Origin of the sequence: Sanguibacter biliveldensis, from assembly GCF_033798665.1 — a bacterium.
GTDB lineage: Bacteria > Actinomycetota > Actinomycetes > Actinomycetales > Cellulomonadaceae > Sanguibacter > Sanguibacter inulinus.
The window spans coordinates 2809387-3270759 of record NZ_CP138359.1 but is presented as its reverse complement, the minus strand read 5'-3'; the positions used below and the strand labels follow the sequence as shown (position 1 = coordinate 3270759).

Annotated in this window: 378 protein-coding genes, 3 tRNA genes, 1 other RNA gene, 3 pseudogenes and 3 riboswitches (1 of these 388 only partly in view); of the genes and pseudogenes, 239 read left to right on the top strand and 146 right to left on the bottom strand. The window is 70.7% G+C overall.

The features are described from left to right. Positions 1-70: 70 nt before the first annotated feature. Positions 71-1207, bottom strand: a complete 1137-nt coding sequence (locus SANBI_RS14225) for a glutamate--cysteine ligase (RefSeq protein ID WP_179912111.1) — start codon at positions 1205-1207, stop codon at positions 71-73. A gap of 2 nt (positions 1208-1209) precedes the next feature. After that, positions 1210-2517, bottom strand: a complete 1308-nt coding sequence (locus SANBI_RS14220) for a class I SAM-dependent methyltransferase (protein WP_319156155.1) — start codon at positions 2515-2517, stop codon at positions 1210-1212. Between the two features lie 192 nt (positions 2518-2709). Between SANBI_RS14220 and SANBI_RS14215 the strand changes: the two genes are divergently transcribed. From SANBI_RS14215 to groES, 8 genes are all read left to right on the top strand, one after another. Beyond that, positions 2710-3531: an HAD family hydrolase gene (locus SANBI_RS14215; RefSeq protein WP_319156153.1), complete on the top strand. Its 822-nt coding sequence runs from the start codon at positions 2710-2712 to the stop codon at positions 3529-3531. Beyond that, the gene (phnD, locus tag SANBI_RS14210) at positions 3528-4499 is read left to right on the top strand and encodes a phosphate/phosphite/phosphonate ABC transporter substrate-binding protein (protein WP_319156151.1); all 972 of its coding nucleotides are present in this window, start codon (positions 3528-3530) and stop codon (positions 4497-4499) included. Before SANBI_RS14215 ends, phnD begins: the two co-directional genes overlap by 4 nt. Next, positions 4496-5299, top strand: a complete 804-nt coding sequence (gene phnC, locus SANBI_RS14205) for a phosphonate ABC transporter ATP-binding protein (protein WP_056128803.1) — start codon at positions 4496-4498, stop codon at positions 5297-5299. The genes phnD and phnC overlap by 4 nt, the downstream gene beginning before the upstream one ends. Continuing rightward, positions 5296-6195 (top strand): phosphonate ABC transporter, permease protein PhnE, encoded by a 900-nt coding sequence (phnE, locus tag SANBI_RS14200; RefSeq protein WP_319156148.1) that lies wholly within the window; start codon positions 5296-5298, stop codon positions 6193-6195. The genes phnC and phnE (SANBI_RS14200) overlap by 4 nt, the downstream gene beginning before the upstream one ends. Continuing rightward, complete coding sequence (phnE, locus tag SANBI_RS14195) at positions 6192-7022, top strand: phosphonate ABC transporter, permease protein PhnE (RefSeq protein ID WP_319156146.1); 831 nt, start codon at positions 6192-6194, stop codon at positions 7020-7022. Before phnE (SANBI_RS14200) ends, phnE (SANBI_RS14195) begins: the two co-directional genes overlap by 4 nt. Further along, entirely contained in the window at positions 7019-8029 is a 1011-nt protein-coding gene (locus tag SANBI_RS14190; protein ID WP_319156144.1) for a MurR/RpiR family transcriptional regulator, read from the top strand. The genes phnE (SANBI_RS14195) and SANBI_RS14190 overlap by 4 nt, the downstream gene beginning before the upstream one ends. A gap of 71 nt (positions 8030-8100) precedes the next feature. Next, entirely contained in the window at positions 8101-8748 is a 648-nt protein-coding gene (locus SANBI_RS14185; protein ID WP_319156142.1) for a DUF1684 domain-containing protein, read from the top strand. A 253-nt stretch (positions 8749-9001) separates the two neighbouring features. Next, positions 9002-9295: a co-chaperone GroES gene (gene groES / locus SANBI_RS14180; protein ID WP_056128811.1), complete on the top strand. Its 294-nt coding sequence runs from the start codon at positions 9002-9004 to the stop codon at positions 9293-9295. Positions 9296-9604: 309 nt separating this feature from the next. Here the strand turns inward: groES and SANBI_RS14175 are convergent, their stop codons facing one another. Continuing rightward, positions 9605-9910, bottom strand: a complete 306-nt coding sequence (locus tag SANBI_RS14175) for a WhiB family transcriptional regulator (RefSeq protein ID WP_012867840.1) — start codon at positions 9908-9910, stop codon at positions 9605-9607. Positions 9911-10258: 348 nt separating this feature from the next. Here SANBI_RS14175 and SANBI_RS14170 point away from each other — a divergent pair, with 348 nt between their 5' ends. From SANBI_RS14170 to SANBI_RS14160, 3 genes are all read left to right on the top strand, one after another. Continuing rightward, complete coding sequence (locus SANBI_RS14170) at positions 10259-11551, top strand: MerR family transcriptional regulator (RefSeq protein WP_319156137.1); 1293 nt, start codon at positions 10259-10261, stop codon at positions 11549-11551. A gap of 107 nt (positions 11552-11658) precedes the next feature. Continuing rightward, entirely contained in the window at positions 11659-13182 is a 1524-nt protein-coding gene (gene guaB, locus SANBI_RS14165; protein WP_056128814.1) for an IMP dehydrogenase, read from the top strand. 110 nt (positions 13183-13292) lie between these two features. After that, on the top strand, positions 13293-14180 hold the full coding sequence (locus tag SANBI_RS14160; protein WP_319156133.1) for an RluA family pseudouridine synthase: 888 nt from the start codon (positions 13293-13295) through the stop codon (positions 14178-14180). 21 nt (positions 14181-14201) lie between these two features. Here the strand turns inward: SANBI_RS14160 and SANBI_RS14155 are convergent, their stop codons facing one another. Beyond that, complete coding sequence (locus SANBI_RS14155) at positions 14202-14927, bottom strand: exonuclease domain-containing protein (protein WP_319156131.1); 726 nt, start codon at positions 14925-14927, stop codon at positions 14202-14204. Positions 14928-15033: 106 nt separating this feature from the next. On the opposite strand from SANBI_RS14155, the gene SANBI_RS14150 reads away from it, so the two are divergent. The 13 genes from SANBI_RS14150 (at position 15034) to SANBI_RS14090 (ending at position 32142) form a co-directional block, all read left to right on the top strand. After that, on the top strand, positions 15034-16158 hold the full coding sequence (locus tag SANBI_RS14150) for a GuaB3 family IMP dehydrogenase-related protein (protein WP_056128819.1): 1125 nt from the start codon (positions 15034-15036) through the stop codon (positions 16156-16158). 24 nt (positions 16159-16182) lie between these two features. Further along, a complete protein-coding gene (locus SANBI_RS14145; RefSeq protein WP_319156129.1) occupies positions 16183-16728 on the top strand; it encodes a GNAT family N-acetyltransferase in 546 nt (181 codons plus the stop codon). Between the two features lie 484 nt (positions 16729-17212). After that, positions 17213-17974 (top strand): DeoR/GlpR family DNA-binding transcription regulator, encoded by a 762-nt coding sequence (locus SANBI_RS14140; RefSeq protein ID WP_056128826.1) that lies wholly within the window; start codon positions 17213-17215, stop codon positions 17972-17974. Beyond that, the gene (locus SANBI_RS14135) at positions 17971-18969 is read left to right on the top strand and encodes a 1-phosphofructokinase family hexose kinase (RefSeq protein ID WP_319156126.1); all 999 of its coding nucleotides are present in this window, start codon (positions 17971-17973) and stop codon (positions 18967-18969) included. The genes SANBI_RS14140 and SANBI_RS14135 overlap by 4 nt, the downstream gene beginning before the upstream one ends. A gap of 1 nt (position 18970) precedes the next feature. Beyond that, a complete protein-coding gene (locus tag SANBI_RS14130) occupies positions 18971-19435 on the top strand; it encodes a PTS sugar transporter subunit IIA (RefSeq protein ID WP_056128832.1) in 465 nt (154 codons plus the stop codon). Next, entirely contained in the window at positions 19432-20949 is a 1518-nt protein-coding gene (locus tag SANBI_RS14125) for a PTS fructose transporter subunit IIC (RefSeq protein WP_319156123.1), read from the top strand. The genes SANBI_RS14130 and SANBI_RS14125 overlap by 4 nt, the downstream gene beginning before the upstream one ends. A 126-nt stretch (positions 20950-21075) precedes the next feature. Beyond that, positions 21076-21348, top strand: coding sequence for an HPr family phosphocarrier protein (locus tag SANBI_RS14120; RefSeq protein WP_056128838.1), 273 nt, complete (start codon positions 21076-21078; stop codon positions 21346-21348). Further along, positions 21348-23018 carry a phosphoenolpyruvate--protein phosphotransferase gene (gene ptsP, locus SANBI_RS14115; RefSeq protein ID WP_319156121.1) on the top strand — a complete coding sequence of 557 codons (1671 nt, stop codon included), beginning with the start codon at positions 21348-21350 and terminating at the stop codon, positions 23016-23018. The genes SANBI_RS14120 and ptsP overlap by 1 nt, the downstream gene beginning before the upstream one ends. Positions 23019-23125: 107 nt before the next feature. Beyond that, positions 23126-24850 carry a succinic semialdehyde dehydrogenase gene (locus SANBI_RS14110; RefSeq protein ID WP_319156118.1) on the top strand — a complete coding sequence of 575 codons (1725 nt, stop codon included), beginning with the start codon at positions 23126-23128 and terminating at the stop codon, positions 24848-24850. A gap of 550 nt (positions 24851-25400) precedes the next feature. Beyond that, the gene (locus SANBI_RS14105; RefSeq protein WP_319156114.1) at positions 25401-26849 is read left to right on the top strand and encodes a glycosyltransferase; all 1449 of its coding nucleotides are present in this window, start codon (positions 25401-25403) and stop codon (positions 26847-26849) included. Next, positions 26846-29260, top strand: a complete 2415-nt coding sequence (locus SANBI_RS14100; RefSeq protein ID WP_319156112.1) for a right-handed parallel beta-helix repeat-containing protein — start codon at positions 26846-26848, stop codon at positions 29258-29260. Before SANBI_RS14105 ends, SANBI_RS14100 begins: the two co-directional genes overlap by 4 nt. Beyond that, positions 29248-30348, top strand: coding sequence for a right-handed parallel beta-helix repeat-containing protein (locus tag SANBI_RS14095; RefSeq protein WP_319156110.1), 1101 nt, complete (start codon positions 29248-29250; stop codon positions 30346-30348). The genes SANBI_RS14100 and SANBI_RS14095 overlap by 13 nt, the downstream gene beginning before the upstream one ends. A gap of 348 nt (positions 30349-30696) precedes the next feature. Next, positions 30697-32142: a UDP-glucose dehydrogenase family protein gene (locus SANBI_RS14090; protein WP_319156108.1), complete on the top strand. Its 1446-nt coding sequence runs from the start codon at positions 30697-30699 to the stop codon at positions 32140-32142. A gap of 247 nt (positions 32143-32389) precedes the next feature. Here the strand turns inward: SANBI_RS14090 and SANBI_RS14085 are convergent, their stop codons facing one another. From SANBI_RS14085 to SANBI_RS14070, 4 genes are all read right to left on the bottom strand, one after another. Then, a complete protein-coding gene (locus tag SANBI_RS14085) occupies positions 32390-33619 on the bottom strand; it encodes an acetate/propionate family kinase (protein ID WP_319156106.1) in 1230 nt (409 codons plus the stop codon). Further along, complete coding sequence (gene pta, locus SANBI_RS14080; RefSeq protein ID WP_319156103.1) at positions 33616-35817, bottom strand: phosphate acetyltransferase; 2202 nt, start codon at positions 35815-35817, stop codon at positions 33616-33618. The genes SANBI_RS14085 and pta overlap by 4 nt, the downstream gene beginning before the upstream one ends. Next, on the bottom strand, positions 35814-38330 hold the full coding sequence (locus tag SANBI_RS14075) for a phosphoketolase family protein (protein WP_319156101.1): 2517 nt from the start codon (positions 38328-38330) through the stop codon (positions 35814-35816). Before SANBI_RS14075 ends, pta begins: the two co-directional genes overlap by 4 nt. 101 nt (positions 38331-38431) lie before the next feature. After that, positions 38432-39412, bottom strand: coding sequence for a TetR/AcrR family transcriptional regulator (locus SANBI_RS14070; protein ID WP_319156099.1), 981 nt, complete (start codon positions 39410-39412; stop codon positions 38432-38434). A gap of 118 nt (positions 39413-39530) precedes the next feature. Here SANBI_RS14070 and SANBI_RS14065 point away from each other — a divergent pair, with 118 nt between their 5' ends. From SANBI_RS14065 to SANBI_RS14055, 3 genes are read left to right on the top strand one after another with little or no spacing between them, the layout of a single operon-like run. Beyond that, positions 39531-40562, top strand: coding sequence for an ABC transporter ATP-binding protein (locus tag SANBI_RS14065; protein WP_319156097.1), 1032 nt, complete (start codon positions 39531-39533; stop codon positions 40560-40562). Further along, the gene (locus tag SANBI_RS14060; protein WP_319156095.1) at positions 40559-41296 is read left to right on the top strand and encodes an ABC transporter permease; all 738 of its coding nucleotides are present in this window, start codon (positions 40559-40561) and stop codon (positions 41294-41296) included. Before SANBI_RS14065 ends, SANBI_RS14060 begins: the two co-directional genes overlap by 4 nt. 41 nt (positions 41297-41337) lie before the next feature. Then, positions 41338-42219, top strand: a complete 882-nt coding sequence (locus SANBI_RS14055; RefSeq protein ID WP_319156093.1) for an SURF1 family protein — start codon at positions 41338-41340, stop codon at positions 42217-42219. 178 nt (positions 42220-42397) lie between these two features. Here SANBI_RS14055 and SANBI_RS14050 read toward each other — a convergent pair whose 3' ends face one another. The 3 genes from SANBI_RS14050 to SANBI_RS14040 all read right to left on the bottom strand — a co-directional run bounded on the left by SANBI_RS14050 (position 42398) and on the right by SANBI_RS14040 (position 46899). After that, entirely contained in the window at positions 42398-43081 is a 684-nt protein-coding gene (locus tag SANBI_RS14050; RefSeq protein ID WP_319156090.1) for a YceI family protein, read from the bottom strand. Positions 43082-43306: 225 nt separating this feature from the next. Next, positions 43307-45049: an ABC transporter ATP-binding protein gene (locus SANBI_RS14045; protein WP_319156088.1), complete on the bottom strand. Its 1743-nt coding sequence runs from the start codon at positions 45047-45049 to the stop codon at positions 43307-43309. Continuing rightward, a complete protein-coding gene (locus SANBI_RS14040; protein ID WP_319156086.1) occupies positions 45046-46899 on the bottom strand; it encodes an ABC transporter ATP-binding protein in 1854 nt (617 codons plus the stop codon). The genes SANBI_RS14045 and SANBI_RS14040 overlap by 4 nt, the downstream gene beginning before the upstream one ends. A gap of 54 nt (positions 46900-46953) precedes the next feature. Between SANBI_RS14040 and SANBI_RS14035 the strand changes: the two genes are divergently transcribed. Next, the gene (locus SANBI_RS14035; protein WP_179912185.1) at positions 46954-47364 is read left to right on the top strand and encodes a DUF3817 domain-containing protein; all 411 of its coding nucleotides are present in this window, start codon (positions 46954-46956) and stop codon (positions 47362-47364) included. A 26-nt stretch (positions 47365-47390) separates the two neighbouring features. After that, the gene (locus tag SANBI_RS14030; protein WP_319156082.1) at positions 47391-47993 is read left to right on the top strand and encodes a hypothetical protein; all 603 of its coding nucleotides are present in this window, start codon (positions 47391-47393) and stop codon (positions 47991-47993) included. On the opposite strand, the gene SANBI_RS14025 is transcribed toward SANBI_RS14030, so the two are convergent. After that, positions 47978-49006 carry an SRPBCC family protein gene (locus SANBI_RS14025; protein WP_319156080.1) on the bottom strand — a complete coding sequence of 343 codons (1029 nt, stop codon included), beginning with the start codon at positions 49004-49006 and terminating at the stop codon, positions 47978-47980. The two genes, SANBI_RS14030 and SANBI_RS14025, sit on opposite strands and share 16 nt — an antisense overlap. After that, positions 49003-49248 (bottom strand): hypothetical protein, encoded by a 246-nt coding sequence (locus SANBI_RS14020; protein ID WP_056128885.1) that lies wholly within the window; start codon positions 49246-49248, stop codon positions 49003-49005. The genes SANBI_RS14025 and SANBI_RS14020 overlap by 4 nt, the downstream gene beginning before the upstream one ends. Before the next feature lie 95 nt (positions 49249-49343). Here SANBI_RS14020 and SANBI_RS14015 point away from each other — a divergent pair, with 95 nt between their 5' ends. The 4 genes from SANBI_RS14015 (at position 49344) to SANBI_RS14000 (ending at position 53504) form a co-directional block, all read left to right on the top strand. Beyond that, positions 49344-49922: a TetR/AcrR family transcriptional regulator gene (locus tag SANBI_RS14015; protein WP_319156077.1), complete on the top strand. Its 579-nt coding sequence runs from the start codon at positions 49344-49346 to the stop codon at positions 49920-49922. Beyond that, positions 49919-50680, top strand: a complete 762-nt coding sequence (locus tag SANBI_RS14010; protein WP_319156075.1) for a pyridoxine/pyridoxamine 5'-phosphate oxidase — start codon at positions 49919-49921, stop codon at positions 50678-50680. The genes SANBI_RS14015 and SANBI_RS14010 overlap by 4 nt, the downstream gene beginning before the upstream one ends. A gap of 184 nt (positions 50681-50864) precedes the next feature. Further along, complete coding sequence (gene guaA / locus SANBI_RS14005; protein WP_056128894.1) at positions 50865-52445, top strand: glutamine-hydrolyzing GMP synthase; 1581 nt, start codon at positions 50865-50867, stop codon at positions 52443-52445. A 195-nt stretch (positions 52446-52640) separates the two neighbouring features. Next, on the top strand, positions 52641-53504 hold the full coding sequence (locus SANBI_RS14000) for a hypothetical protein (protein WP_319156072.1): 864 nt from the start codon (positions 52641-52643) through the stop codon (positions 53502-53504). Between the two features lie 242 nt (positions 53505-53746). On the opposite strand, the gene SANBI_RS13995 is transcribed toward SANBI_RS14000, so the two are convergent. Together SANBI_RS13995 and SANBI_RS13990 are read right to left on the bottom strand one after the other, a co-directional pair. After that, a complete protein-coding gene (locus tag SANBI_RS13995) occupies positions 53747-54628 on the bottom strand; it encodes a hypothetical protein (RefSeq protein WP_319156070.1) in 882 nt (293 codons plus the stop codon). Continuing rightward, entirely contained in the window at positions 54625-56304 is a 1680-nt protein-coding gene (locus SANBI_RS13990; protein ID WP_319156068.1) for a PspC domain-containing protein, read from the bottom strand. The genes SANBI_RS13995 and SANBI_RS13990 overlap by 4 nt, the downstream gene beginning before the upstream one ends. A 190-nt stretch (positions 56305-56494) precedes the next feature. On the opposite strand from SANBI_RS13990, the gene SANBI_RS13985 reads away from it, so the two are divergent. The 6 genes from SANBI_RS13985 (at position 56495) to SANBI_RS13960 (ending at position 61787) form a co-directional block, all read left to right on the top strand. Further along, positions 56495-58099 (top strand): ATP-binding protein, encoded by a 1605-nt coding sequence (locus SANBI_RS13985; protein ID WP_319156066.1) that lies wholly within the window; start codon positions 56495-56497, stop codon positions 58097-58099. Then, on the top strand, positions 58096-58758 hold the full coding sequence (locus SANBI_RS13980) for a response regulator transcription factor (RefSeq protein ID WP_319156064.1): 663 nt from the start codon (positions 58096-58098) through the stop codon (positions 58756-58758). The genes SANBI_RS13985 and SANBI_RS13980 overlap by 4 nt, the downstream gene beginning before the upstream one ends. A 340-nt stretch (positions 58759-59098) precedes the next feature. Further along, positions 59099-59899 (top strand): sirohydrochlorin chelatase, encoded by an 801-nt coding sequence (locus tag SANBI_RS13975; RefSeq protein WP_319156062.1) that lies wholly within the window; start codon positions 59099-59101, stop codon positions 59897-59899. 187 nt (positions 59900-60086) lie between these two features. Further along, positions 60087-60527, top strand: a complete 441-nt coding sequence (gene arfB / locus SANBI_RS13970; RefSeq protein WP_319156060.1) for an alternative ribosome rescue aminoacyl-tRNA hydrolase ArfB — start codon at positions 60087-60089, stop codon at positions 60525-60527. Between the two features lie 215 nt (positions 60528-60742). Continuing rightward, a complete protein-coding gene (locus SANBI_RS13965) occupies positions 60743-61090 on the top strand; it encodes a hypothetical protein (protein ID WP_319156058.1) in 348 nt (115 codons plus the stop codon). 136 nt (positions 61091-61226) lie between these two features. Further along, positions 61227-61787, top strand: a complete 561-nt coding sequence (locus tag SANBI_RS13960; protein ID WP_319156056.1) for an adenylyl-sulfate kinase — start codon at positions 61227-61229, stop codon at positions 61785-61787. Positions 61788-61874: 87 nt separating this feature from the next. On the opposite strand, the gene SANBI_RS13955 is transcribed toward SANBI_RS13960, so the two are convergent. Together SANBI_RS13955 and SANBI_RS13950 are read right to left on the bottom strand one after the other, a co-directional pair. Next, positions 61875-63830: an HNH endonuclease signature motif containing protein gene (locus SANBI_RS13955; protein ID WP_319156054.1), complete on the bottom strand. Its 1956-nt coding sequence runs from the start codon at positions 63828-63830 to the stop codon at positions 61875-61877. A gap of 303 nt (positions 63831-64133) precedes the next feature. Next, entirely contained in the window at positions 64134-65366 is a 1233-nt protein-coding gene (locus tag SANBI_RS13950; RefSeq protein WP_319156052.1) for an LD-carboxypeptidase, read from the bottom strand. Positions 65367-65412: 46 nt separating this feature from the next. On the opposite strand from SANBI_RS13950, the gene SANBI_RS13945 reads away from it, so the two are divergent. From SANBI_RS13945 to SANBI_RS13910, 8 genes are all read left to right on the top strand, one after another. Continuing rightward, entirely contained in the window at positions 65413-65895 is a 483-nt protein-coding gene (locus tag SANBI_RS13945) for a DUF456 domain-containing protein (RefSeq protein WP_319156049.1), read from the top strand. Positions 65896-65953: 58 nt separating this feature from the next. After that, positions 65954-68758, top strand: a complete 2805-nt coding sequence (gene pcrA, locus SANBI_RS13940) for a DNA helicase PcrA (protein WP_319156046.1) — start codon at positions 65954-65956, stop codon at positions 68756-68758. Between the two features lie 119 nt (positions 68759-68877). Continuing rightward, complete coding sequence (locus SANBI_RS13935; protein ID WP_056128922.1) at positions 68878-69528, top strand: AIM24 family protein; 651 nt, start codon at positions 68878-68880, stop codon at positions 69526-69528. A 228-nt stretch (positions 69529-69756) separates the two neighbouring features. Next, positions 69757-70266, top strand: coding sequence for a GNAT family N-acetyltransferase (locus SANBI_RS13930; protein WP_319156044.1), 510 nt, complete (start codon positions 69757-69759; stop codon positions 70264-70266). A 232-nt stretch (positions 70267-70498) separates the two neighbouring features. Continuing rightward, positions 70499-71614 (top strand): magnesium and cobalt transport protein CorA, encoded by a 1116-nt coding sequence (locus SANBI_RS13925; protein WP_319156041.1) that lies wholly within the window; start codon positions 70499-70501, stop codon positions 71612-71614. A 205-nt stretch (positions 71615-71819) separates the two neighbouring features. Next, entirely contained in the window at positions 71820-72992 is a 1173-nt protein-coding gene (gene sucC / locus SANBI_RS13920) for an ADP-forming succinate--CoA ligase subunit beta (protein ID WP_056128925.1), read from the top strand. 33 nt (positions 72993-73025) lie between these two features. Further along, positions 73026-73916, top strand: a complete 891-nt coding sequence (sucD, locus tag SANBI_RS13915; protein WP_056128929.1) for a succinate--CoA ligase subunit alpha — start codon at positions 73026-73028, stop codon at positions 73914-73916. A gap of 313 nt (positions 73917-74229) precedes the next feature. Next, on the top strand, positions 74230-75735 hold the full coding sequence (locus SANBI_RS13910; RefSeq protein WP_319156038.1) for a cell division protein PerM: 1506 nt from the start codon (positions 74230-74232) through the stop codon (positions 75733-75735). Here SANBI_RS13910 and SANBI_RS13905 read toward each other — a convergent pair. Continuing rightward, on the bottom strand, positions 75711-76328 hold the full coding sequence (locus tag SANBI_RS13905; RefSeq protein ID WP_319156036.1) for a hypothetical protein: 618 nt from the start codon (positions 76326-76328) through the stop codon (positions 75711-75713). The two genes, SANBI_RS13910 and SANBI_RS13905, sit on opposite strands and share 25 nt — an antisense overlap. Before the next feature lie 98 nt (positions 76329-76426). Here SANBI_RS13905 and purN point away from each other — a divergent pair, with 98 nt between their 5' ends. Together purN and purH are read left to right on the top strand one after the other, a co-directional pair. Further along, positions 76427-77113, top strand: coding sequence for a phosphoribosylglycinamide formyltransferase (purN, locus tag SANBI_RS13900; protein ID WP_408669710.1), 687 nt, complete (start codon positions 76427-76429; stop codon positions 77111-77113). A 175-nt stretch (positions 77114-77288) separates the two neighbouring features. After that, a riboswitch (ZMP/ZTP riboswitch) is annotated at positions 77289-77378 on the top strand. A gap of 68 nt (positions 77379-77446) precedes the next feature. Next, on the top strand, positions 77447-79108 hold the full coding sequence (purH, locus tag SANBI_RS13895) for a bifunctional phosphoribosylaminoimidazolecarboxamide formyltransferase/IMP cyclohydrolase (RefSeq protein WP_319156033.1): 1662 nt from the start codon (positions 77447-77449) through the stop codon (positions 79106-79108). A gap of 76 nt (positions 79109-79184) precedes the next feature. On the opposite strand, the gene SANBI_RS13890 is transcribed toward purH, so the two are convergent. Next, a complete protein-coding gene (locus SANBI_RS13890; RefSeq protein WP_319156029.1) occupies positions 79185-80585 on the bottom strand; it encodes an NAD(P)/FAD-dependent oxidoreductase in 1401 nt (466 codons plus the stop codon). 71 nt (positions 80586-80656) lie between these two features. Between SANBI_RS13890 and SANBI_RS13885 the strand changes: the two genes are divergently transcribed. After that, the gene (locus SANBI_RS13885; protein ID WP_319156027.1) at positions 80657-81124 is read left to right on the top strand and encodes a DUF3017 domain-containing protein; all 468 of its coding nucleotides are present in this window, start codon (positions 80657-80659) and stop codon (positions 81122-81124) included. A gap of 151 nt (positions 81125-81275) precedes the next feature. Here SANBI_RS13885 and SANBI_RS13880 read toward each other — a convergent pair whose 3' ends face one another. Further along, complete coding sequence (locus SANBI_RS13880; protein WP_319156025.1) at positions 81276-82574, bottom strand: MIP/aquaporin family protein; 1299 nt, start codon at positions 82572-82574, stop codon at positions 81276-81278. A gap of 403 nt (positions 82575-82977) precedes the next feature. Here SANBI_RS13880 and SANBI_RS13875 point away from each other — a divergent pair, with 403 nt between their 5' ends. Together SANBI_RS13875 and pulA are read left to right on the top strand one after the other, a co-directional pair. Beyond that, on the top strand, positions 82978-83967 hold the full coding sequence (locus SANBI_RS13875) for a malate dehydrogenase (protein WP_319156023.1): 990 nt from the start codon (positions 82978-82980) through the stop codon (positions 83965-83967). A gap of 397 nt (positions 83968-84364) precedes the next feature. Continuing rightward, complete coding sequence (gene pulA / locus SANBI_RS13870; protein ID WP_319156022.1) at positions 84365-91243, top strand: pullulanase-type alpha-1,6-glucosidase; 6879 nt, start codon at positions 84365-84367, stop codon at positions 91241-91243. Between the two features lie 70 nt (positions 91244-91313). On the opposite strand, the gene purU is transcribed toward pulA, so the two are convergent. Continuing rightward, positions 91314-92207 carry a formyltetrahydrofolate deformylase gene (gene purU, locus SANBI_RS13865; protein WP_319156021.1) on the bottom strand — a complete coding sequence of 298 codons (894 nt, stop codon included), beginning with the start codon at positions 92205-92207 and terminating at the stop codon, positions 91314-91316. Positions 92208-92290: 83 nt separating this feature from the next. Continuing rightward, a complete protein-coding gene (locus tag SANBI_RS13860; protein ID WP_319156018.1) occupies positions 92291-93607 on the bottom strand; it encodes an amidohydrolase family protein in 1317 nt (438 codons plus the stop codon). Between the two features lie 132 nt (positions 93608-93739). Between SANBI_RS13860 and SANBI_RS13855 the strand changes: the two genes are divergently transcribed. Continuing rightward, on the top strand, positions 93740-94477 hold the full coding sequence (locus SANBI_RS13855; RefSeq protein ID WP_319156016.1) for a GntR family transcriptional regulator: 738 nt from the start codon (positions 93740-93742) through the stop codon (positions 94475-94477). Positions 94478-94563: 86 nt separating this feature from the next. After that, a complete protein-coding gene (locus tag SANBI_RS13850) occupies positions 94564-95091 on the top strand; it encodes a GNAT family N-acetyltransferase (RefSeq protein WP_056128952.1) in 528 nt (175 codons plus the stop codon). Between the two features lie 108 nt (positions 95092-95199). Here the strand turns inward: SANBI_RS13850 and SANBI_RS13845 are convergent, their stop codons facing one another. The 5 genes from SANBI_RS13845 to chvE form a co-directional block, all read right to left on the bottom strand. Next, positions 95200-95958: an ATP-binding cassette domain-containing protein gene (locus SANBI_RS13845; RefSeq protein ID WP_056128953.1), complete on the bottom strand. Its 759-nt coding sequence runs from the start codon at positions 95956-95958 to the stop codon at positions 95200-95202. After that, the gene (locus tag SANBI_RS13840; protein WP_319156011.1) at positions 95955-97217 is read right to left on the bottom strand and encodes an ROK family transcriptional regulator; all 1263 of its coding nucleotides are present in this window, start codon (positions 97215-97217) and stop codon (positions 95955-95957) included. Before SANBI_RS13840 ends, SANBI_RS13845 begins: the two co-directional genes overlap by 4 nt. A 130-nt stretch (positions 97218-97347) precedes the next feature. Further along, positions 97348-98529, bottom strand: a complete 1182-nt coding sequence (mmsB, locus tag SANBI_RS13835) for a multiple monosaccharide ABC transporter permease (protein ID WP_056128963.1) — start codon at positions 98527-98529, stop codon at positions 97348-97350. After that, positions 98526-100064 (bottom strand): multiple monosaccharide ABC transporter ATP-binding protein, encoded by a 1539-nt coding sequence (gene mmsA / locus SANBI_RS13830; RefSeq protein WP_056128966.1) that lies wholly within the window; start codon positions 100062-100064, stop codon positions 98526-98528. The genes mmsB and mmsA overlap by 4 nt, the downstream gene beginning before the upstream one ends. A 93-nt stretch (positions 100065-100157) precedes the next feature. Continuing rightward, on the bottom strand, positions 100158-101300 hold the full coding sequence (gene chvE, locus SANBI_RS13825) for a multiple monosaccharide ABC transporter substrate-binding protein (protein WP_319156006.1): 1143 nt from the start codon (positions 101298-101300) through the stop codon (positions 100158-100160). 365 nt (positions 101301-101665) lie between these two features. Then, positions 101666-101805: riboswitch (ZMP/ZTP riboswitch) on the top strand. A 121-nt stretch (positions 101806-101926) separates the two neighbouring features. Here chvE and glyA point away from each other — a divergent pair. Beyond that, positions 101927-103219: a serine hydroxymethyltransferase gene (glyA, locus tag SANBI_RS13820; protein WP_319156004.1), complete on the top strand. Its 1293-nt coding sequence runs from the start codon at positions 101927-101929 to the stop codon at positions 103217-103219. A 158-nt stretch (positions 103220-103377) separates the two neighbouring features. Then, on the top strand, positions 103378-104265 hold the full coding sequence (locus SANBI_RS13815) for a bifunctional methylenetetrahydrofolate dehydrogenase/methenyltetrahydrofolate cyclohydrolase (protein WP_319156001.1): 888 nt from the start codon (positions 103378-103380) through the stop codon (positions 104263-104265). Between the two features lie 152 nt (positions 104266-104417). Here SANBI_RS13815 and SANBI_RS13810 read toward each other — a convergent pair whose 3' ends face one another. Beyond that, positions 104418-105377 carry a zinc-dependent alcohol dehydrogenase family protein gene (locus SANBI_RS13810; protein WP_319155999.1) on the bottom strand — a complete coding sequence of 320 codons (960 nt, stop codon included), beginning with the start codon at positions 105375-105377 and terminating at the stop codon, positions 104418-104420. Between the two features lie 97 nt (positions 105378-105474). Here SANBI_RS13810 and SANBI_RS13805 point away from each other — a divergent pair, with 97 nt between their 5' ends. Both SANBI_RS13805 and SANBI_RS13800 read left to right on the top strand, forming a co-directional pair. Beyond that, the gene (locus tag SANBI_RS13805) at positions 105475-106062 is read left to right on the top strand and encodes a TetR/AcrR family transcriptional regulator (RefSeq protein WP_319155997.1); all 588 of its coding nucleotides are present in this window, start codon (positions 105475-105477) and stop codon (positions 106060-106062) included. A gap of 167 nt (positions 106063-106229) precedes the next feature. Then, on the top strand, positions 106230-107030 hold the full coding sequence (locus tag SANBI_RS13800; protein ID WP_319155995.1) for an exodeoxyribonuclease III: 801 nt from the start codon (positions 106230-106232) through the stop codon (positions 107028-107030). Between the two features lie 95 nt (positions 107031-107125). On the opposite strand, the gene SANBI_RS13795 is transcribed toward SANBI_RS13800, so the two are convergent. The 6 genes from SANBI_RS13795 to SANBI_RS13770 all read right to left on the bottom strand — a co-directional run bounded on the left by SANBI_RS13795 (position 107126) and on the right by SANBI_RS13770 (position 113578). Further along, a complete protein-coding gene (locus tag SANBI_RS13795) occupies positions 107126-108538 on the bottom strand; it encodes an ABC transporter permease (RefSeq protein WP_319155993.1) in 1413 nt (470 codons plus the stop codon). A gap of 116 nt (positions 108539-108654) precedes the next feature. After that, positions 108655-109362: an ABC transporter ATP-binding protein gene (locus tag SANBI_RS13790; protein WP_319155990.1), complete on the bottom strand. Its 708-nt coding sequence runs from the start codon at positions 109360-109362 to the stop codon at positions 108655-108657. After that, positions 109359-110948: a hypothetical protein gene (locus tag SANBI_RS13785; protein WP_319155987.1), complete on the bottom strand. Its 1590-nt coding sequence runs from the start codon at positions 110946-110948 to the stop codon at positions 109359-109361. Before SANBI_RS13785 ends, SANBI_RS13790 begins: the two co-directional genes overlap by 4 nt. Before the next feature lie 73 nt (positions 110949-111021). Beyond that, positions 111022-112047, bottom strand: coding sequence for a hypothetical protein (locus tag SANBI_RS13780; RefSeq protein WP_319155985.1), 1026 nt, complete (start codon positions 112045-112047; stop codon positions 111022-111024). A gap of 317 nt (positions 112048-112364) precedes the next feature. Beyond that, positions 112365-112634, bottom strand: coding sequence for an HPr family phosphocarrier protein (locus SANBI_RS13775; RefSeq protein ID WP_319155983.1), 270 nt, complete (start codon positions 112632-112634; stop codon positions 112365-112367). A 281-nt stretch (positions 112635-112915) separates the two neighbouring features. Further along, positions 112916-113578 (bottom strand): histidine phosphatase family protein, encoded by a 663-nt coding sequence (locus tag SANBI_RS13770; RefSeq protein WP_319155981.1) that lies wholly within the window; start codon positions 113576-113578, stop codon positions 112916-112918. Between the two features lie 310 nt (positions 113579-113888). Here SANBI_RS13770 and SANBI_RS13765 point away from each other — a divergent pair, with 310 nt between their 5' ends. The 5 genes from SANBI_RS13765 to SANBI_RS13745 all read left to right on the top strand — a co-directional run bounded on the left by SANBI_RS13765 (position 113889) and on the right by SANBI_RS13745 (position 118761). Beyond that, the gene (locus tag SANBI_RS13765; protein ID WP_319155979.1) at positions 113889-114182 is read left to right on the top strand and encodes a PTS transporter subunit EIIB; all 294 of its coding nucleotides are present in this window, start codon (positions 113889-113891) and stop codon (positions 114180-114182) included. Between the two features lie 17 nt (positions 114183-114199). Further along, positions 114200-115843: a glucose PTS transporter subunit IIA gene (locus tag SANBI_RS13760; protein WP_319155977.1), complete on the top strand. Its 1644-nt coding sequence runs from the start codon at positions 114200-114202 to the stop codon at positions 115841-115843. 17 nt (positions 115844-115860) lie between these two features. Further along, positions 115861-117273: a glycoside hydrolase family 1 protein gene (locus SANBI_RS13755; protein WP_319155974.1), complete on the top strand. Its 1413-nt coding sequence runs from the start codon at positions 115861-115863 to the stop codon at positions 117271-117273. Between the two features lie 130 nt (positions 117274-117403). Beyond that, complete coding sequence (locus SANBI_RS13750) at positions 117404-118300, top strand: PRD domain-containing protein (protein WP_319155972.1); 897 nt, start codon at positions 117404-117406, stop codon at positions 118298-118300. Continuing rightward, positions 118297-118761: a PTS transporter subunit EIIB gene (locus SANBI_RS13745; RefSeq protein WP_319155970.1), complete on the top strand. Its 465-nt coding sequence runs from the start codon at positions 118297-118299 to the stop codon at positions 118759-118761. The genes SANBI_RS13750 and SANBI_RS13745 overlap by 4 nt, the downstream gene beginning before the upstream one ends. 13 nt (positions 118762-118774) lie before the next feature. Here SANBI_RS13745 and SANBI_RS13740 read toward each other — a convergent pair whose 3' ends face one another. The 3 genes from SANBI_RS13740 to SANBI_RS13730 all read right to left on the bottom strand — a co-directional run bounded on the left by SANBI_RS13740 (position 118775) and on the right by SANBI_RS13730 (position 121943). After that, positions 118775-119938: an Mrp/NBP35 family ATP-binding protein gene (locus SANBI_RS13740; protein WP_319155967.1), complete on the bottom strand. Its 1164-nt coding sequence runs from the start codon at positions 119936-119938 to the stop codon at positions 118775-118777. 129 nt (positions 119939-120067) lie between these two features. Then, the gene (locus tag SANBI_RS13735; protein ID WP_319155965.1) at positions 120068-120667 is read right to left on the bottom strand and encodes a DUF1003 domain-containing protein; all 600 of its coding nucleotides are present in this window, start codon (positions 120665-120667) and stop codon (positions 120068-120070) included. After that, complete coding sequence (locus SANBI_RS13730; protein ID WP_056129021.1) at positions 120660-121943, bottom strand: magnesium transporter MgtE N-terminal domain-containing protein; 1284 nt, start codon at positions 121941-121943, stop codon at positions 120660-120662. The genes SANBI_RS13735 and SANBI_RS13730 overlap by 8 nt, the downstream gene beginning before the upstream one ends. Before the next feature lie 146 nt (positions 121944-122089). Between SANBI_RS13730 and SANBI_RS13725 the strand changes: the two genes are divergently transcribed. Beyond that, on the top strand, positions 122090-122881 hold the full coding sequence (locus tag SANBI_RS13725) for a YflT domain-containing protein (protein ID WP_319155961.1): 792 nt from the start codon (positions 122090-122092) through the stop codon (positions 122879-122881). A 136-nt stretch (positions 122882-123017) separates the two neighbouring features. Here the strand turns inward: SANBI_RS13725 and SANBI_RS13720 are convergent, their stop codons facing one another. Further along, on the bottom strand, positions 123018-124577 hold the full coding sequence (locus tag SANBI_RS13720; RefSeq protein ID WP_319155959.1) for an aminopeptidase P family protein: 1560 nt from the start codon (positions 124575-124577) through the stop codon (positions 123018-123020). A gap of 10 nt (positions 124578-124587) precedes the next feature. Beyond that, complete coding sequence (locus SANBI_RS13715; protein ID WP_319155957.1) at positions 124588-125472, bottom strand: alpha/beta fold hydrolase; 885 nt, start codon at positions 125470-125472, stop codon at positions 124588-124590. A gap of 219 nt (positions 125473-125691) precedes the next feature. Between SANBI_RS13715 and SANBI_RS13710 the strand changes: the two genes are divergently transcribed. Next, positions 125692-126546: a PHP domain-containing protein gene (locus SANBI_RS13710; protein WP_319155954.1), complete on the top strand. Its 855-nt coding sequence runs from the start codon at positions 125692-125694 to the stop codon at positions 126544-126546. Next, a complete protein-coding gene (locus SANBI_RS13705) occupies positions 126543-127172 on the top strand; it encodes a MarC family protein (RefSeq protein ID WP_319155951.1) in 630 nt (209 codons plus the stop codon). The genes SANBI_RS13710 and SANBI_RS13705 overlap by 4 nt, the downstream gene beginning before the upstream one ends. Positions 127173-127373: 201 nt before the next feature. On the opposite strand, the gene SANBI_RS13700 is transcribed toward SANBI_RS13705, so the two are convergent. Beyond that, on the bottom strand, positions 127374-129155 hold the full coding sequence (locus SANBI_RS13700; protein WP_319155949.1) for a DEAD/DEAH box helicase: 1782 nt from the start codon (positions 129153-129155) through the stop codon (positions 127374-127376). Between the two features lie 309 nt (positions 129156-129464). On the opposite strand from SANBI_RS13700, the gene SANBI_RS13695 reads away from it, so the two are divergent. After that, positions 129465-130199, top strand: coding sequence for a ferritin-like fold-containing protein (locus SANBI_RS13695; RefSeq protein ID WP_319155947.1), 735 nt, complete (start codon positions 129465-129467; stop codon positions 130197-130199). Positions 130200-130322: 123 nt separating this feature from the next. Here the strand turns inward: SANBI_RS13695 and SANBI_RS13690 are convergent, their stop codons facing one another. The 4 genes from SANBI_RS13690 to SANBI_RS13675 form a co-directional block, all read right to left on the bottom strand. After that, on the bottom strand, positions 130323-131561 hold the full coding sequence (locus SANBI_RS13690; RefSeq protein WP_319155944.1) for an ROK family transcriptional regulator: 1239 nt from the start codon (positions 131559-131561) through the stop codon (positions 130323-130325). A 22-nt stretch (positions 131562-131583) separates the two neighbouring features. Then, positions 131584-133038 (bottom strand): hypothetical protein, encoded by a 1455-nt coding sequence (locus SANBI_RS13685; RefSeq protein ID WP_319155941.1) that lies wholly within the window; start codon positions 133036-133038, stop codon positions 131584-131586. A 167-nt stretch (positions 133039-133205) separates the two neighbouring features. Continuing rightward, entirely contained in the window at positions 133206-133430 is a 225-nt protein-coding gene (locus SANBI_RS13680) for a DUF3107 domain-containing protein (RefSeq protein ID WP_056129045.1), read from the bottom strand. Positions 133431-133495: 65 nt separating this feature from the next. Further along, entirely contained in the window at positions 133496-134170 is a 675-nt protein-coding gene (locus tag SANBI_RS13675; RefSeq protein WP_056129050.1) for a TetR/AcrR family transcriptional regulator, read from the bottom strand. Between the two features lie 247 nt (positions 134171-134417). Between SANBI_RS13675 and SANBI_RS13670 the strand changes: the two genes are divergently transcribed. The 13 genes and pseudogenes from SANBI_RS13670 (at position 134418) to SANBI_RS13610 (ending at position 152529) form a co-directional block, all read left to right on the top strand. Next, positions 134418-135449, top strand: coding sequence for a DUF3152 domain-containing protein (locus SANBI_RS13670; protein ID WP_319155937.1), 1032 nt, complete (start codon positions 134418-134420; stop codon positions 135447-135449). A 1666-nt stretch (positions 135450-137115) separates the two neighbouring features. Then, positions 137116-137892 (top strand): RHS repeat domain-containing protein, encoded by a 777-nt coding sequence (locus SANBI_RS13665; RefSeq protein WP_319155935.1) that lies wholly within the window; start codon positions 137116-137118, stop codon positions 137890-137892. 498 nt (positions 137893-138390) lie between these two features. Further along, positions 138391-139035: a hypothetical protein gene (locus SANBI_RS13660; protein WP_319155931.1), complete on the top strand. Its 645-nt coding sequence runs from the start codon at positions 138391-138393 to the stop codon at positions 139033-139035. Between the two features lie 153 nt (positions 139036-139188). Next, complete coding sequence (locus tag SANBI_RS13655; protein ID WP_319155929.1) at positions 139189-139986, top strand: hypothetical protein; 798 nt, start codon at positions 139189-139191, stop codon at positions 139984-139986. 97 nt (positions 139987-140083) lie between these two features. Then, positions 140084-141034 carry a hypothetical protein gene (locus SANBI_RS13650; protein WP_319155926.1) on the top strand — a complete coding sequence of 317 codons (951 nt, stop codon included), beginning with the start codon at positions 140084-140086 and terminating at the stop codon, positions 141032-141034. A gap of 660 nt (positions 141035-141694) precedes the next feature. Further along, positions 141695-142108 (top strand): hypothetical protein, encoded by a 414-nt coding sequence (locus tag SANBI_RS13645; protein WP_319155923.1) that lies wholly within the window; start codon positions 141695-141697, stop codon positions 142106-142108. Between the two features lie 225 nt (positions 142109-142333). Continuing rightward, positions 142334-142645: a hypothetical protein gene (locus SANBI_RS13640; RefSeq protein ID WP_319155921.1), complete on the top strand. Its 312-nt coding sequence runs from the start codon at positions 142334-142336 to the stop codon at positions 142643-142645. Positions 142646-142922: 277 nt separating this feature from the next. Next, the gene (locus tag SANBI_RS13635; RefSeq protein ID WP_319155919.1) at positions 142923-143174 is read left to right on the top strand and encodes a hypothetical protein; all 252 of its coding nucleotides are present in this window, start codon (positions 142923-142925) and stop codon (positions 143172-143174) included. Positions 143175-144215: 1041 nt separating this feature from the next. Further along, positions 144216-144506 (top strand): annotated as a pseudogene (locus SANBI_RS13630) (hypothetical protein); the annotation flags it as partial. Between the two features lie 278 nt (positions 144507-144784). Beyond that, positions 144785-145090: pseudogene (locus tag SANBI_RS13625) on the top strand (ferrous iron transporter B); the annotation flags it as partial. Further along, complete coding sequence (locus SANBI_RS13620) at positions 145087-145335, top strand: hypothetical protein (protein WP_319155917.1); 249 nt, start codon at positions 145087-145089, stop codon at positions 145333-145335. The pseudogene SANBI_RS13625 and the gene SANBI_RS13620, both read left to right, overlap by 4 nt. A 364-nt stretch (positions 145336-145699) precedes the next feature. Continuing rightward, positions 145700-149047 carry an ATP-dependent helicase gene (locus SANBI_RS13615; RefSeq protein ID WP_408669709.1) on the top strand — a complete coding sequence of 1116 codons (3348 nt, stop codon included), beginning with the start codon at positions 145700-145702 and terminating at the stop codon, positions 149045-149047. Next, positions 149044-152529, top strand: coding sequence for an ATP-dependent DNA helicase (locus SANBI_RS13610; RefSeq protein ID WP_319155912.1), 3486 nt, complete (start codon positions 149044-149046; stop codon positions 152527-152529). Before SANBI_RS13615 ends, SANBI_RS13610 begins: the two co-directional genes overlap by 4 nt. Here the strand turns inward: SANBI_RS13610 and SANBI_RS13605 are convergent. Further along, positions 152484-154088 (bottom strand): phosphotransferase, encoded by a 1605-nt coding sequence (locus SANBI_RS13605; RefSeq protein WP_319155910.1) that lies wholly within the window; start codon positions 154086-154088, stop codon positions 152484-152486. The two genes, SANBI_RS13610 and SANBI_RS13605, sit on opposite strands and share 46 nt — an antisense overlap. 128 nt (positions 154089-154216) lie before the next feature. Here SANBI_RS13605 and nudC point away from each other — a divergent pair, with 128 nt between their 5' ends. After that, entirely contained in the window at positions 154217-155212 is a 996-nt protein-coding gene (gene nudC / locus SANBI_RS13600) for an NAD(+) diphosphatase (RefSeq protein WP_319155908.1), read from the top strand. 151 nt (positions 155213-155363) lie between these two features. On the opposite strand, the gene SANBI_RS13595 is transcribed toward nudC, so the two are convergent. Then, positions 155364-155642, bottom strand: coding sequence for a mycoredoxin (locus tag SANBI_RS13595; RefSeq protein WP_056129062.1), 279 nt, complete (start codon positions 155640-155642; stop codon positions 155364-155366). A gap of 301 nt (positions 155643-155943) precedes the next feature. On the opposite strand from SANBI_RS13595, the gene SANBI_RS13590 reads away from it, so the two are divergent. Beyond that, complete coding sequence (locus SANBI_RS13590) at positions 155944-158046, top strand: ATP-dependent DNA helicase UvrD2 (protein WP_319155904.1); 2103 nt, start codon at positions 155944-155946, stop codon at positions 158044-158046. A gap of 426 nt (positions 158047-158472) precedes the next feature. Beyond that, positions 158473-158877: a WhiB family transcriptional regulator gene (locus SANBI_RS13585; protein ID WP_319155902.1), complete on the top strand. Its 405-nt coding sequence runs from the start codon at positions 158473-158475 to the stop codon at positions 158875-158877. A gap of 18 nt (positions 158878-158895) precedes the next feature. On the opposite strand, the gene SANBI_RS13580 is transcribed toward SANBI_RS13585, so the two are convergent. Next, positions 158896-159735 carry a hypothetical protein gene (locus SANBI_RS13580; protein WP_319155900.1) on the bottom strand — a complete coding sequence of 280 codons (840 nt, stop codon included), beginning with the start codon at positions 159733-159735 and terminating at the stop codon, positions 158896-158898. Between the two features lie 259 nt (positions 159736-159994). On the opposite strand from SANBI_RS13580, the gene SANBI_RS13575 reads away from it, so the two are divergent. The 4 genes from SANBI_RS13575 (at position 159995) to SANBI_RS13560 (ending at position 169756) form a co-directional block, all read left to right on the top strand. Beyond that, complete coding sequence (locus SANBI_RS13575; RefSeq protein WP_056129072.1) at positions 159995-160564, top strand: M48 family metallopeptidase; 570 nt, start codon at positions 159995-159997, stop codon at positions 160562-160564. 271 nt (positions 160565-160835) lie between these two features. Continuing rightward, entirely contained in the window at positions 160836-162809 is a 1974-nt protein-coding gene (locus tag SANBI_RS13570) for an RNA polymerase sigma factor (RefSeq protein ID WP_319155898.1), read from the top strand. Positions 162810-163252: 443 nt separating this feature from the next. Continuing rightward, positions 163253-164134 (top strand): RNA polymerase sigma factor, encoded by an 882-nt coding sequence (locus SANBI_RS13565; RefSeq protein WP_319155896.1) that lies wholly within the window; start codon positions 163253-163255, stop codon positions 164132-164134. Positions 164135-164407: 273 nt separating this feature from the next. Further along, a complete protein-coding gene (locus SANBI_RS13560) occupies positions 164408-169756 on the top strand; it encodes a DUF11 domain-containing protein (protein WP_319155894.1) in 5349 nt (1782 codons plus the stop codon). Between the two features lie 115 nt (positions 169757-169871). Here the strand turns inward: SANBI_RS13560 and SANBI_RS13555 are convergent, their stop codons facing one another. After that, on the bottom strand, positions 169872-170684 hold the full coding sequence (locus SANBI_RS13555; RefSeq protein ID WP_319155892.1) for an RNA polymerase sigma factor: 813 nt from the start codon (positions 170682-170684) through the stop codon (positions 169872-169874). 683 nt (positions 170685-171367) lie between these two features. Between SANBI_RS13555 and SANBI_RS13550 the strand changes: the two genes are divergently transcribed. The 3 genes from SANBI_RS13550 (at position 171368) to SANBI_RS13540 (ending at position 177238) form a co-directional block, all read left to right on the top strand. Continuing rightward, positions 171368-175528 carry a DUF7927 domain-containing protein gene (locus tag SANBI_RS13550; RefSeq protein ID WP_319155890.1) on the top strand — a complete coding sequence of 1387 codons (4161 nt, stop codon included), beginning with the start codon at positions 171368-171370 and terminating at the stop codon, positions 175526-175528. 327 nt (positions 175529-175855) lie between these two features. Beyond that, positions 175856-176623: a hypothetical protein gene (locus SANBI_RS13545; protein ID WP_319155888.1), complete on the top strand. Its 768-nt coding sequence runs from the start codon at positions 175856-175858 to the stop codon at positions 176621-176623. 99 nt (positions 176624-176722) lie between these two features. Further along, the gene (locus SANBI_RS13540; RefSeq protein WP_319155886.1) at positions 176723-177238 is read left to right on the top strand and encodes a GNAT family N-acetyltransferase; all 516 of its coding nucleotides are present in this window, start codon (positions 176723-176725) and stop codon (positions 177236-177238) included. Positions 177239-177400: 162 nt separating this feature from the next. On the opposite strand, the gene SANBI_RS13535 is transcribed toward SANBI_RS13540, so the two are convergent. The 8 genes and pseudogenes from SANBI_RS13535 to SANBI_RS13505 all read right to left on the bottom strand — a co-directional run bounded on the left by SANBI_RS13535 (position 177401) and on the right by SANBI_RS13505 (position 188184). After that, positions 177401-177889 carry a GNAT family N-acetyltransferase gene (locus tag SANBI_RS13535; RefSeq protein WP_319155884.1) on the bottom strand — a complete coding sequence of 163 codons (489 nt, stop codon included), beginning with the start codon at positions 177887-177889 and terminating at the stop codon, positions 177401-177403. A gap of 155 nt (positions 177890-178044) precedes the next feature. Beyond that, positions 178045-180027, bottom strand: coding sequence for an RNA polymerase sigma factor (locus SANBI_RS13530; RefSeq protein WP_319155881.1), 1983 nt, complete (start codon positions 180025-180027; stop codon positions 178045-178047). 150 nt (positions 180028-180177) lie between these two features. Then, positions 180178-185154, bottom strand: coding sequence for an SdrD B-like domain-containing protein (locus SANBI_RS13525; protein WP_319155880.1), 4977 nt, complete (start codon positions 185152-185154; stop codon positions 180178-180180). Positions 185155-185559: 405 nt separating this feature from the next. Then, positions 185560-185931 (bottom strand): hypothetical protein, encoded by a 372-nt coding sequence (locus SANBI_RS13520; protein WP_319155878.1) that lies wholly within the window; start codon positions 185929-185931, stop codon positions 185560-185562. Beyond that, entirely contained in the window at positions 185928-186746 is an 819-nt protein-coding gene (locus tag SANBI_RS13515) for a hypothetical protein (protein WP_319155875.1), read from the bottom strand. The genes SANBI_RS13520 and SANBI_RS13515 overlap by 4 nt, the downstream gene beginning before the upstream one ends. A 240-nt stretch (positions 186747-186986) precedes the next feature. Next, positions 186987-187142: pseudogene (locus tag SANBI_RS18845) on the bottom strand (variant leucine-rich repeat-containing protein); the annotation flags it as partial. 71 nt (positions 187143-187213) lie between these two features. After that, the gene (locus tag SANBI_RS13510; RefSeq protein ID WP_319155872.1) at positions 187214-187744 is read right to left on the bottom strand and encodes a hypothetical protein; all 531 of its coding nucleotides are present in this window, start codon (positions 187742-187744) and stop codon (positions 187214-187216) included. Positions 187745-187947: 203 nt separating this feature from the next. Beyond that, entirely contained in the window at positions 187948-188184 is a 237-nt protein-coding gene (locus SANBI_RS13505) for a hypothetical protein (RefSeq protein WP_319155869.1), read from the bottom strand. 524 nt (positions 188185-188708) lie between these two features. Between SANBI_RS13505 and SANBI_RS13500 the strand changes: the two genes are divergently transcribed. Continuing rightward, a complete protein-coding gene (locus SANBI_RS13500) occupies positions 188709-189443 on the top strand; it encodes a DUF1361 domain-containing protein (RefSeq protein WP_319155866.1) in 735 nt (244 codons plus the stop codon). 578 nt (positions 189444-190021) lie between these two features. On the opposite strand, the gene SANBI_RS13495 is transcribed toward SANBI_RS13500, so the two are convergent. Beyond that, entirely contained in the window at positions 190022-191587 is a 1566-nt protein-coding gene (locus tag SANBI_RS13495) for a zinc-dependent metalloprotease (RefSeq protein WP_319155864.1), read from the bottom strand. 86 nt (positions 191588-191673) lie between these two features. On the opposite strand from SANBI_RS13495, the gene SANBI_RS13490 reads away from it, so the two are divergent. Together SANBI_RS13490 and SANBI_RS13485 are read left to right on the top strand one after the other, a co-directional pair. Further along, positions 191674-192783: a Rossmann-fold NAD(P)-binding domain-containing protein gene (locus SANBI_RS13490; RefSeq protein WP_319155862.1), complete on the top strand. Its 1110-nt coding sequence runs from the start codon at positions 191674-191676 to the stop codon at positions 192781-192783. Between the two features lie 90 nt (positions 192784-192873). Then, entirely contained in the window at positions 192874-194064 is a 1191-nt protein-coding gene (locus SANBI_RS13485; RefSeq protein WP_319155860.1) for a YlbL family protein, read from the top strand. 72 nt (positions 194065-194136) lie between these two features. On the opposite strand, the gene SANBI_RS13480 is transcribed toward SANBI_RS13485, so the two are convergent. Continuing rightward, positions 194137-194781, bottom strand: coding sequence for a PPA1309 family protein (locus tag SANBI_RS13480; RefSeq protein ID WP_319155857.1), 645 nt, complete (start codon positions 194779-194781; stop codon positions 194137-194139). Between the two features lie 229 nt (positions 194782-195010). On the opposite strand from SANBI_RS13480, the gene SANBI_RS13475 reads away from it, so the two are divergent. From SANBI_RS13475 to SANBI_RS13460, 4 genes are all read left to right on the top strand, one after another. After that, entirely contained in the window at positions 195011-198055 is a 3045-nt protein-coding gene (locus SANBI_RS13475) for a UPF0182 family membrane protein (protein ID WP_319155855.1), read from the top strand. A gap of 216 nt (positions 198056-198271) precedes the next feature. Next, on the top strand, positions 198272-199285 hold the full coding sequence (locus SANBI_RS13470; protein ID WP_319155853.1) for an aldose 1-epimerase: 1014 nt from the start codon (positions 198272-198274) through the stop codon (positions 199283-199285). Between the two features lie 174 nt (positions 199286-199459). Beyond that, positions 199460-199533: transfer RNA gene (locus SANBI_RS13465), tRNA-Met, on the top strand. A 140-nt stretch (positions 199534-199673) separates the two neighbouring features. Further along, positions 199674-200390, top strand: coding sequence for a helix-turn-helix transcriptional regulator (locus tag SANBI_RS13460; protein ID WP_319155851.1), 717 nt, complete (start codon positions 199674-199676; stop codon positions 200388-200390). 2 nt (positions 200391-200392) lie between these two features. On the opposite strand, the gene SANBI_RS13455 is transcribed toward SANBI_RS13460, so the two are convergent. From SANBI_RS13455 to SANBI_RS13440, 4 genes are read right to left on the bottom strand one after another with little or no spacing between them, the layout of a single operon-like run. Further along, positions 200393-200833 carry a hypothetical protein gene (locus SANBI_RS13455; protein ID WP_319155848.1) on the bottom strand — a complete coding sequence of 147 codons (441 nt, stop codon included), beginning with the start codon at positions 200831-200833 and terminating at the stop codon, positions 200393-200395. Next, positions 200834-202249: a multicopper oxidase domain-containing protein gene (locus SANBI_RS13450; RefSeq protein ID WP_319155845.1), complete on the bottom strand. Its 1416-nt coding sequence runs from the start codon at positions 202247-202249 to the stop codon at positions 200834-200836. It abuts the gene before it with no gap. Continuing rightward, positions 202246-203379, bottom strand: coding sequence for a hypothetical protein (locus SANBI_RS13445; protein ID WP_319155843.1), 1134 nt, complete (start codon positions 203377-203379; stop codon positions 202246-202248). Before SANBI_RS13445 ends, SANBI_RS13450 begins: the two co-directional genes overlap by 4 nt. Beyond that, positions 203373-203711: a metal-sulfur cluster assembly factor gene (locus SANBI_RS13440; protein ID WP_319155842.1), complete on the bottom strand. Its 339-nt coding sequence runs from the start codon at positions 203709-203711 to the stop codon at positions 203373-203375. Before SANBI_RS13440 ends, SANBI_RS13445 begins: the two co-directional genes overlap by 7 nt. 181 nt (positions 203712-203892) lie before the next feature. Between SANBI_RS13440 and SANBI_RS13435 the strand changes: the two genes are divergently transcribed. From SANBI_RS13435 to SANBI_RS13420, 4 genes are all read left to right on the top strand, one after another. Then, positions 203893-204162 (top strand): DUF2249 domain-containing protein, encoded by a 270-nt coding sequence (locus SANBI_RS13435; protein WP_319155839.1) that lies wholly within the window; start codon positions 203893-203895, stop codon positions 204160-204162. Further along, positions 204152-204652 carry a DUF2249 domain-containing protein gene (locus SANBI_RS13430; protein WP_319155835.1) on the top strand — a complete coding sequence of 167 codons (501 nt, stop codon included), beginning with the start codon at positions 204152-204154 and terminating at the stop codon, positions 204650-204652. The genes SANBI_RS13435 and SANBI_RS13430 overlap by 11 nt, the downstream gene beginning before the upstream one ends. 61 nt (positions 204653-204713) lie before the next feature. Next, positions 204714-204787, top strand: a tRNA-Met gene (locus SANBI_RS13425). A gap of 123 nt (positions 204788-204910) precedes the next feature. Next, positions 204911-207022 (top strand): S9 family peptidase, encoded by a 2112-nt coding sequence (locus SANBI_RS13420; RefSeq protein ID WP_319155833.1) that lies wholly within the window; start codon positions 204911-204913, stop codon positions 207020-207022. Between the two features lie 66 nt (positions 207023-207088). Here the strand turns inward: SANBI_RS13420 and SANBI_RS13415 are convergent, their stop codons facing one another. Together SANBI_RS13415 and SANBI_RS13410 are read right to left on the bottom strand one after the other, a co-directional pair. Beyond that, positions 207089-208075 (bottom strand): aldo/keto reductase, encoded by a 987-nt coding sequence (locus tag SANBI_RS13415; protein WP_319155831.1) that lies wholly within the window; start codon positions 208073-208075, stop codon positions 207089-207091. A gap of 214 nt (positions 208076-208289) precedes the next feature. Continuing rightward, on the bottom strand, positions 208290-210515 hold the full coding sequence (locus tag SANBI_RS13410; protein ID WP_319155829.1) for an MMPL family transporter: 2226 nt from the start codon (positions 210513-210515) through the stop codon (positions 208290-208292). A 324-nt stretch (positions 210516-210839) separates the two neighbouring features. On the opposite strand from SANBI_RS13410, the gene SANBI_RS13405 reads away from it, so the two are divergent. After that, a tRNA-Met gene (locus SANBI_RS13405) sits at positions 210840-210913 on the top strand. Between the two features lie 85 nt (positions 210914-210998). Here the strand turns inward: SANBI_RS13405 and SANBI_RS13400 are convergent. Next, positions 210999-211703 carry a DUF429 domain-containing protein gene (locus SANBI_RS13400; RefSeq protein WP_319155827.1) on the bottom strand — a complete coding sequence of 235 codons (705 nt, stop codon included), beginning with the start codon at positions 211701-211703 and terminating at the stop codon, positions 210999-211001. Positions 211704-211905: 202 nt separating this feature from the next. On the opposite strand from SANBI_RS13400, the gene SANBI_RS13395 reads away from it, so the two are divergent. The 4 genes from SANBI_RS13395 (at position 211906) to SANBI_RS13380 (ending at position 216664) form a co-directional block, all read left to right on the top strand. Continuing rightward, entirely contained in the window at positions 211906-212664 is a 759-nt protein-coding gene (locus tag SANBI_RS13395) for a sensor domain-containing protein (RefSeq protein ID WP_319155825.1), read from the top strand. A 43-nt stretch (positions 212665-212707) separates the two neighbouring features. Beyond that, positions 212708-213697: an SDR family oxidoreductase gene (locus tag SANBI_RS13390; protein WP_319155824.1), complete on the top strand. Its 990-nt coding sequence runs from the start codon at positions 212708-212710 to the stop codon at positions 213695-213697. A gap of 209 nt (positions 213698-213906) precedes the next feature. Next, positions 213907-215157: a N(5)-(carboxyethyl)ornithine synthase gene (locus tag SANBI_RS13385; protein ID WP_319155821.1), complete on the top strand. Its 1251-nt coding sequence runs from the start codon at positions 213907-213909 to the stop codon at positions 215155-215157. Positions 215158-215329: 172 nt separating this feature from the next. Beyond that, the gene (locus SANBI_RS13380; protein WP_319155819.1) at positions 215330-216664 is read left to right on the top strand and encodes a carboxylesterase family protein; all 1335 of its coding nucleotides are present in this window, start codon (positions 215330-215332) and stop codon (positions 216662-216664) included. Positions 216665-216686: 22 nt separating this feature from the next. Here SANBI_RS13380 and SANBI_RS13375 read toward each other — a convergent pair whose 3' ends face one another. Beyond that, positions 216687-217133: a winged helix-turn-helix transcriptional regulator gene (locus tag SANBI_RS13375; RefSeq protein ID WP_319155816.1), complete on the bottom strand. Its 447-nt coding sequence runs from the start codon at positions 217131-217133 to the stop codon at positions 216687-216689. Positions 217134-217275: 142 nt separating this feature from the next. On the opposite strand from SANBI_RS13375, the gene SANBI_RS13370 reads away from it, so the two are divergent. Together SANBI_RS13370 and SANBI_RS13365 are read left to right on the top strand one after the other, a co-directional pair. Further along, positions 217276-218127, top strand: a complete 852-nt coding sequence (locus tag SANBI_RS13370) for an SDR family oxidoreductase (protein ID WP_319155814.1) — start codon at positions 217276-217278, stop codon at positions 218125-218127. Positions 218128-218304: 177 nt separating this feature from the next. Then, positions 218305-218814 (top strand): DinB family protein, encoded by a 510-nt coding sequence (locus SANBI_RS13365; protein WP_319155812.1) that lies wholly within the window; start codon positions 218305-218307, stop codon positions 218812-218814. A 182-nt stretch (positions 218815-218996) separates the two neighbouring features. Here SANBI_RS13365 and SANBI_RS13360 read toward each other — a convergent pair whose 3' ends face one another. The 3 genes from SANBI_RS13360 to SANBI_RS13350 all read right to left on the bottom strand — a co-directional run bounded on the left by SANBI_RS13360 (position 218997) and on the right by SANBI_RS13350 (position 222821). Next, complete coding sequence (locus tag SANBI_RS13360) at positions 218997-221036, bottom strand: S8 family serine peptidase (RefSeq protein ID WP_319155810.1); 2040 nt, start codon at positions 221034-221036, stop codon at positions 218997-218999. A 418-nt stretch (positions 221037-221454) separates the two neighbouring features. After that, entirely contained in the window at positions 221455-221832 is a 378-nt protein-coding gene (locus SANBI_RS13355; RefSeq protein WP_056129138.1) for a universal stress protein, read from the bottom strand. 188 nt (positions 221833-222020) lie between these two features. Next, positions 222021-222821, bottom strand: a complete 801-nt coding sequence (locus SANBI_RS13350) for an IclR family transcriptional regulator (RefSeq protein WP_319155807.1) — start codon at positions 222819-222821, stop codon at positions 222021-222023. Between the two features lie 83 nt (positions 222822-222904). Here SANBI_RS13350 and eda point away from each other — a divergent pair, with 83 nt between their 5' ends. Next, positions 222905-223558 (top strand): bifunctional 4-hydroxy-2-oxoglutarate aldolase/2-dehydro-3-deoxy-phosphogluconate aldolase, encoded by a 654-nt coding sequence (gene eda, locus SANBI_RS13345; protein ID WP_319155805.1) that lies wholly within the window; start codon positions 222905-222907, stop codon positions 223556-223558. 1 nt (position 223559) lies between these two features. Then, entirely contained in the window at positions 223560-224678 is a 1119-nt protein-coding gene (locus tag SANBI_RS13340; RefSeq protein ID WP_319155803.1) for a sugar kinase, read from the top strand. Positions 224679-224841: 163 nt separating this feature from the next. On the opposite strand, the gene SANBI_RS13335 is transcribed toward SANBI_RS13340, so the two are convergent. Further along, positions 224842-226296 (bottom strand): Ig-like domain-containing protein, encoded by a 1455-nt coding sequence (locus SANBI_RS13335; RefSeq protein WP_319155800.1) that lies wholly within the window; start codon positions 226294-226296, stop codon positions 224842-224844. A 234-nt stretch (positions 226297-226530) separates the two neighbouring features. Here SANBI_RS13335 and SANBI_RS13330 point away from each other — a divergent pair, with 234 nt between their 5' ends. The 9 genes from SANBI_RS13330 to SANBI_RS13290 all read left to right on the top strand — a co-directional run bounded on the left by SANBI_RS13330 (position 226531) and on the right by SANBI_RS13290 (position 230975). After that, positions 226531-227025: an Asp23/Gls24 family envelope stress response protein gene (locus SANBI_RS13330; RefSeq protein ID WP_319155797.1), complete on the top strand. Its 495-nt coding sequence runs from the start codon at positions 226531-226533 to the stop codon at positions 227023-227025. Positions 227026-227190: 165 nt separating this feature from the next. Further along, positions 227191-227373, top strand: a complete 183-nt coding sequence (locus SANBI_RS13325; protein ID WP_056129157.1) for a hypothetical protein — start codon at positions 227191-227193, stop codon at positions 227371-227373. Beyond that, positions 227370-227786, top strand: coding sequence for an Asp23/Gls24 family envelope stress response protein (locus SANBI_RS13320; protein ID WP_319155795.1), 417 nt, complete (start codon positions 227370-227372; stop codon positions 227784-227786). The genes SANBI_RS13325 and SANBI_RS13320 overlap by 4 nt, the downstream gene beginning before the upstream one ends. Continuing rightward, positions 227783-228340 (top strand): DUF6286 domain-containing protein, encoded by a 558-nt coding sequence (locus tag SANBI_RS13315; protein ID WP_319155793.1) that lies wholly within the window; start codon positions 227783-227785, stop codon positions 228338-228340. Before SANBI_RS13320 ends, SANBI_RS13315 begins: the two co-directional genes overlap by 4 nt. Next, on the top strand, positions 228340-228948 hold the full coding sequence (locus tag SANBI_RS13310) for a hypothetical protein (RefSeq protein WP_056129167.1): 609 nt from the start codon (positions 228340-228342) through the stop codon (positions 228946-228948). Before SANBI_RS13315 ends, SANBI_RS13310 begins: the two co-directional genes overlap by 1 nt. 50 nt (positions 228949-228998) lie before the next feature. Then, entirely contained in the window at positions 228999-229136 is a 138-nt protein-coding gene (locus SANBI_RS13305; protein ID WP_156382661.1) for a hypothetical protein, read from the top strand. An 84-nt stretch (positions 229137-229220) separates the two neighbouring features. Continuing rightward, a complete protein-coding gene (locus SANBI_RS13300) occupies positions 229221-229865 on the top strand; it encodes an RNA polymerase sigma factor (RefSeq protein WP_319155789.1) in 645 nt (214 codons plus the stop codon). Next, positions 229856-230506 carry a hypothetical protein gene (locus SANBI_RS13295; protein ID WP_056129174.1) on the top strand — a complete coding sequence of 217 codons (651 nt, stop codon included), beginning with the start codon at positions 229856-229858 and terminating at the stop codon, positions 230504-230506. Before SANBI_RS13300 ends, SANBI_RS13295 begins: the two co-directional genes overlap by 10 nt. Positions 230507-230633: 127 nt before the next feature. Further along, positions 230634-230975, top strand: coding sequence for a hypothetical protein (locus SANBI_RS13290; protein WP_319155786.1), 342 nt, complete (start codon positions 230634-230636; stop codon positions 230973-230975). A gap of 22 nt (positions 230976-230997) precedes the next feature. On the opposite strand, the gene SANBI_RS13285 is transcribed toward SANBI_RS13290, so the two are convergent. Further along, positions 230998-232437, bottom strand: coding sequence for an Ig-like domain-containing protein (locus SANBI_RS13285; protein WP_319155784.1), 1440 nt, complete (start codon positions 232435-232437; stop codon positions 230998-231000). Between the two features lie 508 nt (positions 232438-232945). Between SANBI_RS13285 and SANBI_RS13280 the strand changes: the two genes are divergently transcribed. Genes SANBI_RS13280 through SANBI_RS13255 form a run of 6 tightly spaced genes read left to right on the top strand, consistent with a single transcriptional unit; the run spans position 232946 to position 241004 of the window. Next, positions 232946-233038, top strand: coding sequence for a potassium-transporting ATPase subunit F (locus SANBI_RS13280; protein ID WP_156382663.1), 93 nt, complete (start codon positions 232946-232948; stop codon positions 233036-233038). Next, positions 233035-234705 (top strand): potassium-transporting ATPase subunit KdpA, encoded by a 1671-nt coding sequence (kdpA, locus tag SANBI_RS13275; RefSeq protein ID WP_319155781.1) that lies wholly within the window; start codon positions 233035-233037, stop codon positions 234703-234705. The genes SANBI_RS13280 and kdpA overlap by 4 nt, the downstream gene beginning before the upstream one ends. Next, on the top strand, positions 234702-236948 hold the full coding sequence (gene kdpB / locus SANBI_RS13270) for a potassium-transporting ATPase subunit KdpB (RefSeq protein ID WP_319155778.1): 2247 nt from the start codon (positions 234702-234704) through the stop codon (positions 236946-236948). The genes kdpA and kdpB overlap by 4 nt, the downstream gene beginning before the upstream one ends. A gap of 1 nt (position 236949) precedes the next feature. Next, positions 236950-237618, top strand: coding sequence for a potassium-transporting ATPase subunit KdpC (gene kdpC / locus SANBI_RS13265; RefSeq protein WP_319155776.1), 669 nt, complete (start codon positions 236950-236952; stop codon positions 237616-237618). 9 nt (positions 237619-237627) lie between these two features. Continuing rightward, positions 237628-240285 carry a DUF4118 domain-containing protein gene (locus SANBI_RS13260; protein WP_319155773.1) on the top strand — a complete coding sequence of 886 codons (2658 nt, stop codon included), beginning with the start codon at positions 237628-237630 and terminating at the stop codon, positions 240283-240285. Continuing rightward, positions 240282-241004, top strand: coding sequence for a response regulator (locus SANBI_RS13255; protein WP_056129189.1), 723 nt, complete (start codon positions 240282-240284; stop codon positions 241002-241004). Before SANBI_RS13260 ends, SANBI_RS13255 begins: the two co-directional genes overlap by 4 nt. A 9-nt stretch (positions 241005-241013) precedes the next feature. On the opposite strand, the gene SANBI_RS13250 is transcribed toward SANBI_RS13255, so the two are convergent. Further along, positions 241014-242753 (bottom strand): alpha/beta hydrolase, encoded by a 1740-nt coding sequence (locus SANBI_RS13250; protein ID WP_319155770.1) that lies wholly within the window; start codon positions 242751-242753, stop codon positions 241014-241016. Between the two features lie 70 nt (positions 242754-242823). Then, positions 242824-244173, bottom strand: coding sequence for a Na+/H+ antiporter NhaA (gene nhaA, locus SANBI_RS13245; RefSeq protein WP_319155768.1), 1350 nt, complete (start codon positions 244171-244173; stop codon positions 242824-242826). A gap of 114 nt (positions 244174-244287) precedes the next feature. Between nhaA and SANBI_RS13240 the strand changes: the two genes are divergently transcribed. Continuing rightward, entirely contained in the window at positions 244288-244923 is a 636-nt protein-coding gene (locus SANBI_RS13240; RefSeq protein WP_319155765.1) for a GNAT family N-acetyltransferase, read from the top strand. 39 nt (positions 244924-244962) lie between these two features. Here SANBI_RS13240 and SANBI_RS13235 read toward each other — a convergent pair whose 3' ends face one another. The 3 genes from SANBI_RS13235 to SANBI_RS13225 form a co-directional block, all read right to left on the bottom strand. Next, positions 244963-245706: a response regulator transcription factor gene (locus SANBI_RS13235; protein WP_319155763.1), complete on the bottom strand. Its 744-nt coding sequence runs from the start codon at positions 245704-245706 to the stop codon at positions 244963-244965. Further along, the gene (locus SANBI_RS13230; protein WP_319155760.1) at positions 245703-247016 is read right to left on the bottom strand and encodes a sensor histidine kinase; all 1314 of its coding nucleotides are present in this window, start codon (positions 247014-247016) and stop codon (positions 245703-245705) included. The genes SANBI_RS13235 and SANBI_RS13230 overlap by 4 nt, the downstream gene beginning before the upstream one ends. A gap of 98 nt (positions 247017-247114) precedes the next feature. After that, positions 247115-247687, bottom strand: a complete 573-nt coding sequence (locus tag SANBI_RS13225) for a DUF1697 domain-containing protein (RefSeq protein ID WP_319155758.1) — start codon at positions 247685-247687, stop codon at positions 247115-247117. 151 nt (positions 247688-247838) lie between these two features. On the opposite strand from SANBI_RS13225, the gene SANBI_RS13220 reads away from it, so the two are divergent. After that, positions 247839-249443: an MFS transporter gene (locus tag SANBI_RS13220; RefSeq protein ID WP_319155756.1), complete on the top strand. Its 1605-nt coding sequence runs from the start codon at positions 247839-247841 to the stop codon at positions 249441-249443. A gap of 273 nt (positions 249444-249716) precedes the next feature. Next, positions 249717-251120, top strand: coding sequence for a PhoH family protein (locus tag SANBI_RS13215; RefSeq protein WP_408669708.1), 1404 nt, complete (start codon positions 249717-249719; stop codon positions 251118-251120). Between the two features lie 63 nt (positions 251121-251183). Here the strand turns inward: SANBI_RS13215 and SANBI_RS13210 are convergent, their stop codons facing one another. After that, positions 251184-251789, bottom strand: a complete 606-nt coding sequence (locus SANBI_RS13210; RefSeq protein WP_319155754.1) for a class I SAM-dependent methyltransferase — start codon at positions 251787-251789, stop codon at positions 251184-251186. A 128-nt stretch (positions 251790-251917) separates the two neighbouring features. Next, positions 251918-252595 (bottom strand): M15 family metallopeptidase, encoded by a 678-nt coding sequence (locus tag SANBI_RS13205; RefSeq protein ID WP_319155751.1) that lies wholly within the window; start codon positions 252593-252595, stop codon positions 251918-251920. Positions 252596-252682: 87 nt separating this feature from the next. On the opposite strand from SANBI_RS13205, the gene SANBI_RS13200 reads away from it, so the two are divergent. From SANBI_RS13200 to SANBI_RS13185, 4 genes are all read left to right on the top strand, one after another. Further along, entirely contained in the window at positions 252683-253366 is a 684-nt protein-coding gene (locus SANBI_RS13200; RefSeq protein WP_056129237.1) for a response regulator transcription factor, read from the top strand. Then, the gene (locus SANBI_RS13195; RefSeq protein WP_319155748.1) at positions 253359-254465 is read left to right on the top strand and encodes a sensor histidine kinase; all 1107 of its coding nucleotides are present in this window, start codon (positions 253359-253361) and stop codon (positions 254463-254465) included. Before SANBI_RS13200 ends, SANBI_RS13195 begins: the two co-directional genes overlap by 8 nt. A gap of 123 nt (positions 254466-254588) precedes the next feature. After that, complete coding sequence (locus SANBI_RS13190; protein WP_319155745.1) at positions 254589-255557, top strand: endonuclease/exonuclease/phosphatase family protein; 969 nt, start codon at positions 254589-254591, stop codon at positions 255555-255557. Positions 255558-255741: 184 nt separating this feature from the next. Then, complete coding sequence (locus tag SANBI_RS13185) at positions 255742-257445, top strand: endo-1,4-beta-xylanase (protein ID WP_319155743.1); 1704 nt, start codon at positions 255742-255744, stop codon at positions 257443-257445. A gap of 51 nt (positions 257446-257496) precedes the next feature. On the opposite strand, the gene SANBI_RS13180 is transcribed toward SANBI_RS13185, so the two are convergent. The 3 genes from SANBI_RS13180 to SANBI_RS13170 form a co-directional block, all read right to left on the bottom strand. Then, positions 257497-258396: a MerR family transcriptional regulator gene (locus tag SANBI_RS13180; RefSeq protein ID WP_319155741.1), complete on the bottom strand. Its 900-nt coding sequence runs from the start codon at positions 258394-258396 to the stop codon at positions 257497-257499. 96 nt (positions 258397-258492) lie between these two features. Next, positions 258493-258957: an SRPBCC family protein gene (locus SANBI_RS13175; RefSeq protein ID WP_319155737.1), complete on the bottom strand. Its 465-nt coding sequence runs from the start codon at positions 258955-258957 to the stop codon at positions 258493-258495. 50 nt (positions 258958-259007) lie between these two features. Beyond that, complete coding sequence (locus tag SANBI_RS13170; RefSeq protein ID WP_319155736.1) at positions 259008-259553, bottom strand: CGNR zinc finger domain-containing protein; 546 nt, start codon at positions 259551-259553, stop codon at positions 259008-259010. Positions 259554-259646: 93 nt separating this feature from the next. On the opposite strand from SANBI_RS13170, the gene SANBI_RS13165 reads away from it, so the two are divergent. After that, entirely contained in the window at positions 259647-260516 is an 870-nt protein-coding gene (locus SANBI_RS13165) for an alpha/beta fold hydrolase (RefSeq protein ID WP_319155733.1), read from the top strand. Positions 260517-260621: 105 nt separating this feature from the next. Here the strand turns inward: SANBI_RS13165 and SANBI_RS13160 are convergent, their stop codons facing one another. Next, positions 260622-261443: a class I SAM-dependent methyltransferase gene (locus SANBI_RS13160; protein ID WP_319155731.1), complete on the bottom strand. Its 822-nt coding sequence runs from the start codon at positions 261441-261443 to the stop codon at positions 260622-260624. Between the two features lie 228 nt (positions 261444-261671). Next, the gene (locus SANBI_RS13155) at positions 261672-262214 is read right to left on the bottom strand and encodes a GrpB family protein (RefSeq protein ID WP_319155729.1); all 543 of its coding nucleotides are present in this window, start codon (positions 262212-262214) and stop codon (positions 261672-261674) included. 284 nt (positions 262215-262498) lie between these two features. Further along, a riboswitch (TPP riboswitch) is annotated at positions 262499-262590 on the top strand. On the opposite strand from SANBI_RS13155, the gene thiM reads away from it, so the two are divergent. From thiM to SANBI_RS13115, 8 genes are all read left to right on the top strand, one after another. Beyond that, entirely contained in the window at positions 262582-263391 is an 810-nt protein-coding gene (thiM, locus tag SANBI_RS13150; protein ID WP_319155727.1) for a hydroxyethylthiazole kinase, read from the top strand. (Overlaps the previous riboswitch by 9 nt.) Then, positions 263388-264041, top strand: coding sequence for a thiamine phosphate synthase (thiE, locus tag SANBI_RS13145; RefSeq protein WP_319155725.1), 654 nt, complete (start codon positions 263388-263390; stop codon positions 264039-264041). The genes thiM and thiE overlap by 4 nt, the downstream gene beginning before the upstream one ends. Next, entirely contained in the window at positions 264038-265576 is a 1539-nt protein-coding gene (locus SANBI_RS13140; protein ID WP_319155723.1) for a bifunctional hydroxymethylpyrimidine kinase/phosphomethylpyrimidine kinase, read from the top strand. The genes thiE and SANBI_RS13140 overlap by 4 nt, the downstream gene beginning before the upstream one ends. A 94-nt stretch (positions 265577-265670) precedes the next feature. Next, entirely contained in the window at positions 265671-266834 is a 1164-nt protein-coding gene (locus tag SANBI_RS13135; protein WP_319155721.1) for a GNAT family N-acetyltransferase, read from the top strand. 121 nt (positions 266835-266955) lie between these two features. Beyond that, positions 266956-267354: a hypothetical protein gene (locus SANBI_RS13130; RefSeq protein ID WP_319155718.1), complete on the top strand. Its 399-nt coding sequence runs from the start codon at positions 266956-266958 to the stop codon at positions 267352-267354. Further along, a complete protein-coding gene (locus SANBI_RS13125; protein WP_319155716.1) occupies positions 267351-267515 on the top strand; it encodes a hypothetical protein in 165 nt (54 codons plus the stop codon). Before SANBI_RS13130 ends, SANBI_RS13125 begins: the two co-directional genes overlap by 4 nt. Positions 267516-267708: 193 nt before the next feature. Then, on the top strand, positions 267709-269709 hold the full coding sequence (locus tag SANBI_RS13120) for a sigma-70 family RNA polymerase sigma factor (protein ID WP_319155714.1): 2001 nt from the start codon (positions 267709-267711) through the stop codon (positions 269707-269709). 222 nt (positions 269710-269931) lie between these two features. Then, complete coding sequence (locus SANBI_RS13115) at positions 269932-270780, top strand: RNA polymerase sigma factor (protein WP_319155712.1); 849 nt, start codon at positions 269932-269934, stop codon at positions 270778-270780. Between the two features lie 59 nt (positions 270781-270839). On the opposite strand, the gene SANBI_RS13110 is transcribed toward SANBI_RS13115, so the two are convergent. After that, positions 270840-272126, bottom strand: coding sequence for an FUSC family protein (locus SANBI_RS13110; protein WP_319155710.1), 1287 nt, complete (start codon positions 272124-272126; stop codon positions 270840-270842). Between the two features lie 89 nt (positions 272127-272215). On the opposite strand from SANBI_RS13110, the gene SANBI_RS13105 reads away from it, so the two are divergent. From SANBI_RS13105 to SANBI_RS13075, 7 genes are all read left to right on the top strand, one after another. Then, entirely contained in the window at positions 272216-272704 is a 489-nt protein-coding gene (locus tag SANBI_RS13105; RefSeq protein ID WP_056129294.1) for a MarR family winged helix-turn-helix transcriptional regulator, read from the top strand. Positions 272705-272844: 140 nt separating this feature from the next. After that, entirely contained in the window at positions 272845-273360 is a 516-nt protein-coding gene (locus tag SANBI_RS13100) for a septum formation family protein (protein ID WP_319155708.1), read from the top strand. Positions 273361-273415: 55 nt separating this feature from the next. Then, positions 273416-273808, top strand: coding sequence for a DUF4280 domain-containing protein (locus SANBI_RS13095; RefSeq protein WP_056129299.1), 393 nt, complete (start codon positions 273416-273418; stop codon positions 273806-273808). 167 nt (positions 273809-273975) lie between these two features. After that, positions 273976-274581 (top strand): Pvc16 family protein, encoded by a 606-nt coding sequence (locus SANBI_RS13090; protein WP_319155705.1) that lies wholly within the window; start codon positions 273976-273978, stop codon positions 274579-274581. Further along, the gene (locus SANBI_RS13085) at positions 274578-276794 is read left to right on the top strand and encodes a carboxypeptidase-like regulatory domain-containing protein (protein WP_319155703.1); all 2217 of its coding nucleotides are present in this window, start codon (positions 274578-274580) and stop codon (positions 276792-276794) included. Before SANBI_RS13090 ends, SANBI_RS13085 begins: the two co-directional genes overlap by 4 nt. Further along, positions 276795-279473 (top strand): carboxypeptidase-like regulatory domain-containing protein, encoded by a 2679-nt coding sequence (locus SANBI_RS13080; RefSeq protein WP_319155701.1) that lies wholly within the window; start codon positions 276795-276797, stop codon positions 279471-279473. Further along, a complete protein-coding gene (locus SANBI_RS13075) occupies positions 279470-285976 on the top strand; it encodes a carboxypeptidase regulatory-like domain-containing protein (protein WP_319155699.1) in 6507 nt (2168 codons plus the stop codon). The genes SANBI_RS13080 and SANBI_RS13075 overlap by 4 nt, the downstream gene beginning before the upstream one ends. A 110-nt stretch (positions 285977-286086) precedes the next feature. On the opposite strand, the gene SANBI_RS13070 is transcribed toward SANBI_RS13075, so the two are convergent. From SANBI_RS13070 to SANBI_RS13015, 12 genes are all read right to left on the bottom strand, one after another. Further along, the gene (locus tag SANBI_RS13070; RefSeq protein WP_319155697.1) at positions 286087-286533 is read right to left on the bottom strand and encodes a hypothetical protein; all 447 of its coding nucleotides are present in this window, start codon (positions 286531-286533) and stop codon (positions 286087-286089) included. Positions 286534-286539: 6 nt separating this feature from the next. Continuing rightward, on the bottom strand, positions 286540-287109 hold the full coding sequence (locus SANBI_RS13065) for a phage tail protein (RefSeq protein ID WP_319155695.1): 570 nt from the start codon (positions 287107-287109) through the stop codon (positions 286540-286542). A 7-nt stretch (positions 287110-287116) separates the two neighbouring features. Continuing rightward, entirely contained in the window at positions 287117-289066 is a 1950-nt protein-coding gene (locus tag SANBI_RS13060) for a putative baseplate assembly protein (protein ID WP_319155693.1), read from the bottom strand. After that, positions 289066-289482, bottom strand: coding sequence for a GPW/gp25 family protein (locus tag SANBI_RS13055; protein WP_056129323.1), 417 nt, complete (start codon positions 289480-289482; stop codon positions 289066-289068). Before SANBI_RS13055 ends, SANBI_RS13060 begins: the two co-directional genes overlap by 1 nt. 8 nt (positions 289483-289490) lie before the next feature. After that, the gene (locus SANBI_RS13050; RefSeq protein WP_319155689.1) at positions 289491-291290 is read right to left on the bottom strand and encodes a phage baseplate assembly protein V; all 1800 of its coding nucleotides are present in this window, start codon (positions 291288-291290) and stop codon (positions 289491-289493) included. Then, the gene (locus SANBI_RS13045) at positions 291287-291949 is read right to left on the bottom strand and encodes a CIS tube protein (protein WP_056129329.1); all 663 of its coding nucleotides are present in this window, start codon (positions 291947-291949) and stop codon (positions 291287-291289) included. Before SANBI_RS13045 ends, SANBI_RS13050 begins: the two co-directional genes overlap by 4 nt. Further along, a complete protein-coding gene (locus tag SANBI_RS13040; protein ID WP_319155687.1) occupies positions 291949-295419 on the bottom strand; it encodes a hypothetical protein in 3471 nt (1156 codons plus the stop codon). Before SANBI_RS13040 ends, SANBI_RS13045 begins: the two co-directional genes overlap by 1 nt. Then, positions 295416-295892, bottom strand: a complete 477-nt coding sequence (locus SANBI_RS13035) for a phage tail protein (protein ID WP_235533837.1) — start codon at positions 295890-295892, stop codon at positions 295416-295418. Before SANBI_RS13035 ends, SANBI_RS13040 begins: the two co-directional genes overlap by 4 nt. Then, complete coding sequence (locus SANBI_RS13030; RefSeq protein ID WP_012867628.1) at positions 295879-296052, bottom strand: DUF6760 family protein; 174 nt, start codon at positions 296050-296052, stop codon at positions 295879-295881. The genes SANBI_RS13035 and SANBI_RS13030 overlap by 14 nt, the downstream gene beginning before the upstream one ends. A gap of 5 nt (positions 296053-296057) precedes the next feature. Next, complete coding sequence (locus SANBI_RS13025) at positions 296058-296591, bottom strand: hypothetical protein (RefSeq protein ID WP_319155680.1); 534 nt, start codon at positions 296589-296591, stop codon at positions 296058-296060. After that, complete coding sequence (locus SANBI_RS13020) at positions 296588-297067, bottom strand: phage tail protein (protein ID WP_056129337.1); 480 nt, start codon at positions 297065-297067, stop codon at positions 296588-296590. Before SANBI_RS13020 ends, SANBI_RS13025 begins: the two co-directional genes overlap by 4 nt. 186 nt (positions 297068-297253) lie before the next feature. Continuing rightward, positions 297254-298822 carry a phage tail sheath family protein gene (locus SANBI_RS13015; protein WP_319155678.1) on the bottom strand — a complete coding sequence of 523 codons (1569 nt, stop codon included), beginning with the start codon at positions 298820-298822 and terminating at the stop codon, positions 297254-297256. A 332-nt stretch (positions 298823-299154) separates the two neighbouring features. On the opposite strand from SANBI_RS13015, the gene SANBI_RS13010 reads away from it, so the two are divergent. Further along, the gene (locus SANBI_RS13010) at positions 299155-301866 is read left to right on the top strand and encodes a helix-turn-helix transcriptional regulator (protein ID WP_319155676.1); all 2712 of its coding nucleotides are present in this window, start codon (positions 299155-299157) and stop codon (positions 301864-301866) included. Positions 301867-302052: 186 nt separating this feature from the next. Here the strand turns inward: SANBI_RS13010 and SANBI_RS13005 are convergent, their stop codons facing one another. The 7 genes from SANBI_RS13005 to xseA all read right to left on the bottom strand — a co-directional run bounded on the left by SANBI_RS13005 (position 302053) and on the right by xseA (position 308351). Then, complete coding sequence (locus SANBI_RS13005; RefSeq protein ID WP_319155674.1) at positions 302053-303027, bottom strand: DUF4031 domain-containing protein; 975 nt, start codon at positions 303025-303027, stop codon at positions 302053-302055. Positions 303028-303061: 34 nt separating this feature from the next. Beyond that, positions 303062-303445: an RNA-binding S4 domain-containing protein gene (locus SANBI_RS13000; RefSeq protein WP_179913362.1), complete on the bottom strand. Its 384-nt coding sequence runs from the start codon at positions 303443-303445 to the stop codon at positions 303062-303064. A 136-nt stretch (positions 303446-303581) separates the two neighbouring features. Then, complete coding sequence (locus tag SANBI_RS12995) at positions 303582-305003, bottom strand: class II fumarate hydratase (protein WP_319155670.1); 1422 nt, start codon at positions 305001-305003, stop codon at positions 303582-303584. 74 nt (positions 305004-305077) lie between these two features. Then, positions 305078-305728 (bottom strand): carbonic anhydrase, encoded by a 651-nt coding sequence (locus SANBI_RS12990; protein ID WP_056129351.1) that lies wholly within the window; start codon positions 305726-305728, stop codon positions 305078-305080. Positions 305729-305829: 101 nt separating this feature from the next. Beyond that, on the bottom strand, positions 305830-306780 hold the full coding sequence (locus SANBI_RS12985) for a carbohydrate kinase family protein (RefSeq protein ID WP_319155667.1): 951 nt from the start codon (positions 306778-306780) through the stop codon (positions 305830-305832). A gap of 9 nt (positions 306781-306789) precedes the next feature. Further along, on the bottom strand, positions 306790-307050 hold the full coding sequence (locus SANBI_RS12980) for an exodeoxyribonuclease VII small subunit (RefSeq protein ID WP_056129356.1): 261 nt from the start codon (positions 307048-307050) through the stop codon (positions 306790-306792). A 20-nt stretch (positions 307051-307070) separates the two neighbouring features. Continuing rightward, positions 307071-308351, bottom strand: coding sequence for an exodeoxyribonuclease VII large subunit (xseA, locus tag SANBI_RS12975; RefSeq protein ID WP_319155664.1), 1281 nt, complete (start codon positions 308349-308351; stop codon positions 307071-307073). Positions 308352-308550: 199 nt separating this feature from the next. Between xseA and SANBI_RS12970 the strand changes: the two genes are divergently transcribed. The 5 genes from SANBI_RS12970 to SANBI_RS12950 all read left to right on the top strand — a co-directional run bounded on the left by SANBI_RS12970 (position 308551) and on the right by SANBI_RS12950 (position 312655). Then, a complete protein-coding gene (locus SANBI_RS12970) occupies positions 308551-309258 on the top strand; it encodes an LppA family lipoprotein (protein WP_319155662.1) in 708 nt (235 codons plus the stop codon). Between the two features lie 149 nt (positions 309259-309407). After that, positions 309408-310043, top strand: a complete 636-nt coding sequence (locus tag SANBI_RS12965) for an LppA family lipoprotein (protein WP_319155660.1) — start codon at positions 309408-309410, stop codon at positions 310041-310043. 68 nt (positions 310044-310111) lie between these two features. Further along, the gene (locus SANBI_RS12960; protein ID WP_319155658.1) at positions 310112-310816 is read left to right on the top strand and encodes an LppA family lipoprotein; all 705 of its coding nucleotides are present in this window, start codon (positions 310112-310114) and stop codon (positions 310814-310816) included. A 56-nt stretch (positions 310817-310872) separates the two neighbouring features. Continuing rightward, a complete protein-coding gene (locus SANBI_RS12955; RefSeq protein WP_319155656.1) occupies positions 310873-311448 on the top strand; it encodes an LppA family lipoprotein in 576 nt (191 codons plus the stop codon). A gap of 217 nt (positions 311449-311665) precedes the next feature. Continuing rightward, positions 311666-312655, top strand: a complete 990-nt coding sequence (locus SANBI_RS12950; RefSeq protein WP_056130737.1) for a 4-hydroxy-3-methylbut-2-enyl diphosphate reductase — start codon at positions 311666-311668, stop codon at positions 312653-312655. Here the strand turns inward: SANBI_RS12950 and SANBI_RS12945 are convergent. Continuing rightward, the gene (locus tag SANBI_RS12945) at positions 312642-313949 is read right to left on the bottom strand and encodes a DNA recombination protein RmuC (protein ID WP_056129377.1); all 1308 of its coding nucleotides are present in this window, start codon (positions 313947-313949) and stop codon (positions 312642-312644) included. The genes SANBI_RS12950 and SANBI_RS12945 overlap by 14 nt on opposite strands. 125 nt (positions 313950-314074) lie before the next feature. On the opposite strand from SANBI_RS12945, the gene SANBI_RS12940 reads away from it, so the two are divergent. Beyond that, positions 314075-315823, top strand: coding sequence for a hypothetical protein (locus tag SANBI_RS12940; RefSeq protein ID WP_319155652.1), 1749 nt, complete (start codon positions 314075-314077; stop codon positions 315821-315823). 16 nt (positions 315824-315839) lie between these two features. Here the strand turns inward: SANBI_RS12940 and SANBI_RS12935 are convergent, their stop codons facing one another. Next, positions 315840-317204 carry an MFS transporter gene (locus SANBI_RS12935; RefSeq protein WP_319155649.1) on the bottom strand — a complete coding sequence of 455 codons (1365 nt, stop codon included), beginning with the start codon at positions 317202-317204 and terminating at the stop codon, positions 315840-315842. 428 nt (positions 317205-317632) lie between these two features. On the opposite strand from SANBI_RS12935, the gene ychF reads away from it, so the two are divergent. The 3 genes from ychF (at position 317633) to SANBI_RS12920 (ending at position 321891) form a co-directional block, all read left to right on the top strand. After that, positions 317633-318718 (top strand): redox-regulated ATPase YchF, encoded by a 1086-nt coding sequence (gene ychF / locus SANBI_RS12930; protein WP_056129384.1) that lies wholly within the window; start codon positions 317633-317635, stop codon positions 318716-318718. Positions 318719-319498: 780 nt separating this feature from the next. Beyond that, positions 319499-320746: an ATP-binding protein gene (locus tag SANBI_RS12925; protein ID WP_319155645.1), complete on the top strand. Its 1248-nt coding sequence runs from the start codon at positions 319499-319501 to the stop codon at positions 320744-320746. Between the two features lie 224 nt (positions 320747-320970). Beyond that, complete coding sequence (locus SANBI_RS12920) at positions 320971-321891, top strand: hypothetical protein (protein WP_319155643.1); 921 nt, start codon at positions 320971-320973, stop codon at positions 321889-321891. A gap of 9 nt (positions 321892-321900) precedes the next feature. Here the strand turns inward: SANBI_RS12920 and SANBI_RS12915 are convergent, their stop codons facing one another. The 4 genes from SANBI_RS12915 to SANBI_RS12900 all read right to left on the bottom strand — a co-directional run bounded on the left by SANBI_RS12915 (position 321901) and on the right by SANBI_RS12900 (position 324616). Continuing rightward, positions 321901-322434 (bottom strand): hypothetical protein, encoded by a 534-nt coding sequence (locus SANBI_RS12915; protein WP_319155640.1) that lies wholly within the window; start codon positions 322432-322434, stop codon positions 321901-321903. Positions 322435-322571: 137 nt separating this feature from the next. Continuing rightward, complete coding sequence (locus tag SANBI_RS12910) at positions 322572-323339, bottom strand: SCO1664 family protein (RefSeq protein WP_319155637.1); 768 nt, start codon at positions 323337-323339, stop codon at positions 322572-322574. After that, the gene (locus SANBI_RS12905) at positions 323339-323899 is read right to left on the bottom strand and encodes a DUF3090 domain-containing protein (RefSeq protein WP_319155635.1); all 561 of its coding nucleotides are present in this window, start codon (positions 323897-323899) and stop codon (positions 323339-323341) included. Before SANBI_RS12905 ends, SANBI_RS12910 begins: the two co-directional genes overlap by 1 nt. A 9-nt stretch (positions 323900-323908) precedes the next feature. Continuing rightward, positions 323909-324616 carry a histidine phosphatase family protein gene (locus SANBI_RS12900; protein WP_319155633.1) on the bottom strand — a complete coding sequence of 236 codons (708 nt, stop codon included), beginning with the start codon at positions 324614-324616 and terminating at the stop codon, positions 323909-323911. A 119-nt stretch (positions 324617-324735) separates the two neighbouring features. Here SANBI_RS12900 and SANBI_RS12895 point away from each other — a divergent pair, with 119 nt between their 5' ends. The 5 genes from SANBI_RS12895 (at position 324736) to SANBI_RS12875 (ending at position 327663) form a co-directional block, all read left to right on the top strand. Then, entirely contained in the window at positions 324736-324945 is a 210-nt protein-coding gene (locus SANBI_RS12895) for a type II toxin-antitoxin system VapB family antitoxin (protein WP_319155631.1), read from the top strand. A 5-nt stretch (positions 324946-324950) separates the two neighbouring features. Further along, positions 324951-325394: a PIN domain-containing protein gene (locus SANBI_RS12890; protein ID WP_319155629.1), complete on the top strand. Its 444-nt coding sequence runs from the start codon at positions 324951-324953 to the stop codon at positions 325392-325394. 115 nt (positions 325395-325509) lie between these two features. Next, entirely contained in the window at positions 325510-325788 is a 279-nt protein-coding gene (locus SANBI_RS12885) for a type II toxin-antitoxin system Phd/YefM family antitoxin (RefSeq protein ID WP_319155627.1), read from the top strand. 3 nt (positions 325789-325791) lie between these two features. After that, positions 325792-326193, top strand: coding sequence for a PIN domain-containing protein (locus SANBI_RS12880; RefSeq protein ID WP_319155625.1), 402 nt, complete (start codon positions 325792-325794; stop codon positions 326191-326193). 468 nt (positions 326194-326661) lie between these two features. Beyond that, positions 326662-327663, top strand: a complete 1002-nt coding sequence (locus SANBI_RS12875; RefSeq protein WP_319155623.1) for a D-glucuronyl C5-epimerase family protein — start codon at positions 326662-326664, stop codon at positions 327661-327663. A 71-nt stretch (positions 327664-327734) separates the two neighbouring features. Here SANBI_RS12875 and SANBI_RS12870 read toward each other — a convergent pair whose 3' ends face one another. From SANBI_RS12870 to SANBI_RS12850, 5 genes are read right to left on the bottom strand one after another with little or no spacing between them, the layout of a single operon-like run. Next, on the bottom strand, positions 327735-328517 hold the full coding sequence (locus tag SANBI_RS12870) for an ABC transporter ATP-binding protein (protein ID WP_319155621.1): 783 nt from the start codon (positions 328515-328517) through the stop codon (positions 327735-327737). Beyond that, positions 328507-329253, bottom strand: a complete 747-nt coding sequence (locus tag SANBI_RS12865) for an ABC transporter ATP-binding protein (RefSeq protein ID WP_319155619.1) — start codon at positions 329251-329253, stop codon at positions 328507-328509. Before SANBI_RS12865 ends, SANBI_RS12870 begins: the two co-directional genes overlap by 11 nt. Then, positions 329250-330446, bottom strand: coding sequence for a branched-chain amino acid ABC transporter permease (locus SANBI_RS12860; protein WP_319155617.1), 1197 nt, complete (start codon positions 330444-330446; stop codon positions 329250-329252). The genes SANBI_RS12865 and SANBI_RS12860 overlap by 4 nt, the downstream gene beginning before the upstream one ends. Continuing rightward, positions 330430-331314 (bottom strand): branched-chain amino acid ABC transporter permease, encoded by an 885-nt coding sequence (locus tag SANBI_RS12855; protein WP_056129430.1) that lies wholly within the window; start codon positions 331312-331314, stop codon positions 330430-330432. The genes SANBI_RS12860 and SANBI_RS12855 overlap by 17 nt, the downstream gene beginning before the upstream one ends. 7 nt (positions 331315-331321) lie before the next feature. Then, entirely contained in the window at positions 331322-332563 is a 1242-nt protein-coding gene (locus tag SANBI_RS12850) for an amino acid ABC transporter substrate-binding protein (RefSeq protein WP_319161313.1), read from the bottom strand. A gap of 184 nt (positions 332564-332747) precedes the next feature. Here SANBI_RS12850 and SANBI_RS12845 point away from each other — a divergent pair, with 184 nt between their 5' ends. From SANBI_RS12845 to SANBI_RS12820, 6 genes are all read left to right on the top strand, one after another. Then, complete coding sequence (locus SANBI_RS12845) at positions 332748-333782, top strand: LacI family DNA-binding transcriptional regulator (protein ID WP_319155614.1); 1035 nt, start codon at positions 332748-332750, stop codon at positions 333780-333782. A gap of 214 nt (positions 333783-333996) precedes the next feature. Then, complete coding sequence (locus SANBI_RS12840; protein ID WP_319155612.1) at positions 333997-337944, top strand: PQQ-dependent sugar dehydrogenase; 3948 nt, start codon at positions 333997-333999, stop codon at positions 337942-337944. A 148-nt stretch (positions 337945-338092) separates the two neighbouring features. Then, positions 338093-338716, top strand: a complete 624-nt coding sequence (locus SANBI_RS12835; protein WP_319155610.1) for a hypothetical protein — start codon at positions 338093-338095, stop codon at positions 338714-338716. A gap of 57 nt (positions 338717-338773) precedes the next feature. Continuing rightward, positions 338774-339835, top strand: coding sequence for a COG1361 family protein (locus SANBI_RS12830; RefSeq protein WP_319155608.1), 1062 nt, complete (start codon positions 338774-338776; stop codon positions 339833-339835). 307 nt (positions 339836-340142) lie between these two features. After that, entirely contained in the window at positions 340143-341399 is a 1257-nt protein-coding gene (locus SANBI_RS12825; RefSeq protein ID WP_319155606.1) for a flavin monoamine oxidase family protein, read from the top strand. Further along, entirely contained in the window at positions 341396-343144 is a 1749-nt protein-coding gene (locus SANBI_RS12820) for a cryptochrome/photolyase family protein (RefSeq protein WP_319155604.1), read from the top strand. Before SANBI_RS12825 ends, SANBI_RS12820 begins: the two co-directional genes overlap by 4 nt. A gap of 47 nt (positions 343145-343191) precedes the next feature. On the opposite strand, the gene SANBI_RS12815 is transcribed toward SANBI_RS12820, so the two are convergent. Next, entirely contained in the window at positions 343192-344037 is an 846-nt protein-coding gene (locus tag SANBI_RS12815) for a GTP pyrophosphokinase (RefSeq protein WP_408669707.1), read from the bottom strand. Between the two features lie 555 nt (positions 344038-344592). On the opposite strand from SANBI_RS12815, the gene SANBI_RS12810 reads away from it, so the two are divergent. The 19 genes from SANBI_RS12810 to SANBI_RS12720 all read left to right on the top strand — a co-directional run bounded on the left by SANBI_RS12810 (position 344593) and on the right by SANBI_RS12720 (position 374494). Beyond that, entirely contained in the window at positions 344593-346407 is a 1815-nt protein-coding gene (locus SANBI_RS12810; protein WP_319155602.1) for an ABC transporter family substrate-binding protein, read from the top strand. Positions 346408-346630: 223 nt separating this feature from the next. After that, the gene (locus tag SANBI_RS12805) at positions 346631-348148 is read left to right on the top strand and encodes an ABC transporter permease (RefSeq protein WP_056129445.1); all 1518 of its coding nucleotides are present in this window, start codon (positions 346631-346633) and stop codon (positions 348146-348148) included. Positions 348149-348223: 75 nt separating this feature from the next. After that, positions 348224-349237: an ABC transporter permease gene (locus SANBI_RS12800; protein WP_408669706.1), complete on the top strand. Its 1014-nt coding sequence runs from the start codon at positions 348224-348226 to the stop codon at positions 349235-349237. Further along, positions 349237-350958 (top strand): ABC transporter ATP-binding protein, encoded by a 1722-nt coding sequence (locus tag SANBI_RS12795; RefSeq protein ID WP_319155596.1) that lies wholly within the window; start codon positions 349237-349239, stop codon positions 350956-350958. The genes SANBI_RS12800 and SANBI_RS12795 overlap by 1 nt, the downstream gene beginning before the upstream one ends. Positions 350959-351451: 493 nt before the next feature. Continuing rightward, positions 351452-353068: an ABC transporter substrate-binding protein gene (locus SANBI_RS12790; RefSeq protein ID WP_319155594.1), complete on the top strand. Its 1617-nt coding sequence runs from the start codon at positions 351452-351454 to the stop codon at positions 353066-353068. A 172-nt stretch (positions 353069-353240) separates the two neighbouring features. Beyond that, positions 353241-354167 (top strand): ABC transporter permease, encoded by a 927-nt coding sequence (locus SANBI_RS12785; RefSeq protein ID WP_319155593.1) that lies wholly within the window; start codon positions 353241-353243, stop codon positions 354165-354167. Beyond that, on the top strand, positions 354160-355155 hold the full coding sequence (locus SANBI_RS12780) for an ABC transporter permease (RefSeq protein WP_319155591.1): 996 nt from the start codon (positions 354160-354162) through the stop codon (positions 355153-355155). The genes SANBI_RS12785 and SANBI_RS12780 overlap by 8 nt, the downstream gene beginning before the upstream one ends. Next, positions 355152-357149 (top strand): ABC transporter ATP-binding protein, encoded by a 1998-nt coding sequence (locus SANBI_RS12775; RefSeq protein WP_319155589.1) that lies wholly within the window; start codon positions 355152-355154, stop codon positions 357147-357149. Before SANBI_RS12780 ends, SANBI_RS12775 begins: the two co-directional genes overlap by 4 nt. Before the next feature lie 174 nt (positions 357150-357323). Further along, positions 357324-360635, top strand: coding sequence for a hypothetical protein (locus SANBI_RS12770; protein WP_319155587.1), 3312 nt, complete (start codon positions 357324-357326; stop codon positions 360633-360635). Continuing rightward, complete coding sequence (locus tag SANBI_RS12765) at positions 360632-363472, top strand: FtsX-like permease family protein (protein ID WP_319155585.1); 2841 nt, start codon at positions 360632-360634, stop codon at positions 363470-363472. Before SANBI_RS12770 ends, SANBI_RS12765 begins: the two co-directional genes overlap by 4 nt. 5 nt (positions 363473-363477) lie before the next feature. Beyond that, positions 363478-364536: an ABC transporter ATP-binding protein gene (locus SANBI_RS12760; RefSeq protein WP_319155583.1), complete on the top strand. Its 1059-nt coding sequence runs from the start codon at positions 363478-363480 to the stop codon at positions 364534-364536. Then, positions 364533-365222, top strand: a complete 690-nt coding sequence (locus tag SANBI_RS12755) for an ABC transporter ATP-binding protein (protein ID WP_319155581.1) — start codon at positions 364533-364535, stop codon at positions 365220-365222. Before SANBI_RS12760 ends, SANBI_RS12755 begins: the two co-directional genes overlap by 4 nt. 197 nt (positions 365223-365419) lie before the next feature. Further along, a complete protein-coding gene (gene typA, locus SANBI_RS12750; RefSeq protein WP_319155578.1) occupies positions 365420-367330 on the top strand; it encodes a translational GTPase TypA in 1911 nt (636 codons plus the stop codon). A 157-nt stretch (positions 367331-367487) separates the two neighbouring features. Next, entirely contained in the window at positions 367488-368537 is a 1050-nt protein-coding gene (locus SANBI_RS12745) for a PIG-L family deacetylase (RefSeq protein ID WP_319155576.1), read from the top strand. A 10-nt stretch (positions 368538-368547) separates the two neighbouring features. Then, entirely contained in the window at positions 368548-368925 is a 378-nt protein-coding gene (locus SANBI_RS12740) for a DUF6113 family protein (protein WP_319155574.1), read from the top strand. A gap of 112 nt (positions 368926-369037) precedes the next feature. After that, entirely contained in the window at positions 369038-371431 is a 2394-nt protein-coding gene (locus SANBI_RS12735) for a VanW family protein (protein WP_319155572.1), read from the top strand. 119 nt (positions 371432-371550) lie between these two features. Further along, a complete protein-coding gene (locus SANBI_RS12730) occupies positions 371551-372417 on the top strand; it encodes a hypothetical protein (RefSeq protein ID WP_319155570.1) in 867 nt (288 codons plus the stop codon). Next, positions 372414-373511, top strand: coding sequence for a prephenate dehydratase (locus SANBI_RS12725; RefSeq protein WP_319155568.1), 1098 nt, complete (start codon positions 372414-372416; stop codon positions 373509-373511). Before SANBI_RS12730 ends, SANBI_RS12725 begins: the two co-directional genes overlap by 4 nt. Further along, positions 373508-374494 (top strand): prephenate dehydrogenase, encoded by a 987-nt coding sequence (locus SANBI_RS12720; RefSeq protein ID WP_319155565.1) that lies wholly within the window; start codon positions 373508-373510, stop codon positions 374492-374494. Before SANBI_RS12725 ends, SANBI_RS12720 begins: the two co-directional genes overlap by 4 nt. Before the next feature lie 93 nt (positions 374495-374587). Here SANBI_RS12720 and SANBI_RS12715 read toward each other — a convergent pair whose 3' ends face one another. Next, positions 374588-375121 (bottom strand): putative acetyltransferase, encoded by a 534-nt coding sequence (locus tag SANBI_RS12715; protein WP_319155562.1) that lies wholly within the window; start codon positions 375119-375121, stop codon positions 374588-374590. Positions 375122-375240: 119 nt separating this feature from the next. Between SANBI_RS12715 and fdxA the strand changes: the two genes are divergently transcribed. The 3 genes from fdxA to SANBI_RS12700 all read left to right on the top strand — a co-directional run bounded on the left by fdxA (position 375241) and on the right by SANBI_RS12700 (position 378313). Then, a complete protein-coding gene (gene fdxA, locus SANBI_RS12710; RefSeq protein ID WP_056129490.1) occupies positions 375241-375558 on the top strand; it encodes a ferredoxin in 318 nt (105 codons plus the stop codon). Positions 375559-375567: 9 nt separating this feature from the next. After that, positions 375568-376704 (top strand): succinyldiaminopimelate transaminase, encoded by a 1137-nt coding sequence (gene dapC, locus SANBI_RS12705; RefSeq protein ID WP_319155559.1) that lies wholly within the window; start codon positions 375568-375570, stop codon positions 376702-376704. A gap of 310 nt (positions 376705-377014) precedes the next feature. Next, positions 377015-378313 (top strand): citrate synthase, encoded by a 1299-nt coding sequence (locus tag SANBI_RS12700; RefSeq protein WP_319155557.1) that lies wholly within the window; start codon positions 377015-377017, stop codon positions 378311-378313. 84 nt (positions 378314-378397) lie between these two features. On the opposite strand, the gene SANBI_RS12695 is transcribed toward SANBI_RS12700, so the two are convergent. Both SANBI_RS12695 and dapD read right to left on the bottom strand, forming a co-directional pair. After that, a complete protein-coding gene (locus SANBI_RS12695) occupies positions 378398-379291 on the bottom strand; it encodes a hypothetical protein (RefSeq protein WP_319155555.1) in 894 nt (297 codons plus the stop codon). Between the two features lie 78 nt (positions 379292-379369). After that, positions 379370-380329: a 2,3,4,5-tetrahydropyridine-2,6-dicarboxylate N-succinyltransferase gene (gene dapD, locus SANBI_RS12690; protein WP_319155553.1), complete on the bottom strand. Its 960-nt coding sequence runs from the start codon at positions 380327-380329 to the stop codon at positions 379370-379372. 205 nt (positions 380330-380534) lie between these two features. Here dapD and dapE point away from each other — a divergent pair, with 205 nt between their 5' ends. The 5 genes from dapE to SANBI_RS12665 all read left to right on the top strand — a co-directional run bounded on the left by dapE (position 380535) and on the right by SANBI_RS12665 (position 385462). Further along, positions 380535-381647, top strand: coding sequence for a succinyl-diaminopimelate desuccinylase (gene dapE, locus SANBI_RS12685; protein WP_408669763.1), 1113 nt, complete (start codon positions 380535-380537; stop codon positions 381645-381647). Positions 381648-381772: 125 nt separating this feature from the next. Further along, the gene (locus SANBI_RS12680; RefSeq protein WP_056129512.1) at positions 381773-382615 is read left to right on the top strand and encodes an LOG family protein; all 843 of its coding nucleotides are present in this window, start codon (positions 381773-381775) and stop codon (positions 382613-382615) included. After that, positions 382612-383544: a dihydropteroate synthase gene (gene folP, locus SANBI_RS12675; RefSeq protein WP_319155550.1), complete on the top strand. Its 933-nt coding sequence runs from the start codon at positions 382612-382614 to the stop codon at positions 383542-383544. Before SANBI_RS12680 ends, folP begins: the two co-directional genes overlap by 4 nt. A 163-nt stretch (positions 383545-383707) precedes the next feature. Then, positions 383708-383875 (top strand): DUF3117 domain-containing protein, encoded by a 168-nt coding sequence (locus tag SANBI_RS12670; protein WP_082543807.1) that lies wholly within the window; start codon positions 383708-383710, stop codon positions 383873-383875. A 63-nt stretch (positions 383876-383938) separates the two neighbouring features. Next, a complete protein-coding gene (locus tag SANBI_RS12665) occupies positions 383939-385462 on the top strand; it encodes a leucyl aminopeptidase family protein (protein ID WP_319155547.1) in 1524 nt (507 codons plus the stop codon). A gap of 188 nt (positions 385463-385650) precedes the next feature. Here SANBI_RS12665 and SANBI_RS12660 read toward each other — a convergent pair whose 3' ends face one another. Next, positions 385651-386295: an O-methyltransferase gene (locus tag SANBI_RS12660; protein WP_179913968.1), complete on the bottom strand. Its 645-nt coding sequence runs from the start codon at positions 386293-386295 to the stop codon at positions 385651-385653. Positions 386296-386450: 155 nt separating this feature from the next. Here SANBI_RS12660 and sigE point away from each other — a divergent pair, with 155 nt between their 5' ends. The 7 genes from sigE to SANBI_RS12625 all read left to right on the top strand — a co-directional run bounded on the left by sigE (position 386451) and on the right by SANBI_RS12625 (position 393219). After that, positions 386451-387113, top strand: coding sequence for an RNA polymerase sigma factor SigE (sigE, locus tag SANBI_RS12655; RefSeq protein WP_319155544.1), 663 nt, complete (start codon positions 386451-386453; stop codon positions 387111-387113). Beyond that, entirely contained in the window at positions 387110-388105 is a 996-nt protein-coding gene (locus SANBI_RS12650; protein ID WP_319155541.1) for an anti-sigma factor family protein, read from the top strand. The genes sigE and SANBI_RS12650 overlap by 4 nt, the downstream gene beginning before the upstream one ends. Further along, positions 388102-389766, top strand: coding sequence for a trypsin-like peptidase domain-containing protein (locus SANBI_RS12645; RefSeq protein ID WP_319155539.1), 1665 nt, complete (start codon positions 388102-388104; stop codon positions 389764-389766). The genes SANBI_RS12650 and SANBI_RS12645 overlap by 4 nt, the downstream gene beginning before the upstream one ends. A gap of 2 nt (positions 389767-389768) precedes the next feature. After that, a complete protein-coding gene (locus SANBI_RS12640; protein WP_319155536.1) occupies positions 389769-390311 on the top strand; it encodes a twin-arginine translocase TatA/TatE family subunit in 543 nt (180 codons plus the stop codon). A 42-nt stretch (positions 390312-390353) separates the two neighbouring features. Then, a complete protein-coding gene (gene trpS / locus SANBI_RS12635) occupies positions 390354-391382 on the top strand; it encodes a tryptophan--tRNA ligase (RefSeq protein ID WP_319155534.1) in 1029 nt (342 codons plus the stop codon). Next, entirely contained in the window at positions 391379-391921 is a 543-nt protein-coding gene (locus SANBI_RS12630) for a 2'-5' RNA ligase family protein (RefSeq protein WP_319155532.1), read from the top strand. The genes trpS and SANBI_RS12630 overlap by 4 nt, the downstream gene beginning before the upstream one ends. An 89-nt stretch (positions 391922-392010) precedes the next feature. Next, the gene (locus SANBI_RS12625; protein ID WP_319155531.1) at positions 392011-393219 is read left to right on the top strand and encodes a YihY/virulence factor BrkB family protein; all 1209 of its coding nucleotides are present in this window, start codon (positions 392011-392013) and stop codon (positions 393217-393219) included. A gap of 189 nt (positions 393220-393408) precedes the next feature. On the opposite strand, the gene SANBI_RS12620 is transcribed toward SANBI_RS12625, so the two are convergent. From SANBI_RS12620 to sdhC, 4 genes are read right to left on the bottom strand one after another with little or no spacing between them, the layout of a single operon-like run. After that, positions 393409-394173, bottom strand: a complete 765-nt coding sequence (locus SANBI_RS12620; RefSeq protein ID WP_056129534.1) for a succinate dehydrogenase iron-sulfur subunit — start codon at positions 394171-394173, stop codon at positions 393409-393411. Next, positions 394173-396011: a succinate dehydrogenase flavoprotein subunit gene (sdhA, locus tag SANBI_RS12615; protein WP_319155528.1), complete on the bottom strand. Its 1839-nt coding sequence runs from the start codon at positions 396009-396011 to the stop codon at positions 394173-394175. The genes SANBI_RS12620 and sdhA overlap by 1 nt, the downstream gene beginning before the upstream one ends. A 44-nt stretch (positions 396012-396055) precedes the next feature. After that, positions 396056-396505 carry a succinate dehydrogenase hydrophobic membrane anchor subunit gene (locus tag SANBI_RS12610; RefSeq protein ID WP_319155526.1) on the bottom strand — a complete coding sequence of 150 codons (450 nt, stop codon included), beginning with the start codon at positions 396503-396505 and terminating at the stop codon, positions 396056-396058. Beyond that, entirely contained in the window at positions 396505-396885 is a 381-nt protein-coding gene (sdhC, locus tag SANBI_RS12605) for a succinate dehydrogenase, cytochrome b556 subunit (protein WP_082543810.1), read from the bottom strand. Before sdhC ends, SANBI_RS12610 begins: the two co-directional genes overlap by 1 nt. Before the next feature lie 285 nt (positions 396886-397170). On the opposite strand from sdhC, the gene SANBI_RS12600 reads away from it, so the two are divergent. The 18 genes from SANBI_RS12600 (at position 397171) to SANBI_RS12505 (ending at position 418004) form a co-directional block, all read left to right on the top strand. Beyond that, the gene (locus SANBI_RS12600) at positions 397171-398295 is read left to right on the top strand and encodes a mannose-1-phosphate guanylyltransferase (protein WP_319155524.1); all 1125 of its coding nucleotides are present in this window, start codon (positions 397171-397173) and stop codon (positions 398293-398295) included. A gap of 106 nt (positions 398296-398401) precedes the next feature. Beyond that, a complete protein-coding gene (locus SANBI_RS12595; RefSeq protein ID WP_319155522.1) occupies positions 398402-398749 on the top strand; it encodes a DUF6507 family protein in 348 nt (115 codons plus the stop codon). After that, positions 398746-400356 (top strand): alpha/beta hydrolase, encoded by a 1611-nt coding sequence (locus SANBI_RS12590; RefSeq protein ID WP_319155520.1) that lies wholly within the window; start codon positions 398746-398748, stop codon positions 400354-400356. Before SANBI_RS12595 ends, SANBI_RS12590 begins: the two co-directional genes overlap by 4 nt. Before the next feature lie 47 nt (positions 400357-400403). Then, complete coding sequence (locus tag SANBI_RS12585) at positions 400404-400961, top strand: LppA family lipoprotein (RefSeq protein WP_319155518.1); 558 nt, start codon at positions 400404-400406, stop codon at positions 400959-400961. Positions 400962-401104: 143 nt separating this feature from the next. Further along, positions 401105-402310, top strand: coding sequence for an amidohydrolase (locus SANBI_RS12580; protein ID WP_319155516.1), 1206 nt, complete (start codon positions 401105-401107; stop codon positions 402308-402310). Between the two features lie 195 nt (positions 402311-402505). Further along, complete coding sequence (locus tag SANBI_RS12575; RefSeq protein ID WP_319155514.1) at positions 402506-403597, top strand: BMP family lipoprotein; 1092 nt, start codon at positions 402506-402508, stop codon at positions 403595-403597. A 109-nt stretch (positions 403598-403706) separates the two neighbouring features. Continuing rightward, positions 403707-405272, top strand: a complete 1566-nt coding sequence (locus tag SANBI_RS12570; RefSeq protein ID WP_319155512.1) for an ABC transporter ATP-binding protein — start codon at positions 403707-403709, stop codon at positions 405270-405272. Beyond that, positions 405269-406528: an ABC transporter permease gene (locus SANBI_RS12565; RefSeq protein ID WP_319155510.1), complete on the top strand. Its 1260-nt coding sequence runs from the start codon at positions 405269-405271 to the stop codon at positions 406526-406528. The genes SANBI_RS12570 and SANBI_RS12565 overlap by 4 nt, the downstream gene beginning before the upstream one ends. Next, entirely contained in the window at positions 406525-407802 is a 1278-nt protein-coding gene (locus SANBI_RS12560; RefSeq protein WP_319155508.1) for an ABC transporter permease, read from the top strand. Before SANBI_RS12565 ends, SANBI_RS12560 begins: the two co-directional genes overlap by 4 nt. Positions 407803-407805: 3 nt before the next feature. Continuing rightward, positions 407806-408243: a cytidine deaminase gene (locus SANBI_RS12555; protein WP_319155506.1), complete on the top strand. Its 438-nt coding sequence runs from the start codon at positions 407806-407808 to the stop codon at positions 408241-408243. A 157-nt stretch (positions 408244-408400) separates the two neighbouring features. Then, positions 408401-409741 (top strand): thymidine phosphorylase, encoded by a 1341-nt coding sequence (locus SANBI_RS12550; protein ID WP_319155503.1) that lies wholly within the window; start codon positions 408401-408403, stop codon positions 409739-409741. A 132-nt stretch (positions 409742-409873) separates the two neighbouring features. After that, positions 409874-410245: a YidH family protein gene (locus tag SANBI_RS12545; protein WP_179913948.1), complete on the top strand. Its 372-nt coding sequence runs from the start codon at positions 409874-409876 to the stop codon at positions 410243-410245. Beyond that, the gene (locus tag SANBI_RS12540) at positions 410245-410592 is read left to right on the top strand and encodes a hypothetical protein (protein WP_319155500.1); all 348 of its coding nucleotides are present in this window, start codon (positions 410245-410247) and stop codon (positions 410590-410592) included. The genes SANBI_RS12545 and SANBI_RS12540 overlap by 1 nt, the downstream gene beginning before the upstream one ends. Then, complete coding sequence (locus SANBI_RS12535) at positions 410589-411314, top strand: hypothetical protein (RefSeq protein WP_319155498.1); 726 nt, start codon at positions 410589-410591, stop codon at positions 411312-411314. Before SANBI_RS12540 ends, SANBI_RS12535 begins: the two co-directional genes overlap by 4 nt. Positions 411315-411500: 186 nt before the next feature. Further along, positions 411501-412577: an adenosine deaminase gene (locus SANBI_RS12530; protein ID WP_319155495.1), complete on the top strand. Its 1077-nt coding sequence runs from the start codon at positions 411501-411503 to the stop codon at positions 412575-412577. A gap of 127 nt (positions 412578-412704) precedes the next feature. Continuing rightward, entirely contained in the window at positions 412705-413418 is a 714-nt protein-coding gene (gene deoC, locus SANBI_RS12525) for a deoxyribose-phosphate aldolase (protein WP_319155493.1), read from the top strand. A 292-nt stretch (positions 413419-413710) separates the two neighbouring features. Next, positions 413711-416944 (top strand): rhamnogalacturonan lyase family protein, encoded by a 3234-nt coding sequence (locus SANBI_RS12520; protein WP_461786662.1) that lies wholly within the window; start codon positions 413711-413713, stop codon positions 416942-416944. Between the two features lie 148 nt (positions 416945-417092). Beyond that, a complete protein-coding gene (locus SANBI_RS12505; RefSeq protein WP_319155490.1) occupies positions 417093-418004 on the top strand; it encodes a siderophore-interacting protein in 912 nt (303 codons plus the stop codon). 39 nt (positions 418005-418043) lie between these two features. On the opposite strand, the gene SANBI_RS12500 is transcribed toward SANBI_RS12505, so the two are convergent. Both SANBI_RS12500 and SANBI_RS12495 read right to left on the bottom strand, forming a co-directional pair. Further along, positions 418044-418709, bottom strand: a complete 666-nt coding sequence (locus SANBI_RS12500; protein ID WP_319155488.1) for a response regulator transcription factor — start codon at positions 418707-418709, stop codon at positions 418044-418046. 63 nt (positions 418710-418772) lie between these two features. Beyond that, the gene (locus SANBI_RS12495; RefSeq protein ID WP_319155486.1) at positions 418773-420023 is read right to left on the bottom strand and encodes a sensor histidine kinase; all 1251 of its coding nucleotides are present in this window, start codon (positions 420021-420023) and stop codon (positions 418773-418775) included. Positions 420024-420194: 171 nt separating this feature from the next. On the opposite strand from SANBI_RS12495, the gene SANBI_RS12490 reads away from it, so the two are divergent. Next, positions 420195-420923, top strand: coding sequence for a DUF4352 domain-containing protein (locus SANBI_RS12490; protein ID WP_319155484.1), 729 nt, complete (start codon positions 420195-420197; stop codon positions 420921-420923). A gap of 206 nt (positions 420924-421129) precedes the next feature. Here the strand turns inward: SANBI_RS12490 and SANBI_RS12485 are convergent, their stop codons facing one another. Both SANBI_RS12485 and SANBI_RS12480 read right to left on the bottom strand, forming a co-directional pair. Then, positions 421130-423028, bottom strand: a complete 1899-nt coding sequence (locus tag SANBI_RS12485; RefSeq protein ID WP_319155481.1) for a phospho-sugar mutase — start codon at positions 423026-423028, stop codon at positions 421130-421132. A gap of 1 nt (position 423029) precedes the next feature. Next, positions 423030-423866 (bottom strand): purine-nucleoside phosphorylase, encoded by an 837-nt coding sequence (locus SANBI_RS12480; RefSeq protein ID WP_056129571.1) that lies wholly within the window; start codon positions 423864-423866, stop codon positions 423030-423032. 95 nt (positions 423867-423961) lie between these two features. On the opposite strand from SANBI_RS12480, the gene SANBI_RS12475 reads away from it, so the two are divergent. Continuing rightward, complete coding sequence (locus SANBI_RS12475) at positions 423962-425449, top strand: NAD(P)H-quinone dehydrogenase (protein WP_380961061.1); 1488 nt, start codon at positions 423962-423964, stop codon at positions 425447-425449. A gap of 45 nt (positions 425450-425494) precedes the next feature. Here the strand turns inward: SANBI_RS12475 and SANBI_RS12470 are convergent, their stop codons facing one another. The 9 genes from SANBI_RS12470 to SANBI_RS12430 all read right to left on the bottom strand — a co-directional run bounded on the left by SANBI_RS12470 (position 425495) and on the right by SANBI_RS12430 (position 437325). Beyond that, a complete protein-coding gene (locus tag SANBI_RS12470) occupies positions 425495-425986 on the bottom strand; it encodes a hypothetical protein (RefSeq protein WP_319155477.1) in 492 nt (163 codons plus the stop codon). Between the two features lie 148 nt (positions 425987-426134). Beyond that, positions 426135-428144, bottom strand: a complete 2010-nt coding sequence (locus SANBI_RS12465; protein WP_319155475.1) for an endonuclease/exonuclease/phosphatase family protein — start codon at positions 428142-428144, stop codon at positions 426135-426137. A 56-nt stretch (positions 428145-428200) separates the two neighbouring features. Beyond that, the gene (gene efeB, locus SANBI_RS12460; protein WP_319155473.1) at positions 428201-429625 is read right to left on the bottom strand and encodes an iron uptake transporter deferrochelatase/peroxidase subunit; all 1425 of its coding nucleotides are present in this window, start codon (positions 429623-429625) and stop codon (positions 428201-428203) included. A 121-nt stretch (positions 429626-429746) separates the two neighbouring features. Further along, positions 429747-430973 carry an iron uptake system protein EfeO gene (efeO, locus tag SANBI_RS12455; RefSeq protein ID WP_319155470.1) on the bottom strand — a complete coding sequence of 409 codons (1227 nt, stop codon included), beginning with the start codon at positions 430971-430973 and terminating at the stop codon, positions 429747-429749. Next, positions 430970-431854 carry an iron uptake transporter permease EfeU gene (gene efeU / locus SANBI_RS12450; protein ID WP_056129580.1) on the bottom strand — a complete coding sequence of 295 codons (885 nt, stop codon included), beginning with the start codon at positions 431852-431854 and terminating at the stop codon, positions 430970-430972. The genes efeO and efeU overlap by 4 nt, the downstream gene beginning before the upstream one ends. Positions 431855-432119: 265 nt before the next feature. Then, positions 432120-432647, bottom strand: a complete 528-nt coding sequence (locus tag SANBI_RS12445) for an NUDIX hydrolase (protein WP_319155466.1) — start codon at positions 432645-432647, stop codon at positions 432120-432122. 15 nt (positions 432648-432662) lie between these two features. Next, a complete protein-coding gene (locus SANBI_RS12440; protein WP_319155464.1) occupies positions 432663-434444 on the bottom strand; it encodes an acetyl/propionyl/methylcrotonyl-CoA carboxylase subunit alpha in 1782 nt (593 codons plus the stop codon). 164 nt (positions 434445-434608) lie between these two features. Beyond that, positions 434609-435316: a Maf family protein gene (locus SANBI_RS12435; RefSeq protein ID WP_319155462.1), complete on the bottom strand. Its 708-nt coding sequence runs from the start codon at positions 435314-435316 to the stop codon at positions 434609-434611. A 284-nt stretch (positions 435317-435600) separates the two neighbouring features. Further along, a complete protein-coding gene (locus SANBI_RS12430; RefSeq protein ID WP_319155460.1) occupies positions 435601-437325 on the bottom strand; it encodes a DUF885 domain-containing protein in 1725 nt (574 codons plus the stop codon). A gap of 132 nt (positions 437326-437457) precedes the next feature. Here SANBI_RS12430 and SANBI_RS12425 point away from each other — a divergent pair, with 132 nt between their 5' ends. After that, positions 437458-438237, top strand: coding sequence for a vitamin K epoxide reductase family protein (locus SANBI_RS12425; RefSeq protein ID WP_319155458.1), 780 nt, complete (start codon positions 437458-437460; stop codon positions 438235-438237). Positions 438238-438243: 6 nt separating this feature from the next. Here the strand turns inward: SANBI_RS12425 and SANBI_RS12420 are convergent, their stop codons facing one another. The 3 genes from SANBI_RS12420 to SANBI_RS12410 are packed head-to-tail and all read right to left on the bottom strand — an operon-like array spanning position 438244 to position 440688. After that, on the bottom strand, positions 438244-438480 hold the full coding sequence (locus tag SANBI_RS12420) for an acyl-CoA carboxylase epsilon subunit (protein ID WP_319155456.1): 237 nt from the start codon (positions 438478-438480) through the stop codon (positions 438244-438246). A 13-nt stretch (positions 438481-438493) separates the two neighbouring features. After that, on the bottom strand, positions 438494-439093 hold the full coding sequence (locus SANBI_RS12415) for a hypothetical protein (RefSeq protein ID WP_319155454.1): 600 nt from the start codon (positions 439091-439093) through the stop codon (positions 438494-438496). Then, the gene (locus SANBI_RS12410) at positions 439090-440688 is read right to left on the bottom strand and encodes an acyl-CoA carboxylase subunit beta (protein WP_319155451.1); all 1599 of its coding nucleotides are present in this window, start codon (positions 440686-440688) and stop codon (positions 439090-439092) included. Before SANBI_RS12410 ends, SANBI_RS12415 begins: the two co-directional genes overlap by 4 nt. A 157-nt stretch (positions 440689-440845) precedes the next feature. Between SANBI_RS12410 and SANBI_RS12405 the strand changes: the two genes are divergently transcribed. Together SANBI_RS12405 and SANBI_RS12400 are read left to right on the top strand one after the other, a co-directional pair. Further along, positions 440846-441694, top strand: coding sequence for a biotin--[acetyl-CoA-carboxylase] ligase (locus SANBI_RS12405; RefSeq protein ID WP_319155449.1), 849 nt, complete (start codon positions 440846-440848; stop codon positions 441692-441694). A 4-nt stretch (positions 441695-441698) separates the two neighbouring features. Continuing rightward, on the top strand, positions 441699-442778 hold the full coding sequence (locus SANBI_RS12400; RefSeq protein ID WP_319155446.1) for an adenylate/guanylate cyclase domain-containing protein: 1080 nt from the start codon (positions 441699-441701) through the stop codon (positions 442776-442778). A 95-nt stretch (positions 442779-442873) separates the two neighbouring features. Here the strand turns inward: SANBI_RS12400 and SANBI_RS12395 are convergent, their stop codons facing one another. Beyond that, the gene (locus SANBI_RS12395) at positions 442874-443728 is read right to left on the bottom strand and encodes an SOS response-associated peptidase (RefSeq protein ID WP_319155444.1); all 855 of its coding nucleotides are present in this window, start codon (positions 443726-443728) and stop codon (positions 442874-442876) included. A gap of 302 nt (positions 443729-444030) precedes the next feature. Here SANBI_RS12395 and SANBI_RS12390 point away from each other — a divergent pair, with 302 nt between their 5' ends. Continuing rightward, the gene (locus SANBI_RS12390) at positions 444031-444567 is read left to right on the top strand and encodes a hypothetical protein (RefSeq protein WP_319155442.1); all 537 of its coding nucleotides are present in this window, start codon (positions 444031-444033) and stop codon (positions 444565-444567) included. Between the two features lie 126 nt (positions 444568-444693). Further along, complete coding sequence (locus SANBI_RS12385) at positions 444694-445926, top strand: multidrug effflux MFS transporter (protein WP_056129602.1); 1233 nt, start codon at positions 444694-444696, stop codon at positions 445924-445926. A gap of 66 nt (positions 445927-445992) precedes the next feature. Here the strand turns inward: SANBI_RS12385 and SANBI_RS12380 are convergent, their stop codons facing one another. Then, complete coding sequence (locus tag SANBI_RS12380) at positions 445993-446427, bottom strand: VOC family protein (protein ID WP_319155439.1); 435 nt, start codon at positions 446425-446427, stop codon at positions 445993-445995. Positions 446428-446454: 27 nt separating this feature from the next. Beyond that, positions 446455-447039, bottom strand: coding sequence for a TetR/AcrR family transcriptional regulator (locus SANBI_RS12375; RefSeq protein ID WP_056129608.1), 585 nt, complete (start codon positions 447037-447039; stop codon positions 446455-446457). Positions 447040-447203: 164 nt separating this feature from the next. On the opposite strand from SANBI_RS12375, the gene SANBI_RS12370 reads away from it, so the two are divergent. Continuing rightward, positions 447204-448223, top strand: a complete 1020-nt coding sequence (locus tag SANBI_RS12370) for an NADP-dependent oxidoreductase (protein ID WP_319155436.1) — start codon at positions 447204-447206, stop codon at positions 448221-448223. 56 nt (positions 448224-448279) lie between these two features. Further along, a complete protein-coding gene (locus SANBI_RS12365) occupies positions 448280-448978 on the top strand; it encodes a type 1 glutamine amidotransferase domain-containing protein (protein WP_319155434.1) in 699 nt (232 codons plus the stop codon). An 83-nt stretch (positions 448979-449061) separates the two neighbouring features. Here SANBI_RS12365 and SANBI_RS12360 read toward each other — a convergent pair whose 3' ends face one another. Beyond that, a complete protein-coding gene (locus SANBI_RS12360) occupies positions 449062-450057 on the bottom strand; it encodes an EamA family transporter (RefSeq protein WP_319155432.1) in 996 nt (331 codons plus the stop codon). 77 nt (positions 450058-450134) lie between these two features. On the opposite strand from SANBI_RS12360, the gene SANBI_RS12355 reads away from it, so the two are divergent. The 3 genes from SANBI_RS12355 to SANBI_RS12345 all read left to right on the top strand — a co-directional run bounded on the left by SANBI_RS12355 (position 450135) and on the right by SANBI_RS12345 (position 451983). Then, positions 450135-450629, top strand: coding sequence for a MarR family winged helix-turn-helix transcriptional regulator (locus SANBI_RS12355; protein WP_319155430.1), 495 nt, complete (start codon positions 450135-450137; stop codon positions 450627-450629). Between the two features lie 104 nt (positions 450630-450733). Further along, positions 450734-451372 carry a ClpP family protease gene (locus SANBI_RS12350; RefSeq protein WP_319155427.1) on the top strand — a complete coding sequence of 213 codons (639 nt, stop codon included), beginning with the start codon at positions 450734-450736 and terminating at the stop codon, positions 451370-451372. Beyond that, a complete protein-coding gene (locus tag SANBI_RS12345) occupies positions 451369-451983 on the top strand; it encodes a ClpP family protease (protein WP_319155425.1) in 615 nt (204 codons plus the stop codon). The genes SANBI_RS12350 and SANBI_RS12345 overlap by 4 nt, the downstream gene beginning before the upstream one ends. 96 nt (positions 451984-452079) lie before the next feature. Here SANBI_RS12345 and SANBI_RS12340 read toward each other — a convergent pair whose 3' ends face one another. After that, complete coding sequence (locus SANBI_RS12340) at positions 452080-452487, bottom strand: helix-turn-helix domain-containing protein (protein ID WP_319155423.1); 408 nt, start codon at positions 452485-452487, stop codon at positions 452080-452082. A gap of 243 nt (positions 452488-452730) precedes the next feature. Between SANBI_RS12340 and prfB the strand changes: the two genes are divergently transcribed. The 6 genes from prfB to ssrA all read left to right on the top strand — a co-directional run bounded on the left by prfB (position 452731) and on the right by ssrA (position 458271). Continuing rightward, positions 452731-453849, top strand: a complete 1119-nt coding sequence (gene prfB / locus SANBI_RS12335) for a peptide chain release factor 2 (protein WP_319155421.1) — start codon at positions 452731-452733, stop codon at positions 453847-453849. 201 nt (positions 453850-454050) lie between these two features. Then, entirely contained in the window at positions 454051-454740 is a 690-nt protein-coding gene (ftsE, locus tag SANBI_RS12330) for a cell division ATP-binding protein FtsE (RefSeq protein ID WP_056129621.1), read from the top strand. Positions 454741-454750: 10 nt separating this feature from the next. Continuing rightward, the gene (gene ftsX, locus SANBI_RS12325) at positions 454751-455665 is read left to right on the top strand and encodes a permease-like cell division protein FtsX (RefSeq protein WP_319155418.1); all 915 of its coding nucleotides are present in this window, start codon (positions 454751-454753) and stop codon (positions 455663-455665) included. Positions 455666-455668: 3 nt separating this feature from the next. Beyond that, a complete protein-coding gene (locus tag SANBI_RS12320) occupies positions 455669-457033 on the top strand; it encodes a peptidoglycan DD-metalloendopeptidase family protein (RefSeq protein ID WP_319155416.1) in 1365 nt (454 codons plus the stop codon). Between the two features lie 83 nt (positions 457034-457116). Then, complete coding sequence (gene smpB / locus SANBI_RS12315; protein WP_218928841.1) at positions 457117-457647, top strand: SsrA-binding protein SmpB; 531 nt, start codon at positions 457117-457119, stop codon at positions 457645-457647. 256 nt (positions 457648-457903) lie between these two features. After that, positions 457904-458271: a transfer-messenger RNA gene (ssrA, locus tag SANBI_RS12310) on the top strand. Between the two features lie 167 nt (positions 458272-458438). Here the strand turns inward: ssrA and SANBI_RS12305 are convergent. Next, entirely contained in the window at positions 458439-458801 is a 363-nt protein-coding gene (locus SANBI_RS12305) for a VOC family protein (RefSeq protein WP_319155412.1), read from the bottom strand. Between the two features lie 240 nt (positions 458802-459041). After that, positions 459042-461373, bottom strand: partial view of a S8 family serine peptidase gene (locus tag SANBI_RS12300; RefSeq protein ID WP_319155409.1) — the 3' portion only. It continues 1307 nt past the right edge of the window; 2332 of the gene's 3639 nt are visible here — the last part of the coding sequence; the start codon falls outside the window, past its right edge; the stop codon is at positions 459042-459044.

Below are 461373 nucleotides of genomic sequence, written 5' to 3'. Positions count from 1 at the left end.
CAGACTGACGACGGGGTGCTCTTGCGGGACGCAGCCTCAGGGGGATCCCGGGATCCCGGGCCCCCGAGCGTCACAACGGCTTGCCGGCTCGCATCTCGGCGACGAGCGACGCCACGACGGCGTCGAGCTCTCCACCGTTGCGGCGGGCGACGGCGCGCTGGCGCTGGTAGCCGGCACCCTTGCGCATGATCGTCCGGATGCCGTCGAGCTCGTCGAGGCAGCCCAGACGCCGGGCGACAGGCTCGAGCTCGACGAGCAGCCTCGAGATTGCGTCCGTGACGAGCTCTTCGTTGCCGGCCCTGTCGAGGATGAGGATCGCGTCCATGCCGTAGCGGGCCGAGCGCCACTTGTTCTCCTGGGCGAACCACGGCTGGATGGTCGGGAGCTCCTTGCCCTCGTCGAGCATCGTCGACAGGTGCTCGACCAGGCAGTGGTTGAGGGCCGCGAAGGCGAGCACCTCGGTGATGTTCGAGGCGCCGTCGCAGATGCGCGTCTCGAGGGTCCCGAACCTGGGAGAGGGGCGCAGGTCCCAGCGGACCTCGTCGAACTGGTCGATGACACCCGTGTGCATCATGTCGGCCACGTAGCCCTCGAGCTGCTCCCACTCCTCGAACTGGAAGCCGAGACCGGCCGTCGGCAGCTGCTGGAACATCAGCGCGCGGTTGGACGCGTAGCCGGTGTCCTTGCCGCCCCAGAACGGGCTCGAGGCCGAGAGGGACTGGAACAGGCCGAAGTACCCGAGCATCGCGCGGGAGATCGGCAGGACCTTGTCGCGGTCTTCGATGCCGACGTGCACGTGCACGCCGTAGATGAGCATCTGGCGGCCCCACCACTGGGTGCGGTCGATGAGGGTGGCGTAGCGCTCCTTGTCGGTGACCTTCTGCTGGGCCCACCGGGCGAAGGGGTGCGTGCCGGCGCACATGAGCTCGACCCGCAGTGGGTCGGTCAGCTCGCGGATCTCGTCCATGCTGCGCTCGAGGTCGTCGCCCGCCTGGCGGACCGTGCGCGAGACGCCCGAGACCACCTCGACGGTGTTGAGCAACAGCTCTTGCCGGATGTGCGGGTGCTGCGAGCCGTCGGCCGGGGTCACGGCGTCCAGGACGTGCTGGGCGACCTGGCGCAGGTCACCGGAGTCCTTGTCGACGAGGGCGAGCTCCCACTCGATCCCGACGGTCGACCGCTCTGACGTGGCGAAGGGCAGGTGCATGGTCACTCCGAGTCTGACGGGGGAGAGGTGAGCGGCGCGACGGGCTGCCCGGGGTGGCCGAGGGGCTCGACGACCAGGATGTGCTGGGCGCCGGCGACGCGGGTGAGGACGAGCGTAGCCTCGGCCGAGCCCTTGAGCGCGAGCTGGGCGCGCAGCGACTCGGGCGTGACGGCGGTGCCACGCTTCTTGATGGTCACGCGTCCCACGTCGCGGGCGCGCAGATAGCTCTTGAGCCGCTTGACGCCGAAGGGCATGGTGTCGAGCACCCTGTACCCCGTGGCGAGCGGGACCTGCTCGCCGTCGTCGAGCCTCTCGTCCGTCGTGACGTACGCGATGGTGCGGTCGAGCAGGCGGCCGTGGAGCGCGCGCGAGACGTCGGCGACCAGGCCGGCGCGGATGACCGCCCCGTCGGGCTCGTGGAGATAGCGGCCGACGCCCTCGACGCCGTCCACGGCCTCGGGCAGGGACTCACCCTCGCCGGTCCCGGTGGCGATCCCGTCGCCGCGGTACGTCCTCGCGAGGGTCTGGCCGCCCTCGGTGCGCAGCAGGAGCGCGGAGCGTCCGGGACCGTCGGGGGCGAGCGGCCCGAACCACAGACCGGCCTCGACGACGTCCCCGTCGACCGAGACCCACTGTGCCTCGCAGTCTGCGGGCAGTCCCTCGTGGGGGATCCCGGGGCCGACCTTGATGCCGACGGCCGGGACCTGCGACCGCAGCGCCCACACGTCGTCGAGGGCGGGGGCGTAGGCCTTGGGGTCGAAGATCCGCTTGCCCGAGCGGGTGCGGCGGGCGGGGTCGGCGTAGATGCCGCCGGTCCCGTCGGTGAGGCCCTCAGCGGCGAGGTCGAGCGTGAGGCCGTCGGCATGCCGGACCACAGCCTCGGGGAAGGCTCGCAGGTTCACCGTCGCCACGGCGGCTGTCGCCTCGTCGAGGTCTGTCGCGACGACCTTGAGGCCGACGCCCGCGAAGGCCATGGAGTCCGCACCGATCCCGCAGGTGAGGTCGGCGACCGTCGTGATGCCTGCGGCGAGGTAGCGCTGCGCGTGGTGCGCGGCGACCACGAGACGGGTCGCCTGCTCGAGGCCGGCCGGGGTGAAGAGCATCCCGTCGGCGAAGGGCCCGAACTTGGCCTCGGCCTTGGCGCGCAGCCGCGACTGGGTGAGGACGAGCGCGACGACCTCAGGGTCGAAGCCCTTGGCGCGCAGCCGCTCGGAGAGGACCATCGCGAGCTTCTCCTCGTAGGGCGGGAGAGCGTTGAGCAGGGCCCACGCCTCCTGGTCGAGCAGCTTGGCGAGCGCGGACGGTTCCATGCGGTGATCTTTTCACGACTGCGGCGGGTGCGCTGCGAGGTGGGGCCGCCGCAGGACGGACCACCACCCCGTACCGTCCCGGGAACGTCATGCGGTGTTCACCCCGCCGTAGCCAAAGCGTCCATACGCTCCTCCTAGTGTGGACATCGCGTCCACAGCCGTGGTGCGCACAGCACCGGCTCCGGAGGGCACGTGACGAGAACGGCACGCGACCGCGTGATCATCTTCGACTTCGACGGCACCATCACCGTCGGGGACGGCCCCGTGCTCGCCTACGCAGAGCAGGTCGCGGTCCGTCTCGCACCTGGTCTCGCCGACGGCTTCCGGGCAGCCGTCACGGCAGGTCTGCACGGCCGCACAGGACTGACCGGCTCACCGGCAGCCGCACCGGTCGACGACTACGACCTGGTCCGCCAGGTCGCCGTCGGCCATGGCGCTGACGGCGCCGTGCTCTCGGCCGCCTACCTGGCCAGCCGCGAGCTGCTCGCGACAGAGCACGCCGTGATCTCGGCCCCGGTCCTCACCCGGTCGGCCGGCAGGACCACCGCAGGGCACGACGACCTCGCCTCGTGGCTGCGCAGGCTGAGCACGCAGGCCTACCTGGTGCTCGCCACGAACGCCCCGGCCACAGGGCTCGACAGGGCGCTCGCGGTCCTCGGGGTCACCGACGCCTTCGACGAGGTCCGCACCTCGGTCGGCAAGCCCGCCGGGATGCACGCCCTGGCTGACGAGATGCTCGCCCGCGGCCCCGTCCTGAGCGTCGGCGACGTGTGGCACAACGACCTCGAGCCCGTGTGGGCCCGCGGCGCCGCGACAGCGCTCCTGACCCGAGGCGGCGTCGGCGACGTCCGGGCGACCTACAGCGCCGACACCCTCGACGGCCTCGTCCCCGGCATCACCGCCTGGGCCGCAGCCGACCTCGAGCCCCACCATCTGCATCAGCCGCCACCTGCACGTCCCGTCCAGCACCTCACCACCGCAACCTCCGCAACCACCGCAAAGGCAGACCTGTGAAGCTCACGAAGCTGGCACTCACCTCCGTCGCACTCCTCACCCTCGGCTCCCTCGCCGCCTGCAGCTCGGAGGCCTCGGGCAGCACCGACGGCAGCCCCGCTGCCGACCCGACGTCGCTCACCCTCGCGCTCGTGCCCTCCCAGGACCAGGGGGGTCTCGTCGACACCGCGAAGCCGCTCACCGACTTCCTCACCGACGAGCTCGGCATCGAGGTCACCGGTGTCGTGTCCAAGGACTACCAGGCCGCCGTCGAGGCCATGGGCGCAGGACAGGCGCAGATCGGGTTCCTGCCCTCGCTCCAGCTGTGGCAGGCCTCGGACATGTACGACGCCTCGGTCGTCCTGCAGACCGAGCGCAACGGGAACATCTCCTACCCGGCCCAGCTCATGACGAACAACCCCGACAAGTACTGCGACGACACCCCCGTCGAGCGCGACGGCAAGCTGTTCTGCAACGGCGCCGACGCCCTCGTGGGACCGGCCGGTCTCGACTCGATCACCAAGGTCGAGGGTGCGAAGGTCGCGCTCCTCGGCCCCGGCTCCCCGGCCGGCTACATCTACCCGGTCCTCGCGCTGAAGAACGCGGGCATCGACACCGACACCGGGATCGAGCAGATCCCCGTCACCACCAACGACGCGAGCGTGCTGGCCGTCTACAACGGCGACGCCGAGGTCGGCTTCAGCTTCTGGGACGCCCGCGACATCGTCGCCAAGGACGTCCCCGACGTCGGCCAGAAGGTCGTCGTCTTCGCGCTGACCGACGAGATCCCCAACGACGGCGTCGCGCTCTCGGCCGACCTCTCGCCCGAGCTGCAGGACAAGATCACCACGGCGCTCGCGGACTACTCGAGCACCCCCGAGGGATCGAAGATCCTCACGGACATCTACTCCATCAGCAAGCTGGCCCCGGCCGACCCGAGCACGCTCGACGTCGTGGCGCAGGCAGCCGAGAAGCTCGGTCTCCAGTGACTCTCGCTCCCCAGCAGGTGACGTCCCGCTCCTGGCCGGTCCGGGTGCGGGACGTCACCGTGCGCTACCCCGGCGGCGTGACCGCCCTCGACGGCGTGACCCTCGACATCGAGGCCGGTGAGATGGTCTCGGTCGTCGGCCTCTCCGGCTCGGGGAAGTCCACGCTCATCCGCACCATCAACGGGCTGGTCCCGGTGACCTCGGGCGAGGTCACCGTCGGCGAGCACACCCTCGGCAGGCTCTCCGGCCGCCAGGCCCGTGCCGTGCGCGGCAGCATCGGGATGATCTTCCAGAGCTTCAACCTCGCCAGGCGCACGACGGTCCTCAACAACGTGCTCGTCGGACGCCTCGCGCACACCCCGACCTGGCGCACCCTGCTCGGTGCCTACACGGCGGCCGACAAGCAGCTGGCCTTCGAGGCGCTCGACAGCGTCGGCATCCTCGACAAGACGTGGCAGCGGGCCTCCAACCTCTCGGGCGGGCAGCAGCAGCGCGTCGCGATCGCCCGTGCCCTCACGCAGCAGCCACGGATCGTCCTCGCAGACGAGCCGGTCGCGAGCCTCGACCCGCCGAGCGCCCACGCCGTCATGGGGGACCTGCGCCGCATCAACACCGAGCTCGGCATCACCGTGCTCACCAACCTGCACCTGCTCGACCTCGCCCGCGAGTACGGCACCAGGATGATCGGGCTGCGTGCCGGCAAGGTCGTCTACGACGGCCCGGCGGCGACCGCGAGCGACGCCGTCTTCGAGGAGATCTACGGGCGCAGCATCCGCCAGCAGGACGTGCTCGGCGGATGAAGACGACACAGACCCCCAGACCCGGGGCAGCGGGAGGGATGCCGGCCGCAGGAGGGGCTCAGGGAGCGGGAGGGACGCGCACCGCAGGTGACGGTACGGCCGGCCGCCCTCCGCTCGCCGTACCGCCCCGTCCGGCGGGGCGCTGGAAGCCGTGGGCCGCGCTCGCCGTCGTCCTGGTCCTCACCGCAGCGACCCTCAGCCCGTGGGCCATCGGCTTCGACGCCGACGCCATCGCGCGGAACTGGCGCAACGGTGCCGACAGGATCGTCAGGCTGTTCAGCCCCGACTGGTCGTTCTTCCCGCGGACCGTCGAGCCGATGCTCGAGACCCTCCAGATGGCCGTCGTCGCGACTGTCGTCGGGGCAGCCGTCGCGCTGCCCGTGAGCATGTGGGCTGCGCGGCCCACGAACCCGGACCGCTGGACACGAGGCGCCGTGCGCCTCGCGCTCAACGTCGTCCGGGCCGTCCCCGAGCTGCTCTACGCCGCCGTGCTCGTCGCGATGGTCGGTGTCGGCGCGCTCCCCGGGGTCATCGCCCTCGTGCTGTTCAACGTCGGGATCGTCGTCAAGATGGTCTCCGAGACCATCGACGGCTCCGACCGCGGCCCCCTCGAGGCCGGTCGCGCCGCCGGCGGTACCCAGACCCAGATCAACAGGACGATCGCCCTGCCGGACATGCTGCCGAGCTTCGTCAACCAGACGCTCTACGTGCTCGAGCTCAACGTCCGCGCGTCGAGCGTCCTGGGACTCGTCGGCGCCGGAGGTCTCGGGCTCCTGGTCGACGCCGTGCGCACGTACTACAGGTACGACCAGCTCTCGCTCATCATCCTCGAGATCCTGGTGGCCGTGCTCGTCATCGACCTCGTCAGCTCGATCGTCCGCCGGAGGCTCGTATGACCACCCTCGCTCCCACGCGCACAGGACCGGCCGCGGTCACCGCACCTCGCCGGCCCGTGCGAGTCCTGCGCGCCGTGGCCCTCACCGTCGCCACGGCGACAGCCCTCGTCGCCTTCTGGTCGATCGACATCCAGTGGTCACGGCTCGCCAGCCTGCCCGGCCAGGTGGTCCACTACCTCGACCTCATGTTCTCCGCGCCGTCGTGGGACAAGCTCCCCGAGGCCCTGCGACAGACCCTGCGCTCGGTCGAGATGGCCTGGCTGGGGACTGTGCTCGGCATCGTCGTGTCCTTCCCGCTGAGCTTCCTCGCCGCACGCGGCTACGGACCCGCACCTGTGCGAGGCGCGCTCCGCGGTCTCTTCTCGCTCATCCGGGCTGTCCCCGAGATCATCATCGCGATCATCATCTTGTCCGTCACCGGCCTGACCCCGCTCACCGGGGCGCTCGCGCTCGCGGTCAACAGCGTCGGGACGCTCGGCAAGTGGGGCTATGAGTCCGTCGAGGGCGTCGACCACGGTCCTGTCGAGGCCGTGCGTGCCGCGGGCGGCTCGACGGTCGAGGCGCTGCGCTGGGGTGTGTGGCCGAGCGCGGCGACGGACTTCTTCTCGTTCTGGCTCTACAGGTTCGAGATCAACGTGCGCGCCTCGGCCGTCCTCGGGCTCATCGGCGTGGGTGGGATCGGCGACATGCTCACCTCGTACACCCAGTACCGTGAGTGGTCCACCGTCGGGGTGCTGCTGATCGTCGTCGTGGTCGTGACGATGGCGATCGACGCGGTCTCCGCCGCGGTGCGACGCCGCCTCACCGACGGGAGCACAGGACGATGAGCGCTACCCTGCCCGCCACGGGTCCCGGCGCAGACCACCCGACGGTCACCGCCGATGGCGCCGAGCCTGCCGCCAGCACGACCAGCAGCTCGACGCCTGCCGCCAGCACGACCAGCGCAGAGCCTGCCGCCAGCACGACCAGCAGCTCGACCGACACGGACCTCGGGCCCGACGTCTGGCCCTCGGTACGGATCGCGACGGTCCGCAACGCCCTCCAGCCGACTGAGCGACGCGTGGTCGACCTCGTCCTCGACGACGTCGCAGCGGCCGTCGAGGCGACGGCGCAGGAGATCGCCGACAGGGCGGGGGTGGCGCGGTCGTCGGTCATCCGCACGTGCCAGCGGCTCGGCTATCGCGGGTATCCCCAGCTGCGGGTGGCGCTCGCCCGTGAGCTCGCGCTGGGCGCCGAGCCCCCGGCCCACCCCGACACGGCCCTCGGCCGTGTGAGGACGCACGTCGAGTCCCTCGCCGCGACCCTCCAGCAGATCACCAGCGTGCTGTCCGACGAGCACGTCGAACGAGCCGTCGCCCTCTGCGTCGGCGCCGGGCGGGTCCTTGCGACGGGCAACGGCCTCTCGTCGCCGCTCGCCGCCGATCTCGCCCTGCGGCTGACGGCCGTCGGGCGACCGACCGAGTGCGTGGCCGACCCGATCGGCCAGCAGATCGCCGCCGCCCAGCTGACCCCGTCCGACCTCTGCCTCGTCGTCTCCGGGTCGGGGGCCAGCGAGTCGAGCCTGCGGGTCGCGCGTGCGGGGCGTGCCGCCGGCGTCCCCGTGGTGGTGCTCACGAGCTTTGTCGAGTCGCCTCTCACAGCCCTGGCCGACGTGGCCCTGGTCGTCGGCCCAGCGGCGGGCTCGTTCCGTGCCGAGCTCGAGCACACGTCGCGGGTCCCGCACGCGATCGTCCTCGAGGCCTTCGTCGAGGTCGTCGCCGACAGGTTGGGGGAGCGGTCCCGGCAGGTGCGCTCGCGGGTCCTCGACGTGCTGAGCACCAACCTCTCGGACTGAGCGCGCCCCACCCGGTCGCGGCCACGGCCTGCCTCGGGAATCATGGGACGGTCCCGACCACGGAGGAACCCATGACACCCGCAGCGCAGAGCGTGCTCGCCGTCGCCGACTGGCGACGCAAGACGGCGGCGATCTACGCCCAGGTCCGGTCCGCCGCGGCCGAGGACCCGGCGGCCGCCCATGCGCTGTGGGTCCGTGCCCGCGACGAGATGTTCGCCTCGCACCCGGCCTCGGCCCTCGGTCCCGAGGCCAAGGCAGTATTCGCTGGCCTCGACATCGCCCCCTACGACCCGGCGTACCGCTTCGAGGTCGAGGTCCAGGACGCACCCGAGGGACGGATGGACGTCGCCACGGGGACAGACGGCGTGGTGCCCTTCGAACGGGTCGGGCTCGTCGAGCTCGACGGTCTGGGGACGCTGTCGCTCTGGGCGCTGCGCTCCTACGGCGGCGGGATCTTCGTGCCGCTCAAGGACTCGAGCGCCGGCCAGGACGGCGGCACCTACGGCGGCGGACGCTATCTGCTCGACACGATCAAGGGCGCAGACCTCGGCCAGGGCGCCGGCGGGCGGCTCGTGGTCGACCTCAACTTCGCCTACAACCCGTCGTGCGCCTACGACGCGGCATGGGCCTGCCCGCTCGCCCCGCCGGACAACACCCTCGCGGTGCCTCTGCCCGTGGGGGAGATGGCTCCGGCGAAGCACCTCGTCGCGGACCTCTGAGACACGGCGTGGGGTGTTCCCAGCGCTGCAGCACGCTCACCAGGAGCGGATGCGCTGCTGCCGAGCGAGGCGATGGCTCCGCCGAGGGCTGAAGCAGGACGGCAGGCTGGCACTCGCCTTGACCGAGTGCTAACTCCGGCATAGATTTGCTCGTGGTTCCACGTAGCTCCTGACCGACCCCCGCGACGGCGGCCCGGTGCGAGCGTGGCGGCCATGAACTGTCCCTCATTTCTCTGCGAAAGGGGAGGTCCGCGTGTCGGTCTCCATCAAGCCGCTCGAGGACCGGATCGTCGTCAAGACTCTCGAAGTCGAGCTGACCACGCCCTCCGGTCTCGTTATCCCTGACACCGCCAAGGAGAAGCCCCAGGAGGGCGAGGTCCTGGCAGTCGGCCCCGGTCGTATCGACGACAACGGCAACCGCGTCCCGCTCGACGTCTCTGTCGGTGACAAGGTCATCTACAGCAAGTACGGCGGCACCGAGGTCAAGTACGACGGCGAGGAGTTCCTCATCCTCTCCGCCCGCGACGTGCTCGCAGTGATCGGCTGATCACGCACCACGCGCGACGAAGGGCCCCACGACCGATGGTCGTGGGGCCCTTCTGCATCCCGGGGCAGGCCCCGGCATCGGCGGCTTCAGCGGCTCGAGAGGGCCGGACCGCGAGAGTCGAGAGAACCGGACGTCAAGAGTCGAGAGGGCCCGACCACACGAAAGGGCCTACGACGAGAAGAGCCCCACGACGAGAAGATCCCCACGACACGAAGGGCCCCACGACCGCAGTCGTGGGGCCCTTCGTGTACGCCTGAGCTCTGGGTGCTCGCGCTGACCGACTCAGCGTGAGCTGGAGGTCTGCTCGGGTCAGCCGACCCGGCGCGTGGTGGTCGAGGCGGGCATCGCGGCGAGCGCGGCTGTGCGCTCGTCCTCGCTGAGGCCGCCCCAGACTCCGTAGGGCTCACGGACACGGAGCGAGGCCTCGCGGCACTCCATCATGACCGGGCACCCGTGGCAGATGGCCTTGGCGGCCTCGGCGCGGCGGCGGCGGGCTGCTCCGCGCTCGCCCTCCGGGTGGAAGAACAGCGTGTCGTCGACGTCGCGGCACGAACCCTGGTACTGCCACTCCCAGAGGTCCATCACGGGGCCGGGGAGGCGGGAGAGCTCAGTCATGGTCGTACCGTCCTTCTGAGTGTCGATGAGGGGCGATAGGCCCCGGTCGGTGCATCTGCCCAGGACCTCGGTCCCGGGTGATCTGTGACTAACTTAGAACCGATCCAGCAGTTGTTCAAGTCGCCGACCGGATGAGAAACGATTCACCGCGCCATCTATCGTCCAGAATCCGGTCCGGTACCACCTCGACGCCTCTCTGTGAACTGCGGAAACCCGCCATCTTCGGTGTCTCTGCAGGTCGCTGGCCCATGCGGCTCGACGTGAGATGAACAACTAGCGAACAACTTCGGGCGTCTCGCGGAGGGGTGCCAGGTGGCACGACCTCTCAGATCTCGGCACAATCGACTCATGAGCACAGGTCGACCGGCACAGGGAGAGACCGGCGGCGACCCTGCCGACGGCACGACGCCCGACGAGATCACGGACCAGGTCAACGAGCCCGGCCTCGCCGTGGCAGCCGTGGCACGCAGGCTCGGGGTGGCTCCGGCGACGTTGCGCACCTGGGACCGTCGCTACGGCCTGGGCCCCTCGGAGCACTCCGCAGGTGCCCATCGCCGGTACTCGAGCGACGACGTCGCCCGGCTGATGGTCATGCGCAGGCTCGCGCTCGAGGGCGTCGCCCCCGTCGACGCCGCGCGGGCAGCGCTGGCCGTCGACCTCACGACCACGAGCAGCGAACAGCTCGAGGATGAGCTGCGCGAGACCATCGCCCACGTCGACGAGGAGAGCCAGCGCCACGGTCGCCGCGGCGACCCGATCACTGAGGCACCGCGACGCCTCGTCGGTCTCGACGGAGACGCTCAGGGTGAGGGGGCCCTCGCGTCCCGCCCCACGGTCGCGGGCGACGCCGACACCTCGGCCGGTGCTGCAGCCGCGCAGGTGTCCTCCTTCCCGGCAGGTCCCCGCTCTCTCCGCGGCGCCGAGCCCGAGGCCCCTGACGCCGACCCCGGCCAGCAGCGGCCAGCCCTTCGACTGGCGGCCCCGGTCGACTCGACCGTCACCTCGATCGACGTCATCGACGCGGTCCTGCGCGGCAACGTCGCCGCGACAGAGCGCCTCCTGGCCCTCGACGTCGACGAAGACCCTGCCCAGTGGTGGCTGACGCTGGTCGAGCCGACCCTGCGCAAGCTCGCAGCCCGGACCGTCCTGGCCAAGCCCGGCGAGGCGCCCGAGATGCTGCTCGCCTCCGCGACCCTCAAGGTGATCGCGGACTTCATCCGGGCCCGCGAGGAGAAGACCGCGCAGGAGACCGGAGTCAGGTCGCCGCACCCGAGCCAGATGAAGAAGATCGTGCTGCTCTTCGCCGCTGCCGACGACGCGCAGCCGCTCGCGATGCACGCCCTCGCCGCGGCCCTCGTCTCGCAGGGCGTGACCGCCCGGATCGTCACCGGACCCGCGAACGCGCACCGAGCCCTCGAGCTCGTGACCATGGTGCGACCCGTCGCCACGGTCCTGGTCACCTCGCTGTCGCGCCCCGAGCTCGGGATCGTGCACGCCCTGCACGAGACGCACCCCGAGCTCTCGGTGTTCGTCGGCCTGAGCAGCGACGACGCTGCTGCCGACCTCCCGCAGTCGCGGTTCGTCAGCAGGGTACGCAGCTTCCAGGGTCTGCTCCACGAGGTCCTCGCCGTCGCGGTCTGACCTCTCCCTGGGTGCCTGCGTGCGCGTGCCGGAGGACCGTCGGGCAGGACCGGTCCTGTGAGCGGACAGACACCGGGTGCTCCGTCGGCGGTGCGTAGACTCCTGACATGAACTCGTCGAGCAGCGCGCAGCCCCACGACCCCTTCGGATTCATCGGACTCACCTACGACGACGTGCTCCTCCTCCCCGGAGAGACAGACGTCATCCCCAGCCAGGTCGACACGACCGCGCGGCTGACGCGAGAGATCTCGGTGTCGATCCCGATGCTCTCCGCAGCGATGGACACCGTCACCGAGTCGCGCATGGCGATCGCCATGGCCCGCCAGGGCGGCATCGGCATCATCCACCGCAACCTCTCGATCGAGGCGCAGGCCAAAGAGGTCGACCTGGTCAAGCGCTCCGAGTCCGGGATGATCACCGACCCGGTGACCGTGCACCCCGACGCGACGCTCGCCGAGCTCGACGCCCTGTGCGGCCAGTACCGCGTCTCCGGCCTGCCCGTCGTCGACCCCGACGGCCTGCTCGTCGGCATCATCACCAACCGTGACCTGCGGTTCGTCTCGCCGGGCGACTTCGCGCACCGCAAGGTCCACGAGGTCATGACCAAGATGCCGCTCATCACCGGCCCTGTCGGGATCTCGCGCGACGACGCCGCGGCGCTGCTCGGCACGCACCGCATCGAGAAGCTCCCCCTGGTCGACGACGCCGGTCGCCTCCAGGGCCTCATCACGGTCAAGGACTTCGTCAAGTCCGAGCAGTACCCCGACGCGACCAAGGACGGCGAGGGTCGCCTCGTCGTGGGTGCCGCGATCGGGTTCTTCGGAGACGCGTGGGAGCGTGCGACGACCCTCGCCGAGGCCGGCGTCGACGTGCTCGTCGCCGACACCGCGAACGGGCACGCGCGCCTGCTGCTCGACATGATCCGCAAGCTCAAGGCAGACCCGTTCTTCAAGGACGTCCAGATCATCGGCGGCAACGTCGCGACCCGTGCTGGTGCGCAGGCCCTCGTCGACGCGGGCGTCGACGCCGTCAAGGTCGGGGTCGGACCGGGCTCGATCTGCACCACCCGCGTGGTCGCCGGTGTCGGCGTCCCGCAGATCACCGCGATCTACGAGGCGTCGCTCGCCTGCAAGCCGGCCGGCGTCCCGGTCATCGGCGACGGTGGCCTGCAGTACTCGGGCGACATCGCGAAGGCGCTCGTCGCCGGGGCCGACACCGTCATGCTCGGCTCGCTCCTGGCCGGCTGCGACGAGAGCCCGGGGGACCTTGTCTTCGTCAACGGCAAGCAGTACAAGCTGTACCGAGGCATGGGCTCGATCGGTGCGATGGCCTCGCGCGGCAAGAAGGCCTCGTACTCCAAGGACCGGTACTTCCAGGCGGACGTGGCCAGCGACGACAAGATCGTCCCCGAGGGCATCGAGGGTCAGGTGCCGTACCGCGGCCCGCTCGGAGCCGTCGCGCACCAGCTCGTCGGCGGTCTGCACCAGTCGATGTTCTACGTCGGTGCGCACACGATCCCGCAGCTGCAGGAGCGTGGCAACTTCGTCCGCATCACCCCGGCCGGTCTGAAGGAGTCGCACCCTCACGACATCCAGATGACCGTCGAGGCCCCGAACTACACGGGCCGCTGAGCAGGTCTCGTCGAGGCAGTCCCGTACCGCTTCCGGTCCGGGACGGCCTCAACCCTGTCCGTCTCCAGCTGCCGCACGGCGCTGACGCGACGACCGTGGTGGAGCACCTCGTGGCGAGGTTCCCCCATGACGAGGCCCGGATGCGCGAGAAGGTCGCGGCGGGGGAGGTCGTCGACGAGATCGGGCGCCCGCTCGGCCCGGACGCCCCGTACGTCGCCGGGACGCTGGTGTACCTGTACAGGGACGCCGCGCCCGAGCCCCGGGTGCCCTTCGAGATCGACGTGCTGCACCACGACGACGACCTCCTCGTGATCGACAAGCCGCACTTCTTGGCCAGCACGCCCCGAGGCGCGTACGTGGTCGAGTCGGCCGTCGTGCGGCTGCGCCGAGACCTCGGCCTGCCCGAGATCAGCCCTGCGCACAGGCTCGACAGGATCACCGCGGGCGTGCTCGTGCTGACCACGCGGCGCGAGGTCCGCGGCGCGTACCAGCAGCTCTTCGCGAGCCGGACGATCCGCAAGACCTACGAGGCCGTCGCCCCCGTCGACCCCGCCCTCGACCTGCCCCGCACGGTGCGCAGCAGGATCGTCAAGGAGCACGGGACCCTCGTCGCCCAGGAGGTCCCGGGGGAGCCGAACGCCGAGAGCCGCGTGACGCTGGTCGACACCGTCGCCCGGGACGGCGGCGAGATGCTGGGTCGCTACGTCCTCGAGCCGCACACCGGCAAGACCCACCAGCTGCGGCTGCACATGGCCTCGCTCGGGCTGCCGATCGTCAACGACAACTTCTACCCGGAGTTCTACGACGTGGCCCCCGACGACTACTCGGCCCCGCTCCAGCTGCTGGCTCGGTCCATCGCCTTCACGGACCCGTTGAGCGGCGCACCGCGCAGCTTCACGAGCCGGCGGAGCCTCGAGGTGTGGGCGGAGGCGTCCAAACCGTCGGAGGCGTCAGTGCCGTCCGTGACATCGGTGGCGCCGGAGCCGTCGACCGGGTGAGCCCCGGAGACCCTGGTCCTCTCAGAGTGTGCGCTGCCCCGTCTGGCGGTGGTCCCGCAGCCAGGTGAGCTCGGCACCCGGGCCTGTGAGCCCCTTGCGCTCGCGCCAGGAGTTGAAGCTCTCCGCCCACCGACGGTGCTCGTCGGCCTGGTACAGGTGCAGGGCGTCGAGCTCGCGCTCGGCGAGCTCGGGGTAGCGCGCGAGCATCGCCTGGAGCACGTCGAGGGTCGCGATGACGTCGACGTCGGCCGTGTGCAGCTCACCGTCGCCGACGACCGCGTACACCCCGCACAGGTCGACGAGCTTGCGTGGCCCGCGGCGGTAGCGGTCGAGGGCCCTGTCGAGGACGAGCGGGTCGATGACAGGGGCCACCTGCCCGTCGATCCGGTCCTCGAGGCTCGGCAGGCCGTAGCGGTCGAGCTCGGCCTGCAGGATGCACAGGTCGAAGGTCGCGTTGAAGGCGACCACCGGGATCCCGCTCGAGAGCGCCCCGGCGAGCTCTTTCGCGATCTCGTCGATCGCGCCTGCAGGGTCTTGACCCTCCGCCCGGGCGACCTCCGTGGTGATGCCGTGGATGGCGGAGGCCTCCGGCGGGATCGGCACACCCGGGTCGAGCAGCCAGGTGCGGACGTCGGTCGTCACGGAGTCGCGGCGCACGAGGGCCGCGGAGACGATCCGGTCCTGGCTCACGTCGACACCCGTCGTCTCGGTGTCGAATCCGAGCAGGGGGCCCGCGGTCCAGGTCATGGGGTGTCTCCTCGAGGTCGTCGTGTGCGGCCAGCATCCCAGCCGCCACCGACACGGACGTGGACCGCCGCGCGGTCCAGGCGTCACGGGACGGTAACCTGGTCGGGTGAGCAACGAGATCGAGATCGGCCGAGGCAAGCGCGGACGGCGCGCCTTCTCCTTCGACGACATCGCGGTGGTGCCGTCACGCCGTACGCGCGACCCAGAAGACGTGTCTGTCGGGTGGCAGATCGACGCGTACCACTTCGACCTGCCGATCGTGGCTGCACCGATGGACTCGGTGATGAGCCCCGCGACGGCCGTCGCGCTCGGACAGCACGGCGGGCTCGGCGTCCTGGACCTCGAAGGTCTGTGGACGCGCTACGAGGACCCGACCGCGCTGCTCTCCGAGATCGCGCAGCTCGAGCCGACCCAGGCGACCCGGCGCATGCAGGAGATCTACTCCGCGCCGATCCAGCCGGAGCTCATCACGCAGCGTCTCAAGGAGATCCGCGCCGCGGGCGTCACCGTCGCCGGTGCGCTCTCGCCGCAGCGGACCCAGGAGTTCTACCAGACCGTGATCGACGCGGGTGTCGACCTCTTCGTCATCCGTGGCACGACGGTGTCGGCCGAGCACGTCTCGGGCAACGCCGAGCCGCTCAACCTCAAGCGCTTCATCTACGAGCTCGACGTCCCCGTGATCGTCGGCGGTGCCTCGACCTACACCGCGGCGCTGCACCTCATGCGGACCGGTGCGGCCGGCGTCCTCGTCGGCTTCGGCGGCGGCGCTGCGCACACGACCCGCGTCTCGCTCGGCATCCACGCCCCGATGGCCACAGCCGTGGCCGACGTGGCCGCTGCGCGCCGCGACTACCTCGACGAGTCCGGGGGCCGCTACGTCCACGTGATCGCCGACGGCGGCGTGGGGCGCGCCGGGGACCTCGTCAAGGCCGTGGCCTGCGGTGCTGACGCCGTGATGGTCGGCGCCGCGCTCGCACGGGCCGAGGAGGCGCCGGGCCAGGGCTGGCACTGGGGCTCCGAGGCGCACCACCCCGAGCTCCCTCGCGGAGAGCGGGTGAGCGTCGGCACCGCCGGGTCGCTCGCCGAGATCCTCTTCGGCCCGGGTCGCCAGGCCGACGGCACGCTCAACCTCGTCGGTGCGCTCAAGCGCGCCATGGCCACGACCGGGTACTCCGACCTCAAGGAGTTCCAGCGCGTCGAGGTCGTGGTCTCGCCCTACCAGCCGCGCTGACCCGCGTCTGACCCGAGACTCCCGATGACCCACGACGGCACGTCCGCCGTCCCTGCCACCCACGAGACCACCATCTCCCCGGTGACCAGGGACGACGAGCGTGCCGTCGTGGCGTTGTGGGAGGCAGCAGGGCTCACCCGGCCCTGGAACGACCCAGCGGCCGACCTGCGGTCTGCGCTCGAGACCCCGACGTCGACCGTGCTCGGGGCGCGCCTGCACGACGGCGCTCTGCCCGACGGCGCTCTGCTCGACAACGCCCTGCTCGACGGAACTCTGCCCGACGGCGCTGTACCCGACAGTGCTCTGCCCGACAGCACTCTGGTCGGGACCGTGATGGTCGGCTACGACGGGCACCGCGGATGGGTGTACTACCTCGCGGTCGACGAGGCGCAGCGCGGGACCGGTCTCGGTCGGGCGCTCATGGTCGCGGCCGAGGCGTGGCTCGTCTCCCAGGGTGCACCCAAGGTGCAGCTCATGGTCCGCACGACCAACACCGCCGTGCTCGGCTTCTACGCCGCCCTCGGCTACACCGACCAGTCCTGCGTCGTGCTGGGTCGCCGTACCGACTGAGCGGGCCCAGTCCTCCAGGCCCTCAGTTCTCGAGCCCAGCTGATCGCCGCGCCCGCAGCCGTGTTCCCTCCCTCTGGGCTCTGACGACCTGCGACCGCGCCCGGTGGATCATCGCGCAGGGCTGGCCGCGGCGCCGACACCGCTGCGCCGACCCGTGCCGGGCGGGTCCAGGTGCACCCCAGCGCAGCACTGGGAGCTCGTCCTGGTGCTCGTGCGGATGGCAGCTCCGGTACGCGCAACCCATGCCCGCACGCACGACCGGCACCGACATCTCATGTCCGATTGTGTCTGGATCCAGACCGCACCCCGCCGCGTCCTGGGCCCTTCGTCCTGCGCCTGGCTGTTGCGCGGCTCCCGCGAGCAGTGCAGCGCGCGCCCCTGACCTGCACCCCCACATCCAGGCTTGCACTCCAACATAAACGGGCGTATACAAGTGAATACAGATATCCGCGTCGTCGGCGACGCGAGCGACGATGGAGTTGACGTGTACGCACCCGAGAGACACCAGGCGATCCTGGCGACTGCACGCGCCGAGGGGCGCGCAGAGGTCGCAGGCCTCGCCCGGACCTTCGACGTCACCCCCGAGACCATCCGGCGCGACCTGTCGGTGCTCGAGCGCCATGGTCTGGTGCGCAGGGTCCACGGGGGTGCGATCCCCGTCGAGCGTCTGCGCTCCGAGCCTGCCGTCGCCGTCCGCGAGGGGATGCTCTCCGACGAGAAGCGCCGCATCGCCGCCGCGGCCCTGCGTGAGATCCCGGACGCCGGGACGATCGTCCTCGACGCCGGCACCACGACCCTGCGCCTGGCCGAGATCCTCCCGACAGACCGCGAGCTCCAGGTCGTCACGAACTCGTTGCCGATCGCCGCGCTGCTCGCGGAGCGCCCGACGGTCACCGTGCACTTCGTCGGCGGTGCGGTCCGCGGCCGGACGCTCGCCTCGGTCGGTCCCTGGGCCGAGCGGGCTCTCGCCGACATCCACGCCGACATCGTCTTCCTCGGTGCCAACGGCATCACCCCCGACCACGGCGCGACCACACCCGACCTCGGCGAGGCCGCGGTCAAGCGGGCGCTCGCCCGGGCGGCGCGGCGGGTCGTGCTGCTCGCCGACCACACCAAGGTCGGACGCTCAGACTTCGCCCGGATCGTCGGTCTCGACGACGTCGACCTCTTCATCACCGACTCAGGGATCGACGCGGACCTCGCGGCGGAGCTCGAGTCGGTCGACCTCACGGTGGTGCAAGCATGATCATCACGATCACCCCCAACCCGAGCCTGGACCGGACCCTCGAGGTCCAGGTCCTCGAGCCTGGCGAGGTGAACCGCGCGCACGCGACGCGGGTCGACGCCGGGGGCAAGGGCATCAACGTCACCCGTGCCCTGTCGGCCGACGGGTTCTCCTCGGTCGCGATCTTCCCGTCGGGAGGCTCTGACGGCGCCCGCCTGGTCGCCGAGCTCCGCGACGGGGGAGTCGTGGCGCGCCCTGTCGAGACCGGGACGGACACCCGCAGCAACATCACGGTGGTCGACGGCCGTGGTTCGACGACCAAGATCAACGCGCCGGGCGCTCCGATGACGGAGGCTGCCGTCCAGGCCCTCCTCGACGCCCTCGCGGACGAGGTGCGGCTCGCGGTCGACGCCGGGGAGCACGTCCTGGTCGTCGGCGCGGGCAGCCTGCCGGCTGGTGCAGGTGACGACTTCTACGTCAGGGTCGCGCAGGTCGCGGCACGCTCAGGGGTCCCCACGGTCCTCGACACCTCGGGCGCACCGCTCCGTGCGGCTGTCGCGGCAGGCGGTCTGACGCTCGTCAAGCCGAACGAAGACGAGCTCGCCGAGCTCGTCGGCCGTCCGCTGACCACTGTCGGGGCCGTCGTCGACGCTGCGCACCAGGTGATGGAGTCCGGCGTCACCGCCGTCCTGGTGTCCCTCGGGGCGCACGGCGCGCTGCTCGTCGCCCCCGGCAGCGTTCTCTGGGCCGGTGGCCCGGCCCTCGTCCCGGCCTCGACCGTGGGCGCGGGCGACGTGACCCTCGCCGGGTTCCTCAGCGCCCTCGTCGACGCACCCCACAGGCCGGCCTCGGTCGACCCCGAGATCTCGGCGGACGCGTTGCGCCGCGCCGTCGCCTGGGGCCGCGCCGCGGTCCTCCTCCCAGGCTCTGCAGTCCCTGCACCCCACGACATCCACCTCGACGACGTCGAGACCCTCACCGACCCATCCCGCCACATCGCACTGAAGGAGCTGTGAAGTGAGCACTTCCCTCACCCCCCTGATCACCGCCGACCTCGTCGCCCTCGACGTCGTCGCAGCCGACCGTGACGAGGCCACCCGTGTCCTCATCGACCTGCTCGCAGCCGCTGGCCGCGTGACGGACGCCGACGGCTTCCACGCCGACGTCCGTGCCCGCGAGGCGCAGATGGCGACGGGCATGCCCGGAGGCGTCGGTCTGCCGCACGCCCGCTCCGAGCACGTCACGGTCCCGACGCTCGCCGTCGCCCGCGTGCCCGCGGGTGTCGACTTCGGTGCCCCGGACGGCCCGGCGACGCTGATCTTCCTCATCGCGGCCCCGGCCAGCGGCGACAGCGACCACCTCAAGATCCTCGCGTCGCTCGCCCGCCGTCTCGTCCACGAGTCCTTCCGCACCTCCCTGCGCGAGGCCCCCGACGCCGCGACGGTCGCCGAGATCGTCACCCGAGAGGTCAACCCCTCATGAAGTTCGTCGCCGTGACGTCGTGCCCCACGGGCATCGCGCACACCTACATGGCAGCAGAGGCGCTCGAGCAGGCCGGCAAGGCCGCCGGGCACGAGGTCCAGGTCGAGACCCAGGGCTCGGCCGGCTCGACGCCCCTCGACCCCGCGATCATCGAGGCCGCTGACGGCGTCATCTTCGCCGCAGACCTCGAGGTCCGCGATAAGGAACGCTTCGCGGGCAAGCCGACGATCGACGTCGGCGTCAAGAAGGCCGTCCACGACGCCCCGGGTGTCCTCAACCAGGCCATCGCCGCCGTCGAGGCCGGCGTCTCGACGCCCGCCGCGACAGCCGGTGGTGGGTCCAAGGACCCGGCTACGAAGATCGACCGCAACGCGAGCGTCGGCACCCGGATCCGTCAGTACCTCATGACCGGCGTCTCGTACATGATCCCGTTCGTCGCCGCGGGCGGGATCCTCATCGCGCTGAGCTTCATGCTCGGTGGGTACGAGGTCAAGTTCGTCCCTGTCGACGACGTCATCAACAGCTTCGACGTCATGTCGAGGATGAGCTGGGCTGCCCTGATGTTCCAGACCGGTGCCGTGGCCTTCGGGTTCCTTGTCGCCGTGCTCTCCGGCTTCATCGCCTTCGCGATCGCCGACAGGCCCGGTCTCGTGCCCGGCTTCGTCGGTGGCTCGATCTCCGTCGCCGTCGGTGCCGGCTTCCTCGGTGGTCTGGTCTCCGGCTTCGTCGCCGGGTTCCTCGCGCTGTGGATCAGCCATTGGAAGGTCCCCAAGGGGGTCCGCGGCATCATGCCGGTCGTGGTCATCCCGCTGCTCTCGACCTTCGTCACAGGTCTGCTGATGTTCGTGGTGCTCGGGCGCCCGCTCGCCTCCCTTATGGACGGTCTCTCCGACTGGCTCAGTGGCCTGAGCGGCTCCAACCTCATCCTGCTCGGCCTCATCCTCGGCGCGATGATGGGCATCGACCTCGGCGGCCCGATCAACAAGGTGGCCTACACCTTCGCGGTCACCGGGCTCTCGACGGCTGGCCTGACCGACGGTGCCACGCAGTTCCGTGTCATGGCCACGGTCATGGGCGCAGGGATGGTGGCCCCGCTCGCGATGGCTCTCGCCACCACGGTCCGCAAGCGTCTGTTCACCCGCCAGGAGCGCGAGAACGGCAAGGCCGCCTGGCTGCTCGGCCTCTCGTTCATCTCCGAGGGCGCCATCCCGTTCGCGGCTGCCGACCCGCTCCGCGTGCTCGGCGCCTCGGTCGTCGGCTCGAGCGTGACCGGTGGGCTCATCATGGCCTTCGACGCGTCGCAGCGGGCACCGCACGGCGGGATCTGGGTCATCGCGCTCGTCGACAACTGGCTGCTGTTCCTGCTGGCCGTAGCGATCGGCACCGTGATCTCGGCCGTCCTGGTGATCATCTTCAAGGGACTGGGCTCCAACCCGGCCCTCGAGGCCGAGCAGGCGGCAGACGCCGCCGCCGCGGCCAGCGCCCCCAGCACCGCGGCGCAGCCCACAGCCTGACCGGGCGGGTCCGACCGACCCATGCACGCCCGTCCCGGTCTGCGTCGCACCTCGGCGCAGACCACCACCCGCCAGGGTCCGCACCGCTCGCAGCGGTGCGGACCACGGCCCTCGAAGGAGAGAACAATGCCCGCACGTACCGTGGCCGTCGCCTCGCGATCCGGCCTGCACGCCCGTCCCGCGTCCCTGTTCACCCAGGCTGCGGCCGACAGCGGCCTCGACGTGACCATCGCGCACGGCGAGGGCGAGCCCGTCGACGCGGCGAGCATCCTGCTCGTCATGTCGCTCGGTGTCCCGCACGGCGACGAGGTGACCCTCGCAGCCGAGGGCGAGGACGCCGACAGGATCCTCGACGAGCTCGTCACGCTGCTCGCGACGGACCTGGACGAGGAGCACTGATGCTCACCGGTGCGGGCGTCGGCCGGGGTGCCGGGATCGGACCTGTTGTCCGGGTCAGCCCGGCACCGGTCGCTCCCACGGACGAGCGGGCCCCGGCTGACCGCGAGGCCACAGCCGCGCGGGCCACAGCGGCCTTCGACGACGTCGCGGCTGCGCTGCGTGCTCAGGCCGACGGAGCCGAGGGGGCGGCTGTCGCCGTCCTCCAGGCCACGGCCCAGATGGCTCAGGACCGTGCGCTGCGCACGAAGGTGCTGGCCCGGATCGCCGACGGCGAGCCGCCTGTCGCGGCCCTCGACGCCGTCGTGAAGACCTTCGTGGACATGTTCACGGCCGCCGGCGGGATGCTGCTCGAGCGGGTCACCGACCTGCGCAGCGTCCGTGACAGGGTCGCGGCGCACCTGCTCGGTGTGCCCGTCCCCGGCGTCCCGCAGCTGACAGGTCCTGCGGTCGTCGTCGCCGAAGACCTCGCACCGGCCGACACCGCCGCTCTCGACCTGCGCCACGTCGTCGCGATCGTCACCGAGCAGGGCGGCACCACGAGCCACACCGCGATCATCGCCGGGCAGCGCAGCATCCCCTGCGTCGTCCGCGTGACCGGGGCGCTCGACCTCGAGCCCGGGACCGTCGTGGCCGTCGACGCCGCGTCGGGGACCGTCGAGGTCGACCCGGGCCCGGAGGTCGCCGAGGCCTTCGCCGAGCGCGCACGCCTCGCCGCGCAGCTCGCCGAGGACACCTCTGCGGGCGCCACGGCCGACGGCGTCCCCGTCGGTCTGCTCGCCAACATCGGCACGGCGGCCGACGCCGAGCGTGCCGCCGGCACAGCGGTCGAGGGTGTCGGGCTGTTCCGTACCGAGGTGCTCTTCCTCGAGCGGACCACTGCGCCGACCCGCGAAGAGCAGGCCGCCGTCTACGCAGAGGTCTTGCGGAGCCTCGGCGGACGCAAGGTCGTCGTCCGGACGCTCGACGCCGGTGCCGACAAGCCGCTGGCCTTCGCGACGCAGCCCGACGAGGAGAACCCTGCCCTCGGTGTCCGCGGCTACAGGCTCGTCCGCACGGCTCCTGAGCTGCTCGAGACGCAGCTCGCAGCCCTCGCCGACGCGCAGCGCGAGACCGGGATCGAGCCCTGGGTGATGGCCCCGATGATCTCGACCCCCGACGAGGCGCGCGACTTCGCGACCTCGGCACGCGCCCACGGTCTGACGACCGTCGGTGTCATGGTCGAGGTCCCCGCCGCCGCGCTGAGGGCCGAGGCGATCCTCGCCGAGGTGGACTTCGTCTCGATGGGCACGAACGACCTCGCCCAGTACGTCATGGCCTCGGACCGTCTGCGCGGCGAGCTGAGCGACCTCATCTCGATGTGGCAGCCGGCCGTCCTCGACCTCGTGGCCGCGACGGCACGGGCCGGCCAGCAGGCCGGGAAGCCAGCCGGGGTCTGCGGAGAGTCCGCCGGTGACCCTGTCATGGCTGTCGTGCTCGTCGGGCTCGGCGTGACGTCCCTGTCGATGTCCTCGGGGTCTGTGCCCGCGGTCCGCTTCGCGGTGTCCAGGCACACGCAGGAGCAGGCCCGCGCCGTCGCTGCCGCGGCGCTCGGTGCCCGCTCGGCCACGGACGCTCGGGCGGCTGCTGTCGCGGCCCTCGCACCGGAGGTCGCGGCGCTCCTCGGCGCCTGACAGACGGGCAGACCTGCCCCGCGCCCTACGAAGGGTGCGGGGCAGCGTCGTCTCGGAGGTCAGGAGCCAGCACCTCTCCCGCACCTCCTGCGGCGTAGGCTCGTCCCATGCCGAACGATCCTGGTGCAGACTCCGTCCCCGGTCCCGAGCAGCAGCACGGAGAGGGCGGGCCAGGCGCCCGCGAGCAGCGGCGTGGAGACGGCGTGCCGGGCTCTCGCGACCAGAACACGGGTGGCGACGACGGCCCTCTCGACCCCGAGGTCGAGGCGAGCGCGACCTACCTGCTCGAGCCCGAAGACCTCGCCCCGCTGCTGGCCCGAGTCGTCACCACCCACGAGGCCGGCACCCGCCGCGTCGTCGCCCCTGCGACAGGGCACGTCCTCGTCGACCTCCCGCTGTCCGGCCCCGACGACGTGACCCGAGCTGTCGACAGGGCCCGGGACGCGCAGGCGGCCTGGGCCGCGACAGATATCCGCGAGCGTGCCGCCGTCCTGCTCCGTCTGCACGACCTCGTGCTCGACCGGCAGTCGGAGGTATTGGACCTCGTCCAACACGAGTCTGGCAAGTCCCGGGGGAGCGCCTTCGAGGAGGTCGCCGACGTCGCCCAGGTCTCGCGGCACTACGGTCGCCGGGCTGGCGCGTACCTCGCGCCGCGCACGGTCCGCGGGATGCTCCCTGTCCTCACCCGGACGACAGTCGCCCGGATCCCGGTCGGCGTCGTCGGGGTGATCTCGCCGTGGAACTATCCGTTGACCCTCGCCCTGGCCGACGTGCTGCCCGCGCTCGTGGCGGGCAACGCCGTCGTCCTCAAGCCAGACCCGCAGACCACGCTCACTGCCCTGTGGGCTGCCGCTGCCCTGGAAGAGTGCGGCCTGCCGGCCGACGTGCTCCAGGTCGTCGCGGGCGGGGGAGACGTGGGCGCTGCGCTCGTCGAGGAGGTGGACCACATCGCCTTCACAGGGTCGACGGCGACAGGGAGGATCATCGCCGGTCGTGCGGGGGAGCGGCTCATCGGGGCGACCCTCGAGCTCGGCGGGAAGAACCCGCTCTACGTCGCGGCTGACGCGGACCTCGACGTCGCGGCCCTCGGCGCCGTGCGGGCGTGCTTCTCGAACAGCGGCCAGCTGTGCATGTCGATCGAGAGGCTCGTGCTCCACGAGGACGTCGCGGACGCATTCCTCGACCTCTTCCTCGAGCGGGTCTCGAGCCTGCGCCTGTCGGCAGCCCTGGACTACACGGCCGACGTGGGGTCGCTCACCTCGGCTGCTCAGCTCGAGAGGGTCGAGGGGCACGTGCACGACGCTCTCGCCCGGGGCGCGCGGATCCTCGCCGGGGGAGTGCACAGGACCGACGTGGGGCCGCTCTTCTACGCCCCGACGGTGCTCGCCGACGTACCACCCCATGCGCTCTGCGCGCAGGAGGAGACCTTCGGCCCGGTGGTCAGCGTCGTGCGGGTCGCCTCCGACGACGAGGCCGTCGCGGTGATGAACGAGACGGAGTTCGGGCTCAACGCGAGCATCTGGAGCGCAGACACCCGCCGCGCCCGCGTGCTCGCGGCGCGCGTCCGTGCGGGCACTGTGAACATCAACGACGGCTACGCCGCCGCCTGGGGCTCTGTCGAGGCGCCGATGGGCGGCTTCGGGGCGTCGGGCCAGGGACGTCGCCACGGGCGCGAGGGCATCGAGCAGTACACCGAGGCGCAGACGGTCTCGGTCCAGCGGGGAGTCATGAGCGGGGCGTCGCTCGACGAGCTCTTCGCACTCCCCGACGGGCAGGGGCAGCGGCTGCTGACGACCGGTCTGCGGGTGCTGCGCGCGCTCGGGGTGCGCTGAGGACAGACCTGGCGACGGGGTCGCGGGACGCCGGTGGTCGGGCGGTGGCCCGCGCGGGTGCGGGCGAAGCTGTCTCAGGTCCCGCGTCCGACCGCGCGTCGACCGTCGACCCGGGTCCATGAGGATTTCCGACGGGTGAAAGTTGACGTCCACCAGGTGGGACGGGAGGGCCCTGGTGCTCACAGGGACCCGGCGCGTCCCCTCAAGAGGTCTCGTCCCACGCGCGGACGTCTGCCCAGGTGGTGGGTCCGCCGCCGGTCACCGGGAGGCTGGCACCACCCACAGCACCCCACCAGAACGTCCGTTCTTCACGGAGTTTCGATCGTGTGACCTCAGGGCCCCGGGCAGCCCGCCCGCACCGAGGTCCATTGACGGTCGCAGAACCTGCCGAATACCTTGAGCCTCACTCGGGCCGCCACCCTCCCCCCTCCCCCCTCGGTGGCCCTAGGACGCTGGACAGAACGACGCTCGTGCGTCAACCGGACGATGACGTCCCCCTCCCCTCCTGCTCCACTTCTGCGCGCCTTCTTCCGACTCCGGAGAGTGCCCCATGCCTTCATCGATCCTCGTGGCGTCCCCAGCCTCGGCCCTCTCGGTCGGACAGGTGGACGTCGGTGACCTGGTCGACCAGGTCGTCCACCTCTTCCCGCTCGCCGTCGCCGGCATCATCGTCTGGTCCCTCTGGATCTACCGCGTCGTCCTGTCCCGCAGGGCCCGTCCGATCGTCACCGACCACCGCTCGACCACCTCGGTCGTCGTGCCGTCCTTCCACGAAGACCCCGACATCCTCCTGCGGTGCCTGGACTCCTGGCTGGCGCAGGACCCGACCGAGATCATCGTCGTGCTGGACGTCGCCGACCTCGAGGCCTACAGCCGGATCGTGGCCCGTGGTGACGCCAGGGTGCGTCCGGTCTTGTTCCACCACGCGGGCAAGCGCTCGGCGCTCGGCGCCGGCATCCGGGCCGCGCGCTACGAGGTCCTCGTGCTGACCGACTCCGACACGTCGTGGGAGCCGGGTCTGCTCGAGGCCGTGCAGATGCCCTTCGCCGACCCGCTCGTGGGTGGTGTGGGGACGCAGCAGAACGTGTACCAGCGGACGTCGAGCGTCTGGCGGCGCATCGCCGACTGGCTGGTCAACCTGCGCTACTACGACTACGTCCCGGCGATGGGCAGCGCGGGTGCTGTGCCGTGCCTGTCCGGTCGGACCGCGGCCTACAGGCGTGACGCCGTCGTCCCGGTCCTCGACGACCTCGAGAACGAGTTCTTCCTCGGTCGCCGCTGCATCGCGGGGGACGACGGCCGGCTCACCTGGCTCGTGCTCGCCTCGGGCTACAAGACGGTCCACCAGTCCTCAGCCCGGGCGATCTCGATGTTCCCCGACACCTTCAGCGCCTTCGTCAAGCAGCGGGTGCGCTGGAGCCGCAACTCCTACAGGTGCTACCTCACGGCCGTGTCGAAGGGCTGGCTGTGGCGGACGCCCTTCGTCACCAAGGTGACCGTGCTGCAGATCCTCCTCACGCCGCTCACGATGGGCCTGACGCTCTGGTACCTGGTGGCATCGAGGCTCGAGCTCACCACCCTGGGCATCGCGGCCGCCGTGGGATGGCTGCTCCTCGGCCGTGGCATCCGCGGGTTCTCGCACCTGCGGCGCCACCCGCAGGAGGTGTTCCTGCTGCCGCTGCTCGCCGCCGTGGTGATCATGGTCGCCCTGCCGATCAAGCTGTACGCCTTCGTCACGATGAACAAGCAGGGTTGGCTGACCCGTCACGCCGACCAGGTCGGCGGCGACGGGCAGACCGCCCGGAGCCTCGACCCTGTCGACGAGGTCGTGCCTGCGGACCAGACGGCTGCGGTCCAGGGACTCGCTGCTGCGGCCCCGGCGTCCCAGCTGCTCGCGGCCCAGATGTCAACGGTCCAGAACCCTGCACCTCAGACCACCTCTGTCACGTCTCCCGCGGTCTACGCCTCGGCGGCCCGGACGCCGGAGGCTGCACGATGAGCGCGCGTCGGGCGACCCGCGGCGCAGCCCTCGCCGCAGCCGTCGGGTGCACAGTCCTCGTGACCGGGGGCATGGCTGCCGCGACCCCGGTCCTCCAGCCTGTTCAGGTGCGCGCCGCGTCGACCGCGGTGCCCACGCCCGCACCCGTCGCCTACCCGGGCGACCCTGATGCCGAGGCTGCGCTCGTCGCGGCCGAAGACCGCCGCCTCGTCGAGGTGCGGTCGATCGCCAACGGTGCACAGTGGACCGGCGCGTCGCAGTGGCGGCCGTACAGGCTCGAGACGGGGACGACGTACACGCTCGTGCTCGTCGAGCGCGAGGCGCCCTACAGCTTCGACGACCTGCTCGAGCTCGCGCCGCAGACCCTCGTGCGCCAGCCCGACGGCTCGTACCTCCTCGGCGAGAACATCGTCGTGGAGGAGGGTGCGACCCTCGACCTCACGAGCGACGACGGGCTGCGTCTGAACCTCACGTCGACCGACGACGCCTTCGTCTCGATCGTCACGCTCGGCGGAGACCTGACGGTCGCCGGCACGGCCGAGAACCCGACCGTGGTGAGCGCCTGGGACCCACGGACTGGCACCGTGGACGACGACACCTCCGACGGGCGGGCCTACGTGCGGGTGGTCGGCGGCTATGCGGACTTCCGGCACGCGACCTTCGACCACCTCGGCTTCTGGAGCGGGACCACCGGGGGAGTCTCCCTCACCGGGACCGACCTGCCGCACACAGCGCCCGGCTCGCAGGACCTCGCGGCGGGCGAGATCCCCGCAGCCGACGAGCCGACCGCGCCCGACGGGACAGCCGGGACCGAGGGGACTGCAGGGACCGACGAGACGGCCGGCGCCGTCGCGACAGGTGACGCTGCGGCTCCAGGAGCAGCCCCCGACGGGACCGCCACCTCCACGACGAGCGCAGGTGCCCCCACCGGGACAGGCACCACGAGCACTGTCGTCTCACCGCCCTCCGCCAAGGTCTTCGGGACCGAGCTCTTGCCCACAGGGGCAGGTGCCCCGACCCTCGGGCTGGGTGCGGACCTCAGCGGCTACAGCTTCGTGTCGGCGCAGATCCAGGACGTGACGTTCTCCGACAACGCCTTCGGCCTGTTCGTCATGAACGCCGAGGGTGTCGTGGTGAGCGGGTCGCGGATCGAGGACTCCCTCGTCGACGGTCTGGTGATGCACCGAGACGTCACCGCGAGCACAGTCGTGGCGACCACGTCGACGGGCAACGCCGTCGACGGCTTCAGGCTGGCCCGCTCGACGAGCGGCATCGTCCTCGAGCGGCTGACCTCGACGGGCAACGGCCGCAACGGCATCTCGATCGAGGGGACGCCGCTCGCCGACGGTCCGAGCGCGACAGGCACGGGCACGGAGATGTCCGGCGCCAACAGCGTCTCGGAGAGCACCGTGACGGGCAACGGCCGGTACGGGATCGACGTGGTCGGCGGGACGACCATCGAGGTCGACGCGAACACCGTGACAGACAACCCCGCGGGCATCGTGGTGAGCGAGGGCGCGACGGCTGTCGAGCTCACGGACAACACCGTCGAGGGTGCGGACCAGCAGGGGATCTCGCTGAGGTCGGCCGGCACGGACACCGTCGTGACAGGCAACACCGTGCTCGGTGGTGAGATCGGCATCTACGCCCGTGACGCGGGCGGGACCTTCGAGCGCAACACCGTCGACGACGTGACCAGCCACGCGATCACCCTGGTCGGTGCGACCGGTGGTTCGGTCGTCTCGGACAACAGCGTCGGCGGACGTGGTCCGAGCGCGATCGACGTGGCCCGCACGACAGGGGTCGCGGTGTCGGACAACTCGACCGAGGACTGGGACAGCACCAAGCCCCTCTCGACGGTCCTGAGGCAGATCTTCCAGCCGCTCACCGTCGTCTGGCTCCTGCTCGCCCTGCTGGTGCTCGTCACCGCGCTGACGAGCATCCGGCACCGCAACGCGGGTGTCCGGCACCCGTACGCGAACCGTGCCCCGCTCACCTCGCTCACCCGCGGAGTGGTCGACCCGAGCGAGATCTTCGGGCCGGCGCAGGGTCAGTCTCAGGGCCGGGCCCAGAATCAGGCCCAGGACCAGCCCCAGGTCGGAACCCGGGCCGAGCAGCCGCACGGTGCCGGGAACCTCGGACCGACACTGCCTCGCCCGCAGCCCTCCCGAGCCCGTCGCGCCGACAGGTCGGCGGGGGACCTGCTGGTCCGTGAGGCACCAGCCGATCTCGAGCTGCACGACGACGGGCACCCCGGGGACGACGTGACCGGCCCAGCGTGGCAGGGACGAGAGACCCTGCAGCAGAGCCTGCAGGACGCTCGGCAGCCGGGCCAGCAGCCCGCACAGGTCGCGGAACCAGGTGGTCGGGCACCCGCCCGTGGCCCGAGGGACCTGCGGTGCGCGCCGTGACCGGCGTCCTGAGGACTCTGGGCCGACGAGCCCGGGAGGTCGTGGTCGGTGGCCTGATCCTCGCGGGGTGCACGGCGCCGGGCAGCCCGTCGCCCGGCACCCCAGAACCCTCGTCCGACCCGACAGGGTCGACCTCGAGCCCGGAGCCGTCCCCGTCAGCCACTGCGGACTCTCCTGGTGCCGCCGTCCCGGACAGCACCGTCGACTGCCCGGCCGAGCCCACGGTCTCGACCACCGACGAGCTCACCGAGAGCCTCGCGGAGGTCGAGCCCGGAGAGGTGATCGTCCTGGCCCCGGGCACCTACGACGGGTTGTTCGTCGCCACGACGTCAGGCACCGCAGACGAGCCGATCACGCTCTGCGGACCGGCCGATGCCGTGCTCGACGGCGGTGGGCCCGAGGGCGGGTACGTGATCCACCTCGACGGGGCGAGCCACTGGCGCCTCGGCGGGTTCACGGTCACCGACGGTCAGAAGGGCGTGATGGCCGACGGCACGGTCGGCTCGGTGATCTCGGGCCTGACGGTCACGTCGATCGGCGACGAGGCGATCCACCTCCGCAAGGCCAGCACGGACAACGTGGTGTCGGGCAACGTCATCAGCGACACCGGGCTGCGCAAGCCGAAGTTCGGCGAGGGTGTGTACGTCGGGACGGCCGAGAGCAACTGGTGCGACATCACGGCCTGCGAGCCCGACCCCTCCGACCGCAACGTCATCGAGGACAACACGATCAGCGGGACGACCTCGGAGAGCATCGACATCAAGGAGGGGACCTCGGACGGGATCGTCCGCGGGAACACCTTCGACGGGTCGTCGATCTCCGCAGCCGACTCGTGGGTCGACGTCAAGGGCAACGGGTGGCTCGTCGAGGGCAACACCGGGACCTCGTCGCCGACCGACGGCTTCCAGACCCACGAGATCCTCGAGGGCTGGGGCGACCGCAACGTCTTCCGCGGGAACGTCGCGACCGTCGACGGCACAGGCTTCGGATTCTCGCTCACCCCTGAGCTCTCCAACGTCGTCGAGTGCGACAACACGGCGACCGGCGCCGGCGAAGGGCTCAGCAACGTGGAGTGCGGCGCGGGCTGACCCTGCTCGCGGCGGGCACCTCCCTGACCCGACCACCTCCCTGACCGGCCACCGATCTGTCCCGACCACAGACCCTCACCCTCCCTCCCTCCCCCCCCCGGCAGCTCCGCCGACCCCAGATCTCTCTCCCTCCCCCCAGCAGCCAGCAGTGCCCTCGGTGCCCGCAGCGACGGGCACGGGCCGGCTGCGCCCTGGCACGCCGCCATCGGCATGCTCAGGTCAGCCTGACCCGTCCCAGCCAGCGGCACCGCAGAGATGCAGAGCCCGCAGAGAGAAGCCGCCCGCCGTCCCTGAGCCCGTCCCACCCTCCCCAGCAGTCAGCGGTGCCCACAGAAATCGGAGCTCATCATGTCTACCCTCCCCCCTGCCTCGCCCAGCCCCGAGCGTGCCCCCCGCCTCACCGTGATCGGTACGGGATACCTCGGTGCCACCCACGCCGTCGCCATGGCCTACCTCGGCTTCGAGGTCCTCGGAGTCGACATCGACCAGCGCAAGGTCGACCTGCTCAACGAGGGCACGGTGCCGTTCTTCGAGCCCGGCCTGCCCGAGAAGCTCGACGAGGCTCTCGCGAGCGGTCGGCTGCGCTTCACGACAGACCTCGACCAGGCCGCGGAGTTCGGCGACGTGCACTTCGTGTGCGTCGGCACACCCCAGCAGATGGGCTCGGAGGCGGCGGACCTGCGGTTCGTCGACTCGGCCTTCACCGAGCTCGCCCGCCGCATCACCCGCAAGGTGCTGCTCGTCGGGAAGTCGACGGTGCCGATCGGCACAGCCGAGCGCCTCACCACCCTGGTCCAGGAGATCTCACCCCTGGGAGCCGAGCTCGAGGTCGCCTGGAACCCCGAGTTCCTGCGCGAGGGCTTCGCGGTCCAGGACACCCTGCACCCGGACAGGCTCGTCTTCGGCGTCACGTCTCCGTGGGCCGAAGACCGTCTTCGGGCGGCCTTCGAGCCGATCCTCACCGAGGGCACACCGCTCATCGTCACGGACCTCGCGACAGCCGAGCTCGTGAAGTCTGCGGCCAACTCCTTCCTCGCCACGAAGATCTCGTACATCAACGCGATGTCCGAGGTGTGCGAGGCGACCGGGGCCGACGTCGTCCAGCTGGCAGAGGCGCTCGGTCTCGACGAGCGCATCGGCTCCAAGTTCCTCAAGCCCGGTCTCGGTTTTGGCGGCGGGTGCCTGCCCAAGGACATCCGCTCCTTCAAGCACCGTGCTGAAGAGCTCGGGATCGGGGAGGCCGTCGCCTTCCTCGGCGAGGTCGACGCGATCAACGTCCGCAGGCGCCTGCGGACCGTCGCGCTCATCCGGCAGGTCGCCGGCGGAGACCTCATGGGGGTGAGGGTCGCAGCCCTCGGTGCGGCCTTCAAGCCCGACTCCGACGACGTCCGCGACGCCCCGGCGCTCGACGTCGCCCGGATGCTCTACCTCGAGGGGGCGATCGTCTCGGTCTACGACCCCGAGGCGTCGGTCAACGCGCACAGGGTGTACCCCGACCTGGAGTACGCGGCGAGCCTCGACCAGGCGCTCGTGGGCGCGGAGGTCACCGTCCTGCTGACCGAGTGGCAGGAGTTCCGGACCGCGGACCCCGCGCAGATGGGAGAGCAGGTCCGGACCCGCACGGTGGTCGACACCCGCAACGCCCTCGACGCCGACAGGTTCCGGGCAGCCGGCTGGGACTACTGGGCGCTCGGACGTCCGCACACCGCACCGGTGCCTGTCCAGGTCGTGGTGAGCAACCGGTCGCAGGCTGCGGGACGTGTCGTCGACAAGTCGGCCGACCTGCCCTGCTGACGACCAGGTCCGGTCGCCGCAGCCCCGAGCCCGCTGTGCTGATGGTCCGCTGTGCTGATGGTCCGTCGTGCTGATGACCCGCTGTGCTGACGGTCCTCTGTACTGACTGTCCTCTGTGCTGGAGCCTCGTGGTGCTGACTGCCTGAGGACCTGACAGCCTGAGCAGGGTCTACCCCCAGGACGACGTCAGGTGCGCACCCCCGAGAAGGTGCGCACCTGACGTCTTGTCGTCGTGCCAGGGCTGTGCTCAGCCCTGCGCGCCGACGATCTCGAGGCTCTGGCGGGCGATCGCGAGCTCTTCGTTCGTCGGGACGATCATCACGCGGATCTTCGTGCCCTCGGGCGAGATGGTCCGCGCCTCGGGGGAGCGGACGTCGTTGACGACCTCGTCGATCTCGATGCCGAGGTCTGTGAGACCGCGCATCACGAGGCGACGCACGATCTCGTCGTTCTCGCCGACACCGGCCGTGAAGGCGATGACGTCGACCCGGCCGAGGACCGCGAGGTACGAGCCGATGTACTTCTTCAGCCTGTGCACGTACACGTCGAGGGCCAGGCGAGCGCCCTCGTGACCTGCTGCGACGAGCTCGTGCAGGGTGCGGAAGTCGTTGTCTCCGGCAAGACCGAGGATGCCCGACCGCTTGTTGAGCAGGTCGTCGATCTCGTCGATCGACATGCCAGCGTTGCGGTGCAGGTGGAAGACGATCGCCGGGTCGATGTCTCCCGAGCGGGTGCCCATGACCAGACCCTCGAGGGGCGTGAGACCCATCGAGGTCTCGACGGCCACCCCACCGCGCACGGCCGACGCCGACGCGCCGTTGCCGAGGTGCAGCACGATGGTGTTGAGGTCTTCGAGGGGACGGTCGAGGACCCGCGCTACCTCCTTGGACACGTACTCGTGGCTGGTGCCGTGGAAGCCGTAGCGGCGCACACCGTGCTCGCGGGCCACGTCGGCGTCGATCGCGTAGGTGTACGCGGCCTCGGGGAGCGTCTGGAAGAACGCGGTGTCGAAGACGGCCACGTGCGGGACGTCCGGGAACAGCGCACGGGCGACCTCGATGCCGCGCACGTGCCCAGGGTTGTGCAGGGGCGCGAGCGGGATGAGACCGCGGATGTCCTCGACGATCGCGTCGTCGATCACGACGGGGCCCGAGAACAGGCTGCCGCCCTGGACGACACGGTGCCCGACGGCGACGACGTTCGCGTCGGCCAGGCTCGGGCCGATCTCGGAGAAGAGGTCGAGCACGACGCGCAGCGCGGCACCGTGGTCGGGCACGTCGACCGTGCGCTGGGTCTTGGTGCCCTCGAACTTGTGCGAGACCGAGCCCTCGGACGAGCCGATCTTCTCGACGATGCCCGAGGCGATCGCCTCACCGCCGGCGGGGTCGACCAGCTGGTACTTCACCGACGAGGAGCCGGCGTTGATGACGAGGACGCTCGAGGTGGCGCGGGGGCGCTCGTCTGACGTCGGGTTCATGCTGTGGGTGCTCCAGCCTCGTGGGAGCCCGGGGTGGGCTCGGTGGTCGGTGCGGCGGCTGCCGCCTCCTCGGCGGCGCGGGCCTTCTCGGCCGAGAGCGCCTGCGCCTGGATCGCGGTGATCGCGACGGTGTTGACGATGTCCTGCACGAGCGCCCCGCGGGACAGGTCGTTGACGGGCATCCGCAGACCCTGCAGGACAGGTCCGACGGCGATCGCCCCGGCCGAGCGCTGCACGGCCTTGTACGTGTTGTTCCCGGTGTTGAGGTCGGGGAACACGAAGACCGTGGCGCGGCCGGCGACGGCCGAGTCGGGCATCTTCGAGGCGGCGACGGAGGCGTCGACCGCCGCGTCGTACTGGATCGGGCCCTCGACGAAGAGGTCCGGGCGGCGCTCGCGGACGAGGGCCGTGGCGGCGCGCACCTTGTCGACGTCCGCGCCCGAGCCGGACTCGCCCGTCGAGTAGGAGAGCATCGCGATACGGGGCTCGACGCCGAACTGCAGGGCAGTCGCGGCCGAGGAGATCGCGATGTCGGCGAGCTGCTCCGCCGTCGGGTCCGGGTTGACGGCGCAGTCGCCGTAGACGAGGACGCGGTCTTCGAGGCACATGATGAACACCGACGAGACGACCGAGACGTTCGGGACGGTCTTGATGATCTCGAAGGCCGGGCGGATGGTGTGCGCTGTCGTGTGGGCAGCGCCCGAGACCATGCCGTCGGCGTAGCCGAGCTGGACCATCATGGTGCCGAAGTACGAGACCGAGCTGACGATCTCGCGGGCCCGGTCGACGGTCATGCCCTTGTGGGCGCGCATGACCGTGTACGCCTGGGCGAACTCTTCGTGCAGGTCGCCGGTGTGCGGGTCGATGACCTTCGCCTCGGAGATGTCGAGGCCGAGCTCGACGGCGCGGGCCCGGATCGACTCTTCGTCGCCGAGGATCGTCAGGTGCGCGACCTGGCGCTGGAGCAGCGTCGAGGCCGCCCGCAGGATGCGGTCGTCGGTGCCCTCGGGCAGCACGATGTGCTTGCGGTCGGCCCGCGCCCGGTTGAGAAGCTCGTACTCGAACATCAGCGGCGTGACGACCTCGGGGCGCTCGACGTCGAGGCTCGCGAGCAGCGAGGCTGCGTCGACGTTCTGCTCGAAGAGGGCGAGGGCCGTGTCGACCTTGCGCTGGGAGTCCTTGGTGACGCGGCCGCGGGCAGAGGCTGCGGCGCTCGCCGAGCGGAAGGTCCCGAGGTCCGTCTGGATGATCGGGACGCTCGGGTCGAGGTCCGCGATGAGACGACTCACGGCGTCGGGCGGCAGGAACCCGCCGTTGAGGATGATGCCGGCGAGCGACGGGAAGTTCTTGGCGGTCTGCGCGGTGAGGAGACCGAGCAGCACGTCGGTGCGGTCACCGGGGGTGATGACCACGGCGCCGTCGGCGAGCCTGTCGAGCAGGTTCTCGAAGTTCATGGCACCGACGAGGACGTCGAGCACCTCGCGGCCGAGGAGCGCCTCCTCGCCCAGGAGCAGGCGACCGCCGACGGCTCCCATGAGCTGTCCGACTGTCGGCGCGACGAGGAAGGGATCGTCCGGCATGGTCCAGACAGGCAGCGTCTCACCGGCGAACTCGGCGCGGATGGCCTCGAGGTCGTCGGGGAAGCAACGGTTCGCGACCACGCCGATGACCTGCGCGTGGTTGGACTGGAGCTCGGAGACCGAGACCTCGCTCATCTGCCGGATCCCGGAGGGGGAGCGGTCCTTGCCCGAGAGAACGAGCAGCACGGGGGCGCCGAGGTTCGCGGCGATCCGGGCGTTGAAGGCCAGCTCGGTCGGCCCTGTGACGTCGGTGTAGTCGGTCCCGACGATCACCACGAGGTCGCACTTCTTCTCGACCTCGTGATACTTCGTGACGATCTGCGACAGCGCCGCCTCGGGGTCTTCGTGCAGGTCGTCGTACGTGACGCCGACGCACTCCTCGTAGGTGAGGTCGACGCCGTCGTGGGCCAGGAGCAGCTCGACGACGTAGTCGCGCTCTGCCCCCTCGGCCGACGCGGCCGCGCCGCGGGCGGTGTGCCCCGTCCGGGTGACCGGACGGAACACACCGACCCGCTGCACGCGGCGCGTGAGGAGGTCGAGAACCCCGAGGGCGACCGTGGACTTGCCGGTCTCACCCTCGGGGGACGTGATGAAGATGCTGCGAGCGGAGGAGCTCACTCGTTGTCGCCTCCAGTGGAAACGGTGGCGGCCTGTGGCCCGCCCACCTGGGTCGCGGTGTCGCCCGCGTCGGGCCACACCCAGTCGCGGACCTCGGGGAGGTCTTCCCCGTGGTCTCGGGTGTACTGCCGCGCCCGCAGGCGCGCGTCGGACATCTCCTGCCGGAGCACGGCGGCCCGGCTGCCCAGGTGCGGGACCTGGTCGATGACGTCCATGACGAGGTGGAACCGGTCGAGGTCGTTGAGCATGACCATGTCGAACGGTGTGGTCGTGGTGCCCTCTTCCTTGTAGCCGCGCACGTGGATGTTGCTGTGCCCGGCGCGGCGGTAGGTGAGGCGGTGGATGAGCCACGGGTAGCCGTGGTAGGCGAACACGACAGGCTTGGTGGTCGTGAAGAGGGTGTCGAAGTCGCGGTCGGAGAGCCCGTGCGGGTGCTCCTTCTCGTCCTGCAGGCGCATGAGGTCGACGACGTTGACCACACGGACCTTGAGCTCGGGCAGGTGCTGGCGGAGCAGGTCTGCCGCCGCGAGGACCTCGAGGGTCGGGACGTCGCCCGCGCAGCCGAGCACGACGTCGGGGTCCTCCCCGGCGACCTCGCTGCCAGCCCAGTCCCAGATGCCCAGGCCGCGCGTGCAGTGCGCGACGGCCTCGTCCATCGAGAGGAAGTTCGGGGCCGGCTGCTTGCCCGCCACGACCACGTTGACGTAGTCGCGGCTGCGCAGGCAGTGGTCGTAGGTCGAGAGCAGGGTGTTGGCGTCCGGCGGCAGGTAGACGCGGACGACCTCGGCCTTCTTGTTCACCACGTGGTCGATGAAGCCCGGGTCCTGGTGCGAGAAGCCGTTGTGGTCCTGGCGCCACACGTGGCTCGACAGCAGGTAGTTGAGCGAGGCCATCGGCTGGCGCCACGGGATCTCGCGGGTGATCTTCAGCCACTTGGCGTGCTGGTTGAACATCGAGTCGATGATGTGGATGAACGCCTCGTAGCAGTTGAACAGCCCGTGGCGGCCCGTGAGCAGGTAACCCTCGAGCCAGCCCTGGCACTGGTGCTCGGAGAGCATCTCCATGACGCGCCCGGCGCGTGCGAGGTGGTCGTCGAGGTCGTCGGGGATCGTCGCGGCGTTCCACTGCTTGTCGGTGACGTCGAAGACCGGCTGGAGACGGTTGGAGGCCGTCTCGTCAGGCCCGAAGATGCGGAAGTTCTCCGGGTTGAGCCGCACCACCTCGGTGAGCCACTGGCCGAGCACACGGGTCGCCTCGCTGATCGATCCGCCCGGGGTGGGGACGTCGACCGCGAAGTCGCGGAAGTCGGGCAGGCGCAGGTCCTTGAGCAGCAGACCGCCGTTGGTGTGCGGGTTCGCGCTCATCCGCAGCTCGCCCTCCGGGGCGAGGGAGGCGACGTCGGCGACGAGCCGACCGCTGTCGTCGAAGAGCTCCTCGGCCTTGTAGGACTGCATCCAGCCGCGCAGCACCTCGAGGTGCTCGGGCGTGTCCCGGGCCGAGGCGAGCGGCACCTGGTGGGCGCGCCACGAGCCCTCGGTCTTCTTGCCGTCGATCTCGGGCGGACAGGTCCAGCCCTTGGGGGTACGGAAGACGATCATCGGCCACATCGGACGGGCGGTGTCCCCACCCGCGGCACGGGCCTTGATCTCGACGATGTCGTCGAGGGCCTCGTCGAGCAGCTCGGCGAAGCGGCGGTGGATCGACACCGGGTCTTCGTCGTCGAAGCCTCCGACGAAGACGTAGGGCTTGTGCCCGTAGCCGACCATGAGCGACTCGAGCTCGTCGTCGGAGATCCGCGCGAGCACCGTCGGGTTGGCGATCTTGTAGCCGTTGAGGTGCAGGATCGGCAGGACGACACCGTCCTGGGCCGGGTTGACGAACTTGTTGGAGTGCCAGCTCGTGGCGAGCGGGCCGGTCTCGGCCTCGCCGTCTCCGACGACCGTCGCGACCAGCAGGTCGGGGTTGTCGAAGGCCGCACCGTAGGCGTGCGACAGCGCGTAGCCGAGCTCGCCGCCCTCGTGGATCGACCCGGGGGTCTCGGGAGCCACGTGGCTCGGGATGCCACCGGGGAACGAGAACTGGCGGAACAGGCGGCGCAGGCCCTCGTCGTCCTGGGTGATGTCGGGGTACGTCTCGGTGTACGTGCCCTCGAGGTAGGAGTTGGCGACGAGGCCTGGCCCTCCGTGGCCCGGTCCGGTGATGTACATCGTCGAGAGACCGCGCTCGGCGATCGCGCGGTTGAGGTGGGCGTAGAGGAAGTTCAGACCGGGGGTCGTGCCCCAGTGGCCGAGGAGGCGCGGCTTGACGTCGTCGCGGGTCAGCTCGGTGCGCATGAGGGGGTTGGACAGCAGGTAGATCTGACCGATGGACAGGTAGTTGGCAGCACGCCACCACCCGTGGATGCGCTCGAGCGTCTCGTCGTCGAGAGGCGTGTCGGGTCGCGCGCGCCAGGCGTCGGACGAGGAGGACCGGACCTCTGCGTGGGGTGTACCACCAAGAGCAGAACGTGTCATGACGATCTCCAACCGAAGTGATGGGTGAACGCTTTCATGTAACCGCATCCGCGGTCTGCGCGCACTAGGTCTTTGGTGTGAGATCGGGAGTTCGGTCCGTGCTAGCGGCTTTCGTCTGTGCCGTGAGTTCCGTCACCGGAGGTCCCGCCGGTGTTCTCGGTACCGGACCTTGGTCCCTGCACGGGCCACACCCCACGGACCAGGCGCAACCAGGTCTCGTCGTCGACACCCGCGACACCGAGCGCGTTGAGCATGCTCAGGTGGTGGGTGACCGCGCTCGCGACCAGCAGGCGCTCGCGGGCTGCCCTGCGCTCCTCAGGAGTGCCCGCAGGTCGGGGGGCTCCGGCCTCGTCGGCGAGCCGGCCCTCCTCGGCCAGCAGTGCGTCGACCGACTCGTCGAGCAGTCGGGCGTAGAGCGCGCCTGCCTCGGCCCGGTGCTCGGGGTTGCGCAGCCCGAAGGTCGCCAGCTCGGAGCTGAGCGTGAGGCGCGGGTCCGTCCGCGACTCGCGCAGCAGCGCAAGGTGCTCCTCGCTGCTCGGGGCCTGGGCGGGCATGTCGAGAGGACCGGGGTCGCCCGGCGCACGGTCGAGGTGCTCCCGGAAGATCCCGAGGAAGAGGTCGGACTTCGACGGGAAGCGGGAGTAGACGGCTCCCTTGGTGTAGCCGGCGGCTGCTGCGACGTCTTCGACCGACGTGGCCCCGTACCCACGGCTCGCGAAGAGGTCGACGGCTGCCGCGAGCAGGTCGGCCCGGGTGCGGTCGGACCGGTTCGAGCGTCGGGTGAACTTCGACGCGACGTTCTCGACGTTCGCGGCGGCTGAGCGCAAGGTCTGCGCGAGGTCGCCCTCGACGGCCCCGACGGCGTCAGAGGTCGCCGAGCGGAGCGCCTCGCCGAGGGCGGCCGTGGCCTCGGCGAGAGCCTGCGCGGCGAGGGCGACCGCTGGGTTCTGGCTGCCTGACCTCGAGGAGGAGTCGTCGGCGGGCGCCTTCTTCCCCGTGCCCTTGCCTGTGCGCCAGCCTGTGTCGCCGTCGGAGGGCGAGCGCTGGGACGTGCGCCTGCGCGGGGTCTCGTGGGATGCCATCTGATGAGTCTACAGAGAGATACCCAGCAGTACCCGACTCTGATACGGTCCGGTACATACGCATCGGTATTTCGGATACCGAAAGGTATTCGACCTGGATCCCCACGAGAGGACGATCATGACCGCTGTACCCGCACTCGACGTCGCCGACGTCACCAAGACCTTCGGAGGCAGGCGGCCCCTGCGCGCCAACGACGGCGTCAGCCTGACCGTGCCCGAGGGGGCCGTCGTCGGTCTGCTCGGCCACAACGGCGCAGGCAAGACCACCCTGGTGAACCAGGTGGCAGGGCTCCTGCTGCCCGACTCCGGCTCGCTCCGGGTGGTCGGCCACGACGTCGTCGCGCACCCCGAGCGCAGCCGCCGGGAGATCAGCGTCCAGGCTCAGGCGAACGTCCCCATCACCGGGCTCACCCCGCGCACGGCGATCGAGCTGGTCGGCCGGATCCGGGGCGGTTCGAGGCGCGACGTCGCCCGACGGACGGACGGTCTCATCGAGGCGCTCGACCTCGGTCAGTGGGCCTCGACCCCGGCGCACAAGGTCTCCGGGGGAGTCGCCAGGCTCACCGCCTTCGCGATGACGGCCGTCGTCCCCGGGCGTCTGGTGATCCTCGACGAACCCACCAACGACGTGGACCCCGTCCGGCGTCGTCTCCTGTGGACCCAGATCAAGGCGCTGGCCGACGACGGCGCCGGGGTCCTGCTCGTGACCCACAACGTGCGCGAGGCCGAGCACGCGGTCGACGACCTCGTCATCCTCGACCGGGGACGGGTGATCGCCCACGGGACCGTCGCCGAGCTGACCCACCCGTTGCGCTCCACGCTCCAGCTCGACGTCGACCTCCCGCCGGGGCGGACCGTGGCGTGGCCGCCGTGCGCGACCGAGACAGGCCACGACGGGCTGCGTGCCCGCGCGTCCGTGCCCGCGGCGCGCGCCGCAGAGGCCGTCGCCTGGGCGCAGGACGCCGTCGACCGCGGCGACCTCGACCGCTACTCCGTCACGCCGGCGTCGCTCGAAGACGTCTACGTCGAGCTCGTCGGCGCTGCCGGCGAGACCGGCTCACCCGGCGGGACCCACGCGGACGCCGCCGAGACCCACGCACCCGTCCCTGCCGGGCACGATGCCGACACCACCGAAGGAACCCTCCGATGACCACCGTCCTGCAGCAGTACGGTCTGCTCACCCAGTGGCAGCTCCGACGCCAGTCTGTCTACCTGCCGCTCCTCGTCGTCGTGCAGGGAGCCCTCGCCGTGGGGACCGTGCTCGGCTTCGGCATCCTCATGGGCGACCTCGAGGGTGACGCCGCGCTCTACCTCGCCACCGGGGCGCCGACCATCACGCTGATCGTCATCGGTCTGGTCATGGCGCCGCAGATGCTCGCCCAGGCCAAGACCGAGGGCAGCGCGCAGTGGCTCATGACGCTCCCGGTCCCGCGGCTGGTCTTCCTCGCGGCCGACCTCACCGTGTGGACCCTCGTGGCGCTGCCCGGCACCGTGCTCGCGGTCTTCGTCGGGGTGCTGCGCTACGACATCTCGCTCGACGTCTCGTGGTGGGTGCTGCCTGCGGCCCTGCTCGTCTCGCTCACGGCTGCGGCGATCGGCTACACGGTCGCAGCGCTGCTGCCGCCGTCGCTCGCGATGCTCTTCACCCAGCTCGTCGTCTTCGTCATCCTGCTCTTCTCGCCGGTCTCGGTGCCGGCCGAGCAGTTCCCGTCCTGGCTCGCGTCGGTCCACGCCGTGCTGCCGATCGAGCCGATGGCCCAGCTGGTCAGGGCTGGGCTGGCAGGGTCGACCTTCACGATCGAGACAGGTCCGCTGCTCGTGCTGGTCGCCTGGTGCGCCGGCTGCGTCGCGCTCGCCGGGGCAGCGCTGCGGCGCCGGGGGTAGCTGTGCTCAGCCCTCCCAGGGGCGCGAGGTAGCCTGGGCGCGTGCCGAACCCGTCCGACCCCCCTGTGCGACCCTCGATGGTCTCGGTCGCGCTGCGACCGCGGATGATCGGGCTGCTCCTCCTCTTCCTGCTCGCTGCCGCAGTCTGCGCACGCCTCGGCGTGTGGCAGCTGGACCGCGCGCACGAGCGCGGCGACCTCGCCGACAGGCAGGCCGCGGCCGAGGCGCAGAACCAGGGGCCAGAAGGGCTCGGGGCGCTCCTCGAGCCGCAGTCGACCTTCCCCGGCGACCTCGTGGGTCGCCAGGCGTGGGTCGAGGGTGAGTACGTACCCGGCACGCAGATGCTCGTCGAGGGTCGCGCGCACGACGGCGAGGCCGGGTTCTTGGTGCTCACCGCGATGCGGGTCTCCGAGGACGGGACCGGTGGCGCCTCGTGGGCGGACCTCTCCGGTGCTCCGGTCCTGCCCGTGGTGCGAGGCTGGGTCCCGGCGACCACCGACGGCACCGACCCCGAGGTCGACGCGTCGGTCCTCGCCGAGCCAGCCGGCACGGTCCGGCTCGCGGGGTACCTGCAGGCCTCCGAAGCCCTGGGGCAGGGGTCGTCGGTGCCCGGCCGGACCGACTCGATCAGCTCGGCCTCGCTCGCCAACGTCTGGGGCGGACCGATCTACTCCGGGTATCTCGTGGTGTCGTCCTCGCAGCCGTCCCAGGCCGATGCGATCGTCCTGCTGGACCGGCCCAGCATCGAGGGCGGCGACGGGCTGAACCTGCAGAACCTGTTCTACGCGCTGCAGTGGTGGATCTTCGGCGGCTTCGCCGTGCTGCTCTGGCTGCGGCTGGTCCGGGACGAGACCCGTGGCGAGGAGAAGAGCGCAGACGAAGACCCCTTCGGAGCGCTCGCCCGCGCCGAGTCAGAAGCCTGACGTAGCCAGCAGCCTGACGTCGGTGGACGCCTGACGCGGACGGAAGCCTGCCGCAGTCAGAAGACGCGTCCCACTGCGCACGACGGCCCGGGTCGACGCTGTGCGCCAGCCCGGGCCGTCGTCCTGCGGCTCATGACGTCGTGTGCTGCTACCTCGTGAGCCGTTGCTCCGGCACCTGCTACTTCGTGAGCTGCAGCAGCATCTCGACGGTCCCGCTGTCCTCGACCTTGACGAACCCGAGGTCGGGGGCGTCCACGCCGAAGTCGGAGAAGGTGACCGGGATGGTGCCCGAGACCTCGACGCCGTCGGCGGTGGTCTGCGCCTCGAGGGCGACCGTGACGCTCTTGGTGACGCCGGCGATCGTGAGGTCGCCGACAGCCTCGATCGACGCGACGCCCGAGCTCACTGCCGAGATGTCGACGGGCTCGGTCAGCGTGAAGGTCGAGGTGGGGTTCTCGGCGGTCTTGAGGATGTCCAGGAACTGGCTGTCGCGGTTGCTGTTGTCGGTCGCGACGGTGGTCATGGAGACGGTGATGTCGGCGGCGCTGAGCTCGGTGCCGTCGATGGTGAGGGTGCCGTCGACGTCCTCGGTGCGACCGACGACAGTGACGTCCTGACCGTTGAGGACCTCGTCCACGCGGTAGCCGGCCTGCGAGCCGTCGGCGATGGTCCAGGCTCCCGCGAGGTCGGCCGGGTCGGCGGTCTCGCCTGTCCCGGTGCTGGCCGAGGCCGTCGGGGTCGAGAGGCCGAGCTCTTCGGGGGCCTTGTCGTTCTCGATCTTGGCGTAGAGCGCGGTGCCGCCGACAACTGCGGCGACGACCACGACCAGAGCGATGACCGCGATGATGAGCTTCTTCTTCATGGGGGGAGTCCCGTCGTGAGGGGTGCGGCGGAAATGACTGACCCTTCAAGTAACCCAGACGACCCTGGGAAAGCCCTGAGGGCCGCCCCAGGATTCCCCGGGACGGCCCTCAGACCATGCTGCTCGTGCTCGTGCTCGTGCTCGTGCTCGTGCTCGTGCTCGTGCTCCTGCCGCGACTGCTCGCGGCTCTGACGAGCGAGCAGTGCTCGTCGTCCGCGCAGCCAGCTACGCCTGCTGCCAGCTGTGCCAGAGCCGTGCGTACTCGCCGTCGGCCGCGACGAGCTCGTCGTGCGGCCCGATCTCGGTGATGAGCCCGCCGTCGACCACGGCGACCCTGTCGGCGTCGTGCGCGGTGTGCAGGCGGTGGGCGATCGCGACGACGGTCCGGCCAGTGAGCACGGCGTTGAGCGAGCGCTCGAGGTGCCGGGCCGCCCGTGGGTCGAGCAGGCTGGTCGCCTCGTCGAGGATCAACGTGTGCGGGTCGAGCAGCACGAGCCGCGCGAGAGCGACCTGCTGCGCCTGCGCGGGGGTGAGCACGTGACCGCCCGAGCCGACCTCCGTCTCGAGCCCGAGGTCGAGGGCCTCGACCCACGACTTCGCGTCGACGGCGGCGAGCGCCTCGAGGAGCTTCGCGTCGTCCGCGCCGGCGTCGGCCAGCCGCAGGTTCTCGGCGAGGGTCCCGACGAACACGTGGTGCTCCTGGGTGACGAGCGCGACGTGGCTGCGCAGGTCTTCGAGCGGCAGCTCGACGAGCGGCACACCGCCGACCCGCACCGATCCTCCGGTGGGAGGGTGGATGCCGGCGAGCATGCGGCCGAGCGTCGACTTGCCGGCACCCGACGGGCCGACGACGGCGAGCCGCTCGCCGACGGCGAGGTCGAGGTCGATCCCGTGCAGCACGTTGTGCCCTGGCCTGTACGCGTACTCGACCCCTGTCGCGACGATGTGCTCGTCGGTCGGCACCCGCTCGCCCTGTTCACGGTCGCGCTCGACGAGCCCGACCCCGATGATGCGGGCGAGCGAGGCCGCCGCGACCTGGATCTCGTCGAGCCAGAAGATGAGCTCCCACACGGGGCCGACCAGCTGGGTCGAGTAGAGCACGACTGTGGTGACGGCACCGAGGGTGACGTGACCCTGCTCGAGCAGGTACGCGCCCCACAGGAGCACGGCGATCGGCCCGATGACGAAGGCGGCGTCCATGCCCGGGATGAGCACCGTGCGCAGGTTCAGGGTCTTCTTCTCGGCGGCGAAGGCCTCCTGGAGGTCCTTGCGGACCTTGTCGCGGCGACGCTGGCCGAGGCCGAGCGCGTCCACGGTCCGGGTGCCCTCGACCGACTCCGTGATGGTGCCGTTGAGGGTCGCGTACGCGGCCGACTCCCGCTGGTAGGCGGGCGTCGCGCGGGCGAGGTACCAGCGACCGATGAAGAAGATGATCGGGAAGCCGACGAGCATCGCGATCGCCACGAGCGGCGCCGTGACGAAGGCCGCGACGATCGTCAGGAGGATCGTCACGCTCGCCACGAGGATCCGCGGCACGCCGAAGCGGACGGAGTGCTGGATGCGGTCGACGTCGTTGGTCGTGCGACCGACGAGGTCACCCGTCCCGGAGCGCTCGACGGTCGAGAGCGGGAGCTCGGTGACCGTCGCGAGGAAGTCTTCGCGGAGGTCGGCGAACACCGTCTCGCCGAAGATCATCGCGTTGCGCTGGGCGAAGCGGATGACGATGCTCTGCGCGACGACGGCGACCACGAGGAACAGGACGGTGTTGTTGACGAAGGACTGTGTCGCGCCGTTCGTGACCTCGTCGACCAGCCGTCCGAGGAGCAGCGGGCCGACGAGGCCGACGAGGGCCGCGACGGTGTGCAGGCTGACGACCCCGGCGAGGGGGCCCTTGTTCTGGCGCAGCAGCATCGCGGTGTGCCGCCGGACTGTCGTGCCGTCGGCGATCGGGAGCGTCGTGCTGGTCATCGGGTCACCTCCTGGGTGGAGTCGTCGGTGGTCGTGCTGGTGGACGTGCTGTCGGCAGGCGAGGCCTCGCCGGACGTGGGCTCTTCGGCTGCGTGCTCCTCAGACGCGGGCTCTTCGGCCAGCGACCGGCCGACGACCGACCTGTAGTGGTCGTACTCGGGGCCGACGCCGTCGAGCAGCTCACGGTGCGAGCCGCGGACGATCACCTCGTCCTCGTGCAGGACGAGGATCTCGTCGACGTGGTCGAGCACGAGCGGGCTGGCGGTGACCACGAGGGTCGAGCGACCCGCCCGGGCGGCGACGAGCCGCTCGGCGATGCGCGCCTCGGTGTGCGCGTCGACGGCGCTCGTCGGCTCGACGAGCAGCAGGTACTCGGCCTCGGTGAGCAGGGCACGGGCCAGAGCGACACGCTGACGCTGCCCGCCGGAGAGCGAGCGGCCCTTCTCAGGGAGCTCGCCCGTGAGGCCACCCGGGGTGGACTCGAGGACGTCGTGGGCGTCGGCGACCGTGAGCGCCGCGTAGATCTCGTCGTCGGTCGCGCGGTCCCGCACGTCGAGCTCGTCGCGGAGCACACCGGAGAACAGGTGCGACGTGGCCTCGGCCACGACCACGCGGTCGCGGAGTGCCGTCTTGTCGACGTCGCGCAGCGGTACGTCGCCGAGGAGCACCGGGGTGCTGGCCTCGAGGTCGTCGTTGAAGCGGCCCATGCGGGTCGCGACCTTCGCGGAGTCGTCGGGGTCGGCGCTCACGAGGGCGACGATCCGCCCCGGCTCGAGCGTGACGCCTGTCGTGACGTCGTGCAGCGGCTCGGTCGTGGCGGGGGCCTCGTCGGTCGCTGTGCCAGCACCTGCAGCCGCCTCGACCTTGAGCACCGTGATGATCTTTCGGACCGACACGAAGGCCCGGGTGGTGATCTGCAGGGTCTGCGTGAGGTTCTGCATCGGCCACGTGAGGAAGGCCGCGTAGCCGTAGAAGGTCACGAGCTGACCCGCGGTGATCTCGCCCTCGATGGCCTTCGTGGCGCTGAGCCACAGCACGAGCGCGACGAACAGCCCGGGCAGCAGCACCTGGAGCGCGTCGAGGTAGGACTGCGTCGTGGCGACGCGGACCGCAGCCTGGCGGACCCGCTGGGACTGGGCGCGGTACCTGTCGGTGAAGGCGCCCTCGCCGCCGATCCCGCGCAGGATGCGCAGCCCGGAGACTGTGTCCGCACCGAGGGTGGTGAGCCGGCCCGAGGCCTCGCGCTGGGCAGCCTGGCGGGCCTGGAGCGGCTTGACCAGGAGCCCGAGGATCGCGGCGACAGCCGGCAGCCCGACGACCACGACCAGCCCCAGCTGGAGCGAGGTCGTGAGCATGAGCACGGCGACGACCGCGTACGCGACGACCGATCCGACGAAGCGCGCGAGGTTGAAGTAGAACTCGCCCACCCGGCCGGAGTCTGTCGCGACGGTCGAGACGACCTCACCCGTCGGGATGTCCTCGGTGACGGCGTCGCCGCTGCGGCTGATCTTGTCGCCCACGAGCTGCGAGACGGCGAAGGCTGCGCGGAGCCAGTTCTGCACGTCGTAGCGGTGCCCGATGCCGCCGGCGACCACCTGCACGACACCGGCGCCGAGCATGATCGCGGCCCATCCGAGCAGCGCCGTGCTCAAGCCCTGCTGCAACCCTTCGTCGAGGGCTCGCCCGAGGACGAAGGGTGTCACCGCCTGCGACAGGAAGGTGAGGATCCCGAGGAAGACCGACATGGAGAGCACGTCGATCTGGCGGCGGGACTGCCATGCGAGGAAGGCGCCGGGTGAGGTGAGCGGAGGTCGGCCGAGGTCGGTGAGGGGAAGGGAACGCACGGTCATTAACATTAGGGTCTGGCACCGACAGCGGGCCAGAGAATAACCGGAAGGTTTCAGATGACGTCCCCCTCAGACCCGACCGCTGCCTCGGCGGCACCCACCGAGGCAGCCGTCGCGGCACGCGAGAAGATCATCCGCGCTGCTCAGGGCGCCCTCAAGCGGTACCGCGTGATGGCCTACGTGACAGGCGTGATGCTGCTCGTGCTGGTGGTCGAGATGGCCATGAAATACGTGTTCAAGGTCGACGACGACATCATGCGGTACGTGACCTGGATCCCGTACGCGCACGGCTGGATCTACGTCGTGTACCTGGTGACCGTGGTCGACCTCTGGTCGAAGATGCGCTGGACCGTCGGGCGGCTCGTCGTCATGGTCCTGGGAGGCGTGGTACCGGTGATGTCCTTCCTCGTAGAGAAGCGGGTGCACGCCGACGCCGAGGCGCGGGTCGCCCAGGCCCGGACGGTCTGAGCGGACCGGCGGGAGCAGGGACGCAGGTGAGGGCTGACCGGCGCACGGCCCCGGGGGCCCGGGCTCCGCGCGCCGTCGCAGGGGTGCTGTGCGCAGCGGTCCTGGTGTGCGCCCTCCTCGGCGCAGGCCCTGCGGCAGCCGTCTCCCCGCCGGACCAGCTCGTCACGAGCCTCACGAGCCTCACGAGCCTTCCCGTGGCGGACGCCCAGACCGTCGACTACTCCTCCGGTCCCTACGCGGACAGGCTCTGCCCGACCACGCCCGCCTCGGGCGTCGCGTGCTCTCTCGGCCGGTCTCTCCTCGCGACGACCCAGGGCGCCGGCCACAGGGACCGTGCTGTCGAGGCTGACGCGACCTGCGAGCGGCAGGCCGGGCTGTGGGTCTGCTTCGACGTGCGGTCGTTCTTGGTCCAGCGTGGTGGGACGACCTACGGAGACACCTTCCTCAGCCCCGACGGGCAGCGAGACCTCGGGGCGGACCTCGTGGCTCACGAGTCGGAGCACGTGCGCCAGTGGCGACTCTTCGGCCCAGACTTCTCACTGATGTACCTGGCCGAGGGCGTCGACCCCTGCGGGAACTACTTCGAGCAGCAGGCTGGGCTGGCCGCTGGCGGCTACTCCTGCGGGTAGCTCGCGCTGTCCCGGTCTGCCGGGAGGTGCGGCTGGCGGAAGGCACGGCTGATCGCGTGGCCCGTCTGGGACGCGGCGAGCCAGAGCAGCGCCCGCTGGAGCGGCCGTAGCGGGGCGGCCACCACGGCCCGCCACCCTGTCGAGCGCACCCACGTCTGGACGACCGAGACCTGTGTCCCGCCGGCGGTCGGGGCGAGCGCGATCTCTACCACGACTGGTCGGCGCACCGCCGCGTCGGGGTAGGCGAACCGCCACCGGACCCGGGTCGGAGGAGTGACGTCGACCAGCTCAACCTGGCACCGGAGGCGGTCGGGTCGGACGCGCAGAGGCTTGCCCGAGGAGTCGGTGGTGCTCGTCCGGGCAGCCCAGGTGGTCTCCTCGCCGGGCCCGGCCGTCTCGACGGAGGCGATGCTCGGGTACCACTCCGGGACTCGCCCGGGGGCTGACACGAGCGCCCAGACCTCGTCGACCGAGGCGGGGACGAAGGTCTCGACCGCCCCCGTCGCGACACCGCGTGCCCGAGGTCGCGCCTGTCGGGGACGTGGTTCGGCCTCGACCCGGGCGAGCTCCGCGAGGACCTGCTGCGGTGTGGTCCCCAGGCGCTCGAGCAGGTCGGTGACCAGCCCGCTGGGCTCGGCGAGCAGCTCGCGCAGGACCGCGGCAGCGTCACCGGCGCGTCCCCGCCCGGCCGCGCGCCCGATGATGTCGCTCGCCCGCCGGGTCCACTCGTAGCCGCCGGTCTCGTGGGACACGATGCGTCCGGCGTCGGGCAGCCCAGTGCTGATACCGAGCGAGGCGAGCTGCTCGCTGTGGAGCGACTCGACGGCGGTGCGTGCGTCGGCGAGCGTGATGCCCGTCGAGCGCAGCGCGACACCGGCAGGCTGGTCGCTGACCACGAGGGCCAGCAGCAGGTGCTCGAGGTCGGCCTCCCGCAGGCCGAGCCTGGAGGCCTCCTCCATCGCGACGAGGGAGAGGGTCTGGCTCGTCGCAGCAGCGCGGCTGAGCTTGCTCATGCGTTCCTCCTGGGGACCGGGATCGTGGGGTCGATGCGCTTCGAGTACTTCTTGTGGACGGCCTGCCGGGAGACGCCGAGGGCGTCTGCGACGGCCTGCCAGCTCATCCCGGCGCGCAGGGCCGCCTCGACCTGGCGCAGCTCGAGCGAGTCGGCGAGGACGCGCAGCGACGCGACGGCTCGCAGACCTGCGCGGGGATCAGAGGTGTCAGCCGCTGTGGCGGCGACGTCGGGGGTCGGCATGTCGTCAACCTAAGTTGCTAGTGGGCAGGTTGTCAACCAAGGTTGCTTTCTGTCCCGCGCTGCATACCTGCGGGTAGGGCTGCTACGGTCCAGGCATGACCACGACCGCGCCAGCCGCCGACGTCCTCACGGCCCGCGAACGGCTCGTCCGTGCAGCCCAGGAGCTCTACGCGGAGCAAGGGGTCGACGCGACCACGCCGCGCCAGGTCCTCGAGCGCAGCGGCGTCGGGCAGGGCAGCCTCTACCACCACTTCCCGAGCAAGACGGACCTCGCGCGCACGGCTCTGGTCCGCACCACCGAGGAGTCCCTCGACACAGCCCGCGGGACGCTCGCCGGTGGCGGGAGCTCGAGCGGACGGCTGCGCGCGTACCTCGGGGCGCCGCGCGACGCGCTCGCAGGCTGCGCCGTGGGGCGCATGACCAGCGATCCCGTCGTCATGGCCGACCCGACGCTGCGTGCACCGCTCGAGGAGTACTTCACGGGTCTGCTCGACCTCGTGACGCTCGCCCTGTGGGAGCAGGGGTTCTCCGAGTCCGAGGCGCACGACCGCGCCATGTCCGTCGTCGCGACGGTCCAGGGCGGCTACGTCCTGGCCCGGGCGCTCGGCGACGACACAGCCCTCGAGCGCGCGCTGCGCGGAGCACGGACGCTCTGCGGTCTAGAGGAGTCATGACCGATCGTCCGGGTGATGCCGCGCCCACCTCTCCATCAGCCCTCACGTCTCCCGGAGGTCCCGTCGTGCCGACGCACCCCACCACCTCACCCGTCGCCCCCGGTGCTGTCCGTAAGCGCCTGCGTGGCCTCCCCAGCTTCGGGGCAGAGCTCCCGACCTTCGACGTCGCCTCCGCGCCCGCAGTCCCCGAGGCGCTGTTCCTCGAGTGGCTCGAGCACGCCGTCGAGGCCGGGGTGCTCGCCCCGCACGCCGTGACGGTCTCGACGGCCGCGGCCTCGGGGGAGGTCTCGGCCCGTGTCGTCATCCTCAAGGACGTGTCGGACGAGGGCTGGGTGTTCGCCGGGCAGGCGACGAGCCCCAAGGGCCGCGACCTCGACGAGAACCCGCGCGCTGCGCTGACCTTCTTCTGGCCTGCTGTCGGGCGGCAGGTCCGGGTGGTCGGTGACGTCGTGCGTCGTCCCGCCGACGAGGCCGCCGCCGACTTCCTCGCGCGTCCGCCCGCGGCCCGCGCCGCGTACCTCGCGGGGGAGCAGAGCGCTGCGATGGCCCCGTCCGACGACCTCGCCGAGGCGCTCGCCGCCGCTGAGGTCGAGGCGGCTGCGCACCCTGACGACGCGTCGCCCGGGTGGACGCTGTGGTCGGTGCGGCCCGCATCCGTCGAGTTCTGGCAGGCGGACCACAGCAGGGCTCACGTGCGGCTGAGGTACAGGCCGAGCGACGTCGCGGGGGAGTGGTCGACCGACAGGCTGTGGCCCTGAGTGGCGGTGCCAGGCACCGGCTCGCCTGCGGTGGGGTCTGCACTCGCGGAGGTACTCAGGTCTGAGCACCCAGGTCTGAGCCAGGCGTGCACGCAGCTCCAGCCCGGTCTGAGTGCTGGCCTGGTCAGTGCTGTACCGCGGACGGTGACCCCAGCCGGACTGCGGGACGACTATCCTGGTTCGCGTGACGCACACCCCCACCTCTCTGCCCCGCCCGGTCCTGGTCGTCGACTTCGGTGCGCAGTACGCGCAGCTGATCGCCCGCCGCGTCCGTGAGGCCAAGGTCTACTCCGAGATCGTCCCGCACACCGCGACGGTCGAGCAGATGCTCGCCAAGGACCCCGCGGCGATCATCCTCTCGGGCGGGCCCTCGTCGGTCTACGCCCACGGCGCGCCCTTCGTGGACCCCGCGCTGTTCGAGGCCGGGGTCCCGGTCTTCGGCATCTGCTACGGCTTCCAGGCGATGGCCAAGGCCCTCGGCGGCGAGGTCGCCCAGACGGGTGTGTCCGAGTACGGCGGCACGGCTGTCGACGTGTGCCAGGCCGGCGCGCTGCTGCACGGCTCGCCCGAGCAGCAGACCACCTGGATGAGCCACGGCGACGCCGTCCACTCGGCGCCCGAGGGCTTCGAGGTCCTCGCGACCTCGGCCGGCTCGCCCGTCGCCGCCTTCGAGAACACCGAGCGCCGTCTGTACGGCGTGCAGTGGCACCCTGAGGTCAAGCACTCCCCGCTGGGCCAGCAGGCCCTCGAGAACTTCCTCTACGTCGGCGCCGGCCTCGAGCCGACCTGGACTCCGGCTAACGTCATCGACGACCAGGTCGCGATCATCCGCGAGCAGGTCGGTGACGCGCGCGTCATCTGCGGGCTCTCCGGTGGTGTCGACTCCTCGGTCGCCGCGGCGCTCGTGCAGAAGGCCGTCGGGTCGCAGCTCACCTGCGTGTTCGTCGACCACGGGCTGCTCCGCGAGGGCGAGGCCGAGCAGGTCGAGGTCGACTTCGTCGAGTCCACCGGTGTCCAGCTCAAGGTCGTCGACGCACGCGAGCGGTTCCTCACGGCGCTCGCCGGCGTGAGCGACCCCGAGACCAAGCGCAAGATCATCGGCCGCGAGTTCATCAGGGTCTTCGAGGACGCTGCGCGCGAGGTCGTCGAGGAGGCTGGCGAGTCCGGCTCCGAGGTCAAGTTCCTCGTGCAGGGCACGCTCTACCCTGACGTCGTCGAGTCCGGCGGCGGCGAGGGTGCGGCCAACATCAAGAGCCACCACAACGTGGGAGGGCTGCCCGACGACCTGCAGTTCTCGCTCGTCGAGCCGCTGCGCACCCTGTTCAAGGACGAGGTCCGCGCCGTGGGCCTCGAGCTCGGTGTGCCCGAGGTCATCGTCTGGCGCCAGCCCTTCCCGGGACCTGGTCTGGGCATCCGCATCGTCGGTGACGTCACCGCCGAGCGCCTCGAGATCCTCCGTGCGGCCGACGCGATCGCCCGTGAAGAGCTCAGCAAGGCCGGTCTCGACCGCGAGATCTGGCAGTGCCCCGTCGTGCTGCTCGCCGACGTCCGCTCTGTCGGTGTGCAGGGCGACGGCCGCACCTACGGTCACCCGATCGTGCTGCGCCCCGTGTCGTCCGAGGACGCCATGACGGCCGACTGGACACGCCTGCCCTACGACGTCCTGTCGATCATCTCGACCCGCATCACGAACGAGGTGCGCGAGGTCAACCGCGTGGTCCTCGACGTCACCTCGAAGCCGCCGGGCACCATCGAGTGGGAGTGACGCTCAGGCTGTAGCCGAGAGCGTCGGACGGGCGGTGACGGGACATCCCGTCACCGCCCGTCGTGCGTCTGGGGGTCGGGCGGCTGCGTCACGCGCCGCCCCCGGGCGGGCCGACGTCCCTGCGTGGGGGCCCGACCTTCGTTACGGTGATCCCAGCAGTGCAGTCTTGCAGGGCCAATCTTGAGGGAGATTCTGATGTCGAGCACAGTCACGATCAGGCAGAGTCGAGGGGTCGGGGTCGTCGGTCTCATCAGCATCATCGCTGGTGTCCTGATGATCGTCGCCGGGGGAGTCACGTGGTGGGCGGTCGCCGACAAGCTGTCGCAGGAGGGGATCGTGGTGTCCGAGGACGCGTCGTTCCTCGCCGGCAAGAAGGTCAACGACCCGTTCTCGGCCTTCGCGCAGGCTGAGGTCATCAACAAGCACGCTCTCGAGATGTCCGACGGGCAGACCTACGCGCAGCTCGAGCAGGACGACCCGCGCCGCGAGACGGTGATGAACGCGTCGTTCCTGCGGGCCTCGCTGTTCACGTCTGTGGTGTCCTTCGGCATCGCGGCGCTCGTCGCGGGCCTCGGTGTGCTGTTCATCCTCGTCGGCTGGGCGCTGCGCAGGGTGGCTGGCGGTCCGCCCGTCGTCGTCGAGACGTCGAGCGGCAGCCGGACCGTGGGCTCGCACCAGGCGTCCTCGGACGAGGTGCAGACGCGACGCTCCACCCGCGACAAGAACGACAAGCACGAGAAGGACGCCGCGACCACCGTCGTCCCCGAGACGACGAGCCCGGCGACCGCTGCTCCCGTCACGACGACGTCCACGACGGCTACCCAGGAGCCGGTGCGCGTCAGCCGCTCCGACCGCGCGGCGACGCCGTCGCCCGCCCCTGCCGGGGAGCGGCCCACCACGGGGACGACCCCGGTCGTCACCTCCGGCGAGACCGGGACGGCCGGACCGGCCAAGGACGACAGGCTCGGCGGCTGGGCGTCGCCCGCCGACCGGGTGACACCGCCTGCCGACCGGACAGCTCCGGGCGAGCCGACGGACGGGACGAACGACAAGGCGTGACGTCGGCCGGCGGGGCTGAGCTCAGACGACACGTCTGAGGTCCGCTGAGCAGAGAAGAGGCGGGACCCTGAGGGGCCCCGCCTCTTCTCTGTGACGGCGCCTCTGACGTGCGTCCATGACGGGCGTCTGTGACGAGTCTCTGTGACGGCTCTCTGCGACGTGCGTCTGTGACGGGTCCGTCCGCGTGGCGCCGTGCCGTGCCCCGTCCTGCTCGTCCGGGCCCGGACGGTCCGGTGCTCGTCTCAGGTCCTGCGGATGCCCGCGACGACCGAGCCGACGAGCAGCGCGCCGCCCATGACGCTGAGCACGATGATCAGGGCGAGCTCGACGTCGAAGTCGACCCCGATCCCTCGCGCGACGATGCCGGCACCGATCGCGGCGAGCAAGATGCCCCAGACGACGGTTCCCATGCGGGCCCCGCGACGTCGAGGTGCGTCGTGGACCGGGCTGGCGATGCTCGGGGCTGTGGCTGAGCCTGTGGCTGCGGCGGGCGCTGGGGCTGGGGCGGGAGTCGCGTCCTGGTCGGGGACGGGCGGGTACGACACTGTCGGGGCAGCCGAGGTCTGCTCCACTGCGCGTGGGGCACCACTTCTGTCGTGGTCTCTGTACCCAGAACCGTCTGCCTCGACCCTCGTCTTCTCTCGGACCTGTCGGATGTCTCCGGTCTCCCGGGTCCCTCCGGCCTCCTCGGTCTCCTTGGTCTCCCAGGTCTCTCCAGACTCGCGGATGTCTCCGGTCTCTCCAGTCTCTCCGGGCTCTGCGGTCTCGCGGACGTCTCGGGTCTCGATCCGAGCCGTGCTGCTGGCTCCGAGACGCTCGGTGACGGCGACGCCGTCGAGCTTGATGGTCTCCGCAGTCTCAGAGCCCGGGGACTGCGCGGCGCTGACAGCTATGTGCTCGGTGACAGCCTCGCCAGGTGCAGGTGCAGGTGCAGGTGCAGGCGTGGTCTCGGCCTCAGGCGCAGCCTCACCCTCAGCCTCCGTGCTCTCCGGTGACTGCCCAGTGACGCCGGAAGCTGTGGCCGCCGTGTCGTCATGCGCAGCGTGATCGGGCTGGATGCTTGCGGCACCTGCGGTGTCGGCGTCCCGTTCGGGGCCGTCCTCGGTCGGGTACGGGGTGGTCATGAGGTCTCCTCGATCGTGATCTTGCCTGCGCCTGCGGCGACGGTGACGTGGATGCGGGCGGTCTCGCCGTCGCGCACTGCCTGGTTCTCGAAGCTGGTCGACCGTCCCACGCCGGACTCGGTCGACCAGTCGTCGTCGAGGCGCCACTCGATGCTGCCTGCGCCGACGTCGACCTGCGCGGAGACGGGAGTGTCTGCCGGGACGAGGACGGTGAGGTCCCCGGCACCCACGTGGACGGGGACCTCGACGGTCTCGCCACGTGGCAGGTCGATGCCTGTGAGGTCGACCGTCGTCGACCCGAGCCCGACGGCAAACCCGTCGGTGGCGACCTCGCTCGAGGTCGGGCGGTAGGTGCTGTCACCCATGAAGGTCGTCGACCCGGCGTCGAAGCCGGCACCCAGGCCGGAGCCGACGCCCTGGAGCGCGACGAGGGGGCTCGCGAGGACGATGGCCACGATCGCGAAGAACCCGAGGGTCCCGGACCGGCGTCCACGCAGACCGGCGACAGCGATGCCTACCCCTGCCAGGACCGCGAGCACCCCGAAGGTGGTGACTCCGACGTTCCCGTCGAAGGACTCCGAGCGGTCCGCGACGAGCAGACCCGCGAAGGCCAGGAGGGCGAGGCCGGCGACCAGGCCGACTGTCGCGCGACCAGGGCCGCTGACCTTCTTCTCGGTCTTGTGCTCCGAGGACCACCCGATGACTGTGGGCGCCGCAGGCGCCGCAGGAGCCGTAGGAGCTGTGGGGGCTGTGGGAGACGGAGCGGGTGCGGCAGGCCGACCCCAGGGAGCCGTGGCCCCGGCGGGCGGTCCGTAGGACCCTGGGAGAGGCCCGGAGGAGCTACGAGGCGGCGGCGCGGCGGCGCCCGTCGGACGCTTGTCCAGGCTGGGTCCGGTGTAGGTGGTCGTGCTCGATCCCGGTCCGGCAGTCGTGGCGTCGGTCGCACCCGGCCAGGACGGGCCCGTGGCTGACCCGGGCGATCCCGCTGAACCGGGAGCTGCGCCAGGGTAGGGCGGAGCGGCAGGTGATCCGTACCCCGGCGTGCCGGGGGACGACCACGGGGTGCCGGTACCACTGGCACCAGCAGCAGCCCCGTCGCGACGGCGCCGCCGCGCGGTGACGAAGACCGAGACGACGAAGGCCACCAGGGCGATGCCGAAGAGGTCGTCGAGCCAGCCGAAGCCCCAGGGCCCCCACCAGCCGAAGCGGCCCGGGTCCCAGCTGAGGCCGACGACCAGCAGCAGCCCGGCTCCGGCGATCGCCGCGTCGAAGCGACCGCGGATCGTCTCCTCGAGGTGGATGCGCCCGTCCGACTGCTCGGGCAGCAGCGCCCAGGCGAGTGCGTAGAGGACGAGGCCCGCGCCGGAGATGAGGGCGAGCACCCCGAAGGCGGCCCGGACCAGCAGGGCGTCGATGCCGAGCCTCAGCGCGAGACCTGACGCGACACCACCGATCCAGCGGTCGGGCGTGCGCACCAGCCCGGTGCGACGGACCGAGGCGAAGAAGCTCGCGACGTGGTCGGTCGAGCCGGGCGTCGGCTCGGGACCGGAGGTCGGGGCCGGACCACCGGTGCCCGGGCCGGGGGTGGGCGTCGGGCCTCCGGGGCCTGGCGCCGGCGGTCCAGCCGGCGAACCTGGTGCCTGGGGCCCCTGGTCTGAAGGGTCTGATGTGCTCATGCCTCGATCCTGGCCCGCCGAGCGCCCCGCCGACCATCGGGTGTGTCCCTGATCCGACCCTGATCCTCGTCGGGGCCGGTCAGGGGATCGTGGCCTCCAGGTCGTCCACAGCCCTGATCTTTCCCCCTGTCCTCCCCTCTAGAGTGGTCGCGAGGCGCCGGTCGGCGGCGCACCGTGCCACGATCAGAGGGTGACCCCCACCGTGACCGATCCCGGACCCGAGACGTCGACGAGCGCTCCCGCGCCGCCTGCCGACCAGACCGGCGTGCCGCCCAGGACGGCCCCGCGGCTCCCGCTGCGCAGACCGCGCGGGGGCCGGATCCTCGGCGGGGTGTGCCTCGGTGTCGCCGCGCACCTCGACGTGCCCGTCAAGACCGTCCGCATCCTCATGCTGCTGCTCAGCCTTGTCGGGGGAGCGGGGATCTTCGCCTACGTGTTCCTCTGGACGACGGTCCCGGTGGGTGACCCCGCCCGGGCCGCCGCAGACCTGCGCGACCCGGCACTGGCGCGTCTCGCTCCTCGCCCTGACCAGGCTCCGGGCCTCGACGCAGCGAGCCCGATGAGCCGGTTGCTCAGCCGCCTCCCCGTCCGCGACATCCTCGTGGGGTCCCTGCTCCTCGCCGGCGCGAGCGCCCTCGTCGCGAGCCGGTTCGGCGTGACGATCGAGTGGTCGTGGGTGCTGCCCGTCGTCATCGCCCTCGGCGGCACCGGTCTGGCGTGGAGCCAGCTCGACGCCAGCCAGCGTGGCGACCTGCTGAGCCGTGCCGGCGGTCGGACGCCCAACGGTGTCCTGCGGCTGGTGGGAGGACTCGTCCTGGCGCTCGTCGGCGTGCTGGCCCTGGTCAGCCAGGACATGCCGTCGAGCGCGATGCTCCCTGCCGTCGTCGCTGCGCTCGCGGTCCTCGCCGGAGCCGCCCTGGTCCTCGCGCCCTGGTGGTTGCGACTCCTGCGTGAGCTCGGCGAGGAGCGTGCGGCACGTGAGCGGGCCAACGAGCGTGCCGACATCGCCGCCCACCTGCACGACTCCGTCCTGCAGACGCTCGCACTCATCCAGCGCAGCGCCGACAGGCCCGGTGAGGTCACCCGGCTCGCCCGCAACCAGGAGCGCGAGCTCCGAGAGTGGTTGTACGACGACAGACCGGCGGAGGGCACATCTCTCGGCGCCGACCTCCGGGGTCTCGTCGCCGACGTCGAGAACCGCATGAGCGAGCGGCTGGGGGGCGACGAGGCCGTGTCGGTCGACGTCGTGGTGGTCGGCGACTGCCCGCCCAACGACGCGACCAGGGCACTGCTCCAGGCTGCACGCGAGGCGACCGTCAACGCTGTCGTGCACGGACGCCCGCCAGTCTCCGTCTATCTCGAGGTGAGCGAGGCTGCGGCCGAGGTGTTCATCCGGGACCGCGGGGAGGGGTTTGATGTCGAGGCGATCCCGCACGACAGGTTCGGGGTGCGGGAGTCGATCCTCGGGCGGGTGCAGAGGCGCGGCGGCCAGGCGAGCGTGCGCTCGGGGCCTGGTGGGGGCACGGAGGTCCGGCTGAAGGTGCCGCTCGTCGAGCACAGTGCCGAGGCCTCGCACCCGGCGGCTGCCCAGCCTCCGCCTCAGGCGGCGACCCCTGGATCGCGTCCGGACGCGACCCCTGTGTCGCGCCAGGCTGGAGGTCCGGCGTCCCGTCCGGCGGCGGGCTCAGCATCGCCTCCGGCTGGAGCCCCACCGTTGCCCCCGGCGACCTACCCGGCCGTAGACCCGTCAGCCTCCTTGTCAGCCCCCTCGACCTCGCAGGAGACCAGCACATGAGCGCCGACCACCCGACCCGAGCCGTCCTCGTCGACGATCACGACATGTTCCGTGCGGGTGTGCGTGCCAGCCTCGACGCCCACGTCGAGGTCGTCGGTGAGGCGGCGGACGTCGATGCGGCCGTGGCGGTGATCCGGGCGACCATGCCGACAGTCGTGCTGCTGGACGTCCACCTGCCCGGTGGTGGGGGTGGGGGCGGCGCCGAGGTCATCACACGCTGCGCGGACCTGCTCGCCGGGACCCGCTTCCTCGCGCTGTCTGTCTCGGACGCCGCAGAAGACGTGGTTGCCGTCATCCGTGCCGGGGCGCGGGGTTACGTGACGAAGGCCATCTCCGGACCGGAGCTGAGCGACGCCATCGACAGGGTCTCCGGAGGGGACGCCGTCTTCTCACCACGCCTCGCGGGCTTCGTCCTCGACTCCTTCGGGACGCAGGCAGCCGACGTCGCTGTCGCTGACGACGAGCTCGACAGGCTGTCGGCCCGTGAGCAGGAGGTCATGCGCCTGATCGCCCGCGGGTACTCCTACCGTGAGGTCGCGAGCGAGCTGTTCATCTCCATCAAGACTGTCGAGACCCATGTCTCGGCAGTGCTGCGCAAGCTGCAGCTGTCGTCGCGGCACGAGCTGACCCGGTGGGCTGCAGCGCGGCGGCTGCTCTGACCGGTGCGGGGGCTGTCGTGCCTGCTGCTCTGGGTGCGTTGGGGGGGCTGCGGCGCGTCTGCTGCCTGACTGGTCCGGTCTTCGCGCGACGTCTGGCCTGCTTGGCCCGGCCGCCGCGCGACGGTTGCTCTGACCGGTCCGGCGGGGGTTCGCACCGGCGACCCTGAAGTTCCCGTGGTGCCGTTGGGCTGCCGTCGGCCTCCGTGACGGCATGGACCAAGAGTGTGGGAGGCATGCTCGACGGTCCCGCGTCGCAGGTCCCGCTCCCGACGGCGAGACCGCCGGGTCCGGGTGGCTCCGCAAGGTGCGCGACGGGGGCCACGTCGTGCACGATGGTCCGATGACGCGTGCCACCCCACCTGAAGACCTCGACGGACCCGACCTCGCCGACGGACTCCCGGTGGACCCTGACGACGCGCGACCCGTCCTCGTCGCCTGCTCGCACGGGACCGACGACCCCTATGGTCGGGCGGTCATCGCACACCTCGTGGGGCAGGTCCGGACGCTGCTCCCCGACGTTGACGTGCTCGAGACCTACGTCGACGTCCAGTACCCGCAGGTCGACGAGGTCGTCGCGTCGATCTCCCCGTCACGACCGGTGGTCATCGTTCCGCTCCTGCTGTCCGGAGGGTTCCACGTCACCGTCGACATCCGTCAGGCTGTCGAGGCGCGGGTCGCCGCGGGCTCACCGACCATCTCCGCCGGTGCCCTCGGCCCAGACCCTCGGCTCGCGACGATCCTCGTCGACAGGCTCGACGAGGCAGGTGCGCTGGCAGGGGACTCGGTGGTGGTCGCAGCTGCGGGGTCGAGCGTCGCGGCCGCGACCCTTGACGTGGACGCCGTCGCGGCCGACGTCGCCGCGGCCTGGGACGGTCCGGTGACTGTCGGTTACTGCTCGGCGGCTGCGCCTCGCGTCGACGTCGCCGCTGACCTCGCTCGGGCGTCTCTGGGGGGACCGGAGCATGGTCGTGTGGTCCTCGCCTCGTACCTGCTCGCCCCGGGGTTCTTCCAGCGTCGGCTCGCGAAGGCTGGAGCGGAGATCGTCGCCGAGCCCATCGGGGCGCACCCTCTCGTCGCGCAGATCGTCGTCGATCGTTACGAGGCCGCTCTCGAGACGCTGCGGAGCCGGTTGGCGGTCTGAGGTCGAGCTCGCGGACGCGTACGCACGTCGCGGGTGAGTGGCTGAGAGGTCGAGCCTGTGGACGGGCGCGGGTCACAGGTGAGTGGCTGAGACGTCGAGACGTTGACGAGCAGGTGATCTGACGCTCTCTCCCCTGGACGTTGTATCGCCTTGCGTCAGCCCGGGGTGGTGCGGGCATGCTTGGGGCATGGATACCCCCGTCCGCGTCACCGACGCACTGAGCATCCCCGCGAGCGAGCTCTCGTGGCGGTTCTCGCGGTCTTCGGGACCCGGCGGTCAGGGAGTCAACACCGCAGACAGCCGTGTCGAGCTCCTGTGGGAGCCCGCGACCTCTGCCGCGGTCGAGGCGTTGCCGCAGGCGCTGCAGGAACGGCTCATGACGCGGCTGCGGGGTTCCCTGGTGAACGGGGCCCTCGTCATCGTCTCGTCCGAGAACCGTGCTCAGCTGAGAAATCGGGCAACTGCACGAGATCGCCTGGCTCAGACCGTGCGCGAGGCCCTCGCGCCTCCGCCGCGGTCGCGTCGGGCGACCAGACCCACGCGTGGATCCGTCGAGCGCAGACTGACCGCGAAGAAGAACCGTGGCTCGATCAAGGCGGGCCGGTCTTCACGTGGGCAAGCGGACTGATCCATCACGAGGGTGTGCGGACTGATCCGTCACGAGGGTGTGCGGACGGATCCGCCACGTGGTTTCAGGGGATGCATGGAAATCCGCACGGACACATCGCGTGGTCAGGCTCGTCGCGTCCCAGTCGCACTCTGATCCACCGCGTGGTCGCGGATCGTCGTCACATGACCACTACGAGAGGTGATTTTCTGACGACGAGTCATTAAGATCTGAGCATGGACTTCCTCTACAACCTCCTTCTCGTCCTCCACCTCGTGGGATGGGCCATCGTGCTCGGTGGGTACATCGCCACGATCCGCCAGCCAGGGGTCTATCGCGGGACGTTCCACGGTGCTGCGACGGCGCTCGTCACCGGCGTCCTCATGGTCGGTCTGGCGGAGTCGGTCGACTCGCTCGGCAAAGACCCGTCGATGGTCAAGATCGGGATCAAGCTCGTCATCGCACTGGTCGTCACCGTGCTCGCACTCGTCGCGAAGAAGAGAGGCGACGCCGTATCCCCTGCGGTCAAGCACGCGATCGGCGGACTGACGCTGGTCAACGTCGTGATCGCTGTCTTCGTCTGAGGCGTTCCGGCTGGTCCTCGCTCTCGGAGTCGAGGCGGGGCGCTCCCCGAGGGAGGAGCGAGCGTTCTCTGCGTCACCGCAGCCAGCCACAAAAACTCTCGCGAGCCCTGGGGCTCGAGGGCTAGCGTCGTGCGCGATGACCACGATCCAGATCCTCCTGCTCGGCGGTGCTTCAGGTACAGGCAAGACGACTGTCGGATGGGAGCTCTCCGCGATCCTCGAGCAGCGCTGCGTGGCTCACTGCGTGATCGACGGCGACACCCTCGGGCACATCTTCCCGGCGCCGCCCGGAGACCCTTCACGATCGAGGATCGTCGAGAGGAACCTTGCGAGTGTGTGGTCTGGGTTTGCCGAGGTCGGTCAGACGCGGCTGATCTACACCAACACCGTGAGTGTTCTCGAAGAAGAGATGATCCGGCGGGCAGTCCGCGCATCGTCTGCCGGAGGTGTGGTGTCGTCCGAGGTTGAGATCGAGGTCGAGTTCACCAGCGTGGTCCTCGTCGCTGGTGCCAGGACCGTCGCTCAGCGTCTTGCGCGGCGCGAGACGGGTGATCGGGTGGACCTGCACATCGATCGCAGCCTCCGTGCCGCGATGCTGCTGCAGCAGCGCGCGTCGGAGTCGGTCGTCGTGATCTCCACCGACGGTCGCGCAGTCGAAGACGTCGCTCTCGAGGTGCTCGACGCGACGGGCTGGTGATGACCACGGGCCGGCTGGCACGGCTCCCGACGGGGAGCGCGCCCCTGGAACCCGCGGAGCAAGAGTCGCCCCGGCTGCTTGTCCCGGTCAGAAGGGCGGGTGGTCGCCGAGGTCGTGGTCAGTCCTTCCCTCCGGACGTTCGGTCCGGATCGGTGTGGCACGAGCCAGCGTCTCGGGCGGAACGTTAGCTGGCCTGGACCTGCCGACAGGGTCGGAGAGCTGGACTGCAGGATGATCGAGATGGGTGCGCCCCGACGGAGCGTCCCAGAGCACGACGGAGTCGTCGGTGCGGCTCGCGGGCTCCCCGGCAGGGCCGTGGGAGGAGGCGTCGGTGTTGGTGCTGACCATCCGTGGGGTCCATCGGGTGGTGTGCTTGAGGCGATGGTGCTTCCGGCACAGATGGATGAGGTTGCTGTGGGTGGTGGTGCCTCCCCGGCCCCAGTCGGTGATGTGGTCGACGTCGCAGCGAGCCGCTCGTCGTGAGCACCCGGGGAACCGGCAGGTCTCGTCACGGATCTGGAGCCAGGCGCGCAGGTCCGCGGGGACGGCGTACCTGTCTCTGCCTACCGAGAGGATCGTCCCGGTCTCCGGGTGGGTCAGGAGGCGGATGAAGCTGGTGGCGTGGCCCGCGAGCTCGCGGGCGGTCGCGGCGTCGATGGGCCCGTAGCCGGCGAGGTCGCCCGGTTCCTCGGACTGTCCGAGCAGAGTCATGACGGGCACGGTGACGGCCACGACGGGACGGATGCCGCGCACCGAGACGGGCAGGGCGCTCCCGGGCGCCGTGGTCGAGGGGTGTTCGAGGGCGGCGGGTGAGGTGAGGCCACCGCTCGTGCTCAGAGCCGGAGTGGTCGAGGTCCCTCGAGATCGGAGGTGCTGAGGTGTTCTCGGCTCTTGTGGGGATGGGTCGAGCTCGCCTGATGAGCTGGAGGCCCTGCTCGAGCCGAGCTGCGAGCCTGACCCGAGCTGGAAGTCGGAGACGGGCTGGGAGCCTGACCCGGGCTGGGAGCCTGACCCGAGCTGGGAGTCTGAGTCGGGCTGTGGGCCTGTGCCTTGCGGTGCCGTCCAGACGGATCGGCCGTCCGCTGCTGCCCGCGCGTCATCGTCCAGGAGCAGCTCGACGCACGCGTCGGCGCGCAGCTGCGCCAGCGTGCGGGTCTCCTCAGGACCTTGGCAGGCGATGGCGATGTCGGAGAGCCGGTTGAAGATCGCTGCGGCGTGCACTGCAGGCATGAGCTGGTGCAACCAGGACATACCGTCTCGCCCAGGCTCGAGCTCGACCCGGCGTTCGACCAAGGCGACCGTGTGGCGCTCGACCAGCGGACGCGGGTCATGACGTTCACGGGCGCGACGCGCTACCCGACCCAGGTTCGCCACCGTGGTGGTCTTCGCCCGCTCGGCCAGCATCGCGTCCAGCACCAGCGTCGGGCCCTCGTCGAGAGCGGCTGTAGTCGACATGACCACCTGGGCGTGCCTGTAGGACAGCGTCCCCTCGCCGAGTGCGGCCATCGTCGCGGGCAGCTCGTGGACCAGTGCCTGGGCCTCGTCGAGGAGGACCATCGCCGATCCTTCGGGGACCCGCAGGCTGCACGCCAGCTCGGCGGTCGTGGACCGCGAGGCGATGCGATGGTCTTCGATCGACCCGCGCTCCTGACCCCGCGCCTGTGCCAGCGCGTCGACGGAGAACCGCGACCACCGTCGTACCTGGTCGATCAGATCTGCGCGGCGGGCAGCCACCACGGCCAGCTCACGATCAGCGGCCACCACGGCGTCGAGCAGGACCCCCAGGGCCTCGTCGGCCTCGGCGTAGGACGTCGGCGGGGGTCGGGTCCAGAGAGAGGTCAGGCTGGTCGGAGCAGGAGCAGGAGCAGGAGCAGGAGCAGGAGCAGGAGCAGGAGCAGGAGCAGGACGCTGTGTCGCCTCGGCCGGCACTGTCCTCACCGTGTCGCGAGCGTGCCGGACGCCGACGGCATCGCGCCGCGCGAGCGCAGAGACGGTGGGTCGCCGCCCGACCGTATCGCGAGGTATCGCCGCTATCGTCGTCATGCGGCAATTCTATGGATACCCACTGACACGAGCCGCGGCAGCGTCGTCGTGGTCGTCAGCGCTACGCGGGGAGGCTGTGACCCGAGGGCGCAGTCTGAGGTCCCACCGGGATGCCCGCGAGCGATACGTGACTGCATCCGTCATGACTGTTGCCCAGTCAGCCCGGGCTCCGCCCTCGTAGAGACACTCGGACCGGGCCTAGCCCTCTTCCAGACACTCAGCCCGGGCTCCGCCCTCGTCCGCACGCTGACCGGGCTCCACCCTCTCCCACGAGCAGCCCAGGTTCCGCCCACTCCCGCACCCTCAGACCAGCGACTGCTCCAGGTACTGCTCGTCCTCGGTCCACACGAGCCGTCCCCACGCCCCGTTGACCATCAGCAGATAGGGCGGGACGTGACCGCACTCGACGTCCGCGACGATCGGGACCCCGAGACTCCCCAGGGCGTCGAGGACGGCCTCGTCCTGCGTCATGGTGGGGGAGTCGGGCGCTGACGTCCGGCCGACGAGCACCGCGGCAGCCCCGTCGAAGTACCCGGCCAGGCGCATGCCGTGCAGCCTGCGGCAGATGGACAGCGCGTCCTCACCGGCGGCCTCGATGTAGACGATCAGCGGCCCTGCCTCAGGATTGTCATCGAGACCTCCAGTGCCGTCAGACACCGAACCCACACCCGCAGAACCCACACCCGCAGAACCCACACCCGCAGAACCGAGACCCGCAGAACCAAGACCCGCAGAACCAAGACCCGCAGAACCGAGACCCGCAGAACCGAGACCCGCAGAACCGAGACCCGCAGATCTGTCAGCCCCAGAGGCGCCACGCAGCGCCGCCGTCCGACCGAAAGGCGTCCCGGCGATCCCCGACTGCGTCTCGATGCAGCCTCCGACGACCCGCCCCTCGAGGACCAGACCGCCAGCGCCGTCGACGTCGTCCGAGCGGTCGATCCTGCGCCACGCACCGCTCCCGTCCCACGTGTGCTGGGAGACGGTCGGGTCGACGCCCCAGTCGTCCCAGCCGGAGGCGCGGTGCATCCCAGGGCTCGCCTGGTGCAGCGTGGCCCCAGGTCCGGCCGTCGCGACGTCCAACCACGAGAGCAGCGGGGCCGGGACCTCGTACGGGGTGTCCATGAGGTTGGTGCCGTGCAGCGTCGCCCACCCGGTGAGCAGCGTCAGCGGCGTGAGGATCGTCGAGATGTCGGAGAACCCGACCATCCACGTCGGCTCGGCGGCGGCGACGGCTGCCATGTCGAGGTGCGGGAGCAGGTCGATCGCGGTCTCGCCGCCCCACGGCGGGATCACCGCCCGGACCTCGGGATCGGTGAGCATCCGCTGCAGCTCCGCGGCCCGCTCGAGCACAGGCGCGCTCACGTGCGTCGTCCCGTCCAGGCACTCTCCCAGCTGGACCTCGTAGCCGCGCTCGCGGAGCCAGGACACGGCGTGGTCGAACCTGCCGCGGACCGCGTCGCCGACGCCGCTCGACGGTGCGGTCACCCCGATGGTGTCGCCGGGGCGGAGGGGACGCGGGTACCTGATCTGCATGAGCACAACCCTCGCACAGCGGCTCCGGGGGCCTAGGGTGACCCGCATGTCAGGAATCTTGGAAGTCGTCGTGGGTCTCGTCATGCTCGTCGGGCTGGTGGGCGGGACCACGCAGATCATCCCCGGCGGGCTCGTGATCCTCGCCGCGCTGCTGGTGTGGACGATCATGACCGGCGGCGCGGTCGCGTGGACGGTCTTCGTCGTGGCGGTCGTCGCCGTGGCCGCCTCGGCCGTGGTCAAGTACCTGGTCGCCGGGCGGCACATGACACGTGCCCAGGTCCCGGGCTCGACCGTCGTGGTCGGCGCGGTCGCGGGGATCGTCCTGTTCTTCGTCATCCCCGTGGTGGGGCTCTTCGTCGGGTTCGTCGGCGGGATCTTCCTCTGCGAGCTCTCGCGGCGTCGCGACGCGGCGCTCGCGTGGTCGGCGACGAAGGCCGCTCTCACCGCGACAGCGCTCACGGTGCTCATCGAGCTGGCAGGGTCGCTCGTCGCCGTCGGTGCGTGGGTGGTCGGGCTGATCGTCACGTGACCCGGGAGTGTCACCGGCGGTCCCTCGTGTCGGTCCTGACGCTTAGGCTGGGTCCGCTATGACTTCTCTCTTTGATCACCTCCCAGGTTTCGACGACGCAGGTCTCGGTCGCGCCCCCGCGCAGGCCGCCGCCGCAGGCGAGGCCTCCGGGCCTGCGTCCGGCGCGAGCGCACCCGGCGGGGCCGACGCCCACGCAGCGGGCTCCTCCTCTGCAGGTCCCGCGAGCGACGCCCTCGCGCGTGTCGCAGCCGCGCACCCGCAGGACTGGGAGGCGTCCGCAGAGCAGGCTCGGGACCGTGCGTCCAGGGTCGCCGCCGAGCTCGTCGAAGGCCTGAACCCGCAGCAGCGCGAGGCTGTCGAGCACGGCGGGAGCCCGCTCCTCATCGTCGCGGGCGCCGGGTCGGGGAAGACCCGGGTGCTCACCCACCGCATCGCGCACCTGCTCGCGACGGGCCGTGCGAGGCCGTCGGAGATCCTCGCGATCACCTTCACCAACAAGGCCGCTGCGGAGATGCGCGAACGCGTCGCCGCGCTCGTGGGGCCAGCGGCCGGGCGGATGTGGGTCTCGACCTTCCACTCGGCCTGCGTGCGGATCCTGCGCCGTGAGGCCAAGTCCCTCGGGCTGCGCCAGAGCTTCTCGATCTACGACTCCGCGGACTCTCAGCGGCTGCTCACCATGGTGCTGCGTGAGCTCGACCTGGACCCCAAGAAGTTCCCCGCGAAGCAGCTGCAGAACAAGATCTCCTCCCTCAAGGACGAGCTCGTCACCCCTGAGCGCTACGCTGCCGAGTCGGGCGCGTCGTCGCCCGCGGGGTCGACCGCCAACGAGGTCGACCAGGTGCTCTCCGACGTCTACACCCGGTACCAGACGAGGCTGCGGCAGGCGCACGCCCTCGACTTCGACGACCTGATCATGTCCACGGTCACGCTGCTGCAAGAGCACCCGGCCGTCGCCGAGCACTACAGGCGCAGGTTCCGCCACATCCTCGTCGACGAGTACCAGGACACCAACCACGCGCAGTACATCCTCGTCCGGGAGCTCGCCGGCTCGGCGCCCCGGCGCGACGGTTCCGCGGCCGGCACCGCAGACGAGCAGGCTCCGGACGAGTCGGACCACCCCGGCGGCACGGGTGCCCAGGACGACAGCGACCACCTCGCGCAGGGGCAGGGCCAGCAGACCAGCCAGCACGCCAGCCAGCCCGGTGCGCTCCCGCCCGGCGAGCTGACCGTCGTCGGTGACGCCGACCAGTCGATCTACGCCTTCCGTGGTGCGACGATCCGCAACATCCTCGAGTTCGAGGCCGACTACCCGGACGCGCGGACCATCCTGCTCGAGCAGAACTACCGCTCGACCCAGAACATCCTCTCGGCCGCGAACGCCGTGATCTCGCGCAACACCGACCGCAAGCCCAAGCGCCTGTGGACCGACGCGGGCGAGGGCGCGAAGATCATCGGCTACGTCGCCGACAACGAGCACGAAGAAGCCCGGTTCATCGCCCAGGAGATCGACCGCCTCGGCGACACCGAGAAGGTGCGCCCGGGCGACGTCGCGATCTTCTACCGCACCAACGCGCAGTCCCGTGCGCTCGAAGAGGTCCTGATCCGCGTCGGCCTGCCCTACAAGGTGGTCGGCGGCACGCGCTTCTACGAGCGCCGCGAGATCAAGGACGTCATCGCCTACCTGCGCGCCGTCGCCAACCCTGACGACGACGTCAACATGCGCCGTATCCTCAACGTGCCCAAGCGCGGGCTGGGGGACAGGGCCGAGTCGATGGTCGTCGCCCAGGCAGAGCGTGACAGGTCGTCCTTCGGCGAGGCGCTCGACAGGCTCGACGAGATCCCTGGCCTGACGACCCGGACCCGGACACCGCTCAAGGCCTTCCGCGACCTCATGGACGGGCTCCGCGAGCTCGCCGAGGGTGGTGCAGGCCCGGCCGAGATCATCGGCGAGGTCCTCGACCGCACCGGGTACCTCAAAGACCTCCGCGCGAGCGACGACCCGCAGGACGAGTCGCGCGTGGAGAACCTCGCCGAGCTGCACGCCGTCGCGAGCGAGTTCGAGGAGTCCGAGCCCGAGGGCACGCTCGCAGACTTCCTCGAGCGCGTCTCGCTCGTCGCCGACTCCGACCAGATCCCCAGCGCCGACGACTCCGGTCACGAGGGCGTACCTGTGGTCGACCCCGGGGTCGTCACGCTCATGACGCTGCACACGGCCAAGGGCCTTGAGTTCCCCGTCGTGTTCCTCACCGGCATGGAAGACGGGACCTTCCCGCACATGCGGTCGCTGCACGACGAGGTCGAGCTCGCCGAAGAGCGCCGCCTCGCCTATGTCGGCATCACCCGAGCGCGTGAACGGCTGTACATCTCGCGGTCGGCCGTGCGGTCCGCGTGGGGCATGGCCAACGAGTTCCCGGCGAGCCGGTTCCTCGACGAGGTCCCCGAAGAGCTCTGGGACTGGCGTCGTCGTGAGTCGAGCATGTCCGCGCTCCGCGGCCCGGGCGGCTACTCCGGCGGGTACGGGTCGGGTGGCTACGGATCCGGACAGCGACGACGGTCCTCGGACGACGACGACTTCGCCCCGCCCATCGGCGGCAGCGGCTACCGCAGCTCGAAGACGACGACCATCCCGGCGTGGAAGAAGCAGGCCGAGCCCGCCGCACCGAGCTTTGGGTCTGGAGGAGGCAAGGCTGAGGGCGACATCCCGTCGCTCGCCGTCGGTGACCGCGTCACGCACGACTCCTTCGGTCTCGGGACCGTGCTGGCCGTCGAGGGTGTCGGCACCAAGGCCGTCGCCAAGATCGACTTCGGCGGGGACGGCACCAAGCGGCTGCTGCTGAGGTTCGCCCCGGTCACCAAGCTCTGAGGCTGGGCCTGCCGGACGAGCAGGCCCGGCAGCCAGACAGCGCGCAGCCGGGTGCCCGGCGTGCCGGTTCAGCGGCCGGGCATCTGCCACACGCGCAGCTCGCAGGGCATACTCGTGCCATGCGAAGCGAGCTCTTCAACCAGGCCCACAACGAGGTCCACACCGGCGAGCGGTACACCCTGCAGAGCCCCAAGATGCTCCGGGTGTCCCTCGGCCCCGACGTGATCGCCGCCAAGGGCGTCATGGTCGCGTACACCGGCCAGGTCCAGTTCAAGCACGAGGGCGCAGGCTCGGTCGCCAAGGTGATGAAGCGGGTGCTCACCGCCGAGGACCAGCCCCTCATGCGCATGAGCGGCCAGGGCGAGGTGTACCTCGCCCGCCGAGCGGCGAACGTCTTCACCATGCTGCTCGAGGGGGAGGGGATCAGCGTCGGCGGCCACTCTCTCCTCGCCTTCGACGCGAACCTGCAGTGGGACGTGCACCGCACGAGCGGTGCCGGGATGGTCGGAGCCGGTCTGTTCAACACCGTCATCGGCGGCCACGGGACTGTCGCGCTCACCTCCGACGGCCCGCCGCTGATCCTCGACTGCTCGCAGCGCCCGGTCTTCGTCGACACCGACGCGGCCGTCTGCTGGTCGGCGAGCATCGCCCCGACCATCGTCAGCTCGATGAGCGCGATGTCGTTCATCGGCCGCGGCTCCGGCGAGGCGATCCAGTACTCCTTCCACGGTCCGGGCTTCGTGGTGGTCCAGCCGTCCGAGACTGTCTGACTGGACGTCTGACTGGGACTCTGACTGGACCCCTGACGGAGCTTCTGACTAGGCCTCTGGTTGAGCCTTCAACTGTCTGCTCGCCCGACCTGCCGGCCGCCCACCCGCCCGTCCGCTCACCTGACCGGCCAGACCGGCCAGACCCGCCAGACCCGCCAGACCCGCCCGTCCTGCCAGACCGGCCAGCCAGGCTGGATCGATCCGCCCGCCGGTCCTAGGCTGTGGCCGGTGACAGCACACGAGCTCACCATCAGACGGACGACCGCAGACGACTGGCGCGAGGTCCGCTCGCTGCGTCTCGAGATGATCCGCGACACCCCGAAGGCGTACGTCGAGACCCTCGAGACCGCTCAGTCCCACGACGAGGCAGAGTGGCGGATGCGCGGCGCCCGAGGCAGCGCGGAGCACGGCATCGCGATCGCCGCGATCGACGCGTCCGGCCGCTGGGTCGCGACCATGGGTGGCTTCGTGCCCGATGCCTCGACAGGTCCGCTGCTCGTCGGTGTCTACGTCGCGCCAGGCGTCCGCGGTCGAGAGGTCGGGCTGGCGGACGCCATGCTCACGACGATCGAAGACTGGGCGCGGACCGAGAGCGACCGGTTGACGCTCCACGTCCACGAGGAGAACGCCCGTGCTCGCGCGTTCTACGAGCGCCGCGGCTTCGTCGCGACAGGTCGCACGGTCCCGTACCCGCTCGCCCCTGACGAGCTCGAGGTCGAGATGAGCCGAACGCTCTGACGGTTGGTCGCGGTCGGCAGGGATGCAGTCAGGCTGAGAGGCGATCGGGCTGGGCGAAGGCCACCGGGCCTCGACCGCCCGCAAGAGCCCAGCCAACCACGGCCACCGCCCGCCAGACCGACGCGCTCCGCCGCCGGTCGGCCCGGCCAGCCGCGCCCCCGTACCCTCGGTGGGGCGACGCGTGCCGCCACGACCACAGGCCCACAGGCCACCGAGGAAGAGAGTGCGAGTGATGCACAGGCAGAATGACGCAGCGGGTCCGCGTCGTGGCAGTCGGTTCTGGCGGTCCTCACCGGCTGCTTCCGGGCCTGGAGCCCCCGAGACGACGGTGTCGACCCGGCGCACCCGGTACGTCGTCGACGGTCACCTCACCGCGGCGCCGCACGAGGTGAGCATCGCAGAGGCTCTGCGCTTCGCCCAGGACGAGCCCGGCACGATGACGCTCAGCCTCTTCCCGACCCCGACGGCAGACGACGTCGACGAGCTCGCGCACGCGTGGGACCTGCACCCCGTGCTCGTCGAAGACCTGCACCACGCCGGTCAGCGGCCGAAGCTCGAGCGCTACGGCGACGTGCTCTTCCTCGTCGTGCGCTCGGCGCGCTACCTCGACGACATCGAAGACGTCGACTTCTCGGAGTTCCACGTGCTCGTGCGACCGCACGCCATCGCGGTGCTCTGCCAGGACGGCCGGTGGATCGACGGCTCGGACGAGACCACCCTGCCGGGCAGCTCGACCGAGATCGCCGACCACACCCTGCTCGACGACGACAGGTTGCTCGCCCTCGGTCCGGAGGCCGTCCTCTACAGGCTGCTCGACGCGATCGTCGACGGCTACCTGCCGGTCCTGCGCGGGCTCGCTGTCGACAAGGAGCAGATCGAGCGCCAGGTCTTCAGCGGCGACGCGGCCGTCACCGAGCGCATCTACCGCCTGAGCCAGGAGGTCATCGACCTCCAGCACGCGACCTCGTCGCTGACCGACGTGCTCGACGCGCTCGGCAAGGGCTTCGACAGGTACGGGATCCCCGACGCGCTGCGCACCTACCTGCAGGACGTCTCCGACCACCTGCTGCGGGTCGACACGCGGGTCGCCGAGCTCCGCGACGCCCTCGCGCAGATCCTCACCGTCAACGCGACCCTGGTCAGCCAGCGCCAGAACGAGGACATGAAGAAGATCTCCGGGTGGGCGGCGATCCTCTTCGCGCCGACGCTCATCGGTGCGATCTACGGCATGAACTTCGACAGCATGCCCGAGCTCCACTGGGCTCTCGGCTATCCGATGGCCGTCACCGCGATGGTCGTGCTCGGTGTCGGGTTGTACGTCGTCTTCAAGCGGAAGAAGTGGATGTAGCACGTCCACAGGTCCGCGAGCCCGCCCGCCTGCAAGTCCGCAGGTCAGCCGTGCAGGCTCGCGCCTGCCCACCCGCAAGACCCCGCGCACTGTGGCCTACCTGACACAGTGTCAGGAGCGCCGATCGGGTGATCGGCACTACGCTGTCCAGAAGTGTCTCGATGTCGAGACATCTGTGTACCGGTCGACGGAAGGACGCAGCAGGGTGGACCTGTTCGAATACCAGGCGCGCGACATCTTCGAGAAGCACGGCGTTCCCGTGCTGGGTGGAGTGGTCGCGACCACTCCTGAAGAGGCTCGCTCAGGCGCAGAAGAGCTCGGCGGAGGAACTGTCGTCGTCAAGGCGCAGGTCAAGGTCGGAGGCCGCGGGAAGGCGGGCGGCGTCAAGCTCGCCCACACCCCCGACGAGGCAGCCGCCAGGGCCGAAGAGATCCTCGGCATGGACATCAAGGGACACACCGTCCACCGCGTCATGATCGCGGCCGGCGCGAAGATCGCCGAGGAGTTCTACTTCTCGGTGCTCCTCGACCGGGCCAACCGCTCGTACCTCGCCATGGCGAGCGTCGAGGGTGGCATGGAGATCGAGCAGCTCGCGGTCGAGCGCCCCGAGGCTCTCGCCAAGGTCGCCGTGGACCCGATCGTCGGGATCGACGAGGCCAAGGCCATCGAGATCGCCGAGGCCGCCGGCTTCGCCGACGACATCAAGGCCCAGGTCGTCGACGCGTTCCAGAAGCTGTGGACCGTCTACAAGGAAGAGGACGCGACGCTCGTCGAGGTCAACCCCCTCGTCCGCACCGAGGACGGCTCGATCGTCGCCCTCGACGGCAAGGTCACCCTCGACGAGAACGCCGGGTTCCGCCACGCGGAGCACGCCGAGCTCGAGGACAAGGCTGCGGCCGACCCTCTCGAGGCCAAGGCCAAGGAGAACGACCTCAACTACGTCAAGCTCGACGGTGAGGTCGGCATCATCGGCAACGGCGCTGGGCTCGTCATGAGCACCCTCGACGTCGTCGCGTACGCCGGCGAGGCGCACGGCGGGGTCAAGCCCGCCAACTTCCTCGACATCGGTGGTGGCGCCTCGGCCGAGGTCATGGCCGCGGGTCTCGACGTCATCCTCGGCGACGAGCAGGTCAAGAGCGTCTTCGTCAACGTCTTCGGCGGCATCACCGCGTGCGACGCTGTCGCGAACGGCATCGTCGGCGCCCTCAAGGTGCTCGGCGACGCCGCGACCAAGCCTCTCGTCGTCCGTCTCGACGGCAACAACGTCGAGGAGGGTCGCGCGATCCTCATCGAGGCTGCGCACCCGCTCGTGACCCTCGCCGACACCATGGACGGCGGCGCCGACAAGGCTGCCGAGCTCGCCCACGCGTCGGTCTGACCGCACCCGAACGAGAGAAGAAGCGACACAACAATGGCAATCTTCATCACTGAGGACTCCAAGGTCATCGTTCAGGGCATGACCGGATCCGAGGGGCAGAAGCACACCACGCGCATGCTCGCCTCGGGCACGAACATCGTCGGCGGCGTGAACCCGCGCAAGGCCGGCACCTCCGTCACCTTCCCGAAGGGCGAGTCGAGCGTCGACGTCCCCGTGTTCGGCTCTGTCGCCGACGCGATGACCGAGACCGGTGCTGACGTCTCCGTGATCTTCGTGCCGCCGGCCTTCACCAAGGCCGCCGTCGTCGAGGCCATCGAGGCGGGCATCCCGCTCGTCGTCATCATCACCGAGGGTGTCCCCGTCAAGGACACCGCCGAGTTCTTCACGCTCGCTCAGGAGCGCGGCGTGCGGCTCATCGGCCCGAACTGCCCCGGGCTCATCAGCCCCGGGCTGTCGAACGTCGGCATCATCCCCGCGAACATCACGGGCGCCGGCAAGATCGGGCTCGTGTCCAAGTCGGGCACGCTCACGTACCAGATGATGTACGAGCTCCGTGACTTCGGCTTCTCGACCGCGATCGGCATCGGCGGAGACCCGATCATCGGGACGACGCACATCGACGCCCTCGAGGCCTTCGAGGCCGACCCCGAGACCGCCGCGATCGTCATGATCGGCGAGATCGGTGGCGACGCCGAGGAGCGTGCGGCGGCGTACATCGCCGAGCACGTGACGAAGCCCGTCGTCGGCTACGTCGCAGGCTTCACGGCTCCCGAGGGCAAGACCATGGGCCACGCCGGCGCCATCGTCTCCGGCTCGTCGGGCACCGCGCAGGCCAAGAAGGAGGCCCTCGAGGCCGCCGGCGTCAAGGTCGGCAAGACGCCGTCCGAGACTGCCGCACTCATGCGGGAGATCCTCTCCGCCTGAGCAGCTGCTCAGCGGCGGCCTGCTGGCCGCCAGCACGACCCGCAGGCCCGTCCCGGTACGTCCGGGGCGGGCCTGCGGTCTCTGCACCCTCGCCAGGACCTGATGTGCTCGTCGCGGAGGACGGCCGGCGCAGGTGGTCCCCCGCGAAGGCCGTCGGCGCGGGTCGGTTCGCCGCGGGGCCGCAGGGCAGGTGGCCCTCGCGACGTCCGTCGCTGCAGGCCTCTCGCCTCCGCAGAACTTTCACGCCCGGTGTCGCCCGGCTCACCGTCCGGCCTCCCTCGCCCGGAGGCCACGAGGGGAGACCATGATCGGTGTGAACCGAGGACCTCGCAGCGACGACCCGACCAGCACCCGCCCCGGTGCGGTGCGACGGACGCTCGAGCAGCCTGAGAAGACCCGCCGGTGGCCCGGCCTCGACCTCGGGGCCCCGTGGGTGTCCGGGGTCCTCGGCGCTGTGCAGGCCCTCGTCTTCTCGCTCGCCGTGGTCGTCGTGCCCGCCATCGCGATGGCCGTGGCCGCCAACGCCCAGCTGAGCGCCGTGACCTCGGGCTGGACTGCCGCAGTCCCTGTCGCCGCCCGGCTCTGGCTGCTCGGGCACGGGGCGCCCCTGCACACAGGCGCCGCGACGGTGACCCTCGTGCCGCTCGGCATCACGGCCGTCGCCGTCTTCGCGGTGCTCGTCTCGGCACGGCGCACGATCGTCGCGACGCGGTCCGCGCTCTGGACGGCGGCCGCGACCTACGTCGTCGGCGTGCTGCTCGTCGCGCTCGCGACAGGGTCGACCGACGGGCTCCAGCTCGCCTCGTCCGTGGTCGGCGGCCTGGTGGTCGCCCTCCTGGGTCTCGGCTGGGGGCTGCTCACGGGTCCGGAGCCCGGACCGCTCGTGGCGCAGGCACGTGCGCTCGTCGCGCGGGTGCCTCAGCTGCTGCGGGTCGGTGTGCGTGGCGCGCTGTCCGCCGCGGCTGTCCTCGGCGTGCTCGCCGGTCTCCTCACGCTCTTCTGGGTGCTCATGGGCTGGTCGACCGTCGCAGACGTCCTGAGCGACCTGAGCCTCGACGCAGCGAGCACCATCTCCCTCGGGATCGCCCAGCTCGCCGTCCTGCCCAACCTCGCGGTGCTCGCCGTGACCTGGTTGGCGGGCCCGGGGTTCTCCGTCGGCTCCGGGACGCACTTCGGGCCTGACTTCGTCACCTCCGGGCCGCTGCCTGCCATCCCGCTCCTCGGCGCGCTGCCTGCACCGAGCACCGGTGGCGGCATCGCGCTCTGGGCACCGGTGCTCGTCGTCGTCGCCGGGATCTGCGGCGGGTGGGCGGCGACCCGCCGCACCGACAGCCTCGTGTGGTGGCACGTCGTCCCCCTGGCCGGGCTCGTCGGCGTGGGGAGCGGGCTGGTCACCGCGGTCATGGTGGGCCTCGCCTCGGGGGTCGCCGGTCCCGGCAGGCTGGCCGACGTCGGGGCCTCGCCCGTCTACCTCGGCGGGTGCGTCGCCGCGCAGACCGGTCTCGGCGCGCTGCTGGTGCTGCTCGCCACCCGCGCGGAGGTGCACGCTGCCGTGGCGACCGCGTGGCGGTCTGTGCGCGGTCAGGGGAGCGCGGACGGCGAGGCGGAGGTGGATCCCGGAGCCGGTGGCGCAGGTTCCGGCGCGGAGGAGGGTTCCGGGACGGGAGCACCTGCCGAGAAGGCAGCGGGCGCTGCACCGGCGAAGGGCACATCGACCACCACGTCGACCTCGACCACCACCTCGACCTCGACCACGTCGACCTCGACTGCTGCGCCTGCGCCGCCGATCCCGCCTCAGTCGGTCAGCGACGACCTGTAGTCGTCGATCGCCGTCTCGTAGGTGGTCTGGCAGGACGTCTGGGCTGTGATGGTGATGGCCTGGTCGAGGCAGGTCTGACGGTCTGTCTCGATGCCCCAGACCGGGATCACCGCGAGGGTCGAGAGCCCGAGGACCACCGTCATCAGCATGCCGGCCGACAGCACCACGACGAGCGCGCCGCGCAGGCCGGCGCGCCACACGGTCCGCAGGGCCCGGACGCCGACCACCAGCGCAGCGACGCCGACGGCGACGCTGAGCATCCGCCACGGCAGCGCGACCGAGCTGAGGAGCAGCGAGGCCAGCATGTAGAGCCCGAAGATCATGACTCCCCGGGTCGCGAGGCGAGCCTTCTCGGGGTCGACCGGCGGGCGTGGCGCGCGCGGTGCCCCACGCCCGTCCCAGCCGCCCGGTGCGCCACCCGGTCCCGGCTGGCCGTGGTCGCCTGGAGCAGGCGTGACGGGCTGGCCCGGGAGTGGCTGCGGTGCGAGGTGCTGCGGCGGGAGCCCGCCGTCCTGGCCGTCCTGCGGAGATCCGGTCGCGACCGGGCGGTGCGGGGTGCTGCCCGGGGGCTTGGGCGCGTACGGGTTTCCCATGAGCCCATCATCCCGTACCGCAGGGGGGCGTGGTGCAGACGGCCCGGCCTGTGGAGCCGTCCGGCGCGGCCGCGCGTCGGCAGGCTAGTCTTCCGACCGTGACTCCTGGTGACCCCGTCCGTACCCCGTCCGGCCACGTCGTCCCCGTCGTGGGGCGCTCCGAGGGATCGCCCGCGCGGGTGGTCGTCCTCGCCTCAGGAGCGGGCAGCAACCTCGCGGCCCTGCTCGACGCCCAGGCAGACCCGGCCTACGGCGCACGGGTCGTCGCCGTCGTGACTGACAAGCCCGGGGCCGGAGCCCTCGACCACGCCCGCGCGGCAGGTGTCGCGTGCGCTGTCGTCGAGCCCTCCGACTTCGCCTCCCGCGAGGACTGGGACCGTGCGCTCGCCGAGACCGTCGCGGTCTTCCACGCGGACTACGTCGTCAGCGCGGGCTTCATGAGGATCTTGGGCCGCAGCTTCCTCACCTCCTTCGGCGGACGCACCCTCAACACCCACCCTGCGCTGCTCCCGGCCTTCCCCGGCGCGCACGGCGTCCGGGACGCCCTCGCCCACGGGGTGCGGATCACCGGCTGCACTGTGCACCTCATCGACGAGGGGGTCGACACGGGACCGATCGTCGCGCAGGCAGCCGTGGCCGTCGAGGACGGTGACGACGAGCCGACGCTCCACGAGCGCATCAAGGCCGTCGAGCGCGCGCTGCTCGTCGAGTGGGTCGGCAAGATCGCCCGTGGCGGCCTGACGGTCGAGGGCCGCAGGGTCGTCGTCGGGACGCCTGAGGTCTGACGGCAGGGCTCTCTCCTTCCCGGCTCCCAGACGGCACTGCTCTGGGCCGCGCCACCCCGGCCCGCTCGAGCCGCCCGGCCAGCTGGTCCCTCCAGCCAGCCCCGTTCGAGCCGCCCCGCCAGCCCGCCCCCCTCGAGCCCGCCCCTTCAGCCTGCGTCCGATCTCGGTTAGGCTGGATCTCGGTCGCGACTGGCGAGGGTGGGGTTCACCACCGGGGAGCGACCGGAACGCCCCCGCAGCTGCGCCGCCCGCCTGGGCGCCTGGGTCCACGTCACCGCTCGTCGCACCTGGACGGGCGGTCTCACGAGAACCGCAGCCCGGAGGAGACCCCTGATGTCCGCAGCACACCCGTCCGCTGAGCCCGTCGCCCAGCTCGCCGACGACTCGCAGCGCCCCGTCCGGCGCGCCCTCGTCAGCGTCTACGACAAGACCGGCCTCGCCGAGCTCGCCCAGGCGCTGCACGCAGCCGGCGTCGAGATCGTCTCGACAGGGTCGACAGCCTCGACCATAGCCGCCGCGGGTGTGCCCGTCACCGGGGTCGAAGAGCTCACGGGCTTCCCCGAGTGCCTCGAGGGACGCGTCAAGACCCTGCACCCGCGCGTGCACGCCGGCATCCTGGCCGACACCCGTAAGGCCGACCACCTCGCGCAGCTCGACGAGCTCGGCGTCACGCCCTTCGAGCTCGTGATCGTCAACCTCTACCCTTTCACGGCGACAGTCGCCTCGGGCGCGACGCCCGACGAGTGCGTCGAGCAGATCGACATCGGTGGTCCGTCCATGGTCCGCGCCGCCGCGAAGAACCACCCGAGCGTCGCCGTCGTCGTCGACCCCGCCGCGTACCCCGAGGTCGTCGCCGCGGTCCAGGGTGGCGGGTTCACCTACGCGCACCGCAAGGCGCTCGCCGCGCAGGCCTTCGTGCACACCGCGAGCTATGACGTCGCCGTCGCCACGTGGATGAGCGAGGTCGTCTCTCCGACGGACGTCGTGCTGACCGACGGCCCCGACGGTCTGGGCGTCTCGACGGGCTTCCCGTCCTGGCGCGGTGCCACCTGGACGCGCTCGGACGTGCTCCGCTACGGCGAGAACCCGCACCAGGGTGCTGCGATCTACGTGGCCGAGGGTGCGACGGGGGGCCTCGCCCAGGCCGTCCAGCTGCACGGCAAGGCCATGAGCTACAACAACTACGTCGACGCGGACGCCGCCTGGCGCGCCGCCCACGACCACGAGGGCGCGACGGTCGCGATCATCAAGCACGCCAACCCCTGCGGCATCGCCGTCGGCAGCGACATCGCCGACGCGCACGCCAAGGCCCACGCCTGCGACCCGCTGAGCGCCTTCGGCGGTGTGATCGCGGCCAACGGCATCATCACCAAGGCTGCCGCGGAGCAGATCGCCCCGATCTTCACCGAGGTCGTCGTCGCGCCGGGCTTCGAGCCCGAGGCCGTCGAGATCCTCAGCGCCAAGAAGAACATCCGCCTGCTCCAGGTCGACGGCGCGCCGTCCGCGACCGTCGAGACCCGTCCGATCAGCGGCGGCCTGCTCGTCCAGGAGGTCGACCGCGTCGACGCCGCCTCCGAGACCGGTGGCGACTCGCCCGAGAGCTGGACCCTCGCGACAGGTGAGGCCGCTGACGCCCAGACCCTCGCCGACCTCGAGTTCGCGTGGCGTGCCGTGCGCGCCGTGAAGTCCAACGCGATCCTGCTCGCCGACGGCGGGGCCTCTGTGGGTGTCGGAATGGGACAGGTCAACCGGGTCGACTCGTGCCGTCTCGCGGTCGAGCGTGCCAACTCCGGTGACGTCGAGCGCGCCCGCGGGGCCGTCGCGGCCTCCGATGCTTTCTTCCCCTTCGCCGACGGGCTCCAGGTGCTCCTCGACGCGGGTGTCCGCGCCGTGGTCCAGCCGGGTGGCTCGGTCCGCGATGCCGAGGTGATCGCCGCGGCCGAGGCCGCCGGGGTCACGCTGTACCTCACGGGGACGCGCCACTTCGCACACTGAGACGGGACGAGCCCGGCCTGACCTCCTCATGGTCAGGTCGGGCTCTCCGGTTCTGGGGGTGAGCGCGTCTTCCAGGTCAGGCCGAGCGGGGCGTGGCAGCTGCTGTCGCCTTGAGCGGCACCGTGGGATCTGCCACCTTGTCGAGGTCCAAGAGCGCCGGACCCCGAGCCATCAGGCGTCGCGCCGCGGCGACGTCGCGCGGAGAGTCGACCACCAAGATCCCCGTGACGGTCCCGGCCTCGCCGACGTAGCACGCCACCCAGCCGGTCCCCGGGGTCGACGGGTCGCCGCGCAGCACGACGCTGTCCGCAGTCGGGTCCGGCAGGCCGAAGAGGGCGAGGTCGTGGCCCAGCTGGGTCGAGAACACGTAGGGCGCCGGGACCGGCGGGGTCTCGAGGCCGAGGATCGAGCGTGCGACGGTGCCGGGGTCCAGCAGCGCCGCAGACCAGTGGCCTCCGTGCACCCGCCCCCACATGTCGTCCGCGCGCGTGGCGCAGTCGCCGACGGCCCAGACCGCAGGCTGGGAGGCAGCGGTCTCCGGGGGTTCGCCCTCACCGGATGCAGACCCTGGTCCCGCGAGCACACGGCCGTGAATGTCGGTCTGCACGTCTCCGCGCGGCCCTGTCGGCACGGTGCCCGCCAACCACCCCGTCGCCGGCCGGGCCCCGACGGCGGCGAGCACCACGTCGGCGCCGATCATCTCCCGGTGCGTCCCGTGGTCGACGTGCACACCCTCGGGGCCGACAGACGTCACGGTCACGCCGGTCACCAGCGTGACACCGGCCTTCTCGTACCAGCCGGCGAGCAGCGCGCCGACCTGCGCTCCGAGCTGGCGGTGCAGCGCGACAGGCGCAGCCTCGACGACGGTCACCTCGACCCCCTGGGCAGCAGCAGCACCGGCCACCTCGGCCCCGATCCAGCCGGCACCCACGCAGACGAGTCGACGGCCTGGCGACAGGGACGCCCGCAGCACCTCGGCGTCCGCCGCGGTGTGCAGGGTCGTGGCGCTGTCCCACCCGACCGGGCGGACCGGTTCCGAGCCGCAGGCCAGGACCACGACGTCCGCCGCGATGGTGCGACCTGACGCCGTCGTGACGACGCTCGGCCCACCGTCTGCGCCCAGGGTCAGCGCGACGGCCGGGTCGTCGAGGACGGTCTCGTCGGCCAGCACGTCGAGGTCGGCACCGGTCTCGTCGACCAGCCAGGCCGGCGACGTGCGGGTGAAGAGCTCTTTCGACAGCGGCGGCCTGTCGTAGGGGGCGACCCCTTCGGCACCCAGCACGGTGATGCGCCCGGTGGCGCCGTGGGACCGCAGCGCCGCGGCGGTCTGGGCGCCCGCCAGACCGGCCCCGACGACGAGGACCGACAGGTCCTCTGGAGCCGGCGACCCGACCGAGCGGGCGGCAGACGGCTCCGTCAGGGTGTCCGCTGGGTGGTCCACAGACGACGGCGCGGCGGGGGAAGGCGTTCGATGCATGCAGCCAACGGTAGTCTCGGTCGGGTGATGCGCTCGTGACAGTGGTGAGCAGACCGACAGCGGCAGGCGGGATGACGGTGGACGACGTGACGGCCGGTCAGGACTCGACCAGCCGACCCCACCGGCCGGTGCCCCTGGCCGACGGTGCGGAGGCGCACGACGCTGCGCTCAGCAGCGCTGCTGCGACCGCCCCGCCAGGCGAGCGCGGTGAGGCAGAAGAGCCCCACGAGCACGATGAGTCCCACGAGCACGTCGTCGCGCAGAGCCTGCACCCGATGCCTGCCCAGCCGCGTCGCAGCCCTGCCATCTGGGCCGTCATGGGTGCGCTCGTGGTCGTCCTCGTCCTCGTAGTCACCGTCAGCGCCTCGGCCGGCGCCTTCGCCCTCTCCGCGGTGCTGGTGGCCGCGGGGATCTGCCGGGCTGTGCTCCCCGGAGACGTCGTCGGTCTCGCGGTGCGCTCGCGGACCGCCGACGTCGTGTTCTACCTGCTGCTGGCCGCTGCGATGGCCTTCCTCGCGCAGACCGCCCCGAACCTCTGAGACGAGGACGGCGAGCACCTCGTCGTCGGTGGCGCGCGCTGTCACGGTCACCTGAGACGGCGACACCTAGCCCCTGACGCACGCTGCCCCGGACCTCTGAGAGGTCAGGGGCAGCGTCGTCTGGAGTGGTCTGGCGTGATCCGTGAGCGGGTCAGGCCTTGTCGGCCGAGGACTCGTCGGCCGTCGGCTCGTGGGACGTCGAGGTCTCGGCCGTAGTCTCCGTGCCGGTCGAGGCCTTGTCGGTCGAGACGCCGTCGGCCTTCTCGGCAGCGGCACCCTTCTCGGCGCCGTCGACCTTCGCAGCGTCGTCAGTCTTCGGAGCAGCGTCACCCTTCGCAGCCCCGTCGACCTTCTCGACCACGACGGTCTTCTCGACGACGACGGCGGTCACAGCCGCTCCAGCGTCAGCAGCGTCGCGCTCGTCGGTCGTGGCCGGGCGGTCGAAGAGCGAGTCGCGTGCCTGCGCGTCGGCGGCCTCTTCCTCGACGGCGATCTCGTCACGCATGCCCGTCGCGACGGCAGCGCTGAGCGCGGTCGGGCCCGAGGCGAAGCCGCGGTAGAAGAGCGCGGCGATCGCAGCACCGGCGAGCGGCGCGACGAGGAACACCCAGAGCTGGCTGAAGGCCCAGCCGTCGGAGAACACCGCGGCGGCGATCGAGCGTGCGGGGTTGAGCGAGCCGTTCGACATCGGGGACGCGACGACGAGCAGAGCGGCGAAGCTCAGGCCGAGGACGACGGGCACCATGCGCGAGCGGACGCGGCGGTCGGTCACGGCGAGGAAGATGCCGACGAACAGCGCTGTGAGGACGACCTCGAAGATGACGACCTCGATGGTCCCGAAGGACGGCAGGGTCGGGGCTGCGAGCTGACCCGCGGTGATGGCCTCGTCGACCTGGGCGCGGGTCGCGCCCTGGGCGAGGTACGGGGTGTAGAAGGCCGTCTCGGCAGCGCGGTAGGCGGCCGAGTGGACGCCGTAGCCGTTGGCCGTCGTCGAGAAGAAGTCGCGCAGGGTCGTGTAGGCCGAGGACTCGGAGGCGAAGCTGGCGGGCAGGGCCGCGAAGAGGGCTGCGGCGCCGGCGACGGCGCCGACGACCTGCGAGACCCAGTAGACGGGGAGCCTGCGCCACGAGGTGCGCCCGGCCAGGGTCGCGCCGAGCGTGACAGCCGGGTTGAAGTGACCGCCCGAGACGTGCCCGACGGCGGCGAGCGCACCCATGAGCGCGATGCCGTAGGCGAGGGCCACCTCGAAGGTGCTCAGGCCCTGGGTCGTCGCGTACAGCGCCGCACCGAGACCGACGAAGACGAACAGGAAGGAGCCGAAGAGCTCTGCGCCGGCGACCGCAGCGAGCGAGGTCGGCTTCGGTGCGGCGACCGTCGTCGGGTCGTCGACCGCGGTCTGGACGGTCACGGTCTCCGTGATCGTCGTCGGTGCGTGGGCGTCGTGTGACATGAGAGTCCTGTCGAGAGTCGGTGTGGTGAGCGCGGGGCTGCCCGGCACGAGATGCGTGACCGCGGGCCCCCTGGCTGCAGGTCTACGTCGAGCATGGTGGCAGACGCACCTGGGAGGGGCCTGACGAGACGCTGTGCGTCGCCCGCGTCTGACGGTATCCCTCCTGGTGAGACCTCTGCCAGAAGTATCTTGACGTCGAGAAGTCTAGTAGCGTTGACGCACCTGAGACGCGGTCGCCGAGGCCTGTCCCCGCGCGGCCCACGTCGAGGTACGAGTGTCGTGCACGAGCCGTGTAGGGCAGGATCGAGAGTGGTCCGGCTCCTCCAGGTCGTGCAGTCGACGCACCTCCAGGGTCCGGCAGGTGTGTGCACCCCAGGACCGTGCCGAACGAAGGAGTTGTGACATGAGCCCTACCCCCGTCAACGTCACCGTGACAGGAGCCGCCGGCCAGATCGGCTACGCGCTGCTGTTCCGCATCGCCTCGGGCCAGCTGCTCGGGCCTGACACGCCCGTCCGGCTGCGCCTCCTCGAGATCCCGCAGGGGGTCAAGGCTGCCGAGGGCACGGCCATGGAGCTCGACGACTGCGCCTTCCCGCTGCTCGCGGGCATCGACATCTTCGACAACCCGACCGAGGGCTTCGACGGCACCAACATCGGTCTGCTCGTTGGTGCGCGCCCGCGCACCAAGGGCATGGAGCGCGGTGACCTGCTCGAGGCCAACGGCGGGATCTTCGGGCCGCAGGGTGCCGCGATCAACGCGGGTGCTGCGGACGACGTGCGGATCCTCGTGGTCGGCAACCCTGCGAACACCAACGCGCTCATCGCCTCGTCGCACGCCCCCGACGTCCCCGCCGAGCGCTTCACGGCGATGACGCGGCTGGACCACAACCGCGCGCTGAGCCAGGTGGCGACCAAGGCCGGCGTCTCGGTCGCCGAGGTCCGCCGCCTGACGATCTGGGGCAACCACTCCGCCACGCAGTACCCCGACCTCTTCCACACCGAGATCGCCGGTGCTCCCGCGACGGCGCTGACCGACGACACGTCGTGGCTGACCGACGACTTCATCCCGACGGTCGCGACCCGCGGGGCCGCGATCATCGAGGCGCGCGGTGCGTCGTCGGCCGCGTCGGCTGCCAACGCCGCCGTCGACCACGTCCACGACTGGGTGCACGGGACGCCCGAGGGCGACTGGACGTCGGCGGGTCTGGTCTCCGACGGGTCTTACGGTGTCCCCGAGGGGCTCGTGTCCTCCTTCCCTGTCGTCTCGCGCGACGGCCGGTGGGAGATCGTCCAGGGCCTCGAGATCGGCGACTTCTCGCGCGAGCGCATCGACGCGTCCGTCCGCGAGCTGGTCGAGGAGCGCGACGCGGTCCGGAGCCTCGGGCTGGTCTGACGCTGCGCTGCTCTGATGTGGCACCACTCCGGCGCTGCACCACACTGCTACTGAACCGCTCGGGCGCCGCACGACTCTGACACCGCACGACAGCACGAAGACCCGGTCGCCTTCGCGGCCGGGTCTTCGTGCGTCCGGGGTGGCTCAGGGGGCGTGTGCCTCCGTGCCTCCGCGCCTCCGCGGTGATCGGTGAGCGCTCTCCCAGACGCGCGGTCCTGGGATGAATCTCTGCAAGAATCGCGCCCGTCTCGCCCCCATTCGTCTAGGAGAAAAGCCGCGTCTCGACGCCCCTCTGCAACCTTCACCCGCATCCTTGCTGCAAGTTTCAGCAACGCGTACAGTCCTGCCATCAGACCTGGGTGCGCACCGTCGCGCGCCCTCGACGAAGGAGTCGTGGATGATCCACGCAGGATCACGTCAGTTCCCCCTGCTCCGAGGCCCGTCTCGGAGATACCCCGCAGCCCTGGCTGCGGTCGCCCTGCTCGGAGCGAGCCTCGCCGGTGTCGCCGGCACCGTGAGCGCAGCCCCGGCCACCGCAGCACCCGGAGCGCCGCGCCTGGTCGGCAGCCTCCAGTCCGAGATCGGCTGCGCCGCCGACTGGGAGCCTGCCTGCGAGGCAGGTCTGCTCGCCCCGACGGCGACCGACGGCGTCTTCTCGACCACGGTCACAGTCCCCGGCGGTGACTACGAGCTCAAGGTCCTCGCCGGCGACACATGGGACGACCCGTCCTGGGGCCGTTCTGGGACCACAGGCTCGGGCGCCGAGAACGTCCGGCTGAGCACCGCAGGCGAGGTCGCGCTGCAGGTCGTCTTCGACACCGCGTCAGGTCGCACGAGCTTCGTCCCGACGGCTGAGGTCCCCGAGCCGACCGACGCCGACGCTCCCGCCCCGGTCCGCCAGCCCGGGGGTGACGAGCAGATGTACTTCGTCCTCACGGACCGCTTCGCCAACGGCGACCCCTCGAACGACACCGGGGGAGTGCTCGTCGACGGCGTGCCGGCCACAGACCGCCTCGACACGGGTTTCGACCCGACCGACAAGGGGTTCTACCACGGCGGCGACATCCAGGGCCTGCGCGACAACCTCGACTACATCGACGGACTCGGCACCACGGCGATCTGGCTGACGCCCTCCTTCAAGAACCAGCCGGTCCAGGGCACCGGGGCGGACGCCTCGGCCGGGTACCACGGCTACTGGATCACCGACTTCACGACCATCGACCCGCACCTGGGCACCAACGAAGAGCTCGACGCGCTCATCGACGAGGCCCACGCGCGAGGCATCAAGGTCTACTTCGACATCATCACCAACCACACGGCCGACATCATCGACTACGAGGAGGGCGTCTACACCTACCGCCCGACGACGCAGGAGCCATACACACCCTTCTTGCCGATCGGCCTCGAAGACGCCAAGACACCGTCCTGGCTCAACGACCCGGCCCGGTACAACAACCGCGGCAACTCCACCTGGGAGGGCGAGTCTGTCGTCCTCGGCGACTTCGACGGGCTCGACGACCTCGACACCTCCCAGCCCGAGGTGGTCCAGGGCTTCGTCGACATCTACTCGCACTGGGCGCAGTCCGGCATCGACGGCTTCCGCATCGACACCGTCAAGCACGTGGACTTCTCGTTCTGGGAAGAGTGGACCACCGCGGTCAAGGCGGCCTCGGGCAACCCCGAGTTCTTCATGTTCGGCGAGGTCTACGACGCGGACCCCGTCAAGCTCTCGCCCTACGTGCGCGACACCGACATGGACTCGGTCCTCGACTTCACGTACCAGTCGGCCGCGTCGTCCTACGCCAACGGCAACAGCGCCCGCGGGCTCCAGCTGCTCTTCGACGGTGACGACAGGTACACGACCGCGACCAAGAACGCGCACGCGCTGCCGACCTTCCTCGGCAACCACGACATGGGGCGCATCGGCTACGTGGTCAAGGACTCCGACGACCCGCTGGCCCGCTCCGAGCTCGCGCACTCCCTCATGTACCTGACCCGCGGGCAGCCCGTCGTCTACTACGGCGACGAGCAGGGCTTCGTCGGCAGCGTGGGTGACGGGAAGGACAAGAACGCCCGCCAGTCGCTCTTCGACTCCCAGGTCCCCGAGTTCCGCGACCAGGCGCTCCTCGACGGGTCGTCCGGCGCGGGTGACCACTACGGCACCGATGCTCCGCTGTACACGCACATCGCCGAGCTCGCCGCCCTGCGGACCGCCCACCCGGCGCTGTCCGACGGCGCGCAGATCGAGCAGCACGTCGCCTCGGGGGCCGGTGTCTACGCCTTCTCGCGTGTCGACACCGAGGCGAGCGACCCGGCCGAGATCCTCGTCGCCGTGAACAACGCGACGACCGAGTCGACGGTCGAGCTCACAGCGCTGACCACCGACGCGGCCTTCGCGCCGCTCTACGGCACGACCGCGCCGGTCTCGTCGGGCGCCGACGGGACCGTCTCGGTCACCGTGCCCGCCCTCTCGGCCGTCGTCTACGAGGCGCAGGCCCCGCTCACGGCAGACGCCGCACCCGTCGAGGCGACCTTCACCACCCCGACGCTCGGGCAGGGCCTCGCCGGGCTGCAGGAGATCTCCGTCGATCTCGGCACAGAGCGCTACGCCGAGACGACTCTCTCGTACCGCGTCGCCGGTGCGCAGGACTGGGAGCTGCTCGGTACGGTCGACGACGGCTCGCCGCGCGTCTACCAGGACGTCTCGGCGCTCGCGCCGGGCACGGTCGTCGAGTACAGGGCCGTCGTGCGCGACGCCGACGACAGGCTGACCCAGACCGTCGTCACAGCGAGCATCGGCGACGACCACGGCACGGGCACCCCGGTCGTCGTGGACCCGAGCGACAGGCTCACCCTCCCCGGCAGCCACGGCGCGTCCATGGGCTGCTCCGACTGGGCCCCGGGCTGCGAGGGCTCGGCCCTCGCTCTCGGCGAGGACGGTCTCTACTCCGGGACCTTCGACATCCCGGCCGGCACGTACCAGCACAAGTACGCCTTCGGGGCGGACTGGGCCGACAGCTACGGCGTCGGCGGGGTGCACAACTCCGCCGACGGCAACTACTCGTACACCCACCCGGGTGGACCGCGGACCTTCTGGTTCGACCCCGCCACGAAGCTCGGCACCAGCAGCCCTGCCGGAGAGCCAGTCTTCACGGTCGCGGGCGACTTCCAGACCCAGCTCGGCTGCGCGACGGACTTCTCCGACGCCTGCGTCGGCGGTCAGCTGGTCGCCGGGGCTGACGGCACGACCTACACCTTCACGACCGACGTGCTGACGCCGGGCACCTACAAGGCCAAGGTGGTCGAGGGGTTCTCCTGGGACACCAGCCACGGGGGAGCGGACGGTGGTGACGTCGTCTTCACGGTGACAGCCGATGCGCCGACGGCGACCTTCACCTTCGACCGTGCGGCAGGCGTGCTGACCGTCGCCGCCGCGGCCGCCCCCGAAGAGCCCGAGGGGCCCACGCCCCTGCGTGACGTCACCGTGTCGATCGCCGGCACCATGAATGCTGCGATGGGCTGCACGGGTGCGTGGCAGCAGACCTGCGTCTCCGCCGAGCTCACCGAGCGTGCGGGGCCCGTGTACTCCAGGACCTTCCCGCTCACCGCGGGGGCTCACGAGTACAAGGCCGTGATCGACCACGCCTGGACCGAGAGCTACGGCCGGGACGGCGGGAACGTGACCTTCACCCTGCCCGCCGACCAGGACGTCACCTTCGTCTACGACGACGTCTCGCACACGGTCATGCACTTCTTCGAGGGGAGCCCGGACGGTCGTCTCGCCGTCGCCGCGGGCGACTTCCAGTCCGAGCTCGGCTGCGCTGCTGACTGGGACGCGACCTGCCTCGCGTCGTGGATGTCCACGACAGACGGTGTGGTCTACAGCCTGACCACAGACCGGCTCGAGGCCGGGACCTACGAGACCAAGACGGTCTTCGAGGGAGACTGGGACGACGCCCTCCCGGCCGAGAACGTCGTCTTCGACGTCCCGTCCGACTGGGCCACCATGATGTTCCGCCTCGACTCGACCACCGGGGAGATGACAGTGCAGGCAGACCAGAGCGTGCCGGGTGCCGGTGCGCGGGCCTTCTGGCTCGACGCGCGGACGCTCGCGCTCCCGACAGCAGCTGTGCCCGAGGGCGGCGACACTGCCGCACGGACCTGGACGCTGCACGGCGCCCCGGCCGGCGGGATCACCGTGCAGGACGGTGTCGTCACGACACCTGACGGCACCGACCTCCCGCTGACGCTCCTGCCCGACGGCGTGCCTGAGGACCTGCGCACCCGGCACCCTCTTGCCAGCGGGTACCTCGCGCTCGCACTCGACGCGGGCGTGACCGACGAGCAGGTCGCCGGTCTGCTCACCGGAGAGCTGCGCCTGACCCAGGCCGGCCCCGCCGGGCTCGAGTACTCGACAGGCGTGCAGGTCGCCGGGGTCGTCGACGACCTCTTCACCGTCGCCGCCGACACCCCGCTCGGTGCGACGTGGGACGGCGACGTCCCGACGCTGACCCTCTGGGCGCCGACGGCGAAGTCCGTGACGACCCGGGTGTGGCTCGACGGTGACGGCCTCGCCGCGGGCACCCCGACCGACGTCCCTGCTGTCCGGCAGGCCGACGGGACCTGGGTCACCCAGGGTGCCGCGTCATGGAAGGACGCCGCGTACGTCTACGACGTCGAGGTCTACGTCCACTCGACGGGCGCCGTCGAGCACAACGTCGTGACAGACCCCTCGTCCGTCGCGCTCACGCTCAACTCCGCGCAGTCCGTCCTCGTCGACCTCGCGGACCCGGCCTACCAGCCGGCGCTCTGGGCCGACACCCCGCAGCCTGTGGTCGAGCGCGATGTCGACCGCAGCATCTACGAGCTGCACGTGCGCGACTTCTCGATCACCGACGAGTCCGTCCCCGAGGCAGAGCGCGGGACCTACAAGGCCTTCACCCGTGACTCCGACGGCATGAAGCACCTGAGGTCGCTCGCGGCCGCAGGGCTCAACACCGTGCACCTGCTGCCGACCTTCGACATCGCCACGATCGAAGAAGACCGCGCCCTGCAGCAGACCACAGGCGACCTCAGCGGCTTCGCCCCCGACTCGACCGAGCAGCAGGCTGCTGTCGGTGCTGTCGCGAGCACCGACGCCTTCAACTGGGGCTACGACCCGCTGCACTTCACGGCACCCGAGGGGTCGTACGCGACCGAGGGCAACCAGGACGGCGGGGCACGCGTCGCCGAGTTCCGCTCCATGGTCGGAGGCCTGCACGCGAGCGACCTCCAGGTGGTCCTCGACCAGGTGTTCAACCACACCGCGGCGAGCGGCCAGTCCGAGAAGTCTGTGCTCGACCGCGTGGTCCCCGGCTACTACCAGCGCCTCAGCGCGACAGGGGCCGTCGAGACCTCGACGTGCTGCGAGAACGTCGCGACCGAGAACGCGATGGCCGAGCGGCTCATGGTCGACTCCGTCGTCACGTGGGCGCGGGACTACAAGGTCGACGGCTTCCGCTTCGACCTCATGGGCCACCACTCCCGCGACACCATGCTCGCCGTGCGCGCCGGTCTCGACGCCCTGACCCTCGAGAAGGACGGGGTCGACGGCTCGTCGGTCTACCTCTACGGCGAGGGCTGGAACTTCGGGGAGGTCGCCGACAACGCGCTCTTCGAGCAGGCCACCCAGGGACAGCTCGGCGGCACGGGCATCGGGACCTTCTCCGACCGCCTGCGCGACGCCGTGCACGGAGGAAGCCCGGTCTCGGGTGACAGCATCTTCCAGCAGGGCTTCGGCACGGGGCTCGGGACCGCCCCCAACGGGCGCCCGACGAGCACGAGCGACCCCGCCACGCTCAACGACGGCTCACCCGAAGAGCTCGCGGCCCTCGCGCACAGCACAGACCTCGTTCGTCTCGGCCTCGCCGGGAACCTGCGGGCCTTCAGCTTCGAGACGTCGGCGGGCACAGTCCAGCGTGGCGACGAGATCGACTACAACGGCCAGCCCGCCGGCTACGCCGACTCACCCGAAGAGGTCGTCACCTACGTGGACGCCCACGACAACGAGACGCTCTTCGACATCCTCACCCTCAAGCTGCCCGTCGAGACCTCGATGGCCGACAGGGTCCGGATGAACACGCTGTCCCTCGCCACGACGACCCTGTCGCAGACCCCGTCCTTCTGGCACGCCGGGACGGACCTGCTGCGCAGCAAGTCGCTCGACCGCGACAGCTACAACTCGGGAGACCACTTCAACGAGATCGACTGGACCGGCCAGGAGAACACCTTCGGGTCCGGTCTGCCTCCCGAGGAGAAGAACGGCGACAAGTGGCAGTACATGGCGCCGCTGCTCGCCGACCCGGCGCTCAAGCCGGCGCCTGCCGACATGGCGACAGCCCAGGCAGCCGCCTCCGACCTGCTCCGGCTGCGGTTCTCGACCCCGCTGTTCAGGCTCGGCGAGGCCGGGCTGATCACCGAGAAGGTCACCTTCCCGGGCTCGGGTGCCGACGCGGCACCCGGCGTGATCGTCATGCACGTCGACGACACCGTCGGCGCGGACGTGGACCCGGCGCTCGACGGGCTGCTCGTGGTCTTCAACGCGAGCCCGGAGCCTGTCACCCAGACCGTCGACGGTCTTGTCGGGCGTGAGCTCGCGCTCTCGTCCGTCCAGGCCGACGGGTCGGACGCCGTGGTGCGCGAGACCACCTGGGACGCTGCGACCGGGCAGGTGACGGTGCCCGCACGGACCGTGGCCGTGCTCACGGAGGCGCAGGTGGACGGCCCGACCGAGCCGACCGAGCCGCCGACGGCTGGACCGACGGACGGCCCGACGGACGGCCCGACGGGTGGACCGACCGACGGTCCGACCGACGGCGTCGACGGCGCCGTCGTCACGCTCTCGGACACGGAGGTCCGTGCGGGAGACAGCCTGACGGTCGACGCCTCCGGCTTCGCGCCGGGGGAGACCGTCCAGGTGTGGCTCAACTCCGAGCCGCAGCTGCTCGTCGCCCGGGCAGCCGGGGACGACGGCGCGCTGTCGGTCCGGGTGACCGTGCCGCTCGCCACCGACCCCGGTGCGCACACCATCCGGGCTGTCGGGCTGGCGTCGGGCAGCGAGGGGTCCGCAGCGCTCACGGTGCTCGCCGCTGACGGCAGCGGTGCAGGGGCGTCAGGACCGGGCGGTCTGAGCCTCACCGGCGCCGCTCCGTTCGCGGCAGCCGTCCTCGCCCTCGTGCTGCTCGTCGCGGGTGCAGCGACGATCACCGCCCGCCGCCGCCGGGACGACGCCGGCTAGCGAGAGGTACAGAGACGACGACGGGCCGCACGGATCTCCGTGCGGCCCGTCGTCGTCTTAGGACCCAGCGTCAGCGGAAGATGACCGTCCTGTGCCCGTTGAGCAGCACCCGGTGCTCTGCGTGCCACCTCACGGCGCGGGCCAGCACGCGGCGCTCGACGTCCTGGCCGAGGGCGACGAGGTCTTCGACGGTGCGGGTGTGGTCTACACGCTCGACGTCCTGCTCGATGATCGGTCCCTCGTCGAGGTCGCCGGTGACGAAGTGCGACGTCGCACCGATGAGCTTCACGCCGCGGTCGTGCGCCTGGTGGTACGGCTTCGCACCCTTGAAGCTCGGCAGGAAGGAGTGGTGGATGTTGATGACCTGGCCCTCGAGCTCGTGGCACAGGTCGTCCGAGAGGATCTGCATGTACCGGGCGAGCACCACGAGCTCGACGTCGAGCTCACGCACCAGCGCGAGCAACCGCGCCTCGGCCTCGGCCTTGGTGTCCTTGCTGACGGGGATGTGGTGGAACTCCTTGCCGTAGAACTCGGTCAGCGGCTCGAGGTCCCGGTGGTTGCCGACCACCCCGACGATGTCGATCGGCAGGTTCTCCGACCGCTGCCGGAACAGCAGGTCGTTGAGGCAGTGCGCCGCCGTGCTCACCAGCACGAGGGTGCGCACCGGGCGCCCGACCACGTCGAGGCGCCACGACATCGAGAAGGTCTCCGCGAGCGGCTCGAGAGCCGCGACGAGCTCCTCGCGCGAGGCCGTCGACTCCACCTGCACGCGCATGAAGAACAGCTGCGTCTCCGCGTCGCCGAACTGCTGCGACTCCGTGATGTTGCCGCCGTGCTCGGCGAGCGCACCCGCGACGGCGTGCACGATCCCGGCACGGTCGGGGCAGGAGAGCGTGAGCACCCAGTGCTCGGGGGTGCCGGGCTGCGTGCTGCCGGCGGACGCGGAGGGGGCTGTCGTGGTCACCGGGCCAGCGTAGTTCGTCGCGCTCACAGCCCGGACGCCTGTCCGAGTGCCGGTTCCCCGCGGGAGAGCCGTGGGCGGGAAGGTCAGATCAGCACCTCGCCGTCGCGGACGACGACCCGGCCACCGGCGACCACGAGATCGCGGCGGGGGGCACGGACCACGGCGTCGGGGACGTTCTCCGCGTCGACGAGCACGACGTCAGCCCGCGCACCCACGACGAGGTCGTGCGTCTCGCGCCCGACGAAGGACGCCGCCGCGCTCGTGGCGATCCGCGCGGCGTGCACGAGGTCCTCGTCGTAGCGCAGCCGGGTCTGCTGGGCGAGCCGCGTGGTGAGGGCGAGCAGGTCGCCGGTCCCGTAGGGGCTCCACAGGTCGCGGATGCCGTCTGTCCCGAGGCCGACGGCGACACCGTGCTCCTCGAGGAGGGCGACCGGCAGGGGAGCCGCCCCGATGGGCGCGACGGTCGTCATGCTCACGCCCGCCTCGCCCATCGCCGCGACGAGATCGCGCTGCTGGGTGGCAGGCAGCTCGCCGACCGCGAAGCCGTGCGCGACGTTGACCTTGCCCTGGAGCCCTGTCCGCAGCGTGCGCTCGACGATCAGCTCGATCTGGAAGGCTCCGAGCGCGCCGCCGTCGTGCAGGTGCAGGTCGATGCCCACGCCGTGACGGCCCGCGACGTCGAAGAGCGCGTCGAGCTGCCCGACGGGGTCACGGTCGATCGATGCCGGGTCGAGCCCGCCGATGTGCTCGGCTCCGGCGACCGCGGCCTGGTCGAGCAGGTCGATCACGCCGGGGCGGCGCAGCACGCCGTCCTGCGGGAAGGCGACGATCTCCGCGGTGATCGCGCCGCCCAGCTCGGCGAGGGCCTCGCGGACGACGTCGATCCCGCGGGTGCCCAGGCCGAGGTCGACGTCGACGTGCGTGCGGATCGCGGTGGTGCCGTGCCGCAGCAGCTCGCGCAGCACCCGCAGCGTCACGTCGGTCCCGGGGATGCCCAGCTCGTCGCGGTGCGCACGCTCGTGGGCGATGCGGCCCTGCGTCGTCGCCTCGCCCCCGTAGCTGACCCACGGCTTGCCCCACCAGCTCTTGTCGACGTGCGCGTGCGCGTTGACGAAGCCAGGGAGGGCGAGAAGGCCACGGCCGTCGACGACTGGGCCGGTGCTAGACCTGGCGCCAGTATCAGCCCCGGTGCCGGCCCCGGTCCCAGCCCCAGTGCTGCTCCCCGCGCCCGCGACAGCAGCTGCGCTCGCGGTCGGCGGCTGCTCCGGGGTGCTCGGGCTGGCGACGTGCGCGTCGATCGCGGTGATGATGCCGTCCGAGATCGTGAGGTCGACCGACGGGCCGCCCCAGGGGCGGACGTCGCGCAGGACGGAGACGGAGGTGCTCTGGGTTCCGGTCATGTCGATCCTCTCGGTGCGGGGCCCACGCAGGCCCGACAATAAACGGTATACCATTTGCAGCACGCGGTATCTCGGGTCGGAGGAGCCGTCGGCGCGCCCTTGCGTCCCGCACGCACCTGGGAGGATGGCTCCGTGAGCAGCGCCCCCGCCGAGCCCGACCTGACCCGCCCCGCTCCTTCGGAGACCGAGCGCATCACCCGCCCCGCTCTCTCGGAGACCGAGCGGGTCACCCGCCCGGCCCTCTCCGAGACCGAGCGCGTCACCCGCCTGCTGCGCGACCAGATCGTCGACGGCGTCCGCGCCCCGGGCAGCCGGCTCGTCGAGCGGGAGCTCGCCGCTTCCCTCGACGTGAGCCGCGTCCCCGTCCGCGAGGCCCTCCAGACCCTCGCCTCCGAAGGTCTGGTCACACCGCGCCCGCGGAGCTGGGCCGTCGTGCGGACCTTCACCGACCGTGACCTGCTCGACCTCGTCGAGGTGCGCTCCGCGATCGAGGTGCTCACCGTCCGGCTCGCGGCCGAGCGACGGACGGCTGAGCACCTCGACGTGGCCGCTGCGGCGCTCGACCGTGAGGCCGGGGGAGCGCGCGACGGCGACGGGACGACAGCGCGGCGTGCGGCTGCCGACTTCCACGAGGCCGTGTCGGCGATGGCCGGCAACGCCGTGCTCGACGAGATCTCCGCGCTCACGGCGAGCCGCATGCGCTGGATGCTCGGCCAGCACGACGACCTCGGCGTGATGGTCGCCGAGCACGCGGCGCTGCTCGACGCGATCCGCTCCGGTGACGTCGAGGAGGCTGACAGGTTGACGCGCGACCACCTGCGGTCGAGCCTCGCCTCGGCGCGCGCCCGGCAAGACCGAGCGAGCAGCTGAGGCAGCCCGCGCAGGAGCAGCACCTCCGAGGTGAACACCTGGTGGATGGGCCGGTCAGGTGCCCGGAAGTCTGAGACGATGGACACATGAGCGACCTAGACATCACGATCTCACTGGTGACCGACGAGCACGCGGGCGAGCTGCTCACCCTGCGCCGTGCTGCCTTCGTCACCGAGGCCCAGGTCTACGGCGACCCGAACATCCCGCCGCTGACGCAGACCCTCTCCGAGCTGCGCGCCGACCTCGTCGCCGAGGGCGTCGTCACGCTCGGTGCCTGGTCCGGCCACCGCCTCGTCGGCTCGGTCCGTGTCGAGATCGAGGACGACAAGGCGACCCTCGGCCGCCTCGCTGTCGCCCCCGACCTCCAGGGCAAGGGCATCGGTACGCAGATGATGTTCGCGGTCCTGCCGCACCTGCCGGAGGAGACCACCGAGATCTGGGTCTTCACGGGCAAGGACTCCAAGCAGAACCTCGCGATGTACCAGAAGGCCGGCTACGAGCACCAGCACGACCAGGTCGCCGGCGACCTCACCTACGCCTACCTGCGCCGCATCCTCGGCGAGATGGACGACACCGACGTGCACTCCGACGCGGAGCCGGTCCAGAACGCCTGAGCGAGACGCCGGACAAGCGTCACAGCGCAGAGCAGAGCGCGCAGCCCGCGCGCCAGACCGAGGCAGGTCCGGTGCGCGGGCTGCGTCGTGCTCGGTGCCCGCCCTGCCTCACCGCCGGGTCGAGAAGTCCACAGCCCCGGTGATCGCCGCGATGATGTCTTCGTAGCTCACGGTCCGTGCCGCGAAGCTGCCGTTGTTGCGGCCGTGCCGCAGCACCTCGATGCGGTCCGCCACGGCCCGCACGTCACCCATGTTGTGGCTGATGAGCACCACGCCGTGCCCGAGGTCGCGCAGCCGCTCGATGAGCGTGAGCACCTCTGCTGTGCTCGACACGGACAGCGAGGCCGTCGGCTCGTCGAGGATGACGATCCGCGGCTTGCCGAGCAGCGTCCGGGCGATCGCGACGGCCTGCCGCTGCCCGCCGGAGAGGTCTGCCACGAGGGTGCGGACGGACGGCACCCGGATCCTCAGGTCCCGCAAGATCTGGCGTGCGACGTCTTCCATCTCGGACTCGAGCAGCAGGTTGCCCTTGTGCAGCTCACGCCCGAGGTACAGGTTCGAGACGATGTCGAGGTTCTCGGCGAGAGCGAGCTCCTGGAACACCGTGGTGATCCCGAGGGCGTGGGCGCTCGTCGGCGTCGGGATGGTCACGGGCACGCCGTCGGACTCGATGATCCCGGCGTCGGGCGTGATGACCCCGGCGATCACCTTCGCGATGGTCGACTTGCCGGCGGCGTTGTCGCCGACGAGCGCGACGACCTCGCCGCTGTGGATGTCGAGGTCGATGCTGGAGAGCGCCTTGACGGCGCCGAAGGACTTGTCGATCCCTCGGAGCGAGAGCGCGGGGGTCGGGCGGGCTGTCGTCACGTCAGGTCCCCTTCGGTGCGTCGGGTCAGGCTGAGGTCCTCCGCGGCGGCGGTGCCGTCGGAGCCTTCGGGCGTCGTGCTGATCGTCTCGTAGTGTGTCGCGACCTCGGTCGACCGGAGCGCGAGGAGCAGCGCGCCCGTCACCTCAGCCTCTTCGCCGAGCTCGCCGGCCACCACCTGGAGCGGGGCGACGGTGTTCGGGGCGATGTGCCGCAGCACGGCCTGCCGGAGCGGTCCGACGACCAGCTCGCCGGCGCCGGCCAGCTCTCCGCCGACCACCACGAGCTGGGGGTTGAGGGTCCCGGCGAGCATCGCGACCACGGAGCCGATGCGGTCACCCGCGTCGGCGAGGACCCGGCGGCAGCCGAGGTCCCCGGCGATCCCCTTGGCCACGAGGTCGCGGAGCGTGAGGTCGCCGTGCGAGCCGCGGAGCAGGTCGAGCAGCGCGGTCGACGAGACGACGGTGTCGAGGCACCCACGGTTGCCGCAGCGGCAGATGCTCCCGCTCGGGTCGACCTGCACGTGACCGATCTCCCCGGCGGTCCCGGCAAAACCCCTGTGCAGGTGCCCGTTGAGGATGATCCCCGCACCCGTCGAGTACGAGGCCCTGACGTAGACGACGTCCTGGAAGCCGCGTGCTGCGCCGAGCTCGTGCTCGGCGAGGGCCGCGACGTTCGCGTCGTTGTCGACGACGACAGGGCGGGCGAGGCGCTCGGACATCACCTGCCCGAGCTGCTGGCCGTCCCAGCCGCGCATGATCCCGTGGACCGAGATCTCCCCTGTCGACACGTCGACAGGGGCCGGGACCGCGAGGCCGATGGTGAGGAGCTCCTCGATCGGGGCCCCGACGCTCTCGAGCAGCTCGACGACGAGCAGGGCCGCCCTGTCGAGCCCGGTGTCCGAGCGGTGGTCGACGGGCAACGGCATCTGCTGCTCGGCGACGATGGTGCGCCCGAAGTCGCCGAGGGCCACCTTGAGGTGGCGGTGGCCGAACTGCACGCCGGCGACGAGCCCGACGCGACGGGCGAGGGTCACCATCTGCGCGCGCCGGCCGCTGCGCGTGGTGTTCTGCGTGTCGACGATCCCGCCGCCGAGCAGCTCTTTGACGATGGTCGAGATGGTCGCGGGGGAGAGGCCCGTCGCCGCGACGAGTTCGACCTGGGTGAGGCCGCCGTAGCGCTTGATGGTGTCGACGATGAGGGCCCGGTTGGCTTCGCGGAGCGAAGACTGGGAGCCGCTGATCGCCACTCGACCTCTCACGGGCTCAGCCTACCTTCGTCGTCGTGTGCTCTCGGGGGCGGTCCGCCCCCTGGCGGCAGGGGTCCACGGACGACGCTGGCCTGGTGCGGACCGAGGGTCGGTCCGCACCAGGCCAGCGCTCAGGCGATGCTCAGCGGCCAGCGCCGGCGCGTCGCTTGTTGAAGATGTCGAAGGCGACGGCGAGCAGGAGCACGAGGCCCTTGACCATCTGCTGGACCGACTGGTCGATCCCCATGATGGACATGCCGTTGGTCATCACGGCCATGATGAGCGCACCGACCATGGCTCCGGTCACACGCCCGACACCACCTGTCGTCGACGCACCACCGATGAAGGCCGCCGCGATCGCGTCGAGCTCGAACATGTTGCCGGCGGAGGGCTGGGCGCCGTTGGACCGCGAGGAGTAGACGACCCCGGCGACGGCCGACAGGAAGCCCATGTTGACGAAGATCCAGAAGTTGACCTGCTTGACCTTGACGCCCGAGAGCTGGGCGGCCGAGAGGTTGCCACCGATCGCGTAGACGTGGCGGCCGAAGACCGTCTTCGTGGTGACGATCGTGTAGATCATGATGAGCACGCCGAGAATGATGAGCACGATCGGCAGGCCGCGGCTCTTCGAGAGCTGGTAGGCGAAGGCCATCACGACGGCCGAGACGAGCACCAGGCGCAGGACGAACAGCGGCATGGCCTCGACGGCCTGCTTGTAGTGGATGCGACCCTGGCGGGTGCGGAACTGGCTCACTGCGAAGCCGACGAGGGCGATGGCTGCGATGACGAGCGTGAACACGTCGAAGCCGTTGCCGCCGAGGAACCCGTTGAGGAACCCACCGGCGACCTTCTGGTACTCGGCCGGGAACGGCGAGAGCGAGATGTTGTCGAGGACCTGGAGCGTCATCCCGCGGAACAGGAGCATGCCGGCCAGGGTGACGATGAACGCCGGGATCCCGATGTAGGCGACCCAGAAGCCCTGCCACGCACCGACCACGAGTCCGACGGCGAGGGCGGCGAGGATGCCGACCCACCAGGGCTGCCCGTGCTTGATGACGATGATCGCCGAGGTCGCACCGGTCAGCGCGACGACCGAGCCGACCGACAGGTCGATGTGCCCGCCGATGATGACGATGACCATGCCGATCGCGAGGATCAGGATGTACGAGTACTGCAGGACGATGTTCGTGAGGTTGCCCGGGCTGAGCAGCATCCCGTCCGTGAGCACCGTGAAGAGCCCGATGATGGCGACGAACGCGATGTAGATCCCGCTCGTGCGGAGATTCTTGGTGAAGATCTCCTTGAGTCCTGCGACGGCGGTCATCGAACCGGCTCCTTCTCCTGTGTCATGAGCTCCATGAGGCTTTCTTGGGTGGCGCCGGCACGGTCGACCTGACCGGTGATCCGTCCGAACGCGAGGGTGTAGATCCGGTCGCAGATCCCGAGGACCTCGGGCAGCTCGGACGAGATGAGGATGACGGCCTTCCCGGCGTCGGCCAGCGCGTTGATGATCGTGTAGATCTCGTACTTCGCGCCGACGTCGATGCCACGGGTGGGCTCGTCGAGGATGAGGACCTCAGGGTCCGTGTAGATCCACTTGCTGAGGACGACCTTCTGCTGGTTCCCGCCCGAGAGCTTCCCGGTGAGGGCCATGACCGTCGAGGTCTTGATGTTCATGCTCTTGCGGTAGCCCTCGGCGACCTGGATCTCTTCGTTGCCGTTGACCCAGCCGCCCTTGGACAGCTTGCCCAGGCTCGCCGCCGAGATGTTGCTGCGCACGTCCTCGATGAGGTTGAGGCCGTACTTCTTGCGGTCTTCGGTCGCGTAGGCGAGGCCGTGCGAGATCGCCTCGCTGACGGTCTTGGTGCTGATCTCCTTGCCGTGCAGGAAGACCTTGCCCGTCGCCTTGCTGCCGTAGGAGCGCCCGAAGATGCTCATCGCGAGCTCGGTGCGCCCTGCGCCCATGAGACCGGCGATGCCGACGATCTCCCCGGCGCGGACGGTGAGGTTGGCCTTGTCGACCACGACACGGCCCGGTTCTGTCGGGTGGTAGACGGTCCAGTCCTCGACCCGCAGCACCTCCGCACCGAGGGTGGCCTCGTGCTCGGGGTAGCGGTGCTCGAGGTCACGGCCGACCATCCCGCGGATGATGCGGTCCTGGGTGACCTCACCCGAGCGCATGTCGAGCTTCTCGATGGTCTGGCCGTCGCGGATGATCGTCGTGGAGTCCGCGATGCTCGCGATCTCGTTGAGCTTGTGCGAGATCATGATCGACGTGATGCCGCGGGCCTTGAGGTCGCGCAGCAGGCCGAGCAGGTGCTCGGAGTCGGAGTCGTTGAGGGCTGCGGTCGGCTCGTCGAGGATCAGCAGACGGACCTTCTTGGACAGTGCCTTGGCGATCTCGACCAGCTGCTGCTTGCCGACGCCGAGGGCGCCGACAGGGGTGACCGGGAGCTCGTCCAGGCCGACCTGCGCCATGAGCTCGGCGGCGTCGGCGTTGGTCTGGTTCCAGTCGATGAGCCCGCCGCGCCTGCGCTCGTTGCCGAGGAAGATGTTCTCGGCGATCGAGAGGTAGGGGACCAGGGCGAGCTCCTGGTGGATGATGACGATGCCCTTGTCCTCGGAGTCGTTGATCGATCCGAAGCGCACCTCCTCACCGTCGAAGAGGATCTCGCCCGTGTAGCTGCCGTGCGGGTAGACCCCGGAGAGCACCTTCATGAGGGTGGACTTGCCGGCACCGTTCTCGCCGCAGATGGCGTGGATCTCGCCGCTGGCGACCTCGAGGGTGACGTCTTGCAGGGCCTTGACCCCGGGAAAGGTCTTGGTGATGGAGCGCATCTCCAGAATCGGGCTAGACATCCGTCCTCAGCCGTCCTTCCGTGGTGGAGCGTGGATGGGGGGTGCTCGGTCGGCGCGACGAGGCGCCGCGCCGACCGAGCGGTGAGAGGTGTGTCAGGCCTGGCCGGACTCGACCTGCTCGGCGGTCCAGTAGCCGGAGTCGACGAGGAGCTCGGTGATGTTGTCGGTGTAGACGATGTCCGACTCGAGGAGGAAGGACGGGACGACCTTCACACCGTTGTCGTAGGACTCGGTGTCGTTCGCCTCAGGCTCTTCGCCCTTGAGGAACGAGTCGGCCGCGGTGACGGCCTGGTCGGCGAGCTTGCGGGTGTCCTTGAAGATCGTCGAGAACTGCGTGCCGTCGGCGATGAGCTTGACCGACGCGATCTCCGCGTCCTGGCCGGTGACGACGGGGAGACCGTCGGCGATGGTGGTGCCGTAGCCGGCGTTCTGCAGCGCGGTGATGATGCCGCGAGAGATGCCGTCGTACGGGGACAGGACGCCGTCGAGCTGCTCGGAGCCGCCGCCGTACGTCGAGGTCAGGAGGTCCTCCATGCGCTTCTGCGCGGTCTCCTGGAGCCAGCGGAGCGTCGCGACCTGCTCGATGCTCGTCTGGCCGGACTTGACGACGATCGTGCCCTCGTCGATGTAGGGCTGGAGGGTCTTCATCGCGCCCTTGAAGAAGAACGTCGCGTTGTTGTCGTCGAGCGACCCCGCGAAGAGCTCGACGTTGAACGGTCCGGTCGCGTCGCCCTTCGAGCCGTCCTCGTTGAGGAGGCCGAGACCGACGAGCAGCGAGGTGGCCTGCTGGACGCCGACGTTCTCGTTGTCGAAGGTCACGTAGAAGTCGACGTTCTCGCTGTCGCGGATGAGGCGGTCGTAGGCGATGACGGGGATGTCGGCGTCGGCCGCGGCCTGGAGCTGCGTCGCGAGCGCCGTTCCGTCGATCGAGGCGATGATGAGGAGGTCGACGTCCTTGTTGATCATCTGGTCGATCTGCTGCTGCTGGGTGGGGATGTCGTCGTTGCCGAACTGCAGGTCGACCTCGTAGCCGGCTGCCTCGAGCCCGGACTTCACGGCGTCGCCGTCAGCGATCCAGCGCTCAGACGTCTGGGTCGGCATCGCGACACCGATGACGCCGGTGCCCTCTTCTGCCGCGCCCGACTCGCCCGAGCTGCTGCCCGCTCCGTCGCCGCTGCACGCGGCGAGGCCGAAGGCCAGGACCGCGCCCATCGCCGCAAACTTGATTCCACGCATGGTGAGTGCTCCTCGTCGTCCTTGAGAGGTGGTCGGCCCCGTCGTCGGGGCCGCTGTCGTTCTGGAGGCTCGGACATCTCTGTCTGAGCGATGAGACCACTCTATGACTTCGAGTCCCGAAGTCAAGGTGGAAATGATTGCGGAACGGGTTCGCTGTGATCACAGTTTGGTCACGCCATACCGGGACTAAGTGCCCTTCTTTCGCGTCTAGGCCGTGAAAATTGGCTGCGGGTGATTTTGGGACGTGAACCCAAGGGTGTCGATCGCTCGCGCTTGACCCTCAGCGAGCTGCCATCCCGAGCGGGGTCTGGGTGTCGTCGCGGGCATGGACGACCCTGGCGTCGTCCGGCGACCGTGGGCTACGATCTCCACGTCGTGACTGGCGTCTGTGCCCACGTCGCCCGAGCGGTCCGAGAGGCCCCGGGGGACCAGCACAGGATGGTGGACCACCACCGGGGAGCGACGTGCACCACTCGACTTCGGGTCGTCCGCCTGGGCCCCGGTCACCCGTACACGGTGCGTGTGCGCGTGCCCGGACGACGAGTCCCGGGCCGTGCTCACGCAGCAGGTACGCCAGCCGGTCCCGCACGGGGCAGGCCGACCGACCCCCGCTGCAAGGAGAGAACATGACCGCTCTGAACGAGAACACCGTCATGAACCAGGGCATCGCCCAGGTCGACCCCGAGATCGCGGCAGTCCTCGACGGCGAGCTCGCGCGTCAGCGCGACACCCTCGAGATGATCGCCTCCGAGAACTTCGTCCCGCGCGCCGTGCTCGAGGCCCAGGGCTCCGTGCTCACCAACAAGTACGCCGAGGGCTACCCCGGCAAGCGCTACTACGGCGGCTGCGAGCAGGTCGACATCGCCGAGACCCTCGCCATCCAGCGGGTCAAGGCCCTCTTCGGCGCCGAGCACGCGAACGTCCAGCCGCACTCGGGTGCCACGGCCAACGCCGCTGTGCTGCACGCCCTCATCAACAAGGGCGACAAGATCCTCGGCCTCGAGCTCGCGCACGGCGGTCACCTCACGCACGGCATGAAGATCAACTTCTCTGGTCGCCTCTACGAGGTCGCCGCGTACGGCGTGGACCCCGAGACGCACCTCGTCGACATGGACAAGGTCCGCGAGACGGCGCTCGCCGAGCGCCCAGACGTGATCATCGGCGGCTGGTCCGCCTACCCGCGCCACCTCGACTTCGCGGCCTTCAGGTCGATCGCCGACGAGGTCGGCGCCAAGCTCTGGGTCGACATGGCGCACTTCGCGGGGCTTGTCGCCGCCGGTCTGCACCCGAACCCTGTCGAGCACGCCGACGTCGTCTCGTCGACCGTGCACAAGACGATCGGCGGACCCCGCTCCGGCTTCATCCTGTCCCGCGAGGAGTACGCCAAGAAGATCGACTCGGCAGTGTTCCCCGGTCAGCAGGGTGGACCGCTCATGCACGTGGTGGCCGCCAAGGCCGTCGCCTTCAAGATCGCCGCCTCCGAGGAGTTCGCCGAGCGTCAGCACCGCGTGCTGCGCGGCGCCAAGATCATCGCGGACCGTCTCACCGCGGCCGACGTCACCGAGGCCGGCGTCTCGGTGCTCACCGGCGGCACCGACGTGCACCTCGTGCTCGTCGACCTGCGCCACTCCGACCTCGACGGCCAGCAGGCCGAAGACCTCCTGCACGCCGTGGGCATCACCGTGAACCGCAACGCCGTACCCTTCGACCCGCGCCCCCCGCGCGTCACCTCGGGCCTGCGCATCGGCACGCCCGCGCTGGCCTCCCGCGGCTTCGGCGACGAGGAGTTCACCGAGGTCGCCGAGATCATCGCCGCCGCGCTCAAGGGCGGGGCTGCGACCGACGTCGAGTCCCTCAAGTCCCGCGTGGACAAGCTCACGGGCGACTTCCCGCTGTACCCCGGTCTCCAGCAGTACTGAGCCGTCCCCAGGGCAGCAGCCTGGCACCGTCCGTGCCGGGCTGCTGCCCTGCCCCACGAGGCGCGGGCCACGGGCCACGAGCCGCCGGCCGCACCTGGCACCCGCGCCCAGCCTCCCTGACCGGGCGCACCTGAGCACAGAATCCTGAGGAGACACCCATGACCGCACAGATCCTCGACGGCAAGGCCGCGTCCCGTCAGATCAAGGACGAGCTGACCACCCGCGTCGCGACGCTCCGCGCCGCGGGCGTGACACCCGGGCTGGGCACGCTGCTCGTCGGCAGCGACCCCGGCTCGCAGTGGTACGTCGCGGGCAAGCACCGCGACTGCGCCGAGGTGGGCATCGAGTCCATCCGCGAAGACCTCCCCGAAGAGGCCACGCAGGAGGAGATCGAGGCCGCTGTCCAGCGCCTCAACGACGACCCGCGCTGCACCGGCTACATCGTCCAGCTGCCGCTGCCGAAGGGCATCGACACCAACCGGGTGCTCGAGCTCGTCGACCCCGCCAAGGACGCCGACGGCCTGCACCCGACCAACCTCGGGCGTCTGGTGCTGCGCACCAACGAGCCGATCGAGTCGTCACTGCCCTGCACACCGGCCGGGATCATCGATCTCATCGAGCGCAACGGGATCTCCCTCGCAGGCAAGCACGTCGTGGTCGTCGGTCGTGGTACGACGGTTGGTCGGTCGATCGGGCTGCTGCTGACCCGCCGGGCGGTCAACGCCACGGTCACCCTCACGCACACCGGGACGACCGACCTCTCCTCGCACCTGCGCAGTGCCGACGTGATCGTCGCCGCGGCCGGGGTGCCCGGGATCGTCCGTGCTGAGGACGTCAAGGCGGGCGCCGTGGTCATCGACGTCGGCGTCAGCAGGACGACGGACCCTGAGACCGGCAAGAGCAAGGTCGTCGGGGACGTCGACCCGGCCGTCGCCGAGGTGGCCGCGTGGATCTCGCCGAACCCCGGCGGGGTCGGCCCGATGACCCGTGCGATGCTCCTCGCCAACGTCGTCGACACCGCAGAGCGCGAGCTCGCGGCGCGCTGACCCTCGCGAGGAGCCGAGCACGGCCTCGCGCGAGGAGCCGAGCACGGCCTCTCGCGAGATTCCTAGCCTCACGCGCGACGAGGCCGTCGGTGCATGGTCCGGTGGCCTCGTCGCGCTCGACCCGCGTCTGACCTGCGTCTGACGTTCGGCCCTCAGGGCACCAGCACGATCCGCCCGAAGACGGTGCCGAGGTCCATCCGCCGGTGAGCGTCGGCCGCCTGCGCGAGCGGAAGGACGTCGTCCACCACGGCGTGCAGCTCCCCACGGGACGCCGCGGCGAGCTGCGCGGTGCGGACAGGGTCGCGCACGGAGGCCGGGACCGAGTCGAGGCTGAAGGTCGCGAACGACCGCGACTGCTGGAACGCGGACAGGAGCCGTGCGCCGAAGTCCGCCGGAGGGAAGCCGGCCACCACGCCGAGCAGCACCATGCGCCCGTTCGGTGCGAGCCTGTCGACGAAGTCGGGCAGCGCAGCGCCGCCCGCGATGTCGACGATGACGTCGAAGTGAGCCGAGCTGCCGTCCTCGGCCCGGCCGTCCCGGTCGAGCACGTGCGTCGCGCCGAGCGCGCGCAGCCGGTCACCCCGCTCCTGGGACGACGTCGTGACCGCCACGATGCTCGCCCCGGCACGGACCCCGAGCTCGACGGCCGCGATCCCGATGCTGCCGGCAGCCCCACGGACCAAGAGCGACTCGCCCGCGCGCAGGTGCGCGTGGGTCAGAGCGAGCTGGGCGACCGTGGCTGCTCCTCCGACAGTCACCGCGTCGACCGAGGACAGCCCGTCGGGCAGCTCCACGACGTCGTCGACCCGCGCGACGGCCTGCTCCGCGTAGCCACCGCTCGTCCCCGTGAAGGCCCACACGCGGCGGCCGACCCACGCCGGGTCGACCCCGGGTCCTACCGAGGACACCGTGCCCGCGACCTCGCTGCCGAGGATCATGCCCTCGGAGAACGCCGCTCCGAGGGCGCCCCTCCGCACGACGGCGTCGACCCCGCCGACCCCGATCGCCTCCGTCTGCACCACGAGATGAGCGGATTGCGGGACGGGCTGGGGCAGCTCGACCACCGCCATCCCGCTCGGGTCTCCGAACTGCTGGATCATCACTGCGCGCACTGGTTCTCTCCTCGATGGTGGACTGGGGGGCTGTACTCTCGGGACGCTAACGGACGCACCCGTCCACATCGCCGAACTGAGAGAGGTTGGTCAGCAGGTGACTCAGAAGCTGCGGTCCGACGCACGCGACAACCGCGACCGCATCCTCGCCGCGGCGCGTGAGCTCTTCGCCGAGTCGGGCCTCGATGTGGGGATGCGCGAGATCGCTCGTAAGGCTGAGGTCGGGCCCGCGACCCTCTACCGTCGCTTCCCGAGCAGGCAGGATCTCGTCGCGGAGGCGTTCGCCGTCGAGATCCGGTCGTGCAAGGACACCGTCGAGGACGGGTGCGCAGATCCCGACGCGTGGCGCGGGCTGACCTCGGTGGTGACGAGTCTCGTGACGGCCAACGTCCACAACCGGGGCTTCATGGACGCCTTCCTGTCGGCAGACCCGCCGGACCAGGTGATCTCGGCCGAGAGGCGTGAGATTCTCCGGCGGCTCACGGGGCTGGCTCGGCGCGCCCAGGCGCAGGGGAGGCTGCGCTCGGACTTCGAGATCGACGACCTCGTCCTCGTCCTGCTCGCAGTTCGAGGGCTCAGCGCCCTTGCCCCCGCGGCACGTGACACGGCCGCCCGACGTCTCGCGGTCCTTGCTGTCGACGCGCTCCGAGCGCCGGAGGACCCGCCTGCGGACCGCCCGGCCTGACATCTGGTCTGCCGACCGGCTCGCGGCCGGGACTCGGGCCCCGGCGTCCTGCCCGCCGCCGGCCCGGCGGGGACGGCCTCGGCGGTGGGCGTCCTGCCCGCGGCCGGCCCGGCGGGGACGGCCGCGGCGGTTCACACCCTGTCGGTGGGATGAGGTTGGATAGACGCATGGTCACCATCGCTACAGCCAACGTCAACGGCATCCGTGCCGCGTACCGCAACGGGATGGGGGAGTGGCTCGCCCAGCGAAGCCCCGAGATCCTGCTGCTCCAAGAGGTCCGCGCGACCGACGAGATCCTCGAGGGTCTGCTCGGCGAAGGCTGGAACAGCGTCCACCAGGCCTGTGACATCAAGGGTCGTGCAGGCGTCGCCATCGCCACGACCCTCCCGTTCAAGGCTGTGCGTGTCGGGCTCGGCAACGGCGAGCCAGAGGTCCCCGTCGACACCGGTCGCTGGGTCGAGGCCGACATCGAGCTCCCGACGGGGGAGACCATCACGGTCGTCTCCGTCTACATCCACTCGGGCACCGCCGGCACGCCGAAGATGGACCAGAAGTTTGCGCACCTCGAGAAGGTCGACGCGCGCATGCGCGAGCTCCTCGAGAGCGGCGCCCACGTGGTCGTCGGCGGGGACGTCAACATCGCCCACCAGAACGTCGACATCAAGAACTGGAAGGGCAACCTCAAGTCGGCAGGATTCCTGCCCGAGGAGCGTGCCTACCTCGACCGCTGGTTCGAGGCCGGCTGGGTCGACCTCGGTCGTCGCCACGGCGGCGAGGGCCCCGGGCCGTACACGTGGTGGTCCAACCGCGGTCAGTCCTTCGCCAACGACGCAGGGTGGCGCATCGACTACCAGCTCGTCTCGCCGGCTCTGGCCGAGCTCGCGTCGAACGTGCACGTCGACCGTGCCGACTCCTACGAGGCACGCTGGAGCGACCACGCCCCGCTCCTCGCGGACTACGCGCTCTGACAGCCCCAGCACACAGTCGACCACGGACCCGGTACCTCGCGAAGAGGTGCCGGGCCCGTCGTCGTCTCGCCGTGTGCCTGTGCTGGGCGGTCGGCTCAGATGCCTCCGCGCAGCGCGGTGATCGGCTCGATCGCCGAGGCTTTCATGGCGGGGTACAGACCGGCGACGAGGCCGATCACCCCGCCCATCGCCGCGGCACCGAGCGCCATCCGGACGTCGAGGATCGCCGTCCAGTCTTTGAGGATCGACACCCCGACCACCACGAACACACCGATCGCCGCGCCGATGAGCCCGCCGAGCATCCCGATGACCACAGACTCGACCACGAACTGCCCGGCGATGTTCTTCTTGGACGCCCCGAGCGCCCGTCGCAGGCCGATCTCACCCCGGCGCTCCATGACGGAGAGCAGCGTGACGTTGGCGATCCCGAGTCCCCCGACGAGCAGTGCGACCCCGCCGAGCGCGAGGAAGATCGCGTTGATGTCGGCCTGCACGGCCTGACGCAGCTCCGAGGCCTGGGCAGGAGCCTTCACCTCGAAGTTCTCGGGGGTGTTCGGGTCGAGCGCGATCGGCACCTGCTGGCTGATCAGCGGCCCCGACCCCGTCGCGATCCGCAGGTGCATCTCCTCGGCTGACGTGAGGCCGAAGTCTGCCCGCGCAGTGCCGAGAGGCAAGATCACGGAGTCCAGCAGGTCCGGGCGGCGTTGCATCGCGTCGACGATCCCGACGACCGTGTAGCTGTCCTCACCGATGAAGATCGAGGGTTGGCTCTCGACGCGGCTCACCCCGAGCTGGTCGGCGGCACGCTGACCCAGCACCACGACCCTGTCGGCCCGCTCGCTGTGGCCGTCGTCGAAGAACCGGCCGGTGACGACCTCTCCGCGGACCGCGTCGAGCAGCCCGCCCGAGGCGGCCACGACACTCGGAGACACGACCTTGGGGGCAGAGGGGTCGTTGACGGGGACGGCTGTGACAGTGGCGTCTTTGATGTCGACGGTCCCCAGCATGCCGGCCCCCTCGATGCCGTTGAGCCGCAGCACCCGTTCCGGTGCGTCCCACGGCAGCGACGTCTTAGGGCGGGCGTTCCCGCTCCACGACGATCCCGTCGTCCCAGGCTGCACGAGAGCCTGCGTGGCCGAGACCGCGTCGAACTGTGCACTGATCTGGCCTGCGGCGGTCTGGGCCAGGCCCACGGTGACCACGACAGATCCGATGCCGAGCACCGTGCCCAAGATCGTCAGCACGAGACGGCCCGGCTTGGCGCCGATCCCGTGCGCAGCCTCGGCGAAGAGGTCGCGCAGCGAGAACCTGTCCCGGCGTGCACCGAGGTGGATGTCGGAGCGGTCGAGGCGGGTGCGTCCGGTGCGCCAGAACGCGAGGCGGCCGGCTGCGCGACGCAGGCGGTCGGACCACGTCGGCTCTGCGGCCGCGCCGTCCAGGAGGTGGGCGAGACCATCCTTCTCCGGGTCGGACGGACCGTCGGGCTGGTGGTCGTCGGACTGAGGCACCGAGGTCTCGTGGGGTGCCGGGGCATCGTCTGTCACGACGGACGTGCCGCCTCCAGAGCTGTAGGCAGGTCCGGTGGCAGGGGGCGCGGCTCCCTCTCGTCGGGGACGTCGGAAGATCATGCGAGCTCCTGCAGACGGCCGTCGGAGATGCGGACCCGGCGCTCAGCTCGGGCTGAGACCGCGAGGTCGTGGGTGATGACCACGAGGGTCAGACCGTCGGCGTGGAGCTCGTCGAAGAGATCCATGATGCCTGCCGAGTTCTTGGTGTCGAGGTTCCCGGTGGGTTCGTCGGCGAGCAACAGCTTGGGGTCGGCGACCACCGAGCGGGCGATCGCGACGCGCTGGCGCTCACCGCCCGAGAGGGTCGAGGGCGTGAAGTCGACACGGTGGTCGAGGCCCACGCGCTCGAGCGCAGTGCGAGCCCGCTGCTCCCGCTCGCCTCGCGGGACGCCCGAGTAGAGCGTCGCGAGCAGGACGTTGTCGAGGACCGTGCGGTGCGGCAGGAGGTGGAAGGACTGGAACACAAAACCGATCCGCCCACCGCGCAGCGCTGCACGGTCCGACTCGGACGCGGTGCCTGTGGGCAGACCGTCGAGCCTGTACTCACCGCTGGTCGGACGGTCGAGCAGACCCAGGATGTGCAGCAGGGTCGACTTGCCAGACCCCGACGGCCCGATGATCGACAGGTAGTCACCGGACCGCACCGTGAGGTTCACGTCGGTCAGGGCGTTCACAGGCCCGGGGAAGGTGCGTGTGAGGTCCTCCAGCTCGACGACTGGTTGACGTACCGCGACCTCGACGGTCTGCTCGTCGACAGCGGTCACTTGCCGACCACGACCTGGTCGGAGGCCGAGAGCGGCTGCTCGGACGACACGATCTGCACGAAGCCGTCGGCTGCCAGACCCGTCTCGACCGTCACGAGCGCTGTCGTACCGTCGGAGGCGGCCCGCTCGATGCGCGACTCGCCGCCCGAGCCAGCGGTGAGCGCTGCTGCCGGGACGGCCAGGACCTCTTCACCCGTCGAGCTCACAGGGACGGTGATCTTGATGTTCTGGCCGAGCAGCACGGCGATCTGCTCTTCGGTGAGCCCTTCGGGCACGAAGGTCACCGTGAAACGTGACGACTTGGCGCTGTCTCCGCCTTCACCCTCACCGCCGTCCTCACCCTCGGGCGCTTCCGACTCGGTGGCCGCGACGATCTCCGAGACCGTGCCGGTGATGGTCCCGCCGCCGTCAGGGACGGGGAACGTGCCGGTCATGCCGACCTCGAGCAGCTCGGCGTCGGAGGCCGCGAGCGAGCCCTCGACGACCACGTCGGCGCCAGAGACGCTCATGAACGGCGTCGACCCCGAGAGCGTGGTGCCACGCTTGGTCTGGACCTGGTCCACGCGGCGCGGCAGGTTCGAGAAGTACACGACCTCGGCTGCCGGGAGTGCTGTCATGGTGCTCTCGAGCGCCGTGTCGAGGTCTGCCTGAGCCTGCTCGACGGCCGCGCGGGCGTTGTCGCGAGCGGTGACCTCGCTCGAGGTGCCTGTGCCGGCGTTCGCCTCGTCGCGTGCGGCGATGGCGATGTCGAGGGCTTCCTGTGCGCTGTCGACGGCGTCCTGCAGGCTCTGCGGAGAGACAGGTGCTTCGCCCTCGAGTGCAGCGGGCTGCGGTGTGTCCCGGGTGGTGACGGCCTGGTTGAGCGCGCGCTGCGCGTCGTTGACGACCCGCTGTGCCTCCATCCGCACCGACTGAGGTGCACCACCGGCCGCTGTCGTGAGAGCAGTCTCCGCCTCCGCCAGCATGTCCTTCGCGGACCGCAGCCCGTCGCGGGCCGACTGCAGCGCTGCGGCGTCCTCCTCGCTCGCCGCAGGTGACGGGTAGCCCGCCGCCACGTACAGCTGGTCGACGGCTGCGACTGTCGCCGCGTCGTAGACGTCGGACTCGACGTTCCCCGGGTTGATCCCGAGGGCCGCGAGGGCCTGCTTGAGCTGGAGGACGTCAGGACCGGAGACTCCGACGCGGAGCGTGCGGTACGCCGGCAGCTCGCCGGGCAGCGCGATGACAGGCCGACCGGCGACCTCGAGGACCACCGAGGCTGCGTCGATCGTCGTGCCCACCTCAGGGACCTGGCCTGTGACGACAGGGGTCCCCGAGATGTCTGTCGTGTCGATCGCGACTGCGACGGACTCGTCGTAGAGCACGTCGGCGCGCAGGCTGACGTCGTTGGCGATGACGCGGTTCTCGACGGGCACGGTGATGAGCCCGGCCTCGGGCGGGGCGACCTTCGCCGCGGCGTCAGCCGGGGACTCGATGAATCGTGCGATGACGATCCCGGCCGTGAGGAACACGACGGCCACGGCTGCGAGCAGCCAGATGACGCGGTTGCCGCTGAAGAACCTCGAGAGAGGCTTCGCTGCTGTCATGACTGAACCGTTCTCCTGTGAGAAGGCCGCGTGCTGGCGCGGCGAGAGAGGTGATGGGAGCGAGAGCAGTCCGTCAGGACGCTGCGGCGTCTTCGATCATCGAGGCCTTGTAGGCGTCGAGCTCGGCCTTGTGGTCCTTGATGAACTGCTCCTCGAGAGCGAAGGTGACCTTCTGCTCACGCTCGGTCCACTTCACAGACTCCTTGCACCGGAAGTCGGCAAGAGCCGTCTCGATGTCGTTCTCCTTCACGGCCTTGAGGTCCTCGGCGGAGGGCTCAGGCCAGACAGCGTCAGGGTCGTCCGGGTTCTCAGGCTGCGGGAGGTTCTCCCAGAGCGCGTTCTGCTGCTCGTTGACCGCGTTCATCGCGTCTTCGGGAGTCGCGAGGTCGGGGTACCCGGCGTCAGCCATGCAGGCCGACCACTCAGACTGCAGGGTCTTGAGGCCGGGGGAGGACATCTGCTCTTCGTACATGGCGTTCATCGCGTCGAAGAGGGGCTCGAACTCGGAGTCCGCTCCGGCCATGTCGGGGTAGACCTCGTTGCTGGCCCAGCCGTAGCAGCCCGCCTGCTCCCAGTCGTACTCGTAGGTCTCCATCTCCTCTTCGGTCATGTCGGACCAGATGTCCGGGCCGTTGAGGGTCTCGTAGTAGGCGGCGGCGGCCGACTCCGAGAGGGAGGCGACGTAGTCGGCGTTGGGGTCGACCCACTCTTCGACCTCCTCGTCGGCCTCGTCGGTCGGCTCCTCGTTGTACGACCACATGCCGTAGCCGTTCTTGGAGATCCACTCCTCGGTGTTCTGCTCTTCCATGTCCGTCTCGTCCATGACGACGGTGCTCCCCGTGTTGTCCTGGGGGATGTACTCGAAACCGGCGTCAGCCATGCACTCGGCGACGAGGTTCTCGATCTCGACCTGCTGGCGGTCGCTCTCTTCCTGGTCGAACTCCTGCTCGACGTCGGCGAAGTACGCGGTCAGAGGGCTCGTGGCGGCGCTGCTCGACTCCGAACCGCCCCCTTCCGCGTCGTCTGAGCAGCCGGTCAGGGCGAGGAGCCCGATGACGGCGAGGCCAGCGGCGAGCCGGTGTGCGGGGCGGGTCATCATCGAGAGGCTCCTCGGCAAAGTAGTTTAAAGATCACGCATGTACTTGGTCACCGGACGGTGACGGCACGACCCTAGACTGCTGGGAGTCGCCTGGGTATCCACCCAGAGGTGGATATCGACGCGACCGAGGGTTACTTCTTCCAGAGATGGTCGTCGCCGCGCTGACCTCGGGTTCTGTGCGTACGAGCGTCGCATCGCGTGATCCGGGTGGACGTGCCTGAGTGTCTCGAGGGGCGGTGACCTCCGCCAGCGGTGGGACCGGGTGCCGTGCGCAGGGTCTTCCGCCTCAGGGCGCCTCAGGGACACCTCAGGCGACCTCAGGCGGCGTCGAGGTCGGTCCTGAGCAGTGCCGCGAGGTCGTCGAGAGCAGTCTCGGCCTCGAGAGCGCTGGACTCGAGGACGACGTCGTCGTCCCGGGACAGGCCCAGCGACATGACGAGCAAGATGCTCGACGCGTCGACAGGCTCCTCGTCGGGCCGCCCGATCGTGATCTCGTGCCCTGCGGCAGCGGCTGCCTGGGTGAACAGCGAGGCCGGCCGGGCGTGCAAGCCGGATGATGAGGCGATGGTGACTAGTCGTCGTGGCACTGGGTGCTCCTCGGGTGCTCGGTAGGTGGAGGCCCGGGGTGGTGCACGCCCGTGCGCAGACAAAAAAAGACCTGGACGCCGGCGACTCCCGTCGTGAGACGGAGGGCTGGGTCCAGGTCTTGCCTGATCGGGTCAGTGACAATCCTCGGGTGGGAACCGTTATACGTGTCTTCCGATCAGCAGGTCAAGCCTCCGGTCCGCTTCTGAGGGCGCCTGTCCCCAGGTTCAGGGCTGTCGCGACGGCCGCGTGGACTGGGAGGTGACAAAGGTCCGGGCCACGGTCAGGGCTTCGGGGCCTCGACGACCGTCGCGTCCTCTGCGGGCTCGAATCCTGCCGAGACTCCCTGACCTGAGGGGTCGAGCCCGATGATGAGCGCGCTCCGGCTCCCCACGCGGTCGACCGAGACCGTCGAGACGCTGGCGTTCGCGAGCGGCTCGAGGTCGCCCCCGACGACGAGCCGCAGGTAGACCGCGAGCGTCACCCCGTGGCTGACGACGAGCACGTGCTCGTCGTCGACGTGCGCACGCTCGATCGTCTCGAAGGCTGCGACGACACGCTCGATGTACTCGTGCGCCGGTTCGCCCCCGGGGAAGCCCGGGTGGGTCCCGGCGAGCACCGAGCCGAAGAGCTCCCGGGCGTCGACGTCGCGGAACAGCTCGTCCTCGGGGGACGCCTCGAGGTCGCCGAAGCTCATCTCCCTGAGCCCGTCCACGGCGACGAGGGGGGTGCCGGGGTGGTGGGCGAGGATCTCTGCGGCAGTCGTGCGGGTGCGTCCCGACGGGCTGGTGTATGCCGCGTCCAGACGGGTGGCGGCCAGGTGGGAGGCTGTCGACCGCACCCCGACGAGCCCGTCTGCGGTGAGCGGAGAGTCGCACCAGCCTTGCAGCCGGCGCTCGGTGTTGAAGACTGTGCGTCCGTGCCGGACGAGGTGCAGGGTCAGCATGCCAGGGGATGCTACCGCCTGCGCCGTGCTCCGTCTGAGGTGCGGAGCACGGTCGGCCGACCCCGCGGAGCGCGGTTGTCCACAGACGGGCGACGGCGGGAGGGCTCGTCCTGGACACGCCCTGCCCCCTGGGTTATGTTCGAGCTGCGGACGACCCGTCGTCCGTCTCAGATCTGGGATTGTTACTTACCTCAAGGCAAGACCCAAGCTGTGGCTCGACTCGCGCCCTTCGCGCGACTCGACCCGGGCTTGGGTCTTTTTTGTACCCCGCGACATCCCATTTGTCGGATTGGTTCAGAGAGGAATCAGCGTGAGATACGACGAGATGACGCAGAGCGTCCTCGAGCACGTCGGAGGCGAGGTCAACGTCGCCTCGGTCGTCCACTGCGCGACACGCCTGCGCTTCAGGTTGAACGACGAGTCGAAGGCCGACACGGCTGCTCTCGAGGCCACTGCGGGCGTCATCGCGGTCGTCACGAGCGGCGGGCAGCTGCAGGTGGTCGTCGGCAACGACGTGCCGCAGGCCTACGCGGAGCTCGGCAAGATCATGAACCTCGGGGGAGACCAGGGGGCGGGAGCGCGGGCGGTCGCCGGAGCCTGCTGAGCGGCTTCATCGACCTGGTGTCGACCATCTTCAGCCCGCTCCTCTGGGCGCTGGCCGGGACTGGTCTGCTCAAGGCTCTGCTGGCGCTCGTCGGGACGCTCGGGTGGCTCGACACGCAGTCGCAGAGCTACGTCATCCTCAACGCGGCCGGAGACGGGCTGTTCACCTTCTTGCCGGTCCTGCTCGCGGTGACCTCTGCGCGGCGTTTCGGTGCGAACCCCTTCGTGGCCATGGCGGTCGCAGCAGCCCTCGTCCACCCGTCGATCATCGCGCTCGACACCGCAGGCGCCCCCGTGCACTTCTACGGCCTGCCCGTCGTCATGGTCAGCTACGTCTCGTCGGTGATCCCGATCATCGTGGCCGTGTGGGTGCAGAGCCATCTGGAGAAGCTGCTCGACAAGGTGCTCCCCTCGTCCCTGCGGAACTTCCTCACGCCGTTCTTCGTCGTCGCCGTCCTGGTACCTGTCACGCTCCTGACGATCGGACCTGTCACCAGCGCTCTCGGCAGCGGTCTGTCCGACGCCATCACCTGGCTCTGGACCCTCAGCCCTGCGGTCGGCGGCGCGCTGCTCGGAGCCTTCTGGCAGGTCTTCGTGATCTTCGGTGTGCACTGGGGATTCGTACCGGTGATGATCAACGACCTCGCGACCAACGGCTTCTCCGTGCTGAGCGGTCCGCTCGTCGCCGCGGTCATGGCGCAGGCGGCGGCGTGCATCGCGGTCTTCGTCAAGACGCGCAACCGGGACCTGCGGCTGATCGCCGGGCCCGCGGCTGTGTCGGGGCTGCTGGCCGGGGTGACCGAGCCAGCGATCTACGGTGTGACCCTGCGACTGAAGAAGCCGTTCGTCTACGCCTGCATCGCCGGAGGGGTCGGCGGAGGGATCGCGTCCGCAGGAGGGTCAGCGGCCGACGTCTTCGCCCTCCCCGGCCTCGTGTCGCTGAGCGCGTACATGAACGTCGGGAACTTCACGCTGCAGCTGGTCGGGAGCGGCATCGCCATCGCTCTCGCCTTCCTGCTGACGATCTTCCTCGGTTTCGAGGACCCACCCGAGGCAGTCTCGGCCGGCGCCCCAGGGCGGGCAGCCGGAGCCGCCGGCGATGCCAGCGCGACCGGGGTCGGTGGTGGTCCCGGCGGGGTGCCCGGAGAACCTGCACCCGCACCGTCGAGCCCTCCTGCTGCGGCCTCGGGTGGTCGGACCGCGACACTCACCTCGGTGACCACAGTCGGCTCTCCGGTCGTCGGGAGAGCGGTCCCGCTCGCGGCTGTCCCAGACGCCGTCTTCTCGTCGGGTGCCCTGGGCTACGGCCTCGGCGTGGTCCCGAGCGAAGGGAGGATCCACGCACCCTTCGACGGCGAGGTCGTGAGCGTCATGCCTCACGCCTACGGGGTGAGGTCCGTCGACGGTGTCGAGGTGCTCGTCCACGTCGGTATCGACACCGTCCGGCTCGAAGGACGCCACTTCGTCACCCGTGTCGAGAAGGGTCAGCACGTGGTGCGTGGTGACCTGCTCGCCCTCGTCGACCTCGCGGGCGTGACCGCCGAGGGGTTCGACCCCGTCACCGTCGTCCTGGTCCTCGACGCCCGTCCACGCCATGACGTGCTCGCCGCACGACCGGGCGACGTCGACCTGACCTCCACGGTCCTCACCGTGGTCCGCTGAGCAGAAGGAGCACCACCATGAAGTACGACAGTCTCGCTGCGTTCCCACCGGGGTTCCTCTGGGGAGCCTCGACCTCTGCCTACCAGGTCGAGGGGGCCTGGGACGAAGACGGCAAGGGTCCGAGCGTCATCGACGCTCGTGAGTCCTACCCTGCTGGGACGAGCGACTACACGGTCGCGAGCGACCACTACCACCGCGTCGCCGACGACGTGGCGCTCTTCGCCGAGCTCGGTCTGACCGCCTACAGGTTCTCTGTCGCCTGGAGCCGGATCGTCCCTGACGGTGACGGCGAGGTGAACCCCGCAGGCATCGCCTTCTACCACCGGCTCATCGACGAGCTCCGTGCGGCTGGGATCGAACCTGTGCTGACCATGTACCACTTCGACCTGCCGCAGGCCCTGCAGGAGAAGGGAGGCTGGTCCGAGCGGAGCACTGTGGACGCCTTCGTCAGGTACGCAGGAATCCTCTTCGAGGAGTTCGGCGACAAGGTCACCTACTGGTTGACGATCAACGAGCAGAACATGATGGTGATGCACGGGGCTGCTCTCGGGATCCTGCCTCCGGGGACCGCCGACCCCGCCCGGGAGGTGTACCAGCAGAACCACCACATGCTGGTCGCGCAGGCCCGGGCGATGGCGCTCGCCCACGAGGTTCTCCCCGCGGCGAAGATCGGGCCGGCACCGAACATCTCTTCGGTCTACCCGGCCAGCCCGGCCCCGGAGGACGTCGTGGCGGCCACCACCTTCAGCGCCATCCGCAACTGGCTCTACCTGGACGTGGCCGTGCACGGTCGGTACAGCACGACAGCCTGGGCCTACCTCCTCGAGCGGGGCTGGGCTCCCCGGGTCGACCACGGCGACATGGAGGTGCTGGCTGCGGGCCACCCTGACTTCATCGCCTTCAACTACTACACGACCCACACCGTCGCCGCTCCTCTCGGTGATGGCACGGATGCCGGCGACACGGGAGACCAGCACATCGTCCTCGGGGAGGAGGGGGTGTACAGGACGGCACCGAACCCGTATCTCACCAAGAACGAGTTCGGGTGGGAGGTCGACCCCGTCGGTTTCCGGACCACGTTCCGTGAGATCTACGACCGGTACCACCTCCCGCTCATGGTGACCGAGAACGGTCTCGGAGCCTTCGACGTCCTCGAAGAGGACGGCACGGTCCACGACCCGTACCGCATCGAGTACCTCTCCCAGCACGTCGAGCAGATGCAGCTGGCGCTGACCGACGGCGTCGAGGTGATCGGCTTCTGCCCGTGGTCGGCGATCGACCTCGTGTCCACCCACCAGGGGGTGCGCAAGCGTTACGGCTTCGTCTACGTGGACCGCGACGAGACCGACCTCAGAGACCTCAGGCGTGTCCGCAAGGACAGCTTCGGCTGGTACAAGGCCCTCATCGAGACGAACGGAGAGCAGGCCTGACCAGCAGGTCCCGTGCAGGCTGGCGTCGTCTGAGCCGACGACGCACGGATGACGCCTGTCTGCAGGTCGGGTCTTCGTCGCTCCAGGCCGTCCCGCGACGGCCGTCCAGACCGCTCCAGAGGAGAAGCACGTGAGAGTGGCCAAGGTGTTCAACAACAACGTCGTGCTCGGGCTCGACGAGCACGGTGCCGAGTCGGTCATCCTCGGCCGAGGCATCGGGTTCCAGGCGCGCCCGGGCGACCCGATCGACCCGCTGCTGGTCGAGAAGGCCTTCGTCCCCTCGGCTGGCACGACGGCCGAACGGCTGGCGGCCTTCGTCGACGAGATCCCGCTCGACGACATCGTGCTGACAGAAGAGATCGTGGCTGTCGCCCGCGCCGCGCTGGGCGACCACGTGACCCGTCACGTGCTGGTCCCGCTGGCCGACCACATCAGCTTTGCGCTGCGGCGGGCAGCCGAGGGCATCTCGATCGAGTACCCGCTGAGCTGGGAGATCGCCACCCTCTACCCTGCGGAGGTGGCCGTGGGGCGGACGGCGCTCGAGATCATCGAGCAGCGCAGGGGAGTCCGGCTCCCTGACCTCGAGGCTGTGCCCATCGCCCTGCACCTGGTCACCACGCAGTTCGGCACCGTCGACATCGGGACCACGGTGCGCATGACGGAGGTGCTCTCTGAGGTCCTCTCGATCATCCGGGACGAGCACGGCACCGAGATCGACGAGGACTCTGTCGAGGTCGCCAGGTTCGTGACCCACCTGCGCTACCTCTTCGCGCGTGAACGTGCCGGCCGGAGCGCGAACCGTCCGGGGCTCCAGCTCTCTGAGCCTGTCCGCGCGGCCCGGCCTCGCGAGTACGGGTCCGCGCTGCGGATCGCCGCTCTGCTCGACGAGCACTTCGGCTGGAACGTCGACGAGGACGAGGTCCTGTTCCTGTGCCTCCACGTCACACGGCTCACCGACGAGCCGACACGGACGGCAGCGCTGACTGGGCCCGCCGCCCCCACCACCGACCGCCCGCTGATTGCATGATCGCGGGTGCGGGTGCGGGTGCGGGTGCGGGTGCGGGTGCGGGTGCGGGTGCGGGTGCGGGTGCGGGTGTGAGTCAGGGCGAGGGCGAGGGCGAGGGCGAGGGCGAGGGCGAGGGCGAGGGCGTGGACGAGGGTGCGGGAGTGAGCGAGGGAGCGGACGAGGGTGCGGCCGTGAGCGTGGACGTGGACGTGGACGTGGACGTGACGAGCATCGCGACAGCCGCAGAGGTCTTGTCCGCTGTCGGCGGTGCTGCGAACGTCGTCAGGTTGACCCGGTGCTGGTCTCGGTTGCGGTTCGTCCTGGCGGACCCTGCGCGCGCTGACCTAGAAATTCTCGGACGACTCAGGACTGTGCCTGTCGTCACCTTCCAGGGTGGAGAGCTTCAGGTCGCCCTGAGCCAGGGGCTCGTGGAGGTATTCGAAGCCCTCAGGCTGCAGCTGACGTCCTCCGCCGGAGACTGATCGCAACCCGGGTTCAGAGCGGTGAGATCCCGAGGCTGCGCCCAGCGAGTCCTCGTCTGCGGACCGTGAGCGCCCGCGCGACCTCTGTGAGAGCCACAGCCGCAGGTGACTCCGGGTGGCTCAGCACCACGGGGACCCCGTCGTCACCGGCCTCGCGGAGCACCACGTCGAGCGGCACCTGGCCGAGGAGCGGCACGGGCCCACCTGTCATCTCGGTGAGGTTTGCCGCGACCCGCTCGCCACCGCCAGAGCCGAAGATCTCGAGGCGGCTGCCGTCGGGCTGCTCGAGCCACGACATGTTCTCGACGACGCCGACCACAGACTGGTTGGTCTGCAGCGCGACCGACCCAGCGCGCTCCGCCACCTCAGCAGCGGCGACCTGCGGCGTGGTGACCACGACGATCTCGCTCGAGGGCACCAGCTGCGCGACCGAGATCGCGATGTCGCCCGTGCCGGGCGGGAGGTCGAGCAGCAGGACGTCGAGGTCGCCCCAGAACACGTCGCTGAGGAACTGCTCGAGAGCCCTGTGCAGCATCGGTCCGCGCCACACGACGGGCTGGCCGGCCGGCACGAACATGCCGATCGAGACCACCTTGATCTCGTGCGCGATCGGCGGGAGGAGCATGCTGTCGACCTTCGTCGGCTGCTGCGTCACGCCGAGCAGCCGAGGGATCGAGAAGCCGTAGATGTCGGCGTCGATCACACCGACCGAGAGGCCGTCCCTGGCCATCGCCGCCGCGAGGTTGGCGGTCACGGAGGACTTCCCGACCCCACCCTTCCCAGAGGCGATCGCGTACACGCGGGTCAGCGACCCCGGCTCCGCGAAGGGGATGCGCGGTGCGTCCTCACCGCCGCGGAGCATCGAGCGCAGGCCTGCGCGCTGCTCGGTGCTCATGACCCCGAGCTCGACCGCCACCTCGTCGATGCCCTCGACGCTCAGCGCGGCCGCCGTCGAGTCCTTGGACAACGTGCTCTTCATGGGGCAGCCGGCCGTCGTCAGGTCGACGCCGACGACTGCCTGCGCGCCACCCCCGGCGAGAGGGCGCACCTCGATCGACCGGATCATCCCCAGGTCGGCGATCGGACGTCGGATCTCCGGGTCGATCACCCGGCCCATCGCCTCGCGGACTGCGGTCTCGAGAGCACTCAGGTCAGCCGGGAGGAGAGAGTCAGCCATACCTCGATCCTACGCGGGCGGACAGCCTCTCCTCCCAGGACGAGAGGCCCTGGTCACCCGCACGAGAGACGTCCTCACCGTGACCACGACGCAGGGCGAGGCCCTGCGCTCGAGCGAGCGCCGCGGTCCTCAGTCCTGTCGCTCGGCCTCCCGGCTCACGTCCCGCTCGGCCTCCCGGCCTGCCTCACGTTCGGCCTCCCGGTCCGCCTCGCGCTCGGCGTCGCGCTCTGCCTCTCGCTCTGCGTCGCGAGCAGAGTCTTTCACCGCGATCTCCTCGAGGAGGTTGCGGATCTCCGACCTCACGAAGTCGCGGGTCGCGACCTCGCTCAGGGCGATGCGCAGCGCGGCCATCTCACGGGCCAGGTACTCGGTGTCGGCGAGGTTGCGCTCGCCGCGCTGGCGGTCCTGCTCGGCCGTGACCCGGTCACGGTCCGTCTGGCGGTTCTGCGCGAGCAAGATCAGCGGCGCGGAGTACGACGCCTGCAGGGAGAGCATGAGCGTGAGCGCCGTGAAGCCGAGGGCTGCCGAGTCGAACTGCAGGTTCTCCGGGCCCCAGACGTTCCAGGCCAGCCACGCGATGCAGAAGGCAGTCATGTAGACGAGGAACCTGGGTGTCCCCATGAACCGCGCGATGCCCTCGGAGGCGCGACCGAAGGCGTCCTGCTCCACCCGCACCCGTGGGATCAGGCTCCGGCGTGACTCCTTGGGCGTGTCGAGGCGCTCAGCCACGGGTCACCTCGTTCCTGGTGCTCTCGGTGTCGTCGCTCTCGCGCCAGTCGGCCGGGAGCATGTGGTCGAGCGCGTCGTCGACCGAGACCACGCCGAGCAGCCGTCGCTCGCTGTCGAGCACGGGCAGGGCCAGCAGGTTGTACGCGGCGAGGATCCTGGCCACCTGCCCGAGCGGCGCATCGGTCTGCACGTGCTCGACGTCGGTGTCCAGGACCGACCCGAGGGGTTCGTGCGGGGGCTCGCGGAGCATCTTCTGGAAGTGCACCACGCCGAGGAACCGCCCCGTCGGGGTCTCGAGCGGCGGGCGCACCACGAAGACCATCGACGCGAGAGCCGGTGACAGGTCGGCGCGGCGGATGTGCGCCATCGCCGCGGCGATCGAGGTCTCGGGGGAGAGGATGACGGGCTCGGTGGTCATCATGCCGCCGGCGGTGTTCTCGTCGTAGGCGAGCAGGCGGCGGACGTCTTTGGCCTCGTCGGGCTCCATGAGGCCGAGCAGCTCGGCAGCCTGGGCGTCGGGAAGCTCGTGCAGCAGGTCGGCGGCGTCGTCGGGCTGCATGGCCTCGAGGACGTCGGCGGCACGACCCGTGTCGAGGGAGGACAAGATCGAGACCTGGTCGTCGCCCGGGAGCTCTTCGAGGACGTCGGCGAGGCGGTCGTTGTCGAGGGCTCCGGCCACCTCGATGCGGCGGTTCTCGCCGAGGTCGTGGAGCACGTCGGCGAGGGCGGCTGGCTTGAGGGCGTCGTAGGCCTCGAGCAGCAGGGCGGCGCCCTGAGCCGCCGAGACGTCCGCGAGCCCCGTCACGGCCTCGACGTCGACGACCTGCGTGTGGCCGCGGCGACGCAGACCGAGCGCCCCCTTGCCCGAGCCCGCACGTCGGACGAAGAGCTTGTTGACGCGCCAGTCACCGGTGCGCTGCTTCTCGATCGACACGTCTTCGATCGTGACCGGCCCTGAGCCGTCGACCATCTCGACAGTGCGGTCGAAGAGCTCGGCGACGGCGAGCGTCTCCATGGCGCGCTGCTCGAACCTGCGCATGTTGAGCAGGCCCGTCGAGATCACCTGTCCGGCGTCGATGCTCGTGACGCGCGTGAGCGGCAGGAAGACGCGGCGGCGGCCCGGGACCTCGACGACGAGCCCGACGGCGCGCGGCGCACCTTTGGAGCGGACGAGGACGACGACGTCGCGCACCCGGCCGACCTGGTCTCCGAGCGGATCGAAGACCGTGGTTCCGGCGAGGCGCGCGACAAAGACCTGAGTTCCGGCGCTGCTCACGCGGTAAGACTACGCACCCCGTCGAGGTCTGGCATGCGCCCGCCGGCCGGTCCGGCTGTGATGCTCCTGACCAGAGGCACGAGAGCGCTTTTCAGCGGTGAGAGGACGTCCCTGGCAGGCGGGTGGACTCTGCGCAAGAATGAGGCATGAGCATGCCTCGCCAGAACTCCGTAGCACCCAAGCTGCCGACCCTTCCCCAGGGTGAGCAGATCGCCGTCCACTCGACCTACCTCGACGCCCAGAAGGCTGTCGAGGCCCTGTCGGACAAGGGCTTCCCGGTCCAGCAGGTGACGATCGTCGGCACCGACCTCAAGATGGTCGAGCGGGTCACGGGCCGGTTGACCTACCCGCGCGTCGCCGTCGCCGGCATGGCGTCCGGAGCGTGGTTCGGCCTCTTCGTCGGGCTGCTGCTGACGATGTTCTCGCCCGAGGGCTCGGTGTACTCGATCGTGGCGGCGATCGGGATCGGTGCAGGCTTCGGTCTGCTGTTCTCGGTCTTGTCCTTCTCGCTGACGCGCGGCAAGCGCGACTTCACGTCGTCCAGCCAGATCGTGGCGTCCTCCTACGCCGTGCTCTGCGAGCGGGAGACCGCCGGGCAGGCCACGCAGATCCTGCGCGAGGCGAACCTCCTCGGACGTCCTGGCCCAGCGCAGGCCGCCCATCCGCTCGCCTCCGTGCAGCCTGTCCAGCCGCCCGCCTACGGCCAGTCCTACGGCGCGCCGACACCGCCCGCAGCACCTGCGGCGCCGCAGGCACCGACAGCTCCCGCACCGTCGCCCCAGCACGTCACCCCGAGCGGAGAACCCCGCTACGGCGTCCGGGTGGTCGACGGCAAGCCGCAGTACCCGGGCAGCCCGCAGCAGCAGGCTCCCGTCCCGCCGGTCCAGCAGCCCTCGGTCCAGCAGCCGACCGCCCCGCAGCCGCCGGCAGACGTGTGAGCTGAGCACCAGCTATCAGCCCTCCGCTCCGCAGCCGCAGGCGGCCGTCTGACCTCGAGCACGACGCAGCCCACCTGGTCCGAAGACCAGGTGGGCTGCGTCGTGCTCAGGGCGAGGTCGCTCGGCGGTCGGACGGTCAGTCGCGCAGCGACGCCATCCAGGCCTCGACCTCTTCGGGACGGCGGGGGAGCGCCGCGGAGAGGTTCTCGTGGCCGTCGGCCGTGATGAGGACGTCGTCCTCGATGCGCACGCCGATCCCGCGGTACTCCTCGGGGACCGACAGGTCGTCGCTCTTGAAGTACAGACCGGGCTCGATGGTGAACACCATGCCGGGCTCGAGCACGGCGTCGAGGTACATCTCGCGGCGGGCCTGGGCGCAGTCGTGCACGTCCATGCCGAGGTGGTGGCTGGTGCCGTGCACCATCCAGCGACGGTGGAACTGGCCCTCGGGGTCGAGGGACTCCTCGGCGGTCCCGGGCAGCAGGCCCCACTCACCGAGGCGCTCTGCGATGACGACCATCGCCGCCGCGTGGATGTCGGCGAACTTCGTGCCGGGCTTCGCGACGGCGAAGGCAGCGTCGGCCGCGTCGAGCACAGCCGTGTAGACGCGGCGCTGGACGTCGGTGTAGGTGCCGTCGACGGGGAGGGTGCGGGTCACGTCGGCCGTGTAGAGCGACTCGACCTCGACCCCGGCGTCGACCAGGATCAGCTCGCCGGCGCGGACCTGGCCGTCGTTGCGGATCCAGTGCAGCGTGGTCGCGTGCTCACCGGCTGCGGCGATGGTCTCGTAGCCGACGGTGTTGCCCTCGAGGCGGGCGTGCCCGTCGAAGGTGGTCTCGACGACGCGCTCGCCGCGCGCGTGCTCCGTCGCACGCGGCAGGGCGCGCACGACCTTCTCGAATCCGGCGATCGTCTGGTCGACGGCCTCGCGCATCTGGCCGATCTCGTGCTCGTCCTTGATCAGGCGCAGCTCGGAGAGCATCTCGGCGAGCTGGGCGTCGACCTCGGCGGTCTCGGCGTCGTCGACCTCGCCCGCGAGGTGTCGCAGCGACTCGACGAGGATCGACGTGGACTCGTCGGCGCCGGGCACGACGCGCAGGCGCACGCCACCCTCGCCGGTGTCCTTCGCGAGCGCGTCGGGGAGCTCGTCGATGTGCGCGGCACGGATGCCCGTCGACGTCGTGACGTCGTCGAGCGACGGGCGGGCCCCGACCCAGAACTCGCCGTAGCGGGAGTCGGCGTAGAACTCCTCGGTGTCGCGCGGGGCGAGCGGGCGGACGTAGAGGACAGCCTCGTGGCCCTCGTCGCCGAGCGGGTGGAAGACGAGGACGGCGTCGGGCTCCTGGTCAGAGCCGAAACCTGTGAGGTGCGCGAAGGCCGAGTGCGGACGGAACCTGTAGTCCGTGTCGTTGGAGCGCTGCTTGAGCGTCCCGGCCGGCACCACGAGGCGCTCGCCGGGGAAGGCGGCCGACACCGCGTCTCGGCGGGCTGCGGTGTAGGGCGCAGCCGCGCCCGGGACGACGCCCAGGTCGACGCGCGGCCCCCAGCCGCTCGTGATGAAGTCGCGGAAGGCAGCAGACGAGGGGCGCTGCGAGCGGTTCTCGTTGCGGTCCTCGAGTGCCTGGGCGGTTCCCTCGGGGGCGTCAGGGGTGCTGTCGGCGCCGAGGGTGCTGGTGTCAGTGGTGTCCGAGCTCATCCCACCATCTTCACACCACGGAGGCGTCCGGCACAGCCACCGATGGTCCCTGGTGGTGGGTGCGCTGGTGGGAGCCCACGGGAGCCGGGGCCTGCGCCGGGGTGCGGGCCCGGCCTGCCTCGAGGTCCGCGAGGGCCCCGAGCAGGACCGCCGTGTACTCGTCCGGGGCCTCCGAGCTCACGTCGTGGCCGGCGCCGGGGATGACGACCAGCCGGGCGTGCGGCGCGGCGGCGAGGTACTTCTTCTCCTCGAGGCGCATGTGGTCCCGCTTGCCGTTGACGAACCACAGGGGGACGTCGATCTTCGAGGCGCTCTCGACGGCGGACCGCCCGGCGAGCTGTCCGAGCATGTCGGTGACCACGTCCCAGCCGGGCCTGAAGGCTGTGGCGCCGTCCAGACGTACCGGGCCGCCGGCGTGCTCCGCGGCAGCTGCCGTGACGGGGAGCCCCGCGGCCCGCCCCACCGCTGACGCGCGCGGTCGTCGCGGCAGCACGGGCAGGTGCGCACGCACCGAGGTCAGGGTCCGCGCGACGTGGTGCGCCGCGTCCCTGTAGAGCAGCACGGGCTTGCCGTGCGGGTCGCAGGTGCAGGCCGACGCGACAGCGCCGACGAGCCGTGCAGGGCGACGCGCCGCGTACTCGAGGGTGACGTAGCCACCGAGCGAGAGGCCCGCCACGACCACGGGGCCCGTGCCCCTGCCGACCGAGGCGACGGCTGCGTCGACCACGTCGAGCGCTCCCTCGAGGGTGAAGCGCTCGTCACGTCGTGAGCCGTGCCCGGGCAGGTCGACGGCGACGGCCTCGTAGCCCTCGGCCCGCACGGCCTCGAGCTGGGGCTCCCAGAGCGCGCTCGAGCTGCGCACCCCGTGGATGAAGACGATCGCCGGACGCTGCACGGTGTTCCACCTGTTCTCTGGGTCGGTTCGGTACTTCTGGGTCGTTCGGTTCTTGTGGGTCGCTCGGTCTGGACGGGGCTGGGCACCTCAGGGCGGGAGCCCAGGGCCAGTCCGGACAACGCTGGTCGAGGGCCAGCGAGGGCCGCCGACCAGGATCGCACCGGGGGCCGCGCACGTGGCGCGCGGCCCGGGCACGTGCCGTGAAAGTAGAGTGTGCGAGTGCCCAGCGACCTCCTGATCGACCTCCACACCCACTCCAACGCCTCGGACGGCACGGAGAGTCCCGGCGGTGTCGTGGAGTCTGCGGCAGCCGCCGGTCTGGACGTCGTCGCGCTCACCGACCACGACACGACGTCGGGCTGGGCCGAGGCCGCCGAGGCGTCCCTGCGGACGGGGGTCGCGCTGGTCCGCGGGACCGAGGTGTCGGCCAGGTCCGAGGGCATCAGCGTCCACCTGCTCAGCTATCTCCACGACCCTGAGCACCCGGTCCTCGTGGCGCAGAACGACGAGGTGCGCCGGGCGCGATCCGAGCGGGCCCGGACGATGGTCGAGCTGCTGAGCCGGGACTTCGACCTCACGTGGGACGACATCCTGGCCCAGACCGAGCCGGGCACGACGATCGGGCGCCCGCACCTGGCCGACGCGCTCGTGCACGCCGGCTACGCCCCCGACAGGTCTGCGGCCTTCGCCACGATCTTGCGCACAGGCTCCGACTACTACGTGCCGCACTACGCCCCCGACGCGATCGACGCGATCCGGGCCGTGCGAGCGGCCGGCGGGGTGCCCGTCTTCGCGCACCCTGGAGCAGACCTGCGGGGCCGGGTGGTCGGCGACGCCGTCATCGAGGAGATGGCTGCCGCAGGGCTCGCCGGGCTCGAGGTGCGCCACCGCGACAACGGTCCGGAACAGCAGCGACGACTCACTATGATTGCCCGGTCCCTCGGTCTCTTCGTGACCGGCTCGAGCGACTACCACGGAGCCGGAAAACCCAACCGGCTCGGCGAGAACACCACACACCCCGAGGTGCTCGCCCAGATCGAAGAGATAGGTCGTAGTGACGTGATCCGCCCATGAGCGCCTTGGACGCCGTGTTCGACGCTCGTCTGTTCATCGAGGTCTTCATCACCCTGTTCGTCATCATGGACCCCCCGGGGACGGTGCCGATCTTCCTCGGGCTCACCAGCGCCATGACGCACAAGCAGCGCGCCAAGGCCGCCCGGACCGCGATCTTCGTCGCCGCCGGTGTCATCCTCGCCTTCGCAGTCTTCGGGCAGCAGCTGCTCACCTACATGCACATCTCGATACCCGCGCTCCAGGCCTCGGGCGGTGTGCTGCTGTTCCTCATCTCGATGGAGCTGCTCACCGGCAAGATGGAAGAGCCGACCGCCAGCTCGAAGAACGTCAACGTCGCCCTCGTCCCGCTGGGCACACCGCTGCTCGCCGGCCCCGGTGCGATCGTCGCCTCGATGCTGTTCGTGCAGCGCGCCGACGGCGACGTCCGCGACCTCACGTCGATCTTCGTCGGCTTCGTCCTCGTGTGCGTGTGCCTGTGGGCAGCGATGCGCTTCGCGAGCGTCGTGCACAGGCTGCTGGGCGAGGGCGGCACGCTGCTCGTCACCCGGATCGCGGGTCTGCTGCTCGCGGCCATCGCCGTCCAGCTCATCGCGGACGCTGTCATCGCCTTCGTCCAGACCGCGTAGCGGGTCGACAGCGGCCGCGGAGAGGCCGCACAGCGTGCGAGGCCTGCACCCGTCTGACGGCGGGTGCAGGCCTCGTCGTCGTCTGACCGGGTACACCCGCAGACGCCGAGAGCGGCGGCCCCGTCGGGGACCGCCGCTCTCGCTGTGCTGCTGGGGGCTGGCTGCTTCTAGGTGTTGCTGGTGCTGCTGGGGCTCGGACCGTCAGGCAGAGACCGGGGCCTCCGGGCTGCGGCCCTGCTCCGAGGTGCCAGCCGGGCGGCGACGGCGACGGCGCGGGCGGGTGCCCTCGCCGTCGGTGCTCGGCGCGCTCGAGGGCTGCTCGGACGGCGCGGAGGCGGGTGCATCCGTCGAGCCCGTGCTGCTCGCGGCCGTGCCCGTGGTGCGGGTGCGCTGACGGGTCCGCGGACGGCGGGTGCCTTCGGCCGGTGCCTCGCCGGCCGCAGGAGCCTCGGCGGCACGCTCGGCACGAGGAGCCGGCTCGGACTGACGCGGGGCGCTGTCGCGGGGAGCGTCGTCGCGACGTGCGCTGTCGCGACCGCCGTGGCTGCGTCCGCCCTGACCGCCGGAGCGCTCGCCAGAGCGACCGCCACGGCCAGCGTCGGACCGGCTCGAGTCTCCGCGAGCCGAGTCGCCACGACCGCCGGACTGCGCCGGGCGGGCCGCCCCGCGCTTGCCGGTCTCGCCGAGGTCTTCGAGGGTCTCCGCGTCGAGGCCCGCGCGGGTCTGGGCCGACTTCGGCAGGCGGCCCTTGGTGCCCTCGGGGATGTTGAGGTCCGTGTAGAGGTGCGGCGACGTCGAGTAGGTCTCGACGGGCTCGGGGATGCCGAGGTCGAGCGCCTTGTTGATGAGCGACCAGCGGGGCAGGTCGTCCCAGTCGACGAAGGTCACCGCGGTGCCCTTGTGCCCGGCGCGGCCGGTGCGGCCTGTGCGGTGCAGGTACGTCTTCTCGTCCTCGGGGCACTGGTAGTTGACCACGTGGGTCACCTCGTCCACGTCGATGCCACGGGCGGCGACGTCAGTCGCGACGAGGACGTCGATCTTGCCCGAGCGGAAGGCGCGCAGCGCCTGCTCGCGGGCACCCTGGCCGAGGTCTCCGTGGATCGCACCGGAGGCAAAACCGCGGTCGGCGAGCTCGTCGGCGACCTTCGCGGCCGTGCGCTTGGTCCGTGCGAAGACGATCGAGAGGCCACGGCCCTCGGACTGCAGGATCCTGGCGAGGACCTCGACCTTGTCGAGGGCGTGAGCGCGGTAGACGACCTGCTTGATGTTCTTGACGGTCTGGCCGCCGTCGTCGGGGTCGTTCGCGCGGATGTGCGTCGGCTGCTTCATGTACCGGCGGGCCATCGCGACGACAGCACCCGGCATGGTCGCCGAGAACAGCATCGTGTGGCGCACGGCCGGGGTGCGGGAGAGCAGCTTCTCGACGTCGGGGAGGAATCCGAGGTCGAGCATCTCGTCGGCCTCGTCGAGCACCACGCACTGGGCGCGGGTGAGGTCGAGGAAACCCTGCTTGAGCAGGTCGATCATGCGCCCCGGGGTCCCGACGACGACCTCGACGCCCTGCTCGAGCGCCTTGACCTGCGGCTCGTAGGCACGGCCGCCGTAGAGCTGGACGATGCGGACCGAGCGCTTGGTCGACGCCGCGTCGAGGTCCTTGGCGACCTGCACGGCGAGCTCGCGCGTGGGGACGATGACAAGAGCCTGCGGCTTGCCCGGTGCGGGCAGCTCGTCGTACCCGGGCTCACCCGGTGCGACGACGCGGTGGAGGAGTGGCACGCCGAAGCCGAGGGTCTTGCCGGTGCCCGTCTTGGCCTGGCCGATGATGTCGTGCCCCGCCATCGCCACCGGCAGCGTCATCGCCTGGATGGGGAAGGGAGCCACGATGCCGGCGTCGGCGAGGGCCTGGACGATCTCGGGGCGGACACCGAAGTCGCCGAATGTCACGTCTGCAGCCTGCACGCTGCTGGAAGTAGAGCTGGTCACGTTGCCTCATGTGATGTCTGGGCGGCGCCACACGTCGCTGCAGGGGCCACGGCGCAGACAGGTCTACGACGTTCCGGTGTCAGGACGGGCAAGCTCGCCTGTGGCCGGCAGCCGATCGTAGATAGGCGGTGTCGGGCGGCATCCACGCAGCGGGGCGTAGCGCACGACGAGGGTCGAGACGACCGGGCAACCGTTGTACAGGGTGCAGTCTAGCCGACGACGCCCACGACGGGCAGGTTCCTGCCCCTGGCGACGGTCCTCGCGCACGCCCCGAGCCGCGGGCACCACCGACCGGCCTATCCTGGTCGGATGAGCGAAGCACACGCACCGGTCCACCCGGCGCCCACAGTGCCTGCGACGTCGCAGGTCAGCCCAGGTCTGCGCACCCCGCCGAGCGTCGCCGACGAGTGCGAGCTCCTCGGCCTCGTCGCCTACGGCCAGCTCGCCGCCTTCACCCAGCTCGCCGGCGACTCCCGCCACGCCGAAGACTTCGACACCTGCCTCCAGCTCGCCCACCTCGCCTCTGCGGCCCTCGCGGGGCAGGGCGAGGTCCTCGACCGCATCACGACCCTCGGCGAGGACGCCACAGACCGGCTCGGGTCCTTCGTCGGCAGCTTCGACAACTTCGTCGACCGCACAGCGCCCAGCACCTGGTGGGAAGGCCTGCTCAAGGGCTACGTGGGCTTCGGGGTCGCCCACGACTTCCTCCAGGTCCTCGCCGAGCGGTTCGACGGACCCAGCCGGGCCGTCATCGACGCGGCGCTCGAGTCCTTCGCGCCCGACGCGCTCGCGGCCGAGCAGCTCGCTGCAGCCGCAGCCGCCGACGAGGTCCTCGGGTCCAGGCTCGCCCTGTGGGGGCGCCGCCTGGTCGGCGAGGCCCTCGGCTTCGTCAACGACCTGCTCAGCGCACGACCGGGCCTCGTCCGCGTGCTCGCCTGCGAGCCCGTCGACCCGGCCGAGCAGTCGACCTCGGGCGCCAAGCTGTTCTCGCACCTCACGGCGGCGCACTCGCGCCGGATGGGGCGCATCGGGCTCACGGCCTGAGGACGGATCAGGCCACCCGGCTCAGACGGACCTGCTCACTCCACCCTGCTCACCCCCAGCCTGAGGTCGACCGTACGACCGAGGTCCCACGGTCGGGCGTAGACCTCGGTCGGGCTCCGGTGCTCAGCCTGCGACGGTGCCGCTCCCGGTGGTCCCGGCGCTGCTGGGCAGACCGACAGCCGCGAGGAAGTGCTCGAGGGTCAGCGTGCTCATCCCGAGGGCGACGGTGCTCGACGACAGGGCCGACGCGCTGATGGTCAGCACGGCCAGGCTGCTCGCCAGGGCGGCCGGCTGGATCTTCTCGCGGACGAGGGGGATGAGCCAGTCTCCGAGGCGGGCGACGGTCCAGCCCGTGAGCACCACGTGCTCGGGGTTGATCATGTTGACGAGGTCGCCCAGGCTCGCCGCCAGGTACCGGGCCGTCCTGTCGACGAGCTCGACCATCGCCCCGTCGCCCGAGACGAGCCCCGACTGCACGGCGTCGACAAAAGGCTTCTGCTGCGTGATCCGCAGCGCGGGGTGCGCAGGCTGGATCTCGGCGAGGGTCGCCATCAGCCCGCCGACCCCGACGTAGGCCTCCACGCAGCCGCGCCGACCGCACCTGCACAGCCGACCCTCGAACACGAGGAGCGTGTGGCCCCACTCGCCTGCGTTGTTGCTCACCCCGCGCACGAGCTCTCCGTTGAGCGCGAAGCCTGAGCCCACACCGGTCCCGAGGTTGACGATCGCCAGGTCGCGGTGCTCGCGACCGGCCCCGAACCAGAGCTCGGCGACGGTGATGGCCTTGAGCGGGTTGTCGACGTGCACGTGCATGCCGAGGTCGTCGGTCAGCAGGTCTTTGATGCGGACGTCGTGCCAGTCCCAGTTCGGCGCGAAGACCGAGACCCCGAGGTCGGGCTGGACCTGCCCGGGCAGGCTCACGCCGACGCCGACCACGGAGGACGCCTCGATCGACGCGAGGGCGAGCACGCCGTGGACGGCGAGACGGATCCCGTCGACCACGTACTGAGGGGAGTTGAGGTGCTCGTCGAGCGGGACAGAGACCGTCCCGAGGGGCTCGAGGCTGAGGTCGAAGACCGTCGTCTCGACGTAGGTCTCGGCGACGTCGACCCCCACGAGGTAGCCGCGCCCCGGGTCGAGCCGCAGCAGCTCGAGGGGACGGCCGACCCCTGTCGACACCATGGCCTCGATCTGCACGACGCCGGCGGAGAGGAACTCCTTGACCAGCGTCGAGACCGTCGCGACGCTCAGGCCTGTGTGCTGGGACAGCTCCTGCCGGGTGGCGGTGCGGAGCGTGAAGAACGCCCGGAGCACCGCCATCCGGCTCTCGGAGCGCAGGTCACGAGCGGTCCGTCTGCTCATGGCGCACCGCCACCTGCTGGGTTCATGGTGCTGATAGTGCCACGCTGTCGAGTCTCGGCGGGAGGTCGCCCGCGGTCCCGTGGACCAGCAGGGTGAGGACAGATCCGGCCGGGACGTCGGGGGTCCACAGCGACTCTGGGTCACCGCCGCTCACGACGGGTCGGGCCTGGTCGCCGAGCCACACACGCCCGAGACTGCGGCCGCCCAGCCAGGCCGTGACACGGACCTGGTGCCCGGCCAGCTGCAGCCGCAGCCCCGTCGGGCTCGTGGGCACGTCGAGATCGAGCCACAGGTCGTCGCCCGCATCCAGCTCGACAGGCAGGTCGACGGTTGTCCCCGACCGGCGCGCGGCAGCCCGCTCGTCGAGGCTCTGCTCGGTCAGAGGAGCGACCTCCCACGTCGTCAGCGGCCTGAGAGCAAGGATCTCGGCCCGCATCCCGGGCTGCGAGGGGTCGTGGGGCCAGGTGAGCGCGAGGCGGTGCCGGGCACCTGAGCCGTTCGCCGCCGGAGCGTCGGGGAGCACGAGCCACGGGTCGACGGGGTGGACGACGACGGGTGGGTGCCCGTCGACGGCGACGTGGACGGGGCGCGTCTGGCCGTGCAGCCGCAGCGCCGCCCGGGTGCCGTGCGGGACGACGACAGACCGCGTGCAGCTCAGCGGAGCGCCGAGCCGTGTGCTCGACCACCCGCCGAGCGTGCGGAGCGGCCGCGGTCCGCGGCCCGGCCAGGACGGGCCTGAGGACTCTGAGACGTCACCCGCAAGATCACCCGAGAGGCCTTCCGGGTGAGCTGTCGCGACCTCCCATCCCGCCGTGACGTCGATGACCGACTCGACGGCGTAGGCCTCGCCGATCCCGCGCAGCGACCCGAGCCGCAGCGCCGGGAGCCTGTGGTCGTCGAAGTTGGCGTGCCCCCAGATCTCCACGTCTGCCGTGAGGTCGAGATCGCCGTGGCGGTGGCCCAGGTTGACCAGGTGCGCCGCTCCGAAGCGCGCGACGGAGGGCAGGACCTCGTCGGCGGTACCAGGGGCAGCGCCGCTCAGGCGCAGGTCGACGATGTCGCTTGCCCCGACGAGGAGGACCGCCTCTGCCGCGCTCGCGTGGACCGTCGTCCTGTAGCGACCGCGACCACGGTAGACGCCGAGGGACTCGAGCGACGGTGCGCTGTCGTCGTGCGTCGACACTGACACGTCGTCGTAGAGACGCGCGGGGGTGGTGCGCGCGGTGCGGAGGGGCACCAGCCCGCGCTGTGTCCCCACGGGGCTCGAGGCACCTGCGGCGTCGTGGCGTGACCTGCGAGCGTCGACCGGCGCGGTGTGCCGGGTCGCGTCGGCGACTGTCGACAGCGAGACGACGATGCGCCCCGCCGCGGCGGTCACCAGGGCCGAGGGCCGGGTGGCGTCCAGCGTCAGGCGGACCACGTCACCGGCAGGTCCCCCGTCGACCGTCGCATCGTCGCCGCAGCCGGACAGCACCACGGTGGTCGCGCTGTCCTCGCAGGGTTAAATTAACCCTTAGAAGAAGTGGTGTCCAGGGATCGGCATGCGCTTTCCGGTGATGGGCGGTCACCGGGACGCACGAAGGCTCCCCGGGCGGCGAGCGCCTGGGGAGCCTTCGGGTCGTGCGGTGTGCTGGTGGGGACGCCTCAGATGGCGCCGAAGCCCACCTTGCGCTGCTCCTCGGAGCCGAGCTCCACGTAGCCGATGGTCGCGGCCGGGACGAGCACCCGGCGCCCCTTGGCGTCGGTGAGCTCCAGGACGGTGCCGTCCTTGAGCGCCGCGCTCACGCGTGCGGCGACGTCGTCCGCGGTCGCGTCGGTCTCGACGACGATCTCGCGCGCCAGGTTCTGAACACCGATCGTGATCTCCACGAAGTCCCACTCTCTTCAGGTCGTGAGCGCCGCCGGTCAGCCGTGCTCGTGATGTCTCCCGACGATCATCGCCCCTCGGAGGGCACTTCGCGTCGCACCATCCCGTGAATTCCGCGCCAAGCGAACTGTGCGATGAGCTCAGGGGTGTCCATCTCCGCCGCGTCCTCGGGGCGGCGGGCCGCATCCGCCGCACGCTCACCCCGCAGGGCGTCGGAGGCGGCGACCCGCGCCATCGCCGTCGCCGTCCGGGCGATGGTCAGCGTCTGGGCTGGCGTGAGGTCGGTGATGGACTCGAGGACCCCGGCGAACAGCTCGGCGTTGCGCCGGTTCGGGTCTTCCACGCGCTCGCGGACCAGGTCGTCACGGGTGACGTCGGACTCGAAGAGCAGCGAGGCTGCGACGCCGCAGCCCTCGGCGAAGTCCACGTAGGCCCGGACGACGGCGTGCACCACGTCGTAGCCGTCGACGCTCGCGTCGTCGGCGCCCGACGCCGCCGCGGCGGCGACAGCCTCGCGGACGGGCACCAGGGCGAGGGCCACGGCGTCCACCAGAGCCTGCCCGCGCTCGTCGATGACGGCGAGGTAGAGGTCGAGCTTGGACGGGAAGTGGCGATAGAGGATCGGCTTGGACACCTCGGCCCTGTCGGCGATGTCGTCCATCGAGATGTGGTGGAAGCCCTGGGCCGCGAAGAGGTCCTGCGCGATCGTGAGGATCTGCGCCTGCCGCTCGTTCTTCGGCATGCGGGGCTTGGCCCGTCTGTGAGGATCGGGTGCAGGGTGGTTGACCACAGCCCCAGACTAGGTCCTTCGGCCTATCATCTCTGGCACCATGGGAGCCGTGCCCACCCCCCGACCCCTCCCAGACGCCCGCGACGCCTCGCGCTCGCCGCAGTCGGGAGACTCGTCGGGGCTCACCCGGAGCCAGCTGCGTGCCGAGCGGTCGGGCGGGCAGATCCGCACGTCAACCCGGGTTTCTCGCCGTTCTGGGATGCGCGTGCGACCCGCCGTGGCTGTAGTCCTGGCCGGCGTGCTGGCGGGCACCGGGGCCGGAGCCGTGTGGTCGGCTCTGGGCAACCAGCAGCCGGATGCATCGATCTCACCTGCCGGGACGGCCGCCGGCGCACAGCCTCGGGTCGACGACCGGGCGAGCCGGGACGACGAGCGCGACGTCCTCGCCGAGCCGACCCCTGAGGCCGCCGCCGGAGACGGCTCGGGGGTCAGTGCCACCGCGGTGTCCGGGTCCGGCTCCGACAGCGCAGCGGGCTCCGGCAGCGTGCTCTCCCTCAACCCCCTCGACATCGAGGCGCTCCCCGACATCGCTGCAGCCCGCCCGCAGGCCGGTGACTCCGCAGCCTCCGGGTCGGGCGACGTCGCTGGCCTCGCGGCCGACGATCCCGCCCAGGTGGCCGAGCTCGGGGCGAGCGAGGCTGCCGCACCCGTGCTGCCCGAGGGTGTCGACGAGGTCGACTTCGCCGCAGGCATCCTCTCGACAGACGTCCCCGTGTCCGGGACCGGGCTCCTCGACGTCGTCCCCGGCTCGAGCCCGGCCCCGGGTGCTGGAGAGGTCTCCACGGTCCGCATCCAGGTCGAACAGGGTCTCGACGTGGACGGCACCAAGGTCGCCGACCTCGTCCTGGCCACCCTCAACGACCCTCGCAGCTGGGGCGGTGACGGGTCCCGCACCTTCGCCCGGACCGACGCCGCCGACGCCACCTTCACAGTGACCCTCGCCAGCCCGAGCACCGTCGACACGCTCTGCGCCCCGCTCGACACCGGCGGGCTGTGGTCCTGCGGCGTGACCGACCACGCCGTGCTCAACTACCTCCGCTGGGTCGAGGGCTCGCCCAACTACGGCGACGACATGGCCGCCTACCGCCAGTACCTCATCAACCATGAGGTCGGCCACGTCCTCGGGCACAGGCACGAGCAGTGCGGGGCGACAGACTCCCTCGCGCCCGTGATGGTCCAGCAGAGCGGCGCGACCATCCGCTGCGTGCCGAACGGGTGGCCTAGGCCGTAGGTGGTCGACGACCATGCGACGCCGCTGCCGTCGTGAGGGAGGCTCCTGTGTGGCGCCGGGGTCCTGGCGGCGCAGGTCGCGAGCGGTACCGAGAAGCCAGGCTCGACAGGGAATGACTCTGCGACGACGGTCGCCGTCTGCTACACGGCGGCAGCCAACACGGCGGACGTCGCATGTGCCAACCGTCCTGAGTGGGCCGGGCAGCCCTGCTCGACGAAGATCGCCGGTGCGATCACAGGGCACGATCCGTCGCGCATGGCGTCGCAGCTGCCCGTCCGCCGAGTGACGGCGTACAACCGCTGGGGCACCGCCACCGTCGTCGACGAGTCTGTCGCGGGCCCGCTGTCCGGTGCGCCCGTCACGCAAGCACGGACGACGACGACCACAGTTGACGGTGCCGACCGCATCACGCAGGTGTCGATCACGGGGACAGGCGCAGGAGTCGGCGAGTCCGTCTCGTCGACCCAGAGCGTCTATGACGTGACGACCGGCGAGGTCGTCGCGGTTCGTGCCGTCGCTGGGACGGGGACAGTCCTGTCGGAGACATCGAAGGAGTACGACAGGCTCGGTCGGCTCGTCACGTACAGGGACGGGGCGGGGGCTACTACCACCACCGAATACTCCCGGTTCGGCGAGCCCGTCTCTGCGACGGACTCCGTGACGGACGCCCTCGGGTCGCGGACTATCGGGACTGTCGCCTACACGTATGACCGCTCCGTCGACCCCAGGAGATACGTCACGTCGTTCACCGACTCGGTCGCTGGGACTTTCGGGGCGACCTGGGGACCGGACGGTCAGCTCGAGTCGCAGAGCCTTCCAGGCGACGTGACGCTCCGCATCTCCTACGACCCGGCACGTGTGCCTGTCGCACGCACGTACACGAGGACCTCAGACGGTGTGCTCATCGCCGCCGACTCGGTTGTCGAGAACCACCGTGGGCAGTGGGTGAAGCACAGCTCAGACACAGGAGTCCGGACCTATGGTTACGACCGCCTGGGCCGTCTGAGCAGCGTGACCGACAAGGCGTCGATCGCCGGAGCGTGCACGACACGCGGATATGGCTACGACACACACGCGAACCGGACCCAGTTCGCTTCCGCGACCGGCGAGGCTGCGGCTGACTGTCCTACGGCTGACCTGCAGTCGACCGCGACGTACGACTCGGTCGACCGCCTGGTCACGAGCGTCGCGGGCGGGGACCAGTGGCGCTATGACCCTCTCGGACGAGTGGTGTCGATGCCTTCCGCGACCCCGGGTGGTACCGCCGTCGAGAACGGCTTCTACGTCAACGACCTGGTCTCGTCTCAGACGATCCCGGGTGAGGCGAAGGTCGCCTGGAGCTTGGACGCGATCCAGCGACGATCGGGCTTCACGACCTCGGCGTGGGTCGACGGAGCGTGGGCCGACGCTGTCACGAAGGTGAGCCACTACGGCTCGGACAGCGACGAACTAGTGTGGATCGCCGAGGACGCATCGCTGGCGGAGTCCGTGACAAGGTACGTCTCTGGTGTCGAGGGAGACGTTGCCATGACGACGTCCCTGTCGGGAGACCGCGAGCTCCAGCTTGTCGACCTGCACGGTGACATCGTCGCTACCCTGCCCATCCCCGATACCGAACCGGCCGCGCAGTTCGGGACTACGCTTCACATCCTTCGACGAGTTCGGTGTGCCTCAGCCCCTCAGCGGATCTGGTGCGACGACAGGTCCACCCGCACGGTATGGATGGCTCGGGGCCGCACAGCGGTCCGCCGAGGCGCTCAACGGCGTCATCCTCATGGGCGTGCGGTTGTACTCGCCCGAGATCGGTCGGTTCCTCAGCGTCGACTCCGTCGCGGGAGGCTCGTCCTCGGCCTACGACTACTGCAACGCGGACCCGGTCAACTGCACAGACCTGGCAGGTACGTGGTCGTGGAGAGGGATCGTCAAGAAGGTTGCGGCAGTCGGCGAGGTTGCGTCGATGATCCCCGGGCCGATCGGTGTCGCCGCAGCAGGAGTGTCTGCGGTCGCTTACGCTTCGACAGGCAACACCAAGAAGGCACTGATGATGGCGGGTACGGTCGTCGCGGCGGCTGTCGGCGGCAGCGCCATCGTTGGAGCCGCGAAATTTATCCGCAAGGCCGGAAGTGCTAGCAAGGAGTTTAAGAGTTCGCTCGCCTTGGGCGCGAAGGCCCACAAAAAATTTGATTCGTATGTAGTGAAGAAACTTAACGGCAAAAGGGCGGACGGGTACATCAAATGCGGAGGGCGGAGGTGCAAGCCGGACGGCTATACGTCGAAGGGATTTCCTATCGAGTTGAAGCCGCACAATGCGCGCTCCATTGCCCTGGGGCGGCGGCAGCTCGCGAGATATGAGATAGCAACTAGTAGTGTCGGTAAAGGTCAACTATGGACCTACCGTCAATCTCGGATCACAAAGAGGTTCATCTTCAAGCGCCAATACTAGATGTCGAGAGTGTAAGCGTGCGTGCCGCTCTTTGGATGGGGCGCCGCGATGATGGTCCTGGGTTGCGGCGAGGGGGCTTTAGTCTTTGGGGGTGCGTTGGAGATTGAGTGGATTCTCGACTCCATTCATCCCGCACCCGAATAGGAAGAATGTCCGCGGTGCGGCGCGGGTCCGCTGTTATTGAGGTGCTAGGAGGATAGTGTGGCCGAGTTAAATCTGCAGGACGAGTTCGAGTCCTTCCTGATTTCCCGTGGTTTTGCGCGAGAGAACAGAGTGTTCCGACGGTCTACAAGTGGCGGTCTGGCGATGGAAGTGTGGCTCAACCCGGAGAACCGGCTCAAGCGTGTCGCAACGGTGTGCGTGGATGTTGCACTCGCTCCCGATGACCCCGGAGGTCCATTGTATACGTTTGACCAGGCGAATCATGCTCAAGTTCTCGAGCGAGGGGGTAGATGGCAGGATTCCAGATACACTCCTCAGCTTCCGGGTTGGCCACGTGTGATCGTCGACGACTTCGTTCGATATACTGTTCCTTTCATCGACATGCATCGCAGTCCGGCGGACCTGTGTGAATCGCTGCTCTCCGCGCGCATTGCGCCCGATGGTTTCGCGCCAACCCCTCTTAAGCTCGTGCAATGGGCCTGGGAGATAGCTCGTAGGGCGGGTCTCTCGCGCTATGAGGCGAGAGCGCTGAAGAGCCTCTCGCTTCTGAGGATGGACGAGGACGATTACTCCACTGCCATGAATTGGATGGCTCATGTTGGGATCAAGAACGTTCAGCTGCTTCAGCCAGTTCGGCGACCGAATAGGGTGCTCCGTCGTCTGGGTGTGAAGGGGTCTCGCGAAGCGCTCCCCACATTTCCCGGTTTCGCCGAACGTTGGCAGAACCGTGACGGAGATCCGTTCGTCCGCGCTGTCAGAAAGTTCTTGTCGGGAGAGGCGGACGCCCGCTCCTTTGTTGACGCCTACTGCGAGCTGTGGAATTCGGACCCGCAGCGAGACTCCGACGAACGCGGAGACATTCTCGGCCGGCTCTATGATCATCTCTTCGGGATCACTGATCTCGATGCGGTCGACGACAATGAACTCCAAGACTACGTCGCGGCTCTGACTTGGATCGGCCTGGAACGCGCGTGGGGGTAGATCGGCGGGATCATTCATAAGACAGAGATGCTACTGCAGCAGGGAGGTGGCCTGATGAGGGCGCCCGGAGAAGGTCGGCGATAAGTTGATCAATCGTGAGGTCGCGCGCTTCGCTTCCACTGCCAAAAGCTGGAGCGGCCAAAGGGGACAGTCGTGAACTGGGCGAGTTTTGAAGTTGTCGAGCAGTTGCTAGCAGGTGCGCGAGTTTTCCATATTGACCTGACGATTTCTCCTTTGCGTGTCTCGCTAGTGTTCTCGGACAGCCGGAACTCGCGGCTGGAGGAGCTGCACTTTGAGGAGGTGCGGGACTTCGGCATCGATCTGGATCGAGACGACCTCGTGCCGACCGCAGATATCTCACAGTCGTCCGGACGGGTGCTGGGGACGTCCTATGAACCGAGGGGCGAGGGCGGCATCTGGGGAATCTCGATTGACAGAATTTCGCTGAGTATTACCGCGTCTCATGTCATCACATCAGAAGTGCGAGCGCCGGCGAGTGATCTTGAGGCTCACCGTACTTCCTTGAGCGGCGATGCTCTGTCGAGTGGCGACGAGATGTTTGTCGGGATGGACCCGTGGGTCGAGGGGTCGACTACGACGTTGCAGAGCAAAGGGCGAGTCGTCGAGCTCGGTGATGAGTATCGGTTGTCTATGATTCGTATCGAGTTGGCTCTCGGCGCAGTGGAGTTGTTTCTGGACGGTGCACACGGGCGGTCCAGGCTCACGTTTGGAGAGGTGTCAGATGTATATCTCAATCCGGATCGCTCCCGCGGCGGGGTTCCCGTTATTTCTCAGAACCTCGACGTTGATGCGGGCGATTTTGATCGCCTAGACGAAATACTTGTGGCTCCAGCTTCTGAGGGTGGTGTCGCAAGGCGATTCTTTCTCTTCGCGGGAAGCTATCTGATGGTGGAGTCTCAGAGAGTCCAATTCGTGGAATCTGGTCGATAGTCCCCTTAGACGGAATTCACCAAGAGGATTATGTTTCGTCTCATCTACTAGCGGGACGTCAGGACGTCGGAAAAAATGTACCCTCGGAGGAGTGCAGATGGCTGAGATAGTTCTGCAAGACGAGTTCGAGCCGTATTTGTCGACTCGAGGTTTTGTTCGAGAGCACAGAGTTTTCCGCCGCTTCGTGAATCAGGGTCTGGACATGGAGGTCTGGCTCAACCCCGAGAATCGTCTGAAGCGCGTCGCGACGGTGAGTGTAGATGTCGGCCTGAATCGCGCAGGCGAAGAAGGTCCTCTTTACACTTTTGACCAGGCCTGCTTCGCCCAGGTCTTCCAGCGCGGGAGTGACGTGAGAGATTCGAGCTACTCCCCAGATTCTCCAGGGTGGCCTCATCTGATAGTGGAGGACTTTATTCGATTCACCCTTCCATTTATCGATTCCTGCCGAGATCCGGCAGATCTCTGTGATCTTCTGCTCGGTGCGCAGATACCCCCTCGGAGCGGAGTTCCGATCAGATTTGACTTCAGTCAGACTGTTTGGAATATTGCCCAGAGGTCGGGGTTGCCGGAGTACGCCGAGGCAGCATTAAAGCGTCTATCTCTTCTGCGGCTCAGTCCGCTGGAGCGAGAGTCTGTCCAGAAATGGCTCGACAGCAACGGCATCGGTGGTGTCGTGCTAGCAGGGCCGATCAGTGGCGGATCCGGCTGGTGGCGGCGACTCGTCGCTAGGGGGTCTGATACTGCCGTGCATCTCGTCCCAGGCTTCTCAAAACGATGGCAGAACCAGGATTCTGACCCTTACGTGCGTGTCATTGCGGATTTCCTGGTGGCGCGCACCGGCGCTGATTCGTTCCTTGGTGCCTACTGCAGACTCTGGGCAGTTTCCCCGCAACGCGGCAGCGATGACCGCGCCGACATCCTGACTCGTCTGAACTCCCACCTCGAAGAGATCTCGTCCCGGGGCGCTATTGACGAGGAAGGGCTCCGCGAGCATGTCTCCGCGCTGACCTGGATCATTCCTGAACCTCGTGGAGAGCTCGATGAGTGAGGCTAGCCGATACTGGAGAGGCGGTAGGAGCATTACATCTGTTCGAGGTGAGGGGAGGCGTTCCGGGACCTACGTCAGCAGAAGCCTTATGCAGGCCTCCTCGAGGCGGGCTCCGCCCTGTTGAGCATGGTGTCAAGTTCAAGTGGTGGAAAAGGAGATGAGCAATGTCGGATGAAAGTGAAGGGTCAAATGGCTTCTCGCGAGAGCGTCTCGTCAAGCTTAGTGTTCTCACCTTCGGTTTCGGAATTCCGCTGGTAATAATGGAGTTTTTCTTGGTTGGCAGGTATCCGGTACTTTATGTTCCTTTTGTTCTGATGATCGGCGGGTATCTTTGGGGTGTCCGAAGGATAGGGGGATGGAAGTAAGTTATCCTTTCGCCACTCTTCTCGAGCTCAACGAAGTTCGAGGCTGCGGATCGTGCCCCGACGGAGCAGACAGGTCGGACATCGTGTCGCGCTGATTGGAGCTCACGGACCAATCCTCGAAGAAGCTAATTTTGAGTATCGAATTCGAGGGGAAGTGTCGACCTCTCGGAAGGTCGTGCGCCAGCAGTTTACGCACCAGGTCTGGTCGCGAGGAATGGGTGATGTCCTGCCCCGGGTCCAGAAGGTGTCCGTCGTAGGCGCAGAACCGCTGTTGGAGAAACGCTAGGAGGATGGTGTGGCCGAGCTAATTCTGCAGGACGAGTTTGAGTCGTATCTGGCTTCTCGCGGTTTTGTTCGAAAGAACAAGGTGTTCCGAGTGTCTGCGGGTGATGGCCTGGCGATGGAGGTGTGGCTGAACCCGGAGAACCGGCTGAAACGTGTCGCAACTGTGAGTGTGGATGTCGCACTTTCTCTCGATGGTCCTGGAGGTCCGCTCTACATGTTTGACCAGGGGAATCATGCTCAAGTTCTCGAGCGGGGGCATGACTGGCGGGAATCTAGCTACTCACCTGAGTTACAGGGCTGGCCGCGTCTGATTGTTGACGACTTCATTCGATATGCAGTTCCTTTCATCGGCCCGCATCGCAGCCCAGCGGATCTGTGCGAATCGCTGCTCTCGGCGCGCATAATCCCGATGGTTTTGCCCTGAGGCTCCTTGCTCTCACGCAATGGGCCTGGGAGATCGCCCAGAGAGCCTGTCAGCCACACCATGCGGCGAGAGCGCCGAGGAGCCTCTCGCTCCTGAGAATGGATGAGGATGATCATTCCCCTGCCGTGAACTGGATCGCTCGAGTCGGAATCAAGGGCGTCCAGCTGCTTGAGCCTGTGCGGCGACCCAACGGCCTGCTCCGCCGTCTGGGTGTGAAGGGTCGTCATGAAGCACTTGGCACATTTCCCGGCTTCGCCGACCGCTGGCAGGACCGGGAAGGGGAATCCGTTCGTGCGTCCTGTCAGAGGTCTTGTGTCCCGTGAGACGGACGCTCGGTCCTTCATCGACTCCTACTGCGAGCTGTGGAAGGCGGACCCGCAGCGGGTCTCCGACGACCGCGGGGGCATCCTTGCCCGCCTCCATGCACACCTCCTCGCGGTCACCGACCTCGGCGCGCTCGACGACAGCCGACTCCGTGACTACGTCTCGGCGCTCACCTGGATCAGTCCCGACCCTCACCTATCGGTGGATGGGTGAGGATATCCATCAGGTGGAGCCTCGGCTGACGCGGGACCGCGCCTCCACGAGGGCGTTCAGAGGTCCTCGGACAGTTCTGCGATCAACCATGGTGGAGGGGCCTCAGCAGGTGCCTGCGCTGCTGAAGGGGCCAAGGGGAAGGAGCCGAGCATGGCTGCAACCACGCTGTGCGACCTCGGGCTCATGAGCCAGGTCCCAGGTGCTCGCAGGCAGGCGTCCGGAGCGGATGCTCTCCGAAGAAATGCTATCCGAGAGGTGACCACGTGAGGATTCGAGAGTGAGCCCAGACAGAGCCGGACCGGTGTTGGTCGGAGTCGCCGAGTCGGGGCAACTTCAGGGATACTACGTCGAGGTCTGGCGGGCTGAGGTCGAGGGCTGGGACATCTTCTATTTCAACCCGGTACTTCTGGAGTGGCAGTTCAACTCATACGCAGAGGACTGGGGAGAGGCGATGGAGTATGGCGAGGCGCAAGGTGTGCGGTGGTGCGGCGGATCCGGTTGGGCTGGGGATATCGCCCCGACGATCTAGGTATGGCCCTCGTCGTCCGTGCAGGCTGTCGGGGGGTGTGCGCTAGAGGGGCGCACGGCAAGAGCGCCCGGGGGCTGGTCCGATCGGGAAAGTCGTCCATGAGACGGAAGGGGTCGGTAGAGAGCAGGTTGATCTAAGGAATGTCGTCAAGTCCGATCTCTGGAGGAAATGATGAGTGGCGGTGGTGAGCGAGATAGGCAGCTGGAGATGAAGGGAATAAAGATTCTCCTCCTGACAGTCGGTTTTGGTGTTCCGCTTGTCGTGCTGCAGTACTTCTTTGTGGGGAGCTATCCATGGTTCTATGTGCCTTTCGTGATCCTGATAGTCCTCTACTCCTGGTGCGTGCATCGACTCGGGGGGTGGAGGTAGGGCGCTCCTGAAGGGGGTGCCCGTGTCGCGTCAATCTCATAGTGGAGAAGATCCTGCAGAAGGTGATCGAGGGGCGAGGGTGGTCATAGCTGGTCTGCGCCGTCGGGGGCGCGCTACGTCGCCAGGGGTCAGGAGGCAGACGGGTCTGTTTGCATCGTGAAGCAGCAAACCGTGGAGAAAGGTGCGTTAGAGGTCGTGCGCATCTAGAGGAGGAGCTGCACGCTACGGTATTCAGGACGAGCGGCACACCGGACGATTCTAGTCTTGAGAAGGCGAGGTCAGTGTCTTGAAGCAGGATCGAGATGGTCGGAACAGCTTTAGTGATCGTCTGCTTGTCGCTTTTCTTCTCTTTCCGAGCACTACAGCGATGGCGCTGTTTCAGCACCTCCCGTTGCGGGCGTATGCGATCTTGGAGGGAATGTGCCTCCTGGGGGTTCGCTATTTCCTCAAGGTGCTTGATCGCCGGGAGGCGGGTGCGATCGGTGATCGGAGTGAGGCGGATGGAGGTCCGGGTGGCCGCTAGATCAATACTCTGATCCTTGAAGGAGTGAAGAGCTCGAAGAGCTTGCCCTCCCCTTCTATGAGAGGTGAGCGTCGCCGCACGATGGGACTCGTGGCAAAAAGGGCTCTATCGGTCTGCTGGTTGTGGTGGTTCTTTTTCCGAGAACTAAGATGCTCGCTTTTTGCGAGGTCCTTCAGAGGTGGATCCATCGTGTGGTCGCAGTGGTGCTCCCCACGCTGCCGAACGCCCGCCAGCGACTGCTGACCGGCCTGCTCGTCCCGTACACGTCGTGCGCGGCGCGGCTCACGGTCTACATCTTGCTCGCGAGCGTCTTCTTCCCTGGCGACGCCGGCACGGCGATCTTCCTCATGTACGTCGCGAGCATCGCGCTCGTCGTGGGCGGCGGGCTCGTGCTGCGCGCGACAGCGTTCCGCGACCTGCGGCGCGAGCCCCTCGTCCTCGCGCTCCCCGCCTACCAGCGGCCGAGGCTGCGGGCGCTGGGCGTCTCGGCCTGGGTCCGTGTGCGGGCCTTCCTCACCAAGGCCGGGCGGATCATCGTCGCGACCCTCGCCGTCGTCTGGGTGCTCCAGGCCGTCCCGGTGACAGGTGGTCACCCGATCGGTGACGTCCCCGTCGAGGACAGCGCCTACGGGTGGACGGCTGAGGCGGTCTCACCGGTTTTCGCCCGGCGGGCTTCGACGACTGGCACGCCTCGGCCGCCCTCGTCACAGGGTTCGTCGCGAAGGAGGTGGTCGTCGGGTCCTTCGCCCAGTCCTACGCGGTCGACGAGCCCGACGACCCCGCTATCGCGGGAGACCTCGGCTCAAGGTTGCGCGCCACCTTCGAGGCGACCTCGGGCGGTCACGCGGGCGCTGCTGCCGCGGCGTTCATGGTGTTCGTGCTCGCCTACACTCCGTGCCTGGCGACAGTCGCCGAGCAGAAGCGGCTCTTCGGTGCGCGGTGGACCTTCGGTGCGGTCGGCGTCCAGCTCGCCGTCGCGTGGATCGCCGCTGTGCTCGTCTTCCAGGTGGGGAGGCTGCTGTGAGCCTGCTCGTCGACGTGCTGGACCAGGCGCGTGCCGGGGTGAGCGTCGACAAGATCCCCGGCGCGCTCGGGGCCGACCCCGGGCTCGTGGACGCTGCTCTGGACCACTGGACGCGTCTCGGGCTGCTCGTCGGCGCCGCCGACGCCCTCACCCCGGGCTGCGGGCCGGGGTGCGCAGTCCCGGGGACCCACCAGTCGGCGCAGTCCCTGGCCTGTGCAGGGTGCTTCTTCGCGACGCGGCGCTGACGGGCTCTCCGGCGCGGACATGCTCAGCGGCACGCACCAGGCGAGAGGGGACCCGGGAGCCAACTAGGCGCAGACGGGCCAGCCGGTCTGCGACCTCTGGACGTCGACCCGCAACCTGCCGTGCATGACGAGTCGGCCGACGTCGGCCCGGGCGACCGACGGCGAGATGCCGAGCCTCTCCGCGGCGTCGGTCGGGGACGGCGCCGGAGTCTCCAGCGGCTCGCCTCGCCCAGCGCTGCGGGGGAGGTCAGTCCCGCTGAGGCCTGGGTCCACGGCGCGCGCCCGTGGCTGGCTCGCAGCGAGTGCCGTGAGGTCCTGGCCAGCAGGTAGGTCGCGTCGTCGGGTGTCGGTGGCTCGTGATGGGATGCGGTCTGTGGAACTCAGACCGCCTGTCGCTGCCGGAGCCCTCGACGTGCTCGACGCCGTCGACGGGTCTGCTGGGCGACCCGCCTCGCGGTCTCGCGCACCGCGGCTCGACGAGTCGCAAACGCACGCTCTCGGTGCGGTCTTCGAGCAGCCCGTGAGCCTCGTCCTCGGCGCCCCGGGGTCGGGGAAGACGACTCTCGCGCTCGAGGTCGCAGCCTCAGCCGTCGAGCAGCACGGCACCTCACCCGACAAGATCCTCGTGCTCGGGGCGACCCGCCGCGGCGCGGGGCACCTTCGTGACACCCTCGCTGCGCGCCTCGGGCTCACCGTCCGCGGCGCTGTCGTGCGGACGGCCCCGTCGGCGGCCTTCACGATCCTCACCGCTCGCGCGCAGGCTCTCGGGGAGCCCGCCCCGACGCTGGTCACAGGGCCTGAGCAGGACCTCGTCCTCGCCGAGCTGCTCGCCGGGCACGCTGCGGGAGAGGGCACCGACGTCGGATGGCCCACGACCTTCCCCGAGGAGACTCTCGAGCTGCGTGGCTTCCGCGAAGAGCTCCGCGACCTCCTCATGCGCTCGGCCGAGCGTGGCCTCGGGCCCGCCGACCTCGTGACGCTCGGCCACCGGCACGAGCGCCCCGAGTGGGCTGCTGCGGGGCGCCTCTACGACGAATACCTCTCGGTGATGGCACTGCGTCAGCTGACGCCCGACTCGGGGGAGCGCTACGACCCGGCCGGGATCGTCGACGAGGCCGCGCGCACCCTCGAGACCTGGCAGGACGACGACAGGCCGCGCTGGGACCTCGTCGTGGTCGACGACTACCAGGAGGCCACCGCGGCTACGGCGCGTCTGTGCCACGTCCTGGCCGGCGACGGAGCCCGCCTCGTGCTGCTCGCGGACCCCGACACCTCCGCGCAGGCCTTCCGCGGTGCGACCCCGGCGCTCGTCGGCCGGGCGCCGGCGGGCTCGCCGCCGTCGAGCCGGTCGCTCGACCAGGCGCCAGGGGCCGTCGGTGAGCTCGGCGCCCAGGTGCTGGCCCTCGGGACGGTCTGGCGGCACGGCGCGCGGCTGCGCGAGGCCGTGCGGTCTGTCACGCAGGAGATCGGGTCGGTCGGGGCGGTCGAGCACCGACGGGCTCCGGCGCGGTCCGTCGTTCTCGGGCTGTCCCGTGAGGACGAGGCCGGGTCCGAGCACGACGTCGATCTCCGTGAGGACGACGACGGCACCGTCGAGACCGCTGTGCTCCCGAGCCCTGCGCTCGAAGAGGCGCACGTCGCCAAGATCCTGCGCGCCGAGCACCTGGTCGCCGGGACCGCCTGGTCGCAGATGGCAGTGGTGGCCCGCTCCGGGTCCGAGCTCGTGCGCCTGCGCCGTGCCCTCGGCGGGGCCGGTGTTCCCGTCGCGGTCGTCGGCACCGACGTCGCGCTGCGTGACGAACCTGCGGTCCGGCCGCTGCTGCGCGCCCTGCGGGCTGCCGCGACGGGAGAGCTCGAGCCGGAGGTCGCCGTCGAGCTCCTCACGTCTCCGCTCGGCGGGATCGATGCCGTGGGTCTGCGCCGGCTGCGACGCGCCCTGCGTGCCGAAGAGCTCGAGGGTGGTGGCGGGCGCACCTCCGACGCGCTGCTGGTCGAGGCCCTCGGAGACCCCGCCCGCGTCGTCACGCTGCCCTCCGACGTGGTCCGCGGTCCGCGCCGTGTCGCACAGATGCTCGCCGCAGGGCGCACTGCGCTCGACGCCCCGGGTGCGAACGCGCAGACCGTCCTGTGGGCGCTGTGGGACGCCGCAGGTGTCGCCGAGACCTGGCGGTCGATCGCCGTCAACGGTGGACCAGGAGCGGCCCGTGCCGACCGTGACCTCGACTCCGTGATGGCCGTGTTCCGCGCCGCGGAGACCTTCGTCGAGCGTGTCCCGCAGGCGACAGCCCTCGCCTTCGTCGACCACGTCGAGTCCCAAGACCTCCCCGCCGACAACCTGGCGGCCCGTGCGGCGGCGTCGGACACTGTCCAGCTGCTCACACCGGCAGGTGCCGCCGGGGGCGAGTGGGAGGTCGTGGTCGTCGCCGGTGTGCAGGACGGCACCTGGCCCGACCTCCGCCTGCGTGACTCGATGCTCGGCTCGCAGGCCCTCGTCGACATCCTCTCCGGGCGGTCCCAGGACGCCTCTGGCACAGGGCGTGACGCGCGGCGGGCTGTCCTCGCCGACGAGCTCCGCGCTTTCGCCGTGGCTGTCTCCCGGCCGACCCGCCGCCTCGTCGTCACCGCCGTCCGCGACGTCGACTCCGAGCCGTCGGTCTTCGTCGACCTCGTCTCGCCGGACGCGGACGGCAGCGACAGCGAACCGCCGGACGTCTTCGCCGCCCCGCTCGACCTGCGCGGAGTCGTCGCGACGCTGCGCTCCGAGCTCGCGGCTGCCCTGACCGAGGGGACCGACGCCGGTGCGGCGCGGGCTCGGTCTGTCGCTGGTCTGCTCGCCCGGCTCACGGTGTCGGGAGTCGCCGAGGCAGACCCGACCAGCTGGTACGGCTCGGCCGAGCTCTCCAGCTCGGCCGCCCTGCGTGCACCCGACGAGAACGTCCCCGTCTCGCCGTCGAAGGTCGAGCAGGTGCACCGCTGCGCACTCCGCTGGGCGCTCGAGAGCGCGGGCGGGACAGCCGGCAGCGCTCTCTCGCAGTCTGTCGGCAACCTGGTCCACGACATCGCCCGCGAGCTCCCTGCCGCAGGGCACGCCGAGCTCGCCGCCGAGCTCGACCGCCGGTGGCACGAGCTCGGCATGCCCGACGGCTGGCCCGCCACGCAGACGCGCCGCCGGGCCGACGCGATGATCCGGCGGCTGGCCGAGTACTACACCGAGATCTCCGGCCCTGTGCTCGTCGAAGAGTCTTTCGAGGTGCAGGTCGGGCGCGCCGTGCTGCGTGGCTCGGTCGACAGGCTCGAGCGCAGCGGTGACGACGGCGTGAGGGTCACCGACCTCAAGACAGGCCGGGGCATCCCGAGCGTCGCCGAGGCGTCGACCAACGCACAGCTCGGTGCGTACCAGCTCGCCGTCGAGTCCGGAGCCTTCCCCGAGCTCGGCCCGGACGTGCACAGCGTCGGTGCTCAGCTCGTGTTCGTGGGGGAGGGCGTGCGAGCCACCCGACGCACGCAAGAAGCCCTCGGGGAGGCCGAAGGCAGCTGGGCGCAGACCTTGGTGACCGAGGCCGCCGAGACGATGGCCGGCGCGAGGTTCAGGGCCGTCGAGAACTCCCTGTGCCCCACCTGCAGCGTGCGACGCGCCTGCCCCGTCCAGTCCGAAGGGCGGCACGTCGTCGACCTCGGCATACCGGCCGTCCTCCCGGAGGAGCAGAGATGACCGTCCCCACAGGCGACCGCCCGAACGTGAGCGCGGGCGACCGCCCGAGCCTGAACGCGGGCGACCGCCTGGACCGCAGCGCGGGCCACCGCCCGACACTCAGCGCCGCTGACATCGCCGACCTGCTCGGGCAGCACCGACCCACCGAGGAGCAGGCCGCTGTCATCGAGGCGCCCATGGCACCGATGCTCGTCGTCGCCGGGGCAGGCTCGGGGAAGACCGAGACGATGTCGGCCCGAGTCGTGTGGCTCATCGCCAACGGCTTCGTCGAGCCGCAGGAGGTCCTCGGACTGACCTTCACGCGCAAGGCTGCCGGCGAGCTCTCCGACAGGGTGGGACGCCGGCTGCGCCAGCTCCGACGCAGCCGCGCCGGGTCGGGAGGGTCTGCCCTCGACGCGCTCGACCGCCCCACCATCTCGACCTACAACTCCTACGCCGCCTCGCTCGTCAAGGACCACGGTCTGCGGATCGGCCGCGAGCCCGGAGCCCGTCTGCTCTCCGAGGCGTCGAGCTGGCAGGTCGCGAGCGACGTCGTCGAGAGCTGGCACGGCGACCTCGGGACCGACGCCGCGGTGTCGACCGTCGTCTCGGCCGTCCTCGACCTGTCGAACGCACTGAGCGAGCACCTGCTCACCGTCACCGAGGCCCGGGACCAGATCGAGACGCTCGTCGACCAGATCGTCACGACGCCCTTCGGCGGCAAGCGCCGCTCGCTGCACGCCGACCTCGGCAAGCTCGCGCGGTCCCTCGGCGAGAGGCACGCGCTCCTCGAGGTCGTCGACGCCTTCCAGCGGCGCAAGCGCACGATGGACGCCGTGGACTTCGGCGACCAGGTGTCCCTCGCCGCGCAGCTCGCCCTCGAGGTCGACGCCGTCGCGGCGGGGGAGCGCGCCCGCTACTCCGTGGTGCTGCTCGACGAGTACCAGGACACCTCGTACGCTCAGATCCGCCTGCTGAGCGCACTCTTCGGCGACGGTCACCCCGTCACCGCTGTCGGCGACCCCAACCAGTCGATCTACGGCTGGCGCGGGGCCAGCGCCTCGGGTCCCGCCAGGTTCCCCGGGCAGTTTCGCGACGCCGACGGCCGTCCAGCAGCCGTGCACAGGCTGAGCACCTCGTGGCGCAACGACCTCGCGATCCTCGACGTCGCCAACACCACGTCGCGCCCGCTCTACCTCGCCGACCCGGACAACTCCCTGCCCTCCCTCGACCCTCGTCCGACAGCGGGCCTGGGCTCGGTCCACGGCGTGTACGCCGCGACGATCGAGGAAGAGGCGTCGGCGATCGCCGAGTTCGTCGCCAAGCGCTGGGCGCCCGGCCAGACGACGGCCGCTGTCCTGTGCCGGGCGCGCAGCCAGTTCCCGGCGATCGAGGCAGCGCTGCGCGGGCGCGGTCTGCCCGTCGAGGTGGTCGGCCTCGGCGGGCTGCTCACCACCCCCGAGGTGGTCGACCTCGTCGCGCTGCTCGAGGTGGTCCACGACCCGTCGCGCGGTGACTCGCTCATGCGTCTGCTCACAGGCCCCAGGCTCAACCTCGGCGCGTCCGACCTGCACGCCCTCGCCAGCCGCTCGGCCGAGCTCGGCCGGCGCACCCGGGCGGACAGGCCTGTCGAGGGAGACATCTCCGACGACAGGTCGATCGTCGACGCCCTCGACGACCTGCCCCCCGAAGGCTGGACCGGACCTGACGGGAGGTCCTTCACCACGGCGGGCTGGACCCGTCTGCGCTCGCTCGCCGCGATGCTGCGCGAGCTCCGGGCCCTCACCTATCTCTCCCTGCCCGAGCTGGTCGACCGTGCCGAGCGTGCCCTCGGGCTCGACATCGAGATGGCCCTGGTCGCCGCGCGCAGCCGGGACGACGCACGAGCCGGCAGACCGACCGCCGACCCGCGCGGGCGGGCCCACCTCGACGCCTTCCGCGACGTCGCGGCGACCTTCTCCGACACCTCCCAGCTCGCGACGCTCGGCGCCTTCCTCGCCTGGCTCGCGACAGCAGAGAAGCGCGAGCGCGGACTCGACCGTCCGGCGGGGACCCCCGACCCCGAGGCCGTCCAGCTCATCACCGTGCACGCGTCCAAGGGCCTCGAGTGGGACGTCGTGGCGGTCCCCGGGCTCGTCGACGGTGCCTTCCCGTCGACCCGTGCGAGCACCGACAAGGGCCCGACCTCCTCAGGGTGGCTGACAGGCCTCGGGGAGCTCCCCTTCCCTCTGCGCGGAGACGCCCAGGACCTGCCCGAGCTGTCCCTCGCCGGCGCCGAGGACTCGGCCGAGCTCAACGCGCGTCTGGTCGACTTCAGAGCGCGCTGCGGCGAGCACGAGGTCGCTGAAGAGCGCCGGCTCGCGTACGTCGCCTTCACCCGTGCGCGCAGCGACCTGCTCCTCACAGGTGCGTGGTGGCGCAGCGCGAGCAAGCCGGCGACCCCGTCGATCTTCCTCGCCGAGCTCCACGAGGCCGGGGTGCTCGCCGAGTTCACGGTCGCCGAGCAGCCCGACCCGTCGGCGACCAACCCCCGTGAAGAGCTGACCAACGAAGCAGTCTGGCCCCCGCGCGAGGCCGACGAGGCACGTCACGGCGACCTGGCCCAGAGCCCGCTCGCCGGGCAGGGCGCGCCGTCTGGCGCTGCCGGACCCGAGACGGACCCGCTCGAGGTGCTCAGGGACGCCCGCGACCACGTGCTCGACGCCCTCGTCGACGTCACCCACGAGCCTGCCCCCGCGAGCGTCGAGCCCGTGATCGGCCGGGACGGCGCCGACCTCACCGAGCTGAGCGAGATCCTGCTCGCCGAACGGATGACCCGGCGCAGCGCGGCGACAGCCATGGACTTCCCCGCGCACGTCTCCGCGTCGGGACTCGTCGAGATCGCCAAGGACCGCGGGGCCTACGCTCTCGCCCTGCGCCGCCCCGTCCCGCGGCAGCCCTCGGTGCACTCCCGCCGAGGGACGGCCTTCCACCTGTGGGTCGAGCGCCGCTACGGCGCCACCTCGCTCTTCGACCTCGACGACATGCCCGGGGCCGACGACGACCTGGTCGACGAGGACACCGCCCTGGCCGACCTCCAACGGACCTTCGAGGCGTCCGAGTGGGCAGAGCTGACCCCGCTCGCCGTCGAGGTGGGGATCGACACCATGATCGCTGGGGTCATCACCCGCACGCGGATCGACGCGGTGTTCGTCGATCCCGCGAGGCCCGGGGTGGACGGCCGAGCGCCGGGTGTGGTCGTCGTCGACTGGAAGACCGGTCGTGTGCCGCGCGACCCCGAGGCTGCTCGCGCGCGGGAGGTCCAGCTCGCCGTCTACAGGCTCGCCTGGTCGCAGTGGTCAGGCACTCCGCTCGAGGAGGTCTCGGCAGCGTTCTACTACGTCGCCGACGACACGACGGTCCGCCCAGGACGCCTCGCCGGGCTCGCCGAGCTCGAGGCCCTCGTCCGAGGGGACGGTCAGCGCCCGGACGTCGAGCCGTCGTCGGGGTCCCCGCGTGGGTGATCGGGCTTCGCGGTCGCGACAGCCTCGGTCGGCGGGGGCGGCACGGCGCCAGGGTCTGAGGTCTTCATCCCGTCAGCGCGCGGTGTCTCGTCAGTGCTCGGTGTCTCACCTGTACGCGGCGTCTCACCGGTTCGCCGTGTCTCACCGGTTCGCCGTGTCTCACCGGTGTGCGGTGTCCCGCTCGTGCGCGGTCCGGACGGAGCAGCGACAGCGTCGGATCCGACCACCCGCACGGGGGCTGTGAACGCTGCTGTCGCGACGTCCTGGAGCGGGCGCGGCTCGACCTTGCCGTAGTCGGGCAGCCGGATCTCGTCGTCACCGGAGGTGTCGTCCCCGGCCGCGTCAGCCTGCGAGGCGGAGCCCGACGAGGGTGCAGCAGCTGTCGACGGCGAGGCACCTGACGACGACGTCGATCCGGCCGACGGTGCGTGACCTGCTCCAGCGCTCGCCCCAGACCCCGTCCCGGCCGGAGATTCCCCACCCGCGTCCCGCGCCACAGGCGTCGACCCTGTCGAGCGCGAGGCCCTGGCCCGGTCGATCGCCTCGTCCTGCGCCTGAGCATGGACCGACGACGCCCGAGACGTGGCCCCAGAGGCCGGGCTGCTGGCACCCGCCGAGCTCTGACCGCTCGCGACCGAGAAGGCTCCGACCTCGGTCGAGGCGCGCTCGAGGTCGGCGAGCATGCCGACGGCGTCTTCGACGATCTCGTCGTCCTTGGTCCGCACCCCGTGCAGCAACCAGCGGGCGAGGGCGAGCTCGGAGGCGAGCAGCGCCCTGTCGACGAGGTGCGCGTCGGTCAGCTCGGTCCGGCGCAGCTGGTAGGCCTCGAGGATCGAGTCGACAGCGTCGTGGGGCGCCGTGACGAGCAGCCACGCGAGGTCGTCGGCAGGGTCGCCGACCTGGACCTCGGCGAAGTCGCTGATGGCGCTCACCTGCCCCGACCGCACGAGGAAGGTCTCGGCCGAGAGCGCCGTGTGCGTGATCGTGGGGCTGAACCGCCACATGGCGACGTCTTCGAGCGCGCGCTCCCAGCGACGCAGCAGGCCGACAGGCACCCGCCCGGTCGACGCTGCGGCGTCGACCTCGGAGAGCCGACGCTCGCGGTACTCCTGGGCGGAGTACACGGGCAGCCCGGCCCGCTCGACGATGGACACGGGGAGCTCGTGCAGCGCGCCGACCGAGCGGCCCAGGCTCGCGCTCAGACCAGGTCCGGGGACGATCCGCTCGACCCGCAGCGGGTGTCCCGGCAGGTCGGGGTAGACGACAGCCCGTCCGCCCTCGGGGAGCGGGGCGAACCCGGCCGCGCGCGGGACCTCGAAAGGAAGACGACCGTCGTCGACGTAGCCCTCGAGGGCGGCGAGGAAGGCGACCTCGGCCTCGAGCGCGGCGCCGGCCGCGAGCGTCGCGGGCGCGCGGACGACCCAGCGGCGCTGCTCGGAGTCGATCGCGGTCGCGGCGTCGAAGCCGTCGGGCGCGGAGCACGGCTGGACAGCGTGCACGTCGAGTCCGGGCACGGCCAGGGTGGAGAGGGCTGCGAGAGCGAGCGGTGAACGTGGCACCTCCCCACGGTAGACGCAAAGGGTGTCCCTCGGCCCGGAGGCACCCCGCACCGGCGGGGTGCGGGGTGGTCGAGCACATGCCCGCAGCCCGGGCCGCCCGGGCTGCGGGATCGTCGTACGGTGGAGGCATGGGACATGTCGACTGGGACCAGCTACCGCTCTCACGAGCCACCACAGCCCGCCGCGCCGAGCGCCGCACCGAGCCCGAGATCGTCAGGGCGGTGCTCGCCGAGCCGGGGACTCTCGTGGTGCTCGTGCACCGCAAGCGGCTCGCCGTCGTGCCCGGTGAGGGCCCCGAGCGCCTGCTCGCGCTCGTCCCGGCCGCTGAGGTCGCCGACGTCGCCGACGCTGCGGCGCACTCACCCGAGACGCGTCCCACCTGGCTGTACCTCGGGGCAGACGACGACCGCGCCTACGTCGCGTGCATCCTCCCCGACGCCGCCGGCGCGGACGAGCTCGGCCTCGAAGGAGTCGCCCCGGTGAGCGCGGCCGACGCTGTCGTCGCCCGTCACACGTGGGGGTCTCTGCGTGAGCTCGGTGCCCAGCTCACCACCCGCGACGTCGGGCTCGCGACCGAGGCCGTGGCCCTCGCGGCCTGGCACGCCGCCCACCCGCGCTGCCCGCGCTGCGGAGAGCCGACCGAGCCTGTCGACGGCGGCTGGGTGCGGCGCTGCAGCAACGACGGGTCCGACCACTACCCGCGCACCGACCCTGCGGTGATCATGGCGGTGCTCGACGAGGACGACAGGATGCTGCTAGGTCACGCTGCCCAGTGGCCCGCGAACCGGTTCTCGACCCTCGCCGGCTACGTCGAGCCCGGTGAGCCCCTCGAGGCGGCCGTCCGCCGGGAGGTGCTCGAAGAGGTCGGGATCGTCGTCGGAGGCGTCGAGTACCGCGGCAGCCAGCCCTGGCCCTTCCCTGCCTCGCTCATGCTCGGCTTCGTCGCCCACGCCCAGACGCGCGACATCCAGGTGGACGGTGTCGAGGTGACCGACGCCCGCTGGTTCACGCGGACGGAGATGCTCCGGGCCGTCGAGTCAGGTGATCTCGGCCTCCCGAGCCGGGCCTCGATCGCCCGCGCCCTCATCGAGGACTGGTACGGCGGCGAGCTCCCGGGAGCCTGAGCGCCACGCTCGGTCTCGTCTGACCAGGAGGGGCGGCGGGCAGGCCACGGTCTGCAGACGACAAGAGACCGTCGGGCTGCGGCCCAGACGGTCTCTTGTGTGCTGCGTGCGTCTCACGGCTCGGTGAGCCGCCGCGGCGTGCGTCGCTGCGTCAGGCCGCGAGGCGCGCCTTGACGTCGGCGAGCGACGGGTTGGTCGCCGACGACCCGTCCGGGAACACGAGCGTCGGGACGGTCTGGTTGCCGCCGTTGACCTGCTCGACGTACTCGGCGGTCCCGGGCACCTCTTCGATGTTGACCTCGGTGTAGCCGATCCCGGCCGAGTCCATCTGCGTCTTCAGGCGGCGGCAGTAGCCGCACCAGGACGTCGTGTACATCACGACCTCGCCGGCAGGGGGGAGCGTGGGGGAGGTGGCGGTGGTCTCGCTCATGGCGGGAGACTCTCCTCTCGAGAGATGTGCGGCATGCTGCCCGGCGGGCGGCGCCTCGTCGTGGACAACCGTGAGGTCGACCACCAGTATTCCCTGCGGCCGGACGCACAGCAGACCGGCTCTGGTCCGGACCTCCCAGACCCGTCTCTGCGGGCTGGACGGCGACGGCCGTGTGCCGTCCGTCTCCCGTCCCGCGTCCCGACGTGTGCCGTCCGTCTCCCGTCCCGCGTCCCGACGTGTGCCGTCCGTCTCCCGTCCCGCGTCCAGACGTGTCGGTGCGGGCTGGGAAGATGGAGTCCTCATGCCTGCACCGACGTCTTCCTCCCAGCCTTCCCTGCCGTCACAGCCGACCGGTGCGCTCGTCTCGAGCGTCCCGCGGACTCCCGAGGCGATCCTCGAGGCCCTCGACCCGGACCAGCGAGCCGTCGCCGAGGCGCTGACCGGCCCGGTCTGCGTCCTCGCCGGCGCGGGGACCGGCAAGACGCGCGCCATCACGCACCGGATCGCCTACGGCGTCCGGACAGGCATGTACAAGCCGACGACGGTCCTCGCCGTGACCTTCACAGCACGCGCTGCCGGCGAGATGCGGACCCGGCTGCGCGACCTCGGCGTGAGCGGGGTCCAGGCCCGGACCTTCCACGCCGCCGCGCTGCGCCAGCTGAGCTTCTTCTGGCCGCAGGTCGTCGGCGGCCCGCCGCCGCGCATCCTCGAGCACAAGGCCCCCGCAGTCGGCGAGGCCGCCCGCAGGCTCAGCCTCAGCGTCGACCGCGTCGCCGTCCGCGACCTGTCCTCCGAGGTGGAGTGGGCCAAGGTCTCGCTCGTCACGGCCGAAGACTACGAGCGCGCCTGCGTCGCGAAGGGGCGGCCGGCTCCCGCCGGCTTCGACCACCGCACAGTCGCCCGCCTCATCACCGCCTACGAAGAGGTCAAGACGGAGCGGTCGGTCATCGACTTCGAAGACGTCCTGCTCATGCTGGGGGACATGCTCGCCTCGAACCACACCATCGCCGAGACGGTCCGCAGCCAGTACAGGCACTTCGTGGTCGACGAGTACCAGGACGTCTCCCCGCTCCAGCAGTTCGTCCTCGACCAGTGGCTCGGCGGGCGCGAAGAGCTCTGCGTCGTCGGCGACCCGAGCCAGACCATCTACTCCTTCACGGGTGCGACGCCCCACCACCTGCTGAGCTTCAAGAAGACCCACCCCGACGCCCAGGTCGTCCGGCTGGTCCGCGACTACAGGTCCACGCCCCAGGTCGTCGGCCTCGCGAACAAGCTGCTCGCGACCAAGGGTGTGCGCCGGTCCGGCAACCACCCGGCGCTCGAGCTCGTCGCGCAGCGCCCCTCGGGCCCGCCTGTCGCGTACACGACCTACGACGACGACGAGGCCGAGGCCAAGGGCATCGCGACCAAGGTGGGACGGCTCATCGCCGCCGGGACCGCGCCGTCGGAGATCGCCGTCCTGTACCGCACCAACGCCCAGTCCGAAGGCTTCGAGGCCGCGCTCGCCGACGCCGGGATCGCCTACCTGGTCAGGGGAGGGGAGAGGTTCTTCGTCCGCCGCGAGGTGCGCGACGCGATCGTCCTGCTCCGCGGGGCGGCACGCTCGGCCGAGCCCGACATCCCGATGCCGACCACGGTCCGGGACGTCCTCACCTCGGCGGGCTGGTCGGCCGTGCCGCCCGCGACCCGTGGCGCCGCCCGTGAGCGGTGGGAGTCCATGCAGGCCCTCGTGGGGCTCGCTGACGACCTCTGGGACAAGCGTCGGGCCTCGCTGCCCGACCTCATCCAGGACCTCGAGGAGCGTGCGTCTGCCCAGCACGCACCGACTGTCGAGGGCGTCACCCTCGCCTCGCTGCACGCGGCCAAGGGACTCGAGTGGGACGCGGTGTTCCTCGCCGGGATGAGCGAGGGGCTCATGCCCATCTCGCTCGCGGAGACCGACGAGGCCGTCGCCGAGGAGCGGCGCCTGCTCTACGTCGGCATCACCCGTGCCAGGGAGCACCTCGACCTCTCCTTCGCCCGGGCGCGCAACCCCGGAGGACGCGCCGGACGGCGTCGCACACGGTTCCTCGACGGGCTGTGGCCGAGCGACAACCCGGCAGCCGGGATCCGGCGTGCGCCCCGCGACGTCGGCGGCCGGACCGCGGTCGTCGTCACGGGGGAGTACGACGCCGAGCTCTACGAGGCGCTCAAGGACTGGCGGACCGCCCGCGCCGAGGCGATCGACAGGCCGAAGTTCGTCGTGTTCTCGGACTCGATCCTGCGCGCCATGGCCGAGCTCGCACCCACCACGAACGCTGACCTGGTGCGGATCGACGGGGTCGGCCCGGGCAAGGTCGAGACCTACGGGGCAGAGGTCCTCGGGGTGGTCCGAGCACATGTCGAAAAGAAACTCGGTAATTAACTTGCAGGTCGAGAACCGCCAGCCCTAAGGTTCAAGAGTCCGAAGAAGGAGCGGCGACGACCGAGAGGTCTGAGCCCGAGACGAGAGGAGGTGGGTGCTAGATGGAGATCAACATCATGACCGCAACGGTCATCGGAAGCCGCGACGCAGCGAGCTACCCAGCGAAGGTCGGCTCAGCCGCGACCGCTGTCTCCACTCGTCGTCGGTTCGCCGGCATCGACCGCACCCACGTCTCCGCACCCAGGGCACACACCGTCTGACGACTGTTCAGACGTGCCGTCCAGGCCGCGGAGTCCTCAGGGATCCGCGGCCTTCTTCGTACCACCAGCCTGTCTCCGTGCCTGCGGGGGTCGGCTCGTCGTACTCAGGCTCCGCGCATCCCTCACAGCCAGACCATGTGAGAAAACGGGATACAAGGAGGACACCGTGCGGCCTACAACGCTGCTCGACACGATGTCACAGGGCGGATCCGGGGCTTGGGCTCGACCCAGCACCACCCAGGAGCCGACGCACGACCAGGCGACCGTCCGCACAGACGCTCGACCTGCAGCAACACTCACCCAGCTCGAGGGCCGGGAGTTCGACGAGCTCGTCGCGGGCCTCGTGCCCTGCCGCAACAACGACCCCGAGCTCTGGTTCGCCGAGCAGTCGGCCCAGGTCGAGCAGGCCAAGGCCCTCTGCAAGGAGTGCCCGCTCGCGGCAGCCTGCCTCACCGGTGCGGTCGACCGTGCCGAGCCGTGGGGCGTGTGGGGTGGAGAGGTCTTCGTCGACGGCGTCGTCGTCGCGAAGAAGAGGGGGCGGGGTCGCCCCCGCAAGTCCGAGGTGGCATGACATGACGTCAGCCCCTCGTCAGCACCCGGGTGCCACGACACCCGTCTCGGTGCACCCGCAGCGCGGGTGCACCGACCAGCCCCGCAGCCGGGGCATGGCATCGAGCGTCTCGACGTCGATGCTCGCCCCGGCTGTCGCGGGCCGCCGCCCGTCGAGGTAGGCCACCACCTCCGCCGCGACGAGCGCACCCGCCGTCGCCGCGACCGCAGACGACTGCGGCGGCCGTCCGCCAGGCGCGGCACCGAGCGCCGCCGGCGCCTTCGGCCCTGCAGCATGCAGAGGATCGTCCTCCGCGAGATCGCCCAGGGATTCGACCTGGAGCTCGACACAGCGCACGCACGCCGTCTGACCAGGCAGCACAAAGGGCCCCACCACGGCTCCCCACGCCGTCACCGTCACGACCAGGTGCGGGACTCCCTCAGCCACGAGCCGTGCCGTCCGCAGCACCCCGACTCCCTCCTCGACGACGAGGACGACGACGTCAGGGGAGTCGTGCTCTCCGTCGCCGACCTGCGTCCCGCGCCGGGCCAGGACGACCACGTCGCGCAGAGCGTCGTCCCAGCGCCGGCCGACGTGGTGCTCGCGCAGGCCTCCCACGCCGACGTCGGACGGCCGGACCTCCCGCGGGTCGACCAGCAGCAGCGTGCCGATGCCGCTCGCCGTCAGGACGTCGACAGCGACGGCTCCGAGACGACCTGTCCCGACGACTGCCACGACCCGCCGGGCTCGGGCAGCCACGAGAGCCCCTCCTGTGGTCCCCTGGGACCGTGATCGCGCGTCGACCGCGGCGGCGTCGTCGAGCAGCGCCGACCGGACCTGGCCGGGATCGGTCGCGGCTGTCTGCGAGGCAGCACCCACCCCTCGGCTGTGCCTGCCCGGGGTGGAGGTCCTCCGCACTGTGATCTCCGTCCTGGGGGTGCTGTCGGCAGGGGCGTGCACCTGGACGACGGCTGCCAGACCTGTCGCGGAGGTCCATCCTCCCGTGACCGGGGAGCCTGCGGCCGTTCTCCACAGGAGCCGTCTCGATCACCCGTCGGACGGAGGTGGACCGGGCGAAAGGACGCACCGCCCCGGTGAGATGCTTCGTGATCAGCCGCCGAGACGCTACGGTTCGTCTGTGCCCGACACCGTCGACGGAGTGCCAGTCCCCCAGGTCGAGGTCCGACGCAGCCGTCGACGCAAGAGCACGGTGAGTGCGTACCGCGACGGGGACCGGACGATCGTCTCCATCCCTGCACGGTTCTCGCGCGCCCAGGAGGCAGAGTGGGTCGCGCGGATGGTGGCGCGCCTCGCGGACAAGGAGCAGCGCCGCAGACCCTCCGACGAGGGGCTCGCGACGCGGGCGGCGGTCCTCTCCGAGAAGTACCTCGACGGCCGTGCCCGGCCATCGTCCGTGCGGTGGTCCAGCCGCCAAGGACGACGCTGGGGGTCGTGCACCCTGCCCGACAGGTCGATCCGTATCTCGACGCGGGTGCGCGGGATGCCCTCGTGGGTGCTCGACTACGTGCTGCTCCACGAGCTCGCCCACACGCTGCACGCCGGCCACGGGCCCGAGTTCTGGGCGCTGCTCGACGCCTACCCCCGGACTGAGCGGGCCCGGGGGTTCCTCGAGGGGTTCTCCTTCGCCTGCGACACGGGGGCCGACGAGATGCCGCCCCAGGACGACGAGGACGACGACCCCGCCTGATGCGCGCGGCCTGACGGCTGGGGCAAGCTGCCGCGTTCTGCGGCCTGCCGCTCAGGAGGGCCGTGGCATGCCCGAGCGGTCTATGGTGATCGGCACGCCTGCACCGTCGTCATCGGCTCGGTCGCCAACCACTGATGTAACGTGTGTCACCTTTCTGGTTCGTGAAGTGCCGTCATATCGGAAGCTGGGCGGTGTCTTCAACTTCAGGGACGTCGGAGGCCGCGCGTCGTCTCGAGCGCCGTCCGACGGGCGGGACGAGGAGAGGGAAGCTGTGGAGCAGACACCGATCGACTGGTCGCCTGGCGACGGGGCGGTTGCTCGGTCCTTCGTGCGCGGACGCGAGGACCTCGAGGCACCGCTCGGAGAAGAGCTCGAGCGGCTGAGCGACGAAGAGCTCGCAGGTCGAGCCCGCTCCGGCGACCCCGTGCCGTTCGAGATGCTCTGGCGTCGTCATGCCGATGCCGGTCGAAGGGTCGCCAACCGGTTCACCTCCGCCAGCGACCCTGACGACATCGTCCAGGAGGCCTATCTGCGCATCTTCTCCTCTCTGGGGCGCGGACGAGGTCCAGACGGGCCGTTCAGGCCGTACCTCTACCAGACCATCAGGAACATCGCGATCACCTGGTCGCGCCAGCAGACGTCGAGTCTCGAGCTGCTGGCAGACCGGAGCGACGGCACCGACCTCTCCGAGTCGGTCCTCGAGGGGACGATCACGGCGACGGCGTACCGCTCCCTGCCAGTGCGCTGGCAAGAGGTCCTCTGGTACACCGAGGTCGAAGGCCTCGAACCTGCCGACATCGCACCTCTGCTCGGACTCAGCGCGAGTGCGGTATCCGCCTTGTCCTACAGGGCCCGGGAGGGCTTGCGACGAGCCTGGTTGCAAGCGCACGTGAGCGCGACGGCCCTGCCTGAGGAGTGTCGATGGCCCACCGAGCGGATGGGAGAGGCCAACCGTGATGCGCTGAGCCGCAAGAACAGAGAGCGTTTCGACCTTCACGTCGAGGGGTGCTCTCGGTGCACCCTCGTGCTCGAGGAGGTCGACGAGGCGTCTCGGCGACTGGGCCTGGTCATCGCTCCGCTTCTCGTGGGAGTCCCCTGGGCGACGCTTCAGGGCGGCACCACGACGACGGTGGTTGGGGTGGCGGTCGGGTCGCCGACTCCATCTCCGCACGGGTGGGGCGGCCGGTGGTCTGCGCTCTCGTCGGGCGTGCGGAGCGGCTATCGCGTCTCTACGCGAGCCGTAGCGGTGCTCGTCGTGTTCCTCGTGGCAATCTCAGCAGCCGTCGTGCTGGCCTGGGGGGCGCTCCGCGACACGCATGCGGAAATAATCGGGGGAGCAGGCAAGGCGGCGTCCCCGCCTCCCGAACCTGCGCGTCCTGACGGGCCTTCTGGTCCCGCCCCCCTCGAAGAGTCGTCGTCTGATGTCGAGGCGGGCGCTGTCGACGAGGTCCCGCTGCTGCCCCCTGCTGATCCGATCGACCCACTGCCGCAGACGGCAGAGCCGACAGGACCACCGACGACCTCCCCGAACACGACGCCACCAGAGGGGATGCCGGAGACCGACAGCGAGAGCGAGGGGATGCCTGGCCTGCCTGATGAAGGTGTGTCTCCTCAGCCCAGCGCGCCCGAGGAGCCGAGCACACCGGATGATCCCGACGGACCGCGTGCCCCGACTCTCACCGGCCCGTCCACACTGACGCCGCTGACGACCTTCCCGGCCCTCTCGGGCACAGCTGATCCTGGGGCGTTGGTGGTGATCTCGACGGTCGCTGGCGACGAGCTGTCCACTGCGCGCGCAGACGCCCAGGGAGCCTGGTCCGCTCTCGTGTGCACGGGCGCGACGAGCGATGCACCCGTGTGCTCCTCCGACGGGGAGTCCCTCGCGGTCGTGGCGCGCGTCCTCGACGAGCAGAGCGGTCTGGTCTCAGACGTGTCCAGTGCCCTCACGTGGACCTTCGAGAGGCCCGACGTCATGCTCTCCGACCCCGCAGGAGGGCCACTCGTCAGCGGAGACATCCGTGTCGAGCTCATGGGATCAGCAGGTGAGCTCGTCCAGGTCATCATCGACGGTGTGCCGACAGGTCGCTATCACCTGATGCCGCAGTCGGGTGAGCTCGTGTGGCGTGATGTCGCCCCGGGCGTGCACACGGTGGGCGTGAGGTTCGTGACGGTGGAGGACGAAGGCGCGGAGAAGGTCGTCACCTCATTCGGTCCGGTCCGGACCTCGACAGTCACGGTCGAGTAGGACAGCGACTGGAAGGTCCGGCTCCAGGGACGTGCCCACGCATCGAGTCCGAGGGAGGGACGGGCGGGGAGGCGTCGCCGTCGCGGCGATCTGGGCCGTGATGCCCCGATTCACGACGACCGTCAGAACTGCTCGTCGTTCTCGCGTCATGCTGGCCACTCTGCGGAGTCTCTCTGATGAGAGGGCGTGGCACCCGGCCGCGCCCGGTCGAGATCGGAGGCCTCTGTGGGGCTCAAGTTTCCCCTAGCGGACGTGCTGTCCGTCGTCATAGGGCTAGCGCTCGGCGTCGGGACGGGCCAGCTCAGCGCTCAGGCGGCCGACGGTTCGACGTCGTCCCCGGGTATCGGCTGGCCGTGGATCCTGGCGGCCTGCGGTGCTGTCGTGTTCCTCGCGTGCACGGCTGTCGTCCTGACGAGGCTCGCCTCTCAGAAGGGGCGGCACCGATGATCCCGTGCAAGACATTCGTCGTGCCCACGGTCTGCACGGAGCCCCGAGTCACTGCGCTCAGTGGCAGCGACACCGCTCTTGTCGAGTCCACCCGTGCAGGGAACCCCGACGCGTTCCTCGAGCTCTGGACCCGCCACTTCGAGGCAGTGGTGGGTGTGGCGCGGCGGCTCGTCGCTGACGAGAGCTCGGTCCTGTCCGTGGTCAACGACGCTTTCGCTGTCGTCATGGTCGACATCGCCCAGGACCGCTACGCCCACGACCGGGTGGGTCTGGAGCCGTTCAGGCTCTCTGTGTACAAGGCCGTCGCCGACCTCGTAGGCCACCCTCGTCCCAGCGGTGCGTCAGATGTCCCGCTCCTGCGCGCGCTTCGCAGGCTACCGGCCCGGCTGCAGTCGGTCGTGTGGTACGTCGACGTCGAGGAGATGGACTGGGACGAGGTCGAGCGGCTTGTCGGCGAAGGTCCTGCCGAGGTGCGCACGGCGTACAGGCTGGCCCACACGAACCTGCGCGCGGAATGGGTCATGGCTCTGCTAGAGGACCAGACGATCCCCGACGGGTGCGCGTGGAATCTGCGGCGCACCAGCTCACGGGCTGCCGGGTGGCTCTCGTGGACCGCGACCAGGCGCTACGACCGCCATCTGCGCGGCTGCACGTGGTGCCAAGAGCTCGGCGAAGGGCTCGGAGATCCCGCCGCGGCCCTGGCGTGCCAGGCGTCCCGCATCTTCGACCCGTGTGAACGGGCGGTCGACGGTGCGTCTGTGTCGATCCCGGACCTGGTAGCGATCCAGCACCAGGAGTCCTGGACCTCTGGACGAGGACGACGACGCAAAAACGGCAAAAATGGTACCTACGTGCCACTAGGTAGTAGAGAAGACTAAAAAAACAATCAGACCAAGTATGTCGATCAATATGGTCGACCCCGAGTGGAAACCGCAGAGAAACTCACGTGTCCTCGCTTTACACGCTTCTTCATGTGAAGGTGTAGGCGGTTCGAACTGACTGAAATCCTGGAAGGGAACCCGCATGACTCGCGCAGCCGACAACAAAGACCGCCGCGTCCTTCGCCGCGCCGGCGAATCGCACGACGTCTGACAGCACTCCTCACAGCAACGGCGCTCATGAGTGCGGGTCTGGTAGTCGTGGAGACCGCCGTGGCACCTACCCCTGCCTCGGCCGCTCCTGGGGATCCGTTCAGCCCTCAGACGCCGACCGTCTTCATCGCTCAGGGCTCCCCGTCGCAGCTGCAGCGTGCGGAGACCACGGGTGATGGGACCTTTGTCTTCGCCGACGAAGGTGGGCCCGCCGCCGTCGCCTACAACGCCATCGCCTTCAACCCCGCCGACAACTACATCTACGGCATGGTGATTACCGCCGCAGGAGGCATTCCCCGTGGTGCCCTCGTCCGGATCGGACAGGAAGGATCGGTCACCCGAGTCGGGACCACGGTCTACACGCACCCGGCGACGAACGCGACGAACTCGACACGCTTCTACTCAGGTGCGTTCAACCCGGCTGACGGCCTCTACTACGTCTCCGACTTCTCGCCGGTCACCACTATGCTGGCGATCAACGTCTCGACCGGCGCCGTAGTGCGGACCATCAACCTCGGCCAGGCTCCCGATGTCCAGGACTTCGCCTTCAAGGACGGCTTTGCCTGGGGTGCGAACATCGCCGGGGACGTCCGACGGATCAACGTTGCTACGGGCGCCATCACCACCTTCCCGAGGGCTATCGCCCCCGGAGCCGGCGGCTACGGCGCGGTGTGGAACTTCGGAAACGGCAACCTCGGGTTCTCTGCTAACAGCACCGGTGCGGTGCTTCAGGTGCGGATCACGAACCCGGCGAGTGCGACCCCGACCTTCACCACGGTCTCGAACGTGCCGGGCCCGAGCTCGAACCTCAACGACGGCACGTCGATCCCCGGACTCCCCACAGACCTTGCGATCCTTAAGAGCGGACCAGCGACGTTCCTCGACGGCGACCGCATCAGCTACAACATCACGGTGACCAACAACGGCGCTGGCACCTCCAGCGGTTGGACTGTCACCGACACCCTCCCAGCAGGGCTGAGCAACCCGAGCGTCACAGGCACGACTACCCAGATCTCTGGCAGCACGATCACCGCCAGCGGCGGGCGGCTGGCCGTCGGGGAGTCGGCTACGTTCACCGTCTCAGCCGACACCGCGGTCGCTCCCGGGGCATGCCTGCAGAACACCGCGACCGTGGTTGCCAACGAGCTCGACAACGTCCCTGCCAACAACCAGAGCACGGCCGAGAGCTGCGCGCTGGAGCCTGCCCTCGACATCGAGAAGACCTCCGACGCGACGGCTGACTCACGTCCCGGCGACGTCGTGACCTACACCGTCACCGCCACGAACACCGGCACCGGCGACTACACAGCGAACAACCCGGCAGTGGTCTTCGACGACCTGGCCGGTGTCCTGGACGACGCGACGTTCAACGACGATGCCGCAGCGACCCAGACCGGAGACCTGTCCTACCAAGAGCCCCTGCTGAGCTGGAGCGGGCCCCTGGCGATCGGGGCAAGCGTCGCGATCACCTACACCGTGACCCTCGGCAGCGGTGGCGACGGCGAGGTCCGCAACGTGGCGTGGCAGCCCGGAGACCCTGGCAACCCGACTCCTCCTGCGTGCGACCCGCCGGACGCCGGTGGTCTGGACCCCGAGACCGGTCAGCCGTGCGCCACGACCCAGCTCAACCTGCCCAAGCTCTCCATCGACAAGATCGCCGACCGCACCGACCTGCCCGCCATCGGCGAGCAAGCCACCTACACCGTGACGGTCACCAACGAAGGCCCCGGTGACTACACCGCTGGTGCACCAGCGACCATGACCGACGACCTCACCGCGGTGCTCGACGACGCGACCATCGATGAGGGATCGTTCACAGCCTCCGTGGGAGCCATCTCCTACACCGAGCCGCAGTTGTCGTGGTCGGGTGTCCTGGCCGCCGGGGAGTCCGCGACGATCAGCTATTCGGTCACCTACACCGGTGCCGGCGACCAGATCCTGCGCAACCTCGCGTGCGTCCCGGTCACCGAGGTCGTCGCCGGCCAGCAGGCCTGCGACACCGTGCAGATCCCCGGCTCTGACCTGAACCAGCGCAAGAGCGTCCAGGCCTCTGACGACCCCGTGGTCGCGGGCAGCCAGCTGACGTACACGCTGTTCTTCGAGAACGACGGTCCTGCCGCCGCAGACGTGGACGCCGTGGACTTCCTCACCCAGGTCCTCGACGACGCCGACGTGACCGTCGAGCCCGCTTCGAGCACGCTGACTGCAGTACGCACTGGCGACCGCATCGACATCACCGGCTCGGTCGCTTCTGGGCAGACAGCCACGGTGACGTACACCGTGACCATCCGTCCTGACGGGCAGCGCGGGGACGACCTCGCCGCGAACTTCCTGTTCACCGACGACCCTGACAACCCGCCGGTGCCGCCGACCAGCCCGGTCTGCGTACCAGAAGACGTCAACTCACCCGACTGCACCAGCACAGCGATCGCAGCGGTCGAGTACGTCAAGACTGTCTCCGCTGACACCGACCCGGTCGGGCCTGGGACCGTCCTGACCTACACGGTCGAGATCACCAGCACCGGCGCCGCCACGGTTCCCGTCTCGCGCCAGGACGTCCTCACCGACGTCCTGGACGACGCGAGGGTCCAGACACAGCCGAACTCGGACACCGCCTCGGTCACCGTGACCGAGATCGACCCGGACCGCTTCACCATCGGCGGTGAGCTCGCAGGCGGGCAGGTCGCCACGGTCACCTACCAGGTGGTCGTCAACGACCTTGCTGCTCGAGGGAACAACTCTGCGGCCAACTTCCTCGTCCCGCCGGGGCAGGCGCCCCCTGCTGAGTGCGTGGAGGGTTCGACCGAGTGCACGGTGACGCCGCTGTCGAACGTCACCGTCGTCAAGAGCGTGGACCCGGCTTCGGGAACCACGGTCGTGGCTGGTCAGGACCTCACCTACACCCTGACCTTCACCAACTCCGGTCAGGCTGCCGGGGAGGCTGCCTTCGACGACGTGATCGCCGGTGTCCTCGACGACGCGACGATCTCCTCCGCCCCGGCCGCCTCTGACGCAGCGCTGACCGTCAGCGACGTGGCGAACGGACGCTTCTCGGTCTCCGGCACACTCGCCGCAGGCCAGACGGTGACGGTCACCTACACGGCGACCGTCAACCCGGACGGTGAGCGTGGGGACAACGTCCTGGGTAACTTCGTCACCGGTCCCGGTGAGGAGCCGCCGGCGGAGTGCGTGCCCGGCTCGACGCTGTGCACCTCGAACCCTGTCCCGGAGGTCGGGTTCTCCAAGTCCGTCCAGGCGTCGACCACACCGGTCGCGGCTGGCACGGAGCTGACCTACACCCTCACCTTCGAGAACACAGGTACAGCGGCCGGTCAGGTCGACACTATCGACTACCTGGCAGGCGTGCTCGACGACGCCGACGTGACCTCCGAGCCCACCTCTGACGTGCTCACGGCTCAGCGCACCGCTGACCAGATCGCGATCACCGGAGAGCTCCCTGCAGGTGCGACAACTACGGTCGTGTACACGGTGACGGTCAAGGCCGACGCAGACCGCGGTGACAACGTCGCCGCGAACTTCCTCCGTGACTCTGGCGACACCCCTCCCATCCCAGGGGAGGCCTGCCAGCCGGCCGATGACCAGTCGCCTGACTGCACAGCAACACCGATCGGCCTCCTGCTGGTCACCAAGGCCGTGACGGCATCGACCTCGCCGGTCGAAGCCGGGACCGTCCTGACCTACACCCTGACCTTCGACAACCAGGGCCAGGCAACCGTCCCCGTCGACGAGACCGACACGCTCAGTGACGTCCTCGACGACGCGACGCTCCTCAGCGAGCCGGAGTCCTCCGACGCGGCGCTGGCGGCCACCACGGTCACCGACGACGCGATCAGCATCACCGGCCAGCTCGCTGCCGGTCAGACGGTCACCGTGACCTACCAGGTGACCGTCAACGACCCCGCCGACCGCGGCAACAACTCGGCGGCGAACTTCGTGGCGCCCACGGGGCAGGAGCCTCCGGCCACCTGCGAGCCCACGGACCCGCGCTGCACGGTGACGCCGCTGCCGAACGTCGACGTCGTCAAGACGGTCGACCCGGCCTCGGGTACGACGGTCGTCGCGGGCCAGGCGCTCACGTACACCCTGACCTTCACCAACTCGGGTCAGGCTGCTGGGGCGGTTTCCTCTGACGACGTGGTCGCCGGTGTGCTCGACGACGCCGACGTGACCGCTGCTCCGCAGGCGTCCTCGGACGCACTGACCGCCTCGGCGATCACCGATGGCCGTTTCCAGGTCACCGGGTCGTTGGCCGCCGGCCAGACCGAGACTGTGTCCTACACGGTCACGGTGAAGGCTGACGGTGACCGTGGGGACAACGTGCTGGGTAACTTCGTCACCGATCCCGGCGCCGAGCCGCCGGCCGAGTGCGAGCCTGGTTCTACGGTCTGCACTGTCAACCCCATCCCCGAGATCGAGGACTGGAAGACTGTCGCCCCGGCGACGGGCACTCCCGTCGTTGCGGGCCAGGAGCTCACCTACACGCTCCACTTCACCAACACAGGCACGGCCGTGGGCACAGTCTCGAAGGTCGACGACCTGACCCACGTCCTTGACGACGCTGACGTCACGACCGAACCGGTCGCGACGTCGGACTCGTGGACAGTCGGTCGGGACGCGCAGCGCATCTCGATCCAGGGTGACATCGCCCCGGGGGAGACTGTCACGGTGGCCTACACGGTCACGGTCAAGGCCTCGGGAGACCGCGGTGACGAGATCATGGCGAACTTCCTGCTCGATCCTGACACTGCACCGCCGGCCGACCCGGTCTGCGAAGCGGTCGACGGGCAGCGCGCCGACTGCACGGTCAACCCCGTCGGGGACATCCGACCGTCGAAGTCTGTGGACCCCGAGTCGGGGACCGCGGTCAAGGACGGTCAGAAGCTGACCTACACGCTGTCCTTCGAGAACACCGGACAGGGCGCAGCGGCGATCGACTACGTCGACCACATGGCCGAGGTCCTCGATGACGCCACACTTGCCGGAGACATCACCACGACAGGTGGGGCGCAGGTCAGCGGTCCGCTCGACGGACAGCTCCTCGTCAGTGGCACCATCCAGCCTGGGGAGACCGCGACCGTGGTCTACACGGTGACGATCAAGGCTTACGCCGACCAGGGCGACCACGGTGCCGCCAACTTCTTGACCGTCGCCGGTCAGGACCCGCCGGCTGAGTGCACACCGGACAACCCGCTGTGCACCGACAACCCCATCCCGGCACCCCCCGCATCCCCGGGGACACCGGGAACGCCTGGGCTCGCGTGGACAGGAGCAGCCGGGCTCACCGCCGCGCTGATCCTCGCTCTGCTCCTGGCCGCTGGTGGAACCGGACTCGTCTACGCCACCAAGCGTCGCCGGTCCACCACCGCTGAGTCGACAGACCTCGGCTAGCAGCGACAGATGAGAGGAGGGGCACTGGTCATCCGACCAGTGCCCCTCCTCTTCTTGCGTCACGGACAGCGGCCGCTGCCGTCACGGATCCTGAGGCCTCGGCGGTGGGCAGTGGTCATCGCAGCTCGTCGACGGTCGCGACCGGTGTCATGCCTGGCTGACTGTCAGATCTTGGGACCGTGAAGATCCGCACCGCCTCACGGACCAGTGCAGTCGCCGGGGAGTCGAGGTCTTGGCCAAACGACTGACACCACGAACAGCCGCGCTGGTGTCGGTCGTACCGTGCGGTCGATGCCCACGACAGCGAGCCGGTGGAGCGAGAGCCCGCCCGCCGCAGGTTCCAGGCGCACGAGTCGCGAACCGTGGGGTCCTCGAGGAGGGTGAGGATCCACTCGGCGCGCAAGCGCTCCAGAGCCGGTGACCGTGCGCTGACGATGTCGGCCGGCGACTCGCCGAGCAGGCGTCCTACCTCTCGCGCCTGGACTGCTTCGACGTCCCGGTACCAGAGGATCGACTGGAGGCGTGGTGAGAGTCGACGCAGACCGCGCAGCACTGCTGGGACGGCGTCACGACTGGGCAGCGGGTGTCCCACCAGATCCGCGACGGCCCGGTACACGGAGAGCCTGAAGGGTTCGAGGCCGATGCGGTGACGGTCAGGGCGATCGCGGGCGATGTCCAGCATCACTGCGGCGAAGGCCTCGTTGATGACCGAGTGGGTGGCAGCCTCCGAGCCGATCAGACGATAGGTGAAGCGCGCGACGCTCGAGACATGGCGGACCCAGAGCTCGAGGAATGCGTCCGGCGAGCCGGAGCGGGTCTCCTCGATGAGCGCGAGGTCGCCGTTGACGGGGCGCTCTGACGAGGGGAGCGCGTCGGGAAGCCACGCGGCTGCTGCGGAATCGCCGCGGGAGATCATCCGTTCCGCCATGACTGACTCGCTCCTCGCTCCGAGAGAGCGGGTATCGCCTCCGTTGACGTTCTTCTGCTCACCTTGGATTCCTCCGGTAGGGAGGGCAGGCGACCCGTATGTCGCACCCCACACCTACGAAGACTGTGTGGAGGCTCTGTCGTGACGCGAGACCTCCGAAGAGCTGAGCGGGGAGGCGTGGTCGGTGCACACGGACCGTGCCCGCCGACCGTCACAGGCGTGCCTGCGCTGAGACGATCTCGCTGCAGGGCGTGAGGATCAGAACTCGTCGTCCGGTTGCCGTCATGATCGGGTGTCGGGGCTGTCTTCGTAGGTGAGGGTGGCGTTCTGTGTCTGGGCGCACCGTACGGTTCCAGTGAGCTGCGCGGCCGACCTTCGCGACTCGGACGGAGCCCCTCACCATGGAAGTTACGGATACCACCGCTGGCCGTGCCAGACGGACGCTCTCGCTGTGGACCAGAGGAGGAAGGACCGCACGACGCGGCGGTCGTCGCCTGGCCAGGCCGGTCGCAGTACTGCTGACCGCTGGTCTGCTGGGCGCAGGTGTCACTGCACCAGCCTCGGCGGCACCGGCGCTCGGGCTGACGCTCACACCGATCGGTTCCACGGTGCTCTCTGGTGACACGACGACGTTCCAGATCGCGTGGTCGTGCAGCTCGACGAGTGAGTCCTGCGACGCAGGGATGATCTCGGTCCCCGTGCCGACCCTGCAGCCCGACACCTCCGTCCAGACCGTCTACGTCCAGGGCACGCCGTCGACAGATGGCGCCTCGGGAGCGCCGACGGTCACCGGGGGCGTCATCACGTGGCCGATGTCAGCCTCGCTCTCCGCGGGAAGCTCTGGCCAGATGACCTTCACGGTGAAGGTGCCGAACATCTCCTCACCGAACGGCGACACGATCGAACCGGTCGCGACCTTCACGGCGAGTGGCGTGACCCAGACGGCGACCGCCACCAAGACCGTCGTCTCCGACACCGACCTGGTGACCGACAAGCGGATGATGAGCGCCACGACCCCGGGCCTCGACGTCCCGGTGACTTATCAGATCGCCACGATGCACCGAACCTCGATCAACCCCAGCACCGGTCGTTTCGGGGGCGAACCGGCCAAGGGGACCTGGGGTGTGACCGATGTCGTGACCGTCGACCACCTGCCGACCGGCGCTGAGTTCGTCTCGGCCACCGGAGGCGGGGTCTACGACGCGGCGACGCACACGGTCTCCTGGCCGGCGTGGTCCGACAACGGTGCAACAGGGAACTTCACGATCGCTCCCGACTACCAGCTCACGATCCGCTACCCCTCTACGGTGTTCAGCACAGCAAGCACAGCGACGAACACGGCAACTGCATCGGCTCACCCGTACCTGCGTCCAGATCAAGAGGTCACCTCGAGCGACGAGGTGAGCCACGGGTTCGCCGCGGGCTCGGCTCGCGGTGCAGTGTCCAAGAACGGCTCGCTGGCCCGCCCGAACGGTGGGATCCGAGGAGGCAACACCGCGTGGCAGATCGGGCTGAGCAACCTCGGCACGGTTCCGCTCAGCGTGGATGTCACCGACCGCCTCCCGTGCATATGGTCCTCACCCCGTGACGGGAACACTGACTGCAGCACCCCCGCAATCCGGAATGTGACGCTGCGGCTGACCGGCGGGACCGCGGGAACGCCCTACACGATCGACTACGTCACCAATCTCGGTTCAACCGGGAGCACGACCCTGACTGCCGGACCGGCGAACGTGCTCCTCCCGTCGCAGTCGACGGCGGAGTGGGTCACCTCGGTCCGCATCCGCGCCACGATCCCCGGTGGGGACGTCGCGAGCATCGAAGTCTCCGGTGTGGTCTCGCCGGACCTTCCCCAGGACTCCACGGGTGCGACGTACCGCAACCCGAACGTACCCGTCGGGGCGGACGTCTACCTGGAGAACTGCCTGGCTGGCACCCTGACCAACGCGAACACGCAGGCAGTCGTCCAAGAGTTCACGGACGTCTGCGGCTACGTCCGCATCCCGCCGGACCGACCTGTGGTGCGGGTGGGCAAGACGATGACCGACAACGTCCAAGGCCCCGAGGGGCAGATGGGTGTGGGCCTGACGCTGTCCACGTCGGCGAGCAATGCCAGATGGTCACCGGTCCTGACGGACCTGCTGCCAGAGGACCTTCGCTTCGTGCCCGGGAGTTTCACCACCGCGGGGTTGACCACGGCAGCCAAGGCTGTGCTCACCGACGAGAACCTTCTGCTGGAGGTGATCGAGGACTACAACGGCAGTGGTCGCCAGCTGGTGCGGGTGAGCTGGCCGGGGACATCTGGTCTTGCCCCGAACGGGGCCTACGGGACGGTGAGATTCGCGGTCCAGGTGCGGCCGGGCGCTGAGGTTGGGCAACGGCTCAACGAACTGGCAGTGTTCGACACCCAGTTCGCGAGCATCGGATGTGTCGTGAACACCGCCAAGGTCGACACCGGCGCGCTCGTCGACGGGTCTGGGCGGACCGGATGCGCCACGACCGCCAGCTACACCGTCGTGGCCAGTCCCTCCATCGGTGGGACCAAGTGGGTCAAGGGATCGCTCGACGAGGACTTCTTGTCGTCACCGTCGGTGGGCCTGGTGCTCGCCGGTCAGACAGCCGAGTACCGCCTCGACGTAGAGAACACGGGGAACGTGGCGGTGAACGGTGTCGTGGCCTACGAGATCCTGCCGCACGTCGGTGACTCTGGCGTCGGCCCGGCGTCGAGCGACGATCGTGGGAGCCAGTGGCAGACGATCCTTGCCGGCGCAGTGACGAGCGACGTGCCCGCTGAGATCTCCTACTCCGCCTCGACCAACCCGTGCCGGGGCGAGGTCATGTCTGAGGGTGGCTCTCGCGCCGATGCCCCGGCAGGCTGCATCGACGACTGGACGACCGTCCTCCCGGACGACCCGTCCCAGGTGCGGGCCGTACGGATCGACTTCGGGACCACCGAGTTCGCTGCCGAGCAGGTCCACTCGGTCACGGTGCCGGTCTCGGCTCCCTCTGACGCCGACGGTGTCGCGTGGAACTCCTTCGCGGTAGCGGCCGACGAGGCCTCCACAGGCGACGCGGTCCTGCCCGTCGAACCGAACAAGGTCGGACTTCGAGCACAGTCCTCGCTCAGCGTGGACAAGTCCGTCGCCCAGACGAGCGTGAAGCCCTCAGGAGAGGTCGTCTGGACCATCACCGTCTCCAACGACGGTGCAGGCCGCACCGGTGGCATCGTCGTGGTCGACAGGCTGCCGGACGCTCTGGAGTACGTCTCGTCGACGAGCACCAACGGGACCTACGACCCGCAGACCCAGGGATGGACACTCGCAGAGGACCTCCTCGCGGGTGCATCGGCGACACTCGAGCTCACGACGAAGGTCCGAGCGGACGCCGAGCTCGGTGAGCTGTGCAACATCGCCGAGGCGTACCTGCCGGAGGTCGTCGACACTCCCATCTCCGAGGACACCGCGTGCACGACCATCGTCGAAGAGCCCAAGCTCCCGGTGATCAGTGTGGTCAAGTCCTCCGACCCGGTCTCGGGGTCATCGGTCCAGGCCGGGCAGGATGTCGTCTACACGCTGACGTTCTCCAACACGGGTGAGGCTGCCGGACCAGTGGACCACACCGACGACCTCGCCGACGTCCTCGACGACGCCGATCTCACCGTCGCCCCGGCGAGCAGCGACCCGGCGCTCACGGTCACCGACGGCTCGACTGGGGCGGTCCAGATCACCGGGACGCTCGAGGCCGGTCAGGTCGTGACGGTGTCCTACACCGCGACGGTCAAACCGGACGGCGCCCGCGGCAACAACCGTCTGGCCAACGTCGTCGCGCCCACGGGCACGGACACCCCCACATGTGAAGACCCGGGAGTCTCCTGCACCGAGCACCCTGTCGGGGAGCTCCTCACGAGCAAGTCTGTAGACCCTGCGACGGGGTCCACGCTGCGCGCGGGCCAGGTGGCGACGTACACGTTGACCTTCGAGAACACCGGGCAGGCACCCGTGACGGTTGACCGTGACGACGTCCTGGACCGGGTGCTCGACGACGCCGACATCACCGGCCAGCCGTTCGCCACCGACGGATTGCTCACCGTGACGCCGGTGACCGACGGCCGCTTCTCCGTCGACGGCGTCCTCGAGGCCGGGCAGGTCGAGACAGTGACCTACCAGGTCACGGTGAAGCCGGACGGGCAACGCGGCGACGACCGCCTGGACAACTTCCTCGTCCCCGGCGACCAGCAGCCCCCGGGCGGGCCCTGCACACCGGGTGGCGAGGTGGACTGCACCGTCAACCACGTGTCTGACGTCGTGGTCGAGAAGACGTCCAACCCTGCCTCGGGATCAACGGTCAAGCCTGGCGACGTGGTCACGTACACCGTCACGTTCACCAACGTCTCGACCGACCCCGACGCCACTGCCGCGGCCGTCGACTACACCGATCACATGGTCGACGTTCTTGACGACGCCACGCTCAGCAGCGACCCGACCGCCGGGGAGGGGCTGACCGCCGAGGTGGACGGCGACCTGATCCACATCACCGGGTCGCTCACCGCGGGCCAGGTCTCGACGGTCACCTACCAGGTGACGGTCAAGTCCGATGCTGCCCTGGGCGACGCCCACCTGGGCAACGTCGTGGTCCGCACCGGGGACACACCGGTCTGCGCGGAGGGGAGCACGCTCTGCACCGATCACCCGATCACCGAGACCCCGGACACGCCCACGAAGGCTGACCGACCGCTGGCTCACACGGGGGCAGCAGTCATGACATCCATCGCGGCAGCCCTGCTCCTCCTGTCTCTCGGAGGCGGGCTGCTCGTAGCCCGCCGACGCCGCGCGACAACTCACTAGGAACCTGAATCGACAACGACTGGGCCGGGCCTTCCACGCCGGCGACGTGCTCGGCCCAGTCGGCCTCGACGCCCCTCAGCGCTCAGCAGCTGACCCTTGAGGGTGCGCGAAGATGAGGTGAGAGCTCTACGTCTGGGCAGAGAACGTCGCACTGCACGATGAATGCAGCTTCGCGCCCTCCGGGCGGCGGATCGGAAAGAACGACGGAACATCTTCGGTCGTGCGACTCGAACAGGCACACGACCGAAGGTGATCAAGTCCACAGAGCTCGGTCCGAATCGACGACCTCGCGGCTTGTGCTCCACTCGACAATGTTAAGATTGTCGGATGCGTACACACAGAACAATCTCCTGGTCCGCCGGCGCCGCTGCGCTGCTGCTGGGCCTTGCAGCGTGCTCTTCGGGCACGCCCTCAACCTCTCCTGCGGCCCCCACGGCGTCCTCAGAGGATTCCGTTCCGGCGATCGAGATCGTGTCGGACCCGTCGTCCATAGGTCAGCCCATCAGCCTCGACATCCCCCTCGACGAGTCCGGTGCCTTCGTCTTCGACCAGTGGCCCTCGGCCTGCGAGATCGCTGACGAGACCACCCTGAGCTCGATCTTCCCCCAAGCCGACGACATCGTGCAGGCTCCCTCGGAGCGCTCTCTGTCGATCTTCTCGCTCGGAGCAGGCACACGGAAGGTCACCGTGCCCGAGGCCAGCTGCACGACAAAGATCGGGTTTCCCTTCGAAGGACTCGGTGCAGGAGACCAGAACGTCGTCTTCATGGTGACCACCACGGTCGAATCCGCAGGTGACCCAGAATTCGTCACCTCCAACTCCCCGAAGAAGGGCGGAGAAGTGACGCAGATCGGCGGCGCCAGCTGTGTCGTTTCTGCCGAAGGCCTCCGTTACGACTGCCAGACCCAGAATATCTCTTTCAATGTCACTCTCGACGCCCGACCATTCGGTCAGTACTTCGGCGAGGGGGAGAGCACCTATGTCATCGATGGTGAAGAGGTGATGTTCTCCGGTGACGTTCAGCCCTTCCTCGCGATGGCCCGAGAGAAGATTCTCGTCCCGCTCGTCGAAGCCAGCGTGGAACGACTCTCCTGAGCTGTTTCCTCATTCTCGTGAGGCAACCGACATGACTGCAGACGTGGAGCCCGGTCCTTTGGGCCTCGCCGTGTGCCTTGATGGTGCGAGAGTTGCTGCATGACAGTTCCCCTCACGTTGCGGGTGCTGAGACCCGATGACTCCACGGTGTTTGCGTCGTGGCAGACTGACGCCCTGTTTGCGGCCCACGCCGGATGGCGACTGACGTCTAGTCCGACTGACGGAGAACAGTGGTGGCGTGAGAGCATCGTCGCCCCAGATCCGCTGCTGCTCCGCCTGGCCGCGGTGGAGGGCGAGGAGCTCGTCGGCTACGTCGACCTGTACGGCTCGGGTCCAGACGAACGAGAGCTCGGCTACCTCATCGGCCCTTCCTCCGGCTGGGGCCGCGGAAGGGCGACCTCGGCCGCGAGAGCAGCTGTCGCGTACGGGTTCGAGCGCCTTGGCCTCAGCCGGTTGTGGGCCGAAGCCGTGGTGGCGAATCGAGCCTCGGTCCGTGTCCTGGAGAAGGTGGGTCTGGTCCCGATGGGACGTGGCGAAGCCGAGCCGTTCCTCGGGAGACAGTCCCACTACGAGCGTTTCGAGATCATGCGATCGGACTGGCACGACATCTTGTGAGCGCTGCACCGTGCAGCCGACCAGAGGCGATCATCTCTCGTGAGGTTCCCGTGCGGGTTGTCCTTGGCGCCGCTATGCCCCACGTCTCGTGGGGGAGATCGTGCATGGGCTGCTGGCAGAGAGGGCGTGGTCCGGACTGCTGGGCGCTGTGGGACGAGATGGTCAGTCTTCGTGCGCGTCCGGGACGCTCTTCCATCGGAGCCAGACCGCGTCGGTCCCGGGCCACGGGGCCGCGGTCGTGCTGAACCCCTCTCGGAGGTAGAAGCCACGCACACGGTCGTTGCTCGACTCGTACTCCGTCAAGAGGTCTTTGCCCTGCGCACGTGCGCGATCCTTCGCGGCGCGGACCAGCAGCCTGCCGATCCCGTGGCGCTGGTGGTCTGGGAGGACGTACAGCTTCCACATCACCAGGTCACCGCCCAGCTCCTCCACATGGACCATGCCGGTGATGCCGTCCGCCGCCTCCGCCACGTCGACGTCGCCGGCTCGGATGGCGGAGCCGATCGCCTCGGCGCTCCAGAACTCGTCGAGGCCCGACATCACGTAGCCGGACCCCTTCTCCGATCCGTACGTGGCAGGCCAGGCGACGGTACCGACGTAGCGCACGCCATGAGTGTCGTCTGGCTGCGCGGGGCGGATCGTGATCGTCATGACGAGCAGACTAGGACGTGTTGCGCCGGGGAGCGGGAGATTGCTCGGGAAGTCCGGATGGTGTCGCCTGAGGTGGTCTCAGATGAGGTGCGGGCCGTGCTCGGACCGTGGTACCCGCCGGTGAAGGCCACGGGGCGGCCGCCTGTCAGCAAGCTCTAGGGCTCGACGACGGTCACGGTCACGGTCCGGGTAGGTCCGTGACCGGTGGTCGTGGTCCCGTCGGCGCCGACGGTGACGTAGCGGACGCTCAGCGTGTGCGCTCCGGGCGTGACGTCGCGCCACTCGAGGTCCTCGGCCTGGGGCATCGTGTGCAGGTGCCCTGTCGGGACTCCGTCGATGCTCACCTGCACGGTCGAGCCTGCCGCCCCGTCGAGCTGCACGGCCACGTCGCCGCTCTCCGGCAGCACGATCTGGGCACCGTCGGTCGGCTCAGTCATGGTCGGGCGGTCGAAGGTCCAGGACAGCCCGGGCGACGCAGCTGACTCGAGGTCTGTCGTCTCGTCGTGGGCGTGCGCCTGGACGGTCAGGCTGTCGGTGTCGGCGAGGCAGGCCGCCGGGGCTGTCGAGGTGTCCTGGCACACGGGCGTCGACCAGGAGCCGTCGTCCTTGGCGACCGTCGTCGTCAGCGTGTCTCCGGAGGTCGCCGAGAGGACCACCGTGACACCGGGATCCGCGCGCCCGGAGACCGTCGGGAAGGTGGCGAGCGGTGTGCCCGCAGGGGGGCCCGTGAGCGTGGGTACCGCTGGCGCGGTCGGCGCGGTCGGCACGGTTGCGTCTGGCGGGGTAGACGTGGGCGTCACGACAGGCGGGACGGGAGCCGGGGGCGGCGCAGGCGGCAGGGTCGGGAGGGCGGGGAGAGGCTCGGTGGGGCCGGGCCGGGGCAGCGGCGGGTCGGGTGGTCCCTCCAGGTCGAGCTCGGGAGGCTCTGTGGACCTGGACGGCTCGACGGCCGCAGACGCTTCGCGGTCGGCCTCGGCAGCCTCGCCGGCGTCGTCAGGCTCCTTGGCCTTGGGGGAGGTGCTGGGCGTCGCAAGGGGCGCGGGGTTGGTGGGAGTGTGCTCGGGTGCAGCGGTCGCCTGGGGCGTGGACTCGGTCGAGGTCCTGAGCAGGTGCTCGCCGAGCGCAGCGGCCGTAGAGACCGCTGCGACGGCGGCGACGACCGCGACGGCCAGCCTGATGTGCCTCTCACGTCCCGCGTGCCCGCCCCGGGCCGCTGGACGCGACCCGGACCTCGCGGCGACAGTCCCGACCGAGGCTGGCGCCGTGGACGGGGTGCCCCAGGACTGGAAGGTCGCCCACGGCACGCCGACGAGCAGCGGGACCAGGACGAGCCCGAGCCTCCTGGCGACCTCGTCGATCTCGGAGACGAGGATCGTGCACCGGGTGCAGCTGCCCACGTGCTCGTCGAAGCGTGTGCGAGCAGCGCCACCGAGCGCCCCGCGGTTGGCGGCGCCCATGCGCTCCGCCGACCACCTGCAGGCCTGCGGCAGCGCAGCTGAGCTCACGTGCGCCTGGAGCCACGCTCGCCGCAGGCCTTCACGCGCCCTGTAGGCCAGGGCGGACACTGCGCTCGCCTTCATGCCGAGCAGCGGGCCGAGCTCTGCCGGCTCGAGCCCTTCGACCTCCGAGTACCAGAGGACCTCCTGCCACCGTGCTGGGAGAGACCTGAAGGCCGATGCCGTCACCGTGCCCTCCAGGACGGACTCGGTGATGTCGGTGCCGTCGCTCAGGTCGCCTACCAGCTCTACGCTGTCCGCCTGCGGGCGTGCGGCCCACGTGATCGCGATGTTCCGGATCGCCTGGTAGAGGTAGGGGCGGAACGGTCCGACGGGCCCCGAGCCTCGGCTCAGCGCGGCGTAGATCCGAACGTAGGCCTCTTGGACGAGGTCGTCGGTCTCGCTCGCTCGCGTGAAGCGGCTCGCGACCCGCCGACCAGCGTCGGCATGGCGGTGCCACAGCACCTCGAAGGGTTCGACCGCACCTGTCCGGGTGAGGTCGACGAGGTCCTTGTCGCTGAGCCTCTCGAGCGAGCGAGCACCGGGTCGCCTGAGCACGCGCCGTCCGCCAGGACGGCGCGCCGGTTCGACGGGCCCGCCGGAGGGCAGTCCGGGCGTCGATCCTTGAGGGTCTGTACTCACATCGTCTTCTCCGCGTCGGCGAGGTGTCTCGCAGTCTGTGCTTTCGCTGTTCCGCCCGGGTGGCTGCCCCCGTGAGAGGCACGACGGCGCGCCCTGCATGTGGTGCTCAGGCAGGGCGCGCCGGTCGATCACGGTGTGATCTGCGGGTCCCTAGGCCCGTGCCTCGTCCCCGCGGCGGCGGCGTCGCACCAGGACGGTCCCGCCGAGCAGGAGAGCTGCCGCGGTGAGGAGCGCGGCGGTCACCGTCGCCCCGGTGACCGCGAGCCGGCCGTGACCGACCTGCGGGGCTGGGGGAGCAGGTGGGACGTGCGCCTGACCGCAGGCGGTGTCGACGACGACGACGTCCGCCACGGTCACCGCTGCCTCGTTGAGGAACCCGGTGCCCCGCTCGTCGGTCGTCAGGGTGCAGTCGGCCTGTGTGCGGGTGGTCGTGGTGGCGACGGTCGCGGAGACCTCGACGACGTAGGTGTGCACCGCGCCGCCGTCGATCGGGTGGTCGGTGACCAGCACAGGGCTCGTCACCCCGTCGAAGCCGGCTGTCAGGATCACGCCGTCAGGTCCACGGGCCGAGACCTGGGTGGGGGTGATGCCCTGTCCGAGGCGGAGCGTGTCGGTCAGGTCGTAGCGGCCGCTGGTCCGACCGGTGTTGGTCACTTCGAGGGTGTACACCAGCTCGACCGACGCCGTGTCGGCTCCCTCTCTCTGCGATGTGAGTGTCTTCTCCACGGTGATGTCGGTCTCGATGAGCCCAGCGTCGACGGTCAGGTCGTCCTCACCCCATGCGAGGGACACGGTGCCGGAGCGCCCTGCCGCGTCGGCGTCCGAGTCCGTGGCCCTGTCGGTGCCGGCGAGCGGCGCGGTGAAGGCCAGGGCCCCGGCCGTCGAGTGGTCGAAGGTCACCAGGTAGTCGCCGGCAGCCAGGTCGGCGAACAGGTACCGGCCGTCAGCGTCGGTGGTCGTGGTCAGGCTGACCGCGCTCCCGTCGACGTCGGTGCCGGCGAGGGTCACGAGCACCCCAGAGACTCCTGGTTCGCCGTCGTCCTGGATCCCGTCAGAGTCCAGGTCGAGCCAGACCCTGTCTCCCAAGGAAGCCCTCGGGAGGATGACCGGGCCGCAGGCGTCGTCCGTCGTCGTCTTGGTACCGACGGTGAGCATCGCCGAGTTGAGCAGCCCCGAACCGCTCTCTGTCTCGGTCACCTCGCAGTCGGCGGCGGCCGACGTCGTCGTGGTGAGGTCGACGACCGCGTGGACGGTGACCTCGTAGACGTGCGTGCCACCCCCGGGGACGATTGCCCCGGTGGCGATCCTGGTGGCAGTCTGTCCGTCGAACGCTGGGTCGAGGACGACGCCCTCGGGACCTGTGACGGCGACAGCTCCGGGCGTGATGCCCTCTCCCAGGTGCAGGGTGTCGTCGAGGTCGTAGACGCCCTGAGCCGTCCCACGGTTGGTGACGGTGAGCCGGTAGGTCACGTCGACGCCGCCGTCAGGCTGCACGTCGGACTGTGCGACGAGCTCCTTGACCATCGAGACGTCCACGTCGCGGTCGACGACGATCCCGGCGTCCCTGCTGTGGTCGACGGTGCTGGCTGCGAGAGCGAAGGGACCCGATGCGCCCGTGGTGGGGTCGGCGTCCGAGTCGAGGCTGGAGTCGTCCCCGACGTGCTGCTGCGTGAACGTCCAGTCCGCCGGGAGGCCGTCAGGGGCGAAAGTCACCTCGTAGGTGCCGGAGGCGAGCCCGGCGAAGACGTAGGCGCCGTCGGCGTCGGTGGTCGTCGTGAGGTCCACGGGGTTGGCGTCGACGTCGGTCCCGGTCAGGCGCACCACCACGCCGGGCAGGCCCGGCTCGTCGTCGTCCTGGAGCCCGTCTCCGTCGAGGTCCTCCCACACGCGGTCACCGATCTCGGAGCCCACCGTGCGGATCTCGCTCACGTTGGGCCCGATCCCGAGGGTGACGCCCTGGGCCTTGGCTGCCACGCGGTTCTGGTAGACGTCTCCGTCGGCATTCTCGTTCGCGACCATCGACACGGTCGCTGCGAAGGTGTCCCCGGCCTCGAAGGGGCCAGCCCGGAAGAACCGCAGCCCGGTCACCTCGGCGGCGGAGCCGGGGCAGTCGGCCTGAGACCCTGCGCCGGACACCACGGTGCCTCCCGCAGGTGCGTCGCACCACACGGTCGACCCGCCGGCTGCGTTGGAGGGGTGGTCGGGCTGGATCACCAGGAGAGCCGGGTCCACCGAGGTGTAGCGGACCAGCACGCCGGTTCCTTCAGCAGGCTCGGTGGACAAGAAGGACAGACCGCCTGTGTAGTTGGTCCGTCCTTCGCCCTGGACGGGGAGGACGTCGATGACGTCGACGTCCCCGACAGTGGCGGGGTTGTCGAGGTTCGAGAACTCGATGCGCCACCTCAGCAGCCGCGGGGTTGCCACGCCGGCCGGGTTCACCTCGACCACCGGCGTGGTGGTCGTCTTGCTCAGCGCGATCCCGCGTGGGGTGACGAGCTGGACCTGGGCCGTGTCTTGGCGGGCCGCGACGGGTCGCGGGTCGTTGGGCACGGAGACCAGCACCGTGTTCGTGGCCACGCCGTTGCGCGCTGTGGTGAGAGTCTGCACCGCATAGACCACCGGGTCGATCGGAGCGTTGACCGTCTGGGGCCCGAGGTCCCACCGGAGGTACTGCTGGCCTTCCGGGCAGACCAGCTGGGAGCCCGCGGGGGCACCGTCACGGATGACTGTCGGCTCGATCGCCGCGCCGGACTCGCGCCGTGAGGAGTCGAAGACCTGGGAGGCCGGGAGGCAGTCCTCGAGGATGACCTCTTCCTGCGTCCCGGCGTCGACGTCTGCGGCCAGTGCAGGGTTGAGCCGGTACTCGACGCTCGATCCGCTGGAGACCTGCGGCACTGCTGTGTCGCTGAACGGTCCGGTGATGCCCGAGCGAACGAACTTGCGCACAGTGGCAGCCGCAGAACCCAGGATGAGGCGATCTCCGCCCTGGCCCAGGTGGGTCTGCGGGTCGTAGGCGGAGGTGCGCTGCTGCGCGGTCGGGGAGGAGAGGATCTCGGCCATGGGGTGCACGCCGGGGACCTCTCGCACGCTCGTCCAGTTGCCGATCTTCGTCCCTACCGGCGCGCCGGAGTCCAGCACCTTCATCCCGACGAAGAAGCTCGTGGAGAACCAGACGCTCGTGGTGGGCGAGGTCGAGGTGAAGGAGTAGCGGACCCGGTTGATACCGGCCCAGGCGCCGTCGACCGTGGTGGCGCCCGGGACCAGGTCAGGGCTGGGGGCCCAGGTCCCCGTGGAGCAGTCGTTGCCAGCACCCGCACCGGGGTCAGGTGCGTAGCCGTACTCGACGGTGTAGTTGCGCAGTGGGTCCGTCGTAGGCAGCATGGTCTCGCTGCCCAGGCCCCAGTGACTAAGCCAGGCCGAGGCCCCGCCTGAGGCAGAGCGGATGCTGCCTGTCGGGCTCACCTCCGGGAAGTCTGCGGCGAGTCCTAGGTGGTCGTCGTCCCACACATCGCAGACGACTGAGGATGTCGACGAGGCGTCGCCCACCCCGACGGTGTGCTGCTGCCTCGTGGACACTGCGGAGATCACGAGCTGTCCGGGGACGACGACGGTGTTGCCGTCGTTCATGGTGCCTGACCCGGGCGGACCGGCGAAGTTGCCGGAGCTGAAGGGGACCGCAGCGGTGTTGCCCGGGGTTCCCGGGACGCCGATGAAGCCCTTGCTCGCCATGGTCGGGCCTGAACCTGCGCGGAAGGAGGCTGTGACCGCCTTGGTGTTGTTCGACGGGTCCTCACCGACAGCGGGCGTTCCGTCCAGGCCGAGGGCCTCGATGTCGGTGTAGGTGTTCCTCCAGGTCAGGACGCGGCTGCCGGAGCGGTCGACGCTGCCGAGGTCCTGGACAGCCAGGCGCGGGATCTCGACGGTGATGGACAGGGACACCACGACGCCCGAGGTCGCCGGGATCGCGCCGCCGTGGGAGTTCTCGGTCGGGACGGTGTATCCCGTGGTGTCAGCCCCGGTGATGGTGACGTCGACCGGGGTGCCCGGCCCGCCAGGCTGTGCGCAGGCGATGGTGCCGGAGTTGCGCGCAGCGCGCACGGTCGAGGCCGGGTCCGAGCTCGCGTTGGACCCTGGCGTCTGGACGGCGACGTTGCCCCCGCACGTCTTGAGCCGGGCTCCGTATCGGGACAGTGCCCCTGCCCCAGCCTCGGTCCAGGCAGTGGTGCTCGTCGCAGCACTGCCGTAGAAGGCCCCGGGCGTGAGGTCGTCGGTGAAGGTCAGGGGTGACTGCAGTGGGCTGGCGCCCTTGCCTCCGGGTTGGGTGTTCACCATGATCGAGTAGGTCGAGGAGTAGCAGAACTGAGTCGCGTCGAAGGAACAGGTTCCTTCCGAGCCCACGTACGGCCCAGCTCCTTCACCCGAGGCCAGCCCGGTCTTGGACAGGTCGGCGTGCGGGCGCGCCGAGACCCGGTGGTTCACCGGGGCGGAGACCACAGGTTCGGTGACCTGGTCGCTGGTGAGCTGGGCTGTCACGTCGTCCAGCCGGGTGCCGTCCGGGACCTCGGGGCGGACCTTGGTGACGAAGTCGTAGTCGAGGGAGGACGACCCTGGCTCGTCGTCCAGGATGCACGTGAGTGTCTGTGCGGGGAGGGTCTGCCAGGAGGTCGGGGTGACGGGCACCACCGGGTCGGGCAGGTCGGCGGGGCTTACCGACGACCCTGGGGAGAGGCAGAAGGGCGGGAGCTGCACGAGCTCCTCGCCGCGTGGGAGAGAGAGCACGATCGTCGTGCGGGTCTGGTCAGCGCCCTCGCGGCGCACGCTGACTGTGTAGTCGACCGTGTCGTTGGTCCGCACGACGTCGTTGGTGGCGCTCGAGTCGTGCCCTGGCGCGTCGTCGGCGTCGAAGGTCGGTGTGCCCGTGGTGCGGGACAGGTCGACCGTGAGCGTCGATCCGGTCGCCTGGGCCAGCGACCACGGCGGGGCAGCCTCGTCCGGCGGGGCTGCTTCGTCCGGCGCGGCGGTCTCCTCGGGGGCGACGACGTCCTCTGGTGCGACGGTGTCCTCGGTCGGGCGCGCCTCCGAGGGGTCGTCTGACCCGGCGGGCGCGGGGACGTCCGCTGGAGCCACCGTCGGTGCTTCCGACGGTGCTTCCGACGGTCTCATGGAGGGTGAGCCTGCATCTACAGCAGGCGCTGTCTCGTCGGCTGCGCTCGTCCCCGGGTCGGCGACCTCAGAGGCCGCAGCCACGGAGGTCGCCGACATCGAGGCGAAGAGGGCAAGTGCTGTCAGGACCGCTGCGCTCGAGCGCAGCCGACGTTCGGATGGAGTCACGCTGCGCCGGTGCAGACGTGAGGACGGGACGTGCGTCGATCGCATGGTGTCTCCCTCAGAGAAAAGTGCATGGCGTGAGGTGCACGCCCTACTGGGGAAGACACTGAGATCGTCGGTTCATGACGCGAGGACCGGGTGAAGATCGGTGGCCAGCGCACCGGACGCCTGGGCCCGGCGAACGTACGGTGCCCAGATGGCAGGTCAGTACTGCGTGGCCGGCACGACCGTCTCGCAGGCAGGCGCGTCTGCGTAGGCTGGGATGGCCTCGTCGTTCTCGACCTCGGCGAACGGCAGGGGCGTCGGTGACCCTTCGCCATGCCTTCCGATGTCGGAGAAGAGATCGATCGCTTCTCTCTGGATCTGGTCGTCGTTGCCCGAGAGCTCGGTTGAGGAGCTCGCGAGCTGGTTCAGACGTGGCTGTGCGACGGCGATGTGCGCGTCGTAGTACTCCAGGAACGGTGCGGTGATCTCACCTCGCCCGGCCACGGCGGGAGAGATGTCGCGCTCAGGCGTAGTTCGCGTGATCTCGGCGCGGTCGGGGATCGTGCGAGTGGTGCCTTGGTCCAGCGTCATTGCATGGGCGCGTTGATGCTCGATGCCCAGGCTCGAAGCGCTTGGCGCTCGTCGTCGTCGCACACGTATCCGTAGCCGACACTGTCGTCGCCGTTCGTGAGCGACCACTCGTCGTAGTACGTCAGGGCGTAGCAGTCAGCCATGGCTTCGACGTCGCCCTGGAACAGGCCCTGTGCAAGCAGGTCGTTGTGCTCGCCTCGGTAATCCTTGACGCTGGCGTTGTCGGCACGCTGATAGACGTGGGCGAGCTCGTGCACGACGGTGAAATCGCGTACCCACTCGCTGACCTCGCTCTCTGGGAGCAGGTGCACGGTGAGCGAGTCTCCTTTCTTGATGCACCCGGTTGTCTGCCAGCTCTCTCGCTCCGAGTCTTTGCAGGTCGTTGCTGCGTCCCACTGGGTGTCGATGAAGCCTCGGCCTGCTGTGTCCACGATGCCCTCCGTGACTGAGCCGCTGGTGTTCACGCGCCGGGCTTGGGCCGCAGCGACGCTGACCTCGAGGTCTTCACGGAACGTCTTCGTCTGCGCTGCGATGGTCTGCGCGCTGAACTCGGTCAGGTTCGGGTCAGACACCTTCTGGTCTTGCCGGAACAACCACTCGAAGTCAGCGACGAGCCAGGCGACCGGAGACTCGTCGAACTCGAGGGAGAGCTCGTCGATCTTGAGGCGTTCCTCGGCATAGAGGGCGAGCTGTGTGTCGATCTCGGAGCTCTCCGTCGGTGCTGGATCGGGTGTTGCGGCGCTGGGGGTATCAGCCGTGGCGTCGCCGCCGGAGGTGAGCAGTGCGCCGAGTCCAGCGAGTGCGACCACGGCCACGAGTGCGACGGCAGCCAGGCATCCGCCACCGGCCAGCCAGCCGCCGGCTCTGCGGCGTCGGCGAGGGGCGTGCAGTGCTGGTGCGTACCCCGCTGGCCCGAGAGCGGGGGCGTGGTGCGCGGAGCTGACCGGCCGTGGGTGCGGCTGACCCGGCTGCCAAGGGCTCAGCCTTCGTCCTTGCTGCGGCGGTTCGGCTCGACTGCCGGGCGCTCGTCCGATCGGCACGGTCGGGTTGACGCCTCGGATCCAGCGGATGAGCTCCGCAGGTGCGGCTGGGTTCGATGCGATGAGCCCATGGAGCTCCCACCGATGGGACGCGAGATCGACCAGCACGTGCGGTGGTGTGCTCGGATCGCTCGCGATGGCGTGCTCGGCGCTCGGTTGCCGGTCGTGCATCTGTTCTTCTGATGTTCAGCGGCTTGCAGTGGAACGCGAGCGGTGGCGGCGTCTGACCTGGTTTGCTCGTGCTAGAGGCTGATCGCCAGCAGTGTCACGAGTGTGACGACGACCACGACGAGTACGCCGCCGCCGCAGCCGAGGGCGAGGATGGGCCCGTAGCCGAGGCGGGACGTGCGGGCGCCGGACTGCTGAGCTGCCGCGATGAACCCCGGGCCGCCGCCGAGGTGGAACGAGTACGCCGCGCCGGCCACGTTGACAGTGCGGGCGAGGTCGACGCCCATCTCGAAGCGAGGCTTGTCGAGGATGTCGGCGACGCCGCCGGCGATCCCGTGACCGATAGCCCGGTCTACGGATCGAGGATCGGCGAGTATCGGATAGCTCTGACCGTGCACAGCGAGCGTGATCCGTTGGGCGGCTGACTTCACGACGACCTCCTGCGCGGGGACGCGGAAGTACTGCGTCCAGCCAGTCGGCGAGGCGATCCAGAGCGTCACGAATCCATCACTGACCTCGGCGCGTGCCGGGAAGTACTGTCCGGTCGCGTTGTCGCCGAAGGCGCCAGAGAACACAGCCGAGGGCATTTTGTAGGGCATCGTCATGACTTCCTCCGGTCGCGAGGGGGGGCGCTCGCCTTCTCTCGAATCAAACCGCACACGATACAGCCGAGCAGCGCCGTGCTGCCCTAGACGACTGACGATGCAAGACATCCGATCGCCAAGGTCGCGCAGGGCACACCGCCAGCGATCTGGAGAAGAGGTGTCCGAAGGGCCCGAGGGGCCTCATCATGGTGGACCTCAGAGTGCTACTCCTTGGTCGCGTAGATGCGGAAGCGTCGTTGTCTCACGGTAATGGGGGCTGAGGCCTCCAGGTCGTGGAGGCGCCGAGCGTGATCTCTCACGGTGAAGCCTGGAGCGTCCCATGGGACGAGGCCGAGGGCGACTTCTTCAGCGTCGTAGCTCTCGTGCCGAGCCATGACCGCGTCCAGGCCCTGGTCGTCGAGATCGAGAGAGTCCTCGTCCTCCGAGTCGTACTTCAGCACGGCTACGCGCCGGGCCGCGAGGCGTGCTCGCGCGACGGGGACGTTCGGCTCCCATCCTTCGGTCGCGACGACCAGTGGTGGGTCGGCGGCACATGTCGAACGGCACCAAAGACGGTGCCCGACCGATAGGTGGTGGTGAATCGGGCACCGTTTCTGGGTCGGCCGTCTGAACCAGTGGTTCTGGGGTGACCGGAGCCGAGCACCTGACCAACTGCTCAGCGGGGGTACGCCCGCTGAGCAGGAGGTGCACCGACCGCTCCCGAGGGCGTGTGCTCCCTCGGTTACCTCCACGCCCCCAGGCGCGATCAGCACAGTAACGTCTTCTGGATGGATGCTCGACAGCATCGTGCCAGCGACCACCGCGCCGATCAGCGCGACTAGGACGGGCGCCGGACGCCCGCTTCGTGCACACCGCCTCAGGGCCTCCCCGGTTGGGCCACGTTAGGACATGCACGCCATGGTGCAGCACGCTAGGTCCTCAAAGCGCCACGCGAGCCCCGACCACACCGACCCAGGAGCCCATCATGTCCAGTCTCGTCCTCGGCGTCATCGGCATGAACGTGTTCGCGGTCGTGCTCGTCGTCGCCCGCGCCCGCGCCTTCCACCAGCCGCTGTACAGGCCCATGCTGCTCAACATCGGCCTGTCGATCCTGCCCGTCTTCGTGCTGCTGGTCGGGTTCGTGGCGACCTTCGTAGCCCTCTCCGGCGCGCGCAGCGACTCGACCGAGGGGGCCTTGCACCCTGTCGCGATCACCATCGCCGTGGTGAGCGCGCTCGTCTGGTTGCTGCTGCTGCCGAACGCGAGCTATCTCATCACCGAGCTCAACCTCAGCCACCGCACCGACGACGACCCGACACCGCTCTGGTACGACATCGTCCTGGTCATCACCCTCGCGATGTCCGGGGTGCTCAACCTCGTGATCAACGTCCTCGTGGTGCAGGCGATGTACGGCATCGCGATGCACCCGACAGACGACGTCGCCGGGCTGACACGCCCCGACACCCGGCTGGTCGCCATCGCGATCATCATGCTCAGCGCCGTCGGCGTGTACCTCGGGCGGTACCTGCGTCTGAACAGCTGGGACGTGACCCACCCGGCGTCCTTCGTCCGCAAGGTGCGCGACCACTTCTCGCAGACCGGTGCCGTGAAGACCTTCCTCGGTTTCACGCTGGTCCACACGATCTTCATCGCGCTGCTGTACCTGACGATCGGCGGGACGATCATCGACTTCGTGGTCGCGTACCAGCGGACCCGCTGACCTGACGAACGCAAGGGCTGGAAGGACAACAAGGCCAAGCCCATCTGCGCGACGTCACGATGGACGCCCCGGGTGTCCATCGCAGCGACCCTAGCTGGGGAGAGCGGGCGAGAACCGCGCCGGGCGGAACCGACCGTCAAGGCTCATCGGGGACGATCCGTCGCTGCCCCCCCGTTCATCTGGACCGACACCCTCCACCAGCTCGTATCTCGTGGGCTCCGAGGCGTCTCGTCCTTCTTCCTGGCTGACAGATCGGATGGGCACGAGACAGTCCGCCTCACCCTCGCGACGGAAGTACTCGAAGTGCAGACGGCTGGAGTCATGGTCGGCCCGGCGGAAGAGCTCGCCGAAGGCTGGGGCGACGAGACGGTATCGATTCGACCGAGACTCTGCGGCGGATCCGCCGCGACGGTGGAGTCCTCGCCAAAGCCTCGATCAACGTCTAGGAGAGCTGACGGGAGACTCCATCCGCCCGGTAGGCCGCGGCGTGACCCATGTCCACGCCGACGAGAGGGTCTGGGTCCTCTCGGTGAGCGCGTAGCGGTACCGCCGTCGTGCGGGACAGGCTGGACGAGGCATCAGGTTCGGGGCGCCGACCCCTGACCGTCCGTCTCGTCACCGGACGTCTCGTCGTCGGGCGAGCTGGCGCTCGTCGGACCGTCGGTCTGGACGCTGCCCTCGTCGCTCCCAGCAGCGGAAGGCTCTCCTGCCGTGTCGTCCCCGAAGATCTCGGCGAGAGCCTTGTCGACGTCCGACTGCTCGGCGGTGACCTGCTCGCGACGGCTGAAGTAGCCGGCCGGGTCGTCGAGGTCTTCGGTCCCGGGCAGCAGGTCCGGGTGGTCCCAGACCGCGTCGCGGGCCTCGGACCCTACCTGGGCGTCGATGGTGGCCCAGAGGGTGGCGGCGTCTCGCGAGCGTCGTGGACGCAGCTCGAGCCCGACGAGGGAGGCGAAGGTCTGCTCGGCAGGTCCGCCGGCTGCGCGGCGGCGACGGATCATCTCGCGCAGCGCCACGGAGTGCGGCAGGTGGGGGAGCGCGGCGCGTGTCACGACCTCGTCGACCCAGCCCTCAACGAGGGCCAGGACGGTCTCGAGGCGCAGCAGGGTGGCCTCCTGCTCGGGGGTCGACTGCAGGCCGAACACGCCGCCGGAGAGCGCACCGCGCAGCGCCTCGGTGTCGGTCGGGTCGATCTCGCGCATGGAGGACTCGAGGGCCGACATGTCGATCGTGATGCCCTGGGCGTAGGCCTCGACGAGCCCGAGCAGGTGACCGCGGAGCCAGGAGACGTGCGTGAAGAGGCGGGCGTGCGCGACCTCGCGGAGCGCGAGGAACAGGCGGACCTCGTCCTCGGGGGCGTCGAGCCCCTCGGCGAAGGCCTTGACGTTCGAGGGGACCAGGACCGTCGCGGGCTCGCTGAGGAGCGGCACGCCGATGTCTGTCGCACCGAAGACCTCACGGGACAGCGTCCCGGCGGCCGTCCCGACCTGCATGCCGAAGACGGCCGAGCCGATCTGGCGCATCATCTGGGCGGGGTCGAATCCGTCGGTCCCGCCGAAGAAGCTCGACAGCCCGGCCATGCCGGGGATCCCTGAGTCGGGGCCGCCGAGCTCGCTGAGGTCTTCGGGCAGCTGGTCGCGCAGGACCGCGCCGAGGGCGTCAGCCACCGACGCTGCGACGGGCTGGGCGAGCGCGCTCCAGGCGGGGAGCGTGTGCTCGACCCACTCGGACCGGCTCCACGCGAGCGACCGTCCGCCACCCGGGGGCAGCTCGGTCGCGGCGTCGAGCCAGAGCTCGGCGACAGACAGCGCCTCGGTCGCGACGCGGGTGTCCCGTGCGGACAGCGAGGGGTCACCCTCGGCGACAGCAGCCTGACGTGCCACGTCGTGCGCGACGTCCGCGTTGACAGGGCCCGTGCCTGTCGCCGTCAGCATCTGCTTGACCTGGTCGAGGACCTGACGGAGCATCGCGGGGTCGTTCTGCAGCGCCGAGCCTGCCGCGAGCAGCTCAGGGTCGAGGCCCCGGGACTTGAGCTCGGCCATGGCCTCGTCGGCGTCCGCCCCGAACATGGACCGCAGGAGCTCTTCCCACTGGTTCGGGTCGGGCTCGCGCGGCGCACCGCTGGGGTCGAACGGGTCGCTGCTCATGAGGATCTCCTGGGGCGATGACTCGGACCGGGCTTCGTTCTGACTACGGTAACCACACAGACGTACTGCGAGAGGCCAGATTCACCATGACATCACACCTGGTTCGCTCAGGGCGCACCGTCGTCGTCGGCGACTCCCCGGTCGCCCGCGGCCTGCGGGAGGCGCTCGGCGTGCGCCTGCACGCGCCAGGTGGCGGTGGCGACGCGGGACCACGGACCTCGGAGCCCCCTGCCTCGGACGACGGGTCCACCGGTCTCGACGGCGCGGAGGCTGTCGTGCTCGTCGGCCAGACGGGCGACTTCGAGTCTGTCGTCGCCCGCCGCACGGCCGAGCGTCGGGCGGAGACCGCGGAGCGGGTCCACGCCGCGGTCGCGGCGGCGGTGGCCGCCGGGGTGCTCCACGTGGTCGGCATCAGCTCGGCGATGGTCGAGGGAGCCGCGCCCGGTCGGGCGCTCATCGACGACGACCACGGCGACGGTACAGACGACACAGAGGGCGCAGACGGCACGGCCCCCGCCCTCGAGCCCGACGAGCCCGACGAGGGCGCTGCGGGCGACCTGCGCGCCTTCGAGGCCGCGCTGCGCGAGGCGGCGGCTGTGCACCAGGTCCAGAGGCTGACCGTGCTGCGGCCTGCGGTCCTCGTCGGCCCCGGCGTCGACACGCTCCTCACCCGGCACTTCGAGGCACCGCGGATCCTCACCGTCCGGGGGACGCGCCGCGACTGGCAGCTCGTGCACGTCGACGACCTGGCGTCGGCTGTGGCCGTCTGCGTGGAGCACGGCCTCACAGGTGCACTCACCGTCGGCGCGGTGCGTGACGGCGCGCCGGACGTCCTCGACCCTGACGAGGTCGTCGCGATCACCGGTCTGCGGACCGTCGACCTCCCGGCCGCGGCCGCCTTCGCCGCCGCCGAGCGGCTGCACAGGGTCGGCGCGCTGCCCGCTCCCGCGTCGGACCTCGCGTGCACCGTCTACCCCTGGACCGTGTCGGCACGCCGTCTGACGGCGGCCGGCTGGATACCGGGGTGGTCCAGCCGCTCGTGCCTCGAGCTGCTGGTCGACCAGGCCCGCGGACGTCTCGGTGTCGGTGGGCGCAGGGTCGCGCGCCGTGACGCGGCGGCCCTCGGTGCGGCCGGAGCAGCGGTCGCCCTGCTCGGGACCGCAGCCGTCTGGAGGCAAGCCCGCGGCCGCCGCTGAACCGGTGCTGCGCCAGCCCAGCGCCCGACGGTGGACCGGCACCGACCCGTCGCTCAGCACGCTGCCAGACTTCTCGGGGATGATGGGTCGGTGCGCCGCAAGAAGATGTCGACCCAGCCCCCCGTAGACCAGTCGTCCGACCAGCCCTCTGCGGCTCCGGAGGCAGGCCGGGAGAGCGCTCTCGAGCGCAACCTCCGCGAGCCGTACGCGCTGCCCGGACGCGAGCGCCCGTCGGCGCGCTCGATCACGCTCGGCATCTCGTTCATGGCGACGGTGCTGCTGCTCTCCGGCCTGGCGATCCTCCCGTCGCCGTACGCTGTGCGCTCTCCGGGCCCCACCCGCGACACCCTCGGCGAGGAGGACGGCACCCCGCTCATCGAGATCACCGGCGCCCCGACCTACGAGTCCACGGGCGAGCTGCGCCTGACGACAGTCGGGGTCAGCGGCGGCCCAGGCTTCCCCGTGAACCTCGCCCAGGTGGTCCAGGGGTGGGTCGACCCGACGCGGGTCGTGGCACCCGTCGAGACCGTGTTCCCGAAGTCCGTCTCGCGCGAGGAGCTCGACGCGCAGAGCTCGGCCGAGATGACCTCCTCGCAGGAGATGGCGACGTACGCGGCGCTCACCGAGCTCGGCTACGACGTGCCGGTGACGCTCTCGGCGGTCGAGACTGCAGAGGACTCCGGGGCGAGCGGTGTGGTCGAGCCAGGCGACGTGATCGCCTCTCTCGACGGGGAGCCGCTGGCATCCTCCGAAGACCTGCTCGAGCGTCTGACGACGATCGACCCCGGTACGGACGTGACGCTCGGTGTGGTCCGCGACGGGACCCCGACCGACCTCACCGTGACCACGGGGGCCGTCGAGGGACAGGACGGCTCGCGCCTGGGTGTCGTGGTGCAGAGCAGCTTCGACTTCCCCGTCGACGTGAGCATCCAGATCGAGAACATCGGCGGACCGAGCGCCGGGACCATGTTCGCGCTCGGGATCATCGACAGGCTGACGCCCGAGGACGAGGCGAACGGTCAGGTGATCGCCGGGACCGGGACCATGGACCTCGCAGGGCAGGTGGGCCCCATCGGCGGCATCCGCCAGAAGCTCGACGGTGCCGTGCGCGACGGGGCCACCTGGTTCCTCGCCCCCGCGGCCAACTGCGACGAGGTCGTCGGCCACGTGCCCGAGGGTCTGCAGGTCGCGAAGGTGGCGACGCTGGCCGAGGCTCGGGCGGCGATGGTCGCGATCGGTGCGGGCGAGGGCAGCACGCTCGACACCTGCACCGCCGGCTGACGACAGCAGGCCCCGAGAGGCCCGTCGGTGCTCAGGCGTCTCTCGCTGCCCGAGCAGGCAGGACCGACCCGCTCAGTCGAAGGTCGCGCGGAGCGCCTCGACGAGGCCGGGGACGAGTGCCGGTCCGCCGGCGACCTCGGCGGCCGAGTCGTTGGACCGTGAGCGCAGCGCGCACCACGACGTCCCGTCGCGCAGCACGCCGACGGCCATCCGGACGTCCTGACGGTCCGGGTGCTCGGACAGGTACGCGAGCGCGGCCGACGGGTCTTCGGGGATGCCCTCCTCGGCTGTCGGCGGCAGGATGATCCTCTCGACGACGAGCGCGGCGCCTGTCACGGCCTCGGGCCAGGTGATCGACGCGAGCAGGTCGTCGAGCTCGACCGAGTCGGGCACGCCGTCCTGCTCGACCGAGGTCAGGTGCAGCGGGTTGTCCCGTGCAGCCTCGACGGTCTCGGCGGGGAGCATCTTCGCGAGCTCGGGCTCGGCCTCGAGGGCGGCCTGCGTCGAGACGAGGGCGAAGACCCGCAGCGGCGCGTCCCACCCTGTCGAGGCGACGTGGGCCTCGACGTCGACGACGGCCTCCGCGAGGAAGATCTCGGCCATCGACGGAGCCTGCTGCTGCGCGGGTGCGGCCTGCGCCGTCTGGCGGTCCGGGGTCCCGGTCGAGTCGTGGGCGTCGCCGGTCGGGTCGGTCGGCGTGGCAGGTGCGTCAGTCATGCGGACAAGTCTCGCAGACCTCGCGCCGGGACGGCAGGCAGCCGGGCGCAGCGCGTCGAGCGGGTGCGCCCCCAGCGCCCCGAGCCGTCGTACCGGCCTGGAGGCCCGCCGGAGCAGGCGATACCCCCGCGAACTGTGGGAACCTTGAGGAGACCGCACGCGTTCACTGTGTGAGTGCTCCCTCGGGGTGCTCGTGCACGAGTGTCACCAACAGCGAGGATCCCACGCCGTGTCTTCAGCAGCGCCCCCTCGTCGACCAGCCCCCGCACGGGGACCGGGTCGCCGTAGGCCGAGTCCGCTCGTCATCACCGTCGCCGCAGTCGGCGTCGTCGTGGTGGCCCTCTTCCTGCTCGCGCAGTTCTGGACGGAGGTGATGTGGTTCGACCAGCTCGGGTACGAGAAGGTCCTGTGGACACAGTGGGGCACGCGTGCCGCCCTGTTCGTCGCCGGGTTCCTGGTGATGGCCGCCGCGGTCTACGTGAGCCTGCAGCTCGCGTACCGCAAGCGCCCCATCTATGCGCCATCGACGCCCGAGCAGGCGACCCTCGACCAGTACCGCGAGGCCATCGAGCCGCTGCGCCGTCTGGTGATGGTCGCCGCTCCGCTGCTCGTCGGGCTGTTCGCCGGCATCGCCGCGTCCTCGCAGTGGACGACGGTGCTGCTCGCGCTGAACTCGGTGCCCTTCGGCACGACCGACCCGCAGTACGGCATGGACCTGTCGTTCTTCATCTTCACGCTGCCGGTGCTGCGCTTCGTGGTGAGCTTCCTCATGGCTGTCGCGATCATCTCCGGCATCGGCGCGATCGCGACGCTCTACCTCTACGGGGGTGTGCGCCTGGGTGACGGTGGCGTCCGGACGACGGGTGCCGCGCGCATCCAGCTCGCGACCACAGCCGCGGTCATCATGGTCCTGCTGGGTGTCAACTACTGGCTGGACCGCTACTCGATCCTCAAGACCGAGAACGACCGCTTCGCAGGCGCGTCCTTCGCCGACGTCAACGCCGTCATCCCGGCCAAGGCGATCCTCGCCGGGGTCGCGCTGCTCGTCGCGGTCCTGTTCGTCATCACCGCAGTCCGTGGCAACTGGCGTCTGCCGGCTATCGGTGTCGGCCTCATGGTCGTCGCCGCGATCGCCGTCGGTGGCATCTACCCGGCGATCGTGCAGCGCTTCCAGGTCACCCCGAACGCCCAGGAGCTCGAGGCCGACTTCATCCAGCGCAACATCGACGCGACGCGGACGGCTTTCGGCCTCGACGAGATCGAGACCGAGTCCTACAACGCCAAGACGACCGCCGAGGCCGGTGCGCTCCGCGAGGACGCCCAGACCACGCAGTCGATCCGTCTGCTCGACCCGACGATCGTCAGCCCGTCGTTCCGTCAGCTGCAGCAGAACCGTGGCTACTACAACTTCGCCGACACGCTGTCCGTCGACCGCTACGAGATCGAGGGGGAGAGCAGGGACACGGTCATCGCCGTGCGCGAGCTCGACCTCAACGGCCTCGGCGGCGACCAGCGCAACTGGGTCAACGACCACACGGTCTACACCCACGGCTTCGGTGTGGTCGCCGCCTACGGCAACCAGATCGGCCCGGACGGCCGTCCGGCCTTCTACGAGGGCGGCATCCCGTCGGTCGGCGCGCTGACCGAGGAGACCGACAACGGCTACGAGCCGCGGATCTACTTCAGCCCGAAGTCCCCGAGCTACTCCATCGTCGGTGCCCCCGAGGGCACGGACCCGTGGGAGCTCGACTACCCGACGGACGAGGAGGGCGGGCAGGTCAACACGACCTTCCCGACCGCCGACACGGCCATCGGCCCGGACCTCGGCTCCTTCATGAACAAGCTGCTCTACGCGCTCAAGTTCCAGTCCGAGGAGATCCTCTTCTCCGACCGTGTGACCTCCGAGTCGCAGATCGTCTACGACCGCGACCCGCGGGCCCGCGTCGAGAAGGTCGCTCCGTACCTGACCCTCGACGGGCGTGTGTACCCGGCTGTGGTGGACGGCCGCGTCAAGTGGATCATCGACGGATACACCACCTCGAACGAGTACCCGTACTCGGCCTCGGAGTCCCTCGAGGACGTCACGGCCGACTCGCTCACGGCGACGTCGACCTCGATCCAGGCGCTCGCGCCGCAGCAGGTCAACTACATCCGCAACTCGGTCAAGGCCACGGTCGACGCCTACGACGGCTCGGTCACGCTCTACGCGTGGGACACCGAGGACCCGGTCCTGCAGGCCTGGCAGGGTGTGTTCCCGAACATGATCCAGCCGATCTCCGAGATCTCCGGCGACCTCATGAGCCACATGCGCTACCCGGAGGACATGTTCAAGGTCCAGCGCGCGCTCCTCACGCGCTACCACGTGGACACGGCGAGCGAGTTCTTCTCGGGTCAGGACTTCTGGCGCAGCCCGACAGACCCGACCGGTGGGACCTCGAACACGACGCTCCAGCCGCCGTACTACCAGACGCTCCAGATGCCGGGCCAGGACGCTCCGTCCTTCTCGCTGTCCTCGTCGTTCATCACCGGTGGTACGAGCGACCGCAACGTCATGACCGGGTATCTCGCGGTCGACGCCGAGGCCGGCAACACGGCTGGAGAGGTCGCCGAGGGCTACGGCAAGCTGCGGCTCCTCGAGCTGCCTCGAGGTTCGACTGTGCCCGGCCCCGGCCAGGTGCAGAACAACTTCAACTCCGACTCGGAGATCGCCCAGGACCTCAACCTGCTGCGGCAGGGAAACTCGACGGTGATCAACGGCAACCTGCTCACCCTGCCCATGGGTGGCGGCCTGCTGTACGTGCAGCCTGTGTACGTCCAGTCGTCGAGCGGCACGGTCTTCCCGCTGCTGCGCAAGGTCCTCGTGGCCTTCGGTGACGAGGTCGGCTTCGCCAACACCCTCGACGAGGCTCTCGACCAGGTGTTCGCCGGTGACTCTGGTGCGACAGCCGGTGACGCGGAGACCCCCGACGAGGGCGACGTGCCTGTCGACGACCCGACAGACGCCCCGACGGACCCGTCGGCACCGACGGACGGGGCGACCGACGCCCCGACCGCCGAGCCGACGACAGACCCGACGGACGCCCCGACGACCGACGTCCCCGCGGGTGACGCACGGACGCAGCTGAACGAGGCGCTGGCAGATGCCAAGAAGGCGCTCGACGACAGCCAGTCCGCGCTGACCGACGGTGACTTCGCCGCCTACGGCGAGGCTCAGGACCGTCTGCAGCTCGCCCTCGAGGCGGCCCTCGCGGCCGACGAGGCGCTCGGGAACTGATCCGGCGCTCTCACGCACCACCTGCTCGACCGACGACGGCGGTCTCCTCTGGCACCAGAGGGGGCCGCCGTCGGCGTCTTGTCCCGCTGACGACTATTCCGGTGCCCGGTGCCCGGTGTCCTGCTGACGGACCGGGCGCGCTCTTGGTGCGGGGAGGCTGGTCCCATGGCTGGACGTGGTTTGCCTCACGGTGCTCCCACGGACGACCATTGCGCCATGACAACGATGAACACCACGGGACAGCACGCGATCACGGACGGGTCGTTCGGCTCGCTCCCCACGAAGATCCTCCAGCACGCGAGCGGTGCCCGGGCAGAGATCTTGGTCCGCGGCGCGACGGTGCTGTCGTGGACCGCTCCCTGGCGTGACGGCTGGGCCGGGTACATCGACGGCTACAGCGACGAGGCCGACTTCCAGCTGCAGCACGGTGGCCGCAGCGCGATCCTCTTCCCCTTCGCCAACCGTCTCAAGGACGACCGCTACACCTTCGACGGCGTCACCCACGAGATGGGGCTCCAGTTCCCCGTCGACAAGGAGGTCATCCACGGCCACGCGCGCGGTCACGACTGGACCGTCGTCGCCGAGGACGTCGACCCTGCCGCCGACGCCGTGAGCATCACTTTCGCCTTCGAGGTCCGTCCGGGCGACGTCGAGGGCTACCCCTTCGCTCTCGACGCGACGGTCCGCTTCGACCTCACCGCGACATCGCTCGACCTGACGCTCACGTACCGCAACGTCGGCGAGACCGACGCCCCGGTGGCTGCGGGCTGGCACCCGTACTTCACGCTGCCCGGGCACGACACCATCGACGGCCTGTCCCTGCGCGTCCCCGCCCGTGCCCAGATCGTCAACGACGCCGACCTCATCCCGTTGCCGGGCGACGCCGCCTACGCCCCGATGGACGCCGACCTCGTCCACGAGACCCTCGAGGGCGTCGAGTACGACGACGCCTGGGACCGTCTGGTGCCCGACGCCGACGGTGTGGTCCGCACGCTGCTGACCGACCCGGCGACAGGCGACGGCCTCGCGGTGTGGCAGAAGACTGGGACCCTCCTCGTCTTCACGAGCGACGCCCTCGAGCGCAAGCGCGAGTCTGTGGCCATCGAGTCGCTCGAGACGACGACCGACGCCTTCAACCGCCCCGACCGGGCCGACGACGTGCGGGTCGCCGTCGGGCAGGAGAAGACCTTCGAGCTCGGTGTGCACGTGGTGCGCGGCCAGCAGGGCTGACGTCCGCGTCGAGCGGTGAGAGCGTCCGTCTCCGATCCTGTCCGGGCTCGGGGACGGTCGACCTCACCAGGTCTTGTCGACGGTCCCTGACCGGGTTGAGAGCGGAGTCACACGCTCGACGGGCACGATCGACTTGGAGTCCTGGCCCACGCGACGTAACGTTGTCTTCACCGACGCGGGGTGGAGCAGCTCGGTAGCTCGCTGGGCTCATAACCCAGAGGTCGCAGGTTCAAATCCTGTCCCCGCTACTTGTGAAGTTGAACTGCACGACACGAAGACCCTGTCTCCCTCGGGAGACAGGGTCTTTGTCGCTGTCGGGCGGCGCCAGGCGCTGTAGTCTTTGACCCGACGACCGTCGTTTTTTCATGTCTGGTGGGAGGCGCTGGCGATGCCCGGAGGCCTCACGGACGCGCCGTCCGGCCAGCCCCTCGGGTCGCGGCGCGCGGAGGTGCTCGACAGGCTCCGCGCCGCTCGCGGACCGCTCGGTGTCCTGGACCTCGCCGCGGCGACGGGTCTGCACCCGAACACGGCACGGTTCCACCTCGACGGGCTCGTCGACGACGGGCTGGCGACGCGGGAGACCGAGGAGCGCACGACGCCCGGTCGGCGGCGCGTCCTCTACGCCGCGCGTGGTGAGGCGTCCGGGCCGACGAGCTACGGGCTGCTCGCGGAGATGCTCACCGGTCTTGTCGTGACGATGGGCGGTGGCCGGGCGCAGGCCGCCGATGCCGGACGCGACTGGGGTCGCCATCTGGTCGAGAGCGACCTGCCCTCGCAGCGGGCGTCCGACGAGGAGAGCCTCGCGCGTCTGGAGCGAGTCCTCGACGACGTCGGCTTCGCCCCCGAGACCGTGCAGGACGGCCCCGTCGCTGTCGTCAACCTCCGTCACTGCCCGTTCCGGGACGTGGCGGTCCGGCACACGGACGTGGTGTGCGCGCTCCACCTCGGACTCATGCAGGGAGCCCTCGCCGAGCTCCGCTCGCCGTGGCAGGCGACCGGTCTGGAACCCTTCGTCGAACCGACGCTGTGCGTCGCACGGATCGAGAAGAGCGCCACGACCCCGACGCATGCTCCCGAGGCGGACGACCGGGGCGACGAGGGCTGAGCTCAGGTGATCGGCAGGGCCGTGGCCAGCAGGACCACACCGACCGACCCGACGAGAGACGAGACGGCGAGCGCACGGGCTAGCGTCCGCCGCCCGGCACCGTTGGCCCAGCCGTGCAGGGCTGCGGCGAGCATGACCAGCACGAAGGCCGTGAGCTTGCCGGCGAGCATCCGTCCGTAGCCTGGCTCTGCGAGCGAGGCGATCGTCACGCCCTTGTGCGCTGCGAGGAGGACGCCGGTGGTCACCTGCAGCGGGATGAAGGCGACCACCGTCACGATGCCGAGGCGCATGCCCAGGCTTCGCATGAGGGCCGCGCGCTGCTCCTCACCGAGGCGGCTGCGCACGACGGGCAGGACGAGAGCCGAGACGGTGAGCTGACCACCCACCCAGAGGATGGCGCCGAGGACGTGCACGAACCGCACGAGCGACCAGGCGGTGAGCACCTACGACGCCTCCAGGATCCCGCGGGCTCCACGCTCGGCGTCGACCATCGCGTGGTCCACGAAGGTGTAGTGCCCGGGCTCAGGCAGGACGAGCTCGACGAAGCCGCCCTGGGCGGGGGCGAGGTCGAGCACCTGGGCGCGGCCCTGCTCGGCGTTCCCGGGCCGCAGCAGATAGGCACCTTCTTTGAAGACGGTGTCGAACTGACCACCGACGACGTGGAACGCCGTGGCTCCTTGCGGCCCCGCGTCGACGACCCAGATGCGGATGCGCTCACCCGCGCGGACGGCGATCGGGGCGTGCACGTACTGGTCGACGTAGCCGTTGAACACGACGGTGCTCGGGGCCTCCGCGGCGATCGCAGCCTCGTCGGCAGTGCCGTCCTGGGGGCCGAGGTAGAGCTCGGACTGGACGAGCACGAGCTCGGTGTCGACCGGGGGGAGGCCTGGCGGCTCGATGATGACAGCCCCGTACATCCCGTTGGCGATGTGCAGAGACATCGGCGCGGTGCTGCAGTGGTAGAGCCAGGCACCCGAACCTGTCGCGACGAACTGGTAGGTCAGCTCTTCGCCCGGGTCGATCGTCCGCATCGGCTCGTCGGGGGCGAGCGTACCGGCGTGGAAGTCGATGCTGTGGCCCATGCTCGCCTCGTTGACGAACGTGACGGTGAAGAGGTCGCCGACGGAGCCGTGGAGCGTCGGACCAGGTGCTGCCCCGTCGAAGGTCCACAGGGTCTGACGGACCCCTGGGGCGATCTCGGTCACGGTGTCGGTGACCACCATCCGTACAGCGTGCTCGGTGCCGCCGGGCAGGGGTGCGAGGTCCGGCTCGAAGGGCTGCCAGTCGGGTCCGGGGACCGCCTGCGGGTCGACCGTGACGGAGTCGTCCGTCTCGGTACCCGCGCCGGACATGCCTGCCATGTCGTGGCCGTCGTCGGTGCTGGCGTCGTCGTCCGTCGCGGCCGGGGCTCCTGTCGCGAGGATGTCGAGGGTCATGCCTGCCGCCCGGTGACCGGGGACGGTGCACCACCCCTCGGTGTCGGCGTCGACGACCCCGAGGTCGAGGGTCGCGGACTCTCCGGTGGCGAGCATGGGTGTCTGCTGCCCGGTGGCGAGTGCGAGGTCGTGCCGCATGCCGTCGGTGTTCGTGACCTCGAGGACGACGTGGGTGCCGGCCGCGATCTCGATCACCGCAGGGGAGACGCGCATCCCGGCCAGGGTCACCTGGACGGTCTGCGTCCCTGCGGCACCGGTGACGGTGGCAGACCGAGAGCTGGGGACCCCGGGTCCGGTGAGCGCGACCACCAGGGCGACGACGACCATGAGCGCACCGAGGGCGAGCCCTCCGAGTAGCCCTCTGCGGTCGACGGCCGGCTGGGTGGCAGGTGCAGGTCCGGGGTCTGCCGTCGGGGTGCTCATGCCGTCCGTCCCGTGCGACGTGCCCGGACGACCGCGGTGGCCGAGGCGACGAGGAAGAGGACGACGGCGACCTCGGTCGCGATCCCGCCGCCTGTCCACCACAGGTTCGACCCGAGCGCGTCCCCGCCGACGAGGCGGGCGGCGAGAGCCGTGTGCAGCAGGACGACGTGCGCGTAGAAGGAGGGGTGGAACGGCAGGCGCACCCGCAGGACCGCCGGGACGATCACGGGAGCGTGCCCGAAGATCATCGACATGACGAAGCCGAGGAAGACTGCGTGGAGCCCGGAGTCGTAGACGGCGAGGCTCGAGCCGAGGTCGCCCGCGACGAGCCAGATCGTCCCGCCGACCGCGAGCCACACGTACCCGGCCAGCAGGCACACCGCCATGAACCGCGTGACGCCCGGCACGCGGACGGTCCGGCGGGCGACGTCGTGCGCCGCTCCCCACAGGGCCAGGGCGAGCATCCCGGCGCCGGCGAGACGGGTCCCCGTCGACGTCTCGGGGGACACCGTGGCGACCAGGAGGCCGACGAGGAACAGTGCGCCCGCGGCGGCGAGCTGGCGTACCGCCGACCGTCGGAGCATGCCCACCCGTGCCAGCTCGAGGCGCTCACCGAGGATCGTCAGGACCAGGAAGCCCGCGAGCCACGGGACCATGCGGGGCACTGTCCACCCGGCGAGCCACAGCACTGTCGCGACGTACCAGCAGAGTGCTCCCAGAGCCATCACGCGCAGGTGGAAGGCCGGCTGGATCCTGTGCACGACGAGGTAGATCACGCAGAGGAGGACGGACGCGAGGCAGAGGAGCAGGCGTCCGGCGAGCGGCTGACCGACGAGCAGGGCGAGGCCTCCGGCCCCTGAGACGGCGGGGGCGAGGAAGCCCCAGGACCTGCCGAGCGCGACAGCCCGCTCGAGCGAGATGACTGTCCCGAGGAAGCCGAGGGTGATGAGCGGCCCGTGGTCGGAGGCTGTGCTGCTCGCGAGGGTCGGCAGCGGGAGCCCGAGGAGGAGCAGGCCTCCCCACAGTGCTGCGAGCAGGCAGAGCAGGGCCGCCACGAAGATCGGGATGCGGCGCGCGGTGCGCTGCTGGCCGTCGGGCCGGGCGACTGCGGGCGTGGTCGCGGTCACCATCCGAAGGCCTGCTTGGTCTCGGCGCTCATCATCTCGGCAGACCACGCAGGCGCGTGGGTGATGAGGACCTCCACACGGTCCACTGCGCCGCTCTCCACGAGGACCCTGCGCACCTCGTCGGTCAGGTACTCACCCAGCGGGCAGGCGGGGGTGGTGGTGGTCATCACGACGGCAGCCACCCTGCCGTTGAGCTCGACCCCGTACACGAGCCCCAGCGAGACGATGTCGATCCCCAGCTCAGGGTCGATGACCGAGCGCAGCTCCTCCCGGAGCTGGGCGGTCTCGGTCCCGGGTGCGAGGAACCGGGTGACGGAGAGCAGGTCGCGGCTCACGTGGCATCAGGGCGTGCGGTGGCGAGCGTGGCGGACGGGCCAGGGGAGGCGGCTGGCGTGGTGGTCGGGACGGGCTCTGGCACGGCGGGCTTGCGGTGGGCACCTGGCATGGGTGTAGTTTTCACTAGTCGAGTAGTAAAAACAAGATGTGCTAGTTCGTCCGCCACCCCGAGGAGCTCCGATGTCATCTGATGCCGCACTGCCAGACCCCGCCGACGAGAGCGGGTCGCTCGACCTCGACGTGCGGACGCTGCCGCACGGCGCACGGCACGACGTGATCTTCGCCCGTCTGCAGGCGCTCGCGGACGGCGAGACCTTCGTCATCCGCAACGACCACGACCCCAAGCCGCTGCGCTACCAGACCGAGGCCCTCTGGCCCGGTGCCTTCGAGTGGACGTATCTCGAGGCCGGGCCCCTCCAGTGGCGTGTCGCGATCACCCGTGCCGACTGACGGCTCGTCGACCGCGCCGCCCGTCGACGTCGTCGACGGGCTCGCCCGGACGCTCGCCCGCGCGTGCCGTGCGCTCGCCGAGGCAGGTCGCCCGCAGGATGCCGGGCGGCTGGCTGCCGACGGCTGGGTCCTGCTCCGGCACCGTCACCCGGACCAGGCGCTGCGCCTGGACGGCACCATGCACCACGTCGCCCGCGTCGAGCAACGGCTCGCGGACCTCGCCCACGCACCGGAGGAACCACTGATGACCCTGACACCAGACCGCATCGTCGACGTCCGCACCGAGATCCCGCGCACCCGCCACGCGCTGATCTTCACGACCTTCGACCAGCTGCCCGTCGGCACGGGCTTCGTCCTCGTCAACGACCACGACCCGAAGCCGCTGTACTACCAGCTCGCGGCCGAGAGCCCCGACGCGTTCACCTGGGAGTATCTCGAGGAGGGGCCTGAGGTCTGGCGGGTCCGCATCGGCCGGATCGCGGCGGCGTAGTCCCCCGAAGGTCCTGATGGCTGAGGTGCGCCCCGCGGTGACGTAGGATGGTGACTACCGACGCGGGGTGGAGCAGCTCGGTAGCTCGCTGGGCTCATAACCCAGAGGTCGCAGGTTCAAATCCTGTCCCCGCTACAGATGCAGTGCGAGAGAGGCCCTCCTGGTTCCGACCAGGAGGGCCTCTCTCGTTCCCTGGGAGGTGTCCGTCCTCGTCAGGACCGATCGCCCGACGTCGGGAGGTCGTACTACGGTCGATCCATGATCCCCGCCGACCTCTCCCTGCTGCACGCCCCCGGAACTCCGGCGCTCGCCCCTGACGGCACCTTCGTCATCGTGGCCAGGACCGCTCCAGACCTGGACCTCGACGAGCACATCGGCCAGCTCTGGAGGATCACGGTCGACGGCTCGGCGCCGCCCGTGCGACTCACGCGTGGGCACCGGGACATCGAGCCGCAGGTCTCGCCCGACGGGCGGTGGGTGGCCTTCCTGCGCGCCGAGCCCGAGGGGCGACCCCAGGTGCACGTCGTCGAGGCGGCCGGTGGCGAGCCCGTCCGGCTGACCGACCTGCCTCTCGGTGCCGCCGGCCCGCAGTTCAGCCCGGACGGGTCGACGCTCGCCTTCCTTGCACGGGTCCCCGACGAGGGGCGCTACGTCCCTGGCGGCAATCCCGGCGCGGAACCTCCGCGCCACATCACCGAGCTCACGTACCGTCACGACGGCGTCGGCTTCACGCACGACAAGCGCCGCCAGCTGTTCGTCGTCGACGTCCCGGTCGACCCGGCCTCACGGACGACGGTGCCCGCAGCGCAGGACGCAGGGCCGACCGCCCGGCAGGTGACCGACGGTGACGTCGACCTCACGAGCATCGCCTGGCTGCCGGACGGGCGGCACGTCGTGGCGGTCGGGGCGAGGCACGCCGCTCGGCACCAGGACCGGCACTCGGACGCCGTCGTCGTCGACACCGCACCCGAGGGGGACCCCGTGCTGCGACCGCTGACGGACGCCGACTCTGGGTCGACCCTCGCCGTCGCCGCTGCGCTCCCGTCGGCCGACGGCTCGGCCCTCTGGCTCCTCGCCCAGGACATGGGGTCGTCGGGACGAGACTTCGTGGCGCGCCAGACCGGCCTGTTCCACCTGCCGCTGACCACTCAGGACGGCGCGCCGGCTCCCGCGGGCGTGCCAGCCCGGGTGACCGACGAAGAAGCCGTGGACCTCGACCCGGCGACCTTCGCCGCCACAGCGAACGGCGTGCTGGTCGGTGAGCTCCGCCGCGGGACCGTGGTGCTCCACGAGCTGCAGGCCGACGGCGCGGCACGCGAGCTCCTCGGCGGGGACGTGGTCGTGCACGGTGCCGCGACGAAGGCGCTGGCGGCGAGCTCGCCTGGCGGGACCGGTGCGTCACACGAGGCGGGAGCGAACCCTGGAGCGGGCTCAGCCCTCGCCGTGGCCACTGTCGCTGGCCCGTCGACGTCGGGCGACGTGCACGTGGTCGACCTGCAGACCGGGGCCAGGCGCACGCTGACCGACTGGTCCGCGCCGCTGCGTGCCACGGGGCGGGTGCGCGAGCCCGTCGAGGTGACCAGCACGGCACCTGACGGCTACCCCGTCCACGGCTGGGTGGTCACCCCGGACCCCGGGCGATTCGGCGCAGGGCCGCACCCGACGATCCTGATGATCCACGGCGGGCCCTTCGCGCAGTACACGGTCGCGCTCTTCGACGAGGTGCAGACCCTCGCCGAGGCCGGCTACGCCGTGGTCTACGGCAACCCGCGCGGCGCGGCCGGCTACGGCTCCGCGCACGGCTCGGCCATCCGCCACGCCTTCGGGACCGTCGACACCCACGACGTGATCGCGCTGCTCGACGCCGCTCTGACCGACCCCGCCCTCGACGCGGACCGGGTCGGCGTCATGGGTGGCTCCTACGGCGGGTACCTCACGGCGTGGCTCACCACCCGGACGGACCGCTTTGAAGCAGCCATCGTGGAGCGCGGCTTCCTCGACCCTGTGAGCTTTGTCGGGTCGAGCGACATCGGCTGGTTCTTCGGGCTCGAGTACCTGGGCGACGGGGACACCGACGAAGCCCGAGCCCGGGTCGCCGCGCAGTCCCCGATGGCGCACGTGGCGAAGGTGACCACACCGACCCTGGTGATCCACTCCGAGCAGGACTGGCGCTGCCCCGTCGAGCAGGGGCAGCGGTGGTTCGTCGAGCTCAAGCGTCGCGGTGTCCAGTCTGAGCTGCTGCTGTTCCCGGGGGAGGGGCACGAGCTCACCCGGTCCGGCCGCCCGCAGCACAGGCTCCAGCGGCTCGAGCACGTGCTGGCGTGGTGGGCGCAGCACCTGCCCGTGAGCCCGACGGTCGACGGCGTCTGAGCAACGACGAGCGAGGGGCTGCACCCAGGTCGGGTGCGGCCCCTCAGCCGTCGTCGCGCGGGCTTCCTACAGGCCGACCATCGCCATGCCGGAGTCGTCGTAGCGGTTGCCGCTCACCGGGACGGTCCGGGTGAGGGCGTCGAGGTCGGCCACCTCGTCGGCAGAGAGCGCGACGGCGGTCGCACCGGCGTTCTCCTCGACGCGCTCGATCCGGCGCGTCCCCGGGATCGGGACGATCCACGGCTGCTGGGCGAGCAGCCACGCGAGCGCCACCTGACCCGGCGTGCTGCCCTTGATCGTCGCGAGGGCGCGGACGTGGTCGACCAGCGCCTGGTTCGCGGCGAGGTTCTCGGCTGTGAAGCGCGGCACACGGTTGCGGATGTCGCCCTCGCTGAAGGTGGTCGACGTGTCGACCGAACCGGTGAGGAACCCCTTGCCGAGGGGGCTGAAGGGGACGAACCCGATCCCGAGCTCGGCGAGCGTGGGCAGGACCTCGGGCTCAGGGTCACGGGTCCACAACGAGTACTCGCTCTGGACGGCGGTGACGGGGTGGACGGCGTGGGCGCGACGGATCGTCCCGGCGCCCGCCTCGGAGAGCCCGAAGTGACGGACCTTGCCCGCCTGGACGAGCTCGGCCACGGCCCCCGCGACCTCTTCGACAGGCACGTCGGGGTCGACGCGGTGCTGGTAGAACAGGTCGATCGTGTCGGTCCGGAGCCTGCGCAGCGACGCGTCGGCGACCCTGCGGATCTGCTCGGGGCTGCTGTCGAGCCCGACCATGCGCCCGTCCTGGATGTCCCAGCCGAACTTCGTGGCGATCACCACCTCGTCGCGGACCGGTGCGAGAGCCTCGCCGACAAGCTCCTCGTTGACGTAGGGACCGTAGACCTCCGCGGTATCGAAGAAGGTCACGCCACGGTCGACAGCCCCGCGCAGCACGGCGATCATCTCGTCGCGGGAGCCAGGGTTCGGCCCGTAGCTCATCGACATGCCCATGGCGCCCAGGCCGACCGCGGAGACCTGCAGGCCCTGGCCGAGAGTTCGAGTGTGCATGTGGTCCTCCGTGGTGGTCGGTGGTGCTCGTGGTGCTGACCTGGACCACGCTAGGACTGGTCCGGGCGGAGAGGCAGGGGCTGCTGGTACCCCGTTGCCCAGCACCTGTCTCCAGGGTCCGTCCAAGGACTCGAGCTGCGCACGAGCGGTCTGGGGCCGTGGCCCCAGACCGCTCGTGAGAGGGCAGGTCGCACCTTCAGGTCAGGACCGCAGGTCAGACGTGCGTGGTCTGCAGGGCGTCTCTGTCGCCGGGCTGCGACGGCTCGTCGTCGCCTGCGGTCGGCGCGGAGGCGTGCTCGACCGCGTGCCCCTCCACGTCGACGCTGGGGAGGATCTTGTCGAGCCAGCGGGGGATCCACCAGGCGCTCTTGCCCAGGAGGGACAGCAGGGCAGGCATGAGGACGAGCCTGACGACGAAGGCGTCGGCCAGCACGCCGACCATGAGACCGAAGGCGATCGACGCGGCGACCGAGAAGGTGCTGGTCGCGAATCCCGCGAAGACGACCGTCATGATCGTGGCGGCTGCCACGAGCACCGGGGCAGAGCGGGAGAAGCCCTCGACGACGGCGTCCTTGGGGGTGAGGCCGCGGTCGTGCATCTCCTTGATGCGTGAGACGAGGAAGACCTGGTAGTCCATCGCGAGGCCGAAGAGCACCCCGACGAGCAGGATCGGCAGGAGGGAGAGCATCGGGTCGCCCTGGGGTGCGTTGACCAGAGCGGGCAGCCAGCCCCACTGGAAGACCGCGACGGAAGCGCCGAAAGACGCTCCGACGGAGAGCAGGAACCCGAGGGTGGCCACGAGGGGGATGAGCAGGGAGCGGAACAGCAGGACCAGCAGGGCGAGGGAGATGAGCACGATGACGACGAGGTACGTGACCAGGGCGTCGGCCAGTGCGGCGTCCTGGTCGATGCCGATGGCGGTCTCGCCCGTGACCTCGAGGTGGATGCCGGAGATGGAGTCGGCGTCCTCGCGCAGCTGGTGGACGAGGTCCTTGGTCGAGTCGTCGATGGGGCCGCCTGTGGGGATGAGGGTGATGCGGGCGGTCTGGCCGTCCGCGCTGACCTCGGCCGGGGTGACCTGAGCGACGCCAGCCATGCCGGCGAGCTGGTCTTCGAGGGCGGCGGTGCTCGAGGCGACGTCGTCGCCCTCGGCCAGGACGATCAGCGGGCTCTGGACGCCGCCGAGCTCGTCGAGGACGAGGGTGTAGGCGGCGCGCTCGGTCGACTCGGGGTCGGTCCCGCCGGGGACGTTGAAGGCGGTCTTCATGGAGAGCATTGGCAGGGCGACCACGACCAGGACCAGGACACCGGTGACCAGCGAGATCACAGGCCGTCGCACGACGGCCTGCCCCCAGCGGCGCACGAAGCCGTGCTTCGGTGTGGTGTCCTCGTCGAAGACCACTCCGGCGGCCAGGTCCTTGCGGTGCTTCTTGGACAGTGCCTCGACCCCGAGCGTCTTCATGAAGACCGGCAGCAGGGTCAGGGCGAGCAGGACGGCGACCAGGACGCCGAAGGCTCCGGCCATGCCCATCTCGGTGACGAAGTCGATGCCGGCGACCATGAGCGCGGCGAGGGCGACGATGACTGTCAGGCCTGCGAAGACGACGGCGGTCCCGGCGGTGCCCGTGGCGCGGGCGATCGCGTCCTCGACAGAGCGGCCCGAGCGCAGCTCGGTGCGGAACCTGGACAGGATGAACAGGGAGTAGTCGATGCCGACGGCCAGGCCGAGCATCGAGGCGAGGATGATCGAGTTCTCGCCGATCGGGGTGATCGAGCCGTAGGCCAGCACGCCGACGAGCCCGACACCCACGCCGAAGACGGCGATGAGCAGGTTCGCCCCCGCGGCCCGCATCGAGCCGAAGGTCAGGACCAGGACCAGGAAGGCGATGAGGACTCCCACGACCTCGCCGGGGCCCGACTCTGCCCCGAGCGGGACGAGGTTGCCGCCGAGCTCGACCCCGAGGTCAGCCGGTGCGGACTCCTGGAGGGCGAGGGCAGCGTCGTAGGAGGTGACCTGGGTGTCGTCGGAGAGGTCGCCGTAGGTGAGGGTCGCGACGGCGAGGGTTCCCTCTGGGGAGGTGTAGGGCGCGTCGGGGGCGAAGGGGTCCGAGACCGACTCGACACCGGGCAGCGAGGCCGCCTCGGCCAGCACGCTGTTGATCTGCGCGGTGACTCCAGGGTCGGTGACCTGGGCGTCCTGGGGTGCGAAGACCAGCTGGAGGGTGTTCTCGGCCGGGGCCCGCGCAGCCGGGAACTCCCGGTTCATGACCTCCAGGGCCTGCGAGGCGCGCGACCCGGGGATGGTCTGCGGGGCGCTGTCCCCGGAGCCGTTGACCCCGAGGATCCCGGCGAGCCCGGCGAAGACGGCCAGCCAGACGCCGACCACCACCAGCCGGTGCCGGGCACTCGAGCGCCCGAGACGAGAGAGGAACGTGGACATGGGCACTCCTTGGGGCAGGGGGTTGCGATCGCTACCGATCCTGCTCGTGGCGGGTCCTCGGCGAATCGGGCAGGTGGTTGATCGTCGGTACCGCAGGCGCGGTAGCCGGGCGCGGGCGGTCGACCCGTGCGGCTCGGTCGACCCGTGCGGCTCGGTCGACGGCGCAGGGTGCCGGGAGCGGGGACGCGGAGAGGGCGCCCCGCGGTGCCCGTCGGTGCTCAGGGCTGCCAGGACTGCTCAGAGGCGCCGGAGAGGGTGCCGACCTGCCCCGGGGACGGTCTGGTTGGACCTCGGGCCCAGATGGCGTAGAGTGGTGATCACCGACGCGGGGTGGAGCAGCTCGGTAGCTCGCTGGGCTCATAACCCAGAGGTCGCAGGTTCAAATCCTGTCCCCGCTACAAGAAGAACGGCCCTCGATCACTGATCGGGGGCCGTTCTGCGTTGTGTCCTAGGCGGTGGACGACCCCGACGACACCGGCCCGCCTACACCCAGATCGCGGCGGGCCAGCCGTCGCTGAAGATCTCGGGGGTCGAGGGGAGCGCCTCGGACTCGCCGTGGGTGTGGCGACGGGCCGTCCAGGCTGTCGCAGCGGCGTCGAGGACGTCGTCGACACCCACGTCGACACCGGACAGCCCGCCCACCCCCGACAGGGCCAGGCCGTGCTCGGCGAGCAGTGCCCTGCGGGTCTCGGCGCCCGCCCAGGTCTTCTTGCGGTCGGTCAGCGGGGCGCCGTTCATGCGGGCGAAGCACACCTCGGGGTGCACCTCGAGGACCGTGCGGTCCTCGCATGCCGGGCTGCGGACGAACCGTTCGACCTCGAACACCTTCGACCGCAGCCCGAAGGCCTGGATCGAGACACCCTCGCCGGCGAGCTCGCGGTTCAGGACCACGGCGCTCGGGTGGTCGTCCGCCTCGAAGGCGGGGCGGACCGGGGTCATGAAGACCGACGAGCGCAACCGTCCGATCTCCAGCCTCGCCAGGACGTCCGCTTGCCGTCGGCCGGCGTCCGGGAGGCCGATCGGGATGTCGATCGCCACGACCGAGACACGACCGCCGAGCTCGGCGGCAGCGACGAGCGAGCCGATGTCCTGGGCGGCGAGCGCTGTCGCACCGTCGCCGTCCCACACCACGCCGACCCAGCCGGCCCGGCACGCATCCACCCCGAGCACGCGGGTCGTCTTGGTCATGGGTCTAGGAGTACCAGGTGTGTGCGCAGCGCGCGGGCTGGGGACAGGGCCGGCAGCCCAGAGCCGCTCGAGGGAGGAAGGAGAGCGAGCCAGTGCTCCCGGGGGTGAGAGCGAGGCGCTGTGGCTGGTAGGGACAGCCCTACCCCGAGACTGGGTGGCTGACCTGATGGTCGTGGGACGCGGAGGCGAGGAGGATGGACTCATGATCGAGACGACCGCGCAGCTCCCGCGCCGCGCAGACAGTGTTCCGGACCCGACCGAGCAGCCGTGGCAGACCGAGGCGAGCACACCGTGGACCGCCGTCGTGCGTCGGATCCGCAGCCTCGGCGCCGACACGGCGTACGTGCTGGTGACGCTCCCGTGGTCGTTGGTCGCCTTCGTCGTGGTCTTCACAGGTCTCGCCGTCGCCGTGCCGCTCATGGTCTTCTGGGTGGGGCTGCCGATCGCGGCGGGTGTGCTGGTCGTCGCGCGGTGGTTCGCCTCGGTCGAGCGGAGCAGGACGGTGCGTCGTGCCGTGCTCGCCGGAGACCTGCCCCTCGCGGAGCCTCGTCGAGCGGCAGCGCCCGGTCGGGGCGTACCTGTCGGCGCGGACCGCCCCTCGTTGCCGCGTCGTGTCCTCGCGTCGCTGCGCGACCCGCAGGGCTGGCGGGAGACCGTGCACGCACTGACGTCCTGGATCCTGTCGATCGTCACCTTCACCGTCACGGTCACCTGGTGGGTCGGCGCCGTCGCGGGGACCACCGTCTACGCCTGGGTACGGTTCCTCCCGGAGAACACCGGCAACGACGACCTCAGCGGCGCCGCCCGTGACGCCCTCGAGGTGCTCAACTCGACAGGCTTCAAGCTCGCCGCAGGGATCGTCTTCCTGCTGACCCTGCTGCCGATGACCCGGGCGATGGCACGCCTGCAGGCAGGGTTCGCACGGACGCTGCTCGACGAGCCTCGGACCGTCGCGCGCTGACCATCTCCGGGCGTGAGCGCCGTCGCGCCGATAGTGTCGGACGATGAGTGCACCCACAGTCTTGTTCATCGGTGGCAGCGGCGTCATCAGCTCGGCGAGCGTGCGGCTCGCGGTCGAGCGCGGCTACGACGTCACCGTCCTCAACCGCGGGTCGTCGACGACCCGTCCTCTGCCGGCGGAGGTGCGCTCGTTGCGCGCCGACGTCCGCGACCCAGGGTCGGTGCGCGAGGTGCTCGGAGGGAGCGACTTCGACGCTGTCGTGGACTGGGTGGCCTTCACCCCGGGCCACGTGCAGCAGGACGTCGACCTCTTCACCGGCAGGACCGGGCAGTACGTGTTCATCAGCTCGGCCTCGGCCTACCAGACACCGCCCGCCCGCAGCCCGGTGCTCGAGTCCACACCGCTCCGCAACCCGTTCTGGGGCTACTCCCAGGACAAGATCGCGTGCGAAGACCTGCTCGTCGCCGCGTACCGCGACAGCGGCTTCCCCGCCACGATCGTCCGGCCGTCGCACACCTACGACCAGACCTCCGTCCCGCTCGACGGCGGGTGGAACGTGGTCGAGCGGATGCGCGCCGGCAAGGAGGTCGTCGTGCACGGTGACGGCACGTCGCTGTGGACGATTACGCACACCGACGACTTCGCTCTCGGACTCGTCCCGCTGCTGGCGAACCCGAGGGTCGTCGGCGACTCCTTCCACATCACCTCGGACGAGGCACTGACGTGGGACCACATCACGCAGTCGCTCGCGCGAGCAGCAGGGGTCGAGGCGAAGATCGTCCACGTGCCGTCGGACGCGATCGCGGCCGTCGACCCTGGGTGGGGTGCCGGGCTGCTCGGAGACAAGGCGCACTCGATGGTCTTCGACAACGCCAAGATCCGCAGCGTCGCCCCGGGGTTCGTGCCGCGTACGACCTTCGAGCAGGGTGCGCGCGAGATCGTCGCGTGGCACGACGCGGACCCGGCCCGGCGCCAGGTCGACGCACGGATGGACGCGGTGATGGACGACCTGGTGGAGCGGTTCCGCGTCTGAGGTGGAGGTTCGTCTGCGCCCGTCGCCGAGCCGGGGCGCTGGCTCTGCGGCCGTCACCAAGCCCCGGTCCGAGGACGTGTCAGGAGGTCCCGTGAGGGTCAGCGGGACCTCCCGCCGACCGCTCCAGAGAGATCTTTGGTCTGCTCTTGACGCGGTGCGGACGTACTCTTGGAACGGTTCACCATGGCGGTGACCGTGAGGGAGCGACGATGACCGACAGGTCAGAGCAGTCCGGTCCGAAGCACGACCCGCGCGACGAGGCCTTCCTCGAGGCGGGGCACGAGCCCGCTCACGTCCCGGCGCACGAGGTCCCCGGAGAGCTGCTCACCCTCGGGGTGCTCGCGACCTCGCAGAAGACCGACGAGCGTCGGTTGCCGATCCATCCCTCGCACCTCGACCGCATCGACGCGGACCTGCGCGAGCGGATGATCGTCGAGACCGGCTACGGCTCGGCCTTCGGCATGACGGACGAGCGCCTGGCCGGGCTGGTCGGTCAGGTCCTGCCGCGTGCGGCGCTCCTCGAGCGGTCCGACGTCGTGCTTCTCCCCAAGCCGCAGGCGCACGAGCTCGCGGAGCTGCGCGAGGGGCAGGTGCTGTGGGGATGGCCGCACTGCGTCCAGGACGTCGAGATGACTCAGCAGGCCGTCGACCGTCGGCTCACCCTCGTGGCCTTCGAGGCCATGAACCACTGGACGGGGGACGGGCGCTTCGCGCTGCACGTGTTCCACAAGAACAACGAGATCGCCGGGTACTGCTCGGTCCTGCACGCTCTCCAGCTCGCCGGGTCGACCGGAGACTACGGTCGCCGCCTCAACGCGATCGTCATCGGCTTCGGCGCGACGGCGCGTGGCGCCGTGACAGCGCTGAGGGCGCACGGCGTCCACGACGTCCACGTGCTCACCAACCGCGACGTGGCAGCCGTCGGCTCGCCGATCCACTCGGCGCGCATCGTCCAGCTGGACCACGACGAGGCGGCCCCGAACCTCAGCCACGTGCTGACCGAGGAGGGGCGCGTCCCGCTCGCCCCTTATCTGGCGGAGTTCGACATCGTCGTGAACTGCACGCTGCAGGACACCGACGCTCCGCTGACCTACCTCTGCGAGGACGACCTCGGTGCGTTCAGGCCGGGCAGCCTCGTGGTCGACGTGTCGTGCGACGAGGGGATGGGGTTCTCGTGGGCACGCCCGACGAGCTTCGCAGAGCCGACCTTCGAGGTGGGTGACCACATCCTCTACTACGCCGTCGACCACAGCCCCTCGTACCTGTGGAACTCGGCGACCTGGGAGATCAGCGACGCCGTGCTGCCCTTCCTGCGCTCGGTCATGAGCGGGCCGTCGGGTTGGGCGTCCGACGAGACCGTCGCGCGCGCGATCGAGATCCGTGACGGGGTCGTCGAGAACCCCGCGATCCTCAGGTTCCAGCACCGGGCCGAGACCTACCCGCACGCCCAGGAGGCCTGACGATCCCGCAGGGCTGAGGTCCGCGACCCGCAGGCCGCTCAGACCCCGGTCGCCGGAGCCACACCTCGCGCGACCAGGTCGGGAGGGGGGTCGCGGAGTGCGGGGCGAGCCAGAGACCGAGGTGGTCGATACCCTTGGTGCTGCCCGAGCAAGGACCACCGAGAGGGGCACCGTGACCGAGCGACCGACCTTCGCCCCACCGTCGGGGACCGTCGTGGGCTGGGTCGACACCGATGCCGGAGTGCTGCGCGCCACGGGGATCCCTTACGCCACGGCGGGCCGGTTCGAGGAGCCGGTCCCGGCTGCCGACAGGACCGAGGTGCTCGAGGCGACAGGGTGGGCGCCCGCGTGCCCGCAGGCACCGGTGGTCTTCCTCGAACGGGTGCTCGGCGGTGACTTCAGCTCGCTCGCGACCGACGAGAGCTGCCAGAACCTCTCGGTCACGGTGCCGCGCGACGTCCAGGCCGGGGAGCGGCTCCCGGTGATGGTCTGGATCCACGGTGGCTCGTACACCTCGGGTGCCGGTGACGTCCCGGTGATGGATCCGGCGCCCCTGGTCGCCGAGCAGCGGGTCGTCGCGGTGACCGTCACCTACAGGCTCGGGATCTTCGGGTACCTCGGAGGGCGTGCCGGGCGCCCTGCGAACCTCGGGCTGCTCGACCAGGTGGAGGCCCTTCGATGGGTCCAGCGCAACGTCGAGGCCTTCGGGGGAGACCCTGCACGGGTCACGGTCTTCGGGCAGTCTGCGGGCGGAGACGCCGTCGCGCACCTCATGGCAGTGCCTGGGGCTGCGTCGTTGTTCTCCCGCGCGATCGTCCAGAGCGCCCCGCTCGGCATCTCCCGTGGGAGGAGCGCGATGAACGCGGCGATGCTCGACGCCGCTGAGGACATCACTGCGCAGACCCCTGTCGAGGAGGTCGTCGCCCGGCAGTCTGCTGTCGCGAAGACAGCGGAGGGTTCGGGGCTGCGTGCCGCGATGCCCTTCGGCACCCAGTACGGCTTCGCCCCGCTCCCGCCCGAGGACGCCGTCGACGACGCCTGGGACGCCGTGGCCGAGGAGGTCGACCTGCTCATCGGCTGCACCTCCGAAGAGGCTCGGCTCTTCGTCCGCGAGGTACCCGTGGTCCAGCGGGTGGTCGCGCTGCCTGTCGTCGGGCCGCTCGTGCGCCGTGGCCTCGTCGCTGCTCTCACCGAGGTCGTCTACGGGCGGTCGGCGCGGCGCTTCGCCCGGCGGCATGCGCGAGCAGGTGGGCGGGTGCACAGGTACGTGCTGTCGTGGTCCGCGCCCGGGAACCCGTGGGGTGCCGCGCACACTGTCGACCTGCCGATGCTCTTCGGCGACGAGAAGACCTGGGCGCGAGCCGAGCTGGTCGAGGGGGCGTCGTGGGACCAGATCCAGGAGGCGGCACGAGCGGTCCGTTCTGTGTGGGGAGCCTTCGCGCGGGGTGACGACCTGGGGCGCGACGCGTCAGTCTCGGGTGTCCTCAGGTGCACAGCGGTGCGGTGACCCGTCGACGACCCCGCGCTGCTCAGGCAGGCTTGCGGGCGTCGTAGGCCTCGCGGGCCTCGACCACCTCGGGGACGGCGTCCTCGATGACGCGGATGAGCGAGGCGAGGCTGTCGGACACCTGCGTGCCGAGCGCTGTGAGGCTGTACTCGACGTGCGGCGGGATCGTCTCGCGGACCTCGCGGACGACCAGGCCGTCGCGCTCGAGGGCCTGGAGGGTCTGGGACAGCATCTTCTCGCTCACGCCGTCGATCTTGCGGCGCAGCGCGTTGAAGCGCACGGATCCGTCGCGCAGGGCTGCGAGTGCGAGGACGCCCCACTTCGCCGCGACGATCTCGAGGGTCTGCCGTGAGCTGCAGCCGCGCTGGAAGACGTCGGGGGCGAACTCTGAGAAGTCTTCGAGGTCGTCGGTCCCGACCTCGCGCGGTGCGGCGGGGTCGTGGGTCTCGACGTTCTCGGTCCTGGCCATGTCTTGAGTATACGACCGTGCATCAGGAATCGATAGTGCTGCGGAAAGGATTGCACTTTCGAAAAGTTAGTGCCATGCTCGTCGTGTTGCCGAACCGTCGCCGCGGGACCTGTCTGCGCGGCCATCTCACAAGGAGCACGCCATGATCGCTGTCACCGGAGCCACCGGACACCTCGGACGCCTCGTCGTCGAGTCCCTGCTCGAGCGCGGCACCCCCGCCGACCAGGTCGTCGCCGCTGTGCGCACCCCGGCCAAGGCCGCGGACCTCGCCGCCCGCGGTGTCCAGGTCCGCGAGGCCGACTACTCGCGCCCCGAGACTCTCGCGGCGGCCTTCGAGGGTGTCGACACCCTGCTGCTCGTCTCCTCCTCCGAGGTCGGCCAGCGCGTCCCGCAGCACGTCGCCGTGATCGACGCCGCGAAGGCTGCGGGCGTCGGCCGCGTCGTCTACACGAGCGCACCGCAGGCCGACACCTCGACCCTCGTGCTCGCCCCCGACCACAAGGCGACCGAGGAGTACCTCGCGCAGTCGGGCCTGGCCACGACCATCCTGCGCAACAACTGGTACACCGAGAACTACCTCCAGCCCGTCCAGCAGGCGAAGGACTCGGGTGAGATCCTCGCGAGCGTCGGAGACGGCAAGGTCGCCTCGGCGCCCCGCTCGGACTTCGCCGAGGCCGCTGCCGTGGTCCTCGTCGACGACTCCCACGCGGGCAAGGTCTACGAGCTCTCGGGTGACGTCGCGTGGACGCACGACGAGCTCGCCGCCGCTGCCGGAGAGGTGCTCGGCCGCGAGGTCTCGTACCACCGCGTCTCGCCCGAGGAGCATGCCGCTGTCCTCGCAGGCTTCGGCCTCGACGAGGGGACCGTCGGCTTTGTCGTCGCTCTCGACGGCAACATCCGCGACGGTGAGCTCGCGACGGTCACGAGCGACCTGAGCACGCTCCTCGGCCGCCCGACCACCGGGCTCGTCGAGGCGCTGCGCGCAGCGCTCTGACGGTGACAGCGGGCGGCACCTGCCCTTCCGCGAGGGAGCTCTGGCGGGCAGAAGGTCCGCACGACCTGAGGTGATCGACGCAGAGGCCGGGGGTGCCAGGACGGCACCCCCGGCCTCTGCGCGTCCAGCCCGCTGCGGGCCTTCACGCCGGCCCCTGGCCCTCTTACACTCGGGGGCATGGATGATGTGACGCAGGACACTCCCCGGACCCAGCCTCCGGGACGCGGCGACGAGAAGAGCACCCTCATGGGGTTCTTGATGCTCAACCGCGAGACCGTCGTCATCAAGGCGCAGGGCCTCAGCGACGAGGACGCCGCGCGGCGCCTGGTGCCCAGCCTCACCACGGTGTCAGGGATCATCCGCCACCTCGCCGACGTCGAGCGGTCGTGGTTCGTCGAGGCCGTCGAGCAGCGCCCCTACGACCGCCGCTTCGGCAGCGACGAGGACCCGGACGGCGAGTTCCGCGTGACCGCTCGGGACTCCCTGACGGAGATCATCGACGACTACAGGGCGTCATGGGCAGAGGCTGACGAGGTGCTCGCCCGGCACGACCTCGACGAGGCGCCCGACAACCCCGAGTACCCGTCGCTCCGCTGGGTCCTCGTGCACGTCATCGAAGAGACCGCCCGGCACCTCGGGCACGTCGACATCCTCCGCGAGCTGCTGGACGGCACCACGGGGGAGTGACCGAGCAGTCGGTCGTCACCGGCACGAGGGCCCGCGAGGCAGAGAGCGGCCTGCACGCACAGCGAAGGGGCACCAGCGATGCTGGTGCCCCTTCGCTGTGCGTGTCGTCTACCCGGAGGCCCGCCAGGACAGGTCTCGATCTGCCCGTGACGGAGGTGCGTGGCCTCAGGGCTTGCCGCAGGTCACTTGCGGGTAGAGGCCTTGACCTCGGCGTAGGAGGTGCTCGAGGCGGTCCCGGAGACCGCGGTGACCCGGACCGTGTACGCAGTGTTCTTCGCGAGGCCGGTGATCTGCACCGAGGTCTTGGGGCTCACGCCGTCGTTGACGGTCGTCCAGGTCTTGCCGTCGCGCGTGACCTGGACCTTGTAGTCGGTGACCTGAGGGCCCGACGTCGCCGGCGCCGTCCAGGCGAGGGAGAGTGTGGTGGCAGCGCTCGCGGTCACCTTCATGGCTCGGGGTGCGGAGGGCGCCGCGAGGGTCGTCACCTTGACGACGGCCTGCGCGCCTGTCGTCGTCCCGTCGGCGACAGGGGTGATGCGCACGCTGTAGGTCGCCGACGGGGCGAGACCCGTGAGCTGGAGCTTCGGCGCCGTGCTGACGCCGTCGGCTAAGGTCGACCACTTCTTGCCGTCTCGTGACAGCTCGACCCTGTAGTCCGTGACGAGCGTCCCCGAGGTCGCGGGAGCGGTCCAGGTCAGCGCCGCGGTGGACGGGGCCCTCGACGTGACGGTGGGTGTGCGGATCCCCGAGGGGCGTGCGGCGGTCGTGACGGTGACCGTCGCCCACGGGCTCCGGCCTGCAGCAGCGTTCGCTGCCACCCGGACCTGGTACTTCGTGGCGGGGGCCAGCCCGCTGAGCCGGGCCGTCGTGCCCTGGGCGGCGACCGTCGTCCACGTCTTGCCGTCGGTCGAGCGCTGGACGGTCCAGCTCGTGGCCGGGGTGCCTGCAGCGGGCGTCCACGAGACCGTGCCCGCGACTGTCGTGACCGCCGAGACCGCGAGCTTCGTCGGGGCGGCAGGTGCGACCGGAGCAGGTGCCGGAGCCGGGGCCGGAGCTGGAGCCGGAGCTGGAGCGGGCGCCGTGACCGGGGCCGTCGCCGGAGTGAGGCCGAAGAGTCGGTCCGGGCTGCCCGCGCTCCGGTCGGTGACGCCGGTCCGGCTCGTGCTGACGAGCCTGTCGGTGACCTCCTTGGGTGTGAGTCGCGGGGAGTCGGCGAGCAGGAGCGCTGCGAGCCCGGCGACGTGCGGGGCTGCCATCGAGGTGCCAGAGCGGGTCGCCGTGGTGCCACCGGGGGCTGTCGAGACGATGCGCTCACCGGGGGCGAAGCCGTCGACGCAGGTGCCCCAGCTCGAGAAGGTCGCACGGGAGTCGGTCATGGTGCTGGCTCCGACGGTCAGTGCCGAGGGCACGTCCGACGGGGAGGCCTGGCAGGCGTCGGTGTTCGTGTTGCCGGCGGCGACGACGACGAGGAGGCCCGCTGCTGTCGCGGCGTCGACGGCCCGACCCATGATGTCGCTGCGTGCCCCCGACAGGGACATGTTGACGACCCCGGGCGTGCCTGCCGGGTGGTTCTTGACCACCCAGTCGAGACCGCTGATGACGTCGGACATCTTGCCCGACCCGGAGCACCCGAGGACGCGGACCGGGACGACGGTCGCGGACTTCGCGACACCGTAGGTGCGTGAGGCGACAGTGCCGGCGACGTGGGTGCCGTGGCCGTGGCAGTCGGCTGTCCCGGTCGTGTCCGCGAAGGCGGAGAACCCCGGGGCGACCCGTCCGCCCAGCTCGGGGATCGTCGAGTCCACGCCGGTGTCGAGGACGTAGACGCGCACGCCCGCGCCGGCCGAGCTCGGGTAGGTGTAGGTCTTGTCGAGGGGGAGGGCCACCTGGTCGAGCCTGTCGAGGTCCCAGGGGGCGCCGCTCTGGCTCGAGCTCTCGGTGATGCTCACGTCGAGGTCGGGCTCGACCTCAGCGACGCCCTCGGTCTGGGAGATCGCGTCGATCTGCTCGGGTGTCGCCTCGACGACGTAGCCGTCGAGGGCTGCGTCGTACTCCTTGACCGTGGTGACGCCCTGCTCGGCAAGGTCCGCGGTCACGGCGGCGGGGTCGCCGTCGACCTGGACCAGCCAGGTGGTCGGCTCTGCGGCAGGGTCGGCCGCGGTCGCCGGGAGTGCGCCAGCGGCGATCGTCCCCGTCGCCAGGGCTGCTGTCACCAGTGCCACGACAAGGCTTCTCAAGCCGGGTCTCGTGCTCGTCATGCTCGTGCCTTCCGTGTCCGCCGCAGCGGCACGGTGCCGGCTGCTGATCTATGTGCTCATCGGCGTGACGTTCGGCGCAGTTAAGCATTCAACTAGATTCCACCCACGGTGGAGCGTGACAAGTTCGACGTCAGGGGCGACGGGGATGGGCCCTGTCGGACGTCGCCGCAGGTGCGGAGAGCGGGATCGTTGAATCCTCAACGAATTTTTGGGCGCAGTGTGACGAGAGACACTCCGACCTGGGGTCGGCGCGTCGGTGGTCCGCCCTGGCGGCGAGCGTCAGAGGAGCGTCCCGACGGCGTGGGTCAGAGGAGAGCCCGACGGCGTGGGTCAGAAGGGCGCCCCGAGGGCATGGGTCAGGGGGGCGTCCCGACGGCGAGCGTCAGTGCGTCGCCTTGATGACGAGCACCGGGACGGCCGAGTCGAGCAGCACGCGCTGCGTGGTGCTGCCGAGGAGGAACTTGCCGACGCTCGAGCGCTTGCGCGAGCCGATGACGATGACCTCGGCTCCCGAGCGCTCGGCGTGGTCGAGGATCGCGTCGGCGACGTCGATGCTGTCGAGGCGGAACGCGACCTCGACCTTCTCTCCTGCGACGGTCTCGAGCAGGTGGGCGAGGTGCGGGGGGACGGGCGCAGCGTCGGGCTGCGGGGTCAGGACGAGCACCGTGACTGTCGTCGTGCGGCGGGCCGCCTCGGCCACGGCCGCCGCGAAGGCTGCCTCACCCTGAGGGGTCTCGTTGTAGGCCACCAGAACGGTCATGTCGCAGAACTCCTGTGTCAGTGCGAAGTGTCGAGCCGTGCGTGCGCAGGTCCACCGGTGCCCGGACTCCGATGGTCGGGACGCGCGCAGGCCGAGCACACGACCCGTTCCCGTCGCCGGGAGGTCGGGCCGCTGGTCACAGCCTAGGGCCAAGCGGCCCGTCTGGTCGTCCGGACGCCCTGTCTGCGTCAGACGAGCTCGGCCGGCAGGCTCATCCCGGCCGGGAGGAGCGGGGGTATCTCCCGCGCGATGGTCGTCGCGAGCTCGGTCCTGCGGGCATCCGTCATGCGCTCGGACGGGGCCGTGATGGACATCGCCGCTATCGCGGCGCCGTCGCGCAGCAGTGGCACGGCGAGGCAGCTGATGCCCACCTCGTTCTCCTCGGTCTCGGTCGCGTACCCCCGCGACCGTGAGAGGTCGAGGATCTCGGCGAGCCTCTCCACGGGCAGCCTGTCGCCGGCGAACCACGCGAGCGAGCCCGGGTCGACGGACCTGCGCGAGAGGATCGCGCGGCCGAGGCCGGTGGTCGCAGCGGGCTGGCGGCGGCCGACAGCCGACCACACGCGGACCGGACGGGCCGGTTCGACCTTGTCGAGGTAGAGGATCTCAGCGCCCGAGAGCACCCCGAGGTGCACGAGCTCGTCGGTCTGGGCGCACAGCGAGGTGAGGGCGTTCTGCAGCAGGCTCGGCAGGTTCTCCTCGGACAGGTAGGACGAGGCGAGGGCTGTGGCTGCGGGCCCGAGGACGTAGTGCCCGGTGGATGCGTCCTGGTCGGCGAAGCCGCGGAACCTCAGGGCTGCGAGCGTGCGGTGCAGGGAGGTCTTGTTGAGGCCGAGCCGCTGCGCGAGGTCGGCGAGCGGCAACCCGCCAGTCCCGGCGGCGCTGAGCTCTTGGAGGGCGAGGAGCGCCTTGTCGACGCTGCCCATGGGGGAGATCGCGTCGGGGGAGGTGCCTGGGCGGTCTGTGCCGTCGTGACCTGCTCTGTCCATGGTCCCGCTCCTTTGCTATCCTGATTTCGCAACCGGCAACGACCGTTTGCCCATACGAAACGATAGCAGAGGTTCACGCGGACATGTCAGAGAAGACCATCACCGAATCCCTCGCGGCGGCACGGATCGTCCCCGTCGTCGTCATCGACAACCCCGACCGCGCCGTCCCGCTCGGCAAGGCTCTCCTCGACGGCGGGCTCGACGTCATCGAGGTCACCTACCGCACGGCGGGTGCGCAGGCCGCGCTCACAGCGCTCAAGGCCCTCCCCGAGCTCGTCGTCGGAGCCGGGACCGTGGTGCGCCCCGAACAGGTCGACAGCGCCGTCGAGGCCGGCGCGCAGTTCCTCGTCTCGCCCGGGCTCAGCGCTGCTGTCGTCGAGCGCGCCCAGGCGGTGGGTGTGCCGATCCTGCCCGGTGTCGCCACCCCGAGCGACATCATGGCCGCCCTCGCGCTCGGCCTCGACATCGTCAAGCTCTTCCCCGCGGCGACCCTCGGCGGGCCGTCGGCGATCAAGGCCTTCTCTGCACCGTTCCCCGGCCTGCGCTTCGTGCCCACCGGCGGGATCTCCGCCGCGACCGTCGGTGACTACCTCGCCCTGCCGTCCGTCATCGCCGCAGGCGGTTCGTGGATGGTCGAGCGCAGCCTCATCGAGTCCGAGGACTGGGCCGAGATCACCCGCCGCACCGCCGAGGCCGTCGAGCTCGCCGGCCAGACCCCCGCCACGACAGGAGCCTGACATGACCGAGACCAGCAGCCCCGCCCTGTCCGTCCGCCCGGCCGCCGACTGCGACTTCGACGTCGTGTCCCTCGGCGAGGTCATGCTCCGCCTCGACCCGGGCGAGCGCCGCATCAAGACCGCCCGCAGCTTCGACGCGTGGGAGGGTGGCGGCGAGTACAACGTCGCCCGCGGCCTGCGCCGCTGCTTCGGCCTGCGCGGAGCTGTCGTCACGGCGCTCGCGGACAACGAGGTCGGCCGTCTGGTCGAGGACTTCATCCTCACGGGGGGCATCGACACGAGCTACATCCGCTGGGTCGACTACGACGGCATCGGTCGCTCGGTCCGCAACGGCATCAACTTCACCGAGCGCGGCTTCGGGGTACGGGGGGCCGTCGGCGTCTCAGACCGTGGCAACACCGCGATCTCGCAGATGCAGCCCGGCGACGTCGACTGGGACGACCTCTTCGGACGCCGCGGCGTCCGCTGGCTGCACACGGGCGGCATCTTCGCGGCGCTCTCCGAGTCCTCGGCAGACGTCGCCGAGGCGGCCATGCGATCGGCCCGCGAGCACGGGACGATCGTGTCCTACGACCTCAACTTCCGTCCCTCCCTGTGGAAGGGCATCGGCGGCTCGGCCCGCGCGCAGGAGGTCAACACCCGCCTCGCGCAGTACGTCGACGTGATGATCGGCAACGAAGAAGACTTCACCGCCAGCCTCGGCTTCGAGGTCGAAGGGGTCGACGAGAACCTCACCGACCTCGACACCGGTGCCTTCCGAGCCATGATCGAGACCGCGGCTGCGGCCTACCCGAACTTCCAGGTGATCGCCACGACCATGCGCGGCGTGCACTCCGCGTCGGACAACGACTGGGGCGCCATCGCGTGGAGCCGTGAGCAGGGCTTCGCCGAGGCGACGCACCGCCCCAACCTCGAGATCCTCGACCGCGTGGGTGGCGGCGACTCCTTCGCCTCCGGCCTCGCCTACGGGCTCATGGAGATCGGTGACATCCAGTCGGCCGTCGAGTACGGCGCGGCTCACGGCGCGATCGCCATGACGACCCCGGGCGACACCTCGACGGCGAGCCTCGCCGAGGTCGCCAAGCTGGCCGGTGGAGGCAGCGCGCGCGTGCAGCGCTAGCTGGTCACGCAGAGGGCCCGTGCCGGTCGCGGCACGGGCCCTCGTGCGACGGTCGTGCGACGGTCGTGCGACGGTCGTGCGACGGTCGTGCTCGCGCCGTCGAGCGGGTCAGCTGCGGTCTGGGGCTACCTGGAGCTGGCGGGTGGCATCGCCGGGAGACCTGTCAACCAGACCGGCGGCTGTGTGCCCGGCGGGTCGGTGGTCGTCGGGTCGTGCGGGCGGCGCGGAGCAGGGTGGCTCCGGCGGTGAGCAGCGCGCCGACCGACGCGGCGACAGCTGGCGCCGACCCGGGGCCTGTCACGGCGAGGGCTCGGGACTCGACTGCGGCGTCGGAGGGCGCTGACGTGGGCGAGACGTCTGTGGCCATCGGGGGTTGCTGCCGAGGCGCGGCGGATCCACCACCCGCACCCACACCGAACGGTCCGGGACGCAGGACTGAGGTGGTCTGGTCCTGCCCGCCCGGCTCACGGGGCGGCCCGGGGACGGCAGGGGATTCGTCGGGTGCAGCGGGTCCGGAGGGCTGAGGGGTCGGTGGGTCCGAGGGGCTCTCCGGCGTGGGCTCGGTGGGCGTGGTCGGGTCGGGCCCCGGGGCGGGAGCTGGGTCCGGCGCTGGAGCAGGAGTCCCGGACCCCGACCCAGCCCCGCCCGAGACTGTCCTGACGAGACGTGCCGTCAGCACCTGCGTGCCACCGGCGTGACTGAGGGTCACCGTGCTCGACGGCTCGTGCCCGAGGTCGACCAGATCGGCACCGAAGCGTCCGACCATGATCTCGCCGGGCCGGATCTCGTCGAGGGTCAGGGTGAAGCCGCTCGGGTCGCACTCGAAGGCCAGCACGCGCTCGGGGGCCGAGTCGAGGACCGAGTACACAGGGGTGCCGCGGCCTGCGCCGACCTGCCCGCTGAGCGAGAAGGAGTCGCAGTCGAGGACCTGACCAGCGTCGAGAGACTCGGTCACGGTGACGGGTCCTTCGAAGCCCTCGGCGCGGGACGGGAGACGGATCTCCCATCCCGCTGCAGCCTGCGTCTGCGTCGTCCCCTGGTCGGGGTGCTGCCAGAATCCCCAGGTCCCGGCGTAGCCGTCGGGGACGACGTCCTCGGCGTCGCCGAGCATCGTCACGGGGACCGGCGTACCGGCGAGGTCGAGGACCCGCTGCTGCGGTGCGGTGCCGAAGCGGGCGCCGTGCCACGCCACGTCGAAGAACACGTGGCCGGTGACCCCGGACCTCTCGTCGACGTAGTCGCTGAGGGTGACGACAGCCGTCCGCCCCTCCCACACGGCAGACGCGACGCGCTCGCCGTCAGGGCTGCGCAGGTCGAAGCCGACCGTCGAGAAGGGCCGCAGCTCGTCGGGCAGGGAGATGGTGAAGGTGTCACCTGCCCGTGCTCCGTCGGGCACGGCCCAGGCGACGTCCAGCCGGACGGCCTCCCACGCCCAGAAGGTGGTCGAGGCGAGGGTCGCCGAGGTGACGGCGGACGTCAGCTCGACCGCGACGGCTGTGGGGGCGGCGAGGATCGCCGGGGCGAGGCTCAGGCTCGCGAGGCAGAGGATCGCCGCGCCTCGCACGGACGCGCGGGCTCGGCTGTGGTGGGACCGGTGAGACCGGAGGGCTCGGGACATGCGTGCTCGTTCCAGATGGGAGGGTGAGGCGCCGCTGCGGCGGCGCGGGGTCGAGGAGGATCGTCACCCCTCGCACCTGGCGGCGCGACCGCTCGTCGTGGTTTCACCCGGATCGCAGACGCCTGTCGAGGGTGGTCGTCGACAGACGTCGAGATCTGTCCGTGACGATCCGTGAGGTCGTGGCGTCCTTACCTGTGACCGTGTTCCACAGAGCACCACGAAGGAGAGCTCACCATGTCGCAGGACCAGATCCCCGCCACCGGCGAAGAGCGTCGCGTCCAGGAGGCCGCGCAGGACGAGACCCAGCAGCGCGAGCTCGACGCCCTGCACACCGAGCACGGCGACACGACCGTCGCCGAGAGCGTCGTCGCCAAGATCGCCGGGATGGCCACCCGCGAGGTCCCCGGCGTCTACGCGATGGGCAACGCCGCGCGTCGTGCCGTGAACGCCCTGGCGCAGCGCATCCCTGGCAGCCAGACCAACGTCACCGGCGGCGTCTCCGTGGAGAAGGGCGAGACCCAGACCGCGATCGAGATCGCGATCGTCCTGGACTACGGCGAGTCGGTCGTCCAGGTGAGCGAGCAGATCCGCGAGAACGTCATCCAGGCCGTCGAGTACGGCACCGGCCTCGAGGTCGTCGCGGTGAACATCAACGTCACCGACGTGCACCTGCCGGACGACGACGCTGAGGACACGTCCTCCTCGTTCGAGTCGGCCGAGCTGCGCTGACCGACCCGGCGCTGACCCACCCGGCGCTGACCCACGCTGCGCTGACCGACGCGCGCTGAAGCGTCGCCCCATGACGGCGGTGCGGGTGCCTGACCCCCCTCTGGCACCCGCACCGCTGACCCCCACGCTCTGGCCACCACCCTCATGCCAACAGAAGGAACTCTCATGTCGCGCACCATGATCGGCCTCGCCGTCGGGCTCGTCCTCGGGCTCACGGCCGCCTTCGGCTCGTTCGCCGCCTTCATCACCGTCCTCGCCTTCGGCAGCATCGGGCTGGTCGTCGGTCTGGCGCTCGACGGCCGCATCGACGTCCAGGGCATCCTGGGCCGAGCGTCCGAGAAGCGATGAGCGCCTCGACGCCCACCACCGGCGTCGGGTCCGGTCAGGCGGACGAGCCGCGTGCTCGCGGGACCCTGACGCTCTCCGACGGCGTGGTGGAGAAGATCGCCTCGCAGGTCGTCGACGAGGTCAGCGAGACGTACAGCACGTCACGCGGGCTGCTGGGCTGGCGCGACCGGGTCGGAGGTCGGACCCGGCCCACGGTCGAGGTGGACCTGCACAGCGGCTTCGCCGACCTGCGGGTCACCGTCGGGCTCGCCTACCCCGTGTCGCTGCGGTCGGCCGCAGACACCATCAGGGACCGCGTGCAGCAGCGGGTCACCGCGCTGACCGGTGTCCAGGTGCGGCGCGTAGACGTCCGCATCGACGGGCTCCAGCCGGCACCGGCCGGCGCACGCACCACCAAGGAGAGACTGCGATGAACCAGGTCCAGCTCAGGCCTCGACCGAGCCGTTCCCTGACCGCCTCGGTCGTGGCGCTCGTCGTCCTCGCGGGCGCCGTGGTCCTCACGGTCGCGAGCGTGTCCCGCCTCGTCGACGGCACCTGGCCGACGTGGTTCGTCGACCCTGCGTCGTCCCTGGGGCAGGAGACCTGGGGTTCGACCACAGTCCTCGCGACAGGTGCGGTCGTCCTCGTCCTCGGTCTCGTGCTGCTCCTGGCAGCAGTCGTCCCCGGCAGGCGCAGCGGCGCTGCGATCGCGCTGGAGGTCGAGAACGCCGAGCAGTCCGAGGTGGTGCTCACCCAGCGCGGTCTCGCCCGGCTCGCCGCAGCCGCCGCCGACGAGGTCGACGGTGTCGAGCACGTCGACGTCAGCGCCTCCAGCACCGCGGTGCGGGTCCTGACCGTGACGTCGTCGCCCGACGACGCCGACACGGTCCGGAGCGCCGTGGAACAGGCCGTCCGGTCGCGTCTCGACGTCCTCGGGACCGGCCCGGTCCGCCCCGTCCAGTCCCGTGTCCGAGTGAAGGAGTCCTGATGCACCACGCACCCTCTCGTCTCAACCGGACCTGGCTCGGCATCACCGGGCTGGTCCTGCTGGTCCTCGGTGCGCTCGTCACAGGCATCGCGACGGGGGCGTGGAGCTCTGTGCTGCCCGCCGACCTCGCCGAGCGGCTCCCTGGGCGCGACGCCGACCTGATCTCGGGCACGACCGTGGGGGACCAGTCCTGGTTCCCCGTCGTCGTGGGGGTCGTGGCGCTCGTCCTCGCCCTCGCGAGCGCGGCCTGGCTGGTCGCGCAGGTCCCGCGCAAGCACGAGGCCAAGGACCTCCGCCTCCAGTCGTCGTCCGTGACGGGCCTCACGGCGTGCGCGCCGTCCGTCCTCACCGACGCCGTGGAAGAGCAGGCGAGGTCGCTCGCCGGTGTCAGCGGCGCCAGCGCCGTGCTCCGCGGCAGCGCCCGCACCCCGGACCTCACGCTGCGCCTCGTGGTCGACGACCGCGCCGACCTCGGCGAGGTCCTGCGCGAGGTCGACACCGTCGTGGCGGCATCGGTCGCCACGGCCCTGGACACGCGGCTCGCGCGCCTGGGCGTGCTCGTCGACGTCCAGCGCACCCGGCGCACGCACGGTCAGATCACGGTCTGACCGTCCGTCCACAGCCCTTCCCCCCACCTCGCACACCTCAGGAGAACCCCATGATCGCCAGCGTGATGACCCGAGTCGTGAGCTGGGGCCTGCGTGGCCTCGGCACCGTGATCAACCGTGCCGGCCACCTGGTCCGCAAGACCGAGCGCCGTCCGGACCAGCCGCGGCGCACGCCGGACGGCGGGTGAGACCTGCGCCCCAGCACCCCTCTCGAGGTGCCGAGGGACGCATCTGCGGAGAAGGTAGGAGCGACGACGAGGAGGTGAGCGAGGGTGAGCGGTTCGCACGGCGACCACCGGTCCCCGGCCCGGGACGTCGTGACGTCCCCACCTGACGGCGGGGCCCACGGACCGTCCGAGGCGACCATCGTCGGACGTGCGCAGTCCGGTGACCTCGCGGCCTTCGAGGAGCTGAGCCGTCGGTACCAGGGCCCGCTCTTCAGGCTCGCGGTGCGGCTGCTGGGCGACCGGGGCGAGGCCGAGGACGCGCTCCAGGACACGATGGTCTCGGTCTGGCGCAAGCTGCCGTCCTTGACAGACCTGCCAGCGTTCCACGGCTGGGTCTACCAGATCATGACCCGACGGTGCATGTCGGTGCTGAGGACCAGAGCCCGTCGCAGCACGGAGCCGGCCGGGGACGACACGGTGTTCGAGGCCGGCTCTCGTGGCAGGCTCGCCGCAGGGACGGGGTCAGCAGACCCCGTGGCCGCGACCGAGCACGCCGAGCAGCTCCGACGGCTGAACGTCGAGCTCGGCAGGCTCACGGACGAGCAGCGGGCATGCTGGGTGCTCCGGGAGCTGCACGAGCTCTCGTACCCCGAGATCGCCGCAGCGACCGGCCTGCCCCTGTCGACGGTGCGCGGTCGGATCGCACGGGCCCGGCAGAACCTGGCGAAAGGAATGGAAGCATGGCGATGAGCGAGCGTCCGTCCTCCCGCCTGGCCTGCGGCCGCGACATGGACGCGGTCTGGGACAGGATCGGCTCCCCTCCCGACGAGCACGAGCGGGGCTGCCCGCACTGCGAGCAGGCCCGCCGGGACCTCGGCGAGCTCGCGAGCCTGACCGCGCTCGAGCGCGAGGCCGAGCGGACCGCCCCCGGTCTCGAGCCGGACCCAGCGGTCCTCGGCCGGATCATGGACGTCGCCCGCGCCGAGGTACGCCGTGGTCGCCGGTTCCCGCTCGACGAGCCCGAGGTCAGCGAGCCGGCCCCGGAGCTCACCGTGAGCGAGCAGGCGGTCTCGGCGAGCGCCCGGCGAGCCGGCGACGCGGTCCCGGGTGTCGAGGTCGAGCGCTGCGTGGTCTCGCTCGTCGTCGACGGTCGTGGACCGTGGCAGGCCAGCCCCGCCGGCGTCCTGGACCTGCGGCAGGGGCCGGACAGCTACGGCCGTGCCCGGCCGTCCAGGGTCGAGGCGACCCTGCAGATCACCGTGCCCGTCTCGGCCTCGATCCCGGCGGTCGCGGCCGAGGTCCGCAGCAGCGTGAGGAGAAGAGTGAGCAGCGAGGTGGGAGTCGACGTGGTCCGCGTCGACATCGAGGTGAGGGACACGCGCGATGTCTGAGACGAACCCCAGCCAGAGGATGCCCGGAGCGCCGCACCTGGTGCCGGGGGTTCCGGTGACCCCTGGTGTGCCGACGACACCCGGCGTCCGGGTGACGACGCGTTGTCCGGAGACGACAGGTCGACCGGTGACGACAGGTCGGGCCGGCACCGACGCGGTGCGCCGCGAGATCGCGCAGGCGATCCTCGCCGACCCCGGGGTGCTCCGGGTCGAGCCGACGCTGGCGACCGTGGTCCGCTCGTGGTCGACGGCTCCCGACCCGGAAGACCTCGTCCGCCTCACGCTGACAGGCGGGACCGTCGACGTGGCCGTGCACCTCGCCGTGCAGGGAGACGAGGCGCGTCTTGTCGCGCACAGGGTCCGCGAGGTCGTCCGGGAGCTGCTCGTCGAGCACGGCCTCGAGCCGGGCTCGGTCGAGGTGAGCGTCCTGACGGTCGAGCCGGTGACTTCCGCAGAGGTCACCGGCTGAGCCGTCGGGCGTAACGGTCCTGTCAGCGTTCGTGACGGACATGTCCTCGGCGGCGGCGGACCGACCAGACCGATGCGACTCCGGCTCCGAGCAGCGCCGCTGCCGCGGGGGCCAGAGCGGCAGCCGAGCTGCCTGTCGAGGCCAGGCGAGAGCTCCCGGTCCCCGCCGCCGTGGCCGTCGGCTGTGCTGTCGCGGGCGCGACGACGCCAGGGCTGGTGGGGACAGGCGTCCCGGGGGCCCGGGGGACCGCTGGCGTCGCGGGTGCGACGGGCTCGGCGGGCTCGGTCTCGGGCGCCGACGGGGTGGTCGGCTCAGGGTCGGTCGGCGCGGGACCTGTGGGCTCTGGATCTGTCGGCTCAGGGTCTGTCGGCTCGGGCCCCGGGGTCTCCTCGGTGACGCCCGAGCCGTCGCCGCCAGCGGCGGCACGCTGCTTCTCGGCACCGACGACGGTGCTGTCCGTCGTGGTGCTGATCTCTGCGACGTTGGTGTACTCGCCGAGAGACGGGTCTGTGAGGTCGACGGCGTAGGAGAGGGTGACGAACTCGTCGGCGCGGATCTCGTCGAGGACGAGCGTCAGGCCGCTGGGCCCGCAGTCGAGGTCGACGATGCGCTCGGGCGAGTCTTCGCCGAACCACGTGACAGGTGACTCTGGTGCGCTCGAGACGGCTCGGACCTGGACTGTCCCGCACACCATCGCCTGGCCGGGACCGAGGTCGTCGGTCACGGTGACAGGGCCCTGCGACCCGGCGTCGGAGGCGGGCAGCCGGACCTCCCACGTGAGGGCCTCGCCGGGCTCCGTGGTGCCCTGGTCGGGGCGGTTCCAGTACGCCCACTTCGCGGCGGTCGGGCTGGGTGGGCCTGTGCCCGGCCCCGTCATGGTCACGGTGACCGACTGACCGGCGATCGTGACGACGGTGGTCACGGGGTCGGTGCCCAAGAGCTCGGTGTTCCACTGGACCTCGAAGAAGCCTGTGCCACCCACCCCGGTCCGTCCGTCGACGTAGTCGGTCAGTGTCACGACTGCCGTGCTGCCCTCCCAGACGGCACGTGCGACCACGGCCCCGTCAGGCCCGAGCAGGTCGAAGGGGACTGTCGAGACCGGCACGAGCTCGGGCGGCAGGTCGACTGTGAAGGTGTCACCGGGCTGGGCAGAGTCGGGGACAGCCCACTCGACGTCGAGCCGCACGCCGTCCCACGGGCCGAAGGTCGTGGTCGACAAGGTCGCCGCCGTGACAGCAGGCGGCAGCTCTGCGGCCGAGGCGAGGCTGGCCGTGGGGGCGAGCAGCAGACCGGCGATCAGCGCGGTCACGGAGGCTCGGCGCACCGCGTGCGCACCGACGACCCTGCGGGTGCCACGGAGGCGGTGGACGGCCCAGAGGGCCGGGGCGGCAGAGCCGGTGCGGGCTGGTGCTGCGGCGGGTGTGCCGGTGCGGGCCTCTGGGCTCGAGATCGGGGGGTGCATGAGACTCGGTGCTCCTTGCTGTGGAGAGTGCCTGCGACAGGTGCTGCGGGCTCTCGGCTGTCGAGCGACGGCTGGTGCCTCATGAGTGGAGACTCGCGCGCCCAGGCCGCATGACGCGGCGGGGTGTTCTTTCACCCGGTGGGCGTGGTGCCGGTGTCGCTGCAGAGGGAGAGCCCACGCCCCGGGCGGTCCGGTGGGGGGATGGTGCACGGACTGGCACGACACGGGCGACGACGCCCGAGAGGGGGAGCCTCGGTCTCTGACGTCAGAGACCCGTCAGGGACCTGTCACCGCACGTCAAGGAACCGTCAACGCCGACGTCCGGGACCCTCCAGCCCGGATAGACCGGTGGTGTGCACCTCTCGTGTGCGCCGACCGCCGGACCCGCGGTCGTCCTGACGTCCGAAGGCGTGACAGACATGGCCGACCTGGCCTACATCCTCCTGACGGTCGCGTTCTTCGCGACCGTCGCCCTCGTCGCCCGTCGCTCCGGCGACAGGGACGCGTCATGAGCGCGGCCGACTGGGTGGCCCTCGCGGTCTCCGTCGTGGTGCTCGGATACCTCTTCACGGTGCTGCTGCGCGCCGGTCGGGGGCGATGACCATGAGCGAGACCTGGACAGCCGTCGGGCAGATCTCCCTGCTCGTCGCGGCCCTCGCCGCAGTGCACCTGCCGCTCGGCGCCTACCTGGCCCACGTGTACACCTCCCCGCGTCACCTGAAGGTCGAGCGTCTCGGCTACCGCCTCATGCGCGTCGACGCCGACGCCGAGCAGCGCTGGACCTCGTACCTCTTCTCCCTGCTGGGTTTCTCGCTCGTCTCGCTGCTCGCGCTCTACGCCCTCGGGCGTCTCCAGGAGCACCTGCCGATGAACCTCGGCGTGAGCGCCTTCGACCCAGCGGGCGCGTGGAACACCGCGGTGTCCTTCGTGGCGAACACCAACTGGCAGTGGTACTCGGGCGAGGCCGCCGCCGGGCACGTCTTCCAGATGGTCGGGCTCGCCGTGCAGAACTTCGTCTCTGCTGCTGTCGGCATCTCGGTGGCCATCGCCCTGGTCCGCGGCTTCGCGCGGTCCGGCACGGACGGGCGCGTCGGGAACTTCTGGTCCGACCTCACCCGCACCTGCGTCAGGGTGCTGCTGCCGATGGCGCTGCTCGCAGCGATCGCGCTCCTCGCGACAGGAGTCATCCAGAGCTTCGACCCGCACACAGCGGTCCAGACCCTCTCTGGCGGCTCCCAGCACCTGCTCGGCGGCCCGGTCGCCTCGCAGGAGGCCATCAAGGAGCTCGGGACCAACGGCGGAGGGTTCTTCAACGCGAACTCTGCGCACCCGCTCGAGAACCCCACGCCGGTGAGCAACCTGCTCGAGATCTTCCTGATCCTCGTCATCCCCTTCACGCTCCCGAGGGCCTTCGGCCTCATGGTGCGCGACACCCGCCAGGGCTTCGCGATCGTCTCGGTCATGGGCTCGCTGTTCCTCGCCGGTGCGGCCCTGCTCACCTGGGCCGAGATGTCCGGCCCAGGCCTCGCGGCCCAGGCCGCAGGCGGTGCGCTCGAGGGCAAAGAGCTGCGCTTCGGCCCCGCCGGGTCGGCGCTGTTCGCCGCCGCGACGACAGGCACGTCGACGGGCGCGGTCAACGCCATGCACGACTCGCTCACAGCACCCGGTGGTGGGATCGCCATGTTCAACATGCTGCTCGGCGAGATCGCCCCCGGCGGTGTCGGGTCCGGTCTCTACGGCATGCTCGTCCTCGCGATCGTCGCGGTGTTCATCGCCGGTCTCATGGTCGGGCGCACCCCCGAGTACCTGGGCAAGAAGATCGGCCGCCAGGAGATCACCCTCGTGGCGCTGTACATCCTCACGGTCCCGCTGCTCGTCCTCGTCGGCACGGCCCTGGCGATCTCGTTGCCCGCTGGGCAGGCCGGCATCCAGGAGGCGGGCCCGCACGGTCTCTCCGAGGTGCTCTACGCGATGACCTCGGCAGCCAACAACAACGGCTCGGCCTTCGCAGGTCTCACCGTCGCGACGCCGTTCTACAACACGCTGCTCGGCGTCCTCATGCTCGTCGGACGCTTCGTGCCGATCGCCCTCGTGCTGGCGCTCGCTGGCAGGTTCGCCAGCCAGAAGACCGTCCCCGCGACCGCAGGCACCCTGCCCACGCACCAGCCGCTCTTCGCGGGGCTGCTCGGGTCCGTCGCGCTGGTCGTCGTCGGTCTCACCTTCATCCCCGTCCTGTCCCTCGGTCCGATCGTGGAGTCGCTCTCATGAACCGCCCTGTCGTCCAGCACCCCGCCGTGCACGACCCCGAGCAGGCTCCGGCCGGCTCGACCGCAGCCGCCACGCAGTCCCCGGACCCCGCCACAGTGACCGACGAGGTGCCCACCGAGCCGGGGACCTCGCCCGGACGCCGCGCGTCGAGCCTGTCCTGGCCGCAGGTGCGCTCCGCCCTGCCCGGCGCCTTCCGCAAGCTCGACCCGCGCGAGCTGCTCGACTCGCCGGTCCTGCTGATCGTCGAGATCGGCGCCGTCGCCTCGACGGTCCTGGCCGTCGCGGACCCGTCGGTCTTCGCCGTGACCATCGTCGTGTGGCTGTGGGCCACAGTCCTATTCGCGACCCTTGCCGAGTCCATCGCCGAGAGCCGCGGCAAGGCGCAGGCCTCGTCGCTGCGCGCCACCCAGATCCAGACGACGGCCCGCCGCGTCGAAGCCCCTGTCGACACCACCCGGTACACGGGCAACCTGCTCGCGCTGCCGACCGTCGACGTCGCGTCGTCCTCGCTCTCCGTCGGCGACGTGGTCGTCGTGCGGGCCGGCGAGGTGATCCCCGGTGACGGCGACGTGATCGAGGGCGCCGCGTCGGTCGACGAGTCGGCGATCACGGGGGAGTCCGCACCTGTCATCCGCGAGTCGGGCGGCGACCGCTCGGCCGTCACCGGCGGGACCGTGGTGCTCTCCGACACGATCGTCGTGCGCATCACCGCGGCCGCAGGGTCCACCTTCGTGGACCGCATGATCGCCCTCGTCGAGGGGTCGGAACGTCAGCGCACCCCCAACGAGATCGCGCTCAACATCCTGCTCACGTCGCTGACGATCATCTTCCTGCTGGCTGTCGTCACCCTCCAGCCCTTCGCCGTGTACTCCGGGTCGCGCCAGTCGCTGCTCGTCCTCACGGCCCTGCTCGTCTGCCTCATCCCGACGACCATCGGTGCGCTGCTCTCGGCCATCGGCATCGCCGGGATGGACCGTCTCGTGCAGCGCAACGTCCTCGCGATGTCGGGCCGGGCCGTCGAGGCCGCCGGTGACGTCGACGTGCTCCTCCTCGACAAGACCGGGACGATCACCTACGGCAACCGCCAGGCGAGCGACCTGCTCGTCGCCCCCGGAGCCACGATCGCCGACCTCGCCTCGGCTGCTCGGCTCGCGTCGCTCGCCGACGAGACGCCCGAGGGACGCAGCGTCGTCACGCTCGTCGACGCCGGGTACGTCGAGCACGTCGCGGCGACCACGCAGGACGACGGGGCTGTGGTCGAGCTCGTGCCGTTCAGCGCGACCACCCGGATGAGCGGCATCGACGTGAGCCCGGCCGAGCGTGCGGGCACGACCTCCACCCCGCGGACCAGCATCCGCAAGGGGGCCGCGAGCGCTGTCCACGCCTGGGTGCACTCGACCGGCGGGCACACCCCCGACCAGGTGCAGACCCTGGTCGACGGGGTGAGCGCATCGGGCGGCACACCGTTGGTGGTGGCCCGGCAGACGGGCGCCGGACCCGCGCAGGTGCTCGGGGTGATCCACCTCAAGGACGTCGTCAAGACGGGCCTTCGGGAACGCTTCGACGAGCTGCGCGCCATGGGCATCCGCACCGTCATGGTGACCGGTGACAACGCGATCACCGCCCGGGCGATCGCCGAGGAGGCGGGGGTGGACGACGTCCTCGCCGAGGCCACGCCGGAGGACAAGCTCGCGCTGATCCGCCGGGAGCAGGAGGGCGGTCACCTGGTGGCCATGTGCGGGGACGGGACGAACGACGCCCCGGCCCTCGCGCAGGCCGACGTGGGTGTCGCGATGAACACCGGGACCTCCGCTGCGAAGGAGGCCGGGAACATGGTCGACCTCGACTCGGACCCGACCAAGCTGATCGAGGTGGTGCAGATCGGCAAGCAGCTGCTCATCACGCGCGGGGCGCTGACGACCTTCTCGATCGCCAACGACATCGCGAAGTACTTCGCGATCCTCCCGGCGATGTTCATGGTGGTCTTCCCCCAGCTCGAGGTGCTCAACATCATGCGGCTCTCGAGCCCGGAGTCCGCGATCGTCTCGGCGGTGATCTTCAACGCGCTGATCATCGTGGTGCTCATCCCGCTCTCGCTGCGCGGGGTCGCGTACAGGCCGGCGTCGGCGTCGACCATGCTGCGTCGCAACCTCCTCGTCTACGGGCTGGGCGGCCTGGTCGCCCCGTTCCTCGGCATCAAGCTCATCGACCTGCTCGCCTCGCTTCTCCCTGGGATCGGCTGACATGGCACACGACAACTTCACCGCACGCCAGCCCGCAGCGGCTCGCTCGCTGAGCACCCGCCGCGGCGCGGTGTCCCTCGCCCGGCAGAGCCTCGCGGGGCTCCGGGTGCTCGTGGTCCTCACGGTCCTGCTCGGGGTCGTCTACCCCCTGACGGTGTGGGGCGTCGGGCAGGTGGCCTTCCGCTGGCAGGCCGAGGGCTCGCTGCTCACAGCCTCGGGGGAGCGGACCACGTCCCGCTCCGACGCCGTCGGCTCGGCCCTCGTCGGGCAGGCCTTCACCGGTGACGAGTACTTCCAGCCGCGTCCTTCGGCTGCCGGCGACGGGTACGACACCCTCGCGTCGGCAGGCTCGAACCTCGGACCGCTCAACCCCGACCTGGTCGCGACGATCGAGGAGCGCCGAGCAGCCGTGGCAGCACAGGACGGCACACACCCGGCCGACGTGCCCGCCGACGCGCTCACGGCCTCGGCCTCGGGGCTCGACCCGCACGTCTCGCCCGAGTACGCCGAGCAGCAGGTGGCGCGCGTCGCGCGTGCCCGCGGGCTCGACGAGGCGACGGTCCGGGTGCTCGTGGCCGAGCACACCCAGGGCCGCGACCTCGGGTTCCTCGGCGAGCCGCGGGTCTCCGTGCTCGAGCTCAACCTCGCGCTGGGCATGATGTCCTCATGAGGTCGAACGATGGGTGACACGCGCACGGGGCGGCTCACGGTGTACCTGGGGGCCGCCCCCGGCGTGGGCAAGACCTTCGCGATGCTCGACGAGGCCCGACGCCGCCGCGACCGCGGTACCGACGTGGTCGTCGGGCTCGTCGAGACCCACGGACGGCAGGCGACGGCCGAGCAGGTCGGCGACCTCGAGGTGCTGCCGCGTGCCGTGATCTCGTACAGGGGGACCGAGCTCGGAGAGCTCGACGTCGCCGCCGTGCTGGCCCGCGCACCCCAGGTGGTGCTCGTCGACGAGCTCGCGCACAGCAACGCGCCGGGGTCGACGCACCCCAAGCGCTGGCAGGACGTCACCGACCTCCTCGAGGCCGGGATCGACGTGGTGACGACGGTCAACGTGCAGCACCTGGAGTCCCTCGGCGACGACGTGCACGCCATCACCGGCGTGCGCCAGCGCGAGACCGTACCCGACCACGTGGTCCGGGCCGCCGACCAGATCCAGCTCGTCGACCTGTCGCCCGACGCCCTGCGCCGCCGGCTCGCGCACGGCAACGTGTACCGCGCCGAGCAGATCGACGCGTCGCTGTCCTCGTACTTCCGCGTCGGCAACCTCACCGCGCTGCGCGAGCTCGCGCTGCTGTGGCTCGCCGACAGCGTCGACGACGCCCTCACCCGCTACCGCTCCGACCACGCGATCGACGGGACGTGGCCGGCCCGCGAGCGCATCGTCGTCGCGGTCACCGGCGGACCCGAGGGGGAGACCCTGCTGCGCCGCGGGGCGCGCATCGCCCAGCGCACCGCCGGGTCCGAGCTGCTCGCCGTGCACGTCCTGGCGACCGACGGCCTGCCCTCGGCGCCGCCGGCAGCGATCTCCGCCGACCGCGAGCTCACCCTGGCGCTCGGCGGGACCTTCCACACCGTCGTCGGTGAAGACGTCCCGTCGGCCGTGGTCGACTTCGCGCGGGGCGTCAACGCCACCATGATCGTCGTCGGCGTGTCCAGGCACTCCCGCGTGCGCGAGGCTCTGCTCGGCTCGTCGAGCACACAGACCGCCCAGCTCGCGGGGAGCATCGACGTGCACCTCGTCACGCACGAGCAGGCTCGGTCCGGGTCGCCGCTGCGCCGACGGTGGTCCGCGCTGTCCAGGGCCCGGCAGGTGTCGGGGTGGGCGCTCGCGGTCGTGCTGCCGGCACTCCTCACAGGGTTGGTGTGGTGGTTCCGCGGCGACGTGTCGCTGACGACCGAGCTCATGCTGTTCCTCGCCGGGACTGTCGGGGTCGCGCTGGTCGGTGGGCTGTGGCCGGCTGTGGTCGCGGCGCTGCTGTCCTTCGTGTGCGTCAACTGGTTCTTCACCCCGCCGACGGGGATGCTCACGGTCTCCAGCCCGGAGAACGCCCTCGCCCTCGTCGTGTTCGTGGTGGTCGCCGTCTCGGTCGCCTCGGTCGTGGACCTCGCAGCGCGCCGGACCGCCCAGGCGTACAGGGCGCGGGCCGAGGCCTCGACGCTCGCGGCGCTGTCACGCTCGGTGCTGTCCGGCGACGACTCTGCCGATGCCGTGGTGTCCAGGCTGGCGGAGACCTTCGCGGTGTCCGAGGTCCGGCTCGAAGAGCGCGCGGGCGCGAAGGCTCCGTGGGAGACGGTCGCCTGCACCTACCGGGCTGGGCAGCGCGGCGGTGACGACGCCTCGACGTCGACGGTCCGCATCGACGACGACCGCCGTCTGGTGGTCGTCGGGCGGACCCTCCCGGCGAGCGACCAGCAAGTCCTCGAAGCCTTCGCGGCCCAGGCGGGCATCGTCCTGGAGTACAGGCGGCTGCGCGAGGCCGCGTCGCAGGCTGCCGTGCTCGAGCAGGCCGACGCGACCCGCACGGCGCTGCTCGCCGCTGTGTCCCACGACCTGCGGACACCGCTCGCCTCGATCCGGGCGGCGATCGACGGGCTCAGTGCACACGACGTGGCGCTCGCCCCCGAGGACGAAGAGGCGCTGCTCGACACCATCGGCGGGTCGACCGCGCGTCTCGAGGCGCTCATCGCGAACCTGCTCGACCTGTCCCGCATCCAGACCGGCAGCGTGCGGGCCGTGCTCCAGGCGAGGTCTGTCGACGAGATCGTCCCCGTGGCGGTCGAGGGGCTCGGTGCGGGGGCTGTCGACCTCGCAGTCCCGGACAACCTGCCGCTCGTGCTCACCGATGCCGGGCTGCTCGAGCGCGCCGTCGCGAACGTGGTCGCCAACGCTGTGAGGTTCTCCCCGGCCGGGGTGCCGGTGCTCGTCACGGCGTCGGCGCGGCCGGGCGAGGTCGAGATCCGGGTGGTCGACCGCGGGCCCGGTCTCGACGACGAGCGCAAGGGCCGCATGTTCGAGCCGTTCCAGCGGCTGGGGGACACCTCGCCCGATGGTCTCGGTCTCGGCCTCGCCGTGGCGCAGGGGCTCGTGCGGGCCGTCGGGGCTACCTTGGTCGTCGACGACACCCCGGGAGGTGGGCTGACGATGGTGCTGACGGTGCCGACTGCTGAGGGCGCTGCTGACGCCGTCGCCAGGGCTGACGACCCGGACCGTGCCGAGACGTCTGGCGTGCCTGTGGTGACGGTCTCGCCAGGGTTGTCCGAGATCGCGCGGTCCGGCGACGCCGGCCCTGGTGGCTCGGCACTCTCCGGCGACGGCGGCTCGCTGTGACGGCCGCGGGTGCAGCGGGAGCCTCGGCTGCGGTCCCCGGCACCGCAGTCCTCGTCGTCGACGACGACGCCGGTCTCGTCCGTGCCCTCGCCATCAACCTCCGGACCCACGGCTGGGTCGTCACGACCGCGACGAACGGTGCCGAGGCCCTCGACGCAGCGGCGAGCAGCCAGCCCGACGTGGTGCTCCTCGACCTCGGCCTGCCGGACATGAGCGGCCTCGACGTCATCGCCGGGATCCGCGGGTGGAGCCGGGTGCCGATCGTCGTGCTCTCGGCCCGCCAGCTCGGCGACGACAAGGTCGACGCCCTCGACGCCGGCGCCGACGACTACGTGACCAAGCCCTTCGCGATGAACGAGCTGCTCGCCCGGCTGCGCGCAGCCGTGCGGCGGGCCGCGCCCGTCGACGAGGTGCAGACCCCCGTGGTCGAGGCTGGTGACCTGGTGATCGACCTCGCACGCCGCAAGGTCCAGCGCGCCGGGGAGGACGTCAGGCTCAGCCCGACGGAGTGGTCGCTCCTGGAGGTGCTGGTCCGCAACCGCGGCAAGATGGTCGGCCGCGTGCAGCTGCTCCACGAGGTGTGGGGCCCGTCGTACTCCGCCGAGACCAACTACCTGCGCGTCTACACAGCCCAGCTCCGCCGCAAGCTCGAGGCTGACCCCTCGGCGCCGCGCCACATCATCACGCAGCCGGGCATGGGCTACGTCTTCGAGGTGTGAGCGGGGGCGTCAGCTCTCGTCTGGGACTCCGGACATGAGCTCTTTGAGCCGGGCCGTGTCAGCGTCGTCCCAGCCCTCCGGGGCACCGAGCGCCGCGAGGCCGTCGGAGTACGCCAGGTGGTAGGAGTGGCCGTGGCCCTGGGGCACGTTGCCGGCGACGAACATGTCGAAGGTGACCTGCCAGAAGGTCACGACGGGGACCCACGTCATCTCGAGGCGGTCGGGCCCGGGTTCTGACACCCAGTCGGGCTCGCGCCAGAGCACGTCGAGGGACCACCAGATCACGGCGTCGGAGGCGTGCTGCAGGTAGACCACCCGGGGTTCTTCCCATGTCCCGGGGATGTCCCACACGTTCGCCCCGCTGCCTGGCTCGGTGCCGAAGCGGACCTGGCGCCCGCCCTCGTACACGGGGCTGTACTCGAGGCTGCCGGGGTCGCGGTTCTTGGTGAAGTACGCCCAGTTGGGTGTGAAGCTCGGCGTGCCGACGAACAGCGCACCCTGGGTCCGCTCGGTCATGTCCTGCAGGCCGCTGAAGGCGCCCTGCGCGCCGAAGCTGCCGAGCGAGAGACCGTAGGCGACGAGGAAGGGCCGGGAGTCTTCGGGCTGCTCGAGCCACGCGTCGTACACGGCCTCGTAGAGCGCCTTGCCGGCGGCGGGCGGGGTGTCGCGGTCGGACAGGAAGCTCACCCAGCTCGGCAGGTAGGAGTACTGCATGGCCGCGATCGCCGTGTCACCACCGTGCATGTACTCCAGGGTCTGGGACATCGACGGGTCGACCCACCCGGTCCCGGTGGTCGTCGCGACGACGAGGATCTCGCGGTCCCACGCGTCGGTCCTGTCGAGCTCGTCGACGACCAGCGCGGCCACGGCGTCGATGTCCTCGGCGGACTGGAGCCCTGCGTAGACGCGGATCGGCTCGACCACGTCGTCGGCTGCCACGACGTCACCGCCCGCCGCGAAGTCGGCGATCTGCTCGACGCTCGGCCCAGAGCTGACGAAGCCGCGTCCCTGGAACCCGAGGTCGTCCCAGTCGACCACGGACTCGGGCGACCCGGACCGCAGCGGTGACGTCGGCTCGACAGCACCGTCGGGGGTGCCCGCGTCGGTCGCAGCGCTGATGTTCTTCAGGGCCGTCATCGCCCCGTTGATCAGGGTCCCGTTGACGAGCAGCACGGCGACCACCGTGACCGCGACGGTCCCGACGAGCCGTGCGACGCGGGCCGGGACCCACCGGCCGAGCAGGTCGCCGGCGCGCCGGCTGCACCAGCGCAGACCGCGGGCGACCAGCAGCAGCACGAGCGCGAGCCCGACGCCGAGGAGCACCACGAGCATGACGTGCGACTCGGGGGTCGCCTCGATGCCGAAGAGCGCGCGCAGGTCGCCCTGCCAGCGGGACGCGAGGACGAGGAACCACGGCACCAGGACGGCGGTGAGCCCGGCGAGCACGAACCAGAGCGTCCGGGTGGTGCCCGCGTCCCACCGCGCGTGGAAGCCGAGCCGCCGGGTCACCCAGCCGAGGAAGGCGCCGGCCGCGTAGCCCGCGATCATCGACAGCCCGGTGAGCAGCCCCTGGAACAACCAGCCGCGGGGGATGAGCGACGGCGTCATGGAGATGCAGTAGCAGGTGAGGGCGAGCACGAGCCCTGTGGGGGAGAACCGCCGGGCGAAGGACTCCAGCCGGAGCCTCAGGCCTCGCGGACGCTCAGCGGGATCTGCACCGTGCTGCGGACGACCTGCCGAGGGCTCCATGTGCGTGACTCTAGCGGGAACCGCCCTGGTCGCGGCAGGGTGGTTCCCGCGGCGTCGTCAGCCGGAGCCGTCAGGACTTCTTGTCGCCGATGTGGTCGGTGATGTCGTCCGGGACCCCGTCGAGGTTCATGTCGTTCGTCCGGTCTGTGCGTCGCGCGTCGTGGCGCAGCGCCAGGGCTCCGAGGGTCGCGGAGATCACCGAGGCGAGCAGCACGGCGATCTTCGCGCCGGTCCCGTGCTCGCTGCTCGGGTCGAAGGACAGCTCGACGATCAGCAGCGACACCGTGAAGCCGATCCCGGCGAGCAGGCCGACCGGCAGCAGGTCACGGATGCCGATGCCCTGCGCGAGGCGCAAGGGAGTCATACGGGTGACCAACCAGGTGGTGCCCAGGATGCCCAGGCACTTGCCGACAACGAGCCCCACGACGATCCCGATCGTGACTCCCTGGCCGAGCACGTCGAGCAGAGAGCTGCCGACCACCGTGACCCCTGCGGCGAAGAAGGCGAAGACGGGCAGGGCGATGCCGGAGGACAGCGGGTTCCACGTCCGTTCGAAACGGTGCGTGCGCGTCTCCTTCTCGCCGTGGACCACGAGGGCCGGCACGAGGAAGCCCATCGTCACGCCGGCGACGGTCGCGTGGATCCCCGAGGCGTGGACGAGCGCCCAGACGACCACGGCGAGCGGGAGCAGGAGCCACCACCGGACGGTCCGAGCCCTGACCAGGATCCTGAAGAAGATCAGCCCGAGCACGGCGAGGGCGAGCGGACCCCAGGACAGCGAGTCCGTGTAGAAGATCGCGATGACGACGATCGCCAGCAGGTCGTCGACGACGGCGAGGGTCAGCAGGAAGGTGCGCACAGCCGTCGGCAGCCCTCGCCCGAACACCGCGAGGACGGCGAGCGCGAAGGCGATGTCGGTGGCCGTGGGGATCGCCCAGCCACCGAGTGCTGTGGTGTCGCCTGTCACCAGCACGACCGTCACGAAGAGGATCGCCGGGACGGCCATGCCACCGACAGCGGCCAGCATCGGCACGGCCGCCTGCCGTGGCTCGCGCAGCGACCCTGCGACCAGCTCGTGCTTGAGCTCGAGACCGACGACGAAGAAGAAGATCGCGAGCAGACCGTCCGCCGCCCACCCGGCGACCGACAGGTCGAGGTGCAGGGAGGCCGGACCGATCTTCGTCTCGGAGAGCGTGGTGTAGATCTCGCGCCAGGGGGAGTTCGCCCAGACGATGGCGAGGATCGCGGCGCCGATGAGGAGCATGCCGCCGGTCGTCTCGCGCGTGACCCACCCGGCGAGACGCGCCGGGACGGTCTGCGCCGCAGGCGGAGCCGAGTCCTGCGGGGACCGGGTCAGCGGCTCGGGGCCGGTCGCGCCGTCGGGCTCGTGCGCGGGACCTGGAGAGACAGGGGTAGACATGGGGGGCTCCTTCGGAGGGTCGACAAGGTCATCGCCGACCAGACTTCCCGGCACACCACGAGACAGCGTAGTCGCCAGCCTCGTCCCCTGCCTCCGGGCTGGCATGCTGGCACGGTGACCGACGACACGCAGACCGACGACACGCAGATCACCGATGCCCAGCCCGGCGAGTCCCAGACCGCTCCCGCCCCGCTCGACCGACTCGCCTGGCCCCGCCGGACCGAGCGTCTGACCCTGCGCCGGGTGACCATGGCCGACGAGGCCGCGATCTGGGAGTACCGCCGGCTCGAGGAGGTCAGCCGGTGGGGTTCGTGGCTCCCGACCGACAGGGCGGACTGGCACGAGATCCTCGGCAGGCGGCTGCGCGACCTCCTCGTGATCGAGCTCGACGGCCGGGTGGTCGGGGACCTCATGGTCCGTGTCGAGGACGCCTGGGCGCAGCGCGAGGTGGCCGAGGACGCGAGAGAGCAGCAGGCCGAGCTCGGGTGGAGCCTGAGCCCCGACGTCGGAGGCCAGGGCTACGCGACCGAGGCCGTGCGAGAGGTCTTGCGCCTGTGCTTCGAAGACCTCAAGGTCCGCCGCGTGGTCGCCGAGGCCTTCGCGGACAACGAGCCGTCGCTCCGCCTGGCCGAGCGCCTCGGGATGCGTCGCGAGCACCACGCCGTGGCCGACGCGCTCCACCGCGACCTCGGGTGGGTCGACTCGGTCGGCTACGCGCTCCTCGCCCACGAGTGGGCTGCCCGGCAGTGACGGTCTGCAGGTGAGGCCGTCACCCCTCAGCCCCGAGTCTCAGCGCTCAGCCTCGTAGGCGAGCAGCGCCAGCTGGATGCGGTTGGTGAAGTCGAGCTTGGTGAGCGCGCTCGAGATGTGCGACTTCACGGTGCCCATCGACAGGTACATCTGCTCGGCGATCTCCGTGTTCGAGAGCCCCTGCGCGACGGCGCTCGCGACGTCGCGCTCGCGGTTGCTGAGGACCGAGAGGCGAGCGACCGCCTGGTCGGCTCGGGACGAGCCCGCGGGCGCCGCAGCCGCGGCACCGGGGGCGGACTCGGCGGTCGCCCGGTCGATGAGCACCTTCATGACGTCGGGGGAGAGGACCGGGTCGCCGTGCGCGGTCCGGCGGACGGCGTCGACGATCTCCTCGGGCGGGGTGTGCTTGAGCAGGTAGCCCGACGCGCCGGCCTGGAGGGCCCCGAGGATGGTCTCGTCTCCGCCGAAGGTCGTCAGGACGATGACCTGCGGTGCCTCGACCGCGGGCGCGGCACCCGAGTCAGCATCTGCGCCCGCCGGCTCGCCCGGCTGCGCGCTCGTCTGCGTGCCCCCGCGCAGGGCGCGCGTCGCGGCGATCCCGTCCATGACGGGCATGCGGATGTCCATGAGGACGACGTCAGGCCTGTGCTCGGCGACGGCGTCTGCGACGAGGGAGCCGTCCGCGACCTCCCCGACGACCTCGATGTCGGGTGCCCCGGCGAGCATCAGCCGGAGCCCGGCACGCACGAGGGCGTCGTCGTCGACGATGAGGGTTCTGATCATGAGCGCCACGGTAGCCGGACCTTGAGCCTGAAGGCGCCCCCGCTCGCCCCGGCCTCGAGGGTGCCGCCCTCGAGCAGGACGCGTTCGGTGAGCCCTGTGAGGCCCGCCCCGGCCCCGGGGATGGTCGAGCGCGGCGTGGAGATCTGCGTGACGTTGGTGACCTCGACGACCACCTCGTCGCCCGCGGTGCCGCGTAGCAGGACGTTGACCGGCACCTCCGGCGCGTGCTTGCGGGCATTCGTCAGGCCCTCCTGGACCACCCTGAACACCGTGCGCTGGAGCTGCGGGCGTGCTTCGTCGAGCCCTGAAGCGTCTGAGGTGACGTGGATCTGCTGACCCGCGGCGCGTGCTTCCTCGACGAGCGTCTCGAGGTCGGAGATGGCTGCCTGCGGCGCGGCCGTGCCGGTCTCGTCGTCCTGGTCGTCGCTCGAGTCGGTGCGCAGCACGGTGAGCACCTCGCGGAGCTCTTCGAGGGCTTGGTGGGCGTTCTCGCGGATGACGGTGACGGCGTCGTGCACCTCGGTCGCGGTCAGCGGGGCGGCCGCACCGCTCTCCGCCTGCCGTGTGCGGTACTCCAGGGCGCCGGCGTGCACGGAGAGCAGCGAGATGCGGTGCGCGAGGACGTCGTGCATCTCACGGGCGATGCTCGACCGCTCGCCACGGCGTGCGTCGACGAGCCTCAGCTCGTGCTGACCACGTTCCTGCTCGGCGCTCTCCCGCAGGCTCAAGACCAGCTGGCGCCGTGCCCTGACGGCGATGCCCCAGGCGAGGACCATCATCCCGATGAGCGTGCCGAAGATCAGCGACCCCCAGTCGTCGGCGCTGCCCTCGGTGATCCGCAGGTGCAGGAAGGAGACGGGGATCTGCAGGAGGTTCACCGGGACCGACACCGGCCACGGCCTGTGGACGGCGAGGGTGAACAGCAAGATGACGGTCGCGGCACCCGTGCTCAGGGTGAAGGTCGACAGCACGAGCGCGACGAGGCTCAGGGCGAGCGGGAACCGGCGTCGCCACCAGAGCGCGAGGGACAGCAGCACCCCGAGGACGGGGTCGAGGACGCCGTCGACGAGCGGGAACTCCCGGGGGCCGTCGAAGCCGAGGCTGATGTCCCCGGGGCTGGTCGCCGGGGCCTGAGCCACCGCGACGAGCATGACGAAGCCGAGCGAGACGAGGAAGGCGATGCTGTCGATCGCCCAGTCGCGGGCGGTCCGGCGGGGGATGCGCCGCGCTGCGCCGTTCTGCGCGGCTCCGGCGAGGAGCCCGGGCAGCGCCCAGCGCGCGTCGACCACAGGGCTGTCCGAGACTCGCATGCGACGACCCTACGGCGCGCCGGGAGCAGGCCGCGACGGCCGACCGACCGATCTTCGCTGCTGCCTCGGCGTCCGGGTCTCGACCGATCGACCGAGTCTCACCCCGCCGCGGCGAGGTCGCGCAGCCGGAGGACGGTGGTCCAGTTCCGGGCGGTCCCGTCGACGCCGAGGGTGCGGCGGAGCAGCGCGGGGGTGAGGCGGGTGGTTCCGGCGCCCTCGGGGTAGACGGTGTACGAGGTGCCCGCGTGCCACGCCATCTGCTCGGGGTGCGGTGCCAGGTCGAGACCGGCGACGGCCTCGGCGGTCGGCGGGGTCGCGTAGAAGGTGACCAGCAGCTTCGACGGGGCGGACTCTGCCTCTGCCGGGAAGGGGTTGTGCGCGACGACAGCGTCGAGGGTCTCGGGGGACACCACGATGATGTCGACGTCGAGCCCGAGCCGGTCGAGGAGCCCGGCGTGCACGACGGCACCGACCTCGGCCTCGGTGGTGCATGCGGCTGCAGCGCTGCCAGGTGTGGGCGCTGAGACCACGAGGTTGCCGCTCGCGAGGATCGTCGTCGCGCGGGTCCAACCGGCGTTCTCGCCGACGGCGCGCAGGCCGGCCGAGGGGACCTTGCGGTGCCCGCCGACGTTGACGCCGCGGAGCAGGACGACTGCTGTGGTGAGGGTCACGGGTCGAGACTAGCGGTGGTGGGTGTCGGTGGCCGGGAGCAGACTGGGCGGGCGGTCAGGTGCCGCCACCCGAGACTGCGCTGGGACGCGCACGGCCCAGGCCAGCATCCCTGCGTCTCGGGCACGTCTGCTCGACCAGCGAGGACACACGATGACCGCTCCCAGCTCGACAGGACCGTCGGCGCAGGTCGACCTCGGTGGACGCAGCCCGTGGAGCGTGCTGCCGCCGCTGCTGCTCGGGTTCTTCATGATCATGGTCGACACGACCATCGTGAACATCGCCGTGCCGACCCTCGTCGACAGCTTCGACGTGGGGCTCTCGGCCGTCGGGTGGGTGACGAGCGCCTACCTGCTCACCTACGCCGTGCTGCTGCTCGTCACCGGGCGCCTGGGGGACAGGTTCGGGCCGAAGAACATCTTCGTCGCGGGGCTGGTCGTCTTCACGCTGTCCTCCCTGTGGTGCGGGTTCTCGGGGAGCATCGGCATGCTCATCACCGCGCGGGCCGTGCAGGGGGTCGGTGCGGCGCTCATGACGCCGCAGACGATGGCGATCATCACCCGCGTGTTCCCGCCGCAGAAGCGCGGTGCGGCGATGGGCGTTTGGGGGTCGGTCGCGGGGATCGCGACCATCACCGGGCCTGTGCTCGGCGGCCTGTTCGTCGAGACGCTCGGCTGGGAGTGGATCTTCTTCATCAACGTGCCGGTCGGCCTCGTGGCCCTGTTCTTCTCCTTCCGAGCCCTGCCGGCGCTCGCCACGGACAAGAAGTCCTTCGACGTGCTCGGGGTGGTCCTCTCGGTCGTCGGGCTGGGTGCGCTCGTCTTCGGTGTGCAGGAGGGGGAGACCTACGACTGGGGCCAGGTGTGGGGGCCGGTGTCGATCCCGCTGATCATCGGGCTCGGGGTCGTGGTGATCGTCGGCTTCCTGCTGTGGCAGCGCAGGCTCGGCCAAGACGCGCTGCTGCCGCTGAGCCTGTTCCACCACCGCAACTTCTCGCTCGCGAACGTCTCGGGCATGACGGTGTCCTTCGCGATGATCGGCATCTTCTTCCCGCTCACCCTGTTCTTGCAGACGACCCTCGGCCTCTCGCCCCTGCACGCCGCGCTCGTGAGCCTGCCGAGCTCGGTGGTCTCGGGCGTGGTCGCGCCCTTCGCCGGACGGCTCTCCGACAGGGTCCCGGCCAAGTGGGTCATGGTCACCGGCTTCGCGTCCCTCGCCGTCGCGACGGTCTGGCTCGACCTCGTGATCGCCCCCGGGATCTCGGCGTGGACGATCGTCGTGCCGATGCTGTTCTTCGGGCTCGGCACAGGCTGCGTGTTCTCGCCCATGGCGAGCCTGGCGACGGCCGGGCTCGACCAGTCGACCGCCGGCGCCGGGGCCGGGGCCTTCAACACGACCCGCCAGGTCGGTGGGGTCATCGGCTCGGCTGCGATCATCGCGATGCTCCAGACGCGCCTCGCCGTGACGCTTCCCGCGGCGGCGCAGGATGCCGCGGGGGCTCTCCCGGAGCAGTACAGGCAGTCCTTCGTCGACGGCTTCGCGTCGATGGGCGGGTCCTTCAGCGGGGCTGGCGGGTCGGTTCCCGTGCCTGACGGCGTCCCGGCCGACGTGGCCGACGCGATCTCCGCGGCAGGGTCTGCGGCCTTCGGGACCGGCTTCGCCCAGGCTGCCGGGGACACCATGCTCCTGGTCGCGGGCGTTCTTGTCGTCGGGCTGGTGTCGGGGGTGCTGATGCGCCGGGAGTCCGGGCACGTCTGACGTCGCTCGTGTGAACTCTGGGTGACATCTCGCGACATCTGCCCCACGAGGGGTGTGCTCTGAATCACACGGGCGTAGTTTGCAGGAGACGGACGACACCCGTCGTCCTCCGGGAGGCCAGCCCATGGAGCATCAGCTCCGAGCAGGACGGCCGTCCGCGGCCACGCCCCTGCGTGGACCGGCGGACCGCCAGACCCACTCGCCCGACGGTGACGTGCCCCGCACGCACCGCCCGGACGGCAGGCGCACAGCGTGCGCCGGAGGGAGCTCGTCGTGGTTGCTGAGAAGACCGTGGTAGCTGGGAAGACTGCTGGGAGGTCCGCGAGGACCGAGACGCCTGAGGCTGCTGGTGCGGCTGCAGCGGAGGGCCGCAAGACCTTCGTGCTCGACACGTCTGTCCTGCTCTCCGACCCGAAGGCGCTCGTGAGGTTCGCCGAGCACGACGTGGTCCTGCCGATCGTCGTCATCACCGAGCTCGAGGCCAAGCGCCACCACCCCGAGCTCGGGTACTTCGCCCGGAGCGCCCTGCGCATGCTCGACGACCTCCGCGTGAAGAACGGCGGCCTCGACCACCCGATCCCCGTCGGCGACGGCGGGTCGCTGCGCGTCGAGCTCAACCACACCGACCCCTCCGCACTGCCCGACGGATTCCGGCTCGGGGACAACGACACCCGCATCCTCGCCGTCGCAGCGAACCTCGCGGCTGAGGGCGCCGACGTCACCGTGGTCTCCAAAGACCTCCCGATGCGCGTCAAGGCGTCGGCCGTCGGGCTGAGCGCCGACGAGTACCGTGCCGAGCTCGCAGTCGACTCCGGCTGGACGGGGATGGGCGAGCTCGACCTCGCCGAAGACCAGATGGCTCAGCTGTGGGAGCACGAGTCGATGGAGCTCGCCGCCGTCGACGCGGCGTCGGTGACCGCCGCAGAGCCGCTGCTCTGCCACAAGGGTCTCGTGCTGCACTCGACCCGCGGGTCGGCCCTCGCCCGGGTCACGCCCGACAAGCACCTCCAGCTGATCCGCGGCGACCGCGAGGTCTTCGGGGTCCGGGGTCGCTCGGCCGAGCAGCGCATCGCGATCGACCTGCTGCTCGACGACGCGATCGGGATCGTCTCCCTCGGTGGCCGCGCCGGGACCGGCAAGTCCGCCCTCGCGCTCTGCGCGGGCCTCGAGGCTGTGCTCGAACGACGCCAGCACCGCAAGATCATGGTGTTCAGGCCGCTCTACGCCGTCGGCGGGCAGGAGCTCGGCTACCTGCCCGGCTCCGAGGCCGAGAAGATGAGCCCGTGGGCCCAGGCCGTCTTCGACACCCTCGGTGCGCTCGTCAGCAAAGAGGTGATCGACGAGGTGATCGACCGCGAGATCCTCGAGGTCCTGCCGCTGACCCACATCCGCGGGCGGTCCCTCCACGACGCCTTCGTGATCGTCGACGAGGCGCAGTCCCTCGAGCGCAACGTGTTGCTCACGGTGCTCTCGCGGATCGGGCAGTCGTCCAGGGTGGTGCTCACCCACGACGTCGCCCAGCGCGACAACCTGCTCGTCGGGCGCCACGACGGCGTCGCCGCGGTGATCGAGGCGCTCAAGGGGCACCCGCTCTTCGCGCACGTGACGCTGACCCGGTCCGAGCGGTCCGCTGTAGCGGCGCTGGTCACGGACATGATGGAGCGCATCGAGGTGTGAGGGTGCGGGCGTGGGCCGTCTAGATCGCGTCGTCGGACGCGCCGGTCCACGCCCGATGGCACGTCATCGGGCTGCGGCACGCCGTTCGCACACGATCGTCCCCACGGGTCGCTGCCCGCGGCTGGCCCTGCGGTGGGTCTCGACCACGTCGAAGCCCGCTGCGTCGAGCAGCCTGTGCAGGTCGTCGGCCGGCCACCTGTAGGCACGCAGGACAGCGTGCTCGAAGGCTTCGCACGAGGCGCCGTCGAAATAGCCGAGGACGAGCTCGCCGCCGGTCTGCAGGATCCGGGCGAACTCGGCGATCGGCGTGCTGATGGTCGACGGGTCGTGGTGGATCGTGGAGAACCAGGACAGGACGCCACCCAGGGAGGCGTCGGGGGCGTCGGTCCGGTCGATGCTCTCGAGGTCGAATCGGATGCCGGGATAGGTCGACCGGGCGTGCCCGACGAACTCGGGCACCACGTCGATGCCGCGGGCGTCGAGCCCGAGCTCCGCCAGATGGTTCGTCCAGTGCCCTGGGCCGCAGCCCGCGTCGAGGACGGGGCCGCTCACGCGTCCAGCCCACGACTCGACGATCTGGCGGTCCGAGGGATGCACCGCCGACATCGAACCCAGGAGAGCCGTGTACTCGGCTGCTCGGGCGGTGTAGGCGGCAGTCGTCTCTGTCACGCCTCGACGGTACCGGGGGTGACGGAGTCGCAGAGGGCGATCCGCGCCGTGCGGACGACAACCGCCTCCGCTTGTCTCAGGTACTGAGCGTCGCCGCCGCACGGCTCGGGGCTGCCCCTCGACGTCCCTCACCCACCGAGGTGGGACGCGTCGGGGAGCATCTCGGGGCACGTGCCGCCCGGGGTCGTCGCGAGCTCGAAGTGCCAGATCTCGTTGGCGTAGGTCTGGCACAACCCGTAGTCGGGTCCGTGCTCCAGCAGCCAGTACATCGCGTCCAGCGGACCGATGTCGACGGCTCTGCCGGTGACGTGAGTGGAGGTCTCGGGGGTGGCGACGAACTGGCGGGCGTCCTCCTCGCTGCCGTAGGTGGCCAGCGCCTCGTCGTAGAGCTGTCCCTGATAGCGAGCGCTGCGCCAGCCTGTCGTGACGTAGAGGGGCTGGTCGTCCAGGGTCGCCTCCGCGGTCGCGGCCTCGACGGCGGCGCGCAGGGCCGGGTCGAGCCTCGTCACGGCGGGCAGGTCCGCTCCCGCGGTGATGTCGGTCCCGGCGGGGATCAGGCCGTCGGCCTCGGTGAGCGGTCCGGTCTGGGGCGGCTCGTCGGACGTGACGTCGGAGCCGACGGATACGGACGACGTCTGCGCCGACGCTGTCTCGTCAGGGCTCCGGAGCCACCCCGTCACGCTGAGCAGGACCAGGCCCACCAGGGCTGCTGCGAGCACGATCCCGAGGAGGATCGCCAGCAGCGTGAGGATCCCGGAACGGACAGGTCGGGTCGGACGGGGTGCGGTGCTGTTCGTGGTCTGCATGGTGACCATGCGACCTCGACGGACGTTGCCAGGACGTATGGCCGGGCGCATACGCTCCCGACATGTCGTGCACCCTAGGGTGAGCGGATGCGAGTACTGATCGTCGAAGACGAGGCCTTCATGGCCGAGGCCGTCCGTGACGGGTTGCGGCTCGAGGCGATCGCCGCCGACATCGCCGGGGACGGTGACACAGCCCTGGAGATGCTCGCGGTGAACGAGTACGACGTGCTCGTCCTGGACCGTGACGTCCCGGGCCCGGACGGCGACGAGATCGCGCGGATCGTCTCCCAGGAGCCCGGTGGGCCTCGGATCATCATGGTGACGGCCGCGAGCCGGATCGACGACAAGCAGGCCGGGTTCGGCAGCGGCGCCGACGACTACCTCACCAAGCCCTTCGTGATGCGTGAGCTGGTCTTGCGGCTGCGGGCGCTCGAGCGCAGGAGAGACGTCGGTCGACCCCCGGTCGTGCGGTCGGCCGGTCTCCGGCTGGACCCGTTCCGGCGAGAGGTGTTCAGGGACGGCCGTTACGTCGCGCTGACCCGCAAGCAGTTCGCTGTGCTGCAGGTGCTGCTCAACGCCGAGGGTGGCGTGGTGAGCGCCGAGCAGCTGCTCGAGCGTGCCTGGGACGAGAACGCCGACCAGCTCACGAACGCGGTCCGCATCACCATCTCCGCCCTGCGCAAGCGCCTCGGCGAGCCGGCGCTCATCCGGACCGTGACAGGCGTGGGCTACCAGATCGACGACGCGACGGACGTCGACCACGATGCCTAGGTCGCGGCCGGCCCGCTCGCGCCCGCGCGGGCTGTCGCTGCGGTGGCAGCTGACCCTGAGCTACGCCGCCTTCGTCGTCGTGGTCGGCGTCGTGCTGATCGCCGTCGGTGTCCTGCTGCTGCGGTTCGTGCCGGACGGGAACCTCCTGGAGTACGGCGGTGGGTTCGCACCGTCTCGTTCCGACCTCATGCCGGTCTTCGTCAGGTACGCCTCCGCCGGGCTGGTCTTCCTCGCCACGATCGGCCTCGGTGGTGGATGGCTGCTCGCCGGGCGCCTGCTGCGGCGCCTGCGTCTGATCACCGGCACGGCGGAGCAGGTCAGAGGCGGTGACCTGGACCACCGGATCGACATGGCGGGTCGCTCCGACGAGCTGTCCGGGCTCGCCGACACCTTCGACGACATGCTGGACCGCGTCCAGGCCTCCGTCGACGAGCACCAGCGGTTCGCGGCGAACGCCTCCCACGAGCTCCGGACACCGCACGCGGTGATCCGCACGATGCTCGAGGTCGCCCGTGCGGACCCCGACCGTGACGTGGAGCAGCTGCTCGGACGTCTGGAGACCGTCAACGAACGCTCCATCGCGCTCACCGAGGCCTTGCTCTCCCTCGCCCAGGCGGACAGTGCCGCGCGGGAACGCGAGCCGGTCGACCTGGCGGCGCTGGCGGCGACCGCGGCCGAGGACCTGAAGGCCGCTGCTGCCAGCCGTGACGTCGTCGTCACCTGCGACCTCCTCGCGGCAGCGACCACCGGCCACCCCGGGCTGCTCGCACGGCTCGTGACCAACCTCGTCCAGAACGCCGTGGTGCACAACCACCCCGGCGGGCAGGTGCTGGTCGCCACGTGGACAGACGAGCACGGCGACGCTCTCGTCGAGGTCGCCAACACCGGTCCGGTCGTCAGCGACGAGGTCGCGGCCACCCTCACGGAACCCTTCGTCCGCGCAGCGGGCAGGACACGACCGCGCGACCCGTCGCACGTCGGCGCGGGGCTCGGTCTGTCGATCGTCGCCTCGGTCGCGCGCGCCCACTCCGGGCACATCACCGTGGTGCCCCGTGCCGGTGGTGGCCTCACGGTGCGGGCGCAGATCCCTGCGTCGTAGAGAGAAGTCACAGTGATGGGACAAGACGACGGGGCGCGCTCGCAGTCTGCTCTGAGACGGTCGACGACCTCGGAACCGAGCGGCAGCCTGGAGCGCACCAGAGTGCTCAGGTGGATCGTCGTCGTGGTCGTCGCGACGGCAGCGGTCCTGTCCGTCGCGCCCGGGATGCTCGGCTGGTCGACCGAGAAGGGGGTCGCGCAGGCCGTCGCGCTGCGCATCTGGTTCCTGTGGGGCTTCGCCGGCATGGCTGCGGTGGCACTGCTCACCGCAGTCGGGATCGGCTCCCGACGACGGCGCCCGGTCCGCACGATCTCCGTCGCCCTCGTGTGCGCTCTCGCGGCAGGGTCGCACCTGCTCGTGCTCGACGCCCGCGGTCTGGGCGCTGGCCTCCCCGTGCTCGCCGCCGACGAGCGCGACGGCGACATCACCGTGCTGACGGCCAACGTCCGGGGCGAACGGGCGGGGGAGGAGACGGTCTCGGCCGTCGTCGATCGTGTCATCAGCAGCGGAGCCGACGTCGTCGCGCTCCCCGAGGGGCAGCCTGTCGTCGACGAGGTGGTCGCGCAGCTCGCCGGCCGCGGTGAGTCCTTCCAGGTCTTCCCTACCTTCGGCGCCGGCCCCAACCGGGGCACAGCCCTCCTGGTCGCAGAGTCGCTGGGCGCCTACCGCGAGGTCGACGGGCCCGTCGGCGGGGTCCGGGTCGAGCCTGTCGACGGCGACGGCCCACCGATCGCCGCCGTGCACCCGACCTCGTTGCCCCCAGACCCGACCGACGACCTGGGGGCGTGGCGCAGCGAAGGCTCTCAGGTGCGGGAGCTCTTCCGGACCATGACGGGTGGCATCGTGGCCGGAGACATGAATGCCACGCTCGACCACGAGCAGCTGCGCGAGACCGGCACCTACGTCGACGCCGGATCAGCCGTCGGGATCGGCGGGTACGGCACGTTCCCCAGCTCCCTGCCCGGTGTGCTCGGCACGGCCATCGACCACGTGCTCGTCGACGGAGGACGGTTCACCGTCCGCGCGGGTGCGGTCGTCGACGTCCCCGGCACCGACCACCGTGCCGTCGTGGTCCGGGTCGCGCCCAGGTGAGTCACCGGGTGGTCGACAGAACCTGCCCGCTGATCGTCAGGACGGTCCACGGACGCCACCAGACGTCCGAGATCGTCCGGACAGGTCTTGCTACCTTTCATCTCATGGGCCACCTCTCGACGCACGCGCCGGTGCTCACCACCGACCTCGACGACCGGCTGGCTCCCGTGGACGACGGTCGCTCGTGGCGGCCCTGACCGCCCGGCGGCGGCGCACGGTGAGCGTGGCGGTCGCCAGCACCCTCCTTGTTCTGGCGGGCTGCAGCTCGACGGGCTCGCCGTCCGAGCAGGGCACCGTCGTCGACCTGCTGCAGCAGGACTGGGGGCACGTGCCCGGGGTCGTCGAGGAGAGCGCAGGTCTGCGGGTGACGGTGACCGGGCGGAGCATCGTCGAGCAGGACGGTGGGGGAGGCCAACCTGACCCGCCGGTCAACCTCGCGGGGACGCACCTGGTGGCCCCAGAAGACTTCACGCTCCGGGCGACGTTCACAGACGTGACAGCCGACGCCACCCTGGCCGTCTACGACAGCCCGCCGGTGATCGCCGACGAGTTCCGGATCGAGCCTGCAGGTGTCCAGCTGACGCTCCGCGGCGACGACCTCCGGATCGCTGTCTTCGACGGCTCGCACCCGCAGGACGTGACCGACCCGCAGCCAGCGCACGACGAGCACGTCACGCTCCTCGACCCCGCGGCGGAGCTCTCCGTGCACCGTTCTGGTGATCGGCTCGAGATCGCGAGCGACGGTGAGACGCTGTCCTCCCTGCCCCTCGGTGACGTCTTCGTCTCCGGCGAGCTCTGGCTGGGGTTGTCGAGCGAGGAGGGAGCCTTCACGGTCAGCGCGCTCGCTGCCGCTGCGCCGAGCGGTGCTCACCTGGCCGCTGCCGGGCCCTCCGTGGCCGACGCTGAGCCGTCTCCGGACGGTCTTCAGGCTCTGGCCGCAGGCTCCCGCCCGGACTTCCTGGTCGGCGCCGCGGTGGCCCTCGGGCCGCTCGCCTCTGACGCGCAGTATGCGGACGCCGTCGTGGGCAACTTCGGCGTGATCACACCGGAGAACGCCATGAAGCCGCAGGCGCTCTCCCCGCGGCAGGGGGAGTACAGCTTCGAGGAGGCTGACGCCCTCCTCGACGTGGCGGCGAGCGCGGGGATCGCCGTGCACGGCCACACCATCGCCTTCACCGAGGCGATGCCGCGCTGGATGCGCGAGCTCCCGACGGGCACCGAGCAGGAGCGCCAGGAGAGCGCCGTGGTCCTGCTCGACTACGTGACCACCGTCGTCACGCACTTCCGGGGGCGGCTCGACTCGCTCGACGTCGTCAACGAACCCTTCGACCTCGAGCAGGGGACCAGCCTGCAGGAGAACGTCTGGTTCCGTGTCTTCGGGCCGACCTACCCGGTCGTCGTCTCGCAGGCGGTCCACGACGCAGACCCGGACGTCAGGCAGTTCATCAACGAGAACGGCGCCGACGTGCCGGGTCCCCGTCAGGACGCCCTGCTGCAGCTCGCCCTCGACACGAACGTGCAGGGCGGGCACATCGACGGCGTGGGCCTCCAGGCTCACGTCTACGACCTCGACACCGACGCCCTCTCGGCCGACGATCTCGCGACGACCTTCGCCAGCGTCGAGGACGCCGGGCTGCTCGCCCGGATCTCCGAGAACGACGTGACGGACAGCGAGGGGCAGGCTGTCCAGGCGGAGCAGTACGCCACGGTGCTCGCGGCCTGCTTCGCGTCGACCGCCTGCGTCTCGTACACGACGTGGGGCGTGGACGACGCCTTCGACTGGTGGGTCGACGACGACGGAGCGCTCCGGCAGGGCCACGACCTCCTGTTCGACGACGGAGAACCGACGCCGGCGTACGACGCTGTGAGAGAGGTCCTCGCGGGCTGACCGTCGAGCACCTGCGCGGGGAGGTCGACGCCCCAAGGGCGTCAGGCCCACCTAGGGCGCCGACGCCCCGAGCTGCACAGCCAGCTCCATGCAGCGCACGCGGGCGGGGGAGAAGTCGTAGGGCATGCTCCAGATGATGTCGGCCGCGCTCTTGGCGCGGGAGACGTCTGCTGGGGCGGGGTCGGGCACGGCGTCGGCGTCTTCAGGCGGGTGCAGCTCTTCCCAGGCGTCGAAGATCGCGTCGTCCTCTTCCAGCTGACCGGACTCCTCGATGACACGCATCAGCTCGGACTCGAAGGCAGCCCGCTCGGCCGCAACCTGCGCCACCCGGGGGTCGTCGACGGCGACCGTGTCGTCGAGCGCCGCCTCGGCGGCGTCCACGCGGTCGGCCTCGGCGCGCAGCCCGGGGTCGAGGGCCAGGGCGAGGAAGCGGCCCGCCTGCATGACGGCGCCGAGCGGCCCGAAGACCCGCTCGGTGACCAGCAGGGTGTCGAGGTCCTCCTGGCGCAGCGAGCCCTCGGGCGCGGCCTCGAGACGGCCCGAGACGAGGTCGTCGAGCAGCCCCTGCCGGCTGCCGAGGGCCCGCATGCGCTGCACAGTGGCGCGCCTGCGCTGCAGCTCAGCCTCCTGCGCTGCGAGGGTGTCCTCGAGCCGGGCCAGGACACAGTCGACGTCGCCCTCGCCGGCGTTGCCACCGGGGCCGTCCGGCGCGGCGCCGGCGAAGGCATCGCGGATGTCTTCGAGGGCGATCCCGGCGTCGGCCATGCGTCGGACCCAGAGCAGGCGGATGATCTCCTCGTAGCCGTACCGGCGGCGGCCGTCGCTGCCCCGCTCGCGCTCCGGGAGCAGTCCGACCTGGTGGTAGTGGCGGATCGTCCGGGGAGTGATGCCGACGAACGCCGCGGCGTCGCCGATCAGGACCTCACGGGGCGGGGGTGGGAACAGGGGCATGGTCGACCTCTCGGAGCGGTACTGGACGTGCTTCGAGCAGACCACATGACGCTGCGGCAGGAGCAAGCCGACCTCGCGCAGGCATCGATCCTGTCGTCAGCGTGCGGGGGAGTCTGGGGTCGGTGCGGCCTCTGCGAGCTGCTTCAGCGAGATCACGGCTTCGGCCCACATCTGGCGCATGCTGGGGGCCCACTCGTCAGGGACCTCGACCTCGACCTCGAGCGTGGTGACCCCGTCCGTCTCGCTGAAGGCGTACGACTCGCGCAGGCCGACGATCGGGCTCTCGCGTGTCACGACGCCGCGGTCGATCTCTCCGTCGTACCGGATCGTCACGAGCTCGGTGGGCCTGTTCTCGACGATGGTCCCGACGAGACCGCTCGTCTGGCCGTCCTCGCCCGGGCCGACGAAGCGGATCTCCGCGCCCTCGTCCCACCCGCCCTCGTAGGTCGATCCTTCGTGGAAGGCACCCGTCCACTGCTCGTAGGTGGCCCGGGCGAGCATGGTGTCCCACACGACGCGAGCGGGGGCGTGGACGTCCACGCTGGCTCTGATGATCTCCATGGACGATCGTAGGCCTCTGGACCCCACGAGACGCAAGAGTCCGAGACGGATCAGGCGCGGAGGTCGTCAGCCGCCGCCGGCCCGCCGCCGGTGGTTTCTCGCTTCCGGTCGTAGTGCCGACGGGCCTTCATGCGGTTCCCGCAGACGGCCATCGAGCACCACTGCGCGCGGTTGCCGTGGCTGCGGTCGATGAGGAACAGGCGGCAGTCGGGGTTGCCGCACGAGCGGAGCCTGCCCGGTCGGGTCTGCTCGAGCTCGCTCCACGCGATGACGGCCCGGGCGGCCAGGAGGCTGTCGTCGGGTGCCCGGAGCTGCCACTCGAGGGTGCCGGAGCTGATCGTCGGCACCTGGGCGACGTCTCGGAGGAACGGGGCGAGCGACTGGGGTCCGGCGTCTCCGCGGACCACCCCTTGGAGCACCTCGCGGGCCTCGCGCACCAGCTCCACCTCGCGGGGGGTGCCGGTGCCGCCATGCTCCAGCGTCCAGGCGGCGGCGGTCGCGTCGTCGCCCAGGGCGTCGACGATCTTCTCGCCCTCCACCGGGGTGGAGTTGAGCAGGTCGAGCAGGAGGACTTCGTTCGAGGAGACGTCAGCCATGACCCGAGTCTAACCCCAAGACTGTCGATTGACAGGTTAGAGATCGCCGCCTAGGTTGTGTCTAACCACACAAGCCGATTGAAGGAGTTAGGCATGGTCCAGGTCCACCACCGTGAGCGCACCGTCGACGGGCACCAGATCTTCTACCGCGAGGCGGGCGACCCGGCCGCCCCCACCCTCGTGCTCCTGCACGGGTACCCGACGAGCTCGTCCATGTTCCGTCACCTGATCCCGCTGCTCGCCGACAGCTTCCACGTCGTGGCTCCCGACCACCTCGGCTTCGGGCTCTCTGACGCACCGAGCACGAGCGAGGTCGACTACAGCTTCGACCTGCTGGCCGACATCACCGAAGGACTGCTCGCCGATCTCGGGGTGGACCGTTACGCGATCTACGTCCAGGACTACGGTGCCCCCGTCGGCTGGCGGCTCGCCCTGCGGAGGCCCGAGGCGATCACGGCGATCATCACCCAGAGCGGCAACGCCTACGACGAGGGCTTCGTCGAGGACTTCTGGGAGCCTGTGCTCGCGTACCAGCGTTCGCAGGACGCCACGACGGAGGCGGCGATCCGCGGGGCACTGAGCCTCGACGCGATCCGCTGGCAGTACGTGCACGGAGTTGCCGACACCACGCTCGTCGACCCGGAGGCATGGGTCCACGACCACGCCCTGGTCTCGCGCCCCGGCAACGACCTCGTCCAGCTCGCGCTCTTCCGCGACTACGCGAGCAACGTGGCCCTGTACCCCCAGGTCCATGAATACTTCCGCACCAGCCAGGTGCCGCTGTTGGCTGTCTGGGGAGAGGGTGACGAGATCTTCGGACCCGAGGGTGCGCGCGCCTTCAGCCGAGACCTGCCCGACGCCGAGGTCCATCTCGTCCCGGGCGGGCACTTCCTGCTCGAGAGCGCCGTCCACGAGGTCGCCGACCTCATCCGTGACTTCCTGAGGAGGGTCACCGGAGCGTAAGCAGGGTCAGGTGTCCCGGGGCGGCTCCCGGGCGGCGAGCCCGGGAGCCGCGCTGGACGAGGAGGTGCGCTGCGCCAGGCGCCTGATGCGGGCCCGACCGCCCGTTCAGCGGGGTGTGCGGCCGATGAGCAGGAGGTGGCCCGCGGTGCCGAACAGCGCTGGGTCGGTCGCGGTGTCGACGAGCACGTCGAGGGTCGCGGCGTACGCGTCCGGGTTGCTCTCGCGCAGGGTGTCGACCTGGTCTTCGAGGCCCGTGGCGAAGCCGTGGGTCGAGGCGACCAGGACCGTCTCGATCCCCTCGTCCTCGAAGAGCCGCTGCGGGTCTCGGGGGTCGACGCCGAAGCCCTCGGTGAAGCGTCCGGGGGTGTCGTTGACGAAGTGTCCTCGCTCGACGACGTCGCGGACCATCGTGGTGTCGGCCATGCGGTGGCGCTCGTCGGGCATCGTCAGGGTGCGCCGCAGGTACCCGTAGGTGGGCATCATCGCGACGGCGACGAGCCCGCCGGGCCGGGTGACGCGGACCAGCTCGCGGACAGCCTGCTGCCTGTCGTCGAGGCGTGGCAGGTGGTAGAAGGGGCCGAGCGAGAGCGACACGTCGAAGCTGTGGTCGGCCCAGCGGCCCAGGTCGCAGGCGTCGGCCTCGACGATCTCCTCGACCGCTGCTGCGTCGAGGTGGTCGCGCGCGATGGCCAAGAGCTCGGGGGAGAGGTCGGCCAGCGTCGGTCGCAGGCCTCGCTCGACGAGCCACTGCGTGTACCGTCCGGGGCCACCGCCGATGTCGAGCGCTGTCCCGGTCGACGGGAGGTGGGGTGCGAGCAGCGTGGTCGTGAGGGCCATCTCGAGCCGGCCGGCCGGGGTCGTCAGGCGAGCGAGCTCGTTCTGCCCGTAGCCGGCGTAGTAGGTGCGCACGTCGTCTCTGCTGGTCATGGGGACAGATCTTGCCAGACGAGGAGACGCCGTCGTGACAGCGAGGGCACGTGCTGCCGGTGCACTGTCAGAGTCCCCTCGCAGTCAGAAGTTCCAGCTGCACGCTGGTGGGACGGGCCAGCCGAAGGCCGTGGACGCGCGAGCGAGCGCGCCGGGATGTGCTCACGGACGCGGCCTCCGGAGCTCTGAAGAGATGCTTGCAGGCCGTGCCGGAGACGTCAGGTGGGCTCAGTGTCCGGTGGCCAGCTGGAGGATCTGGGCCCGCTCCAGGGAGGTGAGGTCGGAGAGCGCCAGGACTTCTTGCAGGATCGCGGACTTGCCCGCGATGTAGGTGGCACTGTCCATGCCGGGATCAGCCGAGAGCTCGATCTTGACGGCCGCGTAGCGGTCTCTGAGGTCTGCGTGGTCGCGGAGCACGCTGCGGACCGCGAGGTGGTTGCGGAGGTGGAGCGTCCCTTCCGTGCACACGTAGACGTGCCGGGTCGGCGACGCGTCGGGTGCACGGAACGCCTCGCGACCTGCGACACCGAGGTCGCCCCGGTGGGCGTACCCCGCCGTCCCCAGTGCCTCGATGGCCTCGGAGACGTGCTCTTCAGACACGATCACGTCGATGTCCAGGACCGGCTTCGCAGCGAGGCCAGGGACAGAGGTGGACCCCACGTGCTCGATCGCCCGGACAGGGACGTCTGCCAGCGCAGCCTGCAAGGCTTCGGACACAGTCTCGAACTGGAGGGGCCACTGGTCGGAGTACTCGACTACCTCGATCGCCATCGGAACATCTTTCCACGGCGCAGACCCACGAACCGCGCAGCCCCGAGAACCACGTGGTCCCACGTCCGACCTGGGTGAGGTGGGTGCCGCGCGGCCATCAGCGCTCTGCGCTGCGCACCCGGTCGTCGAACCCGAGGGGCCACGTCGGGTGAGGCCATAGTGATGACGTCGCGCCGAGCGGCGAGCTCCTCCACGTCCACTCCCAGTGTGGCCGTGCGACTTCCCCCCGTGCCCAGCGGGCGGAGGGGAGGCTCGTGCAGGTGCGCAGTAGGGTGGCCGTACAAGCACGTGACACGGGGTGCCCGCGAGGGCTGAGATCACACCCGTCGAACCTGATCTAGTTCGTACTAGCGAAGGGATGTCGCGCATGACGCGCACGCCTGCACACCTGATCGACCTCACCTGCTCCGCGCTCGACGAGCTCCGCGCCCAGACGCCGCTCGTCCAGTGCCTGACCAACTCCGTCGTGACAGGGTTCACCGCCAACGTCCTGCTCGCGCTCGGCGCGGCACCGGCGATGGTGGACCTCCCCGGGGAGGCTGGACAGTTCGCGCACGCTGCCTCCGGGGTGCTGGTCAACCTCGGCACCCCGACCCGAGAGCAGCGCCCGGCGATGCTCGAAGCCGCCGCAGAGGCTCGCCGGGCAGGAACACCGTGGGTGCTCGACCCGGTGGCCATCGGCTCGCTGCCCGTCCGGACCGCGCTGAGCCGGGAGCTGTGCGACCTGGGCCCCGACATCGTCCGCGGCAACGCCTCAGAGGTGCTCGTCGCGGCGGGTGCCGGAGTCGGCGGGCGCGGCGTGGACTCGGTGGCCGACGTCGAGACGGCGCTGGTGCCAGCCGCCGAGCTGGCGCTGCGGACCGGCGGGGTGGTCGCCGTCTCCGGTCCGGTCGACGCCGTCACCGACGGGCGACGGACGGTGCGGATCTCGAACGGGACCCCGCTCCTGACGAGGGTCACCGGTGGTGGGTGCGCGCTGGGTGCCGTCATGGCGGCCTTCGCCTCGGTCGACGAGGACAGGTGGGCGACCACCGTGGCCGCCTGCCTCGTCTACACGGTCGCGGCGGGGATGGCGGCCGAGTCCGCACCCGGCCCGGGCAGCTTCTCGGTGCTCTTCCTCGACGCGCTCGCGGCGATCGGGCCGGACGACCTCGCTCGACGGGCGATGCTCTCGTGACCGCGGACCTCTCGGTGTACCTCGTCACGGACTCCGCGTCGGCGTCCGCGGCGGGCCACGACCTCGTGAGCCTGGTGGGGGAGGTGGCGCGCGCCGGGGTGAGCGCTGTGCAGGTCCGGGAGAAGGACGCGCCGGCGGCGGTGTTCCTCGAGACGGTGCTGCGCATCTCCGCGGTGCTCCCTGAGGACGTGGCGCTGATCGTCAACGACCGGGTCGACGTCTTCCTCGCCGCCCGCAGTGCCGGTGCCCGCGTGACCGGGGTGCACGTCGGCCAGTCGGACCTGCCTGTCGAGGCGGTCCGGAGCCTCGTCGGTCCTGGTGCGCTGGTCGGCGTGAGCGCGTCGAGCGCGGAACAGCTGCTCAGCGCAGCCGCGTCCTCTGCGCGGGTCGACTACGTCGGGATCGGGGCGCTCCACCCGACCCGGACGAAGTCTGACGCGCCACCCGCCCTGGGCCACGAGGGCTTCGCGCGTCTGGTCCAGACGACTCAGCTGCCAGCCGTCGCGATCGGAGGAGTCGGCCCGGCCGACCTCCTGGCTCTACGCCGTGCCGGTGCGGCGGGTGCTGCTGTCGTCTCGGGGCTCTGCTCGGCCGCAGACCCCGTCGTGGCCGCCCGAGACCTGCGTGCGGCGTGGGAGGGGCGGTCATGAGCACCTCGATCCCGAGAGTCCTGAGCATCGCCGGGACCGACCCGACAGGCGGTGCCGGCATCCAGGCAGACCTCAAGAGCATCGCGGCCAACGGTGGGTACGGCATGGCTGTCGTGACAGCACTGGTCGCCCAGAACACTGTCGGGGTGCGGTCGGTCCACGTGCCGCCGGTCTCGTTCCTGCGCGAGCAGCTCGACGCGGTGAGCGACGACGTCGGGATCGACGCCGTGAAGATCGGCATGCTCGCCACGGCCGAGGTGACGATCGCCGTCGACCAGTGGCTGGCCAGGGTGAGACCGCCGGTCGTGGTCCTCGACCCTGTGATGGTCGCCACGAGCGGTGACCGGCTGCTCGACGCGGAGGCCGAGCAGGCGCTGGGCGACCTCGCGCGGCGCGCCGACCTCGTCACCCCGAACGTCCCCGAGCTCGCGATCCTCGCGGGCGAGCCTGTCGCGACGAGCTGGGACGCGGTCCTCGAGCAGGCGGCACGGGTCTCGGCTCGCTACGGCGTCCTGGTGCTCGCCAAGGGAGGACACCTGCGCGGAGCGGATCTCCCTGACGCCCTCGTCGACGCCGCGGGGGAGACCCCCACTGTCACCGAGATCCCTGGCGTGAGGGTCGACACGACCAGCACCCACGGCACGGGCTGCTCGCTCTCCTCGGCCCTCGCGACCAGGTTCGCCGTCTCCCGAGACTGGGAGAACGCGCTGCGGGAGTCCAAGGCGTGGCTGGTCGAGAGCCTGCAGCACGCCGACTCCCTCGACGTCGGGACGGGTCACGGACCGATCCACCACTTCGGCGGGATGTGGGCACGGGGCGGCACGGCGACCCGCCCGAGCCCGCAGGAGGTCACGGCCGGCTGGTGGTCTGACGTCAGCGACATCCGAGCCGAGATCGACGAGCTCCCCTTCGTCTGCGGGCTGGGGGACGGCACCCTCGATCGTGACGCCTTCGTCTGGTACCTCACGCAGGACGCGCTGTACCTGCGGGACTACTCGCGGGTGCTGGCTCAGGCCAGCCGTCTCGCGCCGACGGCCGCAGAGCAGGCGTTCTGGGCGGCCAGCGCGCAGGGGGCGATCCTCGGCGAGATGCAGCTCCACGAGAGCTGGGTCCCGCCGGAGACCATCGGTCGGGCCGCTCCCAGCCCCACGACCTCGGCCTACCTCGACACGCTCCTCGCTGCTGGTGCGCGCGGCGACTACGCGGTGCTGGTCGCGGCGCTCCTGCCGTGCTTCTGGATCTACCACGACGTCGGGCAGCGGCTGGAGCGGCTCTCCCACCCGGGGCACCCGTACAGCTCGTGGCTGGAGACGTACGCGGACGAGTCCTTCGCCCTCTCGACCGCGCAGGCCGTCCAGATCGTCGGCACGGCAGCCGCCGCAGCAGACGAGAGCACCCGCACCGCGATGGGGGAGATCTTCAGGGTGTGCGCAGGGCACGAGCTCGCGTTCTTCGCGGCGCCGCTCGGGACTCAGGGACGAGCGGTGGGTCAGGAGCCCGCGCTGCCTGGGAGCCTGACCCGGGCTGCGCCGTAGGCGTCCGGCCGGCGACGGCGCGGGAGCAGGCGTCTGCTGCAGGCAGTGGTTAATTCCGTTGACCGTCTGACCTGCGCGGATGAGCATGGGTGGCATGAGCACCACCCAGGGGACGAACCCCGACCGAACCTTGCCCACCTCGAGCGACCGATGGACCGTGTCCGTCGTCGCCCTCCCCGAGTCCCTCGAGAGCCCGGGCGCCGAGCCCTTCCTCGGCGCCTGCGACGTCCAGCACGCTGTCGAGACGGCGACCTGGGGTCACGGCGACCTGTACCTGCCCCCGGAGATGCGTCTGGCGATCATGCGCGACGCGAGCACGACCGAGCGTCTGGCTCTCGTGGCGACCCGTGCCGACATCGAGGGCGAGCCGACGCGAGAGGACGTCGTCGGCGCGGCCTTCCTCGCGATGGAGCTCACCGGCAACACGCACCTGGCGACCTTCGACGTGAACGTCCGGCCCGACTCGCTCCGGTCCGGGGTCGGCACGGCGCTGGCCGACGCCGTCGAGTCGGTCGCCGCCGAGCGCGGCCGCACGACCCTGGTCCTGGACGTCGGGCACGCCGGCGAGCCGCCGGCAGACGCCGAGGACGTCGTGACCCCGCCGACAGGTGCCGGGCGCATCGCCGGGGACGCACCCGGTGTGGCCTTCGCCCGCGGTCGCGGGTACGTGCTCGAGCAGGGCGAGCGGTACAGCGTGCTGCACTTCCCGCTGGCCGACGACGAGGTCGTCGACAGGTTCCTCGCCGAGTCCCTGGCCGCGGCAGGCCCGGACTATGAGGCCGTCACGTGGTACGACCGCTGCCCCGACGACCTCGTCGAGCAGTACGCGGCGCTCTCGACCCTCATGTCGACCGCGGTCCCGGTCGCGGGCCTCGACCTCGTCGAGCACGTGGTGACCGTCGAGGAGGTCCGGCAGACGGAGCAGACCGCGCGGGACTCGGGGAACGACGTCATGACGACGGCGATCCGCCACCGCCCGTCCGGTGAGCTCGTCGGCTACAGCGAGATCCAGATGCCGTCCTCCTACGGCTTCCTCGCCTTCCAGGACGACACCCTCGTAGCACCCGCGCACCGCGGGCACCGCCTGGGCATGCTCCTCAAGGCCCAGAACCTCGTGGCACTGCGCACCCTGCGCCCTGAGCTCGAGCGCCTGCACACGTGGAACGCCGAGGAGAACCGGCACATGCTCTCGATCAACGAGGCTCTCGGCTTCGCCCCGACCGGCGTCGTCGCGCTCTGGCAGAAGCGCGTGGCCTGACGACGGAGGGCTGACGGCGTCGACCTTCGGGTCGACGCCGTCGTCGCACCTGAGATGTGCATGGCCAGCGGGGAACCAGTCCCCATACGCGGGGCCGGGCGGGAGTGGCTACGCTCCGGGCATGACGACCCCATCTGCTGCCCCCGACGATCGCACGCCATCAGCTGCCGAGGCCGCTGGTGAGGCCTCTCCACGGGTGCGGCTCCCCGGCGTCGCGACGGCCCTCTTGGTGATCTCCCCGGTGTTCCTCTTCTTCGGTGGCGTCCACTTCATGGCCACCGGTCCTCGCGGGTACTTCGACAACGCCCAGAACCAGGCCGTCGTGGGTCTGGTGATCTTCGGCGTCGGGGTGGGGTTCCTGCTCGCCGGGCTGGTCCTGGTCGGGGTGCGGGCGATCGCCCAGCAGCAGCTCGACCTCCTCCGGTCGATGATGCGCCCGTCGGGGGCTCGAGCGCTCGAGCAGGACACCGCAGGGCCGTCGAGCGCTCGGCTCGGTCGCGGTGAGGGAGGTGCGTCGTGAGGCTGCTCCTGACGTCCGGAGGCATCACCAACCCGAGCCCGAGGGCATCGGGGGTCGACGCCGAAGCCCTCGGTCAGGCGACCGGGACTGTCGTCGAGGAGGTGTCCTCGCTCGACGACGTCGCCGGGGCGATCTCTTCTGAGGTCTTGAGGTCGCCCTGAGCTGCTGGGGAAGGACCGTGGGCAGGGACGACGTGCTGACAGAGACGCTATCGATGTGGCGTACGTCACAACTTTGCTCCGTACGATGGCGTCATGCGAGCGGCCCAGAGGTGTCTTGCACCTCAGAGGGATGTCGTCGGCCGTGCACCATCACGAGTGCCGTCCTCCGAGGCGGCACGAGGGAGGGAGAGCTGTGGAGCAGACACCGGTCGACTGGTCGCCTGGCGACAGGGCGGTCGCTCGGTCCGGCGTGCAAGGACGCGGGGACCTCGAGGCGCCGCACGGGGCAGACCTCGAGAGGCTGAGCGACGAAGAGCTCGCAGGTCGCGCCCGCACCGGCGACCCCGTGCCGTTCGAGATGCTCTGGCGACGTCATGCCGACGCCGGTCGCAGGGTCGCGAGCCGTTTCACGGCGGCCAGCGACCCCGACGACATCGTCCAGGAGGCCTATCTGCGCATCTTCTCCTCTCTGGGACGCGGACGAGGTCCAGACGGGCCGTTCAGGCCGTACCTCTACCAGACCATCAGGAACATCGCGATCACCTGGTCGCGCCAGCACACGTCGAGCATCGAGCTGCTGGCAGACCTCAGCGACGGCACCGACCTCTCCGAGTCGGTCCTCGAGGGGACCATGACCGCCACCGCGTTCCGCTCTCTGCCCCTCCGCTGGCAAGAGATCCTCTGGTACACCGAGGTCGAGGGCCTCGAGGCAGCCGACATCGCGCCGTTGCTCGGGATCAGGCCGGGTGCCGTCTCGGCCCTGTCCTACAGGGCCCGAGAGGGCTTGCGACGAGCCTGGTTGCAGGCGCACGTGAGCTCGACGGCCTTGCCCGAGGAGTGCCGATGGTCCGCCGAGCGGATGGGAGAGGCCAACCGTGATGCGCTGAGCCCCACGAACAGAGAGCGTTTCGACCGCCACCTGGAGGGGTGCTCTCGGTGCACCCTCACGCTCGATGAGGTCGACGATGCCTCTCGGCGTCTGGGCCTGGTCATCGCTCCGCTTCTCGTGGGAGTCCCCTGGTCGACCCTTCAGGGGGCCACCGCGGTGCCTGAGCTCGGGGTGGTGACGGGGTCCTCAGCCCCATCTCCAGGCAGTCGGGTCGGTCGGTGGTCGGCGTCCTCGTCGGGCGTGCAGAGCGGCTCCCGCGTGTCCGTGCGAGCGCTCACCGTGCTCGTCGCGGTCCTCGTGACGATCTCGGCGGCCGTGGTGCTGGCCTGGGGGGTGCTCCGCGACACGACTGCGGAAGGATCCGGAGGTGCTGGCAGGACAGCATCTGCCGCCCCTGTCCCCGCCCCTGCGCGCAGCGACGAGCCAGCGGAGCCCGGCATGCTGGAGGAGCCGTCGGCCCCCGTCGACCTGGGCGCCGTCGACGGTGTCCCGCTGCTGCCCCCTGCGGACCCGGCCGGGCCCTTGGTCTCCGGAGGTGAGCGGACAGGGTCGACGACGACCACCCAGACACCGACCCCACCCGGTGGGGTCCCGGGGGCGACGAGCGGGAGCGAGGACAGCCCGGGCCTGCACGAGCCGGCTCAGCCGGGCCTGCCCGAAGAGCCGGGCACCCCCGACGGTCCGAGCATCCTGGGGACCGACGACCGCCCCGGCGCTCCCACGCTCACCGGTCCTCCCGCAGAGGTGCCGCTGACGGTTTTCCCAGGTCTCTCGGGTGTCGCGGCTCCGGACTCGTTGGTGGTGATCTCGACCGTCGCGGGCGACAAGCTGGCTGCTGCCCGCGCTGATGCCCGCGGGACGTGGTCTGCCCTCGTGTGCACGGGCACGGTCGGCGAGTCCTCCGTGTGCTCGACCGACGGAGAGTCTCTGGCGGTCGTGGCCCGCGTCCTCGACGAGCGCACGGGTCTGGTCTCGGAACCGTCTGGAGCCCTCAGCTGGACCTTCGAGAGGCCGACGGTCGTGCTGTCGAACCCCGCAGGGGGGCCGTTCGTCAGTGGGGACATCCCTGTCGAGTTGGCCGGATCAGCGGGTCAGACCGTCCAGGTGATCATCGACGGCACCCCGACAGGCCGATATCACCTGTTGCCGCAGTCGGGGGTGCTCGTGTGGCGTGACGCCGCAGCGGGGTCGCACACCGTGGGTGTGAGGTACGTGACTGTCGCGGGCGAGGGGACCGGCGCAGCCCCGACGGCCTTCGGCCCGGTCCGGACCATGACGGTCACGGTCGAGCCTGCGGCAGGGTAGGCGAGCGGAGCAGCGGAGCCGAGGCCAGGACTTCTGTGCGGAGGACGCTCCCGGTGATGGTCTGCGGAGCGTCCCGGCGCAGGCCGTAGAGCCGTGGTCCGACGATCCGTGGAGGCCGGAGAGAAGACGGTGGCACTCTCGCGTCATGCTCGCCCCTCGGCCGAGTCTCTCTGATGAGAGGGCGTGGCACCAGGCTGCGCCCGGTCGAGATCGGAGGCGTCCGTGGGACTCGAGACCCCGTCCAGCTCTCTCGTGGTGCCCACGGTCGGCACGATGGCACCGGTGCGCGCGCTCGGTGACAGCGACACCGCTCTCGTCGAGGCGACCCGTACGGGCGACCCCGACGCGTTCCTCGAGCTCTGGACCCGCCACGTCGAGGCTGTGGCGCGTCTGGCCCGGCGGCTCGTCGCGGACGAGAGCGCGGTCTCGTCCGTGGTCAACGACGCGTTCGCGGTCGTCATGATCGACATCGCCCAGGACCGCTACGCCCACGACCGGGTAGGTCTGGAGCCGTTCAGGCTCTCGGTCTACAAGGCTGTCGCCGACCTCCTCGGCCACCCTCGCCCCGGCGGCAGGTCATCAGTCCCGGTCCTACGAGCGCTGCACAGGCTGCCACCTCGGATGCAGTCGGTCGTGTGGTACGTCGACGTCGAGGAGATGGGGTGGGGCGAGGTCGAGAGGCTCGTCGGCGAAGGGCCCGCCGAGGTGCGCACGGCGTACAGGCTGGCCCACACCACCTTGCGTGCTGAGTGGGTCATGGACCTGCTGGAGGACGAGACGGTCCCCGACGCGTGCGTGTGGAACCTGCGGCGCACCGGCTCACGGGCTGCTGGCTGGCTCTCGTGGTCGGCGGCCAGGCGCTACGACCGGCACCTGCGCGGCTGCACGTGGTGCCAGGAGCTCGCCGAGGCACTCAGGTCTCCAGCCTCGGTGCTCGCCCACGAGGCCCACCTGGTGTTCGACGTCGCTCTGCGCCCAGAAGACCGTCAGAGCCCACCGCGGTCGAGGACGTCGTCCCAGGAGACCTCGGCCCCGGCCTCTGCGGGGGTCCCGAGCGTGGAGCGCGCGTAGTCAGCCAGGAGAGCGTCAGGCTGCTCGTGGTCCCGGCCGGCCCCAGACCTGGCCGCGCGCTATCGCCCTGCTGTCTGCTCCCACCTGTCGTGCACCACGACAGTCATGAGCACCCCGACCGCCGCACCCAGCACTGTCGTCAGCGCCCGGTCGAGGGCCAGCGACCCGTCCGCCGGCGCCCCGAGCGATGTCATCATCAGCGCCATGGGCGTGATGACGAGCATCGCGACGGCGTAGTTGCGCAGCACGAGCAGCTCGGTGACGACCTGCATCACGACGACCACCGCGACGACCGCCCAGAACCCGAGGTGCGCCTCGAGCAGCGGCCAGGCGAGGAGTGCGCCGACCGCTGTGCCGACTGCACGCTGGAGGGCGCGCGGGGTGTTGGTGTGGATGTGCCGGCCCTGGAGCGCCGCGGCCGCGCCGACCGCCGCCCAGGCCGGGTGACCCCAGCCGAGGGCCAGTGCGGCGAGCGAGGCGAGGAGCGCGCCGATGCCGATCCGCAGGACGGGGACCGTCACCTCGCCCGAGCGCACGGTCTCCCGTGCCACCTGGAGCAGGGAGCGGCGCTTGGGGACCCGCAGGTCGGAGTCGACGGTGACCGAGGCGCTCTCGCCGTCTTCTACCTCGACGAGCAGCAGCGCGAGGTCACGGGCCGCCGGGGCGGTGCGACGGTGGCTGAGGTCGTCGGCGAGGACCTCGCGGGCCTGGGCGAGCCGGGTCGGGTCGAGCGGCTCGGTGCGCAGCGCGCGCCGCACGGCGAGTCCGGCGGGCTCGCTCGGGCGCAGGACGTACCCGGAGAGGCAGACGAGCCACGCGAGCACAGCACCCCCGAGGGTCGCCCCGGTCCGGACGCCGACGTCCGTGAGGCTCGGGTCTCCGGCGACGGCAGCCCCGGCGGCGAAGATCGCCATGACCGGTCCGGGCGGACCCGTCCGGACGGCGAGGGTGAGGAGGCTGGTCCCCGCGGCGACGAGCGCGACGACGAGCATCTCGACAGGCGCGGGCCACCCGGCGAGGGCGGTGAGCGACGCGACGGCGACGGCCCCGGTGATCATCAGCCCGGCGGTCCCGACGAGCTCGGCCCGGCGCCTGTAGGGCGCCCACCGCACGTAGACCGACGCGAGAGCGCCCAGTGCGGCAAAACCAGCAGCGCCCGGGAGCCCGGACAGGTGCCCGAGGACGAGCGCGGCCCCCACGGCGAACCCGGCACGCAGCGCGGCGGCGACCGTCGCGTCGGCCGGCTGCATGGTGAGTGCGGCGGCGAGGTGGCTCGTCGAGAGCAGCCCGCGCGCCGCAGCGCGTCGGGTCGCAGGTGGTCCGGGCGGGGTCGTCGTGGTGGGCACGGGGGAGTGGTGTCCTCTCAGGGGGGAAGCTGTAGTCTCACGACAAGTGTTTCATAAGTATTTTACCGAGAAAATAGATTGGCGCTGAGATGGACTTCACGGAGCAGGTCGTCGCGCAGTGGGCCGAGCAGCGACCCGACCTCGACGTCTCACCCGTGCTCGTCGTCGGACGGGTCATGCGGATCGCTGCCGCCCTGACTGCAGCCAGCGACACCAACCTCGCCCCCGAAGGTCTCACCCGCGGGGAGTTCGACCTGCTCACAGCTCTGCGGCGGGCCGGCCGAGCGCTGCGCCCGAGCGAGATCACGACGGTCACCCGGGCCTCGGCAGCCGCGATCACCAAGCGCCTGGACCGCCTCGCCGACGAGGGGCTCGTGGAGCGCACGGGGACCGAGCGGGACCGGCGCGTGGTGCTGGTCACCCTGACGCCTGCGGGTGTCGAGACCGTCGACAGGCTCTTCCCCCGCCAGCTCGAGCGAGACGCCGGGGTGCTCGCCGGGCTCGACGCCGACGAGATCGCGGTGCTCGAAGGCCTGCTCGCCCGGATGCTCCGCACCGTCGAGGCCCCGGCGCTCTGAGCGCGGCACCGCTCAGCCTCAAGTTCAGTAGTGATTGCGCTGGTGGCCCGCCGCGGCGCTCGCGGACGATGGTCCAGGACCTCCCCGCCCCGGGAGCAGGCCACGGTCCGCCCGAGCGGCGGCGAGAGACTGGAGCAGGCGTGGACGCAGCAGGACGTCGACCCGGCGCGCGACGCCCGGGCCCGACCCGCGCTGCCCGCAGCCTCGTGCCGCTGGCGCTCACGGCTGCGACCCTGCTGCTCGGAGCCTGCTCAGGCTCGGACGACGAGGGTGAGGGTGTCTCCGTGCTCGACCTCGAACCCGGCGCCTGCGTGCTCGCGCAGGCCGAGGTGACGACCGAGGTCGAGTCCCTCACGACAGTCCCCTGCGACGTCGCGCACCAGCAAGAGGTCTACGCCAAGGTCCCCTACACGGCCCCCGACGGCACCGTGGGCGACTTCCCCGGAGACGCGACCCTTCTCACCTTCGCCGACGGCGCCTGCGCCGAGGCCTTCGAGGGCTACGTGGGTGTGGACTACCGCGACTCGACCCTGTACTTCACCTATCTGCTCCCGTCGGCCCGCGGCTGGGACCAGGGGCCGGACCGCGACGTGCTGTGCCTGATCACCACGACGGGGTCCACGCTCACCTCCTCGGTCAAGGGGTCGGCGACCTAGAGGACGGCCCAGCACCACCTAGACCCGAACCGCACCCGCTGAGAGGACCACCCCGATGGGAAGCCCCGCAGTCGTCACCTCGGCCGTCGTCACCTGCCCGATGGGCGCAGCCCCGGCCACCCTCACGGTCCTGCCGACCAGCCGCGTCCTCGTCGAGGGCCGCCCTGTCGCGACGGTCCGCGACATGATCCCCTTGCTCAACATCGCGACCTTCGGCATGTGCATGTCGCCCGCCAACCCCACGGTCGCCGCGGCCACGGCTGCGGCACTCGGTGTCCTCGTCCCGATGCCGTGCGTCCCCGTGCTGAGCGCGCCGTGGCTCCCCGGGTCCGCCAAGACCCTCGTCGGTGGCGCCCCCGCGACCCTGCAGAGCAGCACCTGCCAGTGCGCCTACGGAGGCGTCGTCCAGGTGGTCGTCCCGGGTGCCACCAAGACGATGATCGGCTGAACCAGCACCTCGCGGCAGGCACCCGAGACCGAACTTCGGTAGCGATTACCGATGCTCAGCCGTACCCCGTCTCCGTACGGTGAGGCGTGCGCGGCGTGGTGGGGCACACGCGGCGCCCTCCCGGAGCCGCCCAGGTCGACGAACGGTGAGAGGAGGTGGGACGACGCGTGCTGATCCCCGCCGTCGAGGACGCTCTCGCCGCCTACCTCCGCCAGACCCTCCCGCTCACCGCAGACCAGGGCGACATCAGCTTCGAGGCGCCCACCCCCACCTGGGCCGAGCAGCTCACCACCCCTGTGGTCGACGCCTTCCTGTACTCGATCACCCGCAGCCCCCAGCCGCCCCGTGCCTCCGCGCCGCGGACCACCGAGGGCGGACGCGTCGAGCGCCGCGCGCCCTTGCCGCTCGTCCGCCTCGGCTACCTCGTGAGTGCCTGGGCCGACAGCCCGCGCGCCGAGCACAGCCTGCTCGGCGACGCCCTCACCCGCCTCATGTCCGTCCAGGTGCTGCCCGCCTGGGCCGTCGAGGCGGAGCTCAACTCGTCGATCCAGGTCGCGCTCGCGGCTGACGACGCGCAGAGCGTCGCGCTGCTCTGGCAGAGCCTCGGGACTGGGCACAAGGCCTCCTTCGTGCTCGAGGTGACAGTCGCCTCCGACGCCTACGACTGGGAGGCCGCGGCGACGAGCGTCACCGAGGTGGCGGCCTCAGCCTCCGTCCTCCCGCGGCAAGACCCCGCCGAGCCCGGCGGCGCGTGGAGGACCGGTCAGGGATGAGGATCCTCACCACGGTCGACAGGCTCACCGTCGCCCCGGGGGAGACCGCCGAGATCCGTCTCGACGTCGTCAACACCGAGACGGTCATCGAGGGCATCGGCGCCACGGTCTACGGGGTGCCCGCCGAGATCGTCCGCACGGAGCCCGCCTCCCTCGCGCTGTTCCCTGACGCGCAGGGCGAGCTCGCCGTGCTCTTCGCCGTCCCGGTGACCTTCCCCGCCGGCCGCCACCCCGTGACCGTCGCGGTCCAGGGCAGCGCCCCGGGCGCCCGTCCCGTCCACCACGACCTCGAGCTCGTCGTCACCGCGACTCCACGCCTCGCGCTCCAGGCCTCGCCGAGCGTCGTCCGCGCCCGCCGCAAGGGCACGTTCTCGGTCGAGAGCATCAACCGCGGCAACGTCCCGCTCGACGTCTCCCTGCGCGCACGCGACGCCGACCGCACGCTCACCACCACGGTGACCCCGTCGACACGGACCGTCGGACCCGGGGAGTCCTTCGTCTCCGAGGTCGTCGCGACGGGGCCCCGTCAGCTGTTCGGCTCGGAGCGGGACAGGCCGCTGCGCATCGACGCCGTCGCGGGCGAGCAGGCCGAGAGCCTCTCGCTCATGCTCCGCCAGCGGCCTCTCGTCAGCCGGGGCCTGCTCACGGTCTTCGTGCTGCTCGCCGTCGTCGCCGTGTGGGCGGCGATCTTCCTCCTGGGGATCCGCGGGGTCCTCGGCGGCGACCCCGTGACCAAGGTGGCCCCGGCGTCGTTCTTCGCGGCCACGGCAGAGGCTGGAGCCCCGGTCGGAGCCGACGGTGCGGCCCCGGCGGGTGCTCTGTCCAAGGACGGTCTGGTCGAGGCCGGGGTCGGCGGGACCGTCACGGGCACTGTCGTCTCGCTCAACGACGGTCTCGGTGTCGGGCGGATCACCGTCGACGCGCTGCGTGAGTCCCGCGCGGGCCTGGTGGTCGTCGGGTCGGCCGCGACCCAGGCCGACGGCACGTACACGATCGCCGGGCTGTTCCCCGGCCAGTACTACCTCCGTGCCTCGGCCGACGGCTACGACGAGATCTGGTTCCCTGCCGCCGAGACCCGCACGGCCGGGTCGACCGTGCGGGCCGGCGCCCAAGAGGTCACCGACAGCACCGACCTCGTGATCGTCGGGCAGCCCGCGACGCTCTCCGGAACCGTGCAGGTCGGCGACGTCCGTGACCCCGTCGTCACGACGGTCGTCGCGCGCCCGACCTGGGCCGGTGCGCCCGAGGGCACCGAGTACACGACCACCACCGCAGCCGACGGCACGTTCTCCTTCACGGACCTGCCAGCTCCGGGGACCTACGAGCTGAGCTTCACGGCCGAGGGGTACCAGCCGCTCACCACGACCGAGAGCCTCGCGGGCGGCCAGACGCGCTTCGCCTCCGACGTGACGCTCGGCTCGACGAGCGGGCAGATCTCCGGCATGGTCACCGACGGCCAGAACCCGCTCGGCGGCGTCGAGGTCTCCACCATCCTCGACGGCGTGCCCGTCGTGGTCGGCACCCCGACCCTCGGGGCTGTCGGGACCTTCGTGATCCCGGGCCTCGCGACGCCCGGCACCTACGTCGTGACCTTCCGCCGCGAGGGCTTCGGCGAGAGCACCGTCGTGGTCGACCTGACAGCCGGCCAGTCGCGGGACGACCTGCAGGTCGTCCTCGGAGACGGCGTCGGCACCCTGACGGGTCGGCTCGTCGACACCGAGGGTCGCGGCCTCGGCGGTGCGACCGTGACGGTCGGCGGGTTGGTGACGCCCGTGACCGCCACGACGCTCACCAGCGGCGAGGTCGGTGCGTTCACGCTCACCGGGCTCGCCGTCCCCGGGTCGTACACCGTGAGCTTCTCGCTCCCCGGCTACGGCGACCAGAGCATCCCCCTCGAGCTCACGGCCGGCACCCAGGCCGAGCCGGTCCAGGTGACCATGTCGGCCGCCCTCGGAGCGATCACCGGCCGTGTGACCTCGGGAGGCGCTCCCGTCGCCGGCGCCGAGGTGGTCGTGACCGACGGCGTGAAGACCTGGACGACGGTCGCGGAGAGCGGCGGCGACGCACCGGGTGCCTACTCCTTCTCGGGCCTCGCCCCCGGCACGTACACCGTGACCGTGAGCAGCGCCGGGGCCGTCACGGCGACAGGGCTCGCCCGGGTCACCGCAGGGTCGACCACCACGCGCGACCTCGACGTGACGGCGGTGGGCTGAATGAGGGTCGACCTCCCCGCACGCAGGTTCTCCGTCGTCCCGGGTGTCCCGGCTCCCGTGGTCGTGACGATCACCAACACGAGCGAGATCATCGCCGGGTGCACGGTCCGGGTCCTGGGCGCCGACCCCGACTGGGTCGAGGTCGACCAGCCTGAGCTGAGCCTCTTCCCCGACGCGAGCGCGCAGGTCCGCCTGCTCCTCACGCTGCCCGTCGGTGTGCCTGCCGGTCCTCGCCGGATGGCGGTCCAGGTCCGCGAGCTGACCGACGAGCAGGCCGTCGCGATCGAGGAGATCGTCGTCACGGTCCCGGACCAGCCCGGCCTCGACGTGCGCCTCGACCCCGTGACCGTCACCGCAGGGCGCCGCGCCGACTTCGGGGTGGTCGTCGAGAACAACGGCAACACCGTCCTCGAGGGCCGGCTGCGCGCCGAAGACCCCGAGCAGAAGATCACCTTCACCTTCACACCGCCCGGGTACAGCCTCGCGCCTGGGGAGTCCGTCACCGGACGGCTGCGGACCAGGGCGAAGCGGCCCGTCTTCGGGTCGCTCGCTGTGCGACCCTTCAGCCTCTTCGTCGACGACGGGGTGCGCCGAGCACCGCTCTCGGCGTCGACGACGGCACCTGTCGGTGCGGCCCCGGGCGCCCCGGTGGTCCCCGGCGCGGCGGGGCAGGGCGTCGCGAGCCCGGTGCCCGCCGCTGCTGCAGGTACCAAGACCCTCGCCCCGCCCGTCGTCGGCGCGGGGACAGCCCCCGGGGCCGACGCACCGCGCCCTGTCGCCCAGGGCGTCTTCGTCCAGAAGCCGCTCTTCGCCCGCGGACTGCTCTCCCTCCTCGGTCTGCTCGTCGCCGTGACGGTCTTCGCGGTCGTCATCGCCGTCGGGCTCTCGAGCGTGCTCGCGCGCTCCGCCGCCGACCGCGACCTCGCCCTGCAGGTGGCCCAGGCCCGGTTCGACAGCTCTGCGGCGACAGGGACGGCCGGGGTCTCGGGTGCGGTGACGCTCATCTCCGACGGGCAGCCGGTACCGGGTGTCGCTGTCGAGATCTTCGAGGCCTCCGACACCACGGCCGTCGTGGCGACCGCCGCGACGAGCGACACCGGCGAGTTCGCCGTCGACAGCCTCCCGGCCGGCGACTACAAGATGCGGCTGCGGGGGGCCGGCTTCGCCGAGGTCTGGTACCCGGCCGGTGCGACGGACGCCGAGGCCGAGGTCGTCAGCCTCAGCTCCGGGCAGCAGGTGACGGGCCTGAGCGTGCTGCTGGGCGGGGTCCCCGCGACGGTCTCCGGGACCGTCCTCGGCGAGGACGCCGCAGGGGCTGTCGCCGAGCTGCAGATCCCGCTCGACTCGGCTGTCCTGGCCGGGCTCGTCGACCCGCTGACAGGTGCCGCCGCGCCGCCAGCCCTCGGGGACGGTGCCGTGGTCCGCACTGCGCCCGTCGGCGGCGACGGGACCTTCTCCTTCGCAGCCGTGCCCTCGCCGGCGGTCTACGACCTCGTGGTGTCCAAGCCGGGGTTCTCCACCCAGGTGCACCGCATCGACGTCGCCGCCGGCGAAGACCGCTCCGACATCGAGGTCAGCCTGCTCGAGGGCGACGGCTCGATCTCCGGGCTCGTCACCTCAGCCTCCGGGCCCGTGCCGGGGGCCACCGTCGTGGCGACCTACGGCCAGGGCGTGGTCCAGACGGTCAGCCTCACCCAGGACGAGATCGGGTCCTTCGTGCTGCGCGGCCTGCAGACCCCCGCGACCTTCACAGTCGTGGTCAGCGCCCCCGGCTACGCCTCCGCGACGCTCAGCGTGAACCTCGCCGAGGCCCAAGAGCTCACAGGCCTCTCGGTCGTGCTCGGCCAGTCCGCCGGGAACCTCTCGGGGCAGGTGACGGTGCCCGCCGGCACGAGCGCCGCTGGGGTCGCGGTGACGGTGAGCGACGGTGCCGTCACCCGGCAGACCGTGACCCGGTCGAGCGAGCCAGCAGGGTCGTGGTCGATCGGCGGGCTGCCGCTCCCGGCCACGTACACCGTGACCTTCTCGCGCGCCGACCTCGAGTCGCAGGTGGTCTCGGTGACCGTCGACGGCAACGGCGCTGTCAGCACGGGTCCTGTCGACGTGACGATGCGGGCCGCGACAGGACGGATCACCGGGGTCGTCACGCAGACGGCGACGGGGTCGTCGGCGTCGAGCCCTGCGGCCAACGTCCAGGTCACGGCAGCCTCGGGGTCGTCGACGCTCTCGGTGACGAGCGCGTCGACACCCCAGGACCGCGGCGCCTTCGTGCTCGAGAACGTGCCACCCGGGACCTACACGGTCACGTTCTCGCGCAAGGGCACCCGTCCCACGTCGAGCATCGTCACGGTCGTGGCCGGGCAGACCGTCGAGCTCAACCCGCAGCTCGTCTCGCCGGCCTCGATCTCCGGGACCGTCCGGGCCGCCGGGCAGCCCGTCGCCGGGCTCGAGCTGAGGCTCTTCGTCGCCGAGGAGTTCGGCACCGCGGCCCCGGCCCGCGCCGTCGTCACGAGCGGCGCCGACGGCACCTACCTGTTCCCCGACGTGGACGCACCAGCCCACTACGTGATCGAGCTGCGGTCGGCGACGGGCACCGCAGCCCTCGCGACCTCACCCGCGCTGACCATCGGCCAGAGCGACGCCCTGACGTACGACTTCAGTCTGGACTCTCTCTCATGACCGAGCAGATCACCCCCACCCCGCAGACCGGGCTCGGTGCACCGAGCGTCCTCGTCGAGCCCGGCGCGCACGCCACGGCCGGCACGGCGGCCACGCTGCGGGTCCACGTCCGCAACCTCGCCGACGACCTGCGCGACGTCACGGTCACCGTCCTAGGACTCGACGACGGCTGGGCCCCGGAGCCCGTGCTCCTCGCGGCGGTCGAGGCCGACGCGACGGTCTCGACCGACGTCCTGCTCGCACCGGTGACCGGGGCGATGGCGGGTGACTATCCCTTCGTCGTCGTGGTCCAGGCCGTGCTGCCGGGTGGGCTCCCGGGCACGCAGGCGACCAGCCGGCCCGACGGGTGGGTCGGCGCGACCGCTGGGCAGAGCATCGGGGCGAGCGGTGGCACGAGCGGTGGCACGAGCGGTGCTGCGAGCAGGGGGCCGGCCGCCCGCGGGACCGGGGCGACGACCACGAGCGTGGTCGAGAGCGTGCTGACCGTCGACGCCCCGAGCGAGGTGCTGCTCACCGTCGAGCCTGCCGACTCCCGCATCCGGCTGCGCCGCCGCCTCGCCGTGGTGGTGTCCAACACGGGCGTCGAGCCCGTCGACCTCTCCGTCGAGACCCGCACGTCGCGCGGGCTCGGTCTCGACCTCTCCGCGAGCCGTCTGACCGTCCCCGGACGCCAGACGATCCGGCTCACGGCCACGGCCCGGAACATGCGCCCGCAGGTCCTGGGGCACCTCAACCGCCGGACCTTCTCCGTCGTCGCGCAGGGGCGGCAGGCTCCGGCGACCTTCCACGGCACCGTCACCGCGAGGCCGCTCGTCGGCTCGGGGATGCTCCGCATCGTCGCGCTCCTCATGGTCGTGGTGCTGTGGGGCGGCGGTCTGCTCGTCGCGCTCCCGTGGTTCACCGACAGGGCGGACCAGCAGACCGTGGCGCAACCGGCCCCGACGGCTGCGGCGGACGCGGGCGACGGCACGGGTCCGGGTGGCGCTGGGACAGACGGCACCCCCGGCGACGGGTCCGGACCCGACGGCACGGGTGCGCCCGGTGACGGGAGCCTGGGCGACTCGGGAGTCCGCGTCGGCGGGGTTGTCACGGCCGACGACCCGTCCGGTGTCCGGGTGCAGATCGCCCCGGCCAGCATCATCCCCGCGTCGTCAGGTGCCGGCGCAGGAGCCTCTGGTGTCCCGGCCCCGGTCTCGATCCAGACCTCGGGTGGTGGCGGCGGCGGAGCCGCGCCTGCGGGGCAGGGCGACGACAGCTCTCGCGCGATCACCAAGACCTCGGGCCTCGGCCTGCCGCTCGGCGCGCTCACGGCGAACGGTGCCGCGGCGTCGACGGGGCAGCCCGGGGCGACAAGCACCACCCAGCCGACCTCGGCCGTCGCGGCGACCCGCAGCACGCAGACCGGTGACGACGGCGCCTGGGCCTTCGCGGGGCTCGCCCCGACGCTCAACTACCTCGTGACGGTCTCCAAGCCCGGCTACCAGACCGTCAGGCACGTCGTCTCGGGCGCAGAGGCAGCCGCTGCGGCCCTCGACGTCACGCTCGTCGCGGGTGACGGCAGCCTCTCGGGGGTCGTCACCGGCCCTGACGGCGCTGTGGTCGGCGGTGTCGAGGTCGTGATCACCGACGGCACGACGACCATCACCACGACGACCGAGACGAGCGGCTCTGTCGGCTCGTGGGCCGTCGACGGCCTCTCGACCCCGAGCACCTACCTCGTGACCGCCCAGGGCGCGGGGCTCGGTGCGCAGTCGACGCTCGTCACGCTGGCCGCCGGAGGCTCCGCGACGGTTCCCCTCGCCCTCGAGGCAGGTGTCGCCACGCTCTCCGGCACCGTCACGGGCCCCGACGCCCTCGGAGCCGTCTCGGGCGTGGGCGGGGCGACGGTCACCGCGACGGGTGCAGACGTCGTCCGCACGGCGTCGACGCTGACCACGGGGCGCCCGGGGGCGTACAGCCTCGTCGACCTGCCCGTCCCGGCCACCTACACCCTGATGGTCGAGGCGCCCGGCTACGCCACCCAGACCCTCCAGCTCGACCTCGGCGCGGAGTCCTCCGCGGCCCCGGCAGACGTCCTGCTCGGTTCGTCGAGCGGCGTCTCGCAGGGGACGGTCCGCGACACCGCGGGCCGTGCGCTCGCCGGGGCCGGCCTCACGCTGAGCAACGGGACCGACGCGTACAAGACGATGTCCACCTCGGACGGCTCCGGCTCCTTCAGGTTCAACGGGATCGTCCCCGGCGACTACGTGCTCTCGGCCGAGCTCTTCGGCCACCTCACCGCCTCGACCACCGTCAGCGTCACCCCCGGCGGGACCGTCGCCTCCGACCTCGTGCTCACAGCGGTCGAGGGGGACGGCCTCGTCTCGACCTCCCGGATCCGCGGCCGGGCGAGCGACGCCCGGACCAACGGCCAGGTCGACTGCGGTCCGCTCCCGGCGGGCCAGGAGTGCCTGGTCACGGTCTCCCTCACCGCGCAGGCGGCCGACGGCACGCAGCGCCAGGTCAGCGTGACCACCGAGCCTGCCCTCGAGTACCTGGTCCCGGGGGCGGACGACACAGGGTTGCTGCCCGGCCTCTACGAGCTCACGGTCTCGGCCCCCGGCTACGAGTCGTCGACGGTCAAGGTCAACGTCCCGATGGGCCAGACCGTCTCCGCAGGGCAGGTCGCGCTGTTCCCCTCTCCGTCGCTCACAGGCACCGTGCTGGCCCGGATCGGGACCGTCCCCGACAAGACCTGCGTCGTCGCGGTCCTCGCGGGGCAGCCCGACCCGACGGGTCCGTGCGCCCCGGCATCGGGCGACGGCTGCACGATCGGCGGCGCTGCGTGCGCCTTCACGGGCGTCAACGGTGGGTACTCGATCGACAACCTCCCGTCGGGCACCTATACCGTGACGGTCCTGCCCGGTGACGCCGAGTACCAGGTGTCCGGGGCTCCCACGCAGGTGACGCTCGTGCCCGGCGACGTCCGCAGGGTCGACGCCACGCTCGACAGGCTCGCCCGACTCTCGGTCTCGGTCCTGGTCGACCGGGGCACCGGGGCGATCACCCCGGCAGCCCGGGCGACGGTCACCGCGGTCCACGTGGCCGACCCGGCAGTGCCGGACGCCCCGGCAGTGCCGGACGTGCAGGTCGTCGCGGGGACCGACGGCGTCGCGCAGCTGACGCACCTGGTCGCGGGCGAGTACAGGATCGACGTCGCCTGGAACGACGGGACCACGCCGCTCAGCGGGACGATCTCCGGCCTCGAGCTCTCCCTCAACCAGGAGCGGGCCACCCAGCTCGTGCTGACCCGGGCCGCGCGTGCCTTCTCGGCGATCCTCGTGACCCAGCTGAGCGCCGGTGAGCAGACTCGCGCCGACAAGCAGACCGTCGAGATCTCGGGCATCACCGGGTACGACGGCGTCGTCCCCGTCCGGACCACGGTCACGGTCACGACGGCCTCCGACGGAACCTTCGGGACGACGACGAACCCGGCTGCCGTCACGTCGAGCGTCGGTCGGCTCGACCTCGTCTCGGACAAGGTAGACGTCGTCGTCCCGAGGTCGACGGCCTTCAAGGCCCGGTCGCTCACCGGGCTCGACTTCTCGACGAACGTCCAGACCGTCGTCGAGCTCGAACCTCTCGGGCAGCCCTTCGCCGGCTCGCTGCGCCTCGAGGGTGTCGGGACCGACGGCTCGCTCGGGCAGCAGGCGACCCTCGAGGTCGTCTCGAGCCCACCCGGGGTGACAGGTGCGAGCCTCACCGCGGGAGCCGGGACCGTCGTGGAGGGTGCGAGCGTCCACCCGCTCACCTGGGACGACGTGGCCCAGCCGACGACCGACCCGTCGGGCACCCTCGCACGCCCGGGGACGTACACGGTCCGTGCGAGCCTGGCGGGGTTCGAGCCCGGCGAGACGACCTTCTCGGTCGCGCGCGGCGGCAAGTCTGCCGAGCCTCCGCTCACCCTCACCCTCAAGCGCCTCGCGACACTGCGCGTCAGCGCGCAGGACTGCGGCACCGGCACCTGCACGGCGGTGAACGGCGCCGAGGTCACCCTCACGGTGAGCGGCACCGAGCGGTCGGCCGTCGCCGAGGGCGACCGCAGCACCGTCGACTTCACAGCGCTGCCCTCGGGGGAGTACACGGTCGTCGTGCGTGCCGAGGGCTACGCGCGGCTCGAGGTCCCGGTGACCGTCGCCGCAGGACGCACCGTGGACAAGCCCGAGGTCGTGTCGATGACCCGCCTGGGGACGCTCACCGGGACCGTCCGGTCCACGACCGCTCAGACCGTAGGCGCGCAGGGCCCGGGCGACATCGTCCGCGCCCTGCCCGGGGTCCTCGTGACGGCGACCAAGGGCAGCGTCTCCTTCTCAGCAGTCAGCGGACCTGACGGGCGCTACAGGATCACCGGCACCGCGAGGACAGAGGGGCTCACCGACGGCGACTGGACCGTCACGGCCACGCTCGCCGGCTACGCCCAGCTCAGCCCTGAGGCGTCTGCCCCCGTCGCTGTGACGCCCGGCCGCGACACCCTGCGCGACATCGACCTGCGCCTGGTCCCGGTGACCTTCACGGTGCTCGTGGTCGACGACCTCGCCGACTCCGTCGAGGTCCCCGGTCTCACCGTCCGGCTGCAGAACGCGACCAGCTCGCCGGCGCCGACCTGCGTGTTCGGCCGGTCTGGGTGCGAGGCGCTGACCGAGGGGCAGTACCAGTTCAAGGACGTCCTGCCCGTCCAGTCCGTCCTCACGATCTCGGGGGCCGACTACCGCCCGCTCCAGCTGAGCGTCACACCACCCGTGGGCCAGACGAGCTCGATCATGACAGTGCCCCTCGTCGCGACGAGCAACGCGATCGGCGGCCTGGTCTCGGGGCAGCGGGGAGCAGAGACGCCGGCGCTGCTGCCCGGTGCGACCGTGACCCTCACGCGCGAGGGGGCGGGCCCGCCGCCCGCGACGACCGGGCTGGACGGCTCGTACCTGTTCTCCGGGCTGTCGGACGGGGCCTATGTCGTCACGGCCACCAAGGGCGGCTACGCCCCGGTGAGCAGGACCGTCAACGTCACAGGCGGGCAGGCCGCCTTCGTCGACCTCACGCTCTTCCAGGTGACCCGCTCGGTCACGGTGACCGTGAGCTCGACCTCCGACCTCACGGGTGCGCTCGTCGCGCTCGCGGCCGACGACCCGGCGACCTCACCGGCGTCTCTCGCCGGCCAGCCGCTGGTCCGCTCTGCGTCTGGCACCTACACGACGGTCTTCAACCAGGTGCCTGAGGGGGCCTGGACCGCGACCTTCACAGGAGCCGCCGGGCACCCGTGGACGACGACTGCACGCCTCGCCGCCGGGGCGACGACCCTGACGACCGCCATCGCCGAGGTCCGGCTGCGCCTCGCGGCGACGGGCCCCGACACGAGCGTCGACCTCCCGGTCACGGTCTCCGGCACCGCGGCCGGGACGACCACCGAGGTCTCCGAGGACCGCACGGTCCGCGTCGGCGGTCCGGCGGAGACGCTGTTCCTGCTCGCCGGGAGCTACACGGTGACCCCCGGGGACGCCGGCGGGGCGACGGTCTCCCCGTCGACAGCCGCGGTCGCACCGGCCGAACGAGACCGCATCGTGTCCTTCGCCGTGCAGGGGCGGGCCTCGGTGGTCCTCACCGACCCCGGGCCGTGGACGTCCGGGACGGAGAAGACCCTCGTGGCGCGGGTCTCCGGGCCGCAGGGAAGCCCTGCCGCAGGCACCGTGACCTTCGCCCTCGGCGGGACCGAGATCGGGTCCGCCGAGGTCGGGGCGGACGGACGGGCGCAGATCCCCGTCACGCTGCCGCCGGGCACCGCGGCGGGCCCGTCGACCCTCACGGCCTCCTACGGCGGGTCGCCGACGCTCTCGGCAGCACAGGCGTCCGTCCCGGTGACCGTCGTGGCGGCGGCCACGACCACGGTGCTCGCCGCGCAGCCGACGAGCGTCACCGTCGGGGTGGCGTCGACGCTCTCGGCCACCGTGACCCGCTCGTCGGGCGGCGCGGCGTCCGGAGGCCAGGTCGAGTTCTCCGTCGGTGGCGTGGTCGTCGGGACGGGGGTCGTCGGCACGGGTGGGACGGCGACGGTGTCCTACACGCCCACCGGGGCGCCGGGCACAGCCGCGGGGCGTCAGCTCACCGCCCGCTACCTCGGGACAGCATCGCTCGCCCCGTCCACGAGCGCTGCGAGGACACTGACCGTCGCGCCGGGGGCGACGACGACCACGGCGAGCCGGACAGGCACCGTGGTCACCGCGACGGTCACCCGGGCCGGCGCGACCGAGGCCTCGCCCTTCGGCGGGACTGTCACCTTCTCCACGGCCCCGGGGGTCGCGTGCGGGGCCGTCGAGGTCGACGCCGACGGCACCGCGAGCTGCGACCTGGCAGGAGCGGCGGCGGCCACCTACAGGGTGGTCGCGACGTACGGCGGGACGACCTCGTGGACGTCGTCGAACGCCAGCGCGGTCCAGGTGACGGTGACGGCGCCCGCCGACGGGACACCCTGACAGGGTGACGCCGCGACGGGCGAGAGCCGGACCCTGCGGGGTCCGGCTCTCGTCGTGCCGGTCGTGCCGGTCGTGCCGGTCGTGCCTGCTCGTGCCTGCTCGTCCGGCTCTCAGCGCAGCGTCACGTACACCGCGACGGCCGTCGTCACGAGGACGACGGTCCCCGCGACGGCCCACCAGAGCCACCACGGGGTCGTCTCAGGCTCGGGCTCCGGCTCGACGACCACCACGGGCTGGGGCTGGGGGAGCGGGACCGGCACGGGCGGCGGCGGGGGCACCATGCTCCCCGTGCAGCGCAGGCACGTGCGGGCCGTGGCGAGGTTGAGCTCGCCGCAGGTCGGGCACGGCACCGAGTAGGCGAGCCCGCGCCCGTCGGTCCCGGGCAGGCGGCGCAGCGCGTCGTCGGTGTCGACGAGGTCCCCGCGGACCTCGGTCGTGGTCCTGGACCAGAACAGGGGGAAGTCGCACGCGGCGCAGAAGTCGCTCGCGTCGCGTCGCCCGTCGGTGATGAGCGCCGTGGTCCCGCACTCGGGGCACGTCACGGTGGTGGTGGGCATCGGTGCTCAGGTCTCCGTCGGGGGCTGCGGTACGGACAGCGCTGCTGTGGTGGGGACGCTCCGGCGTGGCCAGACGAGCCTGCCGTCGACCCAGAGCTCGGCGCGCACGTGCGCGGGGACCTCGTCGGCGACGAGGTCGGCGAAGGCCCGCTCGGTGAGGTTGCCGGTCGAGGCGACCCGCATGACCACCCAGGCGGTGTCCGCGGGGCTCTCGCCCTCGCGCCACACGCCGCCGCCGTCCTCGACCACGGCCGGCGCGCCGCTGAACAGCTCGAGCATCGACAGCAGCCCCGCCGGGGTGCCACGCCAGGCGAGGGTCCGTGCGGCCGTGCGCAGGACCTCGCGCTGCATCTCGGGCGGGCCTGCGCCGTCGACGGACTCGAGGCCGATCCACGAGGCGAGCCACGGCAGCAGGGTCGGCGGTGCGAGGTCGGGGTCGGCGAGGTGCTCGAGGTCGTCGGCGTGCGCCATGAGGGTGTCGGCCTGCGCCTGGAACATCTCGACGAAGCGCCTGAAGAAGTCTTCCTGCAGCATCGCCGGCGGCAGCTGGCCGACGAGCCAGTCGGGTCGCCTCATCGGGGGGTCACCGGACCACGACGCGGTGCTCGGCCGACAAGAACAGCGCGTCGGCGGCCAGGCGCAGGGTGTCCCGGCCCGCGCCGACACGGGTGCCGTTGCGCAGGTCGTAGTCGAACAGGACGACCTCGTCGATCCGCTCGACGCCCTCGATGGGCTCGACTAGCTGGGCGATCGCGGCCGACGTGAGGTCGGTGTCGAGCTGCCACCCTGTGCCCTCGGGCCCGCCGTGCAGCGGGTTGACGTACCGGGTGATGGTGTCGAGCACCCGTTGACGCAGCAGCGGGGCAGAGCGGCCGGGCAGCGCGCGGACCAGGACGGCGACGCTGACACCCTGGTAGTACGGGGTGCCGACCTCGACCGAGGCCCCGACGAGCCGGCGAGTCTCGATCGCGTGGGCGACGGTCTCGACGAGGGGGGCCGACAGCGCGAAGTCGTCGAGCCTGTGGTCGCGCGGGTCTTTGCGGACCTGGGGCACGACGAGCATCCTCACGGCCCCGGGGGCGCCGTCGGTGCGGGGCAGGCAGACGGCGCGGGCCACCTCGACCGAGGCCTCCCGGGTGATGCGCTCGAAGTCACCGGCCGTCACGGCACGCTCGCCGGTCCGCAGGGTGAGCGGTCCGCGGACCTTCGCCTCCTCGACGGTCTCCGCGTCGACGCCACCGCTCGCGGGGGTGAGGTTGGTGGCGCGGGCCACGAAGGGCACCGTGGCGCGCAGGGACGTGAGGGTGCCCGGGCCGACGTTCCCCGACGCGCCGCCGCCGTGGCGGTAGCCGGTCACCTGGACCTGCGCGCCGTCGGGCGGGACGGCGCCGTGCTGCACGCGGGCGCCGTCGGGGTAGCGGATGGTCGGCCCGAAGCGGACCTCTCCGGTGATCGAGTCCCACACGACGTGCTTGTCGGTCGGGCCGGAGGCCGAGAAGTCGGCCACCTCGGTCCACGCCTCGGAGGTCTCGTGCCCGACGACCCTCACCTGCTCCTCGCCGCGTCGCCTGGCGACAGGCGAGTGCGCGACGACGAAGGTCTGCCCGGGGACGCCCGTCGAGCGGCCGAGGATCTCGGCGGGGGCAGCGGACGCGTGCTCGGCGAGCACCGTGATGCCCGCCGCGGCGACGGTGAGCTCGTCGAGCTGGGGCGAGGCCTGGTACGTGGGCTGACCGGGCAGCGGCCGCACGAGCCGGGCCCGCAACCAGCTCGCCGACGCACCAGAGAGGGTGAGCGGCTGGGCCTCGGCCGGGACGACCAGCAGCACGGTGCCGTCGCGGTTGAGGCCGCCCGTCGTGTCGTCGTGGACCGTCGCCGGGACCCAGACCTCGCCGTCCCACGTCTCCCACACGAGCGGCGGGTTGCGCGGGTCGACGCCGATCCCCTCGGCGTGCGCGCGCACGGTGATGCGGAGCACGTGCGCGGCGATGGTCGTCGAGAAGCCGAGGTACAGCGCGTCGTCCTGGGCCAGCGGCGTGGACGTGAAGCAGGTGAGCGAGGTCCCGGGGTACACGAGGTCGTCCCAGCCGTCCTGGAGGGTCTCCTCCCCGGCCCGGCCCGTGAGGACGTGGCGGAGCACCGGCGGCACGACGAGGCCCGGCTCGGTGGTCGAGAAGACGACCGCGGCGCCGTCGGCCGTAGGGGCTGTCGAGACCTCGGTCCCGGCGGGGACGGGGACCTCACGGTCGCTGGCGCCGGAGAGCCAGAAGGTCACCGCGGTGCGGGCGACCGACGGCGGGAAGGGCTCGATGCCCACGAGGTTGAGGAAGTGCACGTACAACCGTTCGGGCACCTGGTTGACGCGGAACAGCACCATCTCGCTCATCCACGCGAAGAGCTCGATGAGCGCGACGCCGGGGTCGGAGACGTTGTGGTTGGTCCACTCCGGGGTGAAGCGCGGGATGAGGCGCTTGGTCTCGTCGACGATGTCCTGGAAGGACCTGTCGTCGAGGTTGGGAGGGGGGATCGGCATCAGGAGTCCTCGCGGGGGATCACGTAGAAGGGGTAGACGAGGTTGCGGCGGTCGTTGGTGACCCGCACCCTGTAGACGATCTCGATGTGGACGAGCGCGGAGTCGGCGCGGTCCTGGACAGGGCGCACCTCCTCGACGGCGATCCGCGGCTCCCACTGGGCGAGGGCCTCGCGGACGGCCTGCGACACGAGACCGAGCAGGTTCGCGTTGACGGGCTCGAACAGCAGGTCCCAGATGCGGCAGCCGAACTCCGGGCGCATGAGCCGCTCCCCGGGGGCCGTGAGCAGAACCACCTGGATAGACCTGTCGAGGTCGTCGGCACCGTCGGTCAGCCGGATGGACCCCGTGTGGTCGACCGAGAGCGGCCACGAGAAGCCGCGGCCGATGAACGACGGGACGTCGTGCGTGCCCTGCATGCCCTGGCTCAATTGATCATCACCAGCCCGCCGCTGACCGAGGTGGTCCCCGAGGCCTTGACGGTGGCGGTGGCCTGCCCGACGAGCTCGGCGACCTGCCCCGAGACGCTGACCTTGGCCGAGGCCGCGATCTCGATCTCGGCGGCCTTGAGGGAGAGCTTGCTGTCGGCGGCGACCGTCACGGTCGTGCCCGTGATGCTCACCGCGCCCGAGGCGTCGATCGAGATGGTCGAGGCGCCCGAGGTGATGGTCAGCGGGACGCCGTCCGGGACGGTCATCTCGGCGCGGTCCTTGCCCAGGCGGAGCCTGTGGGTGCGCCCGGCGAGGGCGAGCAGCACGTGCTGGTCCGCCGCGGCGGTCCCGTCGCCGAGCTCGACGACGTGGCCGAGCCGCGAGGTGATCGCCCGGTTGAGGACGCTGCCCTTCTGCTGGGCCTCGGTGGCCCCCGGCGGAGGCGACTTCGGACCGTACAGACCTGAGAGCACGACGGGTCGCCGGACGTCGGCACCCTCGAAGCCGAGGAGCACCTCGTCGCCGATCTCGGGGAGCGAGAGCATGCCGCGGCCCGCGCCGGCCCCGACCGAGGCGACACGCGCCCAGTCGGAGGTCACCTCGGAGGAGAGGATCTGGAAGGTCACCTTCACCCGGCCGAGGTTCTCGGTGTCGTCGACGTCCGAGACCGTCCCGATGACGAGGCCGTCGTGGGTGAAGCCCGACGGTGCGCGGCCCCGGCCACCGAGGGCGTCGCGCAGGCTCGTGCGCGGGTTGTCGCCCGCGACGACCTGCGTGCGGGCCTCGGACTCGGTGAAGGTGTGCACCACCTCGCGGACGTAGTACGTGCCGTCGCTCGGTCCGGCGCCGGCGATCGCCACGGTCCTGCCCGGTCGCAGGTCCGGCTCGAAGCGCAGCCGGCCGCGCAGCACCACGTCTCCGTCGGTCGAGAGCACGGCTGCTGCGAGCTCGTCGGCCTCCTGGGACGAGATCGGGCTGCTCGCCGTGTCCAGGGTCGTGACCGAGCCGAGCGACAGCGACGAGAACAGCCGGGCGAGCTCGGCCGGGGCGTGGCTCGTGCGGGTCCGGTCGGCCGAGACGACCTCGGCGAGCTTGGGGTCCCTGCCGCGGACGGTGACCTTCTCGGTCGCCGACGACGTGAGCCTGACGGACAGCTCGGAGATGTCGGTCCCGACAGTCAGGGCAGCCGCGGGAGGTCCTGCGAGGCGGGTCTGGGGGTCCCACATGCTCAGGTCTGTGCCCTCGACCACCCAGTCGTGGCCGAGCCGTCCGCTGAGCTCGTTGACGAGGTCGAGGTCTGTGCCGGCCTGCAGCACGTAGGGGCGGACCGTCCCGGTCCCCAGGGAGCCTGTCCCGAGCCCGCTGCGCCGGCAGGCCTGCCCGACGATGTCCTGGTAGCTGGACTCGAGGTAGGCCGTCGTGCGGCTCGCCCGTCCGAGCCTGTGCGCGCGGTCGGCGACGGTCACGAGCAGCTCGGACCGCCCGCGTCCGTCGTTCTCGAGCGCGACGCCGGTGATGTCACCCGTGAACAGCTGCGCGGCGCGGGCCTGCGCGGTGTCGCGCCGACCCGAGACCGTGACCGTGCGGCCGATGACGAGCGCACCGGTCCGGGCGACCTCGTAGTCGGGGTCGGCGAGGCGCAGCACGCACACGCCGACGGTCCGCACGGCCGTGCTGATGCGCACCTCGGTGAGCGCCTCCTGCAGTCGCATCGACAGGGGGCGTCCGTCGAGCGTGACCGTGGGACGCAGGTGGACGCCTGTCGGGCGCGGTGGCGCGGCTGCGGCGGGCGTCATCCGACGTCCTCGAGCCGAGGCACGGACAGCAAGGACCCGGGCCGCAGCGACAACGGGTCCGAGACGGTGTTCGCCGAGGCGAGGGTGCGCCAGCGGGTCGAGTCCCCGTAGTAGCGGGCCGCGATCCTGTCGAGGGTCTCGCCCGCGAGGACGCGGTGCACCCGGTGCGGCTGCGGGGTGCCCGACGTCGGGTTCTGCGGACCGTAGGAGTCGGCTGCCTCGTACTGCTGGAGCACCAGGGCGAGCGAGGCGCGCAGCGGCATGCCTGTCGTCGAGAAGTAGGTGTAGGTGAGTGCGAGGTCGGCGACGACGGCCTTGAAGGAGTGCGTGTCACCCCAGTGGAAGGTGAGGTACGGGGGCCGCGCGTTGTTGGTCGACTCGTCGGTCCCGGGCAGCGACGTGTCGATGTCCATCATCGCGAGGATCTTGCCGGTGTGCTCGGCCACCGACGTCCCTGTCGCCGTCGTGTCGAAGAACAGGTCGACCGAGAGGCTGCCGGGCATGGCGCCTGCGTACCGGAGCGTCGGTACACCCCGTCCGGCGACGGGGGTGCCGGTCCAGCGGTTGCGCCGGCTGATGGTGAGCTGCGCCGGGTTGAACAGGCAGGGGACGCGCGCGCCCCCCTCGATCTCGAGGAAGGCCTTCTCCGGTGCAGACATCAGAACACTCCAGTCGTGAAGGACGAGCTGTGGCGGGACGCCTCGTCGAGCAGGCGGTCTTCGACCTTGCGCAGGACACGGTCTTCGAGGGTCCGCACGAGCGCGTCGTCGAGCCGCGCGGTGATCCGCGAGTCGAGGCGGGCGAGGATCTCGGTGACGAGAGCCGCCTGGTCGATCGCCGGGGTCGGTTCGGGGGGCTGGGACGCGACGGGTGCCAGGTCCGGGGTCTGACGGGCCGTCTGCGAGGGGGACGGATCGGTCGGTGCGCCGAGCGGTCTGCCGGTGATCTTGCGCAAGATCTCCAGCTGGTCCGCCGTCGAGGTCACCTGAGCCGCCGAGGCTCTGCCGCTCCGAGCCGACGCCGGTACGGGCGGCGCCGTCGCAGCCGGGCTCTTCCGGGCCGCGACCGCCGGTCTGACCACGGCTGCTGTCGCACCGGCCCGGGCTGCGGTCGGCGCGGTGACGCCGAGCAGCCGCGCGGCGACAGGGACGACGACCGCAGGACGCGTCGAGGTCCGTGGCTGGACGATCCTCGGGATCGTCGTGGGTGCCGTGCGGGGACGCGGGACGAGCGGGGCCGACTGTGGCGTCGGCGCAACAGGGGTCACCGGGGTGCGGCGGCCGCGGAGCGGGACGACCGGGGCGACAGACGCCTGAGTGCGTGCCGCGGGGACGAGCCGGCCGGGGGAGTCCGGGCGTGTGCGAGGCGCAGCGCGCTGGACCAGCGGCACCGCCACCGGGACGAGCGGACGCCTCGTCGGGACGAGGCGTGGTGCGCCCGGGGCTGCGGTCCGGCGTGCCGGGAGCGGGAGCGGGACGGGCGCGACGGTGCGACGCGTGGGGATGAGCCGCGGTGCGCCGAGGGTCGCCGACGGTCGACGAGCCGGGAAGACCGGGACCACCGGCACGGCCCGGGCGGCCGGGCGGGTGGGCAGCGAGACCGGTGCCAGCGTGCGCCGCGTCGGGACCAGCCGCGGAGCGCCCAGGACTGCCGACGGTCGCCGGGCGGGGAGCACCACGGGTGCTGCCACGGGCCGGGGCGCAGGGCGGCTCGGCAGCGGCACGGGTGCCAGGGTGCGCCGGGTCGGCACGAGTCGAGGGGCCACCGAGGTGGCCGAGGCCCTCCGTGCAGGCAGCGCGACCGGGGTCAGGACCGCTCGCGGGGCAGGCCGGAGAGGAAGCGGGACCGGGGTCAGGACGCGACGGGCGGGCGTGAGCCGAGCAGCTGGCGCGAGCCTCTGGCGTGCCGCCGGGGGGACGGTGACGACAGCCGCAGGACGGGGAGCGTGCCGCGGGACCACCACGGTCGGCAGCGCGGCGCTGCGCACAGGCACCAGACGTGCCGGTGCCGGGCGACCCGTCGTACGGGACGGCGCGAGGCGAGCAGCGGACAGCGGAGCGCGCCTCGTGCTCGCGAGGGCCGCCGCGGCGGGCAGCACCCGTGCGGCGACGACCGGAGCCGGCCCGACCGAGACGGGTCGTGCTGTCGCCGCGGCCACCGGCAGAGGCACGGGGACGAGGCGGCGTGCCGCTGGGACGAGACGCCCGGCGGCGGCGGGCACGAGGGAGCGCGGTGCCTCGGCTCGCGCGGCAGGCAGCGGAGGCACGACAGGACGAGGACGGGGCGGCATCGGGGTGACCGGGCGTCGGGCCGGCACCTGGCGTGCCACGGGCGCGGGGCGAGGGACCGGGACGGGCCTGGGGACGAGCGCGGTGCGCCGGGCGACAGCAGGACGCAGCGCGCGCGGCTGCGGCTGCGCCGCCTGGCGGGGCTGCGCGGCCCGAGCCGGACGCAGCAAGATGGGGACGACGACAGGGCGTACCCGTCGCCGACGCTCTCGCTCCGGGACGGCCTTCTCTGGTGCCACAGGTGTCCGCGACGAGCGCAGGGCGGCGGCGACAGCGACGGCGACGACGGGCACAGCCAGGACCGCAGCTGTGCGGCTCGCCGGGCCACGGGCGACCAGCAGAGCCCCACGCGTGCGGCGACGGCGCTCGTCCTGCGGGCTCTCGGCGGCTGCTGCAGCCTCCGCACGGTGGCGCAGCAGACGCTCGCGCGACTCGCGCCGGTGCTCGGCGAAGCGGTCCGCGGCCTCGCGTGCGGCCAGGGCACGCCGGGCCGCGAGCGGGCTCGCCGACGGCGTCGACCCTGCTGCGACGGCGCCTCGGGTGAGGAGCGCAGCGCCGGCGAGCGCGACACCCGTCGAGCCCGAGCGTGCGAGGGTCGACGACCGCTGCGGCTGCTGACCCCACGACGCCTGCGGCGATGCGTGCCCAGAGCGTCGGGCCTGCTGGGCCGACAGGGTTGGCTCCGACCTCTGAGACGACTGGTGGGGCTGTGGCTGCCGGACGGGTCGACCGGTCCGGGCGTCGAGGGCGCCCGTGCTCCGGCCAGCCACCGGAACCTGCTGCACCCGGGCTGCGCGGGGTGCCCGCGCGCTGAGGACAGCCAGCGCGCTCGAGCGTGCGGGGAGGGTCACTCGTCCGCGAGAGTCGGCTGCCGTCCGCGTCCCCGCGACGGTCGGCGTCGATCCGGCTCTCGGCGCGTTCCCCGGAGCAGGCTCCGAGCGGGTGGTCTCGGCCTGCCGCGGCAGGTCACGACGACGACGGTCGTGCGGCAGCACCATCGACCCCGCGGCCCGGACCTCGTCGGGCAGACGCATCGGGACAGCCTGGGGCACCGTCGAGCGGGAGAAGGTCCCTGGGTTCCACGTCTTCTCGTCGGGGACCTGGCGCACGACCCTCGGCAGACCGCGCGCCGGGAGCGGCGCCGCGACGCTGGTGCGTGCGGGGAGCACAGGGCGGACGTAGCCGGCCGTCCCGGTCGTCGCAGCGCGAGACGAGGGCGCACCGGGTGACGGCTGACCCGAGGTCGCGGGAAGAGCGGCGCCCTGCGACGGGGTGCCTGCGGGCCGACCGGTCGCGGGTCCACCAGCACCGGGCACGTTCACAGCCGCCGTGCCTGCCGGACCCGTCGCCGACGGGACGAGCCGCTGGTTCGCGGTGGTCTGCGCCCCCGCGCTCGCGGACGAGGTCGTCGAGCCCGGTGTCCGGGCGGGGGCCTGCTGCGAGGTCGCCGACGGTCCGGCCGCAGTCTGGGCAGAGCGCAGGCCCGGGCTCCACCACCGCGGTGCGGCGACGCTCCCAGGACGGACCGGATGCACGGACACGGGCGCCGTGCGGCGTGCGAGCGGTGCTGTCCGCCCGACTCCGCGCAGGGTCCCCGGTCGGGCGACGGCCCGGACGAAGAGGATCGCGTCGGTCCCGGTCCGACCGACAAAACCCGTCCGGAAGCGGGCGTCGAAGGAGCTCGGACGGGTCAGCGGAGCTCGTGGTGCGGCAGGTGCGAGGCCCGACGACGGGTCACCGACGAGACCGACCTCGCCCGCAGCGGGCTGGGCCGCGTCGTCAGCCGGCGACGCCTCGCCAGCAGCACCCGCTCCGGCCGGCACGCCCTGTACCGCGCTCATGACGGCGTCCTGGCACGGAAGCCGTTGTGGGCGATCTCCAGTCGCTCGGTCGGCTGGGTCTCGGAGTCGACGCTGAAGCTCGGCCCCTCCCACCCGACCGCGAAGACGCCGTCGAGGTCCCACGAGCGCAGCCTGTCGCCCGAGTGGTTGAGCGCTGTGACAGCACCCGTCGACCGGGTGAGCGTGCTGTCGTTGGACGCGAAGCCCTCGCCCGAGGACCGGGTCACCCAGGTGAAGAGCGCGTCGGACTCGACCAGTCCTCGCGTGAACACGAGGTTGGGCCACCGCAGCACCCCGGGGAGCTTGTGGGTGTAGCCGTTCTGGCCACCCTCCACGTGCTCCGTCACCGACACCGTCAGGCGCAGCCCGCTGACCTCGCGGAAGGTCCCGATGGGCACGCCGTCGACCTCGAAGAGGAACAGCCCGACAGTGGTCGGCTCACCCCCGAGGGCTTCCATCTCAGACGCTCTCACGGACGGCCTCCCATGCACGTTCGTTCAACGAGGACACCGCGCGGATCATCCTGACCCTGTCGAGGTGCTCGAGGTCGAGGAGGTCGTCGACGGTCCAGTGCAGGTGGTACGCGAGGTACGCGATCTCCTGCCACAGGGCTTCTGCCGGATAACGGAGCATCGTGGCTATCGCACGTCCTGCGGGATCTCTTCGACGGCGGTCCGGCGGGCGTAGGTCACCGAGGCCGAGACCGCCGGCTGGTGCTGGACCGGGGCGGGTACGCCCTGCTCGTCAGCAGCGGCAGCGGCAGCCGGAGCCGCGGGGGCGGCCTCGACCGTGCTGGCAGCCGCGGGCGTCGCGGGGGCCTGGCGGATCGGTGCGAGAGCGTCGCGCTGGAGCGCGAGCAGCTCTTCGTACTCCTCCTGCGAGCCGAAGTTGATGACGCCGTAGAAGTCCTGCAGGAACGCGAGGTCCGCCGCGAAGAGGTTCTCGACCTCGTGCGTCGTCACGAGCTCGAGGGAGCCGAGCGACTCGATCACGCGGGCGAGCACGACGACGGTGAGGCGGGGGTCGTCGGGTCCGTCGACCGAGGGGTCGCGCAGCGGCTCGAGCTCGTCACGGGCCGTCGCCAGACGCATGACGCCCTCGCGGTGGAGCGTGCCGTGGTCGTCGACGTAGCCGCGCGGCAGGGTGAAGGAGAACCGGGTCTGGAGGGTCACTTGACGCGCTCGAGACGCTCGCACTGGAGCGTGATGCTCTCCTTGACGACCTCGCTCGAGTCGACGGACAGACCGTCGGTCGCGATGCGCGAGGGCCACGCGCTGAAGAAGTTGAAGCGGGCGACCTCGGTCTTGGCGGAGTCGTAGAGGACGATCGAGCCGTTCTTGCGCATGCCGGCACGGTCCGTGGCCTTGAGGCCGGTCCCGCGGACGTCGTTGAACCACTTCCACATCTTGTCGCTCGGGGAGTCGAGCGGAGCCACGCGGACGAGCGTGATCTCGGGGGCCAGGGTCCGGGTGCCCATGGCCTTGATGGCCTCGGCCACGCCGCCGGCGCCGGCCTGGCGCGTCGTCGACACGGCGACCTCGATGTCGAGGCCCGTGACGGAGGTGAGGGAGGAGATGACGGCGCCGTCGATCTCCAGGAAGAAGTTCTGCGCGATGATCGGGTCGTTGGTGAACAGGCCTGCGGCCACGGTGGCTCCTCAGCTCGGGGTGTGGCGTCCCGGCGGTGCTGCGCCGGGACGGTCGTGCGGGGACGTGCTCTGTGCGGGGTCGCTCTGCGGCGACGGGGGTGGCGCCTGCTGGCACCTGCTGGCACCTGCTGGCACTGTCGCCGCGGCCTGCACCCTGAGGTGAGCCCGCGGCGACAGTGCGGCGGCTCAGCTGCCGGTCTGCTTGTTCTGGCTGATCCGGAAGATCACGAACTCGGCGGGCTTGACCGGCGCGATGCCGACCTCGACGACGAGCTTTCCGGCGTCGATCGACTCCGGGGTGTTGATCGTCGCGTCGCAGTTGACGAAGAACGCCTGCTCGGCGCTGGTGCCGAAGAGCGCACCCGACTGCCACAGGCCGTGCAGGTAGCCGGTGAGCGTGCGCTTGACGCCCTCCCACAGAGTCACGTCGTTCGGCTCGAAGACGGCCCACTGGGTGCCCTCGAGGATCGTCGACTCGATCATGTTGAACAGGCGGCGGACGTTGATGTACTGCCAGTCGGTGTCCGAGGCGAGGGTGCGGGCACCCCAGATGCGGATGCCACGCGTGCCGAAGGGGCGGATCGCGTTGATGCCGAGCGGGTTGAGCAGCGACTGCTCGTTCTGGGTGATCGAGCGCTCGACGTCCAGGACGCCGCGGATGGTGTCGTTGGCCGGGGCCTTCCACACCCCGCGGGTGTCGTCCGTGCGGGCCCACACGCCGGCGACGTGGCCGGACGGCGGGATGAGGATGTCCGCCTGGGTCGCGCCCGGGAGCGGGTTCTCGACCTTGATCCACGGGTAGTAGAGCGCCGCGAAGGCGGAGTCGTACTGGGCGACGTCCGAGCGCCACTCCTTGACCTGCTGGGGACCGAACCCGGGAGGCGCGTCGAGGATCGCCATGCGGTTGGGGTGCAGCTCGCAGTGCGCGATGAGCGCAGTCTGCACGGCCTTCCACAGGTCGAGGTCGAGGGTGCCGTCCTCGCGGGTCGCGGCTGTCACGAGGTCAGGGACGGCGACCATCGTCACGTCCTCGGCGATCGCGAGACCGTTGATGCCCGTGCGGGCGTTCTCGGAGCCCGCGAACTTGCGCCCGGAGACGGGGACCGCGACGGGGGCGGCCTTCTCGAGCTGGTAGATGCCGGGCTTGAGGATCTCGAGCTGGCTCGACAGGTCGGTCTTGGCCTCGAGGGTGACCTCGACCTTGACGCGCGTCGACGTCTTGTTGATGACCGTCGCTGCGTCGGTAGCCCCGCCGATGGTCAGGTCGGGGTAGCTCTCGACGACCTCGTCGCCCTGGAGGATGTGGATGGTGAAGGCCGACGGGCCGTCGAGGTCGTCGTCCGCCTCGACGGTCTCGACAGCGACGGAGATGTTCGCGTCGGGCTCGATGCTCTCGACCGAGACCGGCAGGCCGAGGGCGCGGTCGACGGCGGGCAGACCGCGGCGGGCGGGCTCGCCGGCGGGCTGGACGTTGGGGATGCGCACGACGTACGCGAGGCTGCCGCCGTTGAGGAAGAACCCGTAGACGGAGAGGGGCAGCACAGCGCCCTCGACGAACCCGCCGTAGAGCTTCTCGAACTGGGTCCAGCTGGTGACGAGCCTCGGGGCGAGGCCCTCGGGGTCGCTCGGGTCGTCGAGCGGGGCGCGCTCGGTGAAGCCGACGAAGGCGGCGACGGCTGTGGGCGCCGACGCGAGGACCTTCTGTGACGACGGGACTTCTTCGATGTAGACGCCGGGCGCGGTGTAGGTAGGCACGGAGCTCTTCCTCTTCCTCGTGTGATGGACCGCCCGCCGCTCGTACAGGTCGACCAGGTCGCCGGCACGTGACTGGGGCACGCTTCGCGGCAACGCTAGGAGTCGTGACCACGCACGGGCATCGGTAGTCGCTACGTAGTTGTGGTGCCCACCCGGACTTCGCCCGGTCGACCTCGGCTCGCGCATAGCAGAGGCGCTGGTCACGGGTCATCTCGCGGTCGCCGCCGGAGCGGGTGAAGTTCCGGTGCATGGGACCAAGTACCCATTGCCGCCCGTTAAAGTCTGTGCAGCGAACCATCGGGTCTCCTCGGCCCACACCGGAGGTTGGACCTGTGACGACGCCTGTACTAGCCACCGGATGGACGCACACCCCCTCCACGTCCCGCCTGGACCTCACGGCTGCGGCGATCCGTCGCACGCCCCTCGCGCGCGACGACGAGGGTGCCCAGCTCGAGGCTGCCGTCGTCGCCGGTCGCAGCGTCTTCCTCTGCGGAGAGCCCGGCGTCGGCAAGACCCGTCTCCTCGACGGCTTCACCCAGTCCGACGCGTTCTACGCCGTCGCGCCCCCGGCCCCCGGGAGCCGTCGCGCTGCGACGGAGACCACCGGCAGCCCCGTGTGGGTCAGCGTCGGGGCCAACCGCGCCGACTCCGACGTCCCCCTCGGGGCGCTGCTCGCCGTGCTCCCCGACATCGACGTCCCCGTCGCCGCGGGGGTCGGCGTGGTCCGCAGGGTGGTCCTCGACGCGCTGCGCGCGATGTCCGCCGGGCGCCGCGTCGTGGTCAGGCTCGACGACGCCCACCTCCTCGACGACCTCAGCGCCCGCGTCCTGGCGGGCCTGGCCCGTCAAGACGAGATCCAGCTCGTCGCGACGATGCGCGGTCACCGTGCCTCGCAGAGCCCGTGGCTCGAGATGTGGCGCGACGGGGCCGTCGACCGCATCGACCTGCGGGGAGCCACCAAGCCGCAGGTCGAGGGCTGGTTGCGCAAGGCGCTGGCCGGACCCGTGTCCGAGCGGGTGCTCCACCACGTGTGGGAGGCCACCCGTGGCAACCCCCTGCTGCTCGTCGAGACGACCGTCGAGGCCTTCGTCGACGGCACCGTGCGCCGTGACGGCGACGTGTGGGTGTGGTCGGGCGAGGCGCCGGTCAGCGACCGCCTCAGCCACCTCGTCGAGCACGACCTCGCCGGGCTGAGCACCGTCGAGCGTCATGCCCTGCGCCTCGTGGCGACCTCCGGGACCGTCGACCGCGACTCCCTCGAGCGCCTCGTGCCCGCTGCGGCGGTCGACCACCTCGTCGCCGAGGGGCTCGTCTCCTCGCAGCGCCAGGGCGGCGCGGGCGCAGGCTCCCGCGCGGCGTACCTGGGCTGCGCGATCGTCTACGGGCAGGTGCTCCGCGCCACGACCTCGACGTCCAGGCGGCGCCTCGACCTCGAGCTGCTCCGCGGCGTCCAGGACGACCTCCAGCAGCAGAGCGGCTCCGTGCTCGTCGACTCGGTCGACACCGCGCTGGCCTGCGGTGTCCACGAGACCCCCGACAGGGTGCTCGGGGCGCTCCAGGGCGCTCTCATGTCCGGGCGGTGCGAGAGCGCCGTGCGCATCGCGACCAACGCGCTGCGCGTCAGCGAGCCGCGCGACCCGCACAGGCTCCGCCTGCTGCACGGACGGGCGCTCGCCTGGTACTACCTGGACCAGAGCGCCCGGGCCAAGCGTGACCTCGACGAGCTCCTCGACGACGTCGTGCGCACAGAACTTCCCCTCGACGACCGCGCCGCGATCCTCGCCGACGTGAGCGACATCGTCATCGGCATCGAGCAGCACCAGCACGGCGACGACGCTGAGGCCCTGGCCGAGGTCGAGCGCCTCGGCGCACAGCTCTCCGGGCTCTTCGACGGCGACCTCCCGGCCCGGGTGGCGCTGCGGCTCCAGGTCGCCCGCATCACGGTGCTCGCCAGCGCGTTGCGCTTCGACGAGTGCCGCGACGAGTGCGCCGCCGTCCTCGAGGGCCCGGCCGCGTACTCGCCGGACGTCCTGCCGCTCGTCCCGCTGCTCCTGCTCGACCTCACCCAGCGCGGCAGGCTCTTCGCGGCGCAGGCTCTCGCGCAGCGGTTCTACGGCGTCGCGCAGGCGCACTCGGACACCCGGCCGTGGTCGGTCGCGGAGATCTTCAGCGTCGGCTACTTCACGGTCGTCGGCCTCGGAGAGGTCGCCCTCGCCGAGTCGATCGTCGCGGCTCTCGACGAGCCGGACGTCCCCTTCAACGTCGACCCCACGGCCACCCGGCTGCTGCGCGGCGGCGTCGCGGCACTGCGCGGACGATGGTCGCACGCTCGAGACGAGATCCACGCGGCCAACGGCCAGCTCGCGATCTCCGACGTCATCGGGCTGTCCGCCATGTCGCTCGTGTCCGAGGCCGTCATGGCCCTCGCCTCCGGAGACACCTCTGGCGGGCGCGAGCTGCTCGAGCGCGCCAAGCACGTGCCGTCACGCCTCTACGGCTCCTATACGGCGGCCGAGATCCGTCTCGTGCGCCTCGACGCCTCGTCGTGGCTGCGTGAGCCCACCTTCGCCGACGAGGCACTCGAGCTGGCCGGCTGGGCTGCTGCCCGTGACCTCGCCCGGGTCGAGCTCGACGCCGTGCACCGCGCGGTCTTCGCCCTCTACGGCGACGGCCGGGTCGCCCGCGCCGGGGAGCTCGTCGAGAGGGCCCGTGCCCTCGCCTCGCGGGTGGACGGGCGCCGTGCGCAGGCCCTCGCCGCGCACGCCGAGGCGATGGCCTCGGGAGACCCGCAGCTGATGCTCGTCGCCTCCCACGAGCTCGGCCAGTGCGGCGTGTGGCTGCCGCCGACCCAGCGGTCGGTCACGCTGACCCGTCGCGAGCAGCAGATCGCCGGCCTGGCTGCCGGTGGTCTGAGCAGCCGCGAGATCGCCGAGCGCCTGGTGCTCTCGGTGCGGACCGTGGACTCGCATCTCTCGAGGGTGTTCGCCAAGGCCGGTGTGAAGAACCGCCGCGAGCTCGGAGCGGCGCTGCGCGGGTCGCTCTGAGCCTGGCGCGTGCTACGGCCACGGGCTGCCGGCTTCCTTGACGGAGCGGTCTGTGGCGACCTGCAGGACAGGCTGGCCGGCCGCTACTGCGGTCATCGGCTGGCCGCTGCGGGGCAGAGTCCGCAGCGTGACGGTCTGCCTGATGACGGTCTGCAGGATGCCGAGACACGTGACACCCGCGCGACGTCAGCGGCCCGTGCCGTGGCCGCGCAGCCGCAGGATCTCGTCGGAGACGTTGCGTCGGGCCGCCGCCTCCCAGCGCTCCGCGCCGACGGGCGTCCTGAAGAACGGGCCCGCGTCGAGCAGCCGCTCCAAGACCTCCGCACGCGCCGGCGCGAACAGCTCGTCGGGCACGTGCGCGTACTCGCGGCGGACCTGCTCGGTGTAGCGGGTGTAGCGGTCCGGCGCGCTGCCGAGGATCGCCAGGTCCGCGTCGCAGACCAGCGCACCCGCGTGGTCACCCGGGGCCGGGTCGTGGTGCGTGGTGAGCAGGACGAGACGCTGCACCTCGGCGACCTCGGTCCTCTCGACCCGGGTCGCGGTCCTCTCGACCTGGGTCGCGACCTCGGGGCTCTGGGCCTCCTCGGTGCCGACCGCGCTGCTTGTGGCGTCCAGGGCTCCGAGCGTCTCTCCCGCGAGGGCGGCTGACGCCGCCTCGTCGTCCCCCGCTCTGCCGTCGTGCACGGCGTCGTGGAACCACAGCGCGAGGGCGACAGCCCGCGGCGCTGTCCGGTCCGGGTCGAGGACCACGAGGGAGTCGAGCACGTGGGTCAGGTGCGCGGGCCCGTGATAGGTGCGGTGGGCCTCGTACCAGCGGTCGAGGAGCTCAGACCCGACCGTCGGTGTCCCGGGAAGCAGTGCGTCCCAGCGCGCCTGGAGAGCAGCCCGCTTCGCGGCACCCCGCGCGTGGCCGGCGACCCGCAGCCCTGCCGTCGTGAGCCTGCGCACCAGCTCGCGGCGGTCTGTGGGGACGGCCCCGAGGGCGACGAGCTCGGCGAACCTGGCCTCGGGCACGTCGTAGTGGTCGAGGTCGAAGGCCCGCCGCGCGATCCCTGCGCGGGCTGCGAAGTCGTGCAGCTCGTCGAGGGAGAGGTCTGAGACGAGGTGGGACCACAGGGTGCCGTGGGCGGGCCACAGCGGGGCGTCGATGAGCACGGTCACCCGCGCGAGACTACCGCCGGACGGGCCGCTGCCGTCAGTCGAGAGCGCGCCCGCGCAGGGCGTCGATCTCTCGGCGCTCGCGCTTGGTCGGGCGTCCGGCCCCGCGGTCGCGGACCGGGACGGCGGGGGTGTCGAGCTTCGTCGGGGGCGGCGGAGAGTGGTCGACCAGGCAGTCGGGGACCACGGCGGCACCCACCCGCCGGGTGATCGGCCTGGTCACGACGACGATCCGCTCGAGACCCTCGACCCGGACCCGCACCTCGTCGCCCGGACCGACCGGGGTGGCCGGCTTCGCCCGGTCCCCGTTGACGCGCACGTGCCCCGCGCGGCACGCCGCCGCGGCGAGCGTGCGGGTGCGGAACAGGCGGACACACCACACCCACGTGTCTACCCGTGCGCGTGCACCCGGCTCGGTCATGGTCGGTCAGCTCCTTCGGACGGTCCTGCTCCAGGGTAGGCGAGGGCGAGGGCCTCGGTGCGCCGAGAGCAGACGACGCAACGCCGGGCCCCGGGAGGGACTCGGCGCTGCGAGGCCAGCTGTGCAGGCGTGGACGTCAGGCCTGCGGCGGGCGCGTCATGGCGAGCACGTCGAGGGCCGAGTCGAGCTGGGCCTCGGTGACCTCTCCACGCTCGACGAAGCCGAGGTCGATCACGGCCTCGCGCACGGTCAGACCGTTCTTCACGGAGTGCTTGGCCACCTTCGCAGCAGCCTCGTAGCCGATCACCCGGTTGAGCGGGGTGACGATCGACGGCGACGACTCGGCGAGGGCGCGGGCCCGCTCGACGTTCGCGGTGATGCCGTCGACGGTCTTGTCGGCGAGCAGCACCGAGGCGTTCGACAGCAGGCGGATCGACTCGAGCACACCGAGCGCGATCACCGGGATCTGCACGTTGAGCTCGAAGGAGCCGCTCGCGCCAGCCCAGGCGACGGTCGCGTCGTTGCCGATCACGCGGGCGGCGACCATGAGCACGGCCTCCGGGATCACCGGGTTGACCTTGCCCGGCATGATCGACGAGCCGGGCTGGAGGTCGGGGATCGCGATCTCGCCGAGGCCGGTGTTGGGGCCTGAGCCCATCCAGCGCAGGTCGTTGCAGATCTTCGTGATGCTCACGGCGATGCCGCGGAGCGCACCCGAGAGCTCGACGAGGCCGTCACGGCCCGACTGCGCCTCGAAGTGGTCGCGTGCCTCGGTGAGCGGAAGACCGGTGTCTTCGACGAGGAGCGCGATGACGCGCTGCGGGAACCCGGCCGGGGTGTTGATCCCGGTGCCGACGGCGGTCCCTCCGAGCGGGACCTCGGCGGCCCGGGGGAGCGCGGACTCGAGACGCTCGATGCCGTAGCGGACCGCGGCGGCGTACCCGCCGAACTCCTGGCCGAGGGTCACGGGGGTCGCGTCCATGAGGTGCGTGCGGCCGGACTTCACGACGGTCGCGAACTCGGTGGCCTTGGCCTCGAGCGACGTCGCGAGGTGGTCGAGCGCGGGGATGAGCGTGCGGACGACGCCGGCTGTCGCGGCGACGTGGACCGAGGTCGGGAACACGTCGTTCGAGGACTGCGACGCGTTGACGTGGTCGTTCGGGTGCACCTCGCGTCCCAGGGCACGGGTCGCGAGCTCGGCGATGACCTCGTTGGTGTTCATGTTCGACGAGGTGCCGGAGCCGGTCTGGAAGACGTCGAGGGGGAAGTGCTCGTCGTACCCGCCCTGGGCGACGGCCTCGGCGGCGTCGACGATGGCCTGGGCGAGGTCCGCCTCGAGGACGCCGAGCTCGGCGTTGGCCTGCGCGGCGGCCTTCTTGACGCGGGCGAGGGCCTCGATGTGGCTGCGCTCGAGGGGGGTCCCGGAGATCGGGAAGTTCTCGACGGCACGCTGGGTCTGCGCACGGTAGAGGGCGGCCGCGGGGACGCGGACCTCGCCCATCGTGTCGTGCTCGATGCGGAACTCGCCGGTGACGTCGGTGTCAGGTGCAGTAGTCATAGGACCATCGTGCCGCACCAGCCCTGGTCAGCACGAGCCGGGCCCGGGCACCCAGGGTGCCCGGGCCGTCTGTGTCAGACGTCGAACTCGGCGTCGCCGATGTCGCCGATCGCCTCGATGAGTCGGGCGTGGCCGTCGGCGAGGTCGTACTCGACGCCGACGATCGCGCAGCGACCCTCTTCGACGGCCTTGGCCAGGCCTGCGGAGTAGGAGTGCAGCATCGACACCGTGTGGCGCACGTGCTCGCGGCGCAGAACATCGGCCGACACAGTCTCGAAGCCGCCACCGTTGGCAGCGGTGATGCCGACGATCGACGGGATCACGCGGTCGACGACAGCCCTGACGAAGCCCGTCGGCTGCTCGCCCGTCGCGAGGGCGTGCGCAGCGGCTGCGACCGCGCCACAGCTGTCGTGCCCGAGGACGACCACGAGGCGGGTGTCGAGGACGTCGACGCCGTACTCGATCGAGCCGATCACCGTGGTGTCGACGACGTGCCCGGCGGTGCGGACCACGAAGACGTCACCGAGGCCCTGGTCGAAGATGATCTCGGCCGCGACGCGTGAGTCTGAGCAGCCGAAGACGACGGCGAAGGGGTGCTGGGCGACCTTGAGCTGCTCACGCCTGTCGAACCCCTGCGACGGGTGCTCCATCTTGTCCTCGATGAACCGCGTGTTGCCTGCGCGGAGCTCGGCCCAGGCGGCCGCGGGGGTGTCGTGGTGAGGCATGAAGATCCTTCTCTCGTCCGTCGGTGCGCGGAGCAGGGCGGAGGCGCACCGTCTTGATGATGCGCCTCCGCCCGGCCGTGGCGCTCGTCCGTCTCGTCAGATCAGACGGTCGGCGTCAGCTCGCGGAGCCTGGGCGGGTTGGCACCGGCACGGGACACGGTGATCGCGGCGACCTTGACGCACTGCTCGAGGACCGCTGTCAGGGTTGCCTCGTCGATCGCGGCGAGCTGCGCGCGGTGGGCGGCACCGAGCAGCCCGGCCGACCACAGACCGTGCAGGAGTGCCCCCATGAAGGAGTCACCCGCGCCGACGGTGTCGGCGACCTCGACGCGCGGCGCAGCCACCTCGAGCCTGTGGTCCGCGGTCACGGCGACGGCGCCGTCGCCGCCGTAGGTCACCACGACGACGGCCGGTCCGCTGCGCTGCCAGCGCGTCGCGACGACGTCGAGGTCTGCGCCGGGATAGAGCCAGTGCAGGTCTTCGTCGCTCACCTTGACCACGTCGGCGCCGGCCACGAGGGACTCGACGACGGGGCGGACGTCTCCTGGCTGCCCCATGAGCGTGGGACGGATGTTCGGGTCGTAGGTGACCGTCGCCCGCGGTCGTGCTGCGGCGAGCACCCGACGGACCCCTGCCGCGCCGGGCTCGAGGACCGCGGCGATCGAGCCTGTGTGCACGACGACGGTCTCGTCGGGGATCACGACGTCGGCGGGCAGAGCCCACGTGAGGTCGAAGTCATACGTTGCACCACCGTCGGCACCGAGGTGGGCTGTGGCGATCGACGTGGACGCCGCACCGTCGCTGCCGGGCGCGAGCTCCACGTGTGAGCCCGAGAGCCAGCTGCGGATCCTGTCGCCGTAGCTGTCCGTCCCGATCCACGCGAGAAGCTGGGCGCGGCGGTCGAGCCGTCCGAGGGTGAGCGCGACGTTCGCCGGGCTGCCGCCCGGGTGCTCGTCGACGGAACCGTCGGCGCGGTGCACCACGTCGATGAGCGCCTCACCCACCACGAGGGCGAGCGGCTCGGCGGGCTGCTGGGGGCTGGGCGGGGTCATCGATGGTCCTTACTCGTCGTCGAGATCGGTCGTGCTGCCACCCGCGTCGGTACGGGCGGCGTCGAGCTTCTTACGGGCTCCGTCGAGCCACTCCTGGCAGCGCGCGGCCAACGCCTCACCGCGCTCCCAGAGAGCGAGCGAGGCCTCGAGCGGCTCGCCGCCTGCCTCGAGGCGGGCGACGACCTGGACGAGCTCGTCGCGCGCCTGCTCGTAGCTGAGCGCAGACAGGTCGTCTGCGGCGCCGTGGGAGGTGGTGCTGTCAGCAGTCATGAGAGAAGTACACCAAATCTCTAGCGGGTGGTGGCGGTGATCTCGCCGGAGGCGAGGCGGATGCGCAGGGCGTCGCCTGTCGCGACGTCGTCGGGGGAGCGGACCACCCCGCCGTCAGGTCCCTGGACGACCGCATAGCCGCGGTCGAGGGTGGCGGCGGGGGACAGCGCGCGGACCTGGGCCGCGAGGCGGTCGACGGTCGACGACGCGCTGCTCAGCAGCCTGTCGAGACCCGAACGCCCAGCACGGACAGCGGCCTCGACGTCGCGCTCGCGGGTCTCGATCATCGTGTGCGGGGAGGCCAGCACGGGGCGTGACCGGGTCGCGTCGAGCCCGGCCTGCTCTTGGCGGACGCGGTGGGTGACCGCCGAGCGCATCCGGCTCAGCGCCTGTGTGAGGCGTGCCCGTTCTTCGCTGACGTCCGGCACGATCCGCTTGGCAGCGTCGGTCGGTGTGGAGGCGCGGTAGTCGGCGACGAGGTCGAGCAGCGGGGCGTCGGTCTCGTGGCCGATCGCGCTGACGAGCGGCGTCCGGCAGGCGGAGGCCGCCCGGACGAGCGCCTCGTTGCTGAAGGGCAAGAGGTCTTCGACGGCGCCGCCGCCACGGGCCACGACGATCACCTCGACATCGGGGTTCGCATCGAGCTCGGCGATGGCGGCGCTCACCTGCGGGACGGCCGAGACGCCTTGGACGGCGACCTCACGGATCTCGAACCGCACCTGCGGCCAGCGTGCGCGGGCGTTGACGACCACGTCGTGCTCGGCCTTGGACTCGCGCCCGCAGACGAGCCCGACGACGCGCGGCAGGAAGGGCAGCGGCTTCTTGCGGCCGAGGTCGAAGAGCCCTTCGGCGGCGAGCACCCGCTTGAGGTGCTCGATGCGGGCGAGCAGCTCGCCGACGCCGACAGGCTTGAGCTGGTCGGCCTGCAGCTGGAAGGAGCCGCGCTTGGTCCAGAAGGTGGGCTTGGCGCGGACCGCGACGTGTGCGCCCTCGTCGATCGGCGCGGTGACGGCGTCCAGGACCTTCGCGTACACGGAGACGGGCAGGGACATGTCGGCGTCGGTGTCGCGGAGCGTCAAGAACGCCATGCCCGCGCCGGGCCGGCGGTTGAGCTGCACGACCTGACCCTCGACCCACAGCGGAGCCATCCGGTCGATGTAGTCGCTGATCTTGGCCGAGAGCAGCCTGACGGGCCACGGGTTCTCGGCCGTGGTGTCGGCCGCCTTCGCCGCGAGCGGCTGACGCGCAGCAGCGGCGTCGGGCGAGGCGGTCTCTGGTGCAGTGCTGTCGGGATGTGCCACGCCACAAGAGTGCCTCATGCCACTGACAGGCCGCACATGCCTGTATGCCCTGTCTGTACCCTAGGTCGATCCCTGATGGCTGGCTGCGGTTGACCGTGTGGGAGTCCGCCGGGTCCTGTCGGACGAGGGTGAGGCGCAGAGATTCACATGCCCAACGAGCAGCACTCACCGACGACACCAACAACAGAACGGCAGTCAGATGAAGAAGCACGCCGAGCGCTCCGGAGTGCGTGTCGACGCACGCTGTGCGGTCGCAGTCGTCGCGTCGCTCGTCGTCCTGGTCGGCTGCCAGGCGGGAGACGGTGAAGGGCGAGACGGGATGCATGTCACCCAACCCGGCCCGTCGGACGAGGAAGACGTTCTCGCCACCATCGATGACCTCATGTCCCTGCCCAGCGCCGAGGACATGCTCTCTCCGTACCGCGAGATCGGTGCGGACGTCCGTGGCGCGGTCGATGACGACCTCGGGGCTTTCCCGTGGGAGACCGAAGAGCCAGTCTTGCGGACCGGGTCCGTGTGCAACGGCCCCTACGGGCAGCTGGAGGGCAGGTCGGTCGCTGTGCGGAGCACCGTCGACGGTCCTCCTCTCGAAGACGAGAGCTGGGATCGCGCTGAGGATGCCGTCCGGCGAGCCGCGAAGACGCACGGGTTCACCGTCGAGACGCTCGTCATCGACGAGGAGGGGACGCACGAGGTCGAGTTCGCAGGAGACCGCGGAGCCTTCGTACGCGTCTACTCTCACTCCTCGTTCGGAGTGACGATCCAGTCAGGCTGCTATCTGACGAACAGTGACCGCGACGCGATTGAGTTGTACGGCGTCCCGGACCCCGAGAGGCGGTCGAGGAAGTACCCGAACTCGTCTCTGGTCCCGTCTGACCCGGGCCGACCGACGCGTGCCAACGGTTGACCAGCATCCTGTGCACGATGTGCCTGGGGTTCCGACAGATCACCTCTGCGTCCGTTCACGGTCACGGAGGTGGTCGATCTTGGGAACATCATGGCCGTCGACCACGAGAGAGTGAGTTGACGGTGACGCCGCCTCGGCCAAGGGCTTCCATGGCACGGAGAGTCGGTCTCATCTCGTTGTTCGCCCTGGCGTGCGCTTCTTTGACGGGCTGCGCCGACGAGAGAGGAACGCTGCCTGCGCAGCAGTACACCGACGAGGCAACCACTCTCGCGGCGATCGACGAGCTGATGGCGCAGCCGAGCGCCGAGGCCGCGCAGGCTACCTTCGACGAGCTCGGAGATGAGATCCGCATTGCTCTCGACGACGAGTTCGGCGCGTTCACCTGGGACGTCGAGAGCAGCTTCGGGTCCGGCTCGGTGTGTGGGGGGCGTTATGACATGCTCGAGGGCCAGGCGGTCTACGTCTCGGCCCGGGCCCAGGATCAGATCATCGACGGTGACGACTGGGCTCGCGCAGTGGATGTCGTGTCGGACGTCGTCGCTGCGAGCGGGTACGACGACGAGTTCGTCGTGTCCGACGAGAGCAGCTCACGTCAGATCGAGTTCTACGGCGATCGCGACAGCGTCGTCCGCTTGTACTCCCACACCTCCCTCGGTGTGGCGATCGACTCGGGGTGCTATCTGACCCAGGTGGGCCGTGACGCGGTCGAGCAGTTCGGCGTCCCCGACCCGGACTACTGGCGCCTCCTCTATCCCGACTCCACAGCGATCCCCACCGAGCGCTGAGCGCTGCTTGGTTCATTCCCTGATGTTCGGTCGACCGGAGAGGGCGTAGCGAGCTCGACCTCGCTGACATGATGACCCGACAACGACGAGAGAGTGACCTGCCTGTTGCCTTGCCTCGGCCAGGTGTCTCCAGAGCACGGAGAGCCAGCATCTTCCCGCTGGTGGCTCTGGCATGCGGTCTCCTGACCAGCTGTGTCGACGATGGGGCCATGACGCCCACAGAGAACTACTCCGACGAGGCGATCACTCTTGCCGCGATCGACGAGCTGATGGCTCTGCCTAGCGTGGAGCTCGTCGAACCGACCTATGACGATCTCGCCCAGGTGATCCGGCAGGCGCTCGACGACGAGTTCGGGTCGAGCGACTGGGACGTCGAGGGCGGCCTGGCGACAGGGCCAGTGTGCAGTGGCCGGTTCCAGAGGCTGGAGGGGCGGTCGGTGTCGATCATGAGCCGCACCCTTGACCGCCCGCTCGAAGGCGACGACTGGACGCGCGCCGTCGACGTCGTCACGGGAGTCGTCGGTCCTGAAGGCTTCACCCAAGAAGTCGTCGTGGCAGACCAGTCAGGCTCGCACCAGACGGAGATCTTCGGCGATCGAGACAGTGTCGTCCGTATGTACTCCAACACGTCGTTCGGAGTGACCGTCGAGTCGGGGTGCTATCTCAGAGAGTCAGATCGATCGGCGATCGAGCAGTTCGGTGTCCCGGACCCGGAGCACTGGCGCCTCCTCTATCCCGACTCGACGGTCGTCCCGGCCGAGAGAGTGAGCTGACGTTGATCGTGTCTCGACCAGGAGCTCTCAGAGCGCGGAAGGTCACTGTCATCTCGTTGTTCGCTCTTGTGGGTGGCTTGTTGACGGGCTGCGTCGACGACAGCGACACGATGTCCACGGAGCAGGAGACCGACGAGGCGATCACTCTCGCGGCGATCGACGAGCTGATGGCGCTGCCGAGCGCCGAGGACGCTAGGTCTGGCTCCGAGGAACTCAGCGTCGAGCTTCGTGATGCTCTCGACGAGAGATTCGGGTCGACAGGCTGGGTGGTGGAGAGCCGCTTCAGCAGGGGGACCGTCTGCGGTGGGACCTACGACGTGCTCGATGGTCGGTCGGTCTACGTCACAGCGTTCGCCGAGGACCAGGCTCTCGACCACGAGGACTGGGCGGAGGCGGTCGACGTCATCTCCGCCGTGGCAGCCGACCACGGGTTTGACGACCCGCTGATGCTCGCAGAGGGGCCGGGCCTCCACCAGCTCGAGATCTTCGGCGACCGGGGCAGTGTCATCCGGTTCGGCTCGGAGGTATCACTCGGTGTAACTGTCGAATCTGGGTGCTACCTCACGGACGACACGCGCGCCGCGATCGAAGAGTTCGGGGTTCCCGACCCGGGCCGCTGGGCCCGTCTCTAACCCGACTCCACAGCCATCCCCACCGAGCCCTGAGTCCCCGCCCAATTCATTCCCAGATGTGAGGGTGTCGTGCCCCACCCCTCGGAAGCGGCCGCAGGGCTGGGGCGCGCAGGGCCTGTCGCCTAGACTCGACGACGTGACAACTCTTCCTCTCGCGACTGCTCGCACGTCCGCCGACGCCAGCGCCGACGGCACCGCCCAGGCGCCCGGACGCGTCCTGCTCGCCGCCCCGCGCGGGTACTGCGCCGGCGTGGACCGCGCTGTCATCGCCGTCGAGAAGGCGCTCGCGCTGCACGGTGCGCCGATCTACGTGCGCAAGGAGATCGTCCACAACAAGTTTGTCGTCGAGACGCTCAGCGACCGCGGTGCGATCTTCGTGGACGAGACCGACGAGGTGCCCGAGGGTGCCCGCGTCGTGTTCTCCGCGCACGGCGTCTCGCCGGCAGTCGTCGCAGCCGCCGAGGCTCGCTCGCTCCAGACGATCGACGCGACGTGCCCCCTGGTGACAAAGGTCCACAAGGAGGCTGTTCGCTTCGCCTCTGACGACTACGACATCTTGCTCATCGGCCACGACGGCCACGAAGAGGTCGAGGGCACGGCTGGTGAGGCCCCCGAGCACATCCAGATCGTCAACTCGCCCGACGAGGTCGACAAGGTCACCGTCCGCGACCCCGACAAGGTCATCTGGATCTCGCAGACCACGCTCTCGGTCGACGAGACGATGGAGACCGTGCGACGTCTGCGCGAGCGCTTCCCGACCCTGCAGGACCCGCCCAGCGACGACATCTGCTACGCGACGCAGAACCGCCAGGTCGCCGTGAAGAAGCTGGCCCCCGAGTGCGACCTCGTGATCGTCGTCGGCTCGACCAACTCCTCCAACTCCGTGCGCCTCGTCGAGGTCGCGCTCAACGCCGGTGCCCGCGCGTCGTACCTCGTGGACTACGCCAAGGAGATCGACGAGTCCTGGCTCGACGGTGTCCGCACCGTCGGTGTGAGCTCGGGCGCCTCGGTCCCCGAGATCCTCGTCGACGAGGTGCTCGCCTACCTCGCCGAGCGCGGCTACGGCCAGGTCGAAGAGGTGCGCACCGCCACCGAAGACCTCATGTTCTCGCTGCCTCGTGAGCTCCGCGCCGACCTGAAGAAGGCCGGCGAGGAGACTCACCCGAAGCGCGGCAACCGCCGCTCGCTGACGGTCAACCCCGTCTGAGGTCGTCCAGGTCGACGAGCGACTCGTCGGCCGAGGCCAGCAGCTCGGGTGCGCTCACGACCCCGAGGTGCGGGCTGACCGGGGGAGGGGTCTCCAGGTCGGTGTCGACCACGTCGAGCTCCGCGAACCTGCGGGCGCTGACGAGGACCCGTGTCTCGAGCGAGGCGACGGTCTTGTTGTAGGCGTCGGCCGCACCCTGGATCTGCCGGCCGAGGCGGGTGAGGTGGCTGCCCATCGTCGCGAGGCGACCGTGCAGCTCTTTGCCCACCTCGAGGACCTTCTGCGCGTTCTCCGCGAGGGCCTCCTGACGCCACGCGTAGGAGACCGTCCGAAGCAGGGCCATGAGCGTCATCGGCGTGACGATGACGACGTTGCGCCCGAAGGCGTACTCCAGCAGCGACGGGTCTTCTTCGACGGCTGCCGCGAGGAACGGCTCGGCCGGAATGAACATCACCACGAACTCCGGCGACGGAGCGAACTGGTCCCAGTACCGCTTCGACCCCAGGTCGTCGATGTGCTTGCGCACGTGCCGGGCGTGGGCTGCCAACCGCTCCGCCCGGTACGCCGGGTCGGTGGCCTGCTGGGCGTCGAGGTAGCCGAGGAAGGCGACCTTCGAGTCGACCACGATGTTCTTGCCGCCGGCGAGGTGCACGACCATGTCGGGGCGCAGCGCCCCGTCGTCGGTCGAGACGTGGCTCTGCTCGACGAAGTCCACCCTGTTGAGCATCCCTGCCACCTCGACCACCCGGCGCAGCTGCATCTCGCCCCAGGCGCCGCGGATGTCCGAGGTGCGCAGGGCAGAGACGAGAGATCCGGTCTGGGTGCGCAGCAGCTCTGACGCCTCACGCATCCCGCGGACCTGCTCGGCGAGCGCCGACGTGCTCGCGATCCGTGCCTCTTCGGCGACCTGCATCTGCTGACGGACGTCGCTCAGTGAGCGGGTCAGCGGCGCGACGAGCTGTTGGACGGCTTCGGTCCGCGAGGCGAGGTCGGCCTGGCCGGCCACCTGGGTCGCCCGGAGCCGCTGCTCCGCGAGACCGAGGAACTGCTCGTTGTTGGACGCCAGGGCATCCGCGGCGAGAGCGCGGAACTGGTCCGAGAGCCTGTCCTGGTCGTGCTGCATCGCGAGGAGCCGCTCACCGGCCCCCCGCCGCTCGGCCGCGAGCTCGGCCTCCGCGCGGGCGACCGCGACCTCGCTGTGGCGGACGCGGGCACCAGAACGCACCACGGCGAGCACATAGCCGAAGACCGCACCGAGCAGGGTGGTGAGCGCGCACCAGAAGAAGGTCGTCATGGGGACAGCGTGCCCGCAGCCTCCGACACGCGAGCCTGCTGGTCGGTACGGACGGCACCGCAGGGAGACCGCCCCGTCATCTCCCTCGCCGCGCCGCTGTCGGCGTCCGCGTCTACCGTGGGGCGATGACGGCGGGACAGCTGCGGGACCGGACGGCGGATGGCCTCGGGCCGGGCGCCGAACCCGCGGACGGTCACGTCCCGTCTGTGCCCCCAGCCTTCGATCCGGGAGCACGACCGCCCTCACGGCCCGTCGCCAGGCATGTCGTCGCGCTCAAGGTCAGGCTGCTCGTCAACGCGCTCACGCGCAGCGTCTGGCAGATGATCGCACTGGTCCTGTCCTTCGTCTACGGCCTCGCTGCGGTCGGTCTGCTGCTCTTCGCGCTGGCTGTCCTCGCGCGACGTGATCCCGCCCTCGCCGCGTCGTGGGTCGTGGTCGGAGGTGCAGCGCTCGTCGCCGCCTGGTGGGTGGTCCCGCTCGTGGCCTTCGGGGTCGACTCCACGGTCTCGGCCGAGCGCCTGCGGCTCTTCGGGCTCCGGCGTCGAGACCTCGTCCTCGGGCTGGGTGCGGCGGGTCTTGTCGGAGCGCCAGGCGTCCTCACCGTGCTCCTGGTGGCAGGTTCGACGGTCGTCTGGCGGGCGGACCCGGCGGCGCTCGTCGCCGCGCTCCCGGCGGCGGTGCTGGCCGTAGCGACGTGCGTCGTCGGGTCACGTACGTGGACGACCCTGCTGGCGCCGGCCCGCTCGGCGCGCAGGTTCCGGGACTCCGGGGTGCTCGTGCTGCTCGTCCTGGCTGCTGTCGCGGTCCCTGCAGCCGGATGGCTCGTCCCGCGCTCGACCGGGACGGTCCAGGTCGAGAGGCTTGCCGAGCTCGCCGGATGGACACCCCTCGGAGCCGCGTGGGCAGTCCCCGCGGCTGTCGCGACCGATGACCTCGCCGGCGCTGCGGCACGGGCGGGCATCGCTGTCGCCGTCCTCGCGGTCCTCGTCGGCCTGTGGCTCCGCGGCCTCGACAGAGCAGCAGTCGGACCCGCGCCGTCGACAGCCCGCCGCCCTGGGGCGCACGGCTCGACCGCACGCCGAGGCGGAGGGCTGCTCGGAGGACGAGGCATGCTCGGCGGACCTGTCGAGCGGCTGCTCGACCGCGTCCTGGGCGTCCAGGCCTCGGCCGTCGCCGCCAGGTGCCTCACCTACTGGCGCAGAGACCCGCGCTATCTCGGGGCCCTCGCCGTCGTGCCGTTCTTGCCGCTCGTGCTCGCCCTGCTCGACCGCGGCGACGGCGGGCTCGTCCTGGTCGCCTGCCCGCTGGCGGCCTTCCTCGTCGGATGGACCATCTCGGCCGACGTGGCCTACGACCACTCAGCCTTCTGGGCGCACCTCGGTGCCGGGCTCCCTGGTCGCCCCGACAGGCTGGGGCGCGCCGTCGCAGCGACGCTCGTCGGTCTCCCGGTGGCCGCGGCCGTGGTGCTCGGGGTCGTGGCGAGCACCGGCCGGTGGCAGGACCTCGCCGCGGTCGCGGGGATCTCCGTGGGCATCCTGCTCACAGCCCTCGGGATCTCGAGCGTCGTGTCGGCGCGGTTCGTCTACCCGGTGCCTCGTCCTGGGGACGGGCCGTTCTCCTCTCCCCAGGGGTCGGCGGTGGCCGACCTCGCCACCCAGGCCGGTGGCTGGGCCGTCCTCGTGCTGCTCGCGCTGCCGGAGGTCGCCGTCGGGGTCGTGGCCGTCGTCTCGGGCAGTGCTGAGCTCGGCTGGCTCGCCCTCGGGCTCGGTGTGGGTCTGGGAGGGTTCTGGTGGGTCGCCGGTGTGCGGATCGGCGCGGCGGTCTACGACCACCGCGCCCCCGAGCTGCTTCAGCAGGTGGTCGCGAGCCGATGACGCGACCGGGCCGCGCTCAGCCTGCCGCGCCAGCCTTCGTCGTCGTAGCGTTCGCCGTCGCCGGAGCGTCCGCCGTCGCACGAGGCGCGACCACTGCTGCCACGACGGCGACCAGCCAGGCGAGCACAAAAGCACCCAGGTACCCCACCCCGCCGACGCTCGGGACGAGCCACGCGATGGCGATCCCGGCGAGGGCCAGCAAGAACGCGCTGCTCAGGGCATCGGCCACCTGGAGCGAGGAGGTGTTCGACCCCTGCTCGTGGGTGGGGGAGAGGTCGAAGACGAGGATCGCGAGCGTCGGGAACAGCATGCCGAGCCCGAGACCACCGGCCGCCCACGCCACGTAGGTGAGCTCGGCCGGGACCGACGGGATCACGAGCAGCGCCACCCCCGCGATCGCGACGACGACGAGCCAGGTGCCCAGCCTCAAGAACGCGGCCGAGGACCACGTGAGCCTGCTGCGCATGAGCGAGCCGAGGGCCCACGTCACTGCGCCGGCTGTGAGGACGATGCCTGAGCGGGCCGGGCTGAAGCCCCGCTCCTGCTGGAGGATCAGCGGCAGGAACACCTCGGCCGCGTAGAAGGACGAGGCGACGAGCCCGCGCAGCGCGATCACCGTCGGCAGTCCGCGCCCCGCACGCAGCGTGCCCCGGGGCAGCAGGCGCGGGGCGACAGCGAGGACCACGACGGCGCCGAGCGCGATCATCGTGTAGCCCGGGGCGCTGTGGTTCTCAGTCCCGAGCGACATCAGCGCGACGCCCGCGCTCGCCGCGGCAGCCCACCAGAGCGCGCCCCGGCGTGAGGCGGGACCTGTCGCGGGCGGAGCAGCAGGGTCGTCGCCCGCGGTCGTGGCGGTCCGGGCGCTGTCCCGGACTGCGGAGACCAGCATGAGGACGGCCGGGACGGCGAGGAACGCGACCGAGAGGAATACCCAGCGCCAGCCGAGGTGCGACACGACGATCCCGGCGAGGAGCGGACCGACGAGGGACGGCACCACCCAGGCGGTCGAGAAGGCCGCGAGCACCTTGGCCCGCGCCGCCCCCGAGTACTGGCGCGCGACGATCATGTAGAGCGCGACGATGTACGCCCCCGACCCGAGCCCCTGGAGCGCGCGTCCTACGAGGAGAACACCCATCGACGGGGCGAGCCCGGCGAGGAGCAGACCGAGGACGAAGACGCCCACCCCGCCGAGCAGCGACGGGCCGACGGTCCCACGGTCGGTCGAGCGTCCCGCGAGCACCATGCCCATGACAGACGTCGCGATGGTCAGCGCGAAGGCCGGCGCGTACAGGGCCAGACCGTCGAGGGATGCGGCGATCACGGGCATCGCGGTCGAGACGGCGAGCGACTCGAAGGCTCCGAGCGAGACGAGGGCGATCATGCCGACGAACATCGGCGAGGTCGCGACGCGGCGGCGGTTTGGTCCGTTGCCCCGAGCGGTCTGCTCGCCGGACTGCGAGGCGCCTCGTCCCGCGGTGTGCGGTCCGGTCGCGCCTGATGTGGTGGTGCCCGTGCTTGCGGCGGTGCCCTCGGTTGTCGTCGAACCGGGGGCGGGTGGTGCGGTCGTCATGGAGTCCTCGTGGTCGTGCGTCCTCGCGGCTGTGGGCCGTGGACGGTGCTGCTGGCCGACGGTCGGTGGTGGGAGGCGTCGGCGGGGGAGCGAGTGCGCTCAGACCACTATCGCCGACGGCGGAGGGCGATCCGAGACGTGCGTACCAGGTCGGGCGAAGATCACATCGGGTCTGGTCTGGGTCGCCACCGGAGCCGTCCGGGGCATCGAGGGCCGCCAGCCCCGTAGACTCTTCTCCCGTGGCCCTCACTATCGGGATCGCCGGACTCCCCAACGTCGGCAAGTCGACCCTCTTCAACGCTCTCACCCGTGCGCAGGTGCTCGCGGCGAACTACCCGTTCGCCACGATCGAGCCCAACGTCGGTGTGGTGCCGTTGCCGGACGCCCGCCTGGGGAAGCTCGCCGAGGTCTTCGGCTCCGAGCGCATCCTCCCCGCGACGGTGTCCTTCGTCGACATCGCCGGGATCGTCCGCGGTGCGAGCGAGGGTGAGGGCCTGGGCAACAAGTTCCTCGCCAACATCCGCGAGGCCGAGGCCATCTGCCAGGTGACCCGCGCCTTCGCCGACCCCGACGTCGTGCACGTCGACGGCAAGGTCTCGCCCAAGGACGACATCGAGACGATCAACACCGAGCTGATCCTCGCCGACCTCCAGACTCTCGAGAAGACGATCCCGCGCCTCGAGAAGGAGGTCAAGATCAAAAAGGGCGATGCCGCCCTGCTGACCGCGGCCCAGGACGCGCAGAAGGTCCTCGAAGAGGGCACCACCCTGTTCTCCGGTGCCGCCAAGGCCAAGCTCGACCTCGAGCAGCTCGCCGGCCTGCAGCTCATGACGGCCAAGCCGTTCATCTACGTCTTCAACACCGACGACGCAGGCCTCGCCGACCAGGCGTTCCAGGACGAGCTCCGTGCGCTCGTCGCGCCCGCCCAGGCGATCTTCCTCGACGCGAAGTTCGAGTCCGAGCTCGTCGAGCTCGAGCCCGACGAGGCCGCCGAGATGCTCGCCGACTCCGGCCAGGCCGAGCCCGGGCTCGACCAGCTGGCCCGCGTCGGCTTCGAGACCCTCGGCCTGCAGACCTACCTCACGGCAGGTCCGAAGGAAGCCCGCGCCTGGACCATCCACAAGGGCTGGACGGCCCCGCAGGCCGCCGGCGTGATCCACACCGACTTCGAGCGCGGCTTCATCAAGGCCGAGGTCATCTCCTTCGATGACCTGATCGAGGCCGGTTCCGTGGCCGCTGCGCGCTCGGCAGGCAAGGCCCGCATCGAGGGCAAGGACTACGTCATGCAGGACGGCGACGTCGTGGAGTTCCGCTTCAACGTCTAGTCGGGGCCGCGGCCAGGACCACGTAGCTGATGATGGCCAGCATGGACGGGGTCCTCACCGGTTTGTGTCGAGTTCGCCCGGACGTTCTCCGCAGCTCTCGTGCAACGAGAGCACCACTCGCGGTCGATGACCTCGTCGGCCGGAAGAGGAGTGCCGAAGACGTAGGCGGCTGCAGGGCCGATGTGGGACTCCCGAGGGAGCTCCGATGACTCGATCGTGCCTTTGACGGACTGGCAACCGAAGGGGCTTCCCCAGTGTTTCAGGACTCCAGCCCCACCAGACGAGTCAACGACGCTGTACGCCGGAACCTGGACGCAATACAGCTCTGGTTCGCCGTAGACGTCCGGGGCGATGAAGTGGCTTTGCGGGTCCTCACGCCAGCATCTCGGGCAGAAGTGCGGTGTCCCATCCTGGCCGATCGCTGTTCCGGCCACCGAGCAGGCGGTGGTTTGCTCGGTGGTGTCGGGTCTATCCGGCTTGCCGTGCAGCATCCCAGGCTCGCTGGTCCACGCGCTTCTTCGGTAGCGGCTGTGGTCGACGCTTCGTAGCCACGACTGGTGCGGCGTCGACCATCGGACCCGAAGACCTGATCCTGCCCAATGGTGGAGGACGACTGCGTAGAACTTCGGGAAAAGGTCGTGAACATCGGTTCCGGCTGTCATCCGCTCAGTACGGCGCCGCCTCAGTGGTGAGGCGGCACTTCCGACCTTGCCTGGAATCGGGAGCGTACGGCGCCTGAGAATGGTAGCGTAGTCACGCTGTGAGAGGTAGCGTAGCCCTATGGGATACCTGCCGCGGACAGTCGATGTCGAGCTCGACGAGCTCATGCCGCATGCCGCCGCGATCGCGATCGACGGACCCAAGGGTGTGGGGAAGACCGGGACCGCGTCGCGGCGTTCCACGACTACCTGGTTTCTCGACGACCCGTCCCAGCGTGAGGTCGCGGAGGCGGACCCGACACTGTCGTCCCCGCCGGCGGGGACCCTTCTCCTGGACGAGTGGCAACGGCTCCCTCAGGTCTGGGACTCGGTCAGACGTCAGGTCGACGCTGGTGCGCCTCCGGGACGGTTCCTTCTGACCGGGTCGGCGACACCGTCCGACGCGCAGGGCACCCACAGCGGAGCTGGCCGGATCCTGTCTCTCCGGATGCGCCCGATGGCTCTGCACGAGCGCGGTGCGGTGAATCCCACAGTGTCGCTCCGTGCTCTGCTAGACGGGTCTCACGCGGTGGCGGGGCACAGTGAGCTCGGTGTTCAGGACTATGCGAGAGCGATCGCTTCGAGCGGTCTGCCCGGGTTGATGGATGCCCCGGACCGTCTGCGGCGTCCGCTCCTCGACTCCTATCTGCAACGCGTGATCGACCGAGATCTTCCGGACATGGGAGTCGAGGTCCGCCGGCCTGAGACGCTCCGACGGTGGCTCGCCGCCTACGCGGCAGCGTCGTCGACATCGACGAGCTACTCGCGTCTGCTCGACACGACGACGGGTGGGGACGGACGCCAGCCCGCCAAGACCACGACGATCTCCTACCGCGACCACCTGACCCGTCTCTGGCTCCTCGACCCGGTCCCGGGATGGATCCCGGCCAACAACGCGATCTCTCGACTCCAGCAGGCGCCGAAGCACCAGCTTGCCGACCCTGCCCTGGCCCTGCGTCTGCTGGACCTCTCCGCGGAGACGCTCCTGAACTCTGCCGGAGCGCACCTCGCTGGTCCGCTCTTCGAGTCTCTCGTGACGCTCGGGGTGAGAGTCGCAGCACAGGCGGCTGAGGCGAAGGTCTTCCATCTGCGGTCAAACGGGGGTGAGCGCGAGGTCGACCTTGTCGTGGAGGGGGTTGACGGTCAGATCGTCGGCATCGAGGTAAAGCTGGCTCAGTCAGTCACGGACAGTGATGTCCGGCATCTGCGTTGGCTCCGTGAGAAACTCCCGGACAGGGTCGTCGACCTCGTGGTCATCACGACCGGGAACACCGCGTACAGGCGGCGGGACGGGATCGCAGTCGTGCCTCTAGCCCTCCTCGGTGCCTGAGCGAAGCGCTCGTCGTGGTGGCGCTCTCGGGACGAGAGGAGGAGTCGTACTCAGACTCGGACGCGAGTGGCCCCCTCGTGGTCCGCCCGACTCGCGGCTGATCCCTCTGCGTCCTTCCGATCGCAAGACGCCGGTGCAAGAGCTCCCAGGACGGCACGGTCGGCTGTCGACCGGCTGGCAGCCGTGCAAGGCCGCATCCCTGGACCTCTGCCTAGACTCGTGTCGTGCGCACCCGAGTCTCGACCTCCGTGGCCCTGTCCGCCGCAGCCGTCCTCGCCCTGACGGCGTGCGCCAGCTCGGCGGATCCCAGCCCGACGACGACGTCCTCACCGACGTCGACCGCCGTCGCCGACCCGACGAACCTCGGCGAGCTCGAGCGGGCAGTCATCGACGAGGGCCTCGTCGACAACGCGTCCTTCCAGGTGGACATGGGCCAGGGCACGATGCTGACCATCCAGCTCTTCTGGGACGACGTACCGAGCGCCGCTGATCAGCTGGCAGCTATCACGGAGGTCGACAAGCGCATCGACGAGCTCCCTGACAGGCGACCTGAGCAGACGCAGATCGTCCTGAGCACGACTCGGCCAGATGGGGGGTTCTCCGGCATCCAGACTGGTTACGACCCCGGCATCGAGGTGCTCGCCGGCATGCTCGAGGCTGTCGACGGGACTGCCTGCCACTCGGCGAACCTCGGCCGTCGGGACACCGGTGACGGCTCGGGGGAGCGGGCGATCCTCGACCTGCGGTGTTCGGTGGAGGCCACGGACGCTGTGGGGCTGGCTGGGAGCTACGACGAGGTCACCGGCCTCGGGACCGGCATCGCGGGGGTCGACGCCACCACCTGGGAGGTGTCGATCCAGGGCCGGTCCACGTCCGAGGCGCTGCTCAGGCTCGACGCGGGACCGATCGACGGTCGCCAGAAGGTCCTGGTGGACGCGATGACCAGCTCCGTCGGGGCCGGTGCCGACAGTCTCACCGTGGTCGACTCCGGGACGAGCGTCCTGGTCGCAGGATTCGCCGACGCCGAGCAGAGCGGGCTCTGCACCACGCTGATCGACCAGATGACCGCAGCGGGCGTCGAGAGTGCCTCCGCCAGGATGCAGCTGCGTGACGCCCAGGACTGGGCCTGCAACATCAACCCCTGAGCCGCTGGCTCACTCCTCGCGCGGCGAGGTGAGCCCGTCGGGGACGGCAGGTGGCTCGCCAGGCCACTCGCCGAGCCTGTCGACGGTCTCCGGCACGCCGTTGTCGACCGCATAGTCAGCGACGGGGACCGACACCCTGGAGAACCCGTCGGGGGAGACGTCACCGGTCCGCGCCTCGCTCGAGACCCACCCGGACTGCTTCGCAGCCTCGCCCAGGTCGATCCCGTCGCCGACGATGCCCTGGTAGCCGATCTCGACCGTCGTGCTCGGCATGGTCCTGTCCTCGACCGACCACGCGGCTTCGACGAGGTAGGTGACGAGGGCCTCGGGGTCGTCGAGCTGGTAGCCGGCGTCGAGGGTCACGTCGACGGTGAACCCGCTGTTGCCCTTGATGTTGCGCTCTGAGCCGTCGACACGAGAGAACGTCAGGCCTTCGATGCCGTCGAGGGTCTGGGTGAGCTCAGCCAGCGTCTGGCCGTCGCCCGACGTCTCCTCCTGCGGCGGGGTCGTGTCCGTCGTCGCACAGGCAGAGAGTCCGAGCACGGTGGCGACCGAGAGAGCAGTGAGTGATGACCGGGACGGGCGACGACTGGGGGAGCGAGTCATCTGACCAGCGTATCGAGGGCGTCGGGAGAGCACACGACCTCTGCGCCGAGCGGTCGACGTCGACGGCAGCTCTGTCAGAACAGCGGCCAGGGAACCGCAGGCATCTGACCGGAGGGGCCCGGGAACAGCCCCGTGGAGCGAACCTCAGAGCAGCGAGCCGCGAGCGAGGCGATCTCGTCGGCACTGAGCAGCTCGGCCAGCTCTGCGCCCAGGTCGCCGTCCAGACCTGCGAGGACCCGCTCGACGCCGTCGAGCTCGTCAGCGGTCAGCGTGTCGTCGACCCATCCCCACAGCACCGTGCGCAGCTTGTGCTCGCTGTGGAAGGTGAGCCCGTGGTCCACGCCGTACCTGTGGCCGTCGGTCATCGCCAGGACGTGGTTGCCCTTGCGGTCGGCGTTGTTGACGAGCAGGTCGAGCACGGCCATGCGGCGCAGAGCCGGGGTGTCTTCGTGGACGAGGGTGACGAGCCGGCCGTCCGCGCCCTCTCCCTGGAGGACCGGCTTCCAGCCCTCCGCGGGCACCTCGTCGCTCGGGACGAGGTCGACGGCGCTGTGCTCGGGGTCCGGCTCCTTCCAGAGCTGGACCATCCCCTCGCCGAAGGGACCGTCGCGCAACCAGGTCTGCGGGACGACGCTCCAGCCGAGCGCCTCCGAGACCCTGTAGGCGGCCACCTCGCGCTGAGCCAGGGTGCCGTCGGGGAAGTCCCACAGCGGGCTCTCGCCCGCGACCGGCTTGTAGACGACGACCACGTCGCCGACGGAACCCAAGAACGTGGCGTTGGAGGCCGTCCTGATGCGGCCGGTGACCGTGAGCTCGCCGGTCACCAGGTCTTCTGCAGGCATCAGACCTCGGGGAGGGTGCAGGTGTGCCCGTCGGGGTCGACGGGGTACCCGCAGAGCGGGCACGCCGGGCGCCCCGCGCCCACGACCTCGCGGGTGCGCTTGGCGAAGGCGCGCGCGGTCCCGACGGGGATGCGCACGAGCAGCATCTCGGAGTCGACGTCGTCGGGGTCGGACACCGGGGCGACGTCGTCGATGTCGTCTGCGTCGTCCTCGACGAGGGGGTAGGCCTCGATGACCACCTGCGCGGTGGTCGGGTCCCAGCCCAGGCTCATGGTGCCGGCGCGGAAGTCCTCCTCGACGGTGTCGAGAGGGTCGTTGTCGACGAGCTCGGGGGGTGTGCCTGTCGGGACGCTGAAGGGGTTGCCCTCGACCGTGAGGAGCTGGTCGAGGATCTCGTCGATCTTCTCCGCGAGCAGGGCTGACTGCTGCTTCTCGAGGGCGATGCTCACCGTCCGGGTCCCGGAACGGACCTGGAGGTAGAACGTGCGCTCCCCGGGACGACCGATGGTGCCGACGACGATCCGGTCAGGCCAGTCGAAGTCGTGGACGCGTGTAGGCATGCAAGTACTCTAAACGCCGGTGCCGGACGGCGCCGTGTGCCCGGCTCCACCACCCACCGGTGCATCACCCGACCCGATGCCCTGCGACAACCACGAGAGGTCGCCTGCGTCGGTGTTGGTCGCATGGACCGTCGGCCTGCTCGCGCCGTAGCGGACGATCGACACCGAGGCGGGACCGACGTCGATGCGCTGGAACAGGTCGAGGTGCGTGCCGAGGGCGTCCGCGAGGATCGACTTGATGATGTCGCCGTGGCTGACGGCGGCCCACACCGCCCCGGGGCCATGCTCCGCCTCGACGGCTGCGTCGTGGCGGCGGACCGCTGCGACAGCCCGGGCCTGCATCCCGGCCATCGACTCCCCACCGGGGAAGACGACCGCGGAGGGTTGCGACTGCACGGTCGACCAGAGTGCCTCGGTCGCGAGCTCGGCCAGCGTGCGGCCCTGCCACTGCCCGTAGTCGCACTCGGTGAGGTCAGCCTCGAGCGTGAGACCGGGCGAGCCCGTCTGCCGGTCGAGGATGTGCTGCGCGGTCTGCTGGCAGCGCTCGAGAGGGCTCGACACCACCTGGACCAGGGGGACGGCCGCGAGCCGGTCCCCGGTGAGAGCCGCCTGGTCGCGGCCGATCTGGTCGAGCGCGACGCCGACGGCCCTGCCGGCCAGCACCCCGGACGCGTTCGCTGTGGTGCGGCCGTGCCGCACGAGGAGGACTGTCGCCATCTGGCCAGCCTAACCATGCCGACATCTCTCGCTGTCCCCGGTGTCGTGGACGCATGCTGGAGGCGAACCCTCGACCCGCAGTATATAGTCGATCATATAGTCCAACCGAGGAGACCACCGTGGCAGTCACCAGCGTCGACCTGGACCCGCAGCTCATCGAGCGAGCGCGCGCACTGACAGGGGAACGGTCCAACCGTGCAGTTCTCGATCTGGCTCTGCGGCGACTCATCGCCTCCAAGCAGAAGGGGGCCATGGTCGACGGCATCGCCGGGCTGGCCGGCCTCGAGTCGGGTCTCGGTGCCCCCGTGGTGCCTCCCGCCGAGGCCTGACGGACGTGACCGACTACCTCGTCGACAACTCGGTGTGGGCCCGGCTGGCCAGCGGAGACCGAGGGATCACCGATCGCCTGCGCCGCATCGAGAGGGCTCCGGCAGACCTGTTCGTCACGTGCGCCCCGCAGGTCCTCGAGTTCTGTCACAGCGCGCGCACCCCGGTCGAGCACCGTGCGTCCCGTGACCAGATCTCTCTGGGGTTCCCGCTCGAGCGCGCTCCGGACGAGTCGCTGGTCCTCGAGATCCAGAGCGCGCTCTGGGATGCGGGCCTGGTCCGAGCCGCTGGTGCGGTCGACATCATGATCGCGGGCTACGCCATGGTCAACGACGCGACGGTGCTGGCAGCGGATCACGACTTCGAGCACATCGCGCGGGTCGTGGACCTCCAGCACGAGTACGTGGCACCAGATCCCCTGAGAGAGCGGCATCGCCTCCTCCCCGGGTGAGCCGATCCCGGACGAGGTCGTGCGCGGCGACGGTGCCACGGCGCTCCGCTGCGATGCAGCATGTCGGTCGACAGTCCGTCGGATGAATGTCAGACATGAGTAGTACAATCGACCCATGCAGACCGTGACCAAGCGCGAGCTCAACCAGCACACGGCGGCCGTCCTCGACCGGGTCACCTCGACCGAGGACGTCGTGGTGACCGAGCGGGGGACGCCACGGTGGCGTGTCAGCCCCGTCCGGGAGCAGGACACGCCTCTGGTCCGGCTAGAGCGTGAGGGGCGGTACACCCCGCCCGCCGCCTCGCCCGCACCCTGGCCCGAGAGCCCAGGTGGCCCGGCGTACACGGACGCCCAGGTCGATGTCATGCTCGACGAGATGCGCGGGGACCACTGACCCGTGGCGCCGCACATCGTCTACCTCGACTCCTCGGTGGCCCTCCGTACCATCCTGGACGTCCCCGAGCGGTCGAACCTCCAGGAGTGGATGCAGGCTCCCGGGACGACCTACGTCTCCTCACGCCTCCTCCGGACCGAGGTGGTGCGGGTCTTGCGGCGCGACGGCCGCCCGCTCTCCGACGCGGCGCCGCTGCTCGACCGTGTCGGCATGCTCGACATCACCCGAGAGACACATTCCGTCGCCGAGTCGATCGAACGGCACATCAAGACTCTTGACGCTCTGCACCTGGCGACCGCGCTCCTCGTCGGCGAGCCGGTGACGGTCGCGACCCACGACTCGACGATGAAGACCGTCGCTGTGCACCTGGGGCTCTCGGTCACCGATCCGGTGAGGTCTGCATGAGCGCTCCTCGAGCACTCTCGTGATCCGTGGGCGCTGGATGACCTGACCAGCAGCGCGGCACCTGGCCTGCGCGCCACGAGGACGCTGCTCGACCACCACCGACTCGCCGAGCCTGGTGCCGTGATGCCCGTGGCACTCCACCTGCAGGGGGAGGAGCGACCGTCCGCGGGACGTCCCCGTAGGCCCACGGGTGGATGGCCTCGGCGTTCCTCCTTGCTAGCGTCGCGGGCATACACCCAGGTCAGGGCACCGCGCCCGCCTGCTCGCGAGGATGCGCACAGGGGCGACTCCTGCCGCTCGACTCCTCGGGTGTGCACAAGCCGGGGGGCACCAGTGAACCGTCGTCGACGACCCGTCCGACCATCGACCGAGCGACACCGCAGACCGGCGAGCGATCTCGCGCAGTCACCAGCGAGCCGGGCGGCTCGTGCCGTCAGGCTCGGCAGCGCGGCCGTCGTGCTCGGGCTCGTGGTCACGTCCCTGGCCTCGTGCACCGCCGAGCCCGCGGTACCCGTGGAGGTCTCGTGCCTCGACGGCCCTGGTCTCGCACCGGCCGCCGGTGCCGCCGGGACGGTGGCCGGCTACGGGGTGAGCGGCCTACGACCGGGCCCCGTCACCCGGGACTACTACGCGGTCACCGAGCGGACCCTCGTCGACCTCGACGACCCCGTCGTCGACGCGGACGGGGCGCTGGTGAGCGAGGCGACCCACGGACGCGGCCCTGACTACCACCCGGTCGCACTCGCGCAGTACGGGCTGGCCACCCTCGGCTCCTACGAGCTCACCCGCGATCCCGAGTACCTACGTCGTGCGACCGCGACCGCGACCCGTCTCCTCGAGGGCGCGACGGTGTCGGAGGACGGCGCGCTGTGGTTCGCCTACCCCTTCGAGTACTCGATGCACGGGGACGAGGCGATGACGCTCGAGGCCCCCTGGTACTCGGGGATGGCTCAGGGCCAGGGGCTCTCCCTCTTCACCCGGCTGGCAGCCCAGACCGGAGACCCGGTGTGGGTGGGGGCGGCCGAGCAGACCTTCCGCACCTTCGGCGTCGAGCGTCCGACCGACGACGACTCAGCCCCGTGGTTCGCTCACGTCGACGAGGCCGGGTGCCTGTGGTTCGAGGAGTACGTCGGGTCGGTCGAACCCGTCCAGGTGGTCAACGGGCACATCTACGCGACCTTCGGTCTCTACGACTATGCGCGCCTCACGTCGGACGAGGCAGCGGTCGAGCTCTTCGACGGTGCGGCCACGACGGTGCTCCAGGCCTTCGGCGCCTACCGCGCTCCCGGCGACGTCTCGTACTACTGCGCGGGTCAGTACTGCAAGGACCAGGAGTGGCAGCCCGGGAGCTATCACCGGGGGGTCGTGCGCCAGGTGGAGACGCTCGCCCTCATCACCTCCGACGCCGCGTTCCTTGACCGCGCCACGGTCTTGCGCAGGGACTACTCGGAGTCGGGCTCGACCGACTGACTGTGCAGGGCCCCGAGACGACGAGGGGGACCGTGCCGTCGGCACGGTCCCCCTCGTCGATCACCCCAGCTCTACACGGCGCTCTTCTTCTCCCCGGGCCGCCCGCCCAGGTACAGGTCGGACAGCTGTGGGTCGGCGAGCAGCTCGCGCGCGGGCCCGGTGATGTGTACCCGGCCGAGGTCGAGCACGCAGCCGATGTCTGCGGTCTCGAGCGCCCGGCGGGCGTTCTGCTCGACGAGCAGCACCGCCACGCCGGCGTCGCGCATCCGCACGATCTGCTCGAACACCTTGGTGGTCGTCTTCGGGTCGAGGCCCATCGACGGCTCGTCGAGCAGGACCACCTTCGGGCTGACCATGAGCGACCGGGCGAACTCGACCTGCTTCTGCTGGCCGCCCGAGAGCAGACCGGCCAGCTGCTTCCAGCGCTCCCCGACGATCGGGAAGAGGTTCTGCACGAACTCGACCCGTTCCTTGATCTGCGCGCTGTCGCGCATCGTGTACGCGCCGAGCAGCACGTTCTCGGCGACAGTCATCTCGCGGAAGACGCTGTGCCCCTGGAGCACGTGGGCCAGGCCTGAGGTCAGCATCTCCTGCGGTCCCTGGCCGGTGACGTCGGTGCCGTCCACCACGATCCGGCCCGAGGCGGGCTTGAGCAGCCCGCTCGCGACCTTGAGCACGGTGGACTTGCCGGCGCCGTTGGGCCCGACGAGGCACACGACGGTCGAGGCCGGCACGCGGATGGTGAGCCCGCGCAGCACCATGGCCGCCCGGCCGTAGCCGGCCTGGATGTCGTCGAGGACGAGCAGGTCGCCGCCCGGGCTCGACGGTGTCTGGGGTGTGAGGTCAGACGCCAAGGTAGGCCTCCAGGACTCGGGGGTCGGACTGGACGATGTCGGGTGTGCCCTCGGCGATCGGCCTGCCGCGGTCGAAGACGACGACGTGGTGGGACAGGCTCATCACGAGGTCCATGTTGTGCTCGACGATGAGGAAGGTGGTGCCCTCCGCGTTGAGCTCTTTGACGAGCGACCCGATCCGGCCGATGAGCGACGGGTTCACGCCGCCTGCGGGCTCGTCGAGCATGATCGTGTCGGGGTCGCCCATGAGCACCCCGGCGAGCTCGAGGAGCTTCTGCTGCCCGTAGGACAGGTCGCGTGCCTCGCTGTCCTCGAGGTGGTCGATCCCTACCCGGACGAGGAGCTGGCGTGCCTTGGCCACCTCTTCGTCGGTGCGGGCGGGGGCGAGCAGATCGCGGATGCGTGTGCGACGGACGGCGACGAGCACGTTGTCCAGGACCGTCATGCGGGGGAAGATCCGGCACAGCTGGAAGCTGCGCCCGATCCCCGCGTGCGCGATCACGTGCGGCGACCGCCCGGTGATGGTGCGCCCGCGGAAGGTGACGGTGCCGGAGTCGGGTTTGATCATCCCGGTGACGCAGTTGAAGAACGTCGTCTTGCCGGAGCCGTTGGGCCCGATGAGCGCGTTGATCTTCCCGTCGTGGAAGGTGACGTCGGCGCCGTCGACCGCGCGCACGCCGCCGAAGACCTTGGTCAGGCCTCGGGTGCTGAGGTTGGTCCCTGTCGTCTCGCTCATCGCTCCTCCTCGGGGGCGGGGGTGGGTCCGCCGGCGTGCCGGGCGACGGCGGGGTCGGGGGACTGCTCGCGGGCGGCCGGCCCGCCGGAGAACACCGAGTCGCCGTTGATGCCTGCGGCGGCGTTGCGCTCGGCGAGCTCGCTCGCGGTCATCTCGCGGATCGAGGACGACTGCGGGCCGAGGCGCCGCAGCCCGGCCTGGACCGCGGGGATGATCCCGTCGGGCATGAACAGCACGACCAGCCCGAGCAGCAGGCCCGTCGCGACGAGGTGGAACTGCGTGTCGCCGAACTCGAGCTTGAACACCTCGAGCGCGACCCCGACGATCACGGCCCCGACGAGGGGCCCGAAGAGGTTGCGGATGCCGCCCAGGAGCGCCATGAGGACCATGTACGACCCGAGCAGGATCGAGAACTGGAAGATCGGGTCGAGGTCGCCGAACCACAGCGCGTACATGCCGCCGGCCAGGCCTGTGAGCGTGGCCGAGACGACGTAGGCGACGAGCTTGTAGTTGCGGGTGGGGATGCCCAGGGCCTCGGCCTTGTCCTCGTCCTCGCGGATCGCCTTGAGGCCGATGCCGAAGCGTGAGCGGTCGATCGCCCACCACAGCACGAGCATCACGGCGAGGAGCGCCGCGAAGAGGTAGAAGAACACGCGGTGGTGCTCGGGACGCATGAGGTCTGGGAAGGGGCGGGGGACGACGAGGCCGTTGGACCCGCCGGTGAAGGACCCCCAGCCCTGGAACACGAGCAGCAGGATGAGCACGAAGGAGATCGAGACGATGACGAAGGACGCCCCGCGCACGCGCAGCGCCGCGATGCCGATCGGCACGGTGATGATCGCGACGACCACCCCGGCCAGCGCCCACGCGACGAAGGACGGCAGCTCGAGCTCCCGGATGATGATGCCGGTGCCGTAGGCGCCGAGACCGAAGTAGGCGGCGTGCCCGAGGGAGATGTAGCCGGTGAAGCCGCCCATGAAGTTCCACGAGGTGGCTGTGCAGGCGTAGGACAGGACGACGACGCCGGCCGAGAGGATGTAGGCGTTCGGGGCCATGGACGGGAAGAGCGCGACCACGAGCGCACCGACCACGAGCGCGAGCGCCGCGGCGATGCGGCGGGTGCGGCGCGAGGTGGGCGGTCGGGTCGTGGTCTCGCGGGACGGTGCGGCCAGGGTGCTAGAAGCGTTGGGCAAGGCGACCTCCGAAGAACCCCTGCGGACGCACCATGAGCGTCACGAACAGGGCGACGTAAAAGATGGTCTGCGCCCACGTGGTCCCGAGCGGGACCTGCAGCAGGCTCTGGCCCACTCCCAGGACGAGGGCGGCGATGGCGGCGCCGGGGATCGAGCCGAGACCTCCGACGACGATGATCGCCATCAGCGGTCCGATCCAGTGCCAGTGCAGCGACGGGTAGATGGTGGCGTCGAGCGAGAGCGCGGTCCCACCGAGGGCCGCCGTCGCCAGACCGAGCCCGAAGCCGAGGCCGGCGACACGGTCGGTCTTGATGCCGACCAGCTGGGCGGCCTCGGGGTGCTGGATCGTGGCGCGCAGCGCCTGCCCGAACCGCGTGTGCTTCATCAGCAGGTACAGGGCGAGCAGCGAGAGCGCCGCGAGCCCGAAGGCGATGAGCTTGACCACGGCGATGCGGGCCCCGAAGATCTCGAGGCTCGACGAGGAGTAGGGCAGCTGGGTGCGGCGCTGGGTGCCGCCCCACACGAAGCCGATGAGGCCTTCGATGAACAGCGCGATGGCGAAGGTCAGCAGGACCGACATCATGGTGAGCGTTGCGGGCCGCAGTCTCCGGATGAGCAGACGCTGCATGACCACGCCGACCCCGAAGAACAGCGGGACCGTGACCACGAGCGTCAGCAGGGGGTCGATGCCGAGCCGTGAGTTGGCGTACCACGCGAGGTAGGCAGCCAGGATGAGGAAGGCCGAGTGGGCGATCATGACGACGCGCATGACACCGAAGTACAGCGTCAGGCCGGCCGCGAGGAGGGCGTAGAGCCCTCCGAGCAGCACGCCGAGGATGAGGCTCTGGACGAGGAGGGAACCGGTCACGGAGCCGTCACCACTCGGGCTTGGGGAAGATGGGCGCGGCCTCGGCGGTGTCCTCGGGCAGGACGATCGTGATCTCGCCGTCGACGTACTGCTGGATCAGGTGCGCGCCCTGCGGCTTGCCCGTCGCGTCCCAGGTGAGCGGCCCGACGACGGTGTCGACCTCGTTCTCGTGCAGCCAGTCGACGAGCTGCTGCTGGCAGTCGCCCTGCTCGGCGCAGCCGACGGCCTCGACGGCAGCGGCCACGACCTGGCCCGTGGTGTAGGCGTTGGCCTCGTCCTCACCGGGCGGGTTGCCCTGGATCTCGGTGTAGCGCTCGACGAAGTCGGCGTTGGAGGGCCATGCAGCGTCAGGCGTGTATCCGGTCGGGGAGAGGATGCCCTCGGTCTTCGCGCCGATCGCCGCGGAGAACTCCGGGTTCGTCGGGGCTGTCGAGAAGGCGGCGAGCTCGGGCTGGTAGCCGAGCTGCTGCAGGGCCACGATGAGGTTCACGGCGTCCTGGTACTGGGTGCCGCCGATGACCACGTCAGCCCCCGAGTCGGCGATCTTGGCGGCGATCGGCGAGAAGTCTGTCGTGTTGGGCGGGTAGACCTCGTCGACGAGGACCTCGAGCCCGCCCTCGGCCAGCTTGTCGCGCAGTCCGTAGGCGGTCCCCTGCGCGAAGGGGTCGTCCATGGCCGCGACGGCCACGGTCTCGGGCCGCTCGGCCTCGGGCAGCGCGAGGATGTAGTCCGCGAGGTTGTTGTAGTGGTCGTCCGCGATCGCGGGGGCGGCGTAGAAGAGGTTGTCGAAGCCCTGCTCGAACACCTCGGCCGCGGCCCCGGCCGGCTCGACGAAGAGCATCCCGTACTCCTGCGCGATACGTGCCGAGGGGACCACGAGGCGGGTCGAGAACGGACCGAAGACGAGGTCGACCTCGTCCTGGGCGATGAGGACCTCGTAGTCGGCGACGACGCGGTCGGCGTTGGACTGGTCGTCGAGGATCTTCAGCTCGACCTGCCGGCCGAGGAGCCCGCCGTCTTCGTTGACGATCTGGGCCCAGGCCTCGTAGCCGCGCTGGACGCCCTTGCCCGGCTCGGAGAAGTCGCCGGTGAGCGGGAGGGAGATGCCGATGACGATGGGGTCGTCGCCCCCGCCGTCGGACCCGCCGCTCGAGCCTCCGCAGGCGACGACGGTGAGGAGCGCTGTGGCGCTCGCGGCCGCGATGAGGGCGCGGCCTCGTGCGCTGGTGCCGCGTGGGCGGCTGGTCATGTGTGCCACGGGTGTTTCTCCTACTTCGTCGTAAGAAGGTCATCCAATGGGGATCACCGCACCTGCGGAGGCTCGTCGTCGAACATCCGGTGGAAAGCGGTTACCGCACACTATGCTCCCGGATAACATCAGCGCAAGACCCGGGCGAGGGTACAAAGTCCCGGACATGGCAAGGGGGCCATCGATGTCGGTCAGAGCGCAGCACGTCCCCGGCGAGCCCCGGCTCTCCGACGTCGCACGGCTCGCGGGGGTGTCGATCGCGACGGCCTCACGGGCCCTGTCAGGGGCGCGGGCCGTCACCCCTGAGCTCGGTCGGCGCGTGCTGGAGGCGGCCGACGCGCTCGCGTACACCGTGAACCCGCACGCCCGGTCGCTCGCCGGAGGTCTGACGGCTGTCCTGGGCCTGATGGTCTACGAGATCGACGACCCGTACTTCGCCGAGATCGCCGGCGGTGTGATCGCCGGGGCGGCCGAGCAGGGGTGGAGCGTGCAGGTCAGCCACCAGGACCGCACGCCTGCGAGCGACCTGGCCGGTGCCCGGCTGCTGCGGGGGCAGCGGGTCGGTGCGATCGTCATCGCCGGGTCCGGCTACAGGGACGCGGCCATGAACACCATGCTCAACGCCGAGCTCGAGGCCTACGCGGCGTCGGGGGGACGGCTCGTCGCGATCGGCCACCGCGACCTCGACTGCCACGCGGTGCTGCCCGACAATGTCGGTGCGGGGCGCGCTGTCGCCGAGCACCTCGTGGCGCTCGGGCACCGGCGCATCGGTGTCGTGGCCGGCCCGGAGCGGATGACCACGGTCCAGGACCGCAGCCGGGGGATCGCGGAGGTCGCGGCGGCCGCGCGGATCGACGACGTGGCCTGGGAGCACGCGGCCTTCACCCGTGACGGCGGACGGGCGGCGACGGCCCGGCTGCTCGAGGCACGCAACGACCTCACGGCGATCATCGCGCTCAACGACACCATGGCGATCGGGGCTCTGTCGGTCCTGCGCGAGCGCGGCGTCGCGGTGCCGCAGGCCGTGTCGGTGACGGGGGTCGACGACGTACAGGTGGCGCAGGACCTCGCACCCGCGCTGACGACGGTCCGGCTGCCCATGGCGAGCATGGGCCGGCGGGCCGCAGGGCTCGCGCTGCGGGCCGAGCGAGGTGCGGCGCAGGTGGTCGAGGTCGGTTTCGAGCTGGTCGTCCGTGCCTCGACGGCGCCGCCTGCCTGACCGAGCCGGGCTCGCGACCCGTGGGCAGACGGGTGCTCTGACGTGCACGGACGCCTCGTAGCGCCGTGAGGGCTGTCGGCTCGTCCGGGCAGTGACGCTCGTAGCACGCACGGAAAGCGTTTCCCCTAATTGTGCTCAGACCATTGCCACGTGCCTGGGCGCGTGCCAGGGTGAGCATGCCTGAAAGCGCTTCCCAATGACGAGGAGCCAGACAATGACGTCAGCACGCACCCGATCGGCGCGCCGCAGAGCGGCCGTCGCCATCCTTCTCTCAGCGGTCCTCGGGGCTCTGCCCCTGGCAGCCCCGGCCGGTGCCGCACCGGCCCCCGACGACCCCGGTGGCCCACCGCCACCGACGACCTCCGCAGGATTCACCGAGCACCTGGACTTCGAGCAGTACACCCCCGGGGCGCTCGACGGGCAGGACGGCTGGACCGCCAGCCCGGCGACGGCCGTCGTGCCCGACCCGCTCAACGGCAACAACTTCGTGCTCACCCAGAGCGGCCCCAGCATCCGGGCCTTCCGCGAGGTCCCGGCGATCGCTGACGGCGAGACCGGCACGCTGTTCTTCCGCATGCTCCGCAGCGGCAAGGTCGACACCTCCTTCGGGCTCACCGACGTCGACGCACCGAGCACCACCAGCCACAGCCGCGCCTACGTCAACCACCAGAACGACGACGTGCTGCGTGTCCGTGACGGCGGGGCCTTCGCCACCGCGGGTGCGTGGTCGCCCGACGTCTGGCAGTGCGTGTGGATCGTGGCGGACAACGCGACCGACACCGTCGCCGTGTACAGCCAGGGCGGTCCCTACGCCGAGCAGACCCGTCTGCCGGCAGGCTCGGAGACCCAGTTCGGGTTCCGGCAGGCCGTGACCGGTTCCCTCGACAGGTTCTACTGGGTCAACGGGACACCGAACCCCGGGACGCAGTACCTCGACGACGTCGCGGTCGACACCGCCGGTGCGAACCTTGCCGTCCCGAGCGGCAACCCTGCGGACTGCGAGGTCGGCGAGGTGCCGGCCGAGCCGCTCCTCAACCCTCTGCCCGACCCGACGCCCTCCGAGCTGGGGATCGAGGTCGAAGAGCTCGTGCAGCTGCCGGCCTCCTCGACCACCCCGGCAGCGAGCGACCCGCGGCTGATCCGGCACAACCGGATCACGCACCTCGACGAGGTGCCCGACGGCTCGGGCCGGCTCGCCGTGCCGGACATGAACGCCGTGCTGTACATGGTCGACAAGGAGACGGGGGAGTACGTGCCCTATCTCGACGTCCGCGCGCAGTTCCTCGACACCTTCCACAACCACGCAGGCCTGGGCACAGGGCTCGGTTTTGTCGAGCACCACCCGGACTACGCCACCAACGGCATCTTCTACACGGTCCACACCGAGGCAGGAGCCGCGCTCACCCAGGACACGCCGGACTTCCCAGGGTTCGGGGCGACCAACTTCCACAGCGTGCTCACCGAGTGGACGGCCGACGACCCGTCGGCGACGACCTTCGCAGGCACCAGCCGCGAGGTGATGCGGGTGCCCTTCAACGGCCGCGTGCACACGATCCAGCAGCTGGCCTTCAACCCGACTGTCGCCCCCGGTGACGCCGACTACGGGAAGCTCTACGTCCTCGTCGGTGACGGCGGCAACGGGGTCGGCAACGGCAACCCGCAGGACCTCGCGACACCCCAGGGCACGATCTTGCGCATCGACCCTCTCGGCGACGACAGCGCCAACGGGCAGTACGGGATCCCTGCGGACAACCCCTTCGTGGGGACCGCCGGCGCTCTCGGCGAGATCTACGCCGTCGGTATGCGTGACCCGCACAGGATCAGCTGGGACACCGGCGGCGAGCACACGATGTACCTCGGGCACATCGGCGAGTGGCAGGTCGAGTCGGTCTACGCCGTCGAGGCGGGCGACAACTTCGGCTGGTCGGACCGTGAGGGGCCCTTCGTGGCCGAGAACCGTCAGATCTTCCCGCTCCCGGCCGACGACGCCGAGCAGTTCGACTTCACCTACCCGGTGGCCGCGTACGACCACAACCGTGATCCCGGCCAGACCGGGGACGCGGGTGTCGCCCTCAACGGTGGGTTTGTCTACCGCGGTGCGATCCCCGAGCTCCAGGGCAAGTACCTCTTCACCGACCTGGTCCGCGGCTGGGTGCTGTCGACCGAGGAGGACGAGATGGTCCGGGGTGACGGCGACCCCGCCGGTCTCGCCGAGATCTCTCAGCTCAAGGTCTTCGTCGACGGTGTCGAGACGACCTTCGCCGACCTCGTCGGCGACACCCGGGTCGACCTGCGCTTCGGGTCCGACGCCGACGGCGAGCTCTATCTCGTCTCCAAGGCCGACGGCCGGGTCTGGACCGTCACGGGAGCCCGCACGGGCGACCCGGTGCCGGTCCAGCCCTCCGTGCTGCCCGAGCTCGCCCCGAGCCTGGTGGCCCACTACACCTTCGACCACCCTGTCGAGGGCGACCTGACGAAGGAGCTCGACCAGGGCTTCTCCGGCACGACGATCGACCTGGTCAACGGTGGTCGGGAGATGCGGGTGACCGACCGCGCCTACCCGGGCGCAGGCCGCGCACTCCAGACGCAGCAGCTGAGCGCGACGGCTGCGTCGAACGACGACTGGAAGGCCGGGGTCTACGACCCTGAGGGTGTCGACACGCTGAGGCCCTTCGCCGGGGCTGACGAGACCACGATCATGGGCTGGTTCAAGCCCACGGGCGAGATGCCCGCACTCAACTCGAACACCGCCGACCCGGCCGACCGCTACAACGCGATCGGTCTGGCGGGCATCCTCACCGGGACCTCTGACGGGCACGCGGTCCGCACGCTGCTCGAGGTCATCAACGTGAACGGCGAGCCGAAGGTCGTCGGTCTGGCCCGCCGGGTCGACACCGGCGCCTCGTGGACGTACGCGGCGAACCTGCCCTGGGACGAGATCCTCGAGCAGGGCGAGTGGGTGCACCTCACGGCGACCTTCGACTTCGTCAACGGGTCGATGGCCCTGTACATGAACGGCGAGCCGCTCGAGGGGACCTACACCTCGGCGACCAACCCGTGGGGCCCGGGGAGCGCCTCGGAGTCCGACCCGCGCGGCATCAAGATCGGCGGCAGCTTCCCGCAGAACACCCGGGAGTCCAACCCCTGCGACTGCCGGATGGACGACCTGATGTTCCTCGACTCCGCGGTGTCGGCCGACCAGGTCGCGGCGCAGTTCGACAGGTACGCAGCAGAACCCGTCGTCACGGTGCCGCCGCCGTCGTGCACCCCGGCCGGGGTGGTCCTGACCGACGTGATGGGAGCCGAGAGCTGGACGCCGCGGACACCCTCGAAGTGGCAGCTCCCCGGAGACGAGATCATCCTCGCCGAGGCGGGGACCAATCCTGACGACGGCATCCGCCGACCCTTCGAGTACGCGGTCCTCACCGAGGGCCCCGTCCTCGGGTCGGTCGACATCCAGGCGGAGGTCAGGCTCGACGAGCCCGTCTCCGTCAACAACCGGGACGTGATCGTGGTCTTCGGCTACACCTCGGACGCGCAGTACTACTACGCGCACCTGTCGCAGGACAACACGATCTACCCGCACAACGGGATCTTCAAGGTCGACGGCAAGGACCGCGAGCGCATCGACGACCAGTGGGACGGCGCGGTCGGTGCACCCCCGGCGGTGACCGACGACGAGTTCCACGCGGTCCGGGTGGTGCACTGCGCCGACACCGGCGAGATGGCCGTCTACCTCGACGGTCTCGAGAAGCCGTTGCTCACGGCGACCGACACGACCTTCACCTCGGGTCGTGTGGGCTTCGGCTCCTTCGACAACGTCGGCCGGATGCGTGGGCTCACGGTGACGGGCACCGCCGTCGCCGAGCGTGAGCTCGAGATCGCCGTCGAGGCGGTCCCGAGGTGCCTCGGAGCCTCTGCGGTCGTCGCGGTGTCGGCGACCAACGCCGACGTCGTGCCCTTCGGCGTGGTGACCCTGGCCACCCCCTCGGGGACTCGGGAGTTCGCGTCCCTCGAGGTCGGCAGGCGGGCCTACACCTCCTTCGCCGTCCGAGGCCCGTCGCTCCCGGCCGGGACGGCGACCGTGACGGCCACGGCCGTCGTCGACGGTCACGAGATCACGTCTGAGGAGTCCGTGCCCTACGACGCGATCACCTGCTAGGACCGCTGGGCCCGGCCGGTGCCGCCGGCCGGGCCCAGCGCGACCCAGCCCTGTCGAGGGAGGCTGCCCGGACGCCCTGTGGCGCCACGGGCGCCTTCCTCCGCCCCCTGCACTCTCTCGACCGAAACCTCCGACAGGAAGCAGACCCATGTCTCGTCTCTCTCGCGCCGGCGCGATCGCAGCGCTCGGCTCAGCATCCCTCCTCCTGGCGTCGACAGCCGTCGCCGCCCCTGACCCCGCCCCCGGACCCGTCGACGAGGGCGGCGTGCCGCTGCTGGTCGAGGTCACCGACCAGGGCGCCCTGGCGATGACCGTCGACACCAGTCCCGTCGCGCTGTCCGAGTCGGGCTCGGACAGCGACGTCCGGCAGTTCACAGGTGTCCTGCCGACAGTCACCGTGACCGACACCCGCACCACGAGCGACGAGGGTGTCGCCTGGGCTGTCGTGGGGGACACCTCCGACTTCGAGGCCGTCGACTCCGGCTCGGTGATCTCCGGGACGTACCTCGGGTGGGCGCCACGCCTGGTGAGCACCCCGCCGGACGACGACGGGTCGGTCGTCGAGGGGGTCCCGGTGGCCTCCGAGGCCGACGACGGCACGGGTGTGGTCGGCGGCTACGACCTCCTGGTGTCGACCTTCGACTCCTCCGACGCCCGCGAGTTCGGGGCGTCGTGGGAGGCCTCGGCCGACCTCGCCCTGAGGGTCCCCGTCGTCGAGGCGCCCCCGGGCTCCTACAGCGCGACGCTGACCCTCTCGCTCTTCGAAGGCTGACCGACCGTGGGCGGGGCTGCCGACGGCACCCCGCCCACTGCTCCCGAAGGAGGTCCCGTGACCGCATCCCCCGGCTTGCGCACTACCGTCGCCCGGCTGCTCGCAGCGCTCACCCTGATCGTCCTGACGGTCGCTCTCGGTCCGGTGCCTGCTGCGGGGGCGTCGGCCCCGGACCCCGCCTCGCAGGTCTCCTGGTCTGTCTCGCCGGCCAGTGCCGAGGGACCTGACGGGCGCCGGACCATCGACGTCGCCGTGCCCCCGGGCGGGTCCGTCCAGGAGCACGTCCTGGTGCGCAACCTCAGCGAGCACGCGGTGACCTTCGACATCACCGCCAACGACGGCTACCTCACAGCCTCGGGCCGCTTCGACATGCGGCCCAGGTCCCACGCCCCGGTCGAGGCCGGTGCGTGGGTCGACGTGGTGAGCACCCTCGAGCTCGAGGCCGGCGCCAGTGCTGTCGTCCCCGTCCTGCTCCAGGTCCCCGCCGACGCGACCCCGGGGGACTACTCGGCGGGTGTCGCGGCCAGCGTGGTCACGAGCGCCGACGGCCTCGTCTCGACCGAGCACCGTGTCGGTGTCCGGGTGGACGTCAGGGTCGCTGGCGACCTCGCCCCGGCGCTCGCGCTCGACGACCTCGAGGCGCGCTACGTGCAGTCGTGGAACCCCTTCGCCCCGGGTTCGGTGACGGTCTCGTCGACCGTGGCCAACACCGGCAACGTCAGGCTGCGCAGCGAGGTCAGCTCGAGTATCGCCCCGTGGTCGGGACGCGCTCTGAGCGGCGCCACGCAGACACCCGACCTGTCGCCAGGCGCGCAGACGCCCGTCGTCGTCACCACCGAGAGGGTCTGGCCCCTAGGTCCGCTGCGGACGACGGTCGCGTTGCACCCTGCAGCAGACACCGAGGCCGCTGCAGGCGCAGAAGCCATCGCCCCTGTCGTCCAGACCTTCACCACCTGGGCACTCCCCGTGCCCCAGCTCCTCGTGGTGCTCGGCGCGCTCGCGGTGGTGCTCGCGCTGCGGTCAGCAGTCCGCGGTCGACGTCGCCGGCTGGCCCGCATGCTCGCCGAGGCGAAGCAGGCGGGGATCGCCGAGGCCACCGTGCACCACGGGAAGGCCTGAGACTCCACCTGGAGACCTGGAGACCTGGAGACCTGGAGACCTGGAGACCTGGAGACCTGGAGACCTGGAGACCTGGAGACCTGGAGACCTGGAGACCTGGAGACCTGGAGACCTGGAGACCTGGAGACCTGGAGACCTGGAGACCTGGAGACCTGGAGACCTGGAGACCCGGACACCCGGACACCCAGTCGTCGTCGTCCTGTGCCGTCGCCCTCTCGCCCGGCTCCCGACCCCGGTCACGGCATGCGTCCCGGTTGCCCTGCCGACAGGCCCGGGCGAGACTTGCCCCTCATCAGGAGGGAACCCCATGGACACGGATGTCGTCGTCGTCGGCGCAGGTCTCGCAGGTCTCCAGAGCGCCCGACGCCTGGAGCGGCTCGGTCTGCGGGTGACGGTCCTCGAGGCCGGTGACGCCGTCGGCGGCAGGGTCCGTACCGACACGGTCGACGGGTTCCTCTGCGACCGTGGCTTCCAGGTGCTCAACCCCTCCTACCCGGCCGTGCGGGACTGGATCGACGTCCCGTCCCTCGCGCTCCAGACTTTCGGTGTCGGCGTCGTGGTGCGCACCGGTGAGACCAGGACGACCCTCGCCCACCCGCTCCGGCACCCGCAGCACGCCCTCGGGACCGTGCTCAGCGATCTCACGCCGGTCTCGGACCTCGTCGCGCTCGCCCGGTGGCTCGGACCCACCCTCCTGCACGCCAGGGCTGCGTTCCGCTCGACACCGGACCTGCCGCTCGGGGAGTCCTTCGACCAGGTCGGTCTCACCGGCCGCCTGCGCCGCGACGTCCTCGACACCTTCCTCGCTGGGGTCCTCGCCGACAGCACCGGCAGCAAGTCCGCAGGCTTCGTCAGGCTGCTCATGCGCTCCTTCGCCCTCGCTGCCCCAGGTCTCCCGCGCGAGGGCATGCAGGCGATGCCCGAGCAGATGGCCGCCTGGCTGGCAGAGCCGGTCCGGCTCGGCACCCCGGCCCGCGAGCTGCGAGAGACCTCGGACGGGGTCGTCGTGTCGACAGATCAGGGGACGCTCCGCGCCCGCGCAGCGGTCGTCGCGGTCGGTCCGCAGGACGTCGCCTCTCTGGTCGACCTCCCAGCCCCCGTCACGCACGGGCTGACCACCTGGTGGTTCCGCACGCCCGAGGTCCCGCGGGCCAGCCCTTTCATCGTCCTCGACGCCTCGCGTCCCGGCGGGGGACCGGCAGGCCCGGTGTGGAACACCGCCGTGGTCTCCGAGGCAGCCCCGTCGTACGCGCCGCACGGCGAGCACCTGGTCCAGGCGACCACGCTGCTCGACCGACACGACGGCCGCGCGAGCGAGGTCGACGTCCTCCGCGACCTCGCGCGGATCTACGGGACGTCGACCAGCGGATGGGAGGTGCTGGTCCACCACGTCGTCGAGCACACGCTGCCCGCGCAGCCGCCGCCGCTCCGGGACCGACGCCCACGCTGGACGGGAGACCGCGTGCTGGTCGCCGGCGACCACCAGGCCACAGGGTCGATCCAAGGGGCGCTGCTCTCGGGCGACCGCGCCGGCCACGCGCTCGCGAGCCGACTGCGTCCATGACCGCGGTGCCACCCCCGACACCGCACCCGAACCCGGCGCCGCACCTGGCGCAGACGCCACCCCTGAACCGGGCGCCACTGCCGCACCTGCGTCTCGTCCTGCCGCACCAGCTCTTCGACGAGCACCTCGACGCCGGTCTCGGCACGCTCTTCGTGGTGGTCGAGCACGACCTGCTCTTCAGGCAGTACAGGTTCCACTCCCACAAGCTGGTGCTGCACCGCGCGTCGACGGAGCGCTTCGCGGCACGCCTGCGGGCGCGCGGGCACGAGGTCCGCACGCTGCGCAGCGACGCCGGTCGCAGCTCCCACGACCAGCTCTGCGCCCTCGTGCGTGGCCTGTCCCCGGTGCAGGTGACCTTCTTCGACGTGGTCGACGACTGGATGGAACGTGACCTCCGCTCCGCGCTCGCGGACGGCGGGTACACGCTCCACGCCGACGACGTGCTCGAGACCCCGAGCTTCCTCACCGACCGCGCCCAGGTCGACGCGTGGTTCGCGGGGAACGCCCCGCGCATGCAGGACTTCTACGTGTGGCAGCGTCGCAGGCTCGACGTCCTGCTCGACGGCGACCAGCCCGTCGGCGGGCGATGGTCCTACGACGCCGACAACCGCAAGAAGCTCCCGCGCGACTACGTGCCCCACGTGGTCGGCCGCTTCGCACGCCATCCCGTGCTGCGCGACGAAGGCACCTTCGACCTCGAGTCGCTTTTCGACGACCCAGCCGACGACACGGCTGGCGGCTACGACGGCGACCACCGCGACGGCCGTGCCCACGCCGACGGCAGTCGGCCCGACCGGGCGGCGCGACCCCAGGAGGTCGACGAGGCCATCGCCTGGGTGGCGGCAGAGTTCCCCGACGCCCCGGGCGACCCACAGCTCTTCGCCTGGCCCACGAGCGCCGACGAGGCCCGCGAGCACCTGGACGAGTTCGTCCGTGAGCGTCTGCACGACTTCGGCCCCTACGAAGACGCGATCTCGACCGAGCACCCCTTCATCGCGCACAGCCTGCTGACCGCCGCGCTCAACATCGGTCTGCTCGACCCTCGCGACGTCCTGCAGGCGGTGCTCGACGGTGCCGACGAGAGCACGCCGCTCGCCTCGGTCGAAGGATTCGTCCGGCAGGTCATCGGGTGGCGCGAGTACATGCGGGCGACGTACCGCGTCTACGGCCGCCGCATGCGGACGTCCAACTACCTCGGCCACACCCACGCCCTCGGCGACGGCTGGTGGGACGCCACGACGGGCCTGGAACCCGTCGACCTGGTGATCTCCAGGGTCCTCGCGACGGGTTACGCCCACCACATCGAGCGGCTCATGGTGCTGGGCAACGCGATGTCGCTCCTGCGGGTCGACCCTGACGAGGTCTACCTGTGGTTCATGGAGATGTTCATCGACGCCTATGACTGGGTGATGGTCCCCAACGTCTACGCGATGAGCCAGTTCGCGGCCGGGACGGCGATCACCACCAAGCCCTACGTCTCGGGCAGCAGCTATCTGCGGAAGATGTCCGACCTGCCGCCGGGGGAGTGGCGGGCGGACTGGGACGGGCTCTACTGGGCCTTCGTCGAGGACCAACGCCCGGTCTTCGAGGCCAACCACCGCGCGACGATGGTCGTCGCCCTCCTCGACAAGATGGCCCCGACGACCCTCCGCGAGCACCGACGGCGTGCGGGCGCTCTGCTCGAGCCGGAGGCCGGGGCGTCCGGGTTGCTCCGGACTCAGCCAGCGGACCCGTCCTCGGGCTGAGCCCAGCGGACCGCCCGGCAGCCCGTCACCATGACGAGTCCAGCGGGCTACGTCCCCGTCTCGCGCCCGATCTGCTGGAACAGCGTCTGGAGCAGCTCAGCGGGAACAGCCTCGAGCGCGCTGGACGGTTCTGACGTCTCGGCGGCGCTCGCGTGCGGGAGGCGGCTGACCTCCTGGTGCAGGCGTTCCATCTTCACGTCGAGCCGGTTCGCTACGGTCGCCGCGTCGCGCAGCTCGTCGAGCAGGGTCTGCGGCACGTCGCCGTCGTACTTGTAGTAGATCTTGTGCTCGAGGCTCGCCCAGAAGTCCATCGCGATGGTGCGGATCTGGATCTCGACCTTGACGTGCTCGACCCGGTCCGACAGGAACACCGGCACCTGGACGATCAGGTGCAGGCTCTTGTAACCGTTCTCCTTCGGGTGGGCGATGTAGTCCTTGACCTCGACGACCGTCACGTCCTCCTGCGACATGAGCATGTCCCGGATCGTGTACGTGTCGGCGATGAAGCTGCACGTGATCCGGATCCCGGCGATGTCGAAGATCTGCTCGCGGATCGCGTCGACTCGCAGCGGGCAGCCCTTGCGGACCGCCTTGGCGAGGATGCCCTCGGGGGACTTCAACCGAGAGCTCACGTGCTCGATCGGGTTGTAGTCGTGCACGTAGCTGAACTCGTCCTTGAGGATGTTCACCTTGGTGAGCATCTCCTCGAGGCCGAACTGGTACGCCATGACGAAGCGCGTCAGCTCGTCGCGCGCCGCGACGAGAGCGCCGCGCTGGTCCGGCGAGAGCCGTGCGAAGGACTGCGCGACCGGCTCGGCGAGGGGGCCGCTGCCGACCGTCGGCGGGGGGAACCCTGGGGAGAGGCGATCGGCCTCGTGCGCGTCGGCGCTCATCTGTCGTCGTGCTCCTGTCGGTCCGAGGTCGGGGCGACCTCGTCGATCGAGACGTCCCGGCACCTCTCGAGACTAGTCGTCGCCCGGCGCGGGGCGTGGGACCGCTCGTGACGACTGTGTGGGGGACGTGGGACGACCCTGCAGACCGGGACGCGAGGAGCGGCATCGTCGGCGGGTGAGCAATGAGCAGATCGTATCGCTTCGAGCGGTTGACACTATTTCAAGATGCTTGTCATCTTAAAAAGGTATCCCAGCAGGCCCGCGAACGTTGTAGTGGTGCTTGGGTCCCGGTTCAGCATCTCTGAAAACGTTGCGATACCAACGTGCGCGGCGCCCATGGTCCACATTGTGAACGGCAGATGACCAATGTTACCGAGCAGTATCAACTCGGTAACGATCAGCCTTTATGGGTGAGATTCGTTCGAGTGGTCGACATCACGTAGGTAACTTTCTCGTACACACGATCCCCAGACCAGCCGCATCCCCCCGGTCGTCCCGGCAGGGGTGAGACGTGTCGCAGGCCCACGGGTATCTCGCATCCTTCGAGGAGGAACATTGAAGATCAGGCGCACTCACGCCACGGTCGCGATGCTGGCCACGGGCGCTCTCGTGCTCGCCGGCTGCACGTCGTCCGACGACTCTGACGACGCCCCCAGCGCGTCGTCGTCGAGCACCGGTGGCTCTGCCGAGCCGACCAGCACCGGCAAGGAAGACCTCGGCGAGGTCGTCACGGCTGACGACTCGATCTCCTACAGCCTCGGTGGTGAGGAGTGGCTCGGGTACAACGGCAACACGCCGGAGACGTACTCGACCTACAACTCTGTGGTCAACGACCGCATCTTCGGCAGTTTCATGTACTTCGGCACCGACGGCGCCATCTACCAGGACGAGGACTACGGCACGTTCAAGCTGACGTCCGAAGACCCGATGTCGGTCGAGTACACCCTCAACGACGCGGCGGTCTGGTCTGACGGCACGCCGATCGCGTACGAGGACTACCTCCTCGACTGGGCCGCCCAGTCCATGACGGACGGCGTCGACGACGAGGGCAACCCCGTCCCGCTGTTCAACAGCGTCTCCGGCCTCGAGTTCGGCGGCCGCGTGCTCGAGGGCCCGCAGGGTGAGATCGGCGGCAAGACCTTCACCTACGACTACGAGAGCCCGTACCCCGACTACCAGCTCCAGGTGACCAGTGCCTTCCCCGCGCACATCGCCGCCGAGCAGGGTGGCCTCACGGTGGAGCAGCTCGTCGAGGCCATCAAGGCCAAGGACGTCGAGACGCTCCGCCCCGTGGCCGAGTTCTGGAACACCGGATGGCTCTCCCCGACGCCGGGCGAGCTGCCCGACGAGGCGATCCGTCCGTCCTCCGGCCCGTACAAGCTGTCCTCCTGGACCGCGGGCGAGTCGATCACCCTCGAGGCCAACGAGAACTACTGGGGCACCCCGCCCGCGACCAAGACGCTCGTCTACCGCTTCGTGGCCCCCGAGGCCATGGTGCAGGCCCTGCAGAACGGTGACCTCAACGTCATCGAGCCGCAGGCCACGGTCGACACCGTCGCCCAGCTCGAGGGCATCGGCGACTCCGTCACCCTCGAGACCGGGCAGTCCCTCACGTGGGAGCACCTGGACTTCAACTTCAACAACGGTGTCTTCGCCGACAACCTCGCGCTCCGTGAGGCCTTCGCCATGTGCGTGCCGCGCCAGCAGATCGTCGACAACCTGGTCAAGCCTGTCGACCCCGAGGCTGTCGTCATGAACGCCCGCGAGGTCTTCCCCTTCCAGGAGCGCTACTCCGAGCTCCTCGAGACCTCCTACGACGGTCGTTACGACGAGGTCGACATCGACGGTGCCAAGGCCAAGATCGAAGAGGCCGGCGTGACCGGACCGATCGACGTCCGCATCGGCTACTCCGCTCCGAACCAGCGTCGCACCGAGCAGGTCGCCCTCATCAAGTCCAGCTGCGACGAGGCCGGCTTCAACGTGACCGACGCGGGCAACGAGGACTTCTTCGCACCGGGCGGCACGCTCGAGCGCGGTGACTACGAGGTCGCCCTCTTCGCCTGGGCCGGATCGGGCCAGATCGTCTCGGGTCAGAACATCTACTCCTCGACAGGTGCGCAGAACTACGGCGGGTTCTCCAACGCCGAGGTCGACGCAGCCTGGGAGACCCTCGCGACCACCCTCGACGAGGACGAGCAGTTCACGCAGATCCAGACCATCGAGAAGCTGCTCTGGGACAACCTGTACGGCATCCCGGTCTTCGCGCACCCCGGTGTGAGCGCCTTCGACTCGACGCTCTCGAACGTCCGCCGCACGGCGACGCAGAACACCGTCGCGTGGAACGCCGAGCAGTGGGTCCGCGCGTCCTGAGACCGCAGCACCACAGGGACCTGACCTCGGTGAGGTCCCGGTGGTCAGGCGCCACGGGCGCCTGACCACCACACCGGCTGGGGTGGGGGCTCACCGCCTCCACCCCAGCTTTTTGTGAGCCAGAAGCCTCTCGGTCATGGCACTATGAAGGAGTTTTGTGGCTCGACGCGTGCGGTGCGCGCGCCCAGGTCACCGCTCCCAATGGAACTTGAAGGGTTAGTTCGTGACCAAGTTCATCCTGCGTCGACTAGGACAGTCACTCCTCGTCCTGCTCGGCGGCTCACTGTTGCTCTACGTCCTGGTGATCAACTCGGGAGACCCCCTCAAGGACCTCCGCGAGAGCAACGCGAAGAACCGCGAGTACCTCATCCAGCAGCGCACCTCGTTCATGGGGCTCGACGAGCCCTGGTACGCGCGGTACTGGGACTGGCTCCGCGGTGTGTCCAAGTGCTTCACGCTCAACTGCGACCTCGGGACCAACCGTTCCGGCACAGACGTCACAGCCCTCCTCGGCAACGCCGTCGCCTCGACCCTCCGACTCGTGATCCTCGCAACGGTGCTCGCGATCATCATCGGTGTGCTCGTCGGGATCATGACGGCCATCCGCCAGTACTCGGGCTTCGACTACGTCGTGACCTTCATGGCCTTCCTCTTCTACTCCCTCCCCGTGTTCTGGGTCGCGGTCCTGCTCAAGGAGTACGGCGCGATCAGGTTCAACGACTGGATCGTCGAACCGACCTTCTCACCCGTGCAGATCATCATCACCGCGCTGGTCATCGGCTTCGCGCTGCAGGGGATCCTCGGGGGTGACCGCAAGCGGCGCCTGCTGACCGCAGGCACCGCGATCGTCTTCGTCGCGGCAGCGATGTTCTACTTCAGCGCAGTCGAGTGGTTCCGCCGCCCGGCTCTCGGCGTCGGCGTGGTCGTCCTCGTCGCGGCGGCCTTCGCGGTCGGCCTCACGGTCCTGATCGTCGGGCTCAGCAACCGCCGGGTGCTCTACGCGGGCCTCACCACCGTCGGTGCTGGCCTCGTCAGCTACTTCGTCACCATGCCGATCCTCGAAGACCCCTCGTGGGGGATCATCGCGGTCCTCGGTCTTGTCACCGTCGTGGTGGGCGCAGCCGTCGGCTGGTTCTGGGGCGGAGAGTCGCGTCGTCTCGCGATGACGGTCTCGATCTCGACAGCCGTGATGATGGGCATCCTCACGATCGCCGACCACGCGATCTCGAACTGGAGCGGCCTGCTCAAGCTCAAGCCGCGCCCGATCTCGACCATCGGCTCCGAGACCCCCAACCTCGTGGGGTCGTTCTGGGACACCTTCCTCGACCAGGGGACGCAGCTCATCCTGCCGACCATCGTGCTCACGCTCATCTCGGTCGCGTCGTACACCCGCTACACGCGCTCCTCGATGCTCGAGGTGATGAACCAGGACTACGTCCGCACGGCACGGTCCAAGGGGCTCTCCGAGCGGGTGGTCATCGTCAAGCACGCCTTCCGCAACGCGCTCATCCCGATCACGACGATCGTCGCCTTCGACTTCGCGGGTCTCATCGGCGGCGCCGTCATCACCGAGAAGGTCTTCGGCTGGAAGGGCATGGGTGAGCTGTTCCAGACTGGCCTGTCCAACGTGGACCCGGCTCCTGTCATGGCCTTCTTCCTCGTGACGGGCACCGCGGCGATCGTCATGAACCTGGTCGCCGACCTCGCCTACGCCGCCCTCGACCCGCGGATCAGGAGGTGACGGCCATGCCCAGTGCGACCACCACGACCGTGACCACCCTGCCCGCGACCCGCGCCATGACCACCGGAGAGCGCAATGACTGACCCCAACCAGCCCGTGAACCCGGAGCGCATCCCGACTCCGGCAGACGGCGGCATCGACCCCGTCGCGGCTCACATGCACGACGCCCCCGGGCCGTCGAAGACCGAGCAGAAGTCCTACAGCCAGGGCCAGCTCGTCGTGCGCCGGTTCCTGCGCCACAAGGGCGCGATGGTCTCCCTCGTCATCCTGGTGCTCATCACGCTGCTCGCCTTCACCTCGATCGGCATCGGCCCGATCCCCGGCTGGTGGGGCAAGGACTACACCAAGGCCGCGGACGTCATCAACGGCGGACGCCCGACCTACTCCTTCCCCTTCACGCTCGGCGAGCACCCCTTCGGGCAGGACTCGACGGGCAAGGACTACTTCGCCCTCGTGATGAAGGGGACGCAGGTCTCGCTCATCGTCGCCTTCACCGTCGGGATCCTCGCGACCATCCTCGGGACCGTCATCGGCGGCCTCGCGGGGTACTTCCGCGGCTGGCTCGAGACGCTGCTCATGCGGCTCACGGACCTCGTCATCGTCATCCCGCTCCTGGTCCTGGCCGCGGTGCTCGGACAGATCGCGTCCTCGTGGGGTGTGTTCGGGCTCGCGATCATGCTCGGCCTCGTCACCTGGACCGGCCTCGCCAGGCTCGTCCGCGGAGAGGTCCTCTCGCTCCGTGAGCGCGAGTTCGTCGCCTCGGCGCGGGCCATCGGCACGGGTTCGGCCCGGATCGTCGTCAAGCACATCCTGCCGAACACGATCGGCGTCATCATCGTCTCGGCGACCCTGTCGATCGCCTCGGCGATCCTGCTCGAGACCGCGCTGAGCTTCCTCGGCTTCGGGGTCAAGCCGCCCGACGTCTCGCTCGGGCTGCTCATCAGCGACTACCAGAACGCGTTCACCAACCGACCGTGGCTCTTCTGGTTCCCCGGTCTGTTCATCCTGGCCATCGCGCTCACCGTGAACTTCATCGGTGACGGCCTCCGTGACGCCTTCGACCCCCGTCAGAACAGGAACAAGGACTGATGAGCACCATGACACCCGCTCCTGCGGACAGCACAGCAGTCCTGTCCTTCACCGACCTCGACGTCAAGTTCGGCACCGAGTTCGGCACCGTGCACGCCGTCAAGGGCATCTCCCTGGCGGTCCAGCCGGGCGAGGTCCTCGCGCTCGTCGGCGAGTCCGGCTCGGGAAAGTCCGTCACCTCGATGACGGCCCTCGGGCTGCTCCCCAAGAACGCCCGGGTGGCGGGGCGCATCACCGTGGGCGACACCGTCGTCGGCGAGCTCGACGACAAGGGTCTGCGCCGCATGCGCGGCAACGACGTGGCCATGGTCTTCCAGGAGCCCATGACAGCGCTCAACCCCGTGCTCACCATCGGCACCCAGCTCACCGAGGCCCTCGAGCTGCACGGCATCGCCTACGGCAAGCAGGCCGTGGCCCGCGCCGTCGAGCTGCTGCGCATGGTCGGCATCCCGGAGCCGGAGCGCCGCGTCAAGCAGTACCCGCACGAGCTCTCGGGCGGGCAGCGTCAGCGTGTGGTCATCGCGATGGCCATCAGCTGCGACCCGAAGGTGATCATCGCCGACGAGCCCACCACGGCTCTCGACGTCACGGTCCAGGCCGACATCCTCGACTTGCTGCGCTCGCTCAAGGACAAGCTCAACACCGGCATCCTGCTCATCACCCACAACATGGGTGTCGTGGCAGACATGGCCGACCGCGTGGCCGTGATGCTCAAGGGCACCATCGTCGAGACCGGCACGGCCGACGAGGTGCTCAACCACCCGCAGCACGACTACACCAAGAAGCTGCTCGCCTCGGTCCCGCACCTCGGGTCCGGGCCGGGGCAGCTCGGCACCGTCGTCACCGAGGTGGCCGAGGCCCCCGAGGGCGACAAGCCGGCGCTCGAGCTGAAGAACCTCGTCATCGAGTACCAGCGCGTGGGCAAGACGCCCTTCCGCGCTGTCGACGACGTGACCTTCACCGTCGGCTCGGGCGAGATCGTCGGGCTCGTGGGGGAGTCGGGCTCGGGCAAGTCGACGATCGCGCGCTGCGCCCTCGGGCTCATCCCGGCGGTCAGCGGCTCCGTGTCGATCTTCGGCACGAGCTTCGCCGCGATGAACCACAAGCAGTCCAAGGCGCTCCGCAAGCGGATCGGCGTCGTGTTCCAGGACCCGGCCTCGTCGCTCAACCCGCGTTTCCCGATCGGCGACTGCATCGCCGAGCCCCTCGTGGTCCACAAGATCGGGGACAAGAAGTCCAGGCTCGCCAAGGTCTACGAGCTCCTCGACGCCGTCGAGCTGCCCCGCGACGTCATCAACCGGTACCCGCACGAGCTCTCCGGCGGTCAGCGCCAGCGTGTGAGCATCGCCCGCGCCCTGACGCTCGACCCTGAGCTGCTCGTCGCTGACGAGCCCACCTCGGCCCTGGACGTCTCGGTCCAGGCGAGCGTCCTGGCAATGTTCACGGCCCTCCAGGAGCGCTACCGCTTCGGCTGCGTCTTCGTCTCGCACGACCTCGCGGTCATCGACATGCTCGCGCACCGCGTGGTCGTGCTGCAGGACGGCAAGATCGTCGAGCAGGGCACCCGGGAAGAGGTGCTCCTCAACCCGACGCAGGAGTACACGCGTCGCCTGCTCGCCGCAGCGCCGGTCCCCGAGCCCGGGGAGCAGCGTCGTCGACGCGACGCACGCCACGCCCTGCTCGCCCAGCTGGGCGACGAGGTCACCGAGCTGCGCACCTGAGAGGTCTCGAGAACCTGCGCACGGCTCACGCAGAGGCGCCCACCCGGCTGGAACGGGTGGGCGCCTCTCGTGCGTCTGGTGCCGCCGGGACCTCTGCCGCACGTCGCGGCCGACCGCAACCGGGGGAGCGCCGGCGGCCGGCTGCGGCGGGACCACGCCGACGAGGGTGATCTCAGACCGTGCTCGCAGGCTGTCGGAAGGCCGATGTATCTGCGCTAACGTCCCAGTTCAGATGGGCTGACAGGTCAATGATCGCAACGATCTGCTTGCTGCTTGTCCAGCATGTGAACACTGTGTCTCCAGTGTTACTGACCAGTATCACTTCGGTAACGATCACCACCCCAGGCCCCCCGATGGTCAGAGGTGCCCCGGAGAGCCGATAGTTTCCTCTACATACGACGGTCTCTCTCCCTCTCGCGCGCCCGGATCTTTCCCGGGCCCCTCGAGCGGGACGCACCCGGTGCGGGGGCCCCCAGTCCTTCCAGGAGGAACATTGAAGATCAGGAAGCTCAGCGCTGTCGCAGCCGTCACGGCTGCCAGCGTGCTCGCCCTCTCGGCGTGCGGCAGCGACGACAACGGCGGCAGCGGAGAGGGTTCGGGGTCCACCTCGGACAACGTCTTCACCATCGCCTACAACGCTGACGGTGGCCACCAGGCCTGGGTCGACGCCACGGCGAACAGCATCAAGAACACGCTGGGCATCAACGCGGAGGGCAAGCCGTACGCGACCTTCGCCGAGCTCCGCACCGACGTCACCGAGCGCAAGATGACCGGCGCGTTCCGCACCGGGTGGCAGGCTGACTACCCCAGCCTCTACAACTTCCTCGGCCCGCTCTACGGCACCGGCGCCGGCTCGAACGACGGCGAGTACTCGAACCCCGAGTTCGACGACCTGCTGACGCAGGGCCAGGGTGCGGCGAGCGTCGACGAGGCCAACGGCTTCTTCGACCAGGCTCAGGAGATCCTCCTGGCCGACCTCCCCGCGATCCCGCTGTGGTACGCCAACGTCACCGGTGGCTCCTCCGAGGCCGTCGACAACGTCGCCTTCGGCTGGAACAGCGTCCCGCTGTACTACGCCGTGACGAAGGAGGACGGCACCCCCGTCCGTGCCAACGGCACCGAGCCCCAGAACCCGCTCGTCCCGACCAACACCAACGAGGTCGGCGGCGGTCGCATCATCGACGCGCTCTTCCAGGGCCTCATGTCCTACGACGAGTCGGGTGCGCCGGTCAACGAGCTCGCCGAGTCGGTCACGAGCGACGACCAGCAGACCTGGACCATCAAGATCAAGGGCGGCACGACCTTCACCAACGGTGAGGCCGTCACCGCGAAGTCCTTCGTCGACGCGTGGAACTACGGCGCGCTGCTCAGCAACGCCCAGCTCTCCTCGTACTTCTTCGAGGGCATCGAGGGCTACTCGGCCGAGGCCGACTCGCCGCTCACCGGCCTCGCGGTCGTCGACGACACCACCTTCACGGTCAAGCTCAACCAGCCTGAGGCCGACTTCCCGCTCCGCCTGGGCTACAGCGCGTACCTGCCGCTGCCGTCCGTCGCGTACGCGGACATGGCTGCTTTCGGCGAGGCGCCGATCGGCAACGGCCCCTACATGATGAACGGTGCATGGCGCCACAACGAGGCTGTCGACCTCACCGTGAACCCCGACTACTCGGGCCCGCGCACCCCCGCCAACACCGGTGTGAGCTTCGTGTTCTACGACTCCTTCGACTCGGCGTACAACGATCTCCTGGCCAACAACCTCGACGTGTTCGACGGCATCCCCGACAGCGCGTTCGGCACGTTCCAGGACGACCTCGGCGACCGTGCGGTCAACCAGCCTGCGGCGATCTTCCAGTCCTTCACCATCGCCCAGAACCTCGAGCACTTCGAGGGTGAAGAGGGCAAGCTCCGCCGTCAGGCCATCTCGATGGCCATCGACCGCGAGGCGATCACCGACACCATCTTCGAGGGCACCCGCACCCCCGCCGCCGACTTCACCTCCCCGGTGATCGACGGCTGGAGCGACACCCTCGCCGGTGTCGACGCGCTCGTCTACAACCCGGAGAAGGCCAAGGAGCTGTGGGCACAGGCTGACGAGATCAGCCAGTGGTGACATCTCACTGACGCCAGACCCGTAGTACCGCACACCGTGCACCAGGTGGGGTGGAGGGCCAGACGGTCCTCCACCCCACCTGCGTCGTGTCTGACGCCTGACACGACGTCCAGTACAGTGGCGGGCGCGCTCCTCACGAAGGAGCTGCCCGCCCGCAGGAAGGATTGGCTCCATGGTCCGATATATCGGACGCAGGCTGTTGCAGATGATCCCGGTGTTCATCGGCGCAACGCTGCTCATCTACCTCATGGTCTTCGCGCTCCCGGGTGACCCGATCCAGGCGCTCGGCGGAGACCGCGGGCTCTCGCCTGCAGTCGCCGACCAGATCCGGTCGCAGTTCAACCTGGACAAGCCACTCATCGTCCAGTACCTGCTCTTCCTCAAGGGCATCTTCACCTTCGACCTCGGGAACTCGTTCTCGGGTCAGCCGATCTTCGACGTGGTCGCCCGGGCCTTCCCGGTCACCATCAAGCTCGCGCTCATGGCCCTGGTCATCGAGGCCGTGCTCGGCGTCGGCATCGGCTTCATCGCCGGTCTGCGCAAGGGCGGGATCTTCGACGGCACCGTGCTGCTCGTCAGCCTCGTGGTCATCGCCGTGCCGACCTTCGTCATCGGTTTTGTGCTGCAGTTCTTCATCGGCGTGAAGGCCGGCTGGCTGCCGCCCACGGTCGGCGGAGACGTGAGCCTGAAGTCCTTGCTCATGCCCGCCATCGTGCTCGGCGCCGTCTCCTTCGCGTACGTGCTGCGACTGACCCGGACCTCGGTCGCCGAGAACCTCTCTGCCGACTACGTCCGCACCGCGACGGCCAAGGGCCTGTCTCGCCGGCGCGTCGTCAACGTGCACGTGCTGCGCAACTCCCTCATCCCCGTGATCACCTTCCTCGGGGCCGACCTCGGCGCGCTCATGGGCGGCGCCATCGTCACCGAGGGCATCTTCAACATCGCAGGTGTGGGTGGGACCTTGTACCAGGCCATCATCCGCGGCGAGCCGACCACCGTCGTCACCTTCGTGACGATCCTCGTGGTCGTCTACATCATCGCGAACCTGCTCGTCGACCTGCTCTACGCAGTCCTGGACCCAAGGATCCGTTATGCCTGATGGCACCACGCCGGCTCACAGCCGGCCCTCCGAGGACGCCACGGCGAGCACCCCCCGCCCCGGCCAGACCCACTTCGTCGCCGACGTCTCGCAGACCCCCGTGGCCGTCGTCGACAAGGTCGACGAGAGCGCACCGGCCTCGAGCCTGTGGCGCGACGCCTGGCGCGACCTGCGCCACCGCGTGCTCTTCTGGGTGTCCGCCGCGCTCATCCTCGCGGTCCTCCTCGTCGCGCTGTTCCCCGGCCTGTTCACGTCGGTCGACCCGCGCTTCTGCGAGCTCCGCAACTCCCTGGGCAACCCCCAGTCCGGTCACCCCTTCGGCTTCGACCGCCAGGGCTGCGACGTCTACTCCCGTGTCGTCTACGGTGCACGCGCATCGGTGTCCGTCGGTGTCCTGACGACCATCGGCGTCGTGCTCCTCGGCGGCCTCATGGGCGCCCTCGCGGGCTTCTACGGCCGCTGGTTCGACACGATCCTGTCGAGGATCACGGACATCTTCTTCGCGATCCCGCTCGTGCTCGCCGCGATCGTCCTCGGCCAGGTCTTCTCCGAGGGCCGCACGGTCCTCAACGTCGTCGCGGTCCTCACGGTCTTCGGCTGGCCCCAGGTCGCCCGCATCACCCGCGGTGCTGTCATGAGCGTCAAGAACAACGACTACGTGACGGCCTCCAAGGCCCTCGGTGCCTCGCGCCTGAGCATCCTCGGACGCCACGTGATCCCGAACGCGGCTGCGCCGATCATCGTCGTCGCCACGGTCTCCCTCGGCACCTTCATCGTCGCCGAGGCGACCCTGTCGTTCCTCGGGCTGGGACTGCCTCAGAACGTCCTGTCCTGGGGCCACGACATCGCGACCGCGCAGTCGTCGCTGCGGACCAACCCGAGCGTGCTGCTCTACCCGTCGGTAGCGCTCGCCCTCACGGTCCTCAGCTTCATCATGATGGGCGACGCCGTGCGTGACGCCCTCGACCCGAAGGCGCGGAAGCGATGAGCGCGACAGCAGGCCAGGAGCCCCTCCTGGAGATCCGTGACCTCGACGTCACGTTCACGACCATCAACGGGGAGGTGCCCGCGGTGCGCGGCGCCAACCTCACGATCTACCCCGGCCAGTCCGTCGCGATCGTCGGCGAGTCCGGCTCGGGCAAGTCCACGACGGCGCACGCGATCATCAGCCTGCTCCCCGGGACCGGCAAGGTCACGGGCGGCTCGATCCGCTTCGACGGCCGCGAGATCACCACGGCCTCGAAGAAGGAGATCGTCGCGATGCGCGGCGACCAGATCGGCCTGGTCCCTCAGGACCCGATGTCGAACCTCAACCCTGTCTGGAGCATCGGCTTCCAGGTCAAGGAGGCGCTGGCCGCCAACAACATCGACGTCTCCCGCGGGACCCGCAAGGGGCTCGCCGAGGCGATCGGCTCGTCCGAGGGCGGTGTCACCGGTGGTGACCTGCTCATCGGGCGCAAGGGCAAGGCCTCCCTGCTCGGGGTGCTGCGCACCTCGCTCACCGAGCAGCCCGGCGTCGACGGCCCAGCCGTCGAGGCTGCTGTCGCCACGGCCGACCAGCGGATCGTCGTGGGGTCCACGACCAAGGCCGCAGCCGTGGGCATCCTCGACGAGGTCGGGCTCGCCTCGGCGCGCTCGGTCGTCGAGGCCGAGACCACGACGGCGAACGTCGACGACCGCGTCGCCGGTCTGCTCGCCGAGGCCGGTCTGCCGGACGCGGTCCGCCGCGCCAAGCAGTACCCGCACGAGTTCTCGGGCGGCATGCGCCAGCGGGCGCTCATCGCGATCGGCCTGGCCTCGCGGCCGAAGCTGCTCATCGCGGACGAGCCCACGTCGGCGCTCGACGTCACCGTGCAGCGCACGATCCTCGACCACCTCGAGGGACTCACGCGCGAGCTCGGCACAGCGGTCCTGTTCATCACCCACGACCTCGGTCTCGCGGCCGAGCGGGCCGAGCACCTCGTGGTCATGTACCGCGGGCGTGTCGTCGAGTCCGGCCCGTCGCGGGAGATCTTGGCGAACCCGCAGCACCCGTACACCCAGCGCCTCGTGGCGGCGGCCCCGTCGCTCGCCTCGCGTCGCATCCAGTCGGCCAAGGCACGCGGCGAGCAGTCTCAGGACCTCCTTGCCGCGACCGCTGGTGACGGTGTCAGCAGCAGCCGCGACGACGTCGTGGTGGTCGAGAACCTCACCAAGGTGTTCCAGATCCGCGGGTCCGGCAAGAACCAGGACTTCAAGGCCGTGGACGACGTGTCGTTCTCGATCAAGAAGGGCACGACAGTCGCGCTCGTGGGGGAGTCGGGCTCCGGCAAGTCCACCGTCGCGAACATCATGCTCAACCTGCTCGACCCGACCGAGGGCAAGATCTACTTCGACGGCGTGGACCTGTCGACGCTCGGCTCCTCGGAGCTGTTCGACTTCCGTCGCCGGGTGCAGCCGATCTTCCAGAACCCCTACGGCTCGCTCGACCCGATGTACTCGATCTTCCGCACCATCGAAGAGCCGCTGCGCATCCACAAGGTCGGCAGCAAGAAGGAGCGCGAGGCGCGGGTCCGTGAGGTCCTCGACATGGTGGCCCTGCCGCAGTCGACGATGCGCCGCTTCCCCAACGAGCTCTCGGGAGGGCAGCGTCAGCGCATCGCGATCGCGCGTGCCCTCGCCCTGCGCCCGGAGGTCATCGTGTGCGACGAGGCCGTCTCGGCCCTCGACGTGCTCGTCCAGGCGCAGGTCCTCGAGCTGCTCAACGACCTGCAGTCCGAGCTCGACCTGAGCTACCTGTTCATCACGCACGACCTCGCGGTGGTCCGGCAGATCGCCGACCAGGTGTGCGTCATGAAGAACGGTCGCATCATCGAGTCCGCGACGACCGACGAGGTCTTCGACAGCCCGCGCGAAGAGTACACGCGCGAGCTGCTCGGAGCCATCCCGGGATCACGTCTCGACGTGGTGCCGAGCGGTCCGGAAGACCTCGACCTGCGCTGAGCACGACCTGAGCCAGACCAGCACCACGCACGACCAGCACGACCAGCAGAACCAGCACGACAGGTCGCGCGCGGGCAGCACAGCTGCCCGCGCGCGACCCACGCCCCCGTCGCCGTCCAGCACGGCCGGGGGACGACGCGACGACGCGACGCTCGACCGGAGGGGGCCCGGACGATGGGGACGAAGACCACGACGGCACCTGGTGCCGCCCCGTCGCGTGCCCCAGAGCGGGCGCGGGCCGGCACCAGCGCGACCGGGACACCCTCGACAGGGCTCGCAGGCCTCGTCCGGGCCCGGCTCCGCGCGTCCAGGGCGGCGCTCCTCGGCCTGGCCGCCGTCACCCTGCTCGTCGCCGGGACGGTCGGCGGGACCTTCGCCTTCGTCGAGCAGAGCAGCACCCAGGCCGTCCGGACCGCACCCGACCTGCTGACGGGACCTGGTTCTGTCCTGCGGGTCACCACCCGGCTGGCGCCGGACCCTACCGCGCAGGACGGCACGGTGCGCCAGATCTTCGCGTCCGCGACGGGGGAGACCCCCGTGGACGTCTCTCGCTCCCTGACGACCGAGGCCCGCTCGGCGAGCGCCGCCGACGGCACACCGCTCGAGCAGGTCGTCGTCAGCGCCCGGACCGCCGCAGCGGGCAGCACGGTCCCCGGCCCCGGCGAGGCGCTCCTGCCGACCTCTGCCGCCGAGCCGCTGGGCCTCGAGGTCGGCGACACCGTCGTGGTCGCCGACGTCCCGCTCGTGGTCGTCGGGCTGTGGGAGCCGGACCCCGGGGTGACCGGGTCCGCCCTCGACGAGACCTCCGGCTCGGGTGAGCCCCCGTACGGCCCTGTCCTCGTCGACGAGCAGACGCTGCTCGCCGTCCAGGACGACCCCTTCGTCGGCTGGACGCTCTCGACTCGCACCCCGCTGCTCACCGTCGACGACGCAGCCACCCTCGCCGCTGGGCTCCCGGGGGTGCGCGGCGCCGTGACAGCGAGCCCTGCCGACGTCCGTGGTGTCGTCGAGACCGGCACGCTCACGGCGACTGTCGCGGCCCTCGACGCGCAGGCGTCGACGGCCCGTGCCGTGACGACGGCACCCGTGGTGCTGCTGCTCGTGGTGAGCCTCGTGTCGCTCGTCGAGCTCGCGCGGATGCTCGTGTCCGTGCGGGCCAGGGAGAGCCAGAACCTCGTCGCCCGCGGTGCGTCGGCGGCTCAGCTCGGGCGGCTGGGGCTGGTCGAGGTGCTCCCGGCTGCTGTGGGCGGTGCGCTGCTCGGTGGTGCTGGCGCGTGGGCTGCGCTGGCCCTCGTCGGCCCTGTCGGAGGGTGGACGGCGCTCGGTGCTGCCTGGATCGTCGGGTCGGCTGCTGGTGTGGCAGTCCTCGTCGCCGTGGTCTTCGTGGTCGTGACGGCTGTCGACGCGAGGTCCCTCGCCCGGGTGCGGGCGGTCGACGCGTCGGGCCGGGCCCGGACCGCAGTCGGTGTCGTCGTGGTCGTGCTGCTGGGCGCGGTCTCCGTGCTGCTCGGCTGGCGGCTGTGGCGGGCCCGCGGGCTCGAGGTCCCCGAGGCGGAGGCCCTCGTGGTCGCCGCCCCGGGAGTCCTGCTGCTCGCCCTCGTGCTCGTCGTCCTCGTGCTGCTCGCGCCGACGCTTCGCCTCGTCGAGCGTCGCGCCCGCCGCAGACCTGGGTTGGCGCCGGTCTACGCGGCGCGCCAGGTCTCCCGCAGGCTCGTGGCCTTCACGGTCCCCGCCGTGCTCGTGGCGCTCGCGACAGGCTCCGTGCTGCTCGCGAGCGGCTACAGCGGCACCGTGGACCACCTGCGCGGTCAGGTCGGCGGTCTCGCGACAGGCAGCGACGTCCGGGTGCAGACCACGACCACCGGGGTGGTCACGCCGCTCACCTCGGTCCCGGCGCTCGACGTCGACGACGGAGTTGCCGCGGCCTCCTCGCTCGTGCTCGACGTCGAGGGCACTGTCGGTGACGGGCCTGTCCGGGTTCTCGCGGTGCCCGGCGAGCAGATCACGCCGCTGCTCTCCCGGACACCTGCGGTCGACGCGTCGTCGCTCGTCGTGGTGGCTCCCCGCCCTGCGCTGCCTGGCCTGGCTCTGCCCGAGGGGACCAGCGCGCTGCGGCTCGACCTCAGCGGTCAGGCCGTCGAGGCGGAGATCGACGAGAGGTGGCTCGCTCTCGTGTTCCCACCGCCGACACCTGCATTCGGCGGACGGCCGGTCCCTGTCACCACGGTCGTGTGGCTGGCCGACGAGCACGGCGGCATCGTGCAGACCAGCGCCGATCCCGTCTCGTTCCCGGTCCTCGCGGACGACGACGGGACCCGGACCGACATCGAGGTCGAGATCCCTGTCCCAGACACGACCAGCAGCTGGCGGGTGGTCTCCGTCGAGCTGCGCGCCGACCCTCGGCTCGGGCCCGTGTCCCTCGACCTCGCGGTCACCGGTGTCGGGACCCTCGCAGACCGCGGAGACGCTGCTGCCGACGGGGCAGTGGAGCCGACCGACCTGCCCGGTGCGCAGGGCACGTGGAGCCTGCTCGACGCGCTGGTCGGGGCCTCGGGCACCGGGTACGACGGGAGCCTGTCGCTGACGAGCCCGCCGGACGCCGTGCTGCCCGCGGTCAGCGGCGTGCTCGAGGCCGCAGCGGTCCAGGCGCGGCTCCGCTTCCTGCCCCCCGGAGCCGACCCCAGCCTCGACCCGGGGACCACCGATCTCGCGCCGGCGGTCCCCGCGGTCGTCGTCCCGGAGCTCTTGGCTCGTCTCGACGCCACCGTCGGTGACACGGTCGACGCGACGGTCGTCGGTCAGCGCGTGACGCTCGAGATCGTCGGTTCGGTGCCCGCGCTGCCCGGCGGTCTCGGCGGTCCCGCGCTCATGCTCGACCTCGACGCGCTGCAGGCCTTCGGTCTGCGCACGGCGCGGGCCCCGGCCGCGGCCGACGAGATCTGGGTGGCGGCCCAGGACCCCTCGGAGGTCGGTGTGCTCGTCGAGGCTGTCGAGGCGCAGGTCCCAGCGGCGTGGACCGTCACGAGCGTCAGCACCGCCGCCCCGGTCCCGGCCCCCTCGATCGGGTCGGCCTTCTGGATCGCCGCAGCCGGGGCCGTCGCCCTGTCCCTCGCCGGGACGTGGTCGGTCCTCGGAGCCCTGGGCCGTGCGCGGCGCGGCGAGGTCGTCGCGCTGCGCGCTGTCGGGGTGAGCGGGAGCGCGCAGGCACGCTCCCGTACATCTGAGCTCCTCATCGTGCTCGGCTGCGCTGCCGTCGCCGGGCTCGTCTCCGGTGCGCTGGTGACCCAGGCGGTCGCCGTGCTCTTCGCCCGCGTCACCGTGCCCGAGGCCTTCGCGGGCATCGCGTCGGGTGTGCACCCCTCGGTCGTCCCGCTGGTCGTGCTGCTGCTCGCCCTCGTGGTCGGCGCCGTCCTGCTCGTCGCGGACCAGGCCCGGACCGTGCGCAGGCAGGCCCTCGACCTCGACCACCGGGAGGACGCCCGATGAGCCGCACGAGCGCAGCCGGCAGCCCCGGAGGCTCCCACGCACCCGGGTCCGGCCCGCCGCGGACTCCGGCGGTGCCTGGCCCTGCGCCCGCCGCGCGCAGGACCACGCCCGCCGCGCGCAGGACCACGCGCGCCGAGCGACGGGTCCCGGTGGTCCGGCGGGTGCTCGCCGACGACCTCCGGGCCGGGACGGTCGTGCTCCTGGTGACGGTCGTCGCCGCGCTGCTGCTCGTCGTGTGGCCGCGGGCGGTCCAGGTGGTCTCGGACGACATCACGAGCCACAGGCTCGCCGCGACCACGCCGATCACCCGGGACATCTCGTCGAGCAACCAGACCCCGTACTACGGCGCCTCGCGGGGGACAGCGCTGTCGGCGGTCCCCGACGAGTGGGAGACCACCTTCGGGTTGCTCGACGGCGGTCTGCGGCAGGCTCACGACGCCCTGCCCGACCCGCTGCGCGCCGGGGTCCTCGACGCGCGCATGCGGACCTCGGCGCGTGAAGACACCACGGTCGAGACCTCAGAGCGCTCGGACGTGGCCATGATCAAGCTGCGCGAGACCCAGGACCCCTACCTCGCAGAGCACGTGACCCTCACGGAGGGACGCTGGCCGACCATCGACGACGCGCCGGTCGCGCTCGCGGAGGGGCCTGTCGAGCGGACACCGCAGCCCGTCGGGATCGCCCTCTCCGCCGCTGCCGCCGAGAGGCTCGCCTGGGACGTCGGTCAGACCCGCCAGGCCTTCGGCCGCGGAGACTTCGTCCTGCTCGGGACCTACACCGCAGACGACCCCGACGAGGACTACTGGTACCACACACCGTCGGCGGCGCAGCCGGCCATCGTCGACAGCCTCGACTTCGGCATCATCCTCACGGCCGCCGCGTACCGCGGACCGGGGATCGACCCGTTCCTCGACAGGCTCGACGTGTGGTTCGACGTCGACCCCTCGCCCTACACCTCGGACCAGCTGTCCGACATCTCCTCCCAGCTGCGCGGCTTCACGGCGGCTCCGCTGTCCTACGGCGTCGACCAGCCCGACGGGACCCTCAAGCTCTCCTCGGAGCTCCCCGGGACCCTCGACACGATCGAGCGTGACATCTCCGCGACGACGACTGTCGTCGCCCTGCTCGCCGCCGGGCCCGTCGCGGGGCTCGGGCTGCTGCTGCTCGCCGCCGTCAGGGTCATCGCCTCGCGACGCCGCACCGCGCTCGCCCTGGCCCGGGCCCGTGGGGCGTCCGGTCTCCAGGTCCGCGGCCTCCTGGCCGTCGAGGGCCTGCTGCTCGGGATCGCCGGGGGAGGGCTCGGCCTGCTCGGAGCCGTGCTGCTCGTCCCGACGGCCTTCGCACCCGCCGTCCTCGTCGGACCGCTCGTGGCGGCGCTCGCCCCCGCCGTGATGCTCGCGGCGAGCGCACCTCCCGCAGGCCTGCGCGGTGTGCGTCATGACTCTGCGGCCCGGTCGACGAGCCGGCTCCGGGGAGTCTGGGAGGTGCTCGTCGTGGCGGTCGCCGTGACCGCGACGGTCCTCGTGCTGCGCCGGGGTGCCGAGGACACCGGGAGCGGTGCGGACCCCCTGCTCGCCGCGACGCCAGCCCTGCTGGCGGTCGCGACGGCCGTGGTGGTCGCACGGCTCGTGCCGCTGCTCCTCGCCCCTGTCGTGCGGCTGGCCCGTTCGCAGCGCGGCGCGCTCTCCTTCCTCGGGGCGGCCTCGGCGACCCGGGACCGTCGTGGTCAGCTGGCCCCGCTGGTCGGGCTCGTGGTGGCCGTGACCGTCGCGGTGCTCTCCACGGTCCTGCTGACCACGGTGCGCACCGGGCTCGAGACCCAGACCTGGGACGCGATCGGGGCCGACCTGCGCTCGACGGGGCCGATCGTCGACGAGGAGACCCTCGCTCTGGTCCGCGAGGTGCCGGGGGTCGCAGCGGCCACCACCGCGACCGAGGTGACACCCGCGGCGCTCTCGACAGGTGACGACAGGCTCCAGGCGCGGGTGCTGCTCGTGGACCCGGCCGACCTCGCGCTCGTGCAGCAGGACGTCCCGGGCTGGAGCGTCCCCGACCTCGCCGCCCCGACGGACGGCGGTCCGCTGCCGGCTGTCGTGTCGAGCCGCTTCGCGCTCGAGGGCGGGGCGACCGTCACGGTCGACGGGCAGGTCGTCGTGCTCGACGTCGTCGACCAGCGCCCCGAGGTCCCGGGCGTCTCGACCACGTCGGGCTGGGTGCTGCTCGACAGGTCGAGCCTCGCCGACCTGACCGGGACCACCTACCTGCCGCGGACCCTGCTGGTCCGCCTCGACCCCGCGGTCGAGGATGCGGACCGGGCTGCCGTCGTCGCGCGGGTCGGTGAGATCACCGGACCGAGCGCCGTCGAGGTCCAGGCCGACGCCGTCGGGCTCCGCCTCGACGACCCGACGCTCGCCGGGCTGCAGGGCGCGCTCCTCGTCGGGACCCTCGTGGCGCTCGTCGTGGGCGCCTCGACGATCGTGCTCGGCGAGGTCATGGCGACGGCTCGCCGGGAGAGGGTCGTCGCCGTGCTGAAGATCCTCGGGATGCCTGCGCGCGGGCCTCGGGTCATCACCACGTGGGAGATCGCCTCCTGGGCTGTGCCCTCCCTCGTCGCAGGGTTCGGCCTCGGGCTGGCGCTGCCCGTGCTCGTCGCCCGGACCGTCGACCTGCGCGCCTTCACCGGCGGTGCGACCGCACCGCCGCTCGTCTACGACCCCGCCGCGCTGCTCGGCGTCCTCGGGGTCTTCGTCGTCGTCGTGGGGGTCTGCTGCCTCGTCTCAGCGGCTCTCGGACGACGGGTCAGCTCCGCGGCGACGCTGCGGTCGGTACAGGAGTGAGAGACATGACCACCCAGCCCCCGGCCCTCGGCCGGCACGCCTCCGCCAGCGCAGCACCGAGACCGGCGTCGCCCGACATCCTGTGCCGTGACCTCGTGCGCATCTTCGTGACCGAGGGGATCGAGGTGCAGGCCCTGCAGGGTCTCAACCTCAGGGTCGAGGCCGGTGAGATCGTCGCTCTCGTCGGAGCGTCGGGCTCGGGGAAGTCCACCCTGCTGTCGATCCTCTCGGGTCTGGACAGGCCGACCGGTGGTACGGCGGAGGTCGCGGGCGCCGACCTGCTGACCCTCGGTCGCCGGGACCGCGTGAGATACCAGCGTCAGACCGTGGGCTTCGTGTGGCAGCAGGCGGCCCGCAACCTCCTGCCGTACCTGACGGCTGCGCAGAACGTCGCGCTGCCGCTCACCATCACCCGGGCACCAGACCGTCGGGGGAGGGCTCTCGATCTGCTCGACCTGCTCGGCGTCGCGCACTGCGAGGACCGCCTGCCCTCGCAGATGTCGGGAGGTCAGCAGCAGCGTGTCGCGATCGCCGTCGCCGTGGCCAACTCGCCGCGGGTGCTGCTGGCCGACGAGCCCACGGGCGAGCTCGACGAGGCGACCTCGGCCGAGGTCCTCGAGATGCTCCGCGCGGTCAACGCGGAGACCGGCGTGACCACCCTGATCGTCACGCACGACCCGACGGTCTCCGAGCACGTGGCCCGCACCGTGCAGATCCGCGACGGCCGGACCTCGACCGAGGTGCTGCGCCGCACCGAGACCGACGAGCACGGCACCGAGCGGCACGTCGCCGAGGAGTTCGCGGTCCTCGACAGGGTCGGCAGGTTCCAGCTGCCGCCCGACTTCGTCGAGAGCCTCGACCTGCGCGACCGCGTGCGGCTGTCGCTCGAGCCTGACCACGTGGGCGTGTGGCCCGACGGGTCGGTCCCTGTGCCGGGACCCGTCGGACCAGCGGCTGGGGCGGGACGCCACCGTCCAGGTCCCGTGCCTCGGCACGCGGCGGCCGACGGCGCGACAGCTGACGTCACAGCAGAATCGACCGACGAGACGGGGGAGCAGCGATGAGCGCGACGCAGCAGACCGGCCCTGTGCTCCGCGCGCACGCTGTCAGCCGGACCTTCTCGACCCCGGCGGGCGACGTGCACGCCGTCTCCGACGTGTCGCTCGAGGTGGGCCGCGGCGAGCTCGTCGTGCTGCGTGGCACCTCGGGCTCGGGCAAGTCGACCCTGCTCCACCTGCTGGGTGGCATCGACGAGCCGACCTCGGGCCATGTCGAGGTCGACGGCGAGCGGCTCGACAGCCTGGACACCGCTGGCTGGCTCCGGCTGCGGACCACCGGGATCGGGTACGTGCTGCAGTCCTTCGGCCTGGTCCCGGTGCTCTCGGCTGCCGAGAACGTCGAGATCCCGCTCCGGCTGCTGCGCACCGAGCCGCGAGAGCGCGACGCCAGGGTCCGCGAGGTACTTTCGACGGTCGGCCTCGAGCGGCACGCCCACCAGCGTCCCTACGAGCTGTCCGGCGGGCAGCAGCAGCGTGTCGGGATCGCCCGGGCGATCGTCGCCAGGCCGTCGATCCTGCTCGCCGACGAACCCACCGGTCAGCTGGACTCCGCGACAGCGGCTACGGTGATGGACCTGCTGCACGACCTCGTGCACCAGGAGGGCGTCGCAGCGGTGGTCTCGACCCACGATCCCGTGCTCGCCGCCCGGGCGGACAGGGTGATCACCCTCCACGACGGACGTGTCTCCTGACACACTCTCGCGTGGCCCTCTGCGCTCCGGGTACAGTTGCATAGGTCAACGTCGTCTCTTCGTCGACGAGCGCTTCCCAGGTGCGGCACACGCCAGCATCCAGGCCGCTGTCGAACCGCTGACGCGTGGCCTCCTCGGGTACCTGCAGCGCACCTGTGCGCTGACCCGTCCCTTCCACACGGTGAAATGAGTTTTCTATGTCTGTGCGCTCCGACCTGCGTAACGTCGCGATCGTCGCCCACGTCGACCACGGTAAGACCACCCTCGTCGACGCGATGCTGCACCAGTCCGGCGCGTTCGGAGCCCACGCGCACGTCGACGAGCGCGCCATGGACTCCGGTGACCTCGAGCGCGAGAAGGGCATCACGATCCTCGCGAAGAACACCGCCGTCCACTACGCCGGTCCTGCCGCGATCGCCGCCGGCCAGCCCGACGGCATCACCATCAACGTGATCGACACCCCGGGCCACGCCGACTTCGGTGGTGAGGTCGAGCGCGGCCTGTCCATGGTCGACGGTGTCGTCCTCCTCGTCGACGCGTCCGAGGGCCCCCTGCCCCAGACGCGCTTCGTGCTGCGCAAGGCGCTCGTCGCCAAGCTCCCCGTGATCCTCGTGGTCAACAAGACCGACCGCCCCGACTCGCGCATCGAAGAGGTCGTCGCCGAGGCGACCGACCTCCTCCTCGGTCTCGCGAGCGACCTGGCCGACGAGGTCCCCGACCTCGACCTCGACGCGATCCTCGACATGCCGGTCGTCTACGCGGCAGCCAAGGTCGGCCGCGCCTCGACCGAGCAGCCCGCCGACGGTACCGCTCCCGAGAACCCGGACCTCGAGCCGCTCTTCAAGGTCATCCTCGACAAGATCCCGGCCCCGACGTACGAGGAGGGCGCGCCGCTCCAGGCTCACGTCACCAACCTCGACGCCTCGCCGTTCCTCGGCCGCCTCGCGCTGCTCCGCATCTTCAACGGCACGATCAACAAGGGCCAGACCGTGGCCTGGGCCCGCGCCGACGGCACGATGCAGAACGTGAAGATCACCGAGCTCCTCGAGACCAAGGCGCTCACCCGCGTCCCCACGGACTCCGCAGGCCCCGGTGAGATCGTCGCCGTCGCCGGCATCGAGGACATCACCATCGGTGAGACCCTCACGGACCCCGACGACCCGCGTCCGCTGCCGCTCATCACGGTCGACGACCCGGCCATCTCGATGACCATCGGTATCAACACCTCCCCGCTCGCGGGCAAGGGTGGCAAGGGCCACAAGGTCACCGCCCGCCAGGTCAAGGACCGCCTGGACAAGGAGCTCATCGGCAACGTGTCGCTCCGCGTCCTGCCGACGGAGCGTCCTGACGCCTGGGAGGTCCAGGGCCGTGGAGAGCTCGCTCTCGCGATCCTCGTCGAGCAGATGCGCCGCGAGGGCTTCGAGCTCACCGTCGGCAAGCCGCAGGTCGTCACGCGCACCATCGACGGCAAGCGCCACGAGCCGATGGAGCGCATGACCATCGACGTCCCCGAGGAGTACCTCGGCGCCGTCACGCAGCTCCTCGCCCAGCGCAAGGGCCGCATGGAGACCATGTCGAACCACGGCACCGGCTGGGTCCGCATGGAGTTCGTCGTCCCCGCCCGTGGCCTCATCGGCTTCCGCACGCGCTTCCTCACCGACACGCGCGGCACCGGCATCGCGTCGTCGATCGCCGAGGGCTACGAGCCGTGGGCCGGCCCGATCGAGACCCGTGTCAACGGCTCGCTCGTCGCCGACCGCTCGGGTGTCGTGACGCCGTTCGCGATGATCAACCTGCAGGAGCGCGGCTCCTTCTTCGTCGACCCCACGCAGGAGGTCTACGAGGGCATGATCGTCGGCGAGAACTCCCGCAACGAGGACATGGACGTCAACATCACGAAGGAGAAGAAGCTCACCAACATGCGTGCGGCGTCTTCTGACACCTTCGAGAACCTGACCCCGCCGAAGCACCTCACGCTCGAGGAGTCCCTCGAGTTCGCCCGCGAGGACGAGTGCGTCGAGGTCACCCCCGAGGTCGTGCGCATCCGCAAGGTCATCCTCGACCAGAACGAGCGCTCGCGCGCCTACTCGCGCAACAAGAACGGCTGATCCACCCACGACCCGCGCCCTCACGGCGCGCGGGTCCTGTGCCGATGGCTGCCAGGTCCACCGACCCGGCAGCCATCGGCTTTTCCCAGGCGAGCACGCGCGGTCAGGTACCGCGCAGCACGGGGGCGTGCAGCACTTCCGCGGACGAAGGACTTCCATGATCACCGAGACGACCCTGCCCGACGGCCCCCTGCTCGTCGTGCACGCTCACCCCGACGACGAGACGCTCGCGACGGGCGGGCTGCTCGCGACCTGGGCGGCGGCGGGACGACCCGTGACCCTCGTGACCTGCACGCGCGGCGAGCGCGGCGAGGTCATCGGCACAGCGCTCGCGCACCTCGAGGGCGACGGTCCAGCGCTGGCCGAGCACCGCGAGGTCGAGCTCGCCGGTGCGCTCCGTGCGCTCGGCGTCGAGGACCACGTGTTCCTCGACGCGCTCCCCGGTCAGCCGGGTGAGCTCGCGCAGGGTCAGCGTCTCGAGGACTCCGGCATGGCCTGGGTGGGCGACGGAGCCCCCGGGGCCAGCAGCCAGGCCGGTGCGGCCACCGACGTGCCCGAGCGGGCGCTCGTGCGTGCCTCGCTCGAGGAGTGCGCCGAGCGTCTCGCCGTGCTGCTGCGTGACCGCCGGCCTGCGGTCGTCGTCACCTACGAGCCCGGCGGCGGCTACGGGCACCCGGACCACGTCCGGGCGCACCAGATCACCACGCGGGCTCTCGCCCTGGCGGCCGAGGCTGACGGTGCGCACGCGGCGCACGTGCCCGCCCACGTCTGGTGGAACGTCGTGCCGCCGCAGGTGCTGTCCGACGCGCGCGCGAGCCTCGCCCGCCGCGCCGAGGACGACCCGTGGTTCCAGGCTCTGCTGCAGACCCACCCCTCGGCCGCGCTCCCGCAGGGACCCTTGCCGGCCGTCGCCGAGCCCGCGCGCGAGGTCGTTGCGACGATCGACGTCCGCCCTGTCGTCGAGCAGGTCGAGGGGGCGCTGCGCGCCCACGCGACGCAGGTCCACTGGGTCGAGTCCGCCGACCCGTCGGGCACCCCGGGAGGACAGCCCGCCGCAACGTCCCTGCCCGCGACCGACGAGGTCCTCGGCTGGTACGCGCTGAGCAACGACGTGCTCGTCCCGTGGCTGGCGCACGAGTACTACGCGGCCGCCGAGCCGCAGGCCGAGCAGCGCGACGTCCAGCGCGCGGTCAGCGAAGGCCGGTAGCGTGTCCCGCATGTCTGGTCTCCCGCCCGCAGCCGCCCCGGCGCGCAGCCGGTCCTCCGTGGTCCTCGGCTACGTCGTCGCCCTCCTGCTCGGCGCGCTCGTCGGCCTGGTCGGCACCGTCGCGCACAGGCAGTGGCTGCCCTGGGTCCTCGTGCTCTGCCTCCTCGCGGTCCTGGCCGCAGCGGTGATGGTCCGTGCCTGGGTCGGTGGCGGAGGGCTCGTCGCCTACGGCCTCGGGTGGCTCGCCCTCGTCCAGGTCGCCGCGACCGCCGGCCCCGGGGGGGACGTCCTGCTCCCGGGCGACCCGTGGAGCTACGTGTGGATGGGTGGCGGCATGCTGATGATCGGCGTGGCGGCCTTCGCGCCGCGGCGCTGGTTCACCGACTGACATCTCGTCACCCGCAGGGGACCCGCCCCGTACACTGGTCCGGCAGGGGGAGAGCATCCCACGCCAGTCCACGGGGTCATGCCCCTGAACCGTCGCGAGTGGAGCGAGCGTCATGAGCAGCAGTCCCGACGGCACGGACACCACGTCCGGTCCGCCGACAGGTCCTGTCCCGGAGCCGACCGAGGGGACCGGCCCCGCAGTCCCTCGCGACGACGCAGAGGCTGAGACGACGCCCGAGGCGACCGAGAGCACGCTCCCGGCGTACCCGGTGCTCGACCGCCCCCCTGTCGAGGACGCGTCGGCGGCCGAGAGCGAGTCGACGACAGAGCGCGAGCCGTCCGACCCCGTGACGTCCTCTGCTGCGACGCCGCCCTCCGCGGCCGAAGAGACGGCCGACGACGAGCCTCACGGCGCCGCGCCTGACGACGACCAGGCAGATCTCGACCAGGCAGATCTCGACGAGGCGGACCTCGACGACGAGGACCTCGACGACCCAGACCCTGACGACACAGACCTCGACGACTCAGATCCTGACGACGACGACGACACCGTCGTCGTCCGTTCAGGGGACCGGACCGAGGTCTTCCCGGCGGTCCAGGCGACTGTGCCCGTCGCGACAGCAGCCGCGGCCGACCCTGAACCCGCGCAGTCGACAGCCGACGAGCCTGCAGGATCCACCGCCAGCGCAGCAGCAACCAGCCCGGCGTCCGCCGGCTCGGCTGCGAGCGCGTCAGCACAGTCCGCGCCTCAGACGTCGACCGACGCCGCGAGCACGTCCGACTCACCGGAGGATTCTGTCCTGAGCGACTTCGACCGCGACGAGAAGTCCCGACGCTGGCCCCGCAACCTCCTCTGGGCCGCGTGCGCCGTGCTCGTGCTCGCCGGCGCCTACGTCGGTGCGCAGTGGTACTTCGCCGACCGCATCCCGCGCGAGACGACTGTCGCCGGCATCGACATCGGCGGTCTGTCGAATGACGCCGCGATCGAGCGTCTGGAGTCAGAGCTCGGTGGTATCGCCGCCGAGCCCCTCCCGGTGACGGCGGGGGAGTCGACCACCACGGTCGACCCCGCAGCCGCTGGGCTCACCTTCGACGCGCGGGCCACCGTCGAGGGCCTCACAGCCTTCTCGCTGTCGCCGTCCCGGCTGCTCTCGCAGATCTCCGGCGGGGACGCCGTCGAGCCGGTCACGGTGGTCGACGACGCAGCGCTCGACGCCGCTGTCGCCACCATGTCGGCCGACCTCCAGGTCGAGCCGACGAGCGGGACCGTGAGCTTCGTCGACGGTGCAGCCGTCGCGACCGAGGCTGTCGAGGGCAGCGCCGTCGACGCCGAGGCGGCGACCGAGCTGGTCCGCACGTCGTGGCTGACCGCAGCCCGCCCGCTCGTCGTGCCGACCGAGGCCGTCGAGCCCGAGATCACCCAGGCCGAGACCGACGAGGCCCTCGCTGTCGCGGAGAAGGTCGCCTCTGCGCCGGTGACCGTCGCTGTCGCCGACCAGAGCGCCGAGATCCCCGCCGAGACCGTCGCGGCGGCCGCGTCCATGACTCCTGTCGACGGCGCCCTCCAGCTGGCCTTCGACGGCGAGCTCTTGGTGCAGGACGTCGTGGACCGCACCACCGACCTGCTCTCCGACGCCGCCGACGCGAAGTTCGTCTTCGTCGACGGCACGCCGCAGATCGAGGCCGGGCTCCCTGGCACGACGCTCGACCCGGCGGCCCTGGCCGCCGCCGTGCAGACCGCTGCGACGGGTGACGACAGGACAGCACCTGTCGAGCTGGTCGAGAGCGACCCCGCGCAGTCGACCGAGGCCCTCCAGGCCCTGGGCATCAACGAGATCGTGTCAGAGTTCTCGACCCCGCTGACCAACGAGCCCGTGCGCACCGAGAACCTGCGGATCGCCGCCGAGAAGGTCACGGGGACGCTCGTCCTCCCGGGCGAGGTCTTCGACCTGACCGAGGTCATCGGCCCGATCACGAAGGCCAACGGCTACCAGGAAGCCCACATCATCTCGAACGGGCAGATCGTCGACGGTGTCGGCGGAGGCCTCTCGCAGATGTCGACGACCACGTACAACGCCGGCTTCTACGCGGGCATGGTCGACCTCGAGCACAGGCCGCACAGCTACTGGTTCGACCGCTACCCGGAGGGTCGTGAGTCGACCCTGGCGGTCGGGCAGATCAACATGCGCTGGCGCAACGACTCGCCCCACGGCGTGCTCATGCAGTCGTACATCGCCGGTGGGCGCCTGCACGTGGTCGCCTGGAGCACGAAGTACTACACGGTGACCGACAGCACGAGCGCACGCTCCGACGTCGTGGCCGCGACCATCGAGCACAAGTCGGGGGCCGGCTGCCTGCCGCAGAGCCGCGGGAACCCCGGGTTCTCGGTGACGGTCTCCCGCAAGGTCGCCGTCGCGGCGACTGGCGAGGTCGTCATCGACGAGTCCAACTCGTGGCGCTACAAGCCGCAGAACGGCGTCGTCTGCGACGCTCCTCCAGCGGGCTGAGAGGCCCCTGCCCGACAGGCTCCACCCCACAGGCTCGGCCGTCGTGACGGTCCCGGCGACAGCGATGTCGGCCGACGACCGTCGCGGACGGTCGGCCCGCAACAGGCGAGGAAGAGAACATGCTCGGCAAGAGTGCACGCGAGTCCGGTCCGCACGCGCGACGGGCCGCCACGCTCGGCGGATGGTCTGACGTCGACGCGGAGCTGCTCGACCTCGGGTCGACCACGGCGACGCTGTCGACCGTCGCGAACCTCGAGAACCTCGCAGCGGTCGTGCACCTCGGTCACCCTGCGCAGCCGACTCCCGAGCTCGAGCGGAACCTGCTGTCGAGCGACAGGTCGCTCATGCTCACAGCAGCCGTCGCGGTGCCCTCCGAGTGGGTATGGGTCGGGCGGACCGCCGACGCGACGGGGGTCGCGATCGTCGACGAGTCCGGCATGCGCGACTGCCGTCACGCGCTCCGCACGATGGGCGTGAGCCCGCACCTCGTGCCGACCACGACGTCGATCGCGGAGCGCATCCAGCTCGCCGGGGACCACGGGACGCTCGTCGTCGAGCGCTCTGCCATCCCCGCAGGGTTCCAGGAGCTCCCCGGGAGCGCAGGCCTGCAGGCCGTCCCGCTCCTCTGGTACGGCCTGCTCGAGACCCCGGACGCCCCGGTCGTCTTCGACACGCCCGCCCAGGTGTGGTTGGCCTTCGGGCCGCGCGACGACCACCGTGGGTCGCTCCAGCAGTCGCTCGGGGTGTTCGCCGCCGCCGAGATCGACCTGCAGCACCTGCGCAGCCAGCGGTCGCAGGCCGGGCCGCACGTCTTCCTCACGTCCTTCACCTGCGAGAGCTCGGACGTGCTGGCCCACGTGGTCGCCGAGTTCGGCGCCCGGGGCGTGGAGAACCGCGTCCTCGCCGTCCTCACCGGGCAGCAGTTCTTGCCCGGCCCTGACGCGCTCACCCCCGTCTGGTCCGACGTCGAGGTCTCCGCGCCGTGAGCGCGCCGGTGCCCGCTGCGGCGCCGGCACCGGCGCCCACGCTCGGCGGTGGCCCCGTGACGACGCTCGCCTACCTGGGGCCCGAGGGCAGCTTCACCCACCAGGCAGCGACCGGCTGGTCCTCTGCCGAGACGATCCTCGTCCCGCTCCGGACCGTGCCCGAGGTCTTCGCCGCCGTCGCCTCAGGGGAGGCCAGCCACGGCGTCGTCGCCATCGAGAGCTCGGTCGAGGGCTATGTGGTCCCGTCCCTCGACGCGATCGTCTCCGCGCCGGAGGTCGTCGCTGTCGACGAGGCCTTCGTCTCGATCACCTTCGACGCCTTCGTGCTGCCGGGCAGCGACGCGCCGCCCCAGCAGGCGACGGCGCACCCGCACGGTCTCGCACAGTGCCAGGGCTTCGTCGACAGGCACGGCCTGCTGCCCGTCCCGGCGTCGTCGAATGCCGCAGCCTGCCGCGACATCCAGCCGGGCCAGGTCGCGCTCGGCCCGCCCCTGTGCGGAGAGCTCTACGGACTCACCACGTGGGAGCAGGGGGTCGAGGACTTCGCGGGTGCTCGCACCCGCTTCTTGCTCCTCACCCGTCGTGATGCCGTCTCGCCGCGCCAGGACGAGACACGCGCGACCTGGCGGTCGATGCTCGCCGTGACCCCTCACCTGACAGGTCCTGGGGTGCTGGCCCGCATCACGGCGGCCTTCGGCGCGCGCGGGGTGAACCTCTCGAGCCTCATCACGCGCCCTGTCAAGGCGCTCGAGGGACGGTACGTGTTCATCCTCACCGTCGACGCGGCCCCGTGGTCTGGTGACCTCCACGAGGTCCTGCGCGGTCTGCTCGACGCCGGGGACTCGGTCAAGACCCTCGGCGTCTTCCCGTCCCGCGGAGAGCTCGACCGCACGGTCGACATCGACAGGGTGCCCGCAGGCAGCGTCCGCTCGGGCTCGACCCCCGCAGACCTCGACCGGGGGCTCCTGTGGGGCGACGAGGGACGTGAGGCCGACCGCGGGGGAGAGCCCCGAGCCAAGGCGACCCGTGCGGGGGAGCCCCGCGGGCACGAGGCCCTCAGAGAGACGCGCGGCGGAGAGGACGACGCGTCATGAGCCAGCACGCCCAGCACGTCGCCGTCGTCGGTCTCGGCCTCATCGGCGGCTCGGTCGCGCAGACCCTCGTCGCCGACGGACGCCGGGTCACGGGCTGGGACCCCGACGCATCGACCCGCGAGCTCGCGGGCGCGGCATGTGTGGAGGTCGTCGCGACCCTCGAGGAGCTCGCCGCCTCAGGAGCCCCGCTCGTCGTGGTGGCGGTCCCGCTCCGTGCGGTCCGGGCGACTGTCGAGGGGCTCGCCGCGTCGTTGCCCGCCTCGACGGTCCTCACAGACGTGGCGAGCGTCAAGGGCCCGGTCCGCGATGCCGTGCAGGCTGCCGGGCTCGGCGACCGCTACGTCGGCGCCCACCCGATGGCAGGCACCGAGCACAGCGGTTTTGCCGCGGCCGACCCGGATCTGCTCCGCGAGGTCCGCTGGGCGGTCACCCTCGACGAGACGACGAACCTCGACGCGTTCTTCACGGTCGCCGAGATGATCACGGGTCCCTTCGCGAGCGTCGTGCACCCGCTCACCGACGACGTGCACGACGAGGCCGTGGCGCTCGTCAGCCACGTGCCGCACGTGGTGGCGACCGAGCTCCTCAACCTCGTCGTCGGCTCGCCGGTGAGCGAGGTCGCGCAGGGGCTCGCAGCCGGGAGCTTCCGCGACGGAACGCGGGTGGCTCGGACGACCCCGCGCAGGACCCAGGCGATGGTGACCGACAACGCCGGCTGGGTGGCTGCAGCCCTCCGGCTCGCGGCCCGCGACCTCGAGGTGCTGGCCTCTCAGCTCGAGGAGGGGGCTCAGGTCGACGAGTTCTTCGACCGCGCCGACCCGATCCGTGGCGCCGCAGCGCCAGACCGGTCGACCCGGTCTCTCCAGGTCGGCGCCGACGGATGGCAGACGGACCTCACCGAGCGTGGTCGTCAGGGCGCGCAGGTCGTCGCGGTCGACCCTGGTGCTGCGAGCGTCGAGCTCAGCGAGGGACGGGCCGGCTGACCGACCGGCTCGACGTGCCACAGTCTGACCCACCTGCCCGATCCGGTCGATCGGGCTGCCCGTCCTGCGTGAGGGGAGCCGTCTGCCCGCCCCTCAGCCCTCGCGGGGCCGGCGGCGCGGGGGAGCCGGTGGCACGATCTTCCCCGTCGCGACGGAGGCGAGCTGGACCTCGACAGTCCCCGTACGGGTCTCGATCGTCAGTGCCTCGTCGCTGCGGTCCGTGATCGTCCCGAGCACGTCGGTGTAGAGGTGGCTCGATCCCTCGGGCAGCCGGGTGCGGACCATCACCCGGACGCCGGGCTCCCAGCTCTCCCACGGACGCGCCGGCGTGCCGGTCTGGCCAGTCGAGCTGCCGCTCGGCCCAGCGGGGCCGCCGCTCGGCCCAGCGGGGCCGCCGCTCGGCCCAGCGGGGCCGCCGCTCGGCCCAGCGGGGCCGCCGCTCGGCCCAGCGGGGCTGGGACTCTGCCCCGCCGGGCCGCCGCGCTGTCCGGTCGGCCCGTCGCCCTGCTCTGTCGAGCCTGCTGACAGCTCTGGCGGCTCGACGGTCGGGAGCACCCCGTCGGTGTCGTCGCTGGCAGGCGACGCAGGGCCGTGGTCGTCGGGCGTGCGGTGTGTCGGGAAAGTCACAGGACCTCGAGGAGTCGGAGGACGGGCACCGGAGACGGCGGGTGCGGATCTAGGCGATACTAGAACGTCGCTGTCCAGACGCTCCCACGTCTGGACTCGCCCTCGGGAAGGACATCGAAGTGACCTACGTGATCGCGCAGCCCTGTGTCGACGTCAAGGACAAGGCGTGCATCGAAGAGTGCCCCGTGGACTGCATCTACGAAGGCAAACGGTCGCTCTACATCCACCCGGACGAGTGCGTCGACTGCGGTGCCTGTGAGCCCGTGTGCCCGGTCGAGGCCATCTACTACGAAGACGACGTGCCCGACGAGTGGTCGGAGTACTACAAGGCGAACGTCGAGTTCTTCGACGACCTCGGTTCTCCTGGCGGCGCGGCCAAGATGGGCGAGATCGACAAGGACCACCCCGTCATCCTCGCTCTGCCCCCGCAGGCCTGAGGCGCGCCCGTGGGTCTCGCCGACCTCAGCGACCTCCCGTTCCCGTGGGACACCCTGGTCCCGGCCGCGACCCGCGCCAGGTCGCACCCCCGCGGCATCGTCGACCTGTCGGTCGGCACCCCGGTCGACCCGACCCCCGCACTGGTCCAGGACGCCCTCGCTGCTGCGGGTGACGCCCACGGCTACCCGACGACCCACGGCACGCCAGCGCTGCGCGAGGCCGTCTCCGCCTGGTTCGCGCGTCGCCGCGGCGTCGACGGTCTCGACCCTGCCGCCGTGCTGCCGACGATCGGCTCCAAGGAGATCGTCGCGCTGCTCCCGTCCTTGCTCTCGCTCGGCGCAGGTGACGTCGTCGTGCACCCTGCTGCGGCGTACCCGACCTACGACGTCGGGGCGCGCCTGGCGGGCGCCACGGCCTTCGCCTCGTCTGACGTCTCCGACTGGGAGGGACGCGGGGACGTCCGTCTCGTCTGGGTGAACTCGCCGGGCAACCCGACAGGTGAGGTGCTCTCGGTCGAGGATCTGGCCCGGGTGGTCCGTGCTGCACGGGCTGTCGGCGCCGTGGTGGTCAGCGACGAGTGCTATGCCGAGCTCGCCTGGGACGAGCCCTGGAGCACCGGCGGGGTGCCGAGCATCCTCGACCCGCGGGTCAACGGTGGTTCTCACGAGGGTCTGCTGGCCGCGTACTCGCTCTCCAAGCAGTCCAACCTCGCGGGCTACAGGTCGGCCTTCGTCGCGGGCGACACGGCTCTGGTCGCCCGCCTGCTCGAGCTCCGCAAGCACATGGGCATGATCGTCCCGGCACCGGTCCAGGCCGCGACCGCCGCAGCTCTCGCCGACGACGCCCACGTCGCCGCCCAGCGCGAGGTCTACAGTCGCCGCCGAGACGTGCTGCTCCCGGCGCTGCGGTCCTACGGCCTCGAGGTCGACGGCTCTCACGCCGGTCTCTACCTCTGGAGCCGTCCCGCCGGTGCCGCGCCCGGCGACCCCGTCGCGTGGGAGACCGTCGACGCCCTGGCAGGTCTGGGCATCCTCGTGGCACCTGGCACCTTCTACGGGTCGGCGGGAGCCGCTCACGTGCGGGTGGCTCTCACGGCGACAGACGAGCGCATCGACGAGGCTGCTGCGAGGCTCATCTCCGGTTGACCCGGCTTGGTGTCGATTTGACTCAGTTGTGGTGCAGGCCAGACACTTGCCTGACCGTGCTCTGGTGAAACCTGAGTCGTCTCACCAACGAGGGTGTCGCACCTCTGGAGTGTGACCTGTCTCACTCCGCATATGGGTCTTTGGGCCCTTCACTGATTGGGCACATCCCTCGGGTGCCAGGTACGGTCGCAGTGGGCCAGTGTCGTCCTCACCCAGGTCGACGCCGGCAGTCAGCGGCGCCCTCCGGCGTCGAGCAGGAGGAGCACCGCTCTGCCCGACAGGGTGGCGTCGCGTGCGCAGGAAGGAAGCTATGTCGGACACTCAGACACCTACCGTCACCCTCGACGTCGACGGACGGTCACAGGTGCTGCCGGTCGTCCCGGCCACAGACGGGAACGACGGGATCGTCGTGTCGTCGCTGCTGCGCGAGACAGGCATGGTCACCGTGGACCCCGGGTTCATGAACACCGCCTCGTGCGAGTCGGAGATCACCTACATCGACGGTGACGCCGGGATCCTGCGCTACCGCGGGTACCCGATCGACCAGCTCGCCGAGAAGTCGACCTTCCTCGAGGTCGCCTACCTGCTCATCCACGGAGAGCTCCCGAGCAAGAGCGAGGGCGAGGCCTTCGTCGAGCGCGTGAACCGCCACACGCTCGTGCACGAGGACTTCCGCACCTTCATGGGGACCTTCCCGCGCAACGGGCACCCGATGGCAGTGATGTCCTCGGCGATCAACGCGCTGTCGACGTTCTACCCGGAGTCCCTCGACCCCTTCGACGACGAGACGATCGAGCTCGCGACGGTCCTGCTGCTCGCCAAGTCGCGCACCATCACCTCGTACCTGCACCGCCGCCGCGTCGGCGAGCCGCTGCTGTACCCGGACTACTCCCGCGGCTACGTCGACGACTTCCTCCGCATGACCTTCGCGGTCCCGTACCAGCAGTACGACTCCGACCCCACCGTGGTCGACGCCCTCGACAAGCTGCTCATCCTGCACGCCGACCACGAGCAGAACTGCTCGACGTCGACGGTCCGCATCGTCGGCTCGAGCCACGCGAACCTCTACGCCTCCGTGGCCGCCGGGATCAACGCGCTCTCCGGCCCGCTCCACGGCGGTGCCAACGAGTCGGTCCTCAAGATGCTCCAGTCGATCCAGTCCTCCGACTACGACGTCGACACCTTCATGGCGAAGGTGAAGGACAAGGAGGACGGCGTCCGCCTCATGGGCTTCGGGCACAGGGTCTACAAGAACTACGACCCGCGTGCCGCGATCGTCAAGAAGAGCGCCGACGCCGTGCTCTCGACTCTCGGCAAGCGCGACGAGCTCCTCGACATCGCGCTGCAGCTCGAGGAGATCGCCCTCAACGACGACTACTTCATCGAGCGCAAGCTCTACCCCAACGTCGACTTCTACACGGGCCTGATCTACAAGGCGATGGGCTTCGAGCCGGCGATGTTCACGCCGCTCTTCGCCCTGGGGCGCATGCCCGGCTGGATCGCGCAGTGGCGCGAGATGATGAAGGACCCGCAGACGAAGATCGGCCGTCCGCGCCAGATCTACACGGGTGCGACCGAGCGGCCGTACGTCCCCGTCGACGAGCGCTGACGCCCGACCCCGAGCACGACAGAGCCCGCCCTGCCACGAGCAGGGCGGGCTCTGTCGTGCTCCGGGCCGCGGGCCCGGGTGGGGTCAGCCGGCTGCAGGCAGCGTCAGCCGCACCTGACCCGCAGGGACAGCGGCGGCCGCGTCGACAGGCGCCCACTCTCGCGTGCTCCTCGACCAGACCTGGTCGGCGACGGCGACGGTCTCGATCCCGGTGGCCGAGGCAGTCGCGACAGACCAGCTGCCGAGGGCCCAGGTCACCACGTCGAGGGGGTCTCGCTCGGTGAGCGGTGCGGCCTGGAGCACGATCTGCAGCCCGTCGCCACGGGTGCTGACCCCTTCGCCGAGGTCTCGGGTCGCGCGGGCCTCGACCGCTGCCAGCGCCGTCTCGACGCTCGTGGGGTTCCCGGCCTCGACGAGCGGGGCGTCAGGCAGCGTGCAGGTGATCCCGGCCGGTGTCTGCCCGCGCAGCGCTGCGGCCCAGGCACGCGACCTCGGCTCGTGCTGGGCGTAGGCGTCAGGGAAGCCGGACCGCTGGACGGCCTGCGCGGCCTCGGTCACCGGGAGGTCGAGGTATCCCGAGATCGTGTCGAGCCCGTCGTAGAACTTGGTCGCCGAGTAGACGGGGTCCATGATCTGCTCGACCGTTCCCCAGCCCTGGGACGGGCGCTGCTGGAACAGCCCGACGGAGTCTCGGTCGCCGTAGTCGATGTTCTCCAGGCGCGACTCCTGCAGGGCTGTGGCCAGCCCGATCGTCGCGGCGCGCGCCGGCATCTGCCGCCGCAGGGACATGCTCGCGATGAGAGCGGCGTTGTCGGCCTGGTCGACCGACATCCGCCAGTCTGAGCCGTCCAGGACCGCGACGCAGCCTTGCCTGTCGGCCACCTGCGGCTGGGTCCTGTCGAGCAGGACGACGACGCCACCGACGGCGAGAGCACCGACGGCGAGCACGGAGACCGTCGTGACGACAGCGCGTCGCACGGAGGCGCGACGCGCCCGCGCCGCACGCTGTGAGCGCGCCGACGTGCGTCGCGACGACGGGACCTGGGGCGGCACGGGTCAGTTGGCGTGCAGCGCGGCGTTGAGCTCGATGCCCACGCCGTCACGCGAGACCGCCTCGATCGCGCCGGTCAGCGAGTTGCGGCGGAACAGCAGGTTGTCGTGGCCTGAGAGCTCACGGGCCTTGACCACCTGCGGGCCGCCGTCGGCGCCTGTCGTCGTCCCGACGAGGGCAACCTTGCTGCCGGCGGTGAGGTACAGGCCCGACTCGACGACGCAGTCGTCCCCGAGCGCGATGCCCAGACCGGCGTTGGCGCCGAGGAGCGAGCGGCGACCGATCGAGACGACCTCCTTGCCACCCCCCGACAGGGTGCCCATGATCGAGGCGCCACCGCCGATGTCGCTGCCGTCACCGACGACCACACCGGCCGAGATACGGCCCTCGACCATCGAGGTGCCGAGAGTGCCCGCGTTGAAGTTGACGAAGCCCTCGTGCATCACGGTCGTGCCCGAGGCGAGGTGGGCGCCGAGGCGGACGCGGTCTGCGTCGGCGACACGGACGCCCGTCGGGACCACGTAGTCGACCATGCGGGGGAACTTGTCGACGCTCAGCACGGTGACGGGTCCGCGGGCGCGCAACCGCGCACGGGTGGTGTCGAAGCCCTCGACGGCGCACGGGCCGTGGTTGGTCCAGACGACGTTGGCCAGGACCCCGAAGAGCCCGTCGAGGTTCTGCCCGTGCGGCGCGACGAGCCTGTGGGACAGCAGGTGCAGGCGCAGGTAGGCGTCCGGGGCGTCGGTCGGCGCCTCGTCGAGGTCGATCTCGACGGTGACGAGCACCAGGTCGACGTCGCGGGCCTCGTCCCGCCCGACCAGGGCGGCGAGCTCTGCGGGCTCGGCGGCGTCCTCGGGAGCTGTGCCGAGCGCGGGGCTCGGGTACCAGACGTCGAGGACGACCCCTGCTGTCGTGACGGTGGCCAGGCCGTGGCCCCAGGCGGAGCGTGAGGTCGAAGAAGTCATGGTGCCCAGCCTATGCGTCGGCAGGTGGAGACGGTGTGCAGGATCCGGCCGCCGAGACCCGGCGAGACTGTGATGCTGGCCGCGGGAGCCGAGTCCCGGAACCGAGCCGGGCCATGGCAGCAGGCCGGCGCGGGTCTGCACGGCCCCTGCCCGGCGCGCTAGGGTCGGGCGGGTGAGCCACGAGACCCCGCAGCCCCCAGCCCCCGTGCCCGCCGACAGCGCACCGGCCCTGCGCCCTGCGCTCGACCTCAGCTCCGGCGTCGTCGAGCTGACCCGCACGATCTGCGACATCCCCTCGGTCAGCGGTGACGAGCACGCGATCGCCGACGCCGTCGAGCAGGCTCTGCGCGCCTACCCGCACCTCGAGGTGGTCCGCGACGGCGACGCCGTCGTGGCACGCACCCAGCTGGGGCGCGACGAGCGCGTCGTGATCGCCGGCCACCTCGACACCGTGCCGGTCGCCGACAACCTCCCGGTCCGGGTGGTGGGCGAGGGGCTGCACGCCGAGCTCTGGGGACGCGGGACCGTCGACATGAAGGGTGGGGTCGCCGTCCAGCTCGCCCTGGCCGCCGAGCTCGAGGCCCCGACCCGCGACATCACCTGGGTGTTCTACGACCACGAAGAGGTCGACTCGGCCCTCAACGGTCTCGGCAGGATCGCCCGGACCCGCCCCGAGCTGCTCGCCGGAGACTTCGCCGTGCTGTGCGAGCCGACGGCCGCAGGCATCGAGGGCGGGTGCAACGGGACGCTGCGCGTCGAGGTCCGTGTCCCCGGGGAGGCAGCCCACTCCGCCCGCTCCTGGATGGGCACGAACGCGATCCACGGTGCCTCCGAGGTGCTCGCGCGACTGGCTGCCTACGAGCCCGCCTCGACCGAGGTCGAAGGACTCGTCTTCCGCGAGGGCATGAACGCCGTCGGCATCCGCGGTGGGATCGCCGGGAACGTGATCCCCGACGAGTGCGTGGTCACGGTCAACTTCCGCTTCGCGCCCTCGCGCAGCCTCGAGGAGGCCGAGCAGCACACCCGCGACCTCTTCGAGGGCTTCCAGGTGACCGTCACCGACGCCGCGGCCGGTGCCCGTCCCGGGCTCGACGCGCCGCTCGCCCTCGACTTCACCGAGGCGGTCCTCGAGGTCACCGGGGGAGCACCGGCCCCCAAGTACGGCTGGACCGACGTCGCCCGGTTCTCGGCCCTCGGTGTCCCGGCGGTCAACTTCGGCCCGGGGGACCCCGTCCTCGCCCACAAGGACGACGAGCACTGCCCGGCCTCGCAGATCCAGCTCTGCTACGAGGCCCTGCGGACCTGGTTGGTGCGCTGAACCGACGGACCCGCGCCGGGCCCGCGAAGCGTTCACGACGTGTCTGCGCGATCGTCACCCGACGCTCATCCGCGGGCGGCGGCGTCACGCCTGGTGGGGCACGCGTCAGCACGTAGGCTCGGAGCATGACTGACGAAGGACTGGCACAGACCGGGAAGGGTTACCGGAAGGGTCCGGTGATCCTGCGGGGCGAGCAGATCCCCGCAGAGACGACAGACCAGCGCCTGCTCGACAGGCAGCACGACACCGAGTGGGTGCACTCCGACCCGTGGCGGGTCATGCGCATCCAGAGCGAGTTCGTCGAGGGCTTCGGCGCCCTCGCCGAGGTCGGCCAGGCCGTCAGCGTCTTCGGCTCCGCGCGCACGCCCGTCGACCACCCGGACTACGAGCTCGGCGTCCAGGTGGGTCGCGGGCTCGTCGACCGTGGCTACGCGGTCATCACCGGTGGTGGTCCGGGCATCATGGAGGCTGCCAACAAGGGTGCCCGTGAGGCGGGCGGTCTCTCCGTGGGGCTCGGCATCGAGCTGCCCTTCGAGCAGGGGATGAACGAGTACGTCGACCTCGGCGTGAACTTCCGCTACTTCTTCGCCCGCAAGACGATGTTCGTCAAGTACGCCTCAGGCTTCGTGGTGCTCCCCGGCGGCTTCGGCACGCTCGACGAGATGTTCGAGGCACTCACCCTCGTCCAGACGCACAAGGTGACCGAGTTCCCGATCGTCCTCGTGGGCTCGGACTACTGGTCCGGTCTGTTCGACTGGCTGAGCACAGCTGTCCTGGACCGCGGCATGATCCACGCGAAGGACCTCGCGCTCTTCTCGATCGTCGACGACGCCGACGAGGCCGTGCGGATCGTCTGCGACCGCAACGAAGAGCTCCGCGCGCGTGAGCAGGCAGCTGCCGACGAGGCCGCTGCTGCGGAGTCGAGCGACGAGTCCGCCGACGAGGCCGCGCGCCCGGCGGCGGGGTGACCGGCGCGCCGGTCCCGGCGCGCGCCGCGACGCTCGTCCTGCGGGGCCGCGAGGTCGGCGGCGAGGCCGCCGCGATCATGGCCATCGTCAACCGGACGACCGACTCGTTCTACTCCGGAGCCCGGCAGGCTGACGACGTCGACGCCCTGCGGGCCGTCGAGCGAGCGAGCACCGAGGGCGCCCAGATCGTCGACGTCGGCGGGGTGCGGGCCGGCACCGGGCCCGAGGTCACGGTCGAGGAGGAGATCCGCCGGACCGTCCCCTTCGTGGCGCGCGTGCGTGCGGAGTTCCCCGACATGCTCGTCAGCGTCGACACCTGGCGTGCCGAGGTGGCGCGCGAGGCCGTCGGGGCTGGGGCGGACCTCGTCAACGACACCTGGGCCGGGCACGACCCGCACCTGGTCGAGGTCGCCGGGGCGCTCGGCGCCGGGATCGTCTGCTCGCACACCGGTGGGGCCGTCCCGCGGACCGACCCGTTCCAGGTGGCCTACCCGCTGCCGCACGACGCGCCCGACGACGCCGACCCCCGGGACGGTGTCGTCCACGACGTCCTGTCGACGCTCGCGGCCGCCGCGCGGCGAGCCGTGGCCTGCGGCGTGCCCCGCGAGTCTGTGCTCGTCGACCCGACGCACGACTTCGGCAAGAGCACCTGGCACTCGCTGCACCTGCTGCGCAGCACAGGCCGCCTGACAGGGCTCGGCTTCCCCGTCCTCATGGCGCTCTCTCGCAAGGACTTCGTGGGGGAGACCCTCGACCTCCCCGCCGAGGAGCGGCTCGAGGGGACCCTCGCCGCGACAGCGCTCGCAGCCTGGATGGGGGCCACGGTGTTCAGGGCCCACGACGTCCGTGCGACGCGCCGGGCGCTCGACATGACGGCCGCGGTCCGCGGCGACCTGCCCCCGGCCCGCGTCGTCCGCGGGCTCGGCTGAGACGCGGGCGCAGCTCTGCAGAAGCGGTCCAGACGGCTTCACCCTCGGGTGACCTGTGGGTCGCGGCGTGGCGTGAGCGCACGAGGGCGCAGGTCACACCCGGCGTGAACTAGAATATGGGTCTGAGACACACGGCGGTATCGACGGAAATGGAGAGCCACCAATGGCTGCGATGAAGCCCCGTACGGGTGACGGTCCCCTCGAGGTCACGAAAGAAGGCCGCGGGATCGTCATGCGCGTGCCTCTCGAAGGCGGAGGCCGCCTCGTGGTCGAGCTCAACGCCGTCGAGGCGAGCGAGCTGGGCGAGGCCCTGAAAGCAGTAGTGGGCTGACTCTTGGCTCCTCGCTCTACGTTCTCTGCTGCGTCCCTGGCCCGTGAGGGCGTCGGACGAGCAGTGCCTGAGGTCGTCCTCGCCGAGGGGACCCTCACGAGCTGCACCTTCCTCGACGACGTCGAGGCCGTAGCAGTCGCCGTCGGCTCACCTGTCGACGGCGACGACGAGCTCCAGCCGCGCGCCGGCACAGTCGACGCCTCGCTGCTCTACGGCATCGACCTCGCCGAGCTGGCCGAGCGCGCCGCGTTCTCCGGTGCTGCCGGCACGACCCACACCATCGACCTGCCACGGGTCCACGTCGGCTCCGCCGCGTCGCTCCCGTGGGCCGGTCTCCCGCACCGCATCGTGTTCGTCGGGGTGGGACGCGAGACGACGAGCGATCTCCGGCGCGCCGGCGCAGCGCTGGCCCGGGCCGCCCGGGGACTCGGTCGCGTCCTCACGCCTCTCGCCGCGACGCCTCACGGGTCCGCGACCCGGGCCTTCGTCGAGGGGTATCTCCTCGGCGCGTACGCGCCCGTCAAGCTCTCGGCAGAGGCACCGGCCGACGGGCCTGCGCGCGAGCTCGTGCTCATCGGGGACGGCGACCAGTCGGCCCTCGACAGCGCCGTCCAGAGCGCCTGGGCCACCTGGCTGGTCCGGGACCTCGCGACGGTCCCCTCCAACATCAAGTCCCCGGAGTGGTTCGCCGACCGCGCGGTCGACCTCGCGACCGCCGAGGGGCTCACCACGACGGTCCTCGACGTCCCGGCCCTCGAGGCGCAGGGCTTCGGCGGGATCCTCGCCGTCGGACGCGGCTCGTCGCGCCCTCCCCGTCTCGTGACCGTCACCTACACACCTGCGGACGGCGGCAGCGGTCAGCACGTGGTCGTGGTCGGCAAGGGCATCACCTACGACACCGGTGGTCTGTCCATCAAGCCGCGCGAGGCGATGGTCCCCATGAAGACCGACATGGCCGGGGCGGCCGTCGCTCTCGCCGCCGTGCTGGGAGCCTCGCGCTCGGGCAGCCCTCATTCCGTGACAGCCGTCCTGCCGCTCGCCGAGAACCACGTCGGAGCCGGCTCGTACAGGCCTGGTGACGTGCTCCGGCTCTTCGGCGGCACGACCGTCGAGGTCGCGAACACCGATGCCGAGGGGCGTCTGGTGCTCGCCGACGCTCTCGCCTTCGCCGACGCGACCCTCGACCCCGACGTCCTCGTCGACGTCGCGACACTGACAGGTGCGGCGAGCGTCGGGCTGGGGCGCGGTCACGCAGCCCTCTTCAGCGCCGACGACGCCCTCGTCTCAGCGCTCGAGGCTGCGGGTCGCGAGACCGGGGAGCGCGTCTGGCACATGCCGCTCGTGGAGGACTACGTACCCGCTGTCGGATCGACAGTCGCCGACCTCCGCCACGTCCCGGCCGACCCTCCGGGCGGGGGAGCGGTCACCGCGGCGTTGTTCCTGCGCTCCTTCGTCGGGCAGCGCCGCTGGGTCCACCTCGACATCGCCGGCCCCTCGCGCGCTGCTGCTCGCAGGCACGAGGTCTCGGCCGGAGCAACGGGCTACGGCGCCCGGCTCGTGCTGCGGCTGCTCGAGACCCTGGGCTGACGGGCTGGCAGCCTGACGGGCTGACGGTCCCGGCATCCCGGCTCACCAGCCCTGCGGATGCAGGATCCCCGCAGCGCAAGAGCGCCCCCGCCGAGCTCGGCGGGGGCGCTCTTGGTCGTCTGAGGTGAGGTCGTCTGAGGTCCGGGTCGTCTCAGGCCAGGGCCGTCCCAGATCGGGGTTGCCTCAGGTCAGGCTCTCGTCGACCGCTTCACGGAGACGAGCAGCCCGTCGCCGACGGGCAGCAGCGTCGAGAGCATGTGCTCGTCGTCCCGGACCGCTCGGCCCACGTCGCGGATCGCCGTGGTGACCTCGTCCCGTCGGGCGGGGTCGGCCACGCTGCCACCCCAGAGGGCGTTGTCGACCACGAGCATCCCGCCCTCGCGCAGCAACCGCCGGGCCTGCTCGACGTACAGCGCGCAGCTGGTCTCGGCGGCGCTGACCAGCACGAGGTCGTAGGCGCCGTCGGTCAGGCGCGGCAGGACGTCGAGCGCGCGACCAGAGATCGCCCGGGCGCGGGTGGCCCGGATCCCGGCCTCGGCGAAGGCGGCCTTCGCCGCTCGCTGGTGCTCGACCTCCACGTCGATCGTGGTGAGGACGCCGTCGGGGAGCATCCCGCGGAGCAGCGCGAGGCTCGCGACCCCCGTGCCGGTCCCGACCTCGACGGCCGAGCGCGCGCCGAGGGCGGCTGCCAGGACGGTGAGGGTCGCGCACGAGCCCGGGAGCATGCTGTGGCACCCGAGCTGGGCTGCGCGTCCACGGGCGCGCAGCAGCACCTCGTCCTCGGCGACGAAGTCCTCGGCGTAGGCCCAGCTCTGAGCTCGGTCGGCGGAGATGATGCCTCCAGGGTTGTCGTGGCCGGTGGTGTGACGTCTCAGATCGTACCGTCGAGACAGGACGCCGTGCCGTGAGCGCGCCGTCTCCTGTGCGAAGCAGGTGAAGGTTCATGCACCGGTGCGACACGCGGGCTCCGCCCTGGGACACTAGAGGGGTGCACGAACCCCACGACCATCCCACGCCCGAGGCCACGGGCACCGCAGCAGTCGACCCGGGCTGGCAGCCGCCCAGCTGGGAGTCGGTCGTGCGCGACCACTCCGCGCGCGTCTACAGGCTCGCGTACAGGCTGACGGGCAACCAGCACGACGCAGAGGACCTCACGCAGGAGGTCTTCATCAGGGTCTTCAGGTCGCTGAGCAGCTACACGCCAGGGACCTTCGAGGGCTGGCTGCACCGCATCACGACCAACCTGTTCCTCGACCAGGCGCGCCGGCGCCAGCGCATCCGCATGGACTCGATGGGTGACGACTCCTCGACGTACCCCGCACGCGGTGAGCTCTACGACCCCGTCCGCGGCTACGAGCACGCCAACCTCGACCACGACGTGCAGCGCGCCCTCGACGCGCTCGCCCCCGAGTACCGTGCCGCGGTCGTGCTGTGCGACATCGAGGGCCTCTCCTACGAGGAGATCGCGGTCACCCTGGGCATCAAGCTCGGGACCGTCCGCTCCCGCATCCACCGCGCCAGGTCCCAGCTGCGGCTGGCCCTCGCGGACCGTGCCCCGCACCGGCGCGTCGTCGCTGGTGAGGACCCGACCTCTGCGGACGACGCCTTCGTGATGCACGGCGGTGCGAGGGCAGCAGGCGGAGCTGCGTGAGCGCGCACCTCGGCGAGTGGGTGAGCGCCCTCGTCGACAACCAGCTCGGCCTGGCCGACCGCGAGCGGTGCCTCGCGCACGTGGCAGCCTGCCCGCAGTGCGCTCGTGAGGTCGACGAGGCGCGGAGCGCGCGCCGCACGCTCTCCCTCGGCATCGCCGACGTCGAGCCCGCCCCAGACTTCATGAGCCGACTGCTGGCCATGTCGGAGCCCGCCGCGCCCGCGGCCGGCGAGGAGGTCGGCTTCGACACGGCAGGTGGCGGTGAGCAGCGGTCCTCCGACGCGTCCAGCCTGGTCCCGCACGAGCCGCTCCCACCCCGCTGGCGTGCGCTGTGCGGTGACGTCGAGCCGAGGGGGGCGCGACGCGGACGTGCGGTCGTCGCGCTGATCCTCGGCAGCAGCATGGTGGCCGTCAGCCTCTTCACGCTGGGCGACCGGCCAGTCGTGGCACCCGACCGACAGCAGAACGACGCGCTCTCGGCGCTCGCAGCAGCCGCCCAGCTCCGAACCTCCGACGACCTCGTGGTCGACACGGCCTCGGGTGTCCTGGCCGACAGCCCGGGCTCGGGCGCGGACGACCACGAGGTCCTCGAGTGGATGTCGCAGCAGGGCTGGCCACGACCAGAGAGCCTGCCGGATGCCGTGACAGTCCAGGCGCTGCGCTTCACAGGAGCCGACGAGGACGTGCTCGAGGTCGACCTCGAGACGCCTTTCGGCGACGTGGTGGTCCGTGAGCAGCACGGCCGGCTCGACCAGGACAAGGTCTCAGACCTCAGGACCCTCGACGCAGGTGGGGCGCCGGTCTACGTGGTCTCGGAGTCACCCCTGCACCTCGTGTGGCAGTCGTCGGACACCGTGGTCGACCTCGTGGCGCCCGGCTCTCTCGACGACGTGCTACAACTTGTGTCGACCTTCCCGGTCGACGAGTACGACGCGGGATTCCAGGCGCGCGTCGGGCGTGGGTGGACGACACTGACAGGAGTGCTCTCGTGACAGGTCCGAGCACAGACGACCACGGCAGCCACGACCACGGCGCAGACGACGACCGCGCGGACGGCCACGGCGCTGACCCCCGCAGCGACGGCGAGCCGGCCGCCCCGACCAGGGCGGTCCCGCCGGTCCCGCTGCCCCCCGCGCACGCCGCTCCCTCGTACACCCCAGGTCAGGAGGGTGCACAGGCCCGGGTCGACCACTCGCGCTATGCGCCACCAGGGACTGGATCGACAGCCGGCGCAGCACAGCAGCCCCAGGCTTCCGCGGACGACCGCGCTCGTGAGGCCGACCGTGCGGCGGTAGCCTCCGAGGCGCACGCGGGCAGCGAAGGCCCGGGGGCTCCGTCTACGTCCGAGGCGGTCCTCGAGGGGCAGCCGTCCGTGCCAGCACCTGCTCCGGTGACAGACCCGCTCGGTCCGCCGTCCTACGCTCCGGGTGCGACCCCGAGCGCCCACTGGTTCGACCAGGCACGGGCTGACCAGGCCGACCAGGCCGGCCACGAGAAGCCTGCTGAGGCCTCGACGGTCTCGGGATGGCCGGCCACCGACGGACCGCACGGTCGTCGACGAGGTCTCGGCGCTGCTGCGGTGACGGGGCTGCTCGTCGGGGCTCTGCTGCTGGGCGCCGTCGGCGGGGTCGTCGGAGAGCGCGTGTGGGACTCGGTCTCCGGTCCGTCGTCCCAGCCGCTGCCCACGGTCTCGGCGGACCCGAGCATCACGAGGCCTGACGGATCGATCGCGGACATCGCGGCGACCGTCGCGCCCAGCGTGGTCTCCCTCTACGTGTCGGGTCCCGACGGTCAGTCGACGGGCTCGGGTTTTGTCATCCGGGAGGACGGCTACATCCTCACCAACAACCACGTGATCGCGGGTGCGGTCGGGAACGGCGAGATCCGGGTGACCTTCGTCGACGGCTCTGAGTCGACAGCGACCCTCATCGGGCGCACGGCCGACTACGACCTCGCGGTCGTCAGGGTGGACCGCGAAGACCTGGTCCCGCTGGTGCTCGGAGACTCTGAGGCCGTGGCCGTCGGCGACCCGGTCATCGCGATCGGCGCACCGCTCGGGCTGGACGGCACCGTCACCTCGGGGATCATCAGCGCCCTCAACCGGCCGGTGTCCGCGGGCGACGTGACAGACCAGGCCTTCATCAACGCTCTCCAGACAGACGCAGCGATCAACCCGGGCAACTCGGGTGGCCCGCTCGTGGACGCCTCGGGTCAGGTGATCGGCATCAACTCCGCGATCGCCCAGCCGCCGGGCACCCTCACGAGTGCCGGGAACATCGGGCTCGGTTTTGCCATCGGCTCCAACCAGGCGCGACGCACGGCCCAGGAGATCATCGACACGGGCTCCGCGAGCTATCCGATCATCGGTGTGCTGCTCGACTCCTCCTACGACGGTGAAGGCGTGCAGGTGGTCCAGGACGCCCAGGGCGGGCAGGAGCCTGTCACCCCGGGCGGCCCGGCCGAGGCCGCAGGCCTCGCGCCCGGCGACGTGATCCTCTCGGTCGACGGACGCCCGGTGACCCAGTCCGACGAGCTGATCGTCGCGATCCGCGCGAAGGCCCCTGGAGACACCGTCGTGCTGAAGGTACGCTCGGGCGATGACGAGCGAGACGTGTCGATAGTGCTCGACAAGGCGACGAGCGGCGAGGGCTGACGGTGTTCGGAATCAACGGCGGAGAGGCCATCATCATCTTGGTGGTCGCCATCCTGGTGATCGGGCCCGAGCGCCTGCCCAAGTACGCCGAGCAGCTCGCGGGGCTCGTCAAGCGCGCCCGGGTGCTCATGGCGGACGCCAAGGAGAAGGTCAGCGAAGAGCTCGGACCTGAGATCACCGACGTCGACTGGGCCCAGCTCGACCCCCGTCGTTACGACCCGCGCCGGATCGTGCGTGACGCGCTCCTCGACGACACGCCCCCCACGCCCAAGACACCGCCGAAGATGTCGAAGACCCCGAACCCCACGAAGGCCCCCGGTGCGCCGGCCCCTGCTGGCGGCGCGGGCTCGGAGAGCGCAGGCGCCCAGGCTGCCGAGACCGCCGTCGGCGCGGCGACGGCTGCTGCTGCGGTCGCGAGCGCGGCGGTGCGTGCTGAGCGTCCGTCCGACGCCCAGACGGCCCAGGCTGGAGCCGCCCGGTGGCCCGAGCCGCAGCCCGTCCTGGCTGCCGGGGAGGCCGCGCCCTTCGACACCGAGGCGACCTGATCGCGATTCGGTAAAGGCCGTGCTTCCTGCCAGAATGAGCAGATGGCCAACGACGTGCAGCGCCCCCGGATCTTGTCGGGCATGCAACCTACGGACGACTCGCTCACCCTCGGCAACTACATCGGTGCCCTGACGCAGTGGGTGGCTCTCCAGGACTCGTACGACACGCTCTACATGATGGCGGACCTCCACGCCCTCACGGTGAACCCGGAGCCCGCACGGCTGCGTGAGCGCACGCGCCGCACCCTTGCCCAGTACCTCGCGGGCGGGGTGGACCCGGAGCGCTCGACGCTCTTCGTCCAGTCGCACGTCCCTGAGCACGCCGAGCTCGCGTGGATCCTGTCGTGCCAGACCGGCTTCGGCGAGGCCAGCCGCATGACGCAGTTCAAGGACAAGGCTGCGAAGCAGGGCACCGACGGCACGACCGTCGGCCTCTTCACCTACCCGGTCCTCATGGCGGCCGACATCCTGCTCTACGACGCGGAGCGTGTGCCCGTCGGCGAAGACCAGCGTCAGCACCTGGAGATCACCCGGGACATCGCCGAGCGTCTGAACACGCGCTTCGGGCACGACACCGTCGTGGTCCCCGAGCCGCACATCGTCAAGGCCGTCGCCAAGATCTACGACCTGCAAGAGCCCACCTCGAAGATGAGCAAGTCGGCCACCGGCAAGGGCACCATCTGGCTGCTGGACGACCCGAAGGTCTCGGCCAAGCGCATCAAGTCGGCCGTCACGGACGACGAGGCCGTGGTCCGCTACGACCCGGCCACCAAGCCCGGGGTCTCGAACCTGCTGACGATCTTCTCGGCGCTCACGGGCCGCACCGTCGCCGACCTCGAGACCGAGTACGCGGACAAGCAGTACGGGCACCTCAAGGTGGACCTGGCCGAGGCCGTCGTCGAGTTCCTCACGCCGTTCCAGGAGCGTGTGGACTCGTACCTGTCCGACCCCGCCGAGCTCGACAGGGTGCTCGCTGCCGGGGCGCAGAAGGCCCGCGAGATCGCGAGCACGACGCTCGCCCGCGTCTACGACAGGGTCGGGCTGCTCCCCGCATCGGGGTCGCGGTCGTGAACCTGCCCGAGCGGCTGGGAGACCAGCGACGTATCGGCGTCTCGATCGAGATCCCTGCGCCCTTCGGGGCGCAGCTCCAGGAGGCGCGCCGCAGGGCTGGCGACCCGCTCGCCGACCTCATCCCGCCGCACATCACGATCCTCGGCCCGACGGTCCTGGACCCGGACCTGATGCCTGCTGTCGACACCCACCTCGCGGCTGTCGCGGCGTCTGCGGAGCCTTTTGTCGTCAGGCTGCGCGGCAGCGGGACCTTCCGTCCGGTGTCACCCGTGGTCTTCGTCCAGGTGGCCCAGGGGATCGCCGAGTGCGAGTCTCTCGAGTCGCGTGTCCGGTCGGGGCCGCTCGCCCAGGATCTCCGCTTCAACTACCACCCGCACGTCACCGTCGCGCACGAGGTGCCCGACGACGCTCTCGACGCTGCCTTCGAGGCTATGGCGGGCTACGAGGCGACCTTCACCGTCGACGCCGTCTCGCTGTTCGAGCACGGCGACGACAGCGTCTGGCGTCCTGTGCACGCCTTCCCGCTCGGCACCGCCTAGGGACCTCGAAGGACCTCTCAGGACCTCGAGAGGGCCCGGCCGTCCTGCCCCCGGATGCCGCTGAGCAGCCGACCTCATAGGCTCTGCTGGTGACCACCACCTCGAAGGACATCAGACGACCGGGGGAGGTCGCGACGGCGGAGCCGCCCGAGCAGGACCTCGAAGCGTCCGGCACGGCCCCGCGCGCGGACGGAGGAGACGAGCGCAAGGACTCCGCCCAGAGCCCCAGCCTCGTGGAGCGCGTGCAGGTCGTCCTCGCCTGGTGGAAGACCACCCGCCTCGCGCGTGCTCTCGCCCGCTACGGGCAGGTCAACGGCGCGCTGCTCTGCGGCGGGATCGCCTACTCGGCCATCTTCTCCGTCTTCGCGGGGCTGACCATCGGGTTCACGGTGTTCATGAGCGTCCTCGGCTCGAACGACGAGCTGCTCGACTCGGTCATCGAGTCGGTGAACTCCGCGCTGCCCGGCATGCTGCAGACGACTCCCGGCGACGAGACGACAGGCCTGATCAGCCCAGACTCCCTCGTCACCTCCACCTCGCTGAGCGTGGCGAGCATCGTCTCGGTCGTCGTGCTGCTCGTCTCGGCGATCTCGTGCATGGGCGCCGTCCAGGTGTCCGTCCGCGCGATGTTCGGCCTGCCGCCCGGAGTGGGCAACCCGGTGCTGGTCAAGCTGCGTCAGCTGGGCGGGTTCGTGGTCATCGGGATCGCGGTCCTGGCCTCGGCCGTGATCGGCATCGTGGTCGGCTCGGTGAGCACCTGGGTCCTCGACCTCCTCGGGCTGGAGGGCACCGGACGCTTCTTCCTGCCCGTCCTCGGGCTCGCGGTCGCCTTCCTCGTGGATGTCGCCACCTTCGTGCTTATCGTCCGCCTGCTGTCTGCTGTGCACCCCCCGCGCCGCGACCTGCTGCTGGGCGCTGTGGTGGCTGCTGTGGGCTTCGGTGTCATCAGGTTCCTGGGGACCTCCGTGGTCGCGAGCAGCGCGAGCACCAACCCTGTCCTGGCGTCCTTCGCAGCGATCGTCACGCTGCTCATCTGGATCAACCTGTCGGCGAGGATCTTGCTGACGGCCGCGGCGATCAGCGCAGACCTCCCGCTCGAGCTCCTCGAGAAGGTCTCGGACGTCGAGGCTGCCGAGCAGGCGATCGAGCGCGCGAGGGCCGGCGAGACAGAGTCCGCGACACCCGCCGAGGAACGTCGCGTGCAGGTGCAAGCCGCGTCGCTGACCGTGAGGCGCCGTCTGGTGACCCTCGCTGCCGCCGGTGTCGGCGGGTACCTGATCGGGCGCCGCCGCGGCTGAGCAGCGCAGCGCAGCGGCTGGTCGTGGCAGACTCCGCGGTTCCGGGGCAGGGTCCGCCCCGGAGTGGAAGGCACGCCCGGTCCAGCGACCGGGGACGGCCGCGAGAGCACACAGACACGCAGAAGAGGTCGGCACCCGTGGGTGCCGACCTCTTCTGCGTGCTCTGGCGCGCTCTGCGCGTGACAGGCCTTAGAAGGCGCGGGTGATCATCGCCCGCTTGACCTCCTGGATCGCCTTCGTGACCTCGATGCCTCGGGGGCAGGCCTCGGTGCAGTTGAAGGTCGTGCGGCAGCGCCACACGCCTTCCTTGTCGTTGAGGATCTCGAGGCGCTGCTCGGCACCCTCGTCACGCGAGTCGAAGATGAAGCGGTGCGCGTTGACGATCGCCGCAGGGCCGAAGTACTGGCCGTCGGTCCAGAACACCGGGCAGGACGACGTGCACGCGGCGCACAGGATGCACTTGGTGGTGTCGTCGAAGCGCTCGCGCTGCTCGGCGGACTGGCGACGCTCGCCCGAGGGCTGGTTCCCCGTGGTGATGAGGAAGGGCATGATCTCGCGGTAGGAGGCGAAGAACGGCTCCATGTCGACCACGAGGTCCTTGATCACCGGCAGGCCCTTGATGGGCTCGACGAGGATCGGCTTGTCGGGGTTGACGTCCTTGAGGAGCGTCTTGCAGGCCAGACGGTTGCGCCCGTTGATGCGCATGGCGTCAGAGCCGCAGATCCCGTGCGCGCACGAGCGGCGGAAGGTGACCGATCCGTCGTGCTCCCACTTGATCTTGTGGAGGGCGTCGAGCACACGGTCTGTGCCGTGCGCGGTGACGGTGAACTCGTCCCAGTACGCCTCCTCGCCGTGCTCGGACTCGGGGGAGTAGCGGCGGACCTTGAGGGTCACCTCGAAGCTGGGGATCTCCGGGACCGCGGAGGCGGGGGCCTCGTCGATGGTGGCAGTCATCAGTACTTACGCTCCATGGGCTCGTACCTGGTCTGGACGACGGACTTGCCGCCGAGCATGACCTTGTAGGTGTCGAAGACGCTCTGCTCCGAGAAGACGCCCTCGGTGCCGTCGACGCTCTCGACCGTGGCCGAGTCGTCGAGCGGGCGCCTGTACGCCATCGTGTGCAGCATGAACTTCTCGTCGTCGCGGTCGGGGAAGTCCTCGCGGAAGTGACCGCCGCGGGACTCCTTCCGGTTGAGGGCCCCGATGACGACGACCTCGGCGATGTCGAGGAGGAAGCCGAGCTCGAGGGCCTCGAGCAGGTCGGTGTTGAACAGACGGCCCTTGTCCTGGACCGAGACGTTCTTGTAGCGGTCCTGGAGGGTGCGGATGTCCGCCAGGCAAGTGCGCAGCGAGTCTTCGGTGCGGAACACCTGGGCGTTCGCGTCCATGGTCTCCTGCAGCTCGCGACGGATGTCGGAGACCCGCTCGCCGTTGGGACGGCCGCGCATCTCGTCGAGGGTCGCGATCACCGAGTCGGCAGCGTCCTCGGGGAGGTCGCGGAAGGTCGCGGTCTTGGCGTAGGCGGCGGCCGTGCGGCCGGCGCGCTTGCCGAAGACGTTGATGTCGAGGAGCGAGTTGGTGCCCAGACGGTTGGAGCCGTGCACGGACACGCAGGCCACCTCGCCGGCCGCGTAGAGACCGCGGACGACGTCGGTGTTGTTGCGCAGGACCTCGGCGTCGACGTTGGTCGGGATGCCGCCCATCGCGTAGTGCGCGGTCGGGTAGACCGGCACGGGCTCGGTGTAGGGCTCGATGCCGAGGTAGGTCCGGGCGAACTCGGTGATGTCCGGGAGCTTCGCGTCGATGTGCGCGGGCTCGAGGTGGGTCAGGTCGAGCAGGACGTAGTCCTTGTTCGGCCCGGCACCGCGGCCCTCGCGGACCTCGTTGGCCATCGACCGGGCGACGATGTCACGCGGCGCGAGGTCCTTGATGGTCGGGGCGTAACGCTCCATGAAGCGCTCACCGTCACCGTTGCGCAGGATCCCGCCCTCACCGCGGGCGGCCTCCGAGAGGAGGATGCCCAGGCCGGCCAGACCTGTCGGGTGGAACTGGAAGAACTCCATGTCCTCGAGGGGGAACCCGCGGCGCAGAGCGAGGGCCATGCCGTCACCGGTGAGGGTGTGGGCGTTCGAGGTCGTCTTGTAGATCTTCCCGGCGCCGCCGGTCGCGAAGATGATCGCCTTGGCCTGGAAGATGTGGATCTCGCCCGTGGCGAGGTCGTAGGCGACGACGCCTGTCGCGTTGACCTCTTCGCCGTCGGGCACGTGCCCGGCCGAGAGGTCGTGGTCGACGATGAGGTCGAGGACGTAGAACTCGTTGAAGAACTCCACGTCCTGCTTGACGCAGTTCTGGTACAGCGTCTGCAGGATCATGTGACCGGTGCGGTCAGCGGCGTAGCAGGAGCGGCGGACCGCGGCCTCGCCGTGGTTGCGCGTGTGGCCGCCGAAGCGCCGCTGGTCGATCTTGCCCTCGGGGGTCCTGTTGAAGGGCAGGCCCATCCGCTCGAGGTCGAGGACCGCGTCGATGGCCTCCTTCGCCATGATCTCGGCGGCGTCCTGGTCGACCAGGTAGTCACCACCCTTGACCGTGTCGAAGGTGTGCCACTCCCAGTTGTCCTCCTCGACGTTGGCGAGGGCGGCGCACATGCCGCCCTGCGCCGCACCGGTGTGCGAGCGGGTGGGGTAGAGCTTGGAGATCACGGCAGTTCGGACTTCGCCGGATGCCTCCAGGGCCGCGCGCATGCCTGCGCCGCCGGCGCCGACGATCACGACGTCGTACTGATGGGTCTGCATCGGGGTCGATGCCTCCTCGAGGCGAGTGTGAGGTGTGGGTGCTACTAGCTGCAGAACGACGCGACGAGGTCGGCGGGGGCGCCGGCCGGGCACGGTTCGAAGGTGAAGATCACGAGGGTGCCGAGCACCGTCGTGGCCACGAAGGCTGTGTAGAGGGCGATCTTGAGCCACATCCGGACGAGGGGGCGCTCGGCGTAGTCGTTGATGATCGTGCGGACACCGTTGGTGCCGTGCATCATCCCCAGCCACAGCATGAGCAGGTCCCAGATCTGCCAGAAGGGCGAGGCCCACTTGCCACCCACGAAGGCGAAGTCGATGGCGTTGACGCCATCGCCCACCATGAGGTTGACGAAGAGGTGCCCGAAGATCAGCACGAGCAGGACGACGCCCGATCCGCGCATGAACACCCAGCCGTAGAGCTCGAAGTTCGAGCGCGTCGACTTCTGACGCTTGTAGTTGTCGCGCGGGTCGGCGATGGCCGGTGCGGAGCTCATCAGTTACCCCCGAAGACGTGCATGAGGTGACGGGGCAGGAATCCTGCCATGGTCACGACGAACAGACCGATGACGACCCACAGCATCACGCGCTGGTACTTGGGACCCTTGACCCAGAAGTCCACCAGGATGATGCGGATACCGTTGAAGGCGTGGAAGACGATGGCGGCCACGAGGCCGGCCTCGCCGAGACCCATGATGGGCGTCTGGTACGTCCCGATCACGGCGTTGTAAGCCTCGGGGGACACACGGACGAGGGCCGTGTCGAGGATGTGGACGAGCAGGAAGAAGAAGATCAGCACGCCGGTCACGCGATGCGCGACCCACGACCACATGCCTTCGCGGCCGCGGTACAACGTGCCGGCAGGTGCACTGGGCACTGAGCGCCTCCTGTGGCGAGTCAGGGGGGCGGAACTGGCGAGTCCGGGGCTCCCGTTGTGGTGCCGGGCATCGTTACCTGGCGCCGTCTGTCGCTGTCCACTCTAGTGAAAGAACTGTGGTGGTGCGGTCCGTCGCGCCCCCGCACGGAGCACTGGTGCCCCGAATGTGATCTATCTCTCTCTGCGAGACGAGCCGGTCGAGGGCCCCGTGGCGAACAGTGCAGACCGCTGCAGGTCCTGCGCGCAGCGCCGTCGAGGTGCGACGCGGGTCACTATGCTCGGACTATGTCATCTCCGTCGAGCCCCAGCACCCCGTTCTACGCCGTGATCCCCGCAGGCGGAGCCGGGACCCGGCTCTGGCCGCTGTCCAGGGCCGACGATCCGAAGTTCTTGCACGACCTCACAGGGTCCGGCCGTTCGCTCATCCAGGCGACGGTCGACAGGGTCGCTCCGCTGACGGTCCAGGACGGCATCGTCGTCGTGACAGGCACAGCCCACGCACCGAAGATCGCGGCCCAGCTGCCCGACCTCCCGGCCGAGAACATCCTCACCGAGACCTCTCCGCGCGATTCCATGGCGGCGATCGGTCTCGCGGCCGCCGTGCTGCAGGAGCGCCACGGCGACGTGGTGCTCGGGTCCTTCGCCGCCGACCAGGTCATCGCAGGGCGGGACGCCTTCGAGCAGGCCGTCCGTGAGGGCATCGCGGCAGCAGAAGAGGGCTACGTGGTGACCATCGGGATCGCCGCCTCCCGGCCGTCGACAGCCTTCGGCTACATCCACGGGGGAGAGCCCCTCGGGCTCGCCGGTGCGCCGAGCGCGCGTCACGTGCTCGGATTCACCGAGAAGCCTGACGCGCTGACTGCCAAGCGGTATCTCGCGACGGGGGAATACCGCTGGAACGCGGGCATGTTCATCACGCGCTCGTCTGTGCTTCTCGCGCACCTCGCCGAGCAGCGTCCCGAGCTCCACGACGGCCTGCGGACCATCGCCGCGGCCTGGGACACCCCTGAGCGTGACGCTGTCGTGGCAGAGGTGTGGCCCGGCCTCGAGAAGATCGCGATCGACCACGCCGTCGCCGAGCCTGTCGCCACCAAGGGTGGGGTGGTCGTGGTGCCCGGGACCTTCGGCTGGGACGACGTCGGCGACTTCAACTCCCTCGCTGCTCTGCTCCCGTCCGAGGACGGGTCGGGCTCGAAGGTCCTCGGCGACCCTGGCCTGGTGATCCGCGTGCAGAGCGCCGGGTCTGTCGTCGTGCCTGGCGGCAAGCGCGTGGTGACGGTGCTCGGGCTCGACGACGTGGTCGTCGTCGACACCCCCGACGCACTCCTCGTCACCACGCGTGCCCGCGCGCAGCAGGTGAAGGAGATCGTCACCGAGCTGCACGACCGAGGGCTCGACGAGCTGCTGTGACCGACTGGCCGCGAGGGGGCCATGGTCGGTCATCCACACCCTGACTACCCAAATGCCCGAATCCTGCTAAGGTCCCTCAAACGGACATTCGGGATCAGGGGGCGGCATGGGTGTGGGATGGCGGATCGACAGCGCGGGCGTAGACGAGGTGATCGCGCGCACCGACGCCGACGCCAGGTCGCTGAGCAGTGAGATCGGGACGGTCACCGCGACCCTTGAGCAGGTGATCGTGCAGCTGGACGACGTGGTCGGTGCCGCGCTCCGGCGGTTCGACGAGCGGTGGCACGAGTCGGCTGAGGCTGTCGATCGCAGGACCGTCGCCGTGGTCGAGACGGCGCGGGCCGTGGTCCGGGACCATCTCTCGACGGACGAGGAGATGGCGGGCGGCTTCCGTCGCGAGCTGGGGGGCGATGAGGCTACCGGCAGCCGCTTCGCCCCGAGGGTCACGCCATGACCAGGGCCTCTGTCGTCGGACTGCGCGAGGGTGATTTCTTGGCTCTGGACGCGTCGGCGATCTCCGACGGATCCGTGGACCTGCGCCGAGCCGCTGGACGCGTCGGTGATGACGGCGCACAGGTGTCGAACGGCTGGAGAGCCCTGACGGACGTCTACCAGTCGCCGGCCGCACCGGGGCTCGTCACGGCGATGGAGCCTGTCGGGCAGATTGCCTCTGAGATGTCTGGGGCGATGCGGTCGGCCACCATCGCCCTCGACGACTACGCCCGAGCCATCAGCTCGCTGCAGGCCAGGCACCGCTCTGTCGCTGCCGATGCGGGAGTCTTCTCGCGAGCGGCAGCCGCCAGCCCCGACTGGCGGATCGAGCCCACGCTCCGCGCTCAGCAGTCGTCGCTCCAGCGGTCTGTGGCGACCTTGGAGAGCGACTTCGACGACGCGCGACAGCAGTGCGTCGCTGTGCTCGACGGGATCGTGGCTCCGGCCGTCCAGACCACGGGCTCCTTCGCGAGCCAGGGGCAAGGGCCAGAGGGAGAAGGTAGGCCGGGAGACGGTTGGTGGGATCCTCGGCACCTGTTCACGAGCTCGTCACTCGACGCCATGTCTCCTGCCGAGGTGAACGCGTGGTGGACCGGCCTGTCACCAGCGGCGCAGGCGACGTACCTCACGACCTCGCCGCAGATGATCGGCGGGCTCGACGGTCTCCCTGCCGCCGTCCGCGACGTGGCCAACCGTTCGAGGCTCGATCGCGAGCTTGCTCGCCTGACGGCGGAGCGTGACGCGATGGGGTTCTTCGAGCGCAACGTGTCGGACCGCAGGCGCAGCGACGAGCTCAACGAGCGGATCGACGCGATCGCCTCTGTCAGAGCTGTGCTCGATCGCGGGGGCCGCCAGCTGCTGCACTTCGACATCACTGGTCCGGAGGTGCTGGCAGCCGTGGCTATCGGTGACGTCGACAAGGCGAAGTACGTCGGGATTCTGGTCGGTGGGCTGACCACAAATGTGGAGAGTGGTCTGGCGAAGATGGATTCTGGAGCGGAGCGTCTGCGGGATAAGTCGAGGTCTGTCGGCAAGGCTCAAGCCTCGGAAGTCGCAACTGTCTCCTGGCTCGCCTACGCGGCTCCGCCTGAGTTTCTCGATGCCGCGAATCCCGCTTTCGCAAGGGCAGGCGAGGCGGACCTGCGGTCCTTCACCACGGGCCTGAGTGCGTCTAACGGACATCCTCCGAGTGAGGTGACCATGACTTTGGGGGTGCACTCCTACGGCACGTTGGTCGGAACGCTCGCCACTCAGACAGACGACGGTCAGGTTGACAGTATTGTCGCCTACGGGTCGCCGGGGATCGCGAAGACACTTCCGGACGATGTCGATCGCTACTGGATGAGGAACGATGACGACCCTATCCGGGCGGTTGTCAATAGCGGTTGGTACAAGTATCAGCCACATATGGCTGACGGGTGGGTCGAACTCGGCACCGCGGCCGCGGACCCAGACGGGACGAGGCTCACCCAGGGGGTAGGGCACGACTATCTCGACAAGGGGACCACGACGCTCCACAACCTCGCGGCCGTGGTGATGGGCCTCCCAGAGCGGACGGTTCTCCGATGAGAGGGCGTGAGGCGAATCCCCGTCGGTCCCGCCGCGGGGTTGGTGTCGTGGCGGGTGTGCTCAGTGTTCTTCTGGTTTGGGGAGGAGTGGAGCTAGTGAGGGATGCACGTGAACTGCAGGGCTACGGAGACCCGTCTGCTCGGGAGGTCGACGAGGCACTTCAAGAAATGAGGCACCGGTCCCCCTTCGAGGAGATGCAGGGTAGCTCGTCAGCCCTCCTGGGTGAGATTCGCTCGGCGCTCGAAGGGGAGTTTGGGTCGATAGTCTGGCAGTACGACCCGGTGGAGAATGGTGTTCTGGGGTGCACGAACGCCGAAAGTGAGAACTCTGGCGCTCGGTCCGAAAATGCGAGGGCCTTGGGAGCGGTCTCTTTGGATGGCGCTCAGACCGAGCGGGCGATCGATATCGTTTCGACAGTTGCTCGTGAGAACGGATTCGCCCGCACGTCGCGGGTGGTTGATGGGACTGGCGATCAGTACATCGATCTGTCAACGGAGCGCGGCGGGCGTGTCACCTTGGTGACGGGAGACCCCATCGGGATCTCCGTGTCCACGGACTGCTTCCTTACTGCTGAGCGCCTCGCAGAGCTGCAGAGCGACGACTGATGTCCTTGGACCTGAGCCTTCCCACGGTGCCAACAGAGTGCGGGCACCGTGGGAAGGCTCACTGAAGAGGCTGCAGTCGACGCGCAGGACCGCAGAGCGGTCGTCCCCATCGCTCCGACCGCCGTCGGGGATAACCTCGACCGGTGAGCACCTCTGGAACCCTCGTGTCTGCCGACCGCATTGCCACCCTGACCCAAGGCCTGTACGACGAGCTCGTGGCGATCCGGCGGGACATCCACGCGCACCCCGAGGTGGCGCGCACCGAGACCCGGACGACCGCCCTCGTCGCGGACCGGCTGCGGGCCGCCGGCCTCGAGCCGCGGATGCTCACGGGGACCGGCCTCACCTGTGACATCGGTCCGACGCCGGCCGAGAGCGGGCACCGTCGCCTGGCTCTGCGCGCCGACATCGACGCGCTCCCTCTGGTCGAGACGACAGGTCTGCCCTTCGCCTCGACCACTCACGGGGTCGCGCACGCCTGCGGGCACGACGTCCACACGACTGTCGTCCTCGGCGCTGGGCTTGTCCTCGCAGCGCTCCACGAGGCCGGGCAGCTCGAGCGGCCCGTCCGTCTGATCTTCCAGCCCGCCGAGGAGGTCCAGCCCGGGGGAGCGCTCGACCTGCTCGAGCAGGGTGTCCTCGAGGGTGTCGAGGAGATCTACGCGGTGCACTGCGACCCGAAGATCGATCTCGGGACCATCGGCTCGCGCATCGGCCCGATCACCTCGGCCTCCGACGAGGTCACCGTGACGCTGTCGTCGAGCGGTGGGCACACGTCGCGCCCGCACCTCACCGGTGACGTGGTCTTCGCCCTCGGGCAGGTCATCACCCAGGCGCCCGCTGTCCTCGGGCGCAGGCTCGACCCGCGCTCAGGGGTCAACCTCACCTGGGGGGCCGTGCACGCGGGCCAGGCGCACAACGCGATCCCGACGACCGGCACCGTCCGCGGCACCCTGCGCTGCCTCGACGGACGTGCGTGGGAGCACGCAGCCCAGGTGATGCACGACGCCCTCGAGCAGATCTGCGCCCCCTACGGCGTCGACGTCGACGTGGTGCACCAGCGCGGCGTGCCGCCTGTCGAGAACGACGAGCGCTGCACGACCGCTCTCGAGGCCGCAGCCCGCGAGATGATCGGCCCGCAGTCCGTCCAGCTGACCGAGCAGTCCCTCGGCGGTGAAGACTTCGCCTGGTACCTCACCAAGATCCCTGGAGCACTCGCGCGGCTCGGGACACGCACGCCCGGAGGCCACACCTACGACATCCACCAGGGCGACATGCAGGTGGACGAAGGGGCCATCTCGCACGGCGTCGCGATGCTCGCCCGGGTGGCGCTGACCGGCCGAGCCTGAGTGTTCCGGATGCGGGCTGGTTTGCAGTTTGGTAACGAAGGGTCGGTGTGACCTCCCGGTAACACTCTGTTAACCGATCGACCACTAGTGTGCGTGTCACCAAGGGTCGTCCGGGCCCACCTGCGTGCTGCAACGGCGCCCATGTAGGTGGACCCGTCCGGAACGGCTCCTCGACAAGAACACCAGGAGTTCCACGTGAAGAGAGTTGTTCAGCTCGCAGCGGTCACGGCCGCCGCTGCTCTGGTCCTGTCCGCCTGCGGTGACGCACCCGAGGACGACGCGACCAGCGGCGCCGCAGCCGAGGGTGGCTCGGACTTCAAGGCCTGCATGGTCTCCGACCAGGGCGGCTTCGACGACAAGTCCTTCAACGAGTCGGGCTTCAACGGCCTCGCCGCCGCGCGCGACGCGCTCGGCATCGAGGTCGCGACCCAGGAGTCGCAGAACGAGTCGGACTTTGCGCCGAACATCGACAACCTCGTCACCGGCAACTGCAACATCATCGTCACGGTCGGGTACCTGCTCGGCACCGCGACCGGTGACGCTGCCACGGCCAACCCGGACACCGAGTTCGCGATCGTCGACTCGACCGCCGCAGACGCCGACGGCGCTCCGATCGAGCTCCCCAACGTCAAGCCGCTGAGCTTCAACACCGCTGAGGCTGCTTACCTCGCGGGCTATGTCGCAGCAGGCATGACCGAGACGGGGACGGTCGCCACCTACGGCGGCGTCCAGATCCCGACGGTCTCGATCTTCATGGACGGCTTCGTCGACGGCGTCGCCAAGTACAACGAGGACAACGGCACCGACGTCAAGACCCTCGGCTGGGACAAGGAAGCGCAGAACGGCTCCTTCACCGGTGACTTCGAGGACCAGTCCAAGGGCCAGCAGCTCACGCAGACCTTCATCTCCTCCGGCGCGGACATCATCATGCCCGTGGCTGGTCCGGTCGGCGCGGGTTCGCTCGCCGCTGCTGAGGACGCCGAGGGCGTCTCGGTCATCTGGGTCGACTCCGACGGTGCGCTCCTCAACCCGGACTCGGCTGACGTCATCCTCACCTCCGTGCTGAAGCAGATCAGCACCGCTGTCGAGGACGTCATCACCGCTGCCTCCGAGTCCTCCTTCTCGCCCGAGCCGTACGTCGGCACGCTCGAGAACGGCGGCGTGGACATCGCCGAGTTCCACGAGTTCGACAGCAAGGTCCCGCAGGAGCTCAAGGACCAGGTCGACGCACTCCGTGAGGACATCATCAACGGGACGATCGTGGTGGAGTCCCCGAGCGCCCCGTGACGTACCCCTGAACGACCGGCCAAGCCGGCCCGACGCACGTCGGGCCGGCTTGGCCTCTTCTGGTCTACTGTCGCTGGCAGGTTGTCGGCGCGCTTGAAGGAGAACGCACGTGAAGTTGGAACTGCGAGGGATCACCAAGTCCTTCGGTCCGCTCGTCGCGAACGACCACATCGACCTGGTCGTCGAAGAAGGGCAGGTCCACGCCCTCCTCGGGGAGAACGGTGCCGGCAAGAGCACACTCATGAACGTCCTGTTCGGCCTGTACCAGGCCGACTCGGGCGAGATCGTCGTCGACGACACCCCTGTCGACTTCCGAGGACCGGGCGACGCGCTGCGCGCAGGGATCGGCATGGTGCACCAGCACTTCATGCTGGTGCCCGTGTTCACCGTCGCCGAGAACGTCATGCTCGGCAGCGAAGACACGAAGGCCGGGGGATTCCTCGACCTCGAGTCCGCACGCCGCCGGGTGCGCGAGCTGTCAGACAGGTTCGGCTTCGGCCTGGACCCCGACGCCGTCGTCGAGGACCTCCCTGTCGGAGTCCAGCAGCGTGTCGAGATCGTCAAGGCCCTGGCCCGCGAGGCCAAGGTGCTCATCCTGGACGAGCCCACCGCGGTGCTCACCCCGCAGGAGACTGACGAGCTCATCGAGATCATGCGTCAGCTCAAGGCTGCCGGCACGTCCCTCGTCTTCATCACCCACAAGCTCCGTGAGGTCAAGGCTGTCGCCGACGTCATCACGGTCATCCGCCGCGGCAAGGTCGTGGGCTCTGCCGAGCCGACAGCCTCCGAGGGCGAGCTCGCCTCGCTCATGGTCGGCCGCGCCGTGTCCCTCGGTCTCGACAAGGCTCCCGCGACGCCGGGGGAGCGCACCTTCGTCGTCGACCACCTCACCGTGCTGTCCGCGACAGGTCAGGCCGTCGTCGACGACGTGTCCTTCGACGTCGCCCAGGGCGAGATCGTCGCGATCGCCGGTGTCCAGGGCAACGGCCAGACCGAGCTGTCCGAGGCGATCCTCGGGCTGCAGCCCGTCGCCGCCGGGACCATCACCCTCGACAGCCGCGACATCGCCGGCCTGAGCCCTGACAAGGTGCTGCACGCCGGTGTCGGCTTCGTCCCCGAGGACCGCAAGGTCGACGGGCTCGTCCTCGACTTCTCCGTCGCCGAGAACCTCGTGCTCGACCTCTACGACAAGGCGCCCTACGCCAAGGGCATCGCGCTCGACCTCACGGCGATCCGCAAGAACGCCGAGAAGCGCATCGACGAGTTCGACATCCGCACGCAGGGTCCCGGTGAGCACGTCGGACGCCTCTCGGGCGGCAACCAGCAGAAGGTCGTGCTCGCCCGCGAGCTCTCCCGTCCGCTCAAGCTGTTCATCGCGAGCCAGCCGACACGTGGTGTCGACGTCGGCTCGATCGAGTTCCTGCACCGCAGGATCGTCCAGGAGCGTGACAACGGCACCCCTGTGATCATCGTGTCGACCGAGCTCGACGAGGTCGTCGAGCTCGCCGACCGCATCGCCGTCATGTACCGCGGCAGGATCATCGGCATCGTCCCCTCCACCACCCCCCGCGACGTCCTCGGCCTCATGATGGCCGGCGTCCCGCACGACGAGGCGCTCGCCCAGGCCACAGCCACGCCGGCACCTCGAGACGACCAGACAGGGAAGACCCAGTGAACGACCAGCGCACCGATCCCGAGAAGGGCGGCCCCGCCGCTCCACCGGCGAAGGACGTCGAGCAGCCGACCGCTGCGACCGGGGGCCGCGCCGCCCAGGTCTTGCGCGAGGTGACCACCGGTGGGTTCGGGGTGACAGTCCTGGCCTTCGTGCTGGCCCTCGTCATCGGCGGACTCCTCATCATCGCCGTCGACCCTGACGTCCGTGACACGGCGAGCTACATCTTCGCCCGGCCCGCCGACTTCTTCGGCGCCGCGTGGTCGTCGGTCAGCGACGCCTACACCGCGATGTTCCGCGGGGCCGTCTTCAACTACGACGCCCCCTCGGCTGCGCGCGCCCTGCGCCCGCTCACCGAGACCATGACCGTCGCGACGCCGCTCATCATCGCCGCGCTCGGCGTGGCTGTCGGCTTCCGCGCCGGCCTGTTCAACATCGGCGCCCAGGGGCAGGTCCTCATGGGCGCGGCCATCGGTGGCTACATCGGCTTCACCTGGTCGCTCCCGCCCGTCCTGCACCTGCTGCTCGCGATCATCGGCGGAATCCTCGCCGGAGGTGTGTGGGCTGGTGTGGCCGGGTTCCTCAAGGCCCGGACCGGTGCGCACGAGGTGATCGTCACGATCATGCTCAACTACATCGCGCTGTACCTGGTGGCCTACCTGCTCACCACGTCGTCCTTCACGCGTGAGGGCTCCAACCAGCCCAAGAGCCCCGGTATCCGGGAGAACGCCCAGCTGCCGCTGCTGCTCGGCGACCAGTTCCGCCTGCACGCCGGGTTCCTCGTCGCGATCCTCGCCGCGGTCTTCGTGTGGTGGCTCATGACGCGCTCGACGTGGGGCTTCCGCTTCCGCGCCGTCGGGTCCAACCCGAGCGCCGCGCGGACTGCCGGCATGGCGGTCTCGTCGTCCTTCGTCCTCGTCATGGTCGTCTCGGGTGCCCTCACCGGCCTCGCCGGGGCCGTCCAGGTCCTCGGGACCGAGAAGGCACTGACCGGCGGTATCGCCGGGTCGATCGGCTTCGACGCGATCACCGTCGCGCTGCTCGGCCGCTCCAAGCCCCTCGGGATCTTCTTCGCAGGTCTGCTCTACGCGGGCCTCAACGTCGGTGGCCGTGCGATGGAAGGTGCGACGGGTACGTCGATCAACATCGTCCTCGTCATCCAGTCCCTCGTCGTCCTCTTCATCGCGGCGCCGCCGCTGATCCGTTCGATCTTCCGGCTCCCGATCCAGCCTGCTCTCACGAAGGGTGCCAGCGCATGACCGCCACCGACGTCCTGGTCGGCGACGTGTCGACCGTGAGTGCGAAGCGCGCCTACAGGCTGCCCATCGTGCTCGGGGCCTTCGGCCTCCTGTCGCTCGTCGTCTTCGGTCTCCTCGGGCCCGCCGGCGCGACGACCACCTTCGGTCTGTCGACCTCGACGGACTTCGTGACCTTCGACCCCGTCGAGCTGCCGACCCGCACCACGGCTGTGATCCTCTCGGTCGTCGCGCTGCTGCTCGCCGCCTACTCCTACCTGCGGGTCCGTCAGGGCCTCAAGGTCGGCACCTGGGTGACGGGGCTGTTCGGGGTCCTCTGGGTCCTCACCTTCCTGGTGTGGGCCGTGGCCGACAAGAGCACCTCTCTCGTCAGCCTGCTGCAGGGCTCGCTCCTGCTCGCCGTGCCGCTCGCCTTCGGTGCGCTCGGCGGTCTGCTCAACGAGCGTGCCGGCGTGGTCAACATCGCGATCGAGGGACAGCTCCTCACAGGCGCCTTCGGTGCCGCGGTGCTCGGGTCCGTCACCGGCAACGCGTACCTCGGGCTCATCGCGGCACCTGTCGCAGGTCTGCTCATCGGCTCGATGCTCGCACTCTTCACCGTCAAGTACTCGGTCAACCAGATCATCGTCGGTGTGGTGCTCAACGTCTTCGCGGTGGGTCTGACGAGCTTCTTGTTCAGCTCGGTCCTCAAGGAGAACGCGGCGACCCTCAACTCGCCTCCGCGCCTGCCGTCCCTGCCGATCCCGCTGCTGTCCGAGATCCCGATCCTCGGCCCGGTGCTGTTCCGCCAGTCGATCATCGTCTACCTGCTGTACATCGCCGTCGCGGTCATCGCGGTCGCGCTGTTCCGCACCCGCTGGGGCCTGCGTGTCCGCGCGGTGGGGGAGTACCCCCAGGCTGCTGACACCGTCGGCATCAACGTCAACAAGATGCGCTGGGGCAACGTGCTCCTCGGCTCGGCCGTCGCCGGCCTCGGTGGGGCGTTCTTCACGCTCGGCTCGGTCGGTGCCTTCGGCCAGGAGATGACGGCGGGCAAGGGCTACATCGCGCTCGCCGCGATGATCCTCGGCCGCTGGTCCCCGGTCGGCGCCCTCGGCGCCGCGCTGCTGTTCGGCTTCGCCGACAAGCTGCAGCAGGTGCTCGGTGTCCTCGAGACGCCGATCCCCAACCAGTTCATGCTCATGCTCCCGTACATCGTGACGATCTTCGCGGTCGCCGGCCTCGTCGGCCGTGTGCGGGGACCGGCTGCGGCCGGCGAGCCCTACGTGAAGGGCTGAGGCATGACCACCGAGACCGCTGGCTCGACCACGAGCCGAGAGATCGACTGGGAGTCCCTGCGCGGGGCTGCCCGCGAGATCATGTCCAAGGCCTACGCGCCCTACTCGAAGTTCCCCGTCGGCGCGGCCGCACTGGTGGACGACGGACGGGTCGTCACGGGCTGCAACGTGGAGAACGCCGCCTACGGCGTCGTGCTCTGCGCCGAGTGCGGGCTCGTCTCCTCGCTCGTCGCCTCGGGCGGAGGGCGCCTCGTCGCCTTCACCTGCGTCGACGGGCACGGGAACACCCTCATGCCCTGCGGTCGGTGCCGCCAGCTCCTGTGGGAGCACGGCGGACCGTCGCTGCTCGTCGAGACGATGCGCGGCATCGTCCCCATGAGCGAGGTGCTGCCCGACGCCTTCGGACCTGACGACCTCGTCACCCGGGCCGCCGACGCCTGAGCACGCTGCGGGCGGCGTCCAGCCTGGACGCCGCCCGCACCCGTCCCCCGGGACGAACCGCACGACCAGCAAGACGAGCACGACCAGCACCACGAACACGCAGCGCCTGACCTGCGCCACACAGGGTCGTCCCGCCCACCGGCGGACAGCCCGACCGATGAACGGAGCCACCCACGTGCCACTCACCGAGGACACCCAGCGCAAGGCCGAGGCCTTCGACGCCGTCGACGTCATCCGCGTCAAGCGCGACAAGGGCACGCTGACCCCCGAGCAGATCGACTGGGTCATCGACGCGTACACCCGCGGCGTGATCGCCGAAGAGCAGATGGCAGCCCTCAACATGGCGATCCTGCTCAACGGCATGGACCGCGAGGAGATCTCCCGCTGGACCGCAGCCATGATCGCCTCGGGCGAGCGCATGGACTTCTCCGCGCTGTCGCACCCGACCTCCGACAAGCACTCGACGGGTGGCGTCGGCGACAAGATCACGCTCCCGCTCGCACCGCTGGTCGCGGTCTTCGGCGTGGCGGTCCCACAGCTCTCGGGCCGCGGTCTCGGGCACACCGGCGGCACGCTCGACAAGCTCGAGTCGATCCCCGGGTGGCGCGCGGCGCTCACCAACGACGAGATGATGCGCCAGCTCGAAGACGTCGGCGCCGTCATCTGCCAGGCCGGCTCGGGCCTCGCACCGGCCGACCGCAAGCTCTACGCGCTCCGTGACGTCACGGGGACCGTCGAGGCCATCCCGCTCATCGCGTCCTCGATCATGAGCAAGAAGATCGCCGAGGGCACCGGCGCCCTCGTCCTCGACGTCAAGGTCGGCACCGGCGCCTTCATGAAGGACGAGGCCTCCGCACGCGAGCTCGCCCGCACCATGGTCGACCTCGGCACCGACGCGGGAGTCCGCACCGTCGCGCTGCTCACCAACATGTCGACCCCGCTCGGCCTCACCGCGGGCAACGCCCTCGAGGTCCGCGAGTCGGTCGAGGTGCTCGCCGGTGGTGGCCCCTCCGACGTGGTCGACCTCACCGTCGCCCTCGCCGTCGAGATGCTCGCCGGTGCGGGCCGCGACGTCGCAGCGGACGAGGTCCGTGCTGCGCTGTCCGACGGCCGGGCGATGGACCGCTGGCGCGCGATGATCAGCGCTCAGGGCGGCGACGTCGACGCGACGCTCCCCGTCGCGACCGAGAACCAGCAGATCCTCGCCGAGAGCGACGGTGTGCTCACCGGGCTCGACGCCCTCGACGTCGGCATCGCGGCGTGGCGCCTCGGCGCCGGCCGTGCGCGCCGCGAGGACGCCGTCCAGGCAGGTGCCGGAGTCGAGATCCACGCCAAGCCCGGCGACCGCGTGGTCGCAGGCCAGCCGATCCTCACGCTGCACACCGACACCCCCGAGCGCTTCGACCGTGCTCTCGAGATCGCCCGTCACTCGATCACGGTCGAGGCCGAGCCCCGCGGTGACGTCCACCAGGACCTCATCATCGCCAGGATCGACTGAGCCGTGCCGCAGCGGCCCGACCAGCCTGAGCAGCCCCGACCGCCTGTGTGGTCGGGCGCCGCGGGCGAGCCTTTCTCCACGGGCGAGCCGGTCGCTGCGGATGAGCCGGTCCCAGCGACCGAGCTGGTCCCTGTGGAAGACCAGCGGCGTCCGCGCGCGGTGTACGGGGTCGGTGACGAGCCCGACGCCAGGTTCTCCCTCGCGAACGAGCGGACAGCGCTCGCGTGGGTGCGGACGGGGCTCGGGCTCGTCGCGGGCGGGGTCGCGCTGACCTCGCTCGCGACCTTTGCCGAGCTCACCGTGCTCCTCGACGTGATCGCCGCCGTCGCCTGCCTCGCCGGGGCGGCCGTCGCCGGCTACGGGTGGCGGACGTGGCGACGCAACGAGATCGCGCTGCGGACCGGCGCGCCGCTCCCGGCTCCCACCGCGCTCCCTGTGCTCGCCGGCGGGGTCGTGCTGATGGCCCTCGTCCTCGCGGGCTACGCCGTGGTGTCGGTCGTCTGATGCCGGCGCCGCACAGCGCCCGGCCCGACCTCTACGGCGCCCAGCCCGAACGGACGGCCCTCGCCTGGCAGCGGTCTCTGCTCAGCGTGCAGCTCGGTTCGGTGCTGCTGACCCTGACCGCCGTGCGAGAGCAGGCGTGGGTGCTCGTGATCCTCGGAGCCGCGCTCACCACGGCCGTGGGGTGGTGGTTGCTGGTCCGCGGACCGGCTCGCCAGAGCGTGGCGCGGCCGCGGCACGTGGGACGTCCTGGGCCGGCCGGGGGTCTCCTGAGGCTCGTCGTGGCGGTGTCGCTGCTCGGCACGCTCGGCGTCACGCTCGCGCTCTCTCGTGCCTTCGGTGCGCTGTGAGCAGCGGACGACCGCGCACGGGGCGGCAGCTCTCCGAGCTGCTCTACCTCTGCGGCGGCGGCAGGGCCGCGCTGCCGGCCGGTCCCGAGACGTCCGTGGTGCCGGATGACCGTCACGGCCGCGTGCGCGCCGTCGTCTCCTCGCTCGGCCCCCGAGGAGCCGTCCAGGTCGACGGCACGACCTGCGGCTCGGCTGCCCTCGTCGTCACCGCAGCGGCCGGTGACCACGACCTCGCACGTCGCCTCACGAACCCCGGTGCCTTCGACCTCGCCCAGCTCGCCGTGAAGGCGGCCAGCACCCGGCGCGCGCTCGCTGGTCTCAGGTGGCCCGGTGCCCTTGGCACCCCGCCGTGGTCAGCCGCGCAGGTCGCCCGGTACGGGGACCTCACGTACACCCACAGGCTCGTCGTCGACAGCCGTCCGTCGCAGAGCCTGCCGCTGATCGACCTCGCCGTGGCCTGGGCGCGCTCGGGCGTGCCCGTCCCGCTGTACACAGGGGGCGACACCATGACCGGGCTCGTGACGGCTGTGCCCCGGCACGTCGTCGTGCTCACCAGCCCGGACGGTCACGCCCTCGAGGTCTACGAGCCCAGCTCAGGGCGGCTCCACCCCGTCGACGAGGACGGCCTGCGCACCGGAGGCGGGCGGCGACCCGCCTACGGGGGGTGGTCGCACATCACGTGGGTCCTGCTGCCTGCCGGCCCGCAGCGGGCGCGGGGCTGACGAGCGAGACGCGTGCCCAGTCGGACTCGTGCGGCTCGCCGTCGATCGACTCGTGCGGCTCGCCGTCGATCGAACCTGCGCGGCTCGCCGCTGATCGAACCTGCGCGGCTCGCCGCGATCGAACCTGCGCGGCTCGCCGCTGTGGACGACGCCCTACGACCAGCCCCGCGACGGTACCGTGGGGGCATGACTTCCGCGCTGCCGATCGCCGCCCTGCCCAAGGTCCTGCTGCACGACCACCTCGACGGTGGTCTGCGTCCGGAGACCATCGTCGAGCTCGCCGCCGAGGTGGGTCACACGCTGCCCACCACGGACCCCGACGAGCTCCGCCGCTGGTTCTTCGAGGCGGCCGACTCGGGCACCCTCGTGCGCTACCTCGAGACCTTCGACCACACGATCGCGGTCATGCAGACGCGTGAGGGACTCGCGCGCGTCGCACGGGAGGCCGTCGTCGACCTCGCCGCCGACGGTGTCGTCTACGCGGAGCAGCGCTGGGCGCCCGAGCAGCACCTCACCGCGGGCCTGAGCCTGCAAGATGCCGTCGACGCGGTCCAGGAGGGCATCGAGCAGGGTGTCGCCGAGGCCGCTGCCGCCGGTCGCACCATCCGGGTCGGTCAGCTCATCACCGCGATGCGCCACGCGGACCGCTGGGAAGAGATCGTCGAGCTCGCTCTGGTCAACCGGGACCGCGGTGTGGTCGGCTTCGACATCGCCGGGGCCGAGGCCGGGTTCCCGCCCTCCCGCTTCCCGCAGGCGTGGCGCACCCTCAACGACGCCGGGTTCCCCACGACCATCCACGCGGGCGAGGCCGACGGGGTCGAGTCCATCTCCGAGGCCGTGCACCTCGGCCAGGCCAGCCGGATCGGGCACGGCGCCCGCATCGTCGAGGACATCGAAGACCTGGGCACCGACGCTCCGCGCTTCGGTCGGGTCGCGCACTGGGTCCGCGACAACCAGATCCCGCTCGAGCTGTGCCCCTCGTCGAACCTGCAGACCGGCATCGCTGCCACCATCGCCGAGCACCCGATCTCCGCCCTGCGCGACCTCGACTTCGCGGTGACGGTCAACACCGACAACCGCCTCATGTCGGCGACCTCCATGACCCGTGAGATGACGCTGCTCGTCGACGAAGCCGGCTGGACCCTCGACGACCTGCGCGACGCGACGCTCGCCGCCGCCTGGAGCGCCTTCATCCACCACGACGAGCGGCACGCCCTCGGCGAGCAGATCCTCGCCGGCTACGCAGCCGTCGCGGAGCAGTGACAGCGGTCGACCCGACCGCTCAGCAGGGCCGCGAGAGCGGCGCACGCCTCGCCTTCACAGGCACACCTCAGATCCCCGTCACGGTCGACCCGACCCGCGGGGACAGTCCCGAACCACGGAGAGAACGATGAGCCACGAGACCCTCACCCGCGACGAGCTCGCACAGTACGTCGACCACACGCTCCTCAAGCCCGAGTCGACCCAGGCTGACGTCGCCGCGCTCGCCGAGGAGGCGACAGAGCTCGGCACCTACTCGATCTGCATCTCGCCGTCGAAGCTGCCGATCGCCCTGCCCGCCGGCAGCACCGTCAAGATCGCCACGGTGTGCGGGTTCCCCTCCGGCGCCCACCAGCCCGAGGTCAAGGCCGCAGAGGCTGCGCACGCAGTCCTCGACGGCGCCCACGAGGTCGACATGGTGATCAACCTGGGTGCGGCGAAGGCTGGCGACTGGGACCAGGTCCAGGCTGACATCGCTGCGGTCCGGGCTGCCGCCACGCACCCGACGGTCCTCAAGGTGATCATCGAGTCGGCAGCCCTGACCGACGACGAGATCGTCAAGGCCTGCGAGGCGAGCGAGGCCGCCGGGGCCGACTTCGTCAAGACGTCGACGGGCTTCCACCCGGCCGGTGGGGCGAGCGTCCACGCCGTCGAGCTCATGGCCAAGACCGTCGGCGGGCGCCTCGGCGTCAAGGCCAGCGGCGGGGTCCGCACCGCCGCTGACGCCCTCGCGATGATCGAGGCCGGTGCGACGCGTCTCGGCCTCTCGGGGACCGCAGCCGTCCTCGACGGGCTCGACGCGTCCGCCGGTTCTGCCCCCACGGAGCAGGCGACGGGTTACTGACACTGCCAACCCGGTAGCCGGGCAGGACCCACCGCGAGACCCGCACGACCTCGGTCGTGCGGGTCTCGCGCTGTCTTCGGCCACGCTCCCGGCACGCTCCGGCGGCTGGGCGCACGTGCGGGCACGACGCCCAGCGATTGACACGAACCCGCGGGACTGCCGATACTCGACTGTCGGGAAGCGCTCTCCCGGGCCGTGCAGGTCATCGAGGACCGTGCGGGAGATCTGGGCGTCGAATCACCACTGGGCACGCGGCGACCGTCGCTGCCGGCAGCATTGAAAGGATTCAATGATGAATCTCGACCACCGACGGACCGCGAGCGGGGTGCTCGCGGCCGCCGTCGCCTCGGCGCTCGTGCTCACAGGCTCCGCCGCCGGCGCGGCCTCGCCGACAGCCGCCACGACGCCCACCCTGCCGGGGAGCCAGAGCACCCTGGCAGCCGCCGCCCCCGGCAGCGAGGGCACCCCCAGGCTCGAAGACCTCGACCGCGGGCTGGTGGCCGCGCGCACGGACGGTGGGGTGTTCCTCAGCTGGCGTCTGCTCGCCCAAGAGGTCACCGGCTCCTCGGAGGCGGGGCTCACAGGCTCGGACTTCGTCGTCTACCGAGACGGCGTCGCGCTCGACACGGTGACCGACAGCACGAGCTACCTCGACCCAGCCGGCACCGCTGGCTCCGTCTACTCGGTCACGGCGCTGGTCGACGGTGTCGAGCAGCAGCCGAGCGACGAGGTGACGCCGTGGGCGGACACCTTCACCGACGTCCCGCTCGACCGTCCGGCCGACGGGGTCACCCCCGCCGGTGAGGCATACACCTACGCGGCCAACGACATGAGCGTCGGCGACGTGGACGGCGACGGCACCTACGAGCTCGTGGTCAAGTGGGACCCCTCCAACGCGAAAGACGTCTCGCAGCGCGGCTACACAGGCCCGGTCTTCATCGACACGTACCGCACGGACGGCACCCTGCTGCACCGTGTCGACCTCGGCGTCAACATCCGCGCGGGTGCCCACTACACGCAGTTCCTCGTCTACGACCTCGACGGCGACGGTCGTGCCGAGATGATGCTCAAGACAGCGCCCGGCACGCGCACGACCACCTACGACAGCACGGGGGCTGTGACAGCCGAGTCCTACGTGACGATGCCGCAGGCCGACGTCGACGCCGGCTACACGCACGACGACGACTACCGCATGAGCGCAGCCGACTACCGCGAGCACCTGGTCGACGTGTTCCAGGGGTGGAACGAGCACCCGGAGGTCGTCGCCGGGGCCTGGCCGGCCACCCTCCAGGAGGCTCTCGCCCTCGACGGGGTCGAACCGCTCCCCGCCATGGACTACCCGCTGAGCCGCCAGGACGCCGAGGTCGTGGCGGACCACTTCATCGACGACTTCGCACCGGCCCGCAGCTCTCGCAACGTGCTCCGTGACTTCGAGGGCTTCGTCCTCGACGGGCCTGAGTACCTGACGGTCTTCGACGGTGCGACGGGGGGCGAGCTCGAGACCGTGCCCTACGCACCGGGACGCACCGACGACGGGCTCCTGTGGGGCGACTACGCGATGTCACGCATCGAGCCGGGCAACAGGGTCGACAGGTTCCTCGCGACGGTGGCCTACCTCGACGGCGAGCGCCCGAGCGCCGTGTTCGCCCGTGGCTACTACACGCGCTCGACCCTGGTGGCCTACGACTGGGACGGCGAGCACCTCACTCAGCGATGGGACGTCGACAGCGGCTGGACGCCCATGAGCAACCCCTTCGACGACTCGCCCCACGGGGTCGAGGGCACAGACCCAGAGTTCGGCACCCTCACCACCCAAGGCTTCCACTCGCTGAGCTCGGCCGACGTGGACGGAGACGGCAGGCAGGAGATCGTCTACGGCTCGGCGACGATCGACGACGACGGGAAGTCCTTGCTCTACAGCAGCTATGACGTGCTCCCGTCCGGCAGCGCAGACCCGGGTGCGCTGGCCAAGCTGGGCCACGGCGACGCGATGCACGTGACAGACATCGACCCGGACCGCCCGGGGCTCGAGATCTTCACGGTCCACGAGGGTGGCGCCTACGCCCCCTACGGCTACGCGCTGCGCGACGCGGCGACCGGCGAGGTGCTCTTCGGCGAGTACTCGGGCGTCGACACCGGACGCGGCATGATCGGCGACGTCGAGCCCGGCACCCGCGGCGTCGAGGTCTGGGCCGGCAGCCCTGTCGGGGAGACCCTCGGGCTGCAGGCCGCCGACGGCACGGCGCTCGGCGACGCTGCTCCCGGTACGAACATGAGCATCTTGTGGCAGCCCGACCTCACTCGGCAGATCGTCGAGGGGTCGGGGACGCAGACGCCCGTGGTCCGTGACTGGGCCTCGGGTGAGGCCCTGCTCACGGCGACGGGCACGCTGACCAACAACGGCACCAAGGGCACACCGTCCCTCGTGGCGGACATCCTCGGCGACTGGCGCGAAGAGCTCTTGGTGCGGACCGCGGACTCGTCGGCGATCCGCATCTACACGAGCGCCACGGTCTCCCAGACCAAGATGTACACGCTCATGCACGACCCGCAGTACAGGGGAGAGGTCGCCCGTCAGCAGACCACGTACAACCAGCCCTCGTACGTGGGCTTCTACCTCGCGTCGGGCATGACGGCGCAGGACTGGTCTCGGGTCCCGGTCCCGACGGTCGTCACCGAGCCGAGCCTCGTCGTCGACGCGACCGCGACCTCGGCGGTCTCGGGCGAGGCCGTCGCGCTCGACGTCAGGCTCGGCTCCGGGTACCCCGCGGTGCCCACGGGGCAGGTCGAGCTCGTGGTGGACGGAGCCGTGAGCGGTGCGCCGCTCGACCTGGTCGACGGTGCTGTGCGCGTCGACGTCCCGCTGCTCGCCGTCGGTGACCACAGCCTCACCGTCCGTTACCTGGGGGACCAGCGCTATACCGCCGTCGAGAGCGGCACTCTGCCGCTCGCGATCACCCGGGGCGCTGTCGACGTCGTCGTCACGACAGCCGGAGGACCGGCCGCGTCGACGGCGCAGGACGACCAGGCGCGCGCGCTCGCCCAGGCTGTCGAGCCCGGGACCGTGTCGGTCTCGGTCGTCCCGCGGGCCCCCGCGACGGGTGTGCCGACAGGCACCGTCGAGGCGACCGTCGACGGCGTGCCCTCGGGACTCGTCGTCCAGCTCGCCGACGGGACTGCGGTGCTGTCGCTGGCAGACCTGCCGGCGGGGGAGCGGACGCTCCTGGTCGGCTATCCCGGCGACCCGGCGTTCGAGGGCGCACAGTCAGCCCCGGTGATCGTCACCGTCGCGGAGGACGGCACCGTCCTCCCGGTCCCGACGGACCCGGCGCCGGGGACCGACCCGGCTCCCGGGGTGGACCCGGGCCCGACCGAGGCGCCCCAGGCCGGTGCCGGTGCCGGTCAGCAGAGCAGCGGGCTCGCTGTCACGGGGACCGAGGTCGCCTCCCTCGGTGTCGCCGCGCTGCTGCTCGCTGCGGCCGGGTGGCTGGCGCTGCGCGCTGCCCGTCGCCGACGCGAGGTCTGACCACGCCGCCGTGCACCCCGGGCCTCCCGCCCGGGGTGCACGGCCTGGGTGCACAGCTCGGGGCGCGCAGCCACGCGAGCGAGATCGCTGCACCCCGAGAGCGATTCCAGGGTTAGGGTTGCCTTAGTCAACTGATGGAGGCATCACCGTGTCAGCAGAGTCATCCCTGTCGGGCCAGCCGGGATCCGGCGAGCCGCAGGTGCCGGTCACGGCCACCGACGCGCCCGTGACGCCTCCGGTCCGTGAGGGCCGCCCTGTCCGCGTCCCGACCCAGACCGTCGTGGTCCGCACCGAGCGCCTCACCCCGCACATGGTGCGCGTCGTGCTCGGTGGTCCAGGACTGGCGGGCTTCGACCCGACAGAGTTCACCGACCGCTACGTCAAGCTCTGCTTCCCGCCCGAGGTCGAGGGGCAGCGCGACAGGCAGCGCACGTACACGGTCCGCTGGTACGACGCCGCCGCGGGCGAGCTCGCGATCGACTTCGTGGTGCACGGCGACACCGGGCTCGCCGGACCGTGGGCGGCCTCGGCCCAGGCGGGCGACCCGATGCCGCTGCTCGGTCCGGGTGGCGCCTACGCCCCGGCGGACGACGCGGACTGGCACCTGCTCGTCGGGGACGAGAGCGCTCTGCCCGCCATCGCCTCGGCCCTCGAGGCCATGCCTGCGGGAGCCCGCGTCAAGGTGTTCCTCGAGGTCGACGGACCCGACGGCGAGCTTCCGCTCACGTCGCCGGCGACCAGCGTGGACGGTGACCCGCTCGTCACCTGGGTGCACAGAGGCGTCGCCGGTCACGCGGTGGCCGGTGCTGAGGACTCACCCCTCGTCGAGGCCGTGACGGGGTGGGAGTTCCCGCCGGGCGTCCCGCAGGTGTTCCTGCACGGCGACGCCGGCTTCGTCCGAGACATCCGCAGGTTCCTGCGCGGCGAGCGGGACGTGCCGGTCTCGGCGCTCTCCGCCTCCGGCTACTGGCGGCGTGGCCGCACCGAAGAAGGCTGGCGCAGCGACAAGGCGGCCTGGAAGGCCGACGTGGACTCCGACGACGCGGCGCTCGCGGGCTGAGGCTCCTGGTCGACCGGGTGCCGCGACTTTCCCGCGGCCTCAGCCCGTAGTGCCAGCAGCCGTGCCGGACCTCTCCACGAGGATCGCGAGCTGGACCCGCCCGTCCAGGTCGAGCTTGGTGAGCACGTTGCTCAGGTGGGTCTTCACAGTCGCCCCGCTGACGAACAGCTGGCGTCCGATCTCGTCGTTGGTCAGCCCGGCGTGCACACCGAGGGCGATCTGCCGTTCTCTGTCGGTGAGCACGGCCAGCCGGCCCGCGGCTCCGTCACGCACAGGGCCGTGGCGGTCGCTCGTCACGTGGTCGACCAGATAGCGCGCGACGGCTGGGGAGAGCGACGCGTCTCCGGCCATGACGTCGTGCACCGCGAGCTTGATCGCCGAGGGCGAGGTGTCTTTGAGCAGGAACCCCCGCGCACCCGCGTCGAGGGCGCGCAGCACCTGCTCGTCTGCCCCGAAGCTCGTCATCGCGACCACCTCGGGTGCTCCGGGCAGAGCGCGGACCGCTGCAGTCGCCTCGACGCCGTGCACACGGCGCATCCGAAGGTCCATGAGGACGAGGTCAGGGTGGTGCGCCTGCACGGCCTCGACGACGGCGTCACCGTCGTCGGCCTCGGCGACCACCTCGATGCCGGGGTCGCTGTCGAGGATCTGGCGCAGGGAGCGGCGGACGAGCGGGTCGTCGTCGACGAGCAGGACGCGGATCACGTCTCACATGCTAGGCCGCGCGCGGACTCACCTGCGCACACACCCGTGCGGGCCCTCGACGGGTCAGGCGCTGTGCACCACCCACGGCAGCCAGACGTCGACGACGAAGCGCCCGTCGTGCGGCCCCACCTGAGCGCGCCCGCCGAGCAGCCGGACCCTCTCGTGGATCCCCGTGACCCCGGCACCAGCCCCGGGCACCCCGCCAGCGCGCGCCTCGCAGGGGAGCGGGTTCGACACGCGCAGGTGCAGCCCTGAAGCCGCAGACGCCGTGAGTGCGACGTCGAGCGGCAGGCCGGGGGCGTGCTTGCTCGCGTTGGTGAGCGACTCCTGCACGATCCTGTAGACGGCGTGGGTGAACGGTGCGCTCGCCGACGTCGCGTCGCTCACCACGACTGTCGCGACGACCGGGGTGCCGGCCTCCCGCGTCGTGGTGAGCAGCTCGGCGAGGTCGTCGAGGGAGAGCTGGACCGGCGGCTCCGTGGTCGCCGACCGGGCCGAGGCCGGGTCGCGCAGCACCCCGATCAACCCTCGGAGGTCGTCGAGCGACCTGTGCGCGTTCGCCTGGACGGCGCTCGCGGCCTCCTGGAGCTCGGGGTCACCCGCAGCGACCACCTCGAGCGCTCCTGCCTGCAACGAGACGAGCGAGAGCCTGTGGGCGAGGGTGTCGTGGACCTCCCGGGCGATGAGGTCTCGTTCCTCCTGGCGCGTGAGCTCTGTGCGCAGGTGCTGGGTGGTCTGTGCCTGCTCACGGCTCTGAGCGCGCACCTCGGTGAGGTCCCGGCGAGCCCGGCGGTAGAGCCCGACGCCGACAGCCACGCCCAGGGCGAGGACGAAGACCAGGACGTGCGACCAGACCGGTGCGGCGACGACCTCCCCGCCAGGCTGCGTGGAGGAGAAGACCTGTCCTGCTGCGGGTCGCGACGCGTCGCGCAGCACCGCGGCGCCTGTCGCGAGCGTCACGAGCCCTCCGACGGCCAGCACCTGACGTCTCGGTCTGGTGGCGACGACGGACGCGAGCCCGACGAGCGCCACGAAAGAGTCTCCTGGGAGCAGCAGGGCGTAGATCGAGCCGACCACGGCGACCAGGACGGGATAGCGCCCGCGCACCAGGACGAGAGACGCGACCCCCGTGCCGAGGACCATCCCCGCACCGGCCCAGGCGAGGCGCAGCCCCGAGGCCGGTTGAGGCATCGCCGAGTACGACGAGGCGACGAGCATGCTGGCCAGCGCGAAGACCACGAGGACGACGTGGAGCGCGACGGTGCCGGGTCTCCAGGCTCCTGGTGAGGCGGGGTGCTTCTCGGTGGGTGGCACAGCGTCAGCGTAGGGCCGGCCACCGACGTGGTCGTCGCCCGGGTGGGTGGTGTCGCGGGTGGTTCCTCGCCCGGTCGGGTCGACAGGACGCCCCGACCGGGCGATGCGACCGACCTGCCGGGAGCGGTCGGATAGGGGCACACCAGCACCCACGACACGAACGAGGCCGTCATGACCGCAGCACCCAGCTCCCAGCCGACCCCCGAGCACCCCCAGGGGCCGGGACCCCACCCGTCAGTCCAGGTCCCGGCCGGCTACGTGCTGGCCCCGGCACCGAAGAAGAAGGGCTTCGTCCGACGCCACAAGCTGCTCAGCCTCGTCCTGCTGGTCGTCGTCGTGGTGGTGCTCGCCCAGCTCGCCGGGGGCGGCGACGGGGCCCCGGCTCCTGCAGGGGCTCCGACGACCTCGCCGGCCACCTCGGCCCAGGACGCCCCGCCCGCAGAAGAACCCGCTCCGCCCGCCGAGGCTGCCCCACCCGCCGAGGCTGCCCCGCCTGCCGAGGCGGCCCCGGGCGTCGGCACCCCCGTCGCGGACGGCAAGCTGCAGTTCACGGTGACGAGCGTCGAGGCGGGGGTCCCGAGCATCGGCGACGACCTCTTCGGCGTCACGGCCCAGGGGCAGTACGTGCTGGTCCACATGACGGTGACCAACGTCGGCGACGAGGCCCAGCTCTTCGACGCGAGCTCGCAGACGCTGCTCGACGGCCAGGGGCGCACGCACTCCGCAGACTCTGGCGCGGCGATCTACCTGCCGGACTCCAACAGCTTCCTCATGAGCATCAACCCGGGCAACACCGTCGACGGCATCGTGGTCTTCGACGTGCCCGCCGACGCGACACCGGTGTCGGTCGAGCTGCACGACTCCCCGTTCTCCGGGGGCGTCACCGTCTCGCTCGGCTGAGCACCCGCCCGCGGCGGTCGCAAGGCTGCCTACAGACAGCAAGAGGGTGGGCGAGGATCTCCTCGCCCACCCCTCCTGCTGTCATTGCACCAGCTCGGGCCGCCTCGAGGCCGGACCAGGTCCTGACCTCCGGACCACGTCCTGACCCCACCGCGACCCGGCCGGGACACACCTGGCCGGGACGCCTCCAGGCCCGGTCGGCCCTGTCAGGCCGGAGAGATCCCGAGCGCCGACGACATGTCGGCGCGGATCGCCTGGAGCCGTCCGGCCGCGGTGTGCCGTGCCTCGGTGACCTCGTCGACGCTCGCGTCGGAGGCGACCGGGACGATCACCTCGAGGTAGCACTTGACCTTCGGCTCGGTGCCGCTGGGGCGCACGATGACGCGTGAGCCGTCCTCGGCGACGAGCCGCAGACCGTCGGTCGGCGGCAGACCGTCGACACCGTCGGAGAGGTCGACGGTCTCGATCACGGCGGACCCCGCCAGGCTGGCAGGCGGGGACGTACGCAGGCGCTGCATCGTCAGCGGGATCTGCGCGAGGTCGGTGAACCGGGCCGACAGCTGGTCGGTCAGGTGCAGCCCGTGCGCACGGGCCAGGTCGTCGAGGGCGTCGACGAGGGTGCGACCCTGCGCCTTGAGCCTGTCGGCGAGCTGGACCATGAGCAGGGCGGCGCTGATGCCGTCCTTGTCGCGGACCGTGGCCGGGTCGACGCAGTAGCCGAGGGCCTCTTCATAGCCGAAGACGAGACCGTCCACGCGTGAGATCCACTTGAAGCCCGTGAGGGTCGACGCGTGGTCGAGACCGTGCGCAGCCGCGATCCGAGCGAGCAGACGTGAGGAGACGATCGAGCTGGCGAGCAGCCCGCTCGTCTCACGCGAGGCGACGAGCTCGCCGAGCAGAGCCCCGACCTCGTCGCCGTGCAGCATCCGCCAGCCCTCGCGAGGACCTGTGTCACCGCCGGAGTTCGTGGCGAAGTCCTGCTCGGCACGGTGGTCCTTGACGGCCACGGCGCACCTGTCGGCGTCGGGGTCGTTCGCGATCACGAGGTCCGCACCGAGGGTCTGGGCGTAGGCGAGCGACAGGTCGATCGCCCCGGGCTCTTCGGGGTTCGGGAACGCGACCGTCGGGAAGGCCGGGTCCGGGTCGGCCTGCTCGGGCACGAGGAACACGTCCTGGTACCCGGCTGCCCGCAGGACGTGGTCGACGACAGCGCCACCGACGCCGTGCAGCGGCGTGACGACGATGCTCAGGTCACGCGGGGCGGTGTCGTCGGCGAGGGCGCCGACGGCGTCGAGGTAGGCCGTGAGGACCTCCGGGCCGGCGATGCTCCAGCCCTCCTCGGCCCGGGGGACCTGGACGGCCGGCGGCGCTGCGGTGATCTTCGCCGCGATGAGCGCGTCGAAGGGCGGCACGATCTGCGCGCCCTGGCCCGCGTCCGTGACGGCGCGCCCGCCGAGGTACACCTTGTAGCCGTTGTCCGCAGGCGGGTTGTGGCTCGCGGTGACCATCACGCCGGCGTCGGCGTCGAGGTGACGCACCGCGAAGGCGAGGACAGGCGTGGGCAGCGCCGAGGGCAGCAGCACCACGTCGAGACCGGCCGCCGTGAACACCGCGGCGCTGTCGAGGGCGTAGGTGTGGGAGTTGTGTCGCGCGTCGTAGCCGACGACGATCTTCGGTCGCGCCGGAGCCGCAGGCTCGTGACGGTGCAGCAGACCGTGCTTGTGCTCAGGCTGGGAGTCCTGCGCACCGAGCGAGTCGACGAGGTAGGCGGCCAGGCCTGCGGCGGCGCGCAGGATCACGGCACGGTTCATCCGGTTGGGACCGGCCTGCATCGCACCGCGGAGCCCAGCGGTGCCGAACTGCAACGACCCGGAGAACCTGTCGCGCAGGTCCTCCAGGGCCGCCTCGCGGACGGTCTCGTCCTCGGAGCGGATGGTCTGGAGGACCGCAGTGAGCTCGTTGCGTGAGAACGCGTCGGGGTCGTCGGCGATCCACGCCTCGACCCGTCGGGTGAGCGAGGCGACGTCTTCAGCGCCGGAGCCGGCGACCGCGCCCGTCGTGCCGCTCGTGCCGTCGATGCTGTCTGTGCTGTCGGTGCTCGTCATGTCAGATCTTCTTCACGATCTCGGCCAGCAGCGCGCTGATGCGCGGACCCGCGGCCTGGCCGGCTTCGATGACCTCGGCGTGCGACAGCGGCACAGGGCTGATGCCGGCGGCGAGGTTGGTGACGAGCGAGATCCCGAGGACCTCCATGCCGACCTGACGGGCGGCGATGGCCTCGAGCGTCGTCGACATGCCCACGAGCGAACCACCCATGATCCCAGCCATGCGGACCTCGGCGGGGGTCTCGTAGTGCGGGCCGGGGAACTGGACGTAGGTGCCCTCGGGCAGCGTCGGGTCGACCTCGTGGGCGAGCCCGCGCAGCCGGCTCGAGTACAGGTCGGTGAGGTCGACGAAGGTCGCACCCTCGAGCGGCGACGTCGCCGTGAGGTTGATGTGGTCGTCGATGAGCACCGGGGTGCCGGGCGTCCAGTCGGTGTTCAGGCCGCCGCAGCCGTTGGTGAGGATCGCGGTCTTCGCGCCGGCAGCCGCGGCTGTGCGCATGCCGTGCACGACGGCGCGCACGCCCTTGCCCTCGTAGAGGTGCGTCCGTGAGCCGAGGACCAGCGCGTGCTTGCCGGTTGCCTCGATGCGGATCGAGCGCAGCGTGCCGACGTGGCCTGCGACGGCAGGCTTGCCGAAGCCGGGGACCTCGTCGCTCGAGAGCTCGGCGACGGTCTCGCCGAGCAGGTCCGCCGCGCCGCCCCAGCCAGAGCCGAGGACGAGGGCGATGTCGTGCGACTCGATGCCGGTCGCGCGCGCGATGTACGCCGCTGCCTCGCGGGCGTTCTCGAAGGGGTCGGCGTCGGCGCCGGGCTGGTGGGGGACAGGAGAAGTCGTCATGGACTGAGGTTATCCGTACCGCGGGCCTGCGACGAGAGGACACTCGCCGTGCCGGGGTCGCCGAACGGCACGGGCACACCTGGGATAGTGGTGCCGTGACTCAGACACCCCCCGTGACTCCCTCCCAGCCCGACGCCCCAGCCCACACCCCCGGGTCGAGCGACCTCCAGGCGACCCGCATCGTCATCCTCGGCGGAGGGCCCGGCGGCTACGAGGCGGCCCTCGTCGCCCGCCGGCTCGGCGCGGACGTCACGGTCGTCGAGCTCCACGGCCTCGGCGGCGCCGCGGTCCTCACCGACGTCGTGCCCTCGAAGACCCTCATCGCGACAGCCGAGTGGATGACCATCGCGGACACCGCAGCCGAGCTCGGCATCCGGGTCGACGGGGCGGCCGGGGCGACCAGCCAGAAGCACCACGTCGACCTCGCCGCCGTCAACACCCGCGTGATGGCGCTCGCAGCCGCCCAGTCGGCCGACATCCGCGCGCGGCTCGAGCGCGAGGACATCCGCATCGTCATGGGACGAGGACGCCTCGACGGCCCGTCCCGCGTGGTGGTCGACACCGCCGACGGGCAGCCGCAGGTCGAGCTCGACGCCGACGTGGTCCTCGTCTCGACGGGCGCGACGCCCCGCGTCCTGCCGACGGCCGTCCCCGACGGCGAGCGCATCTTCACGTGGACGCAGGTGTACAACCTGACCTCCCTGCCCGAGAAGCTCATCGTCGTCGGCTCCGGGGTCACCGGCGCAGAGTTCGCGGGCGCGTACAACGCCCTCGGCTGCGACGTCGTGCTGATCTCGAGCCGCGACAGGGTCCTCCCGGGTGAGGACGCCGACGCCGCCAACCTCATCGAAGAGGTGTTCCGCGGTCGTGGCATGACCGTCATGGGACGCAGCCGCGCCGAGTCGGCCGTCGTCGTGGGGGAGGGCGACGACAAGCACGTCGAGGTCACCCTGTCCGACGGCACCGTCGTCACGGGTTCGCACCTGCTCATGGCCGTCGGGTCGACCCCCAGCACCGAGGGCCTCGGGCTCGAGGAGGCCGGGGTGCGTCTCACGCCGTCGGGCCACATCGAGGTCGACAAGGTCTCGCGCACGAGCGCTCGCGGCGTCTACGCGGCGGGGGACTGCACGGGGGTGTTCCCGCTCGCGAGCGTCGCGGCGATGCAGGGTCGTGTCGCGATGTCGCACGCCCTCGGTGACGCCGTCCAGCCCATCCGGCTGCGGACCGTCGCGGCCAACATCTTCACGGCACCGGAGATCGCGACCGTCGGGTACTCCGAGAAGAAGCTCGTCGAGCAGGGCTCGAAGTACGTCACGACGATCTTGCCGCTGAGCCGCAACCCGCGGGCCAAGATGCTCGGCATGCGCGACGGCTTCGTCAAGATGTTCTCGCACCCCGAGGCCGGCGTCGTGCTCGGCGGCGTGGTCGTGGCGCCGCGGGCGAGCGAGCTGATCTTCCCGATCACCCTCGCCGTCGCGCACAGGCTCACCGCCGACGCCGTCGCCGAGGCCTTCACGGTGTACCCGTCGTTGTCGGGGTCGATCGCGGAGGTCGCGCGGATGGGGCACCACCGCGGCGAGTGAGGTGCCGGGGCATCGGACGAGCGCCCTGCGGCAGGGCCGAGCCTCTCAGTCGAGCAGCGTGACCTTCTCGATCCGCGCGCTCACGTGCACGGCGCCGTCGTGGACCGCGAGGTCGGTCAGTGTCACCCCGGTGACCTTGGTGGCGACGGCCTCCTGGACGCGGACCGCCACGACAGGGTCGCCGTCGCCCTTGCGGATCTCGACGAGCCCCTCTGGCAGACCCTGACGCGCCAGCGCAGTGTTCACCGGGCCGGTGAGGTGGTTGAGCAGCTTGTGCGCGGGGATCGAGCGGGCCTGGGCCGTGACCTCGAAGGTCGCGACACCGCCCGCGTAGCCGGTCAGCACAGCGGTCGCGGTCACTGTCCCGACAGCGGCTGCGGCGAGCCTCAGCGCGGTCCCGCCGTCTGGTACGAGCCTCAGGTCGACCTCGACGACGATGGTCGAGCCCTCGCAGCGCAGCGAGCGGACGAACGGTGGCAGGGGCTTCTTGGCTGCTGCGAGGGCGAGGGCCTCGTCGAGGGGGAGCGAGAGCTGCACGGTGGGTCTCCTAGGTCTGCGGGTGGTCTGCGGTCTGTCAGGGGTCGGGCTGCGGGAGGGACGCGGGGACGCCGAGGTCGGGCGTCGGAGGGCGGAGCCTTGCCATGCTGGGCCGGTCCTTCTCGCGCGGCGCGAGCTCAGCCGGGCGTCACGGGAGGCTCACCGTCGCGACGAGCGGCCTGTGGTCGCTCTGGCGGACGTCGAGCACCTCGACGTCGGAGAAGCTCACGCCTGCCCCGAAGATCCAGTCGATCCGCGAGGACGGTGCGTCGCTCGGGAAGGTCGAGGACAGCGGGTCGCCCGCCTCGTCGACAGCGCTCGTGAGACCGGCGGCCTCGAAGAGCGCGACCTCGGGCCACCCGGGCTCGGCGTTGAGGTCGCCGGCGACCAGACGCGCACCGACGACGGGCTCGGCGTCGAGGAGCGCCGCGATCTGGTCGAGCCGTGTGTCGATGTTGCCCATCCGGTGCTGGAGGTGCACCGACGTGACCCGCAGCGGCGTGCCGTCGACGTCGAGCGTGACGCTCACGGCGCTGCGGCGCTGAGGTCCCGCGCCGTACGGCAGAGCCGTCGGGTCGACGTCCGTCCCGTCGCCGAGGGACTCGTCCCACAGCACCATGTTGCCGAACTGCCTGTCGGCGGCCGGGACGAAGGCAGAGTGCATCCCGAGCCGCTGCTCGAGGTACGTCGCCATGTCGGACCCGCCGCCCATCACCCAGCCGCGCGAGACCTCCTGGAGCGTGACCAGCTGGGCACCCGAGCCGGCGATCACGTCGACCATCTCGTCGAGCTCGACGCCGGGTCCGGTGCTCACCCCGTAGTGCAGGTTCCAGTCGAGCACCTGGAGCGTGCCGTCGGCGACGGGAGGGCGCTCGTCGGCCGGTGTCCCGGTCCCGCTGCTCGGCAGCACCACGGCGGTCCCCACGACCAGCAGCGCGCAGGTGAGCGTCACGAGGACGAGCTGGGCCCGCAGCGGAGCGCCGACGGTCGACAGCTCGACGGTGCCGTCGGCGCCGTCGAGCTCGTCGGTCCCGACGGCGTCCCGCTCGGAGGCACGGGCCCTCGAGCGGGCTCGCGCCGCCATGAGCGAGAGCAGCACCGCGACCAGCACGGGGACGACAGCGTTGGGGACGCCGAGCGGGACGTCGTAGTCCAGCTGGTAGACGAGCAGCGGGACGATCACCCCGAGGCCCGCGCAGGCCGCAGCACCGGCGAGCCTCGCTGCGGACTGGTCGTGGACGGGGCGGGTGAGGGCTCGGGCGAGCGCGAGGGGAGCGCCGACAGCGAGGACCAGCAGCGAGAGGCAGACGAGGACGGTCCGCCAGCCGCTGGGGTCGTGCGGCCACGTCGCAGCAGCGAAGACGCCGGCCGACGCGCTCCCGAGCACCACGACCAGCAGACCGTCGGTCCACGCGGGCGTCCGCGGGGCGCGGGCGACGGGCAGCACGAGGACGACCGCGACGAGGACAGCGGGGACCAGCAGCAGAGGACCTGCGACCCAGAGCGGCAGGCCGGTCTGGGAGGCGAGGAAGGCGGGGTTCGCGACGGTCATGACGGCGAGGCCGACGAAGGGTCCTAGGAGCCAGAGACCACGGACCGCGGGTGCTGCGGGCAGCCTCCGCAGCCCTCGTGCGAGCAGGACCGCGACCCCGCCGAGCAGCACGGGCGTCAGCCAGGCGACGACACCTGGACGCCAGACGGGGTCCCAGGTGCTCCACGCGAGCGTCAGCGCGGCAGCCAGGGCGAGCCCGCCCGAGACCCCGGCGGCCACGACGCGCCCGGAGACGCGAGCGGCCACCGCCGCGGTGACCACCAGGACCGCGAGGGCGAGCGCGACGGCGACGAGCCCGACCACGAACCGCGCGGACCCGTGCGTCGCCTGCACGGCGAGCCTGAGCACGACGAGGGACACGACCCCGGTGAGCAGGGCCGGGCCAGCGACCTGGCGCCGCAGGCACACGAGGGCGACGAGGGCCCCGGCTGCGGCGTAGGTGCCGACGGCCGTCACCCCGGCCTGCACGACCCCCGCGGTGAAGGCCTGGTCGATCAGCGGCCCGCTGGTGCGCACGAGGTCTGCGGTGAGGGCGGTGACGACAGCGAGCAGCAGCACGAGGCGCGCAGCGGTCCGCGCGGCGACGGGCGGCGAGATGTCGGTCATGCCCCGACGCTACAGCGCCCGAGCCCCTGACGTGCTGCGTGCCTGGGGCTCGCGGTTCACGTCTCGAACAGCGTCTGGCCGACGTAGACGCCGTCGGTGCCGCCCGTCGTGGACCCTGCGGGCAGGCCCGGTGGGACGGCCCAGAGCCCTGACCCTGTGTGCCGCAGGTACTCGCTCAAGAGGTCGTCGCGGGCGAGGGTGTTCTGCAGCGGGATGTACTGGGTGGCGGGGTCGCGGACGTAGCAGAGGAAGAACAGCCCGGCGTCGAGGCGGCCCAGACCGTCGGAGCCGTCGGTGTAGTTGTAGCCGCGGCGCAGCATGCGGGCACCGCCGTTCGCGCTCGGGTGCGCGAGCGCGACGTGCGAGGCAGGGTCGATGAGCGGGACGTCGCCGCGTCCTGTCACCGTGAAGTCGGGCTCGGTGTGCTCGTCGCCCCCGGACAGCGGTGCTCCGCTGCCCTTGGTCCGCCCCGTGATCGTCTCCTGCTCGCGCAGGGACGAGCGGTCCCACGTCTCGATGGTCATGCGGATGCGACGGGCGACGAGGTACGAGCCTCCGGCGAGCCACGCGGCGCCGGGCTCGGCGGCCGAGTCCTCGGGCTGGACCCAGACGTGGTCCTCGAGGGCCCCGGGCTCTTCGGCCTTGATGTTGGCTGTGCCGTCCTTGAAGCCGAAGAGGTTCCGGGGGGTCGACTGGCTCGTCGACGTGGTCGACGTGCGTCCGTAGCCGAGCTGGCTCCAGCGCACCGAGGCCGTGCCGAAGGCGAGCCTGGCCAGGTTGCGGATCGCGTGGACGGCGACCTGGGGGTCGTCGGCGCAGGCCTGGACGGCGATGTCACCGCCGCAGCGCGCGTCTTCGAGAGCGTCTGCGGGGAAGTGCGGCAGGTCCGCGAGCAGCGCAGGCTTGCGGCCCTCGAGGCCGAAGCGCGCTGCGCCGTCGGCGCCCTCGAAGAACGAGGGTCCGAAGCCGAAGGTGATGGTCAGGTGCGAGGCGTCGAGGTCTTCGGTCTCACCGGTGTCGTCCGGCGGTGCGTCGTAGGGACCCGACGACGGGCCGAGCTCCCCAGCCGGCAGACCGCGCATCATGCGGTCTGCGGCGGCCGTCCAGGTCCGCAGCAGCTCGACCAGGTCGTCGCGGTCCTCGGTGAGCAGGTCGAAGGTCGCGAAGTGCAGGCGGTCCTGGGCGGGCGTGCTGATGCCCGTCTGGTGCGCCCCGGTGATCGGGTACGACCGCGACGCCGGAGCGGGCTCGGCTGCGGGCCGCCCGACGGCGTAGCCCGTCGCCGCGGAAGCCCCGAGGGCCACGAGCCCTGCTCCCGCGATGCCGAGCAGACCGCGCCTGGACACGGGGCGGGAAGCCGCCTGCCCCGTCGTGGCGCTCGCAGCACCATCGGTGCCGTCGGCACCGACAGCATGGTCGGCTCCGGCAGCGGAGCTGGCAGCGGGCTGCTCAGCGTCGGGGGTGCGGGGTGGCGTCGGCATCGGGGACCTCGGGTGGTGGTGCCCGGCCGACCAGGGGTCCTGGTCGACCGGGCTCGCGGATCTGCTGCTGGTCGCCTCCCGGCGACCCGCGGCCGACGTCTGGTCGGCCGGGTGGGGTGCGTCAGAGGACGACGGCTGCGGTCAACCTCGAGAGCGGCTCGCCGAGCGCGTTGACGGCGTCGGCGAGCTCCTTCACCTGTGCGGGTGTGAGCTCGGTGTAGAGCACGAAGCCGTCACCGGAGCGCTGGGCGTCGAGGAGCGTCTGGATCGCGGCGAACTGCGTGTCGAGGTCGTCGGCGAGGTCTTCGTCCTGGGCGAGCACGACGTCACGGAGCCCGTCGTAGGCGACCTTCGCGCCGTCGACGTTGGCCTGGAAGTCCCAGAGGTCGGTGTGCGACCAGATCTCCTCTTCGCCGGTGACCTTGCCCGTCGCGACCTCGTCGAGCAGGCCCTTGGCACCGTTGCCGATGCTCGCCGCGTCGATCCCCTCGGCGAACTCCGCGGTGTGCACGCGGGTGTCGAGCTCGGTCGTGTCCGCGAGCAGCTGGTCGGCGTACTGCGTGCGCTGCTCAGCGGTCAGCGGCACGTACTCGGTGCCGCCGTTCGCCTCGGCGGTGGGCTGCCACAGGTCCTTCTCGAGGAGGTGCCAGCCCGTCCACTCCTGACCCTCTTCGAGGTCGGCCTCGCGCAGGTCCATGCGGGGGTCGAGGTCGCCGAAGGACTCGGCGACGGGCTCGATGCGCTCCCAGTGGACGCGGGTCGAGGCGTAGAGCGCACGCGCGGTGTCGTCGTCGCCGGCCGCGTAGGCGTCGACGAACTCCTGGGTCCCCGCGAGCAGCTGCTCCGTCTGGTCCTTGACGTACCCGACGTAGTTGGTCGTCGCCGTGGTGATCTGGTCGGCGAGCTCGCCCGTCGGTGCGACGTCGGAGCCGGAGTCGGTGACCGTGAAGTCTGCGCGGATGCCGTCGCCGACCATCCCGGGCTTGCAAGCGGTGACGTAGCTGCCGGGCTTGGCCGTCAGCACCAGGTCACGGGTCAGTCCGGGGCCGATGTTCTCGACCTCGGAGACGATCCGCAGGCCGTCTTCGGCGAGCAGGTAGAACTCGGTGACGTCGTCGCCCGCGTTCGTCACGGAGAAGACCACGTTGCCCGACGGCGCCTCGGGGGCCGAGACCGTGCACTCGTCGGCGGTCGAGGTGACGGTGAGCGTGGCGGGGCCGCTGCCGTCGGCCTCGTCGGCCGGCGCGGAGTTGTCCGTGCAGGCCGCGAGGGCGAGGGTCGTGGCGAGCGCGGCGGCCGTGAGGGTCAGGGTTCGCGCAGCGCGCGGGCGCTGGGTGGTCGGGCTCAAGGTGTTCCTCCGGTGGTGGGAGCGGCGGCGCCGGCGGCGGGTGCCGTCTCGGTGCTCGACGTCGTCGGGGTGCGGGGCGAGCCGGACCAGACTGTGCGGACGTAGACGGTCATGACGGGGACGATGTACGCGGTCCACGCGAGGGCTTCGAGCCACGTGGTCGCGGGGGAGAAGTTGACGGTGCCCTTGAGGAGGGTGCCGTACCAGCTCGACGGCGGGACCTGGGCGGACACGTCGAAGGCGAGGTTGTGCAGTCCGGGCAGGATGCCCGCCTCCTGGAGGTCGTGGACCCCGTAGGAGAGCACCCCGGCGGCGATGACGATCAGCAGCAGACCTGTCCACGCGAAGAAGACGCGCAGGTTCAGACGGACTGCACCCTTGTAGACCGCCCAGCCGAGGGCGACCGCGACGAGGATGCCCAGGAGCGCGCCGACGAGCGGCTCGGCGGTCTGGCCCGTCGCCTGCGCTCCGGCCCAGAGGAACAGGGCCGTCTCGAGGCCCTCACGGCCGACCGCGAGGACAGCCATGACGAGCACGGCCCAGCGCCCGGCGGCGACGGCCTCGTCGAGCTTGCCGTGCAGGTCGCTCTTGAGGTGGCGGGCCGTCTTGCCCATCCAGAAGATCATCCAGGTGATGAGCCCGACAGCGACGATCGAGAGGGTCCCGCCGATCGCCTCCTGCGCCTCGAAGGTCAGGCCTCGGGGGCCGAAGGTCAGCAGCGCCCCGAAGGCGAGCGACACGACGACGGCGAGGGTGACGCCGGCCCAGAGCTGGGGGAGCAGGTCCCGCCGTCCGGTCTTGACGAGGTACGCCACGAGGATCCCGACGACGAGTGCCGCCTCGAGCCCTTCACGCAGGCCGATGAGGAAGTTGGGGAGCACGACAGACCCTTCGAGCCAGGTCGCCAGACCTGAGGTAAGGCTTGCCTCATGACGAGCCGAGATGAATGTACTCCCGTCGAGGGCCTGAGGGGAGCGATCCGGGCCGACGTGGTGCACGTCTCAGCGATCCTGGGAACTTCTGGAGAGCCCGGGACGTCCGTCGTGGCGTAGAGCGGGTGTGGCGCTGAGGGGGCGTCGTGCTGAGAGGCAGACGCTGACAGCGGACGGCGCCGAGATCAGCGGATGGCGCCGAGAGCTGGCGGCGCTAGGAGGCGGCGTCGTCAGGGGCGCTCGGCCCGAGCGCGTCGATCCGGGCGCGCAGCCCAGGCCACGCGGTTGCGAAGGCAGGTAGCAGCTCCCGGTCGGTCACCTCGTCGGCCGGGACCCACACGACGTCGAGGCTCTCGGTGTCGGTCGGGCGGACGTCGATCACGTGGCCCGGGGCTTCTTCGGCCAGGACCGTCGTATAGCTCCAGGGTCCGTGGTCGAGCACGTGCTCACCGAGCACGCGGACGGCACCGGGCGCGATCCCGGCCTCCTCCTGCGACTCGCGCAGCGCCCCCTCGACGGCGGTCTCGCCGGGGACGATCGCCCCGCCGGGCACACCCCACGTCCCGCCCTGGTGGCTCTCGAGCGACCTGTGCTGCAGCACGACGTGCGTGACGAGGCCCTGGTCGTCCCGGCGGACGAGCAGCAGCCCGGCAGCACCGACGAGGCCCCAGTGGCGCCGCCCGCAGGCGCACTCCACCCAGCCGTCGCCAGGGTGGCGGAAGAACCCGGGGACCTCGGTCATGTCAGCCCAGGCACGTCAGGCGAGGATCTCGCAGATCGCGGTGCCCGCGCTGACGCCGCCGCCGACAGCAGCGGTGAGCCCGCTGACGGTCCCGGCACGGTGCGCGAGCAGCGGCTGCTCCATCTTCATGGCCTCGAGCACCACGACGAGGTCACCCTCGGCGACTGTCGCCCCGTCTTCGACCGCGACCTTGACGATCGTGCCCTGCATGGGCGACGTGAGGGTCGAGCCTGACGCAGACGCCGCCTTCGTCGCGGCGCGGCGTGCGGGACGCCTGGCGGCACCGGCCCGCGCGCGACCGCTGATCCCCAGACCAGCCGGGATGACGACCTCGAGCCGCTTGCCGCCCACCTCGACGACCACACGCTCGGTCGCGCCCGTCGGCTCGTCCTCCTCCGCGGGGGTGGGTGCGGGGGTGGTGCCGCCGAGCGCAGCGCACTCGTCGGCGAACTCTGTCTCGATCCAGCGGGTGTAGACGCTGAAGGGCCCCTCGCCCGAGGGCACGAAGGCCTCGGTGTCGAGGACGGCGCGGTGGAACGGGACGACTGTCGGGATGCCCTCGATCTCGAGCTCGCGCAGCGCACGGCGGGCGCGCTCGACGGCCTGGCGCCGGGTCGCGCCGGTGACGATCACCTTGGCGAGCAGAGAGTCGAAGGCACCGGAGATGGTGTCGCCCTCGACGACGCCGCTGTCGACGCGGACGCCTGGCCCCGTCGGCAGGCGCAGACCGGTGATCTTGCCGGGGGAGGGCAGGAAGCCCGCAGCCGGGTCTTCGCCGTTGATGCGGAACTCGATCGAGTGGCCGCGGACCTCGACCGAGGAATAGCCGAGGGGCTCCCCTGACGCGATGCGCAGCTGCTCGCGGACCAGGTCGATCCCGGTGACCTCTTCGCTCACGGGGTGCTCGACCTGCAGGCGGGTGTTGACCTCGAGGAAGGAGAGCGTGCCGTCCGCTCCCACGAGGAACTCGCAGGTGCCGGCGCCGACGTAGCCGGCCTCGCGCAGGATCGCCTCAGAGGACGCGTAGAGCGCGTCGACCTGCTGCTGGGACAGGAACGGTGCGGGTGCCTCTTCGACGAGCTTCTGGTGGCGGCGCTGGAGCGAGCAGTCGCGGGTCGAGACGACCACGACGGTGCCGTGCTCGTCGGCGAGGCACTGGGTCTCGACGTGCCGCGGGGTGTCGAGGTAGCGCTCCACGAAGCACTCGCCGCGCCCGAAGGCGCCGACGGCCTCGCGGACGGCCGCGTTGTACATCTCGTCGATCTCGTCGGCGGTGCGTGCGACGCGCATGCCGCGGCCACCGCCGCCGAAGGCCGCCTTGATGGCGACGGGCAGGCCGTGCTCGGCCGCGAAGGCGTGCACCTCGGTCGCGTCGGCGACGGGGTCAGCCGTCCCGGGGACGAGCGGCGCGCCGGCGCGCTGGGCGATGTGACGCGCGCTCACCTTGTCGCCGAGGGCGTCGATCGCGGAGGGTGGCGGGCCGATCCAGGTGAGGCCAGCGGCGATCACGGCGCGCGCGAAGTCGGCGTTCTCGGCGAGGAAGCCGTACCCGGGGTGCACGGCGTCGGCGCCGGCCCGTCGGGCGACGTCGAGCAGCTTGCTCATGTCGAGGTAGGTGTCGGCGGCACGCATGCCGTCGAGGGAGTAGGCCTCGTCGGCGAGACGCACGTGCAGGGCTTCGCGGTCCGGGTCGGCGTAGACGGCGACGGAAGAGATCGAGGCGTCGGCGCACGCGCGAGCGATGCGGACGGCGATCTCGCCGCGGTTGGCGATGAGGACCTTGGAGATGAGGGGCACGGCTCACGGTAACCCGGCGGCGCCCCTCGTCCACGGCTGGACGCACTGTCACCGCGAAGATTGGGGAGAGGTCCAAGGCCTCTCAGGGGCGTTTGTAGGGTTCCTCTATGGAGGCCTGCCTCAGGGGAGGTCCGAGGCCTCGTGCGGCGCTCGTCGTTGGCTGGTCACCACAGGTCGGTCCAGCGGACACCCACCTGGTCGAGCAGCTCGCGCAGCAGCGGGAGGCTGATCCCGACCACGCCGTGGTGGTCTCCCTCGACCCCGGAGACGAAGGCGCCGCCCCGCCCGTCGAGCGTGAAGGCGCCGGCGACCGCGAGCGGCTCGCCCGTCGCGACGTAGGCCTCGATCTCCTCGTCGCTCACCTGTGCGAAGTGCACGGTCGTCGAGCTGGTCGCGCCCAGGGTGCCGCCGGTGCCGCCGTCCTCGGGGTCACGCAGGTCGACCACCCAGTGCCCTGTGTGCAGGACGCCGGAGCGCCCGCGCATGGTGCGCCACCGGGCGACGGCGGTCTCGGCGTCGGCGGGCTTGCCGAAGATCTCGCCGTCGAGCTCGAGCATCGAGTCGCAGCCGACGACGAGGTCGGGGAGCGCGGCGACGCCGGAGCCCTCCGCAGGAGCCTCGCCGGCCGAGGTGTCGGCGTCGGTACCTGTGCCGGCCGCTGTCTGCTCGAGCGCGCGCGTGACGTCCTCGGCCTTCGCCTGGGCGAGCAGCAGGACCGCGTCGGCGGCCTCGAGCGCACCAAAACGCTCGCGGCCCTCGGCGAGCACGGCGTCCTCGTCGACCGAAGAGACCCGGACCTGCGGGTCGAGGCCTGCGGAGCGCAGGGTGCTGAGGCGGGCGGGGGACGCGGAGGCGAGGAGCAGCGTGGTCACGCGCACAGCCTACGGGCGCGCGATCGGGTGGCCCTCGTCGATGGACCTTCGTCCTGTTCTGTGGCCATTCGCGCGAGGGATGATCGATGTGTGTCGGAGGAGCCTCGATCGTCAACCCCTCAGCGACGCGAGGCCCTCCGACGCCTCGTCCGCGGGGCCTGAGGGAACGGTGCTGCTCCAGCGCCCGCGACGCCCCGGTCCTGAGCAGGCGACGAGGCCTGCTCAGGACCGCGGGCCCCTCCACGGTGCAGGAGCCGGAACGCCCGGGCCGGGTCCCTGCAGTCTCAGGACAGGGCGTCCTTGAGCACGTCGAGCCCGACCGAGCCCAGGCTCAGGGCGCGGGCGTGGAAGGCCCGGATGTCGAAGGTCTCGCCGCGCGCGGCGGCCGAGGCCGACGCGGCGTCGCGGGTCTGCTCCCACAGCCGCTGCCCGACCTTGTACGACGGTGCCTGCCCGGGCCAGCCGAGGTAGCGGTTGAGCTCGAAGCGGACGAAGGCCTCGGGCATGTTGACGTTGGCGCGCAGGAAGTCCCAGGCCTTGGCCGAGTCCCAGGTGCCGCCGCCCCAGACCTGCGGGGCCGGCTTGCCGAGGTGGACCCCGATGTCGAGGACCACGCGCGCCGCGCGCATGCGCTGGGCGTCGAGCATGCCGAGCCTGTCGCCCGGGTCGTCGAGGAACCCGAGGTCCGCCATCAGCCGCTCGGCGTAGAGCGCCCAGCCTTCTCCGTGGCCGGAGACCCAGCAGGCGAGCCGGCGCCAGTCGTTGAGCGTCGCACGCTCGTAGACGGCCTGACCGCACTGGAGGTGGTGTCCCGGCACGCCCTCGTGGAACACCGTCGTCTTCTCGCGCCAGGTGTTGAACTCGGTCACCTCGGGCGGCACGGACCACCACATGCGTCCGGGGCGCGAGAAGTCGTCGCTCGGCGGTGTGTAGTAGATGCCGCCGTTCTGCGTCGGGGCGATCATGCACTCGAGGGCGAGCACGGGCTCGGGGATGTCGAAGTGCACGCCGTCGAGGGCCCGGACGGCCTCGTCGGAGGTCTTCTGCATCCATTCCTGCAGCGCTGCCGTGCCGTGCAGCGTGCGCGCGGGGTCGGCGTCGAGCCTCGCGACGGCGTCCTCGACGCTCGCACCGGGACCGGCGATCTCCCGGGCGATGCTCTCCTGCTCGGCGATCACGCGGGCGAGCTCTTCGATGCCCCACTCGTAGGTCTCGTCGAGGTCGACCGTCGCGCCGAGGAAGAATCTCGACTGGAGCGCGTAGCGGTCCCGGCCCACGGCGTCCTGGGTGGGTGCCTGGGGTGCGAGCTCGTCCTGGAGGAAGGTCGCGAGCGAGCCGTAGGCCTCGCACGCCGCTCGGGCACCGCGCTCGAGGTCGGCCTGGAGCGCGGTCCCGGCGCTGTCCCCGCCGAGCACTGCGCGCGCCGCCGGCCCGGTGACGAAGGACGTGAAGAACGATGTCGACGGGTCGGCGAGCTCGGCGGCCTGCTTGATCCCCTCGGTCACCTGCAGCGCTGCGGCGACCTCACCTGACGAGGCCCTGTGGCGCAGGGACTCGACGTAGGAGGAGACCGACCCGGGCAGGGCTGCCAGGCGTGCCGCGATGGCCTGCCAGTGCTCGACGGTGTCCGTCCCGGTGATGTCGAAGACGTCGCGCATCTCCTGGAGCGGGCTCGCGATGACGTTGAGCGGCGCATAGTCCTCGCCGGCCTCGTGGAGCTCGACGGTCAGCCCGAGGCGCTCGGTCATCGCGGCCTGGGTGACGACGTCGACGTCGTCGGCGGGTGCGATCGAGCGGACCTGGGCGAGCACGTCGCGGGCGAGCGCCGCACGCTCGTCGACGGCTGCGGGGGAGTAGTCGGTGGCCTTGTCGTCGTAGCCCGGGATCCCGATCGCCGTCGCGGCGAAGGGGTCCAGCCTGGCGGCGTCCTGGACGTAGCGGTTGGCGACGAGGTCGATCTCCGAGGTGGGACGTGCGGGTGCGCCCTGGTGGGCGGAGTCTGTGGTCATGGGTAGACGCTACCCGGATCGTCTCTGCCAGGACGATCGTCCCGGAGACCGGCGGGGCGGGTGCACCACCATGGAGCCCAGAGCCGGGCGCTGCCTGGACGACGCTGCACGGGTCTGAGGGGACGAGCGCGCATGGTGACGAGCACGGGTGCAGCGGCACACAGCCGCGGGGCAGGCGACGGCAGCCGGGCGGGCGGTGCCGCGGGTGCCCGGCGATCAGGAGCCGACGAGGCCGAGCTGCTGTCGGCTGACGTCGACGACCTCACCGACGACGAGCTCTCCGACGAGCGGCTCGCCGCCGCGGCCGACGCGATCGTCGGCTTCCGCCACTCGGACCGCTGGATCTTCGGGACGATGCTCTTCTCGGCGACCCTCAGCCTGATCGCAGCCTTCGTGCTCTCCTACGACGCCGTCGAGCTCGCGGCGAACCCGACAGCCGTGCTGAGCTGCGACATCAACTCGGTCATCAGCTGCGGGACCGTGGCGCTCTCGTGGCAGGCCAGCCTCTTCGGCTTCCCCAACGCCTTCCTCGGCATGGTCACCGAGCCTGTCGTCATCACCATCGCCGTCGCGGCGCTCTCGGGCGTGCGGTTCCCGCGCTGGTTCATGTTCACGGCGCAGGTCGTCTACGCCTTCGGTCTGGCATTCGCGCTCTGGCTGTTCAGCCAGTCGATGTGGGTCATCGGCGCGCTGTGCCCGTGGTGCATGCTCATCACCGTGTCGACGTCGCTCGTCTTCCTCACGCTGCTGCACTACAACATCCGCGAGAACAACCTCTACCTGCCGCCCGCGGCGCAGCGCAGGGTGCGGTCCTGGGTGCGCGAAGACTACGACCTGTACGCAGGGATCGCCTTCGTCGTGCTGCTCGCGACCCTCGTGCTGGTCCAGCACGGCACCGTCCTGTTCAGCTGAGACAGCTCAGCGCAGGCTCCACCGCCACGCGTCAGCACCGGCGGTCCGGGTCGCGTGGACCGCGCGGAGCGGCCGGGCCCACTCGGACCGCGGTGCGGCCTCGGTCGCAGGCTCCACGTCGCGCGACGCGACGGCGGCGAGGCTCGCGACGAGCGCAGCCACCTCGACGTCGTCAGGCGCCCCGCGGACCACACGCATCTGCGCCGCAGCGCGCAGGACGTCCTCGACGCCCGCCTCGCTCACAGCCCGTCCCCGCTCACTCGTCGTCCTCGGTGTCGTCGAAGAGGACAGGCACCGACCTCGAGGCGCCCCACTCCGACACCTGGAAGCCCGCGTCGGTGAGCCGCTGCGTGATCGCCTCGCCGCCCGCGTCGATCATCCCGAGGACCGAGTCCATGGACTCGTCGGACGGGCCGTCCGGCGGCCACACGAGGAAGCCGAGGTGGAAGGTGTCCGGCTCGGCCGACGACGTGTCGTCGCCGTGGTCGTCGGCAGTGTCGTCGTCCCACGAGAGCCCCGTGAGGTCGGAGTGCATGCCCAGACGCTCGTGCACGAGGTCGTAGAGCGCCGCGTTGAGGGTCGACAGACGCGACTCGACCGCGAGGACCCGGGGGTCTTCGTCGGCCTCGTGCGCGCCGAACTCTGCGCGCACGCCCGTCGCGGAGTCGACGTAGGCGTGCAGGGCTGCGGCGATCTCGTCGACCGCGGCGTGCAGGTCGGTCGCGTCCACACCGGGCAGCGGGTCCGGCCCGTGCGCCTCGTGGTCGTGACCGTCGTGACCGTCGCGGCCGTGGTGGTCGTCGTGCCCCTCGTGGTCGTCGCCGAAGGGCTCTGTCGCGTCGAACTCGTCGCTCATAGGGGGATGTTCCCGTGCTTCTTGGGGGGCAGAGACGCCCGCTTGGTACGCAGCGCCCGCAGGGCGCGGACGATCTGGATCCTGGTGTCGTGGGGTGCGATCACGGCGTCGACGTAGCCGCGCTCGGCCGCGTCCCACGGGTTGACGATGGCCTCGTCGTACTCGTCGACCAAGCGCTTGCGCTCGGCGTCGACGTCGAGCCCCTCGGCCGCAGCGGCCTTGAGCGCACCGCGCTGCAGGATGTTCACGGCGCCGCCGGCGCCCATCACGGCGATCTGCGCTGTCGGCCACGCGAGGTTGATGTCCGCGCCCAGCTGCTTGGAGCCCATGACGATGTACGCGCCGCCGTAGGCCTTGCGCGTGATGAGCGTGACCAGCGGGACCGTCGCCTCGGCGTAGGCGTAGATGAGCTTGGCGCCGCGGCGGATGATGCCGTTCCACTCCTGGTCGGTCCCGGGGAGGAACCCGGGGACGTCGACGAGGGTCACGACAGGGATGTTGAAGGCGTCGCAGGTCCGCACAAAACGAGCGGCCTTCTCGGCGGCGTTGATGTCGAGCGTGCCGGCCATCGACAGCGGCTGGTTGGCCACGATGCCGACAGACTGGCCCTCCACGTGGGCGAAGCCGACGAGGATGTTGCGCGCGTAGAGCGGCTGGACCTCCAGGAACACGCCGTCGTCGACCACGTGCTCGATCACCGTGCGCATGTCGTAGGGCTGGGAGTCCGAGTCGGGGACCAGGGTGTCGAGCTCCAGGTCGGCGTCGGTGACCTCGAGCTCGGTGTGCTCGGGTGCGAAGGTCGGGGCGTCCGAGAGGTTGTTCTGCGGCAGGTAGTCCAGGAGGTTGCGGACGTAGTCGATCGCGTCGTCCTCGTCCGCGCCCATGTAGTGCGCGACGCCGGAGCGCTCGTTGTGCGTCTGCGCACCACCGAGCTCTTCGAAGCCGACGTCTTCACCGGTCACCGCGCGGATGACGTCGGGACCGGTGATGAACATGTTGGACGTGCCGTCGGCCATGACGATGAAGTCCGTGAGCGCGGGGGAGTACACGGCCCCGCCGGCGCTCGGGCCGAGGATGAGCGAGATCTGCGGGATGACGCCCGAGGCGGCGACGTTGCGGCGGAAGATCTCGGCGAACTGCGTGAGCGCTGCGACACCCTCCTGGATGCGCGCGCCGCCGCCGTCGGAGATCCCGACGAGGGGGACGCCCGTGCGCAGCGCGAGGTCCATGACCTTGGTGATCTTCTGCCCGTGGACCTCGCCCAGGCTGCCGCCGAAGACCGTGAAGTCCTGGGAGTAGATGCAGATCTGGCGACCGTCGACGGTCCCGTGGCCGACGACCACGCCGTCTCCGGCGATCCGCCGCTTCTCGAGCCCGAAGTTCACCGAGCGGTGCTTCGCGAAGGCGTCCAGCTCGACAAAGCTGCCCGGGTCCAGGAGCGCCTCGATGCGCTCGCGGGCGGTCTTCTTGGAGCGGGCGTGCTGCTTCTCGGCGGCGGCGGTCTCGGGGGTCTCGACGGCGTCCTCGTAGCGGCGCGCGAGGTCGGCGATCTTGCCTGCCGTGCCGGAGGCCGGGGGTGTCGTTGCGTCAGTCACACGGTCGAGCGTAGTTGGTGGGAGCCCACGGTTCATGTAGCCGGGGCGGAGTCGTTGCCCCGTGAGTCTTGGAGGGAACCTCCAACACGCGCGCGTCTGCGCGGTGCCGGGTCCGCCGAGACAGGCTGCGCCCAGGACGCTGGTGCATGATGGGCGCATGGATCCAGACGTGCGCGCACCGCTCGACACGGCGCTCCTGCGAGACCTCCTCTGCGAGCCGCACGGGCCGCTGCGCAGGCTGCACGTGGTCGAGACCTCCGAGTCCACGAACACCGAGCTGGCGGCCGGCGTCGCGGCCGACCCTGCGGCCTGGCCCGCGCCCGCGCTGCTGGTCGCCGAGCACCAGGTGGCCGGTCGCGGCCGTGCCGGGCGGAGCTGGGCGACCCCGGCCCGCGCGGCGCTCACGGCCTCGCTGCTCGTGCGCCCGCAGGTGCCGCGCGGGCGCCTGGGCTGGTTGCCCCTGCTCGCCGGGCTCGCGACGGTCACCGCGCTGCGCTCGACGCTCGGGGTGCAGGCCGTCGCGAAGTGGCCGAACGACGTGCTCGTCCTCACCGACGAACCCGAGATCGAGGGCTGGGGCCGGCTGCGCAAGATCGCCGGGATCCTCACCGAGGTCCTCCCCGACGGCGTGGTGATCGGTGTCGGGCTCAACGTGTCGCAGACCCGTGAGGAGCTGCCCGTGCCGACAGCCGTCTCGGTCGCCCAGGTGGGAGGGGCGAGCATCGACAGGACGGTGATCCTCACGGCCCTCGCCGAGGCGTCGGTCTCGGTCCTGGGTCGGTGGACCGAGGCTGGCGGAGACGTGCACTCCTCCGGGCTGGCCGAGGAGGTCGCGGCGGTCTCGGCCACGGTCGGTGCCTCGGTCCGGGTCGAGCTCGCCGACGGGACAGAGCTGCGCGGCACCGCGACAGGGCTCGCGGCAGACGGCGCGCTCCTCGTCGAGGACGCCTCGAGGACCGTCCGTACCGTGCACACCGGTGACGTGTATCACCTTCGCCTAAACTGACCAGGTGTCAACTGATCAGCCCACACCTCCCGCACCTTCCCCAGCCACGCCCGGCGCTCCGTCCCGCGTGCTGACCGACCACGGTCGAGCCCTCGACACCGCCCTCCTGGGTGGTCCCCGGACGCTCACGATCGACGAGCTCGCGGAGAAGACCCATCTCAGCCACGACTTCCTCAAGACCTACTGGCAGGCCCTCGGTCTGCCGATCCTCGGACCCGAGCAGGCGTCCTTCACCGAGGACGACGCGCAGGCGCTGCGTGACATCGCCGCGATCGCCGAGACCGAGCAGCTCTCGACGCGCTCGCTGACCACTCTCGTGAGGTCCGTGGGCCACACGACGGAGCGCCTCGCGCTGTGGCAGGCCGAGGCCCTCGTCGAGCACATGGCCTCGCGCTACGAGCTCGACGACACGTCAGCTCGCCTGCTCGTCCTCGAGAGGCTGCCGAGCCTCGCGCCGGTCCTCGAGGCCCAGCTGGTCCACGCCTGGCGACGCCAGATCGCTGCGCTCGCCGGACGCTGGTCGGTCGAGTTCTCCGACGCGCGGGCCGTCGACGAGACCGGGGCCGGGGAGCTGCCGCTCCCGCGCGCCGTCGGCTTCGCCGACATCGTCTCCTTCACCACGAGGACCGCCAGGCTGCGCTCCTCCGAGCTGTCGGACTTCGTCTCGGACTTCGAGGCCGGGGCCCGCGACGTCATCACCGCTGCCGGGGGGCGCGTGGTGAAGACGATCGGTGACGCGGTCCTGTTCATCGCCGACGACGTGCGGACAGGTGCGCAGGTGGCGCTCGGCCTCGCCCGCGCAGGCCGCGACGGCGAGCTCGAGAACGTCCCGCCGGTCCGGGTCTCGCTCGTCTGGGGCCGGGTGCTCTCCCGCTTCGGCGACGTCTTCGGGCCGTCGGTCAACCTGGCGGCCCGGCTCACCGCCGAGGCCGACCCGGGCACCGTGCTGCTCGACCCCGCGACAGCCGCGCTGCTCGCCGGGGACGCTGACTTCGCGCTGACCGAGAAGCCGCCCCGCGAGGTGCAGGGGCTCGGGCAGATCGCCCCCGTGCGCCTCCAGCGGGCCTACTCGCCAGGATCCTGAGCGGGCGGGCCGTCGACGACGCGTGCGGACTGCGCACGGACGACCGACCCTGAGCGGACAGTCGTCGGGCGGGCGCCGGATCTGCCCGGCGAGCGCTAGAACAGTGCGTCGGGGACTGTGTCCCAGGCGTCGGTCGGGATCCCGCTGCCTGCACCGCCTGCGCTGCCCGGGTCGCTCGCGCCCGCGTCGACCGGGATGAGCAGCTCGGGGCCGTGCGCGGCGACCCGGTTGACCGCCGTGCTCACGTGATGGTGAGCCATCGCCGGGGGAGCTGTCCCCAGCACGTCGAGCGCGACGTCCACGCCCGACGAGGGGTCCAGCCAGGCGTCCCAGTGCTCCGGACGCAGGGCGACAGGCCGTCGCTCGTGGATCTCCGCGAGACCACCCGTCGCCGCGGCCGTGACGATGGTCGTCGTCGTCAACCACCTGTCGGGGTCGTCGGCCGAGCGGCTGGGGTCGCGCCAGAACTCGTAGAGCCCTGCGAAGGCCAGCACGGCGCCGTCGGCCGGGTGGATGTAGACGGGCTGCTTCGGGGCGCGTCGAGCACCTCGTGCCGTCGGCCCCGGTGGCAGCCACTCGTAGTAGCCGTCCGCGGGGACGAGGCAGCGCCGTGTCGCGAGCGCCTCGCGGAAGGCAGGCTTCTCGGCGACGCTCTCCGACCGCGCGTTGATCATCTTCGCGCCACCCTTCGGGTCGCCGGCCCACGACGGCACCAGTCCCCACCGCGCCAGCCGGAGCGACCGCTCGACACTCCTCCGCGGGGTGCCGGGGACGGACGACTCGCGGGCACGGTCCACCACGATGCGGACCGCATCGGTCGGCGCCACGTTCCAGGACGGGGGCAGCGTCGTGATCGGCTCGCCGAGCAGGACGCCCTGGATCACCCCGTGCACGGCAAAGGCGTCGGCGAGGTCCTGGGCCTGCCGGAACGAGGCGTAGCGTCCGCACATCGCACCAGGATCGCACCCTGACTGCCCAGGTGAGAGCGCCGCGTACCTCGAGCGCCTGCCCGGTCCTCCTCGGGCCTCGTCGACGGCTCGCCTCACGGCCCGGGTGCGACCGCCGATCACCTGCCCGCCGTCCCCTTCACACTCTCTCCCAGGGCCGACCGGGGGACTCCCGAACTCTTCACCACATGACACCCGCCCAGATGCTCGCCTCGAGAGGTCTGACAGGGCATGATCGTTCAGGACGGTCGAGCAGCGGTGGACCGGACGGCAGTCCGCACCGCGCAGAGCACAGGAGGTCGGCGGTGAAGAGCCCCAGGGACGCATCGATGGTGGTCGCTGCCATCGTGTCGGCGGCCCTCGTGGTGGGCCTCGCGTCGATCACCTCCGGTGGTGCCGTGGCGAGCCTGGCCCGGAGCGCAGACACCGAGACCACGGTCCAGGTCGACGAGACCGTCACCGCGACCCCCGAGAGCACCGCGCCCTCGGCAGAGGCGAAGGAACCTTCTCCCTCGACAGTCACGGTCGACCCTGACGCGACCGTCGAGGCCACTGGCTCCGAGCTCTCCGCGACCGACGTCGTGACGCCCTCCGACGTGCACACCTCGCGCGCTGACGCGCAGGCGCTCGCGGACCAGGTCGGCGAGGAGACAGGACGCACCGTCGTGCTGGTGTTCCAGGAGAAGACCGTCGACGGTCGCTCGACCACGTGGACGCACACCGAGATCCCCGGCCGGGCACCGTTCGTCGCCTCCGAGGAAGACGTCCTCGTGAGCCGTGTCACGGAGTGGATCGACGCGCAGAAGGACCCCGAGGCCTTCGAGCTCATCGTCGACGAGTGATCGTCTCGGTCTGACCCGTCGTCGCCCCCGGCTCGCGCCCGGGTCATGGCGTAGCGACGGTGCTCCGACCCCTGTGGTTCACCCGCCGGTCTCTCTCGTGCCTGGTCGAATCGTTATGATCGACGGGTGACAGACCCGTCCAGCGCGAACGACAAGCCCCAGTACACCCCCAACGCCAAGTACGTCCTCATGCTCGGTGCGCTCGCGGCGCTGCCCGCGGTGACGACCGACATGTACCTGCCGTCCCTGCCGACGGTGGTCCAGGACCTCGGCACGACCGACACCGCCGTGCAGTTCACGATGTCCGGGATGCTCATCGGCGGCGCTGTGGGCCAGCTGGTCATCGGGCCGTTCTCCGACAGGTTCGGGCGACGGCTGCCGCTGCTCATCGGCATCACCCTGCACGTGGTCACCTCCTTGCTGTGCGCGATCGCGCCGAACATCGGCGCGCTGGTCGCGCTGCGGGTGCTCCAGGGATTCTTCAACGCTGCGGCGTCGGTCGTCGCCATCGCGGTGATCCGTGACAGGTTCACGGGGTCTGAGGCGGCGAGGCTGCTGTCGAGGCTGATGCTGGTCATCGGGGTCGCGCCGCTGCTGGCCCCGAGCATCGGCCAGGCCATCGCCGGGACCTTCACCTGGCGAGCGGTGTTCCTGGCGCTCGCGCTCATCGGTGCGCTGCTCGTGGTCATCGTCTGGTTCTGGATGCCGGAGACGCTGCCGCAGGAGCGCCGCCGGGTGGCAGGGTCCCAGGGAGCGTTGCGGTCCTACGCGGCGCTCCTGCGGGACAGGCGCTTCTTGGCCCTCGCCGTGCTCCCGGGTCTCGGCATGGCCGTGATCATGAGCTACGTCGTCGGCTCGCCCTTCGTCTTCCAGCAGGAGTACGGCCTGAGCCCGACGCAGTTCTCGCTGCTCTTCGCGGTCAACGGCGTCGCGCTGGTCCTCTCGGCGCAGCTCAACGCCAGCCTCGTGCGGCGGGTGGCCCCGATCAGGATCTTGCGGGTGGCGATCGTCGTCCAGCTGCTGCTCTCGCTCGTCCTGCTGGTGGTCGTCCTCACCGGGGTCGGCGGTGTGGTCGGGGTCCTCGTCGCGCTGTGGCTGGTGCTCGGCATGCAGGGGCTCATCCCGGCGAACGCGTCGGTCCTCGCGCTCGGTGGTTACGGGCACATGGCCGGGACGGCTGCAGCGCTCATCGGCTCGATGCAGGCGGGCATCGCCGGGGTCGTCAGCCCGATGGTCGGGGTGCTCGGCGGTGACTCCCTGGCCATGACGACGGTGATCATCAGCGTGATCGTCATCAGCCTCGTGGTGCTCGCGACCGCGACCCCGGCCTACCGCAAGGGCGGCTGGCACACGATCTGACGGGCGGGCGCGGTCTGACTGGTTGGCGCGGTCCGACGCCCGAGCGCGGCGTCAGACCCGCCACGCTCAGCGGCTGACGCAGAACTCGTTGCCCTCGGGGTCGGTCATGGTGATCCACGAGTGCGGCCCCTGCGACGCCGTGTGCAGGTAGGTCGCGCCGCGGGCCTCGAGGGCTGCGCGGACGGTCTCGAGGTCGTCGTCGCCGATCCTGACGTCGAGGTGCACGCGGTTCTTCACGGTCTTCGCCTCGGGGACCCGCTGGAACAGCACGCGCGGGGTCCCGGGCGGCCCGTCGACGAGCCGGATGGCTGCCCCCTCGGCCCAGACGAGCACGCCGTGGTGCGTGGTCGTGTCGTCGAGGGACGCGTGCCCCTGGTCGATCATCGAGCGGATGAAGGCCTCGTCGCTCGGTTCGACGGTCCACCCGAGGGTCTGCGCCCACCAGTCCGCGAGGGGGTGGGGAGCTGCGCAGTCGACGGTGACCTGGAAGGAATAGCTCATAGGGGGACGCTACTCCGGCGGGGTGCGTCAGGACAGGGCTCGGACGACCTCTCCGGCGGTCTCGAGCAGCGCGAGAGCCTCGGGCTGGTTGATGCGTGCGACGACCATCGCGCCGATGCTCAGCGATGCCAGCACCCGGGCTGTGCTGTCGAGCTCGGGCTCGCTCAGCCCGGGGTGCCCGGCCGCGAGCGCCGTGCGCAGCGCGGCGGTCAGCTCGGAGCGGTAGCCGTCGACGACGTCACGGGCGGCGGGGTCCTGGGCGGCGAGCCCGGCGGTGCTGTTGACGAGCAGGCACCCGCGGCGCGGCGAGTCGTCTGGGAGCGCGGCCACGGCGGCGTGCAGCGAGGTGAAGTAGCCGAGCAGCGCCGCGGTGCCGGTGCTCGGTGCCACGAGCGGGGCGAGCCGTGGGCGGATGACCGTCGTGAGGTAGTCCTCGACGGCTGCGTCGAAGAGCCCGCGCTTGCTGCCGAAGGCGTGGTAGAGGCTCGACCTGTTGAGGCCTGTGCTCGCCTCGAGCTCGGAGAGCGAGGCGCCGTCGTAGCCGTGCTGCCAGAACACGTCCCGGGCGGCGCGGACGGCTGTGGTGGTGTCGAAGCTCTGCGTGCGACCCATGACGGTCTCTCTTCTCGTGCTCGGTGCTGCCTGTCCCCGCGTCGTGGGCGGCGACGGTCTGGGTGATGCTCGGAGCTGGTGGTGTGACGGCCGTCGCGTCTGCGGCGAGCCGGACCCTGCCCTATAGTGGAACGATCGGTTCACAATAGCAGAGGACGTTCATCATGACGCAGCCCGTCACCAGCACCCAGATCCAGCTCGTCTCCCGCCCTGAGGGCTGGCCGACGGCTGAGAACTTCCGCACCGTCACCGTCGAGCTCCCCGAGCTGGCCGCGGGCGAGGTGCGCATCGAGAACGAGTTCATGTCGGTCGACCCCTACATGCGTGGTCGCATGAACGACGTGAAGTCCTACACGCCTCCCTTCGCCCTCGGCGAGACCATGACCGGCGGCGCTGTCGGCCGCGTGGTCGCCTCGACGTCGGACGACGTCCCCGTCGGGTCTGTCGTGGTGCACCAGCTCGGCTGGCGCGACGTCGCCCAGGGACCGGCCGCAGGTGTGCGCGTCGTCCCCGAGGTCGATGGCATCCCCAGCTCGGCGTACCTCAGCGTGCTCGGCATGACAGCCCTGACCGCCTACGTCGGCCTCCTCGAGATCGCCCACCTGCGTGAGGGTGACACCGTCTTCGTCTCCGGTGCCGCTGGGGCCGTCGGCAGCATGGTCGGGCAGATCGCCCGCCTCAAGGGCGCTGCGCGCGTCGTCGGCTCGGCCGGGTCCGCCGAGAAGGTCGCGCTCCTCACCGAGCGCTACGGCTTCGACGCCGCCTTCAACTACAAGGACGGCGACGTCGCAGGCCAGCTCGCCACCTCCGCCCCCGACGGCATCGACGTGTACTTCGACAACGTCGGCGGCGAGCACCTCGAGGCTGCCCTCGGTGCCTTCAAGGACGGCGGGCGCGCCGCGCTCTGCGGTGCGATCTCGCAGTACAACACGACGGGCGAGGCCACAGGCCCCCGCAACATGGCGAACATCGTCACCCGGGGGCTGATGCTCCAGGGCTTCACCGTCGGCAACTACACGCAGCACTTCCCGGCCTTCATGGCCGACATGACCGCGTGGGTCACCGCCGGCGACGTCGTCTTCGACGAGACCGTGGTCGAGGGCCTGGACCACGCCGTCGACGCGTTCCTCGGCATGATGCGCGGAGAGAACGTGGGCAAGATGGTCGTCAAGACCGCACGCTGAGCGCCCCGAGCACCAGCACAGGCATCACCCGATCGACCACCGAGAAGGAGAACGTCATGAGCAGCGTCTTGTTCGTCGTCAGTGCCGCGCAGGGTTGGACCCTCGCCGACGGCACGGTCCACCCGACAGGTTTCTGGGCCGAAGAGCTCGCCGAGCCGCACCGCCTGTTCACCGAGGCGGGCTGGGACATCACGATCGCGACGCCCGGTGCCGTGAAGCCGACCGTCGACGCCGGGAGCCTCGCGCCCCAGGCGACCGGCGGCGAGGAGCGCTCCGCCGAGCTCGAGGCCTACCTCGCCTCGATCGACGACCAGCTCGCGTCGGTCGTCGACCTCGGGTCGGTCAGCGCGACCGACCACGACGTCGTGTTCTACCCCGGCGGCCACGCCCCGATGGAAGACCTCGCTGTCGACACGACCTCCGGAGCCCTCCTCACCACGGCGCTCGACGAGGGCATCCCGCTCGGGGTGCTGTGCCACGCACCGGCCGCGTTCCTCGCCACGCGCCGCCAGGACGGGTCGTGGCCCTTCGCCGGGTACCGCATGACCTCCTTCACCGACGAGGAGGAGCGGATCGGCGGGCTCGCCGACAAGGCCTGCTGGCTCGTCGAGACCGAGCTCAAGGGCCGGGGTGCTGACTTCGTCGGCGGTGCGCCCTTCGAGCCGAACGTGCAGCAGGACCGCGGGCTGTACACCGGGCAGAACCCGGCGTCCTCGGTGCTGCTGGCCCGGACGCTCATCGAGTCGGTGGGCTGAGAGCTCCGCTCGCCAGAGCCGCTCTGACCGCGGCTCTCACCAGCACGTCCCGCGCCTGCAGCGGGCCACGACCGCGTCTCCCCTCACGAGGGGGAGGCGCGGTCCCTGCGTCGGGTGAGGTCGGGCTCCTCTGGCATCTCTGCGACCTGCGGCGGCTCCGCGACCCCCTGTGCCCCCTGCGTCCCCGAGGCCTGCGCTGCTCGCGGTCCCTCTGGCCGCTCCGACGCCACCGGTCCCTCGGGTGCAACCGGGCGGGGCCGGAGCTGGGCGAGCACGAGCGAGGCGAGGACGATCCCGCCCCCGAGCAGCTGGAGCGCGGTGAGCCTCTGGTCGAGCACCGCCCAGCCGAGCACCGTCGCGACCACAGGGTTGAGCAGGCCGAGGAAGGTCACATCGGTCGGTGGCAGCGCTCGCAGACCGCGGAACCACAGGGCGTACCCGAGGACGGATCCGACGAGCGCGAGATAGGCGTAGCCGGCGACGTTCTCGCCCGTGAGGTGCGTCGGCAGCCCCTCGACGGCGAGGGCGAGCGGGAGGAGCACGAGACCGCCCGCGGTGAGCTGCCACCCCGTCGTGGCGAGCGACGACGCCGGGGAGACCCACCGCTTGGCGAGGATCACCCCGACAGACATCGAGACGGCCGCACCCGCCGCGGCGACGACGCCGACCGCGTCGAGGTCGGTCTCGCCGCGCAGCACCAGCAGGCTGACGCCGACCACGCCGAGGACTGCCGCGACGAGGGTCCGGGCGGTGAGCCGCTGGCCGAGCACGACCACCGCGAGCAGGGCGACGATCAGTGGCTGGAGCGCGCCGACTGCCGACGCGACGCCTCCCGGGAGCCTGTACGCGGCGACGAAGAGCAGTGCGAAGAAGCCGCCGATGTTGAGCGAGCCGAGCACGAGCGACCTCCACCACCAGGCGCCGTGGGGGAGCTGTCGGGTGATGGCGACGAGCAGCAGACCCGCCGGGAGGGCGCGGATGGCGCCGGCGAGGAACGGTCGGTCCGGGGGGAGCAGCTCGGAGGTGACGAGATAGGTGGTGGCCCAGACGGCTGGAGCCACGGAGGTCGCGAGCAGCATGCGGTGTCGGTTGCTTAGCACTAAGAGAAAGTATCACAGCGCTAAGACATCCTGGCTGGCGCTGGTAGGTTGAGCGCGTGCCTGACCACGTCGACCACCTGCTCGCCCAGTGGGCCGTCGAGCGCCCCGACCTCGACGTCTCCGCGATGGGGGTCGTCGGGCGCCTCGCCCGCGTCCAGCGCATCGTCGAGGCCGAGCTGCGGACGACCTTCGCCGCCCACGACCTCGACGCGTCGTCCTTCGACGTCCTCGCGACGCTGCGACGCAACGCAGCCGCGGGCGGGCTGACCCCCGCAGCCCTCATGCGGTCGGCGATGGTCACGTCAGGAGCGATCACCCAGCGTCTCGACAGGCTCGAGGAGCGCGGGCTGGTGCAGCGCTCACCTTCCGACGCCGACAGACGCAGCGTCCTGGTCCAGCTCACCGACGCCGGACGCGCCCTCGTCGACGAGACGCTGCCGGACCACGTCGCGACCGAGGAGCGGCTGCTCGCCGGGCTCGACGCCGAGCGTCGCGAGCTGCTCGCCAGCACGCTGCGGTCCCTCCTCGAGCACCTCGGCGACGAGGCGTAGCACCCGGCTGCTGCTCACAGCAGATCTGCCTCGAGACGATCCGGCCCCGCAGCCGCGACCGCTGAGACACCGTGGGGTGCACACCCACCACCGAGGAGGACCCCGTGCACCTCACCAGCACCCACGAGACCCCGACAGCCGTCGGCGGCGCGCTCGCGGACAGGCTCACGAACGGCCTGATGTTCCGCCGCGTCGTCGTGATCGGCCAAGAGGTCGACGACGACCTCGCCACCCGCGTCTGCAGCCAGCTCCTGCTGCTCTCCGCCGAAGACCCTCATGCCGACATCGTCCTGCTCATCGCCTCGCCCGGCGGTTCGGTGTCAGCCGGGCTCGCCATGTACGACGTCATGCGGCTGATCCCGAACGACGTGAGCACCGTCGCGCTCGGCACCGCAGCGAGCATGGGGCAGTTCTTTCTCTCCGCCGGGACACGCGGCAAGCGCTTCGCCCTGCCCCATGCCCGCATCCTCATGCACCAGGGGTCGGCCGGGCTCCAGGGCACCGCCGTGGACATCGCGATCCAGGCCGAGAACCTGGAGCACACCAAGAAGGTCATGCTCACGCTGATCGCCGAGCACACGGGGCAGCCCTACGACAGGGTCGAGCGCGACTCAGACCGAGACCGGTGGTTCACCGCCCAGGAGGCGCTCGACTACGGCTTCGTCGACGCCGTCGCGAGCGACCTCGCGCAGGTGCTCCCCGTCCAGGGCCAGCGGCCCGCCGGCCTGGCAGGTGCCCGATGAGCGGCCAGTACACGATCCCGAGCGTCATCGAGAAGACCACGACGGGGGAGCGGGCCGCCGACGTCTACAGCCGCCTGCTCTCCGACAGGATCGTGTTCCTGGGGACCGAGATCGACGACGGTGTCGCGAACGTGGTCGTCGCCCAGCTGATCCACCTGGAGTCTGCTGCACCCGACCTCCCGATCGAGCTGTACATCAACTCGCCAGGCGGCTCGGTCAGCGCCATGCTCGCGATCTACGACACCATCCAGTACCTGCGCGCCCCTGTCGGCACGGTGTGCGTCGGGCAGGCAGCGTCGTCGGCCGCGGTTCTGCTCGCCGCCGGCGAGCCGGGGCGGCGCGGCATCCTGCCCCACGCCCGCGTCCTGCTGCACCCGCCGTCGGTCAGCAGCGGCCGTGGAGCGCTGCCCGACCTCGAGATCCAGGCCAAGGAGATCCAACGGGTCCGCGACGAGGTCGACCACATCCTCGCCGAGCACACGGGGCAAGACCTCGCTGTCCTGCGGGCCGACACGTCGAGGGACCGGATCTTCACGGCCGGTCAGGCTGTCACCTACGGGCTCGTCGACGAGGTCGTGGCGAGCCGGAAGGTCCGCGCGGGGGTGCGGTGACGCTCGTGCCGCGGCTGGCTCGGAGGTGGGAGCCGCCGGCCGTCGTCGGGGAGCGCGGCTGAACTCCAGGCCGCCGGCTCGACGTCGGAGGGGCGGTCAGGCGGCCATGAGGCGGGCCCCGTCGCCTGTGCCCCGTGCGAGCGCCCCCGACACCCGCGAGGTCAGGTCGAGCAGCGTGAGCGACAGGGCGGCCCCGACGGCCTCGAGCACCTCAGACGACGGCTCTTTGCGGCCGCGCTCGATCTCGGAGAGGTACTGGGTCGAGACACCGGCACGGCGGGCGACGTCGGCGAGCGTCCGCGCCTGGGCCCTCCGCTCGCCGCGCAGCTCGTGACCGACGGCCTCGCGCCAGAGGAGCGAGGGGCCGGAGGCGCGGGGAGCCGCGAGAGAGGTGTGGTCGGTACCGGCATCGCGGACCGGGGTCCGCTGGGCTTCCGCCGTGCCCGGCGTCGTCCGCCCCTGCTCCGCTGCAGGACGGACGGGGAAGTGGATCAGGGTTCCCACGGGGTCTCCTCGTCGTGCGGCTCGGTCCGGCTCTGTGCGTCCTGGTCCGAGCCTAGGGTGCCGGTGCGCCGCGAGGACCCAGGTGGGCGTCCGCCCATGGTGAACAGCGCCAGGGACGGACGCCTCGAGACGACCCGGCTCCGTCTCCGCTGACGTCTCCCCGCGCGCCCCCCGGCCCGTCAGCGGGGTGACCGGCACCGTGCGTCCCCCCGCTCCGGCCGGAGTCGCGTAACCTTGACGATCGTGGCTACCACCGACTTCGCATCAGAGATCAGCGCCCTGCGCGGCACCCTCGCGACCATCAGCGCCGTGACCGACCCGGAGGCGCTGAAGATCCGCATCGCCGAGCTCTCGGACCAGGCCTCCGCGCCTGACCTCTGGGACGACACCGAGGCAGCGCAGAAGGTGACGACAGCCCTGTCCCAGGCGCAGACCGAGCTCGACCGCATCGTGAACATGGAGTCGCGCATCGACGACCTCGAGGTGCTGGTCGAGATGGCGACCGAGGGTGACGGCGCCGACGACGTCGAGACCCTTGAGGAAGCCCAGAAAGACCTCGACGGCATCCGCCGCGACCTCGGCGACCTCGAGGTCCGCACCCTGCTGTCGGGGGAGTGGGACGCCCGCGAGGCCGTCGTGAGCATCCGTGCAGGAGCCGGTGGCGTCGACGCCGCGGACTTCGCCGAGATGCTCATGCGCATGTACCTGCGCTGGGCCGAGCGCCACGGCTACCCGACCGCCGTGCTCGACACCTCCTACGCCGAGGAGGCCGGGCTCAAGTCCGCGACCTTCGAGGTCAAGGCCCCGTACGCCTTCGGCAACCTCTCCGTCGAGGCCGGCACGCACCGCCTCGTGCGCATCTCGCCCTTCGACAACCAGGGCCGCCGCCAGACCTCCTTCGCCGCCGTCGAGGTCATCCCGCTCATCGAGTCGACCGACCACGTCGACATCCCGGACAACGAGATCCGCGTCGACGTGTTCCGCTCGTCGGGCCCGGGTGGGCAGTCGGTCAACACGACAGACTCCGCGGTGCGCCTCACGCACATCCCGACGGGGATCGTCGTGTCGATGCAGAACGAGAAGTCGCAGATCCAGAACCGTGCCGCTGCCATGCGCGTGCTCCAGTCCAGGCTGCTCCTCGAGCGCCAGGCGCAGGAGAAGGCCATGAAGAAGGAGATGGCCGGGGACGTCAAGGCCAGCTGGGGCGACCAGATGCGCTCCTACGTCCTCCAGCCGTACCAGATGGTCAAGGACCTGCGGACCGAGCACGAGGTCGGTAACACCTCGGCGGTCTTCGACGGCGAGATCGACGACTTCATCGAGGCCGGGATCCGCTGGCGCCGGTCGAAGTCCGACAGCTGACCGGCAGCTGCCGGCAGCTGCCGGCAGCCGAGCGTGATGTGAGGCCCGCCGCCGCCGGGCCGTGTCCAGACTGCTCCCAGGCTCGCCACCGGGCGGCGTGTCGGGCGTGAGGTCCTGTGCAGGGGTGCATACTCTCGAACCGGTCTGCCCGCCCTGCGGGCAGCCGTGCTCGCCCCACCGAACGGAAGCCTGGGCCCAGTTGTGATTCGTTTTGAGAACGTCAGCAAGGTGTACGCGCGTGGTGCGCGGCCTGCGCTCGACGACGTCTCCCTCGAGGTGGAGCGCGGAGAGTTCGTGTTCCTCGTCGGTGCGTCCGGCTCGGGGAAGTCGACCTTCCTGCGCCTCGTGCTGCGCGAAGAGCGCGCGACCTCGGGCGAGGTCTTCGTCGCCGGCCGCAACATGCAGACCCTCTCCAACTGGAAGGTCCCCACGCTGCGCCGCCAGATCGGTGCGGTGTTCCAGGACTTCCGCCTGCTGCCCAACAAGACGGTCTTCGAGAACGTCGCCTTCGCGCTCCAGGTGATCGGCAAGCCGCGGCACCACATCATGACCACGGTCCCCGAGACCCTCGACATGGTCGGGCTCGCGGGCAAGGAGAAGCGCCGTCCGCACGAGCTCTCCGGTGGTGAGCAGCAGCGCGTGGCGATCGCCCGCGCCTTCGTGAACCGGCCCTCGATCCTGCTCTGCGACGAGCCGACAGGAAACCTCGACCCGACCACGTCGCTGGGCATCATGCGCCTGCTCGACAGGATCAACCGCACGGGCACGACCGTGGTCATGGCCACGCACGACGACGAGATCGTCGACCAGATGCGCAAGCGCGTCATCGAACTGTCCACGGGTGAGCTGGTCCGCGACCAGTCCCGTGGCGTCTACGGCTCTGCCCGCTGAGGGGATATCGGTGCGTTTCCAGTTCATTCTTTCCGAGATCGGGATCGGTCTCCGGCGCAACCTGTCGATGACCATCTCGGTCGTCCTCGTGACCTTCGTGTCCCTGACCTTCGTGGGCGCCGCCGTCCTGCTGCAGTCGCAGATCGGCAAGTTCAAGGGCGAGTGGTACGACAAGGTCGAGATCAGCGTCTTCCTCTGCCCACCCGGCTCGAGCCAGCCGACCTGTGCGGGCGGTGAGGCCACCAACGAGCAGATCGACTCGGTCCGCGCGGTCCTCGAGCAGCCCGACGTCAAGGCCGAGATCCAGAGCGTCACCTTCGAGAGCAAGGCCGAGGCCTGGGTGACGTTCTCGGAGCAGTTCGACGACCGCTGGTGGTTCAACACCGTGAGCGAGGACGACATGAACGCGTCGTTCCGCATCAAGCTCGTCGACCCCGAGCAGTACCAGGTGATCAACGACGTCCTCACCGGCAGACCCGGAGTCGAGACCGTCAGCGACCAGCGGAGCATCTTCGAGCCGCTGTTCCTCGTGCTCAACCGTGCGACGCTGCTCTCGGCGGGACTGGCCGGTGTCATGCTGCTCGCTGCGGTCCTGCTCATCACGACGACCATCCGGCTCTCCGCGCTCAGCCGCAAGCGCGAGACGGGCATCATGCGCCTGGTCGGAGCGTCCAACTTCTTCATCCAGCTGCCCTTCATGCTCGAGGGCGCGATCGCCGCGACGGTCGGTGCCCTCATGGCCGTCGGCGGGCTCTGGCTCGGCGTCAAGTATCTGGTCGAGGACTGGCTCGGCCAGTCCATGCAGTGGATCCCGTACGTCACGACCAGCGACGTGTGGGTGATCGCGCCGCTGCTCATCGGTGTCGCGTTCTTGCTGGCCGCCATCTCGTCGATCGTCACCCTGAGCCGCTACACGAAGGTCTGACACATGACTCGCCTGAGGTCCCTCTCCGCCGCACTGCTCTCGGTCGCCCTGCTGGTCGGCCTGAGCGTGATGCCCGCCTCCGCCGACGACCTGGACGACCGCCTCGCGGACGCGCAGGCGAAGAAGGACGCTGCGAGCTCGGCGCTCACCGCCGTGAGCGACGACCTCGCCGAGACGGACGAGGCCCTCGCCCAGGCGTACATCGACCTGCAGACGATCGAGGCCGAGCTCCCCGTCGCGCAGGCGACGCTCGACAAGGCCAACGCGGCGTACGAGACTGCGCAGCGCGAGGCGGACAGCCTCGCGCAGCGCCTCACGGACGCCGAGGCCGAAGAGACCACGCTCGTCGACACCATCGCCGAGAACGAGACCGCGTCGACCGACGCGCACAACGCCGTCGCGGAGATGGCCCGGCAGGCCGCTCGCGGCGACCTCGGCATCTCGAGCCTGGAGTTCGTCGTCGGGGCCAAGACGACCGACGAGTTCGTCACGCAGTACAACATGTCGACCACGGCGCTGCGGACGCAGAACTCCTCCCTCGAGGACCTCCGCCAGACGCAGGCTGTCACGAGCAACACCCAGGTGCGCCTCGACGCCGTCAAGGACGCGATCAGCACCCTCAAGACCGACGCCGACGCCAAGCTCGTCGAGGCCGACGCGGCCAAGACCAGCGCTGCTGACGCGAAGACCGAGGTCGAGCGGCTCATCACCGAGCAGGCGTCCAAGAAGACGACGATCGAAGAACGCAAGAAGACCGAAGAGGCCCGGCAGGCCGAGCTCACGACGCAGAGCGACGACCTCACGTCGGAGATCCAGGACATCATCGGTCTCCAGGATGCCGAGCGTGCCCGCATCGCCGCCGAGCAGGAGGCGCAGCGCAAGGCCGCCGAGGCCGCGAGGCCGCCTGCGTCCTCGGGGGGCGGGTCACCGGCTCCTGCACCAGCACCCGCCCCGGCCCCGCCGTCAGGCAAGGTGTTGTCCTACCCGACCGCCGTCCCGCACATCACCTCCAGCTACGGCTGGCGGCTGCACCCCGTGCTCGGCTACTACAGGCTGCACGCCGGGACCGACTTCCGCGCATACTGCGGGACGCCGATCTACGCGGCGGCCAGCGGCACAGTCCAGTGGGCCACCTGGAAGAACGGCTTCGGCAACCAGGTGCTCCTCGACAACGGCAGCGTCAACGGTGCGAGCCTCATGACGAGCTACAACCACCTGACGAGCTTTGCCGTCTCGGGCGGCCAGAGCGTCTCGACCGGAGACCTGGTCGGGTACTCGGGCAACACAGGTCTGGGGACCGCCTGCCACCTGCACTTCGAGGTCTACGTCAACGGCGGGACCGTCGACCCCATGACGATGCTGGGCTGAGAGCAAAACAGCTCGTCCAGCCCGTCCGGGTGATCTACCCTGGTGAGGCCCGTCGACCACGGGTCGGACGAGCAGGAGGTGTCATGGCCAAGGCGAAGATGTACCAGATCCCCGACGGATCGAAGCAGGGCAAGAAGGCCCCAGCCTCGTCGGGCCCGGTCCGCTCGCTCATCGCGAGCAACAAGAAGGCACGCCACGACTTCGCCATCGAAGACGTCTTCGAGGCCGGAATGGTCCTGTCCGGCACCGAGGTCAAGGCGCTGCGTGCAGGCCGTGCGTCGCTCGTCGACGGCTACGTGAACATCGAGGGCAACGAGGCGTGGCTCGAGGGAGCGCACATCTCGGAGTACGCCCACGGGACGTGGACCAACCACGCGCCTCGCCGCAAGCGCAAGCTGCTGCTGCACCGCTCGGAGATCGAGCGCCTCGCGCAGGGCACGCGGGAGAAGGGCTTCACGATCGTCCCGCTCCAGATGTACTTCCTCGACGGGCGGGCCAAGGTCGAGATCGCGCTCGCGCGAGGCAAGAAGGAGTTCGACAAGCGTCAGACGCTCCGCGAGCAGCAGGACAACCGTGAGGCGCACCGCGCGATCCGTCAGCGCGAGCTGCGCTGAGAGGTCTCGGCCACGGTCGGCGACTCGTCAGCCGTGAGACACCACTCCCAGCCTGGGCGGCGAAGAGCCCGGGTCCTGTCGCGCGGGCCGCGGAGCGCCAGTGGGCGGGGCGCGGTCTGCCGAGTGGTGTCCGCGTCGCGCCGGTGTTCGCCGCAGGCGCACGATAATCCCGTGCGCCCGGGCCTCCTGGTCGCGTAGAGTGGAGCCATCGCTGCGCGGGGTACTCGACCGGGCACGATGCTTGAAAACTGCACACGGGGGTGATCGGTTTCGACGGTGGTCGTGTTTCGAGGAGAAGCGGGCCGAGGATGCAGACTTATCTCGTAAACGATGTCTGCAAAACAATAGGTGCCGATTCCAAGCGCACCGACTTCGCACTCGCCGCCTGAGCGAGTCCTGAAGTCCGTAAGCCCGGGGTAGCTTCCGCTCCGGTTCCTTGCGTCATCTAGGGAGCCACTGCTTGTAACGTTCGTCGTTGACGTTGCAGGGACTCTAAGACGACTGGGCCTGTCAGCTACGTGTCTGCGCGAGTGCTGAGGCCGAGAAAATCCACAGCAGACTGCGCCCGGAGAAGTACTGGATTTGCGTCACCGGACCGGGGTTCGATTCCCCGCACCTCCACCACACCCCAGGTCTGCGTGAGCAGACCGTGCAGCACGCAGAAGAGGCGGCCACCCGACAGGGTGGTCGCCTCTTCTGCGTGACGGATCGAGGAACGAGGGCTGTGCGACGGACGTCGCCCGAGGCAGCTGCGTCCAGCCAGGCCGTCCCGGACGCTGGCCGGGGGAGGGTCAGCCCCAGCAGAGGCAGAACGGGTGGCCGGCCGGGTCCGCGTACACCTGGAAGCCCTCGGCGGAGCTCGTGTCGTCGGCAGCCTTCAGCAGTGTGGCGCCGAGGGCGAGCGCCTCGGCGTGTGCCCCGGCGATGTCGGTGACGTACAGGTCGAGGTGGATCTGCTGCGGGGTGCCGTCCGGCCACTCGGGGCGCTGGTGGTCCGGCGCGAGCTGGAAGCCCATCTGGGACGAGCCGTCGACGAGGAGCGTGTGCCAGTCCTCCTCCTTCTCGACGGTGCCGCCCAGCAGGGCTGCCCAGAAGGCGCTCTCGCTCTCGAGGTCGGCGGTGTCGAAGACTGTGATCCGTCGTGTGATGTCCATCTCACGATCATGGCACCGGCGTCTGACACCCACCATCTCGAGGGCCGCGACCGTCCGGTGGCGTGACGCCCGGCTCTGACCGTCTGACCTTCCCTGGCGTGTGGCCTGCAGACAGAGGCCCACAGCGGCGCTGTCTGCAGACTGTGCAGCCCTCAGACAGCGCAGCACCCCGCCGGTCGACGACCGACGGGGTGCTGCACTGTGGTGCTGTGGTGCCGCTGGCTGCGGTGGTGGGCAGGGTCAGGACCCCGCGTCTCCTCCGGTCCGGCGGCGACGGACGGCCAGCGTCGTGCCGCCGGCGACCACGAGCAGACCGGCCACGACCAGGGCCGTCGTGATGCCGTCAGCACCCGTGCTGCTCAGCCGCCCAGGTCCGCCCGCAGATGTCGGCTCGGCCCGTGTCGGGTCCGTCGGGATCGCCGTCGGCTCGCCCGTCGGACCCGGAGGGTCGGTCGGGGCCGGAGGCTCGGTGACCGGCGGGTCCGTGGGCTCCGGGGCGACGGGGACGTCCGCGAGGATGTCCACGATGTCGGCCCGGGCGCCGTCGCCGTTGTTGAGGTGGAGCATGAGGATCCGTGGTGCGCCGGCGACGGGCTCGAGGGCTGCCGGGACAGCGCCTGCGGCTACCGGGGTCGGGGTGAGGTTGACCGGGATGAAGCCCTCAGAGTCCTCGTAGAAGATCTCCTCGGCGCCGTTCGCCCCGAACCAGACCGCCGGTGCGAACACGTCGAAGGTGGCGGGTTCGGTCCTGTCGACGAGCGAGCTCGTGGGGTCTTCGGCCGAGCGAGGTGCGTACTCGGAGAAGGTCTCCACGTGATAGCTGATCGTCGTGTCTGCCGAGTCAGTCGTGTAGCCCAGGTCGCTGAGCGGGACCGACATCGTCAGGACGTTGCTGTCGAACTGGTTCGTGTCGACGTCACCCTCGGCGAGGTTGATCGGCAGGACGCTGACCACGGCGTCTGCCGCGACGTCGACCGTGACGGCGACCATGAGGTCGATCGTGTCGTCGTAGATCGTGGCGTAGGTGTAGTAGTCCTCGGTCTGGTCACCGTCGGTGTCGATCGAGACGGCGGGGTAGCTGCGAGACTGCATGCGTCCCCAGTCGCCGTCCATGACGATGCCGAAGGTGAGGACGCCAGCGGACGGGTCGTCCAGCTGCGGCGCTGTGCTCGAGGCACCGACCGCGACCACGTCGAGGGACGAGAGGGTCTTGGAGGCCGAGTCGGCCGGGAACTCCTCGACGGCGTCCTCGACGCCGAGCTGGAGAGGCACTCCTGTCGAGGCGTAGGCCTCGGAGCCCTCGCCCTGGTCCAGGCCCGGTCCGGTGAGCGTCAGCTGACCCGTGGTCGCCGCGGGGTCCGTGAGGACGACCGGGGCGGCGTGGACGTCGCTCACAGGCTTCGGTGCGGAGAAGACCGCGACCCGCAGGGTCCCGCGGGCGTCGTCGGTCGGGACGAGCTCGAGCACGCCCGAGGCGTCGGAGACGAACTGGCGGACGACGCCGCCCTGGACGGCTTCCATCGTCGGGTCGAGCGTCCTGCGCAGGGCGCTCGGGTCGGTGATGGTCAGCGTGACCGTCGCCGTCGCCGTGCCGCCTGCGGGGACGGAGACCGTCGCGGGGGAGACCGAGTACTCGACACCGGGCACCGTGGTGCGGGCCTGGTAGGTGGGGGAGTAGCTGGCGGTGTCAGGCCCGTCGTTGGTGAGCGTGATGGTGCGGGTCTCGGTGTACCCGGCGGCGGGGACCTCGACGATCCCGAAGGACGCCGTGACGAGACCGCCGACGTCGTCCGTCGCCGCGGTGACCTGGTTGGTGACGGCGGCGAGGGCGTCGATGCGTCCTGTGCCAGCACGGGCCGGGGCGTACGCCGTCGGGTCGTCGCCGCTCACGACGATGTCGTGCGTCGCGGTGTTGATGATCTGCGCCTTGACCCTGTCCGCGGACCAGTCAGGGTGCGACTCGTAGACGAGCGCGGCGACGCCGGCCGTGAGCGGGGTGGCCATCGAGGTGCCGCTCTTGACGGAGCGGTCGTTGCCCGAGCCAGAGGCTGCCGAGATGATCCCGACACCCGGCGCCGAGACGTCGGGCTTGACGATGTCGTTGTACGAGCCGTGCTCACCACGCGAGCTGAAGCTGGCGATCGTGTCGGTCTTGGTCGGGTCGTAGAAGTCGAAGACGCCGAGCTGGTCCGAGGAGAGCTTGAGGGTCAGCGTGCCGGCGGCCGCGAGCGGTCGGAGCACGGCCGAGGCATCGGCCGTGACCTGCGCACCCGGGATGGTGGCGTTGCCGGCGATCCCGGACTCGAAGCTGTTGACCGTCGAGGTGAGGAGCACACCTGTCGCACCAGCGGTGGCGGCGTTGTTGAATCGGGCTGCCGAGCCGCAGGGGAGGGCGACGTCGTCGTTCCACTCCACCAGGACGATCTTGCCCGCCACGGCGGCTGCGTCGGTCGCCGAGTAGGGCAGGCACCCTTCGAGGTTGGCCGGGTCGGTCAGCGGGACGACCGGGGCCTCCAGGGTGAAGGGGCCGACGAAGCTCTGCGAGTACTGGGCGCCGTAGGCCTGCTCGGTC

Excerpts from the sequence above, each read along its gene's own strand:
- SANBI_RS14225 (WP_179912111.1), bottom strand. The coding sequence starts at position 1,207 with ATGCACCTGCCCTTCGCCACGTCAGAGCGGTCGACCGTCGGGATCGAG.
- SANBI_RS14220 (WP_319156155.1), bottom strand. The coding sequence starts at position 2,517 with ATGGAACCGTCCGCGCTCGCCAAGCTGCTCGACCAGGAGGCGTGGGCC.
- phnE (WP_319156148.1), top strand. The coding sequence starts at position 5,296 with ATGAAGACGACACAGACCCCCAGACCCGGGGCAGCGGGAGGGATGCCG.
- phnE (WP_319156146.1), top strand. The coding sequence starts at position 6,192 with ATGACCACCCTCGCTCCCACGCGCACAGGACCGGCCGCGGTCACCGCA.
- SANBI_RS14190 (WP_319156144.1), top strand. The coding sequence starts at position 7,019 with ATGAGCGCTACCCTGCCCGCCACGGGTCCCGGCGCAGACCACCCGACG.
- SANBI_RS14185 (WP_319156142.1), top strand. The coding sequence starts at position 8,101 with ATGACACCCGCAGCGCAGAGCGTGCTCGCCGTCGCCGACTGGCGACGC.
- SANBI_RS14175 (WP_012867840.1), bottom strand. The coding sequence starts at position 9,910 with ATGACTGAGCTCTCCCGCCTCCCCGGCCCCGTGATGGACCTCTGGGAG.
- SANBI_RS14170 (WP_319156137.1), top strand. The coding sequence starts at position 10,259 with ATGAGCACAGGTCGACCGGCACAGGGAGAGACCGGCGGCGACCCTGCC.
- guaB (WP_056128814.1), top strand. The coding sequence starts at position 11,659 with ATGAACTCGTCGAGCAGCGCGCAGCCCCACGACCCCTTCGGATTCATC.
- SANBI_RS14155 (WP_319156131.1), bottom strand. The coding sequence starts at position 14,927 with ATGACCTGGACCGCGGGCCCCCTGCTCGGATTCGACACCGAGACGACG.
- SANBI_RS14145 (WP_319156129.1), top strand. The coding sequence starts at position 16,183 with ATGACCCACGACGGCACGTCCGCCGTCCCTGCCACCCACGAGACCACC.
- SANBI_RS14135 (WP_319156126.1), top strand. The coding sequence starts at position 17,971 with ATGATCATCACGATCACCCCCAACCCGAGCCTGGACCGGACCCTCGAG.
- SANBI_RS14125 (WP_319156123.1), top strand. The coding sequence starts at position 19,432 with ATGAAGTTCGTCGCCGTGACGTCGTGCCCCACGGGCATCGCGCACACC.
- SANBI_RS14120 (WP_056128838.1), top strand. The coding sequence starts at position 21,076 with ATGCCCGCACGTACCGTGGCCGTCGCCTCGCGATCCGGCCTGCACGCC.
- ptsP (WP_319156121.1), top strand. The coding sequence starts at position 21,348 with ATGCTCACCGGTGCGGGCGTCGGCCGGGGTGCCGGGATCGGACCTGTT.
- SANBI_RS14110 (WP_319156118.1), top strand. The coding sequence starts at position 23,126 with ATGCCGAACGATCCTGGTGCAGACTCCGTCCCCGGTCCCGAGCAGCAG.
- SANBI_RS14105 (WP_319156114.1), top strand. The coding sequence starts at position 25,401 with ATGCCTTCATCGATCCTCGTGGCGTCCCCAGCCTCGGCCCTCTCGGTC.
- SANBI_RS14100 (WP_319156112.1), top strand. The coding sequence starts at position 26,846 with ATGAGCGCGCGTCGGGCGACCCGCGGCGCAGCCCTCGCCGCAGCCGTC.
- SANBI_RS14090 (WP_319156108.1), top strand. The coding sequence starts at position 30,697 with ATGTCTACCCTCCCCCCTGCCTCGCCCAGCCCCGAGCGTGCCCCCCGC.
- SANBI_RS14085 (WP_319156106.1), bottom strand. The coding sequence starts at position 33,619 with ATGAACCCGACGTCAGACGAGCGCCCCCGCGCCACCTCGAGCGTCCTC.
- SANBI_RS14075 (WP_319156101.1), bottom strand. The coding sequence starts at position 38,330 with ATGACACGTTCTGCTCTTGGTGGTACACCCCACGCAGAGGTCCGGTCC.
- SANBI_RS14070 (WP_319156099.1), bottom strand. The coding sequence starts at position 39,412 with ATGGCATCCCACGAGACCCCGCGCAGGCGCACGTCCCAGCGCTCGCCC.
- SANBI_RS14065 (WP_319156097.1), top strand. The coding sequence starts at position 39,531 with ATGACCGCTGTACCCGCACTCGACGTCGCCGACGTCACCAAGACCTTC.
- SANBI_RS14060 (WP_319156095.1), top strand. The coding sequence starts at position 40,559 with ATGACCACCGTCCTGCAGCAGTACGGTCTGCTCACCCAGTGGCAGCTC.
- SANBI_RS14050 (WP_319156090.1), bottom strand. The coding sequence starts at position 43,081 with ATGAAGAAGAAGCTCATCATCGCGGTCATCGCTCTGGTCGTGGTCGTC.
- SANBI_RS14045 (WP_319156088.1), bottom strand. The coding sequence starts at position 45,049 with ATGACCAGCACGACGCTCCCGATCGCCGACGGCACGACAGTCCGGCGG.
- SANBI_RS14040 (WP_319156086.1), bottom strand. The coding sequence starts at position 46,899 with ATGACCGTGCGTTCCCTTCCCCTCACCGACCTCGGCCGACCTCCGCTC.
- SANBI_RS14035 (WP_179912185.1), top strand. The coding sequence starts at position 46,954 with ATGACGTCCCCCTCAGACCCGACCGCTGCCTCGGCGGCACCCACCGAG.
- SANBI_RS14025 (WP_319156080.1), bottom strand. The coding sequence starts at position 49,006 with ATGAGCAAGCTCAGCCGCGCTGCTGCGACGAGCCAGACCCTCTCCCTC.
- SANBI_RS14020 (WP_056128885.1), bottom strand. The coding sequence starts at position 49,248 with ATGCCGACCCCCGACGTCGCCGCCACAGCGGCTGACACCTCTGATCCC.
- SANBI_RS14015 (WP_319156077.1), top strand. The coding sequence starts at position 49,344 with ATGACCACGACCGCGCCAGCCGCCGACGTCCTCACGGCCCGCGAACGG.
- SANBI_RS14010 (WP_319156075.1), top strand. The coding sequence starts at position 49,919 with ATGACCGATCGTCCGGGTGATGCCGCGCCCACCTCTCCATCAGCCCTC.
- SANBI_RS14000 (WP_319156072.1), top strand. The coding sequence starts at position 52,641 with ATGTCGAGCACAGTCACGATCAGGCAGAGTCGAGGGGTCGGGGTCGTC.
- SANBI_RS13995 (WP_319156070.1), bottom strand. The coding sequence starts at position 54,628 with ATGACCACCCCGTACCCGACCGAGGACGGCCCCGAACGGGACGCCGAC.
- SANBI_RS13990 (WP_319156068.1), bottom strand. The coding sequence starts at position 56,304 with ATGAGCACATCAGACCCTTCAGACCAGGGGCCCCAGGCACCAGGTTCG.
- SANBI_RS13980 (WP_319156064.1), top strand. The coding sequence starts at position 58,096 with ATGAGCGCCGACCACCCGACCCGAGCCGTCCTCGTCGACGATCACGAC.
- SANBI_RS13975 (WP_319156062.1), top strand. The coding sequence starts at position 59,099 with ATGACGCGTGCCACCCCACCTGAAGACCTCGACGGACCCGACCTCGCC.
- arfB (WP_319156060.1), top strand. The coding sequence starts at position 60,087 with ATGGATACCCCCGTCCGCGTCACCGACGCACTGAGCATCCCCGCGAGC.
- SANBI_RS13965 (WP_319156058.1), top strand. The coding sequence starts at position 60,743 with ATGGACTTCCTCTACAACCTCCTTCTCGTCCTCCACCTCGTGGGATGG.
- SANBI_RS13960 (WP_319156056.1), top strand. The coding sequence starts at position 61,227 with ATGACCACGATCCAGATCCTCCTGCTCGGCGGTGCTTCAGGTACAGGC.
- SANBI_RS13955 (WP_319156054.1), bottom strand. The coding sequence starts at position 63,830 with ATGACGACGATAGCGGCGATACCTCGCGATACGGTCGGGCGGCGACCC.
- SANBI_RS13950 (WP_319156052.1), bottom strand. The coding sequence starts at position 65,366 with ATGCAGATCAGGTACCCGCGTCCCCTCCGCCCCGGCGACACCATCGGG.
- SANBI_RS13945 (WP_319156049.1), top strand. The coding sequence starts at position 65,413 with ATGTCAGGAATCTTGGAAGTCGTCGTGGGTCTCGTCATGCTCGTCGGG.
- pcrA (WP_319156046.1), top strand. The coding sequence starts at position 65,954 with ATGACTTCTCTCTTTGATCACCTCCCAGGTTTCGACGACGCAGGTCTC.
- SANBI_RS13935 (WP_056128922.1), top strand. The coding sequence starts at position 68,878 with ATGCGAAGCGAGCTCTTCAACCAGGCCCACAACGAGGTCCACACCGGC.
- SANBI_RS13925 (WP_319156041.1), top strand. The coding sequence starts at position 70,499 with ATGCACAGGCAGAATGACGCAGCGGGTCCGCGTCGTGGCAGTCGGTTC.
- sucD (WP_056128929.1), top strand. The coding sequence starts at position 73,026 with ATGGCAATCTTCATCACTGAGGACTCCAAGGTCATCGTTCAGGGCATG.
- SANBI_RS13905 (WP_319156036.1), bottom strand. The coding sequence starts at position 76,328 with ATGGGAAACCCGTACGCGCCCAAGCCCCCGGGCAGCACCCCGCACCGC.
- purH (WP_319156033.1), top strand. The coding sequence starts at position 77,447 with ATGTCCGCAGCACACCCGTCCGCTGAGCCCGTCGCCCAGCTCGCCGAC.
- SANBI_RS13890 (WP_319156029.1), bottom strand. The coding sequence starts at position 80,585 with ATGCATCGAACGCCTTCCCCCGCCGCGCCGTCGTCTGTGGACCACCCA.
- SANBI_RS13885 (WP_319156027.1), top strand. The coding sequence starts at position 80,657 with ATGACGGTGGACGACGTGACGGCCGGTCAGGACTCGACCAGCCGACCC.
- SANBI_RS13880 (WP_319156025.1), bottom strand. The coding sequence starts at position 82,574 with ATGTCACACGACGCCCACGCACCGACGACGATCACGGAGACCGTGACC.
- SANBI_RS13875 (WP_319156023.1), top strand. The coding sequence starts at position 82,978 with ATGAGCCCTACCCCCGTCAACGTCACCGTGACAGGAGCCGCCGGCCAG.
- pulA (WP_319156022.1), top strand. The coding sequence starts at position 84,365 with ATGATCCACGCAGGATCACGTCAGTTCCCCCTGCTCCGAGGCCCGTCT.
- SANBI_RS13860 (WP_319156018.1), bottom strand. The coding sequence starts at position 93,607 with ATGACCGGAACCCAGAGCACCTCCGTCTCCGTCCTGCGCGACGTCCGC.
- SANBI_RS13850 (WP_056128952.1), top strand. The coding sequence starts at position 94,564 with ATGAGCGACCTAGACATCACGATCTCACTGGTGACCGACGAGCACGCG.
- mmsB (WP_056128963.1), bottom strand. The coding sequence starts at position 98,529 with ATGACCGCCGTCGCAGGACTCAAGGAGATCTTCACCAAGAATCTCCGC.
- mmsA (WP_056128966.1), bottom strand. The coding sequence starts at position 100,064 with ATGTCTAGCCCGATTCTGGAGATGCGCTCCATCACCAAGACCTTTCCC.
- chvE (WP_319156006.1), bottom strand. The coding sequence starts at position 101,300 with ATGCGTGGAATCAAGTTTGCGGCGATGGGCGCGGTCCTGGCCTTCGGC.
- glyA (WP_319156004.1), top strand. The coding sequence starts at position 101,927 with ATGACCGCTCTGAACGAGAACACCGTCATGAACCAGGGCATCGCCCAG.
- SANBI_RS13815 (WP_319156001.1), top strand. The coding sequence starts at position 103,378 with ATGACCGCACAGATCCTCGACGGCAAGGCCGCGTCCCGTCAGATCAAG.
- SANBI_RS13800 (WP_319155995.1), top strand. The coding sequence starts at position 106,230 with ATGGTCACCATCGCTACAGCCAACGTCAACGGCATCCGTGCCGCGTAC.
- SANBI_RS13785 (WP_319155987.1), bottom strand. The coding sequence starts at position 110,948 with ATGACAGCAGCGAAGCCTCTCTCGAGGTTCTTCAGCGGCAACCGCGTC.
- SANBI_RS13780 (WP_319155985.1), bottom strand. The coding sequence starts at position 112,047 with ATGATGACCCGCCCCGCACACCGGCTCGCCGCTGGCCTCGCCGTCATC.
- SANBI_RS13770 (WP_319155981.1), bottom strand. The coding sequence starts at position 113,578 with ATGCTGACCCTGCACCTCGTCCGGCACGGACGCACAGTCTTCAACACC.
- SANBI_RS13755 (WP_319155974.1), top strand. The coding sequence starts at position 115,861 with ATGAAGTACGACAGTCTCGCTGCGTTCCCACCGGGGTTCCTCTGGGGA.
- SANBI_RS13745 (WP_319155970.1), top strand. The coding sequence starts at position 118,297 with ATGATCGCGGGTGCGGGTGCGGGTGCGGGTGCGGGTGCGGGTGCGGGT.
- SANBI_RS13740 (WP_319155967.1), bottom strand. The coding sequence starts at position 119,938 with ATGGCTGACTCTCTCCTCCCGGCTGACCTGAGTGCTCTCGAGACCGCA.
- SANBI_RS13725 (WP_319155961.1), top strand. The coding sequence starts at position 122,090 with ATGAGCATGCCTCGCCAGAACTCCGTAGCACCCAAGCTGCCGACCCTT.
- SANBI_RS13720 (WP_319155959.1), bottom strand. The coding sequence starts at position 124,577 with ATGAGCTCGGACACCACTGACACCAGCACCCTCGGCGCCGACAGCACC.
- SANBI_RS13705 (WP_319155951.1), top strand. The coding sequence starts at position 126,543 with ATGAGCGCCTTGGACGCCGTGTTCGACGCTCGTCTGTTCATCGAGGTC.
- SANBI_RS13695 (WP_319155947.1), top strand. The coding sequence starts at position 129,465 with ATGAGCGAAGCACACGCACCGGTCCACCCGGCGCCCACAGTGCCTGCG.
- SANBI_RS13690 (WP_319155944.1), bottom strand. The coding sequence starts at position 131,561 with ATGAGCAGACGGACCGCTCGTGACCTGCGCTCCGAGAGCCGGATGGCG.
- SANBI_RS13675 (WP_056129050.1), bottom strand. The coding sequence starts at position 134,170 with ATGCCGAAGAACGAGCGGCAGGCGCAGATCCTCACGATCGCGCAGGAC.
- SANBI_RS13670 (WP_319155937.1), top strand. The coding sequence starts at position 134,418 with ATGCGCGTGCGACCCGCCGTGGCTGTAGTCCTGGCCGGCGTGCTGGCG.
- SANBI_RS13650 (WP_319155926.1), top strand. The coding sequence starts at position 140,084 with ATGGCTGAGATAGTTCTGCAAGACGAGTTCGAGCCGTATTTGTCGACT.
- SANBI_RS13640 (WP_319155921.1), top strand. The coding sequence starts at position 142,334 with ATGAAGCACTTGGCACATTTCCCGGCTTCGCCGACCGCTGGCAGGACC.
- SANBI_RS13615 (WP_408669709.1), top strand. The coding sequence starts at position 145,700 with ATGCGGTCTGTGGAACTCAGACCGCCTGTCGCTGCCGGAGCCCTCGAC.
- SANBI_RS13610 (WP_319155912.1), top strand. The coding sequence starts at position 149,044 with ATGACCGTCCCCACAGGCGACCGCCCGAACGTGAGCGCGGGCGACCGC.
- nudC (WP_319155908.1), top strand. The coding sequence starts at position 154,217 with ATGGGACATGTCGACTGGGACCAGCTACCGCTCTCACGAGCCACCACA.
- SANBI_RS13595 (WP_056129062.1), bottom strand. The coding sequence starts at position 155,642 with ATGAGCGAGACCACCGCCACCTCCCCCACGCTCCCCCCTGCCGGCGAG.
- SANBI_RS13590 (WP_319155904.1), top strand. The coding sequence starts at position 155,944 with ATGCCTGCACCGACGTCTTCCTCCCAGCCTTCCCTGCCGTCACAGCCG.
- SANBI_RS13565 (WP_319155896.1), top strand. The coding sequence starts at position 163,253 with ATGATCCCGTGCAAGACATTCGTCGTGCCCACGGTCTGCACGGAGCCC.
- SANBI_RS13555 (WP_319155892.1), bottom strand. The coding sequence starts at position 170,684 with ATGGCGGAACGGATGATCTCCCGCGGCGATTCCGCAGCAGCCGCGTGG.
- SANBI_RS13550 (WP_319155890.1), top strand. The coding sequence starts at position 171,368 with ATGATCTCGGTCCCCGTGCCGACCCTGCAGCCCGACACCTCCGTCCAG.
- SANBI_RS13545 (WP_319155888.1), top strand. The coding sequence starts at position 175,856 with ATGCGTACACACAGAACAATCTCCTGGTCCGCCGGCGCCGCTGCGCTG.
- SANBI_RS13540 (WP_319155886.1), top strand. The coding sequence starts at position 176,723 with ATGACAGTTCCCCTCACGTTGCGGGTGCTGAGACCCGATGACTCCACG.
- SANBI_RS13535 (WP_319155884.1), bottom strand. The coding sequence starts at position 177,889 with ATGACGATCACGATCCGCCCCGCGCAGCCAGACGACACTCATGGCGTG.
- SANBI_RS13520 (WP_319155878.1), bottom strand. The coding sequence starts at position 185,931 with ATGACGCTGGACCAAGGCACCACTCGCACGATCCCCGACCGCGCCGAG.
- SANBI_RS13510 (WP_319155872.1), bottom strand. The coding sequence starts at position 187,744 with ATGACGATGCCCTACAAAATGCCCTCGGCTGTGTTCTCTGGCGCCTTC.
- SANBI_RS13500 (WP_319155866.1), top strand. The coding sequence starts at position 188,709 with ATGTCCAGTCTCGTCCTCGGCGTCATCGGCATGAACGTGTTCGCGGTC.
- SANBI_RS13495 (WP_319155864.1), bottom strand. The coding sequence starts at position 191,587 with ATGAGCAGCGACCCGTTCGACCCCAGCGGTGCGCCGCGCGAGCCCGAC.
- SANBI_RS13490 (WP_319155862.1), top strand. The coding sequence starts at position 191,674 with ATGACATCACACCTGGTTCGCTCAGGGCGCACCGTCGTCGTCGGCGAC.
- SANBI_RS13480 (WP_319155857.1), bottom strand. The coding sequence starts at position 194,781 with ATGACTGACGCACCTGCCACGCCGACCGACCCGACCGGCGACGCCCAC.
- SANBI_RS13470 (WP_319155853.1), top strand. The coding sequence starts at position 198,272 with ATGACAACGATGAACACCACGGGACAGCACGCGATCACGGACGGGTCG.
- SANBI_RS13460 (WP_319155851.1), top strand. The coding sequence starts at position 199,674 with ATGCCCGGAGGCCTCACGGACGCGCCGTCCGGCCAGCCCCTCGGGTCG.
- SANBI_RS13450 (WP_319155845.1), bottom strand. The coding sequence starts at position 202,249 with ATGAGCACCCCGACGGCAGACCCCGGACCTGCACCTGCCACCCAGCCG.
- SANBI_RS13445 (WP_319155843.1), bottom strand. The coding sequence starts at position 203,379 with ATGGTGACCGCGACCACGCCCGCAGTCGCCCGGCCCGACGGCCAGCAG.
- SANBI_RS13435 (WP_319155839.1), top strand. The coding sequence starts at position 203,893 with ATGTCATCTGATGCCGCACTGCCAGACCCCGCCGACGAGAGCGGGTCG.
- SANBI_RS13420 (WP_319155833.1), top strand. The coding sequence starts at position 204,911 with ATGATCCCCGCCGACCTCTCCCTGCTGCACGCCCCCGGAACTCCGGCG.
- SANBI_RS13415 (WP_319155831.1), bottom strand. The coding sequence starts at position 208,075 with ATGCACACTCGAACTCTCGGCCAGGGCCTGCAGGTCTCCGCGGTCGGC.
- SANBI_RS13410 (WP_319155829.1), bottom strand. The coding sequence starts at position 210,515 with ATGTCCACGTTCCTCTCTCGTCTCGGGCGCTCGAGTGCCCGGCACCGG.
- SANBI_RS13400 (WP_319155827.1), bottom strand. The coding sequence starts at position 211,703 with ATGACCAAGACGACCCGCGTGCTCGGGGTGGATGCGTGCCGGGCCGGC.
- SANBI_RS13395 (WP_319155825.1), top strand. The coding sequence starts at position 211,906 with ATGATCGAGACGACCGCGCAGCTCCCGCGCCGCGCAGACAGTGTTCCG.
- SANBI_RS13390 (WP_319155824.1), top strand. The coding sequence starts at position 212,708 with ATGAGTGCACCCACAGTCTTGTTCATCGGTGGCAGCGGCGTCATCAGC.
- SANBI_RS13385 (WP_319155821.1), top strand. The coding sequence starts at position 213,907 with ATGACCGACAGGTCAGAGCAGTCCGGTCCGAAGCACGACCCGCGCGAC.
- SANBI_RS13375 (WP_319155816.1), bottom strand. The coding sequence starts at position 217,133 with ATGGCCAGGACCGAGAACGTCGAGACCCACGACCCCGCCGCACCGCGC.
- SANBI_RS13370 (WP_319155814.1), top strand. The coding sequence starts at position 217,276 with ATGATCGCTGTCACCGGAGCCACCGGACACCTCGGACGCCTCGTCGTC.
- SANBI_RS13365 (WP_319155812.1), top strand. The coding sequence starts at position 218,305 with ATGGATGATGTGACGCAGGACACTCCCCGGACCCAGCCTCCGGGACGC.
- SANBI_RS13355 (WP_056129138.1), bottom strand. The coding sequence starts at position 221,832 with ATGACCGTTCTGGTGGCCTACAACGAGACCCCTCAGGGTGAGGCAGCC.
- SANBI_RS13350 (WP_319155807.1), bottom strand. The coding sequence starts at position 222,821 with ATGGACAGAGCAGGTCACGACGGCACAGACCGCCCAGGCACCTCCCCC.
- eda (WP_319155805.1), top strand. The coding sequence starts at position 222,905 with ATGTCAGAGAAGACCATCACCGAATCCCTCGCGGCGGCACGGATCGTC.
- SANBI_RS13340 (WP_319155803.1), top strand. The coding sequence starts at position 223,560 with ATGACCGAGACCAGCAGCCCCGCCCTGTCCGTCCGCCCGGCCGCCGAC.
- SANBI_RS13335 (WP_319155800.1), bottom strand. The coding sequence starts at position 226,296 with ATGTCCCGAGCCCTCCGGTCTCACCGGTCCCACCACAGCCGAGCCCGC.
- SANBI_RS13330 (WP_319155797.1), top strand. The coding sequence starts at position 226,531 with ATGTCGCAGGACCAGATCCCCGCCACCGGCGAAGAGCGTCGCGTCCAG.
- SANBI_RS13325 (WP_056129157.1), top strand. The coding sequence starts at position 227,191 with ATGTCGCGCACCATGATCGGCCTCGCCGTCGGGCTCGTCCTCGGGCTC.
- SANBI_RS13320 (WP_319155795.1), top strand. The coding sequence starts at position 227,370 with ATGAGCGCCTCGACGCCCACCACCGGCGTCGGGTCCGGTCAGGCGGAC.
- SANBI_RS13315 (WP_319155793.1), top strand. The coding sequence starts at position 227,783 with ATGAACCAGGTCCAGCTCAGGCCTCGACCGAGCCGTTCCCTGACCGCC.
- SANBI_RS13310 (WP_056129167.1), top strand. The coding sequence starts at position 228,340 with ATGCACCACGCACCCTCTCGTCTCAACCGGACCTGGCTCGGCATCACC.
- SANBI_RS13305 (WP_156382661.1), top strand. The coding sequence starts at position 228,999 with ATGATCGCCAGCGTGATGACCCGAGTCGTGAGCTGGGGCCTGCGTGGC.
- SANBI_RS13295 (WP_056129174.1), top strand. The coding sequence starts at position 229,856 with ATGGCGATGAGCGAGCGTCCGTCCTCCCGCCTGGCCTGCGGCCGCGAC.
- SANBI_RS13285 (WP_319155784.1), bottom strand. The coding sequence starts at position 232,437 with ATGCACCCCCCGATCTCGAGCCCAGAGGCCCGCACCGGCACACCCGCC.
- SANBI_RS13280 (WP_156382663.1), top strand. The coding sequence starts at position 232,946 with ATGAGCGCGGCCGACTGGGTGGCCCTCGCGGTCTCCGTCGTGGTGCTC.
- kdpA (WP_319155781.1), top strand. The coding sequence starts at position 233,035 with ATGACCATGAGCGAGACCTGGACAGCCGTCGGGCAGATCTCCCTGCTC.
- kdpB (WP_319155778.1), top strand. The coding sequence starts at position 234,702 with ATGAACCGCCCTGTCGTCCAGCACCCCGCCGTGCACGACCCCGAGCAG.
- kdpC (WP_319155776.1), top strand. The coding sequence starts at position 236,950 with ATGGCACACGACAACTTCACCGCACGCCAGCCCGCAGCGGCTCGCTCG.
- SANBI_RS13260 (WP_319155773.1), top strand. The coding sequence starts at position 237,628 with ATGGGTGACACGCGCACGGGGCGGCTCACGGTGTACCTGGGGGCCGCC.
- SANBI_RS13250 (WP_319155770.1), bottom strand. The coding sequence starts at position 242,753 with ATGGAGCCCTCGGCAGGTCGTCCGCAGCACGGTGCAGATCCCGCTGAG.
- nhaA (WP_319155768.1), bottom strand. The coding sequence starts at position 244,173 with ATGTCTACCCCTGTCTCTCCAGGTCCCGCGCACGAGCCCGACGGCGCG.
- SANBI_RS13235 (WP_319155763.1), bottom strand. The coding sequence starts at position 245,706 with ATGATCAGAACCCTCATCGTCGACGACGACGCCCTCGTGCGTGCCGGG.
- SANBI_RS13230 (WP_319155760.1), bottom strand. The coding sequence starts at position 247,016 with ATGCGAGTCTCGGACAGCCCTGTGGTCGACGCGCGCTGGGCGCTGCCC.
- SANBI_RS13220 (WP_319155756.1), top strand. The coding sequence starts at position 247,839 with ATGACCGCTCCCAGCTCGACAGGACCGTCGGCGCAGGTCGACCTCGGT.
- SANBI_RS13205 (WP_319155751.1), bottom strand. The coding sequence starts at position 252,595 with ATGCAGACCACGAACAGCACCGCACCCCGTCCGACCCGACCTGTCCGT.
- SANBI_RS13200 (WP_056129237.1), top strand. The coding sequence starts at position 252,683 with ATGCGAGTACTGATCGTCGAAGACGAGGCCTTCATGGCCGAGGCCGTC.
- SANBI_RS13195 (WP_319155748.1), top strand. The coding sequence starts at position 253,359 with ATGCCTAGGTCGCGGCCGGCCCGCTCGCGCCCGCGCGGGCTGTCGCTG.
- SANBI_RS13180 (WP_319155741.1), bottom strand. The coding sequence starts at position 258,396 with ATGCCCCTGTTCCCACCCCCGCCCCGTGAGGTCCTGATCGGCGACGCC.
- SANBI_RS13175 (WP_319155737.1), bottom strand. The coding sequence starts at position 258,957 with ATGGAGATCATCAGAGCCAGCGTGGACGTCCACGCCCCCGCTCGCGTC.
- SANBI_RS13170 (WP_319155736.1), bottom strand. The coding sequence starts at position 259,553 with ATGGCTGACGTCTCCTCGAACGAAGTCCTCCTGCTCGACCTGCTCAAC.
- SANBI_RS13165 (WP_319155733.1), top strand. The coding sequence starts at position 259,647 with ATGGTCCAGGTCCACCACCGTGAGCGCACCGTCGACGGGCACCAGATC.
- SANBI_RS13160 (WP_319155731.1), bottom strand. The coding sequence starts at position 261,443 with ATGACCAGCAGAGACGACGTGCGCACCTACTACGCCGGCTACGGGCAG.
- SANBI_RS13155 (WP_319155729.1), bottom strand. The coding sequence starts at position 262,214 with ATGGCGATCGAGGTAGTCGAGTACTCCGACCAGTGGCCCCTCCAGTTC.
- thiM (WP_319155727.1), top strand. The coding sequence starts at position 262,582 with ATGACGCGCACGCCTGCACACCTGATCGACCTCACCTGCTCCGCGCTC.
- SANBI_RS13140 (WP_319155723.1), top strand. The coding sequence starts at position 264,038 with ATGAGCACCTCGATCCCGAGAGTCCTGAGCATCGCCGGGACCGACCCG.
- SANBI_RS13135 (WP_319155721.1), top strand. The coding sequence starts at position 265,671 with ATGAGCACCACCCAGGGGACGAACCCCGACCGAACCTTGCCCACCTCG.
- SANBI_RS13130 (WP_319155718.1), top strand. The coding sequence starts at position 266,956 with ATGACGACCCCATCTGCTGCCCCCGACGATCGCACGCCATCAGCTGCC.
- SANBI_RS13105 (WP_056129294.1), top strand. The coding sequence starts at position 272,216 with ATGGACTTCACGGAGCAGGTCGTCGCGCAGTGGGCCGAGCAGCGACCC.
- SANBI_RS13095 (WP_056129299.1), top strand. The coding sequence starts at position 273,416 with ATGGGAAGCCCCGCAGTCGTCACCTCGGCCGTCGTCACCTGCCCGATG.
- SANBI_RS13085 (WP_319155703.1), top strand. The coding sequence starts at position 274,578 with ATGAGGATCCTCACCACGGTCGACAGGCTCACCGTCGCCCCGGGGGAG.
- SANBI_RS13080 (WP_319155701.1), top strand. The coding sequence starts at position 276,795 with ATGAGGGTCGACCTCCCCGCACGCAGGTTCTCCGTCGTCCCGGGTGTC.
- SANBI_RS13075 (WP_319155699.1), top strand. The coding sequence starts at position 279,470 with ATGACCGAGCAGATCACCCCCACCCCGCAGACCGGGCTCGGTGCACCG.
- SANBI_RS13070 (WP_319155697.1), bottom strand. The coding sequence starts at position 286,533 with ATGCCCACCACCACCGTGACGTGCCCCGAGTGCGGGACCACGGCGCTC.
- SANBI_RS13065 (WP_319155695.1), bottom strand. The coding sequence starts at position 287,109 with ATGAGGCGACCCGACTGGCTCGTCGGCCAGCTGCCGCCGGCGATGCTG.
- SANBI_RS13060 (WP_319155693.1), bottom strand. The coding sequence starts at position 289,066 with ATGCCGATCCCCCCTCCCAACCTCGACGACAGGTCCTTCCAGGACATC.
- SANBI_RS13055 (WP_056129323.1), bottom strand. The coding sequence starts at position 289,482 with ATGCAGGGCACGCACGACGTCCCGTCGTTCATCGGCCGCGGCTTCTCG.
- SANBI_RS13050 (WP_319155689.1), bottom strand. The coding sequence starts at position 291,290 with ATGACGCCCGCCGCAGCCGCGCCACCGCGCCCGACAGGCGTCCACCTG.
- SANBI_RS13045 (WP_056129329.1), bottom strand. The coding sequence starts at position 291,949 with ATGTCTGCACCGGAGAAGGCCTTCCTCGAGATCGAGGGGGGCGCGCGC.
- SANBI_RS13040 (WP_319155687.1), bottom strand. The coding sequence starts at position 295,419 with ATGAGCGCGGTACAGGGCGTGCCGGCCGGAGCGGGTGCTGCTGGCGAG.
- SANBI_RS13030 (WP_012867628.1), bottom strand. The coding sequence starts at position 296,052 with ATGCTCCGTTATCCGGCAGAAGCCCTGTGGCAGGAGATCGCGTACCTC.
- SANBI_RS13000 (WP_179913362.1), bottom strand. The coding sequence starts at position 303,445 with ATGACCGAGCCGGGTGCACGCGCACGGGTAGACACGTGGGTGTGGTGT.
- SANBI_RS12995 (WP_319155670.1), bottom strand. The coding sequence starts at position 305,003 with ATGACTACTGCACCTGACACCGACGTCACCGGCGAGTTCCGCATCGAG.
- SANBI_RS12990 (WP_056129351.1), bottom strand. The coding sequence starts at position 305,728 with ATGCCTCACCACGACACCCCCGCGGCCGCCTGGGCCGAGCTCCGCGCA.
- SANBI_RS12985 (WP_319155667.1), bottom strand. The coding sequence starts at position 306,780 with ATGACCCCGCCCAGCCCCCAGCAGCCCGCCGAGCCGCTCGCCCTCGTG.
- SANBI_RS12980 (WP_056129356.1), bottom strand. The coding sequence starts at position 307,050 with ATGACTGCTGACAGCACCACCTCCCACGGCGCCGCAGACGACCTGTCT.
- SANBI_RS12970 (WP_319155662.1), top strand. The coding sequence starts at position 308,551 with ATGAAGAAGCACGCCGAGCGCTCCGGAGTGCGTGTCGACGCACGCTGT.
- SANBI_RS12965 (WP_319155660.1), top strand. The coding sequence starts at position 309,408 with ATGGCACGGAGAGTCGGTCTCATCTCGTTGTTCGCCCTGGCGTGCGCT.
- SANBI_RS12960 (WP_319155658.1), top strand. The coding sequence starts at position 310,112 with ATGATGACCCGACAACGACGAGAGAGTGACCTGCCTGTTGCCTTGCCT.
- SANBI_RS12945 (WP_056129377.1), bottom strand. The coding sequence starts at position 313,949 with ATGACGACCTTCTTCTGGTGCGCGCTCACCACCCTGCTCGGTGCGGTC.
- SANBI_RS12940 (WP_319155652.1), top strand. The coding sequence starts at position 314,075 with ATGACGGCGGGACAGCTGCGGGACCGGACGGCGGATGGCCTCGGGCCG.
- SANBI_RS12935 (WP_319155649.1), bottom strand. The coding sequence starts at position 317,204 with ATGATCGCCCTCGTCTCGCTCGGAGCCTTCGAGTCGCTCGCCGTCTCG.
- SANBI_RS12925 (WP_319155645.1), top strand. The coding sequence starts at position 319,499 with ATGGGATACCTGCCGCGGACAGTCGATGTCGAGCTCGACGAGCTCATG.
- SANBI_RS12910 (WP_319155637.1), bottom strand. The coding sequence starts at position 323,339 with ATGCCTGCAGAAGACCTGGTGACCGGCGAGCTCACGGTCACCGGCCGC.
- SANBI_RS12905 (WP_319155635.1), bottom strand. The coding sequence starts at position 323,899 with ATGCCTACACGCGTCCACGACTTCGACTGGCCTGACCGGATCGTCGTC.
- SANBI_RS12900 (WP_319155633.1), bottom strand. The coding sequence starts at position 324,616 with ATGGCGACAGTCCTCCTCGTGCGGCACGGCCGCACCACAGCGAACGCG.
- SANBI_RS12885 (WP_319155627.1), top strand. The coding sequence starts at position 325,510 with ATGCAGACCGTGACCAAGCGCGAGCTCAACCAGCACACGGCGGCCGTC.
- SANBI_RS12865 (WP_319155619.1), bottom strand. The coding sequence starts at position 329,253 with ATGAGCGAGACGACAGGGACCAACCTCAGCACCCGAGGCCTGACCAAG.
- SANBI_RS12850 (WP_319161313.1), bottom strand. The coding sequence starts at position 332,563 with ATGACCAGCCGCCCACGCGGCACCAGCGCACGAGGCCGCGCCCTCATC.
- SANBI_RS12845 (WP_319155614.1), top strand. The coding sequence starts at position 332,748 with ATGTCGGTCAGAGCGCAGCACGTCCCCGGCGAGCCCCGGCTCTCCGAC.
- SANBI_RS12840 (WP_319155612.1), top strand. The coding sequence starts at position 333,997 with ATGACGTCAGCACGCACCCGATCGGCGCGCCGCAGAGCGGCCGTCGCC.
- SANBI_RS12835 (WP_319155610.1), top strand. The coding sequence starts at position 338,093 with ATGTCTCGTCTCTCTCGCGCCGGCGCGATCGCAGCGCTCGGCTCAGCA.
- SANBI_RS12825 (WP_319155606.1), top strand. The coding sequence starts at position 340,143 with ATGGACACGGATGTCGTCGTCGTCGGCGCAGGTCTCGCAGGTCTCCAG.
- SANBI_RS12820 (WP_319155604.1), top strand. The coding sequence starts at position 341,396 with ATGACCGCGGTGCCACCCCCGACACCGCACCCGAACCCGGCGCCGCAC.
- SANBI_RS12815 (WP_408669707.1), bottom strand. The coding sequence starts at position 344,037 with ATGAGCGCCGACGCGCACGAGGCCGATCGCCTCTCCCCAGGGTTCCCC.
- SANBI_RS12800 (WP_408669706.1), top strand. The coding sequence starts at position 348,224 with ATGACTGACCCCAACCAGCCCGTGAACCCGGAGCGCATCCCGACTCCG.
- SANBI_RS12795 (WP_319155596.1), top strand. The coding sequence starts at position 349,237 with ATGAGCACCATGACACCCGCTCCTGCGGACAGCACAGCAGTCCTGTCC.
- SANBI_RS12785 (WP_319155593.1), top strand. The coding sequence starts at position 353,241 with ATGGTCCGATATATCGGACGCAGGCTGTTGCAGATGATCCCGGTGTTC.
- SANBI_RS12780 (WP_319155591.1), top strand. The coding sequence starts at position 354,160 with ATGCCTGATGGCACCACGCCGGCTCACAGCCGGCCCTCCGAGGACGCC.
- SANBI_RS12775 (WP_319155589.1), top strand. The coding sequence starts at position 355,152 with ATGAGCGCGACAGCAGGCCAGGAGCCCCTCCTGGAGATCCGTGACCTC.
- SANBI_RS12770 (WP_319155587.1), top strand. The coding sequence starts at position 357,324 with ATGGGGACGAAGACCACGACGGCACCTGGTGCCGCCCCGTCGCGTGCC.
- SANBI_RS12765 (WP_319155585.1), top strand. The coding sequence starts at position 360,632 with ATGAGCCGCACGAGCGCAGCCGGCAGCCCCGGAGGCTCCCACGCACCC.
- SANBI_RS12760 (WP_319155583.1), top strand. The coding sequence starts at position 363,478 with ATGACCACCCAGCCCCCGGCCCTCGGCCGGCACGCCTCCGCCAGCGCA.
- SANBI_RS12755 (WP_319155581.1), top strand. The coding sequence starts at position 364,533 with ATGAGCGCGACGCAGCAGACCGGCCCTGTGCTCCGCGCGCACGCTGTC.
- typA (WP_319155578.1), top strand. The coding sequence starts at position 365,420 with ATGTCTGTGCGCTCCGACCTGCGTAACGTCGCGATCGTCGCCCACGTC.
- SANBI_RS12745 (WP_319155576.1), top strand. The coding sequence starts at position 367,488 with ATGATCACCGAGACGACCCTGCCCGACGGCCCCCTGCTCGTCGTGCAC.
- SANBI_RS12740 (WP_319155574.1), top strand. The coding sequence starts at position 368,548 with ATGTCTGGTCTCCCGCCCGCAGCCGCCCCGGCGCGCAGCCGGTCCTCC.
- SANBI_RS12735 (WP_319155572.1), top strand. The coding sequence starts at position 369,038 with ATGAGCAGCAGTCCCGACGGCACGGACACCACGTCCGGTCCGCCGACA.
- SANBI_RS12730 (WP_319155570.1), top strand. The coding sequence starts at position 371,551 with ATGCTCGGCAAGAGTGCACGCGAGTCCGGTCCGCACGCGCGACGGGCC.
- SANBI_RS12720 (WP_319155565.1), top strand. The coding sequence starts at position 373,508 with ATGAGCCAGCACGCCCAGCACGTCGCCGTCGTCGGTCTCGGCCTCATC.
- SANBI_RS12700 (WP_319155557.1), top strand. The coding sequence starts at position 377,015 with ATGTCGGACACTCAGACACCTACCGTCACCCTCGACGTCGACGGACGG.
- dapD (WP_319155553.1), bottom strand. The coding sequence starts at position 380,329 with ATGACTTCTTCGACCTCACGCTCCGCCTGGGGCCACGGCCTGGCCACC.
- SANBI_RS12680 (WP_056129512.1), top strand. The coding sequence starts at position 381,773 with ATGACTGACGAAGGACTGGCACAGACCGGGAAGGGTTACCGGAAGGGT.
- SANBI_RS12670 (WP_082543807.1), top strand. The coding sequence starts at position 383,708 with ATGGCTGCGATGAAGCCCCGTACGGGTGACGGTCCCCTCGAGGTCACG.
- trpS (WP_319155534.1), top strand. The coding sequence starts at position 390,354 with ATGGCCAACGACGTGCAGCGCCCCCGGATCTTGTCGGGCATGCAACCT.
- SANBI_RS12620 (WP_056129534.1), bottom strand. The coding sequence starts at position 394,173 with ATGACTGCCACCATCGACGAGGCCCCCGCCTCCGCGGTCCCGGAGATC.
- sdhA (WP_319155528.1), bottom strand. The coding sequence starts at position 396,011 with ATGCAGACCCATCAGTACGACGTCGTGATCGTCGGCGCCGGCGGCGCA.
- SANBI_RS12610 (WP_319155526.1), bottom strand. The coding sequence starts at position 396,505 with ATGAGCTCCGCACCGGCCATCGCCGACCCGCGCGACAACTACAAGCGT.
- SANBI_RS12600 (WP_319155524.1), top strand. The coding sequence starts at position 397,171 with ATGTCATCTCCGTCGAGCCCCAGCACCCCGTTCTACGCCGTGATCCCC.
- SANBI_RS12595 (WP_319155522.1), top strand. The coding sequence starts at position 398,402 with ATGGGTGTGGGATGGCGGATCGACAGCGCGGGCGTAGACGAGGTGATC.
- SANBI_RS12590 (WP_319155520.1), top strand. The coding sequence starts at position 398,746 with ATGACCAGGGCCTCTGTCGTCGGACTGCGCGAGGGTGATTTCTTGGCT.
- SANBI_RS12560 (WP_319155508.1), top strand. The coding sequence starts at position 406,525 with ATGACCGCCACCGACGTCCTGGTCGGCGACGTGTCGACCGTGAGTGCG.
- SANBI_RS12555 (WP_319155506.1), top strand. The coding sequence starts at position 407,806 with ATGACCACCGAGACCGCTGGCTCGACCACGAGCCGAGAGATCGACTGG.
- SANBI_RS12550 (WP_319155503.1), top strand. The coding sequence starts at position 408,401 with ATGAACGGAGCCACCCACGTGCCACTCACCGAGGACACCCAGCGCAAG.
- SANBI_RS12540 (WP_319155500.1), top strand. The coding sequence starts at position 410,245 with ATGCCGGCGCCGCACAGCGCCCGGCCCGACCTCTACGGCGCCCAGCCC.
- SANBI_RS12530 (WP_319155495.1), top strand. The coding sequence starts at position 411,501 with ATGACTTCCGCGCTGCCGATCGCCGCCCTGCCCAAGGTCCTGCTGCAC.
- deoC (WP_319155493.1), top strand. The coding sequence starts at position 412,705 with ATGAGCCACGAGACCCTCACCCGCGACGAGCTCGCACAGTACGTCGAC.
- SANBI_RS12520 (WP_461786662.1), top strand. The coding sequence starts at position 413,711 with ATGAATCTCGACCACCGACGGACCGCGAGCGGGGTGCTCGCGGCCGCC.
- SANBI_RS12490 (WP_319155484.1), top strand. The coding sequence starts at position 420,195 with ATGACCGCAGCACCCAGCTCCCAGCCGACCCCCGAGCACCCCCAGGGG.
- SANBI_RS12485 (WP_319155481.1), bottom strand. The coding sequence starts at position 423,028 with ATGACGAGCACCGACAGCACAGACAGCATCGACGGCACGAGCGGCACG.
- SANBI_RS12480 (WP_056129571.1), bottom strand. The coding sequence starts at position 423,866 with ATGACGACTTCTCCTGTCCCCCACCAGCCCGGCGCCGACGCCGACCCC.
- SANBI_RS12465 (WP_319155475.1), bottom strand. The coding sequence starts at position 428,144 with ATGACCGACATCTCGCCGCCCGTCGCCGCGCGGACCGCTGCGCGCCTC.
- efeB (WP_319155473.1), bottom strand. The coding sequence starts at position 429,625 with ATGCCGACGCCACCCCGCACCCCCGACGCTGAGCAGCCCGCTGCCAGC.
- SANBI_RS12445 (WP_319155466.1), bottom strand. The coding sequence starts at position 432,647 with ATGACCGAGGTCCCCGGGTTCTTCCGCCACCCTGGCGACGGCTGGGTG.
- SANBI_RS12430 (WP_319155460.1), bottom strand. The coding sequence starts at position 437,325 with ATGACCACAGACTCCGCCCACCAGGGCGCACCCGCACGTCCCACCTCG.
- SANBI_RS12425 (WP_319155458.1), top strand. The coding sequence starts at position 437,458 with ATGGTGACGAGCACGGGTGCAGCGGCACACAGCCGCGGGGCAGGCGAC.
- SANBI_RS12415 (WP_319155454.1), bottom strand. The coding sequence starts at position 439,093 with ATGAGCGACGAGTTCGACGCGACAGAGCCCTTCGGCGACGACCACGAG.
- SANBI_RS12405 (WP_319155449.1), top strand. The coding sequence starts at position 440,846 with ATGGATCCAGACGTGCGCGCACCGCTCGACACGGCGCTCCTGCGAGAC.
- SANBI_RS12395 (WP_319155444.1), bottom strand. The coding sequence starts at position 443,728 with ATGTGCGGACGCTACGCCTCGTTCCGGCAGGCCCAGGACCTCGCCGAC.
- SANBI_RS12380 (WP_319155439.1), bottom strand. The coding sequence starts at position 446,427 with ATGAGCTATTCCTTCCAGGTCACCGTCGACTGCGCAGCTCCCCACCCC.
- SANBI_RS12375 (WP_056129608.1), bottom strand. The coding sequence starts at position 447,039 with ATGGGTCGCACGCAGAGCTTCGACACCACCACAGCCGTCCGCGCCGCC.
- SANBI_RS12370 (WP_319155436.1), top strand. The coding sequence starts at position 447,204 with ATGACGCAGCCCGTCACCAGCACCCAGATCCAGCTCGTCTCCCGCCCT.
- SANBI_RS12365 (WP_319155434.1), top strand. The coding sequence starts at position 448,280 with ATGAGCAGCGTCTTGTTCGTCGTCAGTGCCGCGCAGGGTTGGACCCTC.
- SANBI_RS12360 (WP_319155432.1), bottom strand. The coding sequence starts at position 450,057 with ATGCTGCTCGCGACCTCCGTGGCTCCAGCCGTCTGGGCCACCACCTAT.
- SANBI_RS12345 (WP_319155425.1), top strand. The coding sequence starts at position 451,369 with ATGAGCGGCCAGTACACGATCCCGAGCGTCATCGAGAAGACCACGACG.
- SANBI_RS12320 (WP_319155416.1), top strand. The coding sequence starts at position 455,669 with ATGACTCGCCTGAGGTCCCTCTCCGCCGCACTGCTCTCGGTCGCCCTG.
- smpB (WP_218928841.1), top strand. The coding sequence starts at position 457,117 with ATGGCCAAGGCGAAGATGTACCAGATCCCCGACGGATCGAAGCAGGGC.
- SANBI_RS12305 (WP_319155412.1), bottom strand. The coding sequence starts at position 458,801 with ATGGACATCACACGACGGATCACAGTCTTCGACACCGCCGACCTCGAG.